Here is a 369354-nt window from a genome sequence, read left to right on the forward strand (position 1 = left end):
ATCCGCAAGCTCGACGACGGGGCGCTGATGCGGGGCGCGTTTTATGCGCTGCTCTGCACATCGGCGGCGTTTCTGTTCGTCGATATCCGCGAGATCGCCACCGCCAATGCGGAACTGCCGGGGTTCGACCCGATGCATGAGGCGCAACCCGTGCTGCCGCCGGCGCTGACGGATGGCGTGCCCGCCGCACCGCCGGTGCAGCCCGCGAGCCCGAAAGAAGTGTTGCGCCAGCCGATGAAATTCGACCTGAAACCCGGCGGCGTGCTTTTGGCCGAAGGGACGATCGATCTTGGCGCGGCCGGCCGGTTTGCGCAGGAGATCGAGGCGCGGGGCGAATATGTGAAACTCGTGGCGCTCAATTCGCCGGGCGGCTCGGTGGACGATGCGCTCGCCATGTCGAAGCTGATCCGCGAGAAGAAGCTCGGGACGAAGGTGACGGGCCGGGCGCTCTGCGCCTCCTCCTGCCCGATCGTATTTGCCGGCGGTGTTTCGCGCGTGGCGGAGAAGGATGCGGTGATCGGCGTGCATCAGGTCTTCAACGGCGGCAAGAACCGGCCGACGGCGGATGAAGCCATGTCTTCGGCGCAATCGACGACGGCGCGTGTCGCCCGGCATCTCGACGCCATGGGGATCGGCGCCGGCCTGTGGATCAACGCGCTCGAAACGCCGCCGGACCGGCTTTACTACCTGACGCCCAAGGAGATGGCCGATTTCAAGCTGACGACGACTATCGAACTGACGCCGACGGCCAGGAAGAAGACTTAAGCCCGCAGGGTGATGCGCCGCGATACCAGCGCGGCGATCAGTGACAGTACCAGCATGCCGCCGGTGAAGGCGACGACCGCCCACCAGCCATTGGCGCTCCAGAAATGCCCGCCGAGCGAACCGGCGACGCTGGAGCCGAGATAATATCCGAGCAGATAGAGCGAGGAAGCGTGGCCCTTGGTGCCGCGCGCCAGCTTGCCGACCAGCGCGCTTGCCACCGAATGAGCCATGAAGAAGCCCGAGGTCAGCAGCACGATGCCGAGGATGATCAGCCAGAGCGACGGCGCCAGCGTGATCGCCACGCCCGCCACCGCAACCAGAATGCCGAGCGGCATAACGACGAAATGGCCGAAACGATCGCCCAGATGGCCGCCCGCCCATGAGGCGGCGATGCCGAAGAGATAGACGGTGAAGATCAGACCGATTTCGGTTTGATTGAGGTTGTAAGGCGCGGCAACCAGCCGGAAACCGGCATAGTTATAGATCGTCACGAAGGAACCCATAGCCAGGAAGCCGATGGCGAAGAGCATCGCAAGCGCTGGGTTCTTCAGATGGCCGAGCCATGCATCGACATGGTAGCGCATCGTGGATCTGCGCGGCACGAAGTTGCGGGACGGCGGCAGGAGAATGAGAAAGCCGATCGCCGCCGCAATGCCCATCACACCGATCGCACCGAGCGCCAACCGCCACGACGTGTATTCCGCCAGAACACCGGTAAAGACACGGCCCGCCATGCCGCCGAAAGCATTGCCGGCTATGTAAAGCCCCATCGAAGCGCCGAGGCCTTTCGGATCGATCTCTTCCGAGAGATAGGCCATGGCCACCGCCGGCACGCCGCCGAGCAGAAAACCTTCCAGCGCGCGGATGACCAGGATCGCATTCCAGTCCGGCATCACGGCGCAGGCAATCGTACAGATCGAGGCGCCGAGCAGCGAGACGAACATCAGGCTGCGGCGGCCGAAACGTTCCGAGACGGCTGCGGCAAGGAAGATCGCCACGGCGAGGAAACCGGTGGATAAGGACAGGGAAAGGGAGCTTGCGGCGGGGCTCACCCCGAAATCATGCGCGAAGATCGGCATCAGCGGCTGGACACAATACAGCAGCGCAAAGGTGGAGAAACCGGACATGAAGAAGGCGAGACTGGCGCGCCGATAGGGCGGTGTGCCGCGCACCAGGAACTGCTTTTCCGGCTCTCGCTCCTCCGGTTCGATGTGAGCGACATTCTGAGAAGCGGGTTCGTCTGCCCTGAGACTGGCGGTACGCGGCATGATCTGAAAAACCTTTCGAGTGCTAAAAAGGTAGCCAGTGCCCTCCGATTTGTCCAATATATGGAAGAGCCTTTCTCGATAGGTTTTGAGTATGGAACTGCGACATATCCGGTATTTCCTGGCGGTGGCCGATGAGGGGAATTTCACCCGTGCGGCGGCAAAGCTCGGCATCGCGCAGCCGCCGCTCAGCCAGCAGATCCGCGTTCTCGAAATGGAAATCGGCACCGCCCTGTTTCATCGCGTGCCACACGGCGCCGAACTGACGGCGGCCGGTATCGCCTTTCTGGCCGAGGCAAAGGCTTCGCTGGCGGCTGCCGACAATGCCGTGCTCGCGGCCCAACGCGCGGCACGGGGTGAGACGGGGAGGCTGGCGCTGGGCTTCACGGCGTCGGCCGCATTCAATCCGCTGGTGACCGGCGCCATCCGCCGGTTTCGCAGCCAGTGGCCGGATGTGGCACTGGCGCTGTCCGAAATGAACAGCAACTGGCTGATGGAAAAGCTGGTGCGTGGCGAATTGGATGCCGCCTTCATTCGTCCGGGCCTCGAAGACCCGAAGGAGGTGTGGCTGAAGCGCCTGCCGGACGAGCCGATGCTGATCGCGCTGCCGGCGCATCACCCGCTGACGAAACATAGCAGCGTGCCGCTTTCCGCACTTGCCGGAGAGCCCTTCATCCTGTTTCCGCGCACGGTGGGCCTCAGCCTTTACGACGATATCGTCCGCGGCTGCCGGGAAGCAGGGTTCGAACTGGTGGTGACGCAGGAGGCGCCGCAGATCCCGTCGGTCGTCAATCTGGTGGCTGCCGATCTCGGCGTGTCGATCGTGCCCTCTTCGATCGCCAAGCTGACGATCGAAGGCGTCGTCTACCGGCCGATCGAAGGGCCGCCGCTGATCGCGCGGCTGGGGCTCGCCATGCTGAAAGCACAGCGCTCCCCGATCGCGCTCAACTTGATGGGGCTGCTTTGATCAGCCTTTGATTTCCCGTTCGCAGAACGCGATGCGGTTGCTGAAAGGGTCGGTAACGGTCACTTCCAGGCCCCAATCAGCCTGCTCCAGACCCGGTTTCATGTAGCGATAATCTTTACCGATCAACTCCGCGTGGAAAGCTCGAATGCCGCGCATCGGCACGAAAGCCTTGGCGCCCGGCGAGGCATCGCCCGCATGTTCCGACAGATGCATCAGCATGCCACTGCGGGAAATCTGGCAATAGAGCGGGAAGTTTTCGCCGAAACGATGTTCCCAATCCACCTTGAACCCTAGGAAATCGCAATAGAATTCCATTGCCTTGTCGACCGAGAAGATGCGGAAGATCGGGATCGGCGGCTGGATCCAGATCTCGTCCGATTTTTCGGGCTGGGGCTCGGCCGCGGCGATCTTGGCGGCGAGCACGTTCCATTCGTCGTACCCAAAAGCCGCCGAGATCAGTTCCAGCGCGTGGCTGTGGGTCACGTCGATCTTGCGGAAGGCAAGCGCCTCGCGCAGGTTTTTGGCCATCAGTTTTGCATCGCGAAAATCGCGCATGTCTCTATCCTCCAAACAACGAATGGCGTGTCAGTGCCCGCATTGCTGAACCATTCGTCATCTAAGCTGAAGCTAAGGATGAGAGTCGGTAAGGATGCATTCACCTTGGGCTTGAACCCGCGGGCGGCTGGCCGCATCCGGCCATAAACAGGAGTAACGCAGTCCGATTTTAAGCGCAAGGCAGCGGCTGATTGACTTCGAACGGCAAAGGCTTAGCTTCCGGCCCATCTTGGCAGGGAAATCGGCATGGAACTTTCGGGCAAGCGCATCCTCTTGATCATTTCCGGCGGCATCGCGGCCTATAAGAGCCTCGACCTGATCCGCCGGCTTCGCGAGCGCGGTGCGAGTGTCAGGCCGGTGATGACCAAGGCGGCACAGGAATTCATCACGCCGCTTGCCGTCGGTGCGCTTTCCGCCAGCCATGTCTATGTCGATCTTTTTTCGCGCGAGGACGAGCAGGATGTCGGGCATATAAGGCTTGCCCGCGATAACGACCTCATCATCGTCGCGCCGGCCAGCGCCGACCTGATGGCGAAGATGGCGCATGGACTGGCGGACGATCTTGCCAGCGCCGTGCTTTTGGCCACCGACCGGCCCGTGCTCATCGCGCCGGCGATGAACCCGAAGATGTGGAATGCGGCGCCGACCAAACGCAACGCCGCGACGCTGAAGGGCGACGGCATCCATTTCATCGGCCCAATGGCCGGCGAGATGGCCGAGAGCAACGAGGCCGGCACCGGGCGCATGGCGGAACCGTTGGAAATCGTCGCGGCGGCAGTGAAGCTGCTTGATGCCGGGCCTAAGCCGCTCGCCGGCAAGACGGTCATTGTCACCTCCGGCCCGACCCACGAGCCGATCGACCCGGTGCGTTACATTGCCAACCGATCCTCCGGCAAACAGGGCCATGCGATTGCCGCCGCATTGGCGAAACTCGGAGCAGAGGTGACGCTGGTTTCCGGCCCGGTGACGATCCCCGATCCGGCCGGTGTGAAGACCGTGCATGTGGAGCGCGCCGAAGAGATGCTGGAAGCGGTCATCTCCCGCCTGCCGGCCGATATCGCGGTGATGGTGGCGGCCGTCGCCGACTGGCGGGTCGCCTCTTCCGCCGGCCAGAAGATCAAGAAGCAGCCGGGCGAGGCTCCGCCGCCGCTGCAGCTTGCCGAGAACCCGGATATCCTGAAGACAGTCGGCCATCACGAGAAGCGGCCGAAACTGGTGGTCGGTTTTGCGGCCGAGACACAGGATGTGGTGGCAAACGGTCGTTCCAAGCTGGAGCGCAAGCGCGCCGACATGATCGTCGCCAACGATGTTTCGCCGGAAACCGGCATCATGGGCGGCAGCCACAACAAGGTGAAGATCATCAGCGCCGATGGCGTCGACGAATGGCCGGATCTCGGCAAGGATGAAGTGGCCGAGCGGCTGGCGGCGCTGATCGCGGCCCGGTTTGCGGAAACGTGAGATGAGCGTCTTCGACCGCAAGGGCTTCGATGCTTTCGTGAAAAGCCTGCCCGGCACGTCCTTCGTCGATCAATGGGATGCGCATGTAGCGAAGGTCGGCGGCAAGGTGTTCACCCTGCTTGGCGGCGAGGGCAAGGATTCGCGTGTCGTCGCCAAATGCACGGAAGAGAGTTTTGAAATCCTCACCGCGCTCGATGGGATCGACCAGGCACCCTATTTCGCCAAGCGCAAATGGGTGGAGATCGGCGCCTCCTCGCCGCTCTCCACAGACGAGGTGAAGCATTATCTCACTCGCTCCTACGAGCTGGTCGCGGCCGGGCTGACGAAGAAGCTTCGGCAGGAACTCGGGATCGTTTTGCCGGACTGACGCTCAGGCCGCCTTTTGCAGCCGCGCGGGCTGGAAGAGCGAGGCCTGCATGCCATTCGGGCAGACTTTGACCGCCGTACCGTCCGAGATTTCCACCCAGGTATCGACATCGTCGTTCAGCGGCTCGGAAACGAGGCAATAACCGGTCTTGTCGCCGCCCATCGGTGCGGCGTAGAGTGTCGGCGGCTTGTGGTCGGTGGCATAACGCACCGCATAAAGCTCTTGTCCGTTCGAGAAGCAGGCGGTGAAACGCACCAGCGCCTCGCCAGATTTCTCCCGAGAGAAACCTTCCACTAGGGCGATCGCCTTCTCCATCGCGCCGAACGGATCGGTATCGAGGCCGAGCTCCAAAGCCAGCAGGAAAAGCAGTTCGGAATCGGTGGTGCCGGTGCGGGCGTTGAACAGGTCGTCGGAGAGCATCGCTTCCATGCGGCGGCGGATGCCGTCGAAACCGGCGATCTGGCCGTTATGCATGAAAGACCACTGGCCGTGGACAAAAGGGTGGCAGTTGTCGCGCCGGGTCGCGCCATAGGTCGCGGCGCGCACATGGGCGAGGAAGAGCGGCGAGCGGATCTGCCGGGCGAGGCTTCTGAGGTTACAGTCTGACCAGGCGGGCAGGATATCGCGATAGCGGCCGGGCTCAGGATGATCGCCGTACCAGGCGATGCCGAAACCGTCGCCATTCGTCGCCGTCTTGGCGCGGGTGGCGCAATGGGACTGTTCGATCAGCGAATGAGCGGGCGAGGATACAAGCTCTTCCAGATAAAGAGGTTCGCCACGATAGGCTGCCCAACGGCACATGGGTCTTTCCGCTCCGATTTTCGGCCGCCCATCCGCGGCCTTGATTTTCCAAGAGTTTCAGCGTCTCGACAATTGCTTAACGAAACATAAATCCGGGTGCTTCGTGACGGATTTTTGGCAAACGAATCATCAATTTTTGCGACAGGCTGTTGCCTCACGCGCTTGCCGAACCGGAATCCAAGCCTAAATGCCCCAGCATGTCGCGTACTGACCAGCAACAGCCAGTGGAAGCCGAAACGCTCCATGTGGACGAAACCGTTCTTTCCAAACTCATGCTCGACCCTGAGCAATGGGCTTTGTTTCTCGATATCGATGGCACGCTGATCGATCTGGCCGATACGCCGGATGGCATCGTCATTCCGCCGGATCTCGCCGAAAACCTGCACAAGGTGTCCGTCCGGCTGGGCGGCGCGCTGGCGCTGGTGACAGGCCGGGCGATGTTCTACGCCGACCAGCTGTTTCCGCCCTACACGTTTCCGATTGCCGGTCTGCATGGCGCCGAGCGACGTGACCCGAATGGTACGATTACCCGGATCGGCATGGATGCGGCTTTCGAAACGCTGAAAGCCGATCTGGCTTTCGAGGCCCAGCAATGGCCGGGCGTCCTGATCGAGGACAAGGGTGCGGCGGTTGCGGCGCATTATCGGCAGGCCCCGCAATTCCAGGCGATCGTCGAAATGGCGATGGTCCGTTACCAGGACAGGGCCGGTCCAGATTTCACGCTTCAGCATGGCAAGATGGTGCTGGAAATCCGGCCCGCCCATGCCAGCAAGGGGTATGCCCTGCGGACGTTTCTGTCCGAACCGCCGTTCGAAGGGCGCCTGCCCATCGCGATCGGCGACGACGTGACCGACGAGGCCATGTTCCGGGTCGCCAACGAACTCGGCGGTTATTCGATCCGCATCGCCGAGGCCGATGGCGGCACCGAGGCGACTTCCATTCTTCCATCGGCTGCCGATGTTCGCGCGATCCTCGCCGCGATCGCTAGAGCGCCGCTGCAGCCTGTCCAAAAGGATATCTCTTGAGCCGTCTCATCGTCGTTTCGAACCGCGTCACCCTTCCCCAGAAAAGCGGCGATGCGCCGGCCGGCGGGCTTGCCGTGGCGCTCCAGGCCGCACTCGAAGAGCGCGGCGGCATCTGGATGGGCTGGTCCGGCAAATCCAGCGGTGCCAAGGAACCGGCGCCGCTTTCCATGCAGGAACACGGCAATATCACCTATGCGCTGACCGATCTCACCAAGACGGATGTCGAGGAATATTACCACGGTTTCGCCAACCGGGTTCTCTGGCCGCTCTGCCACTACCGTATGGATCTGGCCGATTACGGGCGCAAGGAGATGGCCGGTTATTTTCGCGTCAACCGCTTCTTCGCGCATCGGCTGGCGCCGCTGATCCAGGAAGACGACGTCATCTGGGTGCATGATTACCATCTCATCCCGCTGGCCGCCGAACTGCGCCAGATGGGACTGAAGAACAAGATCGGCTTTTTCCTGCACATTCCCTGGCCGCCGGCCGACGTGCTGTTCACCATGCCGGTGCATGAGGAGATCATGCGGGGCCTGTCGCATTACGATCTCGTTGGTTTCCAGACGGATCACGACCTCGACAATTTCGGCGGCGGGCTGGTGCGCGAAGGCATCGGCCAGCGGCTGAGCGAAGGCAAATTCTCGTCCTATGGTCGCGTCTTCAAGGGCGGACATTACGCGATCAGCATCGAGACGGAGCAATTTGCCGCTTTCGCCCAGAAGGCGGCCAGCAATGTGATGGTACGCAAGGCCAAGCAGAGTGTCGAAGGCCGCGACATGATCATCGGCGTCGACCGGCTGGATTATTCCAAGGGCATCACCCAGCGGCTCGACGCCTTTGAACGCTTCATCACGATGAATCCGGGTTACCAGAACAAGGTGACCTATCTGCAGATCACCCCGAAATCCCGCTCCGAAGTGCCGGAATACGAGCAGATGCAGCGTACCGTCGCCGAGCAGGCCGGCCGGGTGAACGGCGCGATCGGCACGGTGGACTGGGTGCCGGTGCGCTACATCAACCAATCCATCGCGCGGCCGGTTCTGGCCGGGCTTTATCGCCTGTCGCGGATCGGGCTCGTGACGCCTTTAAGGGACGGCATGAACCTTGTCGCCAAGGAATATGTGGCGGCCCAGGATCCGGAAAATCCGGGCGTCTTGGTGCTGTCGCGCTTTGCCGGGGCGGCGCGCGAGCTTTCCGGCGCGCTGCTGGTCAATCCCTACGATATCGAGGGCACGGCGCATGCCATCGCTCGCGGGCTCACAATGTCGCTGGAAGAGCGCAAGCAGCGCTGGGAGCGGATGATGGAGCATCTGAAGGTCTACGACATCAACCGCTGGTGCGACGATTTCCTGAAGGACCTCACCACAGGGTGATGAGAGGCCGCTTGGCAAAGCCGTCCGGCACGGTATGTTCGGCGAAAATCAAACGGAGGATTCGTCCATGAAGATCAGCGCCCGCAACCGCCTCAAGGGCAAGGTCGTCAGCGTCACCAAGGGCGCCACGACCGCGCATGTGCGCATCGATATCGGCAATGGCGTGGTCGTCACCTCGTCGATCACCAACGAGGCGGTGGATGAGCTTGGCCTCGTTGTGGGCGGCGATGCCTATGCGGTGGTGAAGGCGTCGGATGTGATGGTGGCGGTGGATTGAACCATAATTGTGGAACATCGCTCAATTACCCCGGCGAAAAACTCGCCGGAGCTGTGCTTTGCCTGCCGCAAAAATCTGCGCGAGATATAACTAAGTTTCTTGTTGGCTCGTCTCAGATTGCAGTCATAGACGCGTAAGCTCTTAACTAGAAAGAAATGCCGATCGAGATTCCAACCGAGACATTGCCAGCGGCAACATGGATCGCGCTTCCAGCAGGATAAGGGCAGAATGTCTGCAGATTGGTGACTGGCATAGGCTTCATCACATCGGAAATTCCTTCCCAGACCATTTGCATCCCTATCCCCTTGATAAGCTTTTCCCAACCCGCAATTGCTGGATTCGGGGTTGTTGCCGCTGTCATTCCGTTGACGGCCTTTCCCATGGCATCGGCAATGAGTTCGGCGAGGCCTTGGCTGACAGCAAGTTGGAACTTCCTTGCGGCTTCTTCAGGTGAATTGGATGTCGCAACAGAATTTACTGACGTTGTACTTAGGTTCATTTCTCTCTCCCAAAGATTGCATTGCGCGAAAAATAAACCATAAAACGAAAAATACATCTAAAAGATTATATTCGTTAATTTACACCTATTTGGTGCATAGCGTTGTATCACTTATTTGCACATAGAAGTAGTAGCTAAGCCTTCTGGCAATAATGCGCGGTTGGCGAATTCTCATCCGTTTGGAAATCTCCCGGCTGCGGCGGGGCGATCGGCTTGAACAGCGTGCGATCCGGTTTCAGGTCGAGAAGCGGCGTGCCGTCGAGGCAGTCCATGCCGCGCACCAGAAGAATGTTGCTTTCGACGCCTTCCAGCTTGACGATCGACGTGCCGATCGGGTTCGGCCGCACCGGCGAGCGTAGCGAAAACGTGCCGTGGACCTTGCCGTTGCTGGCCGGGCTCTGCAGCACGAGGTCGCGGCGCGATTCATGCAGCCAGTAAAGAATTTCCAGCCGTTCGAAGACTTCGACGCCCTTGAGGCCCGCAACCCAGGGCTCGTAGATCTCGATACGGCAGATCGGACCGTCGTGGCGGCCCTGCCGCGGTGTTTCGAGGCGCGAGGTCCAAGGTGTCGAGATGCGGCCGATGAAGGTCAGGCCCGCATCGGTAGGAGCCGGCGGGACAACTTGCACCTCGTTCTCACGGATTTCGTTTTCGCGCACCATCAGACTTCTCCCAAATTGAGACGCGGCGAGCAGACCAGCGTATCGCTGCCGGGCAGAACGCCGATCACCACGTCGATATCATAAAGCTGTTTCAGCCGTTCGGACGTCAAAACATCGTTGGGACGCCCGAGCGCCGCCAGCGCGCCGTCATGCAGCAGCGCCACCCGGTCGGCGACCATGAACACGTGGTCGGGATTATGGGTGGAGAGGATGACGGAAATGCCCTCTACCGCCAGACGGCGGATATGCGAGAGCACCCGCATCTGGTTGCCGTAATCGAGGCTGGCGGAGGGTTCGTCCATGACGAGGATTTTTGGTTCCTGCGCCAGCGCGCGGGCGATCAGCGCCATCTGCCGCTCGCCGCCGGAGATTTCCGTATAGGGTCGCGTTGCCAGATGCGCCATGCCGAGGCGGTCGAGGGCTTGGCTTGCAATCTCGCGGTCGCGCTTTGCTGGAGCCGCGAAAGGCGCCAGCCGGGCGGCGCGGCCCATCAGCACGACATCACGCACCGTGAACGGAAACAGCGCCGCATGCGCCTGCGGCACATAGGCGATCATCCTCGCCCGCTCGGTGCGGGAAAGACCGGCAAGTGGCACGCCATCCAGCCGCACCTCACCCTCTTTCGGCGGCAGAAGGCCGAGCATGGTCTTGAACAGCGTCGTCTTGCCGGCGCCGTTCGGACCGAGCAGGGCCAGCACCTCACCCTCGCCGACCGTCAGCGTCACGCCGCTGCCAACCGTGCGGGCGCCATAACCGAAGCCGATATTTTGGAGATCGAGCCTCATGGCATTTCCCTCATGACCAGCCCTTTCGCCCGGAGGCCAGCAGCCAGAGGAAGAAGGGCGCGCCGACCACGGCGGTGAGAATGCCGAGGGGGATTTCAATGCGGGCGATGCTGCGGGCCAGCGTATCGACCACCAGCATATAGCCACCGCCGAGCATGATCGAAGCGGGCAGCAGCTTGCGGAAATCCGGGCCGACCAGAAGGCGGGCAATATGCGGGATGACGAGACCGATCCAGCCGACAATGCCGGCGATGGAGACAGAGGCCGCGGTGATCAGCGTCGCGCCGGCGATGAGCGCGCTGCGGGTGATACGTGTATCGACGCCCAGCGTCTGCGCTTCCTCGTCGCCGAGCGTCATGACGTTCATGCGCCAGCGGAGCAGGATGAGGGGAATAAAACCGATCAGCACGGCCGGCAGGATGGAGCCGACATCACCACGGGTGACGGCGGTCAGGCTACCGAGCAGCCAATAGGTGATGGCGGGAAGCTGATCGTAAGGATCGGCTAGAATCTTGATCAGCGAGATACCTGCGCCGACGACCGCGCCGATCGCCACGCCGGCCAGAACCAGCGTCAGAACCGGATCGCGGTTGCGCACCGCCGCGCCAACCCCATAGACCGCGCCAACCGCCAGAAGGCCGCCGCAGAAACTCGATGCCTGGATGACCGGCACCGGCATTTCCAGAAAGATCGCCAGCACTGCACCGAGGCTGGCGCCGGCGGAGACGCCGAGAATGTCGGGCGAGACGAGCGGGTTGCGGAACAGGCCCTGATAGGTGGCGCCAGCTGCCGCCAGCGACGCACCGATCAACAGGCCAGCGGCGACGCGCGGCAGGCGGACGTTCCAGATCACCGTCGACTGGATCGGATCGATACCGGACGTATCGCCGGTAATGCCGGACAGAAGGACCGCAAGGATGGTCGACGGCGACACGGCATATTTGCCGATCGCCATCGACAGTATCGCCAGCACGATCAGGCCGGCGATGCCGAAGACGATCAGTTTCAGATTGCTGTCCGTGGAATCCTTCATCAGGACTTAGGTGTCGCGCCCTTCAGCAGCGAGTCAAGCTGCGCATCGGTCAACTCCACCTGATAGAAGAGCTTGAAGAACTGTTTGACGTCGCCTTTCAGATCGACCGTGAAGGCCTTCGGGTAAAGCAGCGCTTCCAGCCAGCGCACCCCGATCAGGCGGTTGACGCCCGGAGGCGAGTCGAACCAGCCGAAGGGCATGGATGGAGTCGGATAAACCTTGCCGTCCTTCACTGCGGCGATATTGGCCCAGAGCGGATCGGTCTTGGCGGTCTGCGCGAATTTCGGCGAGGCGGCGAGGATGACCTGCGGGTTCCAACCGAGGATCTGTTCCAGCGACACGTTGGTCAGCCCGCCCTTGCCGGCAGCTGCGGCAACGTTCGTCGCGCCGACCGCGCCGAGGATTTCGAGATTGATCGAGCCGGCGAGGCCCGTCTCCAGACCTTCCGGGCCGCGGCCGTAATAGACCTTCGGGCGCTCGGCTTCCGGCACCTTGGCGATACCGTCGTTCAGCGTCTTCAGCGTGGTTTCCGCATAGGTGGCAAGTTCGCCGGCGCGGGCGGAAACGCCGAGAAGATCACCCACCAGACGCAGGGTTTCCGGTGTCTTGGCGAAGTTGCCGTCGATCAGGATATAGGGGATGCCGGTCTGCTGCTGCACCTTGTCGGCGAGCGAAATATAGGTGTCATTGACCGTGCCAACATCGATGATGATATCCGGCTTGGCGGCGAGCACAGCTTCCATGTTCGCCGTGCCGCCCTGGCCCGTCAGACGGCCATAGGTCGGCAGATCGCGGACAGAAGGCATCAGGAATTCCTTCTGCTCCTTGGTCGGCTCCTGCACCCAGCCGGTCAGCTTTTCCGGCGCCAGGACATAGGCCAGAACGGCGGCCGGCGGGCCGGCGGTCAGCACGCGGCTGATCTTTTCCGGAATTTCGACGGTACGGCCGCCGGCATCCTTGAAGGGCCTGGCGACGGCCATGCCGGCGAAAACGGTCAGAAAGGCAATTGAGACGGTGCCGAGCAATTTCAGCATAGTGGGCTCCCCCTTGAAATGGAGCCCACTATGGCATGCCGAGATATTTATGGAAATATCTCGGCGACAAATCAGGCCGCCTGTTTGACCTCCGCAAGCGCCTCGTCAAGGCTTACATGGCCGAGGAATTTTCCGGTGGTCTTCGCCTCCTCCTCATGCTCGATCGCCCAGGCGAAACGCACCGCCGGGTCTTCCTGAAGCCGTTCGTAAAGCGCGTTCAGCGCCGGAAACTGCTTGCGGTCGACGACCTGATGGAAATCGTTCCAGCGGGCGATGCCGGCGAAATAGGCGTCGGCAAAACTCTTCTCGTCGCCGAGCAGCCACTGTCGGCCGTCGAGCAGCTTTTCGAGCTGCGCATGCGCCTTCTCCACCTTGCCGATGCCATAGGTCCGGATCGCTTCCTTCGCCTGCGGCTCCAGCTCATGTTCCAGCGTGTGCCAGAGCGGGCTGAAGGCGTTGAAGAAGCTGATATTGAGGAACGCCAGCATCTGGTTCTGCCGGTCGAATTTTTCAGATTTCGGATCGAAACCAAAGCGATTGCTGCGGGCGGCAATGTGGTTGAGGATCGCCATGCTTTCGCTCATCACCCGGCCGTCCGGCAGCATCAGCGACGGTGTCTCGCGCACTGGATTGACCGGCGCATAGACATCGCTCGAGACGATACCCGGCATGTCGACGCGGCAGAGGCGGTAGGGTGCGCCCGTCCATTCGAGCGCCACGATCGAGCCGAAGGAACATCCTTCCGGCACGCCATAAAACAGGATCGATGTCATCACGTCATTTCCTTCTCAGTTTTCGGATGACGTGAATATGATTTCATGGACGATGCGACGGTAGATGCCGATATTGCGCTCTTAAGTCCACAAATCTGGAAGATGATATGACTGTCCCGCTCAACCTCAACGACCTGCATTTTTTCGTTCAGGCGGTGGAGCATGGCGGCTTTTCCGCGGCGGGCCGCCGGCTCGGCGTGCCGAAATCCACCGTCAGCAAACGCGTGGCGGAACTGGAGGAGCGGCTCGGCGTGCGGCTGATCCAGCGCACCTCGCGCAGCTTTTCGCTGACCGATCTCGGCCGGGATTTCTTTCAGCATGCGCAGGCCTCGGTGATCGAAGCGGAGATGGCGGAGGCGATCGTGCGCACCCATCTTGGCGAACCGACCGGCACCGTGCGGATGACGGCGGCCGTGCCGACGGCGCAGTTCCTCATTGCCGACCAGCTGCCCGAGCTTTCAAGGCGATATCCGAAGCTGACGCTGTCGCTGCATGTCAGCGACCGCTTCGTCGATATCGTGCAGGAAGGTTTCGATATCGCAGTGCGCAGCCATCAGGCGCCATTGCCGGATTCCAGCCTGCTGCAGCGAAAGCTGGCGACGCACCCGTTCTTTCTGGTGGCCTCGCCGGATTTCATCGAAGCCCATGGAGCGCCGCAGCGGCCGGAGGACGTCGCCGATTATCCGGCCATCACCGCCGGTCTCGACGATACGATCTGGCGGATGGTTTCGACCGAAGGCGAAGAGGTCTCCATAACCCCCAAACCTGTCATCGCTGCCGACGAACCGATGGTGATGATGAAGGCGGCACTTGCCGGCCTTGGTCTCGCTTTCCTGCCGACTTCGGTCTGCCATGACGCGCTGGCAGAGGGCCGGCTCGTCCGCCTCCTGCCCGAGTGGACGGCCGGCAGCATCACCACCACGATCCTGATGCCGCACCGGCGCGGCCAGCTTCCAGCGGTGCGTGCCGTCGTCGATTTCCTCACCGAACGGATCGGCGGCTGACGGGCCTTTCCTTTCCTCATCCAAGCGGATACCCATGGCAATCCATTCGAAAGAGGCTCCCATGTCGACCGAAACTCTCGTCACGCAAGACCGCATTGCCGAGGCTGAAAAGCTGATCCGCCCCTTCATCCGCCGCACGCCTGTCATGCGCGTCGATATGAGGGATTTCGGAGCGGTCGCCATGCCGGTCGACCTCAAGCTGGAGCTTCTGCAGCATTCCGGTTCATTCAAGGTGCGCGGTGCGTTCACCAGCCTGCTGACGCGGGAAGTCCCGGCGGTCGGTGTCGTTGCGGCTTCGGGCGGCAATCATGGTGCGGCAGTGGCTTACGCCGCCCGCGAGCGCGGCGTGCCGGCCCATATCTTCGTGCCGAGCGTCGCTTCGCCGGCCAAGATCGACAAGATTCGCTCCTATGGCGCAGAACTGGTGGTCGGCGGCGACCGTTATGCGGATGCACTGGCGGCCAGCGAAATCTATGTGGAGAAGAGTGGCGCATTGCCGATCCATGCCTATGACCAGGCCGAAACGATGATCGGCCAGGGCACGCTCGGCAAGGAGATCGAGGAAGACCTGCCGCAGATGACGACGCTGATCGTCGCCGTCGGCGGCGGCGGGCTGATCGGCGGCGTCGCCTCCTGGATGCGCGGCCGGGTGAAGATCGTCGCGGTGGAATCCGACGGTGCTCCGACGCTTTACGAAGCCTTCAAGGCCGGCAAGCCTGTGGATGCGCCCGCCGGCGGTATCGCAGCGGATTCGCTGGCGCCGAAACAGGTCGGGCAGATGATGTTCCCGGTCGCGCAGAAATTCGTCCAGCCACCGATCCTGGTCACGGACGAGGATATCCTCAACGCCCAGAAGGCCCTTTGGTCCGGTGCTCGGCTGGTGACAGAGCCGGGCGGGGCGGCCGCCTTCGCGGCGCTGCAGTCCGGCAAATACGTGCCGGGCCCGGACGAAAAGGTCTGCGTGCTCGTCTGCGGTTCGAACACGACGGCCGTCAATTTCGGCTGAGGCTTCCTTTCCGAATAGGCCGGCGATAAGGCTGCAACATGTTTCAGCTTCAGCAGCCGGCCATATTCGAGCAGGCCGTCAAGAAAAGTACATTTGCGGCCATCGCGCTTCCCGTCGAGACGGAGGACGAGGCGAAGGCCGCACTTGCCGCCCACGCCAAGACCGATGCAAACCACAATTGCTGGGCCTGGCGGATCGGCCAGGCCTATCGTTTTTCCGATGACGGCGAACCGAGCGGCACTGCCGGCAAACCGATCCTCGCGGCGATCGACGGCCAGGGCATCGACAAGGCCATCGTCATCGTCACCCGCTGGTTCGGCGGCATATTGCTCGGCAGCGGTGGGCTTGTCAGGGCTTACGGCGGAACGGCGGCGGCCTGTCTGAAGGGCGCGGCGCTAGTCGAGGTGAAGCCTACGGTGCAGGGCGTCGTCAGCCTTGAATTCTCGGATCTGGCGCGGGTCAAGGCTCGACTGCAATCTCTTCGAGACGTAACGATTGTTGAAGAACGATTTCGAGAAACAGGCGCCGACCTCATCGTCCGCTTGCTGGAGACGGAAATTGATCAGGTTTCACAAATGGTTTCCGATCTTACGAGCGGGCGGTCGGAATTGCGACTTACCTGAGCCGGCGACGACAAAGGCGATTGCCTGGAAAGAAGCGCCCCGCCGCGACTACCCGAGCCAAATCGACATGCTTGCCGAATTCGGCATCGAAGCGGAACATTATGAGGAAATAGGTTCTGAAAGTTATCGTTTCGAAAGCGCTGACGGTCGCGCCAAACTGCTCGTTACCTGGAGTCGCTGGGAACGTTTCTTCTCCGCGACCTACATGCTCAACCAACAGGAAATCTTCTATATCGATAGGAGCGATGTCGTCTCGATCACTATTGTCTCCGAGCGTGGGGCGCAGATACTGAAAGTCTCATTCGAAGCCGGACGGCAATTGCCGGACTTGCAATTGTACGTGGAGCCGGTAGTTCGCCTTCGCTGGTGATCATGCTGTCTTGATGGATGAGGTCCTTGATCGGTCATACGCTTAACCTCATAGCGCAGCGAAAGTACATTCTGGGTTGGCTTAAAGATGCGGCGCAGGCTTCCGTATCCTTCGCTCGCCGAAAGCTGACCCCGACCGACTATTCAGATGAGAACGGAACGGCCGGCCAGCCGACGGTCACATCGGCCTGCACCGGGCGGTCCAGATAGGTGGAAAGCGCGATATAACTCTTAGTGCCGTGCACGCCCGGAACCGCGTGAATCTGGCCGAGCAGGAATTCCAGCGCCTGCGGGTTTTCCATCCGCACTTTCAGGATCATGCTCGCATCGCCCGCGACCGAATGCATTTCCTCGACTTCCGGAAAACGGGCGATCTGCATCAGCCTTTCGCTTTTGCCCCAGCCGGCCGCCTCCACATGCATGAAGGCCGTCAGCGGTTTGCCGACCGAAGTGCCGTCGAGCCTTGCCACGACATCGCGGATCACGCCGGATCGCTTCAACCTCCTGACCCGTTCATGCACGGCGGGCGGGGAGAGGCCCACCTTTTCTCCCAGCGCCGCATAGCTCTGGTCGGCATCGGCCGCCAGTGCGGCTAATATCTTTCGGTCGAACGCATCCAACGCCGCAGGTTCCCGCCGCTTTGGCCGAATGTCTTCTGTATTTTCCATTGGACCGGCTCTTCCGCTTTTCCGCCGAATAATCTTCGGCAAGATTGCGTTATCACCATATTAAATTCCAGAGGAACACCGATGGAAATGATCATCAGAAATCCGCGGGACGGCATCTACGCGGCCACGCCAGACTATGTGCATGCCATGGAGGTGTGCCGGCCGGAACGGTTTCTGTTCGTCAGCGGCACGATGGGGCTAGATGGAAAAGGCGTCGCGGGCGCAACGCTTGAAGACCAGTTGCGATTGATCTGGTCGAACCTGCGGCGCATCCTGGCCGAGGCCGACATGACCACGGACAATATCGTGCGGTTGACCAGCTATCTGCGCGACGTGGCCTATGTCGAAGCAAACCAGAACGCGCGAGTTCTGGCACTGGGAGACCGGCGCATACCGACGACTGCAATCGTCGTCGAAACGCTCAGCGACAACTGACTGGTGGAGATCGAGAGCATTGCCGCGGCGTGAAGCGGAATATCAGGCCGCCTTGGCGACCTGATATTCCTTGATCGCTACCATCTTGATCGACGGGTAACGTTCCGCCTCATAGCGCAGCGAGAAGCTGTCCTGCGCCAGAAACACCGGATCGCCGTCGAGGTCGCGGGCGATATCGCCACGCTTGACGGTGAGGAATTTTTCCAGTTCGGCGGCATTGTCCGACGAGATCCAGCGGCAGACGGAGAAGCGGGACATTTCGAAGGAGACCGGCAGGGTATATTCGCCCTGAAGCCTCTCTTTCAACACGTCGAGCTGCAGCGCGCCGACGACGCCGACAATGGCGGGCGAGCCGTCTTCCGGCGAGAAGAGCTGCACGACGCCCTCTTCCGCCATCTGCTGCAGGGCTTCCTTCAGCTTCTTGGCCTTCATCGCATCTTCCAGACGCACGCGGCGGAGGATTTCCGGCGAGAAGTTCGGCACGCCCTGGAAGACCAGCGCCTCGCCCTCGGTCAGCGTATCGCCGATCCTGAGCGTGCCGTGGTTCGGGATGCCGACCACATCGCCCGCATAGGCGGTATCGGCCAGCTGACGCTGCGAAGCGAAGAAGAATTGCGGCGCGGTGAGACCAAGCTGCTTGCCGGTGCGGGCCAGCCGCGCCTTCATGCCGCGCTCCAGCTTGCCGGAGCAGATGCGGGCAAAGGCGATGCGGTCGCGATGGTTCGGGTCCATGTTCGCCTGGATCTTGAAGACGAAGGCGGTCATCTTGTCTTCCGACGCATGAACCTTGCGGACATCCGCCACCTGGTCGCGCGGCGGCGGGGCGACGTCGCCCAGCGCGTTGATCAGGTCGCGGACGCCGAAATTGCGCAGAGCCGAGCCGAAGAAGACCGGCGTCAGGTGGCCTTCGAGGAAGGCCTGCTTGTCGAACGGCTTGCAGGCCTCGATCGCCAATTCGGTTTCCTCAACGAACGTGTCGCGCTCGTTTTCCGGCAGACGGTTGGCGACGGATTGCGGTCCGTTGACCTTGGTTGGGGTCACTTCCGTATCGGAACCACGCACGGTGTTGTCGGCGAGATTGTAGGAGCCACAGAAGGTCTTCGAACGGCCGATCGGCCAGGTGACCGGGGCGCAATCGAGCGCCAGCTTTTCCTCGACCTCATCCAGGATCTCGAAGGGATCGCGGCTTTCGCGGTCCATCTTGTTGATGAAGGTGATGATCGGGATGTCGCGCATGCGGCAGACTTCGAACAGCTTCAGCGTACGCGGCTCAATGCCCTTTGCAGCGTCGATAACCATGACGGCCGCATCCACCGCCGTCAGCGTGCGGTAGGTGTCGTCGGCGAAGTCTTCGTGACCGGGCGTATCAAGAATGTTGAAGACGTTGCCGTCATACTCGAAGGTCATCACCGAGGTGACGACCGAGATGCCGCGTTCGCGTTCGATCTTCATCCAGTCCGAACGGGTCTGGATACGATCCTTCTTCGCCTTGACTTCGCCGGCGAGCTGGATGGCGCCGCCGAACAGCAGCAGCTTTTCGGTGAGCGTCGTCTTGCCCGCGTCCGGGTGGGCAATAATTGCGAATGTGCGACGGCGGGATACCGCCTCGGCAATGGTCTCGGGCATCGTCCAAATCCTGTGAATTGCCGCGGTATCTAGCGATTAAAGCCCGCCAATGCAATTGACCTGCCGGCTTGCAGGGCAAAGTAATGCCTTATGAACATCCACGCCCCTACCTCGCCCAAGCTCAATCTCGTTCGCCTGCCGCATGGCACAGACCTCGACCTGCCATCCTACGAGACGACAGGTGCGGCCGGCATGGACGTGCGTGCAGCGGTGGCCGAAGACATCCCGATGACGATCGCGCCCGGCAAGCGGGCGCTGGTACCGACCGGCTTCATTTTCGAAATTCCGGAAGGGTTTGAAATGCAGGTGCGGCCACGCTCGGGCCTCACGTTCAAGCACGGTATTACCTGCCTCAACACGCCGGGCACGATCGACAGCGATTATCGCGGCGAGGTGAAGGTGCTGCTGATCAATCTCGGAGACGAGGATTTCGTGATTACCCGCGGTATGCGGATCGCACAGCTCGTCGTGGCGCCGGTGACGCAGGCTCGCGTGGCTGAAGTGGCCGAGGCAAGTGCCACGGCGCGCGGCGCCGGCGGTTTTGGCTCGACCGGCGTCTGAAGCGACGCCGGCCGGCATTTCGAAACGGAGGAATTACTTTTCGCGGCGGGTGGTTTCGAACAGGAACCAGTGACGGCGTTCGGTCTCGTCGATCCAGTTTTCCAGCAGGCTGGCGGTCGCCACGTCATTGTGTTCGTCGCAGAGATCGTGAACCTCACGGAGGAAGCCGATCAGCTGCTTGTTGTCGTCGCGAAGCTCGGCCAGCATGTCGTCCGGCGTGACGAAATCGGCGTCGTTATCCTTCAGGCGCTGCAGGCGGGCGGCATGGCCGCCGGAACGCAGCGTCGTGCCGCCGATCTTGCGGGCGCGCTCGGCAACATCGTCGGTCATCGCGAAAATCTGCTCGGCCTGCTCATCGAGCAGCAGATGGTAATCGCGGAAATGCGGGCCGGACATGTGCCAGTGGAAATTCTTGGTCTTCATGTAAAGTGCGAAGACATCGGCCAGCAGCGTGGTGAGCGCTGCGGCGATGTCCTTCACAGCATTGCTGCCGAGATCGGACGGCGTCTTGAGGTCGGCTTGCTTGCGGGTCTTGGCGTTACTGTCGGACATCGGTCCATCCCCTTGAAAAATATCGAGCGCGGGTTCTTCGGGAGCCCGCAACCACGGGACTTAAAGTGCCGTCTCCCGCGGTAATTTCAATGGGAATATCGAGGGATTTCGAGGAGACCTTCTGCCGCAGCCGCTATTGGGAAAAGCATTCCTCCAAGCCCGCATGCACCGCATGTTTTTCTCCCGGAATGTCTTTTCATGGATCAAAGCCGGCTGGTCTCTTGCGACCTTTATACCTATGTTTTCACTCAGCTCAGACTGACTAGGGAGAAAGCACATGTCCAAGAAGCCGGGCCGCGGCCGGATCTATTCCTCGATTACCGAAACCATCGGCGATACGCCGATCGTGCGGCTCGACAAGCTGGCGAAGGAAAAGGGCGTGAAAGCCAACATTCTCGCCAAGCTGGAGTTCTTCAACCCGATCGCCTCCGTCAAGGACCGTATCGGTGTGGCGATGATCGAGAGCCTCGAAGCGCAGGGAAAGATCACCCCCGGCAAGACGACGCTGGTCGAGCCGACTTCGGGCAATACGGGCATCGCACTTGCCTTTGCAGCGGCCGCCAAGGGCTACAAGCTGATCCTCACCATGCCGGAAACCATGTCGATCGAGCGCCGCAAGATGCTGGCGCTGCTCGGCGCCGAGCTGGTACTGACCGAAGGCCCGAAAGGCATGAAGGGCGCGATTGCCAAGGCGGAAGAACTGGCGGCCGAACTGCCGGATGCGATCATTCCGCAGCAGTTCGAAAACCCGGCCAATCCGGAAATCCACCGCAAGACGACGGCTGAAGAAATCTGGAACGATACCGAGGGCAAGGTCGATATCTTCGTCTCCGGCATCGGCACCGGCGGCACAATTACCGGCGCCGGCCAGGTGCTGAAGGAAAGAAACCCGAACCTCAAGATCATCGCGGTAGAGCCGGAGGAGTCTCCGGTGCTATCAGGCGGCCAGCCCGGCCCGCACAAGATCCAGGGCATCGGTGCCGGTTTTGCGCCAAAAATCCTCGACACGCATATCTATGACGAGATCGTCACCGTCAACGGCGGGGAAGCCATGGAAATGGCCCGGCTTGTTGCAAGGCTCGAGGGCGTGCCGGTCGGCATCTCCTCCGGCGCTGCACTTCAGGCCGCGATCGAAGTCGGCAGCCGTGAGGAGAATGCCGGCAAGACCATCGTGGTGATCATTCCGTCGTTTGCCGAGCGCTACCTGTCCACGGCGCTCTTCGAAGGGCTCGGCGGCTGATATCCGACACAGGACAATGTCTTGAAGGGCGCTACGGCGCCCTTCTTGTTTTCAGGTATGCATCAAGGCGGGAAAGCAGATATTTCCGGCCGGAAGATCGGGGCCGCGCCAGAACATGAGGGCCTTGGGGTCATCTTCGATCGCGAGAGGCTGCGCCGTCCAGGATTGCGGCGGCAGAAAACCGAATTCGACCAGCCCGACCGGTTTCGTCACGACCAACGACAAAGCCGCGGCAATATCCGCAGGCGAAGCACCCAGCCATTCCTGAAGAACGAGACGGTCATCGTCCTGCTCGACAAAGGCAATCGACTTTCCGTCCTGCAGGACATGGGCGCGGGTAAAGCCGTTGCAGAGATACCAGAGCAGGGTCGACGGATCGGGCCGTGCGGAAAGCGCGCCGCCATTTACCGGCGAGGATGCGCAGAAGCGTGCCAGAAGATCGCGATCCGCAGACTGCGTGACATCCAGATGGCGAGCGGGATCATCGCCCGGCGCAATTGCGGTTTCGGCGGATAGCCGCTGCGGCAACAAACGCCGGAAGCCGAATTTCGGATAGAAATCGACGACAGAAGAATTGGCAAACAGAAGGGCGGGCGCACCGGACGCATCCGTCGATGCCAGAACACGATCGATCAGCCGGCGCGCAAACCCTTCACCCCGGCGGTCCTTGCGGGTCGCAACGGCACCAAGCTGGAAACCTTCGATCAAACCGTTGCGGGCTGATGTGGGTTCATCGCGCATCAGGGAGAGCTGCATGCGCGTGACACCTACGGTCGCAACAAGTTCCTCCTCTTCAACGACCGCCAGAACACGGTAATTTTCGTTCCAGCCGCCAAGACTGGCCCAGCGGGAAAAATCGATGCCGCCGAAGATATCGGCAGCGTGCCGGAAAAAGCGGTCGTGCCACGCCGTGTCGGCCCGGCCGATATCGATGATCTTCGCCTCAGTCAAAACTTCTTCCTGTCTTTCCCGGACCGGCGAAAGCATCACGCCACCGCCGTCGCGAGGCGCTCGCCCGCCATGCGATAGGAGATCGCCTCGGCGAGATGAATGCGGCCGACGGTGTCCTTACCATCAAGATCGGCCAGCGTGCGCGCCACTTTCAGAACCCGATGGTAACCGCGGGCGGAAAATTTCAGCTTCTCCGCCGCATCCCGCAGCAATTGCAGGCCGGAAGGATCGGGCTCGGCGAACTTTTCGATCAAGGTTGTCGAGCAGCGTGCATTGGTGAGCATGCCGGAGGCTCCCGCAGCCTCGAAACGCTCGCGCTGACGTTCGCGGGCCGTGGCGACACGCCTTGCCACGTCGGAGCTCTTCTCGGCCGGCGCGGGGCGGATCAGGTCGGCGGCGGAGACGGCCGGCACGTCGATGCGGATATCGATACGGTCCATCAGCGGACCGGAAATACGGTTCTGGTAATCCGATGCGCAGCGCGGGCCGCGGGCGCAGCTATGGCCGGGCTCGCCCGCCATGCCGCAGCGGCAGGGGTTCATGGCGGCGACGAGCTGGATGCTGGCCGGATAGGACACGCGATGATTGGCGCGGGCGATGATGCACTCGCCGCTTTCCAGCGGCTGTCGCAGCGCATCGAGCACCTGGGGCGAGAATTCCGGAAACTCGTCGAGAAAAAGAATGCCATGATGGGCGAGCGAAGCTTCACCCGGTTTGGCGCGCAATCCGCCGCCGATGAATGCGGCCATGGTCGCCGAATGATGCGGAGTGCGATAAGGCCGTCGATCCGACAGCTTGCCGCCGGAGAGATGCCCGGCAATCGAATGGATCATCGACACTTCCAGCAGTTCGGCGGGCGAAAGCGGCGGCAGGATGGACGGCAGGCGGGCGGCGAGCATCGACTTGCCCGAACCGGGCGGGCCGACCATCAGAAGGTTATGGCCGCCGGCGGCTGCGACTTCCAACGCGCGTTTGGCGCTTTCCTGACCCTTGATATCGGCGAGATCCGGCAGGTTGGCGGGCGCGGCGCGGATGGCCGGAATAGGCTTCGAGATGACCTGCGTGCCGCGAAAATGGTTGGCGAGTTGGATGAGGCTGCGGGGCGCGATGATATCGATCTCGGAACCGGCCCAGGCCGCTTCCGGGCCGCTATCGGCAGGGCAGATCAGACCCTTGCCCATGCCGTTGGCGCCAATCGCAGCCGGCAGGGCACCGGCGACGGCGGCCAGCGTTCCGTCGAGATTGAGTTCGCCTATGACGACATAATCGGTCAGCGCATCGCCCGGGATTGCGCCAAGCGCCGCCATCAGGCCGAGCGCGATCGGCAGGTCGAAATGCGAACCTTCCTTCGGCAGATCGGCCGGCGCCAGATTGACCGTCACCTTCTTGGGCGGCATGGCGAGGCCCGATGCATGCAGGGCGGCCTGCACCCGTTCGCGGCTTTCGGCCACCGCCTTGTCCGGCAGACCGACGATATGCATGTTCATCTTGCCCGGGCCGACCATGACCTGCACGTCGACCGGAACGCCCTCTATCCCCTGGAATGCCACCGTACTGACGCGCGCGACCATGCCTGACCCATTGCTCCAATTGTCCCCATCGCATGAGCCGAGACGGCAGTTTTACACGCTTTCCGTGCCGGCCAATACAATCTTGCATGGAAATCAGAATGAAACAAGAACATTGAACGAACAATGTTGATCTGCATCAACCTGAGGGTTTGAAGCAGGTTGCATCTTCGGAACAAAGCCGATCCTTACCGAAAACGCGAAAGCCCGCCGTCTCCGGCGGGCTTTGCGAAACCATCAGGTATTTACGGGATATCAGCCGCGCTTGGCGTCGATCGCATCCCAGAGCAGGCCGGCGACATCGGCGCCGCCAAACTTCTTCACTTCGCGAATGCCGGTCGGCGAGGTGACGTTGATTTCCGTCATGTAGTCACCGATCACGTCGATGCCGACGAACAGGAAGCCGCGCTCGCGAAGAGCAGGCCCGATGCGGGCGCAGATTTCCTTTTCGCGGGCTGTAATTTCCGTCGCCTCGGCACGGCCGCCGACATGCATGTTGGAGCGGCTGTCTGTTTCGGCCGGCACGCGGTTGATGGCACCGACAGGCTCGCCGTTGACCAGCAGGATGCGCTTGTCGCCCTTGCGCACGGCCGGCAGGTAGGCCTGGGCGATATAGGGCTCGCCGCGATACATCTGGCCGAACATTTCGAGAAGCGAGGTGAAGTTGCGATCGTCGCGGGCCGAATGGAAAACGCCCGCGCCGCCATTGCCGAACAGCGGCTTCAGGATGATGTCGCCCATTTCCTGGCGGAAGGCGGCGATCTCGGTGGGGTCGCGGGAGATCAGCGTGGCCGGCATCAGGTCGGCGAATTCGGTGACAAAAATCTTTTCTGGCGAATTGCGCACCCAGGCCGGATCGTTGACGACCAGCGTCTTCGGGTGGATACGCTCCAGGAGATGCGTGGAGGTGATGTAGCCCATGTCGAAGGGCGGGTCCTGGCGCAGATGCACGACGTCCATCTGCGAGAGGTCGACGCGCTCCTTTTCGCCGAGCATGAAATGGTCGCCCTTCACGTCGCGCACCTGCAGCGGCTCGACGGCGGCAAAAATCTTGCCGTCGCGCATTGTCAGGCGGTCCGGCGTATAATGGAAGAGTTCGTAGCCGCGTGCCTGCGCTTCGAGCGCCATGGCAAAGGTGGAATCGCCGGCAATGTTGATGCCGGAAATGTGGTCCATCTGGAATGCGACCTTGCGGATTTTCGCCATGACTTCAGCCCCCTAGGATTGGCTCGCCTGATGTAGGATGGCAGCCCGCCAAAGGCAACCGCTCAAAGCAAGAGAGCATCCCAAACGGCGAGGCCTGGGATGCTCTCTTTGTCTCATCGGGAATACGGAACGGTTTTCGCCGATCAGCTTGCCAGCCCGACCTGTGGCTGCGGGCGCAGCATCTTCTTGAGCTTGTAGAGGAAGGCGAGCGGCGCCGGGAAAGGCTTGCGCAGGAAGGCAATCTTGCGGACATAGGTGTCGATCCGCCAGGTGGCCCAGGTGCCGCCCTTGAAATAGGCGACGTCGCCGGCGCGCAGCACGCGCTGGGTGCCGTCCTCGGCCGTCACATGCACCTCGCCTTCAAGGATGACGACCGTTTCGTCCCAGCCGAAGAACCAGCGGAATGAGCCCGCGGTACAATCCCATACGCCGGTGGCGGCACATTCGTCGTCGGCCGTGGAATGGGCCGCGACGCGGGCCTGCGGATTGCCCGCAAGGATCCAGGTCGGCTCGATCGGCGAGGGCGACATTTCCAGCGCATCGGGGCAGGCACCGATGAAGGATTTCGATGCCGAGCGCTCCGGCTGTTCGTAGTTCTTGTAGCGGATCGCGACCGCGGCTGCGGTGGCAGCAATCATGTGCCAGCTCATATTACCCCCTCAGGCTATCAACTGAGGGGGACGATAGCGACAAAGCGTAAGCCGGGCGTTCAAGCCGTTATTAGGATTTTAACGACCCATCCGAATTTCAACCCATGGCTTCATTCAGATGACAGGCTCCGCCGGGGCCAGCTTCGCCTGCGCCGGCACTTGGCCGGGCAGGCGCTTGCCGGTATCGGCGGCGAAGAAATGCAGCCGTTTCGGGTCGATCGCCAGACGCATTTCCGGCGAAAGCTCGGCGTCGGGCGCAACGGCGGCCGTTGCAAGCTGGTCGCCGATCATGCCGTGGATCAGGCGCTGCGAGCCCAGTTCCTCGGTATATTCGAGGCGGAAGGGTAACGCTTCCTCGTCGGCGCGGGCGATCCGCATGTCCTCGGCGCGGAAACCGACGGTGACGGCGCCGGAGGTCGGCGCAAAACCGTTGAGGCCGATCATCGAAGGGCCGATCGCCAGCTTGTCGCCGTGCAGCTCGCCCTTGACGAGGTTCATGGCCGGCGAGCCGATGAAGCTTGCGACGAAGGTGGAGGCCGGGGCGTGATAGACTTCGAGCGGCGCGCCGATCTGCTCGACCTTGCCGCCGTTCAGGACCACGAGGCGGTCGGCGAGCGTCATCGCTTCCAGCTGGTCGTGGGTGACGTAGATCGAGGTAGTGCCGAGGCGGCGCTGCAGGCGCTTGATTTCGCCGCGCATCGAGACACGCAGCTTGGCATCGAGGTTGGAGAGCGGTTCGTCGAACAGGAAGACGGCCGGCTTGCGGACGATGGCACGGCCCATGGCGACGCGCTGCCGCTGACCACCGGAAAGCGCGCGCGGCTTGCGTTCCAGATACTGGCCGATTTCCAGCATGCGGGCGGCTTCGGCGACGCGCGTGTCGATCTCAGCCTTCGGGGTCTTGCGGTTCTTCAGGCCGTATTCCAGGTTCTGGCGCACCGTCATATGCGGATAGAGCGCGTAGTTCTGGAACACCATGGCGATATCGCGATCGGCCGGCTCCATGTTGTTGACGGTGCGCGAACCGATCTTCACTTCTCCTTCGGAGATCGTCTCGAGGCCGGCGATCATGCGCAGCAGCGTGGACTTGCCGCAGCCGGACGGGCCGACGAGGACGATGAACTCGCCATCGGCGATGTTCAGCTTGATGTCGGAGACGGCACGAACGCCGCCTGTATAGACCTTGCCGACGCTTTCGACATCGATGGAAGCCATGATTATTTCTCCGTTTCGACCAGGCCTTTGACGAACAGGCGCTGCATGAAGATGATGACGAGGACCGGCGGCAGGCCTGCCAGGATGACGCCCGCCATGACGAGGTTCCACTGGGTGTCGCCGTCGAGCACGGATGCGAGGCGCTTGATGCCCATGACGACCGTATAATAATGCGGCTCGGTGGTGATCAGCATCGGCCAGAGATACTGGTTCCAGCCGTAGATAAACATGATGATGAAGAGCGCTGCGATATTGGTGCGCGACAGCGGCAGAAGGATATCGCGGAAGAATTTCAGCGGGCCGGCGCCATCGACGCGGGCCGCTTCCATCATCTCCTCCGGCACCGTCAGGAAGAACTGGCGGAACAGGAAGGTGGCGGTGGCCGACGCGATGACCGGAATGACCAGACCGGAATAGGAGTTCAGCATGCCGAGATCGGCGACGACCTTGTAGGTCGGCAGGATGCGCACTTCCACCGGCAGCATCAGCGTCATGAAGATGACCCAGAAGGCGAGAACGCGCAACGGAAAGCGGAAATAGACGATCGCGAAGGCGGAAATAATCGAGATCGAGATTTTGCCGACGGCGATCAGGATCGCCATGATGAGACTGTTGACGAGCATCATCAGGAACGGCGGCGCACCGGCCGTCGATTCACCGGAATTCAGCAGGTAGCCATAGTTAGCCGCCATGTGGTCGCCGGGGGTCAGCGGCACGATGCCGCTCATGAAATCGGTCGGCCCGTGGGTCGAGGCGATGAAGGCGAGATAGACCGGGAAGACCACCGTCAGCACGCCTATGATCAGGATGAGATGGGTCAGGAAGGTGATGAAGGGGCGATTTTCGACCATCGTCAAATCCTCAATACTGAACTTTGCGCTCGATCCAGCGGAACTGGACGACGGTGAGGACAACGACAATCAGCATCAGGATGACCGACTGCGCGGCGGACGGTCCGAGGTTGAGGCCGATGAAACCGTCGGCATAGACCTTGTAGACCAGGATGTTGGTGGACTGCGAAGGGCCGCCGGAGGTCGTCGCGTCGACGATGCCGAACGTATCGAACATCGCATAGGTGATGTTGATGACGGCGAGGAAGAAGGTCGTCGGCGACAAGAGCGGGAAGACCACCGTCCAGAAACGCTTGAACGGGCCGGCGCCATCGATGGCGGCCGCTTCGGTCAGCGACTGCGGCACGGACTGCAGGCCGGCAACGAAGAACAGGAAATTATAGGAAATCTGCTTCCAGGCGGCGGCGATGATGATCAGCACCATGGCATCGCCGGTGTGCAGGCGGTGGTTCCATTCGTAACCGACGAAGGTCAGCAGATAGGGAATGATGCCGATCGAGGGGTTGAACATGAACCACCAGAGAAGGCCGGCAGCGGCGGGCGCCACCGCATAAGGCCAGACCAGCAGGGTCGTGTAGAACCGTCCCGAGCGCAGCACGCGATTGACGCAGACCGCAAACATCAGGGACAGGCTCATCGACAGGACCGTGACGCCGACCGAGAAGACGAAGGTCGCGCCGAGCGCATTCAGATAGTCCGGATCGTCGAGAAGCCGGGTGTAGTTGGCGAACCAGACGAAGGTCTCCTTCAGGCCGAAAGGGTCCTGGCGGAGAAACGACTGGCGGATTGCCTGGGCCGCGGGCCATACGAAAAAGATGAGCGTGATGATGAGCTGCGGCGCCAGCAGGAAATACGGCAGGACGCGGCTTTGAAAAACGGTGCGCTTGGTTTGCATGGCGAGACCCACCTAAGGAAACACCCTCCCCGGCTTGAGGCCGGAGAGGGCAGATTGCAGAGCTGAAACTTAGTTGTTGGCAGCTTCGAATTCGCGCAGGATGGCGTTGCCAGCCTTGGCAGCATCGTCGAGAGCCTGCTGGCCGGTCTTCTTGCCGGACAGAACGGATTCGAACTGCTGGTCGATCAGGTCGCGGATCTGGGTCAGGTTGCCGAAACGAACGCCCTTGGAATTGTCGGACGGCGTGCCGCGCATGATCTGCTTGATGGCGATGTCGGAGCCCGGGTTCTTTTCGTAATAACCCTGCTTCTGGCCGAACTCGTAGGAAGCGTTGGTGATCGGCAGGTAACCGGTGAACTGGTGCCAGTCAGCCTGGACTTCCGGCTTCGACAGGTAGGTGAAGAATTTGGCAACGCCCTTGTAGACTTCCGCGTTCTTCTGGCCGTTCAGAACCCAGAGGGTTGCGCCGCCGATGATGGAGTTCTTCGGGTCCTTGGTGACGGTGTCGTCATAAGGCATCGGCGCGAAACCGACCTTGAATCCCTTGGCGTTGTTGATGACGCCGGCGCGCGAAGCGGACGAACCCATGTAGACTGCGCATTGCTGCGAGTAGAAGCTCGGAGCGGTTTCAGCGCCGCCGCCCGGGCCGCCATACTTGAATACCTTGGCGTCCTGCAGCTTCTTGAGGTTATCCCAGAAAGCAGCCTGTTCCTTGCCGTTGAACTTGAATTCGGTCTTCAGGCCGCCGAAACCGTTCTGAAGCGTGCCAAACGGCAGGTTCTGGATGGCGGAGTAGTTTTCGAGGCCAACCCAGGTCGCAGCGTAGGACAGGGTGAAGCCACACTGAGCAGCGCCGGAATCAACGATCTTCTTGCCGGCTGCCGCGAGTTCAGCCCAGGTCTTCGGGGCGACTTCCGGATCAAGGCCAGCCTTCTGGAAGACGTCCTTGTTGTAGTACATGATCGGGGTCGAGGAGTTGAACGGCATGGACAGGATGTTGCCCTGTGCGTCCGAATAGTAACCTACGACCGGGGCGAGGAAGCCCTTCGGGTCCCACGGCTCCTTGTTGTCGGCCATCAGCTTGTAGACCGGATAGACGGCGCCCTTGGCGGCCATCATCGTGCCGGTACCGACTTCGAAGACCTGAACGATCGCCGGCTGCTGGCCAGCGCGGAAGGCTGCGATAGCGGCGGTCAGGGTTTCCGGGTAGGTGCCCTTGAAGACCGGAACGATCTTGTAATCGCTCTGGCTTTCGTTGAACTTCGTGGCGATCTCTTCGAGCTTCTTGCCGAGCTCGCCGCCCATGGCGTGCCACCAGGTTACTTCGGTCGCGGCAAGCGACGAGGTTGCCGACAGGGCAACGGCAAGCGCTGCCATCGAAAGCTTCTTGAACATATGGACGTCCTCTCCACCTTGGTTGGGGTCGAGGATCGCAATAGGGCCGAGCTGTGACACGCCCTTAACAGTTTTATGTCAGATTTATAACATTGCACAGCCATGCAATCATGGCATGACCCGCTTAGAAGGCATCGGGAAAATGCCGGGGCATGCGCCAGGGCAAAACGGCAATGACGTCGTATCGTTGCGAAAGAGTGCCGGCATCGCGGCGTTTCGAAAGCCAGATGTCGCTTGCTGCCCGGATGCGCCTCTGCGTGTCATAACCCACGGCATCGACTGCATCGATTTCGCTCGCCCGCGCCTTCACTTCGACGAAAACGATAAGATCCCGTCTGCGGGCGATCAGGTCGATCTCGCCGAGCCGGGTGCGGTAGCGGATGGCCAGGATGCGGTAGCCCTTGGCCATCAGATAAAGGGCGGCGAGGTATTCGGAGAGATGGCCGCGCCGATAAGCCTTCCGGCGATCGACGGTCTTTCGCCCGGCGCCCCCGCCCTTCACATCCTCGTTATCGCCACCTTTATTTCCCGCCGGCATCCTCGTCCTTCATGTCGAGCAGCCGCTGGTAGAGGTCCTTGCGGGCGATGCCGGTCACCCGCGCGGCTTCGGCTGCGGCCTTGGCGGTCGGCATGCTGGCGACGAGCTGGCGCAGCAGGGCATCGACCTCCACCTCGCCCGGCGCTTCCGGCGGTTGCGGCGGCTCGATGAGGAGAACGATCTCGCCCTTCACCGTCCGCTCGTCGTCATTATAAAAGATGGCAAGCTCTTCCAGCGTGCCGCGGCGGAATTCCTCGAAGGTCTTGGTCAGTTCCCGACAGACGCAGGCGCGGCGGTTCTTGCCCAGCACGTCGGCAGCGGCCGCGACCGTTGCGCCGATGCGGTGAGGGGATTCGAAGAACATCAATGTCGCCGGCACGTTCGAAAGCTCGGCCAGCCTGTCCCGCCGCCCCTTGTCCTTGGCCGGCAGGAAACCGGCAAACAGGAAGGCATCGGACGGCATGCCGGAGCCGACGAGAGCGGCAAGCGGCGCCGAAGCGCCCGGGATCGGCACCACCTTGTAACCCGCCTCGATCGCCATCTGACCGAGCCGGTAGCCCGGATCGGAGACGAGCGGCGTGCCGGCATCGGAGACCAGCGCCACGGACTTGCCGGCCTCCAGAGCGGCGATCAGCTTCGGCCCGACCTCGTCGGAATTGTGCTCGTGATAGGCATAGGGCCGGTTGACGATGCCATAACGGTCGAGAAGCACGCGGGTAACCCGTGTATCCTCACAGGCCAGAACATCGGCGCCGGACAGCGTTTCCAGAGCCCGGAGCGTGATGTCGCCCAGATTGCCGATCGGGGTCGCGACCAGATAGAGCGCCGGCTCCAGCGGCCGCGCGGGCACGAACGTATTGGCGACGCGGTAGCCGCGCTGGCTTTTCAGGTCATCGGTCAAGTGGCATCACGCAGGCTGGTATCGTCATAGCCCTTTATGATGAAGCCGCGCCGGTTGAGCAAGTGAGGCAGCAGGGAACGTCATCGGCCAAGCAGTGCCTGTTTTCTGTGTGAAAACTTGAGCTGCGACAATGAATCGAGGCGCTAACCTTCCGTTCACCCCTTGCTTTTCGACGGGGTTGTCTGCCATTTTGCCCGTCCACATGATCCGGCCTCATCCAGGCAGGCAGAATTTCCGGTTCCGGGGACACCGGGCCGACACGGTCGAAAGCGATAGCGTCCATGCGTATTACTCTTGAGCGGTCCAACCTTCTGAAGTCGCTGAACCACGTGCATCGCGTGGTGGAGCGGCGCAACACGATCCCGATCCTGTCGAACGTGCTGATGCGCGCTTCAGGTAACAACCTCGATCTGAAGGCGACCGACCTCGATCTCGAAATCACCGAATCTATTCCGGCCATGGTCGAGAATGCCGGTGCGACGACGGTTCCCGCACACCTTCTCTATGAAATCGTCCGCAAGCTGCCGGACGGTTCGGAAGTGCTGCTCGCCACCAGTTCGGATGGCGGCACGATGACGGTGCAATCCGGCCGCTCGAAGTTCTCGCTGCAGTGCCTGCCGGAATCCGACTTTCCGGATCTGACTGCCGGCACCTTCTCCCATACGTTCAAGCTGAAGGCGACCGATCTCAAGATGCTGATCGATCGCACCCAGTTTGCGATCTCCACCGAAGAGACCCGCTATTACCTGAACGGCATCTTCTTCCACACAATCGAGGCCGGCGGCGACCTGAAGCTGCGCGCCGTGGCGACCGACGGTCACCGCCTCGCCCGCGCCGATGTCGTGGCGCCGTCCGGTTCGGAAGGCATGCCGGGCATCATCATTCCGCGCAAGACGGTCGGCGAGTTGCAAAAACTGGTCGACGATCCGGAAGCGATGGTCACGGTCGAAGTCTCCGATGCCAAGATCCGCCTGACGATCAACGGCATCATCATGACGTCGAAGCTGATCGACGGCACGTTCCCGGATTACCAGCGCGTCATCCCCACCGGCAACGACAAGGAAATGCGCGTCGATTGCCAGAGCTTCACGAAGGCCGTCGACCGTGTTTCGACGATCTCCTCGGAACGCGGCCGCGCGGTCAAGCTGTCGCTGACCGATGGCCAGCTGATGCTGACTGTCAATAACCCGGATTCCGGCAGCGCTACGGAAGAAGTCGCCGTCGGTTACGAACATGACCCGATGGAAATCGGCTTCAATGCCAAATACCTGCTCGACATTACCGCGCAGCTTTCCGGCGACGATGCGATCTTCATGCTGGCCGATGCCGGCTCGCCGACGCTGGTGCGCGACACGGCCGGCGACGATGCACTCTATGTCTTGATGCCGATGCGCGTCTGACTATTTAAGGCGGCTGGGAAACCAGCCGCTTTTTTCATGACGTTTGCCGGATGCGACATTTTTCTTTGTCTTTGCGGCACCGCCGCTCAAGCTTAAGAAAAATGGGAGAGGATAAAACGATGCAATTGCGCCTCAAGGAGCGGCTCGGCCGCAAGTTCGATGAGGAAATCCGGTTCTTCAAGGGCTGGATGGACGGTCCGAAACAGGTCGGCGCGATCTGCCCCACCTCCTCCGTCACTGCCAAGCGCATGGCAAGCGTCGTCGATACGACATCCGGCCTGCCGGTTCTCGAACTCGGACCCGGCACCGGTGTCATCACCAAGGCGATCCTGGCTCATGGCGTCACACCGGAAAACCTGGTGTCGGTCGAATACTCCACCGAGTTCTTCCAGAATCTGACGCGCTCCTATCCGGGCGTCAATTTCATCAACGGCGACGCTTTCGATCTCGGCAAGACGCTCGGCGCCTGGAAAGACAAGACCTTCGACAGCGTCGTCTCCGCCATCCCGCTCCTGAGCTTCCCGATGGAACAGCGCATCGCGCTGATCGACGACCTGCTCGACCGCATTCCGGCTGGCCGGCCGGTGATGCAGATCACCTACGGGCCGATCTCGCCGGTCATCGCCAGGCCGGATCGCTACAAGATCAAGCACTACGACTTCGTGATGCGCAACATCCCGCCGGCGCAGCTCTGGACCTATACGCGCGCCTAGGCCATAGAGGCCGGAACGCCATTTCCAGTTGTTTGTTTGTGAGCGCGCGAGATGACCTTCGGCCTTTACATCACCCACCCCCAGGTGCGCATCGACCCGGACGTGCCGGTGCCGAAATGGGGGCTTTCCGATATCGGACGGGCGCGGGCCGAACAGGCCGCGCAATCGGACTGGGCCAAACGCCTCGGCCGGATCGTTTCCAGCGACGAGACCAAGGCGATCGAAACGGCGCAAGTGCTGGCGGCAGCCGCCGGCATCTCGATCGAGATCGCCGAAGACACCCACGAGAACGACCGCTCGGCGACCGGTTTTCTGCCGCCGCCGGAATTCGAAAAGGCGGCCGACTGGTTTTTCGCCAATCCGAACGACAGTTTCAAAGGCTGGGAACGCGCCGCCGATGCGCAGGCGCGGATCGTTTCCGCAGTCCAGCGTATTCTGGCCGACCATGATCCTAACGTACCCATCGCCTTTGTCGGGCATGGCGGCGTCGGCACGCTCCTGAAGTGCCATCTCGCCAAGACGCCGATCGGTCGCGACCGCGACCAGCCGGGCGGCGGCGGCAATCTCTATTGTTTCGGTCTTGCGGATCGCATCATCTCGTGCGACTGGACCCCCATCGAGATTTGGAAAGGAATTTGAGCCGATGAACGCGCGCAACCGCCTGATCGTGGGCCTCGACATTCCGACCGTCGCCGAAGCCGAAAAGATGGTCTCGACGCTCGGCGACACCGTCTCCTTCTACAAGATCGGCTATCAGCTGGCCTTTGCCGGCGGGCTGGAATTTGCCCGCGACCTCGCCAAGGACGGCAAGAACGTCTTCCTCGACATGAAACTGCTCGACATCGACAACACGGTCGCAAAGGGCGTCGAGAACATCGCTAAGATGGGCATGACCATGCTCACCCTGCACGCCTATCCGAAGGCGATGCGCGCCGCGGTCGAAGCAGCCAAGGGTTCCGGCCTCTGCTTGCTCGGCGTTACGGTTTTGACTTCGATGGACGAGACCGATCTGGTCGATGCGGGCTACGAATACGATCCGCATACGCTGGTGCTGCGCCGCGCCGAACAGGCGCTAGCCGCCGGCATGGGCGGCATCGTCTGCTCGGCGGAAGAATCGTCTGCCGTGCGCAAGGTGATCGGCCCGGACATGGCACTCGTCACGCCCGGCATCCGTCCGGCAGGCTCGGAGGCCGGCGACCAGAAGCGCGTCGTCACGCCTGCGGACGCAATCCGCAACGGCTCGAGCCATCTCGTCGTCGCCCGGCCGATCGTCAAGGCGCCAGATCCGAAGGCCGCCGCCCAGGCCATTCTCGCGGAAATGCAGACCGCGTTTTAAGTCTACTGGTTGCCGGACACCTTGTTCGGCCGGTCGTCGTTGACGATGAGTTGCGGCGAACCGCCGGGCAGCTTGTTGCCGGTTACCGTATTGTTCTGTGCGCCGTCCCGATGGTCGAGGCTGTCGAGAAACGTGTTCGAACTGGTCATGCAATAGCTGTTGAACAGGCTTAAGCCCCGCCGGCTGCCGAGCCATACCGCCGGCCGGGCGCCGGATGCATCCTTGTAACGGAAGGTGTTGCCAGAGATTACATTGCGTTCGGGCTTCTGCTGACGCACTGTGCCGCCCTCGCCGCAATTGCGGTAGAGAAATACGCCGCCCTTCACCGGATTGACGAATGTATTGCCCTCGATGCGGTTTTCCGCCGAGCCATCGACCGCGACCAGTTCGCGGATGGTGGTGCGGATGTCGAACGTGTCGCCGGCAATGGTGTTGCGGGCCGATTCCGCATCCAGATAGATCGCCGTCCCGGTGGTGCTGCCGGTGAAGCGGGAATTGCTGACCGTCATGCCGGTCACGCCCGGTGCCGCATATAGCGGAATGCCGCCATTCGCCACGAAGGTGATGTTGTCGAGCGTAACATTCGCCGGCGCGGCGGCCTGCGCCCGCTCGGTATGGCCCGGCTTGGCGGATGACAGGCGAACCTGGTCTCCCTGCCCGTTGGCGCCGAGCCCCTGGATGCGGACATCGCCCTTGATCGTGCAGTTGCGGACCTGGATATTGGCTGGCGCATCCCAGCTTCCATCCGGCTTGTGAACCGATCGGATGATGACCGTCCGGGCATCGGCGACGCCGCCGTCGAGGATTGCCCCGTTGCAATCGAGTATGGCCCCGGAGGCCGCACTACCCGAGAATGCGAGCGGAATGGTGATGATGTCGGTCGCCGCAAGCGTCAGGCTGCAGGCGATCTCTACCGGCTTGGACTTGTCGGTCGCTGGTTTAGCCAAGGCGGAACGCACCGAGGCGGGACAGGCTTTTGCGGCAGCGGGCGCCGGCTGGGCCACGACGGTCGTGCCGTCGAACGAAAGACCTGCGATCAGGATGGCGGTAAACACGCGCATTATATTGACTCGTCTTCTGATTTGGCCGAATTCAAACTATCCGAACACGCCTTGGAGGAAACATCATGGCAAAGGGATACTGGATTGCACGGATGGACATCCGTGACCCCGAACGTTACAAGGACTATGTTGCCGCAACCAAGGCGCCGTTTGAAAAATTCGGTGCAAAGCCGATCGTTCGCGGCGGCGCGGCGACCGCGCTGGAAGGCACTGCGCGGGCTAGAAACGTCGTGCTCGAATTCGAGAGCGCCCAGACCGCCATCGACTGCTACAATTCGCCGGAATACCTGATCGCCGCGAAAATCCGCCAGGAAGCCGCCGACGGTGAAATCGTCATCGTCGAAGGCGTATAAAAGCGAACGTGCTGCGGGCTATGGAAACACTTCCACCCGCAGCACGATTCGGCTAAACAGCACTTGATCCTTCCCAATCTGCTCCCGGAGCGCGCCATGACCGTCAATAACCTTCCGCCCCTCGTCACCGTTTTCGGAGGTTCGGGCTTTGTCGGCAGGCATGTGGTGCGGGCGCTCGTGAAGCGCGGTTATCGCGTTCGCGTCGCGGTGCGCCGCCCTGATCTCGCGGGCTTCCTGCTGCCGGCCGGTTATGTCGGCCAGATCTCGCTGGTGCAGGCGAACCTGCGTTACCGCCAGTCGGTGCAGCGCGCCGTCGAAGGCGCTTCGCATGTGGTGAACTGCGTCGGCATCCTGTTCGAAAGCGGCCGCAACACGTTCGACGCCGTGCAGGATTTCGGCGCCCGCGCGGTCGCGGATGCCGCCAAGGCGGCCGGTGCCAAGCTCACCCATATCTCGGCGATCGGCGCCGATACCAATTCCGAATCGTCCTATGCCCGCTCCAAGGGTCGTGCCGAAACGACCATCTTCTCGATGCTGCCGGATGCGGTGATCCTGCGCCCGTCGATCATGTTCGGCCAGGAAGACAGTTTCTTCAACAAGTTCGCCTCCATGGCCCGCATGTTCCCGATCCTGCCGCTGGTCGGCGGCGGCAAGACGAAGTTCCAGCCGGTCTATGTCGAGGATGTCGCCGAGACCGTGGCGCGTTCGGTCGACGGCACGATCGCTTCCGGCAAGGTTTATGAACTCGGCGGTTCGGAAGTGCTGACCTTCCGCCAGTGTCTCGAGACCATGCTGTCGGTCACCAACCGCAAGAACCCGCTCGTTTCGCTGCCCTTCGGAATCGCCTCGCTGATCGGCAGTGTCGCTTCACTGGTGCCCTTCGTGCAGCCGCCGATCACCAGCGATCAGGTAAAACTCCTGAAGACCGACAATGTGGTCTCGCAAGCCGCGACGAACGAAGGCCGCACGCTTGCAGGCATCGGCATTCACCCGACCCTGCCGGCTTCCATCCTGCCGACCTACCTGGTTCAGTACCGGCCGCAGGGCCAGTACACCCGCTCCGGTCGTGCTGCGTGACTTGTTTACCATAACTGCTGATTAATCGGTGGAATACCGAACAGGACCTGCCCACTGAAAATGTGAGCAGGCCTTTGTATATGCTCATGATTCAAGCACATCATGTGGCACAAAGGTCGCACTTGATCATGTACTTACGTTAACACCCGGTTCAGCAAAATCCTTTATTGAATTCATCGAATGCGAGCCATAAACCTCGCAACGGAAAAATAGACTCAACCGTGACGATCAAATCCTCTCCCGAAAGGCGTTCTTCTATGGGCAAGCCCATCGCACTCTTTTTTGCGTGTGCAGCACTGGTCATTCTCGCTGGTTCCTTCATGGCTCCGCGGATGAGTGTCGCCGGCAAATTCGAATGCACCCCGGCCTATGGCGTCGATCCGTGCAGCACGGCATCGATCCATCACTGAGCGCAGTCTCGGCTACGCAGAAAAATGGCGGCTTCTCAGCCGCCTTTTTTATTTCGGCATCTCGCTTACGCTCACGGCGTAAGTGCTGGACGCAGAGCGGCCGTATTCAGACGATCGGTTCTGTGCAGCACCGCGGCAGGCTGCACATCTTCCGACTGACGCTCGGGCATCAGGTTCATCGCGATCATGCCGAGCAGGAAAATGCCGAGAATGATGCGGTAGACGGCGAAGACCGTGAACTTGTTGGTCTGGATGAAGGCCAGCAACCATTTGACGGCGATAAAGGCGACGATCGTGGACACGACAAAGGCGATGCCGAGCGAGGTCCAGTCTTCATCCGCAAAACCACCGCTTCTGAAGGTGCCGAGCAGTGAAAAGGCGCTGGCGGCATACATTGTCGGTATGCCGACGAGGAAGGCGAATTCCGTCGCGGCTGCGCGACTGCCGGTGCCGGCCAGAAGCGCTATGAAGATCGTCGTGGCGGATCGGGACGTCCCTGGAAACACACCGGCCACGACCTGACCGATGCCGACGAGAATGGCGACCAGCCATGTGATGCGGGTGCTTGGCGGCCGCTTGGCGGCCAGCCACTCGGCAAACATCATCCAGATGCCGCCTATGATGAGCGCCCAGGCGATAGGTGTGGCACTGTCTGGAAGAGTGAAGCCCATTTTCTTGACGATCAGGCCAAGCACGGCGGTGATCAGGAAGGCAACCATAAGCTTGGCGGCGTAATCACGGTTTTCCGGTTCACGCCATCCGATGAGCAGGTTGAGCAGCCGGCGCCAGTAGATGATGGTCACGGCGAGAATGGCGCCAGCCTGAATAACGATATTGAATGTATCGGAACGATGGCCCAGCCATTGCTCGGCAATGATAAGGTGGCCGGTGCTGGAGATCGGCAGGAATTCGGTGATTCCTTCAATGATGCCGAGCAGTATGGCACTGACGATAGTCTGATCCGCCATTCTTAATCCTTTATTGAGCAGATAAGGGCAGTTTTAAGCAGTTTATGAGCCGTTGCTTGTCTTGGCCCTACCAAATCCATATAGCTGCCATATGTCAGGCGGGCGCCCGAAGCAGCCAAACCCTTCCTAAATGATATTCGTGAAGTTCAAGTATCCATGCCCACTCTCTATCATCACTCCATGTCTTCGGCCTCGCGCTTCGTCCGGCTGATCCTGGCCGAATATGGCTTTCAGGCGGACCTTGCAGAAGAGCAGCCCTGGGAAAAGCGCCGGGAATTCCTGACGCTGAACCCGGCCGGCACGCTTCCGGTCTATGTCGACGACAACATGAGAGTGCTTTGTGGCCCTTCCGTGCTCATGGAATTTCTTGACGAGACCCATGGCGTGCTGAAGCGCGACCGGCGGCTTCTGGCGGAAGACCCATGGCAGCGCGCGGAAATCCGCCGCCTGACCGAATGGTTCCTGCAGAAGATGGAGCAGGACGTCACGCGGCCCCTCACTCGTGAGCGGATCTACAAGCTGCAGATGAGCACCGCCCAGGGCGGCGGTGCACCAGACAGCAAGGTGCTGCGCACCTCGCGCGCCAATATCCGCCAGCATATGAAATATCTGACCTGGCTTGCCGGTTCGCGCGAGTGGCTGGCCGGCGACCGCATGAGCTATGCGGACCTTGCCGCGGCCGCCTCCATCTCGGTGCTCGACTATCTCGGCGAGATCGACTGGACGGAATCGCCGATCGTCAAGGACTGGTATCAGCGGCTGAAATCCCGCCCCTCTTTCCGGCCCCTGCTCGCCGAGCGCGTTCGCGGCCTCACCCCGGTATCCCATTATGCGGACCTCGATTTCTGAGGCGGACCGCCGCGACGAAAAAGTTCGGCTACGGCGGGAGAAGCTGACAGCGTTCATTCGCGACGAAGCGGCGGCGCAGGGGTTCGATCTCTGTCGCATCACCGGTCCCGACAGCATTCCGCGTGCGCCGGAACGGTTGGAAATCTTCCTCGGGGACGGTCATCACGGCACGATGGACTGGATGGAAGAGACGCGCGAGCGTCGCGGCGATCCGAAGGTCCTGTGGGATCAGGTGCGCTCGATCGTGCTATTCGGCCTCAACTACGGGCCGGAGGAAGACCCGCGCGGCATTCTCGACAAACCGGACAAGGCGGCGATTTCCGTCTATGCGCGCAATCGCGACTATCACGATATTATCAAGGGCCGGCTGAAAGAGATCGCGACGCGGTTTGCGGCGCGGGCCGGCGAGGATGTGAAAGTCTTCGTCGATACGGCCCCCGTAATGGAAAAGCCGCTAGCGGAGGCCGCCGGGCTCGGCTGGCAGGGCAAGCACACCAATCTCGTCAGCCGCACGCATGGCTCCTGGCTTTTCCTCGGCAGCATGTTCACGACTGCGGACCTTGTTATAGATGAGCGCGAGCGCGATCATTGCGGCTCCTGCCGCGCCTGTCTCGATGCCTGCCCGACAGCCGCCTTTCCCACGCCCTACCGGCTCGATGCGCGGCGCTGCATTTCCTATCTGACGATAGAACATAAAGGATCGATCAATCCGGAATTCCGGCCGCTGATCGGCAACCGCATCTATGGCTGCGACGATTGCCTTGCCGCCTGTCCGTGGAACAAGTTCGCGGCAAGCGCCTCCGAGATGAAGCTGAAAGCGCGCGAGGACTTGAAGGAGCCGTCGACCGCCTTCCTGCTGACATTGGACGACCCGACTTTCCGAACTTTTTTCAGCGGCTCGCCGGTGAAACGCATCGGCCGCGACCGGTTTATCCGCAACGTGCTGATCGCCGCCGGCAATTCCGGCGATACAAGCTTCATAACGCGGGCGCAGGAACTTGCCCAAGACCCCTCCCCCACGGTGCGCGGCATGGCTATATGGGCATTGAAGCGCCTGATGCCGGAGGCGGATTTCGCGGGGTTTGCCCAAGGGCGGGCCGTGGAAGACGATCCGGAGGTGCAAGAGGAATGGAAGCTGGCAGGAGTGGCCTGATGCGCGTGATGATCTTCGGTTGCGGTTATTCCGGTCAGGCGATCGCGGGATGTTTCAGGGCCGAAGGTGCGCGGGTTTCGGGCACAGCGAGGACGGCTGAGAAGGTCGCGGAGCTTGAGGCCCGCGGGATCACGGGGTTCGTCTTTGATGGGAGTGAGTTTGGTGAGGAGCTGGCGGCTGAACTTCGGGAAGTAACGCACCTCGTTCAATCTATCCCTCCAATGAAGCTGAAGAGCGCGCAGCCCCCTCACCCGGCCTCCGCTACGCTCGGCCACCCTCTCCCCGAGGGGAGAGGAGGAAATAGCGAGCTTACGGCCTCCTCATCTTCCAAAACGGACAAGAGGAACGGCGACGGTGCGGCACTTCCCTTCTCCCCTGGGGGAGAAGGTGCCCGAAGGGCGGATGAGGGGGCTCCGCGCTCCGAGACCCGAGAAGGCGACCCACTCCTCAAACTCATTGCCGGCCGGCTCAAAATCCTCTGCCCCAAGCTCGAATGGATCGGCTACCTCTCCACCGTCGGCGTTTACGGCGATCACGGCGGCGGGTGGGTGACGGAAGAAACGCCCGGCAGCCCGATCCTCGGCCGGTCGATCGAGCGAGTGGATACGGAAGACGCCTGGGCAATCGAGGCGGAAGCGGCAGGCGTGCCGGTGGCGGCATTGCGCCTCTCGGGCATTTACGGTCCTGGCCGCAATGCCTTCGTCAACCTTGCCCGCGGCACCGCGCGCCGTATCATAAAGAGAGACCAGGTCTTCAACCGCATCCGTGTCGAGGACATCGGTGGGGCGGCGCTCTTTCTCGGTACCCGCCGCATGGGCGGCATATATAATGTGACCGACGACGAGCCCGGTTCGCCGCAGGATGTCATCGTCGAAGCCGCCCGCCTGATGGGTGTCGAGCCGCCAGCGGAACTGGATTTCGATACCGCCGACATGACCCCGATGGCGCGCTCATTCTACAGTGCCAACAAGCGCGTTTCGAATGCCAAAATCGTGGCTGCGGGCTTCCGATTCCGCTTCCCGAATTACCGCATGTCGCTTGCCGAATTGTGGTCTGAAGAGCGCTGGAGAGGATAATTCTCCCACATTGAAACAGGTGAAAATTCCTACTTTCGGCACTCTTAAAGTTATTCTTTCTTAAGATATGCGGCAGCGCATCACAAAATTTGTCCGAATAAGGCACCGAATGCCGTCTCGCGATAAATTTTTTTCGTCAATTTTCGTGATCGCAGGCCAGCGAGGATTCAAAGCGGAATGCCATTCCGCTTTCCGACTGTTTTTAAATGTTTTCTTCCGAATAACCTTAGCTGGCTTCTTAAAAAGATCGCTCGCAATCTAATCACGAATGTTACAGACTGTAACGTTCCGTGATGACAAAGCCCACTTTTCCGCCACTTTTCACCCCGCTTAGCCCCATTGCACGCAACGTGCAGGGACAAAACGAACGGGGACGACCGACTTGACAACAATTCGACGCTCGACTTTCGCCGCGGCCTCAATTGCTATTTTTGCAATGCTTGGCGCCGCGCAGGCTAATGCTGCCGGATGTGGACACGCATCCTGGTATGCCCTGGGCTCCAAGACCGCATCCGGTGAACGGATGAACGCATCGCTTCTGACGGCGGCTCACAAGACGCTGCCATTCGGCACCAAGGTGCTCGTGACCAACAAGCGCAATGGCAAAAGCGTCATCGTGCGCATCAACGATCGCGGTCCTTTCGTCCGCGGCCGGGTGCTTGACGTTTCCAAGGCGGCCGCAGCCGATATCGGCATGGTTTCCTCCGGCACCGCACAGGTCTGTTATCAGGTCGTCGATGCCAGCAGCCCGAAGATTGCCGACCAGAAGGTTGCCGGTCGTGGCCTGAAGGATATCGACGGCTGATACCAGGTCGGGGGATCTCGAAATTCCTTGGCTCTTGCCGAAATGCCCAATCGCGGATACGACGCCTCCCATACGGGTGTAACCGAAACGGAGAGTGACATGCGACTGGGCGGACGAGTGGCCGGTGCCATAGAGGTGCTGGCGGATATCGAGACGCGCAAGCGTCCTGTCGCGGATGCCCTGAAGGATTGGGGCCTCGCACACCGGTTCGCCGGTTCCGGAGACCGGGCCGCGATCGGCAATATCGTCTACGACGCGCTTCGCATGCGTCTCAGCCATGCCTGGCTGATGGATGACGACAGTCCTGTCGCACTGGCCTACGCCGTTCTCATCCGCCAATGGGATTTCACATCCGAGGCGCTGCAGGCCGAATTCACGGACGACCGTTTCGCGCCGCCGACATTGACCGAGGCAAACCTCGCGGCACTCGCCTCCCGCAAGCTCGAGGATGCGCCGCTCCACGTGCAGGCCGACATTCCCGACTGGATCCAGCCGTCCTTCGAAGCCAATTTCGGCGAGGACTGGCTGTCTGAGGCTAAGGCGCTGGCCGATCGCCCGACCCTCGATCTGCGCGCCAACACCCTGAAGGCCGGCCGCGACAAGGTGGTCAAGGCGCTGGAACGTTCGGGCGCCAAGGCTTCGCGCATCGCCCGCAACGGCATCCGGATTGCCGCCGGCGAAGGAGCGTCCCGCCTGCCCAACGTCACAGCCGAGCTTTCGTTCCAGAAAGGCTGGTTCGAAGTTCAGGACGAGGGTTCACAGATCGTCGCAGATCTGGTGCAGCCCGGCGAACACGACCAGGTGCTGGATTATTGCGCCGGCGGTGGCGGCAAGACGCTCGCCATGTCGGCTGCCATGAACAACAAGGGTCAGGTGCATGCCTATGACGCCGACCGCAAGCGGCTGGCACCGATCATCGAACGGCTGCGCCGCGCCGGCACCCGCAATGTGCAGGTGCATGACGATCCGCGCCAGCTGAACCAGCTGAAGAACAAGCTCGACGCCGTACTGGTCGATGCGCCCTGCACCGGCACCGGCACCTGGCGCCGCCGGCCGGATACCAAGTGGCGGCTGACCCAGAAGAACCTCGACGAACGCATTGCCCAGCAGCAGGAAGCGCTTTCCGAAGCCTCCGCCTTCGTAAAACCCGGTGGCGCGTTGCTTTACGTCACCTGCTCCATTCTTCCGGAAGAGAACGACGCGCAGGTCCAGCGCTTCTGCGCCGACAATCCGGAGTTCTCGATTGCGCCCGCTGCCGGCAATTGGGAGAAAATCTTCGGCAAGGATGCGCCCGCACCTCGCTCGAAAGATGCGCTGACCGTGACGCTGACCCCCGCAAGTACCGATACGGACGGATTCTTTTTCTGCCGCATGCAACGCAAAGTTTGAGCTTCGGTTGCAGAAGAAGAATGTCCCGCTCTACTTTCAAACCGTTCTAAACTAGATTGTTTGACACCAGTTTCCATTTGCGCGAAGAACCCTCGGGGTGGCCGGCGATGATCCGTGCCGCCGAAGGAGAGGGATTATGATCCGCAAGACCGTTCTCGGCGCCGCCCTGGCGCTGTTTGCCGCCTCCGCGGCTTTCGCCGTGACAGAGGCTCGGGCTGCCACGTCGAATGCTGCCGTGCTGAAGCATTATGCCGAACTGGCGCATGCCAAATACGAAGATTCGCTGACGACCGCCCAGGCGCTCGAAAAGGCCGTCGACGCCCTGATCGCAAAGCCGAGCGCCGAAGCGCTGCAGGCCGCCAGGGATGCCTGGCTTGCCGCCCGCGTTCCCTACCAGCAGACGGAAGTCTACCGTTTCGGCAACCCGATCGTCGACGATTGGGAAGGCAAGGTGAATGCCTGGCCGCTGGATGAAGGCCTGATCGACTATGTCGACGCCTCCTACGGCACCGAGAGCGACGAAAATGCGCTCTATACGGCAAACGTGATTGCCAACAAGAAGATCAAGGTCAACGGCAAGACCATGAACCTTGCCAAGTTCAACGCCAAGACCCTGCGCGGCCTCAACGAGGCCGGCGAGATCGAGGCGAACGTCGCGACCGGTTACCACGCGATTGAATTCCTGCTCTGGGGCCAGGACCTGAACGGCACCGGCCCGGGTGCAGGCAAGCGCGCCTATACCGATTACGACACGGCCAATTGCACCAATGGCAATTGCGACCGCCGCGGCGAATATCTGAAGGCGGCATCCGCTCTTCTGGTTTCCGACCTGAAGGACATGGTCGTCGCCTGGGCTCCGAAGGGCAAGGCTGCGAAGAACGTTCAGGCCAATCCGAAGAAGGGCCTCACCGCCATTCTGACCGGCATGGGCTCGCTTTCCTATGGCGAACTGGCCGGCGAGCGCATGAAGCTCGGCCTGCTGCTGCACGATCCGGAAGAAGAGCACGATTGCTTCTCGGACAATACCTACAACTCGCATCTCAACGACGCGATCGGCATCAAGTCCGCCTATACGGGTGAATATACCCGTGTCGACGGCACCAAGATGACCGGCCCGTCACTCTCCGAGCTCGTCGCCGCCAAGGATGCCGCGCTCGATACCGAGATGAAGACCAAGCTCGACGCGACGCTGACTGCCATGAACGCCATGGCTGATCGCGGCAAGAAGGTCGAGGCCTATGACCAGATGATCGGCGAAGGCAATACCGAAGGCAATGCGGTGGTCCAGAAGGCAATCGATGGCCTGATCGACCAGAGCAAGTCCGTCGAGCGCGTCATTGCTTCGCTCAAGCTGGGCAAAGTAGAGCTTGAAGGTTCCGACAGCCTCGATAATCCTGACGCCGTCTTCAAATAAGAACTGAAAAGGCGGGCCGCGGCGAAGAGCTTGCGGCCCGGATACCGATGAGAGCGTCCAAGACCCTGATCTTTTTGCTGCCGGTTCTATCGGGCGCTCTTTTTCTCGCTCCGCTGATCGCCACCGGCGGCGACATCGCTTTTCCGACCATTCGCACGGACCTCAATACAAAGGACCAGAAGCGGGTCGAAACCGTTACCAGGCCGACCACGGATTTCTCCAAGCCGGAACAGTTCGAGCTGATGGCAGGCGGTGCCGCGACGACGCGGGCCGATGTCAACGGCGATGCGTTCTCGCATTTTTCCGCCAATATCACCTTCGAGGAGGAAGGCACCTTCAAGCTCGGAAACGCGCTGTTTACGAAGCTCTGGGTCTCCGCCCCGTCCTCCACGCAGGCCTCCGACGGTCTCGGTCCGATCTTTAATGCGCGCGCCTGCCAGAGCTGCCACCTGAAGGACGGCCGCGGCCATCCGCCGGAAGGCGGCGCGGACGCGACATCGATGTTCCTCCGGCTTGCCCGTCCGGCACGCACCGATCAGGAGCGCGAGGCGATCTCGGATTTCCGCAAGCTCAATTTTCCCGATGCGGTCTATGGCGAACAGCTGCAGGATCTCGCCGTACCGGGCCTGAAATCCGAAGGCCGGATGAAGATTTCCTACACGGAAACGCCGGTGACGCTGGCCGGTGGCGAAGTCGTCAAGCTGCGCAAGCCGAGCTATTCGGTCACCGATCTCGGTTACGGCCCGATCGAAGGCGACGTGACGCTCTCACCACGTATTGCTCCACCGATGATCGGCATGGGGCTGATCCAGGCGATCCACGAAAGTGACATTCTCGCCAAGGCCGATCCCGACGACAAGGACGGCGACGGGATTTCCGGCAAGCCCTCGATGGTGCGCGACCACAAGAGCGGCGAGCTGAAGCTCGGCCGGTTCGGTTTCAAGGCGCAGAATGCCTCGATCCGCGACCAGACCTCGTCGGCCTTTGCCGGCGACATGGGCATTTCGACGCCGGACGACCCGTTCGATCATGGCGACTGCACCAAGGCGCAAGCCGCCTGCCTTGCCATGCCGACCGGTGTGCAACAGCGGCTCGGCCCCGTCGAGGCGCCGGATCCTGTCTTGCCGCTCGTCACCTTCTATTCCGAAAACCTCGCCGTGCCGGCCCGTCGCGACATCGGCGACAAGACGGTGCTGAAGGGCAAGGAATTGTTCTACAAGGCCGGCTGCAGCGATTGCCACACGCCGAAATTCGTTACCCGCCGCGATGCCGGCAACAAGGCGCATGCCTTCCAGCTGATCTGGCCCTATTCGGACTTCCTGCTGCATGACATGGGCGAAGGCCTGGCCGACGGTCAGCAGGTGGGTGTGGCGACCGGAGCGGAGTGGCGCACCCAGCCGCTCTGGGGCATCGGCCTCACCAAGACCGTCAACGGCCATACGTTCTTCCTGCATGACGGGCGGGCGCGCAATCTGACCGAAGCCATTCTCTGGCACGGCGGGGAAGCCGCGAAGGCCCGCGACGCCTTCGCCGCCCTGAACAAGCAGGACCGCCAAGACCTGATCAAATTCCTGGAATCCCTTTGAGGAGCCACCTGATGCGCAAGATTTTCGCCGCCGGACTGATTTCGCTGCTGCCGCTCGCAGCACCCCTTAGCGCACTTGCGCAGGAGGCGGACGCGGCACCTTCGGTCAACCTGCCGGAGGCGGCGGTGACCAAGGTGATGACGGCGGCGGTGGATGGCTTCATCCGGCCGGGTTACGACGCATTCCAGGCGTCTTCGGAAAAGATGACCGGTGCGATGAAGGCGCTTTGCGAGACACCGTCCAAGGCGAATTACGACGCGGCCAAAAGCGCCTTCCGCGATGCGGCCGTCAGCTGGGCGCATATCGAAATCGTCCGCGTCGGGCCGATCATCGAGCAGAACCGGTTCGAGCGCATCCTGTTCTATCCCGACCGCAAAAGCACCGGCCTCAAACAGGTTCAGGCCGTGCTCTCCAAGGCGGATGAGACGGCGACCGACCCCGCAGCTCTCGGCACCAAGAGCGTCGCGATGCAGGGGTTCGGCGCGCTGGAATATGTGCTAGCCGGTACCGGTTCGGAAGAATTGCTGAAGGCGAAGAACAGTTATCGCTGCCGTTACGGCGCGGCCGTCGCCGGCAATATCGCCAATGTGGCGAAGGAGATTTCCGACATCTGGGATGCGCCGGACGGCATCAGCAAGACCTGGGAGCGACCTGGAGCCGACAATCCGGCCTTCCGCAATGGCGGCGAGGCGATCACCGCGCTGCTCGGCATTCTGGTGCATGGTGCCGAAGCGGTGCGCGACCAGCGGATCGAGACCTTCTACAAGGGTGCCGACAAGGTGAAATTCCCGAAACAGGCGCTGTTCTGGCGTTCTGAAAACACCTGGGCCAGCGTTCGCGGCAATCTCGAAGGGCTTTCCACGCTGCTCGAAAAATCCGGCATGGTCGAACTGCTGCAGGAAAAGGACCGTCCGGTTGTCGCAGCCACGCAGGCGCAACTGAAGTCGCTGATCGAGCTGACCGCGAAGATCACGCCGGACCTCGAAAAGGCTGTCGAGAATGTGGGCGAGCGCAAGAAGCTTGATACGATGCTGGCAGACAGCAAGAGCGTCATCTCAAAGCTCAACGATGGTTACGGCGGCGCAATCGGCCTTTCTTCGGGCTTTTCCTTCGCGGACGGTGACTAAATTATGTGGCGCGGCGAGGTCATCGACCGGCGCGGTTTCCTGAAGGCGGCGGGGATCGGTTTCACCGCCGCCCTTGCCCCGCGCTCGCTGATGGCGCTGGAACGCGCCGATGCGGTCTATGCCTCGGGTTTTCGCGCCCCGGACGGTTCGTTCGGCATCGCTACCGTCTCCGAACGCGGCGAGATCATCGACCGCGTAACCCTACCGGCCCGAGCGCACGGCATGGCCTATAGCGCCGCCACCGGCCGCGCCGTCGCATTCGCCCGCCGGCCGGGCACGTTTGCGATGATCTTCGATCCCTCGCGCAAGGCCGAGCCGATCGTCATCACTTCGCCGGAGGGTCGACATTTCTATGGTCATGGGCATTTTTCGCCGGACGGCAATTTGCTCTATGCCAGCGAGAACGACTTCGACGGCAATCGCGGCATGATCGGCATCTATGATGCCCGCCAGAAATTCCGGCGGATCGGCGAGTTCGATGCGCATGGCATCGGCACCCATGACATGACGGTTTCGGACGACGGCAAGCTGCTGGTGATCGCCAATGGCGGCATCGAAACCCATCCGGATTTCGGCCGCACCAAGCTGAATACCGACCGTATGGAACCGTCATTGGTGCTGCTCGATGCCAGGACCGGGGCGCTGATCCAGCGGCACGGCCTGCCCTCTTCGCTCAGCCAGCTTTCCACCCGGCATCTGGATATCGCCGAGAATGGCCGCATCTGGTTTGCCTGCCAGTGGGAAGGTGCGCGCAATGCGCTGCCGCCGCTCGCCGGATGGTTCGAAAAAGGCGAGGACCTTTCCTTCGTCTCGCTGCCCGACGAAACGACGATCCGGCTCGGCAATTATGTCGGCGCCATCGCCGTCAACCGCCGCGAAGGACTTGTCGGCCTCACCTCGCCTGTCAGTGGAGCTGCGGTAACGCTCGATGCCAGAACCGGTGCGGTCTTGAAGGAAGACACTGTTCGCGAGGCGGCCGGTGTCGCGCCCGCCGCGCATGGTATCGCCGTTTCCTCCTATGACGGACAGTTCAACCATACCCGCAGCAAGGTCGCCTGGGACCAGCATATCGTTCGGCTTGGCTGATCTTTTCGAATAGATCGGTCGCGCTATCTTTGCCGACATGCAGAAATTTCGCGTCCACCAGACCTTCATTGTTGGCGTCGTCATGATCGGCGGGCTCATCGGCATTTTCAACGAGCCTGACGGCTGGTATGCCGCGCTGAACAAGCCATCCTTCAATCCGCCGGGCATCATCTTCGTGCCGGTCTGGATGACGCTCTACTTTTTCATCGCCATCGCCGGCGCCCAGACGCTTATCGCCGACCGCAATTCGCGGCGAATGAAAATCTGGTACGCCCAGATGCTGCTGAATTTCGTCTGGACGCCTGCGTTCTTCGGATTGCACAGCCCGCTTCTCGGCCTCGTCATCATCGCGCTGCTGCTGGTTGCCATCCTTGCCTTCATTCGCGAGAGCTGGCAGCCTGACCGGACATCGGCGATATTTTTCATCGTCTATGCCGCCTGGGTTGCCTTTGCCGCCCTGCTCAATCTCTCCATCGTCCTCCTGAATTAATCACATCCCCAATTAATCACGTCTGTCGGCCGCTTGCGGAACACAATTGCCCGTGCCAATTTCGCACCTGCGAAAGGGACAGGACATGAACGGGAGAGATGTAGGCGATTTCCGCGAGCGCGTACGCCGGAGCTTCGGGCGCCAGGGCGCCATGGGCATGCTCGGCGCGGAACTGACAAGCGTCGAACAGGCGATGGTGGAAATCGAACTGCCCTTCGATCCGAAACTCACCCAACAGCACGGTTTCCTGCATGCCGGCGTGATTTCCGCCGCGCTCGACACAGCCTGTACATATGCCGCCTATACCGTGATCGAGCCGGACGTTTCCATTCTCACCATCGAGTTCAAGGTGAACCTGATGTCGCCGGGCCGCGGAGAACGGTTTCTGTTTCGCGGCGAGATCACCAAGCCGGGCTCCACCATCATCGTCGCCGACGGACGCGGCTACGCGATCGGTGATGGTCCCGCCAAGCTTATCGCTTCCATGACCGGCACCATAATGGTGATCCGCGGACGAGAGGACGTGACCGGATGACTATCAATGCGCTGCCGCATCAGGCGCTTCTCATGGGCGAACCGGCGCTTGTCGGCAGCAAGTCGATTCTGTTCGTCATGGCCGTCGATGCGGAATATGGACCGGCGCTGAAATCCCGCATCAAGCCACTGATGACCGGCGTCGGCCCGGTCGAAGCCGCCGTCGTGCTGTCTCATGCGCTGAGCCGCCTGGAAGCCACCGGCGAACTGCCGCATCTCGTCGTCTCGCTCGGCTCGGCCGGCTCGCGAAATCTCGAACAGGCTGAAATCTATCAGGCAACTTCCGTTGCCTATCGCGACATGGATGCCTCGCCGCTCGGTTTCGAAAAAGGCCGTACGCCCTTCCTCGACCATCCGGCCATCATGCCGCTGCCGATCCGCATTCCCGGCATTCGCGAAGCCTCGCTTTCCACCGGCGGCAATATCGTCTCCGGCGCCGCCTACGATCTGATCGCCGCCGACATGGTGGATATGGAGACCTTTGCGGTGCTGCGTTGCTGCCAGTTCTTCGGCTTGTCCCTGGTCGGCCTGCGCGGCATTTCCGACGGCAAGGAAGAGCTGAAACATGTCGGCGACTGGACCGAATACCTGCACGTGATCGACAAGAAGCTGGCAGATGCCGTCGACGGGCTTTTCGAGGGCCTTGAGGATGGTGCAATCCAGCTATGACAGACTGATTTCCGGCGGAATCCCGGTTGCCAGAATGGGGAGATTTCTTTAAAGGCTCGCCATGACCCAGACAGCTCATCCCGACAGCATTCTCATCATCGATTTCGGCAGCCAGGTGACGCAGCTGATCGCGCGTCGCATTCGCGAATCCGGCGTCTACTGCGAAATCCACCCCTTCCAGAACGCGGAAGCCGCGTTCGAGAAACTCCAGCCCAAGGGCGTCATCTTCTCCGGCGGACCGGCTTCGGTGACCACGGAAGGCAGCCCGCGCGCGCCGCAGGTCGTGTTCGAGCACAATGTGCCGATCCTCGGCATCTGCTACGGCCAGCAGACGCTGGCGACCCAGCTCGGCGGTGTCGTCGAGGGTGGTCACGCCGCGGAATTCGGCCGCGCCGATGTCGAGATCAAAAAGGCCAGCCCGCTGTTCGACGGTTTCTGGGAAGTCGGCGGCCGTTATCCGGTCTGGATGAGCCATGGCGACCGCGTCACGCAGCTGCCGGACGGTTTCGAAGTCATCGCGACCTCCGAGAACGCGCCGTTTGCGATCGCCGCCGACGAGAGCCGCCACTATTATTCGACCATGTTCCACCCGGAAGTGGTTCATACACCGGATGGCGCCAAGCTGCTCTCCAACTTCGTCCACAAGATCGTCGGGCTGAAGTCGGACTGGACAATGTCCGCCTACCGCGCCGAAATGATCCGCAAGATCAAGGAACAGGTGGGCTCCGAGCGCGTCATCTGCGGCCTTTCCGGCGGCGTCGATAGCTCCGTTGCGGCCGTGCTGATCCATGAGGCGATCGGCGATCAGCTGACTTGCATCTATGTCGATCACGGCCTGATGCGGATGGGCGAGACCGAGCAGGTCGTCAGCATGTTCCGTGACCATTACAATATCCCGCTCGTGGCCGTCGATGCCTCCGACCTCTTCCTCGGCCAGCTCGAGGGCGTCACGGATCCGGAAGTGAAGCGCAAGAAGATCGGCCGGCTGTTCATCGAGGTGTTCGAGGCGGAAGCCGCCAAGATCGCTGCCGATGGCAAGGGCGCCCCGAAATTCCTGGCGCAGGGCACGCTTTATCCGGACGTGATCGAAAGCGTCTCCTTCTCCGGCGGTCCTTCGGTCACCATCAAGAGCCACCACAATGTCGGCGGCCTGCCCGAGCGGATGAACATGCAGCTGGTCGAGCCGCTGCGCGAACTCTTCAAGGACGAAGTCCGCGCGCTCGGCCGCGAACTCGGCCTGCCGGAAAGCTTCATCGGCCGTCACCCCTTCCCGGGTCCGGGCCTCGCCATCCGCTGCCCTGGCGGCGTGACGCGCGAAAAGCTCGATATCCTGCGCAAGGCGGATGCGATCTACCTCGACGAAATTCGCAAGGCCGGCCTCTACGACACAATCTGGCAGGCTTTCGCCGTGCTCCTGCCGGTGCAGACCGTCGGTGTCATGGGCGATTACCGCACATACGACTTCGTCTGCGCCCTGCGCGCCGTCACCTCGGTCGACGGCATGACGGCGGATTTCTATCCCTACGACATGAACTTCCTCGGCCGCGCCGCCACCCGCATCATCAACGAAGTCCGCGGCATCAACCGCGTCGTGTATGACGTGACCAGCAAGCCGCCGGGCACGATCGAGTGGGAATGAGCCATTTGTCTTGAAGACAGGAGGAGAGAGCGTTATCTTACCTCCGTCTTACTTCGAGGCTCTAAAATGGCTGACACGATCACAACGACAATTTCCACCAAGGGGCAAGTCATCCTGCCCAAAGCGATTCGTGATCGTCGCGAGTGGAATGCCGGTATGAAGCTGACCGTTGAAGAGACGCCGGAAGGGGTTCTGCTGAAGCGGGCGCCCGCCTTCCCGCCCACGGCGCAGGGATCGGCTTTCGGCATGCTGAAATACACCGGCGAGCCCAAGACCATCGAAGAGATGGATGCAGCGGCGCTGGAATCTGTTGGTCGCGAATTTCTGCGCGGTATCGCGCGTGACGAATGATTGCGATCGATACCAACATCGTCATCCGTTACGTAGTCGATGACAATCCGGCACAAACGTCTCGATATCGCCAGATCATCAATGAGCAGAACGTGTTTGTTTCGATCACGGTCGCTCTCGAAGCGGAATGGGTCCTGCGCAGTATCTATCGCTTCAATCGCGAAGAGATCATGAAGACATTTCTGACCTTTGCCGGCATGCCGACCGTTACGATCGAAGACGAAGATATCGTTGCCGAAGCGCTTGACCTTTTCGCCCAAGGCATGGATTTTGCCGACGCGCTGCATCTCCTCAAGGCGCGGCATTGCGAGACGTTCGTCACTTTTGATCGCAAACTCATAAAGGCAGCCCACGCTGCCGGTCACCATTCCGTACAGGACGCCTGAACTCATGCTCCGCAGACTTTATGACTGGACGATGGCGCTCAGCGCCCGCAAGTCCGCGGCCGTCTGGCTGGCGGTTATCGCCTTTGTCGAAAGCTCCGTGTTTCTCGTGCCGGCCGATGTGCTGTTTCTGCCGATGGCCTTGGCCAAGCCGGAACGGGCGTTTCGGTATGCGCTGATCGCCACGATATTTTCCGTGCTCGGCGGCATTGCCGGCTGGGGGATCGGTTATTTCGCCTTTGACGCCATTGCCGAACCGATCCTGCAGTTCTGGGGCAAGCTCGATACGTTCAACGAGCTGAAGGCCGGGATTACCGATGAGACCGTGGCGCTGCTGCTGGTGACGTCCGGCTTTGCGCATCTGCCGCCGATCAAGGTGGTGACCATCCTGTCCGGCGTTGCCAAGATCAATCTCGGCTTCTTCGTCGTGTCAGCGATCATCACCCGCGGCGCGCGCTTCTTCCTGCTCGCGTGGCTGCTGCGCCGTTATGGCGAGGACATCCGCCATTTCATCGAAAAGCGGCTCGGCCAGATCGCCATGATCGGTGCAGCCGTGCTGATCGTCGCTTATATCGCCTACAAGCTTCTGACGCACTGAGCGTCAGAAACCCAGCGATTGCTGCACCGGCTCCGGCGGAGCGAGATTGACGCCCTCAAGCTCCAGCATACGCGCCTTGGAATTGGAGCCGCCCGGAGCTGAAAAACCGCCAAGCTTTCCCCCGGCGGCAAGGACGCGGTGACAGGGGATGATCAGGGCCACCGGGTTCTTCGCCATAGCCTGGCCAACATCGCGGGCGGCTTCCGGGCCTTTGCCGAGTTCCTTGGCGAGCGTGCCATAGGTCGTGGTGCGCCCCCAGCCTACCCTACGGGCGGCGACATAGATATCCCGGAAGAATTCGTCCTGGCCTTCCAGATCGAGCTTTACGCTGGAAAAATCGATCGTCTCGCCAGCGAAATAGCGCTTTACCTCGGCAATCGTGTCCTGCACGTGCGCCGGCGGGGTACCGCGCTTGGCCTCCGGCACGCGGCGCAGCATCAGCTTTTCGGTCGAGGCTTCGCCGCTCGTTGGCAGCTGAAAACGGGTGATGCCCACCTCGTTCCAGGCGATGGCGCAGAAGCCGCCATTGGTTTCGAAGACGGTGTATCGATGCGTCGTCATGATCTTACCTCCGCATTTCACTTGAGCTTCAAGATCGTGCTTTGCACGCATGCCTTCAACCCGATTCTTGCCTGAACTTTCAATTAACCACAATCCCATACGTTCTCTTTTCGTTCTTTACAGATGCGGCCGATCCCGCTAGATTTCAACCAACGGCATGAAGGCCGAATTACTATGACGGTAGCAGGATGAGCTTGCGAAAGAATACAGGCCAGCCTTCGCTACCCTTTGACGAAGGCTGGCCTCCGCCCCTGCCTGGTCGGCTTCGATCTCCCACCAGCAAGCTGATGATCGTACTGAAGCCGTCCGCACCGGTAAGTCTTGCCATGCACAGCGATGCGGTGCTGCACGCGGCCAACCAGAACAGCCGGAAGGACGCCTACCCCGCCCATCTCCTGCATATGACTTTGCTGTGCATGGAAGGATTCGACGAGCCGCCGCGAAAGCTGATCGAAAAGACGTGCATGGTTGCTGCCAGCATTCACGCAAGGCCTTTGCCCATCACGCTCGACAGCAGCGGTCTGTTCGGCGGAAAGAAGCATCTTGCGCTGTATCCCGCCCAGGGAAACCTTCCTGTGACGCAGTTCTCAAAGGTTCTGCGCCGAGCCCTGAACCGTCACAATCTGCCGAATTTCCAGGTGGCGGATGCGACGCCGCACGTCACCCTGATCTATGGCTGCGGGCGGATAGAAACCCTGCCAATCACGCGCAATTACGCGTGGATCGCCGGCGAATTCATGCTGGTCTACAGCCATTACGGTGAAACGCGCCACGAGGAATTCGGGCGGTGGAGCTTCGATCCGGATGCCCCACCCTTTCCATCGCCGCCCGAACAGCTTCGGCTAAAGGTCTGATTTCAGAAATTTTGTCCGCACCTGTCGGATCCGCTGTTTTTGCAGCGTCCTCGGTGCGGTCGCCATCCAGAGGAGAGAGAAATGGCCATCCAGCAGCACAAGATCGTCCCGCATCTCTGGTTTGACAACAATGCGGAGGAAGCCGTCAACTTCTACGTCTCGGTATTCGAGGATTCGAAGATCACCGATGTTGCCCGTTATGGCGACGCCGGTCCGGGGCCGAAGGGGCAGGTCATGGCGATGGGTTTCGAACTGGAAGGCCAGCGTTTTGCGGCGATCAACGGCGGACCTTGGGCGACGTTCAACGGCGCGGTTTCCTTCCTTATCCACTGCGAAACGCAGGATGAGATCGACCGCTATTATGACAAGCTGGTCGAAGGCGGACAGCCGCAGCCCTGCGGCTGGCTGACGGACCGGTTCGGTCTCGTTTGGCAGGTAAACTATGCCAGGCTGTCCGGAATGCTGATGTGCGGCGATATCGCACGTGCCGGCCGGGTCATGGAGGCGATGATGCGGATGAAGAAGATCGATATCGCCGAGCTGGACGCCGCCTACGCGGCGTGAAGCTTCAGCTCACACCTTGATCGCAAGCCGCAGGCCGCCCCAATGGCGGCCGTCGACCGTGATCGGCGCGGAAATGTCCTTCATCAGCACAAACTGGCCGCCGCCCATGTCGCGTCGATAGGTCTGCAACAGGAACGGTTCCTTGCTGCGGCCAGCGGCCAAGCCGACTCGGTCGTTGAAGATGCGCCGGTTGCGGCAGTTTGCGGTGTTCCAGACGCTGTCGCCCGGACGCTGCGGCTGCGAGAATTTGCGATTGTGCGTGGGCAGGTAACCGTTCTCGTCCACTGCGGCGCAGAAGGTGATGCGCTCGTCGCTCCCGGCCGCCCGCTCCTGGATCGACGGCAGCACCGCATCGGTAAATTCGGTGAAGCGGGTCATGTATTGAACCGGATCGGAGCCGGAAACGGCCGCATAATTCCGGTCGAACAAGGAGCCAATGTCGATACGGCCGGACTTTACTCCCGCTTCGAAGGCGGCGGAAACATCGGCCGCAAGCGCCATCACCTGACGAATGAACGGGCTGTCCGGCGTTTCGATGCCAGCGCTGGCGGTCGCCTGGACCATCCGTTCGGAGATCGTCACGACCTCGCCGACGCGCGATGACGTCTGCTGCAATTGTTCGTTGGATTTGAGGATCGCACCGGCGGCAGTGGCAATCGAAGAGGCAAATTCGCCGCATTGGCGATCGACGGCTTCCGTTGTGCCGACCAGCGAAGAAGCGTTGTCGAGGATTTGCGTCATGACGCCCTCAACGCTCTTGAACGAGCCCTGCACCTTGAGCGCGGTCGTCTTGACGTCCTCGGCAGACTGCGTTGCCCCCTCACCGGCCGTAACGAGCCGGTCGATGCGGCCGTTCAACTGGTCGAGCGTCGCCTGGATGGAGCTTGTGGTCTGGGAGGTCTGGAGCGACAGGGCCCGCACCTCGGCCGCGACGACGGCAAAACCCTTGCCGGCATCACCGGCACGGGCAGCCTCGATCGCAGCGTTGAGCGCCAGGAGATTGGTCTGGCGGGCGATATTGCCGATCGCATCGGCCAGCCGCGCCACGTCGCCGAGTGCGGTGGAAAACTGGCGGATTTCGGTGCCGATCTCGCGTGAGGCATCGACCATGTTATCGATCGCAACGACGGAGCCCGACAGTGTTTCAGCCTGTTCGCCAAGCACCTTGCGGGCGCTTGCCGTCAACTTGTCGGTTTCGTGCAGGGAATGCGCCACGGCGCCATTGGCATCGGCGATCGATTGGGCGGATTGGGTCAGACGACCCAGAAGTGCTGCATGGGCAGATGACTGGCCAGCGGTTTCCTGGATGGCGCCAGCGATATCGACAAGGTGCAAACCGAGCGCAGATGCCTCATGCGCCAACCGCTCGACCGAGCGCTTCAACATTTCGCCGTCGATGGTTTCAGGCCCCGACAGTTCATTTTGCAAAACAACCTGCCCGACCGTTCCCACCATTCACCTCCTCAGGAATATTAGAGGATGATATGGTAATCATGGTTAACAGACAGTTGCCGCGCGCAATTCGCACGGCACTATACTTTAGGCTGAGACCAGCCTTTTAGATTAGCCGAGACGGTCGAATGCCTGCGGGTCGATGCCGAGCGTGGTAAGGTCGCGGCTCGACGGGCGACGGCGGTTTTCAACGGCTGCGGAAACGGCGATGGCGGCGCTGACGACTGCGAAGGCGCGGCCAAAGGCGCTGCCACGGGTCTTGCTCTTTACGGACATGAGAAACTCTCCTTCTTTGTTCTGCTAAAATATGGGGGCTGACCCATTTTTGTGCAATGCACAACGCAGCAGGGGAGCCATGCAACTGTCACATATCGCTCATTAACCATCGCCACCGCTTGCATGGATGACGGGCGACTTGGTAACGGTCTTGGTAACCAAGGGGTATCCGATGACGATCACGATCTACGGCATCAAGAACTGCGACACGATGAAGAAGGCGCGCGACTGGCTGGACCGGAAAGGCATCGCCTACGCCTTCCACGACTATAAGGCCCAGGGCATCGACCGGGGGCATCTCGACACCTGGGCCGACCGCGCCGGCTGGGAAATCGTGCTGAACCGTGCCGGCACCACCTTCAAGAAGCTCGACGAGGCCGACAAGGCCGGTCTGACGCGCGACAAGGCGATCGACCTGATGCTCGCCCAGCCTTCGATGATCAAACGGCCGGTGCTGGAAGCCGACGGCAAACTGATTGTCGGCTTCAAGCCGGAGATTTATGACGCGGAACTGGGCTGATACATTGACGTCCATGCGACAGCATATATGCTATCACTTCATGAAGGTTGTCATTGATACGAACATCTTTGTTTCCGCCATCTTGAACACCGAGGGCGCTCCAAGACAGGTGATCCGCCTTTGCCTGCACGACGAGATCACGGCGTTGATGGGGAATGCACTTTTCTCGGAATATGAGGATGTCTGCGGTCGAGAAAACCTTTTTGCAAGAGCGCCGATCTCTCCAGACGATCGCCTCGAGCTGCTTCAGGCTTTTTTCGCATGCTGTCGGTGGGTGCCTATCTATTTTCTCTGGCGACCCAATCTCCGCGACGAAGCCGACAATCACATCGTGGAACTGGCAATCGGCGGCGGCGCAGAAACGATAATTACGGCCAACAAACGTGACTTCAACCAGGCCGAGCTTGCGTTTCCGAAACTCAAGATCTTCACCGCCGGTGAATTTCTGAACTGGAGAACTGGAAGATGAGTACATTGACGATCAGGCTCCCCTCCGATCAGCACGAACGCCTCAAGGCGCTTGCCGCTGCGCGCGGTACCAGCATCAACAAGCTTTTCGAAGAATTCTCTGCGAGAGCACTCGCCGAGTTTGATCTTGAAACCCGTTTTCGCATGCGTGCCGCCAAGGGGGACAGGCAAAAGGGCCTCGACATCCTCGACAAGCTGGATCGCGCCCACTCACAATCCAACCAGTGATTTCCCATGTCCAAAACCACCCGTGCCACCCAGACGCTTGAAAAGGCGGGCGTCGCCTTTGTCACCGTTGCCTATGACTACGACCCGAATGCCGACCGGATCGGCATGGCGGCGGCGGAGGCGATCGGCGAGGAGCCGCGGCGGGTGCTGAAGACGTTGATGGCGGAAGTGGACGGCAAGGCGGTCTGTGTCGTCGTGCCATCGGATCGCGAGGTTTCGATGAAGAAGCTCGCATCTGCCTTCGGCGGCAAGTCGGCGAACATGATGAAGCCTGCCGATGCGGAGCGGGCGACGGGGTATCATGTTGGCGGCATCAGCCCGTTCGGGCAGAAGAAGCTGGTGCCTACAGCAATCGAGATCACCGCGCTCGACGAGCAGCATGTGTTCATCAATGGCGGCCAGCGCGGGCTGCAGATCCGGCTTGATCCGAAGGCGGCGCGCGATGCCTTGAAGGCCGTCGCCGCTCCACTCATTGCTTGAGGCCAACATGACCGAAATCACCGCGACATTGCGCATCCTGCAGCCCTATCCCGGCATCTTCGCCTATTACGACGGCCGGATCTCCGGCAAACGGCTGCATTCCGAAAGCGCCAACTGGCTGGATGATGGCGCATATTCGCTGGGTGTCGCTTCCTACGCGATAGTCGACGGCCATGAAGCATTGATCTACGACACGCATATCTCGCTGGAGCATGCGCGTGCCATCCGCGCCCATCTGGATAGCCTCGGCGTCACGCATATCCTCGTCGTGCTCAGCCACTGGCACAAGGACCATATCGCCGGCAACGCGGTGTTTGCCGATTGCGAGATCATCGCGTTGAAGCTGACGGCAGACAAGATGGCGCTGAACCGCGAAAAGATCGAAGCGGCCAATCCGCCGATCAAGCCGGTGGTGATGCCGACCACGGTGTTCGAAGAGAAGTTTGTGCTGACAGTCGGTAACCGCCACGTCGAGCTGCATCATTTCGCCATCCACAGCGCCGATGGCAATGTGATCTGGCTGCCGGACGAAAAGCTGCTGCTGGCCGGCGATACGCTGGAAGACACCGTCACCTATGTGTCCGAAGCAGCCGAGATCGGCACACATATTTCCGAACTTGCCCGCATGCGCACCTGGCCGATTTCGAAAATCCTGCCGGCACATGGGGATGCGAAGCGGATCGAGGCCGGCGGTTACGGGCCGGAACTGATCGACGCCAACCGGGCTTATCTGCGGCGCCTGGCGGGTGCGATTGCGGCGGGCGAGGAGATCGATCCGTCGCTGAAAACCTTTGCCGCGGAAGAGATCGCCTCGGGCGCGATCATCTACTTCCCGCCTTACGAGGAAGTCCATGCGAGCAATATCGCGGCAGCCAAGGCGGCACTTGGCCGCTGAGCGGCCTTCAATTTCGCCGCAAACCTCTCTAAGTCTCTTGGATCGAATTACAGAACAGAGGGCCATCCATGACTATCGTGCCGAATTTCCAAACCGTCGTCGATCCTCAAAAGCTCGAGAAACTGGCGGAAGTGGCCGTCAAGGTCGGCCTCAGGCTGCAGCCAGGTCAGGATCTCGTCATCACCGCGCCGATCGCCGCCCTGTCGCTGGTGCGGCTGATTACCAAACATGCCTATATGGCCGGCGCCGGCATCGTCTCGACCTTCTATTCGGACGAGGAAACCACGCTGGCGCGTTACGAATACGCACCGGATGCGAGCTTCGACAAGGCGTCGGACTGGCTCTATGAAGGCATGGCCAAGGCCTATGCCAATGGTGCCGCGCGGCTGGCGATCTCCGGCGACAATCCGATGATGCTTTCCGGGCAGGACCCGTCCAAGGTGGCCCGCGCCAACAAGGCCAATTCGATGGCCTACAAGCCGGCGCTCGAAAAGATCGCCAATTTCGACATCAACTGGAACATCGTCTCCTACCCGAATGCCGCCTGGGCAAAGCAGGTCTTTCCGGACGTGCCGGAAGAGGTGGCGGTCGGAAAGCTGGCGGATGCGATCTTTGCCGCCTCGCGCGTCGATCTCGCCGATCCGGTCGCGGCCTGGGCGGAGCACAATGGCAATCTCAGGAAACGTTCGACCTGGCTGAACGGCGAGCGTTTTTCGGCGCTGCATTTCACCGGTCCCGGCACCGACCTGACGGTCGGCCTGGCAGACGGCCATGAATGGCATGGCGGCGCTTCGACGGCCAAGAACGGCATTACCTGCAACCCGAACGTCCCGACCGAAGAGGTCTTCACCACCCCGCATGCGCTGCGCGTCGAAGGCCATGTGTCGAGCACCAAGCCGCTGTCGCATCAGGGCACGCTGATCGACAATATCCAGGTGAAGTTCGAGGGCGGCCGCATCGTCGAAGCCAAGGCCACCAAGGGCGAGGAAGTGCTGAACAAGGTGCTGGATACGGATGAGGGCGCCCGCCGGCTGGGCGAAGTGGCGCTGGTGCCGCATTCCTCGCCGATCTCCAAGAGCGGCATCCTGTTCTACAACACGCTGTTCGACGAAAACGCCTCGTGCCACATCGCGCTCGGCCAATGCTATTCGAAATGCTTCCTGGACGGCGCCTCGCTCAGCCAGGACCAGATTAAGGCGCAGGGCGGCAATTCCAGCCTGATCCATATCGACTGGATGATCGGTTCCGACAAGGTGGATATCGACGGCATCCGCGCCGACGGCGCCAGGGTGCCGGTCATGCGCAAGGGCGAGTGGGCCTGATCAGCCGAAATATCGCGCGGGCCGACCACCCGCGCGACACTTTATCAGCGATAATAGACAGTCTTGTTGCCGATAAAATCGGTGCTGACGTCGATGACGTTGTGCAGGGCGATCTTGCGCACGGCGAGCGCCCTCAACAATTCCGGATCATGCTGTGCCCTGGCCTGCGCCTCACGCATGCTGGACCGCGTCGCGGCAATTACCCGCAACGGCAATCCGTCGTGATGGGCGGTAAAAGCCTGGACCTGGATGGCATCGACATTGTCGTTGTAGGCAGTGCCGAACAGGAATTTCGAGCCTTCAGACTGTTCAGCCAAGGCGGGTCCGGCAGCGAGCGATGAAAGCGCGGACAGGGCAAGCGCAAAAGCGATGAATTTTTTCATGACGATATCCTTTGAAGCGGCGTGACGGCTGGTGAAACCTTCGGCCGCGAACCTATCCATACTGAGATAGGAATTCTTGTGGCAGCTTAAATAGGCCGCGCCACGTCAACGCGCGCGGATTGACTCTTTTGCCATCAGCGCGCGAGATTGAAGAGCTCAGCAGCAACCTTTCCAGAGCATATCCACGATCCGATTTCATCGATGAAGGAATGCAGCATGACGTTTTTCACCCGCACTCTTGTTTTTCCGGCAGCCGCCGCCCTTTTGTCGCTGGCCTTGATTTCGGCCGCATCCGCCCAGCAATCCGGCAATCAGCCCGGGCTCTGGAAGGTCTATAACGAGACCTTGAAGGGCGCCAAATATGTCGATCTCACCCATACGATCACGCCGAACATTCCCGTCTGGGCCGGTTTCGGCAAATCCAGCTTCGGCCAGGCGGCGGCCGGGGTAGATCTCGAAGGTTATGCCAAGAAGGGCGAGACCTTCACCTTCGAAAAGCACGGCTTTGCCGCCTCGACCTATAATCTCGCCACCGACCAGCTCGGCACCCAGCTCGACCCGCCGGCCCATTGGGCGCCGGAATATGCGGCGATCGACGAACTGCCGGCCACCTATACGGTGCGCCCGCTGGTGGTGATCAATATCGAGCCCAAAGTGGCGACCGATCCGGGTTATCACCTGCAGGTCGCCGACATTACCGATTTCGAAGCCAAGAACGGCAGGATACCGGAAGGATCGGTCGTTTTCGTGCGCTCCGGCTGGTACAAGAAATGGCCCGACCCTTCGCTTTCCACCATAAAGCCTTTCCCGGGCGTCGGCCTGGACGCGCTGAAATTCTTGCATCTGGAACGCAAGATCCTGTTCCACGGGCATGAACCGCTCGACACCGATACGACCCCCAATCTCGAAGGCGAATACTGGCTGATGCATAACGGTTTCGCCCAGGCGGAAGGCGTGGCGAACCTCGACAAGGTGCCGGAAACGGGCGCGCTGGTGGCGATCGGTTATCCGAAATTCGGCGGCGGTGTGGGCGGCTATGCCCGCTATATCGCGATATGCCCGCCGGACTGGCAATATGGCGTGACGATCGGCTCGATCCCGGAGGCGCCGCTGCAGAAGTTCGACAAGGTGCTGAAATTCGACGAAAAGGCCGGAATGCGAATTCGCTAGGCTTTGCCCAGACGCTGGAGCGCGGCTTTGACGCGCTCCAGATGCGCCTTGCGCTTCTCGTCCGTCGCACGGTCCATGTCGTGCAGGGCGAGCAAGCGAAAATCGACACGCTTGTTGCAGAAGATCGCGATGCCCCGCTTCAGCTGCCGGCGCACCGGATCGCCCATGTAGAACTTCACCACCCACCAAGGCGAACCTGTGGTGGTGAAGGCCCAGAAATGGCGGATATTGGTGAGCAGTGGAATGATGCGGCCACCAGCCTTGTCGTGACGAAAGGCGACGCCCGGTGCGAAGGCACGGTCGAAAAAGCCTTTCAGCACCGCCGGCAGATTGAACCACCATTGCGGAAAAACGAGGATCAGCGCCTCGGCGGCCTGAAGCCGTGCGACGATGCCGGCAACATCGGACGTATCGTAAGGCTCGTCGAAATAACCGCGCCGTTCCTTTTCCGTCAGCCGCGGATCGAAATTCTCGGCATAAAGATCGAGCAGATCGACGGAATGGCCGCCTGCCTCCAGCGTCTCGCGCACTGTTTTTGCCACCGAGGCGGCATAACTTTCCGGCAGTGGATGCGCGAGGACCAAAAGCACCCGCATCAGAAAAGGTTGCCCTGTTTGGGCGGATCAGCCGAAACCTCGGGTTTGGCAGGTTTCTTCTTCGGAGGTGGCGGCGGGGCGGCAACGCGTTCAATCGGCTCGCCTCTCTCACCCGTCACGGCGGCGATGCGGCCATCGGCGAACTGGATGGATATGGCCTGACCGATATCCACCTCACCGGCGCGCGTCAGCGGCCGGTCATGTTCGTCGCGGATCACGGCATAACCACGCTTCAGGACATTGGTATAGGCGAGCGACTGCAGCACGCGATCCTGCGCCGCGACGGCCGTGCGGCTGCGGGCCAGCATATGCGAGACAGCCGTATCCGACTGGCGGGAAAGTGCGGCCAGATGCTGCTTTTCCTTCTGCAGCTGGCCGATCAGGCGGGCCGGCAGCGAGGAGAGCGAGGCGCCGGCGCGGGCAACGCGATTGTGTTCCTTCAGCAACTGGCGCTCAAGCTGCCGTTCGGCGCGCACCATACGTTCGGCGAGAAGCTGCTTCTGCTGCTGCAGGCGATTGGTCAAAAGCTCCAGCCGCAGGCCGGACGAGGCCCGCTCGAAGGCGCGGCGCTTGACGACAGTGGTGCGCTCCAGTCCGCGCCCGAGCCCAGTGGCAGCCTCATCGAAACGCCGGCGCGGCAGGGCAAGGATCTGGTCCAACGACGGCAATGCGCGAACCAGCGCCCGAACCGACTGGCGGCGATGATCCATCTGACGGCTGGCGGCACCGCGCAGGCGGGCTGCAAGGTTGGCAAGCTGCGCTTCGAGATCGGCCTTGACCGGCACAGCCATTTCGGCGGCACCCGTCGGGGTCGGGGCGCGCACGTCCGCCGCATGGTCGATCAGCGTCCAGTCGGTCTCGTGGCCGACGGCGGAGATCAGCGGGATGCGGCTGTCTGCGGCGGCGCGCACCACGGCCTCGTCGTTGAAGCTCCAGAGATCTTCCAGACTACCACCGCCGCGCGCGACGATCAGCACGTCCGGCAGCCGGATCGATCCGCGAGGCTCGAAGGAATTGAAGCCGCGGATCGCTGCAGCTACCTCGTCGCCCGAGCCTTCGCCCTGCACCTTGACCGGCCAGACGATGACATGCACCGGGAAGCGGTCCGAAATGCGGTGCAGGATATCGCGGATGACGGCGCCGGTCGGCGAGGTCACGACGCCGATGACCTGCGGCAGATAGGGCAGCGGGCGCTTGCGGTTCTGGTCGAACAGGCCTTCGGCGCCAAGCTTGCGGCGGCGCTCTTCCAGGAGCGCCATCAGCGCGCCGGCACCGGCAGGCTCCATGTTCTCGATGACGATCTGGTATTTCGACGAACCGGGGAAGGTGGTGATCTTGCCGGTGGCGATCACTTCCATGCCCTCTTCCGGCCGGAACCTGATCTTCGAAAAGGACCCCTTCCAGATTACCGCATCGATGCGGGCGCGATCATCCTTCAGCGAGAAATAGGCATGTCCCGATGAATGCTGGCCGCGATAACCGGAAATCTCGCCGCGTACCCGCACATGGTCGAAAGCGTTCTCGACCGTGCGCTTGATCGAGCCGGACAGTTCCGACACCGAAAACTCGGTCAGGTTCGAAGGCGAATCGCTGGCGGTGAAGCTGTTCATGGGCTCTATTTAAAGCAGGAGCGGCGCCAATTCACCACCGGCAAGCGGCATCGAAACGTGGATAATCGAAGCGCGAAAAAACCTTTCCGGCTTCGTTGGAAGATAGGCCGTCTTGTGGCCATGGAAACGGCATGTTCGGCAAACACCTGAAATTTCGCCTTTCCTTTTCCTCCGCAGGCCACATTTCCCTCTTATGAGCGAGGATCGGCCCTATGTGCCTCGACATTTTTCGAGGCCGGCTTTTCCCCGTGCGACAGAGGAAGGCGACAATCATGGCGAAGGACATTCAAGGAGATTTCGTCCATGCCCGATCGTTTCGCCAATACCCAGGCCTCGCTTTCCGGTCCCGCCTCGTCGGGATTTTCCATCACGCCCAGCGACAGTACCGACCTGCCGGAAACGACGCGGGCGCTTTATATCGGCACCGGCGGCAGTCTGTCGGTACGGATGCTCTCCGGCGAGACACTGACCCTGCCGAACGTGTTGCCTGGCAGCCTTCTGCCGTTGCGCGTCACCCGCGTCTTTGCGACCGCCACGACGGCCATGGCGATTGCCGGCCTCGTCTGAACGGGAGGATCGAGCGCCATGCGGCCTGAACCTCTGTTGCTGCGCTTCGAGGACCGGCCGCAGGCCATCGCCGTGCTTGGCGCGGTCGGAGCCGAGTTTCGGCCGGTCGACGATGACGGCATCATCCGCACGCCGACCGGCGAGACGGTGGAGTTCGAAGGCGAAAGGATCGCCCTGACCTGCCCGCTTTCCGGCTACCATGTGCGGCTCGTCTGGCAGGGCGACGTGCCTGGAAGCCTGATCCCCTATCTGGTCGGGCGGGAGAAAGGCAAACCAGGCAGACTCTGCTGAAAACGACTGAGTGTGCCGAAACGGGTCACTTTTCGGTAAGCATGCCGGCAAAGAGGGCCAAATCCTTACCCTCGCCCGAAAGCATTTATTAGCATGCCGCGAATATCATTTTCGTGGACCTCGAGAGCAGAAAGGAGACATCGGGTGCTGTTCTTGACCGCCGCTTCGATAGGCCTCTGCGCCGGCATGATGCGTTCCGCGTTCTCGATCGCGTTCATCGCCGTTCTGATCGTCGTCACCTTCGGTCTGGCGAGCGCCGTTTCGGCCGGCCCGACATCCTATCTCGATCTGCTGGTCGCCGTGCTGGGCTACAATGCCGGGCTGATCAATTTCGTGGCGGGCCTTCTGGTCATCCGCCGCCTGCGTCCGGCCTGATCCTTCAGCCTTATTTTCATGCCCTATTTTTCTGGCGGCGCTACCCGATAGAAGCGGAAACCATTCCCCTCGCCGCTGACCGGCTGCAGGTAGTCCGGTATCTCGTTGCGCGCCAGGCCGGCATAAAGCCCATCGGGTTTCATCTTCGCCAGCATCTGCGTCTGCGGATCGGAGGCGCAAAAAGCGACGACCGTGACTCCGGCACCGTGCAGGAAGGCGTTCGCCTCATCAGGCTGTGCGAGGCCGATATAAAGCTCGGTCAACATGCCCTGCTGGTCGCGATGATAGGGGCCTGAAAGCACTCGGTGTTGCGTTGCGCGCAGGATTTCCGGCCCGCTATTGGAAGGCGCGGCAACCACGCCTTTGTCGATCCCGTTCAAAACCGCCATATCGGCCAGGCCGCCGCACTCGCCGGCTTCCTTGCCGAGACTGCCGCGGGCGGCCGCATTCAGATCGAAACCCTTCGACACGCCATGCACGACCGCCACGCCGGCCACCGCCCAGACGATCGGCACGGAGGCGAGCACACCGCCGATATAACCGAGGGCCGCCCTGGAGCTTTCCGGATTTTTCGCTGCCGCCCGGCGCAGATCGCAGATCAGCAGCGAAAGCGGCAGGATGGACAGCAGGTTGGCGAAAAAGGCGCCGCGTACCTGCACGAGCGAGACGGCCCAGGAGGCGCCGATCAGCCCCAGCAGAACGAGATGAAATTCGATCTCCTCCCTGCGGATGGCGCGAAACAGGCAGACGAAGACGGCAAACAGGCCGACGGCGTAGAAGCCGCCGATCATCTCCGGCTCCTGCACCGCCTCGGCGATGAAGGACCGCGCCTCGCTGACGCCACGCAGCCAGAGGTCGACCAGCATCGGATCGAGCGAACCCAAGGGATCGCCGAGGCATTGCGGCGCGATGGCGCGCGCGGCCAGCAGCAAAATTGCGCCGGTCACGCCGGCAAGGACGATACGGATGCGGAATTTCCCCGTGCCCGGCAGTTTTGCGAGCAGGAACAGCGCCGTCCCGCCAAGCGCCGAAAGCGCATAAAAGCCAAGCGAGAGATTGTCGCAGGTAACGATGGCGTAGGCATGCGGCGGCACGGTGGCGACGAAGAACGCCGTGATCGAGATCGTCAGCGACAGGCCGAATGCCTGCGCGGCCTTTGAAAACGCCGCGCCGTGCCAGATCCACTGGGCTGCGACGCGGATGCAGGCTGCCGCGACGAGCGGTGTCGTCTCGGCGCCGATCGCAATCGCCAGCGCGCAGACGAAACCGGCTCCCGCGGAACTTGCCAGGCGTCGATCGGGATCGGTCAGGGCCGCCGCCAGCCACATGGCGAGCGCCAGCTGGACATTGTGATGGTCGAATGAGCCAGGGGCGAAACGAATGCTGCTGAAGACGAAGAGCGCGCCGAGACCGAGCGCGATATGCATCGTCGCAGTGCCGCCGGCTCGCCGGGCAGCAAGTGCCAGCGGCAGAAGCAGGAACGGCACCAGCAGAATTGGCCAAGCGAATGCGGCAAGCTCTTCCGCCCGCGCCTGGCCAGCAAACAGCGAAAAGAGGCGGATGAGTGCGGCAATTGGCAGGTCGATCAGCCGCGACCAGTGCATCAGCGTGCCACCGGCAAGGCCGAGCCGGTATTGCATGAGATCGAACCAGCCTTGACCGGCCAGCAAATCCCGCACCTCGACAAGCCGCATGACATCGTCGTTTTCGGTGATGACCGACCCGCCCGAAGCGGAGGCAAAGCCGACAAGCGCAAGCGCTGTAACGAACCAATAGGCCAACACCATCGGCAAGAGCCTGGACGTGATCGGCACGCCGATACGGCCCGGCGCTTTTGCGAAGGTTTTGTCCGCCCTGTTTTCCGGAACGCCTTCTGCCATATCCGCCTAAAGTTCTGTCTGTTTCGGTGAGTGCCGAAACCTAGCCTTAACCTTCCCAAGAAATAGTAAAACCAGCGACGCAGGCGGATTCTGCGGACGATTTTCTATGTATCGAGTGAAAATCAATGACCAACCCGCTGACCGTTCTGCCCGACATCGCCATTCTGCTGCCCTGTTACAACGAGGCGCCGACGATTGCGGGCGTGGTGCGCGGATTTCGCGCGGCGCTGCCCGGCGCGCGCATCTATGTCTACGACAACAATTCCACCGACGGCACAGCACTTCAGGCGATGCTGTCGGGCGCTGAGGTGATGCGCGAGCGCCGCCAAGGCAAGGGCCATGTGGTGCGCCGCATGTTCGCCGATATCGACGCCGACATCTACATCATGGCGGATGGTGATGGCACATATTCGCCGGCCGATGCCGAGGAACTGATCCGCACGCTTTTAACCGAGAATGCCGACATGGTGGTCGGCACCCGCCGCGGCGTGCGCGAGGATGCCGGGCGCCATGGCCATGCGGCCGGCAACCGGCTGTTCAACGTGCTGTACCGGACGATCTTCGGCGCCGACTTTACCGATATCTTTTCCGGCTACCGCGCCTTCTCGCGCCGTTTCGTGAAAAGTTTTCCGGCGGTTTCCGGCGGTTTCGAGATCGAGACGGAAATGTCGGTACATGCCTCGCGGCTGAAACTGCCTGTCATGGAGATCGAGCTGGATTACGGAAGACGGCCGGAAGGTTCGCATTCCAAGCTATCCACCTTCCGGGACGGGGCAAAAATCCTCTGGATGTTTGCCATGCTAATGAAGGAAACGCGGCCTTTCGCTTTCTTCAGCGCGATCAGCAGCGCCTTCATGGTGACCAGCCTGGTCTTCATGGCGCCGGTGCTGCTCGCCTATTTCCAGACGGGTCTCGTCGATCGCATGCCGACCTGGGTGTTTTCGCTGGTGCTGATGCTGATGTCGTTCCTGATCTTCACCGCCGGGATGATCCTCGATTCGCTTTCGCGCGCTAGGGCCGAGCAATTGCGCATCCACTATCTGAACATTCCCGTCCGCCAGAAATCGGCTCCTCCATTGGCAGATACGGCACCGCCCAAGCGTCGCAAAGGCGAAAAGAGCGCGGCATGAAACGGCTTTTCTGGTTCCTTATCGCCGGTGGCTGCGGTTTCCTGATCGATGCTGGCCTGACGCATCTGCTGATCCTGGCTGGGCTCGGCCCGTTTCTCGCCCGCATTCCGGCGATCATGGCGGCCATGGCATTCACCTGGTTCGTCAATCGCAACCGGACATTCGGAAAATCAGAACATTCGCTCGCCGTCGAAGGCCTGCGTTACTGGGCGGTCGGCATCACGTCGGCGCTGATCAATTACGCGATCTACTCGACCCTGATCTACCGCGCACCCTTCCTGCAGCCGATCATCGCCATCATCGCCGCGTCGCTCGCAGCGACGGCCTACAGCTTTTTCGGTTATTCGCGCTTCGTCTTCCGGCACCGGAACGGTTAGGCGAAATCAGACCTTTTCCCAGCTTTCGTGTTCGCCGGCGCGGTAGATCGCGTCGATGAACTGCTGGTTCTTCAGCGAGCTTTCGAGCGTCACGACTTCCGCCGCCTCGCCCATCGCCGCCTTGGCAAAAGCCTCAACCTGGCGCTTGTACTGGCGGCTGTCGGGGAAGCGGAAGGTCTGCGACGTCGCATGGTTCTGGTTGGTGAGTTCGATCTCCTCGGCGCCCCAGCGATTGGCGTTGAAGGGCGACTTCACCTCGATCGTGCCTTCGGTGCCGTGGAAAACCATCAACTGGCGCGCCGCCATCTGGGTCGCGACATAGAAGCTCAGCTCGAACGAGCCGAACTCCGCCCGGACGCTGGAATAGATGTCCGTGCCGAACTGTGGGTCGCGCTCGACGCGTGCCTGCACGCGCTGCGGCTCCTCGCCGGTGACGAAACGGGTGGTGATGGTCGGATAGACGCCGATATCCGGCAGCGCACCGCCGCCGAGTTCGGGAATGTTGCGCATGTTGCCGGGATCGCGGTTGAAATAGGTGAAGGCGCCCTGCACGTGCTTCAGCTCGCCGATCGCCTTGTCCCGCAGCAGCTCGCGCACCTTCAGCCAAACCGGCGCATAGGTGACCATGAAGGCTTCGGAAATCAGCTTGCCGGTGCGGTCGCGCACCTTGATCAGTTCCTCGATCTCGCTCGCCTTGATGGCGATCGGCTTTTCGGACAGCACATGCTTGCCGGCTTCGGCCGCCTTGATCGACCATTCCACATGCTGGCTGGACGGCAGCGGAATATAGACCGCGTCAATCACGTCCGACGCCAGCATTTCGTCATAGGAACCAAAGGCATGCGGCGCGCCGAAACGGTCTGCCATGGCGCGCGCCTTGTCGAGATCGCGGCTGGCAATGGCGGTCAGGGCGCAGTTTTCTGCATCCTGAATGGCCGGGACAACGAGTTCGCGGCCGATCTTTGCCGTCGACAGGATTCCGAAACGCAGCATGAGTACCTCCCTATCTGCTCATTTCGGGCGCACCATATTGGCAGCACCAAGACCGCGCAACGTCGCGGCGGATGCGGCGCTTGAAAAAGTGATCATCCGCTCAAAATAGGGACTGGCCGGTGGCGGAACATGGGATAATCTCAGGCTCCTTTCTGGAACATACTTGCTCACTTAAAAATTTGGAGGAATTTCATGGAGCTGCGTAAGCTTGGCCGGACCGGCCTTTCCATTTCGCCCGTCGTTTTCGGCTGCAACGTGTTCGGCTGGACTGCCGACGAAAAGACCTCGTTCGAGCTTCTCGACCGCCTGTTCGATGCGGGCTTCAACACGCTCGATACCGCCGACAGCTATAACCGCTGGGTGCCGGGCCATGTGGGCGGTGAATCCGAGGCGATCATCGGCAAGTGGCTGAAGCAGAGCGGCTACTCGCGCGACAAGGCGATCATCGTCACCAAGGTCGGCTCAGACATGGGTCAGGGCAAGAAGGACCTTTCCGCCAAGTGGATTCTGGAGGAAGTCGAGAACTCGCTGCGCCGCCTGCAGAGCGACTATATCGACCTCTACCTCGCGCACTGGCCGGACGAAACGGTCACTCACGAGGAGACGCTCGGCGCCTTCGCGAAGCTCAAGGAACAGGGCAAGGTCCGCTCGATCGGCTGCTCCAACTACGATGCCGGCCTGATGCAGGAAAGCTTCGACGCCGCCGCCAAGGCCGGCCTGCCGCGTTACGACGTGCTGCAGCCCGAATACAATCTCTACACCCGCAACAAGTTCGAAGGCCCGACCGGCGACCTTTGCATCAGGCAAGAGATCGGCGTCATCAGCTATTACGCGCTGGCGGCGGGCTTCCTCACCGGCAAGTATCGCAAGCCGGAAGATGCCGAAGGTGCGGCGCGCGGCGGGCGCATGGGAAGCTATCTCGACGAACGCGGCCTTCGCGTTCTCGCCGCGCTCGATCAGGTGGCGGCGGAAACCGGAACCGGCCTTGCGTCGGTCGCGATCGCCTGGGTCGCCGCCCGACCGGGCATTACCGCCCCGATCGCCAGCGCCACCAGCCTCAAGCAGCTCGAAGCGATCGTTGCCGCCGGCAACCTGAAGCTCTCCGACGACCAGATGAAGCGCCTCAACGAAGCCGGCGCCTGATCTTTCGGCTTCTAACTATCCGGCGGGCGCTACCGTGCCCGCCTTTTCTCTTTCCAAAAGGAGCTTCGCCATGAAGATGCGAAAACTCGGAAAAGAACTGACCGTCTCGGCCGTCGGTCTCGGCTGCATGGGCATGAGCCACGGTTACGGAGGCCAGGAAGAGCAGGAATCGATCAGGACCCTGCATCGCGCCGTCGAACTCGGCGTCAATTTCTTCGATACGGCCGAAGTCTACGGACCGTTCATCAACGAGGAACTTGTCGGCCGAGCGTTGAAACCGTTCCGCGACAAGGTGGTGATTGCTACCAAATTCGGCTTCAAGATCGATCCGAACGCGTCCGACAGCCGCGCCATGTCGGGCCTCGACAGTCGTCCGGAACATGTTCGCGAAGTGGCGGAAGCATCGTTGAAGCGCCTCGGCGTCGAGGTGATCGATCTTCTCTATCAGCACCGCGTCGATCCCAACGTTCCGATCGAAGATACGGTCGGCGCGATGGCGGAGCTGGTGAAGGAAGGCAAGGTGCGCGCGCTCGGGCTTTCCGAAGCCGGCGCCCCGATCATCCGCCGCGCGCATGCGGTGCATCCGATCTCGGCGCTGCAGAGCGAATATTCGCTCTGGACCCGAGAGCCGGAAGGCGAAATCCTCGATACCTGCCGCGAGCTTGATATCGGTTTCGTGCCCTTCAGCCCGCTCGGCCGTGGCTTCCTGACCGGCAAGATCCAGAAGCCGGAGGATTTTGGCGAGGGCGACTTCCGCCACACGCTGCCGCGGTTCTCCGCTGAGAACATGGCGGCCAATGCCTCGCTGGTGAAGCTGCTGCAAGACATGGCCGCCGACAAGGGCGTCTCCGCCGCGCAGCTGGCGCTCGCTTGGGTTCTCGCACAGGGCGATTTCATCGTGCCTATCCCCGGCGCTCGCAAAATCCCGAATCTGGAACAGAACGTCGCCGCGACGGAAATCTCACTTTCCGTCGATGAGCTGAAGACGCTCGGCGACCTGCTCTCGCCGGAGAAATTCTCCGGCACGCGCTACGCGGCCCAGGCAATGGCGTGGACGAACCGGTAAGTTGAAGTTCTGTCCTACGTGTCATACATTGATGACAAGCATGACACGTAGGACACGCTTATGGCAACGCTCAGCATCCGCATCGATGACGATATCAAGGCTCGCTGGGCGAAGCTGTCCGCTGATTTTGGCCTGAACCAGAGCCAGCTTTTCCGACAGGCGATCGAAGAGAAGCTCGAAGAACTCGAAGACTTCTACGCGATCCGCGAACGCCTCGACCGGCCATTCAAGACCGTTTCCAATGACGATGTCTGGAAGGAACTCGGCATTGAGGATTGAGTGGCATGTCGATGCCGTAAAAGACCTCAAATCGATTTCAACCTCGGACAAGCGCCGGATCAAGAAGGTACTGGACGAGCTTTCGACACTCGGCGATCCCCGCCAAAAACTCGTCGCTTATTCGGGCAATCTCAAAGACTTCTGGAAATTGCGCGTTGGCGACTATCGGCTTGTCTGTCAGATCAAGCTGGAAGCCGGTGAATATATTCTGATCATCCGCGTCGCACATCGCAGCGTCGCCTACGATCCGCGTAGCGTCTCGAGAATAGACAAACGTTCGAAGTGACCTCCTGTGGTTGGCTTCGCTCCGTCTCGTGCTACCATGCGTCGAAGATATTGGGAGAAGGTCGATGCACGAGGAACGCGCCGTTCAGGCGGTCATCCATCTCTACGTCGACGGCATGACCTTTGCGCATGAGGCCGCCCTCCGAAAGGCGTTTCACCCAAAAGCCAGCATCATCGGCAATTACGGCGGAAGGATCGAGTGGCTTTCGCTCAACGATTTCATCGGGGCGATCACTTCCGAAGGCCCTGCCCCCGCCGGCACGCAGCCGCTGATCCAGATCGAGGCGCTCGACGTCACCGGTGATGCCGCAACCGTCAAGGTGGTTGACGAATTCGCCGGCATGCGGTTTTCCGACTATCTGGCGCTTTTGAAGATCGACGGGCGGTGGGTGATCGTCAACAAGCTCTACCACCTGCATTCGTAGGCTGGCGGCGAACTAGCGTTTCAGCTCCGGAAAGCCGACATAAAATTCCGAGTGATCGCCCTCGTTATTGGCCATGCCGATCTTGGTCAGCACGCCGCGCGGCTCAGCGAAACTGCGGATGCGACGGGCAGGCTTTTCATGCCACTGGATGTTCATCGCCCAGAGTTTTGGGAAAACCATGATCGAGGCATAGGGCAGATGGTCGTGAATCCACCAGGCCATCTTCTGCCAGTCGCCTTCCTGCTCATAGTGATCGACCAGCCATGGAAAAACGACGCAGGCCGTAGCGCCCATAAAGCCCTGCGCGTCGCGCCTGTCCCAGATGTGGTCGGCGGCGGTATTGGCGTTCGAGGAGCAGTTCAGGTTGTTCCTGTTGCCGAACTCGTTGACCTTCGGCGAACGATAACCGGAGCGCAGGTGCAGCCGGCCGAAGGTTGCCTGTAGCGGCTCCAGCAGTTTCTCGCAGAGATGTCTGCCGGCTTCGATTGCCAGATCCGGGTCTTCGGGAATGTTCGGAATTCCGTAGAAATCGGCAATCTCGGAGAACAGGAAATCGCGGAAGAAGAAGTTCTTCGAAAGGCGTACGCGGCCGAGCTCTTCGAGCCCTTTCATCGATCCGGGTGTGCGCATCGTTTCCTCCAAAAGAAAAAGCCTGCCCTCTGTCAGGGTCAGGACAATTACGTTGGAGCTGCCCCTCATCCGCCTGCCGGCACCTTCTCCCCGTTTTGACGGGGAGAAGGACACTAGCCGCACCAACTATCCCGTTCTCAAGGGTGAGCTTGGCACGTTCCCTCTCCCCGCATGCGGGGAGAGGGTTAGGGTGAGGGGCAATTTTCCAGACAATGCCCGCCCGCTTGTGGGGGCAAGCTAACTTTCAAAGGCGCTTCACGCCACCCGATTTCAGGCGCGCAACACGCCACCGGTCGTCTTTTCGACATTGGCGACGATCTTGGCCGTCAATGCCTCGAAATCCTCGTCGGTCAGCGTCTTGTCGACCGGCTGGATCAGCACTTCGATCGCCACCGACTTCCGGCCTTCACCGAGCGCGGCGCCTTCGAACACGTCGAAGACGTTGACGCCGGTGATCAGCTTGCGGTCGGCGGTCACCGCCGCCTTGACGATCGCGCCGGCTTCCACATCGCTGGCGACCACGAACGCATAGTCGCGCTTCACGGCCTGGAAGGGCGAGAGGTCGAGGCCCGGCTTGGTGCGGGTGGCCTTCTTCTTCGGGTCCGGCATGGCATCGAGGAAGACCTCGAAGCCTGCGAGAGCGCCGGAGACGTCAAGCGCGCCCAGCGTCTTCGGGTGGAATTCGCCGAAATAGCCGAGAACGACCTTCGGGCCCATCTTGATCGTGCCGGAACGGCCCGGATGATACCAGGCGGGCGCGCCCTTCTCGATCTGGATGTTGGACATCGGCAGGCCGCAGGCTTCGACGACGGCCAGCGCATCGGCCTTAGCATCGAAGACATCGACCGGCTTGCCGCCGCCCTTGGCAGCGTTGGACCACGAACGGCCGGCGCCGTTCATCGAAGCGGTGCCGCGACGGATGCCGCCGGCGACGCGGCGCTGGCCTTCCGGCCGGTCGCTTTCATAGGTGCCGGAAACTTCGAAGATCGCCACATCGCCAAAGCCCTTGTCGGCATTGCGCTGGGCCGCCGTCAACAGGCCCGGCAAAAGCGAGGGGCGCATGTCGGACATGTCTGCGGCGATCGGGTTTGCGAGCTTCAGAGCCTGAGAACCACCTCCGAAGAGCTTGGCCTGGTCTTCCGGGATGAAGGACCAGGTGACGGCTTCCAGCATGCCGCGCGAGGCAAGCGTGCGCTTGGCCGTGCGGGTGCGGATCTGCAGCGTGGTCAGGATGCGGCCGTTGACCGATGCCAGACGTTCGATCGGCTCCGGCTTGATCTGGTCGACGCCGTGGATGCGCATGACTTCCTCGACGAGGTCGGCCTTGCCATCGACATCCGGACGCCAGGACGGAACCTTGACGGAGACACGTTCACCCGAACCTTCGACCGTGAAGCCGAGGCGGGTGAGGATTTCTCGGCTTTCACCGGTCGAGACCTCAAGGCCGGTCAGGCGCCTGACTTCCGCGAACGGGAAATCGACGACCTTCGCTTCAAAACCCTTGTAACCGACCACCTTGGCTTCCGCCGGCTTGCCGCCGCAGAGTTCGAGGACCAGTTCGGTGGTGCGGTCGAGGCCGGGAACCATGTATTCCGGATCGACGCCGCGTTCGAAACGGTAACGCGCATCGGTGATGATGCCGAGCGTGCGGCCGGACTTGGCGATGTTGATCGGGTCCCAGAGGGCGCTTTCGATCAGCACGTCCACGGTGTTCTCGTCGCAGCCGGAATGCTCGCCGCCCATGATACCGCCAATCGATTCCACGCCGTTGTCATCGGCGATGACGACGTTCGCAGGGTTCAGCTTGTATTCGCGGGTATCGAGCGCCAGCACCGTTTCGCCTTCCTTGGCGCAGCGGACGATGAGGTCCCCCTTCACCTTGGCGGCGTCGAAGACGTGCATCGGCCGACCCTGGTCGAAGGTCATGTAGTTGGTGATATCGACCAGCGCGTTGATCGGGCGAAGGCCGATCGCCTTGAGGCGCTGCTGCATCCAGACCGGGCTCGGGCCGTTCTTGACACCGCGCACGAGGCGCAGGCCGAAGCCCGGGCACAGGCGCTCGTCGTCGAGATCGATCGTCAGGCCGACCGAGGTCTCGCCTTCCGTCTTGAAAGCGGGCTTGGCATGCGGCTTCAACGTGCCGAGGCCCGCAGCAGCCAGATCGCGGGCGATGCCGTGGATCGAGGTGCAGTCGGGGCGGTTCGGCGTCAGGTTGATCTCGATGATCGGATCGTCGAGGCCGGCATAGGTGGCGAACGACGTGCCGACCGGTGCATCGGCCGGCAGGTCGATAATGCCGTTATGGTCTTCGGAGATGTTGAGTTCCTTCTCCGAGCACATCATGCCGTGGCTTTCGACGCCACGGATCTTGCCGACGGCGAGCGTCACGTCGATGCCCGGAACATAGACGCCCGGACGGGCCAGTGCACCGACCATACCGGCGCGGGCATTCGGCGCGCCGCAGACGATCTGCACCGGCTTGCCGTCACCGGCATCCACCATCAGCACCTTGAGGCGATCGGCCTCCGGGTGCTTTTCGGCCGAGAGAACCTTGGCGATGACGAAGGGCTTGTAGGCCGCCTTGTCGTCGACATCCTCGACTTCGAGGCCGATCGCGGTCAGGCGCTCGCAGATCTGGTCCAGGGTGGCGTCGGTCTCAAGATGATCCTTGAGCCAGGAAAGCGTGAATTTCATTGTCCCATCCTCCCTTTAAGCGCTCAAACCGCCGAACAGCGTCGGCATGTCGAGCGGGCGGAAGCCGTAGTGGTTCATCCAGCGGACATCGGCGTTGAAGAAGTCGCGCAGGTCCGGCATGCCGTATTTCAGCATGGCGATGCGGTCGAGGCCCATGCCCCAGGCAAAACCCTGGAACTCGTCCGGATCGAGGCCGCCGGAGCGCAGCACATTCGGATGCACCATGCCGCAGCCGAGAATCTCCATCCAGTCGGTACCTTCGCCGAACTTGACGATCGGGCCGGAGCGGTCGCACTGGATGTCCACTTCGAACGACGGCTCGGTGAACGGGAAGAAGGACGGGCGGAAGCGCATCGTCACGCTGTCGACCTCGAAGAAAGCCTTGCAGAACTCTTCGAGGATCCAGCGCATGTTGCCGACATGCGACTTGCGGTCGACGACCAGGCCTTCGACCTGATGGAACATCGGCGAGTGCGTGGCATCGCTGTCTTGGCGGTAAGTCTTGCCCGGAATGATGATGCGGATCGGCGGCTTCTGGGCTTCCATGGTGCGGATCTGCACTGGCGACGTATGGGTGCGCAGAACCTTGCGCTCGCCATTCTCGTCAGGCTGGAAGAAGAAGGTGTCGTGCATTTCACGGGCCGGGTGGCCTTCCGGGAAATTCAGCGCCGTGAAGTTATAATAGTCGGTTTCGACATCCGGGCCTTCGGCGATCGAGAAACCCATGTCGCCGAAAATGGCGGTGATCTCGTCGACGATCTGGCTGATCGGATGGATGCGGCCGCGCTCGGCCGGCGAGGAGCGCACCGGCAGCGAGACGTCGACCGTCTCGGCCTTCAGGCGCGCGTCGATCGCCGCGTCCTTCAGCACCGTCTTGCGCTCACCGATCGCGTCGGTGATCTCGTTCTTCAGCGCGTTGATCGCGGCGCCGCGGGTCTGGCGCTCTTCCGGTGACATGGTGCCGAGCGTCTTCAGAAGTTCGGAGACGGAGCCCTTCTTGCCGAGTGCGCCAACGCGCACGGCCTCGATTGCCGCCTCATCGCTGGTGCCGGCGATTTCCGCCAGAAGCGAAGTTTTCAGGTTTTCCAGATCGGACATGGTTTCTTCCGTGTGACAAGTCGGAGAGATGTATTGCGAGGTGATGACGGCAAAATGAAAAACCCGCGCCAGCCCATGCCAGCGCGGGTTTCCCAAATTCAATAAAGCAATAAAGCTTGGGAAGCGCTGGTTACTTAACCGCGCCTTCAAACTCGTTCGGGGTACCGGTGTCCTTGAGGTAGGCCAGAGCGCCCTTGGAAGCTTCGACGAGAGCGCCGAAAGCTGCCGGCTCATGGATTGCCATGTCGGACAGAACCTTGCGGTCGACTTCGATGCCAGCCTTGTTGAGGCCGTCGATGAAGCGGCCGTAGGTCAGGCCGAATTCGCGGACGGCAGCGTTGATACGCTGAATCCACAGAGCGCGGAAATTGCGCTTCTTGACGCGACGGTCGCGGGTCGCGAACTGACGCGAACGATCGACGGCAGCCTTGGCGGCGCGGATCGTGTTCTTGCGGCGGCCGTAGAAGCCCTTGGCTGCCTTGAGGGTCTTGGTGTGCTTGGCGCGGGAAGTTACGCCACGTTTTACGCGTGCCATGTCATGATCTCCTTAAACTGTTCCAAAAAAGCCGATTAGTCTCAGAGACCGTTGGGCAGGTAGTTCTTGATAACCTTCTTGCCATCCGGCTCAGCAAGGATCATCGTGCCGCGTGCATCGCGGATGAACTTGTTGGAACGCTTGATCATGCCGTGGCGCTTGCCAGCAGCTGCTGCAACGACCTTACCGGTCGCCGTAACCTTGAACCGCTTCTTGGCAGCGGACTTCGTCTTCATCTTGGGCATTTTGCTACTCCAATATATTTGTATCGAAACCGGCAGACGAAGCTGGTTTCAAGCATTTGCAACGGCCACGGCATGCCCTGCCGGACCGTTCGGACGGGCGCTTATAACCGCAGTCGGGTAAAAGCGCAATGGGATAAGAAGGCAACTTGCAAAACCGGCGCAATCGCCGGCAAAACCGCTGAAAGCGTTGATAGTGCGGCGCTTATTTCGGCGCCAGCACCATCATCATCTGGCGGCCTTCGAGCTTGGGCTCGGCTTCCACCTTGGCAATTTCCAGCGTGTCGTCTTTTACCTGAAGCAGAAGCTTCATGCCGAGTTCTTGGTGGGCCATTTCACGGCCGCGGAACTTCAGGGTCACCTTGACCTTGTCGCCGTCCTCGAAGAAACGGTTCATCGCCTTCATCTTCACGTCATAGTCATGCGTGTCGATGTTGGGGCGCATCTTGATTTCTTTGATTTCGACGATCTTCTGCTTACGGCGGGCCTCGGCGGCCTTCTTCTGGTTCGCAAATTTCAGCTTGCCGAGGTCGAGGATCTTGCACACCGGCGGTTCGGTGTTCGGAGAGATCTCAACGAGATCAAGTCCCGCCTCTTCTGCCATCTTGAGGGCCTGGTCGGTCGCAACGATACCGAGATTCAGGCCTTCAGCATCGATAAGCTGGACCTTGGGAATGCGGATTTCCCGATTGGAGCGAGGCCCATCCTTGACGGGGGCATCGGTTTTGAATGGTCTGCGGATGGTCGTATTCTCCTTGATTGTTACGGCGCAAGCGGCGACTCTTGAAGCGCTCGGCGTGCGGCCGAGGGCAATGTCGTGATCGCTTGACGGAAGTCAATAGCACGTTCTCACGAAAAAATCACCTGCTGTCATAAGCTAAAGAATCTGTTTTATAACGCGGCAAAAATGCGGGGTTTCAAGCATGGCGGATAACGCGGAAAACATCGTCGAAAAGCGGATCTCCGTCGGTGACGGACCAGCCGGCCGCGAGATCGCACTCATCCACCGGGCAGCCACACGGAAATCGAAGGGGCCGGCTTTCGTCTGGCTCGGCGGTTACCGCTCCGACATGTCCGGCACCAAGGCGATCGAACTCGACGCACTGGCGGCCGAACTCGGGCTCGGTGCGATCCGCTTCGATTATTCGGGCCACGGCATCTCCGGCGGCGCCTTTCGCGACGGGACGATTTCCCGCTGGCTGGAAGAAGCTCTGGCGGTCCTCGACGACCTGAAACCGAAAAGCGTCATCCTGGTCGGCTCCTCGATGGGCGGCTGGATCGCGCTCCGCCTCGTGCAGGAACTGAAGAAGCGGAAGAAGGCACCCAAGGTGACCGGCATCGTGCTCATCGCGCCCGCTCCGGATTTCACCGCCGAACTGGTCGAGCCGAACCTGACGGACAAGGAGCGCCAGTCGCTCGCCGAACGGGGTTATTTCGAGGAACATTCGGAATACAGTTCCGAACCGAACATTTTTACGCGCGACCTCATCGAGGACGGCCGCCGCAACCTGGTGATGACCGGCATTATCGAGACCGGCTGCCCGGTCACCATCCTGCAAGGCATGAAGGATCCGGACGTGCCCTATGCCCATGCGCTGAAACTGGTGGAATTCCTGCCGGCGGACGATGTCGTGCTGACGCTGATCCGCGATGGCGACCACCGGCTTTCAAGGCCGCAGGACATCGAAAAATTGAAGGCTGCAGCCTCCGCCCTAGTTTTAAATGATTAAATTTTGGCCTGCTGTAAAAAAGCAGCAGCCTTAACCATATTTCGGCATGGCATAGATTAACGAAAGCTGAACGATTGACTTGGCGCCGTCTCCGCTCTTAACGTTTCGTTAGGATTTTAAGGGACGGGTCCATGATGAAAGCCTTCCAGGCACGGCTTGCCGTGATCCTCGTTAGCGTACTTGCGCCTGTAAGCGCAGCTGTGCCGGCTCCGGTGCCGATGACCTCCATGGTCACGGGCGCCGTGACCTCCCAGCCGATTGGTCATTACGAATTCTGCCAGCGTCTTCCGGCCGAATGCGACATCAAGAGCCGTTCCGCCCCGGCCGCACGGGTCACTGAAAAGGGCTGGGATCTCGTCCGCAAGGTCAATAACGACGTCAATGCGCGTTACATCGCCAAGACCGACATGGACGCTTACGGCCGCGAGGAATACTGGACCTACCCCGTCAATTTCGCCGACTGCGAAGACTTCGCGCTGGAAAAGCGCAAGGAACTCGCCGAGCAGGGATTTGCGCTTTCCGATCTGCTGATCACGGTCGTGCGCAAGCCTGACGGTGAAGGCCATGCGGTCCTGACGCTGCGCACCGCCGATGGCGATTTCATTCTCGACAATCTCGAGAACGAGGTGAAGCCCTGGTATGCGACGCCCTATACGTTCCTGAAGCGCCAGGCGACATTCAATACGGGCCGCTGGGTCACCATCGAAAACGGCCGCGACCTGCTGGTCGGCGCCTTGAAATAATCCCGGACAACCGGATGCTCCATTCATTTGCCCGCGGCTCTGTCCGCGGGCAAATGTTTTTGACCGGCGTCAAAAGACATTTCCCCTTCCCGGCCAAACTGCTACCAAGGCTCCTGAAATCGGAGCCAGGGTGTGCGTGACGATGTGAAGACAGGTTTGCCGCGCACGACTGCTGCGAGGCCTACGCTGCCGATCTGGTTGACCGGCGCGTTTCTGCTCGCGCTTTTGACGGTTGCCGGCTTTATCATTATCGAGAACTACCGCAATGCGCTGAAGGAAGGCGAAAGCCGCGCGGTCGCATCTGCCCATGTGGTTGCCGCACATCTGGAATGGATGATCGAGGCGAGCGATCAGGCGCTACGGCGGATCGAGGCCGAACTCGGCAATCGCCCCATCGACAACGACCCCGCAGTGGCGGCCGATCTGACACGGGCTGTCGGCGATCTTCCCTTGGGTTTTGAATATTCGCTGGTCGATGCCGAAGGCAGGGTCCGGTTTTCCAGCACTGGGGCGGGAACCGATGCGGACCATAAGGAGCGCGCCTATTACCAGCGGCTCAAGGAAGGTCAGGAACTGACATTCACCCGCCTGCTCGACAACGAGCGCGCCGGGCGTCCATCCTTCATCATCGCCCGGCGGATCGACCGCGACGGAACGTTTCGCGGCGTTGCCAGCATCACCATCCCGAACGAAAGCCTCGACCGTTTCTGGGCTTCGATGGATCTCGGGCCGAACTCGACGATTTCCGTCATCCGGGACGACGGCTGGCTGATCGCACGACGTCCGATGGCGACGCGCCCCGTCGATACCAGCGGTACGGAATGGTATCCGATGACCCGGCGCCAGACCTCCGGCATCTATCACAGCCCGGTTTCGCCGATCGACGGTTTCGCCCGCATCGTCGCGTTCTGGAAAGTATCCGGCTGGCCGCTGATCACGCTGGCCGCCATCGACCGCCAGGAGGTGCTGGACCAGTTCTGGCGAAACCTGTTCTCCGATGCGCTGATCATGCTGCCGCTGATGGCGGTGCTGGTGATCGCCGCCGTCTGGATCAACCGCCTGCTCTACCGCACCGCCGCCCGCAACGACGAACTCGAACAGGCGGTGGAGCGCAATCGCTTCCTGCTTCGGGAAATCCATCATAGGGTGAAGAACAATCTTCAGGCCGTGCTCGCTCTGGTCAGACTGCAGCAACTGCCGCCCGATGCGCGCGAAGACATGACCCGGCGGATTTCCGCGATGATCGCGGTGCATGAACAGATCTACCAGACGGACCAGTTCGAGCAGGTGGAAGTGGCACCCTATGCGGCCAAGCTGATCACCGACATCGCCTCGAGCCACGACGTGCCCGTCAACCTCAATCTCGATCTGCAGCCACTGACCGTCGATCGCGAACAGGCGCTGCCGATCGGCATGATCATCAACGAGGTCGTTTCCAACTCATTCAAATATGCCTTTGCCGGGCGCAGCGAAGGCAAGCTCGGCGTCGAGCTGCGCGAAGAGGGCGAGAACCTGCGCCTTGTCATCCGCGACGACGGCCCCGGTATCGAGGTCTTCAACCGCGCCGGCGGCATGGGCAGCCGGCTGATCGCCAATTTCGTGCGCCAGCTCGGCGGGCAGTTCACCACCACAAACGACAACGGTGCCGTGTTTTCAATGACGGCGCCGTTCAAGAGGGATGCGGACGAAGCGGCCTGAGTTTGCGGCATCTCGTCTGAAGACGGGTGCCTGGGCCATAGCACCGTATCCCGGCGCTTCGCTGGGGCTCAGCGCGTTCGTCCTTCGGAATGATTCACTGGATCATTCCGTCGGCTTCGCCGACCAGTCCTCACCCATTCCCAATCAAAATCCCCGCTGCCAGCACCAGCGAGCCACCGAGAACAACCTGAAAGACGGCTCGCAGGAAGGGCGTTTCCATATAACGGTTCTGGATGAAGGCGATCGCCCAGAGCTCGAAGAACACGATGATCGCAGCGACGATCGTCGCGGTCCAGAAATGCGGGATGAGATAGGGTAGCGTATGCCCGAGGCCGCCGAGCGCGGTCATAATGCCGGAGGCCAGACCGCGTTTCAGCGGCGAGCCGCGGCCGGAAAGCTTGCCGTCGTCATGGGCGGCCTCCGTAAAGCCCATGGAAATGCCGGCGCCGACCGAGGCCGAGAGGCCGATCAGGAAGGTGGACCAGGTATTGCCCGTGGCAAAGGCCGCCGCAAAGATCGGCGCCAGTGTCGAGACCGAACCGTCCATCAGGCCGGCAAGGCCAGGCTGGACGTAGGTGAGGATGAACTGCCGGCGGGCATCGGCATCCTCTTCGGACTTTGCGTCCTCCGGCAGGTGCTTGTCGGTCAGCATATGGGCGATGTCCTCATGCCCCTGCTCCGCCAGCGCCAGATCGCCGAGCAGCTTTCGCGTCGATGCATCCGAGACGCGTTTGGTCGCTTCCTGATAGAAACGCACCGCCTGCTGTTCCATCGCTTCGGCCTGCTCGCGCACCGTATCGAGCGGCAGGTTCTTGCGCAGCCAATCCGGCTTGCGCTCGTAAAAACCGCGCACATGCTCCCGGCGGATAGGCGGAATGCGTTCGCCGAAACGCGACCGGAACATCTCGATCAGCACGTTCTTGTGGGTCTGCTCGACCTCCGCCATGTCCTCGAAAACCTTGGCGGACGAGGGATATTGGGCGCGCAAGCTTTCGGCATAGGCAAGGTAAATGCGCGAATCCTCCTCTTCAGAGGCGATCGCCAGCGCCAGGATTTCCTCCTCGCTCAGGGAATCGAAGGATCGTTTGGACGAAGCGAACAGGCGGGCAAGCATGGGGCAAACCTTTTAATTAGAATAATTCTAAACTAATCCCTATGCCGAAAAATTCAAGCCGTTTTTACGGGCACGAGCCAAAGCCGAGCCTCGACCGGCTTCCTTCATCCCTAAAGCAATTTCCGGCAAGCAATGCTGCAGTGCAGCGTAATTTTCGGATTTTTTACTTGCCGTTTCCGAAATGAAAGGATTAAGGAGCGGCCACGCGCGGGCAAAATCCGGGCACCTCCCAAAGTTAGAAGGCATACTCCCATGAATCGCAGAAACTTCTTCCGGCAGGCGGCAACCGCCAGCGTGGGCGCTGCCGCAGCGACCGCGCTCGCCGCTCCCGCCATCGCCCAGGAAAGCCCCAAGATCACCTGGCGCATGACGTCGTCGTTCACCAAGAACACCGACATCCTGTGGTCGGCGGCGACCGACATCGCCGAAAGCGTCAAGGAAGCGTCGGACGGCAATTTCGTCATCCACACCTTTGCCGGCGGCGAGATCGTGCCTGCCCTGCAGGCTGCCGACGCGGCTGCCAACGGCACCGTCGAAATGGCCCATACCTGCGCCTATTATTACATCGGCAAGGACCCGACCTTTGCGCTCGGCACCGCCGTTCCATTCGGCTTGAACGCCCGCCAGACCAATGCCTGGTTCTCGGTCGGCGGCGGCAACGAACTGCTCAACGAATTCCTGTCCGGCTACAATCTCTACGCCCTGCCGGCCGGTAATACCGGTGCCCAGATGGGCGGCTGGTACCGCAAGGAGATCAACACCGTCGCCGATCTCAACGGCCTGAAGATGCGCATTGCCGGCCTTGCAGGCCAGGTCATGCAGAAGCTCGGCGTCACACCGCAGCAGATCGCCGGCGGCGACGTCTATGCAGCGCTTGAAAAGGGCACGATCGACGCGACCGAATTCGTCGGTCCTTACGACGACCAGAAGCTCGGCTTCGTGAAGGTCGCCAAGTACTATTACTATCCGGCATGGTGGGAAGGCGGCCCGGCCGTCCACGCCTTCATGAACAAGGACAAGTTCAACGCCCTGCCGAAGAGCTACCAGCGCATCATCAAGGATGCATGCGCCAATGCAAACCAGAACATGCTTTCCCGCTACGACACGCACAACGCCAAGGCGCTGCGCCAGCTCGTATCCGAAGGCGCCGTCCTGAAGCCGTTCAGCCCGGAAATCCTCGAGGCCAGCTACAAGGCCTCGCAGGAGGTTTATGCCGAGCTCAACGCCAAGAACCCGGCCTTCAAGAAGATCTACGACAGCCAGCAGGCCTTCAAGAAGGAAGGTTACCTCTGGAACCAAATCGCCGAATACAGCTACGACACCTTCATGATGGTGCAGCAGCGCAAGGGCACGCTCTAATCAGCGCCACGCCTTGAAATCGAAAAGCCCGGAGCATCGCTTCGGGCTTTTTTCGTTCTGGCTCAGCCTTCGATCATCTCCGGCTCGACAGCCATTCGCTCCCGCAGCTGTCGCGCATCGCGGGCCGGCGAAGCGCCGAACTGGCGGGAATATTCGCGGCTGAACTGGGTGACGCTCTCGTAACCCACCGAAAAGGCGACACGCGCCGTATCGCCCACCTCGCCCACCAGCCGGCGGCGGGCTTCGTGCAGGCGGATGCTTTTCTGGTACTGGATCGGGCTCATCGCCGTCACATCCTTGAAGTGGCGGTGAAAGACCGACATGCTCATGCCGGCGACGCGCGCCAGTTCGTCGACCCGGAGCGGCGCATCAAAATTGCTGCGGATATGACCGATTGCCCGGCGGATATGGCCAAGCCGGCTTTCCGGCCGGGCCAGCTGGCGGATCGCGGCACCCTGAGGTCCCTGCAGCAGCCGATAGAGGATTTCCCGCTCGATCAGCGGCCCGAGCACGCGCACCTCCTGCGGCCGCTCGATCAGCCGGGCAAGGCGTAGCCAGGCTTCCGCCAGGTCCGGCGTCACCGGGCTCGTGCCAAAACAGGCGCCGATGCAGACGACCGGGTCATCGGGCATATCGAGGAGGATTTCGGCGATCGCCGTCATGTTCAGGGTCAGGCTGAGCGCCAGATAGGGCCGTTCCGGACTTGCGTCGACGATCTGGCCGGACGCGGGTATCTCGACGGAGGAGACGAAATAGCTGGCGCTGTCGTAATGCATCGCTTGATCGCCGATCACCACGCATTTCGATCCCTGCAGGACGAGGCAGAGCATCGGCTCATAGACGCTGGGCATCATGCCGGTCGGGTTGTCACCCTTCATGATGGCAAGACGCGGCACCGCCGTTTCCGTGCGGCGGCCGGCGGCATTGCGGGAGACGAGATCGCGGATTTCATCCATGGGATTTGTCATGTCCATGAGATGCGGCCTGACCGGCGCCCGCGCAAGAGGCGAACCTGCCCGCGCGCCATCGTCGAGAGGAATAGGCAAGAAATCGGCATTTCTCGGCTCACGTCTGAATGGCCGACGGCTCCATCTGTGGCGGGCAATCAACCACAGGAGCATTACCCATGACCAAACAGAAAACAGCACTCATCACCGGCGCCAACCGCAGCATCGGGTTCGAAATCGCAAGACGGCTCGCCGCCGAAGGTTACCGCGTCTGGCTCGGCAGCCGTGACGTTGCCCGCGGTGAAGAAGCCGCGAAAAAGCTGCGTGACCAGGGGCTCGATGCCCATGTCCTGCAGCTTGACGTCACGAGCGACCAGAGCGTCGCATCCGCCATCACCGAACTCAGCCGCCAGACCGACCATCTCGATGCGCTGATCAACAATGCCGGCATCGCCGACGGTTTTACGTTTGGCCCATTCGAAGAACCGATCGACGTGACCAAGGCGGTCTATGAGGTGAACACGTTCGGCCCGATCCGCATGACCCAGGCGGCGCTGCCGCTGCTCAAGGCATCGGGTGCCGGCCGCGTGGTGATGCTGAGCAGCGAGCTCGGATCGCTCAATTCCCTGCTTGACCCGCAGAACCAGTTCTACGGTATCAATGCGCTCGGCTACAATTCGTCGAAGACGGCGCTCAACGCCGTGACCGTATCCTTCGCCAAGGCAGCTGAACCCTTCGGCATCAAGGTCAATGCCGCCGATCCGGGTTACACGGCGACAGACATGAACGGCCATACGGGTTACCGCACCGTCGAACAGGCGGCTGAAGCGCCGGTGCGGCTTGCGATGCTCGGACCGGACGGGCCGACGGCGGGGTATTTCTTCGACGATCAGACGTTGTCTTGGTAAGCCGCCTAACTCGGCGACCTGAAATGCGGTCCACCTTCTCCCCAGCGGGGAGAAGGTGCCGGCAGGCCGATGAGGGGGCTCCGGGGAGGACTTTTCTTTAGTGTTGAGCACTTGGCCCCCTCATCCGACCCTTCGGGCCACCTTCTCCCCGACGGGGAGAAGGGAACCGCCTCGCCGCCAGCACCCCAACAAAAGCAGACCCCCATTGAATACGCCGTCCAGAAGACCTCCCAATGCGACTTTTCGGAATTCCCTTGCCGTTCCCGAAATGAAAGGATTATGACCGACACGACCAAGGCCGGGACGGGCCATACATTTCGAGGAGGATTTCATGGATCGCAGACGTTTCTTCAAACAGGCCGCTACCGCTGGCGTCGGCGCTGCTGCTGCCACCGCTTTGGCTGCTCCAGCGATTGCGCAGGAAAGCCCCAAGATCAACTGGCGCCTGACTTCCTCCTTCCCGAAGAGCCTCAACATCATCTTCGATGCCGCCAACCAGATCGCCGAGGCGGTGAAGGTTGCGACCGATGGCAAGTTCACCATCCAGACGTTTGGCGCCGGCGAGATCGTGCCGCCTTTGCAGGCAGCAGATGCGGTCGCCAACGGCACCGTCGAGATGGCCCATACCTGCTCCTATTATTATATCGGCCAGGACCCGGCGTTTGCGCTCGGCACCGCCATCCCCTTCGGCCTCAATGCCCGCATGACCAATTCCTGGTTCATCAATGGCGGCAACGACCTGATCAACGAATTCCTGGCGCCGCGCGGCCTGTATGCGCTGCCGGCCGGCAATAGCGGCACCCAGATGGGCGGCTGGTTCCGCAAGGAGATCAACACGGTCGAAGACCTGAAGGGTCTGAAGATGCGTATCGCCGGTCTTGCCGGACAGGTGATGCAGAAGGTCGGCATCACGCCGCAGCAGATCGCTGCCGGCGACGTCTATGCCGCGCTCGAGAAGGGCACGATCGACGCCACCGAATTCGTCGGCCCCTATGACGACCAGAAACTCGGCTTCGTGAAGGTCGCAAAATACTACTATGCCCCGGCATGGTGGGAAGGTGGCCCGGCCATGCATGCCTTCTTCAACCTGGAAAAGTTCAACGGCCTGCCGAAGAGCTACCAGCAGATCCTGCGCAACGCCTGCGATTCCGCCAATATGAGCATGCTCGGCAATTACGACGCCCATAACGCGGTGGCGCTGAAGAAGCTGGTTGCCGAAGGCGCGGTGCTGAAGGCCTTCAGCCGCGAGATCATGGATGTCTGCTTCAAGGCTTCGCAGGAAGTCTATGCCGATCTTTCGGCCAAGAGCCCGTCCTTCAAGAAGATCTACGATCATCAGCAGGCCTTCAAGAAAGACGCCTATCTCTGGGCGCAGGTCGCCGAATATTCCTACGACACCTATATGATGACCCAGCAGCGCGCCGGCGCGCTCTGACGTTTCACGTCATGCGGGAGCCCGGAGCACGTTCCGGGCTTCTCGTGCCACGATTTCGGCGTTCGCAAACGCTCCCGTGCATAGCAGCGGCGCCATCCCGAGGTGGTAATATTATCGGGTGAAAACAGTGGCTTGCATCAGAATTTCCGCGCCTCGCCACGCGGTTTGAAAAAATAATTTTAAAATAAACCTTTGATTATCAGGCCTGAAGGCATATATTGCTGTCATCGAACATTGCTTGCGACCTTTGTCTACGCGCTCGGCGCACCGTCAGATTTCCTCTCAAATATCGATTTAGCGGACGAGATACTGTCCGGATACACTAGCGATTGAAAGGAAATCGTTATGAATACTGGCACTGTAAAGTGGTTCAATAGCACCAAGGGTTTTGGTTTCATTCAGCCTGAAGACGGTTCGACGGACGTTTTCGTCCACGTTTCGGCTGTTGAGCGCGCCGGCATGGGTTCTCTGGTTGAAGGTCAGAAGATTTCTTACGAAATCGTTCGTGACCGCAAGTCCGGCAAGAACTCGGCCGACAACCTGCGCGCCGCATAATTATGTCATTCACTTCAACTGACCGCGGATGTACCGGCAGTGAATTGTGAATGACGGGAAGAGGTCGGGGCTGCCCGGCCTTTTTTGTTTTGGTTTTGCCTGCGAGGAACGATATGGATCCCAATACTTGTTCTGTCGGCGATCTGATTGTTGTGAAGGCAAGCCTCACACGGTCTGCGAGAGATGACCGGCAGTGCCGGGTTGTTGGCATGTTACCCGCGTCGGATCGTGGCGAGCGGCAATACCGGGTGCGGTTCGGCACCGAAAACTTCGAACGCAGAATTGTCGCAAGCGACATTGACAGGTCCGAAACGACGACCACTTCCATTCAGTCAGCCGCGCCTCCAGCGAAAGGCTCGACCGAACCATGGTTCAAGTCGTCGACAATTCGGATCGGTAAGTAACGCCATCGTTTTGTCAAAGCGGGGCACCCCGTAACGGAGAGGATATAGTTTGCAGGTTCTGGTCAGAGACAACAATGTCGAGCAGGCACTTCGGGTGCTGAAGAAAAAGCTGCAGCGCGAAGGCGTATTCCGCGAAATGAAGGCGCGTAGCGCCTACGAAAAGCCGTCGGAAAAGCGCGCACGCGAGAAGGCTGAAGCCATTCGTCGCCAGCGTAAGCTCGCGCGCAAGAAGATGCAGCGCGAAGGCCTGTTGCCGGCACCGAAAAAGGCAGCCGTCCGCACGCGCTAACCCCATGAGCCGATCGACCCTCCAAGGGTCGTGACTCTTCAGGGGCCGACAATCTTCAAGGAAGGAGAATATCATTGACCGCCACCAAGGACGAATTCTTCAGCCCTACCAAGCTTTCGGCGCGCGACAAGGCCGCTGCAACGGATCACACCGCGCGCTCCATCATTGCCGCGGAAGCATCCGAACGGGACAAGAAAACCGAAAAGCTGAAGCTGCTCCGTCTCGAACGTGAAGCAGCCGAGGTTCCGCCGGCGGCAACGCCGCGGAAAGGCCGTAAGACGGCCGCCAACCACTGAACAAAAAAGCCCGGATCGCTCCGGGCTTTTTGTTTTGTATCTTCCGCGAAAACAAGCTCACGCCGGCTGCAGCTTTTCTCCCCCGCGCTCCGGCAGCGGCGGGAAGGCAAGTGCGATCAGTACGGCACCCAAACCCACCAGCGCCGAACCGATGAACAGCCAGTTGTAATTGTTGAACGCATCGAACGCCCAGCCGCCGGCGAGTGGGCCGAAGGCCATGCCGATGCTGGAGAGAAGTCCCATGCCGCCAAGCACAGTGCCGAGGATTTTCGCGCCGAAATATTCCCGCGCCAGCACGGCATAAAGCGGCATGACACCGCCATAGGTGCCGCCGAAGATGATGGCGAGCGTATAGAAATGCGTCAGGTCCGACGCCATCGTATAGGCGGCGATGACCAGCCCCTGGATCAGCAGGCCAACGATCAGCACCGGCTTGACGCCCAGCCGGTCGGCCAGCACGCCGTAGAGAATGCGCCCGCCCAAGCCCGCCGCCCCCTCGACGCTGTAGATGGTGACCGCCGTCATCGGGCCGATGCCGCAATACATGGCATAACTCACCATATGGAAGATCGGGCCGGAATGGGCCGCGCAGCAGGCGAAGAAAGTGAAACCGAGCGCCAGGAATTGCGGCGAGCGGAAAACTTTCGACAGCGGCATGCCGGCAGCCTCCGGCTGCGGTTCGCTTGCCGCCGCACCGCCGGCGGCGGCTTCCGGCGGGTTCCTGACCAGAAACACGGTCGGCAGAAGGATGATCCACGCGCCGATGCCGATCACAAGCATGGCGAACCGCCAGTCGTCGTAATATGTGATCAGCCAGCGGGCAAACGGCGAAATCGTCATCGGCGCCATGCCCATGCCGGCGGAGACCAGCGAGACCGCAAGGCTGCGATGTTTGTCGAACCAGGCCATGGTCACCGACATCATCGGCGCGAAGAAGGCGCTCGCAGAGAGGCCCACGAGGCAACCGTAGACGATCTGGAAGACGAGAAGGCTTTCCACCCGGCTAGCCAAAACCAGGGCAAGGCCGAGGATGACCGAGCCGATGAACACCACTATGCGGGCGCCGAAACGATCGCTCAACGTGCCCCAGAGAAAACCGCCGAGGCCCATGACGATAAAATTCAGCGTCATGGCGCTGGCGATGCCGGCATGCGACCAGCCGGTGCTCTTGGCGATCGGCTCCTGGAAGATTGCCAGGGAAAACATCGTGCCGAGCGCCACGCAGCCCATGAGGCCGCCCGCAAAGACAATGACCCAACGATAATTGCTACTCATGTGCATTACCCCATTCGTCACAGGTTCGTTTTTTGGACGCCCGCCTCCTCCGGCAGCGCCTTCCTGTTCCTATGACGTGCGGGGTCTCCCTCTCCCGACATCCGGCCGCAATTTTCCTGGCCGATCGGTGGAGACTACAACAAAAAAGCCCCGCGCGCGGCGGGGCTTTCCAAAACTCTTTATATCCAACTGCGGATATTGTCGTGACGTCAACTGCCGGTATTCGGACGATTGCTGCCGACGTTGCTGTTCGTCGAGGCCGTCTTGCCGTCCGGCTCCTGGCCGTAATAGGTGCCGCCCAAGTGTCCGCCGCCGCTGGTGTTTTCCACCTGCTTCTCGGCCCGCTTGATGGCTTCCTTGACGTTGCTTTTACTCATGCTGTCCTCCAGCTTTTAAGGGTTGGTGACAGGGGAGTAACTGGCGGGGAGCGCGAGGGTTCCCTAAATTTCACGGCTGAGCGGTCGCAATGGGCGCGGCACTGGCCTGCCCAGGCCGATGATATAGCGAATATAGTCCCTCATCGGCTCCGGTGCGATCCGCGCCAGAACATCGAGCCGCGCCGTATCGACGATCTCGACGGCTATCCTCGTCTGTCCCTGGTCAAAGACCAGATAGTGACTGGTATGTTTGCCATTGCTCTGAACATAAGTGATCTCAGCCTTGGCAATATCGATGACATCTTCATAAGGCTTCAGCCGAATGCAGCCTTTTTCCACGAGACGTGTCTCATCCGTGAGTTTTGCGGTGAGGTTGGGAGAGGCCGAAAAAAGGACGCCGGCGAAGAGCCCGACGACGCATGCCATTCCAACGAATGACCAGAGGATGAGTGGGTCGCCGAAGTTGAATGTCTCTTCAACCGAGTCCAGGCGATTGGAATATCTGGCTGTCAGGTAATTTACAGTTGGCGCCAATAAAAAGAAGCCGGCAGCAACCACGAAGCAGAGGCCGAAAATGGAAAATGTTCTTTCGGCACACGAATAACTCGACCACATGCCTTCTTCCAAAATGATCATATGAAAAACCGTGCTGCTGAAATCCGGGGTTCATCCAAGGGTAGAAATGTTCATCTGGATTAGCGGTTCAGGCGGGAAAGGCAAGCGGACGCGCCACACCGCCGGCAGGAATTCCGCTTGACGACGGGCTACCACGCGCCTATTTGGAAACGATCATTTCCAAATTGAGTCGATCCTCATGGATACCCTTTCCACATCCACCACCGCTGCGCGCGCTCCCGGTCGTCCGCGCGAGTTCGAAATCGACGCGGCGCTCGATAAGGCGATCGTGGTGTTTTCCGAGCGTGGCTATCACGCGGCGTCGATTTCCGAATTGAAGGATGCGATGGGGCTTGCGGCCGGTAGCCTCTACAAGGCGTTCAAGGACAAGAAGGCGATCTTTCTGGCGAGTTTCGACCGTTACAAGCAGGTACGCAACGCGCTGCTGGAAGCCGAGATCGCCAAGGGCGAGAATGGTCGCGACAAGATCGCCCGGGTGCTGCATTTTTATGCCGAAGCCTCGCAGGGCGAGATGGGCCGGCGCGGCTGTCTCGTGGTCGGCACCGCAAGCGAGCTTGCGGTTACCGATATCGATGCGGCCGAGCGCGTCACCCGATCGCATGCCCGCACCGAAGCGCTGATGGAAAGCCTGGTGCGCGAGGGACAGGCGGACGGCACGGTGGGTGCCGGGATCGACCCTATCCATACATCCAAAATCCTCGTTTGCGTGATGCAGGGCATGCGCGTGATGGGCAAGACCGGCGACACGACCGGCCAGGCTTTCCTCGTGGCCGATACCGCGCTCAGACTTCTCGACTGATTTCCCGATCGATTTTCAACCGATCCTTCTCGACAAATCCTTCCTCCCAAGGAGCATTTTCATGACCACCCATTCCCAACCGGCGGCCAAGTCTGCCATGTCTGCCGGCATGACCTTCGTGATGGCGGCGGCCTGCGGGCTCGTTGCCGCAAACCTCTATTATTCGCAGCCGCTCGCCGGCCCGATTGCCGCCTCGATCGGCCTGCCGGCGCATGCGACCGGACTGATCGTCACGCTGACCCAGATCGGTTACGGTCTCGGCCTGCTGCTGATCGTGCCGCTCGGCGATCTTCTGGAAAACCGCCGGCTGATCCTCATCATGATGGGCGCCGTCACTGCGGCGCTGATCGCCGCCGGTCTTTCCAATTCCGTCGTGCCCTTCCTTGCCGCCTCGCTGGCGATCGGGCTTGCCTCGACCTCGGTGCAGATGATCGTACCGTTTGCGGCAAGCCTTGCGCCGGATGCTTCACGTGGCCGGGTGGTCGGCAATGTCATGAGCGGCCTGATGGTCGGTATCATGATGGCGCGGCCGGTGGCGAGCTTCATCGCCCGCTTTGCCTCCTGGCACCACGTGTTCTTCGTCTCGGCGGCGATCATGGTACTGCTCGCGCTGGTTCTGGCCGTCAAGCTGCCGAAGCGCGTGCCGCAGACCAGGCTTTCCTATCCGGCGCTGATCGCCTCGCTCAGCACGCTTTATGCGACCCAGCCGGTGCTGCGCCGCCGCGCCTTCTACCAGACCTGCCAGTTCGCCGCCTTCAGCCTGTTCTGGACGGTGACGCCGCTGGTTCTGGCCGGTCCGGCCTTCCAGCTGACCCAGGCAGGCATCGCGATCTTCGCGCTGGTCGGCGTGGCCGGCGCCATCGCCTCGCCGATCGCCGGCCGTCTGGCGGACCGCAATCTGAGCCGCCCGGCCACCATTACCGGCATCGTCGCCACCGCGATCGCCTTCCTGATCACCCATATCGCGCCGGAAGGTTCGACTGTTGCGCTTATCCTTCTGGGGCTCGGCGCCGTCATGCTGGATTTCGGCGTGACGATGACCATGGTCATCAGCCAGCGGGCGATCTACGGCCTCGGCGCGGATCTGCGCGCCCGGCTGAACGGGTTGTTCATGGCGACCTTCTTCATGGGCGGCGCGGTCGGTTCGGCCGTCGGTGCCTGGGCGTTTGCCGAAGGCGGCTGGCTGCTCGCCTCGATGATTGGCCTGACGCTTGCCGTCGTCAACTTCCTGTATTTCCTGACGGAAAAGCGCCCGCAGCTCGTTCCGGCGGAATGAAGCCACGAACCGGATCACGTTCGAGGACGACCTCGAACGTGATCAAGGTCGCCCTGTGGTGGCCGTGACACGCAGAGAAGAGCCGTCGTTTTCCCAAACAGGACGAGGCTCCCATGCGATTGAAATTTCCCCTCTTTGTTATCCCGCTCATCGGCCTGCTGACAGCCGGTACCGCCTTCGGCGCGGACGCGGTCGGCGTCCAGAAAATCAGCGTCGTTTCGCCGACCCGCGACCGGGCGCTGGCGGTGACGATCTGGTATCCGTCGAAAGGTGACGGCCGCAGCGCACCGGACGGTGAAAACCCGATCTTCGAAAACTCCACCGTTTCCCGAAACGCCACGATCGAACCCGGCCGTTTCCCGGTCGTGCTCCTCTCGCACGGTTCCGGCTCGCGCGCTGACGCCATGGGCTGGATCGCCACCGAACTGGCCAGAGTCGGCTTCATCGTCGCCGGCCCGAACCACCCCGGTACGACGAGCGGCGATTCCACGCCGGAAGCCACGCCAAAAATCTGGGAGCGGACGCAGGATCTCACGGAAGTCATCACCGCGCTGTCCGCCGATCGCCGCTGGAAGGGCTCCATCGATACCGCCCGTATCGGGGCGCTGGGCTTTTCGCTCGGCGGCAGCACGGTGATGGAGATTGCGGGCGGTCGAGTCGATCTCGAAGCCTACAAGCATTACTGCGAAACCGAGCCGCATATGATGGATTGCACCTGGTTCCGCGGCGGCCGTGGTTTTGCCGGCGGCGAGGAAGTGGCGGTGGAGCCGCTCGACCTTGCGACCGTCGACAAGCCGCGTTTCGAACAGTCGAACCGTGATCCGCGTATCACCGGCGCAGTGTTGGTCGATCTCGGTCTGGCATCGGCCTTCAAGCCGGACAGCGTCAAGGCCATCGATATCCCGCTCGCCTTCATCAACCTCGGCAGCGAGGGCCAGATCCCGGCCGCCGTCTATGCACCGCCGCTCGCAAAGCTCGCGCCGAATGCGACCTATCTGCGGGTCGACAAGGCCGACCATTTCAGCTTCCTGCCGGTGTGCAAACCGGGGGCCGTCGACTTCCTGAAAAAGGTGGGAGAACCAGACCCGATCTGCAACGAAGCCGGCCGGCCGCGCGGCAATATCCATCGGGAACTGAGCGGGCTGATCGTCAAAGCATTCGACAAGATGTTGAAGGCTGCCGATTGATCATCGGGCAGTTTACGAACACCGGAACGAGCCGTGCCGTCCTTGGCGCGGCTCGTTACATGCAAGAATGCCCCGCCCCTCAGGCTTTCTTCACAAGCAATCCAACCTGACGAAACCAACGTGTCATCGCGCCGATACTTCTTCGCCCTAGAGAGCCGGGTTCGCGTTTGCTACAGCGATTCCCTGACGCTTTTCAGATGAAGAATGAGCGGTTTTGAGAACGGATGATGGGCAAAATGAAAATCTTGATGGTCGATGTCGACGGCGTTCTCGTACATGGCAGGCCGGCAGACGGCCTTCCTTTCGGTACCTATCTCGAACGCGATCTCGGCCTGCCGGTCACGGTGCTGCAGCAGGAATTCTTCAAGCCTTTCTGGGTCGACATCGTCACGGGCCGGGAACCGATCGAACCGCGGCTGACCCCAGTGCTGGCGCAGATCGCCCCGCATATCGAGACCGAGGCACTACTCCGCTACTGGTTTGAAAACGACAGCCGGCTGGACGAGCGCCTGCTGGAAGATCTTGCCGAACTGCGCAAGAGCGGCGTGGCGCTTTATCTCGCCACCAATCAGGAACATCGCCGCGCGGCCTGGCTGATGAACGAACACGGCCTCGCCCGGCATTTCGACGATATCTTCTACTCGGCAAAACTCGGCCACAGGAAGCCGGGCCAAGACTTCTTCCGCCTCGCCTCAGAGGCGACCGGCGCGCGGCCCGAGGATATCGGCTTCATCGACGATGCGCCGGAGAATATCGAGGGCGCCCGGCAGTTCGGTTGGAACGCGGTACAGTGGACGGCGGGCATGAGGCTCGAAACAGCGATCGCATCCCTGTCGAACCCGGCGCCTCAGACAAATAGCGGGACCGTTCTGCGGCCGGTCCCGCTATCCGGTGTTTTTACTCGACGAGATTGATCTCTTCGGTCTCGCCGCCTTCGCAGGTGTAGCAGCAATCTTCGCAAGCCTGCTTGTTGTTCGGGCCGGTGCCCCAATAGGTCTGCTTGTCGCCGGAAACCCAGGCGCCGTAGCAGATCTTTTCTCCCTGCTGGCAGGAGAGGTGAATCTGCTTCGACTCGCCGTCGTCCAGATAATAGACCTCATTGCCGCCCGGCCAGATATGCTTGCGGTCCTGGCTGTAAAGCTCGACCTCGACCGCGTTGGGATGGTCGTTCTTCATGATAAACGACACGTCGGCGGCGAGCGCCGGCACGGCGGAGCCGCACAGAGCGATCGCGAGTGCAAGGCCTGCCGCGCGGCGGATGGCCGGCAGCGAATTCAATTTCAGCATTAAGTCCCCCTTTGGATGCGCCCGCTTCGGGCGCGCGCCTGCGCATGTGACACATTTCTCATAGGCAAGGCGAGTAAGGGAAAATGCGTAGTCGGTTTAAGCGGCAATTCAAGCGACAATGCCGATCCTTTTGTAGAACAGCGTGGTGTCGCAGAAACCGCCCTGCGGCCACAATGCGTAGTCCGGGATGACGCCGACGCGTTCCCAGCCAAGGCGGGGATAGATCTTTTCCGCATCGCTGCCGGTGGCCGTATCGAGCACGAGAAGCGTGCGGCCACGGCGGACGGCTTCAGCTTCCACCGCATCCATCAGCTTGCGCGACAGGCCAAGGCCGCGGGCCGAGCGGTGCACGAGGAGCTTCATCAGGTCGCCGCGATGCGGCTGGTTGGGTTTCGACGCCAGCCCTACCTGTACGGTACCGACGACCCGGCCCTCGACCTCGGCCACCGCGAGGATGATGCCGCCCTTTTCCACCGCATCGGCGATCTCGTTCCAGTAACCCACGCCATCCTTCGGTTCGTAGGGCAGCATGAAGCCCAGCGAAGCGCCGCCATTGATGCAGTCGGACAGGGTTTCGCAGAGATCGGGAATGGCGGCGCGGGCTTCCTGGGCAGCGAGAATACGGATGGTGGCGGACATATCTGTTCTTTCGTTTCGGCTCTTGGGGAGGATCAACGGCCGCGGTCGAGAACGACCGCGTAACGGGCGGGCTTGTCGGACGGATTGTGGAAGTCGAAGGCGTCGCCGATATCCATGTAAAGGCAATCGCCCGGATGGAGCGTGTGGACGGTATCGCCGATGATCATTTCCAGCACGCCCTCGAACAGCCAGACATGCTGGGTCATGACCCGGCTTTCCTCGCGCGGCGGGAAACTGACCCGCGCATGGGCCGGAAAATCCACCTCGACGATATCCACCCGGCTCGGCGTGCCGGGTGGCGAGACGGCGCGACGCAGATACCCCGTCTGCGGATCGCGCCAGAGCTTCTGGTCATCATAGCGGCTGAGCGGCGACGTCGCGGGCTCGTCGTCGGCGAAGAAAGCGGAAAGCGACAGGCCCAATGCCTCCGACAGGCGCGCCAGAAGGGCAGCCGTCGGGCTCGCCTCAGCCCGCTCGATACGCGAGATCATCGCCCGGCTGACGCCGGAGCGACCAGCAAGTTCATCCAGCGTGAGACCGGCGCGCGCCCGCAGCGTCTTCAGGCGCTCGCTGATGGCCGTTTCGATGGCTTGATCCGTCGTTTCCATGATCGGAGAGTTGCATTCTCTTATCGTAGAATCAAGCGCTCATATGATGGATGTGTGAAATTTGTGCGCGCATGGCGTTTCCGCGATAGCTCCCTTCATGGGCAATCAGCTATGCAGCGAGCTGCACCCCGATGTCCGGAGATATGAGATGGACGGCCAGACCCTGAACGGCCCGATTGCGGAAAAGGCTTCGCCCTTTTCGATCGCCAGCATTCTCGTGTCCATGACGCTCGCCGCCGTCGGCAGCGGTATCATGCTGGCCTATGTGCCGTTCATCCTGACAAAATCCGCGGCCCCTTGGGCGGCGGGCGCGGCGGTGACCGCCGTTGCCTTCGGCGGGTTGATCGGCTGTCTTGTCGGCGGGCCGCTGATCAAGCGGGTCGGGCATGCGCGGCTTTTCGCCTGCTCGATGGCGATAGTGGTGATCTCCGCCGTATTGATAGGCGCCGACCTGCCCACCTATGTCTGGATTTTTGCCCGCGGGCTTTATGGCGCGGCCGCCAATGTCAATTTCATCATCGCCCAGAGCTGGCTGAACCATGCCGCTTCCAACGAATGGCGCGGCCGGGCGATGTCGTTCTTCTACATGGCCTATGTGCTGGGCCTCGGCTGCGGTGCCTGGGTATTCGGACAGGTGCCGGCCGACGGCAATCTGGCGCCGCTCGCCGTGATCTTCTTCACCGCGCTCGCGATCCTGCCGATCGGCCTGACCCGCCTGCCGAACCCGCCGCCGCCGGCAAGCGTCAGCGTCAATATCAGGATGGCCTGGCGCATCTCGCCGGTCGGCCTGATCGGGGTTCTGGCGTCCGGCGGCCTTTCCATGCTGGTGCAGGGTTTCACGCCGATCTATGCGGCCTCCAACAAGGTGTCTCAGGCGGATGTGGCGCTGATGATGTTCGTCATGCAGACCGGCCTTTTGTTCATCCAGTATCCGCTCGGCGTGCTCTCCGACCGGATCGACCGGCGCTACGTGCTGGTGATCACCTGCGTGCTGATCGTCGCGGCGGGTTTTGCGGCGCTGTTCGTGTCCTTCCAGACGATGGCGATCCTGATGCTGGTCTTTCTGCTTTTCGCCGGCTCGGTGGAGACCGTCTATTCGATCGCCAATGCACATGCCAATGACCGCGCCGATCCCGGCGATTTCGTGCCGCTGTCCTCGACGCTGCTCGTCGCCTGGTCGGCGGCCGCGACCGTCGTGCCACTCGGCGTCACCCTGCTGACGCCGGCCTTCGGCCAGCATACGTTCATCTATGCCGTGATGATGGTGGCGGTCGCCTATGCGGCCTATGTGCTGTGGCGGCTCAAGGAGCGCCAGGCAGTGCCGGTGGACGAACGCGAGAATTTCGGCATCCGCAGCGCGCAGATGCCGAATGCGACCGTCTTGACGGAGCCAGGAACCGAAAAACCCGGCAAATAAGCCCTTTCATCCTCAACGAAAGGTTATCTTTCCCCTTTGCGACAGGGATTCGCACTGCTATATGCCCGACCTATGAGCACCAATTCCGCCCGCACTCCGCTTGACCATATCCGCAACTTCTCGATCGTGGCGCATATCGACCACGGCAAGTCGACGCTGGCCGACCGTCTGATCCAGACGACCGGCGGCCTTGCCGAACGCGACATGTCGGAACAGGTGCTGGACTCGATGGATATTGAGCGCGAGCGCGGCATCACCATCAAGGCCCAGACCGTTCGCCTGCACTACAAGGCGAACAATGGCGAGACCTATATCCTGAACCTCATCGACACGCCCGGCCACGTCGACTTCGCCTACGAAGTCTCGCGTTCGCTGTCGGCCTGCGAAGGTTCGCTGCTGGTCGTCGACGCCTCCCAGGGCGTCGAGGCGCAGACGCTCGCCAACGTCTATCAGGCTATCGACAACAACCACGAGATCGTCACCGTCCTCAACAAGATCGACCTGCCGGCCGCCGAGCCGGACCGCATCAAGGAACAGATCGAGGAAGTGATCGGCATCGATGCCTCCCAGGCGGTGCTGATCTCCGCCAAGACCGGCCTCGGCATTCCCGACGTTCTGGAAGCGATCGTCCACCAGTTGCCGGCGCCGAAGAGCGAAGCCGGCGAGAAGGGCGCGCTGAAGGCGCTGCTGGTCGACAGCTGGTACGACACCTATCTCGGCGTCATGGTTCTGGTGCGCATTCTCGATGGCGTGCTGACCAAGGGCCAGACCATCCGCATGATGGGCACCGACGCCAAATATCAGGTCGAGCGCGTCGGCGTGCTGACCCCGAAAATGCTGGCCGTCGATTCCCTCGGCCCTGGCGAGATCGGTTTCTTCACCGGTTCGATCAAGGAAGTGGCCGATACCCGCGTCGGCGACACCATTACCGAAGACAAGAAGCCGACGGCCAAGGCGCTGCCGGGCTTCAAGCCTGCCCAGCCCGTCGTGTTCTGCGGCCTCTTCCCGGTCGATGCGGCCGATTTCGAAGACCTGCGCGCCGCGATGGGCAAGCTGCGCCTCAACGACGCCTCCTTCTCCTTCGAGATGGAATCGTCCGCCGCTCTCGGCTTCGGCTTCCGCTGCGGCTTCCTCGGCTTGCTGCATCTCGAAATCATCCAGGAACGCCTGGAGCGCGAGTTCGATCTCGACCTGATCGCCACCGCACCTTCGGTCGTTTATCACCTGGCCATGACCGACGGCTCGACCCGCGAGCTGCACAACCCGGCCGACATGCCGGATGTCGTGAAGATTTCCTCGATCGAGGAACCGTGGATCAAGGCGACGATCCTGACCCCGGACGATTATCTCGGCGGCATCCTGAAGCTTTGCCAGGATCGTCGCGGCATCCAGACCGAACTCACCTATGTCGGCAAGCGCGCCATGCTCTCCTACGAGCTGCCGCTCAACGAAGTGGTGTTCGATTTCTACGACCGCTTGAAGTCGATCTCCAAGGGTTACGCCTCGTTCGACTACCATTTGCATGGCTATCGCGAAGGCAACCTCGTGAAGATGTCGATCATGGTCAACGGCGAACCGGTCGACGCGCTCTCCATGCTGGTGCACCGTTCGGCGGCGGAAAAGCGCGGCCGCGACATGTGCGAAAAGCTGAAGGACCTGATCCCGCGGCACATGTTCAAGATCCCGATCCAGGCCGCGATCGGCGGCAACGTCATCGCCCGCGAAACCATCTCCGCCATGCGCAAGGACGTGACCGCCAAGTGCTACGGCGGCGACGCCACCCGCAAGCGCAAACTTCTGGAAAAACAGAAGGAAGGCAAAAAGCGCATGCGCCAGTTCGGCAAGGTGGACATCCCGCAGGAAGCGTTTATCGCGGCGTTGAAGATGAAGGATGATTGAGGCTTGGGCCTTAAACTTCAAAAGCACTAAGCCCGCCAATTGGCGGGTTTTCTATATAAAGCTGTCCAGCAACTAAAACACGGCTTGCCGCTTGCCCGCTTCCGGCAGTTTTGACCCCTCACCGCAAATCCGCCCTTAAATCCCGCACTCCCCTCCCCAATCTCTGCCTCAGCAACGTCCGCAACGTCGCCCCATCCACATACCCCAATTCGGCCGCAATCGCATCCAGATCCAGCCCGCTGCCATGCAGCAGCGTCTGGGCATGCTCCACGCGCAAATCCTGGAAATAGGCGAGCGGGGATTTGCCGAGGACGTCGTTGCAGCGGCGCTGCAGGGTGCGGGAGCTGACGGCCAGTGCGTCGGCGGCGTGCTCGGTGGCGACAAGCTCGGATATGTCGCGGCTGCACTCGTCGCGGCGGCGCTGATCGTCTCGGAGATCACCGCCCGCAAGATAGCGGCGGTCGGCCGGATGTCACGCAGGCATCCGGCCCGGGCGATCCGGATCACGCGTTCTGCGGGATCCTCGCGATCACCTTGATCTCGAAATCGAAGCCGGCGAGCCAGTTGACGCCGACAGCGGTCCAGTTCGGATAGGGCTTTTCGGTAAAGACCGCGTCCTTGACGGCAAGGATCGTCTCGAACTGGTTTTGCGGATCGGTGTGGAAGGTGGTCACATCGACGATATCGTCCAGGCTGGCACCGGCGGCTTTGAGCACGGCGCGGAGGTTTTCGAAGGCGAGTTCGACCTGCCTTTTGAAATCCGGCTCCGGTGAACCGTCCTCGCGGCTGCCGACCTGGCCGGATACGAAGAGCAGATCGCCGGAGCGGACCGCTGCCGAATATTTGTGGAGATCGTAAAGCGCGTGGCGGCCTTCGGGAAAGATTGGATCGCGTTTGGTCATGGTTTCCTGTCCAAAAATATGCCCTTGAGCCGTGCGGCGCCTCGATGCGTCCCGCAGGCTCAAAGCCGTTTCGTAACCGGAGCGATAACTTACATACGTTCCGTACGTGAGCGCATATAATAGATACGCCTCGTATTTCAATTGGCATACGGCGCGTATATTTAGTTTTACCCGTATCAGCGCGGGGATAATTTACTGCCAGATAAAATGGAGCGGCTATTCATTCCCTTTGTTTTTCAACCGCTTGCCGGATATGCGATCAATTCCGCGCCGCACGTTTTCCCCGTTTTGCCCGGCCATGCCTACAATTCTCCCGTTCCGCATCGGATACGCTGCCAGGCGTGGCAGTCATGCGGAGCCGGCGCGGATGGTCGAGGGTGAGACGCAAAACCTCGTCATCCGGGTCCGTGGAAAATGGTCTCCCTCCGGCGACCGGGAATGACAAGGCAAGGCCGTCGGACCGGCTCCTCGTCATTCCCTCAGAGCGCGTCCGGGCGTGCCTGTGAGGCATTGGAGGGTGGCGGGCGGCGTCCTGCGGCGTTCGAGGGTCTTGATCGATCCGGGCCGCATGGCGCAGGTGGCGGAAGGTGCCCCCGGTCGATCGGTAACGATCGTCGGGAAAGGCGGTCATGGCCGGGCACTGGAGATTGTGGCGTGCATGATCCTCTTTGCAAAAAGAGAGGCGCCGCATAGCCCACAAAACCCGTCATCGCAGAGGGATCGAAGTCGCGGATAAAAACAGCCGAACGGGGCGCTGAGAGGTGTCACTTATTACTTTACTTACGAGGCAGCTTTCAGCGCCCCGTCCGATTTCAAAAACCGGGATCGCCAAGGGAGGAGTGTGTCCGTTTGAACAGACGCAATCCCCTCCCCGAAAGGCTTGGTATCAATGCCACTCGTTGAAACCGTTGAAACGCGTATCGATGTTCTTCATCCAGTGACCAAGGCCACCGAAAAGCACGGAGATGTCGTATTTCCATTCCAGCATCAGCAGGCTGAAGCTCATGCCCTCCGTGGCATGCCCCTGGGCCGCGAGCTGGGTACGGAGGAAATCCATCTTGGCGGTCGGAGAAGAGAGGATCGTCGAGCTCAGACCCCCATTGCCATCGATGCCACTGCCGATACCATTATCGACACTGGCATCGATCCGGCCGGCTTCAAGTTTCGAGTTGGAAAACACGCTGTCTTCGGTCATATCTCGGTCCTTCCTTGTGAAGAGGTTGACCTTGCGGAAAGGGCGGAGGCCGGTTCGATTGATCGGCTCGCCTTCCTGAAATATGTGTCGTGTTCCGATATAAATTCAAGAAAGGCACGGTTGTGCCGTCCACAAGAGATCGTGATCGGTGGAAGGAAAAGGGCGGGGCATGAGAACGGTTTCGGCAGGGGTTTCGATGGCGGCGGCAACGGTCGCGGCGCTGTTTTTCATGACGGCGCCGGCAATGGCCGCCTCTCCGGCGGCCGAAAGGCTCGATTGCGCCAATGTGGCCCGGCAGGCGACGCGGGAACAGGGTGGGCGCCTGCTCTCGGTCCGGGTCAACAACGGCCAATGCGTCATCAGCATTCTGGTGCAGCGCGAGAAAAGCCGGCCACGCAAACTGATCATCCGCGCCGACCCGAAAAAATAGGCCGTGAGACGGCGGTAGGGCGACGGGCGACGCGCCGCCTACCCGCTGTGGTTTTCCTTGAGCTCGGTCAGAAGCTCGATCAGCTCCGGCGCCATATGGCGCACTTCCCGCAAATGAATGGCCCCGAGCCGCATCAGCAATTCATCCGCCTGCCCGGTGAGTTCGATCGTCTGGCGGCGCTTGTCGCCGGGATCGGTACGTCGGGTCACGTAACCGGCGAGAACCAGGCGGTGGACGAGTTCCGACGTGCTGTGCGGCGCGATCAACAGCCGTTCCGCGAGAATGCCGATCGTCATCGGCGCGCCACCGCGATAGCCCTTGATGGCCAGCAGCGCCTGATGCTGCTGGCTGGGAAGCCCTTCCGCCTGCGCCGCCGAAGAGGAAAAATCCAGAAAGTGGCGCAAGGTATAGCGCAGGTTCGCCAGCGCCTCGTATTCGGCCTCGGTGGGGATTTCGGGCTGGGCCTCGCCCGGCACGTCACTCGTGTCCATCATATCCCTTGCATTGCAATCATCGGACGCGACTTTGCGTTACCGGCGACCGGCCCGCAAGGGCCTTCAATGACGGCGCCTGAGCTGCGGCGTCGGAAGGTCGGACGGCGTGATCCAGACGCGGCCGTCGAAGGCGACGTCGCCGCAATCGAGCTTGCGGCTGGCGATGGTTTCGATGAGGGAAAGTTTCGAGCCGACATCGCCGATCATGCGGTCATTGACGACGCAGACCGCTTGGCAGGTGCTGCCGTCGTGCGTGTCATCCCGCATGACGATCAATGTGTGATGGCTTGTTCGCAGGATTTTGTCTGGCAGTGTCACGAGCCTCATGCTCCTCTCCTTCCAATGCGCGATAATACCGGCCAATGCGCGATAATGCGTGGCGGGTAGCGGCTGAGGCTCGGAGAATATGGTTAACAAAAGGTTAATACGGATCGGCAGATGGGCGGCGCGCATGGTCGCCGCAGGCGCGATGCTTGGCATGACGATGGGAGCGGCTATGTCGGAAACACAGGAAAACCAGCTGTTCGAAGCGGCCGGGCGGGGCGACGCCGCGGCAATCGGAAGGCTCGTTTCGCAGGGCGTAAAAATCGATGCCCGCAACGATCTCGGCGAGACCGCCCTGCTCGTCGCCACCCATGCCAACCATGTGGATGCGGCGAAAAGGCTGATCGAGGCCGGCGCCGATGTGAACGCCAAGGACAAGATCAACGACAGTCCGTATCTTTATGCCGGTGCCCGCGGGCATCTCGACATCCTCAAGCTGACGCTGTCGCACGGCGCCGACCTCAAAAGCACCAACCGTTATGGCGGCACGGCGCTGATCCCGGCCTCGGAGCGCGGTCATGTGGATACCGTGAGGACGCTGATCGAGGCTGGCGTGAACATCGACCATGTCAACAGTCTCGGCTGGACGGCGCTTCTGGAGGCCGTGATCCTTTCCGACGGCGGACCGCGCCATCAGGCAATCGTCACGCTGCTGGTCGATGCGGGAGCAAATATCGGCCTTGCCGACAAGGACGGCGTGACGGCGCTGCAGCATGCGAAATCGCGAAGTTATCGGGAGATCGCGGAGATTTTGGAGAAGGGGAAGCGGTGATATGGCTCGCCTTCGGCCTCTCATTTTCTGCCGTCACCCTCGGCCTTGTGCCGAGGATCTAACCACGTCTGACGTGGACAGATGCTCGGGACAGGCCCGAGCATGACGGAGGAGAGCTCCATGTGGCTCTGCCTTAGAAAGGCTGTGAGCTCAGCCCTTCACCCAAGGCATCGGTTGCCTGGCCAGAAACGCCTCGATACCCGCCCTGCCCTCGTCGCTTTCCCAGCGATCGGCAAGCAGGCCGATACTGTAACCGACCGGATCGTCGGCGGCATCACGGGCAAGGGCCTGGACGAGGGTCTTGGCACTGGCGACGGCGCCCGGGGCACATTCGAGGAAGGCCGCCACTTCAGCCTCGACCGCCGCATCAAGCTCATCGGCGGGACACACGACCGAAACGAGACCGATATCGCGGCCCGCGGCCACGTCGAAACGGCGGGCATTGAGGAAGAAACGCCGCGCATGGCCTTCACCGATGCGGCGGACGACATAAGGCCCGATCGTTGCCGGGATGAGGCCGAGCCGGGTTTCCGTCAGAGCCAGCTGTACGCCCTCCACCGCAACGACGATATCGCAGACGGACATCAGGCCGATGCCGCCGCCAAAGGCATTGCCCTGCACCCGGCCGATCAGCGGTTTCGGCAGCTCGTCCAGCGCCTTCAGCATCAATGCCAGTTCGGTGGCGCCATCGATCTTGCCCTGGCGATCCTTGGCGGCCTGATCGCGCATCCAGCCGAGATCACCGCCGGCGCAGAAGGTCGGTCCGGCGGCCGCCAGCACCACGACGCGCACCGCTTCATCCGCCGCCAGCCGTTTTGCGGCATCGGCAAGCTCGGCGATCATCGCGGCATTCATGGCATTGTGCTTGTCCGGCCGGTTGAGCGTCAGGATGGCGACGCCGCGGGCATCGGTGTCCAGCGTCAGCGTTTCGTAACCGGCCATCAGCGCGCTCCCCTCAGACTACGGGCAAAGGCTTCCGCTTCGGCCAGCCGGCCGCGGTCTATCCCGGTTTCGAAGCCGAGGGCGATCAGATGATCCACTGTGCTGCCGGTCGCGACATTGCCTTCCGCTCCCGGCGCATAAGGACAGCCGCCGAGCCCACCGGCGGCGGCATCGAAGACGCGCAGGCCCTTTTCGAGCGAGACCGAGATGTTGTCGAGCGCGCGGCCGTTGGTGTCGTGGAAATGACCGGCCAGCCGTTCTGCCGGCAGCCGTTCCAGCACGGCGTCGAGCATCTGCGCCACCCGTTCGGGCGTGCCGGTGCCGATCGTATCGGCCAGCGCCACTTCGTAACAGCCGAGCGCGGCAAGTTCGACCGCCACGCGGGCGACATTTTCCGGTGGCGTTGGGCCGTCGAAGGGGCAATCCACGGCGCAGGAAACATAGGCCCTGACCGGGATGCCATCCGCCCTCGCCTTCTCCACCAGGGGCGCAAAGCGTTCGAGGCTTTCGGCGATCGAGCAATTGATGTTGCGCCGGCTGAACCCTTCCGAGGCGGAAGCGAAGACCGCCACCTCATCCGCCCGTGCCGCAACCGCGCCATCGTAGCCGCGCAGATTGGGGGTGAGCGCCGTGTAGAGCGTGCTCGGCCGCCGGGCGATGCCGGCCATCACCTCGGCGCCATCCGCCATTTGCGGCACCCAGTCTGCCCGCACGAAACTGGTCACTTCGATCTTTTCGAAACCGCAGGCGGAGAGAAGATCGACCAGCCGGATCTTGTCCTGCGTCGGGATGATGCGTTTCTCGTTCTGCAGGCCGTCGCGCGGCCCCATTTCGTGGATGCGGACGAAATCACGCATCGCCGCTCTCCGCAGACGGCTCCAGCACCAGCAGCACCGTGCCCTCGGCCACCTGTTCGCCCTCTGCGACCAACACGTCGGCGATCTTTCCGTCGCGCGGAGCGGCCAGCGTCAGCTCCATCTTCATCGCTTCCATCACCGCCAGCGTCTCGCCCTTGGTAACGATGGCGCCCGGCACGGCGCGAAGGAGTTTCACAAGGCCCGGCATCGGGGCGATAACTCGGTCACCGCCGCCGGCAGCCTCATCGTCGCCGGCCAGCGGATCGATCAAACCGAACTGCCAATTTTCCCCGCCCTGGAAGACGGTGATAGTCTCATCGTCAGAGACGGCATGAAGCCGGTGGCTCAGCCCATCGATTTCCAGACTGTAAGTATCGGCGGAGCGAGAAAGGCGCAGGTGACGGATCTTGTTTTCGATCGTGACGGCATATTGCCCATCTCCCTCTGCGCTGAAGGAGACAGGAATGTGCTCGCCGCGATGCTGCAATTCGACAAAATCGGCAGCGTCCGACCATAGGCGGAATCCGGATAGGCTTGCCCAGGGATCGGCCGAGGTTTCCAGGCGGAGTGCGCCGGCAAAGGCCAGCGCGGCGAGCGCAATCGCCTCCGGCGGCGCTGCATGCACCATGGTCAGTTCGGCGAGATGCCGGTCGATCAGGCCCGTATCGGGGCGCCCTTGCGCAAAATCCGCCTGCATCGTTAGCCGGCGAAGGAACGCGGCGTTGGTGGTGACGCCGGTAGTGCGGACTTCGCGAAGGGCATTGGAGAGGCGCGACAAGGCGGTGGCGCGATCCGGCCCATGCGTGATGATCTTGGCGATCATCGGGTCGTAGAAGGGCGAGATATGATCGCCAGAGCGCACGCCGCTATCGACCCGGGCAGACGTTTCGGGGAGATCGAGATGGGTGAGCGTGCCGGTGGCCGGCAGGAAACCGCGCTCGGCGTCTTCCGCATAAAGCCGCGCCTCGAAGGCCCAGCCATGGATGGAAAGCTCGTCCTGCCGCTTCGGCAGAGGTTCGCCGGATGCGACGCGCAGTTGCCATTCAACCAGATCGACGCCGGTGATGGCTTCCGTCACCGGATGCTCGACCTGCAGGCGGGTGTTCATCTCCATGAACCAGAAACGGTCCGCCTTCAGCCCTTCGGAAGCGTCCGCGATGAACTCGATCGTGCCGGCGCCGGAATAGGAGATCGCCTCGGCAGCCTTGACTGCCGCCTCGCCCATGGCGCGGCGCATCTCCTCCGGCATGCCGGGGGCGGGAGCCTCCTCGATGACCTTCTGGTGGCGGCGCTGGGCGGAACAATCGCGCTCGAAGAGATGCACGACGTTGCCGTGGTCGTCGCCGAACACCTGGATTTCGATATGGCGCGGATGGGTGATGTATTTTTCGATCAGGCAAGCAGCATCGCCGAATGCGGCCTGCGCCTCTCGCTGGGCCGACGCCAGCGCCTCCTTGAAACCCGCCGCGTCTTCAACCCGCCGCATGCCCTTGCCGCCACCGCCGGCACGCGCCTTGATCAGGATCGGAAAACCGATGCGCTCGGCTTCGGCCTGCAGGAAATCCGGGGCCTGGTTACTTCCGTGATAACCGGGCACGACAGGCACACCGGCCTTCTCCATCAGCGCCTTGGCGGCATCCTTGAGGCCCATGGCGCGGATGGCCTTGGGCGACGGGCCGATGAAACGGAGGCCGGCGGATGCGACCGCTTCGGCAAAATCCGGATTTTCGGAGAGGAAGCCGTAGCCGGGATGGATGCTGTCTGCGCCGGTCTTGCGGGCCGCCTCGATGATGATGTCGCCGCGCAGGTAGCTTTCGGCAGCCGGGGATGCGCCGATATGCACGGCCTCGCCGGCAAGCGAGACGTGCAGGGCATCGCGGTCGGCATCCGAGTAGACGGCGACGGTGGCGACGCCAAGCCGGTGGCAGGTGCGGATGACGCGGCAGGCGATCTCGCCGCGGTTGGCGATGAGGACTTTTTTCAGCATGGGAGCGTCCTCGAACGGTGCGGCAAGCTCCCAATCTTCCCCCTTGCGGGGAGTGAAGAGCGGTCAGGCATAGCCTGAGCAATCGATCCAGTGGATCGATTGCAGCGATGAACGCCCGGAGCGTAAGCGGAGGGCCGAGCGCCAGCGGCGGCAGAGGGGGGTGGTTCAGCAAACTCTACCGTCGGGTATGTGGCACCACCCCCATCTGTCAGCTCCGCTGACATCTTCCCCGCAGGGGGGAAGAAAAGGCTGCGGCATGGACTTTGCGCAACATCAGCGCACAAATCGTGGGAACGGAACAACAAGCCCATCACCGCCCCCTCACATACGAAACACGCCAAAGCGTGTCTCCTCGATCGGCGTATTCAGCGCAGCCGACAAGCTCAGCGCCAGAACCTGCCGCGTCTTCGCCGGATGAATGATCCCGTCATCCCAAAGCCGTGCCGAGGCATAAAGCGGATGGCTCTGTTCCTCGAACTGGTCCAGCACCGGCTGCTTGAACGCCGCCTCTTCTTCCGCGCTCCAGCTCTTGCCGCCGCGTTCGATCGCATCGCGGCGGACGGTTGCCAGCACGCCGGCGGCCTGCGGGCCGCCCATGACGGAGATGCGGCTGTTCGGCCAGGTCCAGAGGAAACGCGGCGAATAGGCCCGTCCTGCCATGCCGTAATTACCGGCGCCGAAGGAGCCGCCGACAAGGATGGTGACCTTGGGCACGGAGGTGGTGGCCACCGCGGTCACCAGCTTGGCGCCGTGCTTGGCAATACCTTCCGCCTCGTATTTGCGGCCGACCATGAAGCCGGTGATGTTCTGCAGGAAAACCAGCGGGATCTTTCGCTGCGAGCAGAGTTCGATGAAATGCGCGCCCTTTTGGGCACTTTCGGAGAAGAGCACGCCGTTGTTGGCGATTATGCCGACCGGAATGCCGAAGACACGTGCGAAACCGCAGACCAAGGTCGTGCCGAAACGGGCCTTGAACTCGTCGAAACGGGAACCGTCGACCACGCGGGCGATCACCTCGCGGATGTCGTAAGGCGTCGAGAGCGAGGCCGGGACGATGGCGGCGATCTCTTCCGGGTCGTAGAGCGGGTCTTCGGGTTTTGCGAGCAGCGCCGTCTCCGGCTTGCGGGCGTTAAGGCCTGCAACGGCGCGGCGGACCAGCGCCAGCGCATGGTCATCGTCGCGGGCAAGATGGTCGGCGACGCCGGACAAGCGGGTGTGGACATCGCCGCCGCCCAGGTCTTCGGCGGAAACCTCTTCGCCGGTGGCGGCCTTCACCAAAGGCGGGCCGGCGAGAAAGATCGTACCCTGATCCCTGACGATGATCGCCTCATCGGACATGGCCGGCACATAGGCGCCGCCTGCCGTGCAGGAGCCCATGACGGCGGCGATCTGGGCGATGCCTTGTGCCGACATCTGCGCCTGATTGAAGAAGATACGGCCGAAATGATCGCGATCCGGAAACACCTCGTCCTGGTTCGGCAGGTTGGCGCCGCCGGAATCGACCAGGTAAACACAGGGCAGACGGTTTTCGGCGGCGATCTCCTGGGCACGGAGATGCTTCTTCACCGTCATCGGATAATAGGTGCCGCCTTTCACGGTGGCATCATTGGCGACGATCATCACCTCGCGGCCCTCGACCCGGCCGATACCAGTGACGATGCCGGCGGAGGGACTTGCGCCGCCATAAAGCCCATGCGCGGCTGTGGCGCCGATTTCGAGGAAAGGCGAGCCATGGTCGAGAAGCCGTGCGATCCGTTCGCGTGGCAAGAGCTTGCCGCGCTTCACATGCCGCGCCCTCGCCTCCTCGCCGCCACCAGCTTCGGCGAGATCAATCGCCGCTCTGACTTCGGCGAGTTTCGCCTGCATGGCGGCACGGTTCGATTCGGCGGCTTCACTGCGGAGGTTCAACTGTGAGCGAAGCACGGCCATCAAGCCGTTTCCTTGAACAGTTCGCGGCCGATCAGCATGCGGCGGATTTCGGAGGTGCCGGCGCCGATCTCCATCAGCTTGGCGTCTCGCAGCAGGCGGCCAGTCGGGTTGTCGTTGATATAGCCATTGCCGCCGAGGATCTGGATTGCCTGCAGCGCCTGCTGGGTGGCCTGTTCGGAAGCGTAAAGGCAGCAGGCGGCGGCATCCTGCCGTGTCACCGCGCCGCGATCGCAAGCGGCGGCCACCGCATAAACGTAGGACCGGGCGGAGTTCATCGCCGTGTACATGTCGGCGACCTTGGCCTGGATCAGCTGGAACTCGCCGATCGCCTGGCCGAACTGTTTTCGTTCATGGACGTAAGGCATGACCACATCCAGGCAGGCATGCATGATGCCGATACCGATCGCCGAGAGCACGACGCGCTCATAGTCGAGGCCCGACATCAATACGCGGACACCGCCGCCTTCGGTGCCCATGACGTTTTCGGCGGGCACCTCGCAATCGGAAAACACCAGTTCGCAAGTGTTGGAGCCGCGCATGCCGAGCTTGTCGAGTTTCTGGGCGGTCGAGAAACCTTTAAAACCTTTTTCGATCAGGAAGGCGGTAATGCCTTTCGGGCCGGCTTCCGGATCGGTCTTGGCGTAGACGACCAGCACATCCGCATCCGGGCCGTTGGTGATCCACATCTTGTTGCCGTTCAGCACGTAACGATCACCGCGCTTTTCAGCCCGAAGCTTCATCGAAACGACGTCGGAACCGGCGCCGGGCTCGGACATGGCGAGCGCACCGACATGTTCGCCGGAGCACAATTTCGGCAGGTAACGGGCCTTCTGCTCGGCATTGCCATTGCGGTTGATCTGGTTGACGCAGAGATTGGAATGGGCGCCGTAGCTGAGCGAGATCGAGGCGGAAGCACGCGCCAGTTCCTCGACGGCGACGGCATGGGCGAGGTAACCGAGGCCCGAACCACCGAAATCCGGATCGGCGGTGATGCCGAGCAGGCCGAGATTTCCGAGTTCCGGCCAGAGATCGCGGGCGAATTCATTGCTGCGGTCGATCTCGTCGGCGCGCGGGGCGAGCTTGTCCTGGGCGAAACGGTGAACGGTCTCGCGCACCGCCTCGACCTCCTCGCCGAGTGCGAAATGCATGCTTGCGTGGAACACCTTGTCTCCTCCCGGTGTGCCAATGTCTTATCCAAGAAGTTGTGGGGCGGAAGGGGCGAGCCGTCAATGGCTGCTAAGCCGCCGAGAACACATCGCAATATCCGGTCCCGCCGGCAGCGATCCGCGAAACAAAGATTATGTTTATTTCGGCAGATGATGCGGATTGAGACCGGGCACCCATTGGGTGTTCGGCATCTGCGTGCCGGTATAGGTGAAGCCGCTTTCGGTCTTGCAGCGGTAGACGCGGGTCGGCATGGAATCGCCGAACAGGAAATCGTAGTTGCCGCGGCCACGATAGACGTATTCGATATCGCTTTCGCATTTATAGGCGTCCTTCTGGACGCGTTCTTCCTCCGGCACGACGCCCGGCAGGTTCTTGAAGGCCGGAGCCGGCTGCCGCGCCCAGTCGATGCTGTTGCGCTCCGCGGCAAACAGCTCGACGGGAACCAGCGCGGCGATGATCAGCGCAACAAGCATGACAGCCGGCAATATCCAGGCACCTTTCAGCATCACTTCACTCCTTATCCGCGAAACGAACGGATGGGTCGAAGATATGGACGACAGGCTGTCGATACTATGGCGTGTGGCCAACATTTGCGTGATTATCGGGCCTTATCCAATGCGGCGATAACCGGTCGGCTGTTCGTAAAGCCAGCCGATACGCTTGACCGCAGCCTCGAAATTCTCACGCGCGACGCTCATCGTATTGCCATTGGCATGGAGAAGCGTTTCCGCGTCTTCCATGATGCCCACATGGCCTTTCCAGAAAACGAGGTCACCGCGACGAAGTTCCTCGCGGGTGATCGGGAAACCGTAAGCGGCCTGCATATCGGAATCGCGCGGCGCGGATTTGCCTACCATCATCAGCGAAAGCTGCACCAGTGCCGAGCAGTCCAGACCGAAACCGGAGCGGCCGCCCCAGAGATAGGGCGCCTCGATGAATTTTTCGGCGACCGAGACGAAATCGTCGCCCAGGTTTTCCGCCATGGGCAGACAATGTTTAGCGATGACGGCGCCGCCGGTCGACAGCAGGAAATATCGGGTGCCGCGGGTTTCCGCCTCGCCGAGCACCGTCACGCGGCTGGCGAGCGAAAGGGCGCCGAGCGGCGGCTTGCGCAGTTCCGCTTCCGGATAAAGAAAGGTGCGCGGCACGGCGATGCGGTGGGTCGGTTCTTCGAGCGGCCCCAGCGCGGTTTCCGACAGGTAACCGACATAACCATCCTGATCCGCCTGCACCCAGGCAAAACCATCGGCGCGGTCAAAGACGCGTACCGTTTCGCCGAACAGAAGTTCGGTATCGATGCCGCGGGCGAGATCCGGCACAGGCCTGAGCTGCGCGACCGGCACATTGATGCGGGCCGGTTCGCCGCGCACGAAGCTTTCCGCTTCGACCGAGCCTTTCAGGGTCTCGTCGGCAAGGTCGGGGCGGAAGGCATGCAGGCGTCTGTCGAGTGTTTTGGTCATAGATCAGGGTCCAGAGCGGCGGCCTTCCCTGATGATCAGGTCGCCGAGTTTTTCAAGAAACAGCGCACCGGCCACAGTGCGCTTGATCACCACGTTGCGGCGGTCCCGCTCGTCACGTTCGCGGTCCACCAGTCCCATCTCGCCCATCGTGTCCAGCGCGCGGGTGATAACCGGCTTGGTGACGGCAAGGGTTGCAGCCAACCCCCGCACCGTATGCGGCGGCGGCACGAGATAAATATGCAGCAGGATCGACATCTGGCGCAATGTCAGATCGCGCCCGTCAAGCCGCACCTGCTCCATCGAAACCCGGTGCCAGAGGCCAAGCGCTTCCGTCGCCGTCAGTTCTACAGGCATCACCACCCTCGGCTTCAAATCCTGCAGATTTTAGGCCGAAGGTATTACCCGATCGTTTCGGAGGCGATTTTACTTCGCCGCTCGCTCGGCGGCCATCTCGCGGATGACCTTGTAGAGGGCGCGGATAGCAAAAGCCTCGCCGCCGACCGGGGCATGCGGCTTGTCGGCAGCCACCCAGGCGTAGATATCGAAATGCACCCAGCTCTTCGTCGCCGTCACGAAACGCTTAAGGAAGAGCGCTGCGGTGATCGCGCCCGCCATGCCGCCGGAGGGCGAGTTGGTGATGTCGGCGGCGCGCGAGCGGATGTCCTTGTCGTAACCCATCCAGAGCGGCAGGCGCCACATGGGATCGGTTTCGGACTTTCCTGCCTCCATCAACTTGCCGGACAGCGCCTCGTCATCGGTGAAATAGGGGGCGAGTTCGGTGCCAAGCGCGACGCGGGCAGCACCCGTGAGCGTCGACATGTCGATCATCAGTTCCGGCGGGTTCTCGTCGGCATAAGCCAGCGCATCGGCAAGCACCAGCCGGCCTTCGGCATCCGTGTTGTCGATCTGGACGGTAATGCCCTTGCGGCTTTTATAAATGTCGCCGGGGCGGAAGGCATTGCCGGAGATCGAGTTCTCGACCGCCGGAACGAGAACCTGGAGATCGACCTTCAGGCCGGCATCCATGATCATCAGCGCGAGACCCATGACATTGGCGGCACCGCCCATGTCCTTCTTCATCAGCGCCATGTTGGCGGCGCCCTTGATGTCGAGGCCGCCGGTATCGAAACAGACGCCCTTGCCGACCAGCGTGATGCGCGGATCGCCCTTTTTGCCCCAGCGCATTTCGAGAAGTCGCGGCGGCGAGACGCTGGCGCGGCCGACGGTGTGGACGAGCGGGAAGTTCTTTTCCAGGAGGTCCTCGCCGACGATCGAGGTGACGTCCGCGCCATAATGTTCGCCAAGCGCCCGGAAAGCGGCTTCAAGCTCGATCGGGCCCATTTCATTGGTCGGGATGTTGACGAGGTCGCGAGCCAGGAAGACGCCGGCGAGCTGGCGCTCGACGTCGGCGGCATCGGCGGTGTTGCCGATCGACAGGCGGACGTCCCTCGCCTTTTCGGACTTGTAGCGGTTGAAGCCGTAAGTGCCGAGGCCGTAGCCGAGCGCGACCTGCTCGGAGGTCAGCGCACTCGATTCGACCCGCCAGTCGCCGGTCGGCAGGAGTTTCGAGAGCTTGCCGGCAATGAAGGGCGCTTCCGTGGCATCGCCGCCGAGGCCGTAAAAGCCGCTGCCTATTTCGCCGGTTCCGGTCGGGACGAGCAGAAGCGCACCGGCTTCCGCCTTGAATCCCGCGGCCTTGGCCCAGGCAAGTGCCGCAGCATCGAAATTGCCGGCCTCCAGTTCTGCCGGCGTCACGGCGTAGACGGTCTTCGTCGCCGCACCATTCGCGCTGAAGGGATGAGGGCGTTCGATATGCTGATAGGGGGTCATTCGGGGAGCCTTCGCAAGCGTCTGGAATCGTTCGTCTTAACGATCTGTTAGGGTTAACAGTTTATTGCTGGAGTGGAAATGCGTTAATGCCTGCCGTATCGCGGAAACAAGCGAAAGCGGCGGCACCGGACCGAACGAGACCGCACCCATGACCGCTTTCGCAGCACGTAAGATGTTCAGCCAGACACGCCTTTCCCAATGTGCGGCGCTTGCGCTTCTGGCGCTTGCGGCAACCGGCTGCGCCGGCAAGCCAAATCGCGACGGCCTGACGACCGGCTCCGTTCCGGCGACACGGGTCTCGACGGGATCGCTGACCGGCATGAACGCAACGGAACTTGCAGGCACGGAACGCTCGATCGGTGACACCTACGCCCGCGATCCGAAGAACAAGGAAATCGGCCTGCAATATGCCAGCGTGCTCGGCATGACCGGCAAGACGACGCAGGCGCTGGCCGTGATGCAACAGGTGGCGATTGCCCACCCCGCAGACCGCGATGTGCTTTCGGCCTATGGCAAGGCGCAGGCGGCGGCCGGCCAGCTGGAACAGGCGCTGACGACGATCAACCGGGCCCAGACGCCGGACCATCCCGACTGGCGTCTCTATTCTGCCGAAGGCGCCGTGCTCGATCAGCTCGGCCGCTCCGACGAAGCCCGCCAGAAATACCGCATGGCGCTGAACACCCAGCCGAACGATCCGAGCGTGATGTCCAATCTCGGCATGTCCTACGTGCTTTCCGGCGACCTGAAGACGGCCGAAACCTATATGCGCAACGCCGCCGGCCAGCCTGGCGCCGACAGTCGCGTGCGCCAGAACCTGGCATTGGTGGTCGGATTGCAGGGCCGCTTCTCGGAAGCCGAGCAGATCGCCCGCAAGGAACTTTCGCAGCAACAGGCGGATGCCAACGTCACCTACCTGCGTTCCATGCTGACGCAACAGAACTCGTGGGCGAAGCTCGCCGACAAGGACGGCAAGCCGAAACCGGGCAATACCAACTGAGCCAACAGGTTTGAAAACAAAAAGACCGGCGCCAAGCCGGTCTTTTTGTTTTCTGCGCAGCTCTTCAGACGAGGCGTACGACCAGCGTGATGACGCCGACGATGAGCGTGAGGTTAATGCAGAAGCGTGCCAGCTGACCCATGTTCAATCTCCCGATGAATTCGAAACCGATGACCGGAAATTATGGCCCGGGCTCTGAATAGGGTCTGAAACGACGGTTCAGGTGGGGTTCACTCAATTACCGTGTCGGTCACGGGCCGGAGGCCATTCGCGTGCGGTATGCACCAGCGTCAAAATCCAGATCGTTTCTCGCTCGATCTCGTAAACCAGGCGGTAGCTGCGATGGGGGATCAATTCGCGCGTGCCGGCAATGCGGCCAGGTTTGCCAAGCTCCGGATGCGCTCCCAACCTGCCGGCCGAGGCGCTGAAGAGTTTGTCCATTCGCACGGCGGCATCGAGATTGTCCGCAGCAATATAATCCCAAATATCCAGACGATCCTGCTCGGCCTCGGGCGTCCAGATAACGATCACGGCTGCGTGGCCGCCTTACGCTTCGCGGCAAACTTTGCCTCGACATCCGCATTCGTCCTACCGCGACCCGAATTCATCGATGACCGAGCGGTCTCGACTTTCCGACGCAGATAATCGTCGTAGTCTTTCGCTGCCTGCCGTTGCGCTATGTATTCGCGCATCAGTTCGCGCATGACCTGCGATGCAGGCCGATCTTCAGCGGCTGCAGCCGCCATGAATTCGGCACGCAGATCAGCTTCGAGCTTCATTGTGAAAACGGCTTCCTTCGACATGGGCGCCCTCCCCGTCCGGTACTGAAATCGTATATACGTTATCAGTATATGGCTGGTTCAGCTAGACGCTCGCCGATCAGAACTTGTCCGCCACCTGAATGCCTGCCGGGCCGAGGATGACGGCGACGAGGACGGGCAGGAAGAACAGGATCATCGGGACCGTCAGCTTCGGCGGCAGCGCGGCGGCCTTCTTCTCCGCCTCGTTCATCCGCTCGTCTCGGCCTTCCTGGGCCAGCACGCGCAGTGCCGAAGCGATCGGCGTGCCGTAGCGCTCGGCCTGGATGAGCGCCTGGCAAACGGCCTTTACCCCGTCGAGCATGGTGCGGTTACCGAGGTTTTCGAGGGCGGTGCGGCGATCCTGGAGGAAGGACAGTTCAGCCGTCGTCAGCACCAATTCCTCGGCGAGCGGCGGCGACTGCTGGGCCATTTCTTCCGCGGCGCGACGCATGGCCGCTTCCATGGAAATACCCGACTCGACGCAGATCAGCATCAGATCGAGCGCATCGGGCCAGGCCCGCTTGATCGACGCCTGACGTTTGCCCATCAAGTTGCTGACATAGATGTTCGGCGCGTAAAAGCCGACATAGGCGACGACAATCGCAACCAGCATGCGGATCGGCAGAGGCTTGCTTGCCATGTTGCCGAGAACGAAGATCCATACGATCGCCAGCGCCAGGAAAACGAACGGCAGGAGGAAGCGCGCCACAAGAAACATGTTGAGCGCGTTTTGCGAGCGCAGACCGGCGGCGCGCAGCTTGGCCACCGTCTTGTCGTCGACCAGCGCCTCGCGCAGGTTGAACCGATCGACGATCTGGCGGACGGACTGGTTGTTCTGGGCGCGCAGCGACGTCTTGGACTGTTCGGCATTCATGCGGGCCCGTTCGCGGGCGCGGATCTGTTCGCGTTCCGTGGAAACCGCCTTCATGCGCTTGTCGAGGTTGCCGCGCTCCAGAAGGGGGCTCGCAAGGGTATAGAGCGTCGCGAAGACCGCTATGGCGACCAGGATCGCCAGAAGCGTTATCGGATCGGTCAGTGTTTTAGCCAGATCCATCTTGCCGTCCTCAGATATCGAAATTGATCATGTTGCGCATGACGAAGATGCCGATCGACATCCAGATGCCGGAAAACAGCAGGATGAGGTGGCCGCGCGGATCGGTGAACAGGATATTGATATAGCCCGGCGAGGTCAGGTAGACGAGCAGCGAGACGATGAACGGCAGCGCGCCGATGATGCAGGCGGAAGCCTTGGCTTCCATAGAGAGCGCCTGAACCTTGGCCTTCATCTTCTTGCGGTCGCGCAGAACCTTGGACAGGTTGCCGATCGCTTCGGAAAGGTTGCCGCCCGCCTGGCTCTGGATGGTAATGACGATCGCGAAGAAGTTCACCTCCGGCAAAGGCATGGTGAGCATCATGCGGGCGCAGGCTTCCGGAATGCTGAGGCCCACCTGCTGGGCTTCGATCACCCGGCGGAATTCCGATTTCACCGGCTCCTGGCCGTCGGAGGCGATCAGCCGGAGCGCATCGTTGAGCGGCAGGCCGGACTTGATCGAGCGGACCATGACGTCCAGTGCATTGGGAAATTCTTCGAGAAACTTCTTCTGGCGGCGTCCGACGAGGAAGCCGATCACCCACCGCGGCAGGCCGAGCGCGCTGACGAAAGCAGCACCGATGGAGGCAAGCAGCGGCAGGCCGGCAATCAGCGTGACCAGGAAAACGAAAACGCCGAACAGGACGCTGAAGATGTAAAATTTTGCAAGCGTGATCGACAGGCCGGTCTGGTTGAGCTTCGACTTGATGCTGCCGTCGCCCATCTTGCGGTTTTTTTCCTGCTGCTTCTTTTCAAGATCCTTCAGCGAATCCTGAACCGACTTGCGGCGCTTCGACAGTTCCTGCACCCGGTCGCGGGCAGCCTTCATCTTGGCGAGATCGGTCTCGGCGGATTTGACCCTCGACAGCCGGGTGTCGATCTTCTTTTCCGTTTCCATGCGGGAAAACAGCAGGCCATAACACAGGCCTGCAGCGGAGATGGCTACGAGCGCGACGATCGCGAAGACGAAAATATTCACAGCGAACCCCGCGCTCCTTGAGCCCCGTTAGTCTTTCCCGCGCTCCATGCCGTCGAGAGCGGCCGCAAGGCGCTTCTCTTCGTTGAAGTAGCGGGCACGATCCCAGAAATACGGCTTGGCGATACCGGTCGACAGGTGGCGGCCGATCAGGCGGCCGGAGGCGTCTTCGCCCTCGATCTCGTAACGCATAAGGTCCTGGGTGACGATAACGTCGCCTTCCATGCCGATCACCTCGGTGATCTGGGTGATGCGGCGCGAACCGTCACGCAGGCGAGCCGCCTGGACGACGACGTCGACCGAACCGACGATGATTTCGCGCACGGTCTTGGCCGGCAGCGTGTAACCGCCCATGGCGATCATCGATTCCATACGGCTCAGGCATTCGCGCGGCGTGTTGGCGTGGATGGTACCCATCGAGCCGTCGTGACCGGTGTTCATCGCCTGCAGAAGGTCGAAGACCTCCGGTCCGCGCACTTCGCCGACGATGATGCGTTCGGGACGCATACGCAGGCAGTTCTTGACGAGGTCGCGCATAGTGATCTCGCCCTCGCCTTCGATGTTCGGCGGGCGGGTTTCAAGGCGCACGACATGCGGCTGCTGCAACTGCAGCTCGGCCGTGTCCTCGCAGGTGATGATGCGCTCATGCGCGTCGATATAACGCGTCAGGCAGTTCAGAAGCGTGGTCTTGCCCGAGCCGGTACCGCCGGAGATGACGACGTTGCAGCGGACGCGGCCGATGATCTGCAGGAGCGTCGCGCCTTCCGGCGTGATCGCACCGAACTTGACGAGCTGGTCGAGGTTCAGCTTGTCCTTCTTGAACTTACGAATGGTGAGTGCCGGGCCGTCGATGGCGAGCGGCGGCGCGATGACGTTGACACGCGAGCCGTCCGGCAGACGGGCGTCGCAGATCGGCGACGATTCATCGACGCGGCGGCCGACCTGGCTGACGATGCGCTGGCAGATCGACAGGAGCTGGGCATTGTCGCGGAAGCGGATTTCCGACTCGATCGTCTTGCCGGCGACTTCGATGAAGGTCTGGCCCGAGCCGTTGACCATGATATCGGCGATGTCGTCGCGGGCGAGCAAAGGCTCGAGCGGACCGTAGCCAAGAACGTCGTTGCAGATATCCTCGAGCAGTTCCTCCTGCTCGGAAATCGACATCGCGAAATTCTTGATGGTGATGATATCGTTGACGATATCGCGGATTTCTTCGCGCGCGCTCTCGGCATCGAGCTTGGCGAGCTGCGACAGGTCGATCGTGTCGATCAGCGCGGAGAAGACTTGGCTCTTGGTGTCGTAATAAAGCTCGGTGCGCGCCGGACGCTTGCGGGCGGGTGCCTGCGGGGAGAGCGGCGGCGGAGTAACTTGCTGGCGCGAGCCGCTCGTATCACGGGCCGGCTCGGACAGCACTTCGGGAGCAGCCGGCCGCGGCGCGACCGCTGCCGGAGCCGATGCAGCCGACGGCGGCGGAGCAACCATGCTGCCGCTCTTTCCAGGACCTTCGTTTCCGCGTTTTCCAAACATGATGACTTCCTGCGGTTACGCCTTCTTGCGGGAAAGCATGCCGAGCACTTTGCCGAGCCCGCCCTTTTTCGCCTTCCTCACCGCTACGCGGCCAGTGACGATATGGGCGATCTGCGAGAAGGTTTCGGCGACCGGCGATTTCGCATCGATTTCCGAGATCATGCGGCCGCTATTGGCGGCATTGCCGAACAGCTGCACGTCGAAAGGAAGGATGGCGATAGGCTCGATTTCCAGCGGCTCGATGAAGTCCGCCGGGGCGATTTCCGGACGCTTCGGCATGCCGACCTGATTGAGGATGAGATGCGGTGCACGATCGTTCGGTCGCAGCTTCTTCAGCGCGTCGAGCATGTTCTTCGTGTTGCGCAGATTGGCGAGATCCGGCACCGCGCAGATGACGACTTCGTCCACCTCGGAAAGCACCGAACGGGTCCACTCGTTCCAGGCATGCGGTACGTCGAGGACGGCGACCGGCGCGCTGCGCTGCAGGAGTTCGATGATCGGCATGAAGGCGCCGCGGTCGAAATCGTAGGCACGGTCGAGCAGCGACGGGGCGGCCAGCAGCGACAGGTGCTCGGAGCACTTGGTCAGCAGTCGATCGAGGAAGACTTCATCGAGACGTTCGGGCGCGAACACGGCTTCGGCGATGCCCTGGGCGGGGTCCTGGTCGAAATCGATATTCGCCGTGCCGAAAGGCAGGTCGAGGTCGGCAAGGATCGTCTCGGTCGAAAACAGGCTGGAAATGCCGAAGGCGCAATTATGCGCGATCGTTGAGGCGCCGACACCGCCCTTGGCACCGATGAAGGCGACCGACTTGCCGAGCGGCTCGGCCTCCGGATCGACGAAGATCGTGGAAATCGATGCGAGCATGTCCGGCATCTGCACCGGGCCGACGAGATATTCGGAAATGCCGTTGCGGATCAGTTCGCGGTAGAGCGAGATGTCGTTATAGCGGCCGATGATGATGACGCGGGTCGAAGGATCGCAGACTTCTGCCAGCGGCGTCAGTTCCTCGAGCAGGTTCTTCGGCTCGGCTTCGGTTTCCAGAATGATCAGGTTCGGCGTCGGCGAGGACGAGAACATGTTGGCGGCAGCGCTGGTGCTGCCGACCGTCACGCGCAGATTGACCTTGGACATGCGCCGGTCGCGCGCCATGCGGTCCATCATCCGCTGCATGGCTTCGCTTTCGCAGAAGGCATGGATGGAAATGCGCGGCAGCGGACGCAGCGCGTCGAAATCGTCCGGACGCTCGACTTCCTCGGCAAACCGGTCTTCGGTGCCGGAAGTGCGGATTTCGTAATTGATCGCGCTCATCTGTTTCTCCGGTCCAAAGGGCTCAGTTCGTCTCGGCGCTGTTTTCGCCGCGATAGGTACTGATGACGTTGGCGCGCTGGGTGGCATCGATCGGCGTCATGCCGCGCGGCGCGACGAGGTCGGTCGGGTTGGCGATCTGGGCTGCAAGATTGTTCTGGCTGGCGCAGCCGAAATTGTACCAGTTCTTGTTGCCCAGCGTATCGTTGGACAGATCCTCCGGCCACTCGCCGCAGGCGCCGGTCATGGCCTTGGTGCTCACGAAGCTCAGGCGGATCGGCGCAGCGTCGCCGTTCGGCGAGGCACCGTAGGTGGTCATCAGGATACGGTGCGGCTTGATGCCTTCGGAAACCAGTGCACGGCGGATATCGCCTGCCATGTGTTGGGCCGCGCCGGCATTGTAGGACCCGTAGGGAACCTGGACCTGAATGACGCCGGCAGGCGTTGCCATGAACCGCTGCGCGAAACCCTTCACATTGTCCTTCATCGCCGGTGTCAGACGGACGTCACCGGATGACACCGGGATATCCATGGCGGACTGTCCCTCAGCCAGCATGATCGGATGGCGGGTGCGATAGTCGTCCGGGATCGAGCCCGTCGTCAGCTGGCTATTGCCGCAGGATGCAAGCAGCATGGCTGAAAAGGTCAGGGCAACCGCGCCGGCGATCCTGCCGCGATACCCTGCAATGTTCCTCGCTGGGCGATCAGTCATGACGTTCCGTCCTTCGGCAAAAATGTTTCGAATTTGCATGGCCATGACCGATCACTTGTAGATGAAGCCAACCGCGCCATGATACTGGCCACCCGAAACGGGCTCCTTGCGGCCGTAGATCTTGTTCATGCGGTTGAGGAAGAAGGTTGCGGCGTCGTTGTCCGGATTGAAATTGTCATCCGGCCGGGCAATCTCGTTACGGGCCACCGGGCGAACGAGGTAAGGCGTCGCGATAATGACGAGCTCCGTCTCGTTGCGGATGAAGTCCTTCGAACGAAAAAGCGTGCCGAAGATCGGAACCTTGGAAATGCCCGGAAGCCCCGACATCGCCTGGCGGACGTTATCCTGAACGAGGCCGGCGATGACGATCGAGCCGCCGGAAGGCAGTTCGACCGTGGTCGAAGCTTCGCGTTTGCGGATCGACATATAGGTGCTGCCTTGAATATCCATCGCCTTGGTATTGCCGGTGACGGCCGAGCCCTCGTAGGTTGGCTCGGAGACATTGGTCTCGATGTTCAGGCTGATACGGCCGGGGGACAGGACGATGGGCTTGAAATTGAGTTCGATACCGTAGTCGACCGAGCTGGTCGTCCGGGTAACGGTTCGCTGGCCGGTATCCTTGTCAATCGCAACTTCCTGCTCTCCGGGCAGACGGTACTGGCCGCCAACGTAGAACTTTGCCTGCTGACCGGAAATCGCCGTCAGGCTGGGTTCGGCGAGGGTGCGCATGACACCCGCCTGTTCCATGGCGTTCATGTATGTGGCAAGGCTGGTATTGCCGACCATGCCGCCCAGCGCCGCACCGCCGAAGGTGGCGATGGCGTTGCCGAGATTGGCCGGGTTGGAGAAGGAGACAGAGCCGCGCGGGCCTGAAACGGCGCCGTTAAAGCCGAGCTGCTTGAGCACCTGCCGGCTGACTTCCGCCACGGTAACCTTCAGCGTCACCTGGTCTTCGCCTTCGATCGTCAGGAGGTTGACGATCGACGATTTCTGGCGCGACTCGGCAAAGATGTCCGCGTCGCCGTTATTGCCCTGGGCCGTGATATTGCGGGTGGTCGCCTCACCGCCTTTGAGGAAGGCGTTGGCAAGCTTCTCGGCCTGGGAACTGTCCTGTGGCGTACGGACCGTGCCCGACAGCACGATGTTGTCGGAGATGATCTCGACCTTGATGTTGGATTCCGGCAGGAAGCGGCGAAGGTTGTCCTGAAGACCGGAAATATCGCGCTCGATCTCGACATCGAGGCTGACGATCTCCTCGCCGTTCGGGCCAAAGATGAAGATGTTCGTCTGGCCGACCGTCTTGCCGAACAGATAGATGCGGCGCGACGTGCGGGTGACGGCATCGGCCATGCTCGGATCGGCGACCAGGATGTCGTGTGCGTCGGACGGAAGATCGACGACCAGCGCCTTGTTGAGGCCAAGCTGCAGCCGTTTGCTGACGCCCGGACCACCCTGGGTGATGCGCACGACGCTTGCGTCGGTTGCCGCCTGGGCTTCCGGAAGCGTGAAGGCGATCGGCGCGATGTTGAACTGGACGCCGGAAAAGGAAAGGCAGAAAGCCATGCCCGCCGCTGCCGAGCTACGAATCTTTTGCTTCAGATTTCTCAACTGACCGCTCCGTTCACTTCGCCTGCGCCGTCGTCGCCGTGCTTTTCACGATCGAGCCGGATTTGATGACCTGGATATCCGCCTTGCCGTCGCCGCCATGCAGGAGATAGTCGGCAGCGACAGTGTCCGCCTCCTGGCTGTCCGCGACGGAGCGCAACGCCAGCGTCAGGCGATCGGCCATCTGCTGGGCGACCGCGATGACCTTTGCTTGATCGGGCGTCAGCTCCAGCGTCGCCGTCGTGCCGACGACGGCCTTCTTGCCGTCTTCGCTTTCCTGGATCTGCTGGTCGATGGCGAGGACGCGGATGTTGTTCAGGATGTTCTCGGTGATGTAGCCACCGCCGCCATCCTTGTTCTGGCGCACCATGATGATGTCGACGCGGTCGTTCGGCAGCACGAAACCGCCGGCGCCCGTCGCGACGGAGATTTCCGTCGCCACCGCCCGTTTGCCGGACGGCAGGAGCGACGACATGATGCGGCTCGACGAATCGGCAATCTTCTCGGCGCGCAGCGGCTCGCCCTTGAACAGCGGCATGCGCACGACGACGCCCTGAAGCTCGGTCATGGCATTCGGGCGCGCCTGGTCGGTGATGAAGCCCTCGACGATCCCGTCTTTTGGCCAGGACATCCATTCCATGGCTTTTTCGTTCAGCCGGCTGCCGACAGGCAGGCTTTCGGCGGAGACGAGAACCTTGACCGTCGGTTCCTTCTGGATGACGGTTTCAACGATATCTGGAGCCTTCGCGCCGGAAATCTTCATGGCCAGCAGGCCGGCAAGACCCGCCGCGACGACGGCAACCGCTAGAATGATGATACGGGTCGGCTTCATGGCCATTCCTTGAGGGAACACTAATTTCCCCGGAGGATGGGCCGCAATGGTGTAATTATGGTTAATAACCGGCTTACAATTGTGGTTAATGCAGCCTTTATATTTCCCGATGCGTCAATTGAACGACGCGATGGCCAGCGAATAGATCGGCGATTGCTGAAAAGTCAGGAAACCGGCAATGGCGATGGCGATGCCATAGGGAATCTTCTTGGCGGTAACCAGCGAAGCCGGCAGCGGGATTCCCATCGCCATGACCGAGTTTGAACTTGCTCGAAGCAGCAGGAACATCAGGGTGACGCCCCCGCCGACGTAACCGACCGTTACCAGGTAGGCGAGCAGCGAGTGATTGAACCCGTACCAAACGACGGTAGCGGTGAGGAGCTTGGCATCGCCACCACCCATGACGTTCATGGCGAAGAGAGCGAAGCACGCTGCGAATACAAGGCAACCCGCAACGAGACTCATACCAATATCCGCCCAGGACAGACCAATGAAAGGGGCGGTCGCAACAAAAATCGCCAATAGAGCGATTGATATCCGGTTGGGTATTGTCATGGTGAAGAGGTCGCTGATCGCGGCCAAGGCCAGACCAAGCGGCAATGCCGTCAGGATGATTGCGGAAATGATCATCATGTGGTCGGTCGATCCTCGTTCATGCCACCTGAAAGTCGCAACACGAAAAGCCGCTTCGGTGAAGCGGCTTCTCGTAACAAGGCGCGCAGGTTTTACTTACCTGCGTTGTCCAGCTTGCCTGCCAGAGCCTTGAACTGGTTGTCGAGCGAGCCGCCGAGGCTGGTCGCGCCGGCAATAAGGGCAACAGAGATGAGCGCGGCAATCAGGCCATACTCGATGGCGGTTGCGCCGGACTCATCTTTCATGAAACGAGCGAAAATCTTGGACATGGGACTCTCCTACACCACAATTGTTGTTCAGCACTTCCCGACAACTGTTTGCCGTTGTTCGGATGCGGTTAATCTACAAACGGACGATTGCTATCGGCTTAAGGAATGTCGTTACCAATCGGTTAACGTCCGTTTGTCCACGGCGTGGTAAACGAAGCCGGAAGGAAATCAGGTCAATTTGAGCGACCTGACAACGTTATATACTAATCTTCTAAAATATAATAAGTATCAACATATTAATCGCCAATTTCTGGCGCTGGCGGCAACATTGCGGGCCGTTTTTCAGGCCCTTCAAACAAGGTTAAGGCACCCTCAAGCACCCAAGACGGGACGGCTTAACCGTTCATTCACCATTCGCCTCCATTCTCTGCAAACAAACATCGCACCCAAAGGCCCATTCCAATGGCATTCCGCAGCGTACTGGTTCGTTCCATTGCCCTTTGCGCAGGCGTGTTGGCTGGAGCCAGCTCGTCGGTGGCCGAGGACGGAAGCCTGCTGCGCGTATTCATGAATCACGCGCGCGTATTGAAGCTCGACCGTCCGGTGAGCAAGGTTATCGTCGGCAATTCGAATGTGGCCGACGCGACCGTTGCGGATTCCACGACCATCGTGCTGACCGGCCGCGCCTTCGGAACCACGAACCTCGTCCTTCTCGACGCAGAGGGAAATGCCATCGCTGATGAACGCATTCTGGTCTCCATCGACGAAGGCAATACGGTACGTGTCTTCAGGCAGGTACAACGCACGATCCTGTCCTGCACGCCGAACTGCGAAGAACATGCCAATTTCCAGAACAACAGTGCAGCCTCGCCCTGATCAGGGACAGGTGGTTAAATTCCCTGAGACCGGTGCAACGGAATCTCAATAATCCGTCCGTACCATCCGAACGCTCCAGCTGGGCTGTCGGACGGAATTCATGCGCCAGGATCATGACGATACGAAAAACGAAGCACCGCGCCCCGTGAAAAAACGGTGGATCGGACGCCGGTTTGCATGCTCGCGCGATGGCAGTGCGGCAATCGAGTTCGCATTGCTCGCCATTCCCTATTTCATGATCGTTTTCGCTATCCTGGAAACCTTCATCGCCTATACGGGCGAACAGCTCGTCGCCAACGCGGTCGATACGATGTCGCGCAAGGTCAGGACAGGCAGTATTACAGCCACGACGACCAATAAGGCGGCATTCCGGCGGGCGTTCTGCGGCGAGATCTCGATCCTGATCAAATGCAGCGAGCAGGAGATCGCGACGCCGGACAAGCTTTGGCTTGACGTGCGCAATTTTTCGACTTTCGCGCTCATCCCGGGCAACGTGCCGCTCAGCGCCAACGGCGATCTCAATACAGCTACGATCAACAACTACGCGCCGGGCGCCCAGAAGACGATCAACATGGTGCGCGCCTATTATCGGTGGGATATCCTGACCGATCTGCTTCGCCCCTACATCACCAACGTGCGCCCGAGCGGCGGTCGCCCCAACTATTTCCTCATCGTGGAAACAGCCGCCTTCCGGAACGAGGACTATCCGTGATGGAAGACCTGAATCCCATGCGCCCGGCCCGGGCCAAAGGCCTTCTGATCCGCCTGAAGCGGTTCGTCACCGACAGGCGCGGTGTCGGCGCCGTCGAATTCGCGCTGATCGCTCCTTTGCTGCTCAGCCTCTATATCACCTCGTTCGAGATCACGATCGGCCTCAGCGTCGCCAAACGGGTGACGCGCAGCGCCAGCACCATCGCCGATCTGGTGACGCGCGAAACGACGGTCGACAAGACAGTCCTCGCGACCATGAAGGATGTGACGAACAGCCTTTTTGCGCCCTACACAACCAACAATCTGAAGATCAAGATCACCGGTGTCCAGCTTGACGGGTCAGGCAAGCCGACCGTCGCCTGGTCCTGGGATCAGTCCGGTGGAAAGCCCTATGCGGTGGGTGCTGCGGTCAACGTGCCGAGCGAGATGCGGACCGCTAATTCCTTCCTGATCCATTCGGAAGTCTCGGTCGACCACCAGTTGCTGATGTTCATGTCCGGCGCGGTGCCGAACAGCGTGAGCAACATCACCATTGGTCGGGAATATTTCTACCGCCAGCGCATGGGCAACGGCGTTGCATGCAGCAATTGCTGAACCGCACCTTTTGCCAATTCCGCCTCACAGCTATATGAATCCCGATTCAGACCGGCCGGCATCCGCCGACCGCCTATATGGATGAAATCCGGGTGACAGATGGCACGTGCCTTTCTTTTCGTTCTCGACAGTTTCGGTGTAGGCGGTGCCCGCGACGCGGGTGACTACGGCGATCTCGGCTCCAATACGCTTGGCCACATTGCCGAGTTCTGCGCCGCCGGCGCCGGCGACCGTGCCGACCTGCGGGAAGGACCGCTCAATCTGCCCAACATGTCGTCCCTTGGCCTTCTCGAAATCGCCAGGCTCGCAAGCGGCGATTATCCACCCGGCATGCCGATGCCCGAACGCATCTTCGGCCTGCACGGGGCAGCCGACGAGGTTTCGCGCGGCAAGGACACGCCGTCCGGCCATTGGGAGATTGCCGGCACACCGGTCAATTTCGACTGGGGCTATTTCCCGACAGAGGGCGACGCCTTTACCCCCGAACTCATCGAGGCGATCTGCCGCGAAGGCGACGTACCCGGCATTCTCGGCAATTGTCATGCTTCCGGCACCGAGATCATTGCGAGGCTCGGCGAGGAGCATATCCGCACCGGCCGGCCGATCTGCTACACGTCGGCAGACTCCGTTTTCCAGATCGCCGCGCATGAGGGCCATTTCGGTCTCGACCGCCTGCTGAAGCTTTGCGAAGTCGTGCGCGTGTTGCTTGATCCGCTGAATATCGGCCGGGTGATTGCCCGTCCCTTTGTCGGCGAGAGCGCGGAAACCTTCGAGCGCACCGGCAATCGTCGCGACTATTCCGTCCTGCCGCCGGAGCCGACGCTTCTCGACCGGCTGATCCGCGGCGGACGCTCCGTGCATGCGGTCGGCAAGATCGGCGATATCTTTGCGCATCAGGGCGTTTCGCGCATCATCAAGGCGAGCGGCAATGCGGCGCTGATGGATGCGACGCTCGCCGCCATGGACGAGGCGTCCGTCGGCGATCTCGTTTTCACCAATTTCGTCGATTTCGACATGCTTTACGGCCATCGCCGCGACGTGCCGGGTTATGCGGCGGCGCTTGAACGTTTCGACCTGATGCTGCCGGACATCCATCGCAAGCTGCAGCCGGGCGATCTGGTGGTGCTGACCGCCGATCACGGCTGCGACCCGACCTGGCGCGGCACCGACCACACCCGCGAACGCGTGCCGATCATGGCCTTCGGGCCGGGCATCCGCTCCCGCTCGATCGGCATTCGCTCGACCTATGCGGATATCGCCGAGACCATTGCCGAACATCTTTCGATACCGGGCGGCCAGCACGGACAGAGTTTTCTATGACACAACACCTTCTCAAAGCCGAAATCCATTGCCACCTCGAAGGCGCTGCCCCGCCGGCGCTTGCCGAGGCGCAGGCCCGCAAATACGGCGTCGAAACCAGCCATATCCTGCGCGACGGCGCCTATGTCTGGTCGGACTTTGCCGAGTTCATCGTCTGCTACGATGCGGTCGCCTCGCTGTTCAGGACGGCGGATGACTACGCGCTGCTGACCAAGACCTATCTGACGGAACTCGCTGCGGCGAACACGATCTACAGCGAAATCATCGCGTCGCCGGACCATGGCGAGCGGATCGGGCTCGGAGCGGATGCCTATTTCGCCGGGATTTCCGACGGCATTCATGCCGCACGCGAAAAGACCGGTATCGAGGCCCGCATCATCATCACCGGCGAGCGGCATTTCGGACCTGAGCGCGTTGTGCAGGCGGCCGAATATGCCGCGAAGGCGAAGAACCCGTTGGTAACTGGCTTCAACATGGCCGGCGAGGAACGGATGGGCCTTGTGGCCGATTATGCGCGTGCTTTCGATATCGCCCGCGACGCCGGTTTCGGCCTCACCATCCATGCCGGCGAAATCTGCGGCGCCTTCAGCGTTTCCGATGCGCTCGATCTCATAAAGCCGGCGCGGATCGGCCATGGCGTGCGGTCGATCGAGGACGCTGCCCTCGTCGAACGGCTGGCCGAGCTCGGCACAGTTCTGGAGGTTTGCCCGGGTTCGAATATCGCGCTCAAGGTCTTTCCGGATTTCGACAGCCATCCGCTGAAGCGCCTGAAAGAGGCCGGCGTGCGCGTTTGCCTCAATTCCGACGATCCGCCGTTCTTCCATACGTCGCTGGCCCGCGAATACGAGATTGCCGCCAACGAGATGCAGCTTTCGGATGCCGAGATCAACGCGATGACGCGGACTGCGCTGGAAGCGGCCTTCGTCGACGAGGCGACACGGGCGAAGCTTCTCGCGCGGTTCGACGCGCAGGCCTGAAGACTGGCCTGAAGACGGCGAGACTGGGGATGAAGCACGGCTGGCCGCTTGCCGAACCGCGCTTTTTGCTCAAATAAGAAAAGATCACAACGAGGGGAAGCTCATGGACGGCGTCACAGTCATCGATCACCCGCTGGTGCAGCACAAGCTGACGATCATGCGCAAGAAGGAAACCTCGACGGCGGGCTTCCGGCGGTTGCTGCGCGAAATCTCCATGCTGCTCTGCTATGAAGTGACCCGCGACCTCGACCTGACGCTGGAAACGATCGAGACACCGATCACGCAGATGCAGGCGCCGATCGTCGAAGGCAAGAAGCTGGTTTTCGTATCGATCCTGCGCGCCGGCAACGGCCTGCTGGAAGGCATGCTCGAACTAGTGCCGTCGGCGCGTGTCTCGCATATCGGCCTCTATCGCGACCATGAAACGCTGCAGCCGGTCGAATATTACTTCAAGGCGCCGGACGATCTCGACGAACGCCTGATGATCGTCGTCGACCCGATGCTCGCCACCGGCAATTCCGCCATCGCCGCCATCCAGAAGCTGAAGGAGCGCGGCGCCCACAATATCCGCTTCCTCTGCCTGCTGGCCGCGCCGGAAGGCATCAGGAACTTCCAGGCAGCGCATCCGGACGTGAAGATCTACACGGCCTCGATCGACAGCCATCTCAACGAGAAGGGCTATATCGTGCCCGGCCTCGGCGATGCCGGCGACCGTATGTACGGCACCAAGTAATTCTTTAGAATTTCCTTACCAAGCTTTGGAAATCAACGGCCCGTGGATCATTCCGCGGGCCGTTTTCTTATGCTTTTCGCGCTAAGGAGAATCTTCGCCACTGCCGAAGAGGAAGCCCATGCTCCTGCGCACCGTGATCTTTGCTGCCTTTGTCGCGGCCGCCGCCACGCAAATTCCGGCTGTTGTCGCGCTTGTCGGTAACCAGCCGGAGCCGGTACCCGCCGCAAAACCAACCGAAAAAGCCACTGTCCAGCCCGCCTCCGTCACGCCCGGCAGCACGATGCTGGAAGCCGATGGCCGCGGTCACTTCAACGGCACGTTCAAGATGAACGGCAGGTCGGTCGACGGCATGGTCGATACCGGCGCCTCGTCGGTGGCGATCAACGAGAGCACCGCGCGCAGGCTCGGCTTCGGCGTCAACAGCCTCGATTTTCGCTATTCCGTGAACACCGCCAATGGCAATACTGAAGCGGCACGCATCGTGCTGGATCGGGTCGAGATCGGTAATGTACGGGTGCGCGACGTCGAAGCCCTTGTGCTGCGCGACAAGGCACTTTCCGGCACGCTGGTGGGGATGAGCTTTTTGAAGAAGCTGAAGTCGTTTCAGGTAGAAGCGGGTAGTTTGAAGCTGGTTCAGTAGGGGTCGGCGGCTCCGCGAGTTCCCCTCTTCCCCCTTGCGGGGAAGATTGGAGGGTGCCGTACCGCTTTCGCCCTACGCATTTCCCGCGCGGACGGGGCAAGCCAGTCCAGCTATCCACCATCAGCCGATCCGGCTGATCACGACCGGTCGAGCAGCCGGTGCCTGCTCCGATATCTCATAGAAACGAGCCACACCCGCCGCGATGCGAGCCGCATCGTCTTCGCTCTTTGCATGCACCGTTGCGATCGGCTCTCCCTCTTCCACCCGCGTACCGAGCGGCAAGAGATCGCTGATGCCGACACTATGGTCGATCGGATCGGAGGGACGTGTGCGGCCACCGCCGAGTTCGACCACCGCAAGACCGAGTTCACGGGTCTGACAGGAGGCGAGATAACCGCTATGCGGCGCATGCACCCGCAGCCGGACCGGCGCCTTCTGCAGATAGCTGTCCGGCCGCTCGCAGAAATCTGCCGGGCCGCCCAGCGCATGCACCATGCGGGCGAAATGCTCCATCGCCTCGCTGGATGACAAAGCAAGCCGGGCGCTCTCCTCGGCGTCAGCAAGATCGAGTGCCACACCAGCCTGAACCAGCATTTCGGCAGCCTGCGCGATCACTGCGGTTTCGAGCCGCGTTCCGGTCTTCAGCCCCGCCAGGAAATCCAGGCAATTGACGATTTCCACCGCATTGCCCGCAGCATCGGCCAGCGGTTCGTTCATGTCGGTCAGCAGTGCGGCGGTCTTTACCCCTGCCCCGTTCGCCACCTCGACCAGCGAGCGCGCCAGTTCCTCTGCCTTTTCCCGGCTGTCCATGAAGGCGCCGTTTCCGACCTTGACGTCCAGCACGAGGCTGCCGAGACCGGCGGCGAGTTTCTTCGACAGGATCGATGCGGTGATCAACGGGACCGACTCCACCGTCGCCGTCACATCACGAATTGCATAGAGACGGCGGTCGGCGGGGGCGAGGTCGCTCGTCTGCCCGATAATGGCACAACCAACCTCGTCAACCACTTTTCGGAACAATGTCTCATCCGGGGACACGTTGTAACCGGGGATCGACTGCAGCTTGTCCAGCGTGCCGCCGGTATGGCCAAGGCCACGGCCGGAAATCATAGGAACCGCCAGTCCGCAGGCCGCAACGATCGGCGCCAGCATCAGCGAGACATTGTCGCCGACGCCGCCGGTCGAGTGTTTGTCGGCGATCGGCCGTGCCGCGCCGTCCCATTTCAGCACTGTCCCGGAATCACGCATTGCCAGCGCCAAAGCCACCGTCTCATTTCGGGACATGCCCCGAAAGAAGACAGCCATGGCGAAGGCCGCCGCCTGGCCCTCGGTGATTTCTTCCTTGGCCAATGCTGCAATGAACGCCGATATCTCTTCTGCGCCAAGTATTTCACCGTCGCGTTTGCGACGGATGATCTCTTGAGGGATCATGAGGAGCCTGTCAGTAGCCGCCGGAGGCGCGCAGCGTCGCATTGCCGCTCAGCACGCCGAGAATGTCATCGAGCAGGCTGGAGGCGCCGAAGCGGAAGGTGGAGGGCATGATCCAGTTCGGCTGCATGATGGTCTGCGCCAGGCGAAGATAGAGATCGGCATCCGCCACGGTGGAAATGCCGCCGGCCGGTTTGAAGCCGACGCGCTTCTTCGAGTTCTGGATCGCCTGCAGCATGATGTCGGCCGCTTCCAGCGTGGCGTTGACGGCGACCTTGCCGGTGGAGGTCTTGATGAAATCGGCGCCGGAGGCGATCGCCAGTTCCGAAGCGCGGCGGATGATGCCCGCATCCTTCAGTTCGCCGGTCTCCAGAATGACCTTGAGGCAGGAATTCGGGCAGGCAGCGCGCACGGCTTCGACCATCTCGGTGACGGAAGCATCATCGCCGGCCAGGAGCTTGCGATAGGGGATGACCAGATCGATCTCGTCGGCGCCGTCTTCGACCGCCTTCTTGGTCTCGTCGATCACGGTCGCAACCGGCAGATCGCCGGACGGGAAATTGACGACGGTGGCGATCCGAACCGCATGGTCCGGACCAAGGATCGAACGGGCATAAGCGACGAAACGCGGCCAGATGCAGATGGCGGCCGCATTGCCATAAGGTGTCTGCGCCTTGGCGCACAGTTTTTCGATCGCGGCATTGTCGCAGTCGTCGCGCAGGTTCGTGAGGTCGAGTAGCGATAGCGCGAGAGCTGCCGCTTCGCGTGGGCTCAGGAGTTCCATGGGCTTGTGCCTCCCCGGCTTTGGATCGGGCCGTATATTTATCGTTCAAACGATTAGAAGCAACCCGGCCCGGTCGGCCGGATCGCCTCACGCAGCGTATCTGCCTGAAATCTCTCGTGTAATCAGGCCAACATTTCTTTGAGAATCGCCGCCAGACGCTGGCCGCCGATCGGCGCCATGTCCTTGGTCTCGTCATGGCTGAGCTCGGCACCGGTCATGCCGGCACCGAAATTGGTGATGACGGATGCCGCAGCCACCTTCAGCCCGTAATAACGCGCCAGGATGACTTCCGGCACCGTGGACATGCCGACGGCATCGGCACCGAGGATGCGCGCCATGCGGATTTCCGCTGGCGTCTCAAAACTTGGGCCGGAGAACCACATATAGACGCCGGAGAACAGCGGAATACCGGCGCGGATTGCGGCATTGCGCATGTCGAGCGCCATTTCCGCATCATAGGCGCTGGTCATGCCGACGAAACGGCGGTCGCCGCGCTCGCCGATCAGCGGGTTCATGCCGGAATAGTTGATATGGTCGGCGATCTGCATCACCGAGCCGGGCGGCATGTCTTCCCGAAGCGACCCTGCCGAATTGGTGAGGATCAGGTTCTGGACACCAAGACCGCGCATGACCTCGATCGGAAAGCGCATCGCGCTGGCATCGCCATGTTCGTAATAATGCGCCCGGCCGGAAAGCATGATGACCGGTTCTTCGCCGAGATAACCGGCAACCAGTTCGCCCGCATGGCCAGTAACGCCGCTGACCGGAAAGCCATCCAGCTCCGCATAGGAAACGCGGATCTGCCTGCTCACCTGATCGACCAGCGAACCGAGGCCGGAGCCGAGCACGATCGCATGGCGCGGCACCAGACCATCCAGTCGGTCGACGAGCAGGTCGATCACCTCTTTCATCCGATGACATCCGTCTCGAAGGCGTAGGGCAGAAGTTCGCCCATGGTAACGGTCTTCTGCACGCCGGCATCGTCGCAGAGATAGATGCGGGTGTCTTTTGAGGCGAATTCCGAAATCTTCTGACGGCAACCGCCGCAGGGCGTGCAGAGCGGCAGCTTTTCGGCGACGACGGCCAGTTCGAGGATTTTCTTGCCGCCGCCCATAATCATGGCGCCGATCGCCGTCGGTTCGGCGCACCACCCTTGAGGAAAGGAGAGGTTCTCGATATTGGCGCCGAGATAGACCTTGCCGTCATCGGCGCGGATCGCAGCCCCCACCGGGAACTTGGAATAGGGGGCGTAACACTTACCCATCGCCTCGCGGGCGGCTTCGAAAAGATCGTGGGACATATCGATCAACGTTCCTTGGTATAGGGCACGCCGCCGGCCTTGGGCGGGTGGGCGATGCCGATAAAGCCCGCAAGCAGCACGCAGGTGAGGATATAGGGCAGCGCCTGGAAGATCTGCACCGGCACTTCGCCGATCAGCGGCAATTCCTTGCCCTGCATGAAGTTGGCGAAGGCATCGAGGAAACCGAACAGAAGGCAGGCGAACATGACCGGCACCGGTTTCCACTTGGCGAAGATCAGCGCGGCAAGCGCGATATAACCCTTGCCGGCCGACATGTTGTTGATGAAGGCCGCCGACTGAGCAATCGCCAGATAGGTTCCGGCGAAACCGGCGAGGAAGCCGGTGACGATCAGCGCGCGGTAACGCAGCCAGGTAACCGAGATGCCGGCCGTATCCACCGCGCCCGGATTTTCACCGACGGCGCGAAGCCTGAGGCCAAAACGGGTGCGGTAGAGAACCCACCAGGAAATCGGCACCATCAGGAAGGCGATATAGGTGAGGATATTGTTGCCGGAGATGACGTTGGCATAAAGCGGGCCGATGATCGGCACGTCGCGCATCATGTCTGCGCCCGGCAGGGTGATGCCGGAGAAACGCCCGGATGCCGGTACCTGTCCGGTGCGGCCGCCCTGGTTAAACCAGGCCTGGCCGAGCACGATCGTCAGGCCTGCCGCCACGAAATTCAGCGCCACACCCGAGACGATCTGGTTGCCGCGATTGGTGATCGAGGCAAAGCCATGCACCATGGAGAACAGGATCGCAGTCAGGATGCCGGCACCGAGGCCCGCCCAGGCATTGCCGGTGTAATAGGCGACGCAGGCGGAGGCGAAGGCCGAAGCCAGCATCTTGCCTTCGAGACCGATGTCGAAAATGCCGGCGCGCTCGGAGAACAGACCGGCGAGCGCGGTGAACAGCAGCGGGATCGACAGGCGGATCGCCGAGCCGAGAATGCTGATGAAAATATCGAAATAATCCATGAGCCTATTTCCCGGTAATCTGCTGATAGGCACGAACGATGGCCGGCCGCAGCATGTATTCGAGCGCACCCGCGAACAGGATGACCATGCCCTGGATGACGACGATCATGTCACGCGTGATGGCCGGCATATCGAAGGAAAGCTCGGCGCCGCCCTGATAGAGAATGCCGAACAGCAATGCGGACAGCACGATGCCGGCGGGGTGGTTGCGGCCCATCAGCGACACCGCGATACCGACGAAACCGGCGCCGCCGACGAATTCGATCTGCAGGCGGGCAGAGGCGCCCATGACCGGGTTGAGCGCCATCATGCCGGCCAGGCCGCCGGAGATCAGCATGGTGATCATGACGATCTTCTTGTAGCTCATGCCGGCATAACCGGCGGCCGTCGGGCTGTGGCCGAGCGTACGCATCTCGTAACCCAGCTTGGTGCGCCAGATCAGCAGCCAGACGAGGTAACACATGACCAGCGCGATCAGGAACGAGAAGTTCAGCGGTGCGGCGCCCAGCTTGCCGCCGAACATGGAGATCAGCCAGTCCAGCTTCGGCATCTGGCCGCCTTCGAGGAAGGTGCGGCTTTCCGGCGCCATCGCTTTCGGCACGATCAGCACGCGCACCAGAAGATAGTTCATCAGCGAAGACACGATGAAATTGAACATGATCGTGGTGATGACGATGTGGCTGCCGCGATAGGCCTGCAGCCAGGCGGGAATGGCCGCGCAGGCTGCGCCGAACAGAGCAGCGCCGATCACCGCGAATGGCATCGTCACGTACCACGGCACATAATGATCGAGCGACAGCGCCACAAGCGCTGCCCCGAGCCCGCCGAGATAGGCCTGGCCTTCCGAACCGATATTGAACAGGCCGGCATGGATGGCGACCGCCACAGACAGGCCGGTGAAGATGAAGCTTGTCGTGTAAAACAGCGTAAAGCCAATGCCTTCACCGCGACCGAGCGCGCCGATGACCAGGTATTTCAGCGCCTCGAACGGGTTTTCGCCGATCAGCCAGACGACAAGGCCGGAAAAGAAAAAGGCAAGGATCAGGTTGATAAGCGGGATGACGCCGTAATTGATCCAGGCCGGAAGCGGAACGGATGCGGTGCTCATAGAGACCCCCTCACCGTTTTGACGGCATATGCCGTTGCAGCGGCCGCTTGGCGCATTGCTGGCTCCAGAATGTCAGATGTCTTATATGTCATGCGGCAATCCCGGCCATCATCAGGCCCAGCGTCTGCTCGCCGGCCTCGCCCGATTTCTCGCCGACGACCTTGCCGGCGAACATCACGAGGATACGGTCGGAAAGTGAGCGGATCTCGTCGAGCTCGACCGAGACCAGAAGCACGGCCTTGCCGGCATCGCGCATCTCGATGATGCGCTTGTGGATGAATTCGATCGCGCCGATATCCACGCCGCGGGTCGGCTGGCCGATGATCAGCACGGTCGGATCGCGCTCGATCTCACGTGCCACGACGATCTTCTGCTGGTTGCCGCCGGAAAAATTGGCGGTCTTCAGCCGTGGGTTCGGCGGACGGATATCGTATTTGGCGATCTGTTCTTCGGCGCTTTTGCGGATCCCATCGAGGTTCAGCATCGCCCCGCGGCCGTAACGCGCATCGCGGTGATAACCGAGGATCGAGTTTTCATATTCCTCGAATTTCAGCACCAGACCCATGTGATGACGGTCTTCGGGGATATGCGCCAGACCGAGCTCACGAAGGGCGGCCGGATCGGCTCCGGCAATCGGCTTGCCGTCGATGAGGATTTCGCCCGATGTCGGCTTGCGAATGCCGGCGATCGCTTCGAGAAGCTCCGACTGGCCGTTACCGGCAACGCCTGCAATACCGACGATCTCGCCGGCGCGCACATCGAAGGAAACGTCGTCGACCATGGTAACGCCGCGGCTGTCCTTGACCGTCAGGTTCTTGACCGACAGAAGCACCTTGCCCGGATTGGCCTCGCCCTTTTCGACGCGCAGCAGAACACGGCGGCCGACCATCAGCTCGGCAAGTTCTTCGACCGTCGTTTCGGAGGTCTTGCGGGTCGCCACCATTTCGCCGCGGCGCATGACCGACACCGTATCGGTGATCGCCATGATCTCGCGCAGCTTGTGGGTGATGAGAATGATCGTCTTGCCCTGGTCGCGCAGCACGCGAAGCACCTTGAACAGGTGGTCGGCTTCCGCCGGCGTCAGCACGCCCGTCGGCTCATCCAGGATCAGGATTTCGGCGCCGCGATACAGCGCCTTCAGAATTTCGACACGCTGCTGGTTGCCGACCGGCAGCTCTTCGATCACCGCATCGGGATCCACCTCGAGGCCGTAATCGTCTTCCAGCCGCTTCAGCTCCTTGCGGGCGCTGGCGACGCCTTTGCGCAGCAGCTGGCCGCCTTCGGCGCCAAGCATGACGTTTTCGAGCACGGTAAAGTTCTCGACCAGCATGAAATGCTGGTGAACCATGCCGATGCCGGATGAAATCGCCGTCTGGCTGTCGCGGATCGAAACCGGCTTGCCGGAAATGCGGATCTCGCCGTGATCGGCCTGATAGAAGCCGTAGAGGATCGACATCAGCGTCGACTTGCCGGCACCGTTCTCGCCGATAATGCCGTGGATCGAGCCCTTGGCGACGGTCAGGTTGATATTCTTGTTCGCGTGCACCGTGCCGAATGTCTTGTCGATGCCGACAAGCTCGATCGCGGGCTCATTTTGCGTGTCGAGGCTCAATTGTCCGCCCTTCCCGATATGCAAAAAGGGCGCATGGCGATCATTATGCCGCCATGCGCCCTTCGGATCAGTGCCTTACTTAGCCGGGCAGGCGTTGTCCGACATGTAGTCGTGTACCTTAACGGTACCGGCAATGATGTCAGCCTTGGCCTTGTCGACAGCGGTCTGCATGGCAGGCGTGATCAGCGACTTGTTATTGTCGTCGATCGCTGCGGCAACGCCGTCTTCCTTGACGCCAAGCATCTGGGTGCCGGCGGTGAACTTGTCGTTCTTCAGGTCGTTATAGGCATTGTAGACGGCGAGGTCGACGCGCTTGACCATCGAGGTCAGAACCGAACCCGGATGCAGGTGGTTCTGGTTGGAATCGACGCCGATCGACAGCTTCTTGTTGTCGGCGGCGGTTTGCAACACACCGAGCCCGGTGGCCCCGGCAGCCGCGTAGACGACGTCCGCGCCCTGGTCGATCTGGTTCTTGGTCAGCTCACCGCCGCGAACCGGATCGTTCCAGGCAGCCCCGGTCGTGCCGGTCATGTTCTGGAAGATTTGCGCGTCAGCCTTGGCAGCCTTGACGCCCTGGGCATAACCGCAGCCGAACTTGCGGATCAGCGGAATGTCCATGCCGCCGATAAAGCCGACCTTGCCGGTCTTCGACGCCATTCCGGCCATCAGGCCGACGAGGTAGGAGCCTTCTTCTTCTTTGTAGAGAACCGAGCGGACGTTCTTCAGGTCGACGACGGAATCGACGATGACGAACTTGGTGTCCGGATATTCCTTGGCGACCTTTTCCATGGCCGAGGTCCAGGCGAAGGACACGGCGACGACCGGGTTGAAGCCGCGGCTTGCGAAGTTACGGATCGCCTGCTCGCCCTGGGTGTCGTTGGTCGGCTCGAAATCACGGTAGTCGGTGCCGGTTTCCTTCTTGAAACGCTCGGCGCCGGCATAGGCAGCCTCGTTGAAGGATTTGTCGAACTTGCCGCCGGTGCCATAGACCAGCGCCGGCTTGACATCCGCGGCCATCGCAGTTGCCGACATTGCAGCCATGGCAATGACGCTCAAAAGGGTTTTTTTCATTGTGCAGCCCTGTTTTTCAGCTGTTTGATCCTCCCGCAAGCCCGTCCGAGGGGCATATCTGCGGCCACCGCCCCCATCCCGGTTATTTGGGTTCAAGGTCTGGCTCCGATCACTCTTGCACGTGTCCGCCGAAATTTCACGAGATTTTTTTCAACTGGTCAAAAACCGGCTGCCTGCCGAAAACTTCTGCAAAATTGCGGGAAACATGCCTAAAACGGCAGCGAAATCGACTAGGCGTGCAGCCCTCGGAGCTTGCGTGGGGTCTGATAGCCAGCCATCCAGAAGATCAGCGATATCGCCAGGAAAACCGCACAGGCGGGCTGGGCCAAGGCCGGGGCGATGAACGGCCGCCAGATATCCGGCCCCAGATAGGTATCAGCCCAGATCTCAGCCAGCGTCAGGCTTTCCGGGTCGAGATTAAGCCAGGCATTGCCGAGACTGGTCAAAGTTACGGCCGAGGCGGAAACCGACTGGATGGCATCCAAAGTACCGGCGACGATCGCCGCCAGCAGTGCCAGCGCGCTCAGCATGTGGAAGACGAAACCGACGATTCGCATAAATGACTACCATTTCCCACAATCCATCGCCCTAGAAATGCTGAAGGCGGCGCTTTTCATCAAAAATAGCCGCGGGATAAGCTTGTTACAACGCGGTCCGCAAGCTTTTATGGCGCATTGTCAAAAAACGTTCAGATTCGGGTTGATCCCAGGGAATTCATCGGTATATATCGCGGCCGTTCCAAGTTCTTGCTTCGCCATGCGGCGCAAGACATCTGAAGGACAGGTGGCCGAGTGGTTTAAGGCGCACGCCTGGAACGCGTGTGTACGTGAAAGCGTACCGTGGGTTCGAATCCCACCTTGTCCGCCATTTCCTCTATAGATAGACTATCCATAGACTTGAACTTGGTTTTCTGTGCGAAAGCGCTGTCGCGATCAGATCAGGTACTTTGGCCGATGAGCAGCAAACTCAATTGGGCGATGCATCCGGCAACAACCTGTTCATCAAATTGGCCAAGGCCCCGATCAGCAGCGCTAGTTGCGGAGTGGAAGCATAGACGACAGGGTCCGAGCCAATTTTCGCACTGGCAGCGCCGTTTTCCCAAGAAGCTCCGCCAGTCTCCCGTGGCGCGATCTGCCTGGCAAAGATGTAAGCCTGTTGCACACTGCCCGTGTAATTGGGCACTTCGCCATCATCCTTCGGCTTCGAAACCAGCCTTGCTATGCGCTCTTCCTCATTATCTTTCGCGCCATCTTTAAGTCGTGCAGACGTTCGCTTCCACACCAAAATCTTCGCGATCTTTTTATCCAGATCGCGGTCTTGGCCTTCCAGCTTCTTAAGTTTCTCTATTATATCTTCTATTGCATTCATTCTTCTTCCATCCAGATCATGCGTTTCACATCGACAATATAAGTAAAGCAAAAAAGACGGCGACAAGAATCGTCTATTTGGTAACCATCGCCATTGCAACAAACACTACCATAACTTTTGTCATACCTCATTTGCGGGTACAGCAGCTTTCAAAGCGTTCAACTCCGACCGCAATTCTTTCAAATCTGACCACAGCTTCTGAACCACTGATACCAAATGGACGGTATAGCGTTCGTATTGCACACCATCCGGGATCGGTTCCTCGAAACTAACAAATTCTGATTCAACACGAGTTTGATAATAACCCATTTTCGAAGCCAGGAGCGGGTCATCCTTCTCGCTAAAGGGAACCCAGCGTCCCTCATCGATTTCGATACGAAGCGTTTTCGCCTCATCCTCGTCGTCATACCTTGCCGGCCAGCTCCAAATCGGCTCGTCCTGACCGTTGAGAACGATATCGATGAAGCGGTGGCGGATGATTTTGCCCGTCCTCCAATGAACCATTCTTGGATCGATCTCAGCAATTTCGTTGGCGATAAACCCCCAAAACGAGTGTTTGGAATTATCTCCATCGGCATTGGAGCGATACCACGCGGGTCTGCTACCTAGAACAATTTTCTTCGACAAGCTGAAATCGGCGGGCTCTATGTCGATCTTGTATTGCTCACCCGATGTGGAGAGCCGGACACGACCTGTAGCCGCATCATAATTCAAGTTTGCAGCATTCGCGGTCGTCCGAATAATAGGCAGCCTGACGTCGGCGCCATCAAAGGTGATGAAGTCTACAGCGTCGCGTTTCAGTGCAACTGTGCCCAAGCCCCAGTTCATCGCATAGGCCGTTCCCCATTCGATGGCGTTGAGCGCAAGATAACCCCATGTATCTACAGCGCCTTCCGTAACGCGCTGCAGACCGATTCTGCCATCTTTGCGCCAGGATCGAAGTGTGAGTCCATTGGCGCCAAATTCCCCATCAGAAAGGAAATCCATGGTATTATTGATATTGGGACCCTTGAATTCGATGCGCTTGCCTTGTTCACCTCGGGGAACCCAATTGCGAGGACGAACATCACCATTATGATCCGGGGCATTCGCAGAAATATTACAAAAGAACTCACCGTCGAACCTCAGCATATCGCCGCGATTTAACGTTGTCTTCTCGCTGGTTCGAATCCGGCCGCGTTTCCTGTCGTTGGGAACTGCCGCCGCACCAGTCTTTCCATCCTGATAATTGTACCATGCGATCGATGTTTCGGCGAACTCACGGCCATCGACAACATCGAGGTTCGACCAGTAGCCGATGTCAAACACCCATATACAAGCGCAATCGAAGCGGCAGCTTTCGAACGACAGGCCTTGGGCGCCTCCAAGGCGTGGAAGACGATAATTCAGACCGATCAATGCGCCGTCAGTTTCTCGATAAGAAAGAGTTTCTGCCGATGAGTCATTGTAAAACTCACAAGCTCGCAGCTTTGAATCTGAAATTCCGTTGCCTGCGTAAGCTTCGTTAGGGCCACTTTCTACCTGAAAGGCTGTGGCTCCCTCAAATCTACAAAAGTCGAAGAGATTATTTGTCAGACCGTAATCGTATAGTATCGCGTATTCTTTGCTAAACCACTCGGGAAGGTGGCGCAAATTCATCAAACGAGGATTATTTCGGCCCCAGGTCGCATCCATGCGGCATGCAGCCTTTCGCCAGGCCCCACGAATATCCAGCCCAAGATAACGCCCCCGCGAGACTCCACATATGAGAACTCCGATGTCCCAGGAATTTTCGTCGCGCGTCGTCTGTAGAGTTATGTCGGATATTCCTCCATTTTCTCCAAGTTCCGCAATCAGGGGACGTAACAATTCATCGGCGCCATCACCGCTCTCGTCCGTCCACAGACGAGGTTTGCCTGGTCCTGCGGTGTGAAATACGGTCCCCGTATTGGGATGATCAATACCCGCAGTTTTGTCGCCATACTCACGAAGAACACTATGGCGACCTACGCCTTGAATACGCACGGACATCGGACGATAGATGGTATCGTCGACAAAGAAAAACCCCGCGGCGTGGACAACGCCACCGCCTTTTGAATATTTAAAATCAATCGCATTTTGGATGGCTTCGCGATTGATGGATGCGTCAGAAGGCAAAATCGACCCGCGCGCTCCGAACATGCGAATGTCCAGATCAGGCGCATTCGAATACGCCCACCATCCTCCGTCCGCAGTTTGTTTGTGCCAGGGTTTTGCCAAGCGCGGGGCGGATTGAAGCCTATAAAGCTTGAAAGTAGGACAGTCATCTTCAGCGTAGAAGCCGCAGAGCTGAACAGACCGAGTGGCATCAGGAATGAACGATGCCACGAATTGGCTCATCGTACCAAACGACAACACGCCTAGAATGAGCGCTGGAATAGTATTTGCGCTATCAGCCAGGACCCTGTCGCCCTCTGCCGGCAAGGTCCGCATCGGCTCCTTGGGAAAGGCCGCGGCGCCGCTAACGGCAAGGAGAAAATCTCGCCTTGGGACTTCGTTGCTCATTTTGCCGCCTCAAGTCCCAGCCTCGCCGCAATATCAGCGGAATTAAGCAACCAAAGCCGTGTTTGCCGCCCAAGGCAAGACCGCTGCGTAAGCCTATGCCTTGGGGGCTATGCTTCCTGCCAGATTTAATCACCGCTCAATCGAAAAAGGGCTACCGAAGGTCCTCTATCCACCGTCACTGATCTGAGGGAAACACCGTCGTTTCCGCCACTTCAGCGCGGCTAACCAGGCGAACGCGGGGATCAACGGCAAGCACCTGTTCGAAAACATAGTTTCGCTCACCCTGCGGATCATGCGGCCACTTTCCACCAGCCTGCAATACGTTGGGTGTCGTGCGAGCGATATGCCCAGACGCAAAGAAATCGAAGCCATAGATTTCGAGCGACTTCAGCTTTGTCTGGGTAAGGTAGTGAATCCAGATCAACCCAGAAGTAGGCTCCAGCTCCAATGACCTGCTCAGATTTTCGAATATAGCTGGTCGAAGGCTCAAAACCTTGTTCTTCAACAAAAGCTTCCAGGACAAGTGCTCATAAGCGGGATGGCATGCAACCTTGTCACAGGGAAATACCGATGCGTATGTCAGTTGACGGTTTTTGTCGCTGGTGGAGCATGACCAAAAATCCGTTTTTCGACCCGTCGCGGCTATGCCGGTTACCTTTAGAGCAACGTCATCCGGGGTGTCGGGATGAAGCAGAGTGAGGACTTCACGCCCCGTCGACTTTTCATCTGTAAACTTACTATAAATCCACTTCTCGGGCACGTCGTCCATTGCGGTACCCGACCTGACGGTCAGCGGATAACCAAGATTCATTCGGATTACGATATCGTGTCCGTCAATTCGCGAACCGAAATTGGTGCGCAAAAGAGATGATGCATTCCCGACGAGTGCGACGCTCTTGCCATCGAAGATGCTGTCGTCGATATCCTTCAAAAGAAAAGACTTCAGCTTCGCGTTCACGCCATTGGTGTTGGACTTTCGAAAGCGGTGCCAATTGCGCTTTATTGTTCGATCCCATCGCCTTAAAACATGCGATATATTGGCACGAAGACGAAGCCAGCTTTGTTTTGCCGGGATTTTAACCAGCTTGGCGCCGCGCACCATTGCTTCTTCATCGCAAAGCAAGCTGGCAAATATTGGATTAGCTCCGAAAGCTACGTTACCAACACGATTATCTTCGACATTCAAAGTCGGTTCATTGACCTTCATACCAACCGCGAAGACATACCAGGATATGAACTTTCGGTACCTTTCTTCGCGCGCGGCAGCGTCTTCCTGCATAAGAGAGGCAAACATTTCATCGATATTATGGGGGTCTACCTTGGCGACCGCCAAATCGTAAACCGCTCGTCCAAAGGACAAAAGCGGCTTGCCATAGATCATCGCTTCAAAACCCACACCACTGTTGATTACCGCAACAGCAGATGCAGCTTCCAGGACGTCATGAATATGACCTCGACTATCAAATATCGCATAAGGAGAGGAAAACGTCTCTCTCATGCCTTCATAAAAGCCGGTTTCGTCATAGGGATGCTTTCGGAAAAGCACTTTCACCTTTGATCGATTGGCAAAATCCGCCAACGTTTTGACGAATTCAGGCAGAGTGATATCCGCATGATAGATCAGCGCATCATCGCCAGGAACTTGCAGCGGAACCAGAACGTCGAATTCCGGCAAAGCCCCGTTGGCAAGGTTATTCTGAGGAGCTTTTGTCGTGCGTGATGTTTTTACGTCCGCTACAAAACGGGTAAGCCGGTCATCAACCACGTGGTTGTTGAATGCGTTATTATCGTAGGCATCAGAGGCAGCCCCCCACCCATTCGTATCAACCGTGAAAAGACTAGGCAGCAATTCCTGCATATAATAACGCGCTTTAGGATGATCTATCTGCTTTCTCATTAGATGAGGCAGGTAAATCACGTCTGCATTATTATAATTTTCGAGCTCTCTTTCAGTAATTTCCCATTGGGGTAAAGCGACAATGCGGGCGTTGTACCCTTTCTGCCAAGCCAGCTCTGCCAACAGCCGGCCCATAAACCGCCAGTAAATGCGGCCTTTTCGGGATAGACGCGCAACGCGCATCTTGAACTGGTTGTTCTTGAGACTGGCTTTTGTTCCGAGATCTTGCTTCGGGTACAATACAATATGCGTAACCGGCGCTTCGAATCGAAGACGAAGTGCCTCGATTTCCTGCTTGATGCCACTTCCCAAGTCACGGAAAGCAATATCCGATACAATGTAGGAGTTCACGTCGTCTTTAGTGTCACAATATTTTTCCGGCAACTGAGCGACGCGCAAAAAGTCCTTGCACCGAACCAAGGCAGCATAAATAGCTTCACGTTCATCGCGCTCAATTACAGAACTTGAATCCAGGTTCTGAAGATATCCCGTAACTTCCTTCAGGAAGCTGTAAGCAGCATGGCTTGAAGACAACCACAGCGAACCGATTCCCACCCGTTCTGCAGTATTTTCTGTTTCAAGTTTTAATAGAACTGCACAATCACATTTCTGCAGTTCTGCCGGCAAAAGCGAAAGATCTTTTCGGACAAGAGAATCAACCTTCAACAGAAGTGAAGGTAATTTTGTCATCTCCAGAATCATTTCCACATGACGGTATCGATCAACGTCGCGTGCCGGCACATTGTGGTCGATCTGGGCCTCGTAGAGCGCGACACTCAACAAAGAATGACCAAGCCTCGACAGGCTGCGCCTCGCCTCGGCATCCGCGTCCGTGATCAGCACGATCACGCGCGTATCCGGCGAGTTTATCTCAATCGACTGGATGAGCGCTTCACCAGATCGCTGGAATTCGGAACCGGAGCAAACCACCAGAATTTGCCAGAAATGCCAGTCGTTTCGCTCTTTGCTCAACTTTAAAATTTTCATGGGAATGGAGGTTCCGTATTAAGCCGACGCCGTAATTGAGCTGATGCATCGCCATGACACATCAAGGCGTCCCGATCTACCTATTGAATGATAAGACCGGTGCGCAACCCGCGGGCGAAACTTTGACGCAGGCAAACGCCAACCGTAGTATCCCAGACAGTTCGCCAATTACCGCCACCAAGATTCTTTCCGCTTGGTGTAAAGATCGCTTGCTCGACTTTTGCCATCCACCTTTCTGTCGCCCTTAAGGTGGTCCAAATACCCCCCAAGCACACTGTTAATAAAAATGTGCCCGGATGCCATGCTTGATCCCAAATACTTAAAGCTCGCCTCTCTATTTCGCTCCATATCCTTGACGATTTGCCAAAAAACAAAGCTATCGTGGCTCTCTTTCATTTCCAAGAAGCGGCCAGACAGGTATATATCCTCGAATTCCGCCGCAAATTTATCTATCGCGGGATGACGTAGGTTATATCCAACCCATCCGCACTCAGGATAACTTTTGCGGTTCAGATAAGCCGCAAGCTGATCTCCTCTGGGAGCCAGATTGTCGATGATCTTTTTGGGAAACTGCGTGTGAGTTACCGTATCGGCATCCAGCCAGATAAGCTGATCGGATACCCCTTTCACGCGCTCGATTGCTTCGGTAACCGCGAAAACCTTGTTCGCGAACCTGATGGCATCCCATCGAAAGTTATTCGTTTCGCCGCTTCCCTTTGGATCGGCTCCGTTAGCATACGGATTATCTCCATAAAGCTCACGAAACTTATGGAGCCGCGGCACACTTTCAGTTTGATTTATGACGGTCAGGCGCGGATCACGAATGTCTACATCGACGCCCTCCGCATATACCAGCAGGGAAACATCACTCGGCCAGTATTTCAGGAAAGACTCGATACACCGCCGACCATACACGTCGTAACCCTTTTTGTGAAAAGTGGTCACGACGGTATGTTTAAGGGGCGGCGTTGTCGAATAACGCAACAGAAGCCCCTTAAGCGAGACTATTATACTCACTTCTGAGCCACATAAGTGGTCTCGGTCAGCAGCGCATTCCACTCATCGGAGTAGTCGCAATCCGCATAGTCCTTGAAATAAGGACCACCTTCCGTGTAGTGAACGATCGCCGCATCGGGATCATAGTCGTACACGCCGACAAGATGGTTCCACTTCAACGGCAAGCCACCAATAAGATCGTCACTTTCCAGCCACTTGAATTGATGCAGTTCCAGACCGGTGCGGGTGGAAACATATTCAGGCGTCAATGTAGCGCAGCGCTCGTTGTTGAAGAGCATCACACTGGACCAGTTTTTCTTTTCATACTTGGTCTGGACCTGGCCGAGGAACTTTACATCCTCTTTCGGCTGATAGTCGTGCTTGCACACCATGACCGAATATTGTTCGTCTCTCAATGCCCACAGTTCCGCGATATCGCGCCGAGCGATCATGTCGCAATCCATGAACATCGACCACCCTTCATAGTTTGACAGGTAGGGGGCCAGAAAACGACTAAACGAAAATTCGGTGGATTGAAGGCTGTTGCGTTCCCGAGTGAAAATGCTCGAAACGTTATCAAGGGCAATCGGAGTGATCGCGAGAGGCAAGCTTGAATGCTTGATCAAGCTTTGCGCCAGCACATGGTATGCCGCCACTTCCTTCGAATCGTAGCCTATGAAAACGTTGACAGTGTTTTGATTTTTCACAACTGAGCCTTTCGAAAAGAGCCATTTCTCTTGGGATGGTTTGCACAATATGAGCGGCGACCAATGAGGTCAATGTCTTTGAGCAACGCAAAAATCATAACGGGTATGATTCCCGTCATCTCAGTCAAACCGGCCAGTCACGCCTTCTCCTGTGCGATCTTCTTCCGGCTTTAGAATTTTTTCTCAGCAATTGATCAACATGTCGATTATTGAACGCGGCCTTCTCTTTATATCAATTCTAAAAAGATGCTTCGCCATACCTAAAAAGGTTCAAATCATCTTTGCTGGATGATCATGATCTTTCCATAACCACTTTAGGGAATAATGCGATCGCGGCGTCCCTTGCGAAGCCTATCTCTCCAAGACATGCCCGATCTCGGCTTACTGCAGCGCCGAGCATGCCCGTCGCCGGCTTACAAGCTTCGGTCCGGAGGACTAACGGTCCATAGTCAAACTCACCTGCCGCCACTGGCTTGTCTGCGGATCGAGTGCGACGACCACTTCAAAATCTGACCTGTCCACGCCACTGCCCTTGTCGATATCGACATAGCCAGTCATGGCGAACCGGCAATCACCAACCCAGCGGAAGTCCTGTCGCGAAACGTCGATGACACCCGGACGCTGTTCCAGCAGTTCCTCGGACTTGAGATAAGCGAGATTTCCCGGGCACACCCCGTCTCCGATACGCTCGCCGAACAGCATGAGCGCAGCAAGGCAGCCGAGCGGGGCAACAAAGGCGATCGTCTTCAGCATTCCGTCTCTCCCATCAAGCCTCATTGGCAGAAATGCAGCGCCGTTGACCTGCCCGACATAAAAGCTTCAGGCTTGCGATATAGAGGCCAAGAGGCATGTGTACAGATTTAATCTTCGATACGCACCAAGGACAAGGCGGCTTTCCGCTCGCCGCTCGTTAGCTAGAATGAGGATTTTGAGCCGTCGATATCCGAAAAGCTGGGAGATTTCCGGGCATCGTGCTTTACCCGGCACAGCAAATCGATCGAATTAACGGTGTCGCCGATTTCGGCTTTATCTTTGCCGCAAATACAGTAGGACGATTTCGGCATGAACTTCTTCGCAGGTGCACCATGAAATTCGGAACAAGCGGGCTTCGGGGACTAGTAACCGACCTCCAGGGACGTGTATCCGCACTTTATACGCAAGCCTTTGCGCAGCATTTGATCGAAGTCGGCACTGTTCGACATGGCGGAACGGTTCTCGTGGCGCGCGACTTCCGCTCTTCGAGCCCTGACATTGCCGCGACCTGCATCGGCGCGCTGAAGCGATCCGGTTTGGAGCCAATCGATTGCGGCGCGATACCGACGCCGGCTTTGGCGCTCTATGGCCTGAGATTGAAGGCGCCGGCGCTGATGATCACCGGTTCGCATATTCCCGACGACCGCAACGGCATCAAGTTCTACCGCCCTGACGGTGAAATCGACAAGCAGGACGAAGCGGGTATCACCGCGATCGCCGCGGAACTGGGCAAGGGCGATATCGATTTCACGCCTGATACGGCACCAGACCAATCGGCTGAGGCAGCCGCTCTTTTCCTCGAACGTAATGCGCACCTCCTGCCGGCCGGTGCCTTGGCGGGGCTTCGAGTAGGCGTCTATCAGCACTCGACCGTCGCCCGCGATCTGGCTGTCCAGATTTTGGAGCATTATGGCGCAGAAGTCGTGGCGCTCGGCCGCTCCTCCCATTTCATTCCCGTCGATACCGAAGCGGTTTCGGCCGAGACGATCGACCTTTTGAAAGGCTGGACGAAACAGCATTCGCTGGATGCGATCGTTTCCGCCGACGGCGACGGCGACCGGCCACTCGTTGCGGACGAAACGGGCGAACCGCTGCGTGGCGATCTCCTCGGCCTGATTGCCGCCCGCTTCCTGAAGGCCGCTGTCGTGGTGACGCCGGTCACATCCAATTCGGGCATCGAAGCTGCAGGCAGCTTCGAGGTGAGCCGCACCAAGGTCGGCTCGCCCTTCGTGATCGCCGCAATGGATGACGCGCTGCGCTCCGGCAAGGCCGGTGTCATGGGTTTTGAAGCGAATGGAGGATTGCTGACGGGGTCCGCATTCGGGATCAATGGCGGCGTGCTTGATCCGCTTCCGACCCGCGACAGCTTCCTTCCCATGCTGGCGGTGCTTTCGCTTTCCGCGGAACAGAAGAAACCGCTGTCGCTGATCGCTGCCGCTTTCGGCCTGCCATTCGCCGCCGCCGACAGGCTCGAGCATTTCCCTGTCGAAACGAGTGCTGCGCTGATGGCGCATCTGCGCTCTTCCCAGGATAATCTCGCGGCCTTTCTCGCCCCGATCGGCCGGATTGCCAACAAGAGCGACATAGACGGTCTGCGGGTGACATTGGCAGACGGACGCATCGTGCATTTTCGTCCGTCCGGAAACGCCCCTGAAATGCGCTGCTATGTCGAAGCCAGCAACGAGGACGAAGCCAAGGCGCTGCTGGGCGAAGGCCTCGGGCTGGTCCGCGCATGGGCTGCGCAAGCTCGTTGAGCCATGCCAAAAGAACGAACCGGAGACCTTATTCGAATGACAAGCAAGATCATCCCCGTCATCATGGCAGGCGGCAAGGGAACGCGCCTGTGGCCGCTTTCCCGTTCCAGCGCACCAAAGCAGTTCATCCAGTTCGTCGGCGAGCAAACGCTTTTTCAGTCGACGCTTAAGCGTGTTGATGACGCCGCACTCTACGAAGCCCCGATCGTCATCACCAACGAGGACTTCCGGTTCCTCGTCGCCGAACAGGCGCGCGAGCTCGGCATCAAGCTTTCCGGTATTCTGCTGGAGCCGATCGCTCGCAATACCGCGCCGGCCGTTGCTGCCGCTGCAGCTTTCGTCGCGCAACGGTTCGGCGACGACGCTCTTCTCCACGTGCTCGCCTCCGACCACGATATCGTTGCCGATGCCACATATTTCGATACGGTCCGTACGGCGAAAAAAACGGCACTGTCCGGCAAGCTCGTGACTTTCGGGATTACCCCAACCGAGCCGGCCACCGGCTACGGCTACATCGAGATCGGCGAGAAGCTTGCGTCCGGCGCCCATGCCGTCAAGCGTTTCGTTGAAAAACCGGCTCTACCGGAAGCAGAAAAGATGCTTGCGGCAGGTGGATTTGCCTGGAATTCCGGGACTTTCCTGTTCCGCGCCTCGCAAGTGCTCGAGGAGATGAGCACCTATGCGCCCGAAGTGGAAAAAGCTGCCCGCGCTGCACTGTCGAAAGCATCGAGCGATCTCGATTTCACCCGCCTCGACGCCGAAGCCTTCGGCGCCAGCCCGGATATCTCGGTAGACTACGCGATCATGGAAAAGACGGCCAATGCGGCGGTCGTTCCCTCGTCCTTCACGTGGTCGGATCTCGGAAGCTGGGATGCGGTGTGGAAGCTTGGCACCCGCGACGAGGAAGGCAATGTCGCGACCGGCAAGGCGACGCTGATCAACACGAAGAATTCTCTCGTCATGTCGCGCACCAGCCATCTTGCGGTGCAGGGGCTCGACGGCGTGGCCGTCATCGCCAGCGAAGACGCGGTCTATGTCGGCCGCCTGGAGGACAGCCAGGATGTCGGCAAGCTGGTCAAGCATCTCGCCGCCGCCAAGGCGACTGCGGGCCTCACCGAAACCCACCCGACATCCTACCGCCCCTGGGGCGGGTACACATCGGTCCTCAATGGCGACCGCTTCCAGGTGAAGCGCCTGTTCGTGACGCCGGGCAAGAAGCTTTCGCTGCAGAAGCATCACCATCGCTCGGAACACTGGATTTGCGTCAAGGGCACGGCGGAAGTGACAATCGGCGAGGTGACGAAGGTCGTCCGCGAAAACGAGTCCGTCTATATTCCGCAGGGCGAAGTGCACCGCCTCGCCAATCCGGGCAAGATCATGCTGGAAATGATCGAAGTGCAGACCGGCTCCTATCTCGGCGAAGACGACATCATCCGCATCGTCGACGAGTTCGGCCGCGGCTAAACGCGACCGGGGGCTATCGGCACGGGATCAGTCGATTTCGTGCCGGTGGTCGAGATACCATTGAACGAAGGCTTTGACGCCCTCGTCCAGCCCGGTCTCCGGCTTGCGGCCGGTGAGTGCGACAAGCAGATCAGGGCTGGCAAAGGTGCGCGGCACGTCGCCCTTCTGCATCGGCAGCATCTTGCGCTTGGCGGGTTTTCCCATGATGCGCTCGATCGTTTCGACAAAATTCATCAGTCCTGCCGGCTGGCCGCCGCCGATGTTCACGACGCGGAACGGGCCCTGCGCGGAGAGCGTATCGATATCCGGCACGCGGTTGTCTTCGCCTGGGAATATCGCCGACAGATCGACGATCGAATCCACCAGATCATCGATATAGGTGAAATCACGGCTCATCTTGCCTTCGCCGTAGATCTCGATTTCCTGGTCCTCGATCATCGCCTTGACGAATTTGAAGAGCGCCATGTCCGGCCGGCCCCAGGGACCATAGACCGTGAAGAAGCGAAAGGCGGTGACCGGCAGCTTGTAGAGATGCGCATAGGAATGCGCCATCAGCTCCATGCTCTTCTTGGTCGCCGCATAGAAGGTCATCGGCTCGTCGGTCTTGTCGATCTCGCGGAAGGGCACTTGCGGGTTTGCGCCGTAGACCGAAGAGGTGGACGCCAGCATCAGGTGGCCGACGCCATGGGCACGGGCGGTCTCCAGCACGTTCCACGAGCCAACGAGGTTGGAATCGAGATAGGCCTTCGGGTTTTCGAGGCTGTAGCGCACACCGGCCTGGGCGGCGAGATGGATCATCACGTCCGGCTTGAATTCGGCGACGGATGTCTCCAGAAGCGGCTTGTCTTCCAGCATGCCGATGACGGGCTTGAAGGACGGAAACTGGGCGAGCCCCGCATTGCGCGCTTCTTTCAGGCGAAGGCTGTAATAGGGCGTCATGCCATCGAAGCCCATCACCTCATGGCCATTTTCCAGGAGGCGCCGCGCCAGATGGAAGCCGATGAAACCTGCCGTGCCGCTGATGAAATACCGCATCTGCCAATCCGCCGTCGTTGCCGGCGTCATCCGCCGGTGCGGATGGCCTTAACGTGTCATCTGTCGGTTGGACAGCGTTTTCCGAGAAGCGGCGAGCATATTTTCAGTGAAAGAGCCGCAATCTCGCGGGTGGCGTACCGGTGCGGCCGTTCTTGCGATCGACAGCGAACTGGATGAGATCCATCGACGCCTGATCCGTCAGCGGCTTGGCCATCACTCCGACGACGCCGGACACGCCAGTTGCCACAAGGCCGGGATTGCCGGTGATCATGATCACCACGATGCCGTATTCGGCAAGCGCCTTGGCGATTTCCGGGCCGGTTTCGCCGTCCGCGAGCCGCACGTCGACGAAAGCGATATCCGTCTCGCGCGTATAGTTCAGTGCAACCGTCATGTCGGGAGCGATGCCCACCACTTCATGGCCGCTGCGATGAACCGCCTCCTCGATGTCCATGGCCACCAGAAGACTGTCTTCGACGATCAGGAAACGATATTCCAAATTGGATTCCTCCCGTGCTTCAGGAGGCAAATAGATTCAGATCGGCACTTGGCAAGTGCGAGGATCGCCCGCCGGCGTTTTTTTGGTGCAACTCAGGCGAAAGAGGCCGCACGGGGCGAGAGCTTCCGTCGGTTATCCAGAACAGTATCGACGAACTGTTCGAGAACCGCGTTGAACGGCTCCGGCTTTTCGCGAAACGCCGCATGTCCTGCACCTTCGATCTGCACGACCGGGCGCTGGTGCGCGAGGTTTTCGAAGCCGGCGAGATAGTTGTGACGGATGAACGGATCTTCGGCACCATGCACGATGAAGACCGGCACGTCTGCATCGAGCACCGCCCGGCGCTGGTTATAGCCGTCGCCGCGCATGAGGCTATGGGAGAAGATCGAGCGGAACTGGCCGTCAGCCCTGGCAAGGGCATTGCGGATATCCGGCGTGGCACTATGGCCGAAACAATTGATTTCGAAGCGTTCGATATCGCGCTCTGACCATTGCGGCTTGGAGGCCAGCATCAGGTCGAAAGAAGCGTGAAACCCGCGCAGCAGGCCGATGAGGCCGGGCGCGACCGGCGGCGTGCCGGCGATCAGCAGGCCTTCGACAAAGCTGGCACGGGCAAGCATTTCGATCGCGACATTGCCCCCAAGCGACCAGCCGAATACCGCAAGGCTTCCGATGCCGATCTTTTCGAGCACTTCCTCGATCGTGTCGGCAAGACCTGGAAGGGTATAAGCGACCTCCGGATCATGCGCATCATCGGATTCGCCGTGTCCCGGCAGGTCCAGCGCGAGAATACGGGTCTTTTCCAGAAGCCGCGGCCGGCACTGGCGTTCGAAAACTTTCCGGGAGGAGGAGGAGCCGTGCAGGAGAAGCAGCGGCAGGCCGGAGCCCTCGGTATCGCTGACACGGATCCGTCCGTGCCGGGTATTGATATTGCGTTCGGTCGCCTTCACATGCCACCCCTTTGCCGCCCTGTTATCGGCTTTTTGTTGGGGCAAGCCTGCGCTCGCTTTGCCAAGAATCCCTTAAATCAGGGGCCTGCGCGGCTGTCGTCGCGAAACAGCATGAATGGAGCGTTAGTGCCGACGGCGACCGCACACGGCACAATCTTGTAGAGGCAATGGCCTCTCCCAACGTTTCATAGGCTTACGGAACGTGACTACGAAACAGGAACTCTCTCTGCGTTTGAAAAGTTATCTGGCCGGAAGTTCAAAACAACGGAGAAGACCCATGAAAAAGATCATTCTCGCTTCCTGCGCCATTCTTGCAGCGTCCTTTGCCGGCCAAGCCATGGCGCAGCAGAGCACCGTCAACGGTGCGGCCGGCGGCGCCGTGACTGGCGCAATTGTCGGCGGTCCTGTCGGCGCTGCAGTGGGCGGTGTCGTCGGTGCGGTTGCCGGTACGGCGATCGATCCGCCGCCGCGCGAAGTCGTTACCTATGTTCAGGACCAGCCCGCTCCGACCACCGCCGTGACTGTCGAACAACCGATCGTGGTCGGCAAGGCAGTTCCGCAGGGTGTCGTCGTGACGCCGGTCCCGAGCAATCCGCGCTACGCCTATACGGTGGTGAACAATCAGCGCGTGATTGTCGATCCGCAGACCCACACCGTCGTACAGGTCATTCAGTAACCGAGATCATCGATCCTCGAAAAAGGCCCCGCCTCCTTCCAGCGGGGTCTTTTTTGTTCAGACCACCACCGCCTGATCGACGCGGTCCTCCTGGCCGAAGAACCGCAGGTAACGCTCGACTTCGGCCGGTTCGCCGGTCGCTTTCTGCGGATTATCGGAGAGTTTGACCGCCGGGCGGCCGTTGGCCTCACTGACCTTGCAAACGATCGAGATCGGCATCAGGCCCGCAATTTCAAGCGGCGCGCAACCGGCAAAATCGTTAGTGAGATTGGTGCCCCAGCCGAAGCTCATACGCACGCGACCTTCGAAATGCTTATAGGTGTCGATGATTGCCTCGACATCCAGTCCGTCGGAGAAGATCAGGAGCTTGCTCTTCGGGTCGCGACCCATCTTCTGCCACCAATTTATGATCTTCTCGCCTCCTTCGATCGGCGGGGCGCTGTCAGGACGGAAACCCGTCCAGTCGGCCACCCAATCCGGCGCGTCGCGCAGGAAGGCCGCTGTGCCGAACGCATCCGGCAGAACGATCAGCAGGTTTCCGCCATAAAGCCGGTTCCAGTCCTTCAGAACCTGATAAGGCGCGGCACGCAGCTGTTCATCGGTATTGGCTAGAGCTGCAGCGACCATCGGCAGTTCATGGGCGTTGGTGCCGACCGCTTCCAGATCGGAATCCATGGCGAGCAAAACGTTGCTGGTGCCGGTAAAAGCCGGACCGATACCTTCTTTCAAGGCCTCGACGCACCAGCGCTGCCAGAGGAACGAGTGGCGACGGCGGGTGCCGAAATCGGAAATTCTGAGACCTGGCAGCGTGCGCAGCCGCTCGACCTTTTCCCACATCTTGGCCTTGGCGCGGGCATAAAGAACATCGAGCGTGAAGAAGCCGAGCGAGCGCATTGCGGAACGCGAGCGCAATTCGTTGATGATGGCGAGTGCGGGAATTTCCCACATCGTCGTATCGACCCACTTTCCATGGAAAGTCAGCTCATACTGGCCGTTGTGCTTGGAAAGTTCGTATTCCGGCAGCTTGTAGGTGGAGAGCCAGTTCAGGAACTCCGGCTCGAAGATCTGCTTGCGGCCATAGAACGTGTTACCCGTCAGCCAGATCATCTCTTTTTTCGAAAGGCCAACGGTACGGGCATGATCGAGCTGTTCGCGCAATTCGCCCTCGTCGATCTCATCGGCGAGTCTGACCTTCGTCGTGCGATTGATCAGCGAGAAGGTGACATCCACATCCGGGTAAAGCTTCCAGATCATCTGGAGCATCAGCAGCTTGTAGAAATCCGTATCGATGAGGCTGCGGATAATCGGATCCAGCTTCCAGGTGTGGTTATAAACCCTGGTCGCAATATCGGTCTTCGTCATGCCTGCCCTTGCCCCGGCCCCGTTCGGAACCAGCCTTCCGCCGACTGAGAAACGTCCGGAGGCAATCTTACGCAACCTCCGGCCAGTCTTATCGAAAAAAATCAGGCGGAAGTCCAGAACGCAATTTGGCCGCATTCCATCGCGGCCAGATTGCGAGGGGCTTTAGGGGTTGCCGGAAGGCTTTGCGTTGGTCGTCGGCTGCTGCGGCATGACCGGGTCATTGGTCGGCGCGGCTGGTGCAGACCCACCCGGGGTCGTGCTGCCCGCTGGCGGCGTTGCGGTCTGTTCGGCCGGCGGTGCGGTCGAGGCGCCCCACCATTCGGCAGCTCCCCAGGCGAGCATGGCAAGCACGAGGCCACAGACGAGCACGGTCAATACCGGCCTGCCCCTGTTGCCCTGACGGGCTTCAGTTGCTGTTTCCACGACGGGGGGCGAACCGATCGGGTTTGGATGACGGGCTGCGGCGTCCTTGGGATCGAAACGGGTATTCATTGATTTCGCTCCTTGTTCAGGGGCCGGTTATCCGGCTCATAAACAAGAAACAAAACCAATGGGCGAAGGTTCCGCCCGCCCTGCCCGTTCGAACCGATCAGTAGCCCGTCTTGCGGTCTACGACGTGCTTCAGCGTTTCGCCAGCCTCATAGGCATTCATCTGGACTTCCGAATTGCGAAACAGGGCGCGCACGTCCGAGGCCGAGGCGGCATGCGGGGTGATGATGACGTTTTCCATCTGCCAGAGCGGGCTTGTCTCCGGCAGCGGCTCCTTCTCGAACACGTCGAGCGAAGCACCACCTAGCACGCCCTTTTCCAGCGCGGCGATCACATCCGCCTCGACCTGGCTGCCGCCGCGGCCGGCATTGATGAAGACCGGCTTGCCGAGCGCCCCACCCTGACGAAGCTTGGAGAACAGTGCGGCGTCAAAAATGCCGCGCGTATCCGGCGTCAGCGGCAGCAGGCCGATCAGGATATCAGTCCTGGCAAGGAAAGTGTCGAGCTGCGATGCGTTATAGGTCTCAACGCCATCGATCGCCTTGCGGCTGCGCGACCAGCCGACGACGTTGAAACCCATCACCTTGAGCTTCGTCACCGTATCCAGGCCGAGTACGCCGAGGCCCATGACGCCGACGGTCAGATCCTTCGCTTCCGGCTGGGAGAGTTCCTTCCAGACGCGGTCGCGCTGCTGCCTCGAATAGGCCGGCACCTGGCGCAAATGGCTGAGTGTCTGCAGCACCGTCCACTCGCTCATGCGGGTCGTCAGGCTTTCATCGACGAAGCGAACGATCGGGATATCCGGCAGGCTCGGCATGGCGAGGATGTAATCCACGCCGGCACCGCCGGAAAACAGCACTTCGAGTTTCGGCGCGCGCTCGAACAGCGTCGGGTCTGGCCGCCAGATCACGGCGTAGCGGGCTTCAGACAGATCCGCTGCCGGATCGGAGGCGCGCAACACGATACGGCCAGCAAACGCGCCTGCAAGCGCGGCATCGATCTCGCGGCGTTCGAACTTGAGATCGATGACGACCGGGTGTTTTGCGGACATGGGAAGAACCTCTGGCTTACTGGCTGATGGCGGCGGTTTTGACCGCTTCGATGTTGAAGGCGGCGGCCATCAGCGCACGGGTATAATCATCTTTCGGCGCGCTGAAAATCTGCTCCGACGGACCTTCCTCGACCACCTTGCCAAAGCGCATAACGATGACGTGGTTGGCGAGCGCCTTCACCACTTTCAGGTCGTGGCTGATGAAGAGATAGGCGAGATCGTGTTTCTGCTGCAGATCGCGCAGCAGATCGACGACCTGCGCCTGCACCGTCATGTCGAGCGCAGACGTCGGCTCGTCGAGCATGACGAAACGGGGTTTGAGCACCATGGCGCGGGCGATCGCGATGCGCTGCCGCTGGCCGCCGGAGAATTCATGCGGATAACGCCAGCGGGTCGCCGGATCGAGCCCGACTTCCGTCAGCGCCCAGGCCACCCGGTCGTCGCGATCGTCGGCGGAGAGCGCCCGCTCATGCACCTTCAATCCTTCGGCGATGATCTCGCCGACCGACATGCGGGGGCTGAGCGATCCGTAAGGATCCTGGAAGACCACCTGCAGCCGGTCGCGGAAGGGACGCATTTCCTTGAAGGAGAAACCGTCGATCTCCTTGCCGACAAAGGCGATGCGGCCCTTGGAGGAAATGAGACGGGCGAGCGCCAGGCCGAGCGTCGTCTTGCCGGAACCGCTCTCGCCGACGACACCGAGCGTCTGGCCGGCGCGCAATGTCAGATCGACGCCATCCACCGCCTTGACGTGATCGACAACCTTTCGCATCAGCCCGGCCTTGATCGGGAACCAGACGCGGATGTCCTTGCCTTCCATGACCACCGGCTTCGACGGATCGGCGACCGGCGGTTCGCCGCGCGGTTCCGAAGAGAGCAGGTGTTTCGTATAGGCGTGCTGGGGGCTGGTAAAGACGTCCTCGACCGTGCCGGTCTCGACGATCTTGCCCTTGGTCATGACGCAGACGCGATCTGCGAACTTGCGGACGATGCCGAGATCGTGGGTGATGAACAGCATCGACATGCCATGCTCGCCCTTGAGGTTTCGCAAAAGCTCGAGGATCTGCGCCTGCACGGTGACGTCGAGCGCCGTCGTCGGCTCGTCGGCGATCAGCAGCTTCGGGCGGTTGGCGAGCGCCATGGCGATCATGACGCGCTGGCGCTGACCGCCGGAAAGCTCGTGCGGGAAAGCTTTCAGCCGTTTTTCCGGCTCGCGGATGCCGACCTGGTTCAGGAGTTCGAGAACGCGGGTTCGTGCCTGCTGGCCGCTAATGCCCTTATGCAGTTCGAGGATTTCGGCGATCTGCTGCTCGATCGAATGCAGCGGATTGAGCGAGGTCATCGGCTCCTGGAAGATCATCGTGATATCGTCGCCGCGCACATGACGCAGCTCCGGCTCCGACGCCTTCAGCATGTCCTTGCCTTCGAACAGGATCTGGCCGGACGGGTGGCTGGCGGCCGGATACGGCAGGAGCTTCAGCACCGAATTGGCGGTGACCGACTTGCCGGAGCCCGACTCGCCGACCAGCGCCATGACTTCGCCCGGCAAGATGTCGAAAGAGACCTTGTCGACGGCGAGCGAGATCTCGCCGCCCTGATGGAAGGCGACCGAAAGATCACGAACGGAAAGCAGCGGTTCTGTCATCGGGCAAGGCTTTCGAGAAGGGAAGTCAGGGTCGGTTCATCGGGGCGGAGCACACGAATGGAAATATCCTCGTGAGATTGTGGCGCGATGCCCTTGTCCGAGGATAAGAGATGCGTACAGCCAGACAGGATCGCTGTTGCCAGATGGACGGCATCAGGGAGCTTTCTCGAAGGCACTGCAGCCCGCAGCGTTGCAGCCGTCGAAAAAATAGCGCGCGTTGCCGGTTGAACATCCAACCATGGGCTTGTTGTGAGAATTCGGCCATAGAGCGTGATAAGGCGCGTATCGTTGCGCCGAAAAGGAACGACTAAAAGCTCGGCCAAAGTCATTTCGCTCGTCACAAAACGCGGCTGGCTTTGCCTCGTCGCGATGGAAACAAGCTCCAGCAAATTTTCCGAAAGATTGTCGTTTGTTTCGAATGCCGCAATAAAGATGTTTGTGTCGAGGTATATACGATCGACGCCTTCCATCAATAATCCCACTCGTCACGCAATTCGCGAATTCTCGCGACGGCCTCTTCCATCGTTACGGAAGGGCGCCCGTCCGACAGCAGTTTTCGCCGCATCTCCATCAGGTCTTCAGCGGCGATAGGTTTGGCATCGATAACGCTCCGCAAAAGTGCTTCACGGCTAATTGCCGGCGCCTCCACCTCGATAACCACCTTGACGATCGCGCCCGCATCGAACCCCTCCCGCAGGTCTTCGGGCAGGTTGGCGACCGGATAATGCTCTCTGACGATCTTGTTCATGGCGTCACGCTCGCTGGCTTCGTTCCGACACTCTAGCGCAATTCCCTGTCCTGCACGACCCGGCTCACCCGAACGTCTTTCTGGGATCGAAGGCATCGCGCACCGCCTCGCCGATGAAGATCAGCAATGACAGCATGATCGACATGGTGAAGAAGGCCGTGAAGCCCAGCCATGGGGCCTGGAGGTTGTTTTTGCCCTGCGAGATCATCTCACCCAAGGACGGCGAGCCCGGCGGCAGGCCGAAGCCGAGGAAGTCCAGCGAGGTCAGCGTGGCGATCGAGCCGGAGAGAATGAAAGGCAGGAAGGTCAGCGTCGCGACCATGGCGTTGGGCAGCAGGTGCCGAGTCATGATCGTCAGGTTGCCGACGCCGAGCGCCCTCGCCGCCCGCACATATTCGAAATTGCGCGCTCGCAGGAATTCGGCGCGTACGACGCCGACAAGGCTGACCCAGGAGAACAGCAGCAGGATGCCGAGCAGGATGAAGAAACCGGGCGGCAGGATAGAGGCGATGATCAACAGGATGTAGAGGACCGGCATCGCCGACCAGATCTCGATGAAGCGTTGCATCAGAAGATCGGTCCAGCCGCCGAAATAGCCCTGCACCGCGCCGGCGCCAACACCGATGATCGCCGAGCAGACCGTCAGCGCCAGGCCGAACAGGACCGAAATGCGAAAACCGTAGATCATGCGGGCGGTGACGTCGCGCGCCTGATCGTCGGTGCCGAGCCAGTTAAGGTTGCCGAGAATGCAGTTCGGATCCTTGTCGCCCTGCGGATAGGCCTTGCAGCGGTCTTGCGCCTTCATCAGCCAGAAGGGTTCGGTCGGCGCCGAATGGGGGATGTTAGAGTTGACGGTCTGATAGGAATAGCGGATCGGCGGCCAGATCATCCAGCCGTTCGCCTCGATCTCCTGGGCGATATAGTCCGATCGGTAATCCGTCGTAGCCAGGAAGCCCCCGAATTTTTCCTCCGGGTAATCGAAGAGGACTGGATAGAGAATCTCGCCCTTGTAGGACGCGACGATCGGCCGGTCGTTGGCGATGAGTTCTGCGCAGAGGCTGAGACCGAACAAGACAAGGAACAGCCAGAACGACCAGAAACCGCGCTTGTTGGCGCGAAAATTCGCAAGCCTGCGCTTGTTGGTCGGGCTCAGGAAGGGCCGCTTGGGGCGCGGCGGGGCGGATACGGCTGTGGTGGACGCTTCCATCAGACGTCCCTCCGCTCGAAATCGATACGCGGATCGATCCAGGTATAGATCAGGTCGGAGATCAGGTTCACGACAAGGCCCATCAGCGAGAAGATATAGAGCGTGCCGAACACGACCGGATAATCGCGGCCGATGATCGCCTGGTAGCCCAGCCGGCCGAGACCATCGAGCGAGAAGATGTTCTCGATCAGCAGCGCGCCGGTGAAGAAGGCGGAGATGAAGGCGCCCGGAAACCCGGCGATGACGATCAGCATGGCGTTTCGGAACACATGGCCGTACAGCACCTGCCGCTCGTTCAGGCCCTTGGCGCGGGCGGTCGTGACATACTGTTTCTTGATCTCGTCGATGAAGGAGTTCTTGGTCAGCAGCGTCGTCGTGGCGAAGGCCGAAAGCGACATGGCGATCAGCGGCAGGACGAGGTGCCAAAAATAGTCGACGATCTTCTCGTACCACGGCAGCTCGGCGAAATTGTCGGAGACGAGACCGCGCAGCGGGAACCAGTCGAAGAACGATCCGCCGGCAAACAGCACGATCAGCAGGATGCCGAACAGGAAGCTGGGAATAGCGTAACCGATAATGATGACGCCCGATGTCCAGACATCGAAGGTCGAGCCGTCCTTGACCGCCTTGCGGATGCCCAGCGGCACTGAGATCAGGTAGGAGAACAGCAAAATCCATATGCCGAGCGAGATCGACACCGGCATCTTGTCGACGATCAGATCGATGACCGAGGTGTTACGGAAGAAGCTCTCGCCGAAATCGAAGCGGATGTAGTTCCACAGCATGTCGAGGAAGCGGGTGACCGGCGGCTTGTCGAAACCGAACTGCTGCTCGAGTTTCTTGATGAACTCCGGATCGAGACCCTGGGCGCCACGATAACGCCCCTCATCGCCGCCACCGCCCATCTGCGCCAGATCGTTGCCGCCACCGGAAAGCCGGTCGCCGGAATCCTGACCCTGGATCTGGGCAATAATCTGCTCGACGGGACCGCCTGGAGCGAACTGCACGATGAGGAAAGAGATCGCCATGATGCCGACCAGCGTCGGGATCATCAGCAGGAGACGGCGGAAGATATAGGCGCCCATCAGAGTTCCTTGCCGGTGAGGTTCGTACCTGCCACCTCGGGCAACATATCACCGCATATTTCCGTGCCGATCAAATGGCTTTCCTTCCGTTGCGAATCAGAGGTTTCGTTTGGGGCTTCATTTGGAACAGGTGGCGGTGCGCGGCGCAAGGCCGCGCCCTCCATTCCGTTAGACGCCTTATTTTGCGGCATTCTTGGAAAACCAGATATCCGGGAAACCGATACCATATTCCGGGAAGCGCTGCGGATGGGCGATGCGGTTCCAATAGGCCATCTTCTCTTCACCGGAATAGAAGAGCGGCACGACATAGTGATTGGCGAGCAGCACGCGGTCCATCGCCTTGACTGCGGCGACCTGATCGTCGCGGTTCGTCGCGAAGACGATCTTCTTGATCAGAGCATCCACGGCCGGATCGGCAATGCCGGCATAGTTGCGCGATCCCTGGCGATTGACCGAGTCTGAGCCCCAATATTCCGTCTGTTCGTTGCCGGGATTCATGGTCTGCGCCCAGACCACCCAGACCATGTCGTAATCGAAACTGCGGACACGGTTGATATATTGCGAGGAATCGACGGTGCGGATACGAGCCTCGACACCGATCTTCTTCAAGCTGGCGATGAATGGATTGACCGAACGTTCCTGAGACTGGCTGCTGAGCAGGATTTCAAAGCTCATCGGCTGGCCGGTCTTGGTATTGACCATGCGGTTGCCCTTCAGCTCCCAGCCGGCCGCCTTGAAGAGTTCGACGGCCTTGCGCAGGTTGTCGCGCACCTTGTTCGGGTCGCCGTTGACCGGGTTCGTGTAAGGCGTCGTGAAGACTTCCGGCGGCACCTTGTCCTTCAGTTCCTGCAGAATCTCAAGTTCGCGTCCCTTTGGCAGGCCGGAGGATGCGAGTTCCGTGCCCCAGAAGAAGCTGTCGACGCGCTTCAGGCCACCGAAGGCAAGGTTCTTGTTCAGGTCTTCGAAGTCGAGGGCGTAATTCAGCGCATCCCGAACCCGCGCATCCTTGAAGATGTCGCGGCGCGTGTTCGGCGCGAAAGCCTGCATGACGCCGGTTGCCTTGAAAGGATTGCTGACCGCTTCCTTGGTGATCCGGCCATCTTTCACTGCGTCGAAATCGTAACGGGTCGCCCAGCGGCTGGAACTGTTTTCCCGGCGATAGTCGAGCGTACCGGCACGGAACGCCTCGAACTCCACATCGGCATCGGAGAAATAGGTGTAGGTGACGTTCTTGAAATTGTACTGGCCGAGATTGATCGGCAGGTTCTTGCCCCAATAATCGTCACGCAATTCGTAACGGATCGTCGAACCCGGCTGGATGGCGGCGATCTTGTACGGCCCTGAACCCATGGCGGGCTCAAGCGTGGTTCGGGAAATATCGCGCTGCTTGCCCTGCGCGTCCTGGCCTTCCCACCAGTGCTTTGGCATGACCGGGAAATCGCCGACGATTGAAGGCAGTTCACGGTTGTTCTTTTCGTCAAAACGGAAGGTCACTTCACGGTCGCCGGTCTTTTCGACGCCGGTGACGTGGCGATAATAGCCGGAGTAGAAGCCGCTATGCTCCTTCAGCTTGCCCATGGTGAAGATGACGTCTTCCGGCGTGACCAGCTGGCCATCGGCCCATTTGGCTTCCTGCCGCAGACGGAATGTTACGGAAGAGAGATCGTCCGGGTAGGACAGAGCTTCGGCCAGCAGGCCGTAGGAACCGAACACCTCGTCTTCCGACCGCTTCATCAGCGTATCGTAGATGACGCCGGCGCCTGAAACGATCGTGCCGCGGTCGATCACCGGATTGACGTTGTCAAATGTGCCTTCATCGCCAAGGCGAAGCTCGCCGCCTTTCGGCGCATTCACATCGACATAGGGCAGCTGCTTGAAATCGGCCGGCAGTTCGAGGTCTCCGACAACGGCAATACCATGCCGCCACTTCGGCTCCTGAGCACTCGAAACCGATGCCGAGAAAACCGTTGCAGCAAACGCAATCGCAAGACCTATCTTTAGCCGAGCCAGGATCATCACTACCCCTTTGTGGTTGTTCGTTGCCGCAAAGCATAGGGCAAAAGGCGGCAAAAAACAGGAGTTCCAAACTCACATCCGTTTTATCTGCCGCACAATCTGCTTTGATCGCCCGATCTCCATTTCAACAAAATCCTGTTTCACGGTAGGTTCAGGCTCCCAGTGATTTGCGGCGGACGGCATGACATCGATTTCTCGGCTCTTCCTGCGGCTTGCGACGGCCGCCCTCGTTTGCGGCTCGCTCACCGCACCCTCCCATGCGCAGGAAGAAAAGACGGCAAAGCAGCTGTTCGGCGGCATGAAACTGCCGAGCCGTTCGGAAGCGGAACCACTCGGCTTCTACGCCAAGGGCTGCATGTCGGGCGCCGTGGCGCTGCCGACGGATGGGCCGACCTGGCAGGCGATGCGGCTTTCGCGCAACCGCCGTTGGGGCAACCCGGCGCTGATCTCGCTGCTCGAACAGTTTTCCCGCGATGCGGTGAAGGTTGGCTGGGGTTCAGGCATCCTTGTCGGTGATATTTCGCAGCCGCGCGGCGGGCCGATGATCAATGGCCATGCCTCGCATCAGGTCGGGCTCGATGCCGACATCTGGTTCACACCGAAACCCGCCACGCCGCTGACGGTGGAACAGCGCGAGCAAATGCCTTTCACCTCCATGCTCGACAAGAGCAAGTTCCTGACAGTAGACCCGCGGAAATGGAGCAGGACGCATATGAACCTCGTCATGCAGGCGGCGAGCTATCCGCAGGTGCAGCGCGTCTTCGTCAACCCGGCGATCAAGAAACAGCTTTGCGAGACCTGGACCGGCGACCGCAACCTGCTCGGCAAGGTACGGCCGATCTATGGTCACGACGAGCATTTCCACATTCGCATGAGCTGCCCGCCGGGCGCCACGACCTGCCAGAAGCAGGCCGCCGTTCCGGCCGGCGACGATTGCGTCAAGGGACTTGCCTGGTGGTTCACCAAGGAGCCCTGGGCGCCGCCGCCGAAGCCCGATCCGAACAAGAAGCCGGTGAAGCCGCGTCAGGTCATGCTCTCCGATCTGCCCAAGGCCTGCGCAGCCGTACTGGCCGCCCCGGCTCGCGTCGAGCAGGACGCGACCTATGGCGGGGCAGCGGCCTATGTCGCCCAGCCCGCTTCGTCTGCGGCATCGCGAAACATCAACGCCATCGTCAAGGATCCGCCACCGGCCGATGACGATGTGCCGACGCCAACCCCACGGCCTGCAGAATAATTCTGCGTATGAGTCGGCGTTGAAAATGTCGACTCCTCCCCCACCTTCCCAACAAGCGACGGGCGCGCTAGAACGCGTGCAAATCGATTGAAAGCCGTTCCCGGGGGAGGACATAGTTTCATGTCGGCCAAGCCCTGCATTGCGCTGATCGCGCATGACCAGAAAAAAGATGAAATGGCGGATTTCGCCCGCCGTCATCAGGGAGCGCTTTCCCGTTTTCGCATCGTCGCGACCGGTACCACCGGCGGGCGCGTGCAGGAGGCCTGCCCCGGCCTCGACGTGACCCGGCTGAAAAGCGGCCCGCTCGGCGGCGACCAGCAGATCGGTGCGCTGATCTGCACCGGCGAGGTCAACATGCTGATCTTCTTCATCGATCCGTTGAGCGCGCTGCCGCATGACGTCGATGTCAAGGCGCTAACGCGGCTTGCTACGGTCTATGATATTCCCATGGCGCTGAACCTTGCCACCGCCGAAAAACTCATCGACTTCCAGAAGGACTGAGCGCTCCAGATGGCCGACCATATGAAGACCGAAAGCCTGCCCTTTCCGATCCTGATCGGCGATATCGGCGGCACCAATGCCCGCTTCTCAATCCTTCTCGACGCCTATGCGGAGCCGAAGCCGTTTCCGAACGTCCGCACCGCCGATTATCCGACGATCGACGAGGCGATCCAGAAGGTCGTGCTCGATACGTCCTCTTCGCAGCCGCGCTCGGCGATCCTGGCCGTGGCGGCGCCGATCGATGGCGATGAGATCGACCTCACCAACTGCCCGTGGATCGTCAAGCCGAAAGCGATGATCGCCAATCTCGGCTTCGAGGATGTTCTGGTCGTTAATGATTTCGAGGCTCAGGCGCTGGCCATCGCCGCACTGCCGGACCAATTCCGCGAAACGCTCGGTACGCACAGCGAACCGCATATGGCATCCCGTGTCGTGCTCGGCCCGGGCACCGGCCTCGGCGTCGCGGGCGTCGTTTATGCGCGGCACATGTGGTTCCCGGTTCCGGGTGAAGGCGGCCATGTGGATGTCGGGCCGCGCTCCGAGCGCGATTTCCAGATCTTCCCGCATCTGAAAAGGATCGAAGGCCGTGTTTCCGCGGAAGAGATTTTGAGCGGCCGCGGCGTCGTCAATATCTATCAGGCAATTTGCGTTGCCGATGGCATCGAACCCGCCTTTACCGATCCGGCCGACATCACCGCGCATGGTCTGAATGGCGGCGATGCGCAGGCGGTCGAAACCCTTTCGCTGTTTGCCACCTATCTCGGCCGGGTCGCTGGCGACATGGCGCTGATCTACATGGCCCGCGGCGGCGTCTATCTTGCCGGCGGCATTTCCCAGAAAATCATCCCGGCATTGAAGCGGCCGGAATTCCGCGCCGCCTTCGAAGACAAGGCGCCGCATACGGAATTGATGAGCACGATCCCGACTTTCGTGGTGACGCATCCGCAAGCGGCACTTGCAGGCCTTGCAAGCTTTGCCCGCACGCCTTCCGCCTACGGAATTTCGATGGACGGCCGCCGCTGGCGAAAATGACCCACTTGCCCATTTTCAATTTTTAGTAGAATGAGTTCCTATCGAGGGTAGGGAATTCAAATCTGCATGTTTGCTAATATTTTTCGTGGGTTAGGTATCGTTTCGGTTTGCGTCGGCCTGTCGAGCTGCACAACGCAGGAAAAGGTGGAAGCGGTCGGAGAAGCGCTCAAAGGTAGCGCCGCCTTGCGCGCCAAAGTCATCGAAAAGTGCATCAACAATGAACGACAGTGGAACCCCGACTCGCAAGAGGGGCTGGCCACGATCGTCACAACAGCCGATTCCCGCAACAAGCGGCTGATCTGCGAGAGACTTTACAACGGTATCGCGTCAGGTCGCCTCACGGCCAAGGATATTCGTTCCTTCAACGACGAGACCCTTACTCCAAACGCGATCCGCGTTCTTCGGGGCAAATAACTCCGCTTTCGCAAAATCCTGGTCGCTGCCGTGCAAGAAAGTGCGACGGCTCCTCTCACTATTTCAAGCCTTTGAAACCGGCGCCTCAGCTGCCGGAAAAGATTTCCCAATGGAGAAGATGTGATGTTCGCCCTCACCTGCCGTACCGTTGCGATCGGCATGATCGCCCTGGGCCTTACGGGATGCATGACCGAGGAAAAATATGAAGCGACGTCAACTGCCCTTCAGGGCAGTGCATCGCTGCGCGCCAAGACGATCGAAATATGTGCTCGCAACTGGAACACCAAGTCTCTCGAGGCAGCAGCGCTGCTGCTGGACGTGCCTCAGAGCAAGGCTGCCCGCCTGGTGTGCCGTCGCTCCGTCGACGCAATCGCTTCGGGCAAGTTAACCTATCAGGATGTGAACAGGATGCGTCAGGGCGACATCACGGCGAAAATGGTGCGGATCATGCAGGGCCGCTGAGGTCATGCCCGTCATGCCGGAATGCAACAGCCTGTCCGAATCTTGGTTCTGCCGCTTTTAAAAGCGCCTTCGAGCGTTTAAGACGCGCCGCATGGAAGGTGGCGTGAGTGCCGAGCAGGAAAGCCTTTGAAAGCAGCCAAGGATAAAAAGCGACAGGTCGATCCGAACACGGTCGTTGCCATCTTAAAGCGGGTGATCGCGGAAAACGGCCGTGACCACATTCGCGGTTATGCCTTCGCGATTGCCTGTCTGATCGCTGTGGCGCTGTCGACGGCGTTTACCGCCTGGATCATGGAATCGGTCGTCAACGAGGCCTTCGCCAACAGGCGCGCCGATATGGTGTGGCTGATCTGCGGTTCGATCCTAGCGGCTTTCATCCTGCGCGGATTTGCGACCTACGGGCAGGCGGTCGCGCTTGCCAAGATCGGTAACAATATCGTCGCACGCTATCAGCGGCGCCTTTACGAACACCTGATGAAGCTGTCGGTCGGTTTCTTCGCAGAAGCACGCTCCGCACATCTCGCCGCACAGATCAGCCAGAATGTCGGTGGTGTTCGCGATGTGCTGAACCTGACGGTCACCTCGACAGCGCGCGACCTTTTGACGCTCATCTCCCTGATCGGCGTCATGGTCGCCAAGGACTGGGTCCTGTCGCTGATCGTTTTCGCGGTGGCGCCGCCGCTGCTTTATGCGCTGCGTTACGTTTCCAAGCGGCTGCGCGCCGCGACCCGCGAGGCGATCGACGTCAACAGCCGCGTTCTCGGCGCCATGCAGGAAACCATCCAGGGCATTGCCGTGGTGAAGGCTTTCACCATGGAGCAGGAACTCGAGCGCAAGGTCAACGGTATCATCGATACGGCCGAGCGCCGCGCCAACCGCATCGCCCGGCTTTCGGAACGAACCTCGCCGTTGACGGAAACCTTTGCCGGTTTCGCCATCTCCAGCGTGCTTGCCTATGCAGCCTTCCGCTCGATCTATGACGGTGTGCCGCCAGGTGCGTTCTTCGCCTTCGTCACCGCGCTGCTGATGGCTTACGACCCGGCCCGCCGGCTCGCCAAGCTGCAGGTGCAGATCGACCGCGCCGTCGTCAACGCCCAGATGATCTACGCACTGCTCGACCTGCAGCCGCACCAGCGCGAAAAGCCCGACGCAAAGGACCTCGTTGTCACCGAAGCGCGCATCGAACTGAAGAACGTCGTATTTTCTTACGGCACCGGTAGCCCGATCCTGCGCGGCGTCGATCTGGTTGCCGAAGGCGGCAAGATGACCGCGCTGGTCGGCCAGTCCGGTGCCGGCAAATCGACGATCATCAATCTCATTCCCCGTTTCTACGATCCGTCCGAAGGGCAGATCCTGATCGACGGGCAGGATATCGCCGACGTCACCAAGGCATCGCTTCGCCACCAGCTCGCCTATGTTTCGCAGCAGCCCTACATGTTCGAAGGCACGATCCGCGACAACATCCGCTACGGACGTCCGGAAGCGACGGATGAGGAAGTGGAACAGGCGGCGCGGCTTGCCTATGCCCATGATTTCATCATCGCTCAGCCGGAAGGCTACGAGACGGCTGTCGGCGAAAACGGCGTGACGCTTTCCGGTGGCCAGCGGCAGCGGCTATCGATCGCCCGCGCCCTGGTGCGCAACGCGCCGATCCTGCTGCTCGACGAGGCGACGTCCGCGCTCGACAACGAGTCGGAAGCCGCCGTCCAGAAGGCGCTCGAGACCGCCATGCGCGGCCGTACCGTCATCGTCATCGCCCATCGCCTCTCCACCGTCGTCAAGGCTGACAAGATCGTGGTGATGCATGAGGGCAAGGTGATGGAAGAAGGCACGCATGAGGACCTTGCACAGCGCAAGGACGGTCTTTACGCTCGCCTTAACAATCTGCAAACGTCTGCGCCGCACGCCTGACCGGCAAAGGGATGAAAACGCACATGACCACCAGTGATATGAAACTCGTCGTGGTCGGTGCAGCCGGGCGCATGGGCCAGACGCTGATCCGCGTCATTCACGAAACCCCCGGCGTCACGCTGCATGCAGCGATCGAGCGCGAAGGTTCGAGCTTCATCGGCAAGGATGCGGGCGAGATCGCCGGCGCTGGCACGCTTGGAGTCGCCGTCACCTCCGATCCGCTGAAGGCATTTCTGGATGCCGAAGGCGTGCTGGATTTCACGGCCCCTTCCGCAAGCGTCGCCTTTTCCGGTCTCGCAGCCCAGGCCCGCATCGTCCACGTCATCGGCACGACCGGCTGCTCGGTGGACGACGAAGAAAAGTTCAAGGCGGCAGCTCGTCACGCCCGTGTCGTCAAGTCCGGCAATATGAGCCTCGGCGTCAACCTGCTCGGCGTCTTGACCAGGCAGGCGGCCAAGGCCCTGCCGGCTGCCGGCTGGGATATCGAGATCGTCGAAATGCACCACAAACACAAGGTCGATGCGCCTTCCGGTACGGCGCTGCTGCTCGGCGAAGCGGCCGCCGAAGGCCGCGGCATCAACGATCTGGCGGGTCAGTCTGTACGGGTGCGCGACGGTCATACCGGCCCGCGCACCGGCGGCACGATCGGGTTTGCGACGCTGCGCGGCGGTTCCGTCGTCGGCGACCATTCCGTGATGCTGGCCGGCGAAGGCGAACTGGTGACCTTGTCACACAGCGCTCGAGACCGTTCGATCTTCGCGCGTGGCGCGGTCACCGCGGCCCTCTGGGCATGCGACCAGAAGCCCGGTTATTATTCCATGCTCGACGTGCTCGGGCTTTCCTGACGTCTCCCGTCTTCTTAAAATTCCTGGAGGAATGCATCTCATGAGCGGAACCCTCGTCCTCGTTCGCCACGGCCAGAGCGAATGGAACCTCAAGAACCTGTTCACCGGCTGGCGTGACGTCGATCTGACGCCACTCGGCATCCAGGAAGCGGAAACTGGCGGCAAGGCGCTGGCGGAAACCGGCATCAAGTTCGACATCGCCTTCACCTCGGACCTGAAGCGCGCCCAGAACACGCTGAAGATCGTGCTCGAAAAGGTCGGCCAGCCGGATCTCGAAACGATCCGCAACGTGGCACTCAACGAGCGCGACTATGGTGACCTTTCCGGCCTCAACAAGGACGACGCGCGCGAGAAGTGGGGTGAAGAGCAGGTGCATATCTGGCGCCGTTCCTACGACGTACCGCCTCCGGGCGGCGAAAGCCTGCGTGATACCGGCGCCCGCGTCTGGCCCTATTACATGACGGAAATCCTGCCGCGCGTTCTGCGTGGCGAAAAGGTGCTGGTCGCCGCCCACGGCAATTCGCTGCGTGCGCTGGTCATGGTGCTCGATCGCCTGACCAAGGAAGAGATCCTCAAGCTCAACCTCGCGACCGGCGTGCCGATGATCTACGAACTGAACGCAGATACGACCGTCAAGTCGAAGGCCGTTCTAGGCGACATGTCCGGCGCGCATTGAACCTTAGCTTCGGACAATCCATGTGTTACGATACAAGCATTCGTGACACATGGATTGCGCTATGGCCGAAGCGACCTTCATTTTCAAAGTCGAAGAAGAGCTGAAGACCGCCTTCAGCAATGCTGCCAAAGCGCTGGACCAAACCGACGCGGATGTGCTTCGGGAATTCATGCGCGCCTATGTGGAAGAACAATACGATGCGGCAAGCTATGACGCGTGGTTTCGCCAGAAGGTGAAAAAGGCGATCGAGCTTGCAGATGCCGGTGAAACAGTCCCCGGTGACGAGGTCGAAGCCGAGTTCGCGGTGCTTCGCGATGAAGCCCGAAAATCCGCCACTCGATGAAGCTGCTTTGGACGCTTCAAGCCCGTTCCGATCGCCGCGCGATCTTCAAATATATCCAGAAAGACAATCCGGAAGCTGCGGCAAACCTGGACGACCAGTTCGTGAAAGCTGCGGAACAACTCGCGCGGCACCCTCAATCTGGCCGTAGCAGACGGGTCGCCGGAACTCGCGAGGTGCCCGGCTCATCCAAGTTACGTGATCATCTACGACCTGAGAGACGATGCAGTCCGCATTCTGACGATCGTCCACACCGCGCGCCAATGGCCCCCGGAATAAACTTCAATTCTCAATCGTGAACTGCACCATATCCGCCGGAAAGCGGCTGACGGCATATTGCACCGGTACGCCGTCCGTATCGGTGTTGAGCGCCTTGGCTACCAGCACGATCGCGCCGGGTGACAGTTCCAGGTCGGCAAGATCGGCATTGTCCGCATGGGTCGCGGTGATCTCGGTCGAGACGCGCAGGTAATCGGCAAGGCCGAGCGTTCGGAAGGCGACGGTGATCGAGCCGCTTTGACGATAGGCCTCGGTCATGCCGCCGAAGCGGTCTGCCGGAAACCAGGTGGTCGAGCGCGAGACGGGACGCCGATCCGCCTTGCGGAGCGTCTCGAGCCGGATGACCGGAGCGCCCGGCTTGATCTTCAGCCTCGCCGCCAGATCCGCCGTTGCCGGCTCCTCCGCCGAATGCAAAAGCAGGCCTTCCTTCTCGCGCGCCTGGTCACCGATGCCCTGATTGAAGCGGGTTCGCTGCGAGATCGGAAAGTTTAGCCGGTCCTTGCGCTCAATCAGCGTGCCGCGCCCCTGCACGGAACGGACGATGCCTTCCTGCGCCAGTGCTGCAAGCGCGCTGCGGACCGTATGGCGGTTGACGCCGAACTGCTCGGCCAGCGCAAATTCCGGCGGCACCTTGCCCGTTTCGTCGTATTCGCCATTAGCGATCGAGGTGCGGATACGGTCTGCAATCTGGCGCCACAGCGCCACTCCGTTCTGCCGTTGAACGTTCATCTGCCCGGTATCCATGTCACACTCTTGTTATATCCGGAAGTTAGGAGTAAATAATGATTTGTATGGTTGTCTATATTAATAGACATTTGAGGGTTTGGCAATGGACCTGGCAAAACAAATCGAGCCGACTGCAGAAATGACCGGACGCCGACGCGCCGCCGGCCTCCTTTCGCGGGCTTCGATGGATGAACTCAATGCGGCTTTCGCAAAGCTGACAGACAAGCCGGATGTAAAGCCGGTGCGCGGGCCGGAAACCGGCCTCGTAATGGTGCGCGGCCGCATCGGCGGCGGCGGAGCGCCTTTCAATCTCGGCGAAGCGACGGTGACCCGCGCGACGGTGCTTCTGGCATCCGGCACGGCCGGCCATGCGCATGTGCTTGGCACCGACAAGGAGAAGGTGCGGCTTGCAGCGATCTTCGACGCGTTGTGGCAGGAGGCGGCAACGCAGGACTTCGTGGAGGCTGCCTTGCTCACTCCTATCGAGGCGCGCATCGCGGCGGAGGACAAACAAAAAGCTGAAGAGACGGCCGCGACCCGCGTCGATTTCTTCACGATGGTACGGGGGGACGACTGATGAACATCAAGACCCAGGCGCTTTCGGGCGGCTTCGGCGAGCCCGTTTTCGAATCTCAGAGCGTATTCCGCATGCTGATGGACGGCATGGCCCGTCCGGGTTCGATCCGTTCGGTCGAACCTGATGTCGGCCAGCCCGACCCCTTTGGCGGTGCGGCCGGCGCGATCGCGCTGACGCTCTGCGACCATGAGACGCCCGTGTGGTTGAGCGCAGGCTTGACGAAGACTGCCGTTCCCGAATGGATCGGTTTCCATACCGGCGCGCAGATCACCCGTGAAAAGGCAGAGGCCCGCTTCGCCTTCGTCGAAGCCGGCGCGACGCTCGCGTCCTTCGGCCTGTTTTCTGCCGGCACGCAGGAATATCCGGACCGTTCGACGACGCTGATCATAGAGGTGGCCGCTTTCGGCGAGGGCCAGACCCTGACGCTGACCGGACCCGGTATCCAGCAGACGACCATCGTCAAGGTCAAAGGCCTACCCGAGGTCTTCGCTCGGCTCTGGGCGGACAACCGGGCGCTTTTCCCGCGTGGGGTCGATGTGGTCTTGACCGCGGGCAAGTCGATGCTGTGCCTGCCGCGCACCACAAAGATCGCCATTCAGTGATGACCAACCCTATCGCGCTCCAGATCATGACGCGCGACCGACGGGCAGGAGATTGAAGCATGTATGTAGCCGTCAAGGGTGGCGAAGCCGCCATCAACAACGCCCACAGGCTGCTTGCCGACCGGCGCCGCGGCGACCGGTCCTTGCCTGCGGTAACGATCGAGCAGATTGTCGAGCAGCTTGGCCTTGCGGTCGATCGAGTCATGGCGGAAGCCTCGCTTTACGACCGGTCGCTCGCCGCCCTTGCCGTCCGCCAGTCGCGCGGCGACATGATCGAGGCGATCTTTTTACTGCGTGCCTATCGCACCACGCTGCCGCGCTTTGGCACCTCCGTACCGGTCGATACGAATAAGATGAAGGTCGAGCGCCGCGTTTCGGCGACCTACAAGGACTTGCCGGGCGGCCAGCTGCTCGGCCCGACCTTCGATTATACGCACCGCCTGCTGGACCCGTCGCTGCTGACCGATACACCGGTGGAAGAGCCTGCCCGCCGGGACGAGACCGGGGAGCATGTGATGCGCGTCTCGGACATTCTGGCCCATGAGGGCCTGATCGAGGCGGATGGCGAGTTCCCCGAAGACCACGAGGCCGGCGACCTGACCCGCGAGCCGATGGAATTTCCGATGGGCCGCGATCTTCGCCTGCAGGCGCTTGCCCGCGGTGACGAAGGTTTCCTTCTGGCGCTTGGTTATTCCACTCAGCGCGGTTACGGCCGCAACCATCCCTTCGTCGGCGAAGTCCGTATCGGCGAAGTCGAGGTGGAGCTGGAGGTTGCCGAACTCGGCTTTTCCGTTTCGCTCGGCCGCATCCGGGTGACCGAATGCCAGATGGTCAACCAGTTCAAGGGCTCGTCCAAGGCGCCGCCGCAGTTTACCCGCGGTTATGGCCTGGTCTTCGGCCAGAGCGAACGCAAGGCGATGTCCATGTCGCTGGTGGACCGGGCACTTCGCGCTGAAGAGCTTGGAGAGGACATTACCGCACCGGCGCAAGACGAGGAATTCGTCATCTCGCATTCCGACAACGTCCAGGCGACCGGCTTCGTCGAGCACCTGAAACTGCCGCATTACGTGGACTTCCAGGCCGAACTGGCACTGGTGCGCAAGATGCGCTCCGATATCGAGAAGGCCCGCAAGGGTGACCGGAGCGAAATGCCGGAGGCCGCGGAATGATGTCTGGCCTCAGCGTCGGCTCAATCGCCTCCACCGCCGCCATCTCCACCCCCGCTATCGCAGGAGGTCCCGGAATGGCTGCCGGTATGGCATCCGTCGTCACTGCTGCCGACCCACATAGCAGCTTCGCTGCCGCTGCTGCCGGGCGCGGTGCGCTTCGGGCGCTTGTTGACATAAAACGGGAAGACAAACCCGAAGCACAGGAAGGCCGCGATCACGGCCACACCAATCAATCCGTTCGAAGCAGCTGGATCCATGACAGCTCTCCTTTCAGTTGGTCTATGCCCTTGCAGGATACCTTAAGATGACGGACCTCGCCACCTACAACTTCGCTTATCTCGACGAGCAGACCAAGCGGATGATCCGCCGCGCGATCCTGAAGGCGATCGCCATCCCCGGTTACCAGGTGCCGTTCGCCTCCCGCGAAATGCCGATGCCCTACGGCTGGGGCACCGGCGGCGTGCAGGTGACCGCCTCGATCATCGGGCCTGAAGACGTGCTAAAGGTGATCGATCAGGGCGCCGACGACACGACAAACGCGGTGTCGATCCGCGCCTTCTTCCAGAAGGTCGCCAATGTCGCCGTCACCACCCATACAAGCGATGCGACGATCATCCAGACGCGTCACCGGATTCCCGAGCAGAAGCTCGGCGAAAACCAGGTGCTCGTCTACCAGGTGCCGATCCCGGAGCCGCTGCGCTTCCTGGAACCGCGCGAGACGGAAACCCGCAAGATGCATGCGCTGGAAGAATACGGCCTGATGCATGTGAAGCTTTACGAGGACATTGCCCATAACGGTCGCATCTCCAAGACCTATGCCTATCCGGTCAAGGTCGATGGCCGTTATGTCATGGACCCCTCGCCGACGCCGAAATTCGACAATCCGAAAATGCACATGTCGGATGCGCTGCAGCTCTTCGGCGCCGGACGCGAGAAGCGCATCTACGCCGTGCCGCCTTATACCGAAGTCGTCAGCCTCGATTTCGAGGATTATCCGTTCGAAATCCAGAAATTCGAGCAGGACTGCGCGCTTTGCGGCGCCCACGGCGTCTATCTCGATGAAGTGGTGCTCGACGACAAGGGCGGCCGCATGTTTGTCTGCTCCGATACCGACCATTGCGAAGACCGTCGCGAGCATGGACATGTCGGCGAGATGCTGGCGCCCAGCAAGGAGGCCGCAGAATGACCGACACCCCCCTTCTCAAAGTCAGCGGCGTCTCGAAATTCTATGGCAGCCGCATTGGCTGCAAGGACGTCAATTTCGAACTGTGGCCGGGTGAAGTGCTGGCCATCGTCGGCGAGTCCGGCTCGGGCAAGACGACCTTGCTCAACTGCCTGTCGACCCGGCTGATGCCGACGGCCGGCAGCGTCGAATACCGGATGCGCGACGGCAATTTCCGTGACCTCTACCATATGAGCGAGGCGGAACGCCGTTTCCTGATGCGCACCGATTGGGGTTTCGTACACCAAAACCCGGCTGACGGGCTGCGTATGACGGTGTCTGCCGGTGCCAATGTCGGCGAGCGGCTGATGGCGATTGGCGACCGGCATTACGGCAAGATCCGCGAGACGGCGAGCGACTGGCTCTCCCGCGTGGAAATCTCCACCGACCGTATCGACGACCAGCCGCGCGCCTTCTCCGGCGGTATGCGCCAGCGCCTGCAGATCGCCCGCAATCTTGTGACCGGCCCACGCCTCGTCTTCATGGACGAGCCGACCGGCGGTCTCGACGTTTCGGTTCAGGCCCGCCTGCTCGACCTGCTTCGCGGCCTCGTCAACGATCTCGGCCTGGCCGCCATCGTCGTTACCCATGATCTCGCTGTCGCCCGTCTTCTGTCACACCGGATGATGGTGATGAAGGATGGCCACGTGATCGAACATGGCCTGACCGACCGGGTGCTCGACGATCCGCGCGAGCCCTATACGCAATTGTTTGTTTCTTCGATCCTGCAGGTGTGAGGACAAACTGATGGCAACTCCCCTCGTCGTTTCGGAAGTCTTCAAAAGCTTCACCATGCATCTGCGCGACGGCATCAAGCTGCCGGTCGTCAACGATGTGAATTTCTCGGTTGCATCAGGCGAATGCGTCGTGCTCGGTGGCCCGTCGGGCATCGGCAAAAGCTCGATCCTGAAAATGCTCTACGGCAACTATGCCGTCGATGCCGGCCAGATCCTGGTGGGGCACAAGGACAAAATCGTCGATATCGCCCATGCCGATCCGCGCACCATTCTCGAAGTGCGCCGTCACACGCTGGGTTATGTCAGCCAGTTCCTGCGCACCGTACCGCGCGTCTCGGCGCTCGATGTGGTGGCCGAACCGCTCTTTGCCCGTGGCGTCGATGCCGCGCAGGCCAAGGACAAGGCTGCCGAGCTGCTCGCAAAACTCAACCTGCCGCGCGAACTCTGGTCGCTGCCGCCGGCCACCTTCTCCGGCGGCGAGCAGCAGCGCGTCAACATCGCCCGCGGCTTCATCACCAGCCACCGCATCCTGCTTCTCGACGAGCCGACCGCCTCTCTCGACGCCGTCAACCGCCGCGTGGTGGTGGAGATGATCGCCGAGAAGAAGCGCGAGGGCGTCGCCATGCTCGGCATCTTCCACGACGAGGAAGTGCGCGAAGCCGTGGCCGACCGCATTCTCGACGTCTCGCAATTCTCACCCCGCAAGGCCATCGCAGCATGAGCAAGAATCTCGGTCTTGAGCCGGCTATCCATCCGAGCGCCAGCGTCAGCGCCGATACGGTGCTCGGGCGCTACACGGAAGTCGCCGAGCGCTGCCGCATTTCCGAGGCCGAGATCGGCGACTATTCCTACATCATGCAGGATGGCTCGATCTGGTGCGCGACGATCGGCAAGTTCGTCAACATGGCGGCCTCGGTGCGCATCAACGCTACCAACCATCCGACCTGGCGGGCGACCCTGCATCACTTTACCTACCGTGCCGCCAGCTACTGGCCGGATGCGCAGGACGAGCAGGATTTCTTCGAATGGCGGCGCGACAACCGCGTCACGATCGGCCATGACGTCTGGATCGGCCACGGCGCCACGGTCCTGCCGGGCGTCACCGTCGGCAATGGCGCGGTGATCGGCGCCGGTGCAGTCGTCTCCAAGGACGTGGCGCCCTACACGATCGTCGGCGGCGTACCGGCCAAACTCATCCGTGAACGCTTCACGAAAGAGGTCGGCGAAGGCATGGACAAGCTCGCCTGGTGGGATTGGGATCACGCCAAATTGCGCACCGCTCTTGATGATTTCCGGGCACTTTCGGCGCAAGATTTCCTGGCCCGCTATACCCTGTAACGTGTTCGTTACAGGGCCATCATCATTGTAATAAATCCGACATCAAACCGACATTCAGGCTTCATCAACCATCGCTAATCGGGACCCCAGATAGTCTGGACAGGCGAAAAAGTATGAAGTTCGAACTGAGGAATGTCACCCGCCGTTTCGGCGACCGTATCGCGGTGAGTGCCGTGAACGTCGAGATTCCTCAGGGCCAGATGGTCGGCATTATCGGTCGTTCCGGCGCCGGCAAGTCCACTCTCTTGCGCATGATCAACCGCCTGCAGGAGCCGAGCTCGGGCTCGATCCATTTCGGCGGCGTCGAGGTTTCCTCGCTCAAGGGTGCCGGCCTGCGCAACTGGCAGCGCGACTGTGCCATGATCTTCCAGCAGTTCAACCTGGTGCCGCGGCTCGACGTGATGACAAATGTCCTGCTCGGCCGCCTGAACCATCGTTCGACAACGATGAGCCTTCTCAAGATCTTCAGCCGCGACGAACGCGTGCTTGCCATGGCTGCTCTCGAGCGCCTCGGCATCGAGCAGACGGCGCTGCAGGCAGCCGGCACGCTTTCGGGCGGGCAGCAGCAGCGTGTGGCAATCGCCCGCGCTCTGGTTCAGGCGCCGAAGATGATGCTTGCCGACGAGCCGATCGCCTCGCTCGATCCGCTCAACGCCAAGATCGTCATGGATGCCCTGCGCGGCATCAACGAGCGCGAAGGCATTACCGTCATCACCAACCTGCACACGCTCGATACGGCCCGCAGCTATTGCGAACGGATCATCGGCATGGCCGGCGGCAAGGTCGTGTTCGACGGCCCGCCAAGCGAGCTGACCGCATCGGCCGTGCGGGAAATCTACGGTTCCGACAAGGATGGCGCCGGCATCGACGAAACGATGACCTCGACCAGCCTTCAATCGGCGCGTCGCGCCAAACCTGCCCCTTCCGCCGTGGTGGCCGAAGCCGTCGCCATGCGCTGACCCTCTTTCCGGTCGCGGGGGAATGCGGCCGGAAACTCGACAGACCCGTCACAAAGGAGACTTCCATGTCTGCATTCCGCAAGATCATGATGGCGACGATCGCCATCGCTGCAATCGCCGGCAACGCTGCCGCACAGGACGTCAAGGTCCTGCGCATCGGCCTCGATGGCGGTGAGAACGAAGCTGACCAGGTTCGCCGCACCGAGTGCGTCAAGCCGGGTCTCGTCAAGGCCGTCGGCGTTTCCGAAGTTCAGCTCTTCCCGTCGCCGAACTATAACGGCGTCATCCAGGGCCTGCTCGGCGGCACGATCGACATCGCGATGATGGGCGCTGCTTCCTACGCTTCCGTCTACCTCAAGGACCCGAAGGCCGTTACCCCGATCCTGACCACCAAGCAGGCTGACGGCTCGACTGGCTATTACACGATCATGGTCGCTCGTAAGGACTCGGGCATCAAGACGCTCGCAGACGCCAAGGGCAAGAAGCTCGGCTTCGCCGATCCGGACTCGACCTCGGGCTACCTCGTCCCGAACGTCGCCCTGCCGAAGGACGTCAAGGCTCCGGTCAAGGAATACTTCGCTTCGACCGGTTTCGGCGGCGGCCATGAGAACCTCGTTCTCGCCGTTCTCGACAAGAAGTTCGACGTCGGCACCACCTTCGGCTCCGGCCAGGGCGACTGGCAGCAGGGCTATTCTTCCGGCAACCTGCACCAGATGATCACCAAGGGCCTCCTGAACATCGACGACATCGTCGAAGTCTGGAAGTCCCCGCTGATCCCGAACGGCCCGCTGATGGTTTCCAACAAGCTGCCGTCCGACGTTCAGAAGAAGGTCACCGAATACTTCGCCCAGCTCGCCAAGACCGACAAGCCCTGCTTCGATTCGTTCACGGGCGGCGGTTACACCGACTTCTCGCCGGTTGACCAGAGCACCTACCAGACGATCATCGACGCCCGTAAGGCCGTCATCGGCGGCTGATCCTCAGCCATACCATTCGAGCGGCGGCATCATGACGATGCCGCCGTTTGTTCGACAGGACCCAACTGGATATCGGGGAAGCTTCGATGACGCATGTGGCTGATGCCAACCACTCGGGGGGATTGGGCAGCGGGCTTGCAGAAAGCTCCCGCACCATTCTTGAACACTACCAGGCCCAGGTTCGCACCCGGCGTATCTATACGATCATCTCGATCGTCGTCTTCCTGGTCATCCTCGGATTGTCGCTGGACTTCGCCAACAATGCCAATTCCGGCAAGTTCTTCGAACGGCTTCCCTATCTCTTCGACTTCCTGAAGCATTTCGTGCCGGACAGCCCGATGGAAATCTTCCGGGCGATGTTCGACCTGCCCTCGCCCTATTTCGACGGCTCGATCAAGTACGATTACACCAGCGACCGCGTCTGGATCACCGACGGCTTCTACATTCCAAATTTCTTCTACCAGCTGGCGATCACCATCAACATCGCCATCGTATCGACGATCATCGGCGCATCCGGCGCCTTTCTGCTCTGCTTCTTCGCCTCGACCAATCTGGTCGGTGCCGGCGTGACCCGCTGGGTGATCCGCCGCATCATGGAAATCATGCGCGCCTTCCCGGAAATCGTCATTGCCGGCCTTTTGGCGGCGATCCTGTCGATCGGTCCGATTTCGGCGATCATCGCCGTTTCGGTGCACACGGTCGGCGCGCTCGGCAAGCTGTTCTTCGAAGTGGTCGAAAATGCCGACATGAAGCCGGACGAGGGCCTGCGTGCCGCCGGCGGCAACTGGCTGGAGCGCGTGCGTTTCGCGATCCTGCCGCAGGTCCTGCCGAATTTCGTGTCCTATACGCTGCTCAGAACCGAGATCAACGTGCGCGCCTCGACCATCATCGGCGCTGTCGGCGGCGGCGGTATCGGCGAAGTGTTCAGCCTGTCTATCGGCCGCGACCATGCCGCCAAGACCTATGCGATCATCATTCTCCTGCTGATCACCGTCATCTGCGTCGACCAGTTCTCCGCCTGGCTTCGTCGCCGCCTGATCGGCAAGCAATCCTTTGAATTCGGAAGGGCCGCGGCATGATTTTCTCCGTTCCGTCGATCAACGCCGCCGAGCGCGAACGCCTGCTGACGACCTATCCGGAAGTCTTCCATCGCAGCTTCTGGCAGCGCTGGGGCCTTGCGATCGCAGCCGTCGTGGTGCTCGTCTATCTCGGCTTCTGCTTCGCGTTCTTCAACGTCATCCCGACCTTCGTCAACGGCAACTGGGATCGCGCGGCGGTCTACGTTCAGGACTGGTATTCCTGGCGTGCCCAACCGCGCCTGCGCTTCCTCGACGGCAAGGTCGTGCCGCAATGGACGAGCCGCCGGCAATATCCGGAGGGCGCTAATATCGACTGGCTGCAGCCGACCGCGGCTGGCTATACCGTGACATTCGGCGGCGACAACGACCGGCTGGAAGTGACGCTGACCCAGGTCGACGTCTATCTCGACGGCAAGTCTTATCCGGTGACGCTGACCGGCGGAAAGACGCTTGCCCCGACGGACCATCCCGCACGTATCGTGCAGGAAGAGAACCGCGTCGTGGTCTATTACGGCTTTGCAGGCCAGGCGGAAATCCGCACCAGCCAGGTTTATGTGCAGCGGCGTTTCCTCGGCTGGGCGAACTTCTTCTTCGACATCCAGTCGCCCTTCTGGGGCAAGAGCACCGGCGAGCTTCTCGGCCTGGCGTTTGCCGGTGATCGTATCGATCCGGCGCAATCCAACGCATCGCTGATGCTCGACAACTTCCTGCACAATGCCAGCTGGCAGCATGGGGACATCTTTTCGAAGCTAATGCAGACGCTGGTCATGGCTTTTGTCGGCACGCTGTTTGCCACCATTATTGCCTTCCCCTTCGCCTTCATCGCCGCGCGCAACATTACCCAGAGCAAGCCGGTTAACTGGGTCATGAAGCGCGTCTTCGACTTCCTGCGCTCGATCGACATGCTGATCTGGGCGCTGTTCTTCACCCGCGCCTTCGGGCCCGGACCGCTGCCGGGCATTGCGGCGATCTTCTTCACGGATACCGGCGCGCTCGGCAAGGTCTATGCGGAAGCACTGGAAAATGTCGACGACAAGCAGCGTGAAGGCGTGAAATCGGTCGGTGCATCGCCAGTCGTCGTGCAGCGTTACGGCGTCGTGCCGCAGGTCCTGCCGGTGTTCATCTCGCAGTCGCTGTATTTCTGGGAATCGAACACCCGTTCGGCCACCGTCATCGGCGCCGTCGGCGCCGGCGGCATCGGCCTGAAACTGCTGGAATCCATGAAGACAAACGGCGACTGGGACAAGGTCGCCTACATGGTGCTGCTCATTCTCTGCGTCGTCTTCATCTTCGACAACGTTTCGAATGCAGTGCGCTCGCGCGTCATGGGCAAACGCGGCCACTGAGCCAACGCGGCCGGAAAATCGACGCGTTTCGACATGACGGATGAGAGGCGGCAAATAGGTCGCCTCTCATCATCATTTTGTCATGGAAATCTTTTAGCCGAAGGTTCTGTCTTACTGTCGGCAAGCCGGCTAAAGTCGTGCCGACCTTCCTGATTCCGGAATCCCGTTTTGCGCTACGCTATCTATTTTTCGCCCGCCGAATCCCATCCGCTGACGAAAGCGGCAACGCATTGGCTCGGTCGCGACGCCTTTACCGGCGAGACCTGGCCAACGCCCGAAGTGGCGGGTCTGAAGCCGGATACCGTTCACGAACTGACGGCCGATCCGCGCCGTTATGCTTTCCACGCCACGCTGAAAGCGCCATTCGAACTGGCCGGAGGCAAGAACGAGGCAGAACTTGTCGAGGCGTTTGAACGCTTCGCGGCAGAGACCAAGGCCTTCGATATTCCGAACGTCGTCGTCGGGCAGCTCGGCCGCTTCTTCGCGATCGTGCCGGACAAGATCTATCCCGAGCTTCAGGATTTCGCGGCCCGCGTGGTCGAGGTCTTCGAGCCCTTCCGGGCCCCGCTTTCGCAAGCCGATATCGCCCGGCGCAATCCCGAAAACCTGACCGCATCACAGCGTGCCAATCTCGAGCGCTGGGGTTATCATCATGTCATGGACGATTTTCGCTTCCATATGACACTGACCGGCAAGGTGCCGCCCGAGCAGGCGCCGGCCATGCGTGCCGAACTCGATCGCCGCTTTGCCGAATTTGCCGACCGACCACTCGCCATCGACGGACTGGCCCTGTTCGTCGAACCCTCGCGCGGCGCCCCTTTCACCGCCCATCGCTGGCTGCCGCTCGGCGCCGCTTCCGAAAACAGAAAGATCGCATCATGACCGAACTCGTCCTCACCAATGCCCGCATCGTGCTGGAGGACAGCATCCTGCACGGCTCCGTGCAGATCCTCGACGGCAAGATCGCCGACATTTCCGAGGGCAGCACCCGCACCGGCGAGGATTTCGAGGGCGACTACCTGATCCCCGGCCTGGTCGAACTGCATACCGACCATCTGGAGCAGCACTATTCGCCGCGCCCCGGCGTGCGCTGGAATGCCACTGCGGCCATCCAGGCGCATGATGCCCAGGTCGCTACCTCCGGCATCACCACCGTCTTCGACTGCCTGCGGCTTGGCGCCGACGAGGATGGCGGTTTCGACGACGGCGAGATGCGCGCCATGGCGGATGCGATTTCCGCTGCAGCCGATCAGGGGCGCCTGCGCTCGGAACACTTCCTGCACCTGCGCTGCGAAGTGTCCGCCGACAATTGCATGGACCATTTCGTCGATTTCGAAACCGATCCGCATGTGAAGCTCGTCTCGCTGATGGACCATGCGCCCGGCCAGCGACAGTTCCAGACGATGGATCAGTACACGCTGTATTACCAGAAGAAGCGCGGCCTGAGCGACGAGGCTTTCGCGATCTTCGTGGCGCGACGCCAGGAACAGTCGGCCCGCAATTCGACGCCGCATCGCACGGCAATCGCCAAGGTCTGCGGCGAGCGTGGCATCACGGTTGCCAGCCATGACGACGCAACCCTCTCGCATGTCGATGAGGCGATCGAAAATGGCGTGCGGCTGGCGGAATTCCCGACAAGCTTCGATGCTGCCAAGGCCTCCCACGAAGCCGGCATGAGTGTCTTGATGGGCGCGCCGAACATCGTCCGCGGCAAGTCGCATTCCGGCAATATCGCTGCCCGCGACCTTGCCGAACGCGGCGTGCTCGACGTACTTTCGTCCGACTATGTGCCACTCAGCCTGCTGCATGCGCCCTTCGTGCTGGCAGATGGCGTGGATGGCATTTCGCTGCCCAAGGCGCTTGCCATGGTCACCGCGACGCCGGCCCGCACCGTCAGCCTCAACGATCGCGGCCGGATCGCCACGGGCCTGCGCGCTGATATCGTCCGCGTCCAGCGTCAGGATGGCGTTCCGATCGTGCGTGCCGTCTGGCGCGAAGGCAAGCGGGTCGCCTGATGAACATGGCTGCTGCAAAGGCTGAAGGCTGCATGGTCGCCGTCGTTGGCCCGAGCGGTGCCGGCAAGGATACGCTGATGGCGATCGCCGCTGAGGCGCTGGCAGGCTGCGAGGATGTCACCTTTGTCCGGCGCGTCATCACCCGCGATGCAGCCGCCGGCGGTGAGGATCACCACGGCGTTTCGGATGCGGAATTCGACGTGCTGGAGAAATCCGGCGGCTTTGCCGTATCCTGGGATGCGCATGGGCTGCGTTACGGCATCCCGGCGAATACCAAAGAGCGGGTAGCGGCCGGTCATCTGGTCATCGCCAACGGTTCCCGCTCCGCGCTGCCGCATTTCAAGGCGGCCTATCCGCGCCTCGTCGTCGTCAATATCACCGCCCGGCTGGATGTTCTTGCAGCGCGGCTGGAAGCCCGCGGCCGAGAAAGCCGCGAGGATATTCTTCGTCGTCTCGAACGTAGTTCGCTTTCCGTCGGAGATGATTTCGACGTCGTGACGATCGATAACAGCGGCGCGCTTGAAGATTCCGGGCGGGTTTTGATCGAAGCACTTCAAGGGCTTCGTACAACCATAAGGTAATTCGACGGAAAAACTTCTCCTCGGCGCTTTAAAGCTGGAACATACGCTCTATTTTCTTCTTCTTATATAAGAAGGGGCAAAATATGAACCAGAGTAAACCGCTTGGCGGGCAGCCTTCCGATCAGGCTGCCAGCGATCTCGAAGGTCGCGTCGTCGTTCTTGAAATCGTATCCATGACCGCACTGGCGCTCGCGATGGACACATCGGAGAATGCCGACGTCGAACATGCCCGCGGCATTACGCAGTTGATCCTGGAGACCGTTCGTCAGCGCTGCCACGAAATGCAGATGAGCGAACAGGCCCAACTCTCGGCCTGCTCCTATGCGGACGAATTGCTTTCGACCGCGCTGATGTCGCTCTATCCGCAAGACGGCCGCAGCAGTTAGGCTGATCGAGGCCTCAGTGCGCCTCATCCCAGTTATCGGCAGCGCGTGCATCGACCCTTAGCGGTACTCTCATGGAAATTGCCGGCATTGCGGCATTTTCCATGACCGAAACGATCACCGGAATGCTTGCCTCGACATCCGCATCCTCGACTTCGAAGATCAGTTCGTCATGCACCTGAAGGAGCATGCGAACTTTCTCGCCCAGGCCGGCCTTGGCCAGCGCCGGCTCCATCTTGACCATGGCGCGACGGATGACGTCAGCGGCCGAGCCCTGGATCGGCGCGTTGATCGAGGCGCGCTCGTTGAAGGCACGCACCGACGGGTTGGAAGACTTGATCTCCGGATAATGCGCCCGACGGCCGAAGATCGTTTCGACATAACCGTTCTCGCGAGCGAACGCCTTGGTGCTGTCCATATAATCGCGGATGCCCGGGAAGCGCTCGAAATACTTCTTGATATAGTCGCCCGCCTCGGAGCGCTCGATCGACAGCTGGTTGGCGAGGCCGAAGGCGGAAATGCCGTAGATGATGCCGAAGTTGATCGCCTTGGCGCGGCGGCGCACCTCGCTCGGCATGCCTTCCACCGGCACGCCGAACATTTCGGATGCGGTCATCGCATGGATGTCGACGCCGTCCTCGAAGGCCTGGCGCAGCTGCGGAATGTCGGCCACATGGGCGAGCACGCGCAGTTCGATCTGGCTGTAGTCGGCGGAGACGAGCTTATGACCCGGTGTCGAGATGAAGGCCGTGCGGATCTTGCGGCCTTCGGCGGTGCGCACCGGAATGTTCTGCAGGTTCGGCTCGGACGACGACAGGCGGCCAGTCGTGGTCGAGGCGAGCGAATAGGACGTGTGAACGCGCTTGGTGTCCGGGTGGACATAACCCGGCAAAGCGTCCGTGTAGGTGGATTTCAGCTTGGTCAGCTGGCGCCAGTCGACGATCTTGCGCGGTAGCGGCAGACCTTCGGCCGCCAGGTCTTCCAGAACGCTGGCCGAGGTGGACCATTGACCGGTCTTGGTCTTGGCGCCACCCGGCAGGCCCATCTTGCCGAACAGGATATCGCCGAGCTGTTTCGGCGAACCGATGGTGAAACGCTCGCCCGCCAGTTCATAAATCTCGTCCTCGAAGGCGGCGGCCTTCTGGGCCAGTTCGCCGGACAGGCGCGACAGGATCTGCCGGTCGATGGTGATGCCGCGCTCTTCCATGTTGGCCAGAACCTCGACCATCGGGCGCTCAAGACGCTCGTAAATCCGGGTGAGGCCCAAGGCCGCCAATTGCGGCTTCAAGACCATCCAGAGGCGAAGCGTGACGTCGGCATCTTCGGCCGCGTAGGCCGTCGCCTTGTTGATATCGACATAATCGAAGGTGACACCCGCCTTGCCGGAGCCGGCGACATCCTTGAAGGCGATAGGTTTGTGGTTCAGCCAGCGCTCGGACAGCCCGTCCATGCCGTGATTGCCCTTGCCGGCATCCAGCACGTAGGACATCAGCATCGTGTCGTCGTAACCTTGCACGGTAACGCCGTGGCGTTTCATCAGCAGATAGTCGAATTTGAGGTTCTGGGCGACCTTCAATACCGACGGGTCTTCGAGCAGCGGCTTCAGCCGCGCCAAGGCCTCGCGGGTCGGGATCTGGTTTTCCGCCATGCCGCCGCCGAGCAGATCGCCGACGCCGGTCTTGTGGGTGAGCGGTACATAAGCCGCGCGCACCTTCAGGCCGTTCGGATCATCTGTGTTGTCGGCGATCGCCAGCGAGAAACCGACAAGTTCGGCCTGCATCGGATCGAGCGAATTGGTTTCGGTGTCGAAGGCAACGAGGCCGGTCTCGTAAGCACCCTTGATCCAGTCGTCGAGAACCTCGACATCGCGGATCGCCACATAGTTTTCCATATCGAGCTTGGCATTGGCGAAAGCTTCGATGCGGGTCTCGGCGAAACCGGACGGCGTCGCCACTCCGGCTTCCCTGGCGACCGCCGCCTTGGCGGGGTTGGCCGGCGCGGCGGCTGCGGCCTCGCCGGTATCGACGGCCCCCTTGTCGAGATCGGGACCGCGGGCGGCATTGCCCCATTCGACGGTGATGGTTGCCGGCTCGACTTCGTCGGCATTGGTTTCACAGGCCGTCGCGACGCGGCGGGTCAGCGTGCCGAATTCCATCGCCTTCAGGAAGCCGACCAGCATCGGGCCGTTCTGCGGCTCCAGGAACAGCGCGTCGAGGTCGAGATCGAGCGGCACATCGGTGCGAAGCTCCACCAGACGCCGCGACAGGCGAGCAAGGTCGGCATTGGCCACGATGCTTTCGCGGCGCTTGACCTGCTTGATCTCGCCGGCACGGGCAAGCAGCGTATCGAGATCGCCGAACTCTTCCAGAAGCTGGGCGGCGGTCTTCGGACCGATGCCCGGAATGCCCGGCACGTTATCGACCGAATCGCCGACCAGCGCCTGCAGGTCGATCATCTTTTCCGGCGGCACGCCCCATTTTTCGATGACGTCGGGGATGCCGATCTGCTTGTCCTTCATGCTGTCGTACATGTGGACGTTGGGCGTCACCAGCTGCATCAGATCCTTGTCGGAGGAGACGATGGTAACGTCTGCGCCGGTCGCCTCTGCCTGACGGGCATAGGTGGCGATGATGTCATCGGCCTCGAAACCTTCCGTTTCTATGCAGGGCAGGTTGAAGGCGCGCGTCGCCTGGCGGATCAGGCCGAATTGCGGAACCAGTTCTTCCGGCGGCGCCGAGCGGTTCGCCTTGTAGGCGTCATAGAGATCCTTGCGGAACGTCTTCGACGAATAATCGAAGATGACCGCGAAATGGGTAGGCGTCACGCCGACGGACGTATCACGCGCGTCGGTCAGGAGCTTCCACAGCATGTTGCAGAAACCGGAGACCGCACCGACCGGCAGGCCGTCGGATTTGCGGGTGAGCGGCGGCAGCGCGTGAAACGCGCGAAAGATGAAGCCGGAGCCGTCGACAAGGAAGAGATGATCGCCTTTTTTCATGGCCGAAAGGAATAGCGTGAGGCACCCGTTCCGTCCACGAAAAGTTCTCAACCGACAGCGCCAAGGCTCATCGGAACGTTACTGATTTGTAATATGCCGATCCCTTGAAAAACCGCATTCGGCCCGCCATTTCAACTGTACCGGCGACTGATCACGCCGCAGTCTGATAGCCGGCATGTCCCCCGCCGCGTCAGACCGGGCAAAGACCTATCCCCCTCTCCGGGTCTTTGCCCTTCCATCAGACCGCCATGGCCGACCCCCCTCCCGGCCATGGCGGTTTTTTATTTTCCGCACATCCGGCCCTTGTCATTTCGGTTGTCTTCGCACAGGCTTGGCGAAAGCATGGCGTGCGATATATTTTGTGGAATGCCCATGACAGCATCGGCGATACAGCGCGTATTGGTTTCCTGAAAGTTCGATGAATCGTGTCACGGGAAGAAGCGGCCGCTCTTGAGCGTTCCGCTTGGAAGCACGTTCAGGGAGGAATGGAGACCAAGGCCATGGGATTCGACCGCTCGCATTCTGCGACCTATCTTGCCGGGCAGCTGGCCAAGGGTTTCGCGCGATCCCTGCAGAAGCGGGCGATCTCGCTCGGCTTCTCTCCCGGCCAGTTTCCGGTCCTGCTCGAACTCTGGCAGGAAGACGGGCTGACTCAGAAACAATTGCTCGATAAGCTGGAAGTCGAACAGGCCACGCTCGCCAATACGCTCTCCCGCATGGAGCGGGACGGGCTGATCGCGCGCACGCCGCACCCGACCGACCGCCGCGCCCAGATCATCATGCTCACCCCGCTCGGCCGGGAACTGGAAGCCAAGGCCGTGCAGGCCGCCGCCGATGCGGACGATGCTTTGTTTTCCGGTTTCCGCCGTTTCGAGCAGGAGCTGATGATCGAATATATGCGGATGATCGTCGAAAACGCCCGCAAGCTTTGAGGGCGCTCTCGTCCTGCCCTTCGCTCACAGATTTGCGAACTTCCTTTTTCGATTGTCGGACAGGGTGAGAGCTTGCTAACAACGGCGGGCACCCCAGGACGACTGGCGTGTTTCGGCCCACGGTTCACGGGCCCCGCGTTTCAAAGACAGGATTTTGCTCAATGACCGATCTTTCCGCCGTCCTTTCCCGCGCCGACCAGAACCTCGATGCCAGCCTCGAACGCCTGTTCGAACTCGTCCGCATCAAATCGATTTCCACCGACCCCGCCTTCAGGGCCGATTGCCGCAAGGCCGCCGAGTGGCTGGTGGCCGACCTCAAGTCGCTCGGCTTCGAGGCTTCCGTGCGCGACACGACCGGCCATCCGATGGTGGTCGGGCATCATCCCGGTGCGACTGCCGACGCACCGCACGTCCTTTTCTACGGCCATTACGACGTGCAGCCGATCGATCCGATCGAGCTTTGGGAAGACGATCCGTTCAATTCCAAGGTCAAGGATATCGGCGGCGGCCGCAAGGTGATTACCGGCCGTGGCTCTTCCGACGACAAGGGCCAGTTGATGACCTTCGTCGAAGCCTGCCGCGCCTACAAGGACGTGAATGGCAGCCTGCCGGTGCGTGTCACCATTCTGTTCGAAGGCGAAGAAGAGTCCGGCTCACCGTCGTTGAAGCCGTTTCTCGAAGCCAATGCCGCCGAACTGAAGGCCGATTATGCGCTCGTCTGCGATACCGGCATGTGGGACACCGATACGCCGGCGATTACCGCGTCGCTGCGCGGTCTGGTCGGCGAGGAAATCATCGTCACCGCTGCCAATCGCGACCTGCATTCCGGCATGTATGGCGGTGCAGCCGCCAATCCGATCCAGATCCTTTCGAAGATCCTCGCCGGCCTGCATGACGAGACCGGCCGCATCACGGTCAAGGATTTCTACGAGGGCGTGGAAGAAACGCCGGCCAATATCAAGGCCGCCTGGGAAGGCCTGACGGCCGGCCGCAACGACTTCCTCGAAGAGGTCGGCCTGTCCGAGCTGGCAGGTGAAAAAGGCCGCTCGCTTCTCGAACTGCTCTGGGCGCGCCCGACCTGCGAGATGAATGGCATCAGCGGCGGTTACGAAGGCCAGGGCTTCAAGACGGTCATCGCCTCCAAGGCCTCCGCCAAGGTGTCTTTCCGTCTCGTCGGCACCCAGGATCCGGAAAAGATCCGCGAGAATTTCCGCGCCTACGTTCAGTCGAAGATCCCGGCGGACTGCTCGGTGGAATTCCTGAAGCATGGCGGTTCGCCGGCACTGCAGCTCGCCTATGATTCGCCGGTTCTGACCAAGGCGAAAACCGCGCTTTCCGACGAATGGCCGAAGGCCGCGCTCGCGGTCGGTGTCGGCGGCTCGATACCGATCGTCGGCGACTTCCAGCGGATGCTCGGCATGGACTCGCTGCTGGTCGGCTTCGGCCTCAGCGATGACCGGATCCACTCGCCAAACGAGAAATACGACCTACGCTCCTTCCACAAGGGCATCCGCTCCTGGGCCCGCATTATCGAAGCTTTGGCGAAGTAATCGCAAGATCGAACCTGTACGAAGACAGAAAAGCCCTGCCGCAATACGGCAGGGCTTTTACGTTTCAGGATCTGAAAAACAAAAAGGCCGGGCAAGCCCGACCTTTCCACTCCCATTCACTGGTGCCAGTACATCCGTGGTCACTCGAAATGGGACAAGCATTTCCGGCGCGGCCGCTTTAGATCTTGTTCAGACCAACGCGGCTCTAGCGGTCATCGTCTCTCCGAAAGGTAAATATTCCGTTAAGCGGATATAAATCCCGTCTCGAAACGGCACGGTTTCCCGTATTTGCCGTTACACACAGTTCCGTCGGGCATACTCGGCCCCGGACCTGTGGTGCGCCGGAAACGCTGCTGGACTAGAGATGGGTGGACCATCTTGGTTTTACAAGTGCTGAAATTAAAAACATTCTAAAATGCCAAAAGGCCGGACAAGCCGGCCTTTCGATTTTCGCATCCAGATAACAAGCAATTCCAGCCGCCTGACCTCTATCGATCCGGGTTGGAACTCCCTTTGTATCAGGCGCTCTGCAGACGGTCGGCCGAAGCCTTGCCCGAACGCTTGTCGGTTACCAGTTCGTAGGAGATCTTCTGACCGTCCTTGAGCTGGCCGAGGCCAGCGCGCTCAACAGCCGAAATGTGAACGAAAACGTCCTGCGAACCGTCGTCCGGCTGAATGAAGCCGTAACCCTTGGTTGCGTTGAACCACTTTACACTACCAGTTGCCATAACGACACCTTTTTCTAACAAATATGACTATTCCGCCCCTGATGGTTTGGAACGTTGAAGTTTCGTATTTGAAGAGAGATCGTCGCATGCGCCCGAAGGTGCGTAGTGCTGGCTATCAAACAAATATCGATAGCTTGGGATTTAGTGCCTGACATGACAGTCGTCAAGGTGGTGGCGAATTCGCGAGGTTAATGAAATACTAAGGTCTAAGCGCCTTGAACGTCCCGGCTTAGCCGACGCGCATCGTTTGATTTCCTTCACCCGAACCGCCGCAAAATCGCTTGGCATGCGGATATATCCGCAACAGATCTGGAAAGCAGAAAGCCCGGCGCGGGAGGAGGTGCGCCGGGCTTCTAAAAATGACCAACAACTGGGAGGAGGAGGTGTTGTTGGTCTGATCGGAGGCGCTGGGAGGAGGAGTGCGCCTTGCGATGATTTGGTTATACAGGATCAAAGCTTAAAAAACAGCCAAAATATCGCAGTGCAGCATTGCAATTTTTGCATAGCTATTTCTCGCGCTTGCGGCCGGCTGCTTCCTGCGGCATCTTCCACGCCATGAGCCTTGAATCCGTCCGCGCCTTTTTCGCCACCCATGCCCCCGATATCGACGTTATCGTCACCGAACTGAGTTCGGCGACCGTGCCGCTGGCCGCAGAAGCTCATGGCGTGGAGCCTGACCAGATCGCCAAGACGATCTGCCTGAGGGCGGGCGAAGAAACCATGCTGGTGGTAATGTCCGGAACAAGCCGGCTGGACAATCGTAAATTCCGCGACCGCTTCGGCCCGAAGCCGCGCATGCTGGGCGGCGAAGAGGTGGTGGCGATGACCAGCCATCCTGTCGGCGGGGTCTGCCCTTTCGGCCTCGCAACGCCCCTGCCCGTTTATTGCGATATTTCCCTGAAGAAGTTCAATGAAGTCGTACCGGCGGCGGGCGCCACCAATGCTGCGGTTCGCATCCAACCCGAGAGGATGGCGGACCTTACCGGCGCGACCTGGATTGACGTCGCGCAGGATTCCGCAGCAACCGCCCAAAACGGTTAAAGGCACGCAGGGCCACCGGCCGCGTGCCTTCAATTCCGAAGTTTCAAATCTTGCCTGCCGGCAGCGGATCAGAAACGGTCGTTCAGATAACGCTGATACCAGGCCTGCTTGCTGTCGGCGGACGCGGTTGCGACGACATAACCGATTGCAAAGCCTACGGCACCGATCAGCGTAAAGAGCGTCGTGGTGGCAGCGGGATGTTCGCGGATGGTGCCTGCGACGGAAGAGGCTTCGTGCTGCACATAGGTTGCGGCATTGCTGGCGCTTTCGGCAACCTTGTCATAGGCAATGCCGGTCTTTTCAGCGACGAGTTCGCGCAAGCTGGCGATCTCGGAGCGAAGCGTCGCGATCTCAGAGTTGAAGTTTTCGCTCGGCTCGTGATCGAAGGACGATGCTGCTGACTGCGTAGAGGTTTTCAGGTTTCTGATGGGCTCTGCCATGCCGGTCTCCATGTGTTGATCGAGAGATCGTTCAACTTTTGAAGGCCGGATAGGTTCCTTCGAACTTATAAGCTTCCGACGAGTGTCTGCGCCAGGTTGGCGAGCTTTTCCTTGTCGTCGGACCCCTTCTGCAGGGAGTTCACCAGAATGAGCGCGAGCGCCTCGGCATCGGGGCTCGCCTTGTCGATGTGATTTTCAGCACAGGTCTGGTCAAAGACCTGCTGTAGCAGCGTGAGCTGCTCGGGGTGTACAGGATTGCGGACCAATTGCGTAGGCATATAACCCTCCCGATCATATAGTGCCCGATCGGTTATTTACCGGCATCCAATCCTAGCCGGCAGTTTCAAAACCGAAAACTTCCGTCGGCTGTCTAGTGTCGAAGACTTGTGCCGGCCTGACCGGAAGCCTGAACTTACGGGCTTTGCTATCCAGAGGGCTGCAGTGTGAGACTGTCCTAATAAATTGGCAATAACAACTTAGAAGGGGTGTAATATTGGGGTGGATCCGTAGGTAGAGCTACCTAGCAGCACGCGCCGCTCGGGGGCGGCGCGTGGCTCTTTCAAACCGGCAATCGGCTTGATTTCATTCGGTTTAAGCCATTCCGGCAGGATCACCAACGGGCAGCAGGGCAGGATCGAGTGTCGGGTCCTGCGGGTTCTTGCTGTCGCCGGTATCCTGGGCGGGGGTCAGTGGCGGCTTTTCCTGGGTGCGATCCGGAATACCACCCTCCGGCTGGGGGCCGCGCGGCGTATCTGCATTGGGATCGGGGAGCGGATCTCGATTGGGCATCCTCGTCTCCTTTTCACGTTGAAGGTTCATCAGTCCAACGACCGAGGCCGGACTGGGTTCCGCCGTTTCAGGGGAAGGTTCAATAATATCCGCGGCGCGGACGGGAAGCGGAGGCAACGCCGAGGAGATATCCTATGGCAAGCCCTGCGAGACCGATGACAGCCACAGCCGAACCTGTCGCAGCGCGATGATCCACTGCATGCGCAGCAACCAAGCCCGCCTCATCCTTCACACGGTGCACCGCGGAACGAGCCTTCGCGGCAACACCTGTTTCCGGTGCGACATCGCCTGTAAAACCTGTCGAGAGAGATTTTTTCGCCATGGTCATCTCCTTTTGCTGCACATGGTCATCTCCTTTTGCTGCAGAAGACAACCCGAAGCGGAACGGGAGGTTCCGTGGGCCTCAAGAGGCGCACGCTTGTCGAAGCGTGCCCGCGCCGGCGGGACCAGCGCGGGAGCTAAAGGAATTATTCGGTGGCTTCGGCCTCAGCAGGGGTCTGTCCTGGCAGCCGATCACTCTTCAGAACCGTCGCTTCCCCGTTGCGCTTCTCCGTAGCCGGAGTTGCGATGCTGGCCGTGGTGATTTCCTTGTCCACCCCGGCGGATGCCGTGACATGACCGGCGCAGTCCGCAAGGGCTGCGGAAGAGGTCATGCCAAACACGGTGGCGATTACGAGAAATGTCTTCATGTCATTCTCCTTTCGCTGTGGTTGCAACGCAAAGGTAACCTTCAACAGGATCAAACCGAAATCACGAATTCGCGTTTGCTTTTCGTGTATCGGCAAGTCTTCTGTTGCAGCCGGTCTTCACGAGCCGACTACATCAGCTTCGAAAGGGCCTCGCGGCTCACGAAGATATTGGTCTTTCCAGCTTCGTAAGCCGGATGACTGAATTGAAACGGCGGCTTTTCCGGCATTTCGAGTGCTTGCTTCACGCTGACAAGCCCAACCGGTACGAACTGATCACCGCTACGGATCACGGCTTCAACGATCTTGTTCATGTCCTTCCCCTCCTCCAAGGTGGAATCCGCTCAAACGCAGAACATCCTCCATATGTTCCACGCAAATCGGATTTTTTTAAGGTGAAGGAATATTGCCGTTTGTCAACGCGAACCGCCTGATTTTCAAGCTTTGTTACGAAATTCTAATGAAGATCGAGCGAAAGCTGAATCCCTTTCGGAATATTGGGCTTTCGCTGGCTGGCGATCTGGATCTTCTGGAAGATTTCACGCCGGCGCGCCGCTTCAGCCTCGCGGGCAGCGCGGGATGCTGCAACGGTTGCCATGGCGCGTTCGATAACCTGTTCGGCTCTGGTCATGCGAAACTCCTTTGTTCTTCTTTTGTTCTCATAAATAGGAATGGAAGTCAAGCAGTTCAAGCAAACGCCCGGAGTAACCTTGCCTTTACCCCTCCTTAAATCGCCGCATTTAGAGTCCAGCGAAGGCTGGCGGTACATTCAAGTCTTGTCTGTCTATGAAGTCGGCCTGCAAAGACCGCTCCATTCGCGCGCATGCTTTTCAGGGCGGCGGAAATTCGAGTAACCGCCTGTCCTCAGGCGGAACAATCAGCTGAGTAACGGGGGTCAGCCAGTCTATATGGCAGCCAGGGGCAGATCAGACAGACGCGTCGAACCATCCTTCGAAGGCTCGCGGCCAAAGGACGAATTCCGTCTCGACGCCGATGAGCGCATCGTCGGCAACGGCCGTCCTGGCAAACGCTCCACCCGCGTCGAATACGACGAGGATGACGATCGCGAGGATCGCTCCGAGGGCCGGCAGCGCTCGCAATCATCTCGCTCCCAATCATCTCAAGGCACACCCCGCGCACCGCGTGGAAAACCGCCGAAACGGCGCCGCGACAGTGGCGGCGGCGGTTTCTTTGCGCCTGTGCGCCGGCTGATCTACTGGTGCGTCGTGCTCGGTATATGGGGCGCGATCGGTGTCGGCGGCCTCGTGCTTTATTATGGCGCCAGAATGCCGGCCGCCAGCACCTGGGCCATTCCCGACCGGCCACCCAACATGAAGATCACCGCGATCGACGGATCTGTCGTCGCCAATCGCGGCACGACCGGCGGCGAGGCTTTGGCGCTCGAGGAGATGTCGCCCTATCTGCCGCAGGCGGTGATCGGCATCGAGGACCGGCGTTTCTATTCGCATTTCGGTGTCGATCCGCTCGGCCTGGCGCGCGCCTTCGTCAACAACATCACCGGCCAGCCGATCCAGGGCGGTTCGACGATCACCCAGCAGCTGGCCAAGAACCTGTTCCTGTCGCCGGACCGCACGTTCGAGCGCAAGATTCAGGAAGTGCTCCTGTCCTTCTGGCTGGAACACAAGTTTACCAAGGACCAGATCCTCGCCATGTATCTGAACCGGGTGTTCTTCGGTTCGAATGCCTACGGCGTCGAAGCCGCCTCCCGGCGTTATTTCAACAAGTCGGCGCGTGACGTGAATCTCGGCGAGGCGGCGACGCTGGCCGGTCTGCTGAAAGCTCCTTCCCGCCTGTCGCCGGCCCGCGATCCGGCCGCGGCGGAAGCCCGCGCCCAGGTCGTGCTCGGCACGATGCGCGAAGAAGGCTATATCACCGACAGCGACCTGAAAACGGCCATGTCGCAGCCGCCGGCCAAGGCCAAGAGCTACTGGACCGGCGCGCAGCATTATGCCGCCGACATGGTCGTCGACGAGGTAAAGGCCCTGATCGGCGAGCCGAAGACGGACGTGACCGTCGAGACGACGATCGATCTGAAACTCGAAGAGGCGGCCGAGAAGTCGCTGAACGACGTGCTGAAGAAGGAAGGCGGCAAGCTGAACGCTTCGCAGGCCGCCCTCGTCTCCGTCGATGCGACGGGTGCGATCCGTGCCGTCGTCGGCGGCCGAGATTATGCCACCAGCCAGTTCAATCGCGCCTTCAAAGCCAAGCGCCAGCCGGGCTCGGCCTTTAAGCCGTTCGTGTATGCCGCAGCGCTGGAAGCCGGCGCGCGGCCTGACACGGTGATGAACGATGCGCCGGTCAAGTTCGGCAACTGGTCGCCGGAGAATTTCGACGAGAAATATCGCGGGCCGGTGACGATCGCTTCCGCCTTCGCCCAGTCGCTCAACACGATCGCCGCACAGCTCGTGATGCAGGTCGGTCCGGACAAGGTCGTCAGCCTGGCGCACCGGCTCGGCGTCGATTCCGAAATCCAGCCGAATGCGTCGATCGCGCTCGGCACGTCGGAAGTCTCGCTGGTCGAGCTGACATCCGCCTATGCCGCCTTCATGAACGGCGGCTACAAGGCCACTCCGCATATCGTCAAGCGCATCATCGATCCGGACGGCAAGGTTCTCTACGAGGCCGACTACGCCAACCCGCCGCGCGTCTTGAGCGAGCCGGTGGCGGCAACAATGAACGGCATGATGAACCGCGTCATCAACGAAGGCACCGGCCGCGCCGCAAGGCTCGACGGCTGGCAGGCCGCCGGCAAGTCCGGCACGACCAATTCCTTCCGCGACGCGCTGTTCGTCGGTTATACCAGCATCATGACGACGGGCGTCTGGTTCGGCAACGATGACGGCGCCTTCATGAAAAAGGTCACCGGCGGCGGCCTGCCGGCCAAGGCCTGGAAAGAATATATGACTGCGGCGATGAAGGGTTATACGCCGACACCGTTGTTCGGCACCGGCCGCGGGCTCGACCTGCCCCCGCCGACAGCGCCTGTGGAGCAGGCGCCGCAGACAACGATCGGCGATATCATTTCCGGCATTTTTCCTGGTTCGAGCCGCAGGGCACAGGACGAAATCCCGCCGGACTATCCGCCCGCGCCGCGGCCTCCCTCCCAGGATTCAGCCTCGGTCGACCGGGCGCCTTTGCCGCGCCAACCGGTCAATGGCAGCCAGCCGATCTACAACAATCCGGCCCCGGCCCAGCAACAGCCGGTCCGCAATACGCAGCCTCCCGCCGATTATCGCCGCCCCCCTGCCGGCATGATCCCGCCGGCCGATGTCGGCAATGGTCCGCGGGACTACAGGCAATATAAAGGCCCCTACGATTCCGCTGCGCCGATCCCCCCGGGAGACGTCGGTGGAGGTCCTTTGCCGCCCGGCGATGTCGGCGTCTACGGCTCCCGCCAGGAGCGCCGACAGACCACGCTTTTCGATATCCTGACGGGCCAGTGAAGCAGCTAATAAACCGGCCCGTAAAATTGTTCCCGTAAGAGATCCTTCAAACTGTTATATTTGCTGAGTTACAGGCGATTTCTCGCCTTGCAGTCGGAAAATCCCGTCCTTATATACGCCGCATAGCCGCAGCCGATGCTGCGAAACCATCCCAGTCGAGGAACCGCCAAAAGATCGCCTTCAAGGGGTTCAGACGGTTCGCTTAAAGGAGAGAGAAGAAATGGCAAAAGTAATTGGCATCGACCTCGGAACCACCAATTCCTGCGTCTCCATCATGGACGGCAAGGATGCGAAGGTCATCGAGAACGCCGAAGGCGCACGCACCACGCCGTCCATGGTCGCATTTTCCGATGACGGCGAACGCCTTGTCGGCCAGCCGGCCAAGCGCCAGGCCGTGACCAACCCGACCAACACCCTCTTCGCCGTGAAGCGCCTCATTGGCCGCCGCTACGAAGATCCGACGGTTGAAAAGGACAAGGGTCTCGTCCCGTTCGATATCGTCAAGGGCGACAATGGCGATGCATGGGTCAAGGCCCAGGGCAAGAACTATTCCCCCGCACAGGTTTCCGCGATGATCCTTCAGAAGATGAAGGAAACCGCCGAATCCTACCTCGGTGAAAAGGTCGAAAAGGCCGTCATCACCGTTCCGGCATACTTCAACGACGCGCAGCGCCAGGCAACTAAGGATGCCGGCCGCATCGCCGGTCTTGAAGTTCTCCGCATCATCAACGAGCCGACTGCTGCTGCACTCGCTTATGGCCTCGACAAGAAGGACGGCAAGACGATCGCCGTCTACGACCTTGGCGGCGGCACCTTCGATATCTCGGTTCTGGAAATCGGCGACGGCGTCTTCGAAGTGAAGTCGACCAACGGCGACACCTTCCTCGGCGGCGAAGACTTCGACATGCGTCTCGTCGAATATCTTGCCAACGAGTTCAAGAAGGATCAAGGCATCGACCTGAAGAACGACAAGCTCGCCCTGCAGCGCCTCAAGGAAGCTGCCGAAAAGGCGAAGATCGAACTGTCGTCCTCGCAGCAGACCGAAATCAACCTGCCGTTCATCACGGCTGACGCTTCCGGTCCGAAGCACCTGACGCTGAAGCTGACCCGCGCCAAGTTCGAAAGCCTGGTCGACGATCTCGTCCAGCGTACCGTCGCGCCGTGCAAGGCAGCCCTCAAGGATGCCGGCGTAACGGCTGCCGAGATCGACGAAGTCGTTCTCGTCGGCGGCATGAGCCGCATGCCGAAGGTGCAGGAAGTCGTCAAGCAGCTGTTCGGCAAGGAGCCGCACAAGGGCGTCAACCCGGATGAAGTCGTCGCCATGGGCGCCGCGATCCAGGGCGGCGTTCTGCAGGGCGACGTCAAGGACGTTCTGCTGCTCGACGTGACCCCGCTGTCGCTCGGCATCGAAACGCTCGGTGGCGTCTTCACCCGCCTGATCGACCGCAACACGACGATCCCGACCAAGAAGTCGCAGACCTTCTCGACCGCTGACGACAACCAGCAGGCCGTGACGATCCGCGTCTCGCAGGGCGAACGCGAAATGGCGGCCGACAACAAGCTGCTCGGCCAGTTCGACCTCGTCGGCCTGCCGCCGGCACCGCGCGGCATGCCGCAGATCGAAGTCACGTTCGACATCGACGCCAACGGCATCGTCCAGGTTTCGGCCAAGGACAAGGGCACCGGCAAGGAACAGCAGATCCGGATCCAGGCATCCGGTGGCCTTTCCGACGCCGACATCGAGAAGATGGTCAAGGATGCTGAAGCCAATGCCGAAGCCGACAAGAAGCGTCGCGCCGGCGTCGAAGCCAAGAACCAGGCCGAAAGCCTCATTCACTCCAGCGAGAAGTCGTTGAACGAATATGGCGACAAGGTTTCCGAGACCGACCGCAAGGCGATCGAAGATGCCATCGCAGCGCTGAAGACCTCTGTCGAAGCTTCCGAGCCGGATGCCGACGACATCCAGGCCAAGACCCAGACGCTGATGGAAGTCTCCATGAAGCTCGGCCAGGCCATCTATGAAGCCCAGCAGGCCGAAGGTGGCTCCGAAGGCGGCAAGGACGACGATATCGTCGATGCCGACTACGAAGAAGTCAAGGACGACAAGAAGTCCGCCTGATAGCCGGTTGCCTGATGACAGGACCTCGACCATAGTTGATTGAGTTATCCGGCTGCCATTGTGCAGCCGGAATCTTTTCTGGAGCCGCTTGACCACCATGGCTAAAGCAGACTTTTACGAAACGCTGGGTGTCGGCAAAACGGCTGACGAGAAGGAGCTGAAAAGCGCCTTCCGCAAGCTCGCCATGAAATACCATCCGGACAAGAATCCGGGCGACGCGGAAGCCGAGAAGAAGTTCAAGGAACTGAACGAGGCTTACGAGACGCTGAAGGACCCGCAGAAGCGGGCGGCCTACGACCGGTTCGGCCACGCTGCCTTCGAGCAGGGCGGCATGGGCGGCGGTGGCGGTTTCTCCGGTGCAGGCGCCGGCGGTTTCTCCGACATCTTCGAAGACATCTTTGGCGAGATGATGGGTGGCGGACGTGCCCGCCGTTCGTCCGGCGGTCGCGAACGCGGCGCCGATCTTCGCTACAATATGGAAATCACGCTGGAAGAGGCGTTTGCCGGCAAGACCGCGCAGATCCGGGTTCCGACCTCGATCACCTGCGACGTCTGTTCCGGTTCGGGCGCCAAGCCCGGTACGCAGCCGAAGACCTGCGGCACCTGCCAGGGTTCTGGCCGTGTGCGTGCTTCCCAGGGTTTCTTCTCGGTTGAACGTACCTGCCCGACCTGCCACGGCCGCGGCCAGACGATTACCGATCCCTGCACCAAGTGCCACGGCCAGGGCCGCGTCACGGAAGAGCGCTCGCTGTCGGTCAACATTCCGGCCGGCATCGAAGACGGCACCCGCATTCGCCTGCAAGGCGAAGGCGAAGCCGGCGCACGCGGCGGACCTGCGGGAGACCTTTACATCTTCCTGTCGGTCAAGCCGCACCAGTTCTTCCAGCGCGACGGAGCGGACCTTTATTGCGCCGTGCCGATCTCCATGACGACGGCCGCGCTTGGCGGCACGTTCGATGTAGCGACCCTCGACTCGACCAAATCCCGCGTGACCGTGCCGGAAGGCACGCAGGCAGGAAAACAGTTCCGTCTGAAGGGCAAGGGCATGCCGGTGCTGCGCTCGTCGCAGACGGGTGACCTCTATATCCAGATCCAGATCGAGACACCGCAGAAACTTACCAAGCGGCAGCGCGAACTGCTGCAGGAATTCGAGCAGCTGTCTTCGAAGGACAACAACCCGGAATCGACGGGCTTCTTTGCCCGGATGAAGGAATTCTTCGATAACTGAGTTTTGTCGATTTGAATGACCACAGCCGCCCGCATCAGATCGTTGCGGGCGGCTTTTTATTGACCGCTGGAAGGAAATCAGGCCAGCGACTGGATCGACGAACTGGCGAGGATCATCGCGAAAAGCAGAAGGCACGCCGCTGCAATACGCTGCACAAGCACCGGCTTGATCTCGAAACGTTCGGTCCGCCGCATCAGGCTGCCGAAAGCGATCCAGCCGTTTGCGGCAAGCAGAACCAGCGCGACAAACAACCCGAGCCACGGCACAAGCTCTATCAGCCCAACATGCGGCATGATGACGAGGGCGATGATCAACGCCTTGGGGTTCAGCATTGTCGTGACGAAGACCTGACGGACCGAAATTTCTGCAGGTCTGCCCGCCTTGCGATCCGCTGTCCAGAGACCATAGCTCAGATAGAGAACCCAGCCTCCGGCAACGAGCTTTGCCCACAGCGAGGCCTGCGGATAGGTTTCGAAGAAGGGGGCGGCAAGTGTCGCGACCGGCACGATGACCAGCAGGTAGCCACCGAGTTCGCCGAGGATCAGCGGCAGCGCCCTCACCCAGCCACGCTCATAACCGCCAAGCGCCATCAACGTGTTGGTGGGGCCTGGCGTACCGAGAAGAAGCAAAATGGCGAGGGTGAATTGAAGCGGCGTCACGGTTGACCTGTCGGTTGCGGAAAATGGCTACAACTCTCCTAGCAACCTTTCCGCCACATCGTTTGACGCTGGTCAACCTTCTCGGCGCACAGGGCGCGGCAGGCGGGCCACGTACCAGCCGAAATGTTTCTGGATCGTCGGCGAAACGAGAAAAACGATGGATCCAACCATGATCGGAGCGATGAGCAGCGTCCGGTGCCAGACGGCCCAACCGTCCGTCAGCGGCGTGAGAATATACAAAAGCGTGGTGATCAGCGGATAGACAGCGATGACGAGCAACATGGCCAGTCGCAGCCTGGAAGGATTGGGTTGCAGAACCGGTATCGGCAGCAAGTCCAGCTCAGAAGTGTCATCTTCAATATCGATAGAAGTCGGATCAGTCATGCGGGCCTCCATAAGAACGGACCGTTTCGATTGAGGTCATATATCGAAACGGTCCGTTTCATTCAAGCCGGATCCGTGCTAGGCCGTGAAAAAGTTTACGCAAGAGGACATGATGAAGGAGAAGGCACAGGAAATCCGTCGGACGTCGATCGGTGCCCAGCGGAATCCGCAGAGCCAGGAAGCCATTCTCCAGGCCGCCGAGGAAATCCTGGTCGAAGGCGGCCTGGGAGCCTTCTCGATCGAGGCTGTCGCCCGCCGGGCGCGTGCCGGCAAGCCGACCATCTATCGCTGGTGGCCTTCGAAAACCATGCTGCTTCTCGATGTCTATCATCGCCAGAAATACGTCGATATCGCTCCCGATACCGGCAGCGTCGAGGGCGATATTTTCCAGGTTCTCCATGGCCTGCTCAACTTCTGGCGAACCGAAAGCGGGGGAGCCGTGTTCCGCTCCGTTATCGCCGAGGCCCAGACCAATCCCGACGCCTGCCACGCGCTTGGAGCCTATATGGCGGATCGTTATCGGCAGGGGGGCGAGATATTTCGTCGTGCACAAAAGCGCGGCGAAGCGGCGGATTGGATCGACCCGGGCCAGGCGATGGAGCTCATCGCGAGCTTTGCATGGCATCGTCTCCTGACCGACCGGCTCGACATCAAGGAGGACGAGCTTCGCCGCGTCGCAAGACAATTCGCAAATAGCGTCAAGGCTTGAGGCCCGGCAGCTCTCGGTTTTCCGGCGAAGCGCCCTAGATAGGGTTCGGGCGCATTGGCCGAAAGCTTCCATGACCGACAGCAAACAGCACTGGCTTCGCAAAGACGATCAGGATTCGACCAAGGCGAGCTTTCCGGAGCTTTTCTTCGACCTCGTTTTCGTCTTCGCACTGATCCAGCTTTCGGAGGCGCTGGCCGCCGATTTTACGTTTGGCATCGCAGCGGAAGCGCTGCTGTTCATCTTCGTGCTCTGGTGGGTGTGGATCCACACGACCTGGGTGACCAACCTGCTCGATGCGGAAATCGTGCCGGTGCGGCTGCTGCTGTTTGCGCTGATGTTCTTCGGCATCGTACTGTCCATCGCGCTGCCCAAGGCCTTTACCGACATGGGGCTGATCTTCGCGCTTGCCTATGCGGCCATGCAGCTCACCCGTTCGCTTTTTGCGCTTTACGCCTTCCGGGAGACGGATAGCGGTTCCTATCGAACATTCCTGCGCATCACCATCTGGCTCACGCTGTCGGCAGCACTGTGGATTGCCGGCGGGCTGGCGGAGCGCGAGATGCGGGTCATCCTCTGGGTCGCGGCGCTTGTCATCGAATATGCCGGACCAATGCTGCGTTATCGGCTGCCGGTACTGGGTGCCGCACCGGCGGAGACGCTCGATATCAACGGCGAACATCTGGCAGAACGCTGTGCGCTTTTCGTCATCATCGCTCTCGGCGAGACAATCCTGACGACCGGCAAGAACGCCTCGGCGCATCTCGACGTCACCGGCAGCCCTCTCGTCCTGTTCTGCGCCTTCCTTTCGACAGTCCTGATGTGGTGGCTGTATTTCCACGACGGACAGGAGCAGGCTTCCGACAAGGCGGAGGAGACATCCGAGCCGCAGACGACGGCGCAACATCTCTTCACCTATGGTCATCTGCCGATTGTCGCCGGCATCATTCTGACCGCTGTGGGCGAAGATTTCGCCCTGTCGCATCCAGAGGAACGCGGCTCGATAAACCAGGCATTGGCGCTGATCGGCGGGCCGATCCTGTTCCTTGGAGGGATGATCTGGATGAAGACCGTGTCGTCGCGCTTCCTGCCCTGGTCGCATTGCGCCGGCATTCTGGCCTTGGTCGCCAGCTTCCTGCTGGTGCCCTATGTCGCCAATTTCGTGACGCAGGTCATCGCCACGACGGTGCTGTTCGTCGTGGCGCTATGGGAATATGTGGCGCTGAGGCAGTTCCGCAGGGCCGTTGCGTAAAATCAGTAATGCGGAGGCCTGGTAATCGCCGGGGCATCCAGCGATGACTCTTCCAGCGTCAGAAACCGCTCGGTCAGCCGGTCGAGCTTGGCGCGGGTCTGCTCGACGACCTTCCACTGTTCGGCCAGCTGATCCGACAATTCCTCGATCACCTTGGCCTGATGGGCGGCAAGCTCTTCGAGCTTCACCAGTCGAACTTCGTCACTCACTGTCGTTTTCCTTGCCTGCCTTTTTGGCCTTCCATTCCCTCACCCGGTCCGACATGCCGTCGTGGTCGCCCAGCGGACGCTCCGGCGGATTGTCCCACCAGTCGGAACGGATCGCTTTCATCTCGAGGTGTTTGGGATAGAAGATGCGGTTTTCCTTGTTGTTCGCCTCGCCGACGACAAGAATGCGGACATCCTGATCCGTGTTGTTGATGAACGTATGGGCAATGCCGGTACCGGCGGGAAAACCGACGGAATCACCCGGTTTCAGCGGATGGAGCTTGCCATCCAGCCAGACATCCGGATTGCCTTCCAACACATAGACGAATTCCTCTTCTAGCTCTTCGGCATGCGGAAAGGAGGAGCGGCGGCCAGGCGGCAGGCGTTCGTGATGGATGCCGATCCGGGTCAGGCCGAAATGACGGGCGAGCGGCGCACCAAAGCCCAAAAGCTCGTCGTCATTGCGATAATGGCCCTCTTCCGGCTTCTCGACCTCTGTCCAGTGGCGGATAAAGGAAGGGCGGTCCTTGTCGGTCATGTGCGGCTCCTCTCCAAGAAGCGGCGACATTAACCGACGAGAACCGCCCGGTCCATGTTTGACGGGAGCGATCAGGCCCTGAGGCGCGGACGCTCGGTGCGGACTTCGCGAGCGGCGCCCTTGGTCTTGAAGCGGGCGAGCAGCGAAGAGAGACGGCTGCTGATGCCGACGAGGCTCTGGGTCGAGGCGTTGGTCTCTTCCATCAGGGCCGCATTCTGCTGGGTGATCTGGTCCATGCTGCGGATCGCCGAGTTGATCTCTTCTATGCCGGACGCCTGCTCCTGTGCTGACTGGGCGATCGAGGAAATATGCTCGTCGATCGACTTCACCCGGGCGCCGATGCCGGCAAGTGCCTGCCCCGTCTTGTTGACGAACTCGACGCCGCGATGCACGTCGGCGGACGACTGGTCGATCAGTTCCTTGATCTCCTTGGCGGCGGCGGCGGAACGCTGAGCCAGCTCACGGACTTCCTGGGCGACGACAGCAAAACCCTTGCCCTGTTCGCCGGCACGCGCCGCTTCGACGCCGGCATTCAGCGCAAGCAGGTTGGTCTGGAAGGCGATATCATCGATCGCCTCGATGATCTGGGTCATCTTCTGCGAAGATTGTTCGATATCACCCATGGCGGTGACCGCCTGCTGTACGACCTGGCCGGAACGGACGGTTTCCGCCGCCGATTCACGGACGATTGTCTGCACTTCGCGGGTGCGCTGCGCCGACTGGGTGGAAATCGTGGTGATTTCTTCCAGAGCGGCAGCGGTCTGCTCGAGGGCCGAAGCCTGCTGTTCGGTGCGCTTGGCCATGTTGTCGGCCGCGGACGAAATGCCGCCGGCCTCGGCGCGGACTTGGTCGACGGAGCTGTTGATCTCGCGCATGGCGGCATCCAGCTCGCCGACGGAAGAATTGTAGTTCTGCTGTAGCTTGGCGAAGTTCGGCGCCAGCTGTTGCCAGAGTTCGGAGGTGAGGTCGCCATCCGCAAGGTTCTTCAGGGCGCCGTCGAAAGCGTTGAGTGCGGCTTCCTGCTCGGCCTGCGCCTTGTGGCGCTCGCCTTCGACGCGGTCGCGCTCGGCATTCAGCGCTTCCAGATAAACGGAGATGGCATAGTCCATATCGAGGAGGGCAGCCTTCACCACGGCGCTCAGGTGATCGGAAAGGCCCTTGGCCTTCTTCTCCTGGAAAAAGCCGGTCAGCTCCTTCTTGACGACGGCGCGGATGATGCCGTCGAGCACCATGGCATAACCGCCGATATACCAGCGCGGCTCCAGCCCGAGGCGGGCATGGGTGCGGCCGATGGCGGAAACATTATCAACATAGTTCGTATCGTATTTGCCCGAGGCAATGACATCCCAGTGCTGCGCCTGCTTGCTCTTCGCATGCGAGATGACGGCATCGGTGGGGAAAAATTTCGCGGTGTGGGAGGTTACTTTTATCTTCTTGTAGAAGGCGTCCAGCGTCGGGCCGACTGCTTCCTTGAGGACCGGACGGATTTCCGCCAGGTGCCGGCGCTGTTCCTCTCCGAGCCCGATGAAATCAAGGCGTTCGTTGAGATCGGCCCGGTTGGTCTGGTCAGTCATGGATGTCCTCCGATGAGAAATATTTCCACGCACGACCTGCTTCATTGCAACACGGGTGGCTTCACACCTCTTTCTAGGCGCGAAGCTTTAACGGGTTGTTAGCCATGACTCCTATTTTTTCAGTAATTATAATTTGCTGTCGGACGGGCGAGCTACCATTCGGATGTGCTGCCCTGAAACCGCCATTCGGTGACCTTCGGCGCATGCGGCAGGTCCAGAAGCCCGGCACCAATGGTCTTGTAGAAGAGATCGACGCGACGGCGGTGCAGTTTCGAAATCGCACCGGCGCGATAGGCGTCAGCGGCATCCAGCAGGAACATAGCGAATGCCTGATCCGAAATGCCATCGGCCCGCCGAAGCTGGGCGATCAGCGGATCGGCGACTGCATCGGGAATGGATAGTTCTCTGCGCATGAATGCATCCTTTCATGCGTGGCCCTACACCCAACGTACGACACTTATTTGAAAAGTGGCCGTTTATTTCGGGCAAGCTTAAATTCGTGTGGTTCGGCTCGAACCCTGTCCGATGCCGGCCGTCTTCGGAAGAAGAACCGATTTGCCCCGAAGCGGTTCCTATCCGTCGGCATATGGATCGAAAAACTTGCCTTCCGCTCCCGGAATCCTTAGCTCCTGTTTCAACAGAAACACGATTCATGATGGCGCAGAAGACCTCCCTCTCCCGGCTGAAACTCACCGATTTCCGCAATTATGCGGAGGCGTCGCTGAAGCTCGACGGCCGGCACGTGGTGCTGACCGGCGAAAACGGCGCCGGCAAGACGAACCTGCTCGAAGCCGTCTCCTTTCTTTCGCCCGGCCGTGGCCTTCGCCGCGCGGTGCTGACCGATATTCCCCGCGTCGGTTCGGACGGCCGTTTCACGATCTTCGCCGATCTCGACGGGATGGACGGCGAAGTGGCGATCGGCACCGGCATCGAGCCCAGCGACGGCGAAACCGTGTCGCGCAAGCTGAGGCTGAACGGCACGCCAGCAAAATCCACGGAAGAGCTTTCCGATCATCTCGCCGTGCTGTGGCTGACACCGGCCATGGACGGGCTGTTCACCGGCTCATCCTCCGACCGCCGTCGTTTTCTCGACCGCCTCGTCCTGTCGCTCGACCCGGCGCATGGCCGCCGCGCCGGCGATTTCGAACGGGCCATGCGGAGCCGCAACCGGCTATTGTCCGAAGGCCGTTTCGATCCGGCCTGGCTTTCGGCCATCGAGGCACAGATGGCGGGGCTCGGCATCGCCATGGCCGCCGCGCGGCACGAGATGCTGGGGTTGCTCAGGACGCTTTCCGCCGGCACCGGCGAAACACCGTTTCCCACGCCGGTTCTGGCGCTCGAAGGTTTCATGGACGGCGGTATGGACCGGCCTGCCGCCGATCTTGAGGACGAATACCTGGAGATGCTGCGGACCGGCAGGCCCCGCGATGCCGGCGCAGGCCGCACGCTCGACGGACCGCATCGATCCGATCTCCTTGTCCGCCATCGCGAGAAGGACATGGAGGCGGAACGCTGCTCGACCGGCGAGCAGAAGGCGCTACTGATCGGCCTGATCCTCGCCCATGCGCGGCTGACCGCCGACATGACCGGCTTTGCGCCCGTCCTGCTGCTCGATGAGATCGCCGCGCATCTGGACGAAGGTCGCCGGGCAGCGCTGTTCGATCTGGTGCATGGGTTGGGCGGGCAGTCGTTCATGACGGGAACGGACCGGCACATGTTTTCGGCGCTGGCGGAGCGGGCACAGTTTTTTACGGTGTCGCATGGTGGGATCGCGGAACGGGAATAAAGCGCGAATGTTTCTTCGGCAAACAGCAGCGCGGTTTAGCCCCTCACCCTAACCCTCTCCCCGCATGCGGGGAGAGGGAACTTGCCCCACTCGGCGCTCATGAGGTTTGGAGACGATGCGGCATGTTTCCTTCTCCCCGTCAGAACGGGGAGAAGGTGCCGGCAGGCGGATGAGGGGCAGCTTACGGCGTACGGAATGCGGTCGGCTGCTCAAATCCACCTTACCCACTCCCCTCCCCAGTGCTATGCTCCCCTCATGGACACCCTCACCCGCGAAGAGATCGAACGTTACCGCCGCCATATCCTGCTGCCGGAAATCGGCGGCACGGGGCAGCAGAAGATGAAGAATGCCCGTGTGCTGGTGATCGGTGCCGGCGGGCTCGGAGCGCCGGTGCTCGAATATCTGGCGGCGGCCGGCGTCGGCACGATCGGCATTGCTGACGACGACCAAGTTTCGCTCTCCAACCTGCAGCGGCAGGTGATCCACGATACCGGCACGATCGGCGAGATGAAGACGAAGAGCGCCCGCGAGGCGATCGCGCGGCTCAATCCGCATGTGCGCGTCGTCGATTTCGAGGAGCGTTTTTCACTCGACTGGGCTTCGCGCCATCTCAGCCGCTTCGATCTGCTGATCGACGGGTCGGACAATTTCGATACGCGTTATGCCGCCGCCGATGCCGCCGAGGTCGCCAAGATTCCACTGGTGACCGGGGCTGTCGGCCGGTTCGATGGTTCCGTGACGGTGCTCAAACCCTATGAGGCCGGTCCGAGCGGCGCGTTGAACCCGACCTATCGCGACCTCTTTCCGGAAAAGCCGCCGGAGGGCCTGATTCCGGCCTGCGCTGAGACAGGCGTGGTCGGCGCGCTGACGGGCGTGATCGGCACGCTGATGGCGATGGAGGCGATCAAGCTGATCACCGGCATCGGCGAACCGCTGATCGGCCGGCTGATGCTCTACGATTCGCTCTCCGCCCGGTTCGACACGATCAGATACAAGCGGCGCGCGGCCAAAGCAGCGGCGGAATAACCGGGCATTCATGATCGAGATCATTCGCATCGATGAGCGCTTCGGCCGGTGGGACGAGCTTCTGGCGCTGATCCTGTCCTCCTTCGCCTATATGGACGGGGTGATCGACCCGCCGTCTTCCGCGCATCGGCTGACCTTGATGTCGCTGGCGCAGAAAGCCCGCGACGAAGTTGCCTTCGCAGCCTTGGAAGAAGGCAAGCTGGCCGGTTGCGTGTTCTGCAAACCGGAGCCCGGTTTCCTTTATATCGGCAAACTCGCGATTTCACCGGCGTGGCAGGGCAAGGGCATCGGCCGCAAGCTGCTGTCGTTTGCTGAAGAGGTTGCTCGGGAAAAAGGGTTACCCGTGCTGAGGCTCGAAACCCGTATCGAGCTTACCGCCAATCATGCGACCTTCGCCCGCTGGGGGTTCGAAAAGACGGCCGAAAATTCGCATGCCGGCTTTACCCGCATCACCTCGATCGAGATGCAGAAGCGGCTGTCCTGATCAATTCCGTCCCGGCAGAACCCGGTTCGGCGGGCGGTGGCCGTCGAAGAAGGTGCGGATGTTGATGATCACCTTGTCGCCCATGTCGATGCGGCCCTCGATCGTCGCCGAGCCCATGTGCGGCAGAAGCGTCACGTGGCCTTCCTTGGCGAGTTTCACGAGCTTCGGATTCACGGCCGGTTCGTTCTGGTAGACGTCGAGACCGGCGCCGGCGATCTTGTGGTCGCGCAGCAGCTGGATCATCGCCGCCTCGTCGATGATATCGCCGCGGGCGGTGTTGACGATGATTGAGGTCGGCTGCATCAGCGCCAGCCGGCGGGCCGAGAGAAGATGGAAAGTCGCCGGCGTCGAGGGGCAGTTGACGGAGACGATGTCGACACGGGCGAGCATCTGATCGAGGCTGTCCCAATAGGTCGCCTCCAGCTCTTCTTCCGTCGCCGGATTGACGCGCTTGCGGTTGTGATAATGGATCGACAGGCCGAATGCCTTGGCGCGACGGGCGACCGCGGTGCCGATGCGGCCCATGCCGACGATGCCGATGCGCTTGCCCCAGATGCGGCGGCCGAGCATCCAGGTCGGGCTCCAGCCGTCCCATTCGCCCGGCTTGTCGGTGAGGATGCGCGAACCTTCGGCCACCCGGCGATTGACGGCCAGGATCAGCGCCACGGTCATGTCGGCGGTGTCTTCGGTCAGAACGTTCGGCGTATTGGTGACGGTGATGCCCTTCTTCGCGGCCGCATCGACATCGATATGGTCGAAACCATTCGAGAAGCTGGCAATCAGTTTCAGCTGCGGCCCCGCCTCGTTGATCATGGCCTCGTCGATCCGGTCGGTCACGGTCGGCACCAGCACGTCGGCCGTTCTGAAGGCGGCGATCAATTCCTCGCGCGAGCGGGGCGTGTCGTCGATATTGAGTTCGGTCTCGAACAGTTCGCGCATGCGGGTTTCCACCGCATCCGGCAGTTTGCGCGTCAGATAGACCCTGGGCTTCTTCTTTGCAGTCATGAGCTTCGCCGTCTCAATACCTTTTTAGGAGGTCCTTAACCAAGTCGCGCGATATTCAGTTCATCCAGGGCGTTTTCTACCAGACCCGTCGGCGAAGACAAACAAAACCTCGCGAGGGTCCGCGTGGCGCACTTGATCCTTCAGCCGGAACCACACCCATGCGTCGCTTCATCATTCGTTCTCTTCTTGCAGCGTCTTTCGCACTTGCCATCAGCTTGTCCGCCTCAATGCCGGCGATCGCGCAGGGCGCCGGCAAGGGCGCCAGCGGGCTGCCGCTGCCCCGCTTCGTCAGCCTGAAATCCCGCAAGGTCAATATCCGTATCGGCCCCAGCACCGATTATCCGGTTTCCTGGATGTATATGAAGGCCGGCACGCCGATGGAGATCATCCAGGAATACGAGAACTGGCGCCGTGTCCGCGATTCCGACGGCACCGAGGGGTGGGTCAACCAGGCGCTGCTTTCCGGCGAGCGCACGGCGGTGGCCGCTCCCTGGATGCGTACCAAGGGCAAGGACATTTTCGTCAACTTGCGCCGCGACCCGCAGGGCACGGCAGCAGTCGTCGCCAAGCTCGAGCCTGGCGTCGTGATCCGCGTGACCGAGTGCAATGGCGACTGGTGCCGCGCTGATGCCGGCGGTGCCGAGGGCTGGGTTGCCCAGGGCGAGATCTGGGGTGCTTATCCCGGTGAGGCGTTCAAGTAAGGCGGCCTGGCTTTCCACCTACTCCGCAGTCATGCTGGTCCTCGGGGTTAACCCGAGGATGTCCCGAGCATCTGTCCACGTCGAATTTGTGGAAATGGCTTAGATCCTCGGCACAAGGCCGAGGATGACGTCGAGAGAGTGGCGAGGCTCATATCGCCTCACCCTTCAAATGCCTCAGATGAGGCCTTCCTTCTTGGCGGCTTCCGACAGCGAGGCCATCGGGCGCGGGCCGATCTGCTGGATGCAGATGGCGGCGGCGAGGCAACCGAGCTTGCCGGACACTTCGAGCGACTTGCCCTGCGTATAGCCATAAAGGAAACCGGAGGCGAAGAGATCGCCGGCGCCGGTCGTGTCGACCAGTTCCTTGATCGGATAGGCGGCAATCTTCACACGCTCGTCGCCGCGAACGATGATCGCGCCTTCTTCGCTGAGCGTCACGGCGGCCAGTTTGCAATCCTTGGAGATCTTCGAAAGCGCCAGTTCGAAGTCTTCCGTCTCATAGAGGGAAAGAGCTTCCTGCTTGTTGGCGAAAACGATATCGACCGTGCCGGAGCGCATCAGGTCGAGGAATTCGTCGCGGTAACGGCCGACGCAGAACGGGTCGGAGAGCGTCATGGAGACTTCGCGGCCATGCTCATGGGCGATGCGGGCGGCTTCGCGGATGGCTTCCTTGGCGCGCGGCGGATCCCAGAGATAACCTTCGAAATAGGTGACCTTGGCTTCGGCGACGACGTCCTCCTCGACATGTTCCGGGCCGAGATCGACGCAGGCGCCGAGATAGGTATTCATCGAACGCTCGCCATCCGGAGTGACGAAGATCATCGAACGGGCGGTCGGCGGATTGTTGCCTTCCGGCTTGGTCTGGTAGTGAACGCCCTGGGCACGGATATCGTGCTGGAAAATGCCGCCGAGCTGGTCTTCCGCCACCTTGCCGAAATAGGCGGCCTTGGCGCCGAAGCCGGCAATGCCGGCCGCCGTATTGCCGGCCGAGCCACCGGATGCTTCGACGGCCGGACCCATCTTCGAATAGAGAAGTTCGGCGCGCTCGGCATCGATCAGGTTCATCGCACCCTTGATGATGGCGTTTTCACTGAGGAAGCTGTCATCGCAACGGGCAAGAATATCCACGATGGCATTACCGATCGTCAGCACGTCGAATTTGGGCATTCGGTCATCATCCTTTGGGGAGCGTTTTCAAGTGAGCAACCGGTATTCCGGATTGAAACCGATTGGAAGCAAAAATAACCGAAACCCCACAAAACAAGGGCTTCCGTCAAGGGTTGCGAATGCCGTCATTTGCCTGTCACGATCCAGGGTTATATACATCCTCGATCCGGTTGTGTTGCCGACCACGGATGAACTGGCGGCCGACCTCCGGATGTCCTGGACGAGACCAGGTGGGAAAGCGGGGATTTCGCCCCGCTTTTTTGTTGCCGGCTTTTTGGCCCGCGCGACGTATTTTCAAAGCTCATATCCTGATAGGCCGAGCATCCTGGGATCGGGCCACCTCCCCTGCTGTAATCGCATTTGTATGGCAGTTTGACATGCGATAAGCGCATAAGGACCATTCCGCCTGCCTCCAGCGAAAGCCTGCCCTTTTGTCCTCCGTCTTCGTGAATGTCGTGCCCGTCTTCGTCCTGATCCTGATCGGCTGGGTGATGGCGAAAACCGGAATCCTCAAACAGGAGACCGGCGACGCGCTTGGCGAATTCGTCTTCAAAATCGCCGTGCCGATGCTGATCTTTCGCACGCTCGCGGATGCGCATTTCGAAGGTGTCTCGCCGTTCCGTCTTTGGGGAGCCTATTTCGCCGGCGTGGCGGTCACCTGGACCGTTGGTCATCTGGTCGCCACCCGCCTTTTCAAGCGCGATGCGAAAATGGGCGTCATTACCGGCATGTCAGGCTCCTTCGCCAACAACGTCTTCATCGGCCTGCCGCTGGTCGACCACATGGTCGGCAAGGACGGGCTGGTGGCGATTTCCATTCTACTCGCGATCCACCTGCCGTTGATGATGGTGATCGGCACGATCCTGATGGAAAGTGCGGCCGCCAAGGTGGATGGCGGCGAGAAGCGCGGTGTCGGCGCGGTCCTGAAACAGGTCGGCTCCAATCTCGCCCGCAACCCGCTGGTAATCGGCCTGCTGGCCGGCGTGATCTTCAATCTTTCCGGCATCACCATGACGCCGGCGATCGGCATCGTCGTCAACCAGCTCGCCGCTGCTGCAAGTCCGGTGGCGCTGATCTCGATCGGCATGGCGCTGACCCGCTACCCGATCCGGGGCGATATCGGCCTTTCGGCCACCTCTGCCGCTTTGAAACTGCTGCTCCTGCCGGCAATGGTCTTCACCATCACCCATCTGATGGGCCTGCCGCGCGACTGGTCGGCGGCGCTGGTGCTGACGTCCTCGGTGCCGACCGGCATCAATGCCTGGCTGATCGCCCAGCGCTTCCGGTCCGGCCACAGCCTTGCCGCTTCGGTGATCAGCATTACCACCGCCTTCGGCGTCTTCACGGTCAGCTTCTGGGCCTGGCTGCTGAGCTAGGCTCCTTTATCGACAGTACGAAAAGAAAATGCCCGGTCGAGGCCGGGCATTTTCTGATGTTCGAATTTTACCTTGCCGTCCGTCAGGCGATCAGTTGGTCGCCGGGGCCGGAGCAGCAGCCGGATCCGGAAGCGGCAGCGGGCTGTCGGACTGAAGGTGGATATAGGCGATCAGGTTGGCGCGCTCGGTATCGTTCTTGAGACCGGCAAAGCCCATCGCTGTACCCTTGACGTAAGCCTTCGGTGCCGTGAGGAACTGGTTGATATGCTCGAAATCCCAGACCTTCTTGCCGCCTTCGGAGAATTCCTTCATGCCGGCCGAATAGGCGAAGCCTTCATGCGAGGCGACCGGACGCGCGATGACGCCCCAGAGATCGGGGCCGACCTTGTTCGGTCCGCCCTTCTCGATGCTATGACAGCTCTGACACTTCTTGAAGACGGTTTCGCCGGCCTTGGCATCGGCCTTGGCAAGCAGCTGGGCGATCGGCACGACGACGGCAGCCGGAGCAGCTTCGCCGGCAGCCGGCTCTTCAGCCGCGACAATGGTCATGCCCGGCTTTTCCGGAGTTTCCGAATGGAAAATGCCTTCCGAGGCAATCGATACCGACATCATGACGAAAACCGTCGCAAGCAGGGCGCCTGCCGCCATGTTTGTATAGGAATTCATCCGCAACCGCTCCTTCGCATCCGCCCGTCACGTCCCGGCGCACTCTGTCGCGCAGGCAGACTCTCTTGAAATTGCGCGGAACCTATGTCTTTTGCATTGCTGTTGCAACACGATAATCGTTCCGCCCGTGAGACTTTTTGACACTGTTCAGGCCGGAATAGAAGGGTCCCCCCATGAAGAATTCGGCTTTTGACAGGACACTGGTGCTGATCCCGGCCCGAATGGCCTCCACACGTCTGCCGGGAAAACCCCTGGCTGATATTGGCGGCCTGCCAATGATCGTTCAGGTAGCAAAACGCGCTGAGGAAGCGGAGGTCGGGCGAATCATTGTCGCGGTCGATGATCAGGACGTCTATGACGCCGTGAAGGCCGCCGGTTATGACGTCATCATGACCCGCGTTGACCATCAGTCCGGTTCCGACCGCATTTACGAAGCGGTTCAGAAGGCCGATCCGGACGCCAGGATGGAATATATCGTCAACGTACAGGGCGACCTGCCGACGATCGAGCCTGAAGCGGTTCTTGCTTCGCTGCGCCCGCTGCAGGAAAACGCCTCGACCGATATCGGCACGCTGACGGTTGAAATTACCGACGAGCACGAAAAAACCAATCCGAACGTAGTCAAGATCGTCGCTTCGCCGATCTCCGCCAGCCGGATGCGGGCACTGTATTTCACCCGTACCACCGCACCTTACGGCAACGGGCCGCTTTACCACCATATCGGCCTTTATGCCTATCGCCGCGCGGCTCTGGAAAAATTCGTCTCGCTCGGTCCCTCGCCGCTGGAAAAACGCGAATCGCTCGAACAGCTCCGGGCGCTCGAAGCCGGCATGCGGATCGATGTCGAGATCGTTGACTCGGTGCCGCTGGGTGTCGATACTCCCGCCGACCTCGAAAAGGCCCGCGCAATTCTCAATTCCCGCAGCAAATAGCGGATATCCCGGACACATCCCATGAACGCATCCACCAATCGCATCGCCTTCCAGGGCGACTTCGGCGCCAATTCCGACATGGCCTGCCGCGACATGTTTCCGACCATGGAGCCGCTGCCCTGCCCGACGTTCGAAGATGCGTTCCAGGCGCTGGAAAACGGCGATGCGGATCTGGCGATGATCCCGATCGAGAACACGATCGCCGGCCGCGTCGCGGATATCCATCATCTCCTGCCGGAATCGCGGCTGCATATCATCGGCGAATATTTCATGCCGATCCGCTTCCAGCTGATGGTTCTGCCGGGCGTCACCCATGAGGAAATCCGCACCGTCCACAGCCATATCCATGCGCTCGGCCAATGCCGCAAGATCATCCGCTCCAACGGCTGGAAGGCCGTCGTGGCGGGTGATACGGCCGGCTCCGCCAAAATGGTGTCGGAAAAGGGCGACCGGACGATGGCCGCACTTGCGCCGCGGCTCGCCGCCGATCTCTACGGCCTCGAAATCCTTGCCGAAAACGTCGAGGACCGCGACGACAACGTTACCCGTTTCGTGGTTCTGTCGCGCGACGAAAAATGGATTCAGCGCAACAGCGAGGAAGACGTCATCGTCACCACCTTCGTGTTCAACGTCCGCAACATTCCGGCAGCCCTCTACAAGGCGATGGGCGGTTTTGCCACCAACGGCATCAACATGACCAAGCTCGAAAGCTACCAGCTCGGCGGCAAGTTCGTGGCGACGCAGTTCTATGCGGATATCGAAGGCCATCCGGACGACGCGCCGGTGCGCCGGGCGCTGGAGGAATTGCGGTTCTTCTCGGAAAAGGTGCGGGTGCTCGGAACGTATAAGGGCCATCCGATGCGCGGCGCGCTGCAGAAGAGCTGACGGCAGCGCTTCATCGCGCTCTTAAAATCGAACATGATACGCCCTTGGCGATCTCGGTTTCTTTGTTTCGGCCGGGACACGTCGAGTGCCTCTGATTGAAATTTTAATAATGACACGCGACGTGTCCCGTTCGGTGTGTTTGTCCACGCAACTCCGGTCCTCTGCGGCGGCCCCCTTTGGTTATGGTTATAAGGGCCGGTATGTGTGCGACACACGCACGCCCCGCCGATCGAGCCGACGAGAGGGGAACCATTTTCTGCGCAACCCCCGGAAACCCGCCTGCATAAGGACGGTTTTCCGGATCACCGGTCCCGCCTCGCCGGTTATGCGGACCGGTGTAGCCGAAGCGGGACGAGGAGATTGTAAAGGGAGTGGGTTGGGCGGGGATGAGATGAAGCAAATTTAAAGACAGATTTTGCCTCAAGTAATTGTTTTGCCTAATCTCGCCCCCCTCTGCCCTGCCGGGCATCTCCCCCACAGGTGGGGAGATTGGCTGGGAGCACCGGCTTCCCCAAACAATCTTCGTCGTCCCGATCATAGCCGCCAATTGGATCGAGTGGTCGTGCCTCTAGCCAATCTCCCTCCTTGTGGGGGAGATGCCCGGCAGGGCAGAGGGGGGTATCTCGCCCGCCGTGGCCAATCGCTTTTAGCGTTTACGCGGCACTCCGCGCATAAACCCGCAGCCGGTGCCCGTCAGGATCGGCCATCACGAACGTATAACCGAAATCCATTTCGACCGGCGTCTGCAGCACGGTCAGGCCGCGGGCCGTCCAGTCTGCATAGATCTTGTCCACATCGGCCGCGGCTTCCTGCAGGAAGCAGATTTCCGAGCCGCCGCTCGGGGCCGTAACCCGCGGTTCGGCGGTATGGCGCGACCAGAGGCCGAGTTTGGCGCCCTTATTCAGGACGAACATCGCAAAGGTCGGGGATTTTTCGACGGGTGCTGCATCGAAGAGGGATTGGTAGAAATCGGCACTCTTCAGTGGGTTGTCGACGAAGAGGATGGTGAAATCGGGATGGGCCATGTCAGTGCTCCTTGGTTTGACGGCAAGGCCGTTCGCGGCATTGCTGTTTGGGACTGACCGGAATGTATCTCGGCCTACTGTCAGATTCCGGCAGTAGCGATCACGGCTGGGGCGGAATTCCTTCCTTCTCGCGCCATTCCTTCAGGAGCACCGGCCGGCGGCGTGGATACCGTTTTTCGGTCGAGACGGCAGAAGAGATGCGGTCGGTGCGGAAATGGCGGAAATCCCGGCGCAGTTCACACCAGGCGATCATCACCCGCACGCTGTCGAAGAAACCGAGCGCGAAGGGCCAGACGCGGCGTTCCGTGAGTGCGCCCTTGTCATCCTCATATACGAGGTCAAGCATATGCTCTGATCGAATTGCTCTGCGAATCAGTGCAACATCGGCTTTGTCCTCGCCGCGGCGCGGCGTGGCGACGAGCAGGGTGGAATTGTCGAGATCCTCCTTGAGGTCCGGCGGCAGCACGGCGGCGATCTTGGCGAGCGCGTCGGCCGCACCGGCCGCAAGCCGCGGATCGGCGGTCTTCGCCACCCAGCGAGAGCCGAGCACCAGCGCCTCGATCTCCTCCTCCGAAAACATCATCGGCGGCAGCATGAAACCCGGTTTCAGCACATAACCCAGCCCCGCCTCACCCTCGATATGGGCGCCCTGCGCCTGCAGGCTGGCGATATCGCGATAAAGGGTGCGGATGCTGACCCCGGTTTCCGCGGCGAGTTTTGCGCCGCTGACCGGCTGGCGGTATCGTCGAAGCGTCTGGAGAAGGGTGAGCAGGCGCTCCGAGCGGGCGACGGTCATTGCGTTGAGCCCTTCGGCCTCGTGATGGAAATCGAGTCAGGCGGGAAAAGGCCGCCTGGCGCGGGGCATCTCGTTTTGGGTATTGTTGTGGCGGAGGGGGAATCGCTCGGCCCTGCGCTTTCGCTCCGGGCGTTCGTCGCTGCAATCGATCCACTGGATCGATTGCTCAGGCTTTGCCTGATCGCTCCTCACTCCACTCGATCCAGTCCCTCAGCAGCCGATGCGCGATCGCCCCCCTGACCGGCGCGAAATGTTTGGCGTCCGGGCCGGCATCCAGCATGGCGGCGGCCTCAGCGCGGGTGAACCAGCGGACGTCCTGCATTTCCTGCGGGTCGATGGTGATGTCTGTGGATTTCGCCTCGCCGTAACAGCCGATCATCAGCGAATGCGGCATCGGCCAGGGCTGCGAGGCATGGTAACGGACGCGGCCGACGAGGATGCCGGATTCCTCCACCGTTTCGCGGCGCACGGCATTTTCGATCGTTTCGCCCGGTTCGACGAAACCGGCGAGACAGGAATACATGCCCTCCTGGAAATGGTGGCTGCGGCCGAGCAGGCAGCTGTCGCGCTCCAGATCGACGGTCAGCATGATGACGACCGGATCGGTGCGCGGGAACATCATGTGCTCGCACTTGGTGCAGACGCGCTTGTAGCCGCCGATCTTCATCTCGGTCGGCGAACCGCATTTGCCGCAGAATTTATTGGCGGAATTCCAGTTGATCAGCGCCACCGCCTGCGCCACCTCGCCCAGCAATTCCTCCTCGATGAGGGAATCACGGAAGAGGGCGCGGGGTTCGGTCGGCTTGTACTGGGCCGAGAGATCGTCGGCGGAAATCAGCACCGGCACGGCGACGCGCGGCTCGCCGGTTTCGCGATAGCCGAGCAGGATGGCATTGTCGAAATCAGGCTTCAGTTCGGCCAGTTCATAGGCTGCAAACAGCGGATCGAGGATCTGGCCGTCATGTTTCAGGATCAGACGGCTGCCGGTGAAGGCGAGGATATGGGTGCCTTCGACGGCCAGCGCCTTTTCGACGCAATCGTCCTGGCGATATTCGGCCTGCCGGTCGAGCTTGTTTTGCGAAAATGCCGTCAGCTCGCTCGGTTCGGGATGAGGCGCGTAAATGTCGAAAAGGTTCGCGGTCATGAAAGAGCTTTTACCAGTTTCTCGAGGAAAATCTTTTGTCGCTCGGCATCATCATATGGGACGGCCTGGCCGAAACCCCAGATGGGGCCCGGCCAGTTCGCATCGCCTTCAAAACGGGCAATGACATGCACATGCAGCTGGCGGACGATATTGCCGATCGCTGCGGTATTGATCTTGGTGGCGCCGGTGACCTGTTTCAGCGCCGCGCCGACTTTCGTGATTTCGGAAAGAAGAAGCGCGTGATCGGCCGCGGACAGTTCGAAAATCTCGGTCATGCCGGGGCGTTCCGGCACCATGACCAGCCAAGGCCAGCGGCTGTCGTTCTGGATGCGCAACTGGCAGAGATCCAGCTTTTTCACGAGGTCGGAATCCCTGTCGATCCGGCCGTCCAGTTCGAATGCGCTCACGCAGCCCTCCCTTTTCTTTTTATCCGATAGCAGTTTTTTACAGGGTTCGCTTGCATTTGGAAGCGTTATTGACGATATGAGCGGTGGGAGGTTGGTGGTGGACGAGCCACTCGCCAACCGGGTCAGGTCCGGAAGGAAGCAGCCCTAACGAGCCAGGCACGGGTCGCCGTGCCAGCCTCCCACCCTTTTATGTGTACTACCATCTTGGTCAGCTTCCGGCCCGGTGAAAACCGTGGTCAGGAATGGCCCGTGCAGGCTGGCAGGACTGAATGAGCGATAACGGGCCGACATCTTCCAGCACTCCGACCGCCGGAACCGGCTATCGGGTGCTCGCCCGCAAATACCGCCCCAAGGATTTCTCCGACCTGATGGTCGGCCAGGAGCCGATGGTCCGCACGCTGACCAATGCGTTCGAGACCGGCCGCATCGCCCAGGCCTATATGCTGACCGGCGTGCGTGGTGTCGGCAAGACGACCACCGCCCGCATCCTGGCCCGCGCGCTGAATTACAAGACATCAGAGATCGACAAACCGACGATCGACCTTCGCATTCCCGGCGAACATTGCCAGGCGATCATGGAAGGCCGGCATGTCGACGTCATCGAGATGGACGCCGCCTCCCATACCGGCATCGACGATATCCGCGAGATCATCGAGCAGGTGCGCTATCGCCCGGTTTCGGCGCGTTATAAAGTCTATATCATCGACGAAGTGCACATGCTTTCGACACAGGCCTTCAACGGCCTGCTGAAGACGCTCGAAGAGCCGCCGGAGCATGTGAAGTTCATCTTCGCGACGACCGAAATCCGCAAGGTTCCGATCACCGTCCTGTCGCGCTGCCAGCGCTTCGACCTGCGCCGCATCAGCGCCGCCGATCTCGTCCATCTGTTCACCTCGATCCTCGAGAAGGAAGGCATTCCGGCCGAACCGGAAGCGCTTTCCATGGTGGCGCGTGCGGCGGAAGGTTCGGCGCGCGACGGCCTGTCGTTGCTCGACCAGGCGATCGCCCATGGCGGTGGCATCGTGATTGCCGAGACCGTGCGCGGCATGCTGGGTCTGGCCGATCGCGCCCGCATCGTCGACCTGTTCGAACATATCGTGCGCGGCGACGTGACGTCGGCGCTGTCGGAGTTTTCGGCACAATACGAGGCCGGTGCCAATCCGGTCGTGGTGCTGACGGATCTGGCCGATTTCACCCATCTCGTTACCCGTTTCAAATATATCCCGGATGCCGCCAACGATCCTTCGCTCAGCGAAGTGGAGCGGATGCGCGGCCAGGAATTTTCGCAAAGCGTTGCCGTCAGCACGCTGTCGCGCATCTGGCAGATGCTTTTGAAGGGCATTCCGGAAGTCGAAAATTCGTCCCGTTCGGCGGGTGCTGCGGAAATGGTGCTGATCCGGCTGACGCATGCGGCGTCGTTGCCGTCGCCAGAGGATGCGGCGCGCAGGCTCGCGGATTTCGCCAATGGCGACGGCCAGCGCGGCCCGGCGCCGAGCGGCAATGGTGCGAATGGCGGCGGACGCCCCGGGCCTTCCGGCCAAGCGATCAATGCGCGCGGCATCGACATGCCCGGCCAGCGCATGCCGTCCGGCGGGCCGACCGCCATGCTGCAAGCCGTACCCAATACAATGCCGCGGGACATGCCCGTCGGCCGCATCGAAACACAGCCGGCGGCAAAGCCAGAGCCGAAGGTGCCGGTCCGGTCACTGGCCGATATCGTCGATCTCTGCGCCGCAAACCGCGAGCCCAAGCTGAAGGCGCTGGTGCGCAATTTCGTGCGGCTGGTGAAGCTGGAGCCCGGCCGGCTCGACATGCAATTGACCGATGGCGGCCCCGGTTCGCTTCCCGGCGAACTCGGCGTCAAGCTGAAGGAATGGACCGGCATCCACTGGATCGTTTCGCTCAGCAAGGAACAGGGCGAGCCGACGCTGGTCGAGGCGGACAACAATGCCCGCGAGGCCCGGCTGACGGACGCCCGCGCCGATCCGGACGTGGCGGCGATCCTCGCCCAGTTTCCGGGCGCTAAGATCACCGACGTGCGCATCCGCGCTTCGGAAGAGGAAGACCAGCCCGAGGAACTGCCGCCACCGGCAGCCGCGGAAAGCGCCGAGGGCGACATTCTGCCCGGCGATGATATCGAACTATAAGAGAAGAGGAGTTTTGGCATGCGCGACATCATGGGCATGATGGGCAAGGTCAAGGAAATGCAGGCCAAGATGGAAAAGATGCAGGCGGATATCGCCCTTCTTGAAGTCGAAGGCACATCCGGCGGCGGCCTCGTGACGGTGCGCATGAACGGCAAGGGCGAGATGCTCGGCCTGAAGATCGATCCGTCGCTGTTCAAGGAAGACGAGGCGGAAATCCTCGAAGACCTGATCATCGCCGCCCACAAGACCGCCAAGGAACGCGCCGAGGCGATCACCGCCGAAAAAACCAAGGAACTGACCGCCGGCCTGCCGATCCCGCCAGGCTTCAAGCTGCCGTTCTGATCGAGCTTTGGAAGTTAGGCTCGCATTCGGTGCCTGCCCCTCACCCTAACCCTCTCCCCGCATGCGGGGAGAGGGGACGTGCCCCACGCAGACCTTAAGAAGATCGGGACGGTGCGGCATATCTCCTTCTCCCCGCGAGCGGGGAGAAGGTGGCGGCAGCCGGATGAGGGGCTACTCACGCATGACTGGCTAGATGGAGATTTCCATGACACTCGCATCGCTGATCGTCTTCATCGCCGCCCTGTTCGTGGCCGCCGGCACGCCGGGGCCGAGCATTGCGGCGCTTGTCGCCCGTGTCATCTCGAAGGGCACGCGCGGCGTGTTTCCCTTCCTGTTCGGCATGTGGATCGGCGATGCAGTGTGGCTGACGGTGGCGGTGGCCGGCCTGTCGGCGATCGCCGAGACGTTCAACCACGTCTTCATCGCCATCAAGTGGTTGGGCGTCGCCTATCTCCTCTATCTCGCATTCAAGATGTGGACCGCCTCGCCGGACAATTCCGAGGCGGAGCTTCCGGAATCGCGGTCGAGCCTCAAGCTTTTCCTGACGGCGATCTCGGTGGCCCTCGGCAATCCGAAGATCATGATGTTCTACATCGCGCTGCTGCCATCGATCATCGACATCCATTCGGTGACGGTCACCGGCTGGCTGGAACTGGTCGCGTGCCAGTTCTTCGTGCTGATGACGGTCAACATCGCCTGGATGCTGCTCGCCGGCAAGGCACGCGGCTTCCTGAAAAGCCGTCGCGCCGTGCAGATGGCGAACCGTGTCTCGGCGGGCGCGATGGCGAGCGCTGCAGCGGCGATTGCGACGCGCTGAGACAAGCGGTGACGTTTATTGGCGCGAATTGCCGATTTTCTCGAATGTCGGCCGCCAGCGGTTGCCGATAGGTGCCGCCAGGAACCGCGTCCGTTCCTGATCCGACAGTCTCCTGCCGACAGCCGCCAGCATTTCGCAAATCATCACCCGCTCACCCGAATAAAGCTCATGGCGAACCGCGTCGCCCGGCTCGATCATGCCGGGTGTGATGACGCGGCAATAGATGCCGGGGCGGGCGGCTTTCGTATAGGCCTTGACGAACATCGGATCGCCCATTTTCACCGCCAGCGTATTGCAGGGCGAGCGGGCGCAGCTGGCTTCGAGGACAACGCCACCTATATGGAAGCGGTCGCCAGCGGCGATGTCGCGGTTGTCGAGGCCTTCGACGACCAGGTTTTCACCGAATGTGCCGGGATCGACCGGTCGGCCGAGCTGCGCCGCCCACCAGTCCAGCGTTATTGCGCCTTCGATGAGAATCGCCTGGTCCTCGCCGCCGTGGTGTTTGGTGTTGCAGACGGCATCGCCGACGAGGCCGAGGTGGTCAAGCATGACGGCAGAGCTGACCGGCGTCTTGTAGATACCGGTCTTGAAACTCTTGCCGGGCAGCTTTTCGGGGCGGCCGAGGCAGACCTTGAGAAGTTTCATCGGGTTCGCTCCATACGCGTTTCCGTTATGCAGACATATGGGCTAGAGAGAGAACATGGCAAAACGAGTCACCGGCCCGGAAATTGAAAAACTCATCCAGCTTCTGGCAAAGGTTCCAGGTCTCGGCCCCCGATCGGCCCGCCGCGCGGCACTGCACCTGATCAAGAAGAAGGACCAGCTGCTCGGTCCGCTGGGACATGCGATGGGCGAGGCCTATGACAAGGTCAAGGTCTGCTCGCGCTGCGGCAATGTCGATACGTCCGATCCCTGCACGGTCTGCACCGATCACCAGCGCGACCAGTCGATGCTGATCGTGGTGGAAGACGTCTCCGACCTCTGGGCGCTGGAACGCGCCGGCGCGATGAACGCCGCCTATCACGTGCTCGGCGGCACACTTTCGCCGCTCGACGGCGTCGGGCCGGACGACCTGAACATCCGCGGTCTGATCGACCGGGTGAACGAGGGCACGATCCGCGAGATCATCATCGCGGTGAACGCCACGGTCGAGGGGCAGACGACGGCGCATTACATCACCGACCAGCTTTCGGGCATCGATGTGAAGATCACCCGCCTCGCACATGGCGTGCCGGTGGGCGGCGAACTGGACTATCTCGACGAGGGCACGCTGACGGCAGCGCTTCGGGCACGAACAGCGATATAGGGAAGCATCAATATGCGGAACCATACCCTCCTCTGGCTTGCCAGCCATCTCCCCTTCAAGGGGGGAGATTGGCCAGACGCGCCGACGTCTCCAAACCTTCAGCGCTGGCGGAATGCGAGAGGTTGCCACGACTCGATCTCCCCCCCTGAGGGGGAGATGGCTGGCAAGCCAGAGGGGGGTGGCCGCAAGCGCCTTGCCGCAATGCTTTTTGCAGCGATCACGCTCCTCCCCCTCCCCGCGCTCGCCCAGAACAAGCCGGAGGTCGAAAAGCAGTTCCAGACCTGGATCGCCTCCGATCTCGGCCCGGATGCCAAGAAGGCAGGCATATCCGACAAGACCCTGCAGGCCGCCTTCAAGGGGATCGAGCTGAACTGGACCCTGCCGGATCTGGTGCCGCCGGGTACCACGCCGCCCAAGGATCAGGACCAGAGCCAGGCGGAGTTTTCCTCGCCGGGCGCCTATTTCAACGAAAAGCGGCTGCAGACGCTGGCCACGACCGGCGGCGGGCTTGCGGCCACGCATGCCCCGACGCTGCGCAAGATCGAGGCTGCCTATGGTGTGCCGGGGGCGATCCTCGTGGCGATCTGGGGCCGCGAATCCGGCTTCGGCACGGCGAAACTGCCCTATTCGGCCGTGCAGGTTCTGGCCACCAAGGCTTTCATGTCGACCCGCAAGGACATGTTCCGCGAGGAACTGATCGCCGCCTTGAAGATGATCGAGCGCGGCGATGTCGATGCCGCGACCATGAAGGGTTCGTGGGCCGGCGCGCTCGGCCAGCCGCAATTCATGCCGTCGAGCTATCTGAAATATGCCGTCGATTTCGACAAGGATGGCCATGCGGACATCTGGAACTCGGTGCCGGACGCGCTCGCCTCGATTGCCAACTACCTGAAGAACGAAGGTTGGCAGAGCGGCCGCGACTGGGGCTTCGAGGTAACCATTCCGAACTATATTTCCTGCGCGCAGGAAGGGCCGGACAAGGCCCAGCCGGTTTCCGCCTGGGCCTCAAAAGGCATCGTCCGGGTTTCCAGCAGGGCGTTTCCGAATGGTGATCTGAAAGGCGATGGAATGATGCTGGTTCCGGCCGGGCGCTACGGACCGGAATTCATCGTCACGCCGAATTTCTACGTGCTGAAGGAATACAACAATTCCGACCTCTATGCGCTGTTCATCGGCAATCTCGCCGATCGCATCGCATTGGGTACGGCCGCATTTCAGGCCCCCTGGGGCGATGTCGGCAAGATGCTGCGTTCGGACGTGCTCGCCATGCAGAAGGCGCTGGTCGCCAAGGGTTACGATGTCGGCAATGTCGACGGGCTGCCGGGCTACAAGACCCGCCGCTCGCTCGGCGACTGGCAGTCAAAGAACGGTCAGACGCCGACCTGTTATCCGGATGCATCGCTGAAGGGACAGCTCAAATAGGCTTCTTCAGGCCTTCGTGACTGACGGTGAAACCGAGTTTCTCATAAAAGCGGATCGCATCCGGCCGCGCCTTGTCGGAGGTGAGCTGGACAAGTTTGCAGCCGCGCTCGGCGGCGCGCTGCACGGCCCATTCGATCATCTGCGAGCCGAGGCCGCTGCCCCGCTGGCTGGCGGCGATCCGCACACTTTCGATCTGCCCGCGCCACATGCCGGTGCGCGACAGGCCGGGGATGAAGGACAGCTGCAAACAGCCTACAACCTGATCAGCTTCATCGGCGGCAACCGCAAGAAACTGGTTTCCATCCGCGTCGATCGCAGCGAAGGCCTCGGCATAACGCGGATCGACTGGATCGGAGATGATCTCGCGCGATTTGCCAAGCGCATCGTCGGCCAGCAGGCCGACGATGGCGGGGAGATCGGCAGCGACGGCTCTTCGAAACGAGATCATCGGAAAAGCGCCGCCAGATTCCGCCTGCCGTCTATGACGCGGACGATCGTTACCATCAGAATGTCCAATTCATCGTCATCAGGAAGCGTTTCATAGAGGATTACATAGGGTGCTTCGACCAGCATGCGCGCGGACTCAAAGATATCCGGGTGGCGTTGGCCAAGGCGCGGCTGCTCGCGCAACAGTTCTGCCTTCCGCCGGAATCGCTCAAAATAGAGTTCGGCAATTCTCGGCTGCTCCTTGCCGATATCAATATAGATTTTCTTGACGTCGGCGCGTGCCAATGGCGTCCAGACGAGCTTAGTTCCCATTGCGCTTCAAAGCCGCCAACTCCGCTCGCGCCTCTTCTAAGGTCCGATCAAAATCGACGGCGGTTGCGGTACCGCTTGCTTTGCCGTCCTCCCACATCTTGCGAAGATCAGCCATGTCGCCTCGGCGCTGCACCCATTTGGCCGCCCAATCCCGCATCGCCTCGCGCACCACCTCGCTACTGGTAGCATAAGCTCCGCTGGCGACGGCTTCCCGCAGGATTTCGGCATGTTGCGACGTGAGCGAGATACTGACTTTTTCAACGCTAGCCATTGGCGGCTCCTGTTTCTCGATGGTGGTAATAATTACCACCATCGAGACGGCACTTCCAGATCAGTGATGCAGATCGGGCGGCGTCTTGTGGAAGATGTCATGGGCCGGCGGGATCGTCTGGCGCTCGATCATCCGGTGGACGCGCGGGCCTTCCTCGCCCTTGTGCAGCACACGGATCGCATCCCAGACTTCCGCATCGGCCTGGGTGCGGCGTTGATTGTGGCGGACGTAATCGGCCCAGGTCGCGACGTGGTAGGTTTCCGTCCAGATTTCCGGATGCTCGAGATCGCGCATCAGGCCCCATTGGCGGGCGCCGTCGCGGATGCGGATACGGCGGCGGTCGGACATCAATTCGAGGAATTTCGGGATGTCCTCGTCGGCGATGGTGTAATCCACCATGTTGACGATCGGTCCGCTGCGCGGCTGCAGGTCGAGGCGCAGCATCGGCGCGTTGAAGCGGTTGAGCGGATCGAGGTTCAGGTCGCGGAACTGCGGCAGCGGCAGGCGCATGCCGACTGCAGCACCCACCAGCATGACGAGGCTGGCAATCGACAGCGATACCGAAACACCGAACGCATCGGACAGCAGGCCCCAGACCCAGCTGCCGGCCGCGATGCCGCCGAATGTGGCGGTCTGATAAAAGGACAGCGCCCGGCCGACCACCCAGCGCGGCGTGGACAGCTGCACCGTCGTGTTGAACAGCGACAGCGCCAGAACCCAGCAGGCACCGGGCACGAGCAGAACGATGGCGGTGACGATCGTGCTGGAGCTCAGGCCGATCACTGCCGCACTGGCGGCAAAACCGAGGAAGGAGAGCCGGACGATCGATTCGCTCGACAGCTTTTCGCGCAGCCAGCCATTGCTGATCGCCCCGCCGATCGCCCCGACGCCGAAAGCTCCGAGCATGATGCCGTAAGTGAGCGGGCCGCCCGACACGAGGTCGCGCGCCACGATCGGCAGAAGCGCCAGGATGGCACTGGCAGTGAGGCCGAAGATCAGGCCGCGGAACAGCACATTCAAAATATTCGGCGACATGGCGACGTAGCCGAGACCGGCCGACAGCGCGCGGCCGAGGGTTTCGCGCGGCAGGGCGTTGTCGCGCTTTTCCGGCTTCCAGCGGAAGAGCGCGTAGAGCAGCGTCAGATAACTGCAGGCATTCACCGCGAAGGCAGCCGCCGCACCAGCGGCAGCAACGATCGCGCCGCCGATTGCCGGGCCGACGCTGCGGGTGATGTTGAACCCGACGCTGTTGACCGTCACCGCCTGCGGCAGCACTTCGCGCGGTACCATGTCGCCGACAGAGGCCTGCCAGGACGGGTTGTTGAGCGCCACGCCGCAGCCGAGCAAGAAGGTGAAACAGAGTAGCAGCCAAGGCGTCAGAAGATCGAGATAGGCGAAGACGGTCAGCGTGATCGAGACGATCAGCATGAAGGTCTGCGCCGTGATCATCAGGCTGCGGCGGTTGAAATTGTCGGCAAGCGCGCCGGCGATGAGCGAGAAGAGCATGATCGGCGCGGCAGTCGAGGCCTGGACCAAGGCCACCATGTCTTCAGACGTGGTGATCGAGGTCATCATCCAGGCGGCACCGACGGCCTGGATGAGGCTGCCGAAATTGGAGGCGAGGCTTGCGATCCAGATCGTCCTGAATGTCTGGTGCCGGAAGGGAGCCAGGGTCGATATCCGGTCGGGCACTTTGCGTCCTCTTTATGTAATGTGTTATGATCAGGCGTCGCTTCGAACGTTTATAGACCGGCGTGGCGCAAATTCCAGCGCCAGACGGGAAAACTGCCGCCAAACGGCGGGAAATAAGCAACCCTTGCAATTGCTGACCCAAGCGCGTATATGCAGGCCATATTCTTGATCGTCCGATGAAGAGTGGGCCCGACCGGACCCGCTCTTTTTTGTTAGGTGATCGCTCCAACCGAGCCGGCCGACACCGGTTCGGCAATGAACCGGAGAGCTTATGTCGCAGACCGAACACGAGCCGCGCCTCATCGTCGAGACCGGGCTCGATCTCAGGATCGCAGAAATCATCGAACCCGTTCTGATCGCCATGGACTTTCGCCTGGTGCGCGTCCGGATGCTGAACCAGAATGGCGCGACGCTGCAGATCATGGCGGAACGCAATGACGGGACCATGGATGTCGACGGCTGCGAAGCCGTGTCGGTGGCCATTTCACCCGTTCTTGATGTAGAAGATCCGATCGCGAGCGAGTATCATCTCGAAGTGTCTTCGCCGGGCATCGACCGCCCGATGGTCCGCAAGTCGGATTTCGTCCGCTGGCAGGGTCACCTGGTGAAGCTCGAGACGTCGATCATCATCGACAACCGCAAGCGGTTCCGCGGCAAGATCACCGAAACCAATGAAGACGGTTTCACGATCGAGCGCGATCAGGTCGCCTATGGCGAGGAACCGCGGGTGACGATCCCGTTCTCGGCATTGGCCGAGGGCAAGCTTATTCTGACCGACGATCTGATCCGCGATGCGCTGCGTGCCGACAAGCTGGCCAAGCAGCAGGCTGCGAACCAGAACGAAGAACAAGAAGACGAAGAATAACAACCGCTGGCCTTTATCCCGAGGAGGAGAGGCCATGACGAATTCGACTTACGGAGACCAACGACAATGGCAGTGAGCGCAAACCGGCTTGAACTTCTGCAGATCGCAGATGCTGTAGCCCGCGAAAAGGTCATCGATCGCGAGATCGTGCTGGCTGCGATGGCCGACGCCATCCAGAAGGCTGCCCGCTCCCGTTACGGCTCGGAAACCAATATCCGCGCCGACATCAATTCCAAGACCGGCGAAATCCGGCTTCAGCGCCTGCTCGAAGTCGTCGAGCACGCCGAAGACTACGGCACGCAGATTCCGCTCGCTCTGGCGCTCGACCGCAATGTCGACGCCAAGATCGGCGACTTCATCGCCGATCCGCTGCCGCCGATGGATTTCGGCCGTATCGCCGCCCAGTCGGCCAAGCAGGTCATCGTGCAGAAAGTGCGCGAAGCCGAGCGTGACCGCCAGTTCGACGAGTTCAAGGACCGCATGGGCGAAATCGTCAACGGTACCGTCAAGCGCGTCGAATACGGCAACGTCATCGTCGATCTCGGTCGTGGCGAAGGCATTATCCGCCGCGACGAGATGATCCCGCGCGAAAACATGCGCTACGGTGATCGCGTCCGCGCCTATGTCTATGACGTCCGTCGCGAACAGCGCGGCCCGCAGATCTTCCTGTCGCGTACCCATCCGCAGTTCATGGTGAAGCTGTTCACCATGGAAGTGCCGGAAATCTACGACGGCATCATCCAGATCAAGTCGGTTGCCCGCGACCCGGGTTCGCGCGCCAAGATCGCCGTCATCTCGAACGATTCGTCGATCGATCCGGTCGGCGCCTGCGTCGGTATGCGCGGTAGCCGCGTCCAGGCCGTCGTCGGCGAGCTTCAGGGCGAAAAGATCGACATCATTCCGTGGTCGCAGGACCCGGCATCGTTCATCGTCAACGCCCTGCAGCCGGCCGAAGTCGCCAAGGTCGTTCTCGACGAAGACGCAGAACGGATCGAAGTCGTGGTTCCGGACGAGCAGCTGTCGCTCGCCATCGGCCGCCGCGGCCAGAACGTCCGCCTCGCCTCGCAGCTGACCGGCTGGGACATCGACATCATGACGGAAGCCGAGGAATCGGAACGCCGCCAGAAGGAATTCACCGCCCGCACGACGCTGTTCATGGACGCGCTCGATGTCGACGAGATGATCGGCCAGGTTCTCGCCTCCGAAGGCTTCGCCCAGGTCGAGGAACTTGCCTATACGGATCTCGACGAAATCTCGTCGATCGAAGGTTTCGACGAAGACACGGCGAACGAAATCCAGACCCGCGCCCGCGAATATCTGGAGCGTATCGAAGCTGAAAACGATGCCAAGCGCGTTGAACTCGGTGTTCAGGACGAGCTGAAGCAGATCGACGGCCTCACCGCCCAGATGCTGGTCGCGCTCGGCGAAGACGGCATCAAGACGATCGAAGACTTTGCCGGCTGCGCCGCTGACGACCTCGTCGGCTGGAGCGAACGCAAGGACGGCGAGACCAAGAAGTTCGAAGGCCTGTTCTCCAAGTTCGACGTTTCGCGCGTCGAAGCCGAGAACATGGTCGTTCAGGCCCGTCTGCTGGCAGGCTGGATCACCGAAGAAGATCTCGCCGCTGGCCAGGTTGAAGAAGTCGAGGAGGCGGACGCCGCAGAACAGGAATGATGGCGCTGAGGCAGGCGCCCATTGCGTCCAATCAGACCACCATCGATATCGACGATGAAGACGACGGGAGCGAGCTGATCGTGAACGACCGGACCTGCATCGTCACCCGCGAAGCGACCCAGCCCGAAATGCTGATCCGCTTCGTGGCAGGACCCGACGGCCGCGTCGTACCGGACCTGAAGCGTCAGCTTCCCGGCCGCGGCTGCTGGATCAAGGCAGATCGGGCGCTCGTCGAAAAGGCGGCCGCCAAGAAGCTTTTCGCACGGGCACTGAAGACCGACGCGAAGGCGGATGCCGAGCTCGGCGCACTCGTCGAACGGCTGATCACAGCCGATCTCGTCGGCATGATGAACATGGCTCGCAAAGCCGGTCAGTTCATCTCCGGTGCGATGAAGGTGGATGCCGCCGTGCGCTCCGGCGCAGTGCTTGCCGTATTCCACGCGGCAGACGCCGCAGCGGACGGCGTGAGGAAAATAGACCAGGCCCGAAAGGCTTGGGTGCTCGGAAACGGGCTCGAAGAAGACATTCCGTCCTTTTCGCTCTTTACGGGAGCCGAATTGGACGAAGTGATGGGCCAGAATGCTTTTATCCATGCCTGCGCGCTTGCAGGGCAGGCGGGTGAAGGTGTAGTGAAGCGCGCAAACATGCTCGAAAGGTACCGCAATGGCGGTCAATCCGGAGCACGGAGCGGCGCTGGCCGGCCAGAACAATGATGCGGTCACCGGCAACAGCCGGCCGCCGTACCGGATTAATGCATATTATTGACGGGATCTGATGTCGCCATCCGTTTCCGTCCGAAGGAACAGGAACGGAATGACTGACAACAATGACGACAAGACGCTCGGCGTAAAAAAGACCCTCACCCTGAAGCCATCGGGGATGAGCCAGGGTACCGTGCGCCAGGATATGGGCCGCGGTCGCACGAAAGCGGTCGTCGTCGAGACAGTAAAGCGCCGGCCGACCCGGCCGCTGGACGAAAAGCCCGCATTCACCCCCGCAGCACCGCAGCCGCCGCGCCCGGTCGAGGCAGCACCCGTACAGCTGGCACCGGTAGCACCGGCACCTGTCGCTGCGGCCCCGCAGGCCGCCGCACCGCAGCCCCGCATCCACGCTCCTGCCCCGCAGGGTCAGCGCCCCGCACAACCGCAGGGCCAACGCCCCGGTCAGCCGCAGGGTCAGGGCCAGCGCCCTCCTTACCAACAGGGTCAGCGCTCTGGCTCGCCTTCGGGTCAGCAGGGCCAGCGTCCGGGTGGTTCGTCCGGTCAGCAGCAGCGTCCGCAGCAGCGCACCGGCGGTGCGGTTCTGCACGACCTTTCTGCCAGCGAAATGGATGCCCGCCGCCGCGCATTGGTGGAAGCCCAGGCGCGTGACGCCGAGGATGCCAAGCGCCGCGTCGAGGAAGAAGCACGCCGCAAGGTGGAAGACGAGCGCCGCAAGGTGGAAGAAGCCGCCGAAGCGGCTCGCCTCGCCGAAGAAGCAAGACTGCGGCCGAAGGAAGAGCCGGCGCCGGCACCTGCTGCCGTACAGCCAGCCCAGACCGAACGTCCGGCTGAGCGCGCTGCCGCGCCGGCTGGCGCTCGCACCAACGATGGCCGCCCGCAGTCTCCGCGCCCGTCGCCGGCTGCGGCACCTGCCGATCTGCCGGGCGCAGCTCCGCGTGGCCGTCGCGCCAATGAAGAGGATGACGATCGCGGTCCCTCGCGCCCCAGCAGCATACCGGGCCGTGGCCGTGTCGCCGCGCCCGTTCCCGCCAAGCCGCCGGCACGTCCGAAGGGTGACGAAGGCCGCCGCCAGGGCAAGCTGACAATCACCGCCGCAAGCACCGACGACGACGGCAACGCCCGTGGCCGTTCGATGGCGGCCATGCGCCGCCGGCAGGAAAAGTTCCGCCGCAGCCAGATGCAGGAAACCCGCGAAAAGGTTATTCGCGAAGTCATCCTGCCGGAAACCATCACCATTCAGGAACTGTCGCAGCGCATGTCCGAACGCGCCGTCGACGTCATCAAGTACCTGATGAAGGAAGGCCAAATGATGAAGCCGGGCGACGTCATCGACGCCGACCTCGCCGAACTCATCGCTTCGGAATTCGGTCATACCGTCAAGCGCGTCTCGGAATCCGACGTTGAAGAGGGCATCTTCAACAAGGCGGACGACGAAGGCGAACTGGTTTCCCGTCCTCCGGTCGTCACCATCATGGGTCACGTCGACCACGGCAAGACCTCGCTGCTCGACGCCATACGCCAGGCGAACGTCGTGTCGGGCGAAGCCGGTGGCATCACCCAGCATATCGGTGCCTACCAGGTCGAGCAGAACGGCCAGAAGATCACCTTCATCGACACCCCCGGCCACGCGGCGTTCACCGCCATGCGTGCCCGTGGTGCGCAGGCGACGGATATCGCGATCCTGGTGGTTGCAGCCGACGACAGCGTGATGCCGCAGACGATCGAGTCCATCAACCACGCCAAGGCGGCCGGTGTGCCGATCATCGTGGCGATCAACAAGATCGACAAGCACGAAGCCAAGCCGGACAAGGTCCGTCAGCAGCTTCTGCAGCACGAAGTCTTCGTGGAATCGCTCGGCGGTGAAGTCCTCGACGTCGAGGTTTCGGCCAAGAACAAGACCAACCTCGACAAGCTTCTGGAAGCCATCCTGCTGCAGGCGGAAATCCTTGACCTCAAGGCCGATCCGACCCGCACCGCAGAAGGCACCGTCATCGAAGCCCAGCTCGACCGCGGTCGCGGTGCGGTGGCTACCGTTCTCGTCCAGAAGGGTACGCTGAAGCCCGGCCAGATCATCGTTGCCGGCGATCAGTGGGGCCGCGTCCGCGCGCTCGTCACCGACAAGGGCGACCACGTCAAGGAAGCCGGTCCGGCGACCCCGGTCGAAATCCTCGGCCTGTCCGGTACGCCGGCTGCCGGCGACCGGTTTGCCGTCGTCGAAAACGAAGCACGCGCTCGCGAGATTTCCGAATATCGCCAGCGTCTTGCCCGCGACAAGGCAGCCGCACGCCAGTCCGGCCAGCGCGGTTCGCTCGAACAGATGATGAGCAAGCTGCAGAATACCGGCTTCAAGGAATTCCCGCTGGTCATCAAGGGTGACGTGCAGGGTTCGGTCGAAGCGATCATCGCGTCGCTCGACAAGCTCGGTACCGACGAAGTGCGTGCCCGTATCGTCCATTCGGGCGCCGGTGCGATCACGGAATCGGATATCTCGCTTGCCGAAGCATCGGATGCGGCGATCATCGGTTTCAACGTTCGTGCCAACGCACAGGCTCGCACCGTTGCCGACCGCAACGGCCTCGAGATCCGCTACTACAACATCATCTACGATCTGGTGGATGACGTGAAGGCAGCGATGTCGGGCCTGCTGTCGCCGGAACGTCGCGAGACCTTCCTCGGCAATGCCGAAATCCTGGAGGTGTTCAACATCACCAAGGTCGGCAAGGTCGCAGGTTGCCGCGTCACCGACGGCAAGGTCGAACGTGGTGCAGGCGTCCGCCTCATCCGCGACAACGTCGTCATCCACGAAGGCAAGCTCAAGACGCTCAAGCGCTTCAAGGACGAAGTCGCTGAAGTGCCGATGGGCCAGGAATGCGGTATGGCCTTCGAGAACTACGAAGACATCCGTGCCGGCGACATCATCGAGTGCTTCCGCGTGGAGCATATCACGCGTACGCTGTGATACCCGGCGACCAGCCCAACGACTTTCAGGAGCCGTCCGTGACCTTCACGGGCGGCTTCTGGCGTTTTGAGTATTCGATATCCGACGCGGAACTGGAAGAAGGTATCGACTTTGTGGTCCGGTACCATTTTGAGCGCCGACGGAAGCTCTTTGGATTGCTGGGGCTCTACGACAGGCTGGCAAGGAAGCTCCAGGCGCCGAGCCCTTCGCCAATCCTCATCTCGGAACCGCGCGAGATCCGTACCATCAGGGCGGAATTCGGACCGGATATCGTCCGCGCACAGGGAGACGGCCTGCTGATAGAGCTGGATACGAAACGCCTCAGGAAGTTGATCGAACTGGGCGACTGGCTGGTTCTTTTCTACGACGGCGGACATCTCCTCCTGCCGCGCCGGATTTTTCCCGACGAGGCAACAGCCGGACGTTACGTCGGTCACGTGCGCGACCTGATCCGCCGGCACTAGGGCAATTCCGCTTTTCCTCGAACAGCGAAACAGCCTACGTCTTCAGTACCGACAAGCATGGCAAAAATTTTCAGCTTCTACCCGAGCGCTCGCAACGGTAAGCATCTGCCCTAAATCTGCATTTCCGGTTTTTGAGGAGGAAGACATGGCTGTTTCATTCGACCTGAGCGGCAAGACGGCAATCGTCACCGGCGCCAATACGGGCCTTGGCCGGGGTATCGCCGTGGCGCTCGCCGAGGCCGGTGCCGATGTGGCGCTGGTCGGGCGGTCGTCGATGGCGGATACCGAAGCGGCCGTCGCTGCAGCCGGCGGACGTTCCGTCGCGATCCAGGCCGATCTTTCGACGCTCGAGCCGGTCGACCGGGTGATCCAGGAAACGCTCGCCTTTACCGGCCGGGCCGATATCCTCGTCAATAATGCCGGCATCATCCGCCGTGCCGATTCGATCGACTTCACGGAAGCCGACTGGGATGCGGTGATGGACGTCAACCTGAAGACCGTCTTCTTCCTCTCCCAGGCGTTTGCAAAACACCTGATCTCCGAGGGCAAGGGCGGCAAGATCATAAATATCGCCTCGCTTCTCTCCTTCCAGGGCGGCATCCGAATTCCGTCCTATACGGCCTCGAAGAGCGGCCTTGCGGGCCTTACCCGGCTGCTCGCCTGCGAATGGGCGGCCAAGGGCATCAATGTCAACGCCATCGCGCCCGGCTATTTCTCGACCAACAATACCGAAGCGCTGCGCAACGACCCTGACCGCAATTCGGCGATCCTCGGCCGCATTCCCGCCGGACATTGGGGCAAGCCGGACGAGCTCGGCGGCGCGGCCGTCTTCCTCGCAGCTCCGGCATCCGATTACGTTCACGGCATCGTGCTGCCCGTCGATGGCGGCTGGCTGGCGCGCTAAGGCGGGCTACGTCTTGCCGGACGGCCTGTTTTTCAGTCACATTTCGGCACCTTCATGCGCGGTGGACATGGCAAATGCCCGCCGCGGCTGAATTTGATCGATTTTCTCAAGATTTATTAGTTGCCATTTCCACTCATGTTTATTATCCGGTAACTGCATTATCGCTGGCCCGGCTGTGGGCCGCGATGTCCCGTTTCCGGCGATCAACACCGCTTAGCCAAGCGCCGTCGATACCGCCGAACAGTCCGGAGTATCGTCTGCCATGCCTGTCGTCCTGAAGCCCGCCTTTTCAACGTGCCAGCCGACCGGAAAACGCCTCTTGCCAGGCTCGATGCTGCTGGCAGCCAGCCTGCTGGCCGCCACTGCCGCACTCGCACAGACGCCCGCGCCCGAAGCTGCCCAGCAGGCAGCGCCGCAATCGACGCAGACCCCTGCCCCGGCAGCGCAACCTTCGGCACCTACACCGGCACCCACAGCGCAGCCCTCTGCAACGCAGGCGGCGCCTACCACATCCCGCATGCCGGCAGATCTTGCCGCCTCTCCTTCCGCTCCGGCGGCAAACACCGCTCCGCAGGCTGCGACACCCGCCCCGGTGCAGCAGCAGCCCGCGCAGGTTCCGCCCGTACAGACCCAGCCCGCAGCGCCTTCCGCCTCGACAGCGGAGAATAACGGCGCCAGCCAGCCGGCAGGATCAGGACAGGCTCCGGCAACACCTGCCCAGCCGGCCCCGGCGCAACCAGCCCCCGCCGCTTCCGCGCCGCAGCCGGCCGCACAGGAGCCTGCTGCGCAAAAACCGCTCGATCTCCTGACGCAGTTCCTCGAGCCGGAGCGCCGTTCCGACCTGCCGCACGATCTTTCGCCCTGGGGCATGTTCCTGGCCGCCGACTGGGTGGTGAAGGGCGTGATGATGGGCCTTGCCTTCGCATCGCTCGTCACCTGGACCGTCTGGCTTGCCAAGACGCTGGAGCTTGCCGGCGCCCGCACCCGCGCAGCGGGGACGATCAAGATCATCCGCAAGTCGCGTTCGCTGGCCGATGCGGTGGATGCCGCCGATGGCCGCGGCGGTCCCGCCGCGCTGATGCTGCGCGCTGCAGCCGAGGAAATGCAGCTTTCCGAAGCCGCGCTTGATCACGCGGATGGCGACGGCGTCAAGGAACGGGTCTCCTCCGTGCTGTCGCGCATCGAGGCCTATGCCGGACGGCGCATGTCGCGCGGCACCGGCATGCTGGCGACGATCGGTTCGACCGCGCCTTTCGTCGGCCTGTTCGGCACCGTCTGGGGCATCATGAACTCGTTCATCGGCATTTCCGAATCCAACACGACCAACCTTGCGGTCGTGGCACCTGGCATTGCCGAGGCGCTGCTGGCCACCGCGATCGGCCTTGTCGCCGCCATTCCTGCCGTCGTCATCTATAACGTCTTCGCCCGCTCCGTGACCGGCTATCGCCAGTTGCTCGCCGATGCGGCGGCAGGTGTCGAGCGACTGGTCAGCCGCGATCTCGATTTCCGTAAGGTGCCGCCGGGCGGACGCAGCAAGGCGCCGGTTTCGCTGGTCGCGGGAGGCTGAGACCATGGCCGGCGGTATCCGCGAAAATCACGGCGACGAGCTTGCCGAAAATCACGAGATCAACGTGACGCCGTTCATCGACGTCATGCTGGTCCTGCTGATCATCTTCATGGTGGCCGCGCCGCTTTCCACCGTCGACGTCAATGTCGACCTGCCCGCCTCCTCCGCCAAGCCGGCCGAACGGCCGGAGCAACCGCTCTACCTGACGGTCAAGGAGGATCTGAGCCTCAATATCGGCAATGATCCCGTCGCCCGCGAACAGCTTGCCACGACACTCGACCGCGTGACCGAGGGCAAGAAGGACACCCGCGTCTTCCTGCGCGCCGACAAGGCCGTGGGCTACGGCCAGTTCATGGAAGTGATGAACATGCTGCGCGACGCCGGTTATCTGAAGATCGCCCTGGTCGGCCTCGAGACGCTGCCGGTACCGCAGGCATTGCCGACCGCCGCCGCGCCGGGCCAGACGCCCGCCCAGGCTCCCAATCAGACACCCGCCGCTGCACCGCAGCCGGCACCGGCAACGGGAACGAAGCCATGAGCCTCGTCGTCTCGCAGACAGGTCCGGGCGGACGCGTCGGCGAGCTGGCGCTGTGGGGCGCGGCCGGCCTCGTGGTGCTGACCCTGCATTTCGGCGCCGCCGTCTACCTGATGCAGCGCACGCCCGATGCGCCTTCCGACAATTCGCCGCCGGCTGCAATCATGATCGAGCTGGCGCCTGAACCGGAAGCCGCAAACACCGAGGAAGAGCAGATTGCTCCCGACGTGGTGGAGCAGGAACTGGTGCCGACCGAACAGCTTGAGCCGGTCGAAACGCCGCCGGAACCCATCGAGCAGGCACAGCCGGAGCCCGAGCCGCAGCCGGTGGAAACCCCGCCGGAAATTGCCGAGCCTGCCCCGGTCGAGCCTCCGCCGCCCGAAGTCGCCGAGATTCTTGAGCCGACGCCGCCCGAACCGGTGATCGAGGAACCTCTGCCCGAACCGCCGCCGGAGCCGGAGCCGCAGATCACCCAGACCATTCCCGAACCGACGCCCGAGCCTGTCGATCCCATCGAGGAGCAGATGACCGCGGCGCTGGAGAATGTCGAAGTGCCGCTGCCGACCTTCCGGCCGCTGCCACCGCCGATCGCCGAAAAGCCGACGGAAGAAAAGAAGCCGGAGCCCAAGAAGGAACAGTCTAAGAAGGTTCAGCAGAAGCCGAAGCAGCAGCAGCCGCAGGCTCAGCAGGAGCGCGCCGAGGCGAAAGTGCAGGCCAAGGAATCCGACCGCACGGCGGCCGACCGGACCTCGACCGGCCTCTTCTCGCAATCGGTGACGCCGGCGAAGTGGAAATCCCGCGTCGAGGCAAAGCTTGCGAGAACCGCCCGTAAATGCCCTTCCAATGGCAGCGGAACGGCAACGGTACGCTTCAGTTTCGATGGCAGCGGCAACGTGACCAATGTCTCGCTTTCCCGCTCCTCCGGTGATCCGAAGGTCGATGATTATATCGTCGGCGCCGTGCGACGGGCCTCCCCCATCCCCTCTCCGCCCTCCGGCGTTTCGAGCTTTCTGGACCAGGCACTGACCTGCCGTTAAGGCGTGTCATGCCCTGAGGCATTGGTCGGACGCGTCACGGCGCGTTCGCCCTAGCGATGACATTGTCGCAACAGGCATTTTAGCGCTGACAGATCGCCGATATTGCGATTATATGCGGTGCAGCATTTCTGACCTGATCCGGATTTTCCCATGCATATGACCATCGCCGAAACCGAAACGCTGGTGCGCAGCGTTTTCGAAGCCAACGGCGTTTTGCCCGAAACCGCGCTGTCCGTCGCATTCGCGCTGGTGCATGCGGAGGCGGCCGGCCAATACGGTCACGGACTGCGGCGCATTCCCGCCTATATCGGCCAAGCGTTGAGCGGCAAGGTGGATGGCCGGGCGAAAATCTCCTCATCCCGGCCGCGGCCGGCGGTGCTCTCCATCGATGCGGCACTCGGTTATGCCTATCCGGCCTTCGATCTTGCCGTCGACGAACTTCCGGTAATCGCGCGGGAACAGGGACTTGCGCTCGGTCTCATACACCGTTCGCACCATGCGGGCGTCATGGCGCTGACGGTGGAGCGGTTTGCCGAACAGGGGCTGGTGGCGCTGATGTTTGCCAATGCGCCGGCCTCGATGGCGGCCTGGGGCGGCCGCAAACGGTTGTTCGGCACCAATCCGATCGCATTCGCGACGCCGGTGGCCGGTGAAGAGCCGCTCGTCATCGACTTGGCGCTTTCGACCGTCGCGGCCGGCAAGATCATGGCGGCGCGGCAGAAGGGCGAGGCTATTCCTGAAGGCTGGGCCTTCGATGCGGACGGCCAGCCGACCACCGATCCGAATGCCGCACTGAAGGGGCTGATGGCGCCTTCCGGCGGCGCCAAGGGTGCCGCGCTGGCGCTGATGGTGGAAGTGCTGTCGGCCGGCCTGACCGGCGGCAATTTTTCCGGCCAGGCAAGTTCCTTCATGGAGCCGAACGGCGCGCCGCCCTCCGTCGGCCAGACGCTGATCGTCATCGATCCGTCCGCCGGCACGGAGTCTGCGGCAGGCAGGATCGCCGAGCTTGCCGAAGAGATCGCCTCGGAAGACGGCGTGCGCCTGCCCGGCCGCCGCGGTCAGTCCTCCCGCCGCAAGGCGATCGAGTACGGTCTGGAGATCGACGACGAGCTGATTGCAATGATTTCCGCGCTGGCTAAGCCCGAAGTGCTGCAGCCGGCGATTGCCGATAGGCCAGAAGCGCCGGCACAGAAGCGAGCATAGCCGACGCGCCGAGCAGTAGCAGCGCAGAGCGGATATCCTCGCGGGCAAAACCGACCGGCAGCACGATGCCGCTCTGTGTCGTGAACACCTCGGCGATCATCTGCGCGGCGACAAGGCCGATCAGGAAGCCAAGGCCGATGCCGATGGCGACCAGCAGGAACAGTTCGAGCCAGACGATGGCGAAGACCGACAGGCGCGGCGCCCCGAAGGCGCGCAGCGCGCCGATCTGCCGGCGCCGCTGGCCGATATGGGTGACGGTGACCAGTACGAGTGCCGCTGCCACCAGCCCTTGAGAACCGGCCGCGACCGCACTCAGCACCAGCTTGGCATCGCCCATCGTCGCGTAAAGATTGGTCAGCACCTCGCCTGGGAAGACGGCGAGCGTGTTGCCGCTACGATATTCCTGCCGCAGCTTGTAGGCATCGGCGATCGTCTTCGGCTTGACTAGGACGGCCGGCAGGCCGGGAGCGGTCGCAGTAAAATCCTCGTCGATTGCCGCATCCGCGTCGATCGAGCCGTGATGATCGTGTTCGTCGTGATCTTCTGCTGCATGGGCGGCATCCGGAGCGGAACCGCTCGCCTCATGCGCGTGGCCATGACCGTTATCTGCCGTGTGAACCTCGCGGTTGCCGAGCAGCGGCGAAGGGCCATGGTCGTGGCCATCGCCGTGATAATGGCCCGCCGGCAAAGGTGCGGGCACGACGGCCGGCGTTGAAGCGGTATGACCGCTTTCCTCCTGATCATGCTCCTTATGGCCGAGGCCATGCACGTGCCAGACGGCCTGGATCGGCACCAGGATGGCGCGGTCCCAGGGCGTGCCGGTAGGCTGTAGCCTGCCGGCGACGTGATAAACGACGCCGGCGTGGGTTTCGCCGCCAATCTGCGCCGTGCCGTGCATCGGCTTGATCTCGGCGCCGACCGGCAGTTTCACCGCCGCGCCGACAACGGCCTCGCCTTCCTTGTCGAACATCCGGCCTTCGGAGAAGCCGCTGACGGTCGAGGAGATCAACGCGCGGGTGGTGCCGACCAAAGGATAGCCGGCGAAAGAATCGCCGAAACCGACCGGCGCGACCCAAGTGACGCGCTTGTCTTTCGAGAGCTTGGCAAGCACTTCGCCCGACATCAAAGGCAGCGGCGACGGTTGCAGAAAGATCGAGGAAAGCACCAGCTGCGTCTCGCTGCCGGCCGCGCCGATGACGAGATCGAACTTGTCGGCGGCCCGCGCGCTGCCGAGCCGCAGCGCGCGTTCCTGCAGCGTCACGGTGACGCCAAGCGCCACGGCAAGCGCCACCAGCAACACGACAACGACGGCGCCTGCCCAGAGACGGCGGAGATCCGCGAGGATGAAACGGATCATGCCGCCACTCCTTCCACAGCGCTATCGGCGGCGATACGGCCGGCGGCGAGCGTGATGCGGCGGTCCAGGCGGCCGATCAGCCGATGGTCGTGCGAGACGACGATCAGCGTGCTGCCCGCCTCGTCGGCCATGTCGATCAACAGGCGGCCGACATTTTCACCGGCATCGGCATCGAGGCTGGCGGTCGGCTCGTCGGCGACGAGGACACCCGGCTTGCGCAGCAGGGCGCGGGCGATAGCCACGCGCTGCATCTCGCCGCGCGACATGGTCTCGATCTTCTGTTCGGGCCGGGACAGGCCGACGATTTTCAGGAGTTCATGGGCGCGGGCGACCAGTGCTGCATCGGCGACGCGCGCAAGGCGCGCCGGCAAAAGAACGTTCTCGACGGCGGAGAGGCCGGGAAACAGGTGAAAATCCTGCATGACGAGGCCGACATGTTCGGCCCGCCAGCGGTCACGACGGGATTCGGAAAGGTTGGCGATATCCGCGCCATTCCAGAAAACCTTGCCGGATGTCGCCTTTTCGAGGCCGGTCGCGATGTTGATGAACGTGCTCTTGCCCGACCCCGAACCGCCGGTGATCGCGATGCGTTCGCCAGCAGCTATCGTCAGATGATCGATGGCGAGGACAGGAGAACTCAAGCCGGCAAAGGAAACTGCCAGCCTCTCGATCACGAGTGCGAGCATCGGTCAGACGGTCCCGTATTCGGCCTGGCGGATGCGCAGCAGGCTGACGAAACCGGTTTCCGGATCGGTCCAGGAGCCGAATTCCAGCTTGCCGCGCACTTCGATCGTCTGGCCCGGCTGGGTGAAGGTCTGTTTTTCGGAAAGATAAACGACGATGATATTGTCCGGCCAGTCGGCATCCGAGGAGCAGAAGGGGCAAAGCGACATCGGCACTTCGGTCAGCACGAAGAACATCGCTTCGGCCTTCAGCGGCGGCGCCATGAAGCCGCGCACGGCCACTTCCTTGCCGGCAAGCTTCTTCACCTTGTCGGAAAATTCGAGGCCGAGGACGCCGAACTTGCCGTAGAGCTCGTTGAAGCCGAGATCGCTGGCGGCAAAGGCGGGTCGGGACGCGGCGGCGAGCGGCAGGGATGCCATCAGGCCAAGCATCGAACGGCGGCGGAGAGAAAAGAGTTTTTCCACGAAAACCTCCTGAAAACGGCTTTCCCGGCCGGAGACCGGCCGGGAGGATGATAGCATGGATTGCCTGTCGAGAGGCAGTAAACGCGGACGTCAAAGAACGAATTCGGCTTGAGAGACTTGCTGCCCCTTCTCCCCATCGGGGAGAAGTGCCGAGCGTATGCGAGGCGATGAGGGGGCTCCGGGCACAATCGTTACCGTGCGGCGGGTACAGCCCCCTCATCCGACCCTTCGGGCCACCTTCTCCCCGCTGGGGAAAAGGGGAAATCCAGCACAGGTCGTCACCGACCTAAGCCATCACACCTTAGTTGGTCTGCTTGGTGCCGAGAGCGAAAGCGTCCGCGAGGACCTTGTAGACGTCGCTCTGTTCCATGTAGCCACGGAAGCCTTCGGCGCCCGGGCCGATGGCCTGCAGGACGACGTCATCAACGGCGTGAACGCCGCTGTCGCCGCTCTTCGGAATGTTGCCCTGAACGAAGACGGCGCCGGGAACGTCCTTGTACTGTTCGTTGGCGACGTATTCCTTCTTTTCGTTCTGGATGGCCGGAACGAACGGGCCGTCCATCTTCGGACGGAAGGTTTCCCAATGGTCCGGGCCGTTGTTGGCGTTCAGGAACAGGCGACGGGAAACGTCGATCTTGTCCGGGAAGCCGTCGCCGTTCTCGTCCTTGTAGTTCGGGAAGCCGGCATCGGCGTAGGTGCCGACCTTTTCGCGCATGTCGGTGCCCGGCTTTTCGTCGTCGACGGTGCCGATGATCGAAACGCCATGGGTGTGGTCGCCGGTGACGACGATCAGCGTGTCTGGGTTGGCCTTCTGGAATTCGCGGGCAAGGCCGATGGCCTGGTCGAATTCGATGGTTTCAACAACGGCGCGGTCCCAGTCGAGCGGGTGGGACATCTTGTCGATCGAAGAACCTTCGACCATCAGGAAGAAGCCGTCCGAGCTCTTCGAGAGACGGTCGAGGGCGACCTTGGTCATGGCGACGAGGCCCGGCTGGTTCGGGTACTTGTCGACGGTGCCCTTCTTCAGGAATTCACGATCAAGCGTGACGTCCATGTTGCCCGGGTGGAAAACGCCGAGCAGCTTGCCGTTGGCCATGGCTTTGGCGGCAAGTTCGTTCTTGTCGGTCGCAACGGCATAACCGGCGTCCTGGAAGAGCTTGATGAAGTCCTTGTCGTCCTTGCGCTTCGAGCCCGCGGTCGCCTGCGGCAGGAAGTAGGCGGAACCGCCGCCGAGCAGGACGTCCGGCTTGACGTCGAGCAGCATGCTGACGATCTCGGCCTTGTCGTTGCGGTTGCGGGTATGGGAAACGACGGCGGCCGGGGTCGCGTCTTCGACTTCGGCAGTAACGACGATGCCGATCTGCTTCTTGGTCTGGCGACGCAGGGCTTCGGCAATGGTCTCGACCTTCGGGTCGTCCATCGAGTCCGGCGTACGGTCGGCATAAACGCCGATGGCGTTGACGGCCGTCTTGTGGCCGGTCATGTAGGCCGACATGGTGTTGGCGCTGTCGGTCGCGACGGCGTTGGTGGCCGAAGTGCCGATGAAGGCTGCCGGCGGCACGTCGTCGAGGTTGAGGCGGGCGTTTGCCTTACCTTCGGTCATGCCCTTGGACATGATGCGGGCAGCGGTGCGGTGAGCGACCGAAAGGCCATCGCCGAGGAAGAAGATGACGTTCTTGGCCTTGGGCGCTGCGCCCGTGCCGTAAACGTTCCAGGTAACGGTCTTGGTTTCGGAACCGGCCGAAACTTCAACCTTGTAATCGCCGGCGGTGGCAATCGTCAGGCCGCGCAGGATGACGGCAGAACCGAGGACCTTGTCCTTGTTCTTTTCTTCAGCGACGAACTGAACGTCCTTGCCGAAAACGGTCTTGTAGTCCTGGCCGTTGACGGTGATCTTGACGTCTTCCGGCTTCACGACGGTGCTGAATTCAGCCTTGAAGTCGAACGGGGAGCCGGCCAGGATGGTGGCGCGGGAAAGCGGGAATACGTTGGCGGCCTGGGCGACGCCGGACAGCGCGGTCGAAACGACCAGAGCAACAAGAAGCTTGCGCATAGTGGACCTCACGGAAAGTTTAGAAGGGGAAGGCGAGGCCCGTATATCGGCGACACGTGACAGTCGCGTGACTGTTTGACGCACGCAGCCACCGGATGTAGCGGCGGGCAGCAAAAGCACCGAAATTTCAAGGATTTACTGAAGGTCCAAAAACGGAAAAGGCCCGGCGCGGGAGGAGGATGCGCCAGGCCTTAAACTTGATCGACAACTGGGAGGAGGAGGATGTTGCCGATCCGTATCGGCGGCACTGGGAGGAGGAGTGTGCCGTTCGATGAACAAAGATATAGGCTAATCGTTTAAGCATGCCAATCCACCCTGCTGCAATGCAGCAATGCGCTGGATGCAGAGCTGAGCATTTGCCCGCGCCTCATTCTGTCGCTCAATGGCCCGCAATCAAGGCAGGTGTTGGCGCAGTGCCTTCAAGATCGTCATATCCTTCGCCAAAAACGTGGTCTATAGCCAGATCGAGACACGACGACGGAGATGGACATGGCAGAGATCAGGTATCACGAAGGCGATATTCCGGCAGCGGATGCGGCGCGCTATACCGACGCAATCGCCATCGATACGGAAACGCTCGGGCTGGTACCGCGCCGTGACCGGCTCTGCGTCGTACAGCTGTCGCCGGGCGACGGTTCCGCCGACGTGATCCGCATCGCCGCCGGCCAGAAGCAGGCCCCGAACCTCGTCGCGCTGCTCGCCGATCCGCTGAAGCAGAAAATCTTCCATTTCGGCCGTTTCGACATTGCCGTGTTGTTCCACACATTCGGCGTGACGACGACGCCGGTATTCTGCACCAAGATCGCCTCGCGCCTGACCCGCACCTATACGGACCGGCACGGGCTGAAGGACAATCTCAAGGAGATGCTCGACGTCGACGTCTCCAAGGCGCAGCAGCAGACCGACTGGGCGGCCGAGACGCTGTCGCAGGCACAACTCGAATATGCGGCCTCCGACGTGCTGCACCTGCATGCGCTGCGCGACAAGCTGATGGGCCGCCTGGTGCGCGACAATCGCCTCGAACACGCAAACGCCTGCTTCGAATTCCTGCCGACCCGCGCCAAGCTCGATCTGCTCGGCTGGGAAGAGGCAGATATCTTCGCCCATAGCTGACCTGCGAGGCGAGGCCGATGCAACAACGCCTCCCCGATCGCGATCCTGAAGACAGGTTGCCGGCCCATGAGACCGGTCCCTATCTGGAGCCCTTGCGCCGCGCCATCCGGGGCGCGCTGGGCCGGTTGCCCTGGTGGCTTTCGGAATTCATCCTGTTCGGCCTGAAACAGGCTTGGGCCTGCCTGTTTGCCGGCATCATGCTTGGCCTGATGATCGCCACCAAGTTCGCCTGGCAGGCCGACTGGCCGCTTTATCGCTACGATTTCCTGTTTGTCATGGCGCTCGCCATCCAGGCGCTCTTTCTGCGCTTGCGCATGGAGAGCTGGGAAGAAGCCAAGGTCATCCTCGTCTATCACGTCACCGGCACGGCGATGGAAATCTTCAAGGTGAAGATGGGATCCTGGACCTATCCCGAACCGGCCATCATGCAGATCGCCGGCGTGCCACTGTTTTCCGGCTTCATGTATGCAGCGGTCGGCTCGTTCATGGCGCGCACGATCCGTATTTTCGACATGCGCTTCACTCATTTCCCGCCACTCTGGCAGACAGCGGCGCTGGCGACCGCCATCTACGTCAACTTCTTCAGCCACCATTACCTGCCGGATATCCGCTACATCCTGTTTGCCGCGACCGTGCTGGTGTTCCGGCGGGTCAGCATCCATTTCACCACCGACCGCACGACGCTGCGCATGCCACTGGTGGTCGCCGCCTTTCTGTCCTCGCTGTTTCTCTGGCTAGCGGAAAACATCGGCACGATCACCGGCACCTGGATTTATCCGAGCCAGAAGGTCTGGCACATGGTCTCCTTCGGCAAGCTCGGCTCGTGGTATCTGCTGCTCTATGTCAGCTTCGTGCTGGTGACGCTGGTATTGAAACCGCGTGCGCCAGGTGAAACGGCGCGGATGTGAGTATTTCCGAGATATAAGTGGTCTGGGGATTTGTTCTAATCCGTCGGTAATAACTCGTTAACTCTTCACTCTTAATTTTGCCGCCGGAACTCACACAACCAGACCGGATTTCGGCCATGTTGCTTCCTACCCAGCAAACCTACGGGCTTGCCGCCACCAACCTCATGCAGTCGATGCTCGACAGCGCCGAGGAACAGCGCAAAAAGGACGAAGCGGAGCGTACCGGCAAGGAACGCGACAAGATCACCGAGGCGCGTATCAGCGCCAGCGAGGAGGCCAAGCGCGCTCGCGACAAGATCGCTTCCGCGCTGTTCGGCTCCAACAATGTCGATCCGAACGAACTGAAGATGGATCTTCTGGAGCGGGTGGCCAAGGAAGTCGGCCTCGATCCGGATGAAGCCCGTTCGAGCTTCAAGTTCGGCAAGGCGGTCGAGGATATCGTCAAGACCATGCCGGACGAGCAGGTCCGCAAGATCGAGGAAGATCTCGGCCTCAAGGATCTGGGCATCACGATGGACACGCTGATCGCGGCCATCAAGAACCCCTATGCCGACGACGCCCAGCACCTGAAGGACGCGCTGACCAAGAAGGCCAATGGCGGCAAGATCGGCGCCGACGTCGATCGCGTCGTCCAGCGCATGGAAGACATTGCCGATCCGAAGACGCTGGAAGAACTGAAGGTCGGCCCGCAGGGTTACGATCCAACTCGCGTCGAAGATGCCGAGACCCGCGCTGAGCGCAAGGACGACATCGCGGCCGCCGAAGCCGGGAAGAAGCTCGAGGATGTCCAGAAAGTTCAGGACGCGATCGAGGAAAAGAACGACGACACCAAGGTGGAACCGGGCAAGACCGGGACCGATGGTGAGGTCAAGGCGGATGCTGGCGAACTTCTGACCCTCTTTGCCGCAGCAGCGGAACAGGTCGGAGATTCCGAGCCGGTGAAGGCCGAAGACAGCCTCGTTTCGGATGCGGTTGAAACCAAGACCGCGGACGAAGGCGACGTGGCAGGTGGCCTGCCGGTTAAAGGCGGAAGCGAAGATCAGGTGACCGAGCTCAACGCGGATGCGATCGAGAGCATGATTACCGATCAGGCAATCGAAGACGCGACGGCTATCGTACCGGTCAGCGTCGACGAAATTGGTATCTATGAGTTGTTGAAGAAGAAGTTGGCTGCGTGACCCTGCGATAGACTGATTTTCCCTCCTCCCTGTCAGATATGACCAACTTCGCGACATGTTCGCGAAGAACGTCCTCCTCGTTATCGAAGCGTTAACCTTTTTATCCGATGATACGAACGTATATCGGCATTGGTAACGCCATGAGGCGTCACGGTCGCAGCGCCGTTCCGTTGCGAGAAAATACGAAAACCGCGTAGCCGAGCTGTCCCCTCGTCGCAATCAGACGCAATCGTCGCAACAAGACAGGAGCAGACGATGCTGCCCCCGGTTCGTGCAACGCTGAGCTCATTCGTCGAATACCAGAACCCACAGCCGCAGCCTCTGCTGCGCCAGACGATCAATGCCGCCGCCGTCGCCAACATCGCGGCCGATGCATCGATGCCGATTTCCGGCCGCCGATTGGACATTCTTTCGCTTTCGGCCCAACTGCAGCTCGCCCAGGGCATTTCGATCTTCGCCGAAACGATCGGCAAGCTGATCAAGCTGCCACGCCGCGAGGGCGAAGCGCTGCTCGATTACGCAAAGCGGCTGATGGAGGCAGTGAAAGCCATGTCTCCCACCCAGCAGGCCTCGCTTGAGCGGATGCTGAACCAGCTGGTGAAGGGCATTTCGCTGCGGCTGATGACCGAGATCCTCAATAACCCGACTGGCCCGGATGCGGCGCGGCTTGCGGTCAGGCTCGAGACCGCGCAATTGCTGGAGCGTGACCTGGCCGCAAAAGCCGTCGTCAGCTCCTATCGCCAGAATAGCGGGGCGGAACCGGCGCCCTTGCCCATCGCTCAACCGCCGCAGCGACCATCCGAAGCGGCAACCGCCGCCGCTGCGCCCGTTGTCGCGACAGAAGGGCCTCAATCCGAATCGGCCGCGGCATCGCAAGCCGAGACGGACACTGCACCGCACCAGGCGCCAAGCCAGACCTCCGCCGAGGGCGAGCAGGATGCGCCGACGCAAGCTGCCGCCGCCCATGCGGAACCGGCTGAGCCCGAATTGCAGGCACAAACGGCTCCGACATCAGGCCAAACCTCCCCTCAACCGGTGCAGGCCGATCCAGCCGCGACTGAAGGTCAGATCGTTCAAGCAGCCGAACAGGAAACCATCGCAACCGCCGGTGAGACGATGGGCATCGAACTTGCGGAAACCGAGACGGCCGAAGTTTTTGCGCCCATCCTCGACGATCTTCCCGAAAGCCGCGCAAGCCGCACCTCGATCGACGATGCCGATGTCTGGGGACCGGCGAGCAATCTGCGCAGCGACAGCCGCGCACCGGCAGCCGGCTTCTATGACGGCCCGGCCCTTGCCCGCCTGTCGCAGCACGGACTTGAGGACCAGCCGACCCTTCGACAGGCCGATGCCGCCAAGATGGGGATGCCCGCCATGACCGAATGGCTGGCCGAGGTATTTTCCGAAGGCAATGCCGACCTTCTGGAACCACTGCCCGCGGCGGCGAAGGTGCCGCCGGAACAGCAGGTTTTGGAAGAACTCTTCGACAAGGATGCTCTTCCGTCAGTAAGAGTACCCATCGACGAACAGAACAAGACGATCCTGCAGACGCCCCGCGCCTATGCGGCCGAGGAGCCGGAAGCACCGCTAACGCAAGGCAAACCAGGCTCGGCCCCTTCCAATGGAAGTAACCAACCGGCCAATATCGCCGACACAGCCGAACAACTCGTGCTTCCTCTGCCCTTACCGATCATTCCTCGCGAAGGCGTCGCGCTGCCCTATGTCGCTTACCCGCCGGAGGATCGCGAACGCGATCCGGAAGAGCGCAAGGCCAAGGCAATCACGCCTACCGACGAGGACGGCGAACAGCAGCAAGGCGGCGGCCAACAGCAATTTGCCGAGGACCGGTCGCACGAGGAACAGGCTGAAGAGCGCGAAGACGAAGCGGCCGGAGAACAGGCCGAGGACGGAAGCCGCGCCAATGATTTGTATTGGCGGATGGCCGGGTGGAATTGAGGGCGGTGCGGCCTTCCCTTCTACCCATCGGGGGTCCGAAGGGCGGGACGGGCAAGCGACCCGTCCCCGGTTGGTGGCCCACAGGGCCGGATGAGGGGGCCAAGCCCACCAAGTCATCTATTTTAAAATCGGCGCGAGAAGCGTCGAGGATACTTTAGGGGTTAAAGCAAGCGCAGCGCCTGGAGCCCCCTCATCCGCCCTTCGGGCACCTTTTCCCCGCTGGGGAGAAGGGAGGACTCGCATCTCCCATCCGCCTTACCCTCAGAAAAACCGCGCAACAAAAAACCGCCGGACCTTTCGATCCGGCGGTTTTCTTCATTCAGGTAACGACGATTACTCGTTGTTGCCGCGGTTCTTCAGAGCAGCGCCGAGAATGTCGCCGAGCGACGCGCCAGAGTCGGACGAACCGAACTGAGCGACGGCTTCCTTCTCTTCTGCGATCTCGAGAGCCTTGATCGACAGCATGACCTTGCGATCCTTCTTCGACCAGTTGACGACGCGGGCGTCGAAAACCTGACCGACCGAGAAACGCTCCGGACGCTGATCGTCGCGATCGCGTGCCAGGTCGTTGCGGCGGATGAAGGAGGTGATGTCTTCGTGAGCAACGAGCTTCACTTCGACGCCACCGTCGTTGACGGCGATGACTTCGCATGAAACGACAGCGTTCTTGCGCAGTTCGCCGGAAGCGGCGGCTTCGCCGACAGCGTCCTTGCCGAGCTGCTTGATGCCGAGCGAGATACGCTCCTTGTCGACGTCCACATCGAGAACGACTGCCTTGACGACGTCGCCCTTGTTGAACTCCTCGATGACCTGTTCGCCCGGACGGTTCCAGTCGAGGTCGGAGAGGTGAACCATGCCGTCGACATCGCCTTCGAGGCCGATGAACAGGCCGAATTCGGTCTTGTTCTTGACTTCGCCTTCGACTTCAGTGCCAGCCGGATGCGAGAAGGCGAATGCCTGCCACGGATTTTCCAGCGTCTGCTTGAGGCCGAGCGAGATACGGCGCTTGGACGGATCGACTTCGAGAACGACAACGTCGACATCCTGCGTCGTGGACAGGATCTTGCCGGGATGTACGTTCTTCTTGGTCCAGGACATTTCGGAAATGTGGATCAGGCCTTCGATGCCCGGCTCCAGCTCGACGAACGCGCCGTAATCGGTGATGTTCGTGACGGTACCGGAAATCTTCTTGCCGACCGGGTACTTGGCCGAGATGCCATCCCACGGATCCGACTCGAGCTGCTTCATGCCGAGCGAGATACGGTGGGTTTCCTGGTTGATGCGGATGATCTGAACCTTGACCTGCTGGCCGATGTTCAGGATCTCGGACGGATGGTTGACGCGGCGCCATGCCATGTCGGTGACGTGCAGCAGGCCGTCGATGCCGCCGAGGTCAACGAACGCACCGTAATCGGTGATATTCTTGACGACGCCGTCAACAACCTGGCCTTCTTCGAGGTTCTGAACGATTTCAGAACGCTGCTCGGCACGCGACTCTTCGAGAACCGTACGGCGCGAAACAACGATGTTGCCGCGACGCTTGTCCATCTTGAGGATTTCGAAGGGCTGCGGGTTGTGCATGAGCGGGGTGACGTCGCGGATCGGACGGATGTCGACCTGCGAACGCGGCAGGAAGGCGACAGCGCCGTCGAGATCGACGGTGAAACCACCCTTGACCTGGTTGAAGATAACGCCTTCGACGCGCTCGCCAGCTTCGAACTTGGCTTCGAGCTTGACCCAGCTTTCTTCGCGGCGTGCCTTCTCGCGGGAGAGGACCGCTTCGCCGAGAGCGTTTTCGATGCGCTCGACGTAAACTTCGACTTCGTCGCCGACCTTCAGCGTGCCGTCTTTGCCCTTGGCGCCGAATTCCTTCAGCGCGATACGGCCTTCGACCTTGAGGCCGACGTCAACGACGGCCATGTCCTTTTCGATCGCGGTGACGCGACCCTTGGTGACGTAGCCTTCGGCCAGATCGTTGGATGCGAAGGATTCTTCGAGGAGGGCTGCAAAGTCCTCACGCGACGGATTGGTAACTGCCATGAAATCTCCTAGAGTGCCTTGTCTCGAAGGCACATATGCGCCGGGGGTTTGCGTTGTTCATGCCTTAAGCATCAGGTCCGCCTCTCGGTGAAGAGAAGCAAATCCGGCGCGGGGACCGAGCTCCAGGCTTTGGTGCATTCTAAAGACGAAGCCGGCCAGACCGGCTAACATCGTCAACTCTTCTTCAGGACGGCATCGATGATGGTCTTCGCCGCCTGAAACGCGGCCTCTATACTCATTTCCGAGGTATCAAGCAAGTGCGCATCGGCAGCAGGCTTCAGAGGGCTGTCGGCGCGGCCTATGTCGCGCTCGTCACGCTTCTTCACATCAGCAAAGATTTCCGCGTAATCGGCGGGCTGGCCCTTGCCGAGGATTTCCTCATAACGGCGGTTGGCGCGCACGTCGGCTGACGCGGTGACATAAAGCTTCACGGGCGCATCGGGGCAGACGACGGTGCCGATATCCCGCCCATCGAGCACGGTTCCCGGCGTCCTGCCCGCAAAAGCCTGCTGCGCCTCGACCAGCGCGCGGCGCACGGCCGGCATGACGGCGATCTTTGACGCGGCTTCGCCGATCTCATGCGCCGACAATATATTGCGATCCAGACCGGCAAGCTCGACCTCGCGCGCCATCTTTTCGGCAACAGCCTCGTCATCGAGCGGCAGGCCTGCATCGAGAAGTGCCTTGGCCGCAGCACGATAGGTGAGACCCGTATCGAGATGATGGAAACCGTAGGCATCGGCAATCTGCCGCGAAAGCGTGCCCTTGCCGGCGGCGGCCGGTCCGTCGATGGCGATGATCAATGCAGGCTTCAATTCTTCCAACTCGAACTTGTCTATCAGAAAGTGCTACCGTCAGACGTTGCGCATGGCGCCGTACTGTCGAACGAGTTCAGCCATATCGCCTTGTCCAGGCGTTTCCGCAAGCCCCGCCGCCACGCCTTCGCGGTCGACTACCGGCCGATTCTGGCTGACCTTCCATTTGCCTTCGATTTCGGCGATCTCGATCTCCACGCCGACAATGCCCTTCAGCTGTGCGCGGATGAAATCATCCGGCGCGTCATTGACGGACCAGGGCATTTTGCGGCCGCCCTCATGCTGGCTGGTGATGGCGCCGATCTGGGCAAGCAGCCAGTCGGCGTCCTCGACGATACGGGCTGTGCCGCGAGCCTGGACGATCGCGTAGTTCCAGGTCGGCACGACTTTGCCGGTTTCCTGCTTGGTCTGGTACCAGGAGGGCGTCACGTAGGAATCGGCGCCCTGAAAAACCGTCAGCACCGAAGCGCCATCGCGAATATCCTTCCACTGGCCGTTAGCGCGGGCAAGATGCAGGCGAAGCGTGCCTTTTTCGGAAGCCTCGGCGTCCAAGTGGAACGGCACCGGATTGGCGAGCAAGCCGGAGGCGCCCGATGTGACCAGCAGGCCGAGCGGATGCGCGCGGATCAGCGCGTGCTGGGTTCCAAGATCTTCTTCCCTGAAATGCGGCGGTTGATACATGCGGCCTGCCCTTCGCTTGTGACGTGTGCTGCCTATCACAAAGTGCCCGAAACGTCATCCACGCCAACGTTATGGGTTTCATGAAAGTTTGTCTTTGACATCAAGGGCAGCAGGCCTTATGGGGACCGGCTTAGATTTTCACCAAAAAAGGCCGCATCCAGCGGCATGCCGAACTATTCGGCCATCCCATGAGGCTTTGACTGTGGCAAAAGCGGAACTCGGCACTAAGCGCACCGACCCGGATACCGGCAAGAAATTTTACGACCTGAACCGCGATCCGGTCATTTCTCCCTATACCAACAAGTCCTGGCCGTTGTCCTTCTTCGAAGAGAACAGCGCCGCCAAGAAGATGGAGCAGGCTGAGGAAGAGGACGTCCAGGAAGTCGATACCGAGAACCAGGAAGTCGAACTGACTTCCACGGACGATACGGATGACGGCAACAGCGGCGACGACATTCCGGATATCGGCGATGACGATGTCGATATCGGCGACGATGACGACGACACTTTCCTGGAAGCCGACGAAGACGAAGATGACGACGATGTGTCGGGCATTATTGGTGTTGGCGGCGACGACGACGAAGTCTGATCGCGATCACGCTTAAGGCCCGGCAATTCAATAAAAATTGCCGGGTTTGGAAATTTCGGCTTGCACTCTCCGAAAACCGGAAGTAATAAGCCGCCACTCCAAAGCGAACGCCGCAGCGGAGTTTCCCAGGACCGGAAAATACCCGGACCACCCTGATGGGGCTATAGCTCAGCTGGGAGAGCGCTTGCATGGCATGCAAGAGGTCAGCGGTTCGATCCCGCTTAGCTCCACCAAACTTTTCCATCGATAAAACGCAAAGCTTCGGATAGCAGAGCCGTGTTTGGCCTATGCGACTTGGCGCATCCTGAGCTGCGACCTAGTGCAGCGTGAGAGAGCGAGAGCTGCCTGCGACGGGGCGTGCAGGCTTCTGGCGGGCAGTAACCACACGAGGCTTTGCTTTGACCTGAGCGCGACGTGCGGCACGCACCTTTTCGCGGCTACAGGCGAAACGGTTCATGGACAGATCTTCGCGATAGGCCTGCTGGTGCCCAAAACTCATTCGGTGGATGGCAACCGCGAAGGTACAAGCGAGAACCGTGACGAGTGCTACAACGACTGAAAGAGCGATCATATTCGCCTCCTTGCGCCTGACTAACGCGCAGATTGGTGAAAAGTTCGGCGATTCGCTTTGATTCGGATCACATCCGTTCACAAGAGCTTGCTTGCCGCACTATCGGATGACGGTTCTGCGACGTTCCAGGAAGGCTGCACCCTGAAGTGCGGCGAGGATTATCGCGACACCGATCACCACCCGGATTTCCGGCACTTCGCCGAAAAACACGTAGCCGGTGAAGGTGACGACGACGATTGAAAGATAACCCACAGGCGCGAGCACGCTGGCATCGGCGATTCGATAGGCGCGTAGCCAGCAATATTGACCGAGTTGCGCCAGGAAGCCGATGCCGAGCAGCGGGATCCAGTCGAAGGAAGCGACCGGTTGCCAGGTGAAGGCGGCGGGTACGGCGGTGATGACCGCGAGGCCGACCGTGTAGAACACCATCATGACCGTGGTGTTCTCGTCCTTCAGGGCGCGCGTCTGGATGATCGCCAGCGAGCCGAAGACGACGGATACCAGCACGACCAGAACGCCGAAATCGAAACCGGACGAACCGGGCGCCATGACGATCAACACGCCGATGAAGGCGAGACCCGCGCCCGTCCAGCGAATGCGGCTCACCGTCTCTCCCAGCATGGCAACGGCCATGGCCATGGTAACCAGGGGCCGGGAGAAGCCGACCGCATTGACCATCGCGAGCGGTAGCATGGTGATGGCAAGGAAATTGCTGGTCAGCGCCACCGCGTTGCAGGAGATGCGGAAGATATTGCGCCACGGGTGTTTGATCCGCGTCATCTCGGCCCGGTGATGCCAGATGAGCGGCAGGATGAAGATGAGCCCGATCATCGCGCGGATGAAGACAAGCTGGAAGGCGGGATAGGTCGCGCCCATCGCCTTTACCAGCGCAGTCATGCCGCCGGAGACGAAAGTCATATCGAGCAGCAGCCAACCGATGGCGACACGGGTGTTGGATGGGCGGGCATTCGGTGCCCGGCCAACCTGCGCTGGCTCGCCGGTGCTCACGCCGGCTGTACGAGGTTTGCCATCAGCCGGAAGGCGCCGGGCACCAGCTTGTCGAGCTGGTGGTGCAGCACGAGACTGGTATGGGTGTGGCGACCCTTGCCGATCGCTGCCGAGATCAGCGCGCCCTTGAGCGGCTGTTCGTTCGGATCGTGCATGGCGATCAAGGGCTCATAGGCATCGCCCCAGCGGGAGGCGAAATAGAGACCGCGTTCCTTGTCCCAGCCATGCCAGTCTTCCGGGCCGATGACGTTCGGGCCTTTGAAGAGGACGTGATCGGGCGCCAGAACCGTCACCTCCGAGCGCGGATCGGTGACGCGCCAGCGCAAGGAGGGCGAACCGATATCGATGCGGCGCACCGGCGTCTCGTCCGGGTTCCAGCCGTCGCTTGGGCGGTGATAGAGAGTCACCAGATGGCCGCCCTCTTCCACGAAGCGATGCAGGCGTTCGGTAGCAGCCGCCAGATCCTTGCGGATGCCGAAGGCGAAGATGCCGACGACGATGGTGGTGAAGCGCGACAGATCGCCCGACAGGGCCTGCGCATCGAGTTCGGTGACGTCGAGGCCCATGCGGGACAGCCACATGCCTACCCGATCGGCACCGCCGCCAACGTAACCAACCCTGGCACCTTCCGGCAGTTTCAGATCGATCGACAGGATTTTCAGCAAGGCCGGCGCGCGAAAACTGGTGCGGCCGATATGGCGGTAGGCAACCGGCGTGATCTGGAAGGCCGGGCGGCCGTCGATCTGCGGTTCGATCTCGATCAGGCCGGGCTTGGCGGCATCGGTGGCGGACGCGAGCCAGCCGTCGGCGTTCTTCTTCATCGTCCAGCCGGCGGGCGCCTTGAACGAGACCGGGGCATTGCCGCCGGTGACATTGGCCTTGATCGCCCATTCCGTCTGACCGGAACCGACCGGCACGAGAAGGGCGTCGGGCAAAAGGGTGAGCGATTGGGCGGGCGTAACGGTAAACGGTTCTTCGAGATCGAACGTGCCGAACACGACCCGGCCGTTGATTTCCGCCGAGATTTTGACATGCGCATGGCCGTTGCTGCCGAGAGCCGACCAGGATGGCAGATAGAGGTCGGATAGCGGTGCGCCGGAGGCTGCCGTCAGCGTGAAGATTCGTTCCTGGCCAAGCGATTCGACGGCGCTCGATACGCCTTCAGGCAGGACTGGGACGGCATCGACCTTGTAGGAGGCTGCATTCTCGCTGAGCTCGACAGTCAATGTCGACATGCCGCCGGGAGAGATGACGGGTGGTTCCGCATCGGCCCGTTCGAAAACGGCTGCCGCTTCGAGGATGGCGGCGTCGATTTCCTTGCGCTTGCGGAGAATACGACGGCCGTGCAGCGTTACGAAATCGTCAGGCGCTCCGGTCGTGACGATATCCAGCCAACCGGCTGCTTCGGAGAGCGCCTTGATGATCGCATCGCGATCCGGAAAGGCGGAGATGGCGACGGCGATAGCATCGTCTGCCGAACGCAGCGCTTCAGCCACATTGGCAGGCAGGCCGGGAAAATTGGCGAGAATGGTGAGCGATGCCGGCAGACCCTCAAGGACGGATTGCTCGGCCTTCGAACCTTCGGCGGAAAGCTTGAGATGCAGTGGCCATGCCCGTTGCGGCTGTTTCGGCCAGTGCCCCATGCCCTGCGAGGCGTGGTAATAACGCGACCACTCGCCGATACGGCCGTATTCGGCGCCAGTCGCCGGTTCGCGGCCCTCTGCGCGCACCGTGAGGGTCGTATCCGGTGGCGGCACCTCGTCGTCATAGGTATCGCCACCGCCGGACCAGGCCGGCAGGTAATATTTGGCGACCTTCCAGGGCTCGAGGCCTTCGGTCCTGTAGCTCGGATCGGCGGCAAGCGTGATCGCGGTTTCGGCGGCACGCGTCATGGCTCGGTGGTGGCCGTGCTGACCGGGCACGTCGAGGAAGGTCGGGATGACGATATCCGGGCGCTCCAGACGATAGGCGCGCACCAGCCGCTCGATAATGCGGGCCTCGCCCCAACGGCCGAATGTGGCATCGCCATCCTTCGAGAAACCGAAATCGTGGACCGGATCGGCCGGACCGTGGCCGAGCCAGGAGACGTCACCGTCGATGGCGCGGGCCGCCTCTTCCAGCTCGCGCGAGCGCATCACGCCAAGCGGACCGAGACGCTCCGGACCGAGCGCATTCTGGCCACCCTCGCCGCGGGTTGAGCAGGCGATGATGACGCGCATGCCCAGCCCAAGGCGGAACCAGGCGAGCATCTCGTTGCGCTCGTCATCCGGGTGCGCGCCGGTATTCATCATGGTGACCGTGGACTTCAGCCGCGAGAGCTTGCGGTGCAGGCGGATAAGCGACGGATCGGCCATCTGCCGTTCGATGCGTTCGCGGGCGGTCAGCATGAAAATCTCCTCAGTATGTCATGCGGGAATATCGGCGAGCCCCGGTAACGAGGTTTCGAGTTTCGGGGTCACCATGTCGAAAAGCGGAAGCGCGGCCGCTCCGAGTGCTGCCGTCAGCTGACCGGTCTTGCCGCGCAGCACGCGGGGCAGCGCCCGCTGGCGGCGGCTGGCGACGGAGGTCGGCAACGTGCCCATGCGGGCAATGATATCGTCGATGACCGCATCCGGCAGCGCGCCGCCGAGGATCACCGTCTGCGGGTCGAGAATGTTTTCCAGCATCGCCACCATAGGGCCAAGATAAGTGGCGGCTTCATCGATCCATTCCTCGACGACCGGATGACCGGCGGCATGCAGGCTTTCGATCGCGGCGACCTCGTGATCGGTCACGCCGGCGCAGGTCAATTTCTCCTTCAGCACATAGGCTGAGGCATAGCCTTCCAGACAGCCGAGCTGGCCGCAGGAGGGACAGGCCCTACCCTTCGGCACGACCGTGACATGGCCGATTTCGCCAGCATTTCCGAAAGCGCCGCGATAGGGCGCGCCGTCTTGGATGATGCCGAGGCCGATACCGACGCCGAAATAGATCATGCAGAAATTCGAGATGGCGAGTCCAGCGCCGAACAGCCGTTCGCCGACCGCGGCCGCCGTCGCATCGTTTTCGACCACGACCGTGTGGCCGCAGGCATCGCTCAGCGCCTGCGCCGCATCGATGCCGGCCCAGCCGGGCAGCGTCGTCGGGCCGACGGAACTCATGCCGTCGATCTCGAAAGGGCCGGGCATGACCGCCCCGACGCCCATCAGCTTCGAGCCGACGGATTTTTCGACCGCCGCGACTTCGGATGCGAAGATCGGCAGGACGTGTTCGTGGGTGGCCGCTTCGATCGGTGTGATGCGCTTGGCGCGCAACCGGCCGGACAGATCGAGCGCCACCGTCACCATGCGGTCGGCGGCGATTTCGACGCCGATCGTGGCGCCGCCTTCCGGATTGACTGCGAACTGGATGGGCGGCTGGCCGCGGCCGGATTTCAGCCGGCCCATTTCCATCAGCAGGCCATCGCCGACCAGTTCGTCGACGATATTGGCGACCGCCTGTGGGGTCAGGTGGGTGAGCTTGGCGATATGCGCGCGGCCCAGCGACCCGTTCCGGCGCACCACGTCGAGCACGACGCGCCGGTTGTGATCACGGCTTCGTTCCGGGTTTTTCCCGATAGCCACCGGGTGCGTGCCAATCGTGTGTATGGTCATCTCGCCCACCTTCGAGCGAATTCATAACGCCGGAAAAGCGTTTCTCGCAATAGATTAATTCAAGTAAATTATCTTATTGACAAAAGGGCTCAGTCAGGGAACGTTTGAGGAAAGGGCTGGGGCAAAAGGGGCCGCAGTGCTTCGAAGGAGGAATTCGAAGCGATTTCTTCTGGACGACAATCAAGAGCGACGGCCGCAAAACGCAGCCGGATGCAGGGAACAATCAGACCCCAGGACCGGCAAATCCGAAAAATCGGGACCGGGAGGGGCAAAACGGAGGCTCACATGCGCAAGGCAGTTTTGTTTGCCGGTCTTTTGGCCGGTTTCAGCACATTCGCATTCAATGCCGCTCAGGCGGTCGAAATCGAATATTGGCAATATGTCTTCGACACGCGCGTGAAGGCTATGGACCAGCTCATCGTCGAGTTCCAGAAAGCCAATCCGGGCATCACCGTCAAGCAGGTCACCTTTCCTTACGCCGATTACCAGACGCGCGTGATCGCCGCCAACATGGCCGGCAATGCGCCCGACGTCATGCAGCTCTTCTACGGCTGGCTCGACAAGTTCGTCGCCGGCGGCATCCTGCAGCCGCTGCCGAAGGACGCTTTCCCGCATGACAAGATCGAGAAGGACTTCTTCCCGATCGTCACTGCGATGAAGCGCGACGGCGAATATTACGGCCTGCCGACCGCCGTGCGCTCGCTTGCCCTGTTCTACAACAAGAAGCTTTTCACCGAAGCCGGCCTCGACCCGAACAGCCCGCCGAAGACGCTCGACGAATATGTCGCCGCCGCCCAGAAGATCGCCAAGCTCGATGGCGCGGGCAATATCGTGGTTGCCGGCTCGACGCTCGACATGGGCGGCCAGGACCACCAGTGGTGGCGTGAAGTGCTCATCCGCCAGTTCGGCGGCGAGCCCTATAAGGACGGCGACACCAAGGTCACCTACAATAACGAGGCGGGCCTGAAGGCGCTCAATTTCTACACCAGCCTGCAGCTCGAAAAGAAGATCGGCAAGGCCGGCTTCATGGACGAAGGCCAGGCGGCCTTCCGCGGCGGCAAGGCCGGCATGACCATCGACGGCACCTTTCGCCTCGGCTCGTTCAAGACCATCAAGGACTTCGAATGGGGCGTGACCGAACTGCCGGCCAATGCTCAAGGCGTGCGCTCCAACTATGCGAGCTATTTCGCCAATGGCATCAGTGCCAAGACCAAGGGCGAAGAGCTGGAAGCTTCCAAGAAGTTCCTGGCCTACATCACTTCGCCCGCCGCCATGGACATCTGGCTGAAGACGGTCGGCGAACTGCCGGCGCTGCGCTCTGCGGCGCTCACAGAAGCCAACCTGAAGGACCCGATCTACGCGCCGTTCCTCAAGGGTCTCGAATATTCCCACACGACGCTCTTCAAGGATGAGCTCGGCCAGCGACAGAACGCCATCGACATGGTCAACCGCGTTCTGCTCGAAGGTCAGTCGACCAAGGATTCTCTCGCTCAGGCCGCCGAAGCCGAGCAGGAAATGATCGACGCGGCCAAGCCCTGATTGCCCGGCCGTAATCCAGTCCTGATCCTTGCAATCCAGCAGAGCGGAGCTGTCCATGGCAGCGATTGAACAACAGGGGGCGGCATCCGGCCGCCCCAACCGAGAAGGCGGCCTGTCCATGCGGACGAGGCGACTCATCTGGGTCTGGAGTTTCCTGGCGGTCCCGATCCTCTTCTACGTGATCATCCGCTTCTACCCGACCTTCCAGGCCTTCTACCTGTCGCTCACCAACTGGGATCTGGTGCGGCCGCCGAAGCTCGTGTGGTTCGCCAACTATATCAAGCTCTACAAGGATCCGCAGTTCTGGAAGGTGTTCAAGAACACGTTCCTCTACCTGATCGTCGGCACGCCGATCAGCCTGCTGCTGGCTTTCACGATCGCCTATTTCCTGGATCGCGTGCGTTTCATGCACAATTTCATCCGGGCGCTCTATTTCCTGCCGTTCCTGACCACCGCGGCGGCGATGGCCTGGGTCTGGCGCTGGTTCTACCAGCCGCCGCCGATCGGCATCATCAACGACGTGCTGGCGATGGTCGGCATTCCGCAGCAGCCCTTTATCCGTTCCACGGGACAGGCGCTCTATTCCATCATGGTCACCTCCATCTGGGCCGGGCTCGGTTTCCAGATCATCATCTTCATGGCCGGCCTGCGCGCCATTCCGAACACGTTCTACGAGGCGGCCCGCATCGACGGGCTCGGCGAGTGGGCGATCCTCAGGAAGATCACCCTGCCGCTCCTGAAGCCCACCACCGTCTTCCTCGTAGTCTTCTCGTCGATCGGCTTCCTGCGCATCTTCGACCAGGTCTACAACATGACCACCAACGATCCCGGCGGGCCGCTCGGCTCGACCAAGCCGCTGGTGCTGATGATCTACCAGACCGCCTTCAACTCCTATGCCATGGGTTATGCCGCGGCGCAGACCGTGGTGCTGTTCACCATCCTGCTGATCGTCTCGCTGCTGCAGCTGTGGATCCTGAGGGAAAAGAAATGAGCGACGCCGCACCCGTTTCCTCTCCGCTCTACAAGGCCAACATCCGGTCCGGCCGGATCATCATCTGGACGCTGCTGTTTATCGGCGGCATCATGATGATCTCGCCGCTGGCCTTTATGTTCGCGACCTCGTTCAAGACCGCCGATCAAGTCTACGACCTGCGGCTGATCCCGGCGGCGCCGACGCTATCGAACTACATCGCCGTGCTGGCCGACGGGCGCTTCATGCGCTGGTTCTTCAACTCCATGCTGGTCGCGACGATCGTCACGGTGTCGAACTGCTTCTTCGACAGCCTGGTGGGTTATACGCTCGCCAAGTTCGACTTCCGCGGCCGGCAATTCGTCTTCATCGCCATTCTTTCGACGCTGATGATCCCAACCGAGATGCTGGTCATCCCGTGGTATCTGATGTCGAGCCAGCTCGGCTGGCTGGACAGCTATTGGGGCATCATGTTCCCCGGCATGATGACGGCCTTCGGCACCTTCCTGATGAAGCAGTTCTTCGAAGGGGTGCCGAACGATTTCCTCGAAGCGGCGCGTGTCGACGGGCTGAACGAATTCCAGATCTGGTGGAAAGTGGCGATGCCGCTGGTGACGCCGGCACTTTCGGCGCTCGCCATCTTCACCTTCCTCGGCAACTGGACGGCGTTCTTCTGGCCGCTGATCGTCACCACCAGCAAGGAACTCTACACGCTGCCCGTCGGCCTTTCGAGCTTCGCCGTGGAACAGCAGATCCAGTGGGAAATGATCATGACTGGGGCAGCGATTGCCACCATTCCCACGCTCATCGTCTTCATCGTCCTGCAGCGCTACATCGTCCGCGGTGTCATGCTCGCGGGCCTGAAAGGATAATTCCCATGGCGGATATGAACCCGCGCCTTTCCGACACCAGCAAGTTTCCCGATCCGGTCTACAAGGAGACGGTGCTTCGCCCGCTCTTCGACGGCGCCAAGAACCACCATGTCGACGGTTTCCGCAGGATCGACCGTGCGCATCTGGTGATGCTGGTCGAGACCGGCATTCTCGACATCGAACTAGCGGGCAAGATCGCTGGCGCGCTTGTCGCAATCGACAAGGAAATCGATCCCACCAAGCTGGAATATACCGGTGAAGTGGAAGACTTCTTCTTCCTGATCGAGAAGGAATTGAAGGCCCGGATCGGCGTCGATATCGCCGGCCGGCTGCACACCGCCCGCTCCCGCAACGACATCGACCACACGCTCTTCAAGCTCGGCCTGAAGGAGAAGATCGATGCGCTGATGGAGAAGGCGCGCAAACTGCTCGCCGCGATGATCGATGCCGCCGACCGCAACAAGGCGACGCTGATCGTCGCCTATACGCACGGGCAGCCGGCGCAGCCGACGACCTTCGGGCATTATCTCTCGGCAGCGATCGAGATTTTCACCCGCGACATGGAGCGGTTCGCGGAAGCTCGGAAAATCGTCGATCTGTCGCCGATGGGCGCTGCCGCGATCACCACGTCCGGCTTTCCGATCGACCGGGCGCGTGTCGCGCATCTGCTCGGTTTCTCGGCGCCGCTACGCAATTCCTATTCCTGCATCGCCTCGGTCGATTACACGACCTCGACCTATTCGGCGATCGAGCTGATGTTCCTGCATCTCGGCCGCCTGATCCAGGATTTCCAGTTCTGGACGAGCTTCGAAGTCGGCCAGATCTACGTGCCGAACGCGCTGGTGCAGATTTCCTCGATCATGCCGCAGAAGCGCAATCCGGTGCCGATCGAACATCTTCGCCATCTCGCCAGCCAGACTATGGGCCGGGCGCGCACCGTACTCGACGTGATGCACAACACGCCATTTACCGACATGAACGACAGCGAGGGCGAAACGCAGGGCATGGGTTACGAGGCTTTCGCCTCCGCCGCCCGCGTGCTCGATCTGCTCACCGCGCTGATCGGCCAGATCAGCATCGATCCGGAGCGGGTGGACCAGAATATCCGCCGTTCCTGCATTACCATTACCGAACTTGCCGACTCGCTGGTGCGGATCGAAGGCCTGTCCTTCCGCGAAGCCCATGAGATTGCGGCTGCGACCGCCAAGAGCGTCGTTGCCGCCAAGGGCAGCCTGACGGATGACGGTTACGAGCCCTTCCTGATGGCCTTCGAGCATCTGACCGGCCGCAAGCCGTCCGTCGATCTCGCGAAGTTCAAGGATATCGTCTCGCCGGAGCATTTCGTCTCCGTCCGCGCCCGCTTCGGCGGCCCGGCACCCGAGCCGATGAATGCAGCGCTGGCAAGCTATCGTGAAAGACTTGCCGCTTTCGATACCGTTGCCAGGACGGCAGCCGAGCATGAAGCCGCTGCCGCTGCCGAACTCAACGAAAAGTTCACCGCCCTGATGGGAGCCCGCTGATGGCGACGATCGAACTCCAGAAACTGGTCAAGCGCTACGGCAAGGTCGAAGCCGTCAAGGGCATCGACCTGCAGATTGCTGACGGTGAATTCGTCGTCTTCGTCGGGCCTTCAGGCTGCGGCAAGTCGACGACGCTGCGGATGATCGCCGGCCTTGAAGAAATCTCCGGCGGCACGCTGAAGATCGGCCCGGACGTGGTCAATGAGCGCGAACCGAAACAGCGCAACATCGCCATGGTTTTCCAGAACTATGCGATCTATCCGCACCTGACCGTTCGCCAGAATATCGGCTTCGGCCTTTATACGTCGAAGCTCAGCAAGGAAGAGAAGGACAAGCGGATCGAGGAAGCCGGCAAAATCCTCGGCCTGACCGCCCTGCTCGACCGTCGCCCCGCTGCCCTTTCCGGCGGCCAGCGGCAGCGCGTCGCGATCGGCCGCGCCATGGTGCGTGACCCTTCAGCCTTCCTGTTCGACGAGCCGCTGTCCAACCTCGACGCCCAGCTTCGCTCGCAGATGCGCATCGAGATCAAGCGCCTGCACCAGCGTCTGAAGACCACCACCGTCTATGTGACGCACGACCAGATCGAGGCCATGACCATGGCCGACCGGATCGTGGTGATGAAGGACGGTCATATCTTGCAGGTTGGCACGCCGTCGGAGCTTTACGAAAGCCCGGTCGACGTGTTCACCGCCCGTTTCATCGGCAGCCCGTCGATGAACCTCGTTCCCGGCAAGCGCACGGGCGCGGGCGTGGAGATGGGAGCCGGCGATATCCTGATTGGCGTTCGCCCGCATGACCTGATTGCCGGCGCGACCGAAGGCGGTTTCGCCGTCACCGGAACCGTCACGGCCGTCGAACCGCTCGGACCCGAAACGCTGGTGCATCTCGACATCCCCGAGGGTTCGGTGATAGCGACCGCGCGGGACAAGACCGTGCCGGCCGTCGGAAGCCAGCTGACCTGCGCCGCGGCGCCCGGCAGCCTCTATCTTTTCGACACCAGCACAGAGAAATTTCTGGGCCGTTCATGATGACGCATGCAGCAGACAGATCCGCCGTGCTCAGCATCGGGCGGGTCTATTGCGACCTGATTTTTACCGGGCTCGGCCATCTGCCGGTGCTGGGACGCGAGATTTTTGCCGACGGCATGGAAATCGCGGCCGGAGGCGGTGCCTTTATCGCTGCCGCGCATCTGGCACATGCCAAACGCAAGGTGGCGCTGGTTGCCAGGCTCGGCAAGGATTCGCTCTCGGCAAGCATCGAGGAGCAGGTGCGTGACAGCGGTGTCGATCTGCGTTTCGTGGAACATGCGGACGATGCCGGCCCGCAGGTGACGGTCGCAGCCGTCGTTGGCCAGGATCGCGCCTTCCTCACCCGCCGCTCCGGCCCTGCACTGCCTGCGACGCTGGAAGCCGCTTTCGAATGGAACGAGGCCCGGCATCTGCATATCGCCGAATATGCGACACTGCACGAAATCCCCGATCTCGTTTCCCGCGCCAAGGAAAAAGGCCTCACCGTTTCGCTTGATCCGAGCTGGGACCCGGCGCTGATCTATGATCGCGGCCTTTTGCGCGCCTGCGCCGGCGTCGATCTGTTTTTGCCCAATCTCGAAGAAGCCGAGGCGATCACCGGTTCGGCCGAGCCCGAAGTTGCGATCCGCAAGCTTTCCTTCGCCTTCCCCGCCGTTGCACTGAAGGGCGGGGCGGAGGGGGCATGGCTGATGTCGAAAGGACGGCTGATCCATGCGCCGGCTGAAACCGTACCGGTGATCGATACGACCGGCGCCGGCGATGCGTTCAATGCCGGGTTCATCCATGCCTGGCTGGATGGGGCGGCAGAAGAGGCGTGTCTCAGGGCCGGTATTCGATTTGGCAGCCTGGCGGTACAGGCGGCTGGCGGGGCGAAGTTGCTGACAGCCGAAAGTTAGATCCTTGTCGGCAAGGGCCTGAGCCAAATGCTTCAGGCCGCGTCACCTAGATAGACGATGCCATACGGATTGAATTTGAAATCGTCTTCTTCGTAGCCATCGCAGGGAAGCAGCGTCGCGTTATGGCGCGCCAGGACCGGGCCTACCCCTTCGGCAGACATTTCATCGGCTATCCGGTCGATGAGCCAGCTCAACACCAGTTCATTGTCTGAATGACTTCTGGGCACGAAAACCTCTGGCAAGCCGACGAGATGAAAGCCGATGCTGAAGAGGAAATCCTCATGACTCAGCGGTCGTTTGCTGAAAGCGAGGCGGCAAATGCGGGTCAGTTCGCCGCGTTCAGCGGTGTTCTCCGCCTCGATGGCAAGCTGCGTCCATCGTTCGACGCCATGAGCGACGCCGGCACTTTCGCCTTTTGCGGCAACAGCGCCATTCGCCAGGGCATGTGCCACGAGACGAAGGGCGATTGCAGATGTGTCAACAGCGTCTTCGGCCCTCATATGCGGGCCTAGCACATAGATCACGCCACCATGTTCCAGGACAGCTCTCTCGTCATACTCGGTCCAGGCTTCGTCATGTACCCGATCCCAGCAAACGTCGAAGGACCTGGGCATATGGTCGTCGGGCATGTCCTGCGAATACTGCCTGTCGATCTCGAATTCCGGTGCAAAGCTATCGATCGCCGACTGAAGGGAGCGGAACAGTGCTGCAAACTCATCCCGGCCTGCCAGAAAGCAGATCACGTGGCGGGACCGGAATTCGGAAAAGCTCATGGATGCACCGCAACCGCCCGATCATCCGAATCGAACCGGTGCAATCGCTCGCGATCCGGCGTGGCGAAGACTACGTCATCCGGCTTGTAGGCATGTTCGCCGAACAGCCGGACCGTCAGCAGACCGGTAACCTCTGTTTCCAGATAGACGATCGTATCGGCGCCGAGGTGTTCCACGTGGACAACCTTGCCCTTCCAGTCGCCGCTGTCGCGGGAGAGCGAAATATGTTCGGGGCGGATGCCGAGGGTCTTGGCGGATGTATCGTCCAGCTTTTCGGCCGGAATGAAATTCATCTGCGGCGAGCCGATGAAGCCGGCAACGAAGATGTTGGCGGGCTTATTGTAAAGCTCCATCGGTGAACCGACTTGTTCGATCGCGCCGGAATTCAGCACGACGATCTTGTCGGCCAGCGTCATTGCCTCGACCTGGTCGTGGGTGACGTAGATCATCGTCGCCTTCAGGCGTCGGTGCAGCGCGGCGATTTCGAGGCGGGTCTGGACGCGCAGCGCCGCATCGAGGTTGGACAACGGTTCGTCAAACAGGAAAAGTTTCGGTTCGCGAACGATGGCGCGGCCGATCGCGACGCGCTGGCGCTGGCCGCCGGAAAGCTCGGCCGGGCGGCGGGCGAGATAGGGATCGAGCGACAACATGCCGGAGGCCTTGGCGACGCGCGTGTCGATCTCGGCCTTTTCCGTGCCGGCCTGCTTGAGGCCGAGACCCATATTGTCCTTGACCGTCAGGTGCGGATAAAGCGCATAGGACTGGAAGACCATGGCGATGCCGCGTTTGGCGGGCGGTATGCCGGCCACTTCTTGGCCGTCGATGCGGATAGAGCCGGACGAGACATCCTCCAGGCCGGCAATGGTGCGCAGCAGGGTGGACTTGCCGCAACCGGACGGGCCAACGAAGATGACGAATTCGCCATCCTGCACGTCGAGGTCGATGCCTTTCAGCACGTCATGGGTGCCGAAGGCCTTGCGGATGGATTTCAGTTGAAGGGAACCCAAGGGCCTATTCCTTACATCTTTGTTCTACGCAATTCCGGATGCAAAACCGCTATGCGCTTTTGCAGGAACCGCTTTTAAAGTCTGACAGGCTTGCCGCTGCGCACGCTTTCATCCGCCGCAAGGCAGATGCGCAGCGATTGCACGGCGTCGTCCATGTGGCGGGTGAGGTCGATATCCTCACGGATCGCTTTCAACACATAGGCCTGTTCAAGATCGCAGAGCTTCTGATGGTCCGGCTCGCCGGTCATCGAGAGGTCCTGATCGGCTCGGATGAAATGTCCGTCCGGACCTGTCTCGCCGGAATGGACGCGGATCACGCTGGTCTTGGTGTGAGTGTCGATATCGTCGGACTTCGCCTTGTTGTCGACCAGGATCGAGACGGAGCCCTTGGGCGACATGACGTCCTTCACGAAGAAGGCCATTTCCGACATCATCGGCCCCCAGCCCGCCTCGTACCAGCCGACCGATCCATCCTCGAAGAGGACCTGCATATGGCCGTAATTGTACATGTCCGGCGCGACTTCATCGGTCATGCGCAGGCCCATGCCGCGCACCTCAACGGCCTTGGCATCGGTGATCTGGCACCAGACATCGACATAATGCACGCCGCAATCGACGATGGGCGAGGTCGTCTGCATCAGCGCCTTGTGGACATCCCATTTCGGCCCGGAGGACTGCTGGTTGAGGTTCATGCGGAAAACGTAAGGCGGGCCGAGCTTGCGGGCTTCGGCGATCAACGTTGTCCAGGATGGGTGGTGGCGGAGAATATAACCGACGATGAGCTTGCGGCCGTGCTTCTTCGCGGCAGCCACGACCCGTTCGGCATCGGCGACGGTGGTGGCCAGCGGCTTTTCGACGAAGACGTCGCAGCCGGCTTCGAAGGCCATGACGGCGTAATCGGCATGGGTGTCGGAATAGGTGTTGATCGAGCAGAGGTCCGGCTTGGTCTGTTTTAATGCATCTTCGAAATCGGTGAAGAGCGGATAGATTTCAAGTTCCGCCGGCAGGTCGCGCTTGGAGCGATTGACGAGGCCGACGATCTCGAAGCCGGGATCGTTGTGATAGGCGATCGCGTGGCTGCGGCCCATATTGCCAAGGCCGGCGACGAGGACGCGGATGGGGTTCATAGATTCTCTCCTCTACCGGCGTGCAGGAAAAGCCCCTCACCTCGCCTCCGCTTTGCTCGGCGCACCCTCTCCCCGCAAACGGGGCGAGGGAAATCCGCAGCGTTGCGGCATGTTTCCTTCTCCCCGTCCTGACGGGGAGAAGGTGCCGGCAGGCGGATGAGGGGCAGCGGCCGTTCCGCGGAAAATACCGCCATCACTTCACCGCCCCCGATGTAATCCCGCGAATGAGCTGCCGTGAGAAGATCACGTACAGAACCATCACCGGCAGGATGGCCAGCGACAGCGCCGACAGCACCGCATTCCAGTTCGTCACGAACTGGCCGATGAACATCTGCGCTCCAAGCGTTACCGTCTTTGTCTCTTCGCCCGGCGCGAGGATCAGCGGGAACCAGAGGTCGTTCCAGATCGGGATCATGGTGAAGACCGCGACCGTCGCCATCGCCGGCCGGACCAGCGGCAGGACGAGGCGGAAGAAGATCGAATATTCCGACAGGCCATCGATACGGCCGGCGTTCTTCAGGTCGTCGGAAACGGTGCGCATGAATTCCGACAGGATGAAGATCGCCAGCGGCAGGCCTTGTGCAGTGTAGACGAGGATAAGCGAGGTCAGCGTGTTGACGAGGCCGGCGGCCACCATGCCCTGCAGGATCGCTACTGTACCAAGCCGGATCGGGATCATGATGCCGAGCGCCAGATAGAGACCGAGCAGCGTATTGCCGCGGAACCGGTATTCGGAGAGGGCGAAGGCGGCCATGGCGCCGAACAGCAGCACCAATGCGATCGAGACGACGGTGACGATCAGGCTGTTCTGAAAGTAACCGAGGAAATCGCCCTGGGCGATAACCGTCTCGTAACCGATCAGGCTGAAGGTCGAGGGACCGGGCAGAGACATCGGCTCGCGGAAGATCGCATTGCGGTTCTTGAACGAGTTGACCAGCGTCAGAAACACCGGAAACAGCGCCACCAGCGTGTAGCTGATCAATGCCAGGTGAATAAGCGCTGTGCGAAGCGGTGCGGAGCGAGCTTTGGACATCTGATCGCTCCCTCAGAACTGGTAGCGACGCATGCGTCGCTGGATGACGAAGAGATAAAGCGACACGCCGGCAAGGATGATGATGAACATCACGGCGGCGATGGTGGCGCCCATGGAACGGTCGCCCATCTGGTTCTGGAAACCGAAAAAGGTGCGGTAGAGCAGCGTGCCGAGAATATCGGTCGCGCCATTGGGGCCCGCGAGCGCGCCCTGCACCGAGTAGATCAGGTCGAAGGCATTGAAATTGCCGACGAAGGTCAGAACCGAGACGATGCCGATCGAGGGCAGGATCAGCGGCAGCTTGATCTTCCAGAACTGGCTCCAGCCGGTAATGCCGTCGCATTCGGCGGCTTCCAGCACTTCTTCCGGGATGTTGAGGAGTGCTGCATAGATCAGCATCATCGGGATGCCGATATATTGCCAGACGGAGATCAGCGACACGGTGATGAGCGCCGTCTCCGGCTTGCCGAGCCAGGGGGCAAAAGCCCATTTCAGGCCGACCCAGTCCATCATGGTCGGCGCAATGCCCCAGATCGGCGACAGGATGAGCTTCCAGATGAAACCGACGATGACGAAGGACAGAAGCGTCGGCACGAAGATCGCCGAGCGGTAGAAGGCGGCGAAGCGCAGGCCGGAAATGGAGAGCATGGCAGCGATGGCGATACCGACCGGGTTCTGCACCAGCATATGGATGATGAAGAAGATCGTGTTGTTCTTCAGCGCATTCCAGAAATCGGCGGACAGGCGCGGATCGGAAAACAGGCGGACGAAATTGTCGAGGCCGACAAAGGCAAGCTGGCCTTCGACCATGTTGAAGAGCGAGAGGCGCAGCGTCTCGATCAACGGCAGGATCATCACGGCCGTGTAGACGAGGAAGGCGGGCGCCAGGAACACGAGAATGTGCCAGCGGGCGGGGCGTTTTACGGGAGCGATCCCGGTATCGGTCATGTCGGTATCGCTCATGGCGCACTCCTGCTCATTGGGGCGGTCGCCACCTCAGCAATTTATACTTGAGAAGTGAAGCCCCCTCATCCGCCTGCCGGCACCTTCTCCCCGCTGGGGAGAAGGGAAATGCCGCGCCTTTGCTATTCCCTCCTCTCCCCTTGGGGAGAGGGTGGCCGAGCAAAGCGGAGGCCGGGTGAGGGGGCCGCTTGCTCCGTCGTTACTTCGCCGGCTTGTACCAGCTGTCGAGGCCCTTCTGGGTCTCGGCGCCGGCCTGATCAGCCGTTTCCGTGCCGTTGATGACATTGGCCGAGACGCGCCACATTTCGAGGTCGAGGTTCGGCTTGCCGCGGCCGACGATCGCCGCACTTGGGCGGATGGTCGGCTTGCAGTTCTGGCGCCAGGAGACGAATTCCTGGGCGAGAGCGTCGTTCATCTTCACCGCCGTCGAGTTCAGGCTGAAGAAGCCCGGCAGCGCGTTGGCGTAAAGCTCGGCGAATTCCGGCGAAGCGACCCAGGCCAGGAATTTCTTCGCGGCTTCCGGGTTCTTGGCCTTGGCATTCAGGCCGATGCCGATGTCGTTATGGTCGGAAATGTAGCAGGTGTCGCCGGCCTTCTTCACCGGCGGCGGGAAGGCGCCCATTTCGAAATCGGCCTGCGCCTTGAATGGCGCGATTTCCCACGAACCGGCCGGATAGATGGCGGCGCGGCCAAGCGTGAAGAGGTTCTGGCTGTCCGGATAGGTCTGGGCTTCGAAACCGTCGCCGAGATAGGGCTTCCACTTGGCGAGCGTCTTGTAGGGCTCGACCCAGGCGGCATCAGTCAGTTTCTGGGAGCCGGAGATCAACGCCTTGCGGCCTTCCTCACCCTTCCAGTAGTTCGGGCCGATATTGTAATAGCCCATGGTGGCGGATTCCCACTGGTCCTTGGTGCCCATGGCCAGAGGAATATAGGTGCCGCCCTTCTTGAATTTTTCCAGAACCGCGAAGAACTCGTCCTCGGTCTTCGGCACCTGGACGCCGGCTTCCTGGAAAGCCTTCTTGTTGTAGATGAAGCCGTGGATGACCGATGCCATCGGCACGCAGAACGTCGTCTTGCCGTCGTCGGTGGTCCAGGCGGACTTCGCCGTATCGGAGAAATTGCCGATGCCCGGCAGGTCGGAAAGCGAGGCGAGCTGACCCTTCTGGAACATGGCGAGCGACAGGTCGAACGGGCGGCAGGTTATAAGGTCGCCGGCGGTGCCTGCTTCGAGCTTGGCGTTGACGGCCGAATTATATTCGGTCGGCGCCATCGGTGCGAAGGTCACCTTGACGTCCTTGTTCTTGGCCTGGAAGGCCGGAATGATCTTTTCCTGCCAGATGGACAGGTCGTCGTTACGCCAGCTCTCGATGGTGAGATTGGCGGACTGAGCCATTGCCATACCCGGCGCGAGCACGGTCGTGGCAAAAAGCAGGCCCTTCAACATGCGGTTCATGACGTTCTCCCTCATTTTGCGCCTTCAGGCGCGCTTCATTGAGCTCTTGTTTGAACTTTGGGTGCTCTGCAGCTCTTCGAGTGCCGGCCGCAGCATATCACCGGAACGCGACAGCAATGCCCGCGCCTCGTCGGCGTCGGCTGCGCCGGATGCCAGCAGCACCGCCACCTTGACCGAACCGTCGGCGGCCGCGAACCAGGCGCGAGCCATGTCGAATTCGATGCCGGTTATATCGGCCACCATGCGGGCGGCGCGGATTCGCAGCTTTTCATTGTCGGCGCGCAGGCCCACCATATGTCCGTCATGCACATGGCCAAGCTTCACGGCCATCAGCGTCGAAAACATGTTGAAAGCGATCTTCTGGGCCGTGCCGGCGCCCATGCGGGTGGAACCCGCGATGACTTCCGGCGGCGTTTCGAGTAGGATCACCACATCGGCGCCGTCGAAGAGTTTTGCGCCGGCATTGTTGGCGATCGCGACGAGCTTTGCGCCCCGCGCCTTGGCGACTTCGGCGACCGCGACCGTATAGGGCGTCGAACCGCTGGCGGAGACGCAGACGACGCAATCTCTGTCGGTGATGATATTGGCATCGCGGTTGCCGAGCGCCGGATTGTCTTCCGGGCCGCCCGGCAGATCGGTGACCGAAGAAAGGCCGCCCGCAAATAGGACGGCCAGACTGTCCGGCGCGATGCCATAGGTACCGGGGAGTTCGACCGCATCGGTCATGGCGATGAGACCGGCGCTGCCGGCACCGGCATAAATCAGCCTGCCGCCGGATTTCAGCGCCTGGGCCGCAAGATCCGCGGCTTTGGCGATATCGGATAAGGCATGATCGACGACCTTTGCCGCCTGCTGCTGACCCGCCGCCAAAACGCCAAGGATATCCACCGGCGCGAGCTGATCCAGCCCCGCGGCGCTCCCATGTCTTGCTTCGGTGGCAGTTTTGCTCATCCGACGTCTCCCTTTACCAAAATGATGCCAAAAAAATACCAATTGTCCAGAAGTAAAATTAACTTTTATGACCAGACTGCTAAATTTCGCATTATCGGACTAAAATATTCCTGATTTTTCAGTGATTTGAGAAATCGAATAGTGAAAGGCTGAAAACGGCCTTGGTGAATGGTACTTTTTTGGTATTATCAATTTCGGAGGTATTCAATGCCGGAATATTTTATCGGGATAGACGGCGGCGGCACAAGTTGCCGTGCGGCACTGGCTGACGGAAATGGCACGATCATCGGTCGTGGCAAGAGCGGCGCCTCCAATATCCTGACCGATCCCGACAATGCTCTGAGACATATCAGCGAGGCTGCCGGCCTTGCCTTCCGGGACGCCGGCATTTCGGCCGATCTCACCTCCGCCTCAGCCGTGCTCGGCCTTGCCGGCAACAATGTCGGCGATGCGGTAAACTATGTGAAGGCGCGGCTGCCGTTTCGCCAGTCGGATATCGTGTCGGACGGCGTGATCGCGCTGCAGGGTGCGATCGGCGATCAGGACGGCGCGATCGGCATCGTCGGCACCGGCACGGTCTATATCGCCCGGCATGAGGGCAAGCTGCATTCGGTTGCCGGCTGGGGTTTCCAGGTCAGCGATCTCGGTTCCGGCGCCCGGCTCGGCCAATTGGCGCTGCAGGAAAGCCTGCTTGCTTACGATAATATCCGTCCGATAACCGAGCTGACCAAGGCAGTGCTGGCGGAATTCGGTGGCGATCCGGAAGCCGTGGTGGATTTTGCCCGCCTCGCCAAACCCGGCGATTTCGGCCGCCACACGCCAAAGGTCTTCGAATTCGCTACCCGTGGAGACGAAACCGCCATCCGCATCCTGAAGACAGGTGCCGCCGGCATCGACGAGGCGCTCGATGCGGTGAACGGCATCACCGGAGGCAAGGGTCGGCTGTGCCTGCTCGGCGGGCTTGGGCCTCTTTATCCGCCCCATCTGGCCGAACGTCATCGCGCCCGGCTTTCCGAGCCGTTGGCGGATGCGCTGACCGGCGCCGTCGCACTCGCCGTCCAGGCCTATGGCAAGGTCGAGAATTCAAGGGCGGGCATCGGCGCATGAACCAGACGCTTGCCGCCATCCTGCCGCTCGAAGGCCTGCAATCCGCCGGCAGCGGACCGCTTTACGTCAAGCTGCGCCAGAGCCTGGAAGACGCGATCCGCACAGGCAAGCTGGAACATGGCGATGCGCTGCCGGCCGAACGCGATCTGGCTGACTATGCCAATGTCAGCCGCGTGACGGTGCGCAAGGCGGTGGATGATCTGGTCCGGGACGGGCTGCTCAGCCGCAAGCATGGTTCCGGCACGTTCGTCGTCAAGCCGATGAGCCGTGTCGAACAGCCGCTGACCAAGCTCACCTCGTTCACCGAGGATATGGCGCGGCGCGGGCTGACGACGAAATCCGAATGGCTGGAGCGCGGGCTTTTTCACCCGACGCCGGAAGAGATGATGATGCTGGGTCTCGCGCCCGGCACCAAGGTCGCGCGGCTCGGCCGCCTGCGCATGGGCAACGACATGCCGCTCGCTATCGAACATGCCAGCATTTCGGTGGAATTCCTGCCCGACCCGGAAGCGATCAGCGGTTCGCTTTATGCGGAACTGGAAAAAAGGGATGCCCGACCGGTGCGTGCCATACAGCGGATATCGGCAAGCAATATGAAAGAGCCGGATGCCGGCCTGCTTGGCGTGCCGGTTGGCTCGGCGGGCTTGTCCATCGAGCGCGTTTCCTATCTGGCCTCCGGCCGGGTGGTGGAAGTGACACGCTCGCTCTATCGCGGCGATGCCTATGATTTCGTGGCCGAGCTTTCGCTTGGCGGAAACTGACCATTCGAGGACGATGCACATGCTGACCAACATGACCTATATGCGCAAGGAGATTGACGAGGCTCCGGAAGCCGCGGCCCGCCTGCTTGAAGGCTCCGCCAGTGAGATTGCCGCCGCCGGCCGCGCGTTGCGCGAAAAGGACCCGGCCTTCCTGATTACCATTGCGCGCGGCTCTTCCGACCATGCCGCGACCTTCATCAAATATGCCGTCGAGCTGACTGCTGGCCGGCCGGTCGCTTCGCTCGGGCCATCGCTCGCCTCGATCTATGGTGCCAACCTGCAGCTCGCCGGCGGCGCCGCAATCGCCATTTCGCAATCCGGTAAAAGCCCGGATATCGTCGCCATGGCGGATGCGGCCACCAAGGCCGGTGCGGTGACGATCGCGTTGACCAACACGCTGCCCTCGCCGATTGCGACCGCCTCGACCTATGCCGTCAATCTGAATGCCGGCCCCGAACTCGCCGTCGCCGCGACGAAATCCTTCGTCAACTCGATCGTCGCCGGCCTTGCCGTATTGTCCGAGTGGACGGGCGATGAAAGCCTCAAGGCTGCCGTTCGTGGACTGCCGGAACATTTTGAAAAGGCCGTAAAGCTCGACTGGAGCGAGCTTGCGCATGAACTCGGCGATGCGGAATCGCTCTACATGCTTGGCCGCGGCCCGGCACTGGCAATCGCCAGCGAGGCGGCGCTGAAGTTCAAGGAAACCTCCAACATGCATGCGGAAGCCTATTCTTCTGCCGAAGTGCTGCATGGGCCGGTGGCGCTGGTCGAGCGGCGGTTCCCGGTCGTGACGTTTGCGGCGCGCGATGCTGCCGAAGCTTCGGTGGTCGAGATCGTCGATGGTCTCGCAGCCAAGGGCGCGCTGGCCTTCGCGACATCCGACAAGGTGAAGGAAGCCCGCAGGCTGCCGTTCATCGCGACCGGTCATCCGATTACCGATGCGCTGGCGCTGATCCTGCCCTTCTATGGTTTCGTCGAAGCCTGGTCGCGTTCCAAGGGTTTTGACCCGGATGCGCCGGTGGCGCTGAAGAAGGTGACGGAAACCCTATGAGGAAGCAGGCTATTATAGGTGCCCGGATTTTCGACGGCACCTTCTGGCATGAAGATGCTGCACTCGTTCTTGACGGTGGCAAGATCGAAGCGATCCAGTCGGCCGCCAAACTGCCGGAACGCATCGAGACGGTCGATGCCGGCGGCGGGATGATCGTGCCGGGCTTCATCGACCTGCAGGTGAATGGCGGCGGTGGCGTGTTGCTCAACGAAGACCCGAGCCTTTCTGGCCTGACACAGATCTGCACCGCGCATGCCAAGTTCGGCACGACCGGCCTGTTGCCGACGCTGATCACCGATACATACGAGATCACCGCCAAAGCCGTCGAGGCCGGCAAACAGGCGAAGGCCGAAGGCGTGTCGGGTTTCCTCGGCCTGCATCTCGAAGGCCCGCATCTTTCCGTTGCCCGCAAGGGCGCGCATGACCCGCAGCTGATCCGGCCGATGGGGGAGAAGGACATCGATCTGATGCTTTCCTGCAAGGGCAGGTTCGATGCGATGATGATCACCATTGCGCCGGAAAATGTCACGGCCGAACAGGTGAAGCGTCTTTCGGAAGCCGGCTTCATGGTGAGCCTCGGGCATACGGACACGACCTACGAGACGGCAAAGGATTACGCCGAATCGGGCTTGCGCACCGTCACGCATCTGTTCAACGCCATGAGCCCGCTCGGCCATCGCCAGCCGGGCGTCGTGGGTGCGGCGCTCGACATCGGCTCGCTTTATGTCGGCATCATCGCCGACGGCATCCATGTGCATCCGGCGGCGATGGGCGTGGCGCTCAGGGCAAAAAACGGCCCCGGCAAGATTTTCATCGTGACCGACGCCATGTCGACGATCGGCACGGATATGAAGAGTTTTACGCTGAACGGCCGTGAGATCCTGCGGCAGGACGGACGGCTGACGCTAGCCGACGGCACGCTCGCCGGTGCGGATATCGACATGATCTCGTCGGTGCGGTTCGCGCATCAGGCGCTCGGCCTGCCGGTCGAGGAGGCATTGCGCATGGCCTCGGCCTATCCGGCGGAAGCGGCCTGGCTCGACGGGCACAAAGGCGCACTGAAGGCAGGATATGATGCGGATTTCGTGATGCTAACCGATGAGCTTGCGATGAAAAGCACCTGGATCGGTGGGATGAAGGTGCATCAGGAATAAAGGCCGAGCTAAAGTCCATTTCCTGTGCGGCGCAATCCCTTCTTCCCCCTTGCGGGGAAGATGTCAGCACGGCTGATAGATGGGGGTGGTGCCGCAGATTCAACGGCCTAGGAATATACGGTTTGGTCTCGTCAACTTTGGGTACCAAACCCTGTTTTCGAAATTGTCCGCGAGAACTCACCCAAATCAGGAATGTGCCTGATAGAATGAAAAGTCGGGAGGATCATCGCTCCCTCACGACCGAAGAGTTCGCTGAGCCACCCGCATCTGTCGGCTCTGCCGACATCTTCCTCGCAAGGGGGGAATAAGGGAGTGCGCCGCGCCGCTGCTATTACCCGGCTACCGGAAACCCGATCTCCACCTTCAATCCCCGACCCTCTCGCCCCTCGGCAAGCGCCATCCCAGCGCCATGCAGTCGCGCAATCTCCTCAACGATCGGCAGCCCCAGCCCAGTCCCGGACTTCTCCGTCCGGTCCCCTCGTTCAAACCGTCTCAGCACGGAAGTCTGCTTCTCGGCTGGTATTCCCGGACCGTCATCCTCGACCTCAAGCACCGCGCGTTCGCCGGTCTGGCCGACTCGAACGGTCACTTCCGCCCCGCTGCCGGCATAAAGCAGCGCATTGCCGATCAGGTTTTTTAGAAGCTCCCCGACCAGCAGCGGCTCGACTTCGACAAAAACCTCGCCCTCGCCTTCGAAGCCGAGATCGATCCCGGCATCGGCGGCCAACGGCACGTGATCGGCCGTCGCCTGCCGCGCCAAGGCTGTCAGATCGATGCGCTGCATCGAGGCCAAGCGGGTGGCGGCGTCGATCTTGGCCATCAGCAGGAGCTGGGCGAGGATACGTTCCGCATCGGCGACCGCCTCATCCGCCTTTCGCGCGGCCTCCTTGATCTCGTCGAAGCCGGTCGCGCGATTGGCAAGCGCAAGCTGGGTACGGATGATGGCAAGCGGGGTACGCAGCTGATGGCTGGCGTTGCCGGTGAAATGACGCAGCGCTTCCAGGGCGCTTTCCAGCCGAACCATGAAGGAATTGACCGTATCGACAAGGCCCTCGACCTCGTTCGGTACGCGCTGACTGATCGGGTGCAGATCGTCCGGGCTACGTTCAGCGATCGCCTCGCTGAAGCGGTAGAGCGGCCGCAGCGACAGCGTGACCGCCACCCAGACGATCACCGCTGCGCCGACGATCATGAACAACAGTCGCAGCGCCGAACGGATGAGAATGGTCTGGGTCAGCTGCTGGCGAGCAATGGTGGTTTCCGCAACGGTAACGATGAAAGGGACCGAGTTGATGCCGGTCGAAGCGGAGCGTGCGAGCGCAGCCAGCCGGATCGGTTCGCCGCGGAAGACCGAGTTTTCGAAGGCCGCGGCCTGGCCTTCCCGGCGCGGAATGGAGGGCAGGTTCTGATAGCCAGTGATGAATGTGCCGGGCGGCCCATCAACGCGGTAGAAGACCCGGTCCTGCGCCGCCGAGGTCAGCATTTCCAGCGCCACATAGGGGATATCGACTTCGAGCGAACCGTCCTCCGCCACCACGACGCGCTCGGCGATCGCCAGTGCCGAGCCGGCCAGCACGCGGTCGGAGACCTCGTTTGCCGTATCGACCGCCTCGTCCCAGGTGTCGATCATCGCCACCGTGCCGATCACGGCGGTGGAGACGAGCAGCCAGGCGAGCAGCCGGCGGCGTAGCGAGTAGGAGGCTGCAGGCGTTATCGGAGAAGCGATCGGCTGCGTCATGCGGCAGGCGCGACAGTTTCGAGATAATAACCGATGCCACGGGCGGTCTTGACCGTCAGGCCATGGGCGCCGAGGCGGCGGCGCAGGCGGCTGACATATTGCTCGATCGCATTGGCGGACAGGTCGTCGTCGAAACCGGTCAGAGAACCGACGATCGCATCCTTGGAGACGACCTTGCCGGCGCGCAGGAAAAGCAGCTCCAGAAGCGCCAGCTCGCGGGCCGGAATATCGAGCGGCACACCCTGGCAGGAAAAACTGCGCGAGGTGAGATCGAAGGTGACGCCGCCATAGTTGACGATCGAGCTTCTCAGACCCGCCTGGCGGCGCAGCAGGACGCGGATACGCGCTTCGAACTCGGAAATATCGAAGGGCTTGATCATGTAGTCGTCGGCACCGAGATCAAGGCCCTTGACCCGCTCCTCGGGCGTGCCGCGTGCCGTCAGGATCATCACGGCGGCCTTGTTGGCGCGGGCGCGCATGGCCCGCAGCACGTCAAGCCCGTCCATTTCCGGCAGGTTGAGATCGAGGATGACGAGGTCGTAGGTCTCTGCCGCGACGACGGCTTCGGCGGAGGCGCCGTCTGCCACGGCATCCACGGCATAACCGCTGCCGCGCAGGATAGCCGTCAGTCCTTCGGCCAGCGCCTGATTGTCCTCGACCAGAAGAATACGCACGAAATCTCCCCGATAGAGCGCCGTGCATCCTTTCGGGCACACAAAGGACGCTCTAAGTCTTTGAAACTACGGCACCGTGCTTTCCAAAAATCGGAAACACGATGCCGTAGTGCCGCCGATTATAGCGGCGCAGGCGGGGATGTCACGAATGTGCTGCGTTATTAACCGAGACGGCCGAGATAATCCGGCTTACCGACCGGAACGCCCTTGTGGCGCAGGATGGCGTAAGCGGTGGTGACGTGGAAATAGAAGTTCGGCAGCGCGAAGTTCAGCGCGTAGCTGGTGCCGGTAAATGTCCTGGAACCGTTGCGGGTCGTCAGGACGACTTCGGCCTCTTCGCGGCCTTCCATGCTCTGCGGATCGATTGTGTTCAGGAAGGCGACGGTCTTTTCGATGCGGGCATGCAGGTCCGCAAAGGTGGCTTCCTCGTCAGCCATAGGAACGCCTTCGACCTGACCGATGCGCACGGCAGCGAACTTGGCAGTGTCGCTGGCGCGCTGGATCTGACCCGTCAGCGGATACATGTCGTCGATCAGCCGGGCTTCCAGCAATTCCTTGTGAGCTATGCCCTTTTCATCGGCGAAGGCTTCGCCCTTTTTCAGGATTTCGGTGAGGTTTGCGAAATTGCGAAGAAAAACCGGAACAGTGATGTCGTAGAGCGAAAGCGACATGGAATTTAACCTTTGAAATGAGGGTTGGCGCGGCCGCCCTTCGACAGAATGGCAGGCGCGAAATGACCGCCCAGAGGTAATGATGCCATGTTGGAAAACAAGCTGGCAAAAGTTGCATTTGGCCGCCTGTGGCGGGAATGTTACGCGCGTTCCGGTTGACCGTCAGTTCGCTTGTGATCGGCGGCTTACTGGGGCATTCTGCAGGTATGAAAAGCGCGCTTTTCCTCTCCCTCTGTCTTCTCTTCCCGCCCGGCGTCGCCGTGGCGGATACGACGCTGTTTCCGGCCATCTCCGGACGTGCGGATGCGCCGCTTCTCACTGTCTATTCATCGCTCGACGAACCTTTGGCCAAGCCGATGATCGCCGGTTTCCAGGTGGCCAATCCGGATGTCGCGGTGCGTTACGAGGATATGCTGACCGGCGAAATCTACGACCGCATCGTGCGGGAGACGGATGCCGGCAAGAGGACCGCCGACTTTGCCTTCTCGTCCGCCATGGACCTGCAGGTGAAGCTCGCCAATGATGGTTATGCGCAGGTCAGCGACCTGCCGATGAGCGGCGAATGGCCGGGCTGGGCCAACTGGCGCAACACGGCCTATGCACTGACCTTCGAGCCCGCTGTGTTCGTCTATCACAAACCGAGCTTCAAGGATCACGATCCGCCCTCGACACGCGCCGAGTTCGTTGATTTCCTGCAGAAGCAGGGCGATGCGGTGTATGGGCGGATCGGCACTTATGACATCGAGCGTTCGGGCGTCGGTTTCCTGTTCATGTCACGCGACCAGGAACAGTTCGGCGACATCTGGTCTGTGATCAAGGCCATGGGTGCGGCCGGCGTGAAACTGTATTCGACCAGCCAGGCGATCCTCGAACGGGTTGCCGACGGGCGCTTCGTGCTCGGTTATAATATCCTCGGCTCCTATGCCGCCGACTGGGCGTCGCGGCATCCGGAAGTCGGCATCGTGCTGCCCAAGGATTACACCGTGGTGATGTCGCGTATCGGCCTGGTGCCGCAAGCCGCGGCGTCTCCCGATCTCGGCAAGCGCTACCTGCAGTTCTTCATGTCCAAGGAAGGCCAGACGATCATGGCCCGCGAGCTGCAGATCCCCGCCGTCAGCCCGGAAGTCGCCGGCAACAACACCGCCACGACGCTGCGCGAAATGCTGGGCGGCCAGCTGAAACCCGTCCCCGTCAGCCTCGGCCTGATGGTCTATCTCGACCAGGTGAAGCGGGCGCGGCTCATCTCTCGCTGGAACGAAGTGCTGCGTCTGCAATAATAAGTGGCACGGTTTTCGTTCCGCCGGCATGAATTTAGGCAATTTCGTGGCATCAGCCCCTTGCCAAATCCCGTCAGCGCGAAAAATGTCAGGTAAATGTCAGCTTGATATGTTGGCTTAGGGATATTCGGCCCCCGTTTGGAGGCGGGGAACCGAGATGACGGGAGGAGTTTGGGCCAGGCGGTTCTCGCTTGAGGCTTTTTTCACCTGTCGCATAGCCAAAGAAACTTTTCGCGCCGGATGACGGCGCCAACGGAGGACATACCCTTGAAACACTTCTTCCTCGCTTCCATTCTCGCGAGCGCGATCGCTCTTCCGGCCGCTGCGGCCGACTATTCCATCATGGCACCGGCAGCGCCGGGCGGCGGCTGGGACCAGACCGCCCGCACCATGCAGACCGCACTGCAGACGGAGAAGATCTCCAGCAAGGTGCAGGTCATGAACGTTCCGGGCGCCGGCGGCACGATCGGCATCGCCCAGTTCGCGAGCCAGCAGAAGGGCAACCCGAACCAGCTGATGGTCGGCGGTTATGTCATGGTTGGCGCGATCCTCACCAACAAGTCGCCGGTCACCCTCAAGGACGTCACTCCGATCGCCCGTCTGACCGGCGAATACGAAGTCATCGTCGTTCCGGCTGCTTCCGAGATCAAGACGGTTGCAGACCTCGTCGCCAAGCTGAAGGCAAACCCGGGTTCGGTTTCCTGGGGCGGCGGCTCGGCCGGCGGCACGGACCACATCCTTGTTGGCCTGCTGGCGAAGGCCGGCGGCGTAGACCCGACCAAGATCAACTACATCGCCTTCTCCGGCGGCGGTGAAGCGCTCGCCGCCATCCTCGGCGGCCAGGTCACGGCCGGCGTTTCGTCCTATGGCGAATTCGAAGGCCAGATCAAGGCCGGCACGCTGCGCGTTCTCGCCATCTCGTCCGACAAGAAGGTCGAAGGCATCAGCGCCCCGACGCTGAAGGAATCCGGCTATGACGTGGTTCTGCAGAACTGGCGCATGGTTGCAGCCGCTCCGGGCCTTTCCGCCGAGCAGAAGGCAGCCGTCACCGCTGACGTCGAAAAGCTCGCCAAGTCCAAGACCTGGCAGGACAACCTGAAGACCAAGGGCTGGATCGACACCTACCTTTCCGGTCCGGAATTCGAAGCCCAGCTCGCCAAGGACATCGCGTCCACGGAAACCATCCTGAAGGACATCGGTCTCGTCAAATGAGCGTCGACAACAACAAGACAGTAACTGAACAGCGCCGCCCCGATTGGGCGGCGCTTGTTATCGCCGCCGTTCTCGTCATCATGGCAGCCGTCATCTTCTTCGACGTCTCCCGGTTGCGCGATATGGGCGGCTATAGCCAGGTCGGCCCGGCCACCGTTCCGGACTGGATCGCCTTCGCTCTGGTCGGCCTCGCCGTCTGGACCGTATTTGCCGCCTTCCGCCGCGATTTTCCGGAGCGGGAGAAGCAGGAAATCAAGCCGGTTGCCTGGGTCGTTGCAGGCCTGATCGCGCAGATGGTCCTCATCCGCTTTGCTGGCTTCTCGATCGCCACGGGCTGTCTCTTCGGTCTTGCCGCTGCCGGTTTCGGCGCCCGCAGGATCTGGATCAGTATTCCGATCGGCATCGTCATCTGTTTCGCCATCTACTGGCTCTTCGCCGTCATGCTGCAGCTTTCACTGCCGGCAGGTCCGCTGGAACGACTGATCCATTGATCGGGTCTTTGGAGCAATTTCGCTTTCTCCGATTCGCGAAAATGCTCCAAGTCTTTGTTTTAACGCATTTCCTTTCGCAAAACCGCTTCGCGCTTTTGCTGGAAATGCTCCGAGAGTAAGATCATGAGCACTTTCGATTTTCTTCTGCAGGGTCTCGCCTCGGCCATGATGCCGATGAACCTGCTCTATGCGCTGATCGGCGTGACGCTCGGCACCCTGGTCGGCGTGTTGCCGGGCATCGGGCCCGCCACCACCGTCGCGCTTCTGCTGCCCGTCACCTATCAGCTCGACGCGACCGGTTCGCTGATCATGTTCGCCGGCATCTATTACGGCGGCATGTATGGCGGCTCGACGACCTCGATCCTGCTCAACACGCCGGGCGAAAGCGCCTCAATCGTGACGGCACTCGAGGGCAACAAGATGGCCCGCGCCGGCCGCGGCGGCCCCGCCCTTGCGACGGCAGCTATCGGCTCGTTCGTCGCTGGCCTGATCGCGACGCTGGCGCTCGCCTTCGTAGCGCCTCTCGTGGTCAAGATCGCCCTCTCCTTCGGCCCGCGTGAAAACTTCGCGCTGATGGTGCTGGCCTTCATCACCGTGTCGTCTGCCTTCGGCAATTCGGCGCTGCGTGGCCTCACCTCGCTGTTCATCGGTCTCGCCCTGTCGCTCGTCGGCATCGACCAGCTGACCGGCCAGAACCGTCTGTCCTTCGGCGTGCCGGACCTGCTCGACGGTATTGAAGTGACAACCATGGCCGTCGCCATGTTCGCGATCGGCGAGACGCTGTTCATTGCCGCTCAGGGCGCCCAGGCACCGGACAAGATCGAAGCGATCAAGGGGTCGGTCTGGATGACGGCCAACGACTGGTCCCGCTCCTGGAAGGCCTGGCTGCGCGGCACCGTGATCGGCTTCCCGATCGGCGCCATGCCGGCCGGCGGTGCTGAAATCGGCACGTTCCTGTCCTATGCGACCGAAAAGAAGCTGACCAAGCATCCGGAAGAGTTCGGCAATGGCGCGATCGAAGGTGTTGCCGGCCCGGAAGCCGCCAACAATGCATCGGCCGCCGGCACGCTCGTGCCGCTCTTGACGCTCGGTCTGCCGACATCCGCGACCGCCGCGATCATGCTTGCCGGCTTCCAGCAATACGGCCTGCAGCCCGGCCCGCTTCTCTTCGCGACCAATCCACAGCTCGTCTGGGGCCTGATCGCCTCGTTGCTGATCGCCAACCTGATGCTGCTCATCCTGAACCTGCCGCTGGTCGGTCTCTGGGTGAAGCTGCTGACCATTCCGAAGCCATGGCTTTATGCCGGCATTCTGGTGTTTGCGACGCTCGGCACGATCGGCGCCAATCCGTCGGTCTTCGAACTCGGCATGCTCTTGGTCTTCGGTCTCGTCGCCTATGTCATGCGCGTCATGGATTTCCCGATCGCGCCGGTCATCGTTGGCCTGATCCTCGGACCGCTGGCGGAACAGCATCTGCGCCGCGCGCTGGCGATCAGCCAGGGCGACATCACGACGCTCTTCCAGTCGCCGATCGCTGCCGTGCTGCTCGCACTCGCCGCAATCGCTCTCATCCTGCCGCTGATCCTCCGCCTGCGCGGCCGCGGCAATGTCCTTACGCAGATGGCAGCCAGCGAAGACTGATCCAATGCCATCGGCAAACTCCAAGCCCGGTGATAAGCCGGGCTTTTTTTGTTTGAGTAGCATGAACATATGAGGCGGCCATCTGGTACATGGCGTTCGCCATGGGAAATCCACCCAGCGTCCAACTTCAAAGGGCGATCGTCGAAACTATATGCTCTGGCATCCACTATTTGTTGGTTGCAACCCCTACGCCAACTGCGCCCGCCGCGCCTACCAAAGCGCCAGCAAACAGTTTGGCAATATCAAGAAAACCTTGAGCAACGGTGTTATTTGAATTCGGATCGGAACCCCACAAACCCCACAAACCAAATCCTCCGAAAATAATAGTGAGACCAGCCGTAACCAGCATCAGACCCGTTATATTTTCCCAAAACCAATTTTTCCGTTGCGGCGGCTCGGTCACCGACACAACAGGGGAAATTGCCCTGAGCATTCCGAGCATTGATGCTGCCCAGACAACGTTGTCATCTTCAAATATTCCTTCTTCAGATTTTGAGGCCTTGATCCTGTTGTATTCCCTTACAATCAATTTCTTTATAGCCGGCGTAAACTGGTCCCACATTTCCTCGGGAACCTGGAGAACTGGGTTTTGATCGGTATTGCTCCTAGCAATTATATCGCTCATTTGATGCCCCCTCAGATACACCACTCAAGGTAGCACATCTTCAGCTACCTACAAAGCATATGATCAGAGGCAAGCTACTGCCCGAACACAGACCAACCGGTTTTCTCCGCCAGCATCTCCAGCGCCAGCGACCCCAGCAGCGAATTGCCGTTGTGGTTCAACCCCGGTGACCAAACCGCCACCGAAGCCTTGCCCGGCGCAACCGCCATGATGCCGCCACCGACGCCGCTCTTGCCCGGCAGGCCGACGCGATAGGCGAAGTCGCCCGAGCCATCATAGTGCCCGCAGGTTAGCATCAGCGCATTGATGCGCCGCGCCCGCTGTTTCGATACTACGGTATGACCCGTCAGCGGATTGCGGCCGGAAGCGGCCAGGAACAGGCCGGACTTGGCGAGCTGGGTGCAGGTCATTGCCAGCGCGCAGTGATGAAAATAGACCCCCAGCACATGCTCGACCGGATGAGTGAGCTTGCCGAAGGAGCGCATGAAATTGGCGAGCGCGAAATTGCGGAAGCCGGTCGCCTGTTCAGACTTCGCCACGTCGGGGTCGATCGCAATCGTCTCGTCATCCGCCAGATAGCGCACGAAGCGGACGATCTCGCCGATCGCCTCGCGAGGCGTGTGGCCCGACAGCACCAGATCGCTGACGGCGATGGCGCCGGCATTGATGAAGGGATTGCGCGGCTTGCCTTCCTCATGCTCCAGCTGGACGATGGAGTTGAAGGCCGAGCCGGAGGGCTCGCGGCCGACGCGGTTCCACGTCGTTTCGCCGTGCTTGCCAAGCGCCAGTGTCAGGGTAAAAACCTTGGAGACGCTCTGGATGGAAAACGGCATGTCTGCATCGCCGGCCTTAAAAATCTGGCCATCGACGCCGATCACCGCCATGCCGAATTTCTTCGGATCCACATGGGCGAGCTGCGGGATATAGTCGGCAACCTTGCCCTCGCCGAGACGCGGCGTCAGCTTTTCATAGATGTCGTCGACGATCGCCTGCAGGTCTGCCATCATTCACCCCGAACTTGTTGCCCCCTATCGGGTCTTACTATTCGAAGGCGCTTCCGGAAAGATGGTTGCTGGCGGAAGATTTGACGGCTCCGATTTCGGCCCAGAGCGACGAAATCATCGCCGGATCGACATCCGCCATGATATCGCGCAGCCAGCCTTCATGGGCAGCCGCCATGCGCTCAAACAGCGCAATGCCGTCCGGTGTCAGGATCGCGACGGTGACGCGGCGGTCACCTTCCGGCGTGACGCGCTGAACGTGGCCATCCGTTTCCAGGCGTTCGACGAGGCCAGTGACATTGCCGTTGGTCACCATGGTGCGCTTGGAAAGCTCGCCGAGGCGCAGGCCCTCCTTTTCGCGATAGAGCTGCGCCATCAGGTCGAATTGCGGCAGGGTTGCGCCAAACTCGCTGCGCAGCCGGCGACGGATTTCCGTAGTGATCAGCTTGGTGGTGGAAAGCATGCGCAGCCAGAGCCGCGTCTCCGGCTTGTTCTTGCCGTGCGGTCCGTGGACGATCAGTTCCAGATCGGCGCTTGCTGCTTCCATGACTTACACCCCGAGATATCGATCCTGCAATTCGGTCGTCAGGTCGGCGGGTCTGCCGCTCCAGGCGCTCTTTCCGTTTTCCAGAATGACGCAGCGGTCCGCAACCGGCAAAAGCTCCGAAAGCGTCTTGTCCACCACTAGAATCGAAAGTCCTTCAGCCTTCAACTGCCGGATCGCCTTCCAGATGTCCTGGCGGATGACCGGAGCCAAACCTTCGGTTGCCTCGTCGAGGATCAGGAGTTTAGGGTTGGTCATCAGCGCACGGCCGATCGCCAGCATCTGCTGCTCGCCGCCGGAAAGCGAACGGGCCATCTGGGCATGGCGTTCCTGCAGCCGCGGGAAAAGCGTGTTGACACGCTCCAGCGTCCACGGCCCTGAGCGGGCCGCAGCCACGAGGTTCTCATGAACCGTCAGGTTCGGGAAACAGCGGCGGCCCTCCGGCACGAGGCCGATGCCGAGCTTTGCAACGTGATGCGGTCGGCGGCCCTTCGTATCGACACCGGCGATTTTCACGGCGCCAGACTTCGGCGGGTTCAAATTGCAGATGGCGCGAATGGTCGTCGTTTTGCCCATGCCGTTGCGGCCCATCAAAGCCACGGCCTCACCTTCGGCGACGGCGAGATCGACGCCGAACAATGCCTGACTTGCACCATAAAATGCCTGGATACCGGAAACGTCGAGCAACATCAGGCGTGGTCTCCGAGATATGCGGTACGCACCGTCGGGTCGCGACGGATTTCCTCTACCGTGCCGGTGGCAATGACACGACCATAGACAAGCACGGAAATGCGGTCTGCGAGCGCGAAGACGGCATCCATATCGTGCTCTACCAGCAGGATTGGAGCCTCTTTTCGAAGCGTATCGAGGAAACGGGTAAGCGATTTCGAGCCTTCCGGCCCCATGCCGGCCATCGGCTCATCGAGCAGGAAGACCTTGGATTGCAGCGCAAGCGCCATGGCGATTTCGAGCTGGCGGCGTTCACCGTGGGAAAGCTCGGCGGCGGGGATGCGGGCGCGGGCCGTCAGGCCGACGCGCTCCAACATAGCCATGGCCGTGTCGATCAGACCCTTGTCGCGCATCACCGGCTTGAAGAACCGAAAGCTCGATCCTTCCTTCGCCTGCACTGCCAGCATGACGTTGCGGAGCGCGGAAAATTCCGGCGCGATCGACGAGACCTGGAAAGTGCGGCCGAGGCCGAGCCTTGCGCGTTCGGCTACCGTCAGCGCGCCGACATCCTGGCCGGCGAAACGGATGATGCCGGAATCCTGCCGAAGCGTGCCGCAGATCTGGTGGATGAGCGTCGACTTGCCGGCGCCGTTCGGGCCGATCAGCGCATGAATTTCGCCAGGGCGAAGATCGATCGTGACGCCATCAGTCGCCCGCAGCGCACCGAAATTCTTCACGAGGTTGGAAATATGGAGGACCGGCTCAACCATGTCTGGCCTTTCCGGCGAGAACGCCCAACAGGCCGCCGCGGGCAAAGAGAACGACGAGCAGCAGGATGAGGCCGAGGAAGAACTGCCAGCGTTCCGTCAGACCGCCCAGCGCATATTCGAAGGCGACGTAGAGCGCCGCGCCCGCCAGCGGGCCAAATAGCCGGCCGGTACCGCCGAGGATGATCAGCACGATCAGTTCGCCGGACATATGCCAGGAGAGCATGGACGGACTGACGAAACGGTTGAGATCTGCAAACAGCGCGCCGGCAAGACCGGTAAGTGCCGCCGAGATGACGAATGCCGTGAGCCGGATGCGATATGGCTGGATGCCGACGGTTGCGACGCGCACCTCATTCTGCCGTGCCGCCTGCAAGGCCGCGCCGAAGCGCGAGGCGCGGATGACGGCGAAAAGCGCGATGCCCAGCAGCAGGATGACGTAGCAGATGAGAAAGTAGTTCAGCGGCACCATGGTCATGACGCCGGGGAACTGGTTGCGGACGAGGATCGACAGCCCGTCCTCGCCGCCATAGGCCGGCCAGGACACCGCGAAATAATAGACCATCTGCGCGAAAGCGAGCGTGATCATGATGAAGTAGACGCCCGAGGTGCGCAGGCTGATCGCGCCGATGACGAGCCCCACGAGACCAGCCATCGCGACAGCGACGATCCAGATGATCCACATCTGGTTGGTGCCGGAGAAGCCGAAAAACAGCGGATCGCCGGAAAAATTATGCGCCGCCAGAATACCGGCGGCATAACCGCCGATGCCGAAGAAGGCCGCATGGCCGAAGGAGACGAGACCACCGACGCCGAGCGCCAGGTTGAGGCCGGTGGCAGCCAGCGCCAGGATCGCCACTCGGGTGGCGAGGGTGATGTAGAACGGCTGGCCGAGCGCATTGGCGGCCAGCGGCACTGCTAGCAGGCCCAGAGCCAGGATGAGATTGACGAGGTTTTCGCGGGTCAACAGCATATCGGCCTCACGCATGCGCCGGCGGGAAGAGACCGCGCGGTTTGACCGCGAGAATGACCGCCATGACGATATAGATCAGCATCGAAGCGATCGCGCCGCCGATCATGCCGGCCTGAGCTGGCGGCACGAAGAGGAGCATCAGCTTCGGCAACAGGAAACGGCCCATCGTGTCGGTGACGCCGACCAGTAGCGCGCCGAGCAGCGCCCCCTTGATCGAGCCGATGCCGCCGATGACGATGACCACGAAGGCCAGGATCAACACCGGTTCGCCCATGCCGACCTGAACGGACTGAATGGCGCCGACCATCGCACCTGCAAAGCCCGCCAGAGCGGCACCGAGCGCAAAGACGACGGTGTAGAGCGTGCGGATATCGACGCCAAGGGCACCAATCATCTCGCGGTCGCTCTCGCCGGCGCGGATGCGCATGCCGAGGCGTGTGCGCGAAATCAGCATGTAGAGACCGAAGGCGACGAGCGCGCCGGCGGCGATGATCGCCAGCCGATAAAGCGGATATTCCGTGCCACCTGGCAGCGCCACCGCGCCCTGCAGCAGCGGCGGGATATCGAGATAAAGCGGGAACGAGCCGAACAGCCAGCGGGTGCCTTCGGAAAACATCAGGATCAGCGCGAAAGTGGCAAGCACCTGATCGAGATGGTCGCGGTCGTATAGCCTGCGTATGACGACAAGTTCGACGATCGCGCCGGCGGCGGCCGCGGCGATGAGGCTCGCGACCAGACCGATCCAGAACGAACCGGTCCAGGCCGCCACGGTGGCGCAGGCGAATGCGCCGACCATGTAGAGCGAGCCGTGAGCGAGGTTGATGAGGCCCATGACGCCGAAGATCAGCGTCAGCCCGGCAGCCATGAGAAACAACATGACGCCGAGCTGGATGCCGTTCAGCAACTGCTCGAGAGCAAGTGCAATGGTCACGGTCAGACCTTAGAGCTTGCAGTCTTTGGCGTAGGCATCGCCGTGATCGGAGAAGATCTTCTCGACTGTCTTGTTGGTCAAGACGCCGTTGTTCTTCACCACTTCCGTCAGGTAGATGTCCTGGATCGGATGCTGGTTGGTGTTGAACTTGAAATTTCCGCGCGGCGACTTGATGTCGGCCTTCTTCAGCTCAGCACCGAATGCTGCTGCATCCTTGACGCTTGCCTTGGAAGCGGCCGCAGTGATGAGCTGGGCGGCATCATAGGCCTGCAGAGCATAGATCGACGGAAGGCGATTATATTCCTTCTGGAAGTCGGCGACGAATTTCTTCGAGGCGGCATTGTCGAAATCCGGAGCCCACTGGCCGGACGCCTTGGCGCCGAGAGCTGCGTCACCGATCGCCGGCAGTACGTCCTGGCTGAAGGAGAAGCCCGGGCCCATGACCGGGATCTTGACGCCCGACTGGGCGAACTGCTTCATGAAGGCGATGCCCATGCCACCCGGCAGGAAGACGAAGATGCCGTCGGCGCCGGATGCGCGCATCTGGGCGATTTCGGCAGCGTAATCGGTCTGGCCGACCTGGGTATAGACTTCGGCAGCCAGATCACCCTTGTAGTAACGCTTGAAGCCGGTCAGCGAATCCTTGCCCGCCGGATAGTTCGGGGCGAGGATGAACATCTTCTTGTAGCCCTTGTTGGCGTACTGGCCCATGGCTTCGTGAAGATTGTCATTCTGGTAGGCGGCGTTGAAATAGAGCTTGTTGCAGGCGGCACCGGCAAGCTGCGCAGGAGCGGCGTTGGTCGAGACGTAGAACTTGCCCTGCGCCGTTGCGCTCGGGGCGACCGCCATCAGGAGATTCGACCAGACGATGCCGGTGAGGATGTCGACCTTGTCGGACTGGATCATCTTGTCGGCGATCTGCACGGCCAGTTCCGGCTTCTGCGCATCGTCTTCGGTGACGACGGTGATGTCCTTGTTGCCGGCATTCTTGATCGCCAGCATGAAGCCGTCGCGGGTATCGATACCGAGACCGGCGCCGCCGCCCGAAAGCGTGGTGATCATGCCGATCTTCAGCGGAGCTGCGAATGCGAGGCCGGAGGCGCTTAAGGTCAGCGCCAGCGTGGCAGCAGCAAGCATTTTCTTCATGTGACGAACTCCCGTTTGTTGTTGTGTTCCCATGACCTTCGGCGGCATTTTCCTCACCACCTTAGTCTTTTCTGTCTTCCACATTTGCGCGGAAACTTCCACTCCGCTTGTGCCGCGGAGTTCATGCAATGTTAAGTATGATTAAGCCGACAGTTTCTGTTTCAGACGGAAGCGCTGGATCTTGCCGGATTCGGTCTTCGGCAGCGCTTCGGCAAACACGATCGAGCGTGGATATTTGTAGGGCGCGATGACCGCCTTCACGTGATCCTGCAGCAGCTTCACCAGCAGCTCGCTAGCCTCGAAACCCTTGGCCAGCACCACATGCGCCTCGACGATCGTGCCGCGCGCGTCGTCGGAAGCGCCGATCACGGCGCATTCCAGGACGGCATCGTGCTTCAGAAGGGCTGCTTCGACTTCTGGGCCGGCAATGTTGTAGCCGGCGGAGACGATCATGTCGTCGGAGCGGGCGGCGAAGTGGAAATAGCCGTCCTCGTCTTCGATAAAGCTGTCGCCCGTCACGTTCCAGCCGTTTTTCACGTAATCCTTCTGGCGATCGTCGGCGAGATAACGGCAGCCGATCGGACCCTTGACCGCCAGCCGGCCGATCGTGCCGGGCTTTACCGGGTTCATCTCTTCGTCGACGATGATCGCCTCGTAGCCGGTCAAGGGCTTGCCGGTGCAGGCGGCTTTGCTGTCGCCGAGACGATTGGAAATGAAGATATGCAGCATTTCGGTGGCGCCGATGCCGTCGAGGATCGGCTTGCCGGTTTTCTTTACCCATTCATCGAAGACCGGACCCGGCAGCGTCTCACCGGCGGAAACGGCAATGCGCAGCGAGGAAAGGTCGGCGCCGGCATCCATCGCGGCCAGCATGGCGCGGTAGGCGGTGGGCGCTGTGAAGCTGATCGTCGCCTTGTAGGTCTCGATGATCTCGATCATCTTCGGCGGCGTTGCCTGTTCGAGCAGCGTGGCGGCAGCACCAAAGCGCAGCGGGAAGACGGCGAGGCCGCCGAGGCCGAAGGTGAAGGCGAGCGGCGGCGAACCGACGAACACGTCGTCCGGCGTCACATCCAGCACTTCCCTGGCATAGGCATCGGCGATGATCAGGATATCGCGATGGAAATGCATCGTCGCCTTAGGAATGCCGGTCGAGCCGGAGGTGAAACCGAGGAGTGCCACGTCATCGCGACCAGTCTTCACGGATTCGAAGCGCACTGGCTTGTTCAGTGCCGCGCGATCTAGCTCGGCGTCGTGATTGGCAGTGCCATCGAAGCCGATGACCTGTTTCAGGAACTGGCTCTCCTTGGCGCAGGCAATCAGGTCGTCCATCAGGCGCGTGTCGCAGAGCGCCATGGTGATTTCGGCCTTGTCGATGATCTTGGCAAGTTCGCCGGAACGCAGCATCGGCATGGTGTTGACGACAACCGCGCCGGCCTTTGTCGCCGCCAGCCAGCAAGCGACCATGGCCGGGTTGTTGGCAGAGCGGATCAGCACGCGGTTGCCGGGCTTCAGGCCATAATCCTCGGTGAGTGCCCGGGCGATGCGGTTCGTCCAGTCGGCCAGTTCCTTGTAGGTGCGGCGGCGGCCATTGCCGATCAGGGCGGTGTTATCGCCAAAACCCTTTTCGACCATGCGGTCGGTCAGCTCGACGGCCGCATTCATCCATTCCGGGTATTCGAAGCCCTCAAGCTTGATCTCCGGCCACTGATCGGCGGGCGGAAGATTGTCGCGGGCAAACGTATCCTGATGGCCTGACGGTCCCAGCATATCCATGTTCCCAATTATTTTTATCGATGCGGCTTTTTGCCTTTCATCCAGAAAAGCACTGCTTCCCGTTCGTGGCAAGAGAGAAATTTTAAGTTTGTAATAATTTTCTCGGCCGGCTATTTTCGGAGCGAGGACGACTTCCCCGCAGTCATGCGCGGTGCCAGTATGCGCGCGAAATCGAGCACGCATCGAGGGAGAACAGAGAATGCGCCACCGGATCACTGATTGGGACAATGCCTATGCCAACGGCATCAACATTCCCCAGGGCGACCGCTGGCCGGCTGCCTGGGTGGAGCCGGCGCAGCAATATCGCGAGACGCTGGCCGCAGTAGACCGTGCGAAACTCGGTCTTGTTTATGGCGAGAAACCGCGCAACCGCTTCGACCTTTTCCTGCCTGAAGGGGCGCCGAAGGGCCTCGTCGTCTTCGTACATGGCGGTTTCTGGATCGGGCTCGATAACAGCTATTGGTCGCATTACGCCCGCGGCGCCGTGGAGCGCGGTTATGCGGTTGCAATGCCGATGTACACGCTGGCGCCGGAAAACCGTATCGCTGAGATTACGACCGAGATCGGCAGGGCTATCGAAGCCGCCGCGAAGGAAATCGTGGGGCCGATCCGGCTGATCGGGCACTCCGCCGGCGGGCATTTGGTGACGCGGATGATTTCCGCCACCTCGCCATTGCCGGATGCAGTTCGCAGCCGTATCGCCAACGTCGTTTCGCTGTCCGGCGTGCATGACCTGCGGCCGCTTCTCACCACGAAAATGAACGACAAACAGCGGATTGACCGGGACGAGGCCTATCGCGAAAGTCCTGCCCTTTTGGAGCCGATGTCGGGCGCGCGGGTGACTTGCTGGGTGGGTGCCGGTGAGCGTTCCGAGTTCATCCGCCAGAACGCGCTGCTCGCCAGCATTTGGAAGGGTTTGGGTGCCGAGACGGATTGCGTCGAAGAGCCGGACCGGCATCATTTCAACGTGCTCGGCGGCATGGAAGACGCGGCCCATCCTATGATGGATGCGCTGTTTTACTGATGCAGGATCAGAGAGAGGCCGCAGCTCTCGCAGCCTGATCGTAGTGGCCGGAAAGCGCGCGCAGGCGGGCGGCCACTTCCGACAAGCTGTCAGCCGACACTTCCGTCGCCAGAACCGATTTGACCAGCAGGCTTTCGCGCATCGCCTTGTAGCGGGCGCAGGCATCGGCGCCGGCTTCGGTGGTCATCACCAGCTTTTCCTTGCCGCGTCGGCCGGATTTGATGAGCTTCAGGCGCTCCAGCTTCTTGAGCGCGTAGGTGACGACATGCGTGTCCTCGATATTGAGGACGAGCGCGATATCGGCCAGCGTCTTCGGCTTGTTGCGGCTGTTGATGTTGTGCAGCACGAGGATGTCGATCGCCGACAGGTCCGGTACGCCGGCGGCCGCCATGCAGCGCACCATCCAGCGGCTGAAGGCGTGGTTCAGCATGATCATGCCGAATTCGATTTCCGACAGGGCCGGCAACGCGCCGCTTGCCAGATGGCCGGAGGACACGATCGGACCCAGTTCGTTCATTTCCGATGACATGATTTTTCCTCCCGAAACGAGTGCGCCGCGACATTTCAGTCGCGGCGCCTCTCAAATCACATCTTCTTATAGGCGTCCAGAATGGCGGCACCATCGGCACCGGCCTTTTTCGACCAGTCTTCCGTCAGCTTGGCGCCTACGTCAGAGAGACCCTTCTTCAGATCGGCGCTCGGTTCGAGAACCTTCATGCCGTTCTTCTTGAGCGTATCCATATAGGCTTCCGTCTTTTCGACGCCGAGTGACCAGCCGCGGGTTTCGGCAGCGGCGGCGGCATCCGAGACAGCCTTCTGGGCGGCCGGATCGAGCGCTGCAAACACGGCCTTGTTGACGAAGACAACATTCTTCGGGATCCAGGCCTGAGTGTCGTAATAATGGGTCAGCGATTCCCAGATCTTCGAATCGACGCCGGTGGCGCTGGAGGTCATCAGGCCGTCGACGACGCCGGTGGCGAGCGCCTGCGGCAGTTCCGCCGCCTGAACGGTGACAGGCTGGGCGCTGACGAGTTCGGCGATACGCGAGGTGCCGACGTTATAGGCGCGCCACTTCAGGCCCTTCAGGTCTGCGACGCTGTTGACGTCCTTCTTGGTGAAAATGCCCTGCGGCGGCCACGGGGTGGCGTAGAGGAGCTTGAGGCCCTGCGCGTCGAGCGCCTTTTCGATGGCCGGCTTGGAAGCCGTATAAAGCTTCTTCGACTGTTCGAAGCTGGTTGCCAGGAACGGCACGACGTCGATGCCGAAGACCGGATTTTCGTTTTCGTGCAGCGAGATCAGTACTTCGCCGGCCTGCGCCTGGCCGGTCTGGACGGCGCGCTTGATATCCGGCGCCTTGAACAGCGAGGCGTTCGGATGGACGGTGATCTTCAGCTTGCCGCCTGAAGCCGTTTCGGCCTCCTTGGCGAACTGCATCAGGTTTTCGACATGGTAGTTTGCCGGCGGATAGGCGGACGGCAGGACCCAGGCGGTCTGGGCAAGAGCGGCACCCGAGGCAGCGAGAAGAGTAGCACCGGCAACGCCGGCCCGGATGAAAGTCGAGATTATCTTCCTCATTATCAGTTCCCTTTTCTTGTCTTCGATTAACCCGGGAATGCCATTTTCGGCAGGACCATCACGATTTCCGGGAAGACCGTGATGATGGCGACGGTCGCCACGAGCAGGAAGAAGAACGGCAGCGAAGCCTTTGCGACGGTCAGGCTGTCGCGGCCGCTCATCGTCTGCAGGACGAAGAGGTTGAAGCCGACCGGCGGAGATACCTCCGCCATCTCAACGATCAGCACCAAAAAGATGCCGAACCAGACGAGGTCGAAACCGGCCTGCTGGATCATTGGCAGGACGACAACGGTGGTCAGCACGATCATCGAGAGGCCATCGAGCGCGGCGCCGAGCAGGATATACATGACCGTCAGCACGGCGATCAGCGCGAAGGGGCTGAGGTTGAAGCTGTCGACCCAGGCGGCCAGCGCATTCGGGATGCCGGTATAGCCCATGGCGATCGACATGAAGCCTGCCCCTGTCAGAATCAGCATGATCATGCAGGTGAGCCTCGTGGCGCCCATGACGCTGTCCCAGAAGGATTTCCAGGTGAGCGTGCGAGACCATGCGGCGATGGCGAGAGAGCCGAGCACGCCCCAGGCGGCGCATTCCGTCGCGGTCGCCCAGCCAAGGATCAGTGTCGCGAAGACGAGGATGATCAACAGCGAGACCGGGATGAGGTTTGCCGATTCCTTCAGCTTTTCCTTGAAGCTCATCTTCGGCGGGGCCGGCGGCTGCTTGTCGGGGTTCAGCAGCGACCAGACGATGATGTAACCGGAATAAAGCACCATCACGATCAGGCTCGGCAGGAAACCGGCAAGGAAGATCTGGATGATCGAGACATTCGCCGCCACCGCATAAACGACCATGGTGATCGACGGCGGAATCAGAATGCCGAGCGTGCCCGCGCCGGCCAGCGAGCCGAGGCTGACCATTTCGTCATAACCGCGCTTCTTCAGCTCCGGCAGGGCGATCTTGGCGATCATTGCCGTGGTGGCGGCGGATGAGCCCGAGATGGAGCCGAACAGGCCGCAACCGAGCACGTTGACATGCATGAGCCGGCCCGGCAGCCAGCCGAGCCAGGGCGACAGGCCACGGAACATCTCTTCCGAAAGCTTCGTACGGAAGAGGATTTCCCCCATCCAGACGAAGAGCGGCAGGGCCGCGAGCGACCAGGACGCGCCATTGCTCCAGGAATTCGTCGCGAGCACGGCGCCGATCGGGATGCCCGGCACGAAGAGCATGGCGATAAAGCCGCATATCAGGAGCGAGATGCCGATCCAGACGCCCCCGGCCAGCAAAGCAAGCAAGGCGACGAGAACGACGCCCGCGATTTCAACAAGTTCGATCGTTCCCATGCATCAGGCCCCGCTCTGGATGGCGCGTTCGATGACTTCCTCGGCGGTTTCCGGCTCCGGCTTTTCGTAGCGCGGCGATCCGCCAAAGATGACGTGCAGGAGCTCGTCGACGAAAGCGATCGCCAGAACGATCAGGCCGCCGCAGAAGCCGAGCTGCGGAATCCAGAGCGGCACGGCGATGACGCCCTGAGAGAGGTCGTTGAACTGGTAGGAGGTCTTCGTCATGTCGAAGGCGAACCAGGCGAAATAGACGAGCGCGACCGTGCCGATGGTCAGTGCGACCACTTCAATCACCCGCCGGGCAGGTCCCTTGATGCGCTCGACAAGCAGGCCGACACGGATCATTTCGCCGGAACGGAATGTGTGGGCGAGGCCCAGGAAAGCACTGGCGGCCATGCACCAGGAGGCGAAATCGTCGCCGGCCGGAACGTCGATATCGAGCGGACGTCCGGCGGACAGCGCCATCATCAGCAGAAAGATGGCAATGAGAAACAGTCCGGCCATCCAGCCGGAGACGAGATAAAGCCCGTCGAGCGCACGACGGAGCCAATCGGGGAAGATGCTGTGACGGGTTTCAACGGTGGACATGGGTTGTCCTCCGCTGGCAAAGGCGGCAATAAGACATGGTCGGCTCCCCTCGGTTGCCGGTTGCGCGGGTAGACGCTCTTCGGCGTCCTTTTTCCCGCTGTGCGAGCATGATGCTTAACAGTCATTTTCCTGTCAACTAAATCATTGACGTTTTATCGACGAAATGTTTTCGTTATTGCAATTGATGCATTCGAAAGCAGGGGCGGGATATGGCTGACAACAAGTGGGACTTCTGGATCGATCGCGGCGGCACGTTTACCGACATCGTCGGACGGCAGCCGGATGGGACGCTGAAGGCCCATAAGGTTCTCTCCGAAAACCCCGAGGCCTATCGCGACGCTGCCGTGCAGGGTATTCGCGAGCTTCTCGGCGTGCCGGCCGGTCAGCCCATCCCCGCCGATGCGATCGGCGCCGTGAAGATGGGCACCACTGTCGCGACCAATGCGCTGCTGGAGCGCAAGGGCGAGCGGACGCTGCTGGTCACCACCCGCGGCTTCCGCGATGCGCTGGCGATCGGGTATCAGGCGCGCGCCGATATTTTTGCCAAGAAGATCATCAAGCCGGAACTGCTTTATAGCGCCGTGGTCGAGGTGGACGAGCGCGTCCGCGCCGACGGCACCGTCGAGGCGGCACCGGACGAGAAGGCGATCTGCGCCGAGCTGCAGGCGCAGTTCGATGCCGGTTTCCGGGCCATCGCGATCGTCTTCATGCATGCCTATCGTTTTCCAGCCCATGAGCAGCTGGTGGCCAAGATCGCCCGCGAAATCGGCTTCACGCAGGTTTCCGTCAGCCATGAAGTTTCGCCGCTGATCAAGCTGGTCGGCCGTGGCGATACCACCGTGGTCGATGCCTATCTTTCGCCGATCCTGCGCCGTTACGTCGAGCAGGTCGCCGGCGAACTCGGCACCGGGCTGGAAGAAGGCCAGAGCGGCGCGCAGCTGATGTTCATGCAGTCCTCCGGCGGCTTGACCGCCGCACGGCTCTTCCAGGGCAAGGACGCGATCCTGTCCGGCCCGGCGGGCGGTGTGGTCGGCGCGGTGGAGACCTCGCGGCTGGCCGGTTTCGACCGGATGATCGGTTTTGACATGGGCGGCACATCGACCGACGTCTCCCATTATGACGGCGAGCTGGAACGCTCCTTCGAGACGGAAGTGGCCGGCGTTCGCATGCGCGCGCCGATGATGTCGATCCACACGGTTGCGGCCGGCGGCGGCTCGATCCTGCATTTCGAAAACGGCCGCTTTCGCGTCGGTCCCGATTCCGCCGGCGCCAATCCCGGCCCGAAGGCCTATCGCCGCGGCGGGCCGCTGACGGTGACCGATGCAAACGTCATGCTCGGCAAGCTTTCCCCGAAACTGTTCCCGGCAATCTTCGGCCCGAACCGCGACCAGCCGCTCGATGCGGATGCGGTGCGCGCGGCCTTCGAGGACATGTCCAAGGTGATCGGCGACGGCCGTTCGCCGGAAGAAGTGGCGGACGGTTTCCTCGCCATCGCCGTCGAGAACATGGCGAATGCGGTCAAGAAGATCAGCGTTCAGCGCGGTTACGACGTCACGAACTATGTGCTGACATGTTTCGGTGGTGCCGGCGGCCAGCATGCCTGCCTGACGGCCGATGCGCTCGGCATTTCGACCGTGCTGATCCATCCCTTCTCGGGTATTCTGTCCGCCTATGGCATGGGTCTTGCGGATATTCGCGCCACCCGTCAGCGCACGGTTTCGCAGGAACTTGCAGCGGCACTTGCGTCTCTCGGCCCCATTCGTGATGAACTGACCGCCAGCGTCGTCGAGGAAATGACCTCGCAGGGCGTTGCGGACGCAGAGACAGACGTGTTGCATCGCGCCCATCTGCGTTATCAGGGCACCGACACCACCCTGCCGGTGACGGTGACCGATGCCGCCGACATGACGGTTGCCTTCGAGACCGCCCACAAGAAGCAGTTCGGTTTCATCTTCGAAAACCGTGAGATCATCTTCGAAGCCTACGAAGTCGAGGCGATCGGTGGCGGTGCAGATTCCAACGAGGCGGAGTCTGTGCTCGATACCGCAGCGCCGAACGCTGGCGAGCAGACGAAATTTTTCTCCAGCGGCGCATGGCGCGATGCGCCGGTCTATCGCCGCGCCGACATCAAGCCAGGTGCCTATGCAAACGGCCCGTGCCTGATCGTCGAACCGCACCAGACGATCGTCGTGGAAGCCGGCTGGGCATTCGAGATCACCAGGCTGAACCATGTCGTGCTGAAGCGCGTCGCCGAACTGTCGCGCGCCAAGCCGATCGGCACGCAGGCTGATCCGGTTCTGCTCGAAGTGTTCAACAACCTGTTCATGTCGATCGCCGAACAGATGGGCGTGACGCTGCAGAACACCGCCTCCTCGGTGAACATCAAGGAGCGGCTAGACTTCTCTTGCGCCGTCTTTGACGAGAACGGCGCGCTGGTGGCGAATGCGCCGCATATGCCGGTGCATCTCGGTTCCATGGACCGCTCGGTCGAGACGATCATTGCCCAGAACGAGGGCAAGATTCGTCCGGGCGACGTGTTTGCGCTGAACGCGCCGTATAATGGCGGTACGCATCTGCCGGATATTACCGTTGTGACCCCGGTCTTCGATGAGAAGGGCGAAAAGATCCTGTTCTACGTCGCCTCGCGCGGCCACCATGCCGATGTCGGCGGCACGGCTCCGGGTTCGATGACGCCGCTGGCGACGACCGTCGATGAAGAAGGCGTATTGTTCGACAACGTGGTGCTGGTCGACCGCGGTCGGTTCGACGAGGCAGGCATTACAGACCTTCTGTCGAACCATCCTTACCCGGCCCGTAACGTCGCCCAGAACGTTGCCGACCTCAGGGCCCAGATCGCCGCCAACGAAAAGGGCGTGCATGAAATGCGCAAGATGATCGCGCAGTTCGGGCTTCCCGTCGTGCAGGCCTATATGGCGCACGTGCAGGACAATGCGGAGGAAAGCGTTCGCCGCGTTCTCGAAAAACTGAACGACGCGGAATTTTCCTACGCGACCGACCAAGGCAGCACGATCAAGGTGAAGATCACCATCGACAAGGAAAAGCGCGAAGCGACCGTCGATTTCACCGGCACCAGCGAGCAGAAGAAGAACAATTTTAACGCGCCCGAGCCGGTCACCCGCGCCGCCGTGCTCTATGTCTTCCGCGTTATGGTCGAAAGCTCGATCCCGATGAATGCCGGCTGCCTGCGGCCGATCCGCATCATCGTGCCGGAAGGTTCGATGCTGAAGCCGCAATATCCGGCCGCGGTCGTCGCCGGCAACGTCGAGACCTCGCAGCACGTCACCAACACGCTGTTCGGCGCGCTGGGCGCCATCGCCGCCAGCCAGGGTTCGATGAACAACCTGACCTTCGGCAATGCGGTCTACCAGTATTACGAGACGCTGTGCTCCGGCTCGCCGGCAGGCCAGTACAATGACGGCACCGGTTTTGCCGGCACGGACGCGGTGCATGTCCACATGACCAATTCGCGCCTCACCGACCCGGAAATCCTGGAAACCCGCTATCCGGTTCTGCTGGAAGACTTCCACATCCGCGAAAACTCGGGCGGCAAGGGGCAATTTTCGGCCGGCAACGGCACGAAGCGGACGATCCGCTTCCTCGAAAAGATGGACTGCGCCATTCTCTCCTCGCACCGGACGATCAAGCCGCATGGACTTGGCGGTGGCGAAGAAGGCCAGATGGGCAAGACGACTGTTCGGCGTCTCGATGGCCGGATCGAAGAGCTGCAAGGCTGCGACCAGACCATCATCGATGCCGGCGAAGCGGTGACCGTGACGACGCCGACCGCTGGTGGCTATGGCAAAATCGCCTGATCTGCCTTAACCGGAGATCATGAAACAGGTAGCGATCATCGGCGGCGGACCGGCCGGGCTGATGGCGGCGGAAGTGCTTTCCGCCGCCGGGCATGTCGTGACCGTCTATGAGGCGATGCCGACCTTCGGACGCAAATTTCTGCTGGCCGGCAAATCCGGGCTCAATATCACCCATTCCGAAGCGTTTTCGCGATTTGCGGAGCGGTTCGGCGCGTCGTCTGTAAGGCTGCGGCCGGCGCTCGATGCGTTTACGCCGGACGACGTGCGGGCATGGGCAGCTGGGCTTGGAACCGAAACGTTTGTCGGAACGTCCGGGCGGGTCTTTCCGACCGTGATGAAGGCATCCCCTCTCCTGCGCGCCTGGCTGCGAAGGCTAGAGGCTCAAGGCGTCATTCTGAAAACACGCCATCGCTGGACTGGTTTTGATGGAGACGCTTACCGTTTCCAGACGTCGGAAGGCGAGATCACCGTGCGACCAGACGCTGCTCTGCTGGCGCTTGGCGGTGCAAGCTGGCCGCGGCTTGGCTCGGATGCAGCCTGGGTGCCTTGGCTGAAAGAGAAGAGCGTTATCATCCGCGATATCCAGCCGGCCAATTGTGGTTTCGATATTGCCTGGAGCGAGACGTTTCGGGAGCGTTTTGCCGGCGAGCCGTTGAAATCGGTTTCGGCCACGTCGGATGCAGGAACGTTTCAGGGCGAGTTCGTAATCTCGAAGCATGGGATCGAGGGAAGCCTTGTCTATGCGCATTCGGCGGCCTTGCGGGATGAGCTTACCAAAGAGGGCCAAGCCGCTCTCATCGTCGACCTGATGCCCGGCCGTACAGCCGAACGCCTTTCCCGCGATCTCTCCCGGCAGGATACCAAGGCCAGCTTTTCCAACCGGCTGCGCAAGGGCGCGGGACTGGAAGGCGCCAAAGGCGCATTGTTGCGTGAGCTTGTACCCGACGCTAACCGCATGGCTTCCGTTGAACTGGCGGGCACGATCAAGGCCCTGCCGATTCCGCTCCTGCGTCCACGACCCATTGCCGAGTCAATCTCTTCCGCAGGCGGCATTGCCTGGGATCAGGTCGACGAGAATTTTATGCTGAAGCCCCTGCCCGGCCTCTTCACGGCAGGCGAAATGCTGGATTGGGAAGCGCCGACCGGCGGTTATCTGCTGACCGCCTGCTTTGCCACGGGGCGGGCAGCGGCAAAGGGTATCGAGGCTTACCTCCAGGGCTGATATAAGCTCGGTTTCCTTATTGGATTTGCGATTTCTTTCCTGGTCGTCTGGTAGTGTTGTCCTGAGTCAAACCATCATTGTGCAGGATGGCGAGATTGATCTATGGCATGCGAATAGCCCCTCATCCGCCTGCCGGCACCTTCTCCCCGTGATAACGGGGAGAAGGACGCAAGTGGCAAGCTGTCCATCCCTCTCAAGCGTTGAGCGAGGCACGTCCCCTCTCCCCGCCTGCGGGGAGAGGGCTAGGGTGAGGGGCAACCCGCACAAGGTTTTGGATGGATGGAAGCAAAGGCACTTACGGCAGACCGATGACCAGAGCGAGACGACGCATCCTCATCCGCAGAAGGCGCACCATAACCGGCCTCGGGCTCGTTGCGGCGATCTCCTTCGTCGCGGGCATGGCGGATGCGGTGGGGCTGCTGCTCTCCGGCGATTTCGTCTCCTTCATGACCGGTAACACGACGCGGGCAGCGCTCGCCTTCGCCGGCGGCGATTATTCGCATGCGGTCGTTCTTTTCCTAGCGCTCTGGGTGTTCATCGCGGGCAATGCGCTCGGCATCGTGCTCGCCCATACTGTTTCGGCCAAGCGCACATTCGTGGTTCTGACCGGCGTGGCGATCGTGCTGGCGCTTGCCTCCATCGTACCGGGCGAAACCTATCCGCGCCTGCAATTCTACCTGATCGTGCTCTCCATGGGCATGATCAACGCAACCGTCGAACATATCGAAGGCCTGCCGATCGGGCTTACCTATGTGACCGGCGCATTGTCCCGTTTCGGCCGCGGCATCGGCCGCTGGTTGATCGGCGACCGCAACCCGACCGGATGGGTGATCCAGACGGTCCCGTGGACCGGAATGGCCTGCGGCGCGATCACGGGCGCTTTTTTGACGAAATATGCAGGCAGCGATGCTTTATGGGCCGTCTCGCTTCTGGCTCTCGTGGTTGCCTTGGCGACGGCGCTTTTGCCGCGTCCATTGCAACTGCATTTCCAGCAGCCGATCGTGCCCGCCCGTCGTCGCGCTTAAAATTTCGGAGAATGGATGTTTCTGATTACGAAGCTTTTCTGGGTTTTCGCTCAGCCGCTTTCCATGGCCTTCGTGTTTTCGGCCTTTGCCGCCGTTATGGCCTTTCTCGGATGGCGGACGCTTGGCGGACTTTCAGCGCTGCTGGCCGCGATCATCCTGTTCGTGACGCTGTTCACGACGACAGGCACGGTAGCGTTACAGGTGCTGGAAGCGCGCTTTCCGAAACCGGCTGCGGATCCGACCGATGTTTCCTGCATGATCGTGCTCGGCGGCGCCTTCGATAACGAGATCAATACCGCCCGCGGCGGCATGGAGCTCAACCAGTCAGCCGATCGGTTCGTCGAGGCGCTGCGGCTTGCCCGCAACCATCCGCAATCGCGTATCCTGATTTCCGGCGGCGACGGCTCGATCAGCGGCGGCTACGAGGGCGAAGCGCAGACGGCGGAGCGCTTCTTCTCGGCTTTCGGCATCGGCCAGGAGCGGCTGCTCAAGGAAAATACCTCGCGCACCACCTATGAAAACAGCCGGAACACGGCCGAGCTTCTGAGGACCGAAAAGCTCGAAAACTGCCTACTGATCACATCGGGCTTTCATATGCCGCGTGCGGTCGGCCTGTTTCGCAAGGCAGGCATCGCGGTGACGCCCTGGCCCGTCGATTATCGCACCAGTGGCGTGGTCGGCCTCTCGCTCGACTTCACCCAGCCGGCGCTGAATGCGCAGATCACCACGACGGCCACGCGAGAATGGATGAGCCTGACGGCCTATTACCTCACCGGCCGGATCGATTCGATCTTTCCGCGGTAAGGCGGGCGACCTTACTTCTTCGAAAGGACATTAAAATTGAGACCACGCACCCGGGCGCGCATCTCGCAAGGTGCGGGATCGGTACGGCCGCAATAACGCGGATGCATGGTCAGCTCGAAGACCATGTTACCGAAATACTGAACAAATTCATAGTTATAGAGCATGGCGGTGGCGACCATGACATAGCCGCCTTCCTTCAGCTGAACATAAAAATTATAGGGGCAGCCTTCGGCGGTGCAGCGCGGCCCCTTCACCCCATCGCAGGTCAGTTCCGACTGGTTGGAAACAACATCGAGCATGCCGTCATTGTTGATGTCGAAGCGTTTGATGAATTCCGGTCCGAAATCGACGGCTTTGCAGTCTTTGCGGAAAAAGTCTTTCTCGTAGATTTCCGGATCGGTGAAACGCTGCGGCTGCTGGGCAAAACCGAGCGTCGGCGCAAACAGCAGGATCAAGACCTGCAAAAAGACGATCAGGAGCTTTTTCACGGGCGGTCTCTCCGCAAATTCATCTGTTCAAGGCGCGTAACGACGGATGACGCACGCAACGGTCGGCGGTTATGCTAACGGTCTGTACTTACGCGACGCTTAACGCCGCGATGCCTGGGGACCCTACATGTCGTTGCTGACGATACTCGATTATGCCGGCATCGCGCTGTTTGCCGCGACGGGCGCGCTTGCCGCCTCGCGCAAGGAGCTCGACCTCGTCGGCTTCCTGTTCTTCGCGGCGGTGACGGGACTTGGCGGCGGCACGCTGCGCGACATCATTCTCGGCCGCACGCCTGTCTTCTGGGTGCTGGAGCCAAACTATATCCTGATCTGTATCGCCGCCGGCGCCTTCGTGTTCTTCACCGCCGACCGGGTGGAATGGCGCTACCGGCTGCTGATCTGGCTCGATGCGGTGGGGCTGGCCGCCTATAGCGTGCTTGGCGCCGCCAAGGGGTTGGCGGCCACTGGCTCGCCGACGATCGCCATCGTCACCGGTGCGCTGACGGCAGCCTTTGGTGGCATCCTGCGCGATCTGCTCGCCAACGAACCCTCGGTGCTGCTGAGGCCGGAAATCTATATTACCGCGGCGCTGGCCGGTGCTGCGGGTTTCACCACGGCGCATATGCTGGGTCTGCCGATCGTCGTCAGTTCAGGGCTCGGCGTGACAATCGCCTTTGCGCTGCGCGGTGGCGCGATCCACTACGGCTGGACGCTGCCGCGATACAGGCCACGGCCGGGCCGGCCCCAGGACGAGGCAATGAACCGTGGGAAAGGACAGGATTAAGCCGGATCAGGTGCGCTTTTCGCGCAGCCGAATGATCACGTCGACATGGGCAATTTCCATGCCTTCCGGCGCTTCCGGCAGATTGCCGATTTCCAGATTGCTCACCGGAATGTCGAGAACCTCGTTGCGACCCTCGACGAAGAAGTGGTGATGGTCGGAGATATTCGTATCGAAATAGGTTCTGGCGCTTTCGACGGCGAGAACGCGGATCATGCCGGCTTCGGTGAACTGGTGAAGCGTGTTGTAGACGGTTGCGAGCGAAACCGGCACGCCAGCATCCGTCGCTTCTTCGTGCAATTCCTCGACTGTCAGGTGGCGGTCACCCTTGGCGAACAACAGGTCGGCAAGCGCAACGCGCTGCCGCGTCGGACGCAGGCCGCAATGGCGCAGTCTCGTCTCGATGTCCACAATGGCGTCTGCCATACTACCCGTCAGCTCCCACCGTTCGCACGGTAACAATCTATCTTGAGTTTCGGATATAACTTTTACGGCCAACACTTTCAATAGTTTCTGGAGGATACCTTCGATCAGTTCGGCAAATTCGCGTTATTTCGGCCTTTTACCTCTGGTTTGCGCCCATAGCTTCCTATATGCGGACCTGAACGAAGAGATGTTCCAGCGCCCGGAAGCCATCCCCAGGGCCAAGGCCTGCGACCATCGTAAAGCTTCAATTCCGTCCGAACTTGCAATAAAGCTTCGGAAACAAAGGGTTTGAACGGGGGAAACGGAACTTATGGCAACCAGACAGTCCAGCTTTTCGTATGAAGAACTCATCGCCTGCGCTCACGGCGAACTGTTCGGCCCCGGCAATGCGCAGCTTCCCCTGCCGCCTATGCTGATGGTGCACCGAATCATGGATATTTCCGAGACGGGCGGCGCTTTCGACAAGGGTTACCTTCGCGCCGAATACGACGTGAAGCCCGACGACTGGTATTTCCCCTGCCATTTCGAAGGCAACCCGATCATGCCGGGCTGCCTTGGCCTCGACGGCATGTGGCAGCTGACCGGCTTCTTCCTGGGCTGGCTCGGCGAGCCTGGCCGCGGCATGGCGCTTTCCACCGGCGAAGTGAAGTTCAAGGGCATGATCCGCCCGGACACCAAGCTTCTGGAATACGGCATCGACTTCAAGCGCGTCATGCGCGGCAGGCTGGTGCTCGGCACCGCCGACGGCTGGCTGAAAGCGGATGGCGAAACCATTTATCAGGCAACCGACCTGCGGGTCGGTCTGTCGAAAGAAAAGGCCGCCTGATCCGGCGCTCTTGTCCAATCTCAATTATAAGAAGGTCCGAGAAATGAGACGGGTAGTTGTAACAGGTCTCGGCATCGTATCCTCAATCGGAAGCGATGCCGCCGAAGTCACCGAATCCCTGCGTCAGGCGAAGTCCGGCATTTCCTTTTCGCCCGATTTTGCCGAGCATGGTTTCAAGTGCCAGGTCTGGGGCAGCCCGAAACTCGGCCAGGCTGAGCTTGCGGAACTTGTCGACCGCCGCGCCATGCGTTTCCTGTCTCAGGGCGGTGCCTGGAACCACGTCGCCATGAAGCAGGCGATTGCCGATTCCGGCCTTGAAGAAAAAGACTATAGCGAGAACGAGCGCACCGGCATCATCATGGGTTCGGGTGGTCCGTCCACCCGCACGCTGATCGAAGCCGCCGAAATCACCATGAAGAATAACAGCCCGAAGCGCATCGGCCCGTTTGCCGTGCCGAAGGCGATGTCTTCCACGGCTTCCGCGACGCTCGCCACCTGGTTCAAGATTCATGGCGTCAACTACTCGATCTCGTCGGCCTGCTCGACTTCGGCGCATTGCATCGGCAATGCGGCCGAGATGATCCAGTGGGGCAAGCAGGACGTGATGTTTGCCGGCGGCCACGAAGACCTCGACTGGACCATGTCGAACCTTTTCGACGCCATGGGCGCCATGTCCACCAAGTACAACAATAATCCGGATCGCGCTTCGCGTGCCTATGACGTCGACCGTGACGGTTTCGTCATCGCCGGTGGTGCGGGCGTGCTGGTTCTCGAGGAACTGGAGCATGCCAAGGCCCGCGGCGCCAAGATTTATGCCGAGATCACCGGCTATGGCGCGACGTCCGACGGTTACGACATGGTTGCTCCGTCCGGCGAAGGCGCGATCCGTTGCATGCGCCAGGCGCTTGCGACCGTGAAGGGCGAAGTCGATTACATCAACACCCACGGCACTTCGACGCCGGTGGGCGATTCGAAGGAAATCGGCGCGATCCGCACCGTCTTCGGCGACAAGATTCCGCATATCCAGTCGACCAAGTCGCTGACCGGCCATTCGCTCGGCGGTGCCGGCGTGCAGGAATCGATCTACGGCCTGCTGATGATGCAGGAACGCTTCATCGGCGAAAGTGCGCATATCGACAATCTCGATCCGGAATTCGAAGGTGTACCGATCGTCCGCAAGCGGATCGACGACGCCAAGATCGATACGGTCCTTTCCAACTCCTTCGGGTTCGGCGGTACTAACGCCACGCTCGTCTTCCAGCGCTATAACGGATAATTCCATGACGGGATTCATGCAGGGAAAACGCGGCCTGATCATGGGGGTCGCCAACAACCACTCGATCGCCTGGGGCATTTCCAAGGCTGTCGCAGCACAGGGCGCTGAACTCGCCTTCACCTATCAGGGCGATGCGCTCGGCAAGCGGGTGAAGCCGCTGGCAGCCGAGGTCAATTCCGACTTCATCGTGCCTTGCGACGTCGAAGACATCGCATCGGTGGATGCCACGTTTGCGGCTATCAAGGAGCGCTGGGGCAAGCTCGATTTCGTCGTGCATGCCATCGGTTTCTCCGACAAGAACGAGCTGAAGGGTCTCTACGCCGATACGTCGCGCGAAAATTTCAGCCGCACGATGGTGATCTCCTGTTTCTCCTTCACCGAGATCGCCAAGCGGGCTGCAGAGCTGATGACGGATGGCGGCTCGATGCTGACGCTGACCTATGGCGGCTCGACGCGGGTGATCCCGAACTATAACGTCATGGGCGTCGCCAAGGCGGCTCTGGAAGGCTCCGTGCGTTACCTCGCAGCCGATTACGGTCCGAAGGATATCCGCGTCAACGCGATCTCTGCAGGCCCGGTCCGCACGCTGGCAGGCGCCGGCATTTCCGACGCACGCGCGATGTATTCCTGGAACCAGAAGAACGCACCGCTGCGCCGCACCGCGACGATCGAAGATATCGGCGGCTCGGCGCTTTACCTGCTTTCGGACCTCTCCCGCGGCGTGACCGGCGAAATCCATTATGTGGATGCCGGCTACAACATCACCTCTCTGCCGACGCTCGAGCGTCTGCGGAACGCGGATTCGGAATAAGGTCCGCTTCGGATTTCATTTCAACTGCTTCAAATCCTCGGCCGCCTGGATATTCCCGGCGGCCGATGCTTCTTTCAGGAGTTGCTTTGCCCGCACCGGGTTCTCGGCCCGGATCAACTGGGCAAGCTTCCACTTGGCCCAGTGATCGTTCGTCTGGGGCAGGCTCTTTTCCAGATACGCTTTGGCGAGTTTCACATCCTTCGGAAGGCCTTCGCCATCGGCGAGCATGAAGGCCAGCATGTGATAGGCCCAGATATTGTCCTTCGCGGCAGATTTCCGGTACCAGTCAGCGGCCGTGACCGCGTCGCGAGCAACCACGATCCCCTTCTGGTAGAAATAGCCGATCCTGAGTTCCGCATATTTATCGCCCTGAGCGGCGGCGCGGCGATACCAGTCCAGCGCCTGCACAGCGTCTTTCGGCACGCCGATGCCCTCTTCATAAGCTTCTCCGAGCTTATAGGCAGCGGTGGAATTGCCCTTCTCGGCGGCCATCCGGAAGTAACGGGTGGAGATCCGCAGATCGTCTTTTCCCTTGACCTTATAGTGCCGGTAGGTCTCGGCGATGTTGTACCATTCCCAGGTGATCTGCGGCGGATCGGCGTGAGCAGAAAAAGCGCTACCGAGAATGATACTCATCATCATAGGCAAGCGTCGCATCTGCCTCTCCATTGCGGCAACCGGATGCAACCCTAACCTGAGCGTCGAGAATAACAATCGTAGATTTCAGGGTTTTTGCAGGCGACACTGCGGCTCGCCCAGACTCTGCAGCGCTTATTTACGCGCCCACAGGACCTTGAAACGTGCATTGCGGCAAGTCTCGCCATGCTCGCGAAAACCTTCGGCCAGAACCGGCTCATAGGGCAGGCCACGATTGGCGACGAGCATCAGGCGGCCGCCGTTCTTGATGGCGGAAGCGGCGGTGCGGATCATGGCCTTGCCGAGTTCCGGATCGGCGGCCTGCGCCTCGTGGAAGGGCGGGTTCATGATCACCAGGTCGTACTTTTCCTTCGGCGGCTCGGCGCTGAGGTCCTGCCAGTAGAAGCGGGCGCTCAGGTCCGGGCAATTGAAGGCGAGGTTCTTCTTGGCGAATTCCAGTGCATGATAATCGGCTTCGAAGAGATCGATGCGGTTGGTGCGCGACGACTTTTCCGCCAGCATGACCGAAAGGTAACCCCAGCCGGCGCCAAAATCGGCGGCGTTGCCGTCGAAATCCGTTGGCAGGCGACCGGCGAGCAGTTCGGAACCTCCATCGACCCGGTCGTGCGAGAACATGCCGGGCGCGGCCTGGAAACGACCCTCGAAGGCAACGGGGGATTTCTTCAGCGTGGCAATCGCCTCATCGGCATCTTTCGGACGAGGAAGCCAGATGGCGATGCCATGATATTTCGGGGCGTAGTCGATCTGCAGGTTGAGCTTCAGAAGCATGGTCCGCAGCGGCTGGATACCGTCTTCCTTGCCACCCGCAATCACGATCAGGCCGCCGGGACGAACGCGTTGCAGCGCCTCGCCGATGCGGTTCTCGTTCTCGCCACGGTGCTTGCCGCAGAGAACCAGCGCCGCGTCGTAACCCTCGCCCTCGGCCTCCGGAAAGGCGCCGTCGCGCAGCGCGCGGAATAGCGGCCGGAAGGGCTGCACGGCCGTGATCTCGGCCTCAAAGCCATCCGGCAGCACATTGCCGCCTTCGGCACCGAGGAAAAGCACGCGCTCGCCTGCGGCCGGCATGGGCACGGCTTCGGTGGCGAAGGGGTGGAACAGGGTTTTCAGCGCGTCGCGGCTCATGGCAGGTCTCGATCTATCGGCTCGGATATAGAAAAGGCGCGGAAGAAAAGCTTCCGCGCCTCGTTTTTTCCAAAGGAGGAAGCAAGCTTATTCCGCGGCGGCGTCGCCGTCAGCCTTCTTGATTTCCTGGCCGGTGGCCTGGTCGACAACCTTCATCGACAGGCGAACCTTGCCGCGCTCATCGAAGCCCATCAGCTTGACCCAAACCTTGTCGCCTTCCTTGACGATGTCGGAGGTCTTGGCGACGCGCTCGGAAGCGAGCTGGGAGATGTGCACGAGACCGTCACGGGCGCCGAAGAAGTTGACGAAGGCGCCGAAGTCGGCGGTCTTCACAACGGTACCTTCGTAGATGGCGCCGACTTCCGGTTCTGCAACGATCGAGTGGATCCACTTGCGGGCCGCTTCGATTTCCTTGCCGGAAGAGGAGGCGATCTTGACGGTGCCGTCGTCCTCGATGTTGATCTTGGCGCCGGTCTTCTCGACGATTTCGCGGATGACCTTGCCGCCCGAACCGATAACTTCGCGGATCTTGTCGACCGGGATGTTCATCACTTCAATGCGCGGAGCGAATTCGCCGAGCTGCGAACGGCCTTCGGAGATGGCGTTCGACATTTCGCCGAGGATATGCTTGCGACCGCCCTGAGCCTGCTCCAGAGCGACCTTCATGATCTCTTCGGTGATACCGGCGATCTTGATGTCCATCTGCAGCGAGGTGATGCCGTCGGCAGTACCTGCAACCTTGAAATCCATGTCGCCGAGATGGTCTTCGTCACCGAGGATGTCGGAGAGAACGGCGAAGCGCTCACCTTCGAGGATGAGACCCATGGCGATACCGGCAACCGGCTTGGCCAGCGGAACGCCTGCATCCATCAGAGCGAGCGAGGTGCCGCAGACGGTTGCCATCGAGGACGAGCCGTTGGACTCGGTGATCTCGGATACGACGCGCAGTGTGTAGGGGAACTGTTCAGCCGACGGCAGCATCGGACGGATAGCGCGCCATGCGAGCTTGCCGTGACCGATTTCGCGGCGGCCCGGGGAGCCCATGCGACCGGTTTCGCCAACCGAGTAGGGAGGGAAGTTGTAATGGAGCAGGAAACGCTCCTTGTACATGCCGGTCAGGCTGTCCACGTACTGTTCGTCTTCGCCGGTGCCGAGCGTGGCAACGACGATCGCCTGCGTTTCACCGCGGGTGAACAGCGCCGAACCATGGGTGCGCGGCAGGATGCCGACTTCGGAAACGATCGCACGAACGGTCGACAGATCGCGGCCGTCGATACGGCTCTTGGTGTCGAGGATGTTCCAGCGAACGATCTTGGCCTGCAGGTGCTTGAAGGTCGCGCCGATGACTTCGGCGGTGTACCTCGGCTCTGCGCCTTCCGGGAAGAAATGCGCCTTGACCTTCGCCTTGACGGCGTCGACGGCAGCGTAGCGTTCAGCCTTCTGGGTATTCTTGTAGGCGGTGCGCAGCTCGGCTTCGAAATGCTTCAGCATTTCGGCTTCGAGTTCGGAATGATCTTCCGGCTGGAAATCGCGCGGTTCCTTGGCAGCCACTTCGGCGAGCTTGATGATCGCGTCGAGAACCGGCTGGAAGCCACGGTGGCCGAACATGACGGCGCCGAGCATGACTTCTTCGTTGAGTTCCTTGGCTTCCGATTCAACCATCAAGACGGCGTCCTGGGTGCCGGCAACGACCAGATCGAGAACCGACTCGTCCATCTCGTCGAGATGCGGGTTCAGAACGTATTCGCCGTTGATGTAGCCGACGCGTGCGCCGCCGACCGGACCCATGAAGGGAACGCCGGAGAGCGTCAGAGCAGCGGAAGCGGCAACCATCGACAGGACGTCGGGATCGTTCTCAAGGTCGTGCTGGACGACGGTGACGACGACCTGCGTGTCGTTCTTGTAGCCTTCCGGGAAGAGCGGGCGGATCGGACGGTCGATCAGACGGGAAACCAGTGTTTCCTTTTCCGACGGACGACCTTCGCGCTTGAAATAGCCACCCGGGATCTTGCCGGCGGCATAGGTCTTTTCCTGGTAGTTGACGGTGAGCGGGAAGAAGTCCTGGCCCGGCTTCGGCGACTTGGCCGAAACGACGGTGGCCAGAACGACGGTTTCGCCGTAGGTGGCGAGAACGGCGCCGTCAGCCTGGCGGGCGATCTTGCCCGTTTCCAGCTTCAGCGGGCGGCCGGCCCATTCGATTTCGACGGAATGAGTATTGAACATATGTTGTCCTTCAACGCGGGAAGCGGCGTCTCGCCCCAGCTATTTCGCAAGGGGCGGCAACACACTTCATCGCAATCATTGCGACACATCACGGGCAAGACAACGAGAAGCTTTTCAAACTGACCGAAGCCGCCTTGCGGCTCCGGCCAAAAGCATCCTGCAATCCTGCCCCATGACAGGTCTGGTTTTGGTGGCGAAACCGGCCCATCCGGATCCGCCGCAGTCTGACACCGGCGAAGGTGCCTAAATAGCGGACCGGCGGACCCTTCCGAAGAAGAGTCCGCCGGAAACTTGTTAGCGGCGCACGCCCAGGCTGGTGATCAGCTTGGTGTAACGGGCTTCGTCCTTCTTCTTGAGGTAATCAAGAAGCGAACGACGGCTCGAAACCATGGTCAGAAGGCCACGACGCGAGTGGTTGTCCTTCTTGTGGCCCTTGAAGTGTTCGGTCAGGTTGTTGATGCGTTCCGTGAGGATTGCGACCTGAACTTCCGGGGAACCGGTATCGCCTTCGGCGGTTGCGTATTCCTTGATGAGGGCGGCCTTGCGCTCTGCAGTGATCGACATCGGACGATCCTTTCTAGTGAAGAGGAATTAGGGACGCCAAAAGCCGGGATGTCGTCCAGCTTTGGCCGTGAAAAGCAATGGTACCCCATACGGAGCCCAAGTGCTGGCGGGGCGTATAACGGAAATTTCCGGAAAAGGGAAGTGCCGCCCGGATTCCCATCCAGGCAGGCTCAAATCCACTCGCAGCTCAGGCAAATACCCGCTTGGGCCGGAATTCGCCCTGGCCGATCTCGCCGATGGCGATCAGCTTGCCGCGCACCGTCGCATAGGCTTCCGCTTCCGCCAGCGGCGCGTCGCGGCCGCGGACGATGACGGGATTGCCCATCTTGATACGATGGGCCTGGTCTTCGGTGACCGGCAGGTGCGGCAAGTTGGAGAGGGCTTCGGCCGTATCCATCAGGAAAGCATCGAGAGCGGCAAGCCGCTCGTTGCGGTCCTCTATCTCTTCCAGCGCCACGAGTTCGGCGAGCGGCACCATGCGGTCTTCGGCGAACGGTGCCACAAAAGTGCGGCGCAGTTCCGAGATATGACCATAACAACCGAGTTCGCGACCGAAATCGCGGGCAAGCGCGCGCACATAGGTGCCCTTGCCGCATTCCACTTCGAAATGCGCCTTGTCGGCCGTGGTGCCGAGCAGTGTCAGCCGGAAAATCTGCACTTCACGGGAGGGGATTTCGACCACTTCGCCATCGCGGGCGAGATCGTAGGCGCGTTCGCCGGCGATCTTGATCGCCGAAAACTGCGGCGGAATCTGCATGATCGTGCCGGTATAGCTCGGCAGCAGAGCGCGGATCTGCTCTTCGGTCGGGCGATCGTCGGAGGATGCCGTGACTTCGCCTTCGAGGTCGTCGGTCGAGCGTTCCTCACCCCAGGTGACGGCGAATTCGTAAATCTTGCGGCCGTCCATGACATAGGGAACCGTCTTGGTGGCGTCACCCAGCGCGATCGGCAGCATGCCGGAGGCAAGCGGATCGAGCGTGCCGGCATGGCCGGCCTTCTGGGCGTTGAACAGCCACTTGATCTTGGAGACGGCCTCGGTCGAGCCGAAATCCACCGGCTTGTCGAGGATCAGCCAGCCGGAAACCGGGCGGCCCTTGGGTTTGCGTGGTTTGGACATGCTTCTCTATTTATTCTTTATCTTTGTTGCCGGCTTCGATGTCCCGCTGAACTTCAGGCGAACGCAGCAGTTCATCGATCTTCTTGTAATTGTCGAAGCTCGTATCGTCGCGGAAACGCACTTCCGGCATATATTTCATCTGCTTCAGCTGGCCGCCGAGACGGCCGCGAATGAATTTCGCATTGCGGTTAAGCGCTTCGATGACCGCCGTATGGTCAGGCAGACCGAGCGGCGTCACGTAAGCTGTGGCGATCTTGAGGTCCGACGACATGCGGACTTCGGAAACGGAAATCACCGTCTTTTCAATGAGGTCGTCGCGCACTTCGCCGCGCTGCAGAACCTGAGTAATGGCGGCGCGAACCTGTTCGCCAACGCGAAGCATGCGCTGAGAGGGCGCCGAGGAGGTAGCCTTGGTCATCGTGTTTCTTTCATAGAACGCCGCCGGGGTTCGGCCCGAGCGAGCGCGTCATCAATCAAAGGCGGTCCAAATGGCTTAGCCCGGCCCAAAGGTCAAGGCGCGACCGTAGATTATGTTGAATCGGCTCAATCGAGCTTTTCCAGATAAGGCAGGTCGTGCGGGTGCACTTCGCGCGTCACCCGCGTGATGCGGTCGATCGCCCTGTCGCGCGAAATTTCGAGATGCGCCCTGAGCGACGCCGCAGCATCCCCCACCCTGCCCGCCTTCAGCCTGTCGATGATTTCCATATGTTCCGGCAGAAAGGGTTCGGAACCAAACAGCCGCGGCATCCACTGATAGAGAAAGCGGTGGGTGACCAGCAGCGCCTGCGGCAGGCTGATCGCCTGCATCAGCGTGCGGTTGTCACAATGGCCGAGCAGGGTGACATGCAGTTCCTCTTCCAGCCGGTCGAGGTCCGGGCCGGCAAGCTCGGCGGCATTGTCCATGGCGGATTGCAGATGCTCGCGCATGGTCGCGAGGTCTTCCGCTGAAATCCGTGCGGCCGCCTTTTCCAATGCGACCGGCTCCAGCAGCCAGCGCAGTTCGTAAAGCTCGCCGACATGGTCCGGCGTCATGGCGGGCGCTATCCAGCGGGCGCGATCGTCCTTGCGGACGATGCCGCGCTGCTGCAGCCGGCCGACGACATCACGCGCCACGGTGCGGCTGACATCGTAGAAACGGGCAAGTTCCGTCTCGTTGACCCGCCAACCGGCGAAGGAACAGCGCGCGGCGATTTCGCTTTCCACCTCGCCATAGATCTTTTCCCAGCTCGACAGCTGTGTGAGACGGACATCATCGGTCGCTTCGGGAGGCGCAACAGGCGTGGACGCGTTGTCCGGCCGAGACCGGCTCACCTCGTAACCCCGCCCGCTCGACTTTTCGAGAAAACCCTCGCGCTCCAGTTCGGCCAGCGCCTGCCTAGCCGGGGCACGGCTGATGCCGAACTGTTCGGCAACGGAACTTTCGTTGAGGCGCGTACCGGGGCCAAGCACACCCTGCGCCACCTGCCCCGCAATGATTTCATAGACCTGCTGGTAGAGGCGAGGCGCCGCGCCACCCGCGACTTTCGGCTTCTGCTCCTCTGCATCGGCCATCCGTGCGTCCGCCATCTTGCCTCCCAATTCCCTCGGTTATCGAGCCACCGAACCGGTCGCTTTTTTATCGGAAACTATCAGGTCGCAAGTGCTGCTTCAATTCGCGCTGCTGCCGTCAATCAGGCCTCGCTGTTTCGTGATGACGAATCCGGCTTGTCAAAAGTCAAAAGATGTCTAGTGTACACATAATACGTTTTGATAAAGTGCGAGACGAAACGATTTGGGAGGATCGTGAATGGCTGGCCGTCTGGCGGAGAAACGTGCTTTGGTGACAGGTGCCGGCCAGGGGATTGGCCGGGCGATTGCCATCGCATTTGCCGAAGAAGGCGCGGCGGTCGTCGCGACCAGCCGCACGCCTGCCAAGATGACCGACCTCGCCGGTCTGTCGCCCCTAATCGAAATCGTCGGCCTCGATGTGACCGATGCGGCAGGCGTGAAACGGACATTATCCGAAGCCGGCTCCATCGATATTCTCGTGAATTGCGCCGGCTGGGTGCATAACGGCTCGATCCTCGATTGCGAGGAAGAGGACTGGCTGAAGAGCATCGACCAGAATGCCACCTCCGCCTTCCGCACCATGAAAGCAGCGCTGCCGGGTATGATCGAGCGCGGAAGAGGTGCGGTCGTCAATGTCGCTTCCGTCGCCTCCAGCATTACCGGCGTGCCGAACCGTGCCGCTTATGGCGCCAGCAAGGCGGCGCTGATCGGGCTGACCAAGGCGGTGGCGCGTGACGTGATTGCCACCGGCGTTCGGGTCAATGCGCTTTGCCCCGGCACCACGCTTTCGCCCGGACTGCAGGGCCGTATCGATCAATCCGCCGATCCGGACGAGATGCGGCGCACATTCATTTCCCGCCAGCCGATGGGCCGGCTGGGGACGGTGGAGGAGATGGCGGCGGCGGCCGTTTTCCTCTCCAGTGACGAGGCAGCATTCATGACCGGCCAGGTACTCGTGGTCGATGGAGGACAGACACTTTGAGCCCGATTACAGCCACCGAAGAGGTTGTTCATGCCGCAATCGGCGATGTCGAGCGGTTTTGCCGCGCCGTGTTTCTGGCAGCAGGCACCGACGAGGCGACCGCGGATGCTGCGACGCGGACGATGATGCACGGCTCGCGGCTCGGCGTCGACAGCCACGGCGTGCGCCTGCTCGACCACTATATCGCCGTGATGACCGGCGGCCGGGTGAACAAACGGCCGAACGTGACCGTGACGCATTCGGTATTGGCGGTCGCCTCGCTCGATGCGGATCATGGCCACGGCGCACTCGCCGCCTATCGCGCCATGGACAAGGCGATCGAGCTTGCCGAGACATGCGGTATCGGCGCGGTGTCGATCCGCAATAGCTCGCATTTCGGCCCGGCCGGCACCTATGCGCTGGATGCGGCGCAAAAGGGCTATATCGGCGCCGCCTTCTGCAATTCGGACAGTTTCGTGCGCCTGCATGACGGCGCGATGCGATTTCACGGCACCAATCCGATCTCGTTTGCGGTGCCTGTCGCGGGTCAGAAACCCTGGCTGCTCGATATGGCGACCAGCGCCATTCCCTATAACCGGGTAAAACTTTATCGCAGCCTTGGTCGCGAGCTTCCCGAGGGCGTGGCCTCGGATGTCGAGGGCCGCGACGAGCGCGATCCTTCGCTGGTGGAAATGCTCGCCCCGGTCGGCGGCGAATTCGGGTTCAAAGGCGCTGGACTGGCGGGCCTGGTGGAAATCCTGAGTGCAGTTTTGTCCGGCATGCGGCTGAGTTTCGATCTTCTGCCGATGAACGGACCGGATTTTTCCACGCCCCGCGCCCTTGGCGCCTTCGTGCTGGCGATGAAGCCGGGCGCCTTCGTGGCGGAAGACGTGTTTACCGCCGGCATGCAGCGCTATGTCGAAGTGCTGCGCTCTTCGCCGCCGCGGGACGGCATGCGGGTGATGGCGCCGGGCGACCGCGAATGGGTGGTGGCGGACGAGCGCGAAAGGCGAGGCGTCCCATTGGATCCGGCAACGCGCGAAGCATTCGTGAAACTCGCCGAACGCTTCGGGCTGGAGGCTCCCGCGATCCTGCCCTGACACATCGCCCATGAAATCCGCCGGTGGAGGAGCCGGCAGGATGAACGATGTCCAACGAGACATAAGAGGAGGAGAGCATGCGCATTTCTGCAAAGAGACTGCTGCCGCTGCTGGCGGCTGCCGGTTTGGCAGCCTTGACGGCCGCGCCCGCGAATGCCCAGCAAAAATTCACCCTGCGGTTCAACCACGTTCTGGCGCCGAGCGAACCGTTCCATGCCGGCTTTCAATCCTGGGCCAGGAAGGTCGATGAACGCACCAAGGGCGGACTGAAGCTCGAAGTGTTCCACAGCGCCCAGCTTGGCGTTGAGGAAGACATTATCGAGCAAATCCGCCAGGGCGCCAATGTCGGCCAGAACACCGATTCCGCCCGCCTCGGCAACTACGTGCCGAGCATCGCTGTCATGAACGGCCCTTATTTCGTCGACACACTGGACGATGTCTGGAAGCTTTCGGACAGCCCTTCGCTGAAGAAATGGCAGGACGAGCTTGCCTCGAAACATGGTTTGAAGGTCGTCTGCTTCGACTGGGTTCAGGGTTTTCGCCACTTCTTCACCAACAAGCCGATCAAGACGCCGCAGGATCTCGCAAGCCTGCGCATCCGCACGCCACCGGCACCGATCTGGCAGGAATCCATCCGAGCGCTGGGTGCCGCGCCGACCGCCATGGCTTTCGGCGAAATGTATCCGGCGCTGCAGCAGAAAGCGATCGACGGCGTCGAACTCGTCTATGCCAACATTCCGGGCGGGCGCTTTTATGAAGTGCTGAAATACGCCAACGAGACCAAACACATCATGCTGATCAACTTCCAGGTCGTCAGCGCCGAGTGGTTCGGCAAGCTGCCGCCGGAATTCCAGACGGCGCTGGTCGAGGAGTGCAAGGCGGCCGGCCGCGAGACCTCGCAGAAGATTTCGGCCTCGGCCGACACGATCAAGGCCGATCTGCAAAAGCGCGGCATGCAGGTGGTGAGCGATATCGACCTTGCCGCATTCAAAAAGGCCGGTGACGCCGCCTATTCGAAGCTCGGCATTCTGGAAGCCAAAAACGCCGTACAGGCGGAACTCGGCAAGAAGTAACGGCGAAGACCCCGAGGATTGGAAACGGCCGGCGAAAGGAAGACATGATGATGCGCTTCTACGACTTCATCGGAAAGATCGAAGCAGTCGTCGCGGGTACGTTTCTGATCCTCATGACGCTGCTGATCTTTGCGGGTGGCCTCGCCCGCTTCTTCGGCCATCCGCAGAACTGGACCATCGACGTGGCGACCTGCCTCTTCGCATGGTCCTGCTTTCTGGCCGCCGATATCGCCTGGCGGAAGAACAGCATGATGGCGCTCGACGTCTTTACGTTGCGCATGCCGGAAAGGCTGCAGAAGGGGCTACGCATGGTCAACTACGCGCTGATCACCGCCTTCCTGCTGTTCATCATGTATTACGGCTTCTACCTCACCTGGATCAGCCGCATTCGCTCCTTCCAAGGGATCCCCTGGATCAGCTATTCCTTGGTGACGGTGAGCCTGCCGGTCGGCGCGACGCTGCTGCTTACCACGACCATTCTGCATATGCGGGCTGATTTGCGCGGCGAGCATGTCGCCAACAATGCAGTCGACGTGGTGTGAGGCCCGGCCATGCTGCTCGTCGCGATCGCTTTTACCATTCTTCTCGTCATCGGCATGCCGGTCGCTTTTGCGGTCGGGATATCCGGTGTGATCTTCTTCCTGCAGAACCCGGAGCTGCCGCGCACCATGACGGTGCAGCTGACGGTGACGGAAACGCAGAATTTCGCGCTGCTCGCCGTGCCGCTGTTCATCCTCGCCGGCAATTTTTTGAACTCGTCCGGCATTGCCCACAATCTCCTGAAACTCGCCTCGGTGCTGACCGGGCGGCTGCAAGGCGGGCTGGCACAGGTGTCCATCGCACTTTCGACGCTGATGAGCGGCGTCACCGGCTCTTCGATCGCCGATGCGGCGATGAATACTCGCCTGCTCGGCTTCGAGATGCTGAAGCGCGGTTTTTCCAAGGGATATGTGGCCGGCGTGCTTTCCTATGGTTCGCTGATGGCGCCGATCATCCCGCCCGGTATCGGCTTCATTCTTTATGGCACGGTGGGGCAGGTTTCGATCGGCCGGCTGTTTGCGGCCGGCATCATTCCGGGTGTGATGCTCTGGGCCGCGCTTGCCGTCACCATCTCGATCACGGCCCGCAAGCGCGGCTACAAACCGGAACTCGACCGCGCGCCGACGCCATCAGAAGTCGTCAAGGCATCGATCGCCGGCATCTGGGCAATCCTGTTTCCGATCATCCTGATCTTCGGCCTGCGGTTCGGCGTTTTCACGCCGTCGGAAATCGGCGCCTTTGCCGTCGTCTACGCTTTTCTGGTCGGGGTCTTCGCTTATCGCATGCTGACCTGGACAAGCTTCAAACAGGCGATCGAGGCGAGCCTGATCGATGTCGGTGCGGTGATGTTCCTTCTCGCACTATCGGCCGTGTTCGGTTACGGCATCATTTTCGAACGCATTCCGGAAGTGATTTCCACATGGATGCTCGGCATCACCGACGACCCGAATATCGTCATGGTGATGATCGTGCTGTTCATTCTGGTGGCAGGCACATTCATGGAAGGCTCAGTGCTGATCGTCATGCTGACGCCGATCTTCATGCCGCTGATCCAGCAATACGGCATCGATCCCGTGCATTTCGGGCTGGTCTTCATCATTGCGGCGACGATCGGAAACTACACGCCGCCCGTCGGTGGCGCGATGTTCGTCGTCTGCCAGATCCTGAGATGCCCGATCGAAGACTACACGCGGGAATCCATGCCGTTCCTGGCCGCGGTCTCGCTGGTCACGCTGCTTCTGATCTTCATGCCCGGCATCGTGCTTTACATGCCGAACCTGCTGTTCAATCCGTAAACCCGATCAGAACAGCGCGTCGTCGATATCATCGTCAGACATAACGGTGGCGACGACGGCGGTCTCGACCGGGGGAGCGGTACCCATGACTTCGGCATGCAGCTCGCGTTCGGCGACCATCGTATAGAGCCGGGCGATACGGCCGCCGATATCGGCCAGCGCGTCCTCGATGCCGGGAACTTCGTAAACGTCTTCGACGACATCCATTTCTTCGGCGCAGGCACGCAGCACTTCGCCAAGCTCAGCATTGAAGTTGAGGCGGGCCAGCGAGATATCCATCTCGCGCACGGCAGTCTTGCTCTGCTCGCCGAGGCCGGCCATCTGTTCGTCCATGCGATCGCCGACGGCGCGGATATTGCCGACCGCCTTTTCGAGGCGCTGGTCGAGGGATTCCTCGGCCTCTTCGGCCTGCACGCCGACCAGCTTGTTGGCAGCGCCTTCGAGCGTCTGGAGTTCGGCGAGGATCTTCTCCGCCGTTTCGTCCAGCTTGCCGGCGAAGTTGCGCAGCTCGGCGGTGACGACGTTGATTGCCCTGCCTTCCTCACCGATCTTGCCGCAGCGCAGGTTGGTGTTGAGCGCCATATAATGAATGTCGGTGCGGACTGCGCGGACGATGCCGATGCCGTTCAGGAGTTCGCTGACCGTATCGGCCGTCGAGCGGCTGAGCACGCCCGCTTCGCGAGCAACGCCTTCGATCTCCTGCACGGCGCCGCGGGCCGCAGCCACGCCGTTTTCAAGCTGACGGATCGCGCCGTCGTTTTCGTTGTCATCGCCATCGGCCATGGCGGCACGCAGGGCTTCGATCTCCGACAGATCAGAGCGGAAACTTGCGACCGTAGTGACGATCTTGGCGGTGTCGCGGTCGAAATCGAAGATCGACTGGTTGAGCTGCAGCGAGACCAGCTTGCGGATGATCAGCGACAGACTGTCGCGCTGTTCGTCGCTGAGTGCATGACCGGCCGGCGAACCGAGATAGTTGTCGAGGATCGTAAGGCTCGACTGGCAATGTTCGATACGCTGGCGAGTGATATCGCCCACCTGCATGGCAGAGAGTGTCGAAGCAAGTTTGTTCTGGATGCCGCCGGCGACTGCACGGACCCGCGCTGCACGCTCGACGAGCAGCTTGCGATGCTTGCCGATTTCGGCCGCGCCGGTCGACAGGCCTGCGACAATCTGCGGCACCGTGTCATTATAACTGGCAAGGATCGCCTTGCCCTTTTTCATGACCGGACCCAGGCCTCTGCCCAGCGTCGAAAGCTTGCCGGCGAAATCATTGACCTGGCGGCTGCCTTCCTGGATACGAGCGAGGATTTCTTCCGCGAAACCGGCAAAATCGGCAATGCCGGCGCCGGTAATCTTGGCGGTTACGGCGAAAGTGCGCAGATACCGGAGCGTTTCCTGCATCTCTTCGATCTGCGGATCAAGCTTGCGTTCGGCCAGCGCGATATCCTGAAAGCCGACCTGGCGCTTCTGTTCGATACCGGTGAGTTCGGAAAGGCGTTCGACCGTGCTTTTCAGCTCCGCCATCGTGGCGTTCGCCGTGCTTTCGTCCAGTGAGCCGGTCAGCTGGTCGAGGGAGGTGATGAGCTTGTTCAGCACATCCAGGATCGAAAGCAGCGCAGCACCACCATCCAGGAAACGCTCCTCGATGCGCGAACGCGCACTTTCCATGCGATCGACGAATGCCGGGAAGTCCGAGGGACCCGTCATTACCTCTAGGATGGATGCCGCTACAGCCACTTTGCCTCACCTTTCGGACCCCCAAGGGCCCCCCTGCCGATTAAACCGGCGATAAACTCGCCTGTATTGTTTTGGGACGCCGCCGATCCGGCAAAGAGCCGATGCGGTTTTGTCCTGCGCGAGGAGCAATGTGAGCGGAGAGGGGTTAATTCCGGCAAAATGCGCCGTTGGATTTGCGACTTGTAGTTAATTTTCCAGTGTCCAAAGAATGCAAAATGCAACCTATTACTATTGTGCGATGAGAAATCGCCACGCCCAATTAACTTCTCATTAACGATGCAAGTCCAAATTCTGACAGCTATTTCAGCTTTTCCAGATTTATGTTGGAGTAAAAATGACTGCTTCCAATGTTAATGAGGATTACTTTTGTCTTTCGCAGAACCTCACGGTTCGCGCGATTACCGTCGTGCAGCAGGAATTGCTTGAATTTTTGAGCAAGAACAACTCGGCGACAATCGGATTTGCGGACGACACTCAAGTAGACCTCAGCTTTATCCAGCTCATGGAGGCAGCGCGTATCTATGCCGGCACCGCCGGGAAAAGCATCGCGCTCGCACGGCCTGCAGACGGCCCCGTGCTCAATGTCCTCAAGCGAGGCGGTTTCCTGGAAGGGATGACCGCCGAAGACACGAAATTCTGGCTCCACGAAGGGGGAATTCAATGAGCGCCAGCATCCTTACGGTCGACGATTCCGCCAGCATCCGGCTGACGACGCGCGTCGCGCTCAGCAATGCCGGTTACACCATCACCGAAGCGGTCGATGGAATGGACGGCATCGAGAAACTCAATGCCGGTCAGTTCGACCTCATCGTCACCGACTTGAACATGCCGAAGATGGACGGCCTGACGATGATCCGCGAACTGCGCAAGATGCCGGCCCATATGGGCGTGCCGGTCATCTTCCTGACGACGGAATCCGACAACGACCTGAAGCAGCAGGCCAAGGCCGCCGGCGCGACCGGATGGCTGACCAAGCCTTTCGACCCGGAAAGCCTGGTCAAGATCGTTCGAAAGGTGCTTGGCAAATGAGCTTTCCCGATCCTATCGCGGTTTTCAGAACAGAAGCTGCCGAGCTTCTGGAACAGATCGAGGCCGGGCTTCTCGATCTCAACGTAAACCTTGGCGACAAGGATCAGGTGGACGCGGTTTTCCGCGGCCTCCACACGCTGAAGGGGTCGGGCGCGATGTTCGGCTTCGAGGCGCTTGCGGCCTTCACCCACCATTGCGAAACCGCTTTCGACCGGGTGCGCAAGGGTGAGGTACCCGCGACCCAGGAACTGGTCACCGCCGTGCTCGAGGCCAAGGATCACATGCGCGCGCTGGTCGAGACACCGACCGGCGATCACAATGCCATGAGCGAAATGCTCCTCGCCAATCTGAGATCGGCCGTCGATGCGGCGAAGAACCCTGGCTCGGCACCGGCCCTCAAGGTCGCTCCGGGCCAGACGCTTTTCAAGATCCGCTTCAGCCTGCCGCAGAACGCCATGGCGAACGGCACCAACCCGCTGCCGCTGCTCGATGAATTGGCGGAACTCGGCGAATGCAAGATCATTGCCGACCGTTCGGCAATCCCTTCGCTCGATCTTTTCGCGCCGACCGACCTTTATATCTCCTGGGAAGTCGAACTTCTGACGACCCAGCCGCGCTCGGCGATCGACGACGTCTTCATCTTCGTCATGGACGAGATGCAGCTCGACGTTTCCGCCGTCGAAGCTCCACCGGCTGAAAAGCCAGCGCCGGCCGCAATTCCCGTACCGGCTGCGGCTGCAACACCGGTTGCCGCGGTCCCTGCCCTGACTCCCGCAACATCGGGACCTGCCGACAGCAAGCCGAACAAGGCTGCCGAAAACGTCCGCGTGCCCGCCGAAAAACTCGACGAACTGATGGACCGCGTCGGCGAGCTCGTAATCGCCCAGTCCCGCCTCAGCCAGCTGGCCGGCGGCAGCGGCGACCTGCAGCTTCGCGCCGTCTCGGAAGACGTGGAACGCCTGTCCGGCGAACTGCGCGACACGATGATGGTGCTGCGCATGGTCCCGGTCGCGCATCTCTTCAGCCGCTTCCGCCGTCTCGTCCACGATCTGGCGCATGAAACCGGCAAGACGATCGAACTGGTCACCGAAGGCGAAAGCACGGAAGTCGACAAGAGCGTCATCGAGCGCCTCGCCGATCCGCTGGTGCATCTCGTCCGCAACTCCTGCGACCACGGCCTTGAGACCCCGGAAGACCGCCTTGCATCGGGCAAGCCGGAAGCCGGTCATATCTTCCTTACCGCCCGCCAGCAGGCTGGCGAGGTGATCATCACCATCAAGGACGATGGCCGTGGCATCAACAAGGAACGGGTTCGCGCCAAGGCGGAATCTTCCGGCCTGATCCAGCCGAATGCCAGCCTGTCCGATCAGGAACTCTACCAGCTGATCTTCCAGCCGGGTTTCTCGACCGCCCAGACCGTCACCAATCTTTCTGGCCGCGGCGTCGGCATGGATGTGGTGAAGCGGACGATCGACGCGCTGCGCGGCACCATCAATGTTGCGAGCTATCCGGGCGAAGGTTCGGAAATCTCGCTCGCCATCCCGCTGACGCTCGCCATCATCGACGGCCTGCTCGTCAGGGTCGGCTCGGGCCGCTACGTCATCCCGCTTTCGGCGGTCGAGGAATGCCTCGAACTGTCGATCGAAGAAGACATGCGTTCGCGCGGCCGCAGCTTCATTTCGCTGCGTGACAGCCTGGTTCCGTTCCTCAGACTGCGCGACCTCTTCCGGACCGGCACCAAGCCGGATCCGTTCCAGAAGGTCGTCGTCATCTCGACCGGCTCGGAACGCGTCGGTCTCGTCGTCGACCAGATCATCGGCGACCACCAGACGGTCATCAAGGGCATGTCCAAACTGCATCACGACGTCGCGACCTTCTCCGGCGCGACCATTCTGGGTGACGGCGACGTGGCCCTCATTCTCGACGTCGGACACCTCGTGTCTGAAGGACAGCAACAGGAGGCGCATCTGCGCGCGGCCGGATGAACGAGATGATGAGAAAGATTTCCGAGAATATTTGGGAAGGCCGCGAAGAGCTGGAAGTTCTGACCTTCGACATCGCCGGCGAAGTATTCGCCATCGAAGCCGTCATGGTGCAGGAAATCCTCGACCTTCTGCCGGAGACGGTGGTGCCTGGTGCGAAAGCCTTCGTCGGCGCCGTCATCAATTTCCGCGGCAAGGTCATTCCTCTGGCGGATATCCGCCTCGCCTTCGGCATGGAAGCCACCAAGCCGACGATCGACAGCCGGATCATCGTCATCGAGATCGAGCTTGACGGCGAGCCGGTGCTTGCCGGCATCCGCACCGACAAGGTGAACGAAGTGACGACCCTGCTCCGGGCAGCGGGCGAACCGCCGCCGAGCGTCGGCATGCGCTGGCGTCCGGATTTCATCGACTGCCTGGTCAAACGGGGGACCGAATTCATCATCATCCCCAATCTGCAGGTCATCTTCTCCGCCCAACACGACCACCGCCACGCCGCCACTGCGGCCTGACCCGGTCCATCCGACCCCCGATGGAGACTTAACGATGCGCGCCTCTATAAAGCTAAAACTGGCCTCGGCATTCGGTTTCATCATCGTCATGCTTCTGGCGACTGCAACCTACGGCATCTACAGCCTGGGCGGCCTGAACGATACGCTGGAAAATGTACTGCAGGGCCCGGCTCTGCGGCTGAAACTCGCCCAGAACCTCAATAACGAACAGCTGCAGCAGATCCGCCAGCAGAAAAACCTGCTGATGGCAGTCAACGCCGCAGAAATGCAGGGCTATATCTCCAAGAGCGACGAAGCCCGCCGCGCCTTCGACGACACGTTCAAGGCCGTCGAAGCCCGTGCCACCGAACAGGGCAAGGCGCTCTGGGCCAAGCTTGCCGGCTTCACCGGCGAATTCCGCAAGCAGGACGACCGCATCCGCACCCTGATGCTCGGCGGCGACACCGCAACCGCGCTGAAGATTTCTACCGGCGATGCCCGCACCGTCACCAACGAGATCGACACGCTGCTGAGCGACGTCGTGAAACTGGAGGAAGGCCGTCTTGAAGCCGCCGATGTGCAGGCGGATACCGACTATGCCCAGACCCGCCTCGTGATGATCTCGGTTGCCGGAGCAGCCTTCCTGATCGCCGTATTGGCAGCCCTCTGGATCGCGCTTTCGATCAACAGGGGCCTGCGCAATGCCGTCAACGCCGTGCAGAACGTGGCCGAAGGCGATCTGACGCGCTTTGCGACGATCACCAGCAAGGACGAGATCGGCGAACTGCTTGGTTACGTCAACACGATGATCGAGCGCCTGCGCGGTGTCGTCGGCGATGCGCTGGCCGCTTCCGACAACGTCTCCTCGGGCAGCCAGGAACTTTCGGCCAGCTCGGAACAGCTGTCTCAGGGTGCGACCGAACAGGCATCCGCCGCCGAAGAGGCCTCCGCCTCGATGGAAGAGATGGCCGCCAACATCAAGCAGAATGCCGACAACGCCGCCCAGACCGAAAAGATTGCCCGCCAGTCTTCGCGTGACGCGGAAAATTCCGGCCAGGCCGTCAATCGCGCCGTCGGCGCGATGCGGACGATCGCCGAGAAGATCTCGATCGTCCAGGAAATCGCCCGCCAGACCGACCTTCTCGCTCTCAACGCAGCCGTCGAGGCAGCGCGTGCCGGCGAACATGGCAAGGGCTTTGCGGTTGTCGCTTCGGAAGTCCGCAAGCTAGCCGAACGTTCCCAGGCCGCTGCTGCCGAAATCAGCGCTCTCTCAGGCGATACCGTGCAGGTTGCGACCGAGGCCGGCGACATGCTGAACAAGCTCGTCCCGGACATCCAGAAGACCGCCGAACTGGTCTCCGAAATCTCGGCGGCATGCCGCGAACAGGACATCGGTGCAAGCCAGATCAACGAAGCGATCCAGCAGCTCGACAAGGTGACTCAGCAGAATGCCGGCGCCTCGGAAGAAATGTCGGCCACTTCGGAAGAACTCGCCTCCCAGGCTGAAGAGCTGCAGGCCTCGATCGCCTTCTTCAAGGTCGATCAGGCGGGCGGCGCCAAGCAGGCGAAGCGGACCTCGGCCGCGCCGTCGCACAAGCCGGTCTCCAAGCCCGTGCAGTTCCACCGTCCGGCACCGGCACAGCATACGGCTCGCGCAGACCATTCTGTCCACAGCCAGCAGGCACGTGCCAAGGGCTTTGCCCTCGACATGTCGATGGGCGGCCCAGACGCCGACGACGACCATTTCCGCGAAAGCGCTTGACGCCAAGCATTCAAGATATCGGGCTTCACAGGAGCCCGATATCGCGCCGCCGTGTGTATGCGACGACGTTTTGCCGGTTCGCCGGCCGGTCAGAGGGTGAATGCTCCCGCCTCTCTGTCCTCGTAACCTCCCTCTCGGGAGGCCGGAACTAACCATCGCATCGCCATCGGGGGAAACGATCCATGCGGCTGACGATCAAACTTAAACTCGCCATTACATTTCTGGCGCTCATCATTGCGTCGGGCGTGATGGCAACCATCGCCATCATCAACCTCTCATCGTTGAACTCCGCCATCAGCCAGATGGTGGCCGAGCCGATCAACGACCTCCGGAACGTGGGCGCGCTGGCCGATACCTTCAACGGCTCCGTCCGCTCGGAAAAGAACTCGATCCTCAACACCAACAACGCGGAAATCCCGAGCTACGTCAAGGCGATGCTCAGCCCGCAGGACGAAGTCAACAGGCTGGTCGGCAAGCTGGCCGCCTCGACCGATCCGCAGGTTCGTGAAAAGGCGGCGGAGTTCAAGAGGATCTACGACGACTATATCCCGATCCAGAAGCAGATCGCCGAACTGGCAATCGCCAATACCAACGAATCCAATACCAAGGCTGCCGGCATCACGATGGGCCAGAGCCGCGAAACCATGGACAAGGCCCTCAAGGCCCTCGACGACATGAGCGGGATCATTGCCGGCAACGTCAATGAAACCGATCAAGCGACCACCGCGCAATACGAACAGTCGAAGGCGCTGCTCCTGACCATCACCGCCGTGATCGTCCTGTTTTCGCTGGCCGTCGCCACCTGGATTTCACTCAATATCAGCCGCGGTCTTTCGCGCGCCGTCCATCTGGCCAATGCGGTCGCCATCGGCGACCTGAACCAGGACATCGACCACAAGAGCAATGACGAGATCAAGGATCTGGTCAACTCGATGCAGCTGATGACTGGCAATCTGCGCAATACAGCTACGATCGCCGACCAGATCGCCAACGGCAATCTGACCGTCTCGCCGAAGCCGCTCTCCGAAAAGGATACGCTCGGCATGGCGCTGGAAAGCATGGTTGAGCGCCTGCGTGGCGTCGTCGCCGATGCGCTTTCCGCCTCCAGTAACGTCTCCTCGGGTAGCCAGGAACTGTCGGCAAGCTCCGAGCAGCTCAGTCAGGGTGCCACCGAACAGGCTTCGTCTGCCGAGGAAGCCTCCGCCTCGATGGAGCAGATGGCCGCCAACATCAAGCAGAACGCCGATAACGCCGCCCAGACCGAAAAGATCGCCCGTCAGTCCTCCAAGGATGCGGAAGCGTCTGGCGAAGCGGTCGGTCGTGCCGTCGGCGCGATGCGGACGATTGCCGAGAAGATTTCGATCGTCCAGGAAATCGCTCGCCAGACCGACCTTCTCGCCCTGAACGCCGCCGTCGAAGCGGCACGTGCCGGCGAACACGGCAAGGGCTTTGCGGTCGTCGCATCGGAAGTCCGCAAGCTTGCCGAGCGCAGCCAGGCGGCTGCCGCAGAAATCAGCGCGCTTTCGGGTGAAACGGTGCAGGTTGCGACGGAAGCCGGCGACATGCTGAACAAGCTCGTACCGGCAATCCACAAGACGGCCGAACTGGTATCGGAAATCTCCGCCGCCTGCCGCGAGCAGGATATCGGAGCCTCGCAGATCAACGAGGCGATCCAGCAGCTCGACAAGGTCACGCAGCTCAATGCCGGCGCGTCGGAAGAAATGTCCTCGACGTCGGAAGAACTCGCCGCCCAGGCTGAGGAGTTGCAGGCATCGATCGCCTTCTTCAAGGTCGATAGCAGCGGTGCAAAGCGCCAGCTGTCGCAGCCGGCCGCAAAGGCGCATGCTGCTGCAAAGCCTGCCCCCAAGCCCGCGATGAAGGCGTCAGCTGCTCGTCCCAATAACCATTCCATCGCGGCCCAGCAGGCCCGAGCCAAAGGTTTTGCCCTCGACCTGTCGATGGGCGGACCGGACCAGGACGACGACGACTTTCGCGAAAGCGCCTGATCTTTTCAAGAGACCGGACAGGGCCTTGCAATAGGCCCTGGCCAAGCCAGCGTGAAGCGTTGGTGCGACCACCGAAGATGCTGCCGCAAGGGCCTCCTGATCGACACGCTTTCTCCGATCGCATCCGAGATTGAACACTCTGATTTTCCCGGTTTTCGAGGATTTTTAAATGCGGTTTACTATCAAACTGAAACTGGCACTGACCTACGGGCTGATCATTGCCCTCCTGATCGGCATGGCCGGCTTCGGGATTTACAGCCTGTCCAATCTCAACGATGCGATCGGTAAGCTGATTGCGGGGCCGGCGGCACGTCTGGAGACGGCGCAGGATCTCGGCAATATACAGCTTCGCCTGACGCGCGCTCAGCTGAACATGGTGAATGCAGCCAGCGGAAAGGACTTCCAGACCTACGCCGAGGCAAGCGACCGCAATCAGCAGAACTTCAAGACCACCCTCGAGCGGCTCAAGGGACTGGCTTCGACCGAAGAAGGCCGGCAGGCCTGGAGGGATGTCGATGCTAAATTCCAGCAAATTTCAACGCTCGATACCCGAATCCGCGATCTCATCAAAGCCGGTAAATCCAGTGATGCCATCGTCATCATCACCGGCGAAGGCCGCCAGATGATCGACGAAATCGAAAGCGCCATCGACAAGCGCGTCCAGGCAGCCAAGGGCCAGATGGCCGCCACGGATCAGGCGAACGACGAGCAATATGGCAATACGCGAAATCTCGTGCTGATCATTGCCGCCGTCGCTACCATCCTGGCACTCTCTGCCGCTCTCTGGATCGCACTCGGCATCAATCGCGGTCTGAAGCAGGTCTCGTCGATTGCCAACGCCGTTGCCGTCGGTGACCTTGAGCAAAAAGTGTCGATCAAGAGCAATGACGAGATCAGGGATCTGATCGAGACCGTCAATGTCATGACAGGCAATCTGCGCAACACTGCATCGGTTGCCGATCGCATCGCTCAGGGCGATCTGTCGGTAGATGCCAAGCCGCTGTCCGACAAGGATATGCTCGGCATCGCCATGCAGAGCATGGTTGCCAACCTGCGCACGACAGCTGGTGTGGCCGACCGGATCGCCAACGGTGATCTGATGATCTCGCCGAAGCCGCTTTCCGATAAAGATGTTCTGGGCCTTTCGCTGCAGAGCATGGTGGAACGCCTGCGCGGCGTTGTTGCCGATGCGCTTGCAGCATCGAGCAACGTCTCCTCCGGCAGCCAGGAACTCTCTTCCAGTTCGGAACAGCTTTCCCAGGGTGCGACCGAACAGGCATCGTCCGCCGAAGAGGCTTCCGCCTCGATGGAGCAGATGGCGGCCAACATCAAACAGAACGCCGATAACGCCGCCCAGACCGAGAAGATCGCCCGCCAGTCTTCCAAGGATGCGGAAGCTTCCGGTCAGGCGGTCAACCGCGCTGTCGGCGCCATGCGCACGATCGCCGAGAAGATCTCGATCGTCCAGGAAATAGCCCGCCAGACCGACCTTCTCGCCCTGAACGCAGCCGTCGAGGCGGCTCGTGCCGGCGAACACGGCAAGGGCTTTGCAGTCGTCGCCTCGGAAGTCCGCAAGCTTGCCGAACGTTCCCAGGCCGCTGCTGCCGAAATCAGCGCTCTCTCGGGCGATACCGTGCAGGTCGCGACCGAAGCCGGCGAAATGCTCAACAAGCTGGTGCCGGATATCCAGCGCACCGCCGAACTGGTCTCGGAAATCTCCGCCGCCTGCCGCGAGCAGGATATCGGAGCTTCGCAGATCAACGAAGCGATCCAGCAGCTCGACAAGGTAACCCAGCAGAATGCCGGCGCCTCCGAGCAGATGTCGGCGACGTCCGAAGAGCTTGCCGCGCAGGCGGAAGAGCTGCAGGCCTCGATCGCCTTCTTCAAGGTGGACAAGGCCGGCAACCGTCAGCGTGTCGCGCAGGCTCCGGCCGCCCGCACTGCTCCGGCCAAGCCTGCGGCCCACCAGGGTCAGCGCGCTTATGCGGCCCGCCAGCCGGAACACACCGTCTCGGCGCAGCAGGCCCGCGCCAAGGGTTTCGCGCTCGACATGTCGATGGGCGGACCGGATCAAGACGATGAAGACTTCCGGGAAAGCGCCTGAGCGCTGCCCGCCAATTCGCAGGGCCGGGCTTGAAGCACGGTCCTGCAAAGCCTGACGGATGAGCCGGACAGGCAACGAGACTACGAAACCTGCGGTGAACCTCCCATTACCCCGCGGACAGATCAGGAAAAGACGCATGCGCTTTACCATAAAGCTGAAATTGAGCCTGGCCTTCGGCCTCATCATCGCATTGCTGACCGCCACGGCCGGTTATGGCGTCTATAGTCTTTCCGAGCTGAACGACGCGGCGTCCGAAGCCGTGCACGGCCCCGCACTTCGTCTGGAGCGCGCCCAGGACCTCGCCAGCCTGCAGCTGCGGATCGCCCAGTCGCAGGTCGCCATGGCGACCGCAACCAATCCCGGCACCGTCGCCAAGACGGTTCTGGCAAGCGATCAGTATCGCGCGGAATTCCTCGACAAGCTGACCTGGCTGCGCGGCGCGGTGACCACCGATGCCAGCCGCAAGGGTCTGGACGACATTCGCGGCATGGCCGATCGCTTCTTCGGTGTCGATGACCGGATCCGCGATTTCGCCAATGCCGGCAAGGGCGAGGACGCGCTGAAGCTCGCGCTCACCGAAGGCCGGACGATGACCGACGAGATCGCCAAGGCGCTCGACGCCCGCGTGACCTCCAGCAAGAACCTGATGGTTCAGGCTGCCGACGGCATCGAGGCCGGTTATCTCCAGACCCGCACGCTGATCTTCGCGATCGCGGGTGCGGCCCTCGTCATCGCCATCCTGGCAGCACTCTGGATCGCGCTCGGCATCAACAGCAGCCTGCGCAAGATCAAGGCCGCCGCTGCGTCCGTCGCGGTCGGCGATCTCGACCAGGAAGTCGTCATCAAGACCAATGACGAGATCAAGGACGTGGTCGATACGATCAACGTCATGACCGCCAATCTGCGCGAAACCGCCGGTATCGCCAACCAGATCGCCAATGGCGACCTGTCCGTCGATCCGAAGCCGCTCTCCGACAAGGATACGCTCGGCCTTGCGATGCAGAGCATGGTCGCCAATCTGCGCGGTACAGCCGCTGTGGCGGACCGCATCGCAGCCGGCGACCTTTCGATCGACGCCAAGCCGCTTTCCGAGCAGGACATGCTGGGTCTCGCCATGCAGAGCATGGTTGCCAATCTGCGCACCACCGCAGGCGTTGCAGACCAGCTTGCCAACGGCGACCTGACCATCATGCCGAAGCCACTCTCCGAAAAGGACATGCTCGGCCTTTCGCTCGAAAGCATGGTGGAGCGCCTGCGCGGTGTCGTCGCCGATGCGATGGCCGCTTCCAACAACGTCTCCTCGGGCAGCCAGGACCTGTCGTCCAGCTCCGAACAGCTCAGCCAGGGTGCGACCGAACAGGCATCCGCCGCCGAAGAAGCTTCGGCTTCGATGGAGCAGATGGCCGCCAACATCAAGCAGAACGCCGATAACGCCGCCCAGACCGAAAAGATCGCCCGTCAGTCTTCCAAGGATGCAGAAGCCTCCGGCCAGGCCGTCATCCGCACGGTCCAGGCAATGAAGACGATCGCCGAGAAGATTTCGATCGTGCAGGAAATCGCCAGACAGACCGATCTGCTTGCCCTCAACGCCGCTGTCGAGGCAGCCCGCGCCGGCGAACACGGCAAAGGCTTTGCAGTCGTCGCCTCGGAAGTCCGCAAGCTGGCCGAACGTTCGCAGGCCGCGGCTGCCGAGATCAGCACGCTGTCCGGCAGCACCGTTCAGGTTGCGACCGAAGCCGGCGAAATGCTCGGCAAGCTCGTCCCGAACATTCAAAAGACGGCGGAACTGGTATCGGAAATCTCCGCTGCCTGCCGCGAGCAGGATATCGGCGCCGCCCAGATCAACGAGGCGATCCAGCAGCTCGACAAGGTGACCCAGCTGAATGCCGGCGCATCCGAGGAAATGTCCTCGACATCCGAGGAGCTCGCTTCCCAGGCGGAAGAACTGCAGGCCTCGATCGCCTTCTTCCGGGTGGATACGCATGCAGCCAAGCTGAAGGCGGCAGAGCCCGTTGCAAAGCCGGCGCCTGCTGCAAAGGCCGCGGCACCCCAGCCGAAGGCAAAGACGCCGGTTTCCCGCCCGGTAAAACAGTCGGTCATGGCCCAACAGGCCCGCGCCAAGGGTTTTGCCCTCGACATGTCGATGGGCGGACCAGATGCAGATGATGAAGATTTCAAGGAGAGCGCGTGATGGCAGGCACATCTTCCGAAGCACAATTCGTAACCTTCAGCCTCGGTGAAGAGATTTTTGCGGTTCCCGTCGAAGTGGTCCGCGAAATCCTCGACCACGAGGACCCGTTCAAGATCCCGCATGGCCCCGAATATCTTCTCGGCCTGCGCGACGTGCGCGGTCAGGGCGTGCCGGTCATCGACCTGCGTCTTCGACTGGGCATGAGCCGCACCGAAAAGACGCCGCATACGCGCATTCTCGTGCTCGATGTGCCGGTGGCCGACAAGGTGCTGGTGCTCGGCCTCGTCGCCGACCGAGTCTTCGAGGTCGTGCCTTTCCGCAAGGAACAGATCGAGACGGCGCCGGATATCGGCGTGCGCTGGCGCTCGGATTATATCGCAGGCGTCGTCCGTCGGGAGACCGGCTTTGTCGTCATCGTCGATCTGGCGCGGCTGTTCTCGGATTCCGGCTCGGCGCTGGCGCATGTCGGACCGCAGTCTCAGGTTGCATAAATCATAAACCAAATACGCGTAATCTAACGAGTATTGTGTAAAGGGGTACGCGCGTGAGCATGGCAGCAAGAACCCAGCCGCTCGACGACCGGCTGAGCAAACGCAACTTCGATATGCTGTCGAAGTACATCTACGATTACAGCGGCATCAAGATGCCGCACTCGAAGATGACGATGCTGGAAGGCCGTCTTCGCCGGCGCCTTCGCGTCACCGGCATGGCGACCTTCGACAGCTATTGCGACTACCTTTTCAAACAGGGCGGGCTGGACAGCGAGTCGATCTTCCTGATCGACGCCGTCACCACCAACAAGACCGACTTTTTCCGCGAGCCGAAACATTTCGACTATCTGACCCGCACCGCCCTGCCCGAGATTATCCGCAATTACAACGACCGGCGGATCCGCACCTGGAGCTCGGCATGCTCCACGGGTGCTGAGCCCTATACGATGGCGATGGTTCTGTCCGAATTCCTGGCTTCCAGCGCACCGGAGCGGGATTACTTCGTGCTGGCGACCGACCTTTCGACCGACGTGCTGCAAAAGGCGCAGCGCGGTATCTACCAGAGCGAGCTGCTACAGCCGGTGCCCGCCGAGATGATGCGCAAATACGTGATGCGCCCGGCCGACAATCGCCGCCAGGAAATGCGTATCGTGCCGAAGCTACGCTCCAAGGTGGGCTTTGCCCGCATGAACCTGATGGACGGCAACTACCCGATCGGCGACCAGATGCACCTGATCTTCTGCCGCAATGTGCTGATCTATTTCGACAAGCCGACGCAGCAGCATGTGCTGAGCAGGCTTTGCGAAAGCCTTTTGCCGGGCGGCTATCTGTTCATCGGACATTCGGAAACCGTTACCGGCTTCGATCTTCCCATCAAGCAGGTAGCGAATACAGTCTTCAAGCGGGTATGAACCATGACGGGCAAAATCCGAGTTCTGATCATCGATGATTCCGCCAGCGTCCGCCAGACGCTCACCGCCGTGCTTTCCGCCGATCCTGAAATAGAGGTAATCGGCGCCGCGACCGATCCGTTCATGGCGGCGAGGAAGCTGCGGGAGGAAATTCCCGACGTCATCACGCTCGATGTGGAAATGCCGCAGATGGACGGCATCACCTTTCTGCGCAAGCTGATGGCCCAGCATCCGATCCCGGTGGTGATGTGCTCGTCGCTGACGGAAAGCGGCTCGGAGACATTGATGCAGGCGCTCGAAGCCGGTGCCGTCGACATCATCCTGAAGCCGAAGATCGGTGCGGCCGACCATCTGGCCGAATCTGCCGACCGTATCCGTACCGTGGTGAAAGGCGCCGCCCGCGCACGGGTAAGCAAGCTGCGCGCCTCGCGAATTTCCGAAGGCGCGACCACTGCCAAGCTGACGGCCGACGCCGTGCTGCCGCCGCCGAGAGCCGGCGCCATGGCGAAGACGACGGAAATGGTAGTTTGTGTCGGCGCGTCCACCGGCGGCACCGAAGCCTTGCGCGAGATGCTGGAAGCCCTGCCGGCCAATTCGCCGGGAATGGTCATTGTCCAGCACATGCCGGAAAAATTTACGGCCGCCTTTGCCAAGCGCCTCAACGGGCTCTGCGAAGTCGAGGTCAAGGAAGCCGTGGACGGCGATCCCGTGCTGCGCGGCCACGTGCTGATCGCACCCGGCGACAAACACATGCTGCTCGAGCGCCGCGGCGCACGCTACGAAGTGTCGATCCGCTCCGGCCCGCTGGTCAGCCGGCACCGCCCGTCGGTCGACGTTCTGTTCCGCTCCGCCGCCCGCTCCGCCGGCGGCAATGCGATGGGCGTGATCATGACCGGCATGGGTGACGACGGCGCCCGTGGCATGAACGAGATGCACCAGGCCGGCGCCTATACGGTGGCGCAGGACGAAGCGACATCGGTCGTGTTCGGAATGCCGAAGGAGGCGATCGCCCATGGCGGGGTCGACAAGATCGTACCGCTCGATCACATCGCCCGGGAAATTCTGGCCGCCGACCGCCGCCGGTAAAACCGAGACCGGACAAGAACTTGGGTGCCTTTTTTCACGCCTCGTTAACCATGATTGGCAAGAATAGGGCACGCATCATGAGGGTGCGGTGAGAGAGCGATTATCGCTTGCAGCCGGACAGGAACCTCGACGATGCCCACCATTACCTTTGCCAACACCAAGGGCGGAGCAGGCAAGACCACTGCCGTGCTTCTTCTCGCCACCGAATTGGTCGAGCAGGGCTACCGCGTCACGATCCTGGATGCCGATCCGCAATACTGGATCACCCGCTGGCACATGCTCTCGCCGCAGAACCCGCTTCTCAACGTCATTTCCTATGTGACGGCGACCTCGATCGACCGCCACATCGCCGAGAACCGCCACAAGACGGACTATTTCGTGCTCGACCTGCCGGGTGCCCAGAGCCCGCTGCTGGCCAAGGCGATCGGCCTTTCCGACCATGTTCTGATCCCGATTCAAGGCTGTGCCATGGATGCCCAGGGCGGCGCCAACGTGCTGGAACTGCTGCGTTACCTCGAAGAGAAGGCGAACCTGCGCGTGCCGCATTCGGTCGTGCTGACCCGCGTCAATTCGATGGTCACCACCCGCGCCCTGCTGGCCGTCAAGATGCTGCTCGCCGAGCGCAATGTCGATGTGCTCAATACGCCGATCATCGAGCGCGCCGCCTTCCGCGACATCTTCGATCTCGGCGGCACGCTCTATACGATGGATGAGACTCGCGTCAGCAATCTCGACAAGGCCAAACAGAACGCCCGCCTCTTCGCACTGGAAATGCTGACGCGCGTGCCGCTTTATACCCGCAAGCCGCTGGCTGACCGTTTCGTCCGGGCAGCGTGATCAACCCTTCAGCTTGATCTGCAGCTTCACATCGGACGGGTTGCCGGCGGCGGCCCGTTCGAAAGCGGCGATCGAATCTTTGAAATCGAAGACGCCGGTGATGAGCGGCTTCAAATCGACCTTTCCGGATGCGATCAGTTCCAGCGCTCGGTCGAAGATATTGGCGTAGCGGAATACAGTCTCGATCCGCACTTCCTTGGAAATCGCGCTCGCCACATCGAACGGCACCGGTTCGACAGGCAGGCCGACGAGGACGAAAGCGCCGCCCGGCCGAACCAGATCGAACATGCCCTGGAAAGCGCGCGGGCTGCCGCTTGCCTCGAACACGACATCGGCGCCCCAGCCGCCGGTCGCTTCCGCGATCACTTCTGCAAACGTCCGTTCCTTGATGTTGACCGGAATGATGCCGGGATACTGGCCGGCGATCTTCAGTTTCTCGGCACTGAGATCAGACACGAAAACGCGGGCGCAGCCGCCGGCGAGTGCCGCCAGCGCCACCATGATACCGATCGGGCCGGCGCCGATCACCGCACCGACATCGCCCGGCTGGATGCGGGCGCGGGTGGCGGCCTGCATGCCGATCGCGAACGGCTCGACCATAGCCCCTTCGGCAAACGAGACATTGTCCGGCAGCTTGTAGGTGAAGGCGGCCGGATGGACGACTTCAGGGGTCAGCACGCCATGGATCGGCGGGGTCGCCCAGAAACGTACGTCCGGATCGACATTGTAGAGGCCGAGCTTAGAGGCGCGTGACGAGAGGTTCGGCACGCCGGGCTCCATGCAGACGCGGTCGCCGACCTTGAGGTTCTTCACCTCCGAGCCGATTTCGACGACGATGCCAGCCGCCTCGTGACCGAGCACCATCGGCTCGCGCAGCACATAGGGGCCGATGGCGCCGTGGGTGTAATAATGCACATCGCTGCCGCAGACGCCGACCGTATCGATGGCGATCTTGACGTCACCCGGGCCGGGCGTGGTGGACAGGTCGATCTCGCGAAGCGCGAGTAGGCCTTTCTTTTCGAGAACGAGGGCCTGCGGCATGGGATGTTTCCTTTGATGATTTCTTGGCTGTTTGAGCAATTGTTCGCCGAGATTTGCAGCGGGATCAAGGCCTGATGTGAAAGCGTGCGGCGACGTTCAGCCGCGGCCGACGAAGGGCATCTGGTTGGCCATGACGGTCATGAACAGCACGTTGGCCTCCAGCGGCAAGCCATCCATGTAAAGCACGGCATCGGCCACGTGTTTCGGATCCATGACCGGCTCGACGGCGGTCGAAAGATCGGCCTGCAGCACGCCCTGTTTCATGCGTTGCGTCAGCGGCGTATCGGCGTTGCCGATATCCACCTGGCCGCAGACGATATCAAAAGTGCGGCCGTCCAGCGCGATCTGGCGCGTCAGGCCGGTGATGGCGTGTTTGGTTGCGGTATAGGCGGCCTGATAGGGGCGTGGTGCGTGTGCCGAGATAGAGCCGTTGTTGATGATGCGGCCACCCTGCGGGCTCTGCCGGCGCATCATGCCGAAGGCGGCACGGGCACAATAAAAGGCACCATTCAGGTTGAGGTCGACCACAGCTCGCCAGGTCTCCAGCGGCAATTCGTCGATCGGCACGGCGGGCGTGCCGCGGCCGGCATTGTTAAAGAGGAGATCGAGGCGGCCATAGGCTTTTTCGGTCGCGGCGAAAAGCGCATCGACGGCTGTGGGATCCGTGACATCGGTGGGCACGACCAGCGATGTGCCGCCGCAAAGCTCTGCAGTGCCCTTCAGCTCCGCCTCGCGCCGGCCGGCCAGCACGGTTTTATAGCCGGCTTTCAAAAGCGCTAATGCTACCGTACGGCCAAACGCCCGAACCTGCTCCCGTAACGATCGCTACCTTGGACATCGCGCATTCCTGTCTCACCTTTGCGAGGCAAGTTATAGGCGGCGATTGATTACTCAGTCGAGGCCAATTGCCTTCACAGCCGTCGCCAGACGGCGAATGCCTTCCGCCAATCTGTCCGGTGTGTTGAGGGTAAAATTGATGCGGATCGAGCGGCGGTCTTCGCCATGCGGATCGAAGACGCTGCTCGGGCTGACGCAGACGCCGGCTTTCAGCGCTTCACTCAACAATTTATCCGTATCCATCGCCGGATTCTTGGCCGTCGCCCAGACGAACATGCCGCCGACCGGCTTTTCCCAGTCGAACCATTGCGACAGGTGCTCCTCCATGGCGGCGCAGAGCGCATCGCGGCGATGGCGATAGACATCCAGAATAACCGGCAGGGTGCGCTCCAGGAGACCGGCATCCAGCGCATCGACGGCGACGCGCTGGCTGAGGCCGCTGGTACACATGTCCGAACCCTGTTTGGCAATTGTCAGCGCGCCGATCATCTCCGGCGAGGCGATGACCCAGCCGATACGGAAACCGGGGGCGATCTCCTTGGAAAACGTGCCCATATACACGAGCGGGCCGTCATAGATCGCACCCGATTGTTTCGCGCCCGAGAGCGTGATCATTCGCGGCAGCGGCGTGCCGTCGTAATACAGCGCGCCATAGGGATCGTCCTCCACCAGCCAGGTGCCGGACTGATGCGCCGCATCGACCAGTTCCTGCCGGCGGGCTAGGCCGACAAGACGGCCGGTCGGGTTCGAAAAATTCGGCACCGTATAGGCGAATTGCGCGCCGGTGAGTGCTGCAACGGGATCGAAATCGTTCTTTTCCGGCGAGAACAGCCGGTAGCTCGGCCGGCGCGGGCGCCAGGCATCGACGGCACCGAGATAGGTCGGCGATTGCGCGGCGATCAGCGCGCCTTCGTTGAGCAGCACCTTGCCGATCAGATCGAGCGCCTGCATGCCACCCGACGTGACCAGCACGTTTTCGCGCGACAGCTTCAGGTCAGCATTGCTGAAGCGGGCGGCCAGCCGGTCGCGAAGGTCCGGCAGACCCTCGATCGGCGGATAATTCAGCGAATCCTGCGGGTATTTCGAGACGGCGCGTTCGGCGATCTCGGCCAGTTCCTTCACCGGGTAAGTATCCGGTTCCGGCAGCCCGCCCGCCATATTGATCAGTCCAGGCACCTTGCCGGCCGCCAGGAACATGCGGGTGATTTCGTTGGTGCCGCCGAGCCAGATGGCAAAGGCCGGGCGGGACGGCCCCACTTCCGGCTGAGGTTTCGGTTGCTGCGCCGTCATCTTAAGATCCGATCAGATGGAGTTCAGGAAACCGCCATCGACGGCGATCGCCTGGCCGGTGATGTAAGACGCGCGCTCTGAGGCGAGGAAGGCGGCAAGTGCCGCAAACTCCTTCGGATCGCCGAGCCGGCCGGCCGGGATTTTCGGTCCCATGACTGCATCGTCGACACCGAGTTCGGCCATGCGGTCAGTATTGGTATAGCCGGGCAGCAGCGCATTGATGGTAATGCCGTCGCGGGCGACTTCGCGGCTGATCGTGTTGACGAGGCCGAGCAGGCCAGCGCGCAGGCTGTTGGATATGACCAGACCCGGCTGTGGTTCGCGTGCCGCGACAGAGGTGACCGCAAGGATACGGCCCCAACGATTCTGCCGCATCGCCGGAAGCACCGTCTGGATGCTATCGACAAAACTCATCCAGAGATTGTCGAAACCGGACTGCCATGTGGTCGCCGTCGTGGCGGCAAAAGCGCCTGGGGCCGGGCCGCCGGTATTGGTGACGAGGATATCCAGGCTCTGACCAAGCAGTTCGGTCGCCTGCTCCACCAGCGTGCGGCCGGCGCCAGGCTTGGAAACGTCGCCCGAAAAACCTTCGACCCCGAGTTCCGCCGCAACACGGGCGACGCGGGTAGGGTCTCGAGCGACGATCACCACCCGTACACCTTCGGCTTTAAACTCCTCGGCAATCGCCTTGCCAAGGCCACGCGAGCCGCCGAACACTAATGCCGTGCGGCCGGAAAGCTTGAAATCCACGTTTTTCTCCTCAGACTTTGGGGTCCGGATTGGCAGTATTGCCGCTGCCTTCCTGCAGGATCATGCGGCCCCTGGAGGAAGCGCGGCGGAATTTCGAGGCCTTCTGATAGTCGGCGTCGTTGTACCAGGCTTCGGCAGCAGTGCGATCCGGGAATTCGAGGATGACCATGCGTTCGGCAAATTCCTCGCCTTCCGGCGTCGTCACCAGTTCGCCGCGGGTCAGGAACTTGCCGCCGTAACGCGCCACTGTCGGCGGCGTCAGCGCCGTATATTTCCGGTAGGTCTCGGGATCGTGGATCTTCATGGTGCAGACCATATAAGCGGGCATGTTCCTCTCCTCCTGCCGAAGCTTCGATGCGAAAGTGGTAACACTTCCCTGCCTAGCGAATCCGTGCAACTTTGCGAGATAGTCCCGCCAATGAAGATGAAATTCACTCCATGAAGCCAAATTTTGAGGGAAAATCACCAACGCCTGACGGACCGTTTGTCCTCGACGCATTCGATCGTAAAATCCTGGCGGCGCTAAGCGAAAACGGCCGCATATCAACCTTGGAACTTGCCGAAAAAGTCGGGCTTTCGCCGACGCCCTGTAGCCGGCGGGTCAAGCGACTGGAAGAGACCGGCGTGATCCAGGGTTATACCGCGAAGATCAGCCCGGCAGCCTTCGGCCTCAACATCTGCGTCATGGTTTCGGTCCGGCTTGCCAAGCAGAGCCCGGATGCGGTGCGGGAGTTTCTCGACGCGATCGAGGCACGGCCGGAGATCACCGAATGCCTGCTGGTGACCGGCAATATCGACTACCTCCTGAAGGTCTGGGTGGCGGATATCGATGCGCTGCGCCACTTCATCCGCGACGTGTTGCAATCCGTTCCAGCAGTCGCCGAAACCTCGACCATGGTCATTCTCAATATGACCGAGGCGGGCAGCATCTCCACCCGTATCGAACAGCGCGCCTGAGATTTCTCAGCTTCGGTCCTTCTTGGTGATCGTCACCGTGCCGGCATCGGCATCGACAACGACCCAGTCGCCGGTTTCAATGACCGTAAGCGGGTCCTGATCGAGCTCGGTGATTGCCGGAACGCGGGTGACGACGGCGCCGAGCGCGATCTTGGTTGTCATCCGGGTAAAGATCATCGCCTGGGGCTGGACGCCGTTCAATCGCGTCATATGGAAATAGGCGGACCAGCCGGAAGAGCCCTTGGCGCCGGGAAAGACCAGGATTTTCCCGGCGAAGGAAACGTCACGCATTTCGTGGCGGCGCTCGATGATCGTGCCGGTGCGCTCGTTGATGCCACCCCAGCCGGAGATCGTCTCCGTCGTGACAAGCGCCTCGCCCTCTGCGCGACCGCCGACGACCTTGCGCCCCTTGAGCACGATGGTTTCGGGTTTTGCTTCCGTTGCGATATCCATCAGGCCCTCCCGTTCCACTGACCGGTCAATGCGGCATCGACGCAATCGCTGACCGAGCCGAACCAGCCCTGCACGCCGGTGATTGCCGGCAGGTAATGCGCCTGCTTGGCGGAATCGGTGGCGATGACCTTGGTTCCCGCCGGCAGACGGCGGGAAATAGCGGGACAGGTGTCACTCATCACGACGCCGCCGGCATCGCGGATCACATCGATATAACCGTTGCGCTCGGCCACCTGCTTGATGGCGCGCGGGGTGTGGACCCAGAGCTGCACGTCGGAATGGATCTTCTTGTCTTCCAGCATATGGGCGATCAGCGCCATCTGGTCGATGGAATTGTGCGGACAGCCGAGCATGATGAAATCGACCTTCTTTTCGGTCGAACTCTGCAGTTTCTCATAGGTCTCACGTCGTTCCTTGGCGCCGTATCGGAACGTGCCCTTGATCTTGCGGGTGCCGAAAGCTTCCTTGACCGTGTCCGCTTCCGGGGTGATGCCCGGAATATGGTACATCTCAACGCCGCCGGACGACGCGGCGGCGGCACCAAAATGCTTGAGCTTGATGAGATCCGGCTGGTGGCTGCGGCCGTTGATGACCGGAATATCCTCGCCGATCACCTCGCCGATGTAGTAACCGAGCAGGCCCCAATCCATCATGTCGTCGACCTCGACATCGAGTTCGACCAGATGCGTGCCGCGGCGGTTTTCGGTGATGTGGAAACCCCAAAAGGGAATGCGACCGGTGAGCGCCGCTGCGCCGGTGCTTTCCTTGCCCTCGACATTGGTGCGGGCGCCGAGCACGGAATTGCAGTAGATCACCGCCGAGGATTCCATCCAGGCGCAGTGTTCGCCCTTCACTGGCACATTGCCCACCTGATAGGGCGTGCAGGTGGCGAACATGTTGACGCCGCGTCGACCGAGATATTTCTCGTTGGCGCGCTGCATGTCGACCAGTGACTTGTCGACGCCCTGCAGTTCCCAATTGTCGTTATCGATGCCGGTGATCAGCTGGCAGGTATGCGCCACCATATGCGGCACTTCCACCACCTCGTCGCTATCGAGGTTCAGCTCGGAATAGATGTGTTCCATGCCCTTCTGGGCGATGGCCTGCACCGAAGGCGTCGAGGCGTTGAAGGCGCCGGCGACATTGTTGGTCTCGACCAGGCGTTCGGCGCCGAGCGCCTCGCCGTACCGCACGAGCAGGTCCATGGCGCGCGCCTTGGCGCGGCCGTGTTCGCCCTCAAACATGGCCTTTTCATAATCCGTCAGCTTCATCGCGTCCTCCTCACGATGCGGCGCGCATCTCTTCGTCCGTCCAGCGATAATGCTTCTTTTCAACGTTGTCGGAAACCCGTTCGCGCAATGCGCCGAGATCGATCTGGTGGACGCTGCCGGTTCCCGCGAGGTCGAGCGCATTGGCGGCCGCCATGCCCATGGCGATGCAGGGACCCATGACGCGGATCGATGAAAGGGCTGCCGAATCCGCATCGACGCAGCGCCCGGCCGCGGCGATGTTGTCGCATTCATCCGGCGTCAGGCTGCCGAGCGGGATGTAATGGGCATGTTCCTTGTCGAACGTGATCCAGTGGTGGCCGTCACCATGGTCGTGCAACTCGATTGGCCAGGCAGTGCGAGCCACTGAATCCTCGAACTTGGTGCCGGCCCGGATTTCATCGACCGTCAGGTGATGGCTGCCGGCGATCCAACGGGTCTGGCGAATACCCGGCAACCCAAAAGCGCGGATACGGGCATTGCCGAAACATTCCGGGAATTCCGTCTTCAAGAATTCTACGGCCCGGGACGCCTGATCCTTGCCTTCCAGCGCCTTTTTAGAGGCCTCGACAGGATCGAGCGGCGTTTCCACGTGGGTCATGTTCATGGCGGCGATACCGCGGCCGGGAATGGTGAAGCCGAGACCCTCGCGGCGCAGCAGACCGTAGCTTGCCGCCTTTTCCTTCATCCGGTCACCGATCTCGAACCGGGTCGGCTGCTTGGCCTCGTCGATATTTTCCAAAACCACCATCTGGGTGCCGAAAACCCCGCCCTTTTCCGGCTGGCGGCAGGCGAAGCCGGCTTGCCAGACCAGTGCAGCGTCGCCGCTTGCCTCGACCCAGCCGCTCGCCTCGATGGATACCCCACCGTAACGGGTCATGAAATCCGTCTGCACGACACGACGGCCTTCGACATGCACGTCGAGGATCTGGGCGCCGAGCACGACTTCGATCCCTGCCTCCAGCACGCTCTGCTCCATCCAGCGGCCGAGCACGACTTCATCGTAATAAACGACGACCGTATTCGGCCCGTGACGGTAATAGATCGACTGGTCCTGGGTTTCGAGATGGGCAAGCAGCTTGTCGGCCACGCCATAAGTGAACTGATAACCATGCGTGCCGTTGGAAAACAGGCCGCAGAAGGTGCCGATGATCGAATTGACCGCCTGGCCGCCGAGTGCCGCCTGGCCATCGACGATGACGACCTTCTTGCCGAGGCGAGCAGCCTCAAGGGCTGCCGAAATGCCGGCGATGCCGGCACCGACGACGCAGATATCCGCCTTCAGCTTACGGAAGGGGGCCGCCTTTTCCCGCCGCACAATCCGCGTTTCCCTGCTCAGCGTCTCCGCCATCGAACCCTCCCTTGCAACATGTCGTGCCCTCCCGGCGCATCTGACAGGATCGTAACCGATGCGCACAAGGCTTGAACCCGGCAAGTGATGCGATCAGCTTTCTGGTTTCGAGAAAGCTGAGAGGATTTGCAGAACGTCGCTTCGCCTCAGAAAGCAGGAATGACCTGTTCCGGAACGCCTTCCACAAATCGCTTCTGCAGATAGGCGACGAATTCCGAAACGACCGCCTTGTTCATCTTGATGCGCGGCACGGAGGCTTTCACCCAAAGCGGCTCGACCGGAAACTCCGCCATGACTTCTTCCAGGGTACCGCTTTCCAGATCGGAACGGGCCAGGAAACGCGGCAGGATGGCGAGGCCGAGACCATGTCTTGCGGCGGCAAGCAGGATGCGGCTGTCATTGGCGGTGAAATTCGAGGTGATTTCGACGTTGAGCGTGCTGGTTTCCATCTGGAACGTCCAGGTCGTGCCGATCGTGTGGAAGGTAATACATTCGTGGCCGACAAGTTCGGTCGGCGTTTTCGGCCGCTTGCGGTTCTCAAAGTAGCCGGGAGCGGCACAAAGACTGCGCGGATAGGGGCAGAGCGGGTGATCGATGACATAGGCGTAGGATTGCGGCAGCGCGCCGATCGCCACGTCGAACCCTTCTTCCAGCGGATTGACGGAGCGATCGATCAGCACGATCTCCATCTTTACCCGCGGATTGGCAGCCTGGAAGGCAGCGCAGATATCACCGAAGAACATCGAAGTCAGCGTCGTCGGCGCCTTGATGCGCAAGGAGCCGGTGAGGCCGATCTCCTCCGTATTGGGTGCCGCCAGCGTATCCTCGATCTCGCCGACGAGAAGCTGCAGGCGCGGACGAAGCCGCTCGCCATCCAGCGTCAGCGCTAGCCGCCGCGTGGTGCGGATGAACAGCAGAGTATTGAGATGTTCTTCCAGCCGCTTGACGCGTTTGGTGATGACCGACGTTGCAACGCCGAGATCGCGACCTGCGGCGGAAAAGCTGCCGGCGCGGGCGGTCGCCAGGAAGGCGCCGATATCGAGGAGTATGTTCACTGTCTTTCTCGTTTCGAGAAAATAAGAATTGCATCAGGCACATATTTTCATCGACTGCGCAACTCGCTCCCGGTCACGTCGTCATGAATCCGATCAAGCGCAACGCGCGCTATGGAATGCGAATTGTGCTGCAAGGCTAGCGACCACCTTTGTCTCCGAAAGGCGCAATGCCATCCAGAGAGAAACAGCTGCCCAGGCGGCGCGCATATAGGCATCGGCGCAATACAGAGCCGCTTCCGGATCGGATTGCATCGCCGACATTCGTGCGCTCAGTCTTTCTAAACCGTCGAGGGCCGCCAGGGCCGCCTCGGATGCCTGCGGGTGCTCGATCGCATAGGCATCGATCTCGTCACGTGCCTTCTGCAGAAAAATCGTCAGCCCCCTGCCCTCGTCGCGCCAGAGGCGGCGGGTGAGAAAATCAAGCGCCTGCATGCCGGTCGTGCCTTCGTAGATGGTCATAACGCGGGCGTCGCGCAGATATTGTTCGAGCGGCCAGTCGCGCGTGTAGCCGGCCCCGCCGAGAACCTGCATTGCGGCATTCGCGACGTTGAAACCGGTCTCGGCGCCGAAATGCTTAATCAGCGGCAACATCCAGCCGGTGAAATCTTCAAGCTCTGGCCCTTCCTCGATCTTCGAAAGGTCCATCGAAGTCGCAAGTTCGAGAATTGCGGCGCGCAGGATTTCCGTCGTGCTGCGGATTTCAAAAAGTTGGCGCTGCACATCTGGATGGTTTTCGATCGGCACCGGCGGCTGGTCGGGCCGTCCGCCCTGGCGACGCTGGCTGGCATATTCCTCGGCGATATCGGCCGCGGCGGAGGCGAGGCCGAGCCCCTGGCAACCGGTCGAAAGCCGCATCAGCTCGATCATGGTGAAAAGCTGCGACAGGCCGCGACCTTGCTTGCCGAGCATCACGCCATTCGCATCGTCGAAACGCATGGCGCAGGTGGGCGAACCGTGCAAACCCATCTTTTCCTCGATACGATCGACAAATACGCCGTTCGATTTGCCATCGATCTCGTTCGGTACGAGGAAAAGGCTGATGCCGCGCGTGCCGGGCTGGTCGTTGGTGCGGGCGAGAAGGCAATGGCCGACGCGGCTTGCCATGTCGTGGTCGCCGAAGGAAATCCAGATTTTCTGGCCGGTGACGAACCATTCGCCATTTCGCTCGACCGCTTTGGTGCGCAGCCGGCCGACATCGGAACCGGCTTCGGGTTCGGAAATGCAGATCGTTGCGGCCCATTCGCCGGCAACGAGTTTCGGCAGCCATTCTCCGACAATTGTTTCGTCGGCCGCTTCGGCAAGCAGATGTGCGGCGGCGCGGGTCGAGCCGGCGGCCATCATCAGCGCGACGCAGCCGCGTTCGAAAAGCGGGGCGCAGGCCGCTTGCAAAGTGAGAGGCACGGACTGACCGCCAAAACCTTCCGGCACATCCATGCCGAGCCAGCCTGCTTGCGCATATTGCCTGAAGACCTCGCCAAAGCCTTCAGGCATTTTTACGCGGCCATCGACGATTTTTGCGCCGATACGGTCGCCAACCACATTCAGCGGCGCAAGAACGCCTTCAGCGAAATTCGCTGCTTCCACCACGATCGCTGCGACCGTCTCGTCATCGCAATCCGGACGCAAGTCACACAGTCGATGCCAGCCGGGCGTCAGAGCCAGGATTTCAAGCGTCCGGTCTGCTTGATCTGCAAAGGACATGCATTCACCGTGGCTGCATTCGAAGCGCTCCGTCGAGCCGGATCACTTCGCCATTAATATACTGGTTTTCGATCAGGAAACGGACGGCGTCGGAAAACTCGCTGGGATCGCCGAGGCGCGACGGATAGGGGATCGCGGCAGCCAGGTTTTGCTGAGCCTCCTCCGGCAGTTCGTAGAGCAGCGGCGTCAGGAAGATGCCGGGCGCGACGGTATTGACCCGGATTCCGAAGCGGGAAAACTCGCGGGCAGCCGGCAGAGCCAGCGAAACGATACCGCCCTTGGAGGCGGCATAGGCGGCTTGGCCAATCTGGCCTTCGAAGGCTGCCACGGAAGCGGTGTTGACGATCACCCCGCGCGCCTTGTCCTCCCGTTCCGGCGCTTGCGACATCCGCTCGGCAGCGAGCCGCATCATGTTGAACGTGCCGATCAGGTTGATGCGGATGACCTTTTCGAAATCGCCAAGCGGCATCGGGCCGCCCTTGCTTAAGATGCGGCCCGCCGTGCCAATGCCGGCGCAGTTGACGAGGATTCGCAGGCCATCGCCTGCCTTTGCGGCGATATTCAAAGCGCGCGATGCATCGTCTTCGCTGGTCACGTCGCCAGCCAGCGCCACGCCGCCGATATCCTTGGCGACCTTTTCAGCCGCCTCGCCATTGCGGTCGAAGATGTGGACGATGGCGCCGAGCTTCGCCAGCATCCGGGCCGTCGCCTCGCCGAGACCGGAACCGCCGCCGGTTACGAATGCGCTCGAACCCTCGATCCTCATGCCGCCAGTTCCTTACCCACCTTGATGACGCCATCGGCATCCACATAAAGCGCCTCGACCAGATCGCCGCGCTCGCGCAGTACGGCGCGCTGGTTGATCGAACCCTTGTCGGTCACCTCGCCTTTTTCGAAGCGCAGCGGATCGGTCATCAGCATGATGCGCATGACGCGGGTGGCTGAACCGCTCGACTGTTTCTGGTGTTCCTTCAGCCGCTCGATGATGGCCGCCTTCACCTTGGGATGAGCGACGATCTCCTTGTCCGAAAGTCCCTCGCCGCCTCCAAGCAGGGCGCGGAGCGCCGGGATGAAGGGCACGGCCAGCGCACCGAGTTCTGCGCGGTTCTCGCCGGTGATGACCGCATCGCGGATCAGCCCGCCGAACTGGTTGACGAGTTGGGCGCGCAACACGCCGACTGCCACCCAGGTGCCGGTCTGCAGTTTGAAGTTTTCGGCGGTACGGCCGTCAAAATAGAACCCCTGGCGCGGATCGCCGGGCACGGCGAATTTCACCGCGTCACCGATGCGATAGAAACCCTCCTCGTCGAAGGCCTCCTTCGTCAGCTTCTCGTTGCGCCAGTAACCGGGCGTAACATTCGGCCCTTTGAGGCGCAGTTCGTATTTATCGTCGATCGGCACCAGTTTCATGATAACGCCCTGTCCCGGCACGCCGATATTGCCGGGCTTTTCCTGCGGGTCGGTGCAGAAGATCGCGAAGGGCGCAGTCTCGGTCGAGCCTATGCCGGTACCGAGCGGCACCTGTTCGCCGATCGTCATGTCGGAAAGTTCCAGCAGCGCATCCCAAGTGTGCTGCGCCATGCCAGCGCCGGCATACATTAGGAGCTTCAGGTCCTTGAAGAAGTTTGTCCTGAGCGCCTCGTCGTCGCGCATCGCCTGGATCAGCATTTCGAACCCGGCCGGCACGTTGAAATACCAGGTAGGCGCGATTTCGCGCAGGTTGGCGATCGTTTGGCCGATCAGCGCAGGAGACGGCTTGCCTCGATCGATATAATAGGTGCCGCCGTTATAGATGGTGATGTTGAAGCACTTGTTGCCGCTGGCCGTGTGATTCCACGGCGCCCAGTCGACCAGGATCGGCGGCTCGTCGCGAAAATAGGAATAGCAGTCGGCCACCATTTCCTGATTGGAGCACAGCATGCGCTGGGTCTGGATGACGGCTTTTGGCGAGCCGGTCGTGCCCGATGTGAACAGGAATTTCGCCACCGTATCCGGCCCGACGGCATGATAGGCTTGGTCGACGGCAGTAGTGGGTTCGGTCTTCAGGATATCATCGAAAAGGTGAGTGTTGGACCGGTCGGCAGGCAAGTTTCGCATTGCCACAAAAGGAAGCTCGGCTCCAAACGCCGTATCGACGGCGTTGCGGAAGGCACCCGCATCGTCGGCAAAGATCAAGCCCGGCGTGATCTGCCTGGCGATATCGTTGAGCTTGGAGAAGTCAGATGAGATGGTCGCGTAGGCCGGCGCGATCGCTGCCGATGGAACGCCGACATGCTGGGCGCCAAGTGCCATCAGCGCGTGTTCGATGGAGTTTTCCGAGAGGATGACCAGCGGGTTTTCCGCCGAAAGTTTTAGATCCAGCAGAAATTGGCCGATGCGACGCACGGCATCCAGCGCCTCGGCGAAACTGACGCGGCGCCATTCGCCGGTGCCCTCGCGATCCGCCATCCAGGTGCGGTCCGGCGCGACATTGGCCCAATGGATCAGCCGCTCGTTGATCTTGTCGGGATAGGGTCCGAGCGGGTCTTCCCGCCAGACGACGAATTCACCGTTCGGTCGCTCCTCCCAGTTCACCACCGGTGACCACAGCTTCACATCACGCACGACTTTCGCAGCCATGACACATCCTCCCAGATGTCAGTACTCCTGAAACTCCCAAAATTTGTTTACAAAGAAACAATCTCCCTGTAAACGATCAAAAACTCGAAGCGGGTGATGGGAGCGTCTGCTGAGGGTGTCGGAGCGAGAATTCTGCCAGATTCGTTTTGTGTTTCAGGCATCCGCTCTTCAGGAGGAGAATGCACAAAATGGCCGATCACCCTAGTGCCAGCTCGGCGGCGTCCAGCTTCGTGACCTACGAGCTTCGGGGCAATATTGCCCATATCGGTCTCAACCGCCCGGAAAAGCGCAATGCCATCAGCGACCGTTTCGTCGAGACAATCGCCGAAACCGTGGCGCGTGCCGAAAGCGAGGCGAAGGCCGTCGTGCTTTTCGGCCATGGCGATCATTTCTGCGCCGGTCTCGACCTTGCCGAACATGTGAAAAAAACGCCGATCGAAGGTGTGCGCGGTTCGCGCCGCTGGCATGCAGTGTTTGCCGGTATCGAACATGGCACGATCCCGTGGATTTCCGCCCTGCATGGCGCGGTCGTCGGCGGCGGGCTAGAACTGGCGGCCTCGACGCACATCCGCGTGGCCGACAAATCCGCCTTCTTCGCGTTGCCGGAGGGTCAGCGCGGAATTTTCGTCGGCGGCGGCGGGTCGGTGCGCGTCGCAAGGCTGACGGGTGTCGCCCGCATGACCGACATGATGCTGACCGGCCGAGTTGCCTCGGCAGATGAAGCCGAGCGCTGGAACCTGGCGCAATATGTCGTCGAGAATGGCACCGCGCGGGACAAGGCACATCAACTGGCGGAAGCGGCAGCCAGCAATGCCGAGATTTCCAACTACGCAGTCATCAACGCCCTGCCGCGCATTCAGGACATGGCGAAGGAGGACGGCCTGTTCGTCGAATCCTTCATGGCCTCCTTCACCGCCACAAGCCCGGAAGCGGAAGAGCGGCTGCGCGCCTTCCTGGAAAAACGTGCTGCCCGCCTGAAGGCGCCGGGTTCGGCTTAAGGAGACTACGCGCATGGACATGCCGATCCGCACGGCAGATAACGTCGATCTCGACCGGCTCGGCACTGCTCTGGGTTTCCTGATGCGGCTTGCGCAGTTGAAGATCTACGAGCGGTTTTTCGAGGAAGTCGGCGAGCATCAGCTGAAGCCCGGCGAATTTTCGGTCCTCTGGGTCATTCTCAACAATCCCGGCATTCGCCAGAGCGTGCTCGGCCAGCGGCTGATGATCAAGCGGGCGCATATGACCAAGCTCATTCGCGCGCTGGAAGACCAGGGTTTCGTGTCACGCCGAATTCCCGACGACGACCGCCGTGCCGTGGAAATCACCCTGACGCCGGACGCCGTCGAAAAAGTCCGGCAGGCGGGAGAATGGTTCTTCACCTACGAGGACTCGGTCGGTTCCAACCTGAGCGCCGCCGAGCGGCAACAGCTCACCGGCCTGATGCGCAAATTCATCGGCCTTGGCTAAAAACCGGTAGCCGGCAAAGGATCGAAGAGGAGCGAGCCTTGAACATCGACGAACTCATCGCCATCGACATCCATACCCATGCGGAAGAGCCCTGCGGCTGCGCGCCGCGGGACGACGGTTATGACGAATTCCAGGCCGGCATGGCGAAATATTTCAAGAACCCGGCGGGCAGTAAGGGCATGCTGCCGACGGTGAATGAAACCGCCGTCTACTATCGCGAACGCAAGATCGGCTGCGTGATCTTTCCGGTCGATGCAGAGCGCGAGACGGGCTTTCACCGCTACGCCAATGAAGAAGTGGCGATGATCGCCGCCGAAAACAGCGATATCATGATCCCCTTCGCCTCGATCGACCCCGCCAAAGGCAAGATGGGCGCCCGCGAGGCGCGGCGGCTGGTGCGCGAATTCGGCGTCAAGGGTTTCAAATTCCACCCGACCATGCAGGCTTTTTACCCGAACGACCGCTCGGCCTATACGCTTTACGAGGCGATTGCCGAGGAAGGCGCGATCACGCTGTTCCATACCGGCCAGACAGGCGTTGGTGCAGGCATGCGGGGCGGCATGAATATGCGGCTCAAATATTCGAACCCGATCTATCTGGATGACGTGGCAGCCGACTTTCCCGACATGCCGATCATCCTGGCGCATCCCTCCTTCCCCTGGCAGGAAGAGGCGCTTTCGGTCGCGACCCACAAGCCGAATGTTTATATCGACATGTCCGGCTGGTCACCGAAATACTTTCCGCCGATTTTGGTGCAATACGCCAATTCGCTGCTGAAGCACAAAATGCTGTTCGGCTCCGACTGGCCGGCGATCACGCCGGATCGCTGGCTCAAGGATTTTGCGGATATTCCGATCAAGGACGAGGTGCGACCGTTGATTCTGAAGGAGAATGCTCGGAAGCTTTTGAAGATTTAGGTCAGTGCCTCTCTCCGACGTCATCCTCGGGCTTGTCCCAAGGATCTAAGCCGCCCGATAGAAAACGCGATTCCGCCGAACTGTGGTTAGATCCTCGGGACAAGCCCGAGGATGACGCCGCGTGTGTGCCGAATCTAGCTATCTCTACCGCTGCGTACACGTTGCTCAGGCCGGCACAAAACTACCGCGCACCACCAACTCAGGAATCACCCGCTCATGCCCCGGCGGAGCGTCATGGTTCTGCAGCCGCCGTTCCAGCAGATCGACTGCACGCGTAGCCATCGTTTCTGGATCCTGCCGGAAAGTCGTTAACCCGTAGCTCAACCAGGCCGCTTCCGGCACGTCATCAAAGCCGATCACGGCCACGTCTTCCGGAATTCTCAAACCAAGCCGATTGCGCACGAAATCCATAACCCCGAAAGCGATCTGGTCGTTGGCGCAGAAGACGGCATCCGGCTTTTGCGCGGAAGAGAACAGCTTGGCGGCGGCGGCGATGCCGCTGTCGTAGTCCGAATCCGGACCATGCGCCGTCATCACATCGGCGCCCAAAGCCCGGGCTGTGGCCACGAAGGCGCTTTCGCGTTCCGAGATGCTCGGCGTGCTCGAATGCGAACCGACCACAGCAAGGCGTCGGCGGCCGGCGGCGAAGAAGGCGTTGGCGGCGTTGCGGGAGGCTTCTGAATTGCCGACGCGGACATGATCGGCGCCCGGTTCGGAGCGGCCGATCAGTACCAGCGGCTGGCCGTTCTGCTTGGCGAGCTCGAAGAAGCTGGCCGGCGGCGAGCCGGAAAGGATGATCGTCGCTTCGGCACGGTGGCCGATCAGCATCTGCTGGGCTGCCAGCATTTCGTCACCCGTCTGCCCGGTATTGATCAGGATCGGAATGCTGCCGCGGCGGATCATCGCCTTGGCAAGTGCGGCCGTCAGGTGGGCGCGAAAACCGAGTTCCGGCTTGGTGGCGACGATGCCGACCAGCCGGCTCTGGTTGGCAAGCACGCCGCGGGCAAGGTCGTTGACGTGGTAACCTAGCTGCTTGGCGGCATTCATCACCTTTTCGCGGGTGGCGGGCGCAACGCTAGCGCCGGGCGTGAAGGTGCGCGAAACGGCAGAGCGGGAGACGCCGGCAAGCCGTGCCACCTGTTCGGCGCTGACGAAGCGCATTCTCTTGTCGTCCTTCATGCTCATCTCAATGGTCCCCTCAGTGCCCCACCCGGGACAGGACGTCCGCCTTCAGGAATCGCTCCACCATCAGCATGAAAACCAAGGAAGGTACGAGCAGCAAGAGGGCGGTGATAGATGCGATCTGATAATTGCCGCCGGCAGCGGATGTGTAGAGCAGCAGCGGCAGCATGTTCACGTCCGGCGCCCCGACGAAATAGCTGCCGGTGAACTCGTCCAGCGATTCCAGGAAAACGAAGATGGCGCTCGCCATTAACCCGGGGGCCGCGAGCGGCAGCGTCACATCCATGAATGTGCGCATCGCGCCTGCACCGATATTGCGGGCCGCCTGTTCCAGTTCGATATCGATGGCGGAGAAGGCGGCGGTGGCGATCCAGACTGCATACACGAGGCCGTGCGAGACATGCACCAGCACGACGCCGGGGATCGTGCCGTTCAGGCCGATCTCATAAAAGATGCGAGCGATATTGACGTAGACGGTCAGGTTCGGAAATGCCTGCGGAATGAGGAAGGCAAGCAGGATGAGGCTGCGGAACGGCAGTTTCAGCCGCGCCAGCGCATAACCGGCTGGGATAGCCAGCAGCAGCGACACGACGACGGTCAGGAGCGCGACGATCAGTGAATTGGAGAGCGATTCCAGCGCTCCGCCGCGCGGCGCAAACACCTTTTCCCAGGAACTGAACCCGTATTGCAGCGGGAAGGTGTAGGGAAAATACCATTTCTCGGCGACGGTCCAGAGCAGCATGTTGAACAGCGGGCCGAAGATGAAGAATGCCATCAGCCCGAAGACGATGCCGCGCGGCAGCCACCATAGGGCGGCCCAGGCATTGGCCATGGAGGATTTGGAAGCAACGACGGTCATGCGCGCTCCTTCAGGCTGGCGCGGAGATAGATCCAGGCTACGGAGGAGGCCAGAACCAGCGAGACGAGACCGAGCGCATTGGCAACGCCGTAATCGCCATAGGAATTGACCCGGAAGGCGATATCGGCGGTCAGCATGGTCGGTGACTGGGCGTTGATCATCAGCGGCACCGACAGGACCGACATCATCGTCACAAAGGAGAGGATCAGGCCGACGGTCAACGTCATCGCCACCTGCGGCACGACGATCTCAATCAGGACGCGGAGTTTCGAGGCGCCGAGATTGCGGGCTGCGTCGATGGTTTCGCGGTTGAGCGAGGCCATGGCGCCTGCGACCAGCAGCGTAACGAACGGCGTCTGCTTCCAGACGAAGGCGATGACGATGCCGCGCCAGTCGAGAAAGCTTTGTGCATCAATCGGCGTCAACAGGCCGAGATTGATGAAAGTGTTGTTCATCATGCCGTTCTTGGCGAGAAAGGTACGCAGGATCTGCCCGACGACGATGAAGGGAATGAACATCGGCCAGCGGTAGAGCCAACGCAGGATGGCGACCGCGACAGGGTGTTCGCCGAGCGTCAGGTATCCGCCGATGGCGATCGAGGCGATGCCGATCAGCACGGTCGACAGCGAGATGATGACGACGGAGAAGACGATGTCCTTGGTATAGAGATCGAAGGTCTTGACGAAATTGCCCCAGCCGAACGCGCTCTCCACCTGAAACGCCCCGACCGCCGACATGATGAGCGGCAGGATGAACAGGAAGACGATCACCGCGAGCGCGGGGAAGATGAGGGCAAGACCGAGAAGTCGTCTGGACATGGGTTTTGGCTCAAGGTTGAGATTTGCCCCTCACCCTAACCCTCTCCCCGCTTGCGGGGAGAGGGAACGAGCCCCGCCGCAGCGTTGAAGGGAAGGAAAACAGGGCGGCATCCGTCCTTCTCCCCGCAAGCGGGGAGAAGGTGCCGGCAGGCGGTTGAGGGGTAATTAGGCACACCCCTCATTGTTTTCGTTACTTCACCGACTTCTCGTAGGCTTCCAGGATCGCATTGTTGTAAGGCGCGATCGGGAAAGGCTTGCCCTTGGCGGCAAGGTCGGCCGGGGAGATGTCGACGAACAGCTTGTTCCAAGTCGCGTCGTCGAGTTCCTTCTTGACGTTGTCGGCGTCGATGCCCGGATACCAGTTGAACTTCTTGACGATGCCTTCAGCCTGAACCTTCGGGCTGGTGGCGAGCGCGATGAACTTCTCGGCGAGGTCCTTCTGAGCGGCCTTTTCCGGGATGACGTAGTGCATCGGCTGGCCCGGCATGCCCGGAGCCGGCAGAACGAGCTTCATGGTCGGCGGCAGCTGGCCGTTAGCCTGCCAGGAGTAGAACATGTCGACCCAGACCGGGCCCATGGCGATTTCGCCACGCGACAGAAGATCAAGCGTGCCTGCATTGCCAGGCGTCAGCGTCGCGTTCTTGGTGAAGTCGGCGAGGCTCTTGAAGGCGCCGTCCCACTTGGTGGTCTCGTCCTGCTTGAACGGGCCGTTCATCAGCGTGTTGGCATCGCCGCCGCCGAAGGCGTAGATCCAGCCCATGACGAAGGAAACGCCCGAAGCGCCGCCCTTGATGCCGTTATAGCCGAACTGCTTCGGATGAGCCTTGGCCCATTCTGCGAGTTCGGTGTAGGACTTCGGAGGGGTCGGAACGAGAGCCGGGTTATAGGCGATCGCCGTCTGGCTGTTAAACATCGGCATGACATAGCCTTCGACATTGGTGCCGAGCGCCATCTTGGCGTTGTCGCGGCTGACCAGCTTGCCGGTGTCGATGTCATTGCGGTACTTGTCGAGGTACTTCTTGTCGACCATCGGACCGACGAACTTTTCATGCACGACGGCAACGTCGACGTCCCACTTCTCCGACTTTGCGGCGGACTGGGCGTCGAAACGCTCGAGGATCTTCTGCGAACCGGCATCGCCCGGGCCGGTGCCGACGGCGCGAACCGTGTTGCCCGGATAGGTCTTCTCGAACATCGGGCCGAGATACTGATTGATGTAATCGACCATGTTCTGGTCGCCAGCGGTGGCAACCGTCAGTTCGGCGGCGCGAACCGGGAGTGCAGCCAGCACGACGGCAAGCGCAGCGTAGGACATTCTCTTCATGGGGTTTCTCCGTGAGTTGAGCAGTCTCGTTAAGGCAATGAATAAGGCAGGCAGAATTTTCCCGGCTAAGCTCCGGGAAACGGGGAGCCGGCTAGGAGGCCGGCGAATTGAACAGGAACAGGCTTTCAGCTGGCACATGGACCACGACCTGCATGCCCGGTGAAAATGCCTGGGGCGCATCGGCCATGATTTCGCGATCGCCAAGCCGGACCACGTGCCGCCAATGGCCACCGGGATAGGTGACAGCAAGAACTTCGCCGCCAAAAGCCACGCCCGGCCTGCGGGGGAGAAACTCCTCCGTGGCAAACAGCTGCGCGGCTTCGGGACGGAACCGCGCCTCGACCGCACCGGCCGAGAGCTTGCGGCCGGCAAACGGCACCGCCGTCGCCTTGTTCGCGGGGCCGGCCTGCAGCATGAAGGCGTCGCCGTCCGGTTGGCCGTTCATGGACAAAACGTTCTCGGCGCCCATGAAAGCGGCGACAAATGCCGAAGCCGGCTGGTTATAGACCTCTTCCGGCGAGCCCTGCTGGGCGATGCGGCCGGCATCAAGAATGACGATGCGATCGGCCATCACCATGGCCTCTTCGCGATCGTGGGTGACGTGGATGGCCGTAATGCCGAGGCGTTTCTGAAGCGCACGCAGCTCGTGGCGGACCGACAGGCGGATACGGGCGTCGAGGTTCGACAGCGGTTCGTCGAGCAGCAGGATTTCCGGATCGACGGCAAGTGCCCGGCCGAGCGCGACGCGCTGGCGCTGGCCGCCCGAAAGATTGGCCGGCTTGCGGGCTTCAAGACCCTGCAGGCCGAGCATCTGTTGCATGGCAGAGACGCGCGAGGCGATCTCGGCCTTGGCAATGCCCTTAAGCTTCAGGCCGTAACCAATATTCTGCGCTACGGTCATATGCGGCCAGAGCGCGTAGGACTGGAAAACCAGCGCCATGCCTCGCTTGTCCGGCGGCAGGCGGGTGACGTCACGCTGGCGCACCACCACCTCGCCCGCGGAGGGGCTGATGAAGCCGGCCAGCAGCCTCAGAAGTGTCGTCTTGCCGCAGCCGGACGAGCCGAGCAGTGCGACGAATTCGCCCTTGGCGATCGAAAGATCGATATCGGTCAACACCTGCGTCGAGCCATAACGGCTGGCGACGCCGGACAATGACAAAAATCCATTTCGCTCCATCAATTCCTCCCGTTGCACGGCTGTGCAACATTGCTGAGCGTTTCTTATGGCCTGACTTTTACAGGCGCATGACACCTTCCAATTTTGTCTGAGATTTTATAACGGCGCCGAAGTGACCTTAAGGATGGTCAGACTTCCACGGCCTGTGTGGCCTGGAGGCTCGCGAGCGCCTTCTCCAACTCCCCGGCGCCGGTCGCTACCAGAACCGCACCCGCCTCCTTGAGTATCCGGGCACGTCCGGGCCTTGGATCTGCGGGATCGACGAAGCCGATCGCGCTCATTCCTGCAGCCCTTGCGCCTGTGATACCATGCGCACTGTCATCAATCACCACGCATTTTGCGGGATCGACGGAAAAGCGTTCGGCGCAGAAATGGAAGAGATCGGGAGCCGGTTTTGGTCGCGCCACCTGGTCGGCGCTGAAGATCGATGGCGCAAACGCGTGCCAGAGGTCGAGCAAGCCGAGGCTTTTCGACAGCCGCTCCGTAGAGCTGTTGGAAGCGACGCATTTTTGATGCGGCAAAGAGCGGACAAGCCTGTCCATGCCCGGCATGACTTCGAGCGTGCGTGCGAATTCCGGGAAGATGTCGAGATGCCAGGCGGCGAATACCGCTTCAAGGTCCTCAATACCGTATTCTTCGATACAGATTTTGCGGATCGCGCTTCCTGAATTACCGGTGAAACGGATCAGCACTTCCTCCGCTGTGACATCGGCGCCGGCATCCCGCAGCGCTTTTGCAAGCGTACGGCTGGCGATAGGTTCGCTGTTGATCAGCACGCCGTCGCAATCGAAAATCAGGAGATCAGTCTGCATGGAAGCTCACGTCATCAAAGCCGGTTGACGCCGGCAATACCGTCTGCGACGGCGAAACTCTGGAAAGTGCTGGAAGGCGAGTTCTGCTGCTTGCGGTCGGTAACTGCAATAAAATCGACCTCAGCAGACTTCAAGCCGACACGCATGACAGCATAACCATGTTTGTCGGAGGCGAATTTCAGATGCGGGTTTTCAGCGACGGCAGTTGCAAGGCTTGTCGCCGACGGCGCATCCGAGGTGATCGATCCACAGACGAACTCGGCCGCGATCGGTGCGGCACCGTGATCCGCGAAATCGCGCTTCACGTCGGCGGCATAGAACGCATGCAGGTCGCCGCCAATGACGATCGGGTTCGGCAGTTTTGAAGATTGCACCACATCGATCAAGCGACCACGCCCGGCGCGATAACCATCCCAGCCATCGAGATTATAACCGGTCGCTGGTCCGGCCTTGGTGTCGCGCTCCGACAGAAGCGTCTGCTGGGCGATGATGTTCCACTTTGCCTGAGAACCGTTCAGCGTCCTTGCCAGCCACTCTTCCTGGGCAGGCCCGAGCATGGTCCGCTCCGGCCGGTCGTCCGCCGCATCGCCTTCCAGCTCCGGCGAACGATATTGCCGCGTATCGAGCAGCGTCAGGCCGAGCAGGTCGCCGAAGCGATAGTGGTCATAGATTCGCAATGCGTCGAAACCGGATGCGAGGCCCGGGTGGACCGGCATATGCTCATACCAGGCCTGATAGGCGGCACGGCGGCGGGAGAGGAATTCCTCGCGGTTCGGCGCATCCGGTGCGTGGTCGTTGGCATAGTTGTTGGTGACTTCATGGTCATCCCAGACGGCAAGCCAGGGAAAGGCCGCATGCGCCGCCTGCAGCTCGGGATCGGATTTGTAGAGTGCGTAGCGATCCCGGAATTCATAGAGCATGGACGGAACGCCGGCGCCATGTTTGCGCACCAGTCCGGCGCCATAGGTACGCTCATAGATATAATCGCCGAGATGGACGACGAGATCGAGGTCCTTGCGCGCCATGTCTGTATAGGCGCTGTAATAACCCTGTTCGTATTGTTGGCAGGACGCGAAAGCGAACCGAAACGTATCCGCCACTTCGGACGCCGTTCGGGTGCGGCCGACCGGGCTTTCCGCATTGCCGGCGCGGAAGCGGTAGAAATACCAGTGGCCGGGCTGCAAGCCCTTTATTTCGACATGCACGGAATGGGCAAATTCCGGCACGGCGCGATAGATGCCCGATTGAACCGGCTTTGAAAACGTCTCGTCCTCGGCAATCATCCATTCGACATCAACCGGATCGGTCGATGGTTTTGGAGCCGGCGCGAAAGGGTCGGCCGAGACGGCAGCGAAAGCATTGTCGAGGATAAGCCGCGTCCAGAGAACGACGCTGTCCTTTCTCGGCGCACCGGAGGCAACGCCGAGAACGAAGGGATCGGATGCAAAACCTGCCGCGCGCACCGAGCCGAGCGGCCGCCAGACGGCAGCCGCCGCCAATCCGCCCACCAGCACGTTCCGGCGCTTAAGCAGCGGCATTCATCAGCCTTTCGCGGACCTGTACCGCGATGTCAGGCCGATCGGTCGTGAGCTGTTTTATCGGCTGTTGCATCCAGAAAGCGATATCCTCTTCCTCGTTCGGCACCCAGACGCCGAGACGGTCAGCCGGCACCAGGGCGGACAGCAAATCCCACTCCTCGCGCAGCATCGACTTTTCGATCGCTAGAATATCCGAAACCGCGAGCATGTCTTCCACGGACTTGGTGAGGCCCTTAGCTTCGACAGATTTGTGATTGAGGGAGGAAAGGCGCGGGATATGGGGCGCAACATCGCGGATTGTCTTCAACACGTCGGCATTGAAACTCGTGAGGATCGAGCGCTTTGCCAGGCCAAAACGGTCGATTTCTGCAGCGGCTCTGGCTTCCAGGCCTTCATAAGGCCTGCCGTCGGCATCGGTCTTCAGTTCGACATGCAGGATGAGGTCGGTTGAAGCATAGAGCGCCAGAACCTCGTCCAGCGTCGGGATGCATTCGTTGGTGTCCTTCAGGATGACCGAGCGGTATTCGCCGGCGCCAAGATCCGCCACGCGACCGCTGCGTTCCGTCGTCCGGTCCAGCGTCGCATCGTGAATGATCAGCAATTCGCCGGAAGAACTCAGATGTACATCGAATTCCACGGCATCGACGGAAAGGTCGAGCAGGTTGCGAAAACCACTCATGCTGTTTTCAGCCCAGAGATTGCGGGCGCCGCGATGGCCGACGATGAAAGGATGATTGGTCACGGGAAAAACCTCTTGCCTGCCAAAATCAAGGAATGCCGGAGACTCGACTCCACATGTTAGATTCCGGTCATGTGTTCTGCTGTAGGATGGATGTCATCGCAGCTTGTTATGTTACACATGTTATATATATGTGACATTTGATAAGGCATTTTGAGAATGGAAAACCGTGAGCTTATGGTCAGGGCCGCCTGGCTCTATCATGTGGAAAGTCTGACCCAACAGCAGATCGCCGAGCGGCTGAACGTCACCCGACGGCGGGTGAACGAGGTGCTGGCGGAAGCGCTGGATACCGGGATGGTGCGGATCAGCTTCGAAACCACGCTTGCCGAAAGTGTCGAGCTTGAACAGAGACTGCGGCAGCGGTTCGGGTTGCAGGACGCAGTCGTCATGCCTTCACCGCAGGATCCGGCACTGCTGCATTCGGTTCTCGGCCGCGGTGCCGCAGGTTTTCTCGGCCGGTTGATCCAGGCTCAGGAGCCTGCGTCGATCGGTGTCGGCTGGGGCGCTACCCTGCGCGAGACGATCCATCACATGTCTTCGCTCAATTATCCCGAAATCAAGGTCCGATCGATGATGGGCGGCCTGACACACGGTTCCGAGATCAACACGTTCGAGATCGTGCGTGGCTTCGCGCAGGTGCTCAATGCGCAGTGCCGTTATTTCGCGGCACCGATCTATGCGGAAAGCGCAGAATCTCGCGACGCAATCATCTTGCAGGCCGTCTTTCAGCAGGCATTCAGGCAGATTTGCAAAGTCGATGTCGCCTATGTCAGCGTCGGCGACGTGTCGCAGAAATCGCTGCAGGTTCGTTACGGCCTGCCGGATGGCATGACTGAAAGCATGTTGCAGAAGGCGGGTGCCGTAGGTGACCTGATGGGCCGTTATCTCGGCGCTTCAGGGCAGGAGATCGACCACCCGCTGAACCGGCAGGTGCTTTCTCCGGAACTGGAAGATTTCCGCAGGATAGGCTGCCGCATCGTCGCCTCGGGTGGTGCGCACAAGTACAAGATCCTGCATGCCGTGGCGGCAAGCGGGCTGATCAATGTGCTGATCACCGATGCAGACAGCGCCAAGGCGATGCTTGAAATTCGGTGAGCGTCAGATATTGCGTCGCTTGCCTTCGAGAATGTCGATGATGGAATTGGCGGCATCCAGCACGTTGGTACCAGGCCCGAAGACGGCGGCGACGCCGTTCCGCATCAGGTAGTCGTAATCCTGCCGGGGAATGACGCCGCCGACCACAACCACGATGTTTTCGGCGCCCTTGTCCTTCAGCGATTGCACGAGTTGCGGCGCGAGCGTCTTGTGACCTGCAGCAAGCGACGACATGCCGACCACCTGCACCTTTTCCCTGACCGCAAGATCGGCCGCTTCGTCCGGCGTCTGGAAGAGCGGGCCGGCGAGCACGTCGAACCCGATATCGCCGAAGGCCGACGCGATCACTTTTGCGCCGCGATCGTGGCCGTCCTGACCGAGCTTGGCGACCATGATCCTAGGCTTCTTTCCAGAGGATTTTCCGTAGTCGGCAAGCCGGGTAACGATCGTCTTGTATTCCGGATCACCCTCGTAGGCAGCGCCATAGATATCGCCCACCACCTCCGGCACGGCGGAATGATCGCCAAAATTCCTGCGCATCGCATCGGAGATTTCTCCGACGGTGGCACGGGCACGCGCCGCCTCGATGGCAGCCTCCAGCAGATTGCCCCGGCCTGTCTCGGCGACTTCGGACAGCGCGCTCAAAGCCTGCTCCACCTTTTTCGGATCGCGCTGGCGGCGCACGTCTTCCAGCCGCTTGATCTGGGATTTGCGCACGGCGGTGTTGTCGATCGCCAGAATGTCGAGTTCGTCCTCGTTTTCGAGGCGGTACTTGTTGACGCCGACGATGATCTCCTCGCCACGGTCGACCTTTGCCTGACGCAGTGTCGCGGCCTCCTCGATCAGACGTTTCGGCAAGCCTTCGGCGACCGCCTTGGTCATGCCGCCCATGGCTTCGACTTCCTCGATCAAGACCCAAGCCTTTTCCGCCAGTTCGTTGGTGAGACTTTCCACGTAATAGGAGCCGGCCAGCGGATCGACGACCTTGGTGACGCCCGTTTCGTGCTGAAGGATGAGCTGGGTATTGCGGGCGATGCGCGCCGAAAAATCGGTCGGCAAGGCCATCGCCTCGTCGAGCGCATTGGTGTGCAGCGACTGCGTTCCGCCGAGCACCGCCGACAGAGCCTCGTAAGCGGTGCGGATGACGTTATTGTAAGGGTCCTGCTCCTGCAACGAGACGCCCGATGTCTGGCAATGGGTGCGCAGCATCAGCGACGAGGCCTTTTTCGGCTCGAACTCCTCCATGATCTTTGACCAGAGAAGGCGCGCCGCACGCAGCTTCGCCGCTTCCATGAAGAAATTCATGCCGATCGCGAAAAAGAAGGACAGGCGACCGGCGAAATCGTCGACATTCAGCCCCTTGGCAAGCGCGGCACGCACATATTCACGGCCATCCGCCAGCGTGAAGGCCAGTTCCTGCACCAGCGTCGCACCGGCCTCCTGCATATGGTAGCCGGATATCGAAATCGAATTGAAGCGCGGCATTTCCTTGGCCGTATATTCGATGATGTCGGCGACGATCCGCATCGAGGGTTCAGGCGGATAGATATAGGTGTTGCGGACCATGAACTCCTTGAGGATGTCGTTCTGGATGGTCCCGGACAGTTCGGCGCGCGAACAGCCCTGCTCTTCGCCGGCGACGATAAAGGAGGCGAGGATCGGGATGACGGCGCCGTTCATCGTCATCGAGACGGACATTTCCTTCAACGGAATGCCGTCGAACAGGATTTTCATGTCCTCGACACTGTCGATCGCCACGCCGGCCTTGCCGACATCGCCCTCGACCCGCGGATGGTCCGAATCGTAGCCGCGATGGGTGGCGAGGTCGAAGGCGACCGAGAGGCCCTTCTGGCCCGCCGCAAGATTGCGGCGGTAGAAGGCGTTAGAGGCTTCGGCCGTCGAGAAGCCGGCATATTGCCGGATCGTCCAGGGTCGGCCGGCATACATCGTCGCGCGCGGCCCGCGCACGAAAGGTTTCAAGCCGGGGAGCGTATCGAGATGGCCAATATCTCTGGTGTCTTCGGCCGTATAAAGCGGCTTGATGTCGATACCTTCAGCCGTGTGCCAGACGAGCGTCTCCGGCGAAGCCTTCAGCTCTTTTTCCGCCAGTTGCTTCCAATCTTTTACGGTTT

The 369354-nt window shown here is 61.1% G+C and carries 379 protein-coding genes, 2 tRNA genes, 1 other RNA gene and 3 pseudogenes (1 of these 385 cut by a window edge); 192 read left to right on the forward strand and 193 right to left on the reverse strand.

What is annotated here, in order from left to right; all coding sequences use genetic code 11:
* Positions 1–765: the 3' portion of a COG3904 family protein gene (locus tag KX729_RS18175; RefSeq protein WP_219743897.1), read on the forward strand. 18 nt of this gene lie to the left of the window's left edge; only the last 765 of its 783 coding nucleotides appear in the window; its start codon lies beyond the left edge, outside the window; its stop codon occupies positions 763–765.
* Here KX729_RS18175 and KX729_RS18180 read toward each other — a convergent pair.
* The gene (locus KX729_RS18180) at positions 762–2033 is read right to left on the reverse strand and encodes an MFS transporter (protein WP_219743898.1); all 1272 of its coding nucleotides are present in this window, start codon (positions 2031–2033) and stop codon (positions 762–764) included. The genes KX729_RS18175 and KX729_RS18180 overlap by 4 nt on opposite strands.
* Positions 2034–2124: 91 nt before the next feature.
* On the opposite strand from KX729_RS18180, the gene KX729_RS18185 reads away from it, so the two are divergent.
* The gene (locus KX729_RS18185; protein ID WP_219743899.1) at positions 2125–2997 is read left to right on the forward strand and encodes a LysR family transcriptional regulator; all 873 of its coding nucleotides are present in this window, start codon (positions 2125–2127) and stop codon (positions 2995–2997) included.
* Here KX729_RS18185 and KX729_RS18190 read toward each other — a convergent pair whose 3' ends face one another.
* Complete coding sequence (locus KX729_RS18190) at positions 2998–3552, reverse strand: glyoxalase superfamily protein (RefSeq protein WP_219743900.1); 555 nt, start codon at positions 3550–3552, stop codon at positions 2998–3000.
* Positions 3553–3798: 246 nt separating this feature from the next.
* Between KX729_RS18190 and coaBC the strand changes: the two genes are divergently transcribed.
* Positions 3799–5010 (forward strand): bifunctional phosphopantothenoylcysteine decarboxylase/phosphopantothenate--cysteine ligase CoaBC, encoded by a 1212-nt coding sequence (coaBC, locus tag KX729_RS18195; RefSeq protein WP_219743901.1) that lies wholly within the window; start codon positions 3799–3801, stop codon positions 5008–5010.
* Between the two features lies 1 nt (position 5011).
* Positions 5012–5377: an MmcQ/YjbR family DNA-binding protein gene (locus KX729_RS18200; protein WP_219743902.1), complete on the forward strand. Its 366-nt coding sequence runs from the start codon at positions 5012–5014 to the stop codon at positions 5375–5377.
* Between the two features lie 3 nt (positions 5378–5380).
* On the opposite strand, the gene KX729_RS18205 is transcribed toward KX729_RS18200, so the two are convergent.
* Positions 5381–6178 (reverse strand): class II glutamine amidotransferase, encoded by a 798-nt coding sequence (locus KX729_RS18205; protein WP_219743903.1) that lies wholly within the window; start codon positions 6176–6178, stop codon positions 5381–5383.
* Positions 6179–6375: 197 nt separating this feature from the next.
* On the opposite strand from KX729_RS18205, the gene otsB reads away from it, so the two are divergent.
* From otsB to KX729_RS18220, 3 genes are all read left to right on the forward strand, one after another.
* Positions 6376–7203, forward strand: coding sequence for a trehalose-phosphatase (gene otsB / locus KX729_RS18210; protein WP_219743904.1), 828 nt, complete (start codon positions 6376–6378; stop codon positions 7201–7203).
* Positions 7200–8576 (forward strand): alpha,alpha-trehalose-phosphate synthase (UDP-forming), encoded by a 1377-nt coding sequence (gene otsA, locus KX729_RS18215; RefSeq protein WP_219743905.1) that lies wholly within the window; start codon positions 7200–7202, stop codon positions 8574–8576. Before otsB ends, otsA begins: the two co-directional genes overlap by 4 nt.
* Before the next feature lie 67 nt (positions 8577–8643).
* Entirely contained in the window at positions 8644–8853 is a 210-nt protein-coding gene (locus KX729_RS18220; RefSeq protein ID WP_219743906.1) for a TOBE domain-containing protein, read from the forward strand.
* A gap of 145 nt (positions 8854–8998) precedes the next feature.
* Here the strand turns inward: KX729_RS18220 and KX729_RS18225 are convergent, their stop codons facing one another.
* The 6 genes from KX729_RS18225 to KX729_RS18250 form a co-directional block, all read right to left on the reverse strand.
* Positions 8999–9352, reverse strand: a complete 354-nt coding sequence (locus KX729_RS18225) for a hypothetical protein (protein ID WP_219743907.1) — start codon at positions 9350–9352, stop codon at positions 8999–9001.
* Positions 9353–9486: 134 nt separating this feature from the next.
* On the reverse strand, positions 9487–10014 hold the full coding sequence (gene tsaA / locus KX729_RS18230; protein ID WP_219743908.1) for a tRNA (N6-threonylcarbamoyladenosine(37)-N6)-methyltransferase TrmO: 528 nt from the start codon (positions 10012–10014) through the stop codon (positions 9487–9489).
* On the reverse strand, positions 10014–10799 hold the full coding sequence (locus KX729_RS18235; RefSeq protein ID WP_219743909.1) for an ABC transporter ATP-binding protein: 786 nt from the start codon (positions 10797–10799) through the stop codon (positions 10014–10016). The genes tsaA and KX729_RS18235 overlap by 1 nt, the downstream gene beginning before the upstream one ends.
* A 10-nt stretch (positions 10800–10809) precedes the next feature.
* The gene (locus tag KX729_RS18240; protein WP_219743910.1) at positions 10810–11832 is read right to left on the reverse strand and encodes a FecCD family ABC transporter permease; all 1023 of its coding nucleotides are present in this window, start codon (positions 11830–11832) and stop codon (positions 10810–10812) included.
* Positions 11832–12866, reverse strand: coding sequence for an iron ABC transporter substrate-binding protein (locus KX729_RS18245; RefSeq protein WP_219743911.1), 1035 nt, complete (start codon positions 12864–12866; stop codon positions 11832–11834). The genes KX729_RS18240 and KX729_RS18245 overlap by 1 nt, the downstream gene beginning before the upstream one ends.
* 71 nt (positions 12867–12937) lie before the next feature.
* Positions 12938–13639 carry a glutathione S-transferase family protein gene (locus tag KX729_RS18250; RefSeq protein ID WP_219743912.1) on the reverse strand — a complete coding sequence of 234 codons (702 nt, stop codon included), beginning with the start codon at positions 13637–13639 and terminating at the stop codon, positions 12938–12940.
* Positions 13640–13746: 107 nt separating this feature from the next.
* Between KX729_RS18250 and KX729_RS18255 the strand changes: the two genes are divergently transcribed.
* The 4 genes from KX729_RS18255 (at position 13747) to KX729_RS18270 (ending at position 16642) form a co-directional block, all read left to right on the forward strand.
* Positions 13747–14643: a LysR substrate-binding domain-containing protein gene (locus tag KX729_RS18255; protein WP_219743913.1), complete on the forward strand. Its 897-nt coding sequence runs from the start codon at positions 13747–13749 to the stop codon at positions 14641–14643.
* Between the two features lie 61 nt (positions 14644–14704).
* The gene (locus KX729_RS18260; RefSeq protein WP_219743914.1) at positions 14705–15649 is read left to right on the forward strand and encodes a threonine/serine dehydratase; all 945 of its coding nucleotides are present in this window, start codon (positions 14705–14707) and stop codon (positions 15647–15649) included.
* 38 nt (positions 15650–15687) lie between these two features.
* Entirely contained in the window at positions 15688–16272 is a 585-nt protein-coding gene (locus KX729_RS18265) for an IMPACT family protein (protein WP_219743915.1), read from the forward strand.
* 67 nt (positions 16273–16339) lie between these two features.
* A complete protein-coding gene (locus KX729_RS18270; protein WP_219743916.1) occupies positions 16340–16642 on the forward strand; it encodes a hypothetical protein in 303 nt (100 codons plus the stop codon).
* Between the two features lie 139 nt (positions 16643–16781).
* On the opposite strand, the gene KX729_RS18275 is transcribed toward KX729_RS18270, so the two are convergent.
* Complete coding sequence (locus KX729_RS18275; protein WP_219743917.1) at positions 16782–17309, reverse strand: Lrp/AsnC family transcriptional regulator; 528 nt, start codon at positions 17307–17309, stop codon at positions 16782–16784.
* 81 nt (positions 17310–17390) lie between these two features.
* Between KX729_RS18275 and KX729_RS18280 the strand changes: the two genes are divergently transcribed.
* Positions 17391–17744 carry a RidA family protein gene (locus tag KX729_RS18280; protein WP_219743918.1) on the forward strand — a complete coding sequence of 118 codons (354 nt, stop codon included), beginning with the start codon at positions 17391–17393 and terminating at the stop codon, positions 17742–17744.
* Between the two features lie 42 nt (positions 17745–17786).
* Here the strand turns inward: KX729_RS18280 and KX729_RS18285 are convergent, their stop codons facing one another.
* Positions 17787–19370, reverse strand: a complete 1584-nt coding sequence (locus KX729_RS18285; protein WP_219743919.1) for a peptide chain release factor 3 — start codon at positions 19368–19370, stop codon at positions 17787–17789.
* 90 nt (positions 19371–19460) lie between these two features.
* Between KX729_RS18285 and dut the strand changes: the two genes are divergently transcribed.
* Positions 19461–19931 carry a dUTP diphosphatase gene (gene dut / locus KX729_RS18290; protein WP_219743920.1) on the forward strand — a complete coding sequence of 157 codons (471 nt, stop codon included), beginning with the start codon at positions 19461–19463 and terminating at the stop codon, positions 19929–19931.
* A gap of 33 nt (positions 19932–19964) precedes the next feature.
* On the opposite strand, the gene KX729_RS18295 is transcribed toward dut, so the two are convergent.
* Positions 19965–20483, reverse strand: coding sequence for a Dps family protein (locus tag KX729_RS18295; RefSeq protein ID WP_219743921.1), 519 nt, complete (start codon positions 20481–20483; stop codon positions 19965–19967).
* 277 nt (positions 20484–20760) lie between these two features.
* Between KX729_RS18295 and cysK the strand changes: the two genes are divergently transcribed.
* Positions 20761–21723, forward strand: a complete 963-nt coding sequence (gene cysK, locus KX729_RS18300) for a cysteine synthase A (protein ID WP_219743922.1) — start codon at positions 20761–20763, stop codon at positions 21721–21723.
* 51 nt (positions 21724–21774) lie between these two features.
* On the opposite strand, the gene KX729_RS18305 is transcribed toward cysK, so the two are convergent.
* The 10 genes from KX729_RS18305 to rsmI all read right to left on the reverse strand — a co-directional run bounded on the left by KX729_RS18305 (position 21775) and on the right by rsmI (position 31893).
* A complete protein-coding gene (locus tag KX729_RS18305) occupies positions 21775–22674 on the reverse strand; it encodes a GNAT family N-acetyltransferase (protein ID WP_219743923.1) in 900 nt (299 codons plus the stop codon).
* 35 nt (positions 22675–22709) lie between these two features.
* On the reverse strand, positions 22710–24245 hold the full coding sequence (locus tag KX729_RS18310; protein WP_219743924.1) for a YifB family Mg chelatase-like AAA ATPase: 1536 nt from the start codon (positions 24243–24245) through the stop codon (positions 22710–22712).
* 252 nt (positions 24246–24497) lie between these two features.
* Positions 24498–25448: a glutathione synthase gene (gshB, locus tag KX729_RS18315; protein ID WP_219743925.1), complete on the reverse strand. Its 951-nt coding sequence runs from the start codon at positions 25446–25448 to the stop codon at positions 24498–24500.
* A gap of 143 nt (positions 25449–25591) precedes the next feature.
* A complete protein-coding gene (locus KX729_RS18320; protein ID WP_219743926.1) occupies positions 25592–26098 on the reverse strand; it encodes a cupin domain-containing protein in 507 nt (168 codons plus the stop codon).
* A gap of 114 nt (positions 26099–26212) precedes the next feature.
* Positions 26213–27313, reverse strand: a complete 1101-nt coding sequence (locus tag KX729_RS18325; protein WP_219743927.1) for an ABC transporter ATP-binding protein — start codon at positions 27311–27313, stop codon at positions 26213–26215.
* Between the two features lie 2 nt (positions 27314–27315).
* Positions 27316–28164, reverse strand: a complete 849-nt coding sequence (gene ugpE, locus KX729_RS18330; protein ID WP_219743928.1) for a sn-glycerol-3-phosphate ABC transporter permease UgpE — start codon at positions 28162–28164, stop codon at positions 27316–27318.
* A 10-nt stretch (positions 28165–28174) separates the two neighbouring features.
* Complete coding sequence (gene ugpA, locus KX729_RS18335; protein WP_219743929.1) at positions 28175–29059, reverse strand: sn-glycerol-3-phosphate ABC transporter permease UgpA; 885 nt, start codon at positions 29057–29059, stop codon at positions 28175–28177.
* A gap of 69 nt (positions 29060–29128) precedes the next feature.
* Positions 29129–30454: a sn-glycerol-3-phosphate ABC transporter substrate-binding protein UgpB gene (ugpB, locus tag KX729_RS18340; protein ID WP_219743930.1), complete on the reverse strand. Its 1326-nt coding sequence runs from the start codon at positions 30452–30454 to the stop codon at positions 29129–29131.
* Positions 30455–30578: 124 nt separating this feature from the next.
* Entirely contained in the window at positions 30579–30992 is a 414-nt protein-coding gene (locus KX729_RS18345) for a YraN family protein (RefSeq protein WP_219743931.1), read from the reverse strand.
* Positions 30976–31893 carry a 16S rRNA (cytidine(1402)-2'-O)-methyltransferase gene (rsmI, locus tag KX729_RS18350; RefSeq protein ID WP_219743932.1) on the reverse strand — a complete coding sequence of 306 codons (918 nt, stop codon included), beginning with the start codon at positions 31891–31893 and terminating at the stop codon, positions 30976–30978. Before rsmI ends, KX729_RS18345 begins: the two co-directional genes overlap by 17 nt.
* Before the next feature lie 281 nt (positions 31894–32174).
* Between rsmI and dnaN the strand changes: the two genes are divergently transcribed.
* The 4 genes from dnaN to pyrF all read left to right on the forward strand — a co-directional run bounded on the left by dnaN (position 32175) and on the right by pyrF (position 35342).
* Complete coding sequence (dnaN, locus tag KX729_RS18355; protein WP_219743933.1) at positions 32175–33293, forward strand: DNA polymerase III subunit beta; 1119 nt, start codon at positions 32175–32177, stop codon at positions 33291–33293.
* 119 nt (positions 33294–33412) lie between these two features.
* Positions 33413–34006, forward strand: a complete 594-nt coding sequence (pmtA, locus tag KX729_RS18360) for a phospholipid N-methyltransferase PmtA (protein ID WP_219743934.1) — start codon at positions 33413–33415, stop codon at positions 34004–34006.
* A gap of 51 nt (positions 34007–34057) precedes the next feature.
* Positions 34058–34645: a histidine phosphatase family protein gene (locus tag KX729_RS18365; RefSeq protein ID WP_219743935.1), complete on the forward strand. Its 588-nt coding sequence runs from the start codon at positions 34058–34060 to the stop codon at positions 34643–34645.
* Positions 34646–34649: 4 nt separating this feature from the next.
* On the forward strand, positions 34650–35342 hold the full coding sequence (pyrF, locus tag KX729_RS18370) for an orotidine-5'-phosphate decarboxylase (RefSeq protein WP_219743936.1): 693 nt from the start codon (positions 34650–34652) through the stop codon (positions 35340–35342).
* 2 nt (positions 35343–35344) lie between these two features.
* On the opposite strand, the gene KX729_RS18375 is transcribed toward pyrF, so the two are convergent.
* Complete coding sequence (locus tag KX729_RS18375) at positions 35345–36403, reverse strand: right-handed parallel beta-helix repeat-containing protein (RefSeq protein ID WP_219743937.1); 1059 nt, start codon at positions 36401–36403, stop codon at positions 35345–35347.
* A 65-nt stretch (positions 36404–36468) separates the two neighbouring features.
* Between KX729_RS18375 and KX729_RS18380 the strand changes: the two genes are divergently transcribed.
* Both KX729_RS18380 and KX729_RS18385 read left to right on the forward strand, forming a co-directional pair.
* A complete protein-coding gene (locus KX729_RS18380) occupies positions 36469–36756 on the forward strand; it encodes a DUF1330 domain-containing protein (RefSeq protein ID WP_025602651.1) in 288 nt (95 codons plus the stop codon).
* Positions 36757–36852: 96 nt separating this feature from the next.
* Positions 36853–37833 carry a complex I NDUFA9 subunit family protein gene (locus KX729_RS18385; RefSeq protein ID WP_219743938.1) on the forward strand — a complete coding sequence of 327 codons (981 nt, stop codon included), beginning with the start codon at positions 36853–36855 and terminating at the stop codon, positions 37831–37833.
* 151 nt (positions 37834–37984) lie between these two features.
* Here KX729_RS18385 and KX729_RS18390 read toward each other — a convergent pair whose 3' ends face one another.
* Positions 37985–38137: a hypothetical protein gene (locus tag KX729_RS18390; RefSeq protein WP_219743939.1), complete on the reverse strand. Its 153-nt coding sequence runs from the start codon at positions 38135–38137 to the stop codon at positions 37985–37987.
* Positions 38138–38410: 273 nt separating this feature from the next.
* Positions 38411–39211, reverse strand: a pseudogene (locus KX729_RS18395) (undecaprenyl-diphosphate phosphatase); the annotation flags it as partial.
* A 156-nt stretch (positions 39212–39367) separates the two neighbouring features.
* On the opposite strand from KX729_RS18395, the gene KX729_RS18400 reads away from it, so the two are divergent.
* The 16 genes and pseudogenes from KX729_RS18400 to KX729_RS18475 all read left to right on the forward strand — a co-directional run bounded on the left by KX729_RS18400 (position 39368) and on the right by KX729_RS18475 (position 54360).
* Positions 39368–40060 carry a glutathione S-transferase family protein gene (locus tag KX729_RS18400; RefSeq protein ID WP_025602660.1) on the forward strand — a complete coding sequence of 231 codons (693 nt, stop codon included), beginning with the start codon at positions 39368–39370 and terminating at the stop codon, positions 40058–40060.
* Positions 40041–41213 (forward strand): tRNA epoxyqueuosine(34) reductase QueG, encoded by a 1173-nt coding sequence (queG, locus tag KX729_RS18405; protein WP_219743941.1) that lies wholly within the window; start codon positions 40041–40043, stop codon positions 41211–41213. Before KX729_RS18400 ends, queG begins: the two co-directional genes overlap by 20 nt.
* Positions 41213–42289: an SDR family oxidoreductase gene (locus KX729_RS33560; protein WP_246617686.1), complete on the forward strand. Its 1077-nt coding sequence runs from the start codon at positions 41213–41215 to the stop codon at positions 42287–42289. The genes queG and KX729_RS33560 overlap by 1 nt, the downstream gene beginning before the upstream one ends.
* Positions 42290–42671: 382 nt before the next feature.
* A pseudogene (locus KX729_RS18415) lies at positions 42672–43031 on the forward strand (septal ring lytic transglycosylase RlpA family protein); the annotation flags it as partial.
* A 162-nt stretch (positions 43032–43193) separates the two neighbouring features.
* Positions 43194–44483, forward strand: a complete 1290-nt coding sequence (locus tag KX729_RS18420) for an RsmB/NOP family class I SAM-dependent RNA methyltransferase (protein ID WP_219743942.1) — start codon at positions 43194–43196, stop codon at positions 44481–44483.
* A gap of 136 nt (positions 44484–44619) precedes the next feature.
* Positions 44620–45897 carry an imelysin family protein gene (locus KX729_RS18425; protein ID WP_219743943.1) on the forward strand — a complete coding sequence of 426 codons (1278 nt, stop codon included), beginning with the start codon at positions 44620–44622 and terminating at the stop codon, positions 45895–45897.
* 47 nt (positions 45898–45944) lie between these two features.
* Positions 45945–47483 (forward strand): di-heme oxidoreductase family protein, encoded by a 1539-nt coding sequence (locus tag KX729_RS18430; protein WP_219743944.1) that lies wholly within the window; start codon positions 45945–45947, stop codon positions 47481–47483.
* A gap of 11 nt (positions 47484–47494) precedes the next feature.
* Positions 47495–48610, forward strand: a complete 1116-nt coding sequence (locus KX729_RS18435) for an imelysin family protein (RefSeq protein WP_219743945.1) — start codon at positions 47495–47497, stop codon at positions 48608–48610.
* Between the two features lie 3 nt (positions 48611–48613).
* Positions 48614–49696 carry a DUF1513 domain-containing protein gene (locus tag KX729_RS18440; protein ID WP_219743946.1) on the forward strand — a complete coding sequence of 361 codons (1083 nt, stop codon included), beginning with the start codon at positions 48614–48616 and terminating at the stop codon, positions 49694–49696.
* Between the two features lie 37 nt (positions 49697–49733).
* Positions 49734–50186, forward strand: a complete 453-nt coding sequence (locus tag KX729_RS18445) for a TspO/MBR family protein (RefSeq protein WP_219743947.1) — start codon at positions 49734–49736, stop codon at positions 50184–50186.
* Positions 50187–50271: 85 nt separating this feature from the next.
* Positions 50272–50721, forward strand: a complete 450-nt coding sequence (locus KX729_RS18450; protein WP_219743948.1) for a PaaI family thioesterase — start codon at positions 50272–50274, stop codon at positions 50719–50721.
* A 32-nt stretch (positions 50722–50753) separates the two neighbouring features.
* Entirely contained in the window at positions 50754–51389 is a 636-nt protein-coding gene (locus KX729_RS18455) for a 5'-methylthioadenosine/S-adenosylhomocysteine nucleosidase (RefSeq protein ID WP_219744257.1), read from the forward strand.
* Between the two features lie 61 nt (positions 51390–51450).
* Positions 51451–53028: a glutamine-hydrolyzing GMP synthase gene (gene guaA, locus KX729_RS18460; RefSeq protein ID WP_219743949.1), complete on the forward strand. Its 1578-nt coding sequence runs from the start codon at positions 51451–51453 to the stop codon at positions 53026–53028.
* Positions 53029–53094: 66 nt separating this feature from the next.
* Positions 53095–53379 carry an AbrB/MazE/SpoVT family DNA-binding domain-containing protein gene (locus tag KX729_RS18465; RefSeq protein ID WP_219743950.1) on the forward strand — a complete coding sequence of 95 codons (285 nt, stop codon included), beginning with the start codon at positions 53095–53097 and terminating at the stop codon, positions 53377–53379.
* Complete coding sequence (locus KX729_RS18470) at positions 53376–53765, forward strand: type II toxin-antitoxin system VapC family toxin (RefSeq protein ID WP_219743951.1); 390 nt, start codon at positions 53376–53378, stop codon at positions 53763–53765. Before KX729_RS18465 ends, KX729_RS18470 begins: the two co-directional genes overlap by 4 nt.
* 4 nt (positions 53766–53769) lie before the next feature.
* Positions 53770–54360: a YqaA family protein gene (locus KX729_RS18475; RefSeq protein WP_219743952.1), complete on the forward strand. Its 591-nt coding sequence runs from the start codon at positions 53770–53772 to the stop codon at positions 54358–54360.
* 3 nt (positions 54361–54363) lie between these two features.
* Here KX729_RS18475 and KX729_RS18480 read toward each other — a convergent pair whose 3' ends face one another.
* Entirely contained in the window at positions 54364–54921 is a 558-nt protein-coding gene (locus KX729_RS18480; protein ID WP_219743953.1) for a methylated-DNA--[protein]-cysteine S-methyltransferase, read from the reverse strand.
* A 326-nt stretch (positions 54922–55247) separates the two neighbouring features.
* Between KX729_RS18480 and KX729_RS18485 the strand changes: the two genes are divergently transcribed.
* Entirely contained in the window at positions 55248–55775 is a 528-nt protein-coding gene (locus KX729_RS18485; RefSeq protein WP_219743954.1) for a 2'-5' RNA ligase family protein, read from the forward strand.
* An 81-nt stretch (positions 55776–55856) separates the two neighbouring features.
* The gene (locus KX729_RS18490) at positions 55857–56339 is read left to right on the forward strand and encodes a VOC family protein (protein WP_029755630.1); all 483 of its coding nucleotides are present in this window, start codon (positions 55857–55859) and stop codon (positions 56337–56339) included.
* Positions 56340–56348: 9 nt separating this feature from the next.
* On the opposite strand, the gene KX729_RS18495 is transcribed toward KX729_RS18490, so the two are convergent.
* Complete coding sequence (locus tag KX729_RS18495; RefSeq protein ID WP_246617708.1) at positions 56349–57725, reverse strand: methyl-accepting chemotaxis protein; 1377 nt, start codon at positions 57723–57725, stop codon at positions 56349–56351.
* A gap of 177 nt (positions 57726–57902) precedes the next feature.
* Entirely contained in the window at positions 57903–58067 is a 165-nt protein-coding gene (locus KX729_RS18500; protein WP_219743956.1) for a hypothetical protein, read from the reverse strand.
* A gap of 172 nt (positions 58068–58239) precedes the next feature.
* On the opposite strand from KX729_RS18500, the gene KX729_RS18505 reads away from it, so the two are divergent.
* The 6 genes from KX729_RS18505 to KX729_RS18530 all read left to right on the forward strand — a co-directional run bounded on the left by KX729_RS18505 (position 58240) and on the right by KX729_RS18530 (position 61980).
* Positions 58240–58587 (forward strand): ArsC family reductase, encoded by a 348-nt coding sequence (locus KX729_RS18505; RefSeq protein ID WP_219743957.1) that lies wholly within the window; start codon positions 58240–58242, stop codon positions 58585–58587.
* A gap of 40 nt (positions 58588–58627) precedes the next feature.
* The gene (locus KX729_RS18510; RefSeq protein ID WP_219743958.1) at positions 58628–59056 is read left to right on the forward strand and encodes a putative toxin-antitoxin system toxin component, PIN family; all 429 of its coding nucleotides are present in this window, start codon (positions 58628–58630) and stop codon (positions 59054–59056) included.
* Positions 59053–59283: a ribbon-helix-helix protein, CopG family gene (locus KX729_RS18515; RefSeq protein WP_219743959.1), complete on the forward strand. Its 231-nt coding sequence runs from the start codon at positions 59053–59055 to the stop codon at positions 59281–59283. The genes KX729_RS18510 and KX729_RS18515 overlap by 4 nt, the downstream gene beginning before the upstream one ends.
* A gap of 6 nt (positions 59284–59289) precedes the next feature.
* A complete protein-coding gene (ybaK, locus tag KX729_RS18520) occupies positions 59290–59763 on the forward strand; it encodes a Cys-tRNA(Pro) deacylase (RefSeq protein WP_219743960.1) in 474 nt (157 codons plus the stop codon).
* Positions 59764–59770: 7 nt separating this feature from the next.
* Entirely contained in the window at positions 59771–60658 is an 888-nt protein-coding gene (locus KX729_RS18525; RefSeq protein ID WP_219743961.1) for an MBL fold metallo-hydrolase, read from the forward strand.
* A 68-nt stretch (positions 60659–60726) separates the two neighbouring features.
* Positions 60727–61980, forward strand: coding sequence for an aminopeptidase (locus tag KX729_RS18530; protein ID WP_219743962.1), 1254 nt, complete (start codon positions 60727–60729; stop codon positions 61978–61980).
* 44 nt (positions 61981–62024) lie between these two features.
* Here KX729_RS18530 and KX729_RS18535 read toward each other — a convergent pair whose 3' ends face one another.
* Positions 62025–62363, reverse strand: a complete 339-nt coding sequence (locus KX729_RS18535) for a hypothetical protein (RefSeq protein ID WP_219743963.1) — start codon at positions 62361–62363, stop codon at positions 62025–62027.
* A gap of 216 nt (positions 62364–62579) precedes the next feature.
* On the opposite strand from KX729_RS18535, the gene KX729_RS18540 reads away from it, so the two are divergent.
* The gene (locus KX729_RS18540; RefSeq protein WP_219743964.1) at positions 62580–63533 is read left to right on the forward strand and encodes a cyclase family protein; all 954 of its coding nucleotides are present in this window, start codon (positions 62580–62582) and stop codon (positions 63531–63533) included.
* Here the strand turns inward: KX729_RS18540 and KX729_RS18545 are convergent.
* Positions 63530–64129 carry an NAD(P)H-dependent oxidoreductase gene (locus KX729_RS18545; RefSeq protein WP_219743965.1) on the reverse strand — a complete coding sequence of 200 codons (600 nt, stop codon included), beginning with the start codon at positions 64127–64129 and terminating at the stop codon, positions 63530–63532. The genes KX729_RS18540 and KX729_RS18545 overlap by 4 nt on opposite strands.
* A complete protein-coding gene (xseA, locus tag KX729_RS18550) occupies positions 64129–65739 on the reverse strand; it encodes an exodeoxyribonuclease VII large subunit (protein WP_219743966.1) in 1611 nt (536 codons plus the stop codon). Before xseA ends, KX729_RS18545 begins: the two co-directional genes overlap by 1 nt.
* A 303-nt stretch (positions 65740–66042) precedes the next feature.
* On the opposite strand from xseA, the gene KX729_RS18555 reads away from it, so the two are divergent.
* The 3 genes from KX729_RS18555 (at position 66043) to KX729_RS18565 (ending at position 66972) form a co-directional block, all read left to right on the forward strand.
* Positions 66043–66306, forward strand: coding sequence for a spike base protein, RCAP_Rcc01079 family (locus tag KX729_RS18555; RefSeq protein ID WP_219743967.1), 264 nt, complete (start codon positions 66043–66045; stop codon positions 66304–66306).
* 18 nt (positions 66307–66324) lie between these two features.
* The gene (locus KX729_RS18560) at positions 66325–66597 is read left to right on the forward strand and encodes a hypothetical protein (RefSeq protein WP_219743968.1); all 273 of its coding nucleotides are present in this window, start codon (positions 66325–66327) and stop codon (positions 66595–66597) included.
* A 144-nt stretch (positions 66598–66741) separates the two neighbouring features.
* The gene (locus tag KX729_RS18565; RefSeq protein WP_025603332.1) at positions 66742–66972 is read left to right on the forward strand and encodes a hypothetical protein; all 231 of its coding nucleotides are present in this window, start codon (positions 66742–66744) and stop codon (positions 66970–66972) included.
* Between the two features lie 23 nt (positions 66973–66995).
* Here the strand turns inward: KX729_RS18565 and KX729_RS18570 are convergent, their stop codons facing one another.
* Positions 66996–68759 (reverse strand): hypothetical protein, encoded by a 1764-nt coding sequence (locus tag KX729_RS18570; RefSeq protein ID WP_446692522.1) that lies wholly within the window; start codon positions 68757–68759, stop codon positions 66996–66998.
* Between the two features lie 218 nt (positions 68760–68977).
* Here KX729_RS18570 and KX729_RS18575 point away from each other — a divergent pair, with 218 nt between their 5' ends.
* Together KX729_RS18575 and KX729_RS18580 are read left to right on the forward strand one after the other, a co-directional pair.
* A complete protein-coding gene (locus tag KX729_RS18575) occupies positions 68978–69982 on the forward strand; it encodes a glycosyltransferase (RefSeq protein ID WP_219743970.1) in 1005 nt (334 codons plus the stop codon).
* The gene (locus tag KX729_RS18580; protein WP_219743971.1) at positions 69979–70359 is read left to right on the forward strand and encodes a GtrA family protein; all 381 of its coding nucleotides are present in this window, start codon (positions 69979–69981) and stop codon (positions 70357–70359) included. Before KX729_RS18575 ends, KX729_RS18580 begins: the two co-directional genes overlap by 4 nt.
* A gap of 6 nt (positions 70360–70365) precedes the next feature.
* Here KX729_RS18580 and KX729_RS18585 read toward each other — a convergent pair whose 3' ends face one another.
* On the reverse strand, positions 70366–71352 hold the full coding sequence (locus tag KX729_RS18585; protein WP_219743972.1) for a Gfo/Idh/MocA family protein: 987 nt from the start codon (positions 71350–71352) through the stop codon (positions 70366–70368).
* Positions 71353–71544: 192 nt separating this feature from the next.
* Here KX729_RS18585 and KX729_RS18590 point away from each other — a divergent pair, with 192 nt between their 5' ends.
* The 5 genes from KX729_RS18590 to KX729_RS18610 all read left to right on the forward strand — a co-directional run bounded on the left by KX729_RS18590 (position 71545) and on the right by KX729_RS18610 (position 74550).
* The gene (locus KX729_RS18590) at positions 71545–72495 is read left to right on the forward strand and encodes an aldo/keto reductase (protein WP_219743973.1); all 951 of its coding nucleotides are present in this window, start codon (positions 71545–71547) and stop codon (positions 72493–72495) included.
* Between the two features lie 70 nt (positions 72496–72565).
* Complete coding sequence (locus KX729_RS18595) at positions 72566–73561, forward strand: aldo/keto reductase (RefSeq protein ID WP_219743974.1); 996 nt, start codon at positions 72566–72568, stop codon at positions 73559–73561.
* Between the two features lie 60 nt (positions 73562–73621).
* Positions 73622–73840, forward strand: a complete 219-nt coding sequence (gene relB, locus KX729_RS18600; protein ID WP_219743975.1) for a type II toxin-antitoxin system RelB family antitoxin — start codon at positions 73622–73624, stop codon at positions 73838–73840.
* A complete protein-coding gene (locus tag KX729_RS18605; protein WP_219743976.1) occupies positions 73830–74126 on the forward strand; it encodes a type II toxin-antitoxin system RelE family toxin in 297 nt (98 codons plus the stop codon). The genes relB and KX729_RS18605 overlap by 11 nt, the downstream gene beginning before the upstream one ends.
* A 64-nt stretch (positions 74127–74190) precedes the next feature.
* Entirely contained in the window at positions 74191–74550 is a 360-nt protein-coding gene (locus tag KX729_RS18610) for a nuclear transport factor 2 family protein (RefSeq protein ID WP_219743977.1), read from the forward strand.
* Between the two features lie 12 nt (positions 74551–74562).
* Here the strand turns inward: KX729_RS18610 and KX729_RS18615 are convergent, their stop codons facing one another.
* From KX729_RS18615 to infC, 6 genes are all read right to left on the reverse strand, one after another.
* Positions 74563–75180 carry a hypothetical protein gene (locus KX729_RS18615; protein ID WP_219743978.1) on the reverse strand — a complete coding sequence of 206 codons (618 nt, stop codon included), beginning with the start codon at positions 75178–75180 and terminating at the stop codon, positions 74563–74565.
* A 270-nt stretch (positions 75181–75450) separates the two neighbouring features.
* Positions 75451–77874, reverse strand: coding sequence for a phenylalanine--tRNA ligase subunit beta (gene pheT, locus KX729_RS18620; RefSeq protein WP_219743979.1), 2424 nt, complete (start codon positions 77872–77874; stop codon positions 75451–75453).
* Between the two features lie 15 nt (positions 77875–77889).
* Complete coding sequence (pheS, locus tag KX729_RS18625; RefSeq protein ID WP_219743980.1) at positions 77890–78972, reverse strand: phenylalanine--tRNA ligase subunit alpha; 1083 nt, start codon at positions 78970–78972, stop codon at positions 77890–77892.
* Between the two features lie 130 nt (positions 78973–79102).
* Complete coding sequence (gene rplT, locus KX729_RS18630; RefSeq protein WP_219743981.1) at positions 79103–79507, reverse strand: 50S ribosomal protein L20; 405 nt, start codon at positions 79505–79507, stop codon at positions 79103–79105.
* 41 nt (positions 79508–79548) lie between these two features.
* Positions 79549–79752, reverse strand: coding sequence for a 50S ribosomal protein L35 (gene rpmI, locus KX729_RS18635; RefSeq protein WP_046793986.1), 204 nt, complete (start codon positions 79750–79752; stop codon positions 79549–79551).
* 202 nt (positions 79753–79954) lie between these two features.
* Positions 79955–80491, reverse strand: coding sequence for a translation initiation factor IF-3 (infC, locus tag KX729_RS18640; RefSeq protein ID WP_219744258.1), 537 nt, complete (start codon positions 80489–80491; stop codon positions 79955–79957).
* Between the two features lie 181 nt (positions 80492–80672).
* Between infC and KX729_RS18645 the strand changes: the two genes are divergently transcribed.
* The 3 genes from KX729_RS18645 (at position 80673) to KX729_RS18655 (ending at position 83920) form a co-directional block, all read left to right on the forward strand.
* The gene (locus KX729_RS18645; protein WP_219743982.1) at positions 80673–81479 is read left to right on the forward strand and encodes an alpha/beta hydrolase; all 807 of its coding nucleotides are present in this window, start codon (positions 80673–80675) and stop codon (positions 81477–81479) included.
* A 131-nt stretch (positions 81480–81610) separates the two neighbouring features.
* Complete coding sequence (locus KX729_RS18650; protein WP_219743983.1) at positions 81611–82222, forward strand: transglutaminase-like cysteine peptidase; 612 nt, start codon at positions 81611–81613, stop codon at positions 82220–82222.
* 132 nt (positions 82223–82354) lie between these two features.
* Positions 82355–83920 carry a sensor histidine kinase gene (locus KX729_RS18655; protein ID WP_219743984.1) on the forward strand — a complete coding sequence of 522 codons (1566 nt, stop codon included), beginning with the start codon at positions 82355–82357 and terminating at the stop codon, positions 83918–83920.
* Between the two features lie 130 nt (positions 83921–84050).
* Here KX729_RS18655 and mbfA read toward each other — a convergent pair whose 3' ends face one another.
* The gene (mbfA, locus tag KX729_RS18660; protein ID WP_219743985.1) at positions 84051–85034 is read right to left on the reverse strand and encodes an iron exporter MbfA; all 984 of its coding nucleotides are present in this window, start codon (positions 85032–85034) and stop codon (positions 84051–84053) included.
* Between the two features lie 252 nt (positions 85035–85286).
* Here mbfA and KX729_RS18665 point away from each other — a divergent pair, with 252 nt between their 5' ends.
* Complete coding sequence (locus KX729_RS18665; RefSeq protein ID WP_219743986.1) at positions 85287–86393, forward strand: TRAP transporter substrate-binding protein; 1107 nt, start codon at positions 85287–85289, stop codon at positions 86391–86393.
* Positions 86394–86455: 62 nt separating this feature from the next.
* Here KX729_RS18665 and KX729_RS18670 read toward each other — a convergent pair whose 3' ends face one another.
* The gene (locus KX729_RS18670; RefSeq protein WP_246617687.1) at positions 86456–87349 is read right to left on the reverse strand and encodes an AraC family transcriptional regulator; all 894 of its coding nucleotides are present in this window, start codon (positions 87347–87349) and stop codon (positions 86456–86458) included.
* A 170-nt stretch (positions 87350–87519) separates the two neighbouring features.
* Between KX729_RS18670 and KX729_RS18675 the strand changes: the two genes are divergently transcribed.
* The 5 genes from KX729_RS18675 (at position 87520) to KX729_RS18695 (ending at position 91227) form a co-directional block, all read left to right on the forward strand.
* Positions 87520–88248: an SDR family oxidoreductase gene (locus tag KX729_RS18675; protein ID WP_219743987.1), complete on the forward strand. Its 729-nt coding sequence runs from the start codon at positions 87520–87522 to the stop codon at positions 88246–88248.
* 331 nt (positions 88249–88579) lie between these two features.
* A complete protein-coding gene (locus KX729_RS18680; RefSeq protein WP_219743988.1) occupies positions 88580–89683 on the forward strand; it encodes a TRAP transporter substrate-binding protein in 1104 nt (367 codons plus the stop codon).
* A gap of 345 nt (positions 89684–90028) precedes the next feature.
* Positions 90029–90238 (forward strand): cold-shock protein, encoded by a 210-nt coding sequence (locus tag KX729_RS18685; protein WP_219743989.1) that lies wholly within the window; start codon positions 90029–90031, stop codon positions 90236–90238.
* Positions 90239–90691: 453 nt separating this feature from the next.
* Positions 90692–90931, forward strand: coding sequence for a 30S ribosomal protein S21 (gene rpsU / locus KX729_RS18690; protein ID WP_219743990.1), 240 nt, complete (start codon positions 90692–90694; stop codon positions 90929–90931).
* A gap of 74 nt (positions 90932–91005) precedes the next feature.
* Positions 91006–91227 carry a hypothetical protein gene (locus KX729_RS18695; protein WP_219743991.1) on the forward strand — a complete coding sequence of 74 codons (222 nt, stop codon included), beginning with the start codon at positions 91006–91008 and terminating at the stop codon, positions 91225–91227.
* A 57-nt stretch (positions 91228–91284) separates the two neighbouring features.
* Here the strand turns inward: KX729_RS18695 and KX729_RS18700 are convergent, their stop codons facing one another.
* The 3 genes from KX729_RS18700 to KX729_RS18710 form a co-directional block, all read right to left on the reverse strand.
* Positions 91285–92502 carry an MFS transporter gene (locus KX729_RS18700; protein ID WP_219743992.1) on the reverse strand — a complete coding sequence of 406 codons (1218 nt, stop codon included), beginning with the start codon at positions 92500–92502 and terminating at the stop codon, positions 91285–91287.
* Positions 92503–92711: 209 nt separating this feature from the next.
* Positions 92712–92879 carry a hypothetical protein gene (locus tag KX729_RS18705; RefSeq protein WP_219743993.1) on the reverse strand — a complete coding sequence of 56 codons (168 nt, stop codon included), beginning with the start codon at positions 92877–92879 and terminating at the stop codon, positions 92712–92714.
* A 63-nt stretch (positions 92880–92942) separates the two neighbouring features.
* Positions 92943–93515 (reverse strand): hypothetical protein, encoded by a 573-nt coding sequence (locus KX729_RS18710; protein WP_219743994.1) that lies wholly within the window; start codon positions 93513–93515, stop codon positions 92943–92945.
* Between the two features lie 178 nt (positions 93516–93693).
* Between KX729_RS18710 and KX729_RS18715 the strand changes: the two genes are divergently transcribed.
* From KX729_RS18715 to KX729_RS18730, 4 genes are all read left to right on the forward strand, one after another.
* Positions 93694–94314 carry a TetR/AcrR family transcriptional regulator gene (locus KX729_RS18715; protein ID WP_219743995.1) on the forward strand — a complete coding sequence of 207 codons (621 nt, stop codon included), beginning with the start codon at positions 93694–93696 and terminating at the stop codon, positions 94312–94314.
* A gap of 61 nt (positions 94315–94375) precedes the next feature.
* Positions 94376–95590, forward strand: a complete 1215-nt coding sequence (locus KX729_RS18720; RefSeq protein ID WP_219743996.1) for an MFS transporter — start codon at positions 94376–94378, stop codon at positions 95588–95590.
* Positions 95591–95703: 113 nt separating this feature from the next.
* Positions 95704–96777, forward strand: coding sequence for an alpha/beta hydrolase family protein (locus KX729_RS18725; protein WP_219743997.1), 1074 nt, complete (start codon positions 95704–95706; stop codon positions 96775–96777).
* 236 nt (positions 96778–97013) lie between these two features.
* Complete coding sequence (locus tag KX729_RS18730; protein WP_219743998.1) at positions 97014–97691, forward strand: HAD family hydrolase; 678 nt, start codon at positions 97014–97016, stop codon at positions 97689–97691.
* Here KX729_RS18730 and KX729_RS18735 read toward each other — a convergent pair.
* From KX729_RS18735 to KX729_RS18745, 3 genes are all read right to left on the reverse strand, one after another.
* Complete coding sequence (locus tag KX729_RS18735) at positions 97675–98064, reverse strand: hypothetical protein (RefSeq protein WP_219743999.1); 390 nt, start codon at positions 98062–98064, stop codon at positions 97675–97677. The two genes, KX729_RS18730 and KX729_RS18735, sit on opposite strands and share 17 nt — an antisense overlap.
* Positions 98065–98172: 108 nt before the next feature.
* The gene (locus KX729_RS18740) at positions 98173–98703 is read right to left on the reverse strand and encodes a GNAT family N-acetyltransferase (RefSeq protein ID WP_219744000.1); all 531 of its coding nucleotides are present in this window, start codon (positions 98701–98703) and stop codon (positions 98173–98175) included.
* A 32-nt stretch (positions 98704–98735) separates the two neighbouring features.
* Complete coding sequence (locus tag KX729_RS18745; protein WP_219744001.1) at positions 98736–99311, reverse strand: helix-turn-helix domain-containing protein; 576 nt, start codon at positions 99309–99311, stop codon at positions 98736–98738.
* Positions 99312–99459: 148 nt separating this feature from the next.
* Between KX729_RS18745 and KX729_RS18750 the strand changes: the two genes are divergently transcribed.
* Positions 99460–100728, forward strand: a complete 1269-nt coding sequence (locus tag KX729_RS18750) for an MFS transporter (protein WP_219744002.1) — start codon at positions 99460–99462, stop codon at positions 100726–100728.
* Positions 100729–100800: 72 nt separating this feature from the next.
* Positions 100801–102627: a translation elongation factor 4 gene (gene lepA, locus KX729_RS18755; RefSeq protein ID WP_219744003.1), complete on the forward strand. Its 1827-nt coding sequence runs from the start codon at positions 100801–100803 to the stop codon at positions 102625–102627.
* A 118-nt stretch (positions 102628–102745) separates the two neighbouring features.
* On the opposite strand, the gene KX729_RS18760 is transcribed toward lepA, so the two are convergent.
* Positions 102746–102982 (reverse strand): helix-turn-helix domain-containing protein, encoded by a 237-nt coding sequence (locus tag KX729_RS18760; RefSeq protein ID WP_312991368.1) that lies wholly within the window; start codon positions 102980–102982, stop codon positions 102746–102748.
* Between KX729_RS18760 and KX729_RS18765 the strand changes: the two genes are divergently transcribed.
* Positions 102890–103165 (forward strand): hypothetical protein, encoded by a 276-nt coding sequence (locus tag KX729_RS18765; protein WP_219744004.1) that lies wholly within the window; start codon positions 102890–102892, stop codon positions 103163–103165. The genes KX729_RS18760 and KX729_RS18765 overlap by 93 nt on opposite strands.
* Here the strand turns inward: KX729_RS18765 and KX729_RS18770 are convergent.
* On the reverse strand, positions 103131–103529 hold the full coding sequence (locus KX729_RS18770; protein WP_219744005.1) for a RidA family protein: 399 nt from the start codon (positions 103527–103529) through the stop codon (positions 103131–103133). The two genes, KX729_RS18765 and KX729_RS18770, sit on opposite strands and share 35 nt — an antisense overlap.
* 886 nt (positions 103530–104415) lie before the next feature.
* On the reverse strand, positions 104416–104724 hold the full coding sequence (locus KX729_RS18775) for a hypothetical protein (RefSeq protein ID WP_219744006.1): 309 nt from the start codon (positions 104722–104724) through the stop codon (positions 104416–104418).
* A gap of 169 nt (positions 104725–104893) precedes the next feature.
* On the opposite strand from KX729_RS18775, the gene KX729_RS18780 reads away from it, so the two are divergent.
* Entirely contained in the window at positions 104894–105154 is a 261-nt protein-coding gene (locus KX729_RS18780; protein ID WP_219744007.1) for a hypothetical protein, read from the forward strand.
* A 38-nt stretch (positions 105155–105192) separates the two neighbouring features.
* Here KX729_RS18780 and KX729_RS18785 read toward each other — a convergent pair whose 3' ends face one another.
* Positions 105193–105645, reverse strand: a complete 453-nt coding sequence (locus KX729_RS18785) for a MarR family winged helix-turn-helix transcriptional regulator (RefSeq protein ID WP_219744008.1) — start codon at positions 105643–105645, stop codon at positions 105193–105195.
* A 66-nt stretch (positions 105646–105711) separates the two neighbouring features.
* Positions 105712–105975, reverse strand: a complete 264-nt coding sequence (locus tag KX729_RS18790) for a hypothetical protein (RefSeq protein WP_219744009.1) — start codon at positions 105973–105975, stop codon at positions 105712–105714.
* A 124-nt stretch (positions 105976–106099) separates the two neighbouring features.
* Here KX729_RS18790 and KX729_RS18795 point away from each other — a divergent pair, with 124 nt between their 5' ends.
* Complete coding sequence (locus KX729_RS18795; RefSeq protein WP_376776015.1) at positions 106100–106744, forward strand: ankyrin repeat domain-containing protein; 645 nt, start codon at positions 106100–106102, stop codon at positions 106742–106744.
* Positions 106745–106894: 150 nt separating this feature from the next.
* Here the strand turns inward: KX729_RS18795 and KX729_RS18800 are convergent, their stop codons facing one another.
* From KX729_RS18800 to KX729_RS18840, 9 genes are all read right to left on the reverse strand, one after another.
* Positions 106895–107686 carry a crotonase/enoyl-CoA hydratase family protein gene (locus tag KX729_RS18800; RefSeq protein WP_219744010.1) on the reverse strand — a complete coding sequence of 264 codons (792 nt, stop codon included), beginning with the start codon at positions 107684–107686 and terminating at the stop codon, positions 106895–106897.
* Positions 107686–108543, reverse strand: a complete 858-nt coding sequence (locus KX729_RS18805; RefSeq protein WP_219744011.1) for a hydroxymethylglutaryl-CoA lyase — start codon at positions 108541–108543, stop codon at positions 107686–107688. The genes KX729_RS18800 and KX729_RS18805 overlap by 1 nt, the downstream gene beginning before the upstream one ends.
* Positions 108536–110530, reverse strand: a complete 1995-nt coding sequence (locus tag KX729_RS18810) for an acetyl-CoA carboxylase biotin carboxylase subunit (RefSeq protein WP_219744012.1) — start codon at positions 110528–110530, stop codon at positions 108536–108538. The genes KX729_RS18805 and KX729_RS18810 overlap by 8 nt, the downstream gene beginning before the upstream one ends.
* 321 nt (positions 110531–110851) lie before the next feature.
* Positions 110852–112459 (reverse strand): carboxyl transferase domain-containing protein, encoded by a 1608-nt coding sequence (locus KX729_RS18815; protein WP_219744013.1) that lies wholly within the window; start codon positions 112457–112459, stop codon positions 110852–110854.
* On the reverse strand, positions 112459–113607 hold the full coding sequence (locus KX729_RS18820) for an isovaleryl-CoA dehydrogenase (RefSeq protein ID WP_246617713.1): 1149 nt from the start codon (positions 113605–113607) through the stop codon (positions 112459–112461). The genes KX729_RS18815 and KX729_RS18820 overlap by 1 nt, the downstream gene beginning before the upstream one ends.
* 156 nt (positions 113608–113763) lie before the next feature.
* Positions 113764–114132, reverse strand: coding sequence for a hypothetical protein (locus KX729_RS18825; protein WP_219744015.1), 369 nt, complete (start codon positions 114130–114132; stop codon positions 113764–113766).
* 102 nt (positions 114133–114234) lie between these two features.
* Positions 114235–115086: a C40 family peptidase gene (locus tag KX729_RS18830; RefSeq protein ID WP_219744016.1), complete on the reverse strand. Its 852-nt coding sequence runs from the start codon at positions 115084–115086 to the stop codon at positions 114235–114237.
* A gap of 3 nt (positions 115087–115089) precedes the next feature.
* Complete coding sequence (locus tag KX729_RS18835; RefSeq protein ID WP_219744017.1) at positions 115090–115440, reverse strand: MarR family transcriptional regulator; 351 nt, start codon at positions 115438–115440, stop codon at positions 115090–115092.
* Positions 115441–115509: 69 nt separating this feature from the next.
* Complete coding sequence (locus tag KX729_RS18840) at positions 115510–116916, reverse strand: leucyl aminopeptidase family protein (RefSeq protein WP_219744018.1); 1407 nt, start codon at positions 116914–116916, stop codon at positions 115510–115512.
* A gap of 148 nt (positions 116917–117064) precedes the next feature.
* Here KX729_RS18840 and KX729_RS18845 point away from each other — a divergent pair, with 148 nt between their 5' ends.
* The gene (locus KX729_RS18845; RefSeq protein WP_219744019.1) at positions 117065–117913 is read left to right on the forward strand and encodes a tetratricopeptide repeat protein; all 849 of its coding nucleotides are present in this window, start codon (positions 117065–117067) and stop codon (positions 117911–117913) included.
* 234 nt (positions 117914–118147) lie between these two features.
* Here the strand turns inward: KX729_RS18845 and KX729_RS18850 are convergent, their stop codons facing one another.
* The 11 genes from KX729_RS18850 to KX729_RS18900 all read right to left on the reverse strand — a co-directional run bounded on the left by KX729_RS18850 (position 118148) and on the right by KX729_RS18900 (position 127665).
* Positions 118148–118444 (reverse strand): type II toxin-antitoxin system RelE/ParE family toxin, encoded by a 297-nt coding sequence (locus KX729_RS18850; RefSeq protein WP_219744020.1) that lies wholly within the window; start codon positions 118442–118444, stop codon positions 118148–118150.
* Positions 118441–118716: a ribbon-helix-helix protein gene (locus KX729_RS18855; RefSeq protein WP_219744021.1), complete on the reverse strand. Its 276-nt coding sequence runs from the start codon at positions 118714–118716 to the stop codon at positions 118441–118443. Before KX729_RS18855 ends, KX729_RS18850 begins: the two co-directional genes overlap by 4 nt.
* Before the next feature lie 76 nt (positions 118717–118792).
* Positions 118793–119767 carry a type II secretion system F family protein gene (locus tag KX729_RS18860; RefSeq protein ID WP_219744022.1) on the reverse strand — a complete coding sequence of 325 codons (975 nt, stop codon included), beginning with the start codon at positions 119765–119767 and terminating at the stop codon, positions 118793–118795.
* A 10-nt stretch (positions 119768–119777) separates the two neighbouring features.
* A complete protein-coding gene (locus tag KX729_RS18865; RefSeq protein ID WP_219744023.1) occupies positions 119778–120782 on the reverse strand; it encodes a type II secretion system F family protein in 1005 nt (334 codons plus the stop codon).
* Positions 120783–120809: 27 nt separating this feature from the next.
* Positions 120810–122306, reverse strand: a complete 1497-nt coding sequence (locus KX729_RS18870) for a TadA family conjugal transfer-associated ATPase (RefSeq protein WP_219744024.1) — start codon at positions 122304–122306, stop codon at positions 120810–120812.
* 15 nt (positions 122307–122321) lie between these two features.
* The gene (locus KX729_RS18875; protein ID WP_219744025.1) at positions 122322–123617 is read right to left on the reverse strand and encodes a CpaE/TadZ family protein; all 1296 of its coding nucleotides are present in this window, start codon (positions 123615–123617) and stop codon (positions 122322–122324) included.
* 22 nt (positions 123618–123639) lie between these two features.
* Positions 123640–124326, reverse strand: a complete 687-nt coding sequence (locus KX729_RS18880; RefSeq protein WP_246617688.1) for a CpaD family pilus assembly protein — start codon at positions 124324–124326, stop codon at positions 123640–123642.
* A gap of 51 nt (positions 124327–124377) precedes the next feature.
* Entirely contained in the window at positions 124378–125934 is a 1557-nt protein-coding gene (locus tag KX729_RS18885) for a type II and III secretion system protein family protein (protein WP_219744027.1), read from the reverse strand.
* 13 nt (positions 125935–125947) lie between these two features.
* Positions 125948–126763 carry a Flp pilus assembly protein CpaB gene (cpaB, locus tag KX729_RS18890; protein ID WP_219744028.1) on the reverse strand — a complete coding sequence of 272 codons (816 nt, stop codon included), beginning with the start codon at positions 126761–126763 and terminating at the stop codon, positions 125948–125950.
* Positions 126764–126877: 114 nt separating this feature from the next.
* The gene (locus KX729_RS18895) at positions 126878–127393 is read right to left on the reverse strand and encodes an A24 family peptidase (RefSeq protein ID WP_219744261.1); all 516 of its coding nucleotides are present in this window, start codon (positions 127391–127393) and stop codon (positions 126878–126880) included.
* 95 nt (positions 127394–127488) lie between these two features.
* A complete protein-coding gene (locus KX729_RS18900) occupies positions 127489–127665 on the reverse strand; it encodes a Flp family type IVb pilin (protein WP_219744029.1) in 177 nt (58 codons plus the stop codon).
* 402 nt (positions 127666–128067) lie between these two features.
* Between KX729_RS18900 and KX729_RS18905 the strand changes: the two genes are divergently transcribed.
* The 7 genes from KX729_RS18905 to KX729_RS18935 all read left to right on the forward strand — a co-directional run bounded on the left by KX729_RS18905 (position 128068) and on the right by KX729_RS18935 (position 133456).
* Entirely contained in the window at positions 128068–128481 is a 414-nt protein-coding gene (locus KX729_RS18905; protein ID WP_219744030.1) for a pilus assembly protein N-terminal domain-containing protein, read from the forward strand.
* 100 nt (positions 128482–128581) lie between these two features.
* A complete protein-coding gene (locus KX729_RS18910) occupies positions 128582–129193 on the forward strand; it encodes a TadE/TadG family type IV pilus assembly protein (RefSeq protein ID WP_219744031.1) in 612 nt (203 codons plus the stop codon).
* Entirely contained in the window at positions 129193–129786 is a 594-nt protein-coding gene (locus KX729_RS18915; protein WP_376776019.1) for a TadE/TadG family type IV pilus assembly protein, read from the forward strand. The genes KX729_RS18910 and KX729_RS18915 overlap by 1 nt, the downstream gene beginning before the upstream one ends.
* A gap of 99 nt (positions 129787–129885) precedes the next feature.
* Positions 129886–131106, forward strand: coding sequence for a phosphopentomutase (locus tag KX729_RS18920; RefSeq protein ID WP_219744032.1), 1221 nt, complete (start codon positions 129886–129888; stop codon positions 131104–131106).
* Entirely contained in the window at positions 131103–132083 is a 981-nt protein-coding gene (locus tag KX729_RS18925; protein WP_219744033.1) for an adenosine deaminase, read from the forward strand. The genes KX729_RS18920 and KX729_RS18925 overlap by 4 nt, the downstream gene beginning before the upstream one ends.
* Positions 132084–132186: 103 nt before the next feature.
* Complete coding sequence (upp, locus tag KX729_RS18930; RefSeq protein WP_219744034.1) at positions 132187–132816, forward strand: uracil phosphoribosyltransferase; 630 nt, start codon at positions 132187–132189, stop codon at positions 132814–132816.
* A 118-nt stretch (positions 132817–132934) separates the two neighbouring features.
* A complete protein-coding gene (locus KX729_RS18935; RefSeq protein ID WP_219744035.1) occupies positions 132935–133456 on the forward strand; it encodes a TIGR02281 family clan AA aspartic protease in 522 nt (173 codons plus the stop codon).
* 120 nt (positions 133457–133576) lie between these two features.
* Here KX729_RS18935 and deoA read toward each other — a convergent pair whose 3' ends face one another.
* The 9 genes from deoA to KX729_RS18980 all read right to left on the reverse strand — a co-directional run bounded on the left by deoA (position 133577) and on the right by KX729_RS18980 (position 142293).
* Positions 133577–134887 carry a thymidine phosphorylase gene (gene deoA, locus KX729_RS18940; protein WP_219744036.1) on the reverse strand — a complete coding sequence of 437 codons (1311 nt, stop codon included), beginning with the start codon at positions 134885–134887 and terminating at the stop codon, positions 133577–133579.
* A 10-nt stretch (positions 134888–134897) separates the two neighbouring features.
* Positions 134898–135668 carry a deoxyribose-phosphate aldolase gene (gene deoC / locus KX729_RS18945; protein ID WP_219744037.1) on the reverse strand — a complete coding sequence of 257 codons (771 nt, stop codon included), beginning with the start codon at positions 135666–135668 and terminating at the stop codon, positions 134898–134900.
* A 122-nt stretch (positions 135669–135790) separates the two neighbouring features.
* Positions 135791–136579: a purine-nucleoside phosphorylase gene (locus KX729_RS18950; RefSeq protein ID WP_219744038.1), complete on the reverse strand. Its 789-nt coding sequence runs from the start codon at positions 136577–136579 to the stop codon at positions 135791–135793.
* The gene (locus KX729_RS18955) at positions 136576–136968 is read right to left on the reverse strand and encodes a cytidine deaminase (RefSeq protein ID WP_219744039.1); all 393 of its coding nucleotides are present in this window, start codon (positions 136966–136968) and stop codon (positions 136576–136578) included. Before KX729_RS18955 ends, KX729_RS18950 begins: the two co-directional genes overlap by 4 nt.
* A gap of 5 nt (positions 136969–136973) precedes the next feature.
* A complete protein-coding gene (locus KX729_RS18960) occupies positions 136974–137945 on the reverse strand; it encodes an ABC transporter permease (RefSeq protein ID WP_219744040.1) in 972 nt (323 codons plus the stop codon).
* A gap of 4 nt (positions 137946–137949) precedes the next feature.
* Positions 137950–139053 carry an ABC transporter permease gene (locus KX729_RS18965; protein ID WP_219744041.1) on the reverse strand — a complete coding sequence of 368 codons (1104 nt, stop codon included), beginning with the start codon at positions 139051–139053 and terminating at the stop codon, positions 137950–137952.
* Positions 139054–139141: 88 nt separating this feature from the next.
* Complete coding sequence (locus KX729_RS18970; protein WP_219744042.1) at positions 139142–140665, reverse strand: ABC transporter ATP-binding protein; 1524 nt, start codon at positions 140663–140665, stop codon at positions 139142–139144.
* A gap of 75 nt (positions 140666–140740) precedes the next feature.
* Positions 140741–141736 carry a BMP family lipoprotein gene (locus KX729_RS18975; RefSeq protein ID WP_219744043.1) on the reverse strand — a complete coding sequence of 332 codons (996 nt, stop codon included), beginning with the start codon at positions 141734–141736 and terminating at the stop codon, positions 140741–140743.
* 230 nt (positions 141737–141966) lie between these two features.
* Positions 141967–142293, reverse strand: a complete 327-nt coding sequence (locus KX729_RS18980; protein WP_219744044.1) for a hypothetical protein — start codon at positions 142291–142293, stop codon at positions 141967–141969.
* A 220-nt stretch (positions 142294–142513) separates the two neighbouring features.
* Here KX729_RS18980 and KX729_RS18985 point away from each other — a divergent pair.
* Positions 142514–142603: transfer RNA gene (locus KX729_RS18985), tRNA-Ser, on the forward strand.
* 99 nt (positions 142604–142702) lie between these two features.
* On the opposite strand, the gene KX729_RS18990 is transcribed toward KX729_RS18985, so the two are convergent.
* The 6 genes from KX729_RS18990 to KX729_RS19015 form a co-directional block, all read right to left on the reverse strand.
* Positions 142703–143104, reverse strand: coding sequence for a hypothetical protein (locus KX729_RS18990; protein ID WP_219744045.1), 402 nt, complete (start codon positions 143102–143104; stop codon positions 142703–142705).
* Between the two features lie 120 nt (positions 143105–143224).
* On the reverse strand, positions 143225–145627 hold the full coding sequence (locus tag KX729_RS18995) for a hypothetical protein (protein WP_219744046.1): 2403 nt from the start codon (positions 145625–145627) through the stop codon (positions 143225–143227).
* Positions 145628–145802: 175 nt separating this feature from the next.
* Positions 145803–148511, reverse strand: a complete 2709-nt coding sequence (locus tag KX729_RS19000; protein WP_219744047.1) for a glycosyltransferase family 29 protein — start codon at positions 148509–148511, stop codon at positions 145803–145805.
* A 168-nt stretch (positions 148512–148679) separates the two neighbouring features.
* Positions 148680–149495, reverse strand: coding sequence for a hypothetical protein (locus KX729_RS19005; protein WP_246617689.1), 816 nt, complete (start codon positions 149493–149495; stop codon positions 148680–148682).
* A gap of 29 nt (positions 149496–149524) precedes the next feature.
* The gene (locus tag KX729_RS19010) at positions 149525–150214 is read right to left on the reverse strand and encodes a glycosyltransferase family protein (protein WP_219744048.1); all 690 of its coding nucleotides are present in this window, start codon (positions 150212–150214) and stop codon (positions 149525–149527) included.
* A 435-nt stretch (positions 150215–150649) separates the two neighbouring features.
* Entirely contained in the window at positions 150650–150967 is a 318-nt protein-coding gene (locus tag KX729_RS19015; RefSeq protein WP_219744049.1) for a hypothetical protein, read from the reverse strand.
* Positions 150968–151299: 332 nt separating this feature from the next.
* On the opposite strand from KX729_RS19015, the gene KX729_RS19020 reads away from it, so the two are divergent.
* Together KX729_RS19020 and KX729_RS19025 are read left to right on the forward strand one after the other, a co-directional pair.
* Positions 151300–152721, forward strand: a complete 1422-nt coding sequence (locus KX729_RS19020) for a phosphomannomutase (protein ID WP_219744050.1) — start codon at positions 151300–151302, stop codon at positions 152719–152721.
* 36 nt (positions 152722–152757) lie between these two features.
* Positions 152758–154185, forward strand: a complete 1428-nt coding sequence (locus KX729_RS19025; protein WP_219744051.1) for a mannose-1-phosphate guanylyltransferase/mannose-6-phosphate isomerase — start codon at positions 152758–152760, stop codon at positions 154183–154185.
* 27 nt (positions 154186–154212) lie between these two features.
* Here KX729_RS19025 and KX729_RS19030 read toward each other — a convergent pair whose 3' ends face one another.
* The 3 genes from KX729_RS19030 to KX729_RS19040 form a co-directional block, all read right to left on the reverse strand.
* Positions 154213–155220 (reverse strand): NAD-dependent epimerase/dehydratase family protein, encoded by a 1008-nt coding sequence (locus KX729_RS19030; protein WP_219744052.1) that lies wholly within the window; start codon positions 155218–155220, stop codon positions 154213–154215.
* A 103-nt stretch (positions 155221–155323) separates the two neighbouring features.
* Positions 155324–155719: a response regulator gene (locus KX729_RS19035; protein WP_219744053.1), complete on the reverse strand. Its 396-nt coding sequence runs from the start codon at positions 155717–155719 to the stop codon at positions 155324–155326.
* Between the two features lie 92 nt (positions 155720–155811).
* On the reverse strand, positions 155812–156669 hold the full coding sequence (locus KX729_RS19040) for an alpha/beta fold hydrolase (RefSeq protein ID WP_219744054.1): 858 nt from the start codon (positions 156667–156669) through the stop codon (positions 155812–155814).
* Between the two features lie 277 nt (positions 156670–156946).
* Here KX729_RS19040 and KX729_RS19045 point away from each other — a divergent pair, with 277 nt between their 5' ends.
* Positions 156947–157345, forward strand: coding sequence for a DUF1236 domain-containing protein (locus tag KX729_RS19045; RefSeq protein WP_219744055.1), 399 nt, complete (start codon positions 156947–156949; stop codon positions 157343–157345).
* A 57-nt stretch (positions 157346–157402) separates the two neighbouring features.
* Here the strand turns inward: KX729_RS19045 and pncB are convergent, their stop codons facing one another.
* The 9 genes from pncB to KX729_RS19090 form a co-directional block, all read right to left on the reverse strand.
* On the reverse strand, positions 157403–158707 hold the full coding sequence (gene pncB, locus KX729_RS19050) for a nicotinate phosphoribosyltransferase (protein ID WP_219744056.1): 1305 nt from the start codon (positions 158705–158707) through the stop codon (positions 157403–157405).
* Between the two features lie 162 nt (positions 158708–158869).
* Complete coding sequence (locus KX729_RS19055; protein WP_219744276.1) at positions 158870–159199, reverse strand: hypothetical protein; 330 nt, start codon at positions 159197–159199, stop codon at positions 158870–158872.
* Positions 159200–159296: 97 nt separating this feature from the next.
* The gene (locus KX729_RS19060) at positions 159297–160247 is read right to left on the reverse strand and encodes a 2-hydroxyacid dehydrogenase (RefSeq protein ID WP_219744057.1); all 951 of its coding nucleotides are present in this window, start codon (positions 160245–160247) and stop codon (positions 159297–159299) included.
* A gap of 16 nt (positions 160248–160263) precedes the next feature.
* Positions 160264–161892, reverse strand: a complete 1629-nt coding sequence (locus KX729_RS19065) for an ABC transporter ATP-binding protein (protein ID WP_219744058.1) — start codon at positions 161890–161892, stop codon at positions 160264–160266.
* Positions 161889–162362, reverse strand: coding sequence for a type II toxin-antitoxin system VapC family toxin (locus tag KX729_RS19070; RefSeq protein ID WP_219744059.1), 474 nt, complete (start codon positions 162360–162362; stop codon positions 161889–161891). Before KX729_RS19070 ends, KX729_RS19065 begins: the two co-directional genes overlap by 4 nt.
* On the reverse strand, positions 162362–162640 hold the full coding sequence (locus KX729_RS19075; protein ID WP_219744060.1) for a hypothetical protein: 279 nt from the start codon (positions 162638–162640) through the stop codon (positions 162362–162364). Before KX729_RS19075 ends, KX729_RS19070 begins: the two co-directional genes overlap by 1 nt.
* 64 nt (positions 162641–162704) lie before the next feature.
* Positions 162705–163847: an ABC transporter permease gene (locus KX729_RS19080; protein ID WP_219744061.1), complete on the reverse strand. Its 1143-nt coding sequence runs from the start codon at positions 163845–163847 to the stop codon at positions 162705–162707.
* Positions 163847–164932 carry a microcin C ABC transporter permease YejB gene (locus tag KX729_RS19085; protein ID WP_219744062.1) on the reverse strand — a complete coding sequence of 362 codons (1086 nt, stop codon included), beginning with the start codon at positions 164930–164932 and terminating at the stop codon, positions 163847–163849. Before KX729_RS19085 ends, KX729_RS19080 begins: the two co-directional genes overlap by 1 nt.
* A 177-nt stretch (positions 164933–165109) precedes the next feature.
* Positions 165110–166948: an extracellular solute-binding protein gene (locus KX729_RS19090; protein WP_219744063.1), complete on the reverse strand. Its 1839-nt coding sequence runs from the start codon at positions 166946–166948 to the stop codon at positions 165110–165112.
* A gap of 181 nt (positions 166949–167129) precedes the next feature.
* Between KX729_RS19090 and mepA the strand changes: the two genes are divergently transcribed.
* The 10 genes from mepA to KX729_RS34555 all read left to right on the forward strand — a co-directional run bounded on the left by mepA (position 167130) and on the right by KX729_RS34555 (position 174662).
* Positions 167130–168182 carry a penicillin-insensitive murein endopeptidase gene (gene mepA, locus KX729_RS19095; protein ID WP_219744064.1) on the forward strand — a complete coding sequence of 351 codons (1053 nt, stop codon included), beginning with the start codon at positions 167130–167132 and terminating at the stop codon, positions 168180–168182.
* 120 nt (positions 168183–168302) lie between these two features.
* Positions 168303–168683, forward strand: coding sequence for a methylglyoxal synthase (locus tag KX729_RS19100; RefSeq protein WP_219744065.1), 381 nt, complete (start codon positions 168303–168305; stop codon positions 168681–168683).
* 9 nt (positions 168684–168692) lie between these two features.
* The gene (locus tag KX729_RS19105) at positions 168693–169715 is read left to right on the forward strand and encodes a glucokinase (RefSeq protein ID WP_219744066.1); all 1023 of its coding nucleotides are present in this window, start codon (positions 168693–168695) and stop codon (positions 169713–169715) included.
* Between the two features lie 144 nt (positions 169716–169859).
* Positions 169860–170129 (forward strand): hypothetical protein, encoded by a 270-nt coding sequence (locus tag KX729_RS19110; protein ID WP_219744067.1) that lies wholly within the window; start codon positions 169860–169862, stop codon positions 170127–170129.
* 123 nt (positions 170130–170252) lie between these two features.
* On the forward strand, positions 170253–170591 hold the full coding sequence (locus KX729_RS19115; protein WP_219744068.1) for a hypothetical protein: 339 nt from the start codon (positions 170253–170255) through the stop codon (positions 170589–170591).
* A 126-nt stretch (positions 170592–170717) separates the two neighbouring features.
* Positions 170718–172502, forward strand: a complete 1785-nt coding sequence (locus tag KX729_RS19120) for an ABC transporter ATP-binding protein (protein WP_219744069.1) — start codon at positions 170718–170720, stop codon at positions 172500–172502.
* A gap of 23 nt (positions 172503–172525) precedes the next feature.
* On the forward strand, positions 172526–173347 hold the full coding sequence (gene dapB / locus KX729_RS19125) for a 4-hydroxy-tetrahydrodipicolinate reductase (RefSeq protein ID WP_219744070.1): 822 nt from the start codon (positions 172526–172528) through the stop codon (positions 173345–173347).
* Positions 173348–173387: 40 nt separating this feature from the next.
* Positions 173388–174023 (forward strand): 2,3-bisphosphoglycerate-dependent phosphoglycerate mutase, encoded by a 636-nt coding sequence (locus KX729_RS19130; RefSeq protein WP_219744071.1) that lies wholly within the window; start codon positions 173388–173390, stop codon positions 174021–174023.
* A 61-nt stretch (positions 174024–174084) separates the two neighbouring features.
* A complete protein-coding gene (locus KX729_RS19135) occupies positions 174085–174366 on the forward strand; it encodes a CopG family ribbon-helix-helix protein (protein WP_219744072.1) in 282 nt (93 codons plus the stop codon).
* Positions 174363–174662: a type II toxin-antitoxin system RelE/ParE family toxin gene (locus tag KX729_RS34555; protein WP_219744073.1), complete on the forward strand. Its 300-nt coding sequence runs from the start codon at positions 174363–174365 to the stop codon at positions 174660–174662. Before KX729_RS19135 ends, KX729_RS34555 begins: the two co-directional genes overlap by 4 nt.
* Here the strand turns inward: KX729_RS34555 and phnF are convergent.
* Positions 174646–175386 carry a phosphonate metabolism transcriptional regulator PhnF gene (gene phnF / locus KX729_RS19145; RefSeq protein ID WP_376776022.1) on the reverse strand — a complete coding sequence of 247 codons (741 nt, stop codon included), beginning with the start codon at positions 175384–175386 and terminating at the stop codon, positions 174646–174648. The two genes, KX729_RS34555 and phnF, sit on opposite strands and share 17 nt — an antisense overlap.
* Before the next feature lie 85 nt (positions 175387–175471).
* On the opposite strand from phnF, the gene phnG reads away from it, so the two are divergent.
* Genes phnG through KX729_RS19160 form a run of 3 tightly spaced genes read left to right on the forward strand, consistent with a single transcriptional unit; the run spans position 175472 to position 177716 of the window.
* Positions 175472–175945 carry a phosphonate C-P lyase system protein PhnG gene (phnG, locus tag KX729_RS19150; protein WP_219744074.1) on the forward strand — a complete coding sequence of 158 codons (474 nt, stop codon included), beginning with the start codon at positions 175472–175474 and terminating at the stop codon, positions 175943–175945.
* On the forward strand, positions 175945–176547 hold the full coding sequence (phnH, locus tag KX729_RS19155) for a phosphonate C-P lyase system protein PhnH (protein ID WP_219744075.1): 603 nt from the start codon (positions 175945–175947) through the stop codon (positions 176545–176547). Before phnG ends, phnH begins: the two co-directional genes overlap by 1 nt.
* Before the next feature lie 59 nt (positions 176548–176606).
* The gene (locus tag KX729_RS19160) at positions 176607–177716 is read left to right on the forward strand and encodes a carbon-phosphorus lyase complex subunit (protein ID WP_219744076.1); all 1110 of its coding nucleotides are present in this window, start codon (positions 176607–176609) and stop codon (positions 177714–177716) included.
* A 20-nt stretch (positions 177717–177736) separates the two neighbouring features.
* Here the strand turns inward: KX729_RS19160 and KX729_RS19165 are convergent, their stop codons facing one another.
* Positions 177737–177973: a hypothetical protein gene (locus tag KX729_RS19165; protein ID WP_219744077.1), complete on the reverse strand. Its 237-nt coding sequence runs from the start codon at positions 177971–177973 to the stop codon at positions 177737–177739.
* Positions 177974–178020: 47 nt separating this feature from the next.
* Between KX729_RS19165 and KX729_RS19170 the strand changes: the two genes are divergently transcribed.
* From KX729_RS19170 to KX729_RS19225, 12 genes are all read left to right on the forward strand, one after another.
* Positions 178021–178902: an alpha-D-ribose 1-methylphosphonate 5-phosphate C-P-lyase PhnJ gene (locus tag KX729_RS19170; RefSeq protein WP_219744078.1), complete on the forward strand. Its 882-nt coding sequence runs from the start codon at positions 178021–178023 to the stop codon at positions 178900–178902.
* The gene (gene phnK / locus KX729_RS19175) at positions 178899–179675 is read left to right on the forward strand and encodes a phosphonate C-P lyase system protein PhnK (RefSeq protein WP_219744079.1); all 777 of its coding nucleotides are present in this window, start codon (positions 178899–178901) and stop codon (positions 179673–179675) included. The genes KX729_RS19170 and phnK overlap by 4 nt, the downstream gene beginning before the upstream one ends.
* Before the next feature lie 10 nt (positions 179676–179685).
* A complete protein-coding gene (gene phnL / locus KX729_RS19180) occupies positions 179686–180396 on the forward strand; it encodes a phosphonate C-P lyase system protein PhnL (RefSeq protein ID WP_219744080.1) in 711 nt (236 codons plus the stop codon).
* The gene (locus tag KX729_RS19185; protein WP_219744081.1) at positions 180393–181013 is read left to right on the forward strand and encodes a DapH/DapD/GlmU-related protein; all 621 of its coding nucleotides are present in this window, start codon (positions 180393–180395) and stop codon (positions 181011–181013) included. The genes phnL and KX729_RS19185 overlap by 4 nt, the downstream gene beginning before the upstream one ends.
* Before the next feature lie 113 nt (positions 181014–181126).
* Complete coding sequence (gene phnC, locus KX729_RS19190) at positions 181127–181972, forward strand: phosphonate ABC transporter ATP-binding protein (protein WP_219744082.1); 846 nt, start codon at positions 181127–181129, stop codon at positions 181970–181972.
* A 65-nt stretch (positions 181973–182037) separates the two neighbouring features.
* Complete coding sequence (phnD, locus tag KX729_RS19195; protein WP_219744083.1) at positions 182038–182949, forward strand: phosphonate ABC transporter substrate-binding protein; 912 nt, start codon at positions 182038–182040, stop codon at positions 182947–182949.
* 86 nt (positions 182950–183035) lie between these two features.
* Positions 183036–184028, forward strand: coding sequence for a phosphonate ABC transporter, permease protein PhnE (gene phnE, locus KX729_RS19200; RefSeq protein WP_219744084.1), 993 nt, complete (start codon positions 183036–183038; stop codon positions 184026–184028).
* Positions 184025–185374 carry a phosphonate ABC transporter, permease protein PhnE gene (phnE, locus tag KX729_RS19205; RefSeq protein ID WP_219744085.1) on the forward strand — a complete coding sequence of 450 codons (1350 nt, stop codon included), beginning with the start codon at positions 184025–184027 and terminating at the stop codon, positions 185372–185374. The genes phnE (KX729_RS19200) and phnE (KX729_RS19205) overlap by 4 nt, the downstream gene beginning before the upstream one ends.
* Positions 185375–185542: 168 nt before the next feature.
* Positions 185543–186256, forward strand: coding sequence for a DUF1045 domain-containing protein (locus tag KX729_RS19210; protein WP_219744086.1), 714 nt, complete (start codon positions 185543–185545; stop codon positions 186254–186256).
* Positions 186253–187389: an alpha-D-ribose 1-methylphosphonate 5-triphosphate diphosphatase gene (locus KX729_RS19215; protein WP_246617692.1), complete on the forward strand. Its 1137-nt coding sequence runs from the start codon at positions 186253–186255 to the stop codon at positions 187387–187389. The genes KX729_RS19210 and KX729_RS19215 overlap by 4 nt, the downstream gene beginning before the upstream one ends.
* Entirely contained in the window at positions 187389–187970 is a 582-nt protein-coding gene (gene phnN, locus KX729_RS19220; protein ID WP_246617693.1) for a phosphonate metabolism protein/1,5-bisphosphokinase (PRPP-forming) PhnN, read from the forward strand. The genes KX729_RS19215 and phnN overlap by 1 nt, the downstream gene beginning before the upstream one ends.
* An 83-nt stretch (positions 187971–188053) precedes the next feature.
* Positions 188054–188356, forward strand: a complete 303-nt coding sequence (locus tag KX729_RS19225; RefSeq protein WP_219744087.1) for a hypothetical protein — start codon at positions 188054–188056, stop codon at positions 188354–188356.
* A gap of 13 nt (positions 188357–188369) precedes the next feature.
* On the opposite strand, the gene polA is transcribed toward KX729_RS19225, so the two are convergent.
* Positions 188370–191351: a DNA polymerase I gene (gene polA / locus KX729_RS19230; RefSeq protein ID WP_219744088.1), complete on the reverse strand. Its 2982-nt coding sequence runs from the start codon at positions 191349–191351 to the stop codon at positions 188370–188372.
* Between the two features lie 500 nt (positions 191352–191851).
* On the opposite strand from polA, the gene KX729_RS19235 reads away from it, so the two are divergent.
* Together KX729_RS19235 and KX729_RS19240 are read left to right on the forward strand one after the other, a co-directional pair.
* A complete protein-coding gene (locus KX729_RS19235) occupies positions 191852–192283 on the forward strand; it encodes a MarR family winged helix-turn-helix transcriptional regulator (RefSeq protein ID WP_219744089.1) in 432 nt (143 codons plus the stop codon).
* Between the two features lie 161 nt (positions 192284–192444).
* Complete coding sequence (locus KX729_RS19240) at positions 192445–193833, forward strand: M20/M25/M40 family metallo-hydrolase (RefSeq protein ID WP_219744090.1); 1389 nt, start codon at positions 192445–192447, stop codon at positions 193831–193833.
* Positions 193834–194351: 518 nt separating this feature from the next.
* On the opposite strand, the gene KX729_RS19245 is transcribed toward KX729_RS19240, so the two are convergent.
* Entirely contained in the window at positions 194352–194561 is a 210-nt protein-coding gene (locus KX729_RS19245) for a cold-shock protein (protein ID WP_219744091.1), read from the reverse strand.
* 555 nt (positions 194562–195116) lie between these two features.
* Here KX729_RS19245 and KX729_RS19250 point away from each other — a divergent pair.
* On the forward strand, positions 195117–195602 hold the full coding sequence (locus tag KX729_RS19250; protein ID WP_219744267.1) for a YbaK/EbsC family protein: 486 nt from the start codon (positions 195117–195119) through the stop codon (positions 195600–195602).
* Positions 195603–195670: 68 nt separating this feature from the next.
* On the opposite strand, the gene KX729_RS19255 is transcribed toward KX729_RS19250, so the two are convergent.
* From KX729_RS19255 to KX729_RS19285, 7 genes are all read right to left on the reverse strand, one after another.
* A complete protein-coding gene (locus KX729_RS19255) occupies positions 195671–196042 on the reverse strand; it encodes a hypothetical protein (protein WP_219744092.1) in 372 nt (123 codons plus the stop codon).
* A 65-nt stretch (positions 196043–196107) separates the two neighbouring features.
* On the reverse strand, positions 196108–196320 hold the full coding sequence (locus tag KX729_RS19260) for a hypothetical protein (protein WP_219744093.1): 213 nt from the start codon (positions 196318–196320) through the stop codon (positions 196108–196110).
* A 313-nt stretch (positions 196321–196633) separates the two neighbouring features.
* Entirely contained in the window at positions 196634–196831 is a 198-nt protein-coding gene (locus KX729_RS19265; RefSeq protein WP_219744094.1) for a hypothetical protein, read from the reverse strand.
* Between the two features lie 79 nt (positions 196832–196910).
* Positions 196911–197153, reverse strand: a complete 243-nt coding sequence (locus KX729_RS19270) for a hypothetical protein (RefSeq protein ID WP_219744095.1) — start codon at positions 197151–197153, stop codon at positions 196911–196913.
* A gap of 145 nt (positions 197154–197298) precedes the next feature.
* On the reverse strand, positions 197299–197520 hold the full coding sequence (locus tag KX729_RS19275; RefSeq protein ID WP_219744096.1) for a hypothetical protein: 222 nt from the start codon (positions 197518–197520) through the stop codon (positions 197299–197301).
* 128 nt (positions 197521–197648) lie between these two features.
* Positions 197649–197831 (reverse strand): hypothetical protein, encoded by a 183-nt coding sequence (locus KX729_RS19280; protein ID WP_219744097.1) that lies wholly within the window; start codon positions 197829–197831, stop codon positions 197649–197651.
* 143 nt (positions 197832–197974) lie between these two features.
* Positions 197975–198148 carry a hypothetical protein gene (locus tag KX729_RS19285; RefSeq protein ID WP_219744098.1) on the reverse strand — a complete coding sequence of 58 codons (174 nt, stop codon included), beginning with the start codon at positions 198146–198148 and terminating at the stop codon, positions 197975–197977.
* Positions 198149–198425: 277 nt separating this feature from the next.
* Between KX729_RS19285 and KX729_RS19290 the strand changes: the two genes are divergently transcribed.
* The 3 genes from KX729_RS19290 (at position 198426) to dnaJ (ending at position 204328) form a co-directional block, all read left to right on the forward strand.
* Positions 198426–200981, forward strand: a complete 2556-nt coding sequence (locus KX729_RS19290) for a transglycosylase domain-containing protein (protein WP_219744099.1) — start codon at positions 198426–198428, stop codon at positions 200979–200981.
* Between the two features lie 220 nt (positions 200982–201201).
* Positions 201202–203100 (forward strand): molecular chaperone DnaK, encoded by a 1899-nt coding sequence (dnaK, locus tag KX729_RS19295; RefSeq protein WP_219744100.1) that lies wholly within the window; start codon positions 201202–201204, stop codon positions 203098–203100.
* Between the two features lie 97 nt (positions 203101–203197).
* Positions 203198–204328, forward strand: coding sequence for a molecular chaperone DnaJ (gene dnaJ, locus KX729_RS19300; RefSeq protein ID WP_219744101.1), 1131 nt, complete (start codon positions 203198–203200; stop codon positions 204326–204328).
* Between the two features lie 77 nt (positions 204329–204405).
* Here dnaJ and KX729_RS19305 read toward each other — a convergent pair whose 3' ends face one another.
* Together KX729_RS19305 and KX729_RS19310 are read right to left on the reverse strand one after the other, a co-directional pair.
* On the reverse strand, positions 204406–204987 hold the full coding sequence (locus KX729_RS19305) for a LysE family translocator (protein ID WP_219744102.1): 582 nt from the start codon (positions 204985–204987) through the stop codon (positions 204406–204408).
* A 72-nt stretch (positions 204988–205059) separates the two neighbouring features.
* Positions 205060–205371, reverse strand: a complete 312-nt coding sequence (locus tag KX729_RS19310; protein WP_246617694.1) for a putative antibiotic biosynthesis monooxygenase — start codon at positions 205369–205371, stop codon at positions 205060–205062.
* Between the two features lie 112 nt (positions 205372–205483).
* On the opposite strand from KX729_RS19310, the gene KX729_RS19315 reads away from it, so the two are divergent.
* Together KX729_RS19315 and KX729_RS19320 are read left to right on the forward strand one after the other, a co-directional pair.
* A complete protein-coding gene (locus KX729_RS19315; protein WP_219744103.1) occupies positions 205484–206080 on the forward strand; it encodes a TetR/AcrR family transcriptional regulator in 597 nt (198 codons plus the stop codon).
* 70 nt (positions 206081–206150) lie between these two features.
* Entirely contained in the window at positions 206151–207329 is a 1179-nt protein-coding gene (locus KX729_RS19320; protein ID WP_219744104.1) for a low temperature requirement protein A, read from the forward strand.
* Between the two features lie 2 nt (positions 207330–207331).
* Here KX729_RS19320 and KX729_RS19325 read toward each other — a convergent pair whose 3' ends face one another.
* From KX729_RS19325 to KX729_RS19340, 4 genes are all read right to left on the reverse strand, one after another.
* Positions 207332–207538, reverse strand: coding sequence for a SlyX family protein (locus KX729_RS19325; protein WP_219744105.1), 207 nt, complete (start codon positions 207536–207538; stop codon positions 207332–207334).
* Entirely contained in the window at positions 207531–208073 is a 543-nt protein-coding gene (locus KX729_RS19330; RefSeq protein ID WP_219744106.1) for a cupin domain-containing protein, read from the reverse strand. The genes KX729_RS19325 and KX729_RS19330 overlap by 8 nt, the downstream gene beginning before the upstream one ends.
* Before the next feature lie 71 nt (positions 208074–208144).
* The gene (locus KX729_RS19335; protein ID WP_219744107.1) at positions 208145–209647 is read right to left on the reverse strand and encodes a globin-coupled sensor protein; all 1503 of its coding nucleotides are present in this window, start codon (positions 209645–209647) and stop codon (positions 208145–208147) included.
* A 152-nt stretch (positions 209648–209799) separates the two neighbouring features.
* A complete protein-coding gene (locus tag KX729_RS19340) occupies positions 209800–210060 on the reverse strand; it encodes a hypothetical protein (RefSeq protein WP_219744108.1) in 261 nt (86 codons plus the stop codon).
* Positions 210061–210302: 242 nt separating this feature from the next.
* On the opposite strand from KX729_RS19340, the gene recF reads away from it, so the two are divergent.
* From recF to KX729_RS19355, 3 genes are all read left to right on the forward strand, one after another.
* On the forward strand, positions 210303–211433 hold the full coding sequence (recF, locus tag KX729_RS19345) for a DNA replication/repair protein RecF (RefSeq protein WP_219744109.1): 1131 nt from the start codon (positions 210303–210305) through the stop codon (positions 211431–211433).
* A 255-nt stretch (positions 211434–211688) separates the two neighbouring features.
* On the forward strand, positions 211689–212459 hold the full coding sequence (locus tag KX729_RS19350; protein WP_219744110.1) for a molybdopterin-synthase adenylyltransferase MoeB: 771 nt from the start codon (positions 211689–211691) through the stop codon (positions 212457–212459).
* Positions 212460–212469: 10 nt separating this feature from the next.
* Positions 212470–212943 carry a GNAT family N-acetyltransferase gene (locus KX729_RS19355; RefSeq protein ID WP_219744111.1) on the forward strand — a complete coding sequence of 158 codons (474 nt, stop codon included), beginning with the start codon at positions 212470–212472 and terminating at the stop codon, positions 212941–212943.
* Here the strand turns inward: KX729_RS19355 and KX729_RS19360 are convergent, their stop codons facing one another.
* The gene (locus tag KX729_RS19360) at positions 212944–213948 is read right to left on the reverse strand and encodes a 2-hydroxyacid dehydrogenase (RefSeq protein ID WP_219744112.1); all 1005 of its coding nucleotides are present in this window, start codon (positions 213946–213948) and stop codon (positions 212944–212946) included.
* 158 nt (positions 213949–214106) lie between these two features.
* Here KX729_RS19360 and KX729_RS19365 point away from each other — a divergent pair, with 158 nt between their 5' ends.
* Entirely contained in the window at positions 214107–214649 is a 543-nt protein-coding gene (locus KX729_RS19365) for an SH3 domain-containing protein (protein WP_219744113.1), read from the forward strand.
* A gap of 174 nt (positions 214650–214823) precedes the next feature.
* Here the strand turns inward: KX729_RS19365 and KX729_RS19370 are convergent, their stop codons facing one another.
* Positions 214824–215816, reverse strand: a complete 993-nt coding sequence (locus KX729_RS19370) for an adenosine kinase (protein WP_219744114.1) — start codon at positions 215814–215816, stop codon at positions 214824–214826.
* A gap of 431 nt (positions 215817–216247) precedes the next feature.
* On the opposite strand from KX729_RS19370, the gene KX729_RS19375 reads away from it, so the two are divergent.
* Positions 216248–217192, forward strand: coding sequence for an AEC family transporter (locus KX729_RS19375; RefSeq protein ID WP_219744115.1), 945 nt, complete (start codon positions 216248–216250; stop codon positions 217190–217192).
* 90 nt (positions 217193–217282) lie between these two features.
* On the opposite strand, the gene KX729_RS19380 is transcribed toward KX729_RS19375, so the two are convergent.
* Positions 217283–217858 carry a c-type cytochrome gene (locus KX729_RS19380; protein WP_219744116.1) on the reverse strand — a complete coding sequence of 192 codons (576 nt, stop codon included), beginning with the start codon at positions 217856–217858 and terminating at the stop codon, positions 217283–217285.
* Between the two features lie 173 nt (positions 217859–218031).
* Between KX729_RS19380 and KX729_RS19385 the strand changes: the two genes are divergently transcribed.
* Positions 218032–218790, forward strand: coding sequence for a 3-deoxy-manno-octulosonate cytidylyltransferase (locus KX729_RS19385; protein ID WP_219744117.1), 759 nt, complete (start codon positions 218032–218034; stop codon positions 218788–218790).
* A gap of 21 nt (positions 218791–218811) precedes the next feature.
* Positions 218812–219675 carry a prephenate dehydratase gene (locus tag KX729_RS19390; protein WP_219744118.1) on the forward strand — a complete coding sequence of 288 codons (864 nt, stop codon included), beginning with the start codon at positions 218812–218814 and terminating at the stop codon, positions 219673–219675.
* A 653-nt stretch (positions 219676–220328) separates the two neighbouring features.
* Here KX729_RS19390 and KX729_RS19395 read toward each other — a convergent pair.
* The 4 genes from KX729_RS19395 to KX729_RS19410 form a co-directional block, all read right to left on the reverse strand.
* Positions 220329–220700: a VOC family protein gene (locus KX729_RS19395; RefSeq protein WP_219744119.1), complete on the reverse strand. Its 372-nt coding sequence runs from the start codon at positions 220698–220700 to the stop codon at positions 220329–220331.
* 100 nt (positions 220701–220800) lie between these two features.
* Positions 220801–221496 (reverse strand): helix-turn-helix transcriptional regulator, encoded by a 696-nt coding sequence (locus tag KX729_RS19400; protein WP_219744120.1) that lies wholly within the window; start codon positions 221494–221496, stop codon positions 220801–220803.
* Positions 221497–221662: 166 nt separating this feature from the next.
* Entirely contained in the window at positions 221663–222640 is a 978-nt protein-coding gene (nudC, locus tag KX729_RS19405) for an NAD(+) diphosphatase (protein ID WP_219744121.1), read from the reverse strand.
* Positions 222637–223047 carry an HIT domain-containing protein gene (locus KX729_RS19410; RefSeq protein WP_219744122.1) on the reverse strand — a complete coding sequence of 137 codons (411 nt, stop codon included), beginning with the start codon at positions 223045–223047 and terminating at the stop codon, positions 222637–222639. Before KX729_RS19410 ends, nudC begins: the two co-directional genes overlap by 4 nt.
* Before the next feature lie 86 nt (positions 223048–223133).
* Here KX729_RS19410 and ffs point away from each other — a divergent pair.
* The 4 genes from ffs (at position 223134) to KX729_RS19430 (ending at position 226353) form a co-directional block, all read left to right on the forward strand.
* Positions 223134–223230: signal recognition particle sRNA small type (ffs, locus tag KX729_RS19415), an RNA gene on the forward strand.
* 86 nt (positions 223231–223316) lie between these two features.
* The gene (locus KX729_RS19420) at positions 223317–225194 is read left to right on the forward strand and encodes a DNA polymerase III subunit gamma/tau (RefSeq protein WP_219744123.1); all 1878 of its coding nucleotides are present in this window, start codon (positions 223317–223319) and stop codon (positions 225192–225194) included.
* Between the two features lie 18 nt (positions 225195–225212).
* Positions 225213–225536 carry a YbaB/EbfC family nucleoid-associated protein gene (locus KX729_RS19425; protein ID WP_219744124.1) on the forward strand — a complete coding sequence of 108 codons (324 nt, stop codon included), beginning with the start codon at positions 225213–225215 and terminating at the stop codon, positions 225534–225536.
* 205 nt (positions 225537–225741) lie between these two features.
* Entirely contained in the window at positions 225742–226353 is a 612-nt protein-coding gene (locus KX729_RS19430; protein WP_219744125.1) for a LysE family translocator, read from the forward strand.
* Positions 226354–226368: 15 nt separating this feature from the next.
* On the opposite strand, the gene KX729_RS19435 is transcribed toward KX729_RS19430, so the two are convergent.
* Positions 226369–226998, reverse strand: coding sequence for an MOSC domain-containing protein (locus KX729_RS19435; protein WP_219744126.1), 630 nt, complete (start codon positions 226996–226998; stop codon positions 226369–226371).
* Between the two features lie 55 nt (positions 226999–227053).
* Between KX729_RS19435 and recR the strand changes: the two genes are divergently transcribed.
* Positions 227054–227659 (forward strand): recombination mediator RecR, encoded by a 606-nt coding sequence (recR, locus tag KX729_RS19440; RefSeq protein ID WP_219744127.1) that lies wholly within the window; start codon positions 227054–227056, stop codon positions 227657–227659.
* Between the two features lie 156 nt (positions 227660–227815).
* The gene (locus KX729_RS19445; RefSeq protein ID WP_219744128.1) at positions 227816–229081 is read left to right on the forward strand and encodes a lytic murein transglycosylase; all 1266 of its coding nucleotides are present in this window, start codon (positions 227816–227818) and stop codon (positions 229079–229081) included.
* On the opposite strand, the gene KX729_RS19450 is transcribed toward KX729_RS19445, so the two are convergent.
* The 4 genes from KX729_RS19450 to KX729_RS19465 are packed head-to-tail and all read right to left on the reverse strand — an operon-like array spanning position 229074 to position 231803.
* Positions 229074–229529 (reverse strand): GNAT family N-acetyltransferase, encoded by a 456-nt coding sequence (locus tag KX729_RS19450; protein WP_219744129.1) that lies wholly within the window; start codon positions 229527–229529, stop codon positions 229074–229076. The genes KX729_RS19445 and KX729_RS19450 overlap by 8 nt on opposite strands.
* Positions 229526–229840, reverse strand: a complete 315-nt coding sequence (locus KX729_RS19455; protein ID WP_219744130.1) for a type II toxin-antitoxin system RelE/ParE family toxin — start codon at positions 229838–229840, stop codon at positions 229526–229528. The genes KX729_RS19450 and KX729_RS19455 overlap by 4 nt, the downstream gene beginning before the upstream one ends.
* Positions 229830–230111 (reverse strand): ribbon-helix-helix domain-containing protein, encoded by a 282-nt coding sequence (locus tag KX729_RS19460; RefSeq protein WP_219744269.1) that lies wholly within the window; start codon positions 230109–230111, stop codon positions 229830–229832. The genes KX729_RS19455 and KX729_RS19460 overlap by 11 nt, the downstream gene beginning before the upstream one ends.
* Positions 230112–230171: 60 nt before the next feature.
* Positions 230172–231803 (reverse strand): MFS transporter, encoded by a 1632-nt coding sequence (locus KX729_RS19465; RefSeq protein WP_219744131.1) that lies wholly within the window; start codon positions 231801–231803, stop codon positions 230172–230174.
* A gap of 271 nt (positions 231804–232074) precedes the next feature.
* On the opposite strand from KX729_RS19465, the gene rimP reads away from it, so the two are divergent.
* The 10 genes from rimP to KX729_RS19515 all read left to right on the forward strand — a co-directional run bounded on the left by rimP (position 232075) and on the right by KX729_RS19515 (position 243733).
* Positions 232075–232668, forward strand: coding sequence for a ribosome maturation factor RimP (rimP, locus tag KX729_RS19470; protein WP_219744132.1), 594 nt, complete (start codon positions 232075–232077; stop codon positions 232666–232668).
* Between the two features lie 66 nt (positions 232669–232734).
* The gene (gene nusA, locus KX729_RS19475) at positions 232735–234342 is read left to right on the forward strand and encodes a transcription termination factor NusA (RefSeq protein ID WP_219744133.1); all 1608 of its coding nucleotides are present in this window, start codon (positions 232735–232737) and stop codon (positions 234340–234342) included.
* Positions 234342–235055: an RNA-binding protein gene (locus tag KX729_RS19480; protein ID WP_219744134.1), complete on the forward strand. Its 714-nt coding sequence runs from the start codon at positions 234342–234344 to the stop codon at positions 235053–235055. Before nusA ends, KX729_RS19480 begins: the two co-directional genes overlap by 1 nt.
* A gap of 100 nt (positions 235056–235155) precedes the next feature.
* The gene (infB, locus tag KX729_RS19485; RefSeq protein WP_219744135.1) at positions 235156–238023 is read left to right on the forward strand and encodes a translation initiation factor IF-2; all 2868 of its coding nucleotides are present in this window, start codon (positions 235156–235158) and stop codon (positions 238021–238023) included.
* Between the two features lie 38 nt (positions 238024–238061).
* Positions 238062–238487: a hypothetical protein gene (locus KX729_RS19490; protein ID WP_219744136.1), complete on the forward strand. Its 426-nt coding sequence runs from the start codon at positions 238062–238064 to the stop codon at positions 238485–238487.
* Between the two features lie 145 nt (positions 238488–238632).
* Positions 238633–239391: a 2-dehydro-3-deoxy-D-gluconate 5-dehydrogenase KduD gene (gene kduD, locus KX729_RS19495; protein WP_219744137.1), complete on the forward strand. Its 759-nt coding sequence runs from the start codon at positions 238633–238635 to the stop codon at positions 239389–239391.
* A gap of 331 nt (positions 239392–239722) precedes the next feature.
* A complete protein-coding gene (exbB, locus tag KX729_RS19500; RefSeq protein ID WP_219744270.1) occupies positions 239723–240958 on the forward strand; it encodes a tonB-system energizer ExbB in 1236 nt (411 codons plus the stop codon).
* 4 nt (positions 240959–240962) lie between these two features.
* Entirely contained in the window at positions 240963–241496 is a 534-nt protein-coding gene (gene exbD / locus KX729_RS19505) for a TonB system transport protein ExbD (RefSeq protein ID WP_219744138.1), read from the forward strand.
* Positions 241493–242530: a cell envelope integrity protein TolA gene (gene tolA / locus KX729_RS19510; protein ID WP_219744139.1), complete on the forward strand. Its 1038-nt coding sequence runs from the start codon at positions 241493–241495 to the stop codon at positions 242528–242530. The genes exbD and tolA overlap by 4 nt, the downstream gene beginning before the upstream one ends.
* 150 nt (positions 242531–242680) lie before the next feature.
* Positions 242681–243733: an Ldh family oxidoreductase gene (locus KX729_RS19515; protein WP_219744140.1), complete on the forward strand. Its 1053-nt coding sequence runs from the start codon at positions 242681–242683 to the stop codon at positions 243731–243733.
* Here KX729_RS19515 and KX729_RS19520 read toward each other — a convergent pair.
* The 4 genes from KX729_RS19520 to KX729_RS19535 all read right to left on the reverse strand — a co-directional run bounded on the left by KX729_RS19520 (position 243666) and on the right by KX729_RS19535 (position 248291).
* Complete coding sequence (locus KX729_RS19520; protein WP_219744141.1) at positions 243666–245090, reverse strand: ABC transporter permease; 1425 nt, start codon at positions 245088–245090, stop codon at positions 243666–243668. The two genes, KX729_RS19515 and KX729_RS19520, sit on opposite strands and share 68 nt — an antisense overlap.
* Positions 245087–245776, reverse strand: coding sequence for an ABC transporter ATP-binding protein (locus KX729_RS19525; protein ID WP_219744142.1), 690 nt, complete (start codon positions 245774–245776; stop codon positions 245087–245089). The genes KX729_RS19520 and KX729_RS19525 overlap by 4 nt, the downstream gene beginning before the upstream one ends.
* Positions 245777–245779: 3 nt before the next feature.
* A complete protein-coding gene (locus KX729_RS19530) occupies positions 245780–246238 on the reverse strand; it encodes a hypothetical protein (protein WP_219744143.1) in 459 nt (152 codons plus the stop codon).
* A gap of 301 nt (positions 246239–246539) precedes the next feature.
* Positions 246540–248291, reverse strand: coding sequence for an alkaline phosphatase (locus KX729_RS19535; RefSeq protein WP_219744144.1), 1752 nt, complete (start codon positions 248289–248291; stop codon positions 246540–246542).
* A 489-nt stretch (positions 248292–248780) separates the two neighbouring features.
* Here KX729_RS19535 and KX729_RS19540 point away from each other — a divergent pair, with 489 nt between their 5' ends.
* From KX729_RS19540 to KX729_RS19555, 4 genes are all read left to right on the forward strand, one after another.
* On the forward strand, positions 248781–249404 hold the full coding sequence (locus tag KX729_RS19540; protein WP_219744145.1) for a ribonuclease D: 624 nt from the start codon (positions 248781–248783) through the stop codon (positions 249402–249404).
* A 17-nt stretch (positions 249405–249421) separates the two neighbouring features.
* A complete protein-coding gene (locus KX729_RS19545) occupies positions 249422–250312 on the forward strand; it encodes a DUF817 domain-containing protein (protein ID WP_219744146.1) in 891 nt (296 codons plus the stop codon).
* Between the two features lie 116 nt (positions 250313–250428).
* Positions 250429–251490, forward strand: coding sequence for a hypothetical protein (locus KX729_RS19550; RefSeq protein WP_219744147.1), 1062 nt, complete (start codon positions 250429–250431; stop codon positions 251488–251490).
* Positions 251491–251745: 255 nt separating this feature from the next.
* Positions 251746–253446 carry a hypothetical protein gene (locus KX729_RS19555; protein WP_219744148.1) on the forward strand — a complete coding sequence of 567 codons (1701 nt, stop codon included), beginning with the start codon at positions 251746–251748 and terminating at the stop codon, positions 253444–253446.
* Between the two features lie 333 nt (positions 253447–253779).
* On the opposite strand, the gene rpsA is transcribed toward KX729_RS19555, so the two are convergent.
* From rpsA to KX729_RS19570, 3 genes are all read right to left on the reverse strand, one after another.
* Positions 253780–255486: a 30S ribosomal protein S1 gene (rpsA, locus tag KX729_RS19560; RefSeq protein WP_219744149.1), complete on the reverse strand. Its 1707-nt coding sequence runs from the start codon at positions 255484–255486 to the stop codon at positions 253780–253782.
* 173 nt (positions 255487–255659) lie between these two features.
* Positions 255660–256301 (reverse strand): (d)CMP kinase, encoded by a 642-nt coding sequence (gene cmk, locus KX729_RS19565; protein WP_246617695.1) that lies wholly within the window; start codon positions 256299–256301, stop codon positions 255660–255662.
* Between the two features lie 39 nt (positions 256302–256340).
* Complete coding sequence (locus KX729_RS19570; protein WP_219744150.1) at positions 256341–256982, reverse strand: FMN-binding negative transcriptional regulator; 642 nt, start codon at positions 256980–256982, stop codon at positions 256341–256343.
* Between the two features lie 202 nt (positions 256983–257184).
* On the opposite strand from KX729_RS19570, the gene KX729_RS19575 reads away from it, so the two are divergent.
* Both KX729_RS19575 and KX729_RS19580 read left to right on the forward strand, forming a co-directional pair.
* Positions 257185–257571, forward strand: a complete 387-nt coding sequence (locus tag KX729_RS19575) for a TIGR02300 family protein (RefSeq protein WP_219744151.1) — start codon at positions 257185–257187, stop codon at positions 257569–257571.
* 157 nt (positions 257572–257728) lie between these two features.
* A tRNA-Ala gene (locus KX729_RS19580) sits at positions 257729–257804 on the forward strand.
* Positions 257805–257887: 83 nt separating this feature from the next.
* Here KX729_RS19580 and KX729_RS19585 read toward each other — a convergent pair.
* The 4 genes from KX729_RS19585 to KX729_RS19600 form a co-directional block, all read right to left on the reverse strand.
* Positions 257888–258142, reverse strand: coding sequence for a hypothetical protein (locus KX729_RS19585; RefSeq protein ID WP_219744152.1), 255 nt, complete (start codon positions 258140–258142; stop codon positions 257888–257890).
* 99 nt (positions 258143–258241) lie between these two features.
* Positions 258242–259060, reverse strand: a complete 819-nt coding sequence (locus KX729_RS19590; RefSeq protein ID WP_246617721.1) for a DMT family transporter — start codon at positions 259058–259060, stop codon at positions 258242–258244.
* An 86-nt stretch (positions 259061–259146) separates the two neighbouring features.
* Positions 259147–261537, reverse strand: a complete 2391-nt coding sequence (locus tag KX729_RS19595) for a PIG-L family deacetylase (RefSeq protein ID WP_219744154.1) — start codon at positions 261535–261537, stop codon at positions 259147–259149.
* Between the two features lie 18 nt (positions 261538–261555).
* Positions 261556–262782 carry an ROK family protein gene (locus KX729_RS19600; RefSeq protein WP_219744155.1) on the reverse strand — a complete coding sequence of 409 codons (1227 nt, stop codon included), beginning with the start codon at positions 262780–262782 and terminating at the stop codon, positions 261556–261558.
* A gap of 285 nt (positions 262783–263067) precedes the next feature.
* Here KX729_RS19600 and KX729_RS19605 point away from each other — a divergent pair, with 285 nt between their 5' ends.
* The 6 genes from KX729_RS19605 to KX729_RS19630 are packed head-to-tail and all read left to right on the forward strand — an operon-like array spanning position 263068 to position 269607.
* Positions 263068–264321: a sugar ABC transporter substrate-binding protein gene (locus tag KX729_RS19605; RefSeq protein ID WP_219744156.1), complete on the forward strand. Its 1254-nt coding sequence runs from the start codon at positions 263068–263070 to the stop codon at positions 264319–264321.
* A 55-nt stretch (positions 264322–264376) separates the two neighbouring features.
* Positions 264377–265312: a carbohydrate ABC transporter permease gene (locus tag KX729_RS19610; protein WP_219744157.1), complete on the forward strand. Its 936-nt coding sequence runs from the start codon at positions 264377–264379 to the stop codon at positions 265310–265312.
* Positions 265309–266163, forward strand: a complete 855-nt coding sequence (locus tag KX729_RS19615) for a carbohydrate ABC transporter permease (RefSeq protein ID WP_219744158.1) — start codon at positions 265309–265311, stop codon at positions 266161–266163. Before KX729_RS19610 ends, KX729_RS19615 begins: the two co-directional genes overlap by 4 nt.
* 5 nt (positions 266164–266168) lie before the next feature.
* Positions 266169–267683 (forward strand): argininosuccinate lyase, encoded by a 1515-nt coding sequence (gene argH, locus KX729_RS19620; RefSeq protein ID WP_219744159.1) that lies wholly within the window; start codon positions 266169–266171, stop codon positions 267681–267683.
* Complete coding sequence (locus KX729_RS19625; protein WP_219744160.1) at positions 267683–268711, forward strand: ABC transporter ATP-binding protein; 1029 nt, start codon at positions 267683–267685, stop codon at positions 268709–268711. The genes argH and KX729_RS19625 overlap by 1 nt, the downstream gene beginning before the upstream one ends.
* The gene (locus KX729_RS19630) at positions 268708–269607 is read left to right on the forward strand and encodes a carbohydrate kinase family protein (RefSeq protein ID WP_219744161.1); all 900 of its coding nucleotides are present in this window, start codon (positions 268708–268710) and stop codon (positions 269605–269607) included. Before KX729_RS19625 ends, KX729_RS19630 begins: the two co-directional genes overlap by 4 nt.
* Before the next feature lie 32 nt (positions 269608–269639).
* Here KX729_RS19630 and KX729_RS19635 read toward each other — a convergent pair whose 3' ends face one another.
* The 7 genes from KX729_RS19635 to KX729_RS19665 all read right to left on the reverse strand — a co-directional run bounded on the left by KX729_RS19635 (position 269640) and on the right by KX729_RS19665 (position 276914).
* Complete coding sequence (locus KX729_RS19635; RefSeq protein ID WP_219744162.1) at positions 269640–270380, reverse strand: hypothetical protein; 741 nt, start codon at positions 270378–270380, stop codon at positions 269640–269642.
* Positions 270377–271387, reverse strand: coding sequence for an ABC transporter ATP-binding protein (locus KX729_RS19640; RefSeq protein ID WP_219744163.1), 1011 nt, complete (start codon positions 271385–271387; stop codon positions 270377–270379). Before KX729_RS19640 ends, KX729_RS19635 begins: the two co-directional genes overlap by 4 nt.
* Positions 271388–271461: 74 nt before the next feature.
* Complete coding sequence (locus KX729_RS19645; protein WP_219744164.1) at positions 271462–272514, reverse strand: Gfo/Idh/MocA family protein; 1053 nt, start codon at positions 272512–272514, stop codon at positions 271462–271464.
* Positions 272515–272707: 193 nt separating this feature from the next.
* Positions 272708–273547, reverse strand: a complete 840-nt coding sequence (locus KX729_RS19650; RefSeq protein WP_219744165.1) for a carbohydrate ABC transporter permease — start codon at positions 273545–273547, stop codon at positions 272708–272710.
* A gap of 12 nt (positions 273548–273559) precedes the next feature.
* Positions 273560–274510, reverse strand: coding sequence for a carbohydrate ABC transporter permease (locus KX729_RS19655; protein WP_219744166.1), 951 nt, complete (start codon positions 274508–274510; stop codon positions 273560–273562).
* A 199-nt stretch (positions 274511–274709) separates the two neighbouring features.
* Positions 274710–275963, reverse strand: a complete 1254-nt coding sequence (locus KX729_RS19660; RefSeq protein WP_219744167.1) for an ABC transporter substrate-binding protein — start codon at positions 275961–275963, stop codon at positions 274710–274712.
* Between the two features lie 24 nt (positions 275964–275987).
* Entirely contained in the window at positions 275988–276914 is a 927-nt protein-coding gene (locus KX729_RS19665) for an N-acetylmuramic acid 6-phosphate etherase (RefSeq protein WP_219744168.1), read from the reverse strand.
* 207 nt (positions 276915–277121) lie between these two features.
* Here KX729_RS19665 and KX729_RS19670 point away from each other — a divergent pair, with 207 nt between their 5' ends.
* The 4 genes from KX729_RS19670 to nagA are packed head-to-tail and all read left to right on the forward strand — an operon-like array spanning position 277122 to position 280987.
* Positions 277122–278021, forward strand: coding sequence for a glucosamine kinase nucleotide-binding domain-containing protein (locus KX729_RS19670; RefSeq protein WP_219744169.1), 900 nt, complete (start codon positions 277122–277124; stop codon positions 278019–278021).
* Positions 278018–278782 (forward strand): GntR family transcriptional regulator, encoded by a 765-nt coding sequence (locus tag KX729_RS19675; protein WP_219744170.1) that lies wholly within the window; start codon positions 278018–278020, stop codon positions 278780–278782. The genes KX729_RS19670 and KX729_RS19675 overlap by 4 nt, the downstream gene beginning before the upstream one ends.
* Before the next feature lie 19 nt (positions 278783–278801).
* Positions 278802–279833 carry an SIS domain-containing protein gene (locus KX729_RS19680; RefSeq protein WP_219744171.1) on the forward strand — a complete coding sequence of 344 codons (1032 nt, stop codon included), beginning with the start codon at positions 278802–278804 and terminating at the stop codon, positions 279831–279833.
* On the forward strand, positions 279830–280987 hold the full coding sequence (gene nagA, locus KX729_RS19685; RefSeq protein WP_219744172.1) for an N-acetylglucosamine-6-phosphate deacetylase: 1158 nt from the start codon (positions 279830–279832) through the stop codon (positions 280985–280987). The genes KX729_RS19680 and nagA overlap by 4 nt, the downstream gene beginning before the upstream one ends.
* A 331-nt stretch (positions 280988–281318) precedes the next feature.
* Here the strand turns inward: nagA and KX729_RS19690 are convergent, their stop codons facing one another.
* The 3 genes from KX729_RS19690 to KX729_RS19700 all read right to left on the reverse strand — a co-directional run bounded on the left by KX729_RS19690 (position 281319) and on the right by KX729_RS19700 (position 284070).
* Positions 281319–282725: a sensor histidine kinase gene (locus KX729_RS19690; RefSeq protein ID WP_219744173.1), complete on the reverse strand. Its 1407-nt coding sequence runs from the start codon at positions 282723–282725 to the stop codon at positions 281319–281321.
* Entirely contained in the window at positions 282722–283399 is a 678-nt protein-coding gene (locus tag KX729_RS19695) for a response regulator (protein ID WP_219744174.1), read from the reverse strand. Before KX729_RS19695 ends, KX729_RS19690 begins: the two co-directional genes overlap by 4 nt.
* 161 nt (positions 283400–283560) lie before the next feature.
* On the reverse strand, positions 283561–284070 hold the full coding sequence (locus KX729_RS19700; protein WP_219744175.1) for a DUF1993 domain-containing protein: 510 nt from the start codon (positions 284068–284070) through the stop codon (positions 283561–283563).
* 206 nt (positions 284071–284276) lie between these two features.
* On the opposite strand from KX729_RS19700, the gene KX729_RS19705 reads away from it, so the two are divergent.
* From KX729_RS19705 to KX729_RS19720, 4 genes are all read left to right on the forward strand, one after another.
* Positions 284277–285347: an ABC transporter substrate-binding protein gene (locus KX729_RS19705; protein ID WP_219744176.1), complete on the forward strand. Its 1071-nt coding sequence runs from the start codon at positions 284277–284279 to the stop codon at positions 285345–285347.
* Between the two features lie 267 nt (positions 285348–285614).
* The gene (locus tag KX729_RS19710; RefSeq protein ID WP_219744177.1) at positions 285615–286559 is read left to right on the forward strand and encodes a Bug family tripartite tricarboxylate transporter substrate binding protein; all 945 of its coding nucleotides are present in this window, start codon (positions 285615–285617) and stop codon (positions 286557–286559) included.
* Entirely contained in the window at positions 286556–287050 is a 495-nt protein-coding gene (locus KX729_RS19715; protein ID WP_219744178.1) for a tripartite tricarboxylate transporter TctB family protein, read from the forward strand. Before KX729_RS19710 ends, KX729_RS19715 begins: the two co-directional genes overlap by 4 nt.
* A 123-nt stretch (positions 287051–287173) precedes the next feature.
* The gene (locus KX729_RS19720; protein ID WP_219744179.1) at positions 287174–288691 is read left to right on the forward strand and encodes a tripartite tricarboxylate transporter permease; all 1518 of its coding nucleotides are present in this window, start codon (positions 287174–287176) and stop codon (positions 288689–288691) included.
* Positions 288692–288857: 166 nt separating this feature from the next.
* On the opposite strand, the gene KX729_RS19725 is transcribed toward KX729_RS19720, so the two are convergent.
* From KX729_RS19725 to KX729_RS19765, 9 genes are all read right to left on the reverse strand, one after another.
* Positions 288858–289316, reverse strand: a complete 459-nt coding sequence (locus tag KX729_RS19725) for a hypothetical protein (RefSeq protein WP_219744180.1) — start codon at positions 289314–289316, stop codon at positions 288858–288860.
* 74 nt (positions 289317–289390) lie between these two features.
* Complete coding sequence (locus KX729_RS19730) at positions 289391–290320, reverse strand: glutaminase (protein ID WP_219744181.1); 930 nt, start codon at positions 290318–290320, stop codon at positions 289391–289393.
* A gap of 37 nt (positions 290321–290357) precedes the next feature.
* Positions 290358–290864: a MarR family winged helix-turn-helix transcriptional regulator gene (locus KX729_RS19735; protein WP_219744182.1), complete on the reverse strand. Its 507-nt coding sequence runs from the start codon at positions 290862–290864 to the stop codon at positions 290358–290360.
* Positions 290865–290867: 3 nt separating this feature from the next.
* The gene (locus tag KX729_RS19740) at positions 290868–291551 is read right to left on the reverse strand and encodes an ABC transporter ATP-binding protein (protein WP_246617697.1); all 684 of its coding nucleotides are present in this window, start codon (positions 291549–291551) and stop codon (positions 290868–290870) included.
* Positions 291551–292300, reverse strand: coding sequence for an ABC transporter ATP-binding protein (locus tag KX729_RS19745; RefSeq protein WP_219744183.1), 750 nt, complete (start codon positions 292298–292300; stop codon positions 291551–291553). Before KX729_RS19745 ends, KX729_RS19740 begins: the two co-directional genes overlap by 1 nt.
* Positions 292293–293270 carry a branched-chain amino acid ABC transporter permease gene (locus tag KX729_RS19750; protein WP_246617698.1) on the reverse strand — a complete coding sequence of 326 codons (978 nt, stop codon included), beginning with the start codon at positions 293268–293270 and terminating at the stop codon, positions 292293–292295. Before KX729_RS19750 ends, KX729_RS19745 begins: the two co-directional genes overlap by 8 nt.
* 7 nt (positions 293271–293277) lie before the next feature.
* Complete coding sequence (locus KX729_RS19755; protein ID WP_219744185.1) at positions 293278–294201, reverse strand: branched-chain amino acid ABC transporter permease; 924 nt, start codon at positions 294199–294201, stop codon at positions 293278–293280.
* A gap of 9 nt (positions 294202–294210) precedes the next feature.
* Positions 294211–295347 carry an ABC transporter substrate-binding protein gene (locus tag KX729_RS19760; RefSeq protein WP_219744186.1) on the reverse strand — a complete coding sequence of 379 codons (1137 nt, stop codon included), beginning with the start codon at positions 295345–295347 and terminating at the stop codon, positions 294211–294213.
* Between the two features lie 141 nt (positions 295348–295488).
* A complete protein-coding gene (locus tag KX729_RS19765; protein WP_219744187.1) occupies positions 295489–297114 on the reverse strand; it encodes an AMP-binding protein in 1626 nt (541 codons plus the stop codon).
* A gap of 205 nt (positions 297115–297319) precedes the next feature.
* Here KX729_RS19765 and KX729_RS19770 point away from each other — a divergent pair, with 205 nt between their 5' ends.
* Positions 297320–298144, forward strand: a complete 825-nt coding sequence (locus KX729_RS19770) for a hormone-sensitive lipase (protein ID WP_219744188.1) — start codon at positions 297320–297322, stop codon at positions 298142–298144.
* Positions 298145–298151: 7 nt separating this feature from the next.
* Here KX729_RS19770 and KX729_RS19775 read toward each other — a convergent pair whose 3' ends face one another.
* The 4 genes from KX729_RS19775 to KX729_RS19790 are packed head-to-tail and all read right to left on the reverse strand — an operon-like array spanning position 298152 to position 301647.
* The gene (locus tag KX729_RS19775; protein ID WP_219744189.1) at positions 298152–298673 is read right to left on the reverse strand and encodes a winged helix DNA-binding protein; all 522 of its coding nucleotides are present in this window, start codon (positions 298671–298673) and stop codon (positions 298152–298154) included.
* 56 nt (positions 298674–298729) lie between these two features.
* Complete coding sequence (locus tag KX729_RS19780; protein WP_376776026.1) at positions 298730–299710, reverse strand: TRAP transporter substrate-binding protein; 981 nt, start codon at positions 299708–299710, stop codon at positions 298730–298732.
* A gap of 35 nt (positions 299711–299745) precedes the next feature.
* Complete coding sequence (locus tag KX729_RS19785) at positions 299746–301059, reverse strand: TRAP transporter large permease (protein WP_219744191.1); 1314 nt, start codon at positions 301057–301059, stop codon at positions 299746–299748.
* Between the two features lie 3 nt (positions 301060–301062).
* Positions 301063–301647 (reverse strand): TRAP transporter small permease, encoded by a 585-nt coding sequence (locus KX729_RS19790; RefSeq protein WP_219744192.1) that lies wholly within the window; start codon positions 301645–301647, stop codon positions 301063–301065.
* Positions 301648–301856: 209 nt separating this feature from the next.
* Here KX729_RS19790 and KX729_RS19795 point away from each other — a divergent pair, with 209 nt between their 5' ends.
* From KX729_RS19795 to KX729_RS19810, 4 genes are all read left to right on the forward strand, one after another.
* On the forward strand, positions 301857–305480 hold the full coding sequence (locus KX729_RS19795; protein ID WP_219744193.1) for a hydantoinase B/oxoprolinase family protein: 3624 nt from the start codon (positions 301857–301859) through the stop codon (positions 305478–305480).
* 19 nt (positions 305481–305499) lie between these two features.
* Positions 305500–306702 carry a TIGR03862 family flavoprotein gene (locus tag KX729_RS19800; protein ID WP_219744194.1) on the forward strand — a complete coding sequence of 401 codons (1203 nt, stop codon included), beginning with the start codon at positions 305500–305502 and terminating at the stop codon, positions 306700–306702.
* Positions 306703–307010: 308 nt separating this feature from the next.
* Positions 307011–307727, forward strand: coding sequence for a YoaK family protein (locus KX729_RS19805; RefSeq protein WP_219744195.1), 717 nt, complete (start codon positions 307011–307013; stop codon positions 307725–307727).
* 15 nt (positions 307728–307742) lie between these two features.
* Complete coding sequence (locus tag KX729_RS19810) at positions 307743–308531, forward strand: YdcF family protein (RefSeq protein WP_219744196.1); 789 nt, start codon at positions 307743–307745, stop codon at positions 308529–308531.
* Between the two features lie 11 nt (positions 308532–308542).
* On the opposite strand, the gene KX729_RS19815 is transcribed toward KX729_RS19810, so the two are convergent.
* Positions 308543–309019, reverse strand: a complete 477-nt coding sequence (locus tag KX729_RS19815; RefSeq protein WP_219744197.1) for a hypothetical protein — start codon at positions 309017–309019, stop codon at positions 308543–308545.
* Positions 309020–309146: 127 nt separating this feature from the next.
* Here KX729_RS19815 and KX729_RS19820 point away from each other — a divergent pair, with 127 nt between their 5' ends.
* The gene (locus KX729_RS19820) at positions 309147–309803 is read left to right on the forward strand and encodes a trimeric intracellular cation channel family protein (protein WP_219744198.1); all 657 of its coding nucleotides are present in this window, start codon (positions 309147–309149) and stop codon (positions 309801–309803) included.
* A 6-nt stretch (positions 309804–309809) separates the two neighbouring features.
* Here the strand turns inward: KX729_RS19820 and irrA are convergent, their stop codons facing one another.
* Positions 309810–310226, reverse strand: a complete 417-nt coding sequence (gene irrA / locus KX729_RS19825) for an iron response transcriptional regulator IrrA (RefSeq protein ID WP_219744199.1) — start codon at positions 310224–310226, stop codon at positions 309810–309812.
* Positions 310227–310536: 310 nt separating this feature from the next.
* Here irrA and fabA point away from each other — a divergent pair, with 310 nt between their 5' ends.
* From fabA to fabI, 3 genes are read left to right on the forward strand one after another with little or no spacing between them, the layout of a single operon-like run.
* On the forward strand, positions 310537–311052 hold the full coding sequence (gene fabA, locus KX729_RS19830) for a 3-hydroxyacyl-[acyl-carrier-protein] dehydratase FabA (RefSeq protein WP_219744200.1): 516 nt from the start codon (positions 310537–310539) through the stop codon (positions 311050–311052).
* A 43-nt stretch (positions 311053–311095) separates the two neighbouring features.
* Positions 311096–312328 carry a beta-ketoacyl-ACP synthase I gene (gene fabB / locus KX729_RS19835; protein ID WP_219744201.1) on the forward strand — a complete coding sequence of 411 codons (1233 nt, stop codon included), beginning with the start codon at positions 311096–311098 and terminating at the stop codon, positions 312326–312328.
* Between the two features lie 4 nt (positions 312329–312332).
* Positions 312333–313139 carry an enoyl-ACP reductase FabI gene (gene fabI / locus KX729_RS19840; RefSeq protein WP_219744202.1) on the forward strand — a complete coding sequence of 269 codons (807 nt, stop codon included), beginning with the start codon at positions 312333–312335 and terminating at the stop codon, positions 313137–313139.
* 15 nt (positions 313140–313154) lie between these two features.
* Here the strand turns inward: fabI and KX729_RS19845 are convergent, their stop codons facing one another.
* The 7 genes from KX729_RS19845 to KX729_RS19875 form a co-directional block, all read right to left on the reverse strand.
* Positions 313155–313796: a tetratricopeptide repeat protein gene (locus tag KX729_RS19845; RefSeq protein WP_219744203.1), complete on the reverse strand. Its 642-nt coding sequence runs from the start codon at positions 313794–313796 to the stop codon at positions 313155–313157.
* Positions 313797–313910: 114 nt separating this feature from the next.
* Entirely contained in the window at positions 313911–314918 is a 1008-nt protein-coding gene (locus tag KX729_RS19850; protein ID WP_219744204.1) for a class I SAM-dependent methyltransferase, read from the reverse strand.
* Between the two features lie 87 nt (positions 314919–315005).
* Positions 315006–317141, reverse strand: coding sequence for a polyribonucleotide nucleotidyltransferase (gene pnp / locus KX729_RS19855; RefSeq protein ID WP_025603258.1), 2136 nt, complete (start codon positions 317139–317141; stop codon positions 315006–315008).
* Positions 317142–317435: 294 nt separating this feature from the next.
* Entirely contained in the window at positions 317436–317705 is a 270-nt protein-coding gene (rpsO, locus tag KX729_RS19860) for a 30S ribosomal protein S15 (protein WP_025603257.1), read from the reverse strand.
* A gap of 187 nt (positions 317706–317892) precedes the next feature.
* Positions 317893–318822 (reverse strand): tRNA pseudouridine(55) synthase TruB, encoded by a 930-nt coding sequence (gene truB / locus KX729_RS19865; RefSeq protein ID WP_219744205.1) that lies wholly within the window; start codon positions 318820–318822, stop codon positions 317893–317895.
* Between the two features lie 10 nt (positions 318823–318832).
* The gene (gene rbfA, locus KX729_RS19870; RefSeq protein WP_219744206.1) at positions 318833–319240 is read right to left on the reverse strand and encodes a 30S ribosome-binding factor RbfA; all 408 of its coding nucleotides are present in this window, start codon (positions 319238–319240) and stop codon (positions 318833–318835) included.
* Between the two features lie 125 nt (positions 319241–319365).
* Positions 319366–320388, reverse strand: coding sequence for a GntR family transcriptional regulator (locus KX729_RS19875; protein WP_219744207.1), 1023 nt, complete (start codon positions 320386–320388; stop codon positions 319366–319368).
* 220 nt (positions 320389–320608) lie between these two features.
* On the opposite strand from KX729_RS19875, the gene KX729_RS19880 reads away from it, so the two are divergent.
* The 5 genes from KX729_RS19880 (at position 320609) to KX729_RS19900 (ending at position 325339) form a co-directional block, all read left to right on the forward strand.
* Positions 320609–321352 (forward strand): SDR family oxidoreductase, encoded by a 744-nt coding sequence (locus KX729_RS19880; protein WP_219744208.1) that lies wholly within the window; start codon positions 320609–320611, stop codon positions 321350–321352.
* Between the two features lie 5 nt (positions 321353–321357).
* Positions 321358–322431, forward strand: coding sequence for an Ldh family oxidoreductase (locus KX729_RS19885; RefSeq protein WP_219744273.1), 1074 nt, complete (start codon positions 321358–321360; stop codon positions 322429–322431).
* A 77-nt stretch (positions 322432–322508) separates the two neighbouring features.
* A complete protein-coding gene (locus tag KX729_RS19890) occupies positions 322509–323504 on the forward strand; it encodes a C4-dicarboxylate TRAP transporter substrate-binding protein (protein WP_219744209.1) in 996 nt (331 codons plus the stop codon).
* A 47-nt stretch (positions 323505–323551) separates the two neighbouring features.
* On the forward strand, positions 323552–324046 hold the full coding sequence (locus tag KX729_RS19895; protein WP_219744210.1) for a TRAP transporter small permease: 495 nt from the start codon (positions 323552–323554) through the stop codon (positions 324044–324046).
* A gap of 9 nt (positions 324047–324055) precedes the next feature.
* On the forward strand, positions 324056–325339 hold the full coding sequence (locus KX729_RS19900; RefSeq protein WP_219744211.1) for a TRAP transporter large permease: 1284 nt from the start codon (positions 324056–324058) through the stop codon (positions 325337–325339).
* Positions 325340–325345: 6 nt separating this feature from the next.
* Here the strand turns inward: KX729_RS19900 and KX729_RS19905 are convergent, their stop codons facing one another.
* A complete protein-coding gene (locus tag KX729_RS19905) occupies positions 325346–327079 on the reverse strand; it encodes a methyl-accepting chemotaxis protein (RefSeq protein WP_219744212.1) in 1734 nt (577 codons plus the stop codon).
* 334 nt (positions 327080–327413) lie between these two features.
* Between KX729_RS19905 and KX729_RS19910 the strand changes: the two genes are divergently transcribed.
* The 12 genes from KX729_RS19910 (at position 327414) to KX729_RS19965 (ending at position 341969) form a co-directional block, all read left to right on the forward strand.
* Positions 327414–327743, forward strand: a complete 330-nt coding sequence (locus KX729_RS19910) for a hypothetical protein (RefSeq protein ID WP_025602858.1) — start codon at positions 327414–327416, stop codon at positions 327741–327743.
* Positions 327740–328108 (forward strand): response regulator, encoded by a 369-nt coding sequence (locus tag KX729_RS19915; protein WP_025602860.1) that lies wholly within the window; start codon positions 327740–327742, stop codon positions 328106–328108. Before KX729_RS19910 ends, KX729_RS19915 begins: the two co-directional genes overlap by 4 nt.
* A complete protein-coding gene (locus KX729_RS19920) occupies positions 328105–330093 on the forward strand; it encodes a chemotaxis protein CheA (protein ID WP_219744213.1) in 1989 nt (662 codons plus the stop codon). Before KX729_RS19915 ends, KX729_RS19920 begins: the two co-directional genes overlap by 4 nt.
* Entirely contained in the window at positions 330090–330602 is a 513-nt protein-coding gene (locus tag KX729_RS19925; RefSeq protein ID WP_219744214.1) for a chemotaxis protein CheW, read from the forward strand. The genes KX729_RS19920 and KX729_RS19925 overlap by 4 nt, the downstream gene beginning before the upstream one ends.
* A gap of 34 nt (positions 330603–330636) precedes the next feature.
* On the forward strand, positions 330637–332343 hold the full coding sequence (locus KX729_RS19930; protein WP_219744215.1) for a methyl-accepting chemotaxis protein: 1707 nt from the start codon (positions 330637–330639) through the stop codon (positions 332341–332343).
* A gap of 182 nt (positions 332344–332525) precedes the next feature.
* Positions 332526–334349, forward strand: coding sequence for a methyl-accepting chemotaxis protein (locus KX729_RS19935; protein ID WP_219744216.1), 1824 nt, complete (start codon positions 332526–332528; stop codon positions 334347–334349).
* Positions 334350–334518: 169 nt separating this feature from the next.
* Positions 334519–336453, forward strand: a complete 1935-nt coding sequence (locus tag KX729_RS19940; protein ID WP_219744217.1) for a HAMP domain-containing methyl-accepting chemotaxis protein — start codon at positions 334519–334521, stop codon at positions 336451–336453.
* A 136-nt stretch (positions 336454–336589) separates the two neighbouring features.
* Positions 336590–338644, forward strand: a complete 2055-nt coding sequence (locus tag KX729_RS19945) for a HAMP domain-containing methyl-accepting chemotaxis protein (RefSeq protein WP_219744218.1) — start codon at positions 336590–336592, stop codon at positions 338642–338644.
* Positions 338644–339135 carry a chemotaxis protein CheW gene (locus KX729_RS19950; RefSeq protein WP_219744219.1) on the forward strand — a complete coding sequence of 164 codons (492 nt, stop codon included), beginning with the start codon at positions 338644–338646 and terminating at the stop codon, positions 339133–339135. The genes KX729_RS19945 and KX729_RS19950 overlap by 1 nt, the downstream gene beginning before the upstream one ends.
* A gap of 53 nt (positions 339136–339188) precedes the next feature.
* Entirely contained in the window at positions 339189–340046 is an 858-nt protein-coding gene (locus KX729_RS19955) for a CheR family methyltransferase (RefSeq protein ID WP_376776023.1), read from the forward strand.
* Between the two features lie 3 nt (positions 340047–340049).
* On the forward strand, positions 340050–341132 hold the full coding sequence (locus KX729_RS19960; RefSeq protein WP_219744221.1) for a protein-glutamate methylesterase/protein-glutamine glutaminase: 1083 nt from the start codon (positions 340050–340052) through the stop codon (positions 341130–341132).
* A gap of 132 nt (positions 341133–341264) precedes the next feature.
* Positions 341265–341969: an AAA family ATPase gene (locus tag KX729_RS19965; RefSeq protein ID WP_219744222.1), complete on the forward strand. Its 705-nt coding sequence runs from the start codon at positions 341265–341267 to the stop codon at positions 341967–341969.
* Here KX729_RS19965 and KX729_RS19970 read toward each other — a convergent pair whose 3' ends face one another.
* The 5 genes and pseudogenes from KX729_RS19970 to KX729_RS19990 form a co-directional block, all read right to left on the reverse strand.
* Positions 341970–343010 (reverse strand): NAD(P)-dependent alcohol dehydrogenase, encoded by a 1041-nt coding sequence (locus KX729_RS19970; RefSeq protein WP_219744223.1) that lies wholly within the window; start codon positions 343008–343010, stop codon positions 341970–341972.
* A gap of 96 nt (positions 343011–343106) precedes the next feature.
* A pseudogene (locus KX729_RS19975) lies at positions 343107–343848 on the reverse strand (SDR family oxidoreductase).
* Between the two features lie 53 nt (positions 343849–343901).
* Positions 343902–345137, reverse strand: a complete 1236-nt coding sequence (locus tag KX729_RS19980; RefSeq protein WP_219744224.1) for an aminotransferase-like domain-containing protein — start codon at positions 345135–345137, stop codon at positions 343902–343904.
* A 12-nt stretch (positions 345138–345149) separates the two neighbouring features.
* Entirely contained in the window at positions 345150–345887 is a 738-nt protein-coding gene (locus tag KX729_RS19985) for an SDR family oxidoreductase (protein ID WP_219744225.1), read from the reverse strand.
* A 10-nt stretch (positions 345888–345897) separates the two neighbouring features.
* On the reverse strand, positions 345898–346215 hold the full coding sequence (locus KX729_RS19990; protein ID WP_219744226.1) for a DUF1330 domain-containing protein: 318 nt from the start codon (positions 346213–346215) through the stop codon (positions 345898–345900).
* A 110-nt stretch (positions 346216–346325) separates the two neighbouring features.
* On the opposite strand from KX729_RS19990, the gene KX729_RS19995 reads away from it, so the two are divergent.
* Complete coding sequence (locus KX729_RS19995) at positions 346326–346844, forward strand: Lrp/AsnC family transcriptional regulator (RefSeq protein WP_219744227.1); 519 nt, start codon at positions 346326–346328, stop codon at positions 346842–346844.
* 6 nt (positions 346845–346850) lie between these two features.
* On the opposite strand, the gene KX729_RS20000 is transcribed toward KX729_RS19995, so the two are convergent.
* The 7 genes from KX729_RS20000 to KX729_RS20030 form a co-directional block, all read right to left on the reverse strand.
* A complete protein-coding gene (locus KX729_RS20000; RefSeq protein WP_219744228.1) occupies positions 346851–347297 on the reverse strand; it encodes an aconitase X swivel domain-containing protein in 447 nt (148 codons plus the stop codon).
* Positions 347297–348568: an aconitase X gene (locus KX729_RS20005; RefSeq protein ID WP_219744229.1), complete on the reverse strand. Its 1272-nt coding sequence runs from the start codon at positions 348566–348568 to the stop codon at positions 347297–347299. Before KX729_RS20005 ends, KX729_RS20000 begins: the two co-directional genes overlap by 1 nt.
* A gap of 10 nt (positions 348569–348578) precedes the next feature.
* Positions 348579–349916: an FAD-dependent oxidoreductase gene (locus KX729_RS20010; protein ID WP_219744230.1), complete on the reverse strand. Its 1338-nt coding sequence runs from the start codon at positions 349914–349916 to the stop codon at positions 348579–348581.
* Positions 349917–350062: 146 nt separating this feature from the next.
* The gene (locus tag KX729_RS20015; protein WP_219744231.1) at positions 350063–350971 is read right to left on the reverse strand and encodes a LysR family transcriptional regulator; all 909 of its coding nucleotides are present in this window, start codon (positions 350969–350971) and stop codon (positions 350063–350065) included.
* Between the two features lie 93 nt (positions 350972–351064).
* A complete protein-coding gene (locus KX729_RS20020; RefSeq protein ID WP_219744232.1) occupies positions 351065–352672 on the reverse strand; it encodes an acyl-CoA dehydrogenase family protein in 1608 nt (535 codons plus the stop codon).
* Between the two features lie 4 nt (positions 352673–352676).
* A complete protein-coding gene (locus KX729_RS20025; protein WP_219744233.1) occupies positions 352677–353438 on the reverse strand; it encodes an SDR family NAD(P)-dependent oxidoreductase in 762 nt (253 codons plus the stop codon).
* The gene (locus KX729_RS20030; protein ID WP_219744234.1) at positions 353435–355291 is read right to left on the reverse strand and encodes a feruloyl-CoA synthase; all 1857 of its coding nucleotides are present in this window, start codon (positions 355289–355291) and stop codon (positions 353435–353437) included. Before KX729_RS20030 ends, KX729_RS20025 begins: the two co-directional genes overlap by 4 nt.
* Before the next feature lie 188 nt (positions 355292–355479).
* Here KX729_RS20030 and KX729_RS20035 point away from each other — a divergent pair, with 188 nt between their 5' ends.
* Genes KX729_RS20035 through KX729_RS20045 form a run of 3 tightly spaced genes read left to right on the forward strand, consistent with a single transcriptional unit; the run spans position 355480 to position 357675 of the window.
* Positions 355480–356289: a crotonase/enoyl-CoA hydratase family protein gene (locus tag KX729_RS20035; protein WP_219744235.1), complete on the forward strand. Its 810-nt coding sequence runs from the start codon at positions 355480–355482 to the stop codon at positions 356287–356289.
* Between the two features lie 13 nt (positions 356290–356302).
* Entirely contained in the window at positions 356303–356758 is a 456-nt protein-coding gene (locus KX729_RS20040; RefSeq protein ID WP_219744236.1) for a MarR family winged helix-turn-helix transcriptional regulator, read from the forward strand.
* Between the two features lie 38 nt (positions 356759–356796).
* Positions 356797–357675 carry an amidohydrolase family protein gene (locus tag KX729_RS20045; RefSeq protein ID WP_219744237.1) on the forward strand — a complete coding sequence of 293 codons (879 nt, stop codon included), beginning with the start codon at positions 356797–356799 and terminating at the stop codon, positions 357673–357675.
* Between the two features lie 165 nt (positions 357676–357840).
* On the opposite strand, the gene KX729_RS20050 is transcribed toward KX729_RS20045, so the two are convergent.
* From KX729_RS20050 to KX729_RS20085, 8 genes are all read right to left on the reverse strand, one after another.
* Entirely contained in the window at positions 357841–358854 is a 1014-nt protein-coding gene (locus KX729_RS20050; RefSeq protein WP_219744274.1) for a LacI family DNA-binding transcriptional regulator, read from the reverse strand.
* 19 nt (positions 358855–358873) lie between these two features.
* Positions 358874–359716 (reverse strand): ABC transporter permease, encoded by an 843-nt coding sequence (locus KX729_RS20055; protein WP_376776024.1) that lies wholly within the window; start codon positions 359714–359716, stop codon positions 358874–358876.
* Positions 359713–360534: an ABC transporter permease gene (locus KX729_RS20060; protein WP_219744238.1), complete on the reverse strand. Its 822-nt coding sequence runs from the start codon at positions 360532–360534 to the stop codon at positions 359713–359715. The genes KX729_RS20055 and KX729_RS20060 overlap by 4 nt, the downstream gene beginning before the upstream one ends.
* 190 nt (positions 360535–360724) lie before the next feature.
* The gene (locus KX729_RS20065) at positions 360725–361858 is read right to left on the reverse strand and encodes an ABC transporter substrate-binding protein (RefSeq protein ID WP_219744239.1); all 1134 of its coding nucleotides are present in this window, start codon (positions 361856–361858) and stop codon (positions 360725–360727) included.
* A gap of 91 nt (positions 361859–361949) precedes the next feature.
* Positions 361950–363035: an ABC transporter ATP-binding protein gene (locus KX729_RS20070; protein ID WP_219744240.1), complete on the reverse strand. Its 1086-nt coding sequence runs from the start codon at positions 363033–363035 to the stop codon at positions 361950–361952.
* A gap of 128 nt (positions 363036–363163) precedes the next feature.
* Positions 363164–363847: an HAD family hydrolase gene (locus KX729_RS20075; protein WP_219744241.1), complete on the reverse strand. Its 684-nt coding sequence runs from the start codon at positions 363845–363847 to the stop codon at positions 363164–363166.
* Between the two features lie 14 nt (positions 363848–363861).
* Positions 363862–365385 (reverse strand): alkaline phosphatase D family protein, encoded by a 1524-nt coding sequence (locus tag KX729_RS20080; RefSeq protein ID WP_219744242.1) that lies wholly within the window; start codon positions 365383–365385, stop codon positions 363862–363864.
* A complete protein-coding gene (locus KX729_RS20085; RefSeq protein ID WP_219744243.1) occupies positions 365372–366127 on the reverse strand; it encodes a glycerophosphodiester phosphodiesterase family protein in 756 nt (251 codons plus the stop codon). The genes KX729_RS20080 and KX729_RS20085 overlap by 14 nt, the downstream gene beginning before the upstream one ends.
* Before the next feature lie 156 nt (positions 366128–366283).
* Here KX729_RS20085 and KX729_RS20090 point away from each other — a divergent pair, with 156 nt between their 5' ends.
* Positions 366284–367222, forward strand: a complete 939-nt coding sequence (locus tag KX729_RS20090) for a sugar-binding transcriptional regulator (RefSeq protein ID WP_219744244.1) — start codon at positions 366284–366286, stop codon at positions 367220–367222.
* Between the two features lie 3 nt (positions 367223–367225).
* Here KX729_RS20090 and scpA read toward each other — a convergent pair.
* Positions 367226–369354, reverse strand: a 2129-nt coding sequence (gene scpA, locus KX729_RS20095) for a methylmalonyl-CoA mutase (protein ID WP_219744245.1), incomplete at its 5' end; no start/stop codon positions are given.

The sequence above is a fragment of the Neorhizobium populisoli genome, from assembly GCF_019430945.1.
Taxonomy (GTDB): Bacteria; Pseudomonadota; Alphaproteobacteria; order Rhizobiales; family Rhizobiaceae; genus Neorhizobium; species Neorhizobium populisoli.

Excerpts from the sequence above, each read along its gene's own strand:
- KX729_RS20055 (WP_376776024.1), bottom strand. The coding sequence starts at position 359,716 with ATGACCGTCGTTGCTTCCAAATCCTCCATGGCCAATGCCTGGGCCGCC.
- deoA (WP_219744036.1), bottom strand. The coding sequence starts at position 134,887 with ATGATCCCTCAAGAGATCATCCGTCGCAAACGCGACGGTGAAATACTT.
- KX729_RS20040 (WP_219744236.1), top strand. The coding sequence starts at position 356,303 with ATGGACATGCCGATCCGCACGGCAGATAACGTCGATCTCGACCGGCTC.
- KX729_RS19730 (WP_219744181.1), bottom strand. The coding sequence starts at position 290,320 with ATGGCAGACCTGCAGGCGATCGTCGACGACATCTATGAAAAGCTGACG.
- exbB (WP_219744270.1), top strand. The coding sequence starts at position 239,723 with ATGCTGCTGGCAGCCAGCCTGCTGGCCGCCACTGCCGCACTCGCACAG.
- KX729_RS19025 (WP_219744051.1), top strand. The coding sequence starts at position 152,758 with ATGACAAGCAAGATCATCCCCGTCATCATGGCAGGCGGCAAGGGAACG.
- KX729_RS19745 (WP_219744183.1), bottom strand. The coding sequence starts at position 292,300 with ATGGTTGAGCCGGTCCTCCATATTTCCAACCTCGTGAAGAATTTCGGT.
- KX729_RS20050 (WP_219744274.1), bottom strand. The coding sequence starts at position 358,854 with ATGAAGGACGACAAGAGAATGCGCTTCGTCAGCGCCGAACAGGTGGCA.
- KX729_RS19285 (WP_219744098.1), bottom strand. The coding sequence starts at position 198,148 with ATGACCAGAGCCGAACAGGTTATCGAACGCGCCATGGCAACCGTTGCA.
- KX729_RS19535 (WP_219744144.1), bottom strand. The coding sequence starts at position 248,291 with ATGCGCAAGCTTCTTGTTGCTCTGGTCGTTTCGACCGCGCTGTCCGGC.
- KX729_RS18975 (WP_219744043.1), bottom strand. The coding sequence starts at position 141,736 with ATGAAAAAAACCCTTTTGAGCGTCATTGCCATGGCTGCAATGTCGGCA.
- KX729_RS19545 (WP_219744146.1), top strand. The coding sequence starts at position 249,422 with ATGCAACAACGCCTCCCCGATCGCGATCCTGAAGACAGGTTGCCGGCC.
- KX729_RS19335 (WP_219744107.1), bottom strand. The coding sequence starts at position 209,647 with ATGACTGACCAGACCAACCGGGCCGATCTCAACGAACGCCTTGATTTC.
- KX729_RS18790 (WP_219744009.1), bottom strand. The coding sequence starts at position 105,975 with ATGAGGCTCGTGACACTGCCAGACAAAATCCTGCGAACAAGCCATCAC.
- KX729_RS18435 (WP_219743945.1), top strand. The coding sequence starts at position 47,495 with ATGCGCAAGATTTTCGCCGCCGGACTGATTTCGCTGCTGCCGCTCGCA.
- KX729_RS19020 (WP_219744050.1), top strand. The coding sequence starts at position 151,300 with ATGAAATTCGGAACAAGCGGGCTTCGGGGACTAGTAACCGACCTCCAG.
- KX729_RS19670 (WP_219744169.1), top strand. The coding sequence starts at position 277,122 with ATGCCGGAATATTTTATCGGGATAGACGGCGGCGGCACAAGTTGCCGT.
- KX729_RS19925 (WP_219744214.1), top strand. The coding sequence starts at position 330,090 with ATGAACGAGATGATGAGAAAGATTTCCGAGAATATTTGGGAAGGCCGC.
- KX729_RS19600 (WP_219744155.1), bottom strand. The coding sequence starts at position 262,782 with ATGACCATACACACGATTGGCACGCACCCGGTGGCTATCGGGAAAAAC.
- dnaK (WP_219744100.1), top strand. The coding sequence starts at position 201,202 with ATGGCAAAAGTAATTGGCATCGACCTCGGAACCACCAATTCCTGCGTC.
- KX729_RS20005 (WP_219744229.1), bottom strand. The coding sequence starts at position 348,568 with ATGAAGCTGACGGATTATGAAAAGGCCATGTTTGAGGGCGAACACGGC.
- KX729_RS18955 (WP_219744039.1), bottom strand. The coding sequence starts at position 136,968 with ATGTCCCACGATCTTTTCGAAGCCGCCCGCGAGGCGATGGGTAAGTGT.
- rpsO (WP_025603257.1), bottom strand. The coding sequence starts at position 317,705 with ATGTCGATCACTGCAGAGCGCAAGGCCGCCCTCATCAAGGAATACGCA.
- KX729_RS19655 (WP_219744166.1), bottom strand. The coding sequence starts at position 274,510 with ATGAGCGATACCGACATGACCGATACCGGGATCGCTCCCGTAAAACGC.
- pmtA (WP_219743934.1), top strand. The coding sequence starts at position 33,413 with ATGCAATTGCGCCTCAAGGAGCGGCTCGGCCGCAAGTTCGATGAGGAA.
- KX729_RS18925 (WP_219744033.1), top strand. The coding sequence starts at position 131,103 with ATGACACAACACCTTCTCAAAGCCGAAATCCATTGCCACCTCGAAGGC.
- KX729_RS18250 (WP_219743912.1), bottom strand. The coding sequence starts at position 13,639 with ATGACATCGATCCTGTTTTATGGCGTGCCGGAAGGATGTTCCTTCGGC.
- KX729_RS19725 (WP_219744180.1), bottom strand. The coding sequence starts at position 289,316 with ATGAGCGATATAATTGCTAGGAGCAATACCGATCAAAACCCAGTTCTC.
- otsB (WP_219743904.1), top strand. The coding sequence starts at position 6,376 with ATGTCGCGTACTGACCAGCAACAGCCAGTGGAAGCCGAAACGCTCCAT.
- KX729_RS18510 (WP_219743958.1), top strand. The coding sequence starts at position 58,628 with ATGAAGGTTGTCATTGATACGAACATCTTTGTTTCCGCCATCTTGAAC.
- KX729_RS19330 (WP_219744106.1), bottom strand. The coding sequence starts at position 208,073 with ATGACCGACAAGGACCGCCCTTCCTTTATCCGCCACTGGACAGAGGTC.
- KX729_RS18205 (WP_219743903.1), bottom strand. The coding sequence starts at position 6,178 with ATGTGCCGTTGGGCAGCCTATCGTGGCGAACCTCTTTATCTGGAAGAG.
- KX729_RS18255 (WP_219743913.1), top strand. The coding sequence starts at position 13,747 with ATGACTGTCCCGCTCAACCTCAACGACCTGCATTTTTTCGTTCAGGCG.
- KX729_RS19085 (WP_219744062.1), bottom strand. The coding sequence starts at position 164,932 with ATGGGCGCCTATATCTTCCGCCGTCTCCTGCTGATGATCCCGACGCTG.
- KX729_RS19310 (WP_246617694.1), bottom strand. The coding sequence starts at position 205,371 with ATGACTGATCCGACTTCTATCGATATTGAAGATGACACTTCTGAGCTG.
- KX729_RS19420 (WP_219744123.1), top strand. The coding sequence starts at position 223,317 with ATGAGCGATAACGGGCCGACATCTTCCAGCACTCCGACCGCCGGAACC.
- KX729_RS19980 (WP_219744224.1), bottom strand. The coding sequence starts at position 345,137 with ATGACGGCGCAGCAACCGAAACCTCAGCCGGAAGTGGGGCCGTCCCGC.
- mepA (WP_219744064.1), top strand. The coding sequence starts at position 167,130 with ATGACATCGATTTCTCGGCTCTTCCTGCGGCTTGCGACGGCCGCCCTC.
- KX729_RS19215 (WP_246617692.1), top strand. The coding sequence starts at position 186,253 with ATGACCGAACTCGTCCTCACCAATGCCCGCATCGTGCTGGAGGACAGC.
- KX729_RS19690 (WP_219744173.1), bottom strand. The coding sequence starts at position 282,725 with ATGACGCAGCCGATCGCTTCTCCGATAACGCCTGCAGCCTCCTACTCG.
- KX729_RS18715 (WP_219743995.1), top strand. The coding sequence starts at position 93,694 with ATGGATACCCTTTCCACATCCACCACCGCTGCGCGCGCTCCCGGTCGT.
- KX729_RS18730 (WP_219743998.1), top strand. The coding sequence starts at position 97,014 with ATGAAAATCTTGATGGTCGATGTCGACGGCGTTCTCGTACATGGCAGG.
- KX729_RS19940 (WP_219744217.1), top strand. The coding sequence starts at position 334,519 with ATGCGGTTTACTATCAAACTGAAACTGGCACTGACCTACGGGCTGATC.
- KX729_RS18490 (WP_029755630.1), top strand. The coding sequence starts at position 55,857 with ATGGCCATCCAGCAGCACAAGATCGTCCCGCATCTCTGGTTTGACAAC.
- KX729_RS19630 (WP_219744161.1), top strand. The coding sequence starts at position 268,708 with ATGATGACGCATGCAGCAGACAGATCCGCCGTGCTCAGCATCGGGCGG.
- KX729_RS18840 (WP_219744018.1), bottom strand. The coding sequence starts at position 116,916 with ATGACCCCCTATCAGCATATCGAACGCCCTCATCCCTTCAGCGCGAAT.
- rpmI (WP_046793986.1), bottom strand. The coding sequence starts at position 79,752 with ATGCCCAAGATGAAGACGAAGTCCGCTGCCAAGAAGCGGTTCAAGGTT.
- KX729_RS18420 (WP_219743942.1), top strand. The coding sequence starts at position 43,194 with ATGCGACTGGGCGGACGAGTGGCCGGTGCCATAGAGGTGCTGGCGGAT.
- KX729_RS18910 (WP_219744031.1), top strand. The coding sequence starts at position 128,582 with ATGCGCCAGGATCATGACGATACGAAAAACGAAGCACCGCGCCCCGTG.
- KX729_RS19800 (WP_219744194.1), top strand. The coding sequence starts at position 305,500 with ATGAAACAGGTAGCGATCATCGGCGGCGGACCGGCCGGGCTGATGGCG.
- KX729_RS19895 (WP_219744210.1), top strand. The coding sequence starts at position 323,552 with ATGATGCGCTTCTACGACTTCATCGGAAAGATCGAAGCAGTCGTCGCG.
- KX729_RS19520 (WP_219744141.1), bottom strand. The coding sequence starts at position 245,090 with ATGATCCGTTTCATCCTCGCGGATCTCCGCCGTCTCTGGGCAGGCGCC.
- KX729_RS19965 (WP_219744222.1), top strand. The coding sequence starts at position 341,265 with ATGCCCACCATTACCTTTGCCAACACCAAGGGCGGAGCAGGCAAGACC.
- KX729_RS19595 (WP_219744154.1), bottom strand. The coding sequence starts at position 261,537 with ATGCTGACCGCCCGCGAACGCATCGAACGGCAGATGGCCGATCCGTCG.
- KX729_RS19090 (WP_219744063.1), bottom strand. The coding sequence starts at position 166,948 with ATGATCCTGGCTCGGCTAAAGATAGGTCTTGCGATTGCGTTTGCTGCA.
- KX729_RS19850 (WP_219744204.1), bottom strand. The coding sequence starts at position 314,918 with ATGAGCCGCGACGCGCTGAAAACCCTGTTCCACCCCTTCGCCACCGAA.
- KX729_RS19075 (WP_219744060.1), bottom strand. The coding sequence starts at position 162,640 with ATGAACAAGATCGTCAGAGAGCATTATCCGGTCGCCAACCTGCCCGAA.
- KX729_RS19720 (WP_219744179.1), top strand. The coding sequence starts at position 287,174 with ATGAGCACTTTCGATTTTCTTCTGCAGGGTCTCGCCTCGGCCATGATG.
- KX729_RS19165 (WP_219744077.1), bottom strand. The coding sequence starts at position 177,973 with ATGGATCCAGCTGCTTCGAACGGATTGATTGGTGTGGCCGTGATCGCG.
- KX729_RS18965 (WP_219744041.1), bottom strand. The coding sequence starts at position 139,053 with ATGAGCACCGCATCCGTTCCGCTTCCGGCCTGGATCAATTACGGCGTC.
- kduD (WP_219744137.1), top strand. The coding sequence starts at position 238,633 with ATGGCTGTTTCATTCGACCTGAGCGGCAAGACGGCAATCGTCACCGGC.
- KX729_RS19395 (WP_219744119.1), bottom strand. The coding sequence starts at position 220,700 with ATGGCCCATCCCGATTTCACCATCCTCTTCGTCGACAACCCACTGAAG.
- KX729_RS18580 (WP_219743971.1), top strand. The coding sequence starts at position 69,979 with ATGAAACGGCTTTTCTGGTTCCTTATCGCCGGTGGCTGCGGTTTCCTG.
- KX729_RS18180 (WP_219743898.1), bottom strand. The coding sequence starts at position 2,033 with ATGCCGCGTACCGCCAGTCTCAGGGCAGACGAACCCGCTTCTCAGAAT.
- KX729_RS18240 (WP_219743910.1), bottom strand. The coding sequence starts at position 11,832 with ATGAAGGATTCCACGGACAGCAATCTGAAACTGATCGTCTTCGGCATC.
- KX729_RS18685 (WP_219743989.1), top strand. The coding sequence starts at position 90,029 with ATGAATACTGGCACTGTAAAGTGGTTCAATAGCACCAAGGGTTTTGGT.
- KX729_RS18480 (WP_219743953.1), bottom strand. The coding sequence starts at position 54,921 with ATGACGACGCATCGATACACCGTCTTCGAAACCAATGGCGGCTTCTGC.
- recR (WP_219744127.1), top strand. The coding sequence starts at position 227,054 with ATGGCAAAACGAGTCACCGGCCCGGAAATTGAAAAACTCATCCAGCTT.
- KX729_RS19665 (WP_219744168.1), bottom strand. The coding sequence starts at position 276,914 with ATGAGCAAAACTGCCACCGAAGCAAGACATGGGAGCGCCGCGGGGCTG.
- KX729_RS18570 (WP_446692522.1), bottom strand. The coding sequence starts at position 68,759 with ATGGTGTTGGCCTATTGGTTCGTTACAGCGCTTGCGCTTGTCGGCTTT.
- exbD (WP_219744138.1), top strand. The coding sequence starts at position 240,963 with ATGGCCGGCGGTATCCGCGAAAATCACGGCGACGAGCTTGCCGAAAAT.
- upp (WP_219744034.1), top strand. The coding sequence starts at position 132,187 with ATGGACGGCGTCACAGTCATCGATCACCCGCTGGTGCAGCACAAGCTG.
- phnE (WP_219744085.1), top strand. The coding sequence starts at position 184,025 with ATGATTTTCTCCGTTCCGTCGATCAACGCCGCCGAGCGCGAACGCCTG.
- ybaK (WP_219743960.1), top strand. The coding sequence starts at position 59,290 with ATGTCCAAAACCACCCGTGCCACCCAGACGCTTGAAAAGGCGGGCGTC.
- KX729_RS18515 (WP_219743959.1), top strand. The coding sequence starts at position 59,053 with ATGAGTACATTGACGATCAGGCTCCCCTCCGATCAGCACGAACGCCTC.
- KX729_RS18615 (WP_219743978.1), bottom strand. The coding sequence starts at position 75,180 with ATGCGCACACCCGGATCGATGAAAGGGCTCGAAGAGCTCGGCCGCGTA.
- KX729_RS19610 (WP_219744157.1), top strand. The coding sequence starts at position 264,377 with ATGGCAGCGATTGAACAACAGGGGGCGGCATCCGGCCGCCCCAACCGA.
- KX729_RS19845 (WP_219744203.1), bottom strand. The coding sequence starts at position 313,796 with ATGCGACGCTTGCCTATGATGATGAGTATCATTCTCGGTAGCGCTTTT.
- queG (WP_219743941.1), top strand. The coding sequence starts at position 40,041 with ATGCGGACCTCGATTTCTGAGGCGGACCGCCGCGACGAAAAAGTTCGG.
- KX729_RS20070 (WP_219744240.1), bottom strand. The coding sequence starts at position 363,035 with ATGGAGCGAAATGGATTTTTGTCATTGTCCGGCGTCGCCAGCCGTTAT.
- nudC (WP_219744121.1), bottom strand. The coding sequence starts at position 222,640 with ATGACCGCGAACCTTTTCGACATTTACGCGCCTCATCCCGAACCGAGC.
- KX729_RS19070 (WP_219744059.1), bottom strand. The coding sequence starts at position 162,362 with ATGGAAGGCGTCGATCGTATATACCTCGACACAAACATCTTTATTGCG.
- KX729_RS18535 (WP_219743963.1), bottom strand. The coding sequence starts at position 62,363 with ATGAAAAAATTCATCGCTTTTGCGCTTGCCCTGTCCGCGCTTTCATCG.
- KX729_RS19450 (WP_219744129.1), bottom strand. The coding sequence starts at position 229,529 with ATGATCTCGTTTCGAAGAGCCGTCGCTGCCGATCTCCCCGCCATCGTC.
- phnH (WP_219744075.1), top strand. The coding sequence starts at position 175,945 with ATGAACATCAAGACCCAGGCGCTTTCGGGCGGCTTCGGCGAGCCCGTT.
- KX729_RS19765 (WP_219744187.1), bottom strand. The coding sequence starts at position 297,114 with ATGCTGGGACCGTCAGGCCATCAGGATACGTTTGCCCGCGACAATCTT.
- KX729_RS18920 (WP_219744032.1), top strand. The coding sequence starts at position 129,886 with ATGGCACGTGCCTTTCTTTTCGTTCTCGACAGTTTCGGTGTAGGCGGT.
- KX729_RS20090 (WP_219744244.1), top strand. The coding sequence starts at position 366,284 with ATGGAAAACCGTGAGCTTATGGTCAGGGCCGCCTGGCTCTATCATGTG.
- KX729_RS18990 (WP_219744045.1), bottom strand. The coding sequence starts at position 143,104 with ATGAATGCAATAGAAGATATAATAGAGAAACTTAAGAAGCTGGAAGGC.
- KX729_RS18775 (WP_219744006.1), bottom strand. The coding sequence starts at position 104,724 with ATGACCGAAGACAGCGTGTTTTCCAACTCGAAACTTGAAGCCGGCCGG.
- KX729_RS18220 (WP_219743906.1), top strand. The coding sequence starts at position 8,644 with ATGAAGATCAGCGCCCGCAACCGCCTCAAGGGCAAGGTCGTCAGCGTC.
- coaBC (WP_219743901.1), top strand. The coding sequence starts at position 3,799 with ATGGAACTTTCGGGCAAGCGCATCCTCTTGATCATTTCCGGCGGCATC.
- KX729_RS19275 (WP_219744096.1), bottom strand. The coding sequence starts at position 197,520 with ATGAAGACATTTCTCGTAATCGCCACCGTGTTTGGCATGACCTCTTCC.
- KX729_RS18740 (WP_219744000.1), bottom strand. The coding sequence starts at position 98,703 with ATGTCCGCCACCATCCGTATTCTCGCTGCCCAGGAAGCCCGCGCCGCC.
- ugpA (WP_219743929.1), bottom strand. The coding sequence starts at position 29,059 with ATGCAAACCAAGCGCACCGTTTTTCAAAGCCGCGTCCTGCCGTATTTC.
- KX729_RS20000 (WP_219744228.1), bottom strand. The coding sequence starts at position 347,297 with ATGGATATCGCAACGGAAGCAAAACCCGAAACCATCGTGCTCAAGGGG.
- KX729_RS19915 (WP_025602860.1), top strand. The coding sequence starts at position 327,740 with ATGAGCGCCAGCATCCTTACGGTCGACGATTCCGCCAGCATCCGGCTG.
- dut (WP_219743920.1), top strand. The coding sequence starts at position 19,461 with ATGAACATCCACGCCCCTACCTCGCCCAAGCTCAATCTCGTTCGCCTG.
- KX729_RS19540 (WP_219744145.1), top strand. The coding sequence starts at position 248,781 with ATGGCAGAGATCAGGTATCACGAAGGCGATATTCCGGCAGCGGATGCG.
- KX729_RS19680 (WP_219744171.1), top strand. The coding sequence starts at position 278,802 with ATGCTGACCAACATGACCTATATGCGCAAGGAGATTGACGAGGCTCCG.
- KX729_RS33560 (WP_246617686.1), top strand. The coding sequence starts at position 41,213 with ATGCGCGTGATGATCTTCGGTTGCGGTTATTCCGGTCAGGCGATCGCG.
- KX729_RS18575 (WP_219743970.1), top strand. The coding sequence starts at position 68,978 with ATGACCAACCCGCTGACCGTTCTGCCCGACATCGCCATTCTGCTGCCC.
- dnaN (WP_219743933.1), top strand. The coding sequence starts at position 32,175 with ATGCGTATTACTCTTGAGCGGTCCAACCTTCTGAAGTCGCTGAACCAC.
- KX729_RS18235 (WP_219743909.1), bottom strand. The coding sequence starts at position 10,799 with ATGAGGCTCGATCTCCAAAATATCGGCTTCGGTTATGGCGCCCGCACG.
- KX729_RS19115 (WP_219744068.1), top strand. The coding sequence starts at position 170,253 with ATGTTCGCCCTCACCTGCCGTACCGTTGCGATCGGCATGATCGCCCTG.
- KX729_RS19880 (WP_219744208.1), top strand. The coding sequence starts at position 320,609 with ATGGCTGGCCGTCTGGCGGAGAAACGTGCTTTGGTGACAGGTGCCGGC.
- KX729_RS19435 (WP_219744126.1), bottom strand. The coding sequence starts at position 226,998 with ATGAAACTTCTCAAGGTCTGCCTCGGCCGCCCCGAAAAGCTGCCCGGC.
- KX729_RS19805 (WP_219744195.1), top strand. The coding sequence starts at position 307,011 with ATGACCAGAGCGAGACGACGCATCCTCATCCGCAGAAGGCGCACCATA.
- KX729_RS19820 (WP_219744198.1), top strand. The coding sequence starts at position 309,147 with ATGTCGTTGCTGACGATACTCGATTATGCCGGCATCGCGCTGTTTGCC.
- KX729_RS19350 (WP_219744110.1), top strand. The coding sequence starts at position 211,689 with ATGGACACCCTCACCCGCGAAGAGATCGAACGTTACCGCCGCCATATC.
- lepA (WP_219744003.1), top strand. The coding sequence starts at position 100,801 with ATGAGCACCAATTCCGCCCGCACTCCGCTTGACCATATCCGCAACTTC.
- phnF (WP_376776022.1), bottom strand. The coding sequence starts at position 175,386 with ATGGATACCGGGCAGATGAACGTTCAACGGCAGAACGGAGTGGCGCTG.
- KX729_RS19995 (WP_219744227.1), top strand. The coding sequence starts at position 346,326 with ATGAAGCCAAATTTTGAGGGAAAATCACCAACGCCTGACGGACCGTTT.
- KX729_RS18590 (WP_219743973.1), top strand. The coding sequence starts at position 71,545 with ATGGAGCTGCGTAAGCTTGGCCGGACCGGCCTTTCCATTTCGCCCGTC.
- KX729_RS19790 (WP_219744192.1), bottom strand. The coding sequence starts at position 301,647 with ATGTCCACCGTTGAAACCCGTCACAGCATCTTCCCCGATTGGCTCCGT.
- KX729_RS18495 (WP_246617708.1), bottom strand. The coding sequence starts at position 57,725 with ATGTTGAAGCGCTCGGTCGAGCGGTTGGCGCATGAGGCATCTGCGCTC.
- KX729_RS18780 (WP_219744007.1), top strand. The coding sequence starts at position 104,894 with ATGAGAACGGTTTCGGCAGGGGTTTCGATGGCGGCGGCAACGGTCGCG.
- KX729_RS18390 (WP_219743939.1), bottom strand. The coding sequence starts at position 38,137 with ATGACCAGTGCTGCACACGCAAAAAAGAGTGCGATGGGCTTGCCCATA.
- KX729_RS19250 (WP_219744267.1), top strand. The coding sequence starts at position 195,117 with ATGAGCCTTGAATCCGTCCGCGCCTTTTTCGCCACCCATGCCCCCGAT.
- KX729_RS19920 (WP_219744213.1), top strand. The coding sequence starts at position 328,105 with ATGAGCTTTCCCGATCCTATCGCGGTTTTCAGAACAGAAGCTGCCGAG.
- KX729_RS18870 (WP_219744024.1), bottom strand. The coding sequence starts at position 122,306 with ATGTTTGGAAAACGCGGAAACGAAGGTCCTGGAAAGAGCGGCAGCATG.
- KX729_RS18185 (WP_219743899.1), top strand. The coding sequence starts at position 2,125 with ATGGAACTGCGACATATCCGGTATTTCCTGGCGGTGGCCGATGAGGGG.
- KX729_RS19945 (WP_219744218.1), top strand. The coding sequence starts at position 336,590 with ATGCGCTTTACCATAAAGCTGAAATTGAGCCTGGCCTTCGGCCTCATC.
- KX729_RS20010 (WP_219744230.1), bottom strand. The coding sequence starts at position 349,916 with ATGGCGGAGACGCTGAGCAGGGAAACGCGGATTGTGCGGCGGGAAAAG.
- tsaA (WP_219743908.1), bottom strand. The coding sequence starts at position 10,014 with ATGGTGCGCGAAAACGAAATCCGTGAGAACGAGGTGCAAGTTGTCCCG.
- KX729_RS19990 (WP_219744226.1), bottom strand. The coding sequence starts at position 346,215 with ATGCCCGCTTATATGGTCTGCACCATGAAGATCCACGATCCCGAGACC.
- KX729_RS19650 (WP_219744165.1), bottom strand. The coding sequence starts at position 273,547 with ATGTCCAAAGCTCGCTCCGCACCGCTTCGCACAGCGCTTATTCACCTG.
- KX729_RS18880 (WP_246617688.1), bottom strand. The coding sequence starts at position 124,326 with ATGACTGATCGCCCAGCGAGGAACATTGCAGGGTATCGCGGCAGGATC.
- KX729_RS19480 (WP_219744134.1), top strand. The coding sequence starts at position 234,342 with ATGGCGCTGAGGCAGGCGCCCATTGCGTCCAATCAGACCACCATCGAT.
- truB (WP_219744205.1), bottom strand. The coding sequence starts at position 318,822 with ATGTCCAAACCACGCAAACCCAAGGGCCGCCCGGTTTCCGGCTGGCTG.
- KX729_RS18190 (WP_219743900.1), bottom strand. The coding sequence starts at position 3,552 with ATGCGCGATTTTCGCGATGCAAAACTGATGGCCAAAAACCTGCGCGAG.
- KX729_RS18710 (WP_219743994.1), bottom strand. The coding sequence starts at position 93,515 with ATGATCATTTTGGAAGAAGGCATGTGGTCGAGTTATTCGTGTGCCGAA.
- rplT (WP_219743981.1), bottom strand. The coding sequence starts at position 79,507 with ATGGCACGCGTAAAACGTGGCGTAACTTCCCGCGCCAAGCACACCAAG.
- KX729_RS18425 (WP_219743943.1), top strand. The coding sequence starts at position 44,620 with ATGATCCGCAAGACCGTTCTCGGCGCCGCCCTGGCGCTGTTTGCCGCC.
- KX729_RS18270 (WP_219743916.1), top strand. The coding sequence starts at position 16,340 with ATGCTTGCCGAATTCGGCATCGAAGCGGAACATTATGAGGAAATAGGT.
- KX729_RS19160 (WP_219744076.1), top strand. The coding sequence starts at position 176,607 with ATGTATGTAGCCGTCAAGGGTGGCGAAGCCGCCATCAACAACGCCCAC.
- pyrF (WP_219743936.1), top strand. The coding sequence starts at position 34,650 with ATGAACGCGCGCAACCGCCTGATCGTGGGCCTCGACATTCCGACCGTC.
- KX729_RS19340 (WP_219744108.1), bottom strand. The coding sequence starts at position 210,060 with ATGCGCAGAGAACTATCCATTCCCGATGCAGTCGCCGATCCGCTGATC.
- KX729_RS18875 (WP_219744025.1), bottom strand. The coding sequence starts at position 123,617 with ATGAGCGCGATCAATTACGAAATCCGCACTTCCGGCACCGAAGACCGG.
- KX729_RS18525 (WP_219743961.1), top strand. The coding sequence starts at position 59,771 with ATGACCGAAATCACCGCGACATTGCGCATCCTGCAGCCCTATCCCGGC.
- KX729_RS19875 (WP_219744207.1), bottom strand. The coding sequence starts at position 320,388 with ATGGCGGACGCACGGATGGCCGATGCAGAGGAGCAGAAGCCGAAAGTC.
- KX729_RS18855 (WP_219744021.1), bottom strand. The coding sequence starts at position 118,716 with ATGTCGAAGGAAGCCGTTTTCACAATGAAGCTCGAAGCTGATCTGCGT.
- KX729_RS19225 (WP_219744087.1), top strand. The coding sequence starts at position 188,054 with ATGAACCAGAGTAAACCGCTTGGCGGGCAGCCTTCCGATCAGGCTGCC.
- KX729_RS18860 (WP_219744022.1), bottom strand. The coding sequence starts at position 119,767 with ATGGATCTGGCTAAAACACTGACCGATCCGATAACGCTTCTGGCGATC.
- phnG (WP_219744074.1), top strand. The coding sequence starts at position 175,472 with ATGGACCTGGCAAAACAAATCGAGCCGACTGCAGAAATGACCGGACGC.
- nusA (WP_219744133.1), top strand. The coding sequence starts at position 232,735 with ATGGCAGTGAGCGCAAACCGGCTTGAACTTCTGCAGATCGCAGATGCT.
- KX729_RS19320 (WP_219744104.1), top strand. The coding sequence starts at position 206,151 with ATGACCGACAGCAAACAGCACTGGCTTCGCAAAGACGATCAGGATTCG.
- irrA (WP_219744199.1), bottom strand. The coding sequence starts at position 310,226 with ATGGCAGACGCCATTGTGGACATCGAGACGAGACTGCGCCATTGCGGC.
- KX729_RS18735 (WP_219743999.1), bottom strand. The coding sequence starts at position 98,064 with ATGCTGAAATTGAATTCGCTGCCGGCCATCCGCCGCGCGGCAGGCCTT.
- KX729_RS19015 (WP_219744049.1), bottom strand. The coding sequence starts at position 150,967 with ATGCTGAAGACGATCGCCTTTGTTGCCCCGCTCGGCTGCCTTGCTGCG.
- KX729_RS20065 (WP_219744239.1), bottom strand. The coding sequence starts at position 361,858 with ATGAAGAGAATGTCCTACGCTGCGCTTGCCGTCGTGCTGGCTGCACTC.
- KX729_RS19045 (WP_219744055.1), top strand. The coding sequence starts at position 156,947 with ATGAAAAAGATCATTCTCGCTTCCTGCGCCATTCTTGCAGCGTCCTTT.
- KX729_RS18530 (WP_219743962.1), top strand. The coding sequence starts at position 60,727 with ATGACTATCGTGCCGAATTTCCAAACCGTCGTCGATCCTCAAAAGCTC.
- tolA (WP_219744139.1), top strand. The coding sequence starts at position 241,493 with ATGAGCCTCGTCGTCTCGCAGACAGGTCCGGGCGGACGCGTCGGCGAG.
- relB (WP_219743975.1), top strand. The coding sequence starts at position 73,622 with ATGGCAACGCTCAGCATCCGCATCGATGACGATATCAAGGCTCGCTGG.
- KX729_RS19785 (WP_219744191.1), bottom strand. The coding sequence starts at position 301,059 with ATGGGAACGATCGAACTTGTTGAAATCGCGGGCGTCGTTCTCGTCGCC.
- KX729_RS19235 (WP_219744089.1), top strand. The coding sequence starts at position 191,852 with ATGGGATTCGACCGCTCGCATTCTGCGACCTATCTTGCCGGGCAGCTG.
- xseA (WP_219743966.1), bottom strand. The coding sequence starts at position 65,739 with ATGAACAGCTTCACCGCCAGCGATTCGCCTTCGAACCTGACCGAGTTT.
- gshB (WP_219743925.1), bottom strand. The coding sequence starts at position 25,448 with ATGGCGAAAATCCGCAAGGTCGCATTCCAGATGGACCACATTTCCGGC.
- recF (WP_219744109.1), top strand. The coding sequence starts at position 210,303 with ATGGCGCAGAAGACCTCCCTCTCCCGGCTGAAACTCACCGATTTCCGC.
- KX729_RS18810 (WP_219744012.1), bottom strand. The coding sequence starts at position 110,530 with ATGCTGAAAAAAGTCCTCATCGCCAACCGCGGCGAGATCGCCTGCCGC.
- KX729_RS18745 (WP_219744001.1), bottom strand. The coding sequence starts at position 99,311 with ATGGAAACGACGGATCAAGCCATCGAAACGGCCATCAGCGAGCGCCTG.
- KX729_RS18445 (WP_219743947.1), top strand. The coding sequence starts at position 49,734 with ATGCAGAAATTTCGCGTCCACCAGACCTTCATTGTTGGCGTCGTCATG.
- polA (WP_219744088.1), bottom strand. The coding sequence starts at position 191,351 with ATGAAAAAAGGCGATCATCTCTTCCTTGTCGACGGCTCCGGCTTCATC.
- KX729_RS18475 (WP_219743952.1), top strand. The coding sequence starts at position 53,770 with ATGCTCCGCAGACTTTATGACTGGACGATGGCGCTCAGCGCCCGCAAG.
- KX729_RS18720 (WP_219743996.1), top strand. The coding sequence starts at position 94,376 with ATGACCACCCATTCCCAACCGGCGGCCAAGTCTGCCATGTCTGCCGGC.
- KX729_RS18700 (WP_219743992.1), bottom strand. The coding sequence starts at position 92,502 with ATGAGTAGCAATTATCGTTGGGTCATTGTCTTTGCGGGCGGCCTCATG.
- deoC (WP_219744037.1), bottom strand. The coding sequence starts at position 135,668 with ATGGAACTCCTGAGCCCACGCGAAGCGGCAGCTCTCGCGCTATCGCTA.
- KX729_RS18645 (WP_219743982.1), top strand. The coding sequence starts at position 80,673 with ATGGCGGATAACGCGGAAAACATCGTCGAAAAGCGGATCTCCGTCGGT.
- KX729_RS19355 (WP_219744111.1), top strand. The coding sequence starts at position 212,470 with ATGATCGAGATCATTCGCATCGATGAGCGCTTCGGCCGGTGGGACGAG.
- KX729_RS18440 (WP_219743946.1), top strand. The coding sequence starts at position 48,614 with ATGTGGCGCGGCGAGGTCATCGACCGGCGCGGTTTCCTGAAGGCGGCG.
- KX729_RS18935 (WP_219744035.1), top strand. The coding sequence starts at position 132,935 with ATGCTCCTGCGCACCGTGATCTTTGCTGCCTTTGTCGCGGCCGCCGCC.
- KX729_RS18375 (WP_219743937.1), bottom strand. The coding sequence starts at position 36,403 with ATGCGCGTGTTTACCGCCATCCTGATCGCAGGTCTTTCGTTCGACGGC.
- KX729_RS18800 (WP_219744010.1), bottom strand. The coding sequence starts at position 107,686 with ATGGCCGGTTACGAAACGCTGACGCTGGACACCGATGCCCGCGGCGTC.
- KX729_RS19425 (WP_219744124.1), top strand. The coding sequence starts at position 225,213 with ATGCGCGACATCATGGGCATGATGGGCAAGGTCAAGGAAATGCAGGCC.
- KX729_RS19065 (WP_219744058.1), bottom strand. The coding sequence starts at position 161,892 with ATGACAGAACCGCTGCTTTCCGTTCGTGATCTTTCGGTCGCCTTCCAT.
- KX729_RS18815 (WP_219744013.1), bottom strand. The coding sequence starts at position 112,459 with ATGGCCGTGCTTCGCTCACAGTTGAACCTCCGCAGTGAAGCCGCCGAA.
- ugpB (WP_219743930.1), bottom strand. The coding sequence starts at position 30,454 with ATGTTCAAGAAGCTTTCGATGGCAGCGCTTGCCGTTGCCCTGTCGGCA.
- KX729_RS18275 (WP_219743917.1), bottom strand. The coding sequence starts at position 17,309 with ATGGAAAATACAGAAGACATTCGGCCAAAGCGGCGGGAACCTGCGGCG.
- KX729_RS18830 (WP_219744016.1), bottom strand. The coding sequence starts at position 115,086 with ATGACCAAAACACTCGACAGACGCCTGCATGCCTTCCGCCCCGACCTT.
- KX729_RS18310 (WP_219743924.1), bottom strand. The coding sequence starts at position 24,245 with ATGGTCGCGCGCGTCAGTACGGTGGCATTCCAGGGGATAGAGGGCGTT.
- dnaJ (WP_219744101.1), top strand. The coding sequence starts at position 203,198 with ATGGCTAAAGCAGACTTTTACGAAACGCTGGGTGTCGGCAAAACGGCT.
- KX729_RS18705 (WP_219743993.1), bottom strand. The coding sequence starts at position 92,879 with ATGAGTAAAAGCAACGTCAAGGAAGCCATCAAGCGGGCCGAGAAGCAG.
- guaA (WP_219743949.1), top strand. The coding sequence starts at position 51,451 with ATGACCCAGACAGCTCATCCCGACAGCATTCTCATCATCGATTTCGGC.
- KX729_RS18465 (WP_219743950.1), top strand. The coding sequence starts at position 53,095 with ATGGCTGACACGATCACAACGACAATTTCCACCAAGGGGCAAGTCATC.
- KX729_RS19170 (WP_219744078.1), top strand. The coding sequence starts at position 178,021 with ATGACGGACCTCGCCACCTACAACTTCGCTTATCTCGACGAGCAGACC.
- KX729_RS18500 (WP_219743956.1), bottom strand. The coding sequence starts at position 58,067 with ATGTCCGTAAAGAGCAAGACCCGTGGCAGCGCCTTTGGCCGCGCCTTC.
- KX729_RS18385 (WP_219743938.1), top strand. The coding sequence starts at position 36,853 with ATGACCGTCAATAACCTTCCGCCCCTCGTCACCGTTTTCGGAGGTTCG.
- pncB (WP_219744056.1), bottom strand. The coding sequence starts at position 158,707 with ATGACGAAGACCGATATTGCGACCAGGGTTTATAACCACACCTGGAAG.
- KX729_RS20075 (WP_219744241.1), bottom strand. The coding sequence starts at position 363,847 with ATGCAGACTGATCTCCTGATTTTCGATTGCGACGGCGTGCTGATCAAC.
- fabI (WP_219744202.1), top strand. The coding sequence starts at position 312,333 with ATGACGGGATTCATGCAGGGAAAACGCGGCCTGATCATGGGGGTCGCC.
- KX729_RS19270 (WP_219744095.1), bottom strand. The coding sequence starts at position 197,153 with ATGGCGAAAAAATCTCTCTCGACAGGTTTTACAGGCGATGTCGCACCG.
- KX729_RS19890 (WP_219744209.1), top strand. The coding sequence starts at position 322,509 with ATGCGCATTTCTGCAAAGAGACTGCTGCCGCTGCTGGCGGCTGCCGGT.
- KX729_RS19770 (WP_219744188.1), top strand. The coding sequence starts at position 297,320 with ATGCGCCACCGGATCACTGATTGGGACAATGCCTATGCCAACGGCATC.
- KX729_RS20020 (WP_219744232.1), bottom strand. The coding sequence starts at position 352,672 with ATGTCCTTTGCAGATCAAGCAGACCGGACGCTTGAAATCCTGGCTCTG.
- KX729_RS18325 (WP_219743927.1), bottom strand. The coding sequence starts at position 27,313 with ATGGCTTCCATCGATGTCGAAAGCGTCGGCAAGGTCTATACAGGCGGC.
- KX729_RS19000 (WP_219744047.1), bottom strand. The coding sequence starts at position 148,511 with ATGAAAATTTTAAAGTTGAGCAAAGAGCGAAACGACTGGCATTTCTGG.
- KX729_RS19760 (WP_219744186.1), bottom strand. The coding sequence starts at position 295,347 with ATGAAGAAAATGCTTGCTGCTGCCACGCTGGCGCTGACCTTAAGCGCC.
- KX729_RS19635 (WP_219744162.1), bottom strand. The coding sequence starts at position 270,380 with ATGAGCTTTTCCGAATTCCGGTCCCGCCACGTGATCTGCTTTCTGGCA.
- KX729_RS18825 (WP_219744015.1), bottom strand. The coding sequence starts at position 114,132 with ATGCTGAAAGGTGCCTGGATATTGCCGGCTGTCATGCTTGTTGCGCTG.
- KX729_RS19555 (WP_219744148.1), top strand. The coding sequence starts at position 251,746 with ATGCTGCCCCCGGTTCGTGCAACGCTGAGCTCATTCGTCGAATACCAG.
- KX729_RS18400 (WP_025602660.1), top strand. The coding sequence starts at position 39,368 with ATGCCCACTCTCTATCATCACTCCATGTCTTCGGCCTCGCGCTTCGTC.
- KX729_RS19970 (WP_219744223.1), bottom strand. The coding sequence starts at position 343,010 with ATGCCGCAGGCCCTCGTTCTCGAAAAGAAAGGCCTACTCGCGCTTCGC.
- fabA (WP_219744200.1), top strand. The coding sequence starts at position 310,537 with ATGGCAACCAGACAGTCCAGCTTTTCGTATGAAGAACTCATCGCCTGC.
- KX729_RS19365 (WP_219744113.1), top strand. The coding sequence starts at position 214,107 with ATGCGTCGCTTCATCATTCGTTCTCTTCTTGCAGCGTCTTTCGCACTT.
- KX729_RS18905 (WP_219744030.1), top strand. The coding sequence starts at position 128,068 with ATGGCATTCCGCAGCGTACTGGTTCGTTCCATTGCCCTTTGCGCAGGC.
- KX729_RS19455 (WP_219744130.1), bottom strand. The coding sequence starts at position 229,840 with ATGGGAACTAAGCTCGTCTGGACGCCATTGGCACGCGCCGACGTCAAG.
- KX729_RS19750 (WP_246617698.1), bottom strand. The coding sequence starts at position 293,270 with ATGCTGTTGACCCGCGAAAACCTCGTCAATCTCATCCTGGCTCTGGGC.
- KX729_RS20080 (WP_219744242.1), bottom strand. The coding sequence starts at position 365,385 with ATGCCGCTGCTTAAGCGCCGGAACGTGCTGGTGGGCGGATTGGCGGCG.
- rbfA (WP_219744206.1), bottom strand. The coding sequence starts at position 319,240 with ATGACCAAGGCTACCTCCTCGGCGCCCTCTCAGCGCATGCTTCGCGTT.
- KX729_RS19060 (WP_219744057.1), bottom strand. The coding sequence starts at position 160,247 with ATGTCCGCAAAACACCCGGTCGTCATCGATCTCAAGTTCGAACGCCGC.
- KX729_RS19585 (WP_219744152.1), bottom strand. The coding sequence starts at position 258,142 with ATGATCGCTCTTTCAGTCGTTGTAGCACTCGTCACGGTTCTCGCTTGT.
- KX729_RS19900 (WP_219744211.1), top strand. The coding sequence starts at position 324,056 with ATGCTGCTCGTCGCGATCGCTTTTACCATTCTTCTCGTCATCGGCATG.
- KX729_RS18820 (WP_246617713.1), bottom strand. The coding sequence starts at position 113,607 with ATGCATTTCGCACTCGGCGAGGAGGTCGAGGCGGTGCGCGAGACCGTT.
- rpsA (WP_219744149.1), bottom strand. The coding sequence starts at position 255,486 with ATGGCAGTTACCAATCCGTCGCGTGAGGACTTTGCAGCCCTCCTCGAA.
- KX729_RS18675 (WP_219743987.1), top strand. The coding sequence starts at position 87,520 with ATGACCAAACAGAAAACAGCACTCATCACCGGCGCCAACCGCAGCATC.
- KX729_RS20035 (WP_219744235.1), top strand. The coding sequence starts at position 355,480 with ATGGCCGATCACCCTAGTGCCAGCTCGGCGGCGTCCAGCTTCGTGACC.
- KX729_RS18670 (WP_246617687.1), bottom strand. The coding sequence starts at position 87,349 with ATGGATGAAATCCGCGATCTCGTCTCCCGCAATGCCGCCGGCCGCCGC.
- KX729_RS20030 (WP_219744234.1), bottom strand. The coding sequence starts at position 355,291 with ATGGCTGCGAAAGTCGTGCGTGATGTGAAGCTGTGGTCACCGGTGGTG.
- KX729_RS19605 (WP_219744156.1), top strand. The coding sequence starts at position 263,068 with ATGCGCAAGGCAGTTTTGTTTGCCGGTCTTTTGGCCGGTTTCAGCACA.
- KX729_RS19260 (WP_219744093.1), bottom strand. The coding sequence starts at position 196,320 with ATGCCTACGCAATTGGTCCGCAATCCTGTACACCCCGAGCAGCTCACG.
- argH (WP_219744159.1), top strand. The coding sequence starts at position 266,169 with ATGGCGGATATGAACCCGCGCCTTTCCGACACCAGCAAGTTTCCCGAT.
- KX729_RS18650 (WP_219743983.1), top strand. The coding sequence starts at position 81,611 with ATGATGAAAGCCTTCCAGGCACGGCTTGCCGTGATCCTCGTTAGCGTA.
- KX729_RS19240 (WP_219744090.1), top strand. The coding sequence starts at position 192,445 with ATGACCGATCTTTCCGCCGTCCTTTCCCGCGCCGACCAGAACCTCGAT.
- KX729_RS18585 (WP_219743972.1), bottom strand. The coding sequence starts at position 71,352 with ATGCTGCGTTTCGGAATCCTGTCGACGGCAAAGATCGGCCGCGAACTC.
- KX729_RS18665 (WP_219743986.1), top strand. The coding sequence starts at position 85,287 with ATGAATCGCAGAAACTTCTTCCGGCAGGCGGCAACCGCCAGCGTGGGC.
- ugpE (WP_219743928.1), bottom strand. The coding sequence starts at position 28,164 with ATGGTCGAAAATCGCCCCTTCATCACCTTCCTGACCCATCTCATCCTG.
- KX729_RS19950 (WP_219744219.1), top strand. The coding sequence starts at position 338,644 with ATGGCAGGCACATCTTCCGAAGCACAATTCGTAACCTTCAGCCTCGGT.
- KX729_RS18725 (WP_219743997.1), top strand. The coding sequence starts at position 95,704 with ATGCGATTGAAATTTCCCCTCTTTGTTATCCCGCTCATCGGCCTGCTG.
- KX729_RS19700 (WP_219744175.1), bottom strand. The coding sequence starts at position 284,070 with ATGTCGCTTTCGCTCTACGACATCACTGTTCCGGTTTTTCTTCGCAAT.
- KX729_RS18545 (WP_219743965.1), bottom strand. The coding sequence starts at position 64,129 with ATGCGGGTGCTTTTGGTCCTCGCGCATCCACTGCCGGAAAGTTATGCC.
- phnL (WP_219744080.1), top strand. The coding sequence starts at position 179,686 with ATGGCAACTCCCCTCGTCGTTTCGGAAGTCTTCAAAAGCTTCACCATG.
- KX729_RS18765 (WP_219744004.1), top strand. The coding sequence starts at position 102,890 with ATGCTCCACGCGCAAATCCTGGAAATAGGCGAGCGGGGATTTGCCGAG.
- rimP (WP_219744132.1), top strand. The coding sequence starts at position 232,075 with ATGTCGCAGACCGAACACGAGCCGCGCCTCATCGTCGAGACCGGGCTC.
- KX729_RS18470 (WP_219743951.1), top strand. The coding sequence starts at position 53,376 with ATGATTGCGATCGATACCAACATCGTCATCCGTTACGTAGTCGATGAC.
- pnp (WP_025603258.1), bottom strand. The coding sequence starts at position 317,141 with ATGTTCAATACTCATTCCGTCGAAATCGAATGGGCCGGCCGCCCGCTG.
- KX729_RS18280 (WP_219743918.1), top strand. The coding sequence starts at position 17,391 with ATGGAAATGATCATCAGAAATCCGCGGGACGGCATCTACGCGGCCACG.
- KX729_RS19735 (WP_219744182.1), bottom strand. The coding sequence starts at position 290,864 with ATGGAAGCAGCAAGCGCCGATCTGGAACTGATCGTCCACGGACCGCAC.
- KX729_RS18770 (WP_219744005.1), bottom strand. The coding sequence starts at position 103,529 with ATGACCAAACGCGATCCAATCTTTCCCGAAGGCCGCCACGCGCTTTAC.
- KX729_RS19625 (WP_219744160.1), top strand. The coding sequence starts at position 267,683 with ATGGCGACGATCGAACTCCAGAAACTGGTCAAGCGCTACGGCAAGGTC.
- cysK (WP_219743922.1), top strand. The coding sequence starts at position 20,761 with ATGTCCAAGAAGCCGGGCCGCGGCCGGATCTATTCCTCGATTACCGAA.
- KX729_RS19795 (WP_219744193.1), top strand. The coding sequence starts at position 301,857 with ATGGCTGACAACAAGTGGGACTTCTGGATCGATCGCGGCGGCACGTTT.
- KX729_RS19430 (WP_219744125.1), top strand. The coding sequence starts at position 225,742 with ATGACACTCGCATCGCTGATCGTCTTCATCGCCGCCCTGTTCGTGGCC.
- KX729_RS19935 (WP_219744216.1), top strand. The coding sequence starts at position 332,526 with ATGCGGCTGACGATCAAACTTAAACTCGCCATTACATTTCTGGCGCTC.
- KX729_RS19570 (WP_219744150.1), bottom strand. The coding sequence starts at position 256,982 with ATGTATCAACCGCCGCATTTCAGGGAAGAAGATCTTGGAACCCAGCAC.
- KX729_RS19910 (WP_025602858.1), top strand. The coding sequence starts at position 327,414 with ATGACTGCTTCCAATGTTAATGAGGATTACTTTTGTCTTTCGCAGAAC.
- KX729_RS18380 (WP_025602651.1), top strand. The coding sequence starts at position 36,469 with ATGGCAAAGGGATACTGGATTGCACGGATGGACATCCGTGACCCCGAA.
- KX729_RS18895 (WP_219744261.1), bottom strand. The coding sequence starts at position 127,393 with ATGATCATTTCCGCAATCATCCTGACGGCATTGCCGCTTGGTCTGGCC.
- KX729_RS18960 (WP_219744040.1), bottom strand. The coding sequence starts at position 137,945 with ATGGATTATTTCGATATTTTCATCAGCATTCTCGGCTCGGCGATCCGC.
- KX729_RS19100 (WP_219744065.1), top strand. The coding sequence starts at position 168,303 with ATGTCGGCCAAGCCCTGCATTGCGCTGATCGCGCATGACCAGAAAAAA.
- KX729_RS18560 (WP_219743968.1), top strand. The coding sequence starts at position 66,325 with ATGCGGCCTGAACCTCTGTTGCTGCGCTTCGAGGACCGGCCGCAGGCC.
- KX729_RS19740 (WP_246617697.1), bottom strand. The coding sequence starts at position 291,551 with ATGTTGCTCGACGTTTCCGGTATCCAGGCATTTTATGGTGCAAGTCAG.
- KX729_RS19360 (WP_219744112.1), bottom strand. The coding sequence starts at position 213,948 with ATGACTGCAAAGAAGAAGCCCAGGGTCTATCTGACGCGCAAACTGCCG.
- KX729_RS18265 (WP_219743915.1), top strand. The coding sequence starts at position 15,688 with ATGTTTCAGCTTCAGCAGCCGGCCATATTCGAGCAGGCCGTCAAGAAA.
- KX729_RS20025 (WP_219744233.1), bottom strand. The coding sequence starts at position 353,438 with ATGAGGATCGAGGGTTCGAGCGCATTCGTAACCGGCGGCGGTTCCGGT.
- KX729_RS18200 (WP_219743902.1), top strand. The coding sequence starts at position 5,012 with ATGAGCGTCTTCGACCGCAAGGGCTTCGATGCTTTCGTGAAAAGCCTG.
- infB (WP_219744135.1), top strand. The coding sequence starts at position 235,156 with ATGACTGACAACAATGACGACAAGACGCTCGGCGTAAAAAAGACCCTC.
- KX729_RS19810 (WP_219744196.1), top strand. The coding sequence starts at position 307,743 with ATGTTTCTGATTACGAAGCTTTTCTGGGTTTTCGCTCAGCCGCTTTCC.
- KX729_RS18505 (WP_219743957.1), top strand. The coding sequence starts at position 58,240 with ATGACGATCACGATCTACGGCATCAAGAACTGCGACACGATGAAGAAG.
- KX729_RS18995 (WP_219744046.1), bottom strand. The coding sequence starts at position 145,627 with ATGAGCAACGAAGTCCCAAGGCGAGATTTTCTCCTTGCCGTTAGCGGC.
- KX729_RS19130 (WP_219744071.1), top strand. The coding sequence starts at position 173,388 with ATGAGCGGAACCCTCGTCCTCGTTCGCCACGGCCAGAGCGAATGGAAC.
- KX729_RS18915 (WP_376776019.1), top strand. The coding sequence starts at position 129,193 with ATGGAAGACCTGAATCCCATGCGCCCGGCCCGGGCCAAAGGCCTTCTG.
- KX729_RS18320 (WP_219743926.1), bottom strand. The coding sequence starts at position 26,098 with ATGAGCTGGCACATGATTGCTGCCACCGCAGCCGCGGTCGCGATCCGC.
- KX729_RS19390 (WP_219744118.1), top strand. The coding sequence starts at position 218,812 with ATGAACGCATCCACCAATCGCATCGCCTTCCAGGGCGACTTCGGCGCC.
- KX729_RS19715 (WP_219744178.1), top strand. The coding sequence starts at position 286,556 with ATGAGCGTCGACAACAACAAGACAGTAACTGAACAGCGCCGCCCCGAT.
- KX729_RS18680 (WP_219743988.1), top strand. The coding sequence starts at position 88,580 with ATGGATCGCAGACGTTTCTTCAAACAGGCCGCTACCGCTGGCGTCGGC.
- dapB (WP_219744070.1), top strand. The coding sequence starts at position 172,526 with ATGACCACCAGTGATATGAAACTCGTCGTGGTCGGTGCAGCCGGGCGC.
- phnK (WP_219744079.1), top strand. The coding sequence starts at position 178,899 with ATGACCGACACCCCCCTTCTCAAAGTCAGCGGCGTCTCGAAATTCTAT.
- KX729_RS18260 (WP_219743914.1), top strand. The coding sequence starts at position 14,705 with ATGTCGACCGAAACTCTCGTCACGCAAGACCGCATTGCCGAGGCTGAA.
- KX729_RS18295 (WP_219743921.1), bottom strand. The coding sequence starts at position 20,483 with ATGTCCGACAGTAACGCCAAGACCCGCAAGCAAGCCGACCTCAAGACG.
- KX729_RS19185 (WP_219744081.1), top strand. The coding sequence starts at position 180,393 with ATGAGCAAGAATCTCGGTCTTGAGCCGGCTATCCATCCGAGCGCCAGC.
- KX729_RS20060 (WP_219744238.1), bottom strand. The coding sequence starts at position 360,534 with ATGTCCAGACGACTTCTCGGTCTTGCCCTCATCTTCCCCGCGCTCGCG.
- KX729_RS19960 (WP_219744221.1), top strand. The coding sequence starts at position 340,050 with ATGACGGGCAAAATCCGAGTTCTGATCATCGATGATTCCGCCAGCGTC.
- pheT (WP_219743979.1), bottom strand. The coding sequence starts at position 77,874 with ATGAAATTCACGCTTTCCTGGCTCAAGGATCATCTTGAGACCGACGCC.
- KX729_RS18595 (WP_219743974.1), top strand. The coding sequence starts at position 72,566 with ATGAAGATGCGAAAACTCGGAAAAGAACTGACCGTCTCGGCCGTCGGT.
- KX729_RS18610 (WP_219743977.1), top strand. The coding sequence starts at position 74,191 with ATGCACGAGGAACGCGCCGTTCAGGCGGTCATCCATCTCTACGTCGAC.
- KX729_RS19515 (WP_219744140.1), top strand. The coding sequence starts at position 242,681 with ATGCATATGACCATCGCCGAAACCGAAACGCTGGTGCGCAGCGTTTTC.
- KX729_RS18950 (WP_219744038.1), bottom strand. The coding sequence starts at position 136,579 with ATGAAAGAGGTGATCGACCTGCTCGTCGACCGACTGGATGGTCTGGTG.
- KX729_RS18345 (WP_219743931.1), bottom strand. The coding sequence starts at position 30,992 with ATGCCGGCGGGAAATAAAGGTGGCGATAACGAGGATGTGAAGGGCGGG.
- KX729_RS19380 (WP_219744116.1), bottom strand. The coding sequence starts at position 217,858 with ATGAATTCCTATACAAACATGGCGGCAGGCGCCCTGCTTGCGACGGTT.
- KX729_RS18485 (WP_219743954.1), top strand. The coding sequence starts at position 55,248 with ATGCACAGCGATGCGGTGCTGCACGCGGCCAACCAGAACAGCCGGAAG.
- KX729_RS19265 (WP_219744094.1), bottom strand. The coding sequence starts at position 196,831 with ATGCCCAATCGAGATCCGCTCCCCGATCCCAATGCAGATACGCCGCGC.
- mbfA (WP_219743985.1), bottom strand. The coding sequence starts at position 85,034 with ATGCTTGCCCGCCTGTTCGCTTCGTCCAAACGATCCTTCGATTCCCTG.
- KX729_RS19290 (WP_219744099.1), top strand. The coding sequence starts at position 198,426 with ATGGCAGCCAGGGGCAGATCAGACAGACGCGTCGAACCATCCTTCGAA.
- KX729_RS18365 (WP_219743935.1), top strand. The coding sequence starts at position 34,058 with ATGACCTTCGGCCTTTACATCACCCACCCCCAGGTGCGCATCGACCCG.
- KX729_RS19930 (WP_219744215.1), top strand. The coding sequence starts at position 330,637 with ATGCGCGCCTCTATAAAGCTAAAACTGGCCTCGGCATTCGGTTTCATC.
- KX729_RS19675 (WP_219744170.1), top strand. The coding sequence starts at position 278,018 with ATGAACCAGACGCTTGCCGCCATCCTGCCGCTCGAAGGCCTGCAATCC.
- KX729_RS19705 (WP_219744176.1), top strand. The coding sequence starts at position 284,277 with ATGAAAAGCGCGCTTTTCCTCTCCCTCTGTCTTCTCTTCCCGCCCGGC.
- KX729_RS18430 (WP_219743944.1), top strand. The coding sequence starts at position 45,945 with ATGAGAGCGTCCAAGACCCTGATCTTTTTGCTGCCGGTTCTATCGGGC.
- pheS (WP_219743980.1), bottom strand. The coding sequence starts at position 78,972 with ATGTCCGATCTGGAAAACCTGAAAACTTCGCTTCTGGCGGAAATCGCC.
- KX729_RS18805 (WP_219744011.1), bottom strand. The coding sequence starts at position 108,543 with ATGCGTGATTTCGTCCGCATCCACGAAATGGGGCCGCGCGACGGCCTG.
- KX729_RS18795 (WP_376776015.1), top strand. The coding sequence starts at position 106,100 with ATGGTCGCCGCAGGCGCGATGCTTGGCATGACGATGGGAGCGGCTATG.
- KX729_RS19615 (WP_219744158.1), top strand. The coding sequence starts at position 265,309 with ATGAGCGACGCCGCACCCGTTTCCTCTCCGCTCTACAAGGCCAACATC.
- KX729_RS18835 (WP_219744017.1), bottom strand. The coding sequence starts at position 115,440 with ATGCCTGTAGAACTGACGGCGACGGAAGCGCTTGGCCTCTGGCACCGG.
- KX729_RS19445 (WP_219744128.1), top strand. The coding sequence starts at position 227,816 with ATGGCTGGCAAGCCAGAGGGGGGTGGCCGCAAGCGCCTTGCCGCAATG.
- nagA (WP_219744172.1), top strand. The coding sequence starts at position 279,830 with ATGAGGAAGCAGGCTATTATAGGTGCCCGGATTTTCGACGGCACCTTC.
- KX729_RS18980 (WP_219744044.1), bottom strand. The coding sequence starts at position 142,293 with ATGCGAATCGTCGGTTTCGTCTTCCACATGCTGAGCGCGCTGGCACTG.
- KX729_RS18245 (WP_219743911.1), bottom strand. The coding sequence starts at position 12,866 with ATGCTGAAATTGCTCGGCACCGTCTCAATTGCCTTTCTGACCGTTTTC.
- KX729_RS18555 (WP_219743967.1), top strand. The coding sequence starts at position 66,043 with ATGCCCGATCGTTTCGCCAATACCCAGGCCTCGCTTTCCGGTCCCGCC.
- KX729_RS19550 (WP_219744147.1), top strand. The coding sequence starts at position 250,429 with ATGTTGCTTCCTACCCAGCAAACCTACGGGCTTGCCGCCACCAACCTC.
- cpaB (WP_219744028.1), bottom strand. The coding sequence starts at position 126,763 with ATGAAGCCGACCCGTATCATCATTCTAGCGGTTGCCGTCGTCGCGGCG.
- KX729_RS34555 (WP_219744073.1), top strand. The coding sequence starts at position 174,363 with ATGAAGCTGCTTTGGACGCTTCAAGCCCGTTCCGATCGCCGCGCGATC.
- KX729_RS19590 (WP_246617721.1), bottom strand. The coding sequence starts at position 259,060 with ATGACTTTCGTCTCCGGCGGCATGACTGCGCTGGTAAAGGCGATGGGC.
- KX729_RS18285 (WP_219743919.1), bottom strand. The coding sequence starts at position 19,370 with ATGCCCGAGACCATTGCCGAGGCGGTATCCCGCCGTCGCACATTCGCA.
- phnD (WP_219744083.1), top strand. The coding sequence starts at position 182,038 with ATGTCTGCATTCCGCAAGATCATGATGGCGACGATCGCCATCGCTGCA.
- KX729_RS19135 (WP_219744072.1), top strand. The coding sequence starts at position 174,085 with ATGGCCGAAGCGACCTTCATTTTCAAAGTCGAAGAAGAGCTGAAGACC.
- fabB (WP_219744201.1), top strand. The coding sequence starts at position 311,096 with ATGAGACGGGTAGTTGTAACAGGTCTCGGCATCGTATCCTCAATCGGA.
- KX729_RS19525 (WP_219744142.1), bottom strand. The coding sequence starts at position 245,776 with ATGCTCGCACTCGTGATCGAGAGGCTGGCAGTTTCCTTTGCCGGCTTG.
- KX729_RS19030 (WP_219744052.1), bottom strand. The coding sequence starts at position 155,220 with ATGCGGTATTTCATCAGCGGCACGGCAGGTTTCATCGGCTTCCATCTG.
- KX729_RS19080 (WP_219744061.1), bottom strand. The coding sequence starts at position 163,847 with ATGGAAGCGTCCACCACAGCCGTATCCGCCCCGCCGCGCCCCAAGCGG.
- KX729_RS18845 (WP_219744019.1), top strand. The coding sequence starts at position 117,065 with ATGACCGCTTTCGCAGCACGTAAGATGTTCAGCCAGACACGCCTTTCC.
- phnC (WP_219744082.1), top strand. The coding sequence starts at position 181,127 with ATGAAGTTCGAACTGAGGAATGTCACCCGCCGTTTCGGCGACCGTATC.
- KX729_RS19460 (WP_219744269.1), bottom strand. The coding sequence starts at position 230,111 with ATGGCTAGCGTTGAAAAAGTCAGTATCTCGCTCACGTCGCAACATGCC.
- KX729_RS19105 (WP_219744066.1), top strand. The coding sequence starts at position 168,693 with ATGGCCGACCATATGAAGACCGAAAGCCTGCCCTTTCCGATCCTGATC.
- KX729_RS18900 (WP_219744029.1), bottom strand. The coding sequence starts at position 127,665 with ATGTCCAAGATTTTCGCTCGTTTCATGAAAGATGAGTCCGGCGCAACC.
- KX729_RS19255 (WP_219744092.1), bottom strand. The coding sequence starts at position 196,042 with ATGGCAGAGCCCATCAGAAACCTGAAAACCTCTACGCAGTCAGCAGCA.
- KX729_RS19370 (WP_219744114.1), bottom strand. The coding sequence starts at position 215,816 with ATGCCCAAATTCGACGTGCTGACGATCGGTAATGCCATCGTGGATATT.
- KX729_RS19400 (WP_219744120.1), bottom strand. The coding sequence starts at position 221,496 with ATGACCGTCGCCCGCTCGGAGCGCCTGCTCACCCTTCTCCAGACGCTT.
- KX729_RS18455 (WP_219744257.1), top strand. The coding sequence starts at position 50,754 with ATGGGCGAACCGGCGCTTGTCGGCAGCAAGTCGATTCTGTTCGTCATG.
- KX729_RS18450 (WP_219743948.1), top strand. The coding sequence starts at position 50,272 with ATGAACGGGAGAGATGTAGGCGATTTCCGCGAGCGCGTACGCCGGAGC.
- KX729_RS19385 (WP_219744117.1), top strand. The coding sequence starts at position 218,032 with ATGAAGAATTCGGCTTTTGACAGGACACTGGTGCTGATCCCGGCCCGA.
- KX729_RS19775 (WP_219744189.1), bottom strand. The coding sequence starts at position 298,673 with ATGTCATCGGAAATGAACGAACTGGGTCCGATCGTGTCCTCCGGCCAT.
- KX729_RS19055 (WP_219744276.1), bottom strand. The coding sequence starts at position 159,199 with ATGAATACCCGTTTCGATCCCAAGGACGCCGCAGCCCGTCATCCAAAC.
- KX729_RS18750 (WP_219744002.1), top strand. The coding sequence starts at position 99,460 with ATGGACGGCCAGACCCTGAACGGCCCGATTGCGGAAAAGGCTTCGCCC.
- KX729_RS18225 (WP_219743907.1), bottom strand. The coding sequence starts at position 9,352 with ATGAACCTAAGTACAACGTCAGTAAATTCTGTTGCGACATCCAATTCA.
- phnN (WP_246617693.1), top strand. The coding sequence starts at position 187,389 with ATGAACATGGCTGCTGCAAAGGCTGAAGGCTGCATGGTCGCCGTCGTT.
- phnE (WP_219744084.1), top strand. The coding sequence starts at position 183,036 with ATGACGCATGTGGCTGATGCCAACCACTCGGGGGGATTGGGCAGCGGG.
- KX729_RS19280 (WP_219744097.1), bottom strand. The coding sequence starts at position 197,831 with ATGAACAAGATCGTTGAAGCCGTGATCCGTAGCGGTGATCAGTTCGTA.
- KX729_RS18540 (WP_219743964.1), top strand. The coding sequence starts at position 62,580 with ATGACGTTTTTCACCCGCACTCTTGTTTTTCCGGCAGCCGCCGCCCTT.
- KX729_RS19660 (WP_219744167.1), bottom strand. The coding sequence starts at position 275,963 with ATGAACCGCATGTTGAAGGGCCTGCTTTTTGCCACGACCGTGCTCGCG.
- KX729_RS19645 (WP_219744164.1), bottom strand. The coding sequence starts at position 272,514 with ATGAACCCCATCCGCGTCCTCGTCGCCGGCCTTGGCAATATGGGCCGC.
- KX729_RS18785 (WP_219744008.1), bottom strand. The coding sequence starts at position 105,645 with ATGGACACGAGTGACGTGCCGGGCGAGGCCCAGCCCGAAATCCCCACC.
- KX729_RS19245 (WP_219744091.1), bottom strand. The coding sequence starts at position 194,561 with ATGGCAACTGGTAGTGTAAAGTGGTTCAACGCAACCAAGGGTTACGGC.
- KX729_RS19315 (WP_219744103.1), top strand. The coding sequence starts at position 205,484 with ATGAAGGAGAAGGCACAGGAAATCCGTCGGACGTCGATCGGTGCCCAG.